Genomic DNA, 458,810 nt, shown 5'->3' with positions numbered 1-458,810 from the left:
CGGTCGATGCGCACTCCACCGCCGTCTGGCTGGTGGCGGGCGGCACCTTCGGGCCCGAGCTGGTCGCGGAGGTGCCGGGGCGCTGCTCCGGCGGGGTCTGGCTGGACCGGGCGGGGCGGATGCTGGCCCTGGACCGGGAGATGCCGGGCGGCGGGCCGGTAAAGGCGGTCGCCGTGGACCTGGAGCGGGGCGGCGAGGTGACACCGCTGCTGCAGATCGCACCGGAGAGCAACGACCGGCTGCTGCTCGCCGACGCGGACAGCGGGCTGCTGCTGATCCGCTCGGACGCGCCGGGGCACGACCGGCTCGGGTGGGGGGTGCTGGGCAGCTGTCTGCCGGTGCGTTTCCCGGAGTGTCTGCACCCGGCGGATGTGGCCGTGACACCGTTCGCCGTACAGCCGGGGCAGATGCTGACGCCGGAGAGCTGCGCGGTGGCCCTGCGGATCGACGGGGCGGCCGGCAGCTGGCTCGGGGTGTGGCGCCCGGCGGGGCGCCGACTGCATCAACTCGCCGCCCCCGAGGGGTGGCAGGCCGGTCGCGGGGTGTGGACCCGGGACGGCGTACTCAGACTTCCGTACGCCGACGAGAACGTGGCGTGCGGGGTGGCACTGCTGGAAGCACCGGTGGACGAGGAACGCGGCACGGGACCGGCAGCGGAGGCGGGCGCGGAAAGCGGTATGCAACCGTCCGCTGCCGCTGCGCCTCTTCCGATGTGCAAGCCGATTCCACTGGGGCAGGCGCCTCTCATGGGGCGCATGGTGCCTGGTTAAGATCCTGGGCCTGGGCCACGCAGCCGTGTGCGTCGGTCGCCGATGGTGACCGTGCCGTGTCGCGGTGCGTGACCGGCCCTGGTGACACACACGTAAGCGATCACAACGGGGTGACTTCCCACATGTCTGAAGCCCGAACCGACACGACCCAGACGCGTCCGCCGGGGGCGGACGCGGAACGGGCCGAAGCCGGCGGCTCCGGAAAGCACCGAGGCGGTGTGTCGATGGACGACACGTCAGCACAGCCGCACGGCCGCCACCGCCGCCCCTCCGAGGGGAACAGCAGGGCGGCCTGACCGCGCGGAACATCAACGAGGGACGGGTGGGCCCCGGCAGCCGATCGGCTGCCGGGGCCCACCCGTTTCCGTTGCGGTCAGCCCCGTTTGAGACCGAGCACCTCCGCCGCGGCGAAGGTCTCGCCCGTCGGGCGGTCCTCGTAGTACGGGGAGATCAGCTCGTCCAGCTCGTCGAAGGAGAACGCCTCCTTCGACGAGTCGAATTTCGCCGCCACCCTGGGGCGTTCGACGATCGCGACCATCCCGCCGTGCACGACGAGCAGTTGCCCGTTGACCTTGGCGGCCGCCGGGGAGGCCAGATAGCCGACCAGCGGAGAGACATGCTCGGGGGCGAGCGCGTCGAGCCGGCCGTCCGTCGGTTCCTGGAAGCCCGCGAAGACGTCCTCGGTCATCCGGGTGCGGGCCCGCGGGCAGATGGCATTGGCGGTGACGCCGTACTTGGCCAGGGCCAGGGCCGTGGAGGTGGTGAGGCCGACGATGCCGCCCTTGGCCGCCGCGTAGTTCGGCTGGCCCGCCGAACCGGCCAGGAACGCCTCCGACGAGGTGTTGACGATCCGGCCGTAGACCGGGCCGCCGGACTCCTTGGAGCGGGCGCGCCAGTGGGATGCGGCGAAGTGTGTGGTGTTGAAATGGCCCTTGAGGTGGACCCTGATGACGGAGTCCCACTCGTCCTCGGTCATCGAAAAGACCATCCGGTCGCGCAGGATGCCCGCGTTGTTGACCAGGATGTCGAGCTTTCCGTATGTGTCGACGGCCAGCTCCACCAGCGCGCGGGCCTGCTCGTGGTCGGAGACGTCGCCGAGGTGCGCGAGCGCCCGGCCGCCCGCCGCCCGGATCTCCTCGGCGACCTCCTCGGCGGGGGCCGCGGACGCCTCGCCGGAGCCGTCGCGGCCCGGCTGCCCGTAGTCGTTGACGACGACGGACGCGCCGAGCCGCGCCAGTTCCAGTGCTTCGGCGCGTCCGAGGCCGCGGCCCGCGCCCGTGACGATCGCGGACATGCCTTCCAGGGGAAGTGACATCGGAATCTCGGAGTCCTCTCAGGTGGGAGCAGGGTGGGAACAGGGTGAGGGTGAGGGTCAGAGTTCGATGCAGGTGCGCAGCGACTCGCCGGTCCTCATCTGGTCGAGGGCGTCGTTGATGCCGTCGAGCCGCACCCGGTGGGTGATCATCGATTCGAGGTCGATCCGGCCGGCCCGCCAGAGCGCGATGGCCCGTTCGTACGACCGGAGCACATCGCCTCCGCCGTACATGGAGGGCAGGATCCGCTTCTCGTCGAAGAACAGCTCGAACATGTTGACCTGAAAGTTGTCGTCCATCGCGCCCGCGCCGACGATGCAGAGGGTGCCGCCGCGCCGGGTGTTCTCGTATGCGGTGCGGGCGGTGGCCGACTTGCCGACGACTTCGAAGACGTAGTCGAAGCCCTCGCCCGCGGTGATCCGCTGCTTGGCGTCGGCGAGTTCGTCCGGGGACACCGCCTCGGTCGCGCCGAACCGCAGTGCCGCCTCGCGCCGCGATGCGACCGGGTCCACGGCCACGATCTGGGCGGCGCCCTGCACCCTGGCGCCCTGGATCGTGGAGATGCCGACCCCGCCGCAGCCGATGACGGCGACCGAAGAACCGGCCTCCACCTGTGCGGTGTTGACGGCCGCGCCCAGCCCGGTGGTCACTCCGCAGCCGATCAGCGCGGCGATCTCGAACGGTACGTCGTCGGGGATCGGCACCGCGCAGCCCGCGTCGACGACGACCTCCTCGGTGAAGGTGCCGGTGCCCGCGAAGCCGAAGACATCTCCCCCGGGGCGCTTGAAGTTGGGCGTTCCCGCGTTCATGAAGCCGGCCAGGCAGAGCTGGGTCTGGCCGCGTTTGCAGGACGGACACGCCCCGCATGCGGGCAGCCAGCAGACCAGCACCCGGTCCCCCGCGTTCAGCCCGGTGACGCCGTCGCCGATGTCGACGACCTCGCCCGCGCCCTCGTGACCCGGGATGAAGGGGGCGGGCTGCGGCAGCACGCCACTCATCGCGGAAACATCGGAGTGGCACAGTCCGGTGGCCCGGATGCGGAGCCTGACCTTGCCGGGGCCGAAGCCCACCGCCTCGACGTCGTCGAGGACTTCCAGTTTGTCCTGACCGATCTCGTGCAGTACGGCTGCGCGCATGGTGCGGCTCCCCTCATGGGCCTGTGGACCTCTTGGAGTTGGTTCAGGAGTGTTCAACGAAGGTGTCGCCGAGTACCGGGGCGTCGTCCCGCTCGACGGCTCGCACCTCGACCCGGACGTGGTCCTTGCCGGTCCACATCTGGATACGGAGGGTCTCGCCGGGGAAGACGACGCCGACGAAACGGGTGCGGTAGGAGCGGATACGGGTCACATCGCCGCCGAGCACCGTGTCGGTGACGGCCTTGAGCGTCATGCCGTAGGTGCACAGCCCGTGCAGGATCGGCCGGTCGAAGCCGGCGAGCCGGGCGAACTCGGGGTCGGCGTGGAGCGGGTTCCAGTCCCCGGAGAGGCGGTACAGCAGCGCCTGGTCCGGGCGGATCGGCCGCTCCACCACGTGGTCGGGGGCGACGGCGGGGTAGGCGACCCGCTCGGAGGGGCCGCGTTCGCCGCCGAAGCCGCCCTCGCCCCGGACGAAGATCTGAGCGTCGTTGGTCCACAGCGGGCCCTCGTCGTCGGCGGCCTCGGTGCGCAGCACCAGTACGGCCGCCTTGCCCTTGTCGTACACGGCGGCAACCTTCGAGGTCTGTACGGCGCTGCCCTTCACGGGGATCGGCCGGTGCACCCGCACGCTCTGCCCGCCGTGCAGGACGGCGGCCAGGTCGACGTCGATGCCGGGCGAGGAGAGCCCGCCGACGACGCCCATGCCCGCTCCCGCGACGGTGGCGAAGGAGGGCAGCACCTGGAGCCGGGACTCCAGGGTGTAGCGCAGCTCGCCGGGGTCGGTGGCGGGGTCGGCCCGGTCGGGATCGGCTCCCGCGCCGATACCCAGGTGGTAGAGCTGGACGTCCTTGTGGTCCCAGCTGATCCGGGTGGAACGGGGTTCGGCGGCGACAGCCTTTTCGGCATCAATGGGCATGGCGAAGCTGCTCCTTGATGGTGGGAAGACCTCGGCGCGGCCGTCCGCACCGTCGGCCGCACCGAGGTCGTGCGGGACCGGCCGCAACGCCGTTCTAGAACGCGTTCTAGCCGATGAACCCCATGTATAACGCAGCGTCCAGCAGTTGTGAAGAGTGTTACTGACGTAGCGTCAGACATGACTCCTCCGGATGGTTCGGCACCATGACATATGTCACCGCAAAGTCCGTACACACGCCTCTGCCGGGGCCTCGGGCACCCTCCGTAGCGTCGTGGTCATGAAGCAGACAACGGGGAGTTCGGCCGCGGTGGTCCTCACCGCGGCGGTCAAGACCTTCGGCCGGGCGGGGCGGAGCGTACGGGCCGTGGACGGGATCGATCTGTCCATCGGCCGCGGCGAGACAGTCGCCCTGCTCGGCCGCAACGGGGCGGGCAAGTCCACCACCATCGGCCTTCTGCTGGGCCTGAACGAGCACCGGTCCGCGCTGACCGCCGCCGGAATCGAACCGGTGCTCCGCCGCTCGGGACCGCCGCTCGCCCCGCAGACGGAGGCACTGCTCGGCTGGGTGGTGCGGGAGGCCGTCACCAATGTCATACGCCACTCCAACGCCACCACCTGCTCGTTCGTCGTCGACGGCATATCCGAACGGGTCCGGCTCACGGTCACGGACGACGGCTGCGGACCGGACTCGGACGCACCGGCCACGCCCGGTATCGGCGGCACCGGACTGACCGGCCTCACCGAGCGCCTCGCCACGGCGGGCGGCTCGCTCCGGGCGGGCCCGGAGCCGGAGGGCGGCTTCGTGCTCACCGCGGAACTCCCGGCGTACAGGCCGGACGAGGCCGCTTCCGGCGATGCCGCGGACCCGTCTCTCCGACGAGGATGGTGAACCGGACCTGGAACACCGTGCGGCGCAGTCCGTTCGTGTGCTTCTCCCCAAGAAGACACGCCTTTTCACCTCATGACATGTCACCGTATGCGCGTGATCACACTCCATCGGTTAGTGGTATCCGCTGCCGCTGCATCCCTCCTCCTGTGCGGGCCCGCCGCGCCCGCACAGGCGGCGCCCCACTGGAACAAGAACATCAAGTGCAAGCAGACCGACCCGGACGGCAGGGTCATCCCCACACGCCTCGGCAATCATGTGCTCGGCTGGAGTCACTTCTCCGGCAAGCACAACATCAGAAAGTGCAAGGTCGTCAACGCCGCCATCGCCGGCAAGGTCGACAAGAAGTCGGGGGGCCGCCTTGAGTACTGGGGAAACGCCCTCCATGGCCGCAGCGTGCTGAAGATCGTCGTAGTCGTCCAGTACTCACGCAAGACATCCGACACCAAGTACGACGCCGGGGCCGGGCAGAAGATCGGCGTCATCACTGCCTACTGCAAGGGCATGAACAAGTGCCCCGACTGGCTCAACAAGTGACATCCATGCATGAAGAGATCGCGGAGCAGCAGGCAGACATCACCCGTCTGCTGCTCCACCACATCCACGCGCCCTTCACTGACACCGTTTACCTTCGGGGCATCCTCCCCGCACCGCCGCCCGCCGAAGCTATCCGCATCGCCATCGGCGCCAAGGACGACCGCAGTCCGGACCAGTTGATCGCCTATGAGATCCCCCTGCGCCAGGGCGGCGACCTGCTCACCCCCTACGACATCATCGGCATCCTGCGCACCCTGCTCACCGGCACCCACCTCTACTCCAGCGACAGCATCAGCAAACTGATGGACATGACCCTCGTCCGTGTGGACCCGGCGGTCGTGGAGCCGGCCGGGGAGACGCTGGACGACAGGGCCCTGACGATCCTCCGAACCATCGTCTCCCCCTACACCGAAGAACAGCCGGACCCGCGCCTGCGCGGATTCCTCTTCCTGGGCCGGGACCGGCTGCGTCTGTACCTCGATACCGCGGACGTATCCGGTGTGATCGCCGCGGACGTACGGCCGTCCGGTGCCGTCACCGCCCTGCTCGCGGCTCTGCCGTCCTTGATCACGGAGGAGGAGCGGATGGCCGTGGACGGCAGTGATCCGCACTGCTCCTGCGTGGTGGACCTCATGTACTGGTGAGAGAAGTTCGAAGAGCAGCTGGTACGGATCAAGCGGGCGGCCGCCGGAAGCAGCGCGTCTCCGTTGCACCCGCCCGACACCGCGCTCAGCCCAAGACGGAGCAGCTGACCAGGCGTAGGGCGGCGGCAGGATGAGTCGCCGTCCGGTGGCCCGGCTGCTGAGACGCGGCGGACGCTCGCGAGGGTGCCCGATCTGAGACGCTGGCCGTATGACTGACATGCCCGGCGGGCGGCCCTCGAAGTGTGTACGTGTCCTGATCGCCGAGGACCAGGGCATGATGCGGGGTGCGCTCGCCCTGCTGCTCGGCCTGGAACCGGACATCGAGGTCGTGGCGCAGGTGGGCGCCGGGGACGAGATCGTGGATGCCGCGCTGCTGTCCCGCCCGGATGTGGCGCTCCTGGACATCGAACTCCCGGGCCGCAGCGGTCTGGACGCCGCCGCCGATCTGCGCGAGGAGGTGCCGGACTGCCGGGTGCTGATCCTCACCACGTTCGGCCGCCCCGGCTATCTGCGCCGGGCGATGGAGGCCGGGGCGGCGGGGTTCCTGGTCAAGGACGGCCCGGTCGAGGAGCTCGCCGCCGCGATCCGCCGGGTGCTGAGCGGTGAGACGGTCATCGACCCGGCGCTGGCCGCCGCCGCGCTCGGCGCCGGACCGAGCCCGCTGACCGCGCGGGAGCGGGACGCGCTGAAGGCCTCGGTGCACGGGGCGACGGTCGCCGACATCGCGGCAAAGCTGCATCTGTCCGAGTCGACGGTGCGGAACTATCTGTCGTCCGCGATCGGCAAGACGGGGACGCGCAACCGGATGGAGGCGGTCCGGGCGGCGCGGCAGCAGGGCTGGCTGTAGGCGGGACTTCGCGGGCCTCTAGGGTCTGTCCTGGTGCTGAGCGGACCGGTGGCGCGGCAGCCAGAGCGCCATCAGCAGCAGTCCGCCCAGCAGTACCGTGCCGGCGGTCCGGAACGCCAGCGCGTACCCGGCCGTGAGCTCCTCGGGCCCGGTGCCGCCCGCCGTGCGTGCGGCGGCGACGGTGGAGAGCACGGCGAGACCGAGCGCACCGCCCATCGTGCGGGAGGTGTTGACGAGGCCGGACACCAGACCGGCCTCGCCGTGGGCCGCCCCCGTGATGGCGAGGGAGGCGAGCGGGGTGGATGCCAGGCCCGCACCTGCCATCATCAGGACGCCGGGCAGACAGACCGAGGTGAGGTACGAGCCATCGGCACCCATCGTGGACTGCCAGCCGAAACCCGCAGCGGCGACGGTCGTACCGATGAGCGCCAGGTTCTTCGCGCCGACCCCGGCCATGACGCGAGGCGCGCACTTCGAGCCGAGGACGACGGCCAACGACGTGGGCATCAGGGCAAGTCCGGCCTTCAACGGGGTGTAACCCAGCACCGTCTGGGCGTACACGGTCATGAAGTACCACATCGAGAATCCCGCGGAACCGATCACGAACATCGCCGCGTTCGCCGAGGTCACCGCCCGCGCCCTGAGCACCCTGAGCGGCATCAGCGGCTCCGCGGTCCTGGCCTCCACCACCACGAAGGCGATCAGTAGCGCCACCCCACCGAGCAGCGGCACCAGGGTCGCCGCCGCGGTCCAGCCCGACTCCTCAGTCTGCACGATGCCGTACGCGACGAAGGCGAGGCCCGCCGTGACGAGGACCGCGCCCAGGAAGTCGATCCGCCGCCGGTCGCCCACCCGGCCCTCGGCGAGCCAGACCGCCGCGCCGGCCAGGACGAGCACGCCGACCGGCACATTGATCAGCAGGACCCAGCGCCAGGACAGCAGATCGGTCAGCACTCCGCCGATCAGCCCGCCGGCCGCTCCGCCGCCCGCGCCGACGGCCATCCAGGTGCCGATCGCCTTCGTCCTGGCCGGGCCCTCGGGAACGGCGGTGGTGAGCAGGGTGAGGGTGGCGGGGGCGAGCACGGCGGCACCGAGCCCCTGCGCGGCGCGGGCGGCCAGCAACTGCCAGCCCTCCTGGGCGAGCCCGCCGGCCAGGGAGGCCGCGGTGAACAGGCCGAGGCCTATGAGGAACATCCGCTTGCGGCCGTAGATATCGGCGGCGCGCCCGCCGAGCAGCATGAATCCGGCAAACGCGATCGAGTAGGCGTTGAGCACCCATTGCAGTCCGGCGGCAGTCATCCCGAGGTCGGAACGCATGGACGGCAGGGCGACATTGACGACGGATACATCGAGCACGACGAGGAACTGTCCGACACAGGCGGCGAGCACCGCCGCCCAGGTGCGGGTCCTGTGCCGTTGTTGCAGGGGTGCGGGCGTCGTGACGTCAACCATGGCCGTCATACTCGCAGCCGCACTGCGCCCCGTACATCGGTATTCGGGCCGACCCGGGCTCGGTCCAGCGGCGTAGCACGACGCGCGCTGGTCTCCCCGCTAACGCCGCAGCAACGTCACCACCGCCGCTCCGCCGAGCCCGATGTTTTGGGCCAGGCCGACCCGTGCGTCCTTCACCTGCCTGCCCTGCGCCTCTCCCCTGAGCTGCCAGGTGAGTTCGGCGGCCTGGGCGATTCCGGTGGCGCCGAGCGGGTGCCCCTTGGAGATCAGCCCGCCGGACGGGTTGACCACCCACCGGCCGCCGTACGTGGTGGCCCCGGACTCGACGAGTTTCCCGGACTCGCCCTCGCCGCACAGCCCGAGCGCCTCGTAGGTGAGGAGTTCGTTGATGGAGAAGCAGTCGTGCAGCTCGATGACATCGAGGTCGGCGGCCGAGAGCCCGGAGGCCTCGTACACCTGCTGGGCGGCGGCCCGCGACATCGACTGTCCGACGGCGTCGATGCAGGTCCCGGAGGCGAAGGAGTCGCGGGTGTCGGTGGTCATCGCCTGGGCGACGATCTCGACCGCCCGGTCGCCCAGGCCGTGGCTCTCGACGAAGCGTTCCGATACGACGACGGCGGCGGCCGACCCGTCGGAGGTGGGCGAGCACTGGAGTTTGGTCAGCGGGCGGTGGATGGTCTTCGCGGCGAGGATCTCCTCGACCGTGTACGGGTCCTGGAACTGGGCGTACGGGTTGTTCACCGAGTGCCGGTGGTTCTTGGCGCCGACCGCGGCAAGTTGTGCCTCGGTCGTCCCGTACCGCTCCATGTGCTCGCGGGCCGCGTTGCCGAATATCTGTGCGGTGGGCGGGCTCATCTCGAAGCCGTGGGCGGCAGCCATGATCCCGTAGTGCCGGGCGACGGGTGATGTCTTGAAGTCGGCAGCACCGCCGTCGTTGCCTGTGCCGCCGAGCGCGCCGCGCGCCATCTTCTCGAAGCCGAGCGCGAGGACGCAGTCGCTGCCGCCGCCCTCGACGAACTGCCGGGCCATCATCAGCGCGGTGGAGCCGGTGGCGCAGTTGTTGTTGACGTTGTAGACGGGCACTCCGGTCAGCCCGAGTTCGTACACGGCGCGCTGACCGGCGGTGGATGCCTGGAAGCAGTAGCCGACGGCGACCTGCTGTACCTGCTCGTACGCGATGGAGGCATCGGTGAGCGCCGCCGTGCCGGCCTCCTTCGCCATGTCCCAGTACTGCCAGTCGCGTGTCTCGGGCTTCTCGAACTTCGTCATTCCGACACCGACGATGTACGTCTTCATGAGCAAGTCCCTTCAATCGCGCGGGAGGCCGAGGATGCGCTCGGCGACGACATTGAGCTGAACCTGGGTGGTACCGCCCGCGATGGTCAGACAGCGGGACATCAGGAAGCCGTGCACGGCCCGCTCCCCCGCCCCTTCGCCGACCGCGCCGGCCGGGCCGAGGAGTTCGAGAGCCAGCTCGGCGACCTTCTGCTGGTGGCTGGTCTGGACGAGCTTGCGGACGGAGGCTCCCGCGCCGGGTTCGAGACCTGAAACCTGTTGCAGGGTGGTCCGCAGTCCGATGCAGGCGAGTGCGTGGGCCTCGGCTGCGAGCGCTCCGATACGGGCCCGGTACGTACCGTCGAGTTCGCCGGAGCGGGCGATCAGCGCCTCCAGGCCGGTGTCGAAGGTCATCTGGTCGGCCATGTGGACGCGTTCGTTGCCCAGGGTGTTGCGGGCGACCCGCCAGCCGTCGTTGATCTCGCCGACGACGGCGTCGGCCGGCAGCAGAACGTCGTCGAAGTACACCTCGTTGAAGAGGGCGTCGCCGGTGATCTCCTTCAGCGGGCGGATGTCGATGCCCTCGGTGTTCTTCATGTCGACGAGGAAGTAGCCGATCCCCTGGTGCTTGGGGGCGTCCGGGTCGGTCCTGGCCAGCAGGATTCCGTGGTCGGCCCATTGGGCGGCGCTCGTCCAGACCTTCTGTCCGTTGATCCGCCATCCCTCGGCCGTCCGCTCGGCCCTCGTCCGGAGCGAGGCGAGGTCGGAGCCCGCGCCGGGTTCGGAGAACAGCTGGCACCAGAGAAGTTCGCCGCGCAGGGTGGGCAGCAGATAGCGGTCCTGCTGCTGTGCCGTCCCGTGGGCGATCAGCGAGGGGACCACCCAGGTGGCGATCCCGAGGTCGCTCAGCCTCACCCCTTGTTCCTTCAGCTCCTGCTGTATGGCGAGTTGTTGGACGGGGCCTGCGCCCAGCCCGTAGGGGGCGGGGAGATACGGGGCGGCGTAGCCGGTCGGCGCGAGGGCGCGGCGGGCGGCCTTCGGGTCGAGGCCGCGGGCGGCGGCGACGGCCTCGCGCGCACGGGCGCGGTGGGCTGCTGCCTCGGCGGGGAGTTCGAGGGCGAGTTCGCGGCGCGCCCCGCCCTCGGCCAGCCGGACGGCCCGCAGCCGGTGGGCGTCGCCGGCCCCCAGCAGCTGCCGGGCCACCAGGGCCCGGCGCAGATACAGATGGGCGTCGTGCTCCCAGGTGAAGCCGATGCCGCCGAGGATCTGGATGCAGTCCTTGGCGCAGTCGTACGCGGCGTCGAGGGCGTCCGACGCGGCGAGGGCGGCGACCATGGACCGTACGTCCGGGTCCACCTCCTCGTCGGCGGCGCGGGCCGCGTCCCACACCAGGGCGCGGGCCCGTTCGACCCGTACGAGCATGTCGGCGCAGAGGTGCTTGATGCCCTGGAACTGCCCGATGGGGCGGCCGAACTGTTCGCGGACCTTGGCGTATTCGGCGGCGGTGTGCAGCGCCCTGGCCGCGGTTCCGCACGCTTCGGCGGAGAAGAGGACGGCGGCGAGGTCGCGGACGTGCGCGGTGTCGGTCCGTACGACACGTTCCGCGGGAACAAGAGCGCCCTCGGCGTGGATCTCGGCCGTGGGGCGGGTCGGGTCGGCGCTGCGGTGCGGGCGGGCGGTCAGTCCTTCGGTGGCGGCGTCGACGGCGAACCAGAGGGTGCCGGCGGCCGATTCGGCGGGGAGCAGGAGCAGGTCGGCATCGGCGCCGGAGAGGACGGGCGGGGCCGCACCGTCGAGCAGATGGCCGTCCTCGTGCTCCACGGCGGTGAGGGTGCCCGGGCCGAGGGCGACGGCGCCGATGCGCGTGCCGTCCGCGAGGTCCTGTACCAACGCGCCCGCCCCCGAAGCGTGCAGTACGGCGGAGGCGAGGGCGCTCGCGAGATACGGGCCGGGGAGCGCGGCCCGGCCCGCCTCTTCCAGGACCACGGCCAGGTCGAGGAGTTGGCCTCCCCCGCCCCCGTACTCCTCGGGCAGATGGATGGAGAGCAGGCCCTGTTCCGCGAGCCCGTCCCAGTGCCCGGGGCGCACACCGGGGGTACCGGGGGCGTCCGCGTCGAGGAGTTCACGTATCTCCTCCGGCGGTACGGCGCGCGCCAGCCACCCCCGTGCGGCCTGCGCCAACTCCCTCTGTTCTTCGGTGATTCCGATGCCCATGCGGATCCTCGCCGGTCGCAGCCACTGGAACGGCGCAAGAGTAGAACACGTTCCAATCCGATGGAAGGTCAGCGAAGAGGGTGATCTCGATCGGTGTGTCGGGGTGCAGTGATCACTGGCCTACTCGGCCGTCGACCCGCTCGCGCAGAAGGTCGGCGTGGCCGCAGTGTCGCGCGTACTCCGCGATCTGTGCCACCAGGACTTCGCGAAGCTGCTCGTCCCCACCGGGTTCGGGGCCGAGGTCGGAGAGGCCGGCGTTCCGGGTGCTGAGGTCGGTGACGCCGGCCAGGTACCGGTCGGTGAGTTCCATCTCTGCCCGCCACTGCCGCCAGGCGTCCTCCACGACCGCCGGGTCGGCGATCGCACCGTTGAAGTCGCCGTCACGGTCTTCGTCGGTGCGGTACAGCTTCGGTGCGTCCTCGCCGGCCATCACCCGGCGAAGGTGTCGTTCCTCCTCGGCCATGTGCCGCACCAGCCCGAGCAGGGACATCGTGGACGGCGGTACGGCGCGCCGGGCCATCTGTTCGGCATCCAGGCCGGCACATTTCATTTCCAGGGTGAGGCGGTAGTGGCGCTGGAAGTCGAGCAGGATGCTGCGTTCATCGACAGCCCTGGCATCCGTCTCGCGCGGGTCGTCGTCCGGATCAACCCACATGTCGGGATAGATGGTTGACCGCGTCCACCGAGTCGCCGCTGATTCATTGATGTGATCATCCGAGTCCATGTGGGCATCGTCGCGGATGTCGACACTGTCCACCACTGGATATTGGGCATCTGCGTCAGCCGGCGGCCGGCCAATCGATTCGGACAGGGCAGGGACGGCCGAGGGGCGGCTCGGGGCGGCCGGATCGGCGCGCGCTCCGGGCCGAGTGCGCGGCCGCGCCTCGTTCGCGCCGTCGCGCCCCGTTCGCGCCGCGTTCACCGGAATACCTCGGCGACAAGGAAGGTTTCACCCTGCACACGTCTGGCGGCCGGTGCTGCCCGCCAAAGGACCCGCACGCCTCTTCAGACCCTCGATCACGCCGCCCGGAGGCCGCACGTATGCCACAGACGACGAACGAACAGCACGCCGGGGAACTCCCCGATCCACGGACGCGCAGGGTGGGCGGCGGTGTCGTCCCCGTGCTCGCCTTCGCGGGTATCACCGTCGCGGTGATGCAGACCCTGCTCGTCCCCGTCATCAAGGATCTGCCGACCCTTCTCCACACCGATCCGTCCAACGCCACCTGGGTGATGACCGCGACCCTGCTGGCGGGGGCCGTCGCGACCCCGATCATGGGGCGGCTCGGCGATCTCTACGGCAAGCGGAAGATGCTGCTCGCCAGCCTCGCCGTGATGGTGATCGGTTCACTGATATGCGCCTTCACCGACGATCTCGTGGTCATGATCGTGGGACGCGCGCTCCAGGGCTTCGCCATGGGCGTCATCCCGCTGGGCATCGGCATCATGCGCGACGAGCTGCCGCGCGAGAGGCTCGGCTCGGCGATGGCGCTGATGAGTTCCTCGATCGGAGTGGGCGGCGGACTCGCGCTGCCCGCCGCCGCGCTGGTCGCCCAGCACTCCGACTGGCACACCCTGTTCTTCGGCGCGGCCGGTCTCGGTGTGCTGTCGATGGTGCTCACCGTCCTCGTCGTGCCGGAGACCACCCTGCGCGCCCCCGGGCGGTTCGACATCGTCGGCGCGCTCGGGCTCTCGCTCGGCCTGGTCTGCCTGCTGCTGCCCGTCACCAAGGGCAGTGACTGGGGCTGGACCTCGGGCACCACGCTCGGTCTGATCGCCGCCGCCCTGGTGATTCTGGTCCTGTGGGGCCTCTTCGAGCTGCGCAGCCCGGCGCCGCTGGTCGATCTGCGGACCACGGCCCGGCGCGAGGTGCTGCTCACCAATCTCGCCTCGATCATGGTCGGGGTCGCCTTCTACGCGGTTTCGCTCGTCCTGCCGCAACTGCTTCAGCTGCCGGCGTCGACGGGGTACGGGCTCGGCCGGTCGATGGTGGTCGCCGGGCTGTGCGTGGCGCCGCTCGGCCTGACGATGATGTTCGTCGCCCCGCTGTACGCCCGGCTGTCCGCCCGCCGCGGCCCCAAGGTGTCGCTGATGCTCGGGATGCTGATCATCGCGATCGGTTACGGGGCCGGGCTCGGGCTGATGAGCGCCGCCTGGCAGACCGTCGTGATCGCGGTGGTGCTCGGGGCCGGTATCGGACTCGCCTACTCCTCGCTGCCCGCGCTGATCATCGGGGCCGTCGATCCGTCCGAGACGGGTGCGGCCAACGGTCTGAACACCCTGATGAGGTCGATCGGTACGTCGGTGTCGAGCGCCGTGATCGGCATGGTGCTGGCGAACACCTCGGTGCGGACGGGCGGGGTGTCGTTGCCCTCGATGGAGGGGTTCCGCATCTCGTTCCTGATCGCGACGGGCGCGGTGGTGGTCGGGCTGGTACTGGCCGCGTTCCTGCCGTCGCAGCGCGATGCGATGCGCCCGGCGCTGCTGGCGAGCAGCGACGACGACGCGTCGGCCCCCGCACTCTCCGCGTCCCGCCCGGTCACCGGTTCGGGCGGCTTCCGCGGCCGGGTGCTGGACACGGACGGTACGCCGGTGGCCCGCGCCAATGTCACGCTGATCGACCACCGGGGCCGGCAGGCCGGTCTCACCGTGGCGGACGAGGGCGGCCACTACATGCTGGCCGCCCCGTCCGGCGGCAACTTCGTGCTGGCCGGATCGGCCACCGGATACGCGCCGCGCGCCTACCCGGCGGTCTACCCGGGCAACGGGCTGCCGGTCGACGCCGATCTGGTGCTGACGGTCAGCGCACCGGAGCGTCGAACCGCGGTGTCGTCGTGAGCAGATGAGAGACGTCCGACCGTTCCCGACCAGTGCGCATGAGTGAGTCCTGGACCCACTGCTGCGTTCTGGGCGCATCCCGAACGGTTTTGGATGCGCTGGGTTCCCGCTTCACAGTACGTCTCCTTCGCCTGCTGGAAGGTCAGGCGCAGGGGGTCCTCGCCCGCTCGCTCGATGGTCCCGGTGACGGTGCGCGGGACTTGGTGTGGCTCACATGCTGACGCCACACCGGGCCCCGCGCTCCGCATCAGGAACCGTCGATCAGTTTCTCTACCTCGGGCGGAAGTTCTGAGCCGGAGTAAGCGGCGAAGACCGTGGCTTCCTCGGGTGTGTCCCCGATGGCGATGGCCACCTCGGGAGAGATGCCGTCCACCTCGTAGGCGGTCTCCGTCGTGGCCGGCTCCTCGTTCTTGTCCTGGCCGCCGGTGTCGTCACAGGGTGGTTTGGTGGCAACGCCGAGCTTCTTCCCGACCGTGAAGTCCACGTTCGCCACGTCCCGATACGATCGGTCCTGGTAGGTGTACCGGTTGACACAGGAAGCCGATTCCTCCCCACCGCTGCTGCTGTCTGCCGTGCACGCGGCTGCTGACATCACCATGGCCGCCGCCAATAGCGCGCCCGCGGTTCGCCCGGTCGACCTCATCCGTTTCCCCCTCAGTAAATGCGGCGAAGAGCGAGTTCTCCCTTGCCGGGAGTCCTTGCCTTCGTTGTGCATGTAAACGGGATTCGTGCGCATGGTGAGGCCCTCATATCCCGAACCGACACGCCCCAGCCCGTTGATGTGTCCGGCCTCATGAGTACTCATGGTCGGCCGGGACAGCCCTGGTGAGCGCCGTATCCGGCCGGAGGAGCGAGCACCCGCCCAGGCAGGTCGACGAACTTCGCGCCGAGTAGACGTCAGCAACCCGGATCAGGTTCCCTTGTCGCGCCACCGCCCCGTTTCGGACCACGGCGTGAACATGTCGTCGACCGCCGCGAGAGCAGCCAAAGCCTCGGCCGGTTCCGCCCGCGTCATCCAGGACGCCCCGCCGACGCCTTCGGCGGGGGCGTACGGCACGATGGGGCGCCGTCGAACGCGTACCCGCAGAACCGTCCCCACCAGGAGGAACCCGTGCCCGCCGAGTCCGTCGCCGAGCCCAAGCCCGAGATTCTCACCGCCTTCCAGGCCGCCAAGGGCTTCATGCCGGTGGTCGAAGGACTCGCGCTGTACGAGGCCGCCGTCGAGGCCGCCGCGCTGGGGCTGCCGATCCTCGAGGTCGGGACCTACTGCGGGCGCTCCACCATCCTGCTCGCCGATGTCGCCCGGGCGGCCGGCGTGACGGCTCTCACCGTCGACCACCACCGCGGCAGCGAGGAGCAGCAGCCCGGCTGGGAGTACCACGACCCGACCGTCGTGGACCCGGAGGTCGGCCGGATGGACACGCTGCCGACGTTCCGCCGGACCCTGCACGCGGCAGGTCTCGAAGACCATGTCGTGGCCCTGGTCGGACGGTCTCCGCAGGTCGCGGCCGTCTGGGGCGGAAAGCTCGGCTTCGTCTTCATCGACGGCGGTCACACCGACGAGCATGCGAACGGTGACTACGAGGGCTGGGCGCCACATGTCGCCGATGGCGGGCTGCTCGTGATCCACGATGTGTTCCCGGACCCCGCGCACGGCGGCCAGGCTCCGTATCGCGTCTATCTGCGGGCGCTGGCCTCGGGCGCGTTCACCGAGGTCTCGGTGACGGATTCGCTGCGGGTGCTGCGGCGCACGGGATCGGGGATCTGAGACCGACGCCCCGATAGCATCGCGGGGTGCCGTACGACGAGAGCGTTCCCCCCACCCCGCGCCGCCGGCCCCTGTTCGTCACCGTCGCGTTCGCGACCGTGTGCCTGAGTGCCGCGGGCTGCGACGCGGGCGGTGGCAGCGGCGCAGCGCAGGACCTGCCCCGGCAGGGCAGCAGCGGTACGTCCGCCGCCCCGCCGTCGACGAATACTCCGGTGCCGGAGAAGACGTCCGCCTCCCCCACCCCGTCCGCGAAGCCGTCGAAGTCCGCGCCCGGCCGGGCGTCCGGGCCGTTGTCCGGGAAGACCGTCGTCATCGACCCCGGCCACAACCCCAACAACCGTCTGCACACCCGCGAGATCAACCGCCAGGTGGACATCGGCACCACGCACAAGGAGTGCGACACCACCGGAACCTCGACCAACTCCGGTTACGCGGAAGCCCGGTTCACCCTTGACGTGTCGCACCGGCTGCGTACGCTCCTGCAGGACCAGGGGGCAAAGGTCGTGCTGACGTACGACAACGACCGCCCGTACGGGCCCTGTGTCGACGAGCGGGCCCGGATCGGCAACGAGGCCAAGGCCGATGCGGTGGTCTCGGTGCACGCGGACGGTTCCGCGGTCGGCAACCGCGGCTTCCATGTGATCCTCCCCGCGCCGGTACGGGGAGGAGCGGCGGACACCTCGAAGATCGTCGAGCCGTCGCGCGATCTCGGCACCCGGATCGCAGGTCTCTTCGTACGCGATACCGGAAGTGCACCTTCCAATTACGTGGGCGGCAATACCGGGTTGGACATCCGCAAGGACCTGGGCGGACTGAATTTGTCGACCGTGCCCAAAGTGTTCATCGAATGCGGCAATATGCGTGACCCGAAGGACGCCGCCCTGCTCACCAGTGCGAGCTGGCGCCAGAAGGCGGCACAGGGCATTGCCGATGGCATCAGCAGCTATCTGAACGGGTAGCAAGAGGTAGTTCCGAGGCGAAATTGGGGGGAAGTGCGTCCACCGTCCGGGCAGGGACACAACCCGCCCGGGCAGACGATAGATTCATCCGTACGATGGGGAGCCGCTCCCGAGCTTCGCGCCGTGCCCGCCCTACCGGCGGCAGTGACGACCGCCCCGACGAGACGATCGACTAAGGACCTTTACGTGAATATCCGCTCCCTCACTCGAGGCGACGGCGTGGTGATCGGAGCAGCGGTGGTGCTGTTCATCGCCTCTTTCCTCGACCTCTCCGGCTTCGATTGCCCTGCGGGCCTCAACTGCTCCAGTTACAACGCCCCGAACGCCTGGGACGCGCTCGGGATCCTCATGAGCGTCTTCGTGGCCGGAATCATCGCTGCGGCACTGATCGTTGTGGGCCGTGCCATGCCGGCCCGCAAGGTGCTCGGCTTCGACCTCGGCCAATTCGGCGCCGCCTTCAGTGTCTTCGCTCTGTGGACCGCGTTCTGGACGACCATTGACGCCAGCGACGCGGGCGCGGGCATGATTCTCGGCCTGCTCGCGACCATCGTGCTCGCGGGTGGCGCGGTAGCCACCCCGCTGGTCCCCGCACTCAAGGCCCCGCTGGTGGGCGCCCCGCGTCCGCAGGCCGTGCAGCCGCCGTACGGCGGCCAGCCGCAGCCCGGCCAGGGCTACGGCTACCCCGGCGCCCAGCAGCAGCCGTACGGTGCACAGCCGGGTCAGCAGCAGCCGTACGGTGCGCAGCCGCAGCCCGGTCAGCCGGAGCCGCAGCAGGCCCGGCCGGCTCCGGCGGCCGGTGCGCCGGCCGGTGACTTCACGCCGTTCTGGTTCGCGGTGCCGGTGGCGCGCCCACTGTACGGGGAGGACGGTTCGCCGTCGCCGATCGCCGAGTTGGCGCCCGGCACCTGGTACCTCGCGGTGGAGCAGCGCGGTCCGGGCCTCATCGCCCAGACCCAGGACGGCCGTCGTGGTGTGCTCCAGGACACCACGGGCATCCAGCGCGGCTGAGTCCACGCTTCCGTAGCACGAACAGCGGCCTCCCGCCCCTTCCGGGCGGGGGGCCGCTGTCGTACTCTCCGACCGTGCGTCAAGGATCTGACGCGCCGTCAGCAATAGTGGGAGGCAGCGGAATGCGGCTCGGACTCGCGCTCGGCTACTGGGGCCGCGGCCCGAACCCCGCCCATCTGGAGCTCGCCCGGGAGGCGGAGGAGCTGGGGTACGGCTCGGTGTGGACTGCGGAGGCCTGGGGCTCCGACGCGTTCACCCCGCTGACCTGGATCGCCGCGCACACCTCCCGCATCCGGCTGGGCACCGGTATCGCGCAGATGGCGGCGCGCACCCCGACGGCGACCGCCATGCACGCCCTGACCCTCGACCATCTCTCCGGCGGCCGGATGATGCTCGGCCTGGGTCTGTCCGGGCCGCAGGTGGTGGAGGGCTGGTACGGGCGGCCGTTCCCGAAGAGCCCACTGACCGCGACCCGTGAGTACGTCGACGTCATCCGCCAAGTGCTCTGCCGCGAGGCCCCCGTTGAGCTGGACGGGCGCTTCCACTCCCACCCGTACAACGGTCCGGACGCCACCGGTCTGGGCAAGCCGCTGAAGCCGATCACCCATCCGCTGCGGTCCCGGCTGCCCGTACTGCTCGGGGCGGAGGGGCCGAAGAACATCGCGCAGACGACGAGGATCGCCGACGGCTGGCTGCCGCTGTACTGGTCACCGCTGCGCACCGATGTGTACGAGGCGTCGCTCACGGACCTGCCCGACGGATTCATGATCGCGCCGATGGCCCGTGCACAGATCTGTGACGATGTCGCCGAGGGGCTGCTGCCCGTGAAGGCGATGCTCGGTTTCTACATCGGGGGGATGGGGCACGCGGCCCGTAATTTCCATGCCGATCTGATGGCGCGGATGGGATTCGAGGAAGAGGCGCGGCGGATCCAGCAGCTGTTCCTCGAAGGGCGCAAGGAGGAGGCGGTACTGGCCGTGCCGGACACGTTCGCCGATGAGATCTCGCTCGTCGGGCCCCGTCAACGGATCGCGGAGCGGCTGGAGTTGTGGCGCAAGGGGCCGGTGACCGATCTGCTGGTGACGGCACCGGACCCGCACACCCTGCGGGTGCTCGCGGAGCTCAACTAGGCCGAGCCGGGTCCGTCGGCCAGGCCCCGGTGCCGACCGGAGCGGGCCGCACCCGCCGTCGTGGCGCGGTGCGTTCCCAGGGCTGGGGGTCGGGGTACGTCAGGAGTTCCAGCGTGCTGCCCCATGGGGTGCGCAGATACGCGAACCGGTTGCGCTCCCCCGCTTCGGGGCCCGACAGCGGCTGCGCCTGGGCGAGCAGCGAGGCTCCCGCGGCCACACAGTCCCGCACGGCCGCGTCCAGATCGTCGGCGTAGAGCGCCACATGCTGCCAGCCGAAGTCGCAGGGCAGCACCGGTGGTTCCCGGCGGGGGCCCTGGAACTCGTACAGCTCGATGCCCGGGCCGTCGCCGGGAAGGGCCAGCATCCGGATCGACAACTGCTGTGTGCCCGCCGGGACTCCGAGCCGCCGCTCGACATCCGGCCCGCCCTGCGGGCGGTCCTGGCGGCGCAGGGTGTCGTACAGCACCTCGGCGCCGAACGCCCTGACGAGAAAGAGGGTGGCAGTCTCCAGGTCGGGGACCGTGACCCCGATGTGGTCGATGCCTCGCACGCTTGTGGCCGTCATGGGTTCACCGCTCCTGTCCCGGGGCTGCCCAGACCGCCCCGTCCGCCCCGGAGCGGGCCCGCTCCGGGATCGTGCCCCCGCGCGACCAGGCCAGCAGTTCGTCGGCCGACCACGTGGTGATGACGCGTTCCGCCGGGACGCGGCACTCCTCGGCGCGGGCGCAGCCGTGGATCTGCCAGTCCAGCTGTCCGGGCGCGTGTGCGTCGGTGTCGACGGAGAACAGGGTGCCCGCGGCGACGGCGCGACGCAGCAGCCGGCGGGGCGGGTCGAGCCGTTCGGGCCGGCTGTTGATCTCCACCGCCGTGCCCTCCTCCACGCACGCGGCGAAGACCTCGTCCGCGTCGAACCGGGACTCCGGGCGGCCCCGGCCGGTGATCAGCCGCCCTGTGCAGTGCCCGAGGACGTTCGCCCGCGGATGACGGACGGCCGCGAGCAGGCGTTTGGTCATCGGGGCAGCGCCCATCCGCAATTCGGAGTGTACGGAGACCACCACGACGTCCAGCTGATCCAGCAGCTCCTCCTCCTGGTCGAGGGAACCGTCGGGGAGGATGTCGCACTCGATGCCGCTGAGCAGTCGGAACGGCGCCCAGCCCGCGTTGAGCTCGGCGATCACATCCAGCTGCCGGCGCAGCCGCTCCGGGGAGAGCCCGTTCGCCACGGTCAGCCGGGGCGAGTGGTCGGTGAGGACCGCCCACTCATGGCCCAGCTCCGCCGCCGTGCGGCCCATCTCCTCGATCGGGCTGCCGCCGTCCGACCAGTCGGAGTGCAGATGGCAGTCGCCGCGCAGCAGGGCGAGGAGGCTCCGGCCGCCCTCGGTGAGCGGGGCGGCAGCGGCCTCTTCCTCCAGCCGCTCCAGGTAGCCGGGCACTTCCCCGGCCACCGCCTCGCGGATCACCTGCGCGGTCTTCGGCCCGATGCCCCTGACCGACTCCAGCGAGCCGTCCGCCACCCGCTGTGCGGCCTCGCCGTCCGTCATCGCCGCCACCGCGTCGGCGGCCGTACGGAATGCCTGCACGCGGTAGGTGTCGGCCCTGCCGCGTTCCAGCAGGAAGGCAATCCGTTTCAGGGCGCGGACGGGCTCCATCGGCACCTCCACCGGGGCCGCCGGACACAACGGGCTCTCCCCTCCAGCTTGGCTCAGGACCGCCGCGCCCGCACAGCGGACGGGGACCGCACAGCGGGAGCGGCCGGTGGAGGCTCAGCCGAACGCCGCGCGCTCCAGCCAGAAGTCCAGCAGTTCCGCGTCCCCCAGCACCTCGACCCGGTCGCTGTCCGGAGCGAGACGCCGGTTGAAGACCAGCATGACGTCGGTGAGCGGGCCCCGCAGCGCCACGGTCGCCTTCTCGTGGGCGCGCCGCCAGGTGAAGCCGTCGTCACCGAACTCGATCAGCCACTCGGCACCCGGCGCGTCCGTGGCGTGCAGATGGATCGTCCGCCCGCCGCCGCGCAGTCCGGCGGCCTCCTTGTCGCCCCAGGCCTGCACGAAGGCGACGATCTCCAGCCACTCCTCGATGGTGTCGGCGGCCACCTCCGGAGCCACCTCGTAGCCGGTCTTCGCCGTGAGCGCCGCGTCGGCCTGGTGGACGATCGTCTCGTGCGCCATGCGGCGCGCCCAGAAGCCCGTGCTCCGCTCCCACCCCCAGGACCACACCTCCTGGCCGGGGCCGGCCGCCCGCAGCGCCTCGGCGGTTTGCGCCGCGCCGGCCGCGAGCCAGGCGTCGAGCACGGCGGGGTCGTCGCCCTCTGGCCTGAACTCCGGTACCCGTTCACGCGGGACCTCTTCGGTGGCCCGGGTACGTACGATCTCGCCGGCCCAACGATGGGCTCTGCCGACATGGACGGCGAGGTCGCGCAGGGTCCACTCGGGGCAGGTCGGGACGGTCGCGTTGAGGTCGGCGCCCTTGATCGCCGCCCTCAACGCGTCGGTGCGGCCGATGATTTCGTCACAGTAGAGGTCGTGCGGGAGTGAGCTCATGCCGCGCACCGTAGTGCGCCGCAACCCCTCTTGCATGTGATTATCCGCCGAGCTGAGAGCTGGTGGGCACCTTGTCCTTCACCTCGGCGCCCGCGCTCCTGCCCGCGTCCTTGATGCCGCTGATCACGCTCTCGAAGGCACCGATGTCGCCCGCGCCCGCCTCACCCTTGCGGAGCTTGCTGCCGAGCCCCTTGAGCGATTCGATGCCCGCCGTCAGCGGCGCGACCGCCTTCGACAGCAGCGGGTCGCCCTTGGCGTTGACCACCGCGGCCTTCAGCCGGTTGTAGGCGAAGCCGCCCGCGAGCCCGGCCTTGACCAGAGCGAGCGTCCGCCCGTCCGCGCCCTTCTTGAACTTGCCCGCACGGTACGGCTTCACGATCCACTGGTACGTCGCACCGGCCGCGAGCCCCGCATTGGCGACGAACCGCGTCTTGGCGAACTTCTGCGCCTCGGCCGAGGACGTGCCGCTCGGGGAGGCGGAGCTGCTCGCGGTCTTGCTCTCCTTGCCGCCGCCGCACGCGGTGGTGCCCACCAGCACTGCGCAGGACAGCAGCAACGAGACGAGCAGACCCCGGAGCGGTACGGGACGGATCACGGCGGAACTGGGCACAGCGGGCCTCCCTGACCGGGCGCATCGCGGCGATCTTTGCGGTGAGTGACGCCTCTCGGCACTCTCCGCAAGGCTCGCCCGGCCCCGGGCAGCGTGCCACTCGGAGCCGCCGTCCGGGTTTCTCCCGCCGGAAAACGGCAACCCGCAACCCATGGCTCCTCGAGCAGGAACGAGAAGCGCCACCGCAGCACGTGTCATAGCCGTCGTGGCCGACATCATGGCCTTCGTCATCGGCTTGTGGATCCTGATGTACCTGCTGGAGGCCAACCGGGGCAACGACCTGGTGAATGTCGTCCAGCACACCGCACGCCGGCTGGTCGTACGACCTGTTCACCTTCGACGAGGCGTGGGCGCGGGTGGTCTCCGGATACGGGCCGGCCGCCGTCGTCCACCTCTTCGCAGGTCACGCGGCGGCCGGCCGCATCCGGCACTAGCTAGGACCTGTCCTGGCCGCAGCAGTCCGGTTCCAGCCCGCGCGGCAGCCGCTCGCCGCTGAAGACCGCGGTGGTCGCCTCGTCGCCGCCGAGCGCGGCCACCGCGAGCAGCAGCGAACCGGCGGTCCAGGTGGTGAGTTCCTCCGGCCAGAACGCCCGGTTGCCCTCGAAGACGTACCCCGTCCAGTACATGCCGCCGTCGGCGCGCAGATGCTGGATGGACTGGAGGATCTCCAGCGCCCGGTCGGACTCGCCCATCACCCAGAGCGCCAGGGCGAGTTCACAGCTCTCGCCGCCGGTCACCCACGGATTGGGCAGCACACAGCGCACCCCGAGGCCGGGGACCACGAAGCGGTCCCAGCTCTCCTCGATCCGCTCCTTGGCGGCCGCTCCGGTGAGCGCGCCGCCGAGGACCGGGTAGTACCAGTCCATCGAGTAGCGGCTCTTGTCCAGGAAGCGTTCCGGGTGGTTGCGGATCGCGTGGGCCAGCGCACCGGTCGCCAGCTCCCAGTCGGGCTGCGGCTCTTCGCGCCGTTCGGCGATGGCGAGTGCGCAGCGCAGCGCCTGGTGGATGGAGGAGCAGCCGGTCAGCAACGCGTCCTCGACAGGGGTTCCGTCGGCTTCGCGCTTCCAGCCGATCTGGCCGCCGGGCTGCTGGAGCCGGAGCACGCATTCGACGGCGGCATAGACCGTCGGCCACATCCGGTCGACGAACGCGTCGTCGCCGGTGGCGAGGTAGTGATGCCAGACACCGACGGCCACGTACGCGCAGAAGTTGGTCTCCAGACCGCGGTCGGTCGGCTGCTCCGGGTCTCCGTCGTGGTACGCGGCGTACCAGGAGCCGTCCTCGTTCTGATGCCGGGCCAGCCAGTCGTACGCGCGTTGCGCGGCGGCGTGCTCGCCGGCCGCGTCGAGGGCCATGGCGGCCTCGGTGTGGTCCCACGGGTCGAGGTGGTGGCCTCGGAACCAGGGCAGCGCACCGTCCTCGCACTGCGCGGCGAGGAGGGCTGCGACGGTCTCGGCGGCCTGCTCGGCGGTGAGGACTCCGGGCAGTACGAGGTGTTCGGTCTGCTCGGGAGTGGTCACGCCTCGGCCTTGGAGAGGTCCTCGGCAGCGGCGGCCACGGGCAGGTGCGGCTTGGTCGCGTACGCCACGAAACTCTTGCCGACGACCGGGTTGAGCAGCTGCTCGGCGACCCGGGTGACGGCCGGCTTCTTCATGATGTCCCAGACCAGCAGCTTGTGGTACGCGCGGACCGGTAGTGCTGCGTCCTTGCCGTCGCGGCCCACCCCGAACGCGCACTTCAGCCACCAGTACGGCGAGTGCAGGGCGTGGGCGTGGTGGGTGCCGTACGGCTTGAGGCCGGCGCCGCGGATCTTGCCGAGCAGTTCGTCGGCCCTGTAGATGCGGATGTGGCCGCCCTCGACCTCGTGGTACGCGTCGGAGAGCGTCCAGCAGACCTTCTCGGGGCCGTAGCGCGGCACGGTGATCGCGATCCGGCCGCCGGGCTTGAGGACCCGGACCATCTCGGCCAGCACACCCTTGTCGTCGGGGATGTGCTCCATCACCTCGGAGATGATCACGACGTCGAAGGACTCGTCGGGGAACGGCAGGTTGAGCGCGTCGCCCTCCATCGCGGTGGCGGTGGCGCCCTCGGGGGCCTCCCCGGCCTCCTTCATCGCGGCGAACCACTTCGCGACCTCGCGGATCTCCTCGCCGTTCTGGTCGAGTGCCACGACCTGGGCGCCGCGCCGGTAGCACTCGAAGGCGTGGCGTCCGGCGCCGCAGCCCAGGTCGAGCACTCGGTCACCTGCGGCGAGCGGGAAGCGGGTGAAGTCCACGGTCAGCACGAATGCCTGCTTTCGCGGTCGAGGGGAATCAGTGGGCGGGGACGACGAGGACTGGCGGCGGTGTCAACGACGGCCGCCGGGGCGGGCGGTACCGGCGCGGGCGGCGATCGCCTCGCGGTAGAGGGCGGCGGTGCCGACGGCGGCCTGCTTCCAGGTGAACCGGGAGAGCACCCGGGCGCGGCCCGCGGCGCCGAGCCGGGCCCGCAGTTCCGGGTCGCCGAGCAGCCGGGCCAGCGCGCCGGCCAGCGCTCCGGCGTCGGCGGGCGGGACGGCCAGGCAGGTCTCGCCGTCCGGGCCCGCGACCTCGGGGATCGCACCGCCGGTCGTGGCGACGAGGGGCGTGCCGGTGGCCATGGCCTCGGCAGCGGGCAGCGAGAAGCCTTCGTACAGCGAGGGAACGCAGGCGATCTGGGCGCTGCGCACCAGGTCGACGAGTTCGGTGTCGCTGATGCCCTTGACGAACTCGACGGCGTCCTGGAGTCCGTGCCGCTCGATGGCCTGCGCGACCGGCCCGTCCTCGGCCCTCTTGCCGACGACCACGAGGTGTGCCTGCGGGTTCTCGGTACGGAGCTTGGCGAGCGCCTCGACGAGGTGGACGAGGCCCTTCAACGGGACGTCGGCGCTGGAGGTGGTGACGATCCGGCCGGGAACCTCGGCGACCGACGGGTCGGGCGACCACAGGTCGGTGTCCGCGCCGATGTGCACGACGTGGATACGGTCCCCCCGCACCCCGAGATGGTCGACGATCTCCTGCTTGGAGGAGCCGGAGACGGTGAGCACCGAGGGCAGCCGGCGCGCGACCCGCTTCTGCATGCGGGTGAAGGCGTACCAGCGGCGAACAGAGGCGCGCCGACGACGGGTCTCGGCGGCGTCCAGGTCCAACTGCCGGTCGACCGTGATGGGGTGGTGGATCGTGGTGACGAGCGGGGCACCGAGGTCCGCCAACAGCCCGTACCCGAGGGTCTGGTTGTCGTGGATGACGTCGAACTCGCCGCGACGGGCGGCAAGATGACGTCGGGCGCGCAGGCTGAAGGTGAGGGGTTCCGGGAAGCCGCCGGTCCACATGGTGGCGACCTCGGCGGCGTCGATCCAGTCCCGATACTCGCCGCGCTTCGGGGTACGGAAGGGGTCGGGCTGGCGATAGAGGTCCAGGCTCGGCAGCTCGGTGAGCGGGACACCCTCGTCGAGCACCGGATAGGGCTGGGCGCCGATCACTTCGACGCTGTGGCCGAGACGGGCGAGCTCGCGGCCGAGGTGGCGTATGTAGACGCCCTGGCCGCCGCAGAACGGGTTGCCCTTGTAGGTGAGGAGTGCGATGCGCAACGGACGGTCGCCGGCGGTGCCCGGCGTGTCGCTGCCCGTGCGGGGGCCCTTCTCTATGGCCTCTGCGGTCACACTCGGCCCCCTTCTCACTGCGTGTTCGCCGGAGCGTAACCGCTCACGCTAATCTAGAACAAGTTTCAGACTGGATCGTTCAATGAGCTACGAATCTACCGGCAGGTAGCGTCGGCGCAACGGCCGGATCAGGTGATTCGCGCCACGACCGGCCACCCTGGCATGCTGTGCGCCGCCGGGAGACCGAGCGCCTCCCTCCGGTTGTGGACAGAAGCCATGGATGGGAACACATGACAGCGGAAGCCAAGCCGGCATCGCCGCCCCTGACGGAGCGACAGGAGGCCCGCCGCCGCCGCATCCTGCACGCCAGCGCCCAGCTCGCCAGCAGGGGCGGATTCGAGGCGGTGCAGATGCGTGAGGTCGCGGAGGCCGCCGAGGTCGCCCTGGGCACGCTGTACCGCTACTTCCCGTCCAAGATCCACCTGCTGGTCGCCACCATGCAGGACCAGCTCCAGCACATGCACACGACGCTGCACAAGCGCCCCCCGGCCGGGGACGACGCGGCGCAGCGGGTCGCCGACACCCTGATGCGGGCGTTCCGCGCACTGCAGCGCGAACCGCATCTGGCGGATGCGATGGTGCGGGCTCTGACCTTCGCGGACCGCAGCGTCAGCCCGGAGGTGGACACCGTCTCGCGGATCACGACGGCGATCATCCTGGACGCGATGGGCCTGGAGCATCCGACGCCCGAGCAACTGTCCGCGGTCCGGGTCATCGAGCACACCTGGCACTCGGCGCTGATCACCTGGCTGTCGGGGCGGGCGTCGATCGCCCAGGTGAAGATAGACATCGAGACGGTGTGCCGGCTGATCGACGTGACGGCACTGCGGGACACATAGGGCCCGTCCGGCCCCGTGGCGGATCGAGATCTTTCATCACACATCCCTCACCGCCCTGTTCGAAAGCGCCACAATCCTCTTCTTAACATGGTCATGACCAGTGCCTGTCCGGCCCTGATCCGCCGGGCAGGGCCTGGCACCGATGGAGAGGAAGACATGACTGACCAGTCAGGCAGTGCAGGCGGCGCGACGGGGATACAGGCCCCGGGCGGACCGGGTTACGGTGCGCAGCCCCCGGCCGGCTACGGGTACCCCGGTGGTGCCCCGCTGCCCAGCGGCAAGGCGACGGCCTCCTTGGTGCTCGGCATCGTCGGGCTGCTGCTGATCCCGATCATCCCGCCGATCATCGCGCTGTGCCTCGGCATCTCGGCCCGGCGCATGGCCGACCGGGGCGAGGGTGGCGGCCGTGGCCAGGCGACCGCCGGAATGGTGATGGGCATCATCGGCGTCGCGTTCGCCGCCCTCGGCGTGGTCGTGGCCACGGCGATGGCGCTCTCCGCCATCTGACGGGCCATCACCGCCCGCGGCCCCGACACATCGGCGCCGTGGGCAGCCCGGGGGCCGGACGGTGCGACGCCCGGCTCCGGCTGCCCACGTACGGCCCCTGGCGCGGCTCGTGCCCCCGGCCCATGTGCGCCCCCCATATGTGCACCGCGCCAGGTGGGGTGCACTGCACCATGTCGACGGCGGCACGGTGTTCATACGGTTCGGCGACATCACATGAACACGCCGAGGAGCCGGTCACCATGCGTCGCAGAGCCACAGGCACCGTCCGTCACCACAGATCTCTCTCCGCCGTCGTCACGCTGGCCTCGGCCGGCCTGCTGCTGGTCGGGTGCACCGCCGCCGGGAAGGCGGGCGAGACCGATTCCGCGTCCGGCAAGGACGCGAAGGACCGGAGCGTGAAGGTGGGCCTGGTCTACTCCCGTACGGGGCTGCTGGCGGACTACGGGAAGCAGTACCGCGACGGGTTCATGGCGGGCCTGGACTACGCGACGAAGGGCACCGGCAAGGTCGCCGGGCACCGTATCGAGGTCACCGAGCAGGACGACGCGGGCGACCCGGGCAAGGCGGTCTCCGCGGCCAAGAACCTGATCGGCAAGGGCTACAAGGTGCTGGCCGGCACCACCGATTCCGGGGTGGCCCTCCAGATGGCGCCGCTCGCCGCCCAGAACAAGGTGCTGTACATCAGCGGCCCCGCCGCCACCGACGGCGTGACCGGCATCAACGACTACACCTTCCGCTCGGGCCGGCAGTCCTACCAGGACATCCTCACGGCCGGGACGATGCTCGGCGAGGCCAAGGGCAAGAAGGTCACGGTGCTGGCCCAGGACTCCACCTTCGGCCAGGCCAATGTCGCCGCCGTGAAGGCCGTCCTCGGCTCCAAGGGCGCGAAGGTGGGCTCCGTACTGGCTCCGCCCAGCGCCACTGACCTGACCCCGTTCGCCCGGCAGGTCAAGGCGGGCGGGCCCGATCTGGTCTTCGTCGCCTGGGCCGGCTCCACCGCCCCGGCGCTGTGGACCGCGCTGGACCAGCAGGGCGTGCTGGGGGCGGGCAAGGTCGTCACGGGTCTCGCCGGAACGGCCTCGTACCCGATCTTCGGGAACGCCGGTTCCAAGGTGTCGTTCCTGGCGCACTACTTCCCCGGCGCGGGCGGCGGCAACGCCGTGGAGAAGTCCATGCTCGACTCGGTCACCAAGGCCGGCGGCACCCCGGACCTGTTCACCCCCGACGGCTTCACCGCGGCGCAGATGGTCGTGCGCGCCGTCGAGGAGGGCGGCGCCACCGATTCCGCCGCCATGGTCAAGGCCCTTGAGGGCTGGAGTTTCGACGGGGTGAAGGGCAAGGAGCAGGTCCGTGCCGAGGACCACGCACTGGTGCAGCCGATGTTCGTCGCGAAGCTCAAGGGGAAGGGCGCCGGTGCCCGGCCGGAGCTGGTGAGCACCGAGCCGATGGACAAGGTGGCGCCGCCCGCCAAGCCCTCGGCGGGCTGACCGATGGCCGTACCGGACACCACCGCGCAGCGCCCGGGCGGGACGCGGAACACCGCCCCGGTGCTTCAACTGGCCGGGCTCGGCTGGGGCGTCGGCGGGGCGACGATCGTCGAGGACGTCACGCTGAGCGTCCACGAGGGCGAGTTCCTCGCCTTCATCGGCCCCAACGGGGCCGGCAAGACCTCTCTGTTCAACCTGATCAGCGGGCTGACCATGGCCACGTCGGGCACGATCGCGCTGGACGGTACGGACATGACGGACCGCCCCGCGCACGCACGGGCGAGGCGCGGCATCGGCCGCACGTTCCAGACGTCCAGCCTCTGGCCCGGGATGAGCGTGGCCGACCACGTCCGGCTGGCCGCTCAGGCGGCCCGGGGCGGCTCGTACCGGCTGTGGCGGCGTGCCTCCCCGTACACCGCCGATGTGAACGGCGTACTGGAACGCACCGGCCTCGGCCACCGGGCACGGGCGATGGCGTCCGAGCTGTCGCACGGCGAGAAGCGGAAGCTGGAGCTGGCGGTGCTGCTGGTGGGCGAGCCGCGGCTGATGCTGCTCGACGAGCCGATGGCTGGGGTGAGCGCGGAGGAGGTCCCCGCGCTGACCGAACTGATCCGCACCCTGCACCGGGACGAGGGCCGCACCGTCCTGATGGTCGAGCACCACATGGACGTCCTGCTGGGCCTGGCCGACCGGCTCGCCGTGATGCACCACGGAAGGCTGCTGGCGCTGGACACCCCGGAGACGGTGACCGCCGACCCGACCGTTCAGCAGGCCTACCTCGGGGAGGGGTTGTGACGACAGGGAACCTGCTCGCCGTACGCGACCTGCGGGTCCTGATCGGCGGCCGGCACATCCTGCACGGCGTGGACCTCGACGTCGCCCGGCACGGGGTGACCGCGCTCCTCGGCCGCAACGGCGCCGGGAAGACCACGACCGTACGCGGCGTGCTCGGCCTCGTCCCGCGCACCGGCAGCGTGCGGCTGGACGGCGAGGAGACCGTGTCGATGCCCACCCACACCGTGGTGCGACTGGGCATCGGTTACGCCCCCGAGGACCGGGGCATCTTCGCCGGACTGACCGTCGCGGAGAATCTGCGTCTGGCCGAGCGGCGCGGCGCGGGCGAGCCCGCGTACCCGCTCGTCCATGAGCTCTTCCCCGAACTGAAGCGCCGGGAACGACAGTTGGCGGGAACATTGTCCGGCGGGCAGCAGCAGATGGTGGCCATCGGCCGCACGCTGCTGGGCGGCAACCGGCTGATCATCGCCGACGAACCCACCAAGGGCCTGGCACCGAAGGTGGTCACCGAGGTCGCCCAGGTGCTGGAGCGGGCCGCCGAGGCGGTGCCGGTGCTGCTCGTGGAGCAGAACCTCGCCGTCGTGCGACGCCTGGCCGAGCACTGTGCGGTGCTCGCCGACGGCCGGACCGCCCATCAGGGACCGGCCGCCGAGCTGCTGGGCGATGCGGAAGCGGCACGTCGCCTGCTGGGCGTGGGTCACGGCCCGGCCACCGAAGCACCTTCCGTGGAGGCGGATTCCTGATGTCCACCGTCGTTCTGCTCACCATGACCGGACTCGGTCTGGGGGCGCTCTACTTCCTGATCGCATCGGGACTCTCACTGATCTTCGGCCTGATGGACGTGCTCAACTTCGCGCACGGGGCGCTGCTCTCCATCGGCGCGTACGGCACCTGGTGGGCGGCGTCCGGCAATCTGCCCGGCGCCGGCCCGGGCGGAGCGGGCTTCGTCCTCGCGGTCCTGTTCGGTACGGCGGTGGGCACCGCGGCCGCCGTGCTGCTGGAACTCGCCGTCGTGCGCCCGCTCTACACCCGGCCGCGCGAGCAGGTGCTCGCCACGGTCGGGGTGGGGCTCGCCGTCCCGGCGCTGCTGTCGGGCATCTGGGGCTCGGACGCCCGGACCTTCCCGGGGCCGAAGGCGCTGTCCGGCACCTTCGGGCTGCTCGGCGCCCAGGTTCCGGTCAACCGGCTGGTACTGGTCGCGGCGGCGGTCGTGGTCCTCGTCGCACTACGGCTCTTCCTCGGCCGTACCCGGCACGGTCTGGTCGTACGGGCCGGAGTCGAGGACCGGGCGATGGTCACCGCCCTGGGTATCGATGTGCGGAAGGCGTTCACGCTCGTCTTCGCGATCGGCGGCTGCGCCGCCGCGCTCGGCGGGGCGCTCGGCGGCCTGTACTTCGGCTCGGTCGACCCCCGCCAGGGCACCTCGCTGCTGATCTTCGCGTTCGTCGTGGTGGTCACCGGGGGCATGGGCTCGGTGACCGGCGCCGCCGTGGCATCCGCCGTCATCGGCCTGGTCCAGCAGTTCGCCAACTACTACACCGCAGCGGGCCTCGGCGACCTGGCCGTCGTCGTCCTGCTCGCCGCGCTGCTGCTTCTGCGGCCGCGCGGACTGACCGGGAGGCTCGCGTGAGCGCCGTCACCGAGACACACGACCGCACCGGCGAAAAGCGCACGGCCGCACCGGCCCCCGGGAACACCGCCCGGCTGCTGCGCCGCTGGTGGCCCGCCGCCGCACTGCTGATCCTCGCCGTCGCGCCGTACAGCGCACTGCCGCTGCCCGGACTCCTGGACGGCCCGCTCGGCAGCCCGGGCAGTCTCCAACTGCTCGCCACCTGCCTGCTGTTCGGCGCGCTGGCAACCGGCTACGACCTGCTGCTCGGCCGCACCGGGCTGCTCTCCTTCGGGCATGCGCTCTACTTCGCCGCGGGCAGCTACGCCACCAACATGTTCCTGCTGGAGGCGGGCCTCCCGTTCGCCGTGTCCGCGCTGCTCGGCCTCTGCTTCGGGATCGCGCTCGCGCTGGTCCTGGGGTCGGTGAGCCTGCGGGTCACCGGCATCGGCTTCTCCATGGTGACGCTGGCCTTCGCCCAGGCGGGCTCGATCCTGGTCTCCCGCAACCCCGGTGGTTTCACCGGCGGCGAGGAGGGCCGGGCCGCCCCCGCGGATCTGCTGCCGTCCGGGCTCGTGGGCATCGAGCACACCGCGAACCTCTACTGGGTGGCGCTCGCCTATCTGGTCCTCACCCTCGCCGTCGTCCACTGGGTGGTCCGCTCCCCCACCGGACGGGTCTGGGAGGGCATCAAGGAGAACGAACGCCGGGTGGAGGTACTGGGGTTGAAGCCGTACGGCTTCAAGCTGACGGCCTTCGTCCTGGCGGGCGCGCTGGCCGCGCTGGGCGGTCTGGTGCACCTGCTGCTCACCGGCGGCTCGACGCCCCAGACAACCACCTCGGACTTCACCCTCTCGCTGCTGGTGATGGTGGTGCTGGGCGGATCGGGCACCCGCTGGGGCCCGATGGTCGGCGGCATCCTCTACACCTGGGCCGATCACCGGCTCGGCGATCTGGCCGGGTCGGGCGCGGTCGCCGATCTGCCCGCGGTGCTGCGGGTGCCGCTCTCCCAGCCGCTGTTCCTGCTCGGCGTGCTGTTCGTGGCCGTGGTACACCTGCTGCCGGGCGGCCTGGCCCGGCTGCCGTCCCGGCTGGCCGCGGTACGACGCGGGCCCGCCACCGAAACGCTCCCGTCCGGGAAGGCCCGAAAGGAGAACGGACGCCCGTGATTCCGTACGAAGAGGTACAGGTCCCCGTGACCGGGGGCGAGTTGGCGGTACTGAAGTGGCCGGCCCGAGAGCCGGACGCGCCGGTCGTCGTCGCCCTGCACGGCATCACGGCCAACGCGCTGTCCTGGGGCCCGGTGGCGAGGACGCTGGACGGCCGCGTCACCCTGATCGCCCCGGATCTGCGCGGCCGGGCCGGGAGTTCGGCCCTGCCGGGGCCGTACGGGATCGCCACACACACCGATGACATCGCCGCCCTGACCGAGGCCCTGGGCCTGGACCGGGTGGTACTGGCCGGCCATTCGATGGGCGCGTTCGTGGCGGCGCTGGCCGCCGTACGGCACCCGGAACGGTTCGGGCCGCTGCTGCTGGTCGACGGCGGCATCGGCTTCCCCGCCCCCACTCATCTCTCCCCGGACGAGCTGATGACCGCCGTGATCGGCCCGGCCATGGACCGGCTGTCGATGACCTTCCCCGACCGGGCCGCCTACCGCTCCTTCTGGCAGGGACACCCGGCGTTCGCGGGTGCGTGGTCGGCCGAGGTGGATGCGTACATCCAGCGCGACCTGACCGGGGACGAACCCGCCATGCACTCCACCTGCAGGATCGAGGCGGTACGCACCGACGGCATCGGCCTCTTCGACGAGGAGGTGCTGACGGCGGTACGGAAGCTGCCGGCTCCGGCGACTCTGCTGTGGGCGCAGCGGGGCCTGATGAACGAGGAGCAGGGCCTGTACGACGAGACGCGCCTGGCAGCGGCCGACCTCGGGGGCACGGAGGTGACACCGGTGCCGGTACGGGAGGTCAACCACTACACGCTGCTGACGGGAGAAGCGGGCGCCGGAGAAATCGCACACCACTTGCTGACCATGTCCGGCACCACCGGCTCGTCCGGCACCCCCAGCCCGTCCGGCGCTTGAGGACACAGAGAACAGAACCCACCCCGGGCGGCCGGACGGCCTCTACCGCTCCCGGCCGCCCGCCAACAAATGCAACCGCAAAGCAAGTTGCAGCTCCAACGCCCGCCCGGGCTCGTTCCAGTCCCGCCCCAGCAGCACCTGCACCCGGTCCAGCCGCTGCACCACCGTGTTGACGTGCACGTGAAGTTCGTCCTTGGCGCGGATGAGACTGCCCCCGGACCCGAAATAGGCACCGAGGGTACGCACGAGATGCGTGCCGCGCTGCGCGTCGTACTCCAGCAGCGGCCCCAGTGTCGCCGCGACGAAGCCTTCGACGTCCTGGGAGTTACCCAACACCACGCCCAGAAAGCCGAGTTCTTCGACGCACGCCCCTTCCCCCGCACGCCCCAGGACCCGCATGGCGCGCAGGCAGCGGGCGGCCTCCCCGTATGCGGAGGCCAGCTCCCGGGCGCCGCGGGCCGGCCCGGTGGCGGCGACGGTGACGGGGGCCTGGATCAGCTGGCCGAGCTGGGCCGCCGCCGCGCGTGCCGCGTCACCGGCAGCCGGACCGGGGTCGTCGGCCTCTATCAACAGCACCACGTTCCCCGCATGTTCGGCGCTCACCCCGTGGATGTCCCCGCCGAACAGATAGCGCATCGCGGCAGGAGCCAGCCTCTCCCGGGCTCCGCCCTCGGCCACCAGCAGCAGATGCGGGCGGTCGAGGTCGATGCCGAGGCGTCGGCCGCGTTCGGCGAGTCCGGCCGGGTCGCGGTCCGCGTCGGTCAGCAGGTCGGTGATCAGTTCTCCGCGGATCCGGTTCTCGGTCTCGGCGACCGTACGCCGCAGCAGCAGAAGGAGTCCGGTGACCACCGAGGCCCGCTCGAACAGCCGCCGGTCGGAGTCGTCGAGCTGTTCACGCCGGTGCAGGACCAGACCGGCCAGGAGTTCCTGTCCGGCGAGGACCGCGCAGATCCACCGGCCGTCGCGGTGCACGGCGCGGGCACCCGTACGGGACTCCTCGGCGGTCTCGGCCAGCCACCCGGCGTCCATGCTGTCGGCGGCGAAGTCCGCACCGTCGGGCCGGACCGCCGCCAGGGGCCGCCCGCCCGGGTCGTGAATGGTGAGCGGGGAGTCCAGCAGCCCCGCGACCGCCGCGGCGACATCCTTGACGTCGCGTCCGCGCAGGACCAGATCGGTCAGCCGGTCGTGGGACTCCTCGGCGCGCCGCATCGCCGCCGAGTGGGCCCGTACGGCCGCATTGGCCTCGGCCAGCTCGGCGTTGGTCTCGGCCAGTTCGTCCAGCGCGGACCGGGTGTCTGCGAGCGCGCGGGCGGTGTCGATGGCGATCGCGGCATGTGCGGCGAGCGAGCACAGCAGGGCGACCTCGTCGGGGCTGAAGACGCGGGGGGCACGGTCGGCCGCGAAGAGGACGCCGATGACCTTTCCCGTACCGCCGCGGCTGGAGCCGAGAAGCAGGGGCACGCCCAGGATGGCTATGAGCCCCTCGTCCAGCACCCCGGCGTTGATGTTGCGGGTGTGGTGGAAGCGGTCGTCGGTGCGGTAGTCGGGGGTCGCGTACGGGCTCGCGGTCTGCGCCACCAGACCGCCGAGCCCATGGCCGAGCTCCAGCCGCAGTCGTTGGAAGAGCACCGACACCGACCCGTCGGTGACCCGCATATAGGTGTCCCCCGCCTCCTCGTCGGGGAGCGTGAGATACGCCGTGTCCGTGCCGAGCAGCATCCTGGCGCGGCGGACGATCGCCTTCAGCACGTCGTCCAGGTCGCGGGATGCGGCCAGGTCGCCCGCGGTGTCGAAGAGCGCGGTGAGCTGGAGCTCGCGGCGCCGGTGCTGCCGCAGGGCGCCCCTGATCCGCAGGGCGGTGGCTGTGGCCCGCTCCACCTCCGCCAGATCGCCCGTGGGCACACCGGCTGCCCGCGCCTGCGAGGAGACGGCGCCCAGCGCCTCGGCGGGAGCGTCGTCGGCCAGCAGGTCGAGGAGGCGCCGCAGATGGGGCGCGGCGGAGGCGGACGGTTCAGACATGGGCGGCCATCGTTCGTAGGGGTCGGGGGATCAGTTGGCGGTCCAGCCGCCGTCCATGGAGAGCGAGGTGCCGGTGATGTGCGCGGTACGCGGTCCGCAGAGCCACAGCACGGCCTCGGCGACGTCGTCGGGTTCGATCAGGCGCTTGATCGCGCTGCGTTCCAGCATGACCCGGCCCACCACCTCCTCCTCGGAGATGCCGTGCGTACGGGCCTGGTCCGCGATCTGGTTCTCGACCAGGGGGGTGCGTACGTACCCGGGGCTGACGCAGTTGCTCGTCACCCCGTGCTCCGCCGCTTCGAGCGCGACCACCTTGCTGAGTCCCTCCAGTGCGTGCTTCGCCATCACATAGGCCGATTTATAAGGGCTGGCCCGCAGGCCGTGCACGGACGAGATGTTGACCACGCGCCCCCAGCCGCGTTCGTACATGCCCGGCAGGGTCCGGCGCAAGATGCGGAACGGGGCCTCCACCATGACGCGCTGGATCAGCGCGAAGCGGTCCGGTGGGAATTCGTGCACCGGGGCGACGTGCTGGAGCCCGGCGTTGTTGACCACGACGTCCACGTCGGCGGGCAGCCTGTCCACCGCTTCGGGGACGGAGAGATCGACCACCCACGCCGTCCCGCCGATCGCCTCCGCCAGGCTCTTCGCGGCGTCTGCGGCCTTGTCCACCACATGGACATGGGCGCCGGCGGCGGCCAGGGCCTGTGCGCAGGCCCGCCCGATACCGCTCGCGGCACCGGTCACCAGGGCGCTGCGCCCGGCAAGGAGCCGGTCTGCGGGCGGCGGCGAGGGAACCGCGGCGGGCGGCGGGACGGTGGGCGGGGCGGCCTGCCGGGCGGGCCCGTGGTCCGGGCTCTGAGAAGTCTCCATGGTCGTCACCGTAAGGAGACCGGAGCCCCCGTCACACGGGGTCGGTGCACACACCGTCGCACGTCGGCATGGTGGCGGCCTACATGGTGCGGGTCCGGTCCCGGGCCGTCAGCGGGCCGCGTCCAGCCAAGGCGGTGCGTGGCACCCTTGGGCGGCGCTGCTCGCGGATCAGGAACATCGCATCGAATTGCGCCCGCTGCGCTACCGGTTCCCGGCGGTCATCGGCGACCGGTACAACGACAACTGGCTGACCATCGAAGGCGAGGTGACCACGCCCGAGCCGAGCCGCAACTGCGTCTGGGCACCGAGCTGGGGATCGCCTCCCTGCCGTACAGCCCGCTGGGCGGCATCTCCCGGACGGGCGCCCGGCCCGGCGATACGCGATACGTGCTCGCCTCGACGAGCGCGGACCGCACGGCCGGATCGCGCGCAGGGGTCAGCCCCCGAGGCCCTCCTCGAACGGCTTGGTGCCTGCCTGGAGAAGCCGCTGTCCGAGAACGTGGGCGGCTTCGCGTAGTTCACGTGGTCCGACGATGCGGAACGGCGCCTTGATCGCCGTGAGCTGTTCGGCGTACCAGTCCGGTTCGTCGGTGGTGGCGACGAGGTGTGTGTGGTCCGCGTCGATCGCCTCCAGGCGCCCTCCGAGCCTGCGGCGCATCCTGATCGACATGGTCGAGGAGTACGCGCGGCATGTCGGCCATGCCGACCTCATCCGGGAGTCGGTGGACGGGCTCGTCGGAGAGGACCCGCCGCGGTGAAGCTCATATCTCTCGGACAGGCCGGCTCAGGAACAACAGGGTTGCGATGATGCCAGGCACGACCCCGCGCCGAGCGGCTGCGCGAGCCCGCCGCGGATCGACGTCACCCTCCCGCCTGCTCCTTTCTCTACTCCTCCGGTGGGAAGACGGCCTCCCCCGATCCGATCAGCGTGATCGTGATCGCCTCGACCGGGCATCCCTCGGCCGCGGCGAGGACCTTCTCGTTGGCGTCGGTCTCCGGGGCTGCCGGGTGGGACTGCCGGGCGGAATCCAGCGCGAATCCGCCCGGGGCATGGTTCACGCACAGCCCGGAGCCGATGCAGACCCCGCGGTCGACCTCCACGGCCCAGCGGTCCCCCATCACGACGCCCCCTCGTATCCGGCCGGCAGATGGATCATCTTGTGCTCGAAGTACTCGGCGTATCCCTCGGGGCCGAACTCCCGTCCCAGACCGGAGTTCTTGTAGCCGCCGAACGGGCCGAGCATGTCGAGGCTGAAGGTGTTCACGCTGTACGTGCCCGTCCTGACCCGGCGGGCGATGTCGATGCCGCGTTCGGTGTCGGCGGTCCAGACGCTGCCGCTGAGCCCGTAGTCGGAGTCGTTGGCGATCCGTACGGCCTCGGCCTCGTCACCGTACGGCAGGAGGCAGATGACGGGGCCGAAGATCTCCTCGCGGGCGATGCGCATGGAGTTGTCGACGTCGCCGAAGAGGGTCGGCTCGACGTACCAGCCCCGTTGCTGGGACGCCGGACGTCCGCCGCCGGTAAGGATCTTGGCGCCCTCGTCCTGGCCGATCCGGATGTAGTCGAGCGAGCGCCGCTGCTGGCGCTGCGCGACGAGGGGGCCGAGTTCGGTGGCGGGGTCGAGCGGGTCGCCGACCTTCAGCGCACCCGCCGCGGCGGCGAACGCCTCGGCCATCTCGTCGTAGCGGGAGCGCGGGACGAGGATGCGGGTCTGGGCCACGCACGCCTGGCCGTTGATCATCCAGGCGAAGGGGACGATGCCCGCGACGGCCGCGTCCAGATCGGCGTCGGGGAGGATCACGGCGGCGGACTTCCCGCCCAGCTCCAGCGTGACCCGGGTGAGGTTGCGGGAGGCGACCTCCATCACCCGGCGCCCCGCGGCCACGGACCCGGTGAACGACACCTTGTCGACGCCCGGATGCCCGACCAGGTACTCGCTGACCTCACGGTCGGCCGGAAGGATCGACAGCACCCCCTCCGGCAGCCCGGCCTCGGCGGCGATCTCGGCCAGGATGTAGGCGTCCAGCGGGGATTCGGGCGAGACCTTGAGCACGGCGGAGCAGCCGGCCAGCAGCGCGGGCGCGAGCTTGGCGGCGGCGGTGAACTGCGGAACGTTCCACGGCACCACGGCCGCGACCACCCCCACCGGCTCCCGACGCACCAGCAGCGGCCCGAGCACCCCGTCCCGCCGCTCCTCGTACGGGAAGCTGCGGGCGACGGTGATCGCCGCGTCCCACACCATCATCGCGGCAAGCGCCTGCACCATGACACCGGACGTGTACGGGGTGCCGTTCTCCGAGCTGATGACCCGGGCGATCTCCTCGTACCGCACGGCGAACGCGTCCTTGATCCGGGTGATCACCTCGATCCGCTCGTCGAGGGACGCCCGCGGCCAGGGCCCCTCGTCGAAGGCCCGCCGGGCGGCGGCGACCGCCCGGTCCACATCCCCCTCGCAGGCATGCGGCACCCGGCCGATGACCTGTTCGGTGTGCGGGGAGATGACCTCGATGACATCCCGGCCCAGCGGATCGACCAACTCCCCGCCGATGAACAGTTTTCCGTGTTCGACAAGCTCGGTCATGGCTGCTGCCTCCCGCGACCCGGCACGTTACCTGACTCAGTGTCAGAACTGATACCAGTTCCAGTTCCAGGAGTCCACGGCTGCGACAGCGCCCACCCGGACCGCCGACCGATCAGTCCGGCCCGCCGCGCGACCGAGGGGCACCCCCGAACGAATAGATGGTCGACTGGGGCTACTACTGAAACAAGTTCTCGTTACAGTGGGCGCGGTGCACCGCACAGCCGTACGTCCGGTACGCCGACCAGGCCGCGGAGAGAGATGGGGAGCCCATGACGCAGGTGACCGACCACGGCGGGGGCGTACACAGCATCAAGGTCCCCATCCCCGACAATCCGCTCGGCCACACTCTTGTGCATGTTCTCGACACCGATCGCGGGCCGGTCCTGATCGATACGGGCTGGGACGATCCGGAGGCGTGGGACACGCTCACCGACGGGCTCGCCGCCACCGGTGTGGATATCGGCGACATCCACGGTGTGGTCATCACCCACCATCACCCGGACCACCACGGTCTCTCCGGGCAGGTGCGTGAGGCGTCCGGGGCCTGGATCGCCATGCATGCGGCGGACACCGCGATCGTGCGGCGGACCCGTGAGTCCCGGCCGGGTACCTGGCTGACGTATCTCTCGGCGAAACTCACCGCGGTCGGTGCGCCCGAGGAGCATCTCGCGCCGTTGCGGGCAGCCGCCGCGAAGAGGGGCCGGATGCGCACGCTGCCCGGGCTGCGGGCCGCGCTTCCGGACCGGGAGATCGTTCCCGGTGAACTCCTCGGTCTGGCCGGCCGCAAACTGCGGGCCATCTGGACGCCGGGGCACACGCCCGGCCATGTCTGCCTGCACCTGGAGGAGAAGCATCCGAGGAATCTGCCGGGCCGTGGCCGGCTCTTCTCCGGGGATCATCTGCTGCCGGGGATCAGTCCGCACATCGGGCTGTACGAGGACCCGGACGACGCGACCGCGACCGACCCTTCCCCGAGCTCTCAGCTGCGTTCGAGCAGGGGAGACCCCATTGGCGACTACCTCGACTCGCTGGAGCGCATCGGCAGGCTCGGGGTCGCCGAAGTGCTACCCGCCCATCAGTACGCGTTCGCGGATGCCGCGGGGCGCGTACAGGAACTCCTGGACCATCACGAGGAGCGGCTGACCGGGCTGCTCAAGCTGCTGGCCACCCCGCTGACGCCGTGGCAGCTGGCCGAGCGGATGGAGTGGAACCGGCCCTGGGCGCAGATCCCGCACGGCTCGCGGAGCATCGCCGTCTCGGAGGCGGAGGCGCATCTGCGACGGCTGGTGAAGCTGGGGCGTGCGGAGGCGGTGGCGGGGAGCGAGCCGGTGACGTACATCGCGGTTTGACATGCCCGAGTTGGCCAAGACGCCGCAGCCCAGCCCGCCCGGGAGCATGACACATGAGCACACAAGGCTCACGTGTCGGGATGTCGTCAAGGCTCCGCGTCAGGACGGGGCGAGGACGCAGAACTCGTGGCCCTCCGGGTCGGCCAGGCACGTCCACGGGACGTCGCCCCGGCCGAGGTCGATGTCGGTGGCGCCGAGGGCCCGCAGCCGGGCCACCTCCGTCTCTTTGTCGTCACCGGGGTACGGCAGCAGGTCAAGGTGGACGCGGTCTGGCACGGTCTTCGCGTCGGGCGTGCGGAGGAACTCGAGATACGGGCCGGCACCCTTGGCGGAGCGCAGCACCGCATGATCGTCGGTGACCTCGTGCAGGGTCCAGTCCATCGCCTCGTCCCAGAACCGGGCCATGGCCCGCGGATCCGCGCAGTCGACCACCACCGCGGCGATCGGCCCGGTGTCCCGGTAGATCTCCCGAGGCTCCAGCACGCAGAACTCGTTGCCCTCCGGGTCGGCGAGGACCGTCCACGGCACGTCGCCCTGGCCCACCTGGGCGGGCGTCGCACCGAGAGCCTGGAGGCGCGCGACCAACTCCGCCTGATGGGCCGCAGAGGTGGTGGCGAGATCGAGGTGCACACGGTTCTTTGTTGTCGTCTTGGGTTCCGGGACGGTAACGACGTCGACGCAGACGGCGACCGGGTCCGGCCAAACGAAGCCGCCGACGGGTTCAACGTTGGTCACGCCGGGTCCCTCGCTGTAAGCACTCCAGCCGAGCGCCTCCGCCCAGAACCGGCCGACCGCCGAGTCATCAAGAGCCTTTATGTTCACCTGAACAGGTCGCAGTGCCATGCCGGCGACCCTATGCGCTCTGCAACGACATCCGCAGGTACCGTCGCCAAACAAAGATCAACTCGCTCGCCGGCCGCAATGGTCAGCTGCGACTTTTCGAGATAGGTGACACCTGATCTTGGTGGTTGACACCACCCTGAGAAAAGCCGAAGCCGTACCGGATTTCTGCTGTGCCTGTTCCCACGGCCCGTACAGCGCTAGCGTCGGGTCCCATGATCGTATGGCTCAACGGCACCCATGGCGCAGGCAAGACGACGACCAGTGCACTCGTGCAGCAACTGATCCCGGATTCACGGGTGTTCGACGCCGAGAAGGTCGGCGAGACACTCATGGACATCACGCCAGCGCTGCCCTGGACGGGCAACTTCCAGCACTGGCCGCCGTGGCGGCCGCTCGTCGTCGAGACCGCCCGCCACGTACTCGACTACACCGGCGGCACTCTGGTGATCCCCATGACTGTCCTGGTCGAGCAGTACTGGCGCGAGATCAGCACGGGCCTCGCCCAACATGCCATCCCGGTACGACACTTCGTCCTCCACGCCGACCAAGACACCCTCCGCGGGCGCATCGAGAGGGACACTCTTATGGGCCCCTCCCCATTCCGTCTCGAACACCTTGAGCCCTACGCCGAGGCGGCCCGCACCTGGCTGCACGGCGAGGCCGAGGTCGTCGACACCACGCACCTCACGCCCGCCCAGGCCGCCCTACAGATCGCAGAGGCCGTCAAGAGCTGAGGTCCACCCGCCACGCGAAACAGGCGCAGGTGGCAAGAAAGAACGACCTTCCAGGAGGAACCGGCCGGGCATCCACTCGTACCGCACGGTTCCCTCGGCTCCGCCGGTCACCGCCCAGGTGCCGACCAGGCGGTCCAGGGCCTTCAGTTCGGCGCTCGGATGGTTGGTCTCAGACATCTCGTCCTCCTTGGTGGGTTCCGCTGGTTACCTCGTGGCCGGGTCCGGGTTCTCGACACCCCCTCGGCGTGATCCACATCACATGCACAGAAGTGTCGAGAACGGGCCGGCGACTCCGAGGTAGCCGCGAGAACCCTTTTCTGCTCCGCTCCGAGCAGGCGCGGCGCCGGCGCGAGCAGGAAGTGGGCATGGCCGAACTGGCCATGCAGGAACCGACCCGCCGGGCGGGCCCTGCGCAGGAGAGTGACGACGGCCTCACCCTGCTGCTGCTCTGCTGCCACCCCGCGCTGAGCCCGGTCTCCCAGGTGGCGCTCACGCTGCGCGGTCGGCGGCCTGACGACAGCCGAGATCGCGCACGCCTACGGAACGACCGAGACCACCATGGGTACCCGAATCAGCCGCGCCAAACAGCGGCTGGCCCGCGCCGGGGCCCGCTTCACCCCACCGACCGCCGCCGACCGGCACAGCCGGACGACCGCCGTCATGCGGGTGCTCTATCTCATCTTCAACGAGGGCTACACGGCCTCCACCGGTGACGAACTCGCCCGCATCGACCTGACTGGTGAGGCGATCCGGCTGACCCGGATGCTCAGAGACGCCGTACCGGATGGCGCCGAGGCGACCGGCCTGCTGGCACTGATGTTGCTCACCGAGTCGCGGCGCGCGGCCCGCACCGGCGACGACGGCGGGCTGGTGCCGCTGGACGAACAGGACCGCACGCGGTGGAATCGCGATCTCATCCGCGAGGGCACCCAGCTGATCGACGGCGTCTGGAACCGGCGCGAGACGGGCCCGTACCAGTTGCAGGCGGCGATCGCGTCCCTGCACGCGGCGGCCACGACGCCGGAACAAACGGACTGGCCGCAGATCGCGATGCTGTACCTGTGGCTGGAACGGCTCACCCCGACCGCGCCGGTGCGGCTGAGCCGGGTGGTCGCCGTCGCCCAAGCCTACGGACCGGCCCGAGGGCTGGCGCTGCTCGACGACCTCAACCGGCGCCACGGACTGGATCAGGACCCTCTCACCCGGCAACGGGAACGCGCCACGCGCGCCCACCTGGTGCAGATGACCGGCGACGCGGCCGGTGCGACGACTCTGTACCGCGAGGCGGCCGTCCTGACCGACAACCAGGTCGAGCGCCGCTGCGCTGCCAGGCATCCGCCGCACCGGCGATCATCAGGGGCCGGCCTGCTGCCCCGCCTCTCCTCCCCACCCCGGTCCGGGAAATCCGCGTCCCGGTAGAGTGTGCGAGTCGTCATCATGCCCGTTCAGGGGGAAGCCGGTGCAAATCCGGCACTGACCACGCAGCCGTGAACCGTCGTAGGAGACGGTGAGTCGGAATGCCCTGTCCGCGGTCGTGACCGGCTCGCACCACCGGAACCCCGGTGGTCGGCACCGTCGAGGTATACGGAGCCGGAGCCTGGTGCGTGAGCGTGCCTGTGCCCGGTTCCCCCCGCAGGAGAGGCCCCGCCCGCCATGACCGTACGCCGCAGCGCAGCAATGCTCGCCGCCACCGCCACCGTGCTCTGTGCGGCCGCTGCCCCGGTCGCGGTCGCAGCGCCGTCCCCGTCACCCTCGCCGTCCGTCGCACTGCCTTCCGGGCTGTACGGGACGAAGGACCCCACGTACGACGGTGTCTGGCGGCAGTCGCTGGCCTTCCTCGCCCAGCGGGTCGAGGGCGTCACGCCCGCCACGAAGTCGGTGGACTGGCTGATCGCCCAGCAGTGCGGCAACGGCGCCTACGCCTCGTACCGGCCCGATGTCTCCCAGCCGTGCACCGAGAAGACCGTGCTGGACACCAATGCCACCGCAGCCGCCGTCCAGGCGCTCGTCGAGGTGGGCGGGCACCGGGACATCGTGAACAACTCGGTGCGCTGGCTGAAGTCCGTACAGAACGAGGACGGCGGCTGGGGCTACACCGCGGGCAGCCCCAGTGACGCGAACTCCACCTCGCTGGTGATCGGCGCCCTCGCCCGGCAGGGCCAGCGGATCGCGGACATCACGACCCCGGGCGGCAAGACCCCCTACGACGCACTGATCGATCTCGCGATCCCGTGCGGCGGCAAGGACGGCGGCGCCTTCGCCTACCAGCCCGACAAGAAGGGGAAGCTCGCCGCCAACGCGGACGCCACCGCGGCCGCCGTGCTCGGCACGATGGGCAAGGGCCTGGCCGTCGGGGACAACGCCGCGGTCAAGGCGCCCAGCTGCCACCCGGGATCGGAGCTCACACCCGAGCAGGCAGCCCAGAACGGCGCCCACTTCCTCGCGGGCGCCCTCGCGACCAACGGTCATCTCGACCTGGCGCCGATGCCCGGCGCCACCGACTCCACCCCGCAGCCCGACTTCGGCAACACCGCGGACGCGGTCGTCGCGCTGTCGGCCGCGGGCCACCAGGACAAGGCGGCCAAGGCCGTGGCCTGGCTGAAGAAGAACTCCGCGGCCTGGGCCGAGCAGAACGGTCCCGCCGCCTACGCGCAGCTCACCCTCGCCGCGCACGCGACCGGCGCGGACGCCCGCGACTTCGGCGGCGTCAACCTGGTCGACAAGCTGAACGCGACCGGTCCCGCCCCCGCGGCCATCACGACGCCCGACCCGTCCGCCGACACCGGGTACGTGGCCACGGAGAAGGACCAGGTCCACAGCGGGGACGACGTGATCGGCGGCGTGTGGTGGTACGTCGGCATCGGCCTCGTCGTCGGTGCGGGCGCCGGCTTCCTGATCAGCGGCCGCCGGAAGAACCAGCAGCTGTGAGGCGGGCGGGAAGGGCCGCCGCTCTCCTGGTGGTGGGCGCCGTCCTGGCCGTGCTCGGCGCGGGGACGGCCCAGGCGGCCGGGTACCGGTACTGGTCGTTCTGGGAGGGCTCCGGCACCGGCTGGACGTACGCCACCCAGGGCCCGTCCCTGGTCCGGCCGGACGACGGCGCGGTGCAGGGCTTCCGGTTCTCGGTGAGCGAGGACTCCCAGGACTCGGCGAAGCCGCGCCACTCCCCCGGCTTCGCGAAGATCTGCGCGGACACCCCGGCCGAGGACGGCACCAAGCGGGTCGCGCTGGTCATCGACCCGGGCACGGCGGCGGACGCCCCGGCCGGCGAGACTCCGCCCGCGCTGCGTACCGCGTGCGCGCAGGTCGCCCCGGACGCGAGCACCGCGGAGGCGCTCGCCTCGGTGGCCAAACCGCTGCGCTACAGCAGCGACGCGCTGCTCTGTGCCATATCCGGCTATCCGGACTCGGGCTGCGGCGAACAGGTGTCGGGCAACGGGCACGAGGCGCCTGCCGCGTCCGCATCCGCGTCCCCGGCCGATTCCGCCGCCGACGGCTCGGGGGACTCCGGCGGCTCCGGAGGCGGACCGTCCGCCGGGGTGCTGGTCGGGGTCGGCGCCGTTCTCCTCCTCGGCATAGCCGCAGTCGTGCAGGCCCGCCGCCGCCGCGGATGACCGCCTCGACCACCGGCCCGGTCCGGCTGCGCCGCCCGCTGCGCGCCCCCGGGGCGACCCGGAGCAACGCCCTGCCCGCCGGGGCCTGGTGGGTGTGGGCGCTCGGCCTCGCCACCGCCGCCTCCCGGACCACCAATCCGCTGCTGCTCGGGCTGCTGGTCGGGGTTGCGGGTTACGTCGTCGCGGCGCGCCGCACGGACGCGCCATGGGCCCGTTCGTACGGGGCGTTCATCAAGATCGGGCTGTTCGTCGTCGGCGTACGGCTGGTCTTCTCCATCTTCCTCGGTTCGCCGATCCCCGGTACGCATCCGTTGTTCACACTCCCCGAAGTGCCGCTGCCCGACTGGGCGAAGGGCGTCAGGATCGGTGGCCAAGTCACCGCCGAGCAGCTGGTCTTCGCGCTGTACGACGGGGCGAAGCTGGCCACCCTGCTGATCTGCGTCGGTGCGGCGAACTCGCTCGCCAACCCGGCCCGGCTGTTGAAGTCGCTGCCGGGTGCGCTGTACGAGGCGGGGGTCGCCGTCGTCGTCGCGATGACGTTCGCGCCGAACATGGTCGCCGATGTGGTGCGGCTGCGCACCGCACGGCGACTGCGGGGCCGTCCGACCGGCGGCATCAAGGCGGTCCTCCAGATAGGACTGCCGGTCCTGGAGGGCGCGTTGGAGCGGTCGGTCGCGGTGGCGGCCTCGATGGACGCGCGCGGATACGGGCGCACCGCCCAGGTCCCGCCCGTCGTCCGGCACACCACGAACGTCCTCACGCTCGGTGGGCTGCTCGGGGTGTGCGCGGGTACGTACGGTCTGCTGGCCGCGCAGGGTGCGGTGTACGGCCTGCCGCTGCTGATCGCCGGGCTCGTCGCCGCGATGGCCGGACTGCGGCTCGGCGGGGCCCGCTCGGTCCGTACCCGCTACCGGCCCGACCGGTGGGGTGTGCGGGCCTGGCTGGTGGCGGGTTCGGGGGTCGCGGTGGCCGTGGCGATGATCTGGGCAGGCGGTGTCGACGGGGAGGCGCTGCACCCCGGGGTCGTGCCACTGGTCGCACCGGTGCTTCCGTTGTGGCCCGCGGCGGCGGTGCTGATCGGGCTGCTGCCCGCGGTGGTGGCGCCCGTGCCGCCTCCGGTGGGCGCCCCGAACTCCAAGGAGAGCCAGTGATCCGGTTCGAGCACGTCTCGGTGCAGTACGAGGGGACGGAGCGCCCCACCCTCTGCGGGGTCGATCTGACCATTCCCGAGGGCGAGTTGGTACTGCTCGTCGGCCCGTCCGGGGTCGGCAAGTCGACGCTGCTGGGCGCCGTGTCCGGTCTCGTACCGCACTTCACCGGCGGCACGCTGAGCGGCCGGGTCACGGTCGACGGCCGCGACACGCGTACTCACAAACCACGCGAACTCGCCGATCTGGTCGGCACGGTGGGCCAGGACCCGCTCTCCCACTTCGTCACCGACACGGTCGAGGACGAGCTGGCGTACGGGATGGAGTCGCTGGGCCTCGCCCCCGATGTGATGCGGCGGCGGGTCGAGGAGACCCTCGATCTGCTGGGCCTGGCCGGGCTGCGCGACCGGCCGATCGCCACGCTCTCCGGCGGGCAGCAGCAGCGGGTGGCGATCGGCTCGGTCCTCACCCCGCACCCGAAGGTCCTGGTCCTCGACGAGCCGACGTCCGCGCTGGACCCGGCGGCGGCCGAGGAGGTCCTCGCCGTGCTCCAACGGCTGGTGCACGACCTGGGTACGACGGTCCTGATGGCTGAGCACCGGCTGGAGCGGGTGGTGCAGTACGCGGACCAGGTCGTCCTGCTGCCGTCGCCGGGCGCCGCACCGGTCATGGGCGCGCCCGCGGACATCATGGCCGTCTCCCCGGTCCACCCGCCGGTCGTCGCACTGGGCCGGCTGGCGGGGTGGGAGCCGCTGCCGCTCTCGGTCCGCGATGCCCGGCGCCGGGCGGCGGGCCTGCGCGAGCGGCTGGCACAGGCACAGCCGCCCGCCCCGTCGCCCGCGCCGTCCGGCGCAACCGTGGCCCCGCTGCCCACCGCCCCCGCGCGGCGCGGCGCCCTCGCCCGGCTGCTGCGCCGCGGCGCACAGACCACCACCGCCGCTCCCCATCCCGTCGCCGATGCCACGGCCCGTGTCGAGCGTCTCGGTGTGCGGCGTGGGCGCGTCGAGGCGCTGCGCCGGGTGACGCTCACCGTCGCCCCCGGCGAGACCGTCGCTCTGATGGGCCGTAACGGTGCGGGCAAATCCACCCTGCTGGCCGCGCTCGTCGGCATGGTCGAGCCCACCACGGGCACCGTCCTCGTCGGCGGCCGGACCCCGCACCGTACGCCGCCGCGCGAGATGGTGCGCCGGGTCGGCCTCGTACCGCAGGAACCACGCGATCTGCTGTACGCGGACACGGTCGCCGCCGAGTGCGCCGCGGCCGACGCCGATGCGGGCGCCGCAGCGGGCAGTTGTCGGGCCCTGGTCTCCGAGCTGCTGCCCGGTGTGCCGGACGACACCCACCCCCGCGATCTCTCCGAGGGGCAGCGCCTCGCGCTCGCCCTGGCCGTCGTGCTCACCGCGAGGCCCCCACTGCTGCTCCTGGACGAGCCGACCCGCGGCCTGGACTACGCGGCGAAGGCCCGGTTGGTCGGGGTGCTGCGCGGTCTCGCGGCCGAGGGGCATGCGATCGTCCTGGCCACGCACGATGTGGAACTCGCCGCCGAGCTGGCGCACCGGGTGGTGATCCTCGCCGACGGGGAGACCGTCGCGGACGGGGAGACCCGGCAGGTGGTGGTCTCCTCCCCGGCGTTCGCCCCGCAGACCTCGAAGATCCTCGCCCCGCAGGAGTGGCTGACCGTGACGCAGGTGCGCGGCGCGCTGGGAGCCGCGTCATGAGCGGGCACCAGACACGGCCGGTACGTCTCGGGCCGCGCGCGATCGCCGCGCTCGTCCTCATCAGTGCGATCGGTGTGGTCGCGTTCGGCTGGCCGCTGCTGGCCGACGGGAACACCGGCCTCGCGCACTCCGAGGACGCGCCGTGGCTGTTCGCCGCACTGCTGCCGTTGCTGGTCGGCGTGGTCGTCGCGATGATCGCGGACTCCGGTCTCGACGCGAAGGCGGTGGCGATGCTGGGGGTGCTGGCCGCGGTCGGCGCCGCGCTGCGCCCGCTGGGGGCGGGCACGGCGGGGCTGGAACCGATGTTCTTCCTGATGGTGCTGAGCGGCCGGGTGCTCGGGCCCGGCTTCGGCTTCGTGCTCGGCTCGGTGACGATGTTCGCGTCCGCGCTGCTCACCGGTGGGGTGGGGCCGTGGATGCCGTTCCAGATGCTGTCCATGGGCTGGTTCGCGATGGGCGCGGGCCTGCTGCCGGGCCCGGACCGGCTGCGCGGGCGGACCGAGCTCCTGATGCTGGCGGTGTACGGGTTCGTGGCGTCGTTCGCGTACGGCACGGTGATGAACCTGTACGGATGGACGATCGTGCCCGGACTCGGCTCGGGGATCTCCTTCCAGCCGGGTGACCCGCTGCCGGAGAACCTGGTCCGCTTCCTCGCGTACTGCACGGCCACATCGCTCGGCTGGGACCTGGGCCGGGCCGTGCTCACCGCGGTGCTGACCCTCACTGTCGGCGCGACGCTGCTGAAGGCGCTGCGCCGGGCCACTCGCCGCGCCGCCTTCGAGGCCCGGGTCACATTCGACGCCCCCGGCGAGTGAGGACTCCCACAGGGCCATGGCCCTCCACGGCCCGGGTCAGTAGCCGCCCGCGCCCCGGACAGACCGCCCCATATCCCCTCCGACCTGCTGTGACGCCTCTGGGGTTTCGGTCGGTTCGGGATCTTCGGCTCCGGGTGCGAGGCGGGCTCGTATCGGGGGTCAACTTGGCAAACGATCTACTTCATATAAATTGGCCAGCTTAATAACCCGTTGGTCCATTTAGGCGCATTTTGCTTGCGCGTCCGTTCCCGTCAGCCGCCGGAGCGTTGTCACGTACGTGGAACCTCGAGAATTCTGGGATCGGAACGCCGTACTGGCGGAAGCATTCTGCGCCAGCGACGAACGCATGCGTCTGGCGCAGGCGCTACTGGACGAGGCGCAGGCGGAACGGAGCAGGATGCTTGCGGCTTTCGCCGTCACAGTCGGCGACGACGGCTCGATCGCAGACATGATGGGCCTCAACGAACGCGAAGTGCGATTAGCGCGACGCACGGTGGGCCGCGGTGACGCCCGGTCCCTCGCCCAGGAACTCCTGAGCCAACCCCCGCAAGCGACGAGGGAAGCACCGGCCGAACCCGCACCCGAGATCCCCGTGCCTCACCCGCGCGAAGAGGTGATCGTTCGGCCGCTGGACACGCCACCGCCGGCCCCGGCCCCGCCCCCTCCTCTCTTGCCGCCCGTCGAGATGGAGAACACGGTCGTCTGGTCGCCCAGCATGGACTCCGTGCTGCTGTGGAGCTGGGAGTCCGGCCTCGACGTGCAGACGGTCGCCGCCGAACTCGGTCTGGACGTACGCGCGCTGCTGATGCGCGTGCAGGAGCTCGCCAACGACGGACTGCTCACGCTCGCGACCCCGGTCGCCGAGGTGAGCCGGTCCGGGCGGCACCGCCGCCAGCACGAAGACGGATACGCCACACTGTTCGGCCCCACCACCACCTTCCCCACCCACGTGCCGTACTGAGCGGACACACCCGTCCGTCGCCCCGGCGGCATGGACCCGGCCGGTTTCTCTTCCGGGTCCATGCCGCCGGGGGCACGGTTCAGTGCCGCGTTACAGCCGCTGAATGATCGTGCCCGTTGCCAGCGCTCCGCCCGCGCACATCGTGATCAGCGCGAACTCTTTGTCGCGGCGCTCCAGTTCATGCAGGGCCGTGGTGATCAGCCGGGCCCCGGTGGCACCCACCGGGTGGCCCAGCGCGATGGCTCCGCCGTTGACGTTGACCTTCTCGAGGTCCTGCTCGAAGACCTGGGTCCAGCTCAGCACCACCGATGCGAAAGCCTCGTTGATCTCGACGATGTCGATGTCCTTGAGCGACATCCCGGCCTTGCCGAGCACCGCGCGGGTCGCGTCGATCGGTCCGTCGAGGTGGAAGTGCGGGTCGGCGCCGACCAGTGCCTGCGCAACGATCCGGGCGCGCGGCTTGAGCTTGAGCGCGCGCGCCATCCGCTTGGACGCCCACATGATCGCGCAGGCGCCGTCGGATATCTGCGAGGAGTTGCCCGCGGTGTGGATCGCGGTGGGCATGACCGGTTTGAGCCGGCCGAGCCCCTCCATCGTGGTGTCCCGCAGCCCTTCGTCCCGGTCGACCAGACGCCACATGCCCTGCCCGGCCGCCTGCTCCTCCTCGGTGGTCGGCACCTGGACCGCGTACGTCTCCCGTTTGAACCGTTCCTCGGCCCAGGCGACGGCGGCCCGCTCCTGCGAGATCAACCCGAGCGAGTCGACGTTCTCCCGGGTGAGTCCGCGATTGCGGGCGATGCGCTCGGCCGCCTCGAACTGGTTGGGCAGGTCGACGTTCCACTCGTCGGGCCAGGGCTTGCCCGGTCCGTGCTTGGAGCCGCTGCCCAGCGGCACCCGCGACATGGCCTCGACACCGCAGCTGATGCCGATGTCGATCACTCCGGCCGCAACCATGTTGGCGACCATGTGGGAGGCCTGCTGCGAGGAGCCGCACTGGCAGTCCACGGTGGTGGCGGCGGTCTCGTACGGAAGTCCCACGGTGAGCCAGGCGTTGCGCGCCGGGTTCATGGACTGTTCGCCGGCATGGGTGACCGTACCGCCGACGATCTGTTCGACGCAGTCGGCGTGGATGCCGGTGCGGCCGAGGAGTTCTCGGTAGGTCTCGCCCAGCAGATAGGCGGGGTGCAGATTGGCGAGCGCGCCTCCGCGCTTGCCGATGGGGGTGCGTACGGCTTCGACGATGACGGGTTCCGCGGCCATGAGCTCGTCCTCTCCTCGCACTTCCGCAGGGGCGTCCCGGCGCCCGCGGAGGGGAACTAGTACGCGTTCTAGTTCTGTAGGCAGTCTTGTGGGGCTTACCCCGGGTACGCAAGGGTCTTGCACGCACCTTGCGCCCACTCCATACCTGCCTCACCCACTCTTCACGCAACAGATCGAGCCACCCCTCTTGCCAGTTGTAGAACTCGTTACTACCTTTCGGGCAACTTCTGATGGGTCGTCAGACATCGTTCGGGCGACTCTCGGCCCGACCTGGAGTTGCCGATGCCCTGCCCCCATCTGCCCGAAGGGTTCGACTTCACCGATCCCGATCTGCTCCAAGCCCGCATTCCGCACCCGGAGTTCGCACAGATGCGGCAGACCGCCCCGGTCTGGTGGTGCACCCAGCCGGCCGGTATCTCCGGTTTCGACGACGAGGGCTACTGGGTCGTCACCCGGCACGCGGACGTCAAGTACGTCTCCACCCATCCCGAGCTGTTCTCCTCGAACACCAACACCGCGGTCATCCGGTTCAACGAGTCGATCAGCCGCGACCAGATCGAGGTCCAGAAGCTGATCATGCTGAACATGGACCCGCCCGAGCACACCCGGGTCCGGCAGATCGTCCAGCGGGGGTTCACGCCCCGGGCGATTCGCTCCCTGGAGCAGGCCCTTCGCAGCCGCGCCCGCCAGATCGTCGAGACCGCTCTCGCCGCCGCAGGCGACGACGGTTCGTTCGACTTCGTCACCAACATCGCCGTCGAACTGCCGCTCCAGGCCATCGCGGAGCTCATCGGCGTACCGCAGGAGGACCGGTCCAGGATCTTCGACTGGTCCAACAAGATGGCCGCGTACGACGATCCCGAGTACGCGATCACCGAGGAGGTCGGCACCGAGGCGGCCATGGAGATCGTCTCGTACTCGATGAATCTGGCGGCCGCCCGCAAGGAGTGCCCGGCCAAGGACATCGTCTCCCAGCTGGTCGCCGCGGAAGGTGAAGGGAACCTCTCCTCCGACGAGTTCGGCTTCTTCGTGATCCTGCTCGCCGTCGCCGGGAACGAGACCACCCGCAACGCCATCAGCCACGGCATGCACGCCTTCCTCACCCACCCCGATGAGTGGGAGCTCTACAAGCGCGAGCGGCCGGAGACGACCGCCGAGGAGATCGTCCGCTGGGCCACCCCCGTGGTCTCCTTCCAGCGGACGGCCACTCAGGACGTCGAGCTGGGCGGTCAGCAGATCAAGAAGGGGGACAGGGTCGGGCTGTTCTACTCCTCGGCCAACAACGACCCCGAGGTCTTCGAGAACCCGGAGGCCTTCGACATCTCCCGTGATCCCAACCCGCACCTCGGCTTCGGCGGCGGCGGTCCGCACTTCTGCCTCGGCAAGTCCCTTGCCGTGATGGAGATCAACCTGATCTTCAATGCGATCGCGGATGTGCTCCCGGACCTGCGGCTGGTCGGCGACCCGCGGCGGCTGCGCTCGGCATGGCTCAACGGGATCAAGCAGCTTCAGGTCAGCACCACCGGGAGCTGACGGCTTCCGGCAGCTTCGGACGGCGGGGGCCTCCCCCTCACGCCCCGGCCCCCGCCGTCCGTACCGACAAACCCCGCACCCCCCGTCCGAACCCCTGCGCGGGACACACACAACAGCGCGAGGATGATGGCGGGCATGCACGCCCTGCTCTCCGCCTTCGCCCCCATCTGGACGCTCACGGCCATCGGTTACGCGGTCGGCCGCAGTGGTCTCCTCGGCGAACAGGCGGAAGCCGTGCTCGGTCGGTTCGTCTTCCATGTGGCGATGCCCGCCGCCCTGTTCACCATGGTTTCCGGGGCACGGCCGGCCGCGTTCGCCAACTCCTCGATGGTGGCCTTCGCGGCGGGTACGGCGCTGGTCTGCGGCCTCGGCTTCGTGGCGGCCGGCCGGCTCTTCGGCCGCGGCACGGCCGACCGGGCGATCGGCAGCATGGCGTCCGGCTACGTCAACTCCGCGAATCTCGGAATTCCGGTGGCGGTCCAGGTGCTCGGCGACGCGTCGTTCGTCGCCCAGATCATCCTGTTCCAGGTGCTGTTGGTCTCCCCGGTGATCCTGACGCTGCTGGACACGGGCACGGGGACGGGCTCCGGAAAGGGCGTCGTGGTCCGGCGGATGCTGACCATGCCGGTCCGCAACCCCATCATCATGGCCTCGTTGCTGGGTGTCGTCGTCTCCGCACTCGGACTGCGGCTGCCGCACGCCCTCGTCCACTCCTGCGACCTGCTCGGCGCCGCCGCCGTGCCGACGGCCCTGATCACGCTGGGCCTGTCCCTGAACGGCCGTCCGGCGACCGACGGTCCGACGGAGCACGCGGAGCCTGCCGGGTCCGCGGTGCGTACGAAGCGTGCGGAGGTCGTTGTGACGGTCGCCCTCAAGACGTTGGTCCAGCCCCTGATCGCCTTCGTCGTCGGCGGTCCGCTGTTGCATCTGCCGGACCACCAGTTGATGGCCGTCGTGCTCTGTTCCGCGCTGCCGACCGCTCAGAACGCCTTCATCTACGCCCAGCAGTACGGCCTGGACACCCGCGTGGCCCGCAACTCCGTGGTGGCCTCGACGGTGGTGTCCATGGCCACGCTGTCCTTCGCCACCTGGGCGCTCGGGACGACCGGCCCCTGAGAACGTTGAAGTGGCGGACCGGGGCCGTGCTGGTGGCGGCTGCGGTGGTGCTGCTGCTGGTGCTTCGGGTCCGACGGCACCGGCCGGTGGTACCTCCGCCGCCGGTCGTGGTTCCGCCGCCGCTGGGATGAGCGCCGGGGCCGCTTGCCGCAATCCGAACGCTTGCGTGCGGAGTGAAGCGCCGTCTCCACCGATCCGTTCGCTCCTCCTGTCCGATAAATCCATTCGCTCCTCTGATCATGCCCAAGTCAGAATGACCGGCATGACCTGGACCGTGGCGCCCGAACCCTTCGACTCCCCCGACGCCGCGCTGCTGCGTCGCGACTATTACGACGAGGTCGCCAGCCGCTACTGGGGGCGGCCCGCGACCGCCGAGGAGATCGACGAGGGGCTCACCGACGACGGCGCCGACCGGCTCGTCCGGCCCACCGGCCAGTTCGTCGTCGGCCGGTTCGAGGGGAAGCCGGCGGCCTGCGCCGGGCTGCTGCTGGTGGACGCGGACATCGCGGAGCTGACCCGGGTGTTCGTACGCCCCGAACACCGCGGTACGGGCGGCGGCGGGCTGCTCCTGGCGGCCGTCGAGAGCGCGGCGCGCGCCTTCGGCGTACGCACGGTCAGGCTCGACACCCGCAATGACCTGGTCGAGGCACGGGGGCTGTACGCCAAGCACGGCTATCGAGAGGTTCCGGCGTTCCACCGGCGACAGTTCGCGGAGCACTGGTTCGCCAAGGAGCTGTAGGGGTGCGGGAGCTTGCACGAGGCGCAGGAAGTGTCCGCGAAGCGGCTCACCCGGGTCGGGCCGCGTGGTCCCGCATCGGCTCGGGGCTCTGCGGTCGCTCCTTGCTCGACCCGTTCGTCTCGGCGGCCAGCTCCGCCACGAGTTCGACCAGGTCCGTCGGCCGTTCCGGCCCCCACCAGTCGCCCAGCAGCTCGGCCATCGATTCCTCACGGGCCTCCGCGAGCTTCACCACCACTTCCGCGCCGGCCTCGGTGAGCACCAGCTGTACGCCTTCGCGCCGGACCAGTCCGCGCTCCTCCAGCTGACGCGCCGCCTCGGTGACCACCCGTAGCGGCACCGGGGCGACCTCGGCGAGCATGGCTGGTTCGACCGTGCCGTGCCGGGCTATGCGCAGCAGCATCCAGCTCGCCGCGGGCAGCAGGTCGTACCCCGCCCTCTTGGTGATCTCCTCGTAGACCTCGCGGCGCCCCGCGCGGGTGGCGAGCACCGAGAGGGCCCGGGCACATTCGTCGTACGAGGACCGCTCGACCGGGTTCGACGCCAGGGTCTCGGTGGGCTCCGGCGCGGTCACCGAGCCGCGCAGCTTGTCCTCCTTGAGGAACCACGCGAAGACGAAGGCGACCAGGACGACGGGTGCCGCGTACACGAACACATCGGTGATCGAGGTCGAGTACGCGTGGAGCACCGAGGGCCGCAGTACGGGCGGCAGCCGGCCGATGGCGCGCGGGTCGGCGGCCAGCCCCCCGGCACTGACCCCGGGGGGCAGGGAGCGGCCGGCGAGCGCGGCCCCCAGTTTTTCGGTGAGCCGGTTCGTGAAGATCGTGCCGAAGACGGCGACACCGAACGAGGCGCCGATGGAGCGGAAGAAGGTGGCTCCGGACGTGGCGACGCCGAGATCCTCGTATGTGACGGCGTTCTGCACGACCAGCACCAGGACCTGCATCACCAGGCCGAGCCCGGCGCCGAAGACGAAGAAGTAGATGCTCATCTCCAGGGTGCTGCTGGTCTCCGTGAGCCGGTGCAGGAGCTGCAGTCCGATCGCGGTGATGCCGGTGCCCGCGATCGGGAAGACCTTCCAGCGGCCGGTGCGGCTGACGATCTGACCGGACACGGTCGAGGTGAGGAGCAGGCCGAGCACCATCGGGAGCATGTGCACACCGGACATCGTCGGCGTGATGCTGTGCACCACCTGCAGGAAGGTCGGCAGATAGGTCATCGCGCCGAACATCGCGAAGCCCACGACGAAGCTGATGACGGCGACGAGGGTGAAGGTCCTGATCCGGAACAGCTTCAGCGGAATGACGGGCTCCGCGGCCCGGCGCTCCACGTACACGAAGGCGATCAGCAGCAGCACGCTCAGGACGGCGAGACCGATGATCTGCGCAGAGCCCCAGGCCCAGGTGGTGCCGCCGAGCGAGGCGACGAGGACCAGACAGGTGGCGACGGAGGCGATGAGGAAGGTGCCGAGGTAGTCGATGGTGTGCTGCGTACGGCGGACCGGGATGTGCAGCACGGCGGCGATCACGAGGAGCGCGACGGCGCCGATCGGCAGGTTGATGTAGAAGACCCAGCGCCAGCTGAGGTGCTCGGTGAAGAAGCCGCCGAGGAGCGGCCCGAGGACGCTCGCCGCGCCGAAGACCGCTCCGAACATGCCCTGGTACTTGCCTCGTTCGCGCGGCGCGACGATGTCGCCGACGATCGCCATCGAGAGCACGATGAGGCCGCCGCCGCCGAGGCCCTGAAGGGCCCGGAAGCCGATGAGCTGCGGCATGTTCTGGGCGACGCCGCAGAGCGCCGAGCCGATGAGGAAGATGACGATGGCGGTCTGGAAGAGCTTCTTGCGCCCGTACTGGTCGCCGAGCTTGCCCCAGAGCGGCGTCGCGGCGGTCGACGCCAGCAGATAGGCCGTGACAACCCAGGAGAGATGTTCCAGACCGCCGAGGTCGCTGACGATGGTCGGCAGCGCGGTGGAGACGATGGTCTGGTCGAGCGCGGCCAGAAGCATGCCGAGAAGAAGCGCACCGATGGCCACCACGACCGACTGCGTGGAGCGGTCCTCGCCGGGGGCCGGGGCCGGGGGGCTCAGATGCTTGGCCATAGAACATCTCCTGGAGTCCGCTACATCCCCATCCTGGCCGTTCCGCACGGTTATGGCCTGCCGAGCGGGACCGGGCCCGGGACCTGCGGGGACGGGCCCTGGGCGAGTATCGCAGCGGGATTCATCCCGGATACCGCATTTCGGTAACTCATTGGGCATCCCTGCAGCGGGCTGCATAATCGCAGGCAGTTCAAGGGGAGGGGCCCACAATGACCGGACATGTATGCCCGGAGTGCGGTATGGACAGCAGACCGGACGAGAGACAGAGACCTGATGGAGGCCCGGACGGAGGGCTGCCGGCCGGGGGGCCGGGCGGAGGACCCGGGGCCGGCTGTGCGTGTGGGGAGCGGGCAGCACAGCGGGCCGCTGAGCAGCACCGGGCCGCCGAGCAGCAACGGGCCGCGCGGTCGGCGGCCGACTCGGCGGAGATCGCGGCGGCGGAGGACTTCGATCCGCTACGTATCCGGCCGTACGTGACGCTGGGGGGCGACGCGACACCGGCCGCAGACGACGAGCAGCACCACCGACCGGCGGGGGACGCGGCCACGACGATGCCGCTCTTTCTCGGCCCGGCCACGGCAGGTCCGCTGCCGGACGCCGTCGAGCCGGCCGAAGCCCCCGGCAACACGGCCCTCGCACCCCAGCTCGCACCGGCCTTCGCACCCGCCGACGATCCCGTTCAGCCGCGCCGCCGACGGCCCTTCGCGGCACTCGCCGCAGGAGTGGCCGTGGCCGCGGTGGTGGGCACGGCGGCGTTCGCGGGCGGGCTGTTCGACGGAAACGGCGACGGGGACGCCGACGGGGAACAGACCCTGCCGAGCACGGTGGCGAGCGCCCCGGCGGAGGAGCCGGCATCAGCCTCCGCATCGGCCTCCGCATCGACCGCGCCCTCCGGACCGGCCTCCACGTCACCGTCCGCGTCCGCCGCCGCGTCCCCCTCGGCGAGCACCTCGCCGTCCCCCTCCGCATCCGCCGCCTCACAGCCGGCCACCGCCTCGCCCTCAGCGCCCACGCCGCACGCGAGCCGTCCGGCGTCGTCCGCACCGCCCGCTCCGCCGGCCGGTCCCACGCTGCGCCGCGGCGACCAGGGGCCCGCGGTGGCCGAGCTGCAACGCCGGCTGGAGGAGATCTGGCTGTTCCACGGGCGGGACGACGGCGACTTCACGGACCAGGTCGAGCACGCCGTAAGCGTCTACCAGTCGTACAAGTCCATCGAGGGCGACCCGTCGGGGGTGTACGGCCCCGACACGCGACGCGCCCTGGAGGCGGAGACGACGGGCCGGGGACGCTCCTGATCACCCGGCTCGACGCCCCACCCGGGACGGAATTGGCTTTCCCGGACAGGTTTTTGTATCGTGATGGAACAAAGTAGCCTCCGCCCGCCACTCCCTGACCGGCGGGCGAGGCTACTTGTTCTCTTTCCTGTGCCATTGCCTCCCCCCGCGCCCTGGAGCCCGCCCATGCCGGCCACCGTCCTCACAGCCCGCGCCCTCCTTCTGGACATGGACGGCACCCTCGTGAACTCCGACGCCGTCGTGGAGCGCTGCTGGCGGCGCTGGGCACTGCGGGAGGGGCTCGACCCGGAGGCCGCGCTCAAGGTGGTTCACGGGCGGCAGGGGTACGCCACCATGGCGGTGCTCCTCCCGGACCGTCCGATGGAGCAGAACTACGCGGACAACCGGGCGATGCTCGCCGAGGAGACCGCCGACACCGACGGCGTCGTCCCGATCGCCGGCGCACCCGCCTTCATGGACGCGATCGCCGGGCTCCCGCACGCCCTGGTCACCTCGGCCGACGAGGCACTGGCCCGGACCCGGATGACCGCGTCCGGACTTCGGATGCCGGTCACCCGCGTCACCGCCGAGAGCGTCGGTGCGAGCAAGCCGGACCCCGAGGGCTTCCTCAAGGGAGCGGCCGAGCTGGGCTTCGCCCCGGCGGACTGTGTCGTCCTCGAGGACTCGGAGGCGGGGATCGCGGCCGGCCGGGCGGCGGGCATGCGTGTCGTGGGCGTCGGCCCGCGGGCCGCAGCACTCTCGCCCGACGCGCACGTCGAGGACCTGACTCAGCTCCGGGTGGAAGTGGCGGCCGACGGTTCCATCCGGCTGCACATCAGCGTGCGATAGCCGGCCCCGGCGGGCCTCGGCCCGCGCCGGCCGGCCTCCGGCAGTCCTCAGTCCCGGTGCAGCCGTCTCCGTGCCACCAGTTCGAGCACGGTCGTGACAGCCACCGCCTGTACGGCCATGAGCGCCACCAGCACGAACAGCTGCACGGCCCCCGCATGGACCGGCGAGGCGCCGCCCAACAGCATGCCCACAAAGGCGCCCGGCAATGTGACGAGCCCCACCGTCCGCGTCTGATCGAGCCCCGGCAGCAGCGCATCCGCCGCCGCGGGCCGGGCGATCTCCAGCCTCGCGTCACGGTCGAGCAGCCCGAGCGCCATACCCGCCTCCACCTCCCCGCGCCGGGTCGTCAACTCGTCCAGCGCCCGCCGCCCGCCGAGCACGGTCGCGGTCAGCGCACCACCGATGAGGATGCCGGTCACCGGGATCAGCGCGATGCCCCGGACCGGGACGAGTCCGGTGAGCAGCAACAGGGTGACCACCGGCGCGACCCCCGCCCCGATCGGCAGAGCCGCCCACCACCAGGTGCGATTGCGGGCGATCCGGCGGCCCGCGGTCCGTACCGCCACGGCGTACATCAGCGCCACGAACGCGAGCAGCGGCGGCAGCGAACGGACCACCCAGCCGATGAGCAGGGAAACCGCGGCAAGTTGGACCGCGGCCCGCAGCCCGGCCAGAAGGATCTCGCGCGACCGGCCGAGCGAGGCCAGGGCGGCGACGGAGGCCGCCGCCGCGAGCAGCAGGGCCAGGACGACCCCGAGCGTGATGTCGACCGGTAGCAGCACGCCACAACCCTACGACCGGCCAGGCTCCGAGCACCTGCGCGAATCGGCCCACCGCACCGCCGAATTGCCGGTGCGTCAGTACGTGCGCCCGCGCAGATGCGGACGTACGCCCCCATGCCCCAGCCCTGTTCGTCAGAACTCTTGATGTGACGTGCCCATGTCGCCACTCTGTTACCTGGCGCCCACCCCACGGAAACCCGGCGCCGCCACGATGGCCGGGCCCCACCGATCGCCCGTCCAAGGTCCCCCCACATCAAGGGAGTTCGCATGTCAGGTGTCTACGCGCGTCGCATCGCTGTCGTCGCCGCATCCGCCGCCCTCGCCGCAACCACCGGACTGCTCACCGCCCCCACCGCCCAGGCGGCCATGCCCACCCCGGTCTCGGCATCGACCGCCCGTACCTATCTGAGCGAGCTGACAGTCTCCGCGGAGGGCTCGTCGACCGGCTACAGTCGCGACAAGTTCCCGCACTGGATCACCCAGTCGGGCACCTGCAACACCCGCGAGGTCGTCCTCAAGCGGGACGGCACGAATGTGACTCAGGACTCCAGCTGCGCGGCCGTCAGCGGAAGTTGGTACTCGGAGTACGACGGCGCCACCTGGACCGCCGCATCCGATCTGGACATCGACCACATGGTCCCGCTCGCCGAGGCCTGGCGATCGGGCGCCAGCAGCTGGACGACCGCCCAACGACAGGCGTACGCCAACGACCTGACGCGCCCGCAGCTGATCGCGGTCACCGACAATGTCAACCAGTCCAAGGGCGACCAGGACCCGGCCAGTTGGCTGCCCTCGCGCACCGCGTACCGGTGCACGTACGTGCGCGCCTGGGTGCATGTGAAGCACTACTACAACCTGAGCGTCGACTCGGCCGAGAAGAGCGCCCTGCAGTCCGTCCTGAACGGCTGCTGAACGGCTGCTGAACGGCTGCTGAACGGCACAGCGAAGACCGCGCCGGGCAACCGTGTCCGGCCCCCCGCCGAAGAGCCGGGGCCGCTGCGCGGAACCGGCCCGCCCTCCCCCGTCGTTCCGTACCGTACGGAGCCGCGCACGCCGCACGGCTCCGCACCCGTACACCGGGACGACGCGAGGAGGGCACACCATGGCCGGGCTCCGGCTGGGACCACTGCTGCGGTACGTCGACCGGGAGACCGCTTCGACCGCGACCGTCCGGGTCGAGGCGGACCGGCCGTGCACGGCCGAAGTCCGTTGCGCGGACGGCGCGTCGGGCTCCTCCCGTACGTTCGCGGTCGCCGGTCACCACTACGCGCGCTGGTCGTGGTGACGGGCCTGACACCGGGCTCGACCACGGCGTACGAGGTGCTGCTCCAGGAGCGACAGGTGCAGCCGCCCGAGAACTCCCGCTTCCCTCCGAGCACCATAGCCACCCCGCCCCTGGCCGAGGAGACGGACCACCGGACCGTACGGGCCGTCTTCGGCTCCTGCCGCTGGGCGGCTCCCCCGGCCGGCGAGCGGGACCTCTCCTCCGGCCCCGGTCCGCGCGCGGACCTGCCGGACCCGGCCGGCCCGGACGCCCGCCTCTCTCTTCGGCGTCCTCGGCGGCGCGATGGGCGGCGGTTCCATACCCGCCGGAACCTGGCCCGGCTGGTACGCGGCGGTCATCCAGCTCGTCGGCGGCAGCCTGGTGGCGCTCGGCCTGGGCACCCGCATCGCCGCACTGATCTCCTCCGGCTCCATGGCGTACGCGTACTCCAAGGTCCACCAGCCCGAGGCGCTCTTCCCGCTGCAGAACGGCGGCGAGCCCTCGGCCGTCTTCTGCTGGGCGTTCCTCCTGCTGGTCTTCACCGGCCCCGGCGCGCCGGCCCTGGACCGGCTGTTCAGCCGGGGCGGCGCGGAGAGCGACGGCGAGGACCGCGCACGCGAGCAGGCACCGGCCGTACCGGTCTGACTGCCGGATTGACGGCCATACCGACGGCCGTCACGGCCCGATCCGCACGGGACCGCCCCTTCCGCTCGCGGGCCCTTCCTCACGTACACCCGGAACCTGGGCTTCCCATTTCCGGGCGTACGTGAGCTTTCCAACATCATCCGTATTTGTAGATCACCGGATGAGCCTCAGGCGTACGCTGTACAGCTGGCCCTGCCGCTCCTGCCGCTCCCCTGCGACGTCGCGGCGTTGTTCCGGATCGGGGAGTAGTAGGTGCTTGAGAGTGTGGGTGCGCTGACCGGCAGCCCATGGATCTACGCCGTGGTCGCGGTCTCGGTGCTCCTGGACGTCTTTGTGCCCGTGCTGCCCAGCGGAGTCCTGGTGATCGCCGCTGCCACGGCAGCCGCCGGTTCGACGACCGTCGCAGGCGCGGCCTCCGCGACGAGCGCCGCCGAGCAGGTGCCCGAGGTCCCCTCCCTCCTCGCCCTGATCCTGTGCGCGGCCACCGCCTCGGTGCTCGGCGACCTCGTCGCGTACCGGCTGGCCTGGCGCGGCGGCGAGCGCCTGGACCGGGCCATCGCCCGCTCCCGCCGCCTCACCTCCGCGCAGGAACGCCTCGGCACCGCCCTGGCACGGGGCGGCGGCATCCTCGTCGTCATTGCCCGCTTCGCCCCGGCCGGCCGCTCGGTCGTCTCCCTGGGCGCGGGCGCCGCGCATCGCAAGGTGAAGGAATTCCTGCCCTGGTCGGCCCTGGCGGGCGTGGCCTGGGCCGGTTACAGCGTCGGCCTCGGCTACTTCGGCGCCCAGTGGCTCGGCGCGACCTGGGTGGGCACAGCCGTTTCGGTCCTCGCCCTGTTCCTGGCGGGCGCCCTGGCCGCGTACGTCATGCGGCGCCCGGCAGCCGAAGCGGCCGCCCGGGCATCGACCGCGACGGCCACTACGTCCTGACGGCGCCCCGTATCTCCAGACCGTCCAGCAGCCTGGCGGTCGCCTCGGCGATCTCGTCGACGGCCCGGTCGAACACCTCCTGATTGTGCGCGGCCGGAGCCCGGAAGCCGGACACCTTGCGTACGAACTGCAGGGCGGCGGCCCGGATCTCCTCCTCGGTGGCCTCTTCGGGGAGGGCGGGCGGGCGAAGGGTCTTGATGCTGCGGCACATGTGTCCAGTGTGACCCGAGCCACTGACAACGGGCGGGCGGGGACGAGCGTCTGCGACAAACGGGCGGGCGAGGCGAGCATCTGACGATGGCATCAGCCACGCATCGCTTCACCACTCCCGGTTCCGCTCACCTCACCACTCACCGCTCCGTTCGACGGCGGGGATCTCGTACGTACCGTCGAGGATCTCCGGCCCCGGCGCGTAGAGCCCGAGCACGGGCCGGAAGTCCCCGTCGGGCGCGGGCAGCCAGTTCGCCGCCGCATCCGGGTCGGCCGGACGCTCCCTCTGGATGTGGATCGTGAGCGAACCGTCCTCGCCGTATACGAGACCAGGCGTACGGTCACCGATCGAGTACCGCGCGGCCGGGTTCTCGACGAGGCGGTGGTCCGGCAGGCCGTACATGGTCACGGACCAGAACGCTTCGACCGGCGGCTGCCGCTCGAAGCGCAGCACATAGGAGTGAGCGCCGTTGAGCTGCTCACCGTCGGCGTCGCGGAAGGTGTGGGCGTACACCGCCTCGTACCCGTGGCTCCCCCACAGCGCGGTCCGTGCCGCCACCGCTCTGGCCGGATACGAGGCCTCGCGGTCCGTGATCCGCCACTCCGGGGAGTCGATGGCCCCGACGCCGTGCCAGTCGAGGTTGTAGTCGAAGAGATGCGGATCCATCTCCCAGCCCTCGCGCGCAGCCGCGGGCCGGCTCGCCTCCTCCACCCGCGCCCTGCCCCGCGCGAGGCCCTCGGTCAGTGCGTGTACGAGGGCGGGGTCGGCGGACACGTACGGCGAGGGCCCCTCCTCCAGCAGCTCCAGCGGCTGGAACCGGTCCTGATACGCCTGGTCGGCCGCGGACGGCGGAAAGTCCGCCATCCAGACCCTGAGCTGCTCGAAGAACCTCAGCGGCTCCGGTACGTCGGGGTCGGGCGCGGGCAGTCCCGTGCGATGAGTACCCGGTTCGAGATGTGTGAGGGCGAACTGTGCCTGAAGGGCGCGCACCCGCCCCAGGTCGTCCGGACCGTTGCAGGCGTTGCGGCCGATGACGGAGACAACGGAGGTCGGTGCGTCGATCACCCCGCGCACCCCGTCGGGCACGCTGCCCGACCAGCCCGGCGGCACGACGAGCCAGTCTCCGGCCCCCGTACCGGTGGCACGGCGGCCGACGTACGCGAAGTTGTTGGTCCAGGCGTCCACGAACTGCAGCACGTAGTACGCGCCGTCCGTGTCGGGGACATGGAGCACAACCGGACCGCCGGAGAGGTCGAGGTGGGCGATCGAGTGGACGGTTTCGTTGTCGACGGACACGAAGTGCGTGTAAGGGAGATCCAGTTGAACGGAGTGCGCGAAGTGGTTGAAGGGGGTGGGCGGCAGCGGACCGAAGCCCGTGTGCATGAAGTCCTCGACTGCCGACAGGCCATGGACCAGCGGACAGCCGTAGACATACGCCTCGGCGGCAAGAGCGACGAGCTCTTCCGTGTTCTCCTGCGACACCGCGGTCCTTTCACTCACTGCACCCACTCACGGCAAGGGCCGGCGTGGGCCGGTCTCCGCCCAGGAAGGCCGGGTCGGGCCCGTACACCCTGACGGCTCAGATGACCGCCTTCGAGGTCTCCGTGCACAGGGCCCAGATGATGAATGCGTCGATGGCGACGGAGATGATCGCCCAGACCGGCTGGTACGGCAGCCAGACGAAGTTGACGATCAGGTTGACGGCAGCAAGCACCACACCTGTGGCACGGGCCCAGGTGACGCCCTTGAGGACACCCCAGCCGACACACACGAGCACGATGCCGAGGACGAGGTGGATCCATCCCCATGCGCTCACATCGAACTTGAACGTGTAGTTCCTGACACGTCTGTAGACCTCGTCGGTGGCAAGACCGGTGATGCCCTTGATCACTCCGAGCACGCCGTCGACGAGAAGCAGCACGCCGGCGAACGTGATCCCTCCGGCCGCCCAGGGGTTGATGTCTCCGGGTGCGGTGGAACGGGCCGGGCCATGCGCGGACGCTGTGTGTGCCATGGAAACTCCTTGGCCGGGGCGGGACTGCACGACAGAACCGACCCTGCGCGACGCCTTCACGGGCGACCACCCGGACGCGCCCGTACGGGTGACGCCCCGAGAAGCGCAGCCGCGAAGTCGGGCAGCCGTGCGTCACGCGAAGCCCCGGTCCGCGAACAGCCGGAGCTGAGCGGCCGGAGGGGCTGACCGGCTGGGGCCGAGGTGCCGCGGCTAGGACGCCGGGAACCGCGACACCTTCGCGACCTTGCACGTGAGCTTGCCCGTAAATTTCCCCAGCCCCTGGGCCTTCCCCACGGCCTTCTGCCCGGCATCCAGGTTGGACGACGGCGCCGGCCCCTCGCCGTGGCACGTACCGTCCCCGTCCACGAACTCCACGTTCACGATGTAGGACGCCCGTGCCCCGGAGTGGTTCACGATCTCCACATCCGCCGCGGGCCACTGCGTCACCGAGTCCAGCTCACAACTGGTGATCCTCACATCGTCCTCGGCCGCCGTGTCCTCCGCAGCAGGCGGCTCGGTGGGTGCGTCGGACGCACCGCCCGCCACAGGAGCACCGCCCTCCGTGGCCTCCACCGACGGCGGATTCGACTTGCTCGACGACGAGTTGCTGCCGACCGACGTGGCGATCAGCACACCGAGGGCCAGCAGGGCAGCCACCCCACCCACCACGGACAGCGTGACGATCAGCCCGGTACGGGACTTCTTCGACGGCTGCGGAAAAACCGAGTACGCATACGACATCGGCCACCCCGACGAACTCGCTCTCCGCCATCGACTGCTGACCCTGTCGGAGACCGCGAACGACCCTCGCCGGCAGCGGTACCGGGAGCTGCTCGCAGTGATCAACGCCTGGCCTCCGCCGGACGACCCGGCACCGGCATTCACGTGGTTCACGCAGACGCTGCGCGCCCGGCCGCGGGGCACCTCTGATGCGGCTGCACCGGGTCGAACCTAGACTGACGAAGGCCCGAAACATCCTGAATGAGGGAGATATACAACATGGCCAAGCGAGGAAACAAGCGACGCGCCCGCAAGAAGAAGAACGCCAATCACGGCAAGCGTCCCAACGCCTGAGCCGACCGAACAGACAGCCCGGAGGGACGCCGTCTCCACGTTTGAGAGGCGTCCCGCCCGTAGCTGCAAGCTGAGCCGGCCGTCCTGCTCATGAAGCACACGAGCACACCGGTCGACGCGACGGCGACGGCCCTCGGGCCCATGGCCCATCAGAACCACCGCTCCCGCCGGGTCGGGCCCGACAGGATCTCCGGCGAGCCGGCCCAGCCTGCGCTGTCGACGCCGGGGCACAGCGCACGGCATGACAACGGGGTGACAGGGGCACCGCACGCGCAGGCTTGACTTTCGGCAGTGCCGGGACGCCCCTCGGCTGCGTACCGTCGTACGGGTGTACAGAGCAATGATCAGCGGTGCGGGCCGGCGGGCCGTCGAACCGGGGGCCCTTCTCACCGTTGTCGCGGCGGGCTGTGTCGGGTTGAGCGCCGTCAGTATGTGGTGGGCCCTGCCCGCGGCCGCGGCGGCCTTCTGCGCCGGCCGGGAGCCGGGAAGGACCGGACCCACGGTCCTCGTGCTCGTCGCGGTCGTCGCGGGCGGAGTCGTGGCGGTGGCCCTGGTGCCCTCGTGGCTGCTGATGGCGGGGCGGTTCGTCGCCGTGGTGGCGGTGGCCGCGATGCTGCCCTGGTTCGCCGGGCGCTTCTGGCGCCAGTACCAGGAACTCGTCCGGGCGGGCTGGGAGCGGGCCGGCCGGCTGGAGCGCGAACAGCAGCTCGTCGCCGAACAGGCGCGTTCCCGGGAGCGGGCCCGGATCGCCCAGGACATGCACGACGTCCTCGGGCACGACCTCAGTCTCATCGCCCTGTCGGCGGGCGCCCTCAAACTCGCCCCGGGTCTCGACGAGGCCCAGCGGACCACGGCCGGGGAGATCCGGGCCCGGGCGGCCGCGTCGGTGGAGCGGCTCGGCGAGGTGATCGGCATCCTGCGCGAGGAGACGGACGAGGAGCCGCCGCTGCCGCCCGGCACCGGCATTCCCCGGCTGGTCGAGGAGGCCGCAGCCGCCGGTCTCGCGGTCGGCCTGCGGATCGACGGCGACGCCGACGGGGTGTCACCGCCGGCCGCGCGGGCCGCCCACCGGGTCGTCCAGGAGTCCCTGACCAATGCGGCCAAGCACGCGCCGCACGCACGGGTGAGCGTGCGGGTGACGCATACGGCCGAGGAGACGACGGTCCGGGTACAGAACGGACCCTCGCCCGCGCGGGGCGGCCCGGAGGGCGTACCGGGCACGGGGCTGGGACTGATCGGGCTCGACGAACGGGTGCGGCTGGCGGGCGGCACGTTCGAGCACGGTCCGTACGAGGGCGGCTTCGCGGTCACCGCGCGGATACCGCACACCCCGCCCGCCCGCCGACCGGCCGCGGCACCCCGGGCGTCGGCCCCGGCACTGCCCCCGGAACACCGGCACGCCCGCAGCCGTGCCCGCCGCGCTCTGGCCACCGCGGTCGTGCTGCCCCTGGTGGCGTGGGCGCTGCTGAGTGCCGCCCTCATGGGCTGGGACATCCGCTCGGCCCGGCAGTCCGTGCTGGACCCGGGCGGCTACGCCCGGCTGCGGGTGGGACAGGATCGGGACTCGGTGCAACGGCTGCTGCCCGAGCGCCAGACCACCCAGCGGCCGGTGGCCGGGGGAACCGAAGGGAGAAGGCACCACGTGCGAGTACTACGCGATGACGGCGGACCGCTTCGACGACCGGTCCGGGGACGCCTACCGGCTCTGCTTCCGGAACAGCAGGCTGATGTCCAAGGAGGCCCTGACCCCATGATTCCGCCGCGCAGGGAAGGGACGGTGAGCGGCCGGTGATCCGGGTGCTGATCGCCGACGACGAGCCGATGATCCGCAAGGGTGTGCGCTCCGTTCTGTCCACCGATCCGGAAATCGACGTCGTAGCGGAGGCCGTCGACGGGCACGACGCCGTGGAGCTGGCCCGCCGCCATCGCCCGGCCGTTGCCGTTCTCGACATCCGGATGCCCGGGATGAACGGCATCGAGGCGGCGGCCGAGATCCGGCACACCGTGCCCGAGACGGGGGTCGTGATGCTCACGACCTTCGGTGAGGACGACTACATCCTCCAGGCGCTCGGAGGCGGCGCCGCGGGCTTCCTGATCAAGTCGGGCGAGCCCGAGGAGCTCATCGCGGGAGTCCGCGCGGTGGCCGACGGCGCCGCCTATCTGTCACCGAAGGTCGCGGCGCGGGTCGTCGCCCATCTCTCGGCGACGGGCGCGGGCGCTCTGGCCGGCCGCCGCACCGCCGCCCGGGAACGGGTCCGTGCGCTGACCGGCAGGGAACGCGACGTGCTGGCCTTCCTCGGCAGCGGGCTGTCCAACGGACAGATCGCCCGGCGGCTCCACGTGGTGGAAGGGACGGTCAAGGCCCATGTGAGCTCCATCCTGGCCCGGCTGGGTGTGGACAACCGTGCCGCCGCGGCGGTCGTCGCCCACGAGGCCGGAATCGTCGCGCCTGCCGAGCCGCCTCCCGAGCGCTGACGCCGCGGTCCGGGCGAGCGGCAGGAAGGCGAGCAGCACGGCCGCCGTCACCGAGCCCCCGAGGACCGCACCGGCCAGCACGTCGTGCGGGTAGTGCACCCCCACCAGGACCCGCAGCAGCGCCGCCGCGCCGGCCAGCGGCAGGGTGACGGCGGCGAGGCGCGGCCGCAGCATGGCCAGGCCCACCGCGAGGCCTGCGGCCAGGGTGGCGTGGTTGCTCGGGAAGGACCAGTCGCCAGGGGGCGGGCACTCGGCGACGGCCTCCGCGCCGCTGTGCAGGACCCGGCAGGGGCGCGCCTCGTCCACCACCTGCTTCACGGCCTCGCTGACCGCGTAGGCCAGTACGGTGCCGATGCCGGTGAGCACGGTACCGGCGGACAGCCGGGTGTCCCCACGCCGTACGGCACCCCACCAGGCCCACACCAACAGCAGCCCGAGAGCCACCAGGGTGCCCTCGGTCGCCGCCTCCAGCAGCGGCCCCGTCCATGAGGGTCCGTCAGCCACCGCCCCGGTCACCGAACGGTACGCGGACGCGGACGCACCGTCCGTCACCTCCACGGCTCCGGCCCTGCCCAATCCGCCCGGGGCAAGCCCCGCGACGACGGCCGCGCCCGCCCCCAGAACGACACAGGCGGCCAACAGCCGTCCGTTCCGGGTCCTGTTTCTTCCGGTTTCTCGCTTCATGGGAACTGAACCTAGAAGCCGGGGGAGCGGGAGACCCGGGCCGAATGACAGGTGCCCACCCCTGACGATCGTCGGGGGTGCGCCATGCCTGCGGGGGGGGCGAGTCGGAGCCTTACCGGCCGTCAGGACGGGCGATTCAAGCGCAGATTGACGCTGCGTGTCCTCCCACCACCCTTGCCGGCTGGGCCGCACCCCGGCTCACTCCTGCGACGCGGCGGCGACCCAGTCCCGCCGCATGCAATCGTATGCCCTTCGAAAACACGTATCGATAAGCCCCAATGCAAGAGTGAAAACTCTCACCATCAACACCCGCATAACCCTTTCTGCATCACAAGGCACTCACATTCCTTGCAATGATTCCCCCGCTTCACACCTTCCTCGAAAACTTCAGGAAGGTTCCCGAAAAGAGGACACTCTTGCTCAAGAACAAGAAGGTTCGCACGGCTGTATGGTCGAGCGCCGCCGTGAGTCTCGTGGCAGGTGTTACGTGGGCAGGCACGGCATCGGCCGCCGCGCCGACCCCCACCAAGGCGACGGCTCCGTATGCGCAGGCCTCTGCGGTGATCAACTCCGATGGCAGCATCAACAGGGCCAAGGGAATCGCGAACGTCACGAAGCCGGCCACCGGACGTTACTGCGTAGAGCTGGAGGACAAGGACCTGGACCTCACCAAGCTCACCCCGGTGGCCACCCTCCAGTACACGTCCTTCGAGTACGGAATTCGAATCTCATTCTGGCCGCACCCCGAGTGCGGGGGCCGGAAGGACACCATTCACGTAATCACGGGAATGCCGAACAAGTGGGAAGACCTGGCGTTCTCACTCGTCGTCCCGTAACGAAATACCGGTTAACAATTGAACTGATGCAACGGCTTGACCCCGTACGCATGTGAAGGTCTTCCCGTTGCACCGCGTGCCCGCTCCGCTTCACCAGCCGCGCGAGGCCGGGCAGCACCGGCGCTGAACACCGCATCCCCTTCTGCCTTTGGGCGGAAGGGGATGTTTTCATGCGTCCAGGGTCGAACGAGTACGTCCATGACGCTCACCACCAGCGCTCGCGCCTCGGCACCGCACACGGGGCTCGGCCGCACCAAGACCTCTCACGTCGACCACAGTCGGTCAGGACGGGTGAGGTCGGTCGCGTCCATAAAACCTCCGGGGCAGGACTGGCAAGCACACCACGGTGCGGGCTACTTGGTGGTGCTACCGGAACCCCTTGGCCGGACTACCCAGCCAACGGTCGGGCTTCATCGACGGCCAAGAGGGAATCTGCCGGCGCCGGGCCGCGCCCCTCGCCGTGAGCCGAGGGTGGGTGCACGCTTTCCAAGTCTGTTGGTGGGGACGAGGGGTGTGGTTGGAGGCGTTCACCTGCGTTCATGGCCGGACGGCCCACGGGGGCCCTGCTCCAAAACCGGACCGAACGGCCGTGAACATAGCTCAATGAGAAGGTAACTGAGGCCGGCACTGCGGCGGAGCACCCCTGACCGTCGTCAAGCAGTACATCGAAAACCAGCAGCGTCCCGTCCGACCTCACCCCGGAGGCACAGAGCACTCCGGCGCTCTGCGCCTCCGGGCCAAGGATGGCCTTCACCCCCGCCCTGAAGGGCGGAGCACTGGCCAAGACCAGAGGTAGAGATCAGCGTAGGCGCTCCAACAGTCGACACTGCCATCGTCGTTCAGACTGCCCATGTACCAGTCGTTGTCGTTGACGGGCTTCACCAGACACAGTGCATGAAACCCCAAGACGATTTCAGGGTAGAGCCGTTCATCCTCTGCCGGCCAGCCAAGCCACGTCACCAAGCGATCGCTGTCGAGAGCTGTCGCCTCCCGGTCGCCGGAGACGCTGCGGATCTCCTCCAGAGTCCACCCTGCTGGTAGCTGCCCACCTGTCATCCAGTGACGATGACAGGTGGGCAGCAGCCGCATCGCGGCGCACACCTCCTCTCGGAGCACGGCTTCAGGAGTTCGGCCGTCCGAACGGTTCACTCGGCGGCCGAGCCGGCTCCACGGGGCAGTACGTACCTCGGGAAGCGGTCAAGACCGTTCCTGTTTGCCGACGCTGCCATCAGAGAACGCCGTCACCTCAGCATCCAGAGGACCTGTGTGCCAGCACGAAACCGGACCCCGACGCAGGCTGCGAGAGGACGATTCGGCGACCCTGGTCGCCGGGTTCCGGGGGCACCTGGGGAACACGCACCGGCCTGGGCGCCCGGCCGGGAACCCTCGGAGCCGGCCCGGCGTGCGTGCCGGCGGGGTGGGCGTGATGGTCACCTGGTTGCCGTCCGGACCGACGTGGACCGTGACTGCATTCGGCAGGTGCACGTTGGTGGCAGAGAGGTAGACGGTGTCCGAGCCGGGTCAAAGCAGAGCTTTGCCGATGCTCCTGGAGCCGGCGCTCGAGGAACGACGGCTTGATCCATGTCAAGGCTCGCTCGCAGCCCTTCAGCCCCAATCTCCCGTAGTACAGCGGACTACGTGATGATGTGAGGCATCGGAATGTCGTGCGGCCGGCGTGCTGCTTCTCGTGTCGTCCTTCATCGGTCAGGTGACCGACCATTAGGCTCGCGTCGCCACAAAGGTCCCGATCTTCACGGAGGGCAGGGCGACGGGGATCAATCGAGAGCGCCTCGTCAGAACGCTGACGTTCTGGCTGCGGCCTGCCTTCGCGTTGCGGGTCATCAACCGGTTTCAGAAGATCGTGGGTTTCGACCGCTCGATGGCCCTGGCGTCCAGCGCCTTGACGGCATTGGTCCCGCTCTCCATCCTCCTTGGCGCTGTCTTGAGCGACTTCGTGCACTACGACGCCGCAGAGCGGATCATCAGGCGCTACAACCTCACCGGAGCAGGCGCCACGGCAGTCAGCTCGCTGTTCTCTCCCACCGAAGCGACCAGCGCAAGCGTGGGCATCTTCGGGGTCGTGTTCCTCACGATCTCGGTGCTGAGTTTCACGCGAGCCGCACAGCGACTCTTCGAACAGGCATGGGAACTCAAGCCCCTCAGTGTGCGCAACACGCGCAACGGCCTGTGGTGGATCCTCACTCTCGGTGGCTACGCAGTGGTCACCACGTTGCTCTCCGCGTTCTTCGACGGGGGCGCGCTGGGTCTGGCCGCCTCGGTGTGTGGGGTACTGGTGACCGCTGCATTCCTCGTCTGGAGCGGCCGGATCCTGTCGGCGAAGCGGATCAGCTGGCCGGACCTTCTTCCCTTCGGCGTCACCGGCGCCGTCCTGACGGCGGCCTATTCAGTCGGCGCAACCATCTACATGCCGCGTCTCTTCAACTCCTCCGCAGCACGCTACGGGGTGGTCGGTGCTGTCTTCGCGATGATCTCCGCCCTCTTCGCAGCCATGCTCGTCCTGGTTGCATCGGCGGCACTGGGACGAGAAGTACGAGACGAGCTCAGCCGGATCCGTCAGGGCCACCGCCCTTCCGACCACGAGGTCCGCCGGCAGTGGGACAGCGTGGTCGAGCAGACTCGGTCACGGTGGCGCACGGCACGCGAACAGGTCTCTCATCGTCGGATCAAGGGCTCGAACCATTGATGGGCACGGCCGGCAACCGCCCGACACGGTCGAAGGGCCGCTTGCTCCTACAGAAGGGGCGGCGGGACGGCTTTGGCCGGTGTCCTGCCCGGTTTGGGGTCGAGCGTGATCAGCGCGCCGTACGCTTGCCGGCCTTTGTTCGGCTTCAAAGACCAGGGACCATTGGTCAGGCTCGCCGAGGTCGTCGCCGCCCAGTTGGAAGTGAGCAATCACGGCGTGCTCCGGGGGTGGCTCCGGCAAGTCGAAGAGTGCGTCCTGCATGGCCGTACCATCCCACCGAACTCTGACACAGGCCCCTGCCCCGGGCTCATCAAGCGTCCGGCTCCCTTGAGTTACGACACCCGCTTTGTACGTTCGATCGGGTGCACCCCTTGCCTCAGGGCCCGCGAACTTGGGTGAAGTGCTCATTTCCGGTGCGTGGACGGCCTTCCCGATCCACCGCCGTCCGGCGTCGTCGATGTCAGGTATGGATCTCAGGAGGCCGGGCCTGGCACCCGGTCCGCGCACTCCATCGCAGCGATCGAGGTCTTCCGCCAGCGACGGACTGCCAACGCTGTGGCTCCCAGGAGTAAACACCCGAAGGCCGGGCCTCCCCAGATCAGGACTGCGAACGCGGACCCAAGACTCTCCATGTCGCCCCCTTTGTTGGCAAGAGCGTACGCCGAGGCGCCGAGCATCGAGCGCATTCTCGAAACGCCTGCCGAGACTCCCCGCTGTTCCCCGCGAGGTGCCGACCGATCGGGCACACGAGGGACACGGGCGCTCAACAGTAGGCGCCTTGGTCAACTCGACAGTTCTGGGCTGCCTCCGCTACTTGTTGCGGAGGCCTCTCGCCTCGCTGACCGGGTGCCAACCGCGCCGATCGTCATGCTTTACCTGCTCAACTCCAACATCGGGCACGTCATCGCGGCTGCCCGCCAAGGGCCGTACAGCGGGAACCCGGTGATGGCCGGGATGGTGCTTGAGCAGTACGCCAAGGCGCTGACACCAGCGGCCAGCTAGCTGAACCAGCGTTCGAGCGCCCCGTCGCCCCAGGGGAGGCGGGGCTTCGTCACGTGGCCGAAGTTCCCAACCGCACGTCCGGGCCACCGCCACGCCACTCGACCACCCCGGACAGCAGCACGTTGCCCTCGGTGATGTCGTCCATGCCCGCCCGGCGCAGGAACTCAGAGTGACCCCGCAGGACCCGGGCGTATACATCAGCCCGGCGCAGATGTACCAGGAGGTACGGAGATTGGCGCAGGCCGTCGGCCGGGTCGAGTCGGAGATCGACGGCATACTCGACGAGACGAAGGACATCCGCTGCGTTCTCTCCGACCACGAGGCGCGACTTCGCACGCTGGAGCGGGCGCGGTGGCCGATGCCGACGATCGGCGTCCGCGCCGGGGTGGCCGACACTGCCACCGGGATCCTCGCACTTCTTCGGCGATGGGTGAATTGGCCGTCCTGACGCCTTGGTTGGTCACTCGGCGGGTTCGGTGGGGCTCGGGACTGCCTGATCGCACGCGTCAAGTGATTCCATCGTTGCGATGCGCTGCAGGCAACCCCGCAGCCGATACATTACGCTTCGTGTCCAATTAGACACGGAACGTAATGTGTAATGTGAAACAGAGGAGTCCCTCATGCGCATTCGATCTACCTGCGCCGTCGTCGCCGTAGCACTGGCTGCGACCGTACTCGGAGTGGGCACCGCCGACGCGACCGGGCCGTTGAGCGGCACCAAGGTCCGCAACTGGCAGACCGGCTACGTCCTCGGCGTCGCGGGCAACTCGACGGTCGGCGGCGCCCAGATCCAGTACCAGGTCGACACCGACGACCTGGCCCAGAAGTGGGCCGTCGACCCGGTCACCAGCAGCACCTTCCTGCTGCGCAATCTCAACAGTGACATGTGCGTCACCGCTGTGGGCGGAGGCAGCACCGAAGCCCTCCAGCAGCGTCCGTGTGACCCCCGCTGGGACGAGCAGATCTTCAGCATGGAGGACTCCAGCAAGCCCAACCGGTACCAGCTCAAGAACCAGGCCCACAACCTGTGCTTGAACCCCGGCACCACCGGCGCCCCCGCCTACGCCCGAGTTATCGGCTGTAGTGCCACCAACAACTACAACGCCCACTCGTTCGACGTCCGCTGACCTCGGCGACTTCCTCGGGGGTGAGCGGTCCTCGGGCCGCCGGACCGCCGCCGCTCCTGAACCACCATGCCCCCTACCCGGCTCCGGCCGGGGCAGGGGGCGCTTTCACAGTCGATGCTGCCGTCTTCGTACAGGCTGCCCATGTACCAGTCGTCGTCATAGACCGGCTTCACGAGGCACAGACTAGGGACGGCGCGCAGTGGGCCGGGGGGCCCTGTGCGCACCTCTACGGAACCAACGGGTCGTGCGTGCGCTCGCAGTCGTCGTCTCGCAGGTGTAGTCGGCGAAGATCTTGCAGGGCGGCGACGGGGAAGGGGTAGCGTCTCCACTTCTCGTGGTAGCCGTCCTCTCCATGGGCCCGCAGCACTGTCTGTGCCGCCTCTATGACGGCGTGACTGAGGGCGCTACGGGGTTGCTTGGAGCTCCAGGAGAGCGAGCCCTCCCTGTCGGGGACGCCAAAGCTCACAGCCATGTCCGGGAACCGGTAGATCGCGATGTCCACGTCCGGGCCCCGGCGGCGCAGAACCCATCGCGCTTCGGCCGGCTCAAGGTCGAAGGAGACCCGCTGGACGGTAGAAGGTCCATAGAGACCTGCGACTGCGTGTAGCAAGTCGGCAAGAGCGTCCGTGCAGTAGCTGACGGAGTCCTTGCACTCCGAGGAGCTGTCAGCGATGCGGCACGTTGCCCAGCCAGTGCTGTAGAGCTCCCAACTGAACTGGAGATCACCTGTCATTGTTCGCCTCCCCGTGATCGTTCACGAAGACGGTACAGCGCAGGTCGGCGTATCGGCGGAGCTGCCTCGGGGCGAGAAACCGGGCTGCCACGGTCAAGTGCCGGCGCATCGAGGGCCTGACGCACTAGTTCGGAAGACGCCGTACGCGGATGCGGCCTGAGCTGCGGGGGCGTTGACCTGCGGGGGAATCACATCGTTACCCCTGTTCCCCGTGGTTCCCCCTTCACTCCTGCCCCGTCGGGCACGTAGCGGGCACGGTCAGGGCTTTCCGCCGGTAGACGTCTCTTGATCGTAAACGCGCTGGTACTCAGCGACCGTGTCGGCCGGGCCACCTGCGACCGGGTCCTTCCTCTGAACCCGGGCGGTCAGCCCGTGTCGTTCATGGACTGGCTCGCTCGAAGGTCCATGGATCTGGTCGGCTGGTGAACGCTGCCGGGCCGACACTCGGCGAGGACGGTGTCGGCAGCCCGGTAGCAGAACTCCCCAACTCACCCACCGATCAGGACTCTCGGTCAGGCTAATCGCGGGGCGGGTCGTTAGCGCTCGCTTCACCGTCGCTGTTGGCTCACCGCGGTCCGCACCCGTCCCAGGGCGACCAGCGCCAGCCCCGCCTCACCCGGTAAAGTGGCGACCTTCGGCCGGCGGAAGCCGTACGGAGTCCTCGAAGGCCGGGCACATCATGCATCTCGCCGACCATCCCGCACGCCGCCGCCTCAGCGCCGCCCTGGACAACCTGGCCGTCACCTTCCACGGCATGACCGCACATCCGGACGAGCGCAACTGCGAATGCCACTGGGGCAGCCCGCAGGAGCTCTCCCTTCTGAAGACGCCGGACGTGGAGCTGGAGCCGGATCTCCTGCGCCGGACCTGGCAGGCCATCGATTGGACCGATCACGCGGCCGTGCTGCGTCGCATCCTGCCGCAGTTCGCCACGGTGCTGGTCACCGGTCGCACGGAACCCCTGTTCGGACTGGAAGAGGCCGGGTACTCCTTCGCCCGCGGCCGCTGGCAGCAGTGGCCTGACGATCACGCCGGTCCGGTACGCGAGTTTCTGCATGCGTGGTGGGCGCAGAGCCTCACTGAGCCGGATGCGATCGTCCCGGCGCACCAAGTCTTCGTGATGTGTGCCGAGGCGTCCGGAACGCTCGGCCCCTGGCTCGCCGAATGGGAGAAGCAGACCGGGTACCTCAGCGACCGACATCTCGCCGAGGCAGCGGCGGAATGGGAGTACGAGCTTCTGGGAGACAGCCTGCCGTGGAGAGTGGGCTGGTACCAGCACGACGAGGAGGAGATGCGCGCCGAACTGGTCGCCTGGCTCCTCGAACACGCTGCGGTGCGGCTCCGCGAGTCGGGCGCATCAGCGGATCTGCAGCACCGGATACGGCTGCTCGGTCTCACCGGCGAGGACCGCTGGACGGATCCGCACTGGCCCGGCCACCGCTACTGACGACCAGCGGGCGCGACCTCGGGGCCGGACCGCGTAGCCAAGGGCCTGTGTGGATGCGCTACTTGGCTGCGAAGAGTCCGGACGTAGGGACTGGCTCAGAAGCCGAAGAAGTGACGCGGCACCTTCCTGACCTGAGTGCGCTCCAGTCGCCGTCCTTCTGGCCTGCGGGTTAGCTGTCGTCGCCTGTCATCGTTGAGTCCCCTCGCACGGCCCAGAGAGGGCCCCAGTCGGATGTATCAGGGTCACGGCCACCGTCTGGCTGTCCCAGGGGGTTGTCAGTACCAGGTGGCAGGATGCCGTGCCATGACCGCACCGATTAGTGAGTCGTGGACGCGAATCGAGAACTGGCTGGCCGAACATGCGCCGGCGACCTACGCCGCGCTGGCGCCGCCCGCGGATCCGGCGGACATCGCCGCGATCGAACGCGTCATCGGCCGGCCGCTCCTGAAGCCCTTGGTGATGTCGCTGCTGCGGCACGACGGTCTCCTCGACCAGCGGGGCTCGCTGCTGCCAGGGTTCTACAGACCGATGAGCGCACGCGAGATAGCGGCTGCGTGGCAACTTTTCACCGACTTCTACGACAAGCGCACGGCGGATGAGAAAGGAGAGGAAGCGGACTACGACTTCATGAAGATCGGGGCCAGCAGAGTCCTGTACGGACACCCGCAGCTGATCCCCATTGCGCGGGATGTCGGCGGGGGTTGCCTCGTACTGGACCACCGTCCCGAGATCGACCGGGGGCGCGTCCACGAAGCCGAGGCCACGGAAGGCCTTATGCGCGTATCACACGAGATGTGGACGTCCCTGCCGGTGCTCATGGAGGCGATCGCCACGTCTCTCGAGACCTACCAGCCCCTCAACGACTACACGCCGGTAGTGGACGAGGAGCAGAGGCTGTACTGGGACTTCAGACCGGCTGCGCAGTGACCGGACCTTGCATCGGCCATGACGCAGCAGCGGATAGCAAGGTCGGTGGAGTCTCCATGGGTATGGCAACTGCACAGCGATCTTGGAAACCGTCTGGCGGCGATGTCACCGTGGGTTCAAATCCCACACCCACCGCAGATGAACGGTCCCTGACCAGGTGAATCGGTCGGGGGCCCTTCTCTTGCGGGCTGTCCGTCAATCACCGTGGTTCCCCGTCAGTTCCTGACCGATCGGGCACGGCAGGGGCACGGGCACCTCGGCAGCAGCGGGAGTCCGTAGGATTGCGGACGGGGCGGAGCCGTAGCGCAGAGGTCGTCGCGCGCGGTCTCCAAAATCGCGAGGACGCCGGTTCGAATCCGGCCGGTTCTGCCTTCCCGTCCCGTCGTATTTGGCGTGTCTGCCGTGCGGTACCAGGTGCTCGGGCACGGCTTAGTTGTGTTGGGTACGCCTATGGCGCTGGGTCGGCGTGGGCCCTATAGCGCTTCGTCTCGGGCCAGGATCAGGCTCCCGCAACCCCGCGGCATCGGCCGCGACGGAGATTTCGGTTGCTGAGCTGTACACCTTGATCCGGGATTCATCCATGCGGTCACGCTACAGCGGGCCTTCACCACTCATCCCAACCCACCACTCACCTCAGCTCCCATCCCGTCCGCCTTCGCCCCACACACCGTGGAGCGGTCGTGGTTCAGGGCGTCAAGGTGGAGCGCGCCACTGTACGAACGACTGCCCACAACGCTCGCCACGAATCCGCCGGCACCCGCGAACGGCGCCCCGACCATCGTCGACGCCGTGCCATCCCGCTTCCGAGTGTTCATCCTCTTGGCAGGCTTCACCGGCCTTCGCTTCGGGGAACTGGCCGCGCTCCAGCGCCATGACATCGACCTGGAACGGCGAACCGTCGCCGTGAGACCTGCTTTGGCTGAGACCCGTACGGACGGCGTCTTGGTCAAGACGCCCAAGAGTGCGGCAGGTGTGCGCACCGTCGCCTTCCCGGCCTCGCTGACGGCGGACCTGGCCGCTCATCTCGACGCGTACGCCGAGCAGGGGCGTACTGGGCTGTTGTTCACCGGAGCACGAGGCGGGCAACTTCGCCGCAACAACTTCCGCCGCCTGTGGCTGCGGGCCCTGGCTACGACGGGCGTGGGGGACGTGCATTTCCACGATCTGCGCCACACAGGGAACACCTTCACCGCGACCGGCGGTGCAACTACGCGCGAGCTGATGCAGCGGATGGGGCACTCCTCGGTGCGTGCCGCGCTGATCTACCAGCACCTGGTGAACGGCCGTGACCACGCGATCGCCACCCACGTCGACGAGCAGATCAGGAAAGTCCGACCGGCAGAGCCCGGCGACGCATCTGGCACGTAACTGGCACGACGCCTCTCCCCCGCCTCCGCGGCTGAGGAACGAACAAGGCCCAGGCTCCCGGTTCAGTACCGGTGACCTGGGCCTTTGTCGTGCTTCCTACTGGTGGGCGCGGACGGTTTCGAACCGCCGACATCTGCTTTGTAAGAGCAGCGCTCTACCCCTGAGCTACGCACCCGTGGATGAGGCAACAGCGTACATGGACTACGGCCCACGGTCACAAACGGTTGCCCGGACGGCAGTGAACGAGGTGGCAGGGACCATGGCGCAGCCGGGGCAGCCGCGGCAGCGTCCGGGGGATATCCCCACCCCTCATACGGTAGCCGTCCGGATTCTGCCGGGTGGGGCGGCGTACGTACGGTGAGGCGCACGCCGTCGGGACCGCCCGCCGTACGACCTGGGGGAAAGACCATCGTGGCACTCCGTACCCGCACTCTCATCGCGTCCGGTGGGGCCCTGATTCTCGGTCTTGCTCTCACCGGCTGCGGCAGTACGGATCCGGGCGACGCGCCCGCCGAGCACAAGTCCTTCGCGCTCAGCGGGAAGACGCTGACCATCTACTCCGGTCACACGTCTGTGGAGCTCGTACCGGCCGATGTACGGAAGGTCGAGGTGACCCGTCATGTCGACGGGTGGGTGGTTCTCGGGAACGGGCCCGATCCCACGTGGAAGATGCAGGACAACACGCTCACGCTCCGGGTGAAGTGCAGGGCCGTGATCAGCGACTGTGCCTCGCAGCACCAGGTGAAGGTGCCGCGCGGGGTGGCGGTGGTCGTCAAGGGGGACAACGGGAAGGTCGCCGCGTCCGGCTTCGACACTCCCCTTACGCTCCACGCCGACAACGGGAAGGTGACCGTCCGGGACTCCAGCGGGCCGCTCAAACTGGGGAGCGGCAACGGTGGCATCGTCACCGAAGGGATCTCGGCCAAGTCCGTATCGGCTCGGTCCGACAACGGCAGGATCCGGCTGGGGTTCATCTCCGTGCCCGATCTCGTGGACACCGAGAGCGACAACGGACGGATCACCATCGATCTGCCGGGCGGCTCCGTGAGGTATGCGGTGGACGCCGTCGCCCACAACGGACGCGTCTCGGTGGACGCGCCGCGCAGCGACGACAGCAGCCATGTGGTGAAGGCCCGGAGCGGCAACGGCCAAGTCACGGTCCGAAGCGTGAACTAACCGGCCCGTGTGTTCGTCCTTACCTGGTGGGAGAATGTACCGGGCAGGGCGAAACGGCACGGGAGAGGGATGTGACGGCGACACACGCGCGGCCGCAGGCGAGAGCGGGTGAGAGTTCCGCCGTCAGGGGTGTCAGGGGTATCGGGGACGTCCTCGTGCTGATGTTGCTGCCGGTGCCGCTGCTCGCCGCCGCGTTGCCGGCCGCGTTCGCCGGTGGCGGTACGAGGCGCTGGTTCGGCGGGCGCGGGGAGAGTCAGCGCGCCGATGCGCAGGCCGCGAAGGACGCAGCCGCTGCCGCCTTCTACGAGCTGGACACGGCCCAGCGCGATCTGCGGATCTCGATCGAGACGATCACCGCGGTGGACAGCTCGCCCGGTGCGCGCAAGGCCGTGGATGACTTCGCTGCTCTCGGGCGGCGGATCGACGAGGCCAGTCATACGTACATCACCGCGGTCGACGCGTACGACCTGGACCGGGACGATCTGGAGCCGGCCGTCGCAGCCCGTGCCAGGACCGAGCTGACCACGGCCAAGGACGAGCTGGTGCGGGTCAAGGGCGAGCTGGAGCGGTTCGCGCAGGGGCTCGGGCCGCTGCTGGGCAACGCGGAGACGCAGCTCGCCCGGCTCGCGCCCGCCGTGGAGCGGGCCCGGCAGGCGCTCCTCGGTGCGAGCAATGCTCTCGATGCGGTGCGGGCGTCCGGACTGCGGGCGGACGACCTCGCCGCGCGGCTGGCGGCCCTCGCTCCCGAGCTGACCAAACTCAACCAGGGTGCCGGCCGGCACGGCGTTCCGGAGACCCTGCAGCGTGCCGATCGGGTGCTGCGCGATGCCGAGGCGGTACGGGCAGAGGCGGCCCAGTTGCCCGAACGGGCCGCCGAGATCGACCACCGGCTGGTGTCGCTGCGTACCCGCGCCCAGGCGTTGACGACCCGGGCGGGCTCCGTGGAGCCGGTGCTGAGCGAGCTGCGGCGGCGGTTCTCTGCGGCGTGCTGGCAGGACCTCCAGCCGGTGCCGGAGCAGGCGGCAACCAATGTGCGGCAGGCGGAGGAGAAGCTGAAGGAAGCCGCCAAGGCGCGGGACGAGCAGCGGTGGGCCGATGCGACCTCCCGGCTGAGCACGGTGCGCGCCCTGCTGAACGCCACGGACGAGGCGGTGTCCGCGGCCGGCGACCGGCTGCACCGGCTGAACGATGTGGCCAAGGACCCGCAGCAGGAGATCCAGCGAACCCGGTTCGCGATCCGGGACGCCCAGCGCCTGGCCATGGCCGGGCGCAACACTCCCGATCCGCGTCATGCCCGTCCGCTGGACGATGCCGTGGCCCGGCTGGAGCGCGCCGTCACCGGTCTGGAGGGGCGCCACCCCGACTACTGGCACTTTCTGACCGAGACCGAAGCGGTACGGCAGGCGGCTGCGCGGGTGGTCTCCGAGATCCGTGAGGAGCGCGGGGCCGGCGGGTGATGTGCGGGAGCGGCGACAGCCCTCCTGATACGTCGGGTTCTGGTACGCCGGGTTCGGGTCCTTGGGCCTTCTGATGTGCGGCAGCATTCCCGTGGGCGGATCCTGGTAGTACGCGCGAAGGAGGCCGAAATGGCCACCCATGTACCGCACGCCACCGGACGACAGACCCCGCAGCGCCGCCGTAGGACCACCCAGCTCGACAAGCACCTTCCGGTCGATCACCGGCTGAACCGCGTCTACCGGGTCGGGGCGGGACTGATGGGGCTGGTGCTTCTCGCCTTCGGAATCCTGGGGCTGATCGACAGGATCGGCTTCTTCAGCACCGGCGGTGCCACCGTCGCCGGCCTCAACACGAACGGTGCCCTCAGCGTCCTGTCCATCTGCGTCGGCCTTCTGCTGTTCATCGGGATGGTGATCGGCGGCAACTTCGCCTCGACGCTCAACATGATTCTGGGCATCGCCTTCATCCTCAGCGGATTCGTCAATCTCGCGCTGCTCGGAACCGACTACAACTTCCTCGCCTTCCACCTCCAGAATGTGCTGTTCAGCTTTGTGGTCGGCCTGATGTTGATGGTGTTCGGGATGTACGGGCGGGTCAGCGGCGGCCTTCCGCATGACAACCCGTACTGGCGGGCCCGCCATCCCGAGGAGGCCGAGCGCGAAATGCGGATGGGCCGGAAAGCAACGACGACGCCGCCGCCGATGCCGGTTGTCCGCCGCCCGTAACCCGAACTGCTTCTCCGTACGTACCACCGGTCGGCCGTCGTGGCTGTCTGACTTGGGCCGGCGCCGGATAGCCTGGGGCCATGCCTCGTTACGAGTACCGCTGCCGCTCCTGCGGAGACACGTTCGAACTCAGCCGCCCGATGGCTCAGTCCTCGGACCCGGCCTCCTGCCCCGCCGGGCACGCCGACACCGTGAAGCTTCTCTCCACCGTGGCCGTGGGCGGCTCGGCGGCCAAGTCCGCGCCCGCCGCGCCGTCGGCCGGTGGCGGGGGCGGCTGCTGCGGCGGGGGTTGCTGCGGCTGAGAGCGGGCAACCGGAGTCGCCGGCCTGCGGCTCCTACCGCTTACGGGAGAGCGTCAGCCCGTCCGACACGGTGAGCAGCACGCTGTCCATCCGCGGATCGGCGGCCACGTGGTCGTTGAATTCCTTGATCGCCGCCGCTCCGCCGGTCGCCTGTGGGTCGGTCACCCTGCCGCGGAAGAGCACGTTGTCCGTGACGACGAGACCGCCCTGCCGCATCCTGGGCACCAGTTCCTCCCAGTACGGGATGTAGTTGCCCTTGTCCGCGTCCAGGTAGGCGAGGTCGATGTGCGGCTCGGCCGGCATCGCCCGCAGTGTGTCGAGCGCGGGGGCGATACGGAGTTCGATCCGGTCGGCGACGCCCGCCTTCTCCCACGCCTCCCGGCCGTATGCGGTCCACTCCTTGGAGACATCGCAGGCGATCAGCCGTCCGTCGGCGGGCAGCGCCTGTGCCATCGACAGGGCGGAGAAGCCGGTGAACGTTCCGACCTCCACGATGTGCCGGGCCCCGGTCAGCCGGACGAGGAAGGCGAGCAGCGGTCCCTGTTCCTCCGCGGACTGCATGCCGGCCTGGTCGGGGAGGCGTGCGTACGTGGTCTCGACGAGCTCGCGCTGCACCGCGTCGAGCGGTGGGTTGTGCGCCAGCATGTACGCGTACAGCTCGTCCGTGATCTTGGTTTCGTTGCCCTTGGTCATCGCATGCTCCTCGTCGGTCCCACCGGGCCGGGCCCGCGCCGTCCCGCCCTCACATACTGCTGCTGGACGAGGGCGCCTGCCCCGGGCCCGAAGCCCGGAGGAAGTGGCGCAGGATCTCCTCTCCCGCCGCCACACCGTACTCGGCCGTCACATCGACGTGCGGGGCGCTCCAGCCGGTGTCGGCGAGTTCGCCGTGGGCCGGGCGCCAGGCGCGGTGGGCGGCGAGGAGCAGGTCGGCGTCGAGGAGGCTGTCACCGGCGGCGAGGGTGAGCGTGGCGCCGGTGCGCCGGGCGACTTCGTTCATGGCGGCGCTCTTGGTGAGCGGGCCCGGCACGGCGTAGATCTTGCGGCCCTGGAGGGAGACCGTCCAGCCGCGAGTCTCCGCCCACTCCCCCAGTTCCTTGACCCAGCCCTCGGGCAGCAGCGCACGTTCGACGACGAGATAGGCGAAGAGGTTCTCGGCGACCCGTTCCTTGAGCAGCCAGGCGGGGTCGGCCGCGGCCAGGAGATGGGCGCGGACCTCGGCGAGCGAGGCGCATTCGTCGGCGAGCCTGCGGGAGACCTGCGTCTGCCAGTCGGGGTCGGATTCGCCGTCGACGAGGAGGTGTCCCCCGTTGGCGCAGATCGCAAACCGCGGTGCGGGACCGGGGAGATGGATGCGCCCGTACTGCTCGCGGGTACGGGTGGTCGTCGGGACGAAGACCGTGGTACGGGCGAGTTCGTCGAGCAGTGTCGCGGCCGTCTCGGTCATGTAGGAGAGCGGCTTGTGGTCGTACACCTCTACGCAGAGCAGCCGGGGGGCCTCGGCGTCCGGCATGGGGAGCTGGAGCGCCGCCGTCGAGTAGATCAGGGTGCGGTCGAGGTCGCTCGCGACCAGTGTCATGGGGGCGGTCTCGGTGGCGGGGGTGGCCGCGGTGGCCGGGGTGGTCACTTCGACTCCACCGCCTTGCCGTCCGCACCCGTCGCACCCCTGGTGTACTTCGGGTGGATCAACCCGACGCAGGTGTACGGGAGTTCGTCGACCTCCTCGACCGGTACGCCCCGCTGCTCGGCCAGCAGGCGGATGTGCTCGAGGTCGGCGCCCGCGCCGCGCTTGGCGAGGATCTTCCACGGGACGCGGCGCAGCAGTACGCGGGTCGTCTCGCCGACGCCCGGCTTGACCAGGTTCACATCGTGGATGCCGTACTCCTCGCTGATGCGCTCCACCGCGGCCCAGCCCTCCCAGGTGGGTGCGCGGTCGGCCGCGAGCAGCTCCTTGACCTCGGCGTCCACGGCGTCGACCACCTCGTCGAAGTGGTCGGCGACGGTGTCGAGGAAGTGGCCGGACACATCGGTGCCCGCAAGCTCCCGGTAGAACTTCGCGCCGTGGAAATCGTCGGGTCCGACCAGGTCGGAGCGGAGGACGGTCCGCGAAATCAGCCCGGACACGGTGGAGTTGAGGCAGGCGGACGGAATGAGGAAGTCCTCGCGGGTGCCGTAGGTACGGACGCAGCCACCCGGGTCGGCCAGGACCGCGATCTCGGGGTTGAATCCGTCGAACTCGGCGAGCGCCGCGGACAGTTCACGCGTGATCGCCCCCTTGCCGGTCCAGCCGTCGACGAAGACGACATCCGCCGGATCGTGGTGGGCGGCCAGCCAGCGCAGGGCGTTGGCGTCGATGCCGCGGCCCCGCACGATGGAGACGGCGTAGTGCGGCAGATCGAGTCCGTGCCGGTGCCGGGCCCAGCGGCGCATGAGTACGCCGACGGGAGTGCCGGCCCTGGCGAGCGAGACCAGTACGGGGCGAGCGGAGGGGGTCCCCCCACGCTTTCGGCTGTGGGGGAGCTCGGCGAGGACCGTCTCGGTGACGGTGCCGACGGCGCGGGCGACGCGTGCGGCCGACAGGTCCAGCGCCGCCTCGAACAAGCTCTGGTACTGGGCGGACGGCTGGTACTCGACGGGGAGCGACTCGGCGTAGTGCGCGCCACCGCTCTGTATCGCCTCCTCGCGCTCCTCGGTGGGCGCCTCCAGTTCGGTATCCGAGAGGTCCTGGAGCAGCCAGCCGACTTCGTCCGGCGCGTAGGAGGAGAAGGCGGGGCCGCGGAGGGGCTCGGGCAGCATGGAGGGTTCCTGCCGTTCGAAGACGTACGAGGGGAGGTCCGGCGGGACGTACGAGGGGACGACCGCGAGCAGGACATGGTCGGTGTGCGCGGCGAGCTGCGCCAACAGGCCGTCGGGGGCGTGAAGTTCGGGGGTGTCGGCGGTGGAGTCGACGGTCACGACCACGGCGTCGAAACCGGCGCCCGCGACGTTGTACGCGTACCGGTCACCGGGGCCGTCGGCCGGGTTGTCGTGGGCCGGGAAGACCAGCCGGCTGCGTATCGCATAGCCGGGATCGTCCACGGCGAGGACGGGGGAACGCGTGGTCGTCGAGTAGCGCACCTCGGCGTCGGTGTGGTCCTCCAGGGCCGTCCCCAGGCGGAGGGGGGCGTACATCAGCTCCTCGAAGCCGAGGATCAGTACGCGGCGGGCGTCGCCCAGTGACGCGGCGATGCGGGCGGCCATGGCCGGGAGGATCGGTTCAAGGGCGGCCCGGTGGGCGGGGGTGAAGCCGTGCCGTCCGCCGTCGGGCACACCGGCGGGCCACTGGAGGTCCACCCGGGTGTACGGCCGGCGCCCCTGCTCGACGGCCGCTCGGGGACCGGCGGAACCGGCCCCCTCATGCGCGGCAACCAGTGCCCGGCCCTTCTCCAGGACGCCCTCCGGGAGGGTGACCGTGCCCGAGCTCCTCGTCACCAGGTCGACGCGCGCGCCGATCTCCGCGGCGAACTCGGTCAGACGTCCGTGGTCGGCCGGAGACCGCATGTCCACCAGGGCGACGACGACGTATCGGCTCCGCGGGTATCGCTCGTGCAGCGCGCGGATGGTGTTGAGCACGGTGTTGCCCGTGGAGAATTCGTCGTCCACCAGCACCAGCGGCGCGTCTGCGCATGCATCCGTGTCTGCGGCTGCATCCGCGTCTGTGTCAGCGTCCGCCGGGCCGCACTCGCCCGCCAGCAGGTTCGGGTCCTCCGGAAGCAGCAGGTGCGAGGTGGCGTGCGAGTGCGACTCCTCGAAGCCGCCCGCCCGCTCCACGCCCTCGACGGGGCGGCGCGTCGAATGCAGGTACGGCGCCACGCCAAGCCCGTCGGCGACCGCGTGGCCGAGACCGGTGGCCGTCTCCGCGTAGCCGAGCACGACCGCCCGGCGCGCCCCGGCGTCACCGAGGAGTTCACGCACCCGGCGGCCGAGCTCGAATCCGACGCCGTACACCACGGAAGGCTTCTGCGGCACGTGCTTGCCGAGCACGTTCGACACGAGCAGATGGGCCCGCTTGGGGTTGCGGCGCAGGGCGAGGCCCAGCAGGTCCCTCAGCTCCCTGTCGCCGTCGGGCTTACTGTCGCCGACGAGCTCGACGCCCAGTCGCTCCGCCACCCAGCTGCCCGACCACACCACGTTCGCCGTCTCTTTCCTTGCCGCGCGCTCGCTCATCGAGACACGCTCGTTCCACGAGGCCCGCTCATTCCGCGAGGCCCGCGGCCAGCAGTTCCACGAAACCGACGTCTTCCTTCGCCACGCCGAAGACCTCGGCCCTCTGCAGGGTCCGCTCGGCCCAGGCACGGTGCGGCTTCACTTCATTCATCTTGTTCGTGTACGCGGAGCGCATGACGCCACCGCCTCCGCGTTCCGGCCGCAGGATGTCCTGTGCGTCGCTGAACTCCTCGTGGCTGACCACGGACAGCGCATGCACGGGCGCGACGTGCGACGGGTGGATGCAGGTCTTGCCGAGCAGACCGTTGGCCCGGTCGAGCTCGATCTCGCGCAGCAGGCCGTCCAGGTCGTGCTCGATCAGTGCCGTGCGCAGCTCCTCGGCCCGGCCCTCCAGGAAGGGGCTACGGCGCAGCTGCGGTTTGAACATGCGCTCCTGGAGCCGGAAGTATTCCCACACCGGGCCGGTGATCGTGAAGCCCGTGCCGTCCGCCCGGCCCAGCACATTGACCACGTCGGCTATGACGGCGCCGACGATCTGTACGTCGTACGCAGTCATGTCGGGCGCCCTGCGGAGCCCGTAGGCCGAGCAGAAGTCGGTGACGCCGAGCCGCAGTGCGAGTACCCGCTCGCGGTACTTGTTGACGGTGCGGGTGATTCCCCGGAGTGCTTCCCTGCGGGTCTCCAGATGCAGCAGCTCGGGCGATTCGAGAACGGGCATCGCGAACAGGCGCCGCCCACACGCCTTTTCGGCATCGGTGAGCGCTTCCATGAAAGGCACGCCACGCTCTTCGGTGAACTTCGGAAGTACAAAACCAGACAACAATCGGACGGCGCGGCCGAGCCGACTCACCAAGTCCATTATCTGACCCGGTTCCCGGACCCGGATGAAGAGCAGGGGCACCTCGGATCCGCGCGCATCGAGGTCTGCGAACTGTCTGACCAGGTTCTCCTCGGCGCCGACCACCTCGGAGTCATCGATCGAGTCCTCCAGGCACAGCACCATCGAGACGACACCGCGCCCGGCCTGCTTGATGACATCGTCAGCAAGTCGCGGCCTGGTGGCAGGGCTGTACAGGGTCGCTCCCAGTGCGGCCGAAAGCATGCCGGCCGGCGAGTCCGCATCGAATTCGCGCGGCTCCTGGAAGAACAGACCCTCTCTCGCAGCGGGCGCAATATGCCCGAAATGACGCATGTGAATCCCCCGAACTGCCTCACTGATCGGACAACGTATGGCCGGTAATAGTACGTACGAGCGGGTGTCAACAGTTCCCTACGTGCATGAATTCCGGGTAACTCGTCCATTTCCCGACGGGTCCACGTACCGCGGACGACGTGGTTCCGACGCCCTGCCGAGACATCCGGTGCGACCCCCGCGTTGTCCGCACAGGCAGCCAGCAGGCAGGATGACGGGCATGACGCACGCGATGATGAAAGGCTCGAACGTCCCTCTGGACGCCATGGCCGTACGGGCCGTGCTGTGCTGGACCCCGGGCGCCGGGGTTCCGGACGTGGACGCCTCGGCGCTGCTGCTCGGAGCCGGTGGCCGCGTGCGCTCGGACGAGGACTTCGTCTTCTACAACCAGCCCCGCCACCCCTCCGGCCTGGTGCGACGGCTGCCGAAGCGCAGTGTCCCCGAGGGGCTCACGGACAGCATCGAGGCCGACCTCAACGCGCTCGACCCCTCGGTCGATCAGGTGGTCATCGCCGCATCCTCCGACGGAGCCGCATTCGCTCAGGTGTGCGATCTGCGCATCCTGCTGTACGACGCGGCATCGGCGGGCGGGGACCCGCTCGCCGTCTTCGATGTGCGGCCGGAGACCGGCGAGGAGACGGCGATCATCTGCGGCGAGCTCTACCGGCGCGGCGATGGCTGGAAATTCCGGGCCGTGGGACAGGGCTATCCGACCGGGCTGGTCGGTCTGGCAACCGCCTTCGGTATCTCGGTCGACGAGGCGGAGGCCGCGGCGGAGCCCGACCCGGCCCCCTCGCCGGTAACGGTTCCCTCGCCCGTAGCAGCGCCCGCTTTCCCGCCGCCCGCGCCCGCGTTCCCGCCCGCGCCGGCCCCCGGCCCCGACTCGCAGGCCACCGTCCAGCACCAGCAGCCCGCCTACGGCTACCCGCAGCCCGCGGTGGCCCAGCCGACTCCGCAGCCCGCTCCCCAGCCGGCGTACGGGTATCCGCAGCCTGCCGCCGCCCAGCCCGCCTACGGCTACCCGCAGCCTGCCGCGGCTGCGGCGCCCGCCCCCGACCCGAATTTCGTGCTGCCACCGCAGGGGCCGCAGTTCGTAAGGTCCTGAGACGGCTGTGGGAGCGGCCCCGGAACGGCCCCGGAGGTGGCCCTGAACCGCCTGCGGCCCGTCCGGCGTCGGCTCAGGTCCGGGACTTGTAGCCCCGTCCCCACTGCATGCCCCAGCCGTACAGCCGGTCCAGCTCCGACTGGAATCCGTACACGAATTTCACCTCGCGCCGCACGATCAGCTCGTCCTTGATGTTCTCCACCGTGAACACGGCGCAGGAACGGGCCTGCGGGGCTCGCTCGTCGAGTTCGATCTCGATCCGCGGGCCGTTGCCGGGGTAGAGCGTCACCTTGGCGTGCGTACGGTCGAAGGCCGGCGTCTGGTCGTAGATGTAGACGAAGAACAGCAGCCGCTTGATCTGGTCGTGCTGGTCGAGATTGACGTAGACGGTCTCGCCCGACGGTGCCCCGAAGCGGTCGTCCCCGCTGAGCCGGATGTACGGCGGCCCGTTCAGGTCGCCGATGAGGTTGCCCAGGGGCTGGACCACGCCCTTGGTGCCGTCCTTCAGCTCGTACATGCAGCCCAGGTCCAGGTCGACATTGACCATCCCCTGGGTGTGCGCCTGGACCACATCGGGCTGGAAGAGCTGCATGGGGCGCAGCAGCCGGCCGCTCTGCCGCGCCCTGCCCTCGATGTCGGACGTACGCATCCGCCAGGAGAGGTTGACCCGCAGATTGCCGGTCAGCGCACCCTGCTTGGTCAGCGAGACCGTAGCGTGCCGCCTGGAGAGCACGATGGAGTTGGTCGACGCGTGGCCCGACTCGAACTGCGCCTCCCGCCTCGGCCACAGGCTGTCCCAGAACGCCATCCCCAACCCCCACACGTATCGGTAATGCACCGGCCCCGCACACATCACTGCGGGGCGGCCGCCGGGCCGGGTCCGGGTGTTCCCGGAGAACCGTCGCCGTACGGACCGCCCCGCTGAGAGCGTTCCTCAATCCCTACCGGGTCACACCCCGGACGGGACTTCTGCCTTGGAACCTGCGCCGTCCCCGCCTTCGGCCTCCAGCGCCTTGTTGCGCCGGACGGAGGACCAGAAGGACCAGGCGATCAGCACGACACCGACGAGACCGGTGATGAGCTCGGGGATCTCGTACTGGATGGTGACGAGGAGGAGGACGGCCAGCGCACCGATGGCGTAGTGGGCGCCGTGCTCCAGGTAGACGTAGTCGTCGAGGGTGCCCTGACGGACCAGGTAGACCGTGAGCGACCGGACGTACATGGCGCCGATACCGAGGCCGAGGGCCATCAGCACGATCTCGTTGGTGACGGCGAAGGCGCCGATGACACCGTCGAACGAGAAGGACGCGTCGAGCACTTCCAGGTAGAGGAACATGAAGAACGCGGCCTTGCCGGCGAGTGCGACCGGAGAAACCTTCTTGCCGCTCTTCCTGGCCTCCTCCTCGGCCTCGTGCTCCCGCTCTTCCTCTTCCTCCAGCTTGTTCTCGAAGAAGCCGGAGAGGCCGCCGACGATCAGGTACGTGATCAGACCCGCGACTCCGGCGAGCAGGACGGTCTCCGCCTTGTCCGCGTGGCCGCCGCCGTGCTGGTGCGCGTTGGTCGCGACGGTCATGGCCGAGATCAGCAGCACGATCAGCGCGATGCAGACCGACAGCATGTCGACCTTGCCGAGCTTGGCGAGCGGGCGCTCGATCCAGCGCAGCCACTGGATGTCACGGTCCTCGAAAATGAAGTCGAGGAAGATCATCAGCAGGAACATGCCACCGAAGGCGGCAATCGCCGGGTGGGCGTCCGTGACCAGTTCCTGGTAGCGATCGGGCTGGGTGAACGAAAGATCGACCGCTTCGATCGGGCCGACCTTGGCGGTGATGGCCACGATCACGACGGGGAACACCAGCCGCATACCGAAGACCGCGATGAGCACACCGATCGTGAGGAAGATCTTCTGCCAGAAGGCATTCATCTTCTTCAGGATTCCGGCGTTGACCACCGCATTGTCGAAGGACAGCGAGATCTCCAGGACGGAAAGAATCGCAACCACTCCGAAGGCTTCCCACCCCCCGTAGATCAACGCTGCGACCAGGCCGAGCGCGGTAACCGCGAACGACCAGCCGAAGGTTTTCAGAAGCACTGGCTACCCCATCGTGTATGTAACGGGTCTCCCCCGGGTGTGTACGGGGCTCCCCCGCGCTGTGCGCGGCTTTACGAAACGTTGACCCCAAAGTCTAAAGCGATGCCACGCAGCCCCGACGCGTACCCCTGTCCCACAGCACGGAACTTCCACTCGCCGTTGTGCCGATAGAGCTCGCCGAAGATCATCGCGGTTTCTGTCGAGGCATCTTCGCTGAGGTCGTAACGCGCGAGTTCCTGACCGTCCGCCTGGTTCACCACGCGGATGAACGCATTGCTGACCTGGCCGAAGGCCTGCCCTCGATTGTCCGCCTCATGGATCGAGACCGGAAAAATGATCTTGTCGCAGTGCGCCGGTACCTGAGTGAGATTCACGATGACCGACTCGTCGTCGCCCTCGCCCTCACCCGTGAGGTTGTCGCCGGTGTGCTCCACGGAGCCGTCGGGGCTCGTGAGGTTGTTGTAGAACACGAACCATTCGTCGCCGAGCACCCGGCCCGACTGGCACAGCAGCGCGCTGGCGTCGAGGTCGAAGTCGGCGCCCGTGGTGGATCGCGCGTCCCAGCCGAGCCCGACCAGCACCTGGGTGAGGTTGGGTGCGGCCTTGGAGAGGGAGACATTGCCTCCCTTGGCGAGCGTGACGCCCATGGTGTGTCCTCCCCGAGTCGATGAACCGTCTGTTGAGCCGTTGAACTGTCGAGCCGTTCAGCAGCCGAGCCTGAGCCGCTGAACGGGCTGTTCGGCGCATCCGGCGCCGCACGGGGTGCGGCGCCGGACGGGGTGCATGCCGGCGTGGCACGTGGCCCGGGCTGCGCCTCGGCGGCTCGGCCCGGCCGCGTCTTCTCAGACGTTGACGCCGAAGTCCTGCGCGATGCCGCGCAGCCCCGAGGCGTAACCCTGACCGATGGCGCGGAACTTCCACTCCGCCCCATTGCGGTACAGCTCGCCGAAGACCATGGCGGTCTCCGTCGAGGCGTCCTCGCTCAGGTCGTAACGCGCCAGCTCGGTGTTGTCAGCCTGGTTGACCACGCGGATGTACGCGTTGCGCACCTGGCCGAAGCTCTGCTGGCGGGACTCGGCCTCGTAGATCGAGACCGGGAAGACGATCTTGTCGACATCGGCCGGAACGCCGGCCAGGTTCACCTTGATGACCTCGTCGTCGCCCTCGCCCTCACCGGTGAGGTTGTCACCGGTGTGCTCGACGGAGCCGTCGGGGCTCTTGAGGTTGTTGAAGAAGACGAAGTTGCCGTCGCTGCCGACCTTGCCCTCGGCGTTCGTCAGCAGGGCGCTGGCGTCGAGGTCGAAGTCACCACCGGTGGTGGTACGAGCATCCCAGCCCAGACCGACGATAACCGCGGTCAGGTTGGGCGCGGCCTTGGTCAGCGAGACGTTGCCGCCCTTGCTGAGGCTGACTCCCACGAGTCCTCCCATTGGTTTCCTTGGGGGCCGGCGGGTGCCGGCGCCTCCACGTTGCGTTGGCATCCGATCAACGAGTGGATCCTAGTGACCGGTTCCCGGCCAAAGCAGGCTTTTGGCCGGGACGCCCACAGATCCGCCGGTCCCGGATCAGAGCGTGTCGAGCGCCTTGATGTAGTCGTTGAGGTCGCGCGCGTCGGGCAGACCGTTGACGACGGTCCAGCGCACCACGCCCTCCTTGTCGATGATGAAGGTGCCGCGCACCGCGCAGCCCTTCTCCTCGTCGAAGACGCCGTATGCCCGCGAGGTCTCGCCGTGCGGCCAGAAGTCCGAGACCAGCGGGTACTCGAGACCTTCCTGGTCGGCGAAGACGCGCAGGGTGTGGATGGAGTCGTTGGAGACGGCGAGCAGCTGCGTGTCGTCGTTCTCGAACTTCGGCAGCTCGTCGCGGAGCGCGCAGAGCTCGCCCGTGCAGACGCCGGTGAAGGCGAACGGATAGAACAGCAGTACGACATTCTTCTCGCCGCGGAAGTCGGAGAGCTTCACGGTCCGGCCGTGGTTGTCCTTCAGCTCGAAATCCGGGGCCTGGGTGCCGACCTCGATCGCCATGAAACGCGTCCCTTCGCTACGTTCACCGGGCTGGGCTGTCCGGGTGCCTCCCAGCCTACGCAGAGCCCGCAGCAGGCCACGCAGCGCCCGCACGGGGACACCCCGCACCCCAGCCGTACGGACAACCGGCAAGCGTACGAAGAAGACCCCCGGCGGCTCATGCCGTCGGGGGCCTTCAGGGCGAGTGCGTGGCGAATGCGGTTCAGCGCTTGGCTTTGGCCGCCTTCGGTGTGACCAGGCGGCTTCCCGTCCAGTCCTTGCCCGCATTGATGCTCTTGGTCTGGGAGAGACCGGCCGTCTGTGCAGCCTCGTTGATGTCGCTCGGTTCGACGTATCCATCACGGCCGGTCTTCGGCGTCATCAGCCAGACCGCACCGCCGTCCTCGATCAGACCAATGGCATCCACCAGCGCGTCCGTAAGGTCGCCGTCCTCGTCGCGGAACCACAGCAGGACGACGTCTGCGACGTCGTCGTAGTCCTCATCGACGAGATCCTGGCCGGTCGTGGCCTCAATGCCCTCACGGAGCTCCTGCTCGACGTCGTCGTCGTAGCCGATCTCCTGGACCACTTGTCCGGGCTCGAACCCCAGGCGTGCTGCCGGGTTGGTCCGCTCCTCCGCGTGGTCCGCGGTCGCGCTCACGGGTTGCCTCCTGATCATGTTTCGGAAAATGCTTCAGCCACGCGCGTGCGCGGGGCGTTGGCCGTAGTCCACACGGGAGTGGCGGATCGCGCAAGTACCCAGCCGTGCGAGACCGCCCAAACGGTGACGTTCCTTGCCACGTCGCCGCACTGTCGGCAGGTCCCCTGCTGGGGCCGGCGCTACCGTCACACCCTTTACGTCCTTCCACAGCTTATGCCGTTTCGGTCCGCCATTCGGAGTCGAACATCCTTTGGGAACGCTTGGACGGGTTGGGCGTATGGTTGCGGTTTGGGCCGGCCCATCCCCGTACTACGGACGCGACGTCTCGCAACATGGCGGTTACCCCTCGGTAGAGATGACGTTTGCGCCCCTGCGGTACACGATGGTGATGGCGTACATGCATACATCCCGGGGGCATGTCTCCCGTAACCAGGCCCCGTAGAGCAGCACCGAACAGCGAAGGAACAGCGTGGCTTCCGGATCCGATCGCAACCCGATCATCATTGGCGGCCTTCCGAGCCAGGTCCCGGACTTCGATCCCGAAGAGACCCAGGAATGGCTCGACTCGCTCGACGCCGCCGTCGACGAGCGAGGCCGTGAGCGGGCCCGTTACCTGATGCTCCGGCTCATCGAGCGTGCGCGCGAGAAGCGCGTCGCCGTGCCCGAGATGCGCAGCACGGACTACGTGAACACGATCGCCACGAAGGACGAGCCGTTCTTCCCCGGCGACGAGGAGATCGAGCGCAAGGTCCTCAACGCGACCCGCTGGAACGCGGCCGTGATGGTGTCGCGCGCCCAGCGTCCGGGGATCGGCGTCGGCGGCCACATCGCCACCTTCGCCTCCTCGGCCTCGCTGTACGACGTGGGCTTCAACCACTTCTTCCGGGGCAAGGACGACGGTCTGGGCGGCGACCAGATCTTCTTCCAGGGGCACGCGTCCCCGGGTATCTACGCCCGCGCCTTCCTGCTCGACCGGCTGAGCGAAGCGCAGCTCGACGCCTTCCGCCAGGAGAAGTCGAAGGCGCCGAACGGCCTGTCCAGCTACCCGCACCCGCGGCTGATGCCGGACTTCTGGGAGTTCCCGACCGTCTCGATGGGCCTCGGCCCGCTCGGCGCGATCTACCAGGCCCGGATGAACCGCTACATGGAGGCGCGCGGCATCGCCGACACCTCCCAGTCGCATGTGTGGGCGTATCTGGGCGACGGCGAGATGGACGAGCCCGAGTCGCTCGGCCAGCTCTCCATCGCCGCCCGTGAGGGCCTGGACAACCTGACCTTCGTGGTCAACTGCAACCTGCAGCGCCTCGACGGTCCGGTGCGCGGCAACGGCAAGATCATCCAGGAGCTGGAGTCGCAGTTCCGCGGCGCCGGATGGAATGTCATCAAGCTGGTCTGGGACCGTTCCTGGGACCCGCTGCTCGCGCAGGACCGCACGGGCATCCTGGTCAACAAGCTGAACACCACGCCGGACGGCCAGTTCCAGACGTACGCCACCGAGTCCGGTGCGTACATCCGTGAGCACTTCTTCGGCGACGACCCGCGGCTGCGCGACATGGTCAAGGACATGACCGACGACCAGATCCTGCACCTGGGCCGCGGCGGTCACGACCACAGGAAGGTCTACGCGGCCTATGCGGCGGCCAAGGCCCACAAGGGCCAGCCGACGGTGATCCTGGCGCAGACGGTCAAGGGCTGGACGCTGGGGCCGAACTTCGAGGGCCGCAACGCGACCCACCAGATGAAGAAGCTCACCGTCGAGGACCTCAAGAGGTTCCGCGACCGGCTGCACATCCCGATCACGGACAAGCAGCTGGACGAGGGCTACCCGCCCTACTACCACCCGGGCCGCGACTCGGAGGAGATCCAGTACATGCACGACCGCCGCAAGGGTCTGGGCGGTTACGTCCCGACCCGTGTGGTGCGCGCGAAGCCGCTGGTTCTCCCCGAGGACAAGACATACGCGACCGCGAAGAAGGGTTCGGGCCAGCAGTCGATCGCCACGACCATGGCGTTCGTCCGCATCCTGAAGGACCTCATGCGGGACAAGGAGATCGGCAGGCGCTTCGTGCTGATCGCACCCGACGAGTACCGCACCTTCGGCATGGACGCGTTCTTCCCGAGCGCGAAGATCTACAACCCGCTGGGCCAGCAGTACGAGGCGGTGGACCGCGATCTGCTGCTCGCGTACAAGGAGTCGCCGACCGGTCAGATGCTGCACGACGGCATCTCCGAGGCCGGCTGCACGGCCTCGCTGATCGCCGCCGGCTCGGCGTACGCCACGCACGGCGAGCCGCTGATCCCGGTGTACGTCTTCTACTCGATGTTCGGTTTCCAGCGCACCGGCGACCAGTTCTGGCAGATGGCCGACCAGCTCGCGCGCGGCTTCGTGCTGGGTGCGACCGCCGGTCGTACGACGCTGACCGGTGAGGGCCTCCAGCACGCGGACGGCCACTCGCAGCTGCTCGCCTCGACCAACCCGGGCTGTGTCGCGTACGACCCGGCCTTCAGCTACGAGATCGCGCACATCGTCAAGGACGGTCTGCGCCGGATGTACGGCGGGACCCCCGAAGAGAACGAGGATGTCTTCTACTACCTCACCGTCTACAACGAGCCGATCCAGCACCCGGCCGAGCCCGAGAACGTGGATGTCGAAGGCATCCTCAAGGGCGTGTACCGCTACAAGGGCGCCGAGCGGGGCGAGATCCCGGCCCAGATCATGGCGTCCGGTGTGGCGGTCCCGTGGGCGGTGGAGGCGCAGCGGATCCTCGCCGACGAGTGGAACGTCAGGGCGGACGTCTGGTCGGCGACCTCCTGGAACGAGCTGCGCCGCGAGGCCGTGGACGTGGAGCGGTACAACCTGCTGCACCCCGAGGAGGAGCAGCGCGTCCCGTACGTCACGCGGAAGCTCGCCGGCTCCGAGGGCCCGTTCGTGGCTGTCTCGGACTGGATGCGTTCCGTACCGGACCAGATCGCGCGCTGGGTGCCCGGTGCGTACCAGTCGCTGGGTGCGGACGGCTTCGGCTTCGCCGACACCCGTGGTGCGGCCCGCCGGTTCTTCCACATCGACGCGCAGTCGATCGTCCTCGCGGTGCTCACCGAGCTCGCGAAGGAGGGCCGGATCGACCGTTCGCTGCTGAAGACGGCGATCGACCGGTACGAGCTGCTGGATGTGACCGCGGCCGGACCGGGCGCGGCCGGTGGCGACGCGTAAGCACGACGAACCATGACCGAAGGGCGGCCGGACCTCCTGGTCCCGCCGCCCTTCGGCGTGTCCGGTCAGTTCTCCCAGACCTTGAAGGCCCTGACCTGGTACGGGGACTGGGGCACCCAGGTGCCGCCGCCCGGATAGGTCTCGAACTCACCCGTCTCGGCGCACTCCGCCGACTGGTACGTGGTGACGGGCCGGCCCGTGCGGTTGGCGAGCGCCTGGACCTTGCTGCCCGCCGGCAGCGGGACACAACTCTCGATGTCGATCGTGGACAGCTCGTGGATCTGCCGGGCGCCGGTGAAGTCCGGCTTCTCCCAGAGACACAGCTGACCGCTTCCGCAGGCCCCGGGATGGGCGGGTGCGGAGTGGGCCGCGGCCTGCGGAATCAGGGCGGTGGCGGCCAGGGCGGTGGCGGCCAGGGCGGCGGCAAGAACGGTCGTACGCATGGAAATCGACCCCCGTGGTGGTGCGAATCAGTTGCACGCCACCCTGACCTGCGGGGCGACGCCTGGGGAAGGGGCTGCGGGTCACACCACCCTGATAGGCGACAGCCCCGCCGGAACGGTCCGACGGGGCTGTTGTACGCACGGTGTTGACGCCTCGGGGGCGCCGCGACGAGCGATCAGATGTGACCCGCGCCCGCGCCCGCCTCTGCATTCGCACCGCGCTTGGTGAGCGTGGCGACCAGCGCGGCGGCCACCGCGACGATGCCGGCCACCATGAACGCCGTGCTCATGCCCGACACGAACGTGTCATGGGCGACACCCGCGATCTGCGCCGCGACCTCCGGCGGAGTGTTGCCGTCCACCGGCGGTACGCCGACCTCGACGGCCGAGGACGCAGCGTCCAGCTGCTCCGGCGTAAGGGGCGGAAGCTTCGCGGCCGTCCAGTTGTCGGCCAGCTTCGAGTCGACCTGGGAGGCCATGACCGCGCCCAGCACCGCCGTGCCGAGGCTGCCGCCGACCTGCATGGCGGCCTGCTGGAGGCCGCCCGCGACACCGGAGAGTTCCATCGGCGCGTTGCCGACGATGACCTCGGTGGCGCCGACCATCACCGGGGCGAGGCCGAGGCCGAGCAGACCGAACCAGATCGACATGGTCAGGGTGCTGGTGCCGATCTCCAGCTGGGACATGCCGAACATGGCGACCGCCGTGCACACCATGCCGCCGACCAGCGGAACCCGCGGGCCGAACTTGGTGATCATGGCGCCTGCGAGCGGCGAGGCGACGATCATCATTCCGGTCAGCGGCAGCAGGTGCAGACCGCTGTCGACGGGGCTCAGACCGTGCACGTTCTGAAGGTAGAAGGTGACGAAGAACAGCCCGCCCATGAAGGCGAAGGCCATCAGCACCATCAAAACCGCGCCCGCGGACAGCGGCACGGACCGGAACATCGCCAGCGGGATCAGCGGCTCCCTGACGTTCTTCTGGGAGAAGGCGAAGACCACGAACAGGGCCACTGCGGCGCCCAGGAAGCCGAGCGTCTTGTAGTCGCCCCAGCCCCACTCGGCGCCCTTGATGAGCGCCCAGATCAGGCAGAACATCGCCTGCGACAGCAACACGATGCCGCCGATGTCGAAGGAGCGCGGCGCGTTCTCGGCGCGGTGGTCCTTGAGGATCACCAGGCCCAGCAGAAGCGCGATCACACCGACCGGCACATTGATGAAGAAGACCGACTGCCAGCTGACGTGCTCGACGAGCACACCGCCGAGGATCGGGCCGCCCGCGGTGGAGGCGCCGATCACCATGCCCCAGATGCCGATCGCCATGTTGAGCTTCTCGGCCGGGAAGGTGGCGCGCAGCAGGCCGAGCGCGGCGGGCATCAGCAGGGCGCCGAAGAGGCCCTGGAGCACCCGGAACACGATCACCAGTGCGACGCTGTTGGACAGGCCGATGGCCCCCGATGCCGCGGCGAAGCCGACGACACCTATGAGGAAGGTCTGGCGGTGGCCGAACCGGTCACCGAGCTTGCCCGCGGTGATCAGGGAGACCGCGAGGGCGAGCATGTAGCCGTTGGTGATCCACTGGACGTCGGCGAGCGAGGCGCCCAGGTCCTGCTGGATGGCGGGGTTGGCGATCGCGACGATCGTGCCGTCGAGCGCGACCATCATCACGCCGATGGCCACGGAGAAGAGCGTCAGCCAGGGGTGGCCGCGCAGCCCCTTGGCAGGTGCGGGCACGGCGGTGTCCTGCGGCTCCCGCGACGCCTTTTCGACGGTGGTCTGACTAGTCATGCCCGGGAGATTAGTGTCAGCGGCTGACAGTTGACAAACCATTTCACATGCCGGTAACTGTCACGTAGCTCACACGTACGCTGAGCTGGACAAAGCAGGTGAAAGAGGACCACTTCAGTGACCGATGGGCAGCGGGCCGTGTATCCGACCGGACTGCGCGAACGGAAGAAGCGGCGCACCCGGGACGCCCTGCTGCACGCCGCCCTCGATCTCTTCACCGACCAGGGGTACGAGGAGACCACCGTCGACGAGATCGTCGACGCCGTCGAGGTCTCCCAGCGCACCTTCTTCCGCTACTTCGCCAGCAAGGAGGAGGCCGCCTTCGCCATCCAGGAGATGGTGGAGTCGCACTTCCTCTCGGAGCTGCGTCGGCGCCCCGCGTCGGAAGCCCCGTTCGAGGCGATGCGCAGCGCGGTCCTCTGCGCCTGGGACAGTATCGGTGAGGCGATCGAGGCGATCATCACGGTCGAACTCCATATGCGCACGTACCGGATGATCGAGTCGACGCCGTCGCTGCTCGCCGCCCACCTGCGGCGCAGCATGGATCTGGAGAACCAGATCGCGCTGCTGATCGCCGAGCGCGAGGGGCTCGACGTGAGGACGGACCCCCGGCCGAGGGTCGCCGTGGCCGCGTTCTGTGGGGTGATGCGGGTGACCGGGCAGCTCTGGGGGCAGGGGCGGGACACCAGCGTGGACTCGTTGCGCGCGCTGACCGAGGTGTACCTGGACCAGCTCGGACCGGCGCTGGCCGGGAACTGGCGGGCGGGGGCCGACACCGGGCTCGGGTAGCGACATGGAAACTCCGTCGATGTGCTGTACGCCTCACTGCCGCGGCATGACCGACTTCACAACCGCCGTGCCCCGATGGCCATATGCGACGCTCCGGGGGCATTCCGCGCGCCCGGGTGTGCGCGCCGCACCAACACAGCGTGAAATGAACCGCCTTGAATTCCCGTCAGCCGGGTGATGTGTGTCACCCTCTTCACGGCTGCCGTCGCGCGTCTCCTAATGTGGGCCGAAGTGACTTCCTTCGACTCCTCCCCCACGCTCACCGCATGGCGCGCGCTGCTCGCCGTCGCGGTCGTGTTCGTGATGTTGGCGACCACTGGCTGGACCGCCGTACGTCACCCACACTCCGACGAGCCACGCACCGTCGCACTCGCCTCCTGGGCACGGGGCCACGTGGCGGGTCGTGCGCTGCCGGACGCCGAAGCACCGCCGCGCCGCCTGTCGCGGTTCTTCGCCACGCTCACGGCCGCTCAGCGCACCGGTCTTGCCGACAAGTACCCCTTGGTCGTGGGCAATCTGAACGGCGCCCCGGTCACCCTGCGCTACCACGCCAACCGGCTGGCCCTGGTGCAGGCGCGGACGGTCGAGCGGCAGCGCATGCACGACGCCAGGCTCTCCCCCGACGGCCGCGCCGAGGCGCTCCGCCGGATGAACCGCTTCCAGTCGATGCTCGCCGAGGGACGGCACATCCTCGCCTTCGACCCGTCCGGAAAAGGCCGAGCCGCGGAGGTGTTCGGTGATCTCGACCGGGCCGACCGGATCTCCGTGATCGTGCCCGGGGTCGACACCAACCTGCTGACGCTGGAGCGGTCCGCCCCCAAGGTGAATGCCGCGCCGGTCGGTATGGCGAAGTCGCTGTACGCGGCGGAGCGCGCCGCGCGCCCCGGCACCCGTACCGCCGTCATCGCCTGGGCCGACTACACCACGCCCGCCGGAGTCGGTATGGACGCGGCCCTGGGGAACCTCGCCGAGCGCGGGGCGGTGCGGCTGAACGCGCTGGTGGGCGCGCTGCCCGGGGCCGCCCCCATCTCGCTGTTCTGCCACAGCTACGGCTCGGTGCTGTGCGGTGTCGCCGCACATGAACTGCCCTCCAGGGTCGCCGACATCGCGGTCGCGGGCAGCCCCGGCATGCGGGTGGAGAACGCGGGGCAGCTGCACACCGGGGCCAGGGTGTGGGCGATGCGGGACCACGACGACTGGATCGAGGACGTACCCAACCTGGAGCTGGGCGGTCTCGGGCACGGTGCCGATCCGGTCGACCCGGGCTTCGGCGCACGCATCGTCTCGGCGGGCGGCGCGGTCGGGCACAGCGGCTATTTCGAGCCGGGCACCGAGAGCCTCAGCAACTTCGCCTCAATTGGCGTGGGGGCCTACAGCTCGGTCAGTTGTGCGAACTCCGACAGCGCCTGCCACGACGGAGTCACGGGCAGACAGGGGATCTGACGGGCACAGCGAGCCGTGGTCGGCCGCATATCGGGACTTACGCCGAGGGGGGACGTGCGGGCAAGTGCCGCATACGATGAGGCACATGGGTGATGTGCTGGCCGGAATTCATGCCACCTGGGAGTTCGACACCGACTCCGTGCTCGTCCGCTTCGAACGGGGAATACGCACGCCGAAGCTCTTCCAGAGCCTGCGTGAGCGCCGCGTCCCGCACGCGGCGCTGTCATCGGTGACGCTGACCCCGGGCAAGCGGGGCACGGTGGTCCTGCACGCGGTACCGAGACCCGGTGCCGACCCGTTGCTGGAGGCTGCGGCCGGGCAACTGAAGGACGGCTGCGATCCGTACCGGCTGGTGCTCCCCGCCGAGCGCGAGACGCTCGCCGAGTACTACGCGGACGAACTGCGCGCCCTGCTCGGTCCCGACGCGGCGGAGCCCGCCGACCGGTTCCTGGTCGCGGCCCCCGAGGCGCCGATGCAGTTCAAGGCGTACGACGGCCGGGCCGGCTTCGACGGGGACCGGGTCTCCTTCCGGTGGTTCTGGACGGGTGCCTCCACGGCGAAGTGGAAGGCCGGCGACCAGACGTTCCCGGTGACGGAACTGAGCGGTGTCGAGTGGCGCTCGCCGGAGGCCTTCGACGGCTATCTGCGGCTGGTGCCGAGAGGCCAGGAAGGTGCGACTCCGGGCCCGGGAGCCGGCCTCGGCATGGATACGGAGCCGGTCACGAGGCTCGGTTCGGGCACGGTGCAGAGCGCACAGCCGATGGCCCCCCGCCCCGCCCGGGCCGACCAGGACCCGGCTGCCGTGGTCTTCGGCCTCGGCTACGGCCCGGTGCACGAGTCGCTGCCGTTCGCCGCGGCCGTACTGGAATCCGTACGCAGGAAGCAGCCGGCTCCCTCCGCCCCGGCAGGCGTGGGGCGGCGCGATCCCGCGGACATCGCGGAGCGGATCCGGCACCTCGGGGAACTGCACCGGGCGGGCCTGGTGACGGACGACGAGTTCAGTGCGAAGAAGGCCCAGTTGCTCGCCGAGCTGTAGGTGTGTCCGGCCCGCCGGTAGTACTCCCGTACGAGAAGCATGGCGGCGGACCGAAACCCGGGTACGACGACACCGGGCCGGCCCGCTGCCTACGCTGATCGGGCCATGACCACTTCCCCGCCGCCCACTCCACCCTCCGCCGACGGCCTGCTGAGCGCCGCCCGGCGCAATCTGCGCGAGCTCGCTCACGGGCTCTCCCACCCGTCCCATCCCCCGGTGCCACCCCTGGCCCACGCACCGAAACACCGGCAGCGGCTGCTGCCGTACGTGGTCGTCCTCGCCCTTGCCGCGATCTTCATCCCGGTCACGATCAACGTCCTGACCGAGCAGTACGGCGTGATCGGAGGACTGGCGGGAATCCTGGCCGTCGCGCAGGCCGCACCGCTGCTGATGCTGGCGCACCGGCCGCTGCAGGCCTGGTGGATCGTCTTCCCCGCCGACATCCTGGGCGCGGCCGTGCTGCTCGGGTATCCGGTCCACGAGTACGAGATCTGGCCGTGGCCCCCGCCCACCCTGATCGGCTATCTCTTCCTGCTGCTCGCGCTGGCGCTGCGCGAGACCCGGCGGACCCTGGTCGCGGTCTGGGTGGCGACGGGTGCGGCAAGCCTGATCCTGCAGCTGATCTCCCCGGGCCGCAGCAACGGCAGCGCGCTGCTGCTCGTGATCCTCGGTGCGGTGGTCCTGCTGATCGGTGCGGCAGTACGGGAACGTGGCGACGCGCAGCGTCGGCTCGCCGAACAGGAGACCATCAGTGAGGCCGAGCGGGCGCAGCGGACACTGCTGGAGGAGCGGACCAGGATCGCCCGTGAGCTGCACGACGTGGTCGCCCACCACATGTCCGTGATCACGGTCCAGGCCGACTCCGCGCCCTACCGGATCAGCGGGCTGCCCGAGCAGGCGCGCGAGGAGTTCGGGGTGATCGCGGCGAGCGCGCGGGAGTCGCTGACGGAGATGCGGCGCCTGCTCGCGGTGCTGCGCAGCGACGGCACGGAGGGCGAGCGGGCACCGCAGCCGGGGCTCGACCGGGTGCAGCAGCTGGTGGAGGCGACGGTACGGGCGGGGCTGCCGGCCGAACTGTCGCTGTCCGCCGATCTGCATCTGCCAGACGTACCGCAGGCGGTGGACCTGTCGGCGTACCGGATCGTGCAGGAGGCCCTGGCGAACGTGGTCCGGCACGCGCCCGGAGCACGAACCCGGGTGTCGATCACGTCCGACGGCGAGCACCTGACCGCGTTGGTGGTCAACGACCGGGCGGAGCAGCCCGGTTCGCCGCTGGAGACGACCGGGACCGGGCACGGCCTGGTCGGCATGCGGGAACGCGTACGGTTGACGGGCGGCACGCTGGACACCGGGCCCCTGCCCGACGGCGGCTTCCGGGTGGCGGCGCGGCTGCCCCTCGTCCCCGTTCCGCCCCCGACCTCGGAGGACTCTTGACCATCCGCGTGATCATCGTCGACGACCAGGCCATGGTGCGGGCGGGATTCGCGGCACTGCTCGCGGCACAGAGCGACATCGACGTGGTCGGTGAGGCGCCGGACGGACGCCGGGGCATCGACGTCAGCCGGAGCGTCCACCCGGACGTGGTCCTGATGGATGTCCGGATGCCCGAGATGGACGGTCTGGCGGCGGCCCGCGAGCTGCTGAACCCTCCGGTGGGGGTGGTGCACCGGCCGAGGGTCCTGATGCTCACCACGTTCGACGTGGACGACTACGTGTACGAGGCGCTGCGCGCCGGGGCGTCCGGCTTCCTGCTGAAGGACGCGCCGCCCGCGGACCTGATCTCGGCGGTGCGGGTGGTCGCGGCGGGCGAGGCGCTGCTCGCGCCGTCCGTGACCCGCCGGCTGATCGCGGACTTCGCCCGCCAGGGTCCGACCGGGGCCACCCGGAGCGGCCAGTCGCTGCGGCTGAACGGGCTGACTCCGCGCGAGACGGAGGTGCTGGAGCTGATCGCGCGGGGCCTGTCCAACCAGGAAATCGCGGGGAGGCTGGTGCTGGCCGAGCAGACGGTGAAGACGCATATCGGCCGGGTTCTGGCCAAGCTGGACCTGCGGGACCGTGCGCAGGCGGTGATATTCGCGTACGAGGCGGGGGTGGTGGTGCCGGGCGAGGCGTGACGTCGTTTCCTTCGTCCGCCTCCGCCGCCCGGGATCCGTTCCCGCATCATCTACTTGTCGAAGATGAACATGATGTTGCGGTCATCCAGGTACTTGATATCGATCTCGCAGCCCTTTTGCACCCTCGACGAGCGGGCGGCCGAAATAGTGTCCCTGCCTTCCACTTGCTTGGTCGCACCGTCCTCGCTCCAGGAAAGCCGGTACTTTATCTCGACGGATCCGCTGTCATTCGTACCGAGGTGACGGACATCCTCCACCAGGGCCCGGACATCCCGGCCCTCCCACAAAATCTTCTGGTCGCGCCTGAAGAGGTGGAGGAGAAAGAAAAAGCCGCCCCCGAAGGTGACAACGGAAATAATTGCAACAAACACCACGGGCGCACCCCTCGCATGAACGTCGCCATACCGCAGGCCGATGCCATCATTCACCACGGCACCGAAACCCGGGGCCACGGGGTGCGGTGGGGCCCCGGGCCACCGGATTACTCGCGCGCCGCGGAAGTGGAGCTCATGTCCGGGTACCGGTCCCCCGCCACCTGCCCCGCGATCGGCTCCAGCAGTGCCAGCTCCTCCGCGGTCAGCGTGAGCCGGGTGGCGGCCACGTTCTCCAGCAGTCGGCTGCTCTTGCGGGTGCCCGGGATCGGCACCACGGTCAGCCCGTGCACCTGGGCCCGCTGCTGCACCCACGCGAGCGCCACCTGCGCGGCCGACGCCCCGTGCGCCGCCGCGATCTTGTGGACGGGCTCCAGCAGGGCGGCGTTCGTCTTCGCGTTGTCGCCGGTGAAGCGGGGCTGGTACTTACGGAAGTCACCGGCCGACAGGTCCTTGGCAGCGTCCGTGAACGCCCCGGTCAGAAAGCCCCGGCCGAGCGGCGAGTACGGCACGAAGGTCACACCGAGCTCGACCGCGGCGGGCACGGCACTGCGCTCGACGTCCCGGCTGAAGAGCGACCACTCGGACTGCAGGGCGGCGATCGGGTGCACCGCGTGCGCCTCGCGCAGCTCCGCGCCGGTCACCTCGCTCAGCCCGAGCTGCTTGACCTTGCCCTGCTGGACCAGCTCGGCCATCGCGCCGACGGACTCGGCCAGCGGGACGGCCGGGTCGCGGCGGTGCATGTAGTACAGGTCGATGACGTCGGTGTTCAGGCGACGAAGACTGTCCTCGACGGCCTGGCGGATGTACGCGGGGTCGTTGCGCACGCCCCGGTACTGCGGGTCGTCGTCCTTGCGCTCGATGGCGAACTTCGTGGCGAGTGTGATCTCGTCGCGGTGCGCTCCGACGAACGGGGCGAGAAACCTCTCGTTGGCGCCGCTCCCGTAGACATCGGCGGTGTCGAAGAGGGTGACACCCGCCGTCAGCGCCGTCTCCAGCGTCTCTCGCGCCGAGGACTCATCGGTGTCCCCGTAGAACTCGCTCATGCCCATGCAGCCGAGTCCCTGGACGCCGACCTGCGGGCCGCCGTTTCCGAGCTCCACGGTGGTGATCTTGTTGTCAGTCATCAGGCACAGGGCCTTTCCGGCGCCCGTCGGGCACTCGCATAGAAGTCGATCTTGTGGTCGAGGACGGCGAGGGTGTCCTGGAGCTCCGCGATCCGCGTCTTCACGTCACGGCGGGTCGCCTCCAGCAACTCCTGCCGTTCCTCGAAGGTGTGCTCGCCCTCGCGCAGCAGCTCCGCGTACCGGACCATGTCGGCGACCGGCATCCCGGTCAGCCGCAGCTTGCCGACGAAGGCCAGCCAGTCCAGGTCGCGGTTGGTGAAGCGGCGCTGACCGGTGTGGGACCGGTCGACGTGCGACATCAGCCCGATCCGCTCGTACCAGCGCAGGGTGTGCGCGGTGAGCCCGGTGAAGGCGGCGACCTCACTGATGGTGTAGCGGTCCTGACCCTCGGGACGCGGATGCGCCCTGGGTGCCGATGCGCATGCGTCCGCCTTTACGGAAGTGCTCTCCATCACCGTCATGACCTCCACGCTAGAACCTTGGAGTGCACTCGAAGCAAGCGCAAACGGCGACGGGTTTCGGCGGCGGCCGGGCCACCCCCTCCGAGCCGTGCAGGACGGCCCTTTAGGCTCATACGTATGCAGAGCCTGGCGATGATCGACAACTGGCCCGTCCCCACCGCGGCGACGGCCGTCGTACGAGCGGACGGCACGGTCGTCGGTACGCACGGCCCGACCTCGCACCGTTTTCCGCTCGCCTCCGTCACCAAGCCGATCGCGGCCTACGCGGCGCTCGTGGCGTACGAGGAGGGCGCGGTCGAGCTCGACGAGCCGGCCGGGCCCGAGGGTTCCACCGTCCGGCATCTGCTCGCGCACACCAGCGGGCTCGCCTTCGACGAGCACCGGGTGACGGCCGCCCCCGGCACCCGACGGCTCTACTCCAATGCCGGCTTCGAAGTGCTCGGCGACCATATCGCCAAGGCCACCGACATCCCGTTCCCGGAATACGTACGCCAGGCGGTGCTGGAGCCGCTGGGGATGACGTCGACCACGGTGGACGGCTCGCCCGCCAAGGACGGTGTCTCGACCGTCGACGATCTGGCACGGTTCGCGGCGGAGGTGCAGGCGCCGCGGCTGCTCGACCCTCGTACGGTGCTGGCCGCGCAGACCGTCGCACACCCCGGCCTGAAGGGTGTGCTGCCGGGCTACGGTCACCAGAACCCCAACGACTGGGGGCTCGGCTTCGAGATCCGTGACTCCAAGTCGCCGCACTGGACGGGCGGTTCCTCGTCACCTGCGACGTTCGGGCACTTCGGGCAGTCCGGGACCTTCCTGTGGATCGACCCGGTGGCGGGCGCGGCGTGCGTCGCGCTCACCGACCGGGCCTTCGGCCCGTGGGCGGTCGAGGTGTGGCCGGCGTTCACGGACGCGGTGCTCGCGGAGCTCGGCTCCGGCCGCTGAGAGAGATCACCCGTCGGCTGCTTTTGCGGCCAGGCACTCGAACCAGACCGTCTTGCCACAGCCGTCGCGGCGCGGCTCCACGCCCCAGCCGTCGGTGACGGCATCGACCAGGACCAGCCCCCGCCCGCCCTCGTCGAGCACATCACCGATGACCGCGCGGGCCAGTTCCGGGGAGGCATCCGCCACCTCGACGCGTACACCCCCGGCCGCGAGCAGGAAGATGAGCGTCTGGCAACGGCGGCCGGGGACGTGCCGTACGACATTGGCGATCAGCTCGGTGAGTGCCAACTCGGCCGCATCGGCCACGTCGAGGAGCCCCCAGGCGGTGAGGTAGAGGCGCAGGATGTGGCGCAGATGCCGGGCCGAGTGCTCGCCCATCGCGAAGTCGGCGCGGTAGGTCGCCTCCAGCAGATCGTCGGCCTGCGGATCAATTACGTGATTCATGTCACCAGAGTGCAGCGACGCGATTACGCTCGGCTACGTACGGAAACGAACGCCGCGAGGCGTTGAAAGCCGGAGGTGCCCCCGCCGTGGCCAACATCCACACGCTCGACCCCCACGCCTCCCCGCTGGACTACTACGGCTGGGAGCTGCGCCGCCAGAGAGAGGCCAACAACCTCAAACAGGGTCAGCTCGGCGACATCATCTTCTGCACCGGCTCCCTGATCGGCCAGATCGAGACCACGAAGAAGATCCCCACCCGCGACTTCTCCGAGCGGGTGGACGCGGCACTCGGCACGGACGGCGTGTTCTCGCGCCTCGTCGGCCTGGTCCTGCGCAGCCAGCTGCCGACCTGGTTCCAGCCGTACGCGGACATGGAGGCCCGTGCAACGTACATCTCCACGTACCAGGCGCAGTTGGTGTACGGGCTGTTGCAGACGGAGGAGTACGCGCGGGCACTACTCGGTGTGGATCACCCGAACAAGGTTGACGAGATGGTGGCGGCCCGGCTGGATCGCCAGCGGATCCTGAAGGGCGGGAATCCGCCCGCTCTGTGGGTCATCCTGAGCGAGGCCGCACTGCTCCAGGAGGTCGGCGGACGCGACGTCATGCGCGCGCAACTGGCACGGCTGTTGGACTTCCGTGACGATCCCTGGGTGCAGATCCAGGTACTTCCGTTCTCCGTCGGCCGGCACACGGGAATGATGGGGTCGTTCACCCTTCTCAGGTTCGATGACGATCCTGACCTGTTCTACGTGGACAGCTACGATCAGGGACACATGACCGCCAATCCCCAGGTGATCAAGGAACGTTCGGTCGGCTACGCTCGCTTGCAAGCCACAGCCCTCTCCCCCGAGGACTCGGCGACGCTGATCGCTCGTGTGATGGAGGAACGCTATGGAGATCAGGCATGACCTGACCGGAGCACAGTGGCGGAAGTCAACGTACAGCGGCACCAACGGCGGCGAATGCGTCGAGTGCACCGTCACCGGCGGCGCGGCATGGCGCAAGTCGAGTTACAGCGGCACCAACGGCGGCGACTGCGTCGAGGTGGTCGACGGCCTCCCCTGCGCCGTACCCGTCCGCGACAGCAAGAACCCGGGCGGCCCCGTCCTGGTCGTCGGGGCCGACGCCTGGCAGGCGTTCGTGGACGGGCTCTGAGTTCGTCGGAAGCTCGTACGGCGGAGGGGGCTCGGGACGACCGGTGGTCGTCCCGAGCCCCCTCCGTTCCCCCGTGACCGGCTGCGGCGCTACGCGGAGTAGCCCTTCGACGCGATCCACGTCGCCAGCTTCTTCGTGGTCATCGTGTACCGGTGACGGCTGGAGGACTTGATCGCGATGTCCTCGATGACGGCGTGGTCACCGTTCTTGGCGTAGCCGACCACGGTCAGGTAGTGGCCCTGGTTGTACGAGTGCTTCTTGCCGGCGGTGTCGTACGCCGTGCCGTATACGTTGGCCACGATGGCGTACCCCTTGTTGATGTCGTACTTGATGTCCGCCTTCAGACGCTTCACCTGGGCCGACGTGGCGTCGTTGCCCGGGATCCACTTGTTCTCGTACGGGGAGCCCGGCAGGCGCTTGTTGAGGACCTTGGTCACCAGGCCGATGTTGTCGGTCTGCTTGCCGTTCTGCTCGACCTTCAGGTCCTTCGACAGGGTCTTCTGGCTGACCTTCTTGCCCCGCTGGGTCAGCGCGAGACGGGTGGAGGCCGGGCCGCAGTAGTAGTACGTCGACTGCGTCTGGAACTTGTACGCCGACAGTGTCCTCTTGGCCGGGTACGCACCACCCTCCAGCGGCGGGTACTGGGCCGCGGCGGTGCCGGCCGTGAGGAGGACGCCCGCCGTGGCGAACGCGGCGACCGTGGCGGCCGCGAGCCGTGCGCGGCGGCGCGACGCCACCGTCCGGTGCTCCGTGACTGTGATGCTCATGAGTGGGTTTCCTTCCCCCGTGCCGCACCGCCGACCTGAACGGCGGTGCGACGAGACTGTGTTGCTCGGTACGAGCGGCGGGTGCTTCTTCCGTGTGGTCGTCCCCCGCGGCTGCCGTACCAGCATCGGCTCAGTGCGTGCCGTGTGACGACGGCGTTCGGGCAGGGCCGAATTCCGCTGCTCAGGCCGGGCCGGGGCGTTGCGGCTCACCGTGCAGCAGCGCCGCTCCGAGCGGGGTGAGGCTGTGGATGACGCTCCCGCCCACCCGGTTGCCGTGCACGAGTCCGGCCTCCCGCAGTGCGCGGACGTGCTCGCTCGCCGAGGCTGCGGAGATGCGCAGCATGCGCGCCAACTCACCGGTCGTGGCGGAGTTCTGAAGTGCGGTCAGCACACGCGCGCGGGTGCGGCCGAGAAGTCCCGCGAGCTGCCTCCGCCGCCGGTCCGCGCCGACCGGCGACACGTCGGGGCCCTCCGTCCGCGCGATCGGGTAAACGAGCACCTGCGGCAGAGTCGGGTCGGCCAGTGCGACCGGGCTGCTGTGGCAGAAGAAGGAGGGGATCAGGCAGAGGCCCCGGCCGTCGAGGTGGATGTCGCGGCCCTCGGGGTAACGCACGTACAGCGTCGGAGGCCGCCAGTCCAGCGCGGGTCGCAGCGACTCCAGCAGCCCGGCAACACCTCCGTCGCACAGGGCCCGCGCCCGCACCATCCGGTCGGCCTGGACCGTCGCGGCCACACGCGTCCAGTCCGGGCGGACGACGGTGTCGTGCACACGCCGGATGGCATCGGTCAGTTCGTCGAGATGGCTCCGCTCACCGGCGGCGAGGCCGGCGAACCAGCGCGGCAGGCGCCGGGTGCGCGCCGTGAGCGCCAGCTCGCGGCGCAGTCGGGCCGACGGCGTGGCCCGCAGCGCGTCCAGCCCCGCCGACAGCCCGTGACCGCCTTCGGCAGGTGTCAGGAAGTCCGGGAAATAGCTCGCCGGTGGCGCCGCGGCGCCCACCAGCCGGGCCGGGCCGTCGGCGCCCTTGCGCTGGAGCTCCATACGGGCCCGCCGCCGCCACTCGCCAAAGGACCGCGGACCGGTCTGCGACAGCAGTTGCACCCCGAGGACCGTCTCCCAGAGCGGGTCCGGACCCGGCGCGACCCAGACCTTCGCCAGGTCGGCGTCCGTGAAATGTAAACGCAGCATTTTTCCCCCGATTTGCCGTGATTCCACAGGGAGCAGGAATCCGAATGGACCGCTCTGTCCCCGTAGTTGAGGATCCCGAGGCCACCGCTCCCGGTTCCCGTGGCGGGCGTGAAAGCACTCACTCGGGGGATGTGGAGGCCCTCACAGGGCCGGCGTCACCGGTGGGAATCATGCAGGGGCGGCCTGTGTCGCGCTCACCGACCGGGCCTTCGGGCCATGGGCAGGGAGGTGTGGCCGCCGTTCACGGACGCGATGCTCGCGGCCCGAGGGACCGGCGCTGCGGCACACGGTCGGCGGATGTCCGTCGACGCCCGTGTCCGCGGCCCGGGGAACCGCTACTCTCCTCGCCCATGGCCGACATAGTCCGCGCTACCGCCTCCGACGTCCCGGCGCTCGCTTCCGTACTCGCCAGTGCCTACGCCGAGGACCCCGTCTGGTCCTGGCTGATGCCGCACGACCGGGACCGGAGGCTGCGGCTGCTGTTCACCGCGCATCTGGCGCAGCAGGTCCCGGCGGGCCGGGTGTGGACCGATCCCGACCGCACGGTGGCTGCGGTGTGGGCGGAGCCCGGGAAGTGGAAGCTGCCGGTGAGCTATCTGCTGCGCAACACGGGCACGCTGCTGCGGGCGGGACGGGCCCAACTCCCCCGTACCGGAATGCGGTTGCTGGCCCTTGAGCACCGCCACCCGGCCGACCCCGCGCACTGGTACGTCGAGTACATCGGCACCCACGCGGACGCGCGCGGTACCGGGCGCGGGTCGCAGGTGCTCAGCGGGCTGCTGGAGCAGGCGGACGCGGACGGGCGGCCGGTTTTCCTGGAGTCGAGCAACCGCCGCAATCTGACCTTCTACCGGCGCCACGGCTTCGCGGTGCAGGAGGATATGACGTTCCGGGCGGGGCCGCCGATGTGGTCGATGTGGCGCCGGGACACCGGCCGGTAGCTCAGGCCGACAGTTCCCAGATCAGCACCTCGGCCGTCCCGGCCGCCACCAGCTCCAGCCCCTCCTCCCCGGTGATCCGCACCGAGTCGCCCGCCTCCAACTCCTCGTCGCCGAGCCGCACGCCCCCGGCCACCACATGGACGTACACCCGTGCCGCGTCCGGCACCGCAGTGTGTTCGCCCGCGGCCAGCCTGCGCACATGCAGCATGGCGCCCGCTTCCGGGAGGGCGTACGGGGTGGAGTCGGCGATGCCGGGAACGATCGTGTACGAGGGTTCGCCGCCCGGTTCGAGCGGTGCCAGCCACATCTGAACGAACGTCAGCGGGCCGTCCCCGTCGTTGCGCTCGACGTGCCGCACCCCGGCCGCCGCTCTGAGGTGCTGGAGATCCCCGGCCCGTACGACCGTGGCGTGACCGGTCGAATCGCGGTGGGTCAGCTCGCCCTCGACGACCCAGGTGACGATCTCCGTGTGGCTGTGGGGGTGTTCGTCGAAGCCCGCGCCGGGCGCCAGCCGTTCCGAGTTGCACGCCAGGATCGCGCCGAAGCGCAGATTGTCCGGGTCGTAGAAGCTGCCGAAGGAGAAGGCGTGCCGGGACAGGATACCGGCGGCCCGGTCCCCGCCCAGGAAGCGGTCTTCGGCGCGGTGTACGGAAATCACCCGCCCACGGTAGCCCGGCGCGGCGCCCCCACGATCGTCTTGCCGCTACCCGGCAGTACGACCCGCCACCGCCCCGGCCCACCGAGCACGTGGCCGGATAGGGCAGTCTTGTGTTCGTGCCCCGACCCGATCCTGAGCAGCCCGCTGCGAACGCCGCCCACCTGCATGCCGCGACCCTGAAACGGCTGGAGCAGTCCTCCGGCCGGCTGGCCGCCAATGCGATCGCCCGCATGGACGAGTCACTGCCGTGGTACCGGGCGATGCCACCGGAGAACCGGTCCTGGATCGGCCTGGTGGCCCAGGCCGGGATCGCGGCGTTCACCGAGTGGTTCCGGCATCCGGAGACCCCGCAGGCCATCTCCACCGATGTGTTCGGTACGGCTCCGCGCGAGCTGACCCGGGCGATCACCCTGCGGCAGACCGTCGAGATGGTGCGTACGACGATCGAGGTCATGGAGGCCGCGATCGAGGAGGTCGCCGCGCCCGGCGACGAGTCGGTGCTGCGGGAGGCGCTGCTCGTCTACGCGCGGGAGATCGCCTTCGCGACCGCCCAGGTGTACGCGCAGGCCGCCGAGGCCCGCGGCGCCTGGGACGCCCGGCTGGAATCGCTCGTGGTGAACGCGGTGCTGTCCGGCGAGGCCGACGAGGGCGCCGTGTCACGCGCCGCGGCGCTCGGCTGGAACTCCCCCGAGCACGTGTGCGTGGTTCTCGGTACGGCCCCGGACGGCGACAGCGAACTGACGGTGGAGGCGATCCGGCGCGCCGCCCGGCACGCGAAGCTCCAGGTCCTGACCGGGGTGCTCGGCAACCGGCTGGTCGTCATCGCGGGTGGCAGCGACAACCCGCTGCATGTCGCGAAGGCGCTGATCGGCCCGTACGCCGCAGGTCCGGTCGTTGCCGGACCCGTGGTGCCCGACCTGCTGGCGGCCACCCGGTCCGCACAGGCGGCGGCCGCCGGGCTCAGGGCGTGCGGTGCCTGGCAGGACGCCCCGCGGCCGGTACTGGCCGACGATCTGCTGCCGGAGCGCGCGATGGCGGGCGACCCTGCCGCACGGGACCAATTGGTGGAGGAGATCTACAGACCGCTGGAAGAAGCGGGTTCTGCGCTCCTGGAGACGCTGAGTGTGTATCTGGAGCAGGCGAGCAGCCTGGAGGGTGCGGCCAGGATGCTCTTCGTCCACCCCAACACCGTGCGCTACCGGCTCCGACGTGTGACTGACGTCACCGGATGGTCGCCTTCCGATGTCCGCTCTGCGTTCACCCTGCGAATCGCCCTGATTCTGGGACGCTTGGCCGCCAGAGATCCGCAGTCCTAGACTTTTGTCGGACATCAACAATTCCCCATACGGTTCTTCGTCCCTGTCCCCACGGGTGTTCCGGACCGTTCACAAGAGAGAGTGTGAGGGTGCTCGTACTCGTCGCTCCCGGCCAAGGCGCTCAGACGCCCGGCTTCCTGACTCCCTGGCTCGAACTCCCCGGTGCCGCCGACCGCATCGCGGCCTGGTCCGACGCCATCGGGCTCGACCTCGCCCACTACGGCACCGAGGCCGACGCCGAGGCGATCCGTGACACCGCGGTGGCGCAGCCGCTGCTGGTCGCCGCCGGTCTGCTGTCCGCCGCCGCGCTCAACGCGTCGCCCGACGTCGTCGCAGGTCACAGCGTGGGTGAGATCACCGCAGCCGCCCTTGCCGGAGTCATCGGCGACGAGGCCGCACTCCGTCTCGTACGTACCCGTGGGCTCGCCATGGCCGATGCCGCGGCGGTCACCGAGACCGGCATGGCGGCGCTGCTCGGCGGCGACCCCGAGGTGACGGTCCCGCACCTGGAGAAGCTCGGGCTGACCCCGGCGAACGTCAACGGTGGCGGCCAGATCGTCGCCGCCGGCACCGCCGCGCAGATCGCCGCGCTGACCGAGGACAAGCCCGAGGGCGTACGCCGCGTGGTGCCCCTCAAGGTCGCCGGCGCCTTCCACACGCACCACATGGCGCCCGCCGTCGACCGGCTGCGCGAGGCCGCCCTGGCGCTGAAGATCGCCGACCCGGTCGTGACATATGTCTCGAACGCCGACGGGAAGCCCGTGGCCATCGGCGACGAGGTCATCTCGCGGCTGGTCGGCCAGGTGGCCAACCCGGTCCGCTGGGACCTGTGCATGGAGACCTTCAAGGAGATGGGCGTCACGGCTCTCATCGAGGCATGCCCCGGCGGCACCCTCACGGGTCTCGCCAAGCGCGCGATGCCCGGTGTGCAGACCCTCGCGCTCAAGACCCCCGACGACCTCGACGCGGCCCGCGCGCTCATCTCCGAGCACGCGGGCGCCTAAGGAGCCCGAGAGCATGTCGAAGATCAAGCCCAGTCAGGGCGCCCCGTACGCACGCATCATGGGTGTCGGCGGCTACCGTCCGACCCGTGTCGTGCCCAACGAGGTGATCCTCGAGACGATCGACTCGTCCGACGAGTGGATCCGCTCGCGCTCCGGCATCGCCACCCGCCACTGGGCCTCCGAGGAGGAGACCGTGGCGGCGATGTCCGTGGAGGCGTCCGGGAAGGCCATCGCCGATGCCGGGATCACGCCGGAGCAGATCGGCGCCGTGATCGTCTCCACCGTCTCGCACTTCAAGCAGACCCCGGCCATCGCGACCGAGATCGCCCACAAGGTCGGCGCGGGCAAGCCCGCCGCCTTCGACATCTCGGCCGGCTGCGCGGGCTTCGGCTACGGACTGACCCTCGCCAAGGGCATGATCGTCGAGGGTTCGGCGGAGTACGTTCTCGTCATCGGCGTGGAGCGGCTCAGCGACCTCACCGACAAGGAGGACCGCGCGACGGCCTTCCTCTTCGGCGACGGCGCCGGCGCGGTCGTCGTCGGCCCCTCCAAGGTGCCGGCCATAGGCCCCACCGTCTGGGGCTCCGAGGGCGACAAGTCCGAGACGATCAAGCAGACCGTGGCGTGGGACGAGTTCCACGCCGAGCGCCCGGAGAAGTTCCCGGCCATCACGCAGGAGGGCCAGGCGGTCTTCCGCTGGGCCGTCTTCGAGATGGCGAAGGTCGCCCAGCAGGCGCTGGACGCGGCCGGGATCGCACCGAAAGACCTGGACGTCTTCATTCCGCACCAGGCCAACATGCGGATCATCGACTCGATGGTGAAGACCCTGAAGCTGCCGGAGAACGTCACGGTCGCCCGTGACGTGGAGACCACCGGCAACACCTCCGCCGCCTCGATTCCGCTCGCTATGGAGCGGCTTCTGGCGACCGGTCAGGCGAAGAGCGGCGACACCGCGCTCGTCATCGGCTTCGGGGCGGGTCTCGTCTACGCCGCGACGGTCGTTACTCTCCCCTAGGCACACCAGGCCTTTCGGCCCGGACGTCCGAACCCTGCAGATAAACACCGAAGGAGCGCCAACATGGCCGCCACTCAGGAAGAGATCGTCAACGGTCTCGCCGAGATCGTCAACGAGATCGCCGGTATCCCGGTCGAGGACGTCCAGCTGGACAAGTCCTTCACCGACGACCTGGACGTCGACTCGCTGTCCATGGTCGAGGTCGTCGTCGCCGCCGAGGAGCGCTTCGACGTCAAGATCCCCGACGAGGACGTCAAGAACCTCAAGACTGTCGGCGATGCTGCCGACTACATCCTCAAGCACCAGGCCTGATCAGGTCGGCTCCTGTGTCGCCACCCGGCGGTGGCGCCGCTGATTCACGACCCTCTACACGTGGAGAAGATTTTCCAGTGAACTCGACCAATCGCACCGTGGTCGTCACCGGTATCGGCGCAACCACTCCGCTGGGTGGCGACTCGGCGTCGACCTGGGAAGGTCTGATGGCCGGTCGTTCCGGCGTCAAGCCTCTCGAGGGCGAACGTTTCGCCGAATTGCCCGTCCGGATCGCCGCGCTCGCGGCCGTCGACCCGGGCGACGTCCTGCCCCGCCCGCTCGCCCGCAAGCTGGACCGTTCGGCGCAGTTCGCGCTGATCGCGGCCCGCGAGGCGTGGGCGGACGCCGGCTTCACCGGCAAGGCCGGTGAGGACGACACGGTCCAGCCCGAGCGGCTGGGCACAGTCATCGCCTCCGGTATCGGCGGCGTGATCACCCTGCTCGACCAGTACGACGTGCTCAAGGAGAAGGGCGTACGCCGCGTCTCCCCGCACACCGTGCCCATGCTCATGCCCAACGGCCCGGCCGCCAACGTCGGCCTGGAGGTCAACGCCCAGGCCGGTGTGCACACTCCGGTCTCCGCCTGCGCCTCGGGCGCGGAGGCGATCGGGTACGCCGTCGAGATGATCCGCACCGGCCGTGCCGATGTGGTCCTCGCCGGTGGCACCGAGGCGGCGATCCACCCGCTGCCGATCGCCGCGTTCGCCAACATGATGGCGATGTCCAAGCACAACGAGGAGCCCGAGAAGGCCTCCCGTCCGTACGACACGGGCCGTGACGGCTTCGTCCTCGGCGAGGGTGCCGGGGTCGTCGTCCTGGAGTCCGCGGAGCACGCCGCCGCGCGTGGCGCCAAGGTCTACTGCGAGGTGCTGGGCCAGGGTCTGTCCGCTGACGCCCACCACATCGCGCAGCCCGAGCCGACCGGTCGCGGCATCGCCGCCGCGATGCAGAACCTGCTGGACCAGACGGACCTCAAGCCGTCCGAGGTCGTGCACCTCAACGCGCACGCCACGTCGACGCCGCAGGGCGACGTCGCGGAGCTGAAGGCTCTGCGCAAGGTTCTGGGCGACGACCTCGACCACGTCGCGATCTCCGCGACGAAGTCGATGACCGGTCACCTCCTCGGTGGCGCGGGCGGCATCGAGACCGTCGCGACGGTCCTGGCGCTGCACCACCGGATGGCCCCGCCGACGATCAACGTGGAGCACCTCGACGAGGCGGTGGAGGCGGACATCGTGCGCGATGAGCCCCGGCCGCTGCCGGAGGGGCCGATCGCCGCGATCAACAACTCGTTCGGCTTCGGCGGTCACAACGTGGTCCTGGCGTTCCGCAGCGTCTGACCTGCGGTCCGCGGTCCGGTACACCGAAGCCCGCTTCCCCGGTCGGGGGAGGCGGGCTTCGTCCGCTGCGCGGGGCGTTTCGGGGGCGCTGCCCCCGGACCCCCGCTCCTCAAGCGCCGGAGGGGCTTGATTTTGCCGGGTTCAGCTTGGATTTGCCGGATCAGGGTGAATTTCAGCCTCGCCGGCATTTGAGGCGCGCAGGTCCGGGGCGGAGTCCCCGGTCCGGGGCAGCGCGCCCGGTCACGGGCTCACACCACCTGGTGCAGCCACCGCACCGGCGCGCCCTCTCCCGCATGGCGGAAGGACTCCAACTCGTCGTCCCACGGCTTGCCGAGCAGCTTGGCGATCTCGGCCTCCAGGTCGGTCTCGCCCCGCACGGACCGCGCCAGCGCCGCCCGCAAGCGGTCCTCGGGCACCAGAATGTCGCCGTGCATGCCGGTGACGGCGTGGAAGATGCCCAGTTCGGGCGTGGAGCTGTAGCGCTCGCCCTCCGACGTGGGACTCGGCTCGGCCGTCACCTCGAAGCGCAGCAGATCCCAGCCGCGCAGCGCGGAGGCCAGCTTCGACGCCGTGCCGGGCCTGGCCTGCCAGGAGAACTCGGACCGCCAGGTACCGGGCGCGGCCGGCTGTCTGATCCAGTCCAGCTGGACCCGCACACCGAGTACACCCGCCACCGCCCATTCGACATGGGGGCAGAGCGCGCGCGGTGCGGAGTGAACGTACAGAACTCCACGTGTCGTCACCGGGACCTCCAGTGTGGGACGAAGTTCGCCTTCCCCAGCGGCCTCGCGCCCGTACCGTCTCTTCTCGGCCGGTTCCCGAGGTTGTCATCAGTAAACAGCATCGGGGTGAATCTCCTGAAAAGGGACAGTATGTGACGTGATGTGATTTACAGAAAGCCACCCGAATAGAGCCGGGTGAGGGGAAGCGCCGCTGGTTCGACGAGGAAAAGCTACCGCGCGGCGGCGTCCGAGGTGTGACGTACCGTCGGTCCCGGGCCCATCATTCGCTCAGCTTTCACCCTGCAGAGCGCCCGGGCCCTACGACCGGTGCCACGAGGGGTTGCCGGGGGCATAACCGAGGGGAGCCAAGGGATGCAGGATCGTTCCGCCCGCCACCGTTCGCGTACCGTGGCCGCCGTCCTGACGGCCGTCTCGTTGCTCGGCACGGCTGTCCTGACCGGCTGCGACGCCGGCCAGGACGGGACGACGAAGGGGGCGACGGCCGAAAAGCGGCGGCCGCCCGCCAAGCCAGGCCCGCTCTGGGACCGCAGACCGGGGTCGGTGGCCGCCGTCGGTGACTCCATCACCCGCGGTTTCGACGCCTGTTCGGTGCTGGCGGACTGCCCGGAGGTGTCCTGGGCGACCGGCACGGACAGCGGGGTGCGCAGCCTCGCCGTGCGGCTGCTCGGTGAGTCGGGGGCCGCCGAGCGCAGCTGGAACCATGCCGAGACGGGGGCCAGGATCGCGCAGTTGCCGGAGCAGATGGCGCTGGCCGCAAAGGAGAAGCCGGATCTGGTGACGGTGATGATCGGCGCCAATGACGCCTGCCGGGACTCGGCGCGGTTCATGACTCCGGTGGCGGATTTCCGGGCGTCGTTCGAGGCTTCGATGCGTCAGTTGCGCGCCGGGGCGCCCAAGGCGCACGTGTATGTGTCGAGCGTGCCGGATCTCAAGCGGCTCTGGTCGACGGGGCGCGGCAATCCGCTGGGCAAGCAGATCTGGAAGCTGGGGATCTGTCAGTCGATGCTGGGTGACGCGGACGACATGGGCGCGCGCGCCGTGGCCCGGCGTACCTCGGTGCAGGATCGGGTCGTGGCGTACAACGACGTGCTGCGGAAGGTCTGTGCGAAGGACCGGCGCTGCCGTTACGACGGCGGGGCGGTTTTCGACTACCGGTTCACCGGCAAACAGCTCAGCCAGTGGGACTGGTTCCATCCGGGACGGAACGGGCAGGCGCGGCTGGCGGAGATCGCGTACCGCAATGTCACCTCGGCCCGGCCCCCGGCGTAGAGTTTGTGATCATGGACACAGGTTCGGGCACCGCGCTGCGTACGGAAGAGTTCGGCACCCTCGCGGACGGCGCCGTGGTCCACCGCTGGACGCTGGAGCGGGACGGTACGCGGGTGCGTGTCCTGACGTACGGCGGCATCGTGCAGTCGGTCGAGGTGCCCGGCCGGGACGGAGTGCGGGCGGGTGTGGCGCTCGGGCTGCCGGATCTCGCCGGGTACGAGACGTATTCGGGTCCGTATTTCGGCGCGCTGGTCGGGCGGTACGCGAACCGGATCGGTGGTGCCTGTTTCGAACTGGACGGGCAGACGCACCGGGTGACGCGCAACGAGGGGCGCAACCATGTGCACGGCGGGGCCCGGGGCTTCGACAAGCGCGTGTGGCAGGCGCGGGAGGTGGCGGACGGTGTCCGGCTCTCCCTGGTCTCCGAGGGCGGCGAGGAGGGCTTCCCGGGGTGTCTGACGGTGTCGGCGACGTACACCCTGGACGAGGGCGGGGCGCTGCGGATCGCGTACCGGGCGACGACGGACGCCCCGACGGTGCTGAACCTGACGAATCACACCTACTGGAATCTCGCGGGCGGCCGTTCGGGCCCTGTGCCGGGATCGCGCTGGAGACCCAGCACTTCCCGGACTCCCCGAACCGGCCCGAGTTCCCGAGCACGGTGCTGCGGCCGGGCGAGGAGTATGTCTCGACGACGGTGTACGGATTCGCGGTGCGCCGAGGTGCGCTGACGGCATGAATCGGCATGAGGAGAGCCCCGGAGCAGGGTCAGGTACCGCGCCGGGGCTCTCCCGTACCGGGGCCGCTACTCCTTGATGTCCACGGACGCCGTCAGGCGTACGTCACCGAGCGATCGGGCCGCCTGCACCTCGTAGGTGCCGGGGACGAGGGTCCAGTCGTACGCCGTCTCGTCCCAGATCTCGTACGCACGCCGCTCCAGCGGAATCACTGCCTCGGCGCTCTCGCCGGGGGCCGCCTCGACCCGTGCGAAGCCGGCCAGCCAGCGGACCGGGCGTTCGGCGGTGTCCTCCTGGGGCGCCAGGTAGAGCTGGACTGTCTCGGCTCCGGGCCGGGTGCCGGTGTTGCGGAGGCGGACCGTGGCGGTGTCGGGGCCGGCCACCAGGTTCTCGTACTCCCAGGTGGTGTAGCCGAGTCCGTGGCCGAAGGGGTAGGCGGGCGCGGTGCCGGCCTTCTCCCAGGCCCGGTAGCCGACGAAGACGCCCTCCTCGTAGTGGAGTTCGCCGCCGGTGGGAGTGGTCGAGGAGACCGGGACGTCGGCGAGTGCGACCGGCCAGGTGGTGGGGAGGCGCCCGCCCGGTTCCTCGGCGCCGAGCAGGACGTCGGCGAGGGCGTGGCCGGCCTCCTGACCGGGGAACCAGCCGAGCAGGACCGCGGCGACCTCGTCACGCCACGGAAGCTCCACCGGGGAGCCGGAGTTGACGATCACGACGGTGTTCGGGTTGGCGGCGGCGACGGCCCTGACGAGGTCGTCCTGGTGGCCGGGGAGCTTCAGGTCGGTGCGGTCGAAGCCTTCGGACTCGACGGTTTCGGTGGTGCCGACGACGACGATCGCGGTGTCCGCGGCGCGGGCCGACTCGACGGCCTCGGCTATCAGCTCCTGGGAGTCGCGGCGCGGGCCGAGGTGGCAGAAGGAGAACGAGACGCCGGGAATAGGTGCGTCGTCGCCCAGGGTGTCGGGGATCTGCCGCAGGGAGACCTCGACGGGTTCGTCCGCGGTGAGGACGGTCCGGCCGCGCTCCAGGGGGTTGCCGAAGAACGCCTCGCCGGGGTCGGCGGAGCCGGTGACCCGGTGGACCTCGTCGTACAGGGTCTCGCCCGCGACGGTGAGGCTGAGCGCTCCGGTGCCGCGGGTGCCGAAGATGTGCTCGCCGCTGTCGCGCGGGACGAAGGTGCCGGTGATCTCGACGCTGTGCAGCGTCTCGCGGGTCACGCCCTCGGGGAAGTCGTCACCGATCCACTGGACGGTGCCGCTGTGCAGCGGGGCGGAGCCGATGACGGTGCCGGAGGCGTCGTAACAGACGGCCCTGAGCTCGAAGCCCTTCTCGGCGGGGGTGAGTTCGTTGTTCGGGTCGGCGCCGACGCGGTAGTCGAGGACGTCCTCGGGGAGGGCGGCGATGAGGCCGTCCAGCGGCGAGACGATGTGGTGCGGGAAGACCTGGGCGGAGCCGCCGCCGAGGACCCGGGCGTCCCGGGCGAGCGCCCCGCTGAGCGCGACCTTGCGGACGGCGGCCGGGTCGATGGGGAGCGCGGCGCGTTCATTGCGTACGAGGACGAAGGAGCGGCGGGCGATCTCGCGGGCCAGCGCGTCGCCGTCGACGGTCTCGGGGCGGTCCGCCTCGTCGACGGCGGGCGGGGCGCCGTCCAGGATGCCGACGCGGGCGGCCAGCCGCAGCACGTTGCGTACGGCCCCGTCGACGACGGACTCCTCGACGTCACCGGCCCGTACGGCGTCGGCGAGCGCCTTGCCGTACACGGTCCTGGGGCCCGGCATGGCGACGTCGAGACCGCCGTTGACGGCGGCGACGGTGGAGCGGGCGGCCAGCCAGTCGGAGACGATGTAGCCGTCGAAGCCCCATTCGCCGCGCAGCACCGCGTTCTGCAGATAGCGGTGCTCGGTCATGGTGGAGCCGTTGACCTGGTTGTACGCGGCCATGATGCCCCACGGGTGGGCGTTCTTGACGATCCGTTCGAACGGGGCGAGGTAGATCTCGCGCAGGGTGCGCGGGTCGACGATGTTGTCGACGGTGAAGCGGTCGGTCTCGGCGTCGTTGGCGACGAAGTGCTTGACGGTCGTGCCGACCCCGCCGTCCTGCACGCCCCGCACATAGCCGGTGCCGATCTCGCCGGTGAGGTACGGGTCCTCGCTGTACGTCTCGAAGTGGCGCCCGCCGAGCGGGGACCGGTGGAGGTTCACGGTCGGGGCGAGGAGGACGTGCACCCCCTTGCGGCGGGCCTCCTGGGCCAGCAGCCGGCCGGCCCGGCGGGCCAGGGCCGGGTCCCAGGTCGCGGCGAGCGCGGTGGGCGAGGGCAGTGCGACGGACGGGTCGTCGGCGGTCCAGGCGACCCCGCGGACGCCGATCGGCCCGTCGGACATCACCAGGGAGCGCAGCCCGACGGCGGGGAGTTCGGGCAGCGACCACATGTCCTGGCCGGCCAGGAGCCGCGTCTTGTCGTCGAGCCCCAGTGCGGCCAGCGCCGCGTCGACCGCGGCCTCGCGGACCGCATCGGGATGGGTGGATGTGGACGCGCCTGCCACGGCCGTACCTCCTCGTCGGATTCCTGCACTGAATGTCTCCATAGTGACTCCATTACCAGTAGAGCAGTAGGCTTCGTTATCAGTCTGTAATTTTCAGGGATGGCGTACGGTCCTCGGGGCGGAACCGATGGAGCACCGAAAGGGGCCGGGAGATGGTGCGGGCCAGAAGCGCGGAGCGGCGGGCGGAGATTCTCCGCGCCACTCTCGAAGTGATCGCCGAGCGCGGCTACCGCGGCGCCTCGCTGAGCGCTGTCGCCGAGCGGGTCGGCCTCAGTCAGCAGGGGCTCCTGCACTACTTCCCGACCAAGGAGGCACTGCTCGTCGCCGTGCTGGAGGAGCGCGACCAATGGGACACGGGCGGCGGCACCCGGAGCGACGGCACATGGCGGATCGATCTGCTGACCTCGCTCGTCGAGTACAACGCGATGCGGCCCGGCATCGTCCAGACGTTCTCGGCGCTGCTCGGCGAGAGCGTGACGGAGGGTCATCCCGCGCGGGAGTTCTTCACCCGCCGCTACACCCAGGTCCGGGCGAGCATGGCGGCGATGCTGCGCGCCGAGTACGGCGAGCGGCTGCCGGGCGGCCTGACTCCGGAGCGCACGGCGCCGCTGCTGGTGGCGATGATGGACGGGCTTCAGTACCAGTGGCTGCTGGACCCGGATTCGGTGGACATGCCGACGGCTTTCCAGGATTTCCTGACGCTCTTGCGGTCGACGGAATCGAGTGCCCCCGAGAACCCTCGATCATGACATGACCTGCAGCGACACCTGTACGACTAGATCGACAATCCCCACCTGCGGGTGATTTCCGAACGATCTACGCGCGTCCGGGCAGAGGTCACCGTCCCGGGCGCCGCAGGGTGGGGCGCATGACTTCCAAGCCTGCCGGGCCTTCCTCCGGCCTGCCCTCCCGGCGCACCGTGATCACAGGTGCCGCCGCCGGTGCCGCCGCCCTTGCCACGACCGCCGTGGGCTCCGCAAGTGCCGCCGCTCCGGGCGCCCTTGGTGCGCCCGCCGCATCCGGTACCGCGCTCGCACCTGCGGCCACCGGTTCGGACTGGGACGCCTGCCTGAACATCGCCCGCGCCATCCTCGTACGCGACGAACAGGACCAGCCGCTGATCCCCCACTACCGCGACATCCTGCTGTCCAAGGGCCTGCCGCGCAGCCGCAAGGCCCCCAAGAAGGTGCTGGTCGTCGGCGCGGGCCCGGCCGGGCTCACCGCCGCCCATCTGCTCCGCAGCGCCGGGCACACCGTCACCGTGATCGAGGCCAACGGCAACCGCGTCGGCGGCCGGATCAAGACCTTCCGCAAAGGCGGCCACGAGAACGCGAAGGCGCCGTTCGCCGACCCGAAGCAGTACGCCGAGGCCGGCGCCATGCGGATCCCCGACAGCCACCCGCTCGTCACCGGACTGATGGACAGCTTCGACCTGAAGCGCCGCCGCTTCTACCTGGTCGATGTCGACACAGAGGGCCGGCCGGTCAACCGCACCTGGATCCACGTCAACGGCGTCCGGATGCGCAAGGCCGACTACGCGGCGAAGCCGCAGGCGATCAACCGCTCGTTCGGGGTCCCCGCGGAGTTCGAGAACAAGACCGCCGCGACGATCGTGCGGGAGGCCTTCGCACCCGTGCGCAAGGAGTTCGAGGGCAAGGAGGGCCGCGAGCTCGTCGAGGGCTGGGCGCGGGTCATCCAGAGGTACGGACACTGGTCGATGTTCCGCTTCCTGACCGAGGCGGCCAAGCTCGACGAGCGCACCATCGACCTCATCGGCACGGTCGAGAACCTCACCTCCCGGCTCCATCTCGCCTTTGTGCACAGCTTCATCGGCGCCTCCCTGATCAGCCCGGACACCGCGTTCTTCGAGCTGCCGGACGGTACGGCCACCCTTGCCGACGCAATGTACGAGCGGGTCGAGGACATCGTGCGGCTGGACCGCCGGGCCACCAGGATCAGCTACGGCGCGGACCGTGTCCGGGTCGAGACGGTCTCCGAGGGCCGGGACGGCAAGCCGCTCGTGCGCGAGACGTTCACCGGCGACCGGGCGATCATCACCGTGCCGTTCTCCGGGCTGCGCCACATCCCCGTCGCTCCCGCGCTCTCGTACGGGAAGCGGCGCGCGATCACCGAGATCCACTACGACGCGGCGACCAAGGTGCTGCTCGAATTCAGCCTCCGCTGGTGGGAGTTCGAGGAGAAGGACTGGAAGACCGAGCTGGACAAGGTCCGGCCCGGTCTGTACGAGGCCTACCGGCTGGGCAAGGCTCCGGCCGACGGTTCGCTGCTGGGTGCCCACCCCTCCGTACCGCCCGGCCATCTCCCGCCCAACCAGCGCGTGCACTACGCGGCGTACCGGGCCACCGCCCGCAACCAGCCCGAGGCGGCGCATGTCATCGGCGGCGGATCGGTCACCGACAACCCCAACCGCTTCATGTTCCAGCCGTCCCACCCGGTCGAGGGGAGCGCGGGCGGCGTCGTCCTCGCCTCGTACAGCTGGGCCGACGACGCGCTGAAGTGGGACTCGCTGGACGACGACGAGCGCTATCCGCACGCCCTGGGCGGGGTGCAGGACGTGTACGGGCAGCGCATCGAGGTCTTCTACACGGGCGTCGGCGCCACCCAGTCGTGGATGCGCGATCCGTACGCGTACGGCGAGGCCTCGGTGCTGCTGCCGGGCCAGCACACCGAGTTGTTCGCCGATGTGCGCTCGGTCGAGGGGCCGCTGCACTTCGCCGGCTGCCACACCTCGATCAAGCCGGCCTGGATCGAGGGGGCCCTGGAGTCGGCGGTCAGGTCCGCGCTGGAGGTGCACAGCAGCTGACCCGTGTCCGGCGGGCGTCGCTCAGCGGGCCATTCAGTGCCCTTCCAGGCCCAGGGCGACGCCCAGTCCGACGAGCACCGATCCGATGCCCCTGTTGAGGACCTTCTGCCACCTCAGCATCGCGGTGCGCAGGCGCGGAATCTCTCAGCCCTTGTCGAGGGTGTACGGGGCGGGGGCCACGTCGTCATCGGGCGCCACCAGGTCCCGCGCCAGCAGGGTGGCTCCGGCGACGGCGCCCGGCATCAGGAACACGGCGACGAACGGGACGAGGAAGGCGAGTCCCAGCGGTACGCCGAAGCCGAGGGTCAGCATGCGGCGCCCGCGCAGCAGGACGAGCCGGTCTTTCAGGACCATGCCGCGCCGCTGGAGTGCGACGGCGGTGAGCTCCTCGGAGAGGAAGTAGCCGGTGACGCAGAAGCCGATCACGGGGACGACCGTCTGGCCGACGACCGGAATGAATCCGAGGGCGAAGAGCAGCACCGCGTACAGCCCCACCCGCACCAGGATGCGGACGCTGTCGCGGGCGGATATCCACAGCTCTTGCCAGAGCGGCAGCCCGGACTCGGGGACCTCACCGCCTTCCGTACGGTCGACCTGCTCGGAGAGCGACTCGTAGAAGGGCTGGCCGACCAGCAGCGTCACGGCGGTGAACGTGATCACGGCGAGGAAGAGGCCGAGGGCGAAGACCAGCACGGTCAGGGTGTTACGGAGCAGGCCGAGCCAGGGCGATGACCAGTCGTCGGCGAAGGGGGTCGCCCAGGTCACCAGGTTGTCGGCGCCGTAGCCGAGGCCGACCAGCGCCGCCGCGTACAGGACGAGGGTGACGAGTCCGGGCAGCAGCCCGAAACCGAACCAGCGTCCGTGCCTGCCGACCCATCGCTGCCCCTTTATCAAGTAGCCGAAGCCCACCCCTAGATCACGCATGGTGTCAGCGTACTTGTGGGGGCGGGGGCCTTTCCCGCCGCGGTGTGTCCGGTGCACGACCGGGGGCCGCACCCCTGCGGGTGCGGCCCTCGGTCGGTTTCGAGCGGTCAGGCCACCGACAGCTCGACCTTGATGTTGCCGCGCGTGGCGTTCGAGTACGGGCACACCTGGTGGGCCTTCTCGATGAGCGACTGCGCGGTTGCGGTGTCGACGTTCGGAATGGTGGCGGTGATCGCGACCTCCAGACCGAAGCCGCCCTCGGCGGTCCTGCCGATGCCGACCGCGGCGGTCACCGTGGAGCCGGAGATGTCGGCCTTCTCCTGACGGGCCACGACGCCGAGTGCCCCCTGGAAGCAGGCGCTGTAGCCGGCCGCGAAGAGCTGCTCCGGGTTGGTGCCCGCGCCGCTTCCGCCCATGGCCTTGGGCGGGTTGACGATGACGTCGAGGTTGCCGTCGTCGGACGAGACGCGGCCGTCACGGCCGTTCTCGGCGGTGGCGACGGCTGTGTAGGCAACAGTGATGTCCTCAATGGCCATGCCGGAAATTCCTTCTGCTGTGCGCCGCGACTCGCGCCCACGATCGGGACGGCCTGCGGAGGAGCCTGACGGGTGCACCGGAGCCTCTGTCAGGCGAGGGAAACGATCATCTTTCCGGTGTTCTCGCCACGCAGCAGACCCGTGAAGGCGTCGAAGCCGTTCTCGATGCCTTCGACAAAGGTCTCCCGGTACTTCAGCTCGCCCGAGGCCAGCCAGCCGGCGACCTCCTGGACGAACTGCGGCTGGAGCGCGGCGTGATCGCCGACGAGCATGCCCTGGATGCGCAGCCGCTTGCCGATGACCAGGGCGAGGTTGCGCGGGCCGGGGGTCGGCTCGGTGGCGTTGTACTGGGCGATCATTCCGCAGACGGTGACGCGGCCGTGCACGTTGAGCGAGGAGATCGCCGCTTCGAGGTGCTCGCCGCCGACATTGTCGAAGTAGACGTCGATGCCGTCGGGGGCGGCCTCGCGCAGCTGCTCGGCGACCGGGCCGTTCTTGTAGTTGAAGGCCGCGTCGAAGCCGTACTCCTCCACGAGGAGCTTGACCTTCTCGTCGGAACCGGCCGAGCCGATGACCCGCGAGGCGCCCTTGAGCTTCGCCATCTGGCCGACCTGGCTGCCGACCGCACCGGCCGCGCCGGATACGAAGACGGCGTCGCCCTCCCTGAAGGAAGCGACCTCGAAGAGGCCGGCGTAGGCGGTGAGCCCGGTCATGCCGAGCACGCCGAGATAGGCGGAGAGCGGGGCGAGCGACGCGTCGACCTTCACGGCGTGCTTGGCCGGGACGTCGGCGTACTCGCGCCAGCCGAGGCCGTGCAGGACGTGGTCGCCGACCGCGATGCCCGCCGCGTTCGAGGCGATGACCTCGCCGACCGCTCCACCTTCCATGGGGTGGTCGAGCTGGAAGGGCGGGGTGTACGACTTCACGTCGTTCATCCTTCCCCTCATGTACGGGTCGACCGAGAAGTACAGATTGCGGACGAGGACGCGGCCCTCGCCGGGAGCGGTGACCGGGGCCTCACGCAGCGCGAAATCCTCGGCCTTCGGCCAGCCGTGGGGGCGGGCGACGAGGTGCCATTCACGGCTGGACGTGGGAAGTGCTGCAGACATGGGCTCGGGGTCTCCTCGATGCCTTACGGGGTGGGGGAAGCTTCGCCCGGGACGGTGGGGCCGACGGGGGAAGCCAAAATGCTTCATTACGTGAAACAACCATGCTCCCGAATATTTCACCTTGTCAAGTAACCGGCTATCCTGGGCGTCATGGCCACCACTCGTACAGACCCTTTGACTCTCGAAGTCGTCGAGCTCATCGGTACCGTCGTGGCGCGCTACTACGAGGAGTACGACGAGGCTGCGGCGGCCCACTCCCTCACCGGCGCCCAGGCGCGCGTCCTCGGGCTGCTCTCCCTGGAGCCGATGCCCATGCGCAAGATCGCCCAGAAGCTGAAGTGCGAGCCGTCGAATGTCACCGGCATCGTCGACCGGCTGGAGACGCGCGGCCTGGTGGAGCGCAGGCCGGATCCGGCCGACCGGCGGGTGAAGCTGGCCGCCCCGACGGAGAAGGGTTCGCGGACGGCGCAGCAGCTGCGCGATTCGCTCACTTTCGCCCGGGAGCCGCTGGCCGAGCTGTCGGACGGGGACCGGGCGATGCTGCGGGACCTGCTGCGGCGGATGCTGGGCGAATCAGGCCCGCGCCGCGACTGAGGACGCGGCGTGGCCGGGGGTCACGCAAGCGGGCAAACCGCTCACCAGCAGAACCACGGGAACCAGCACGTGTCGGACCTGGTCGGCGAGGGCGTCGGGCTGGGCTTGGGCGGTGCCGGGCTTGCCGACTGTGTCGGGCCGTCGCTGGGCCGGACGGAGGCCGAGGGTCGGCCGGGCGTCTCCTCGGTGGCACCCGGGCCGGCCGACGGGTCCGTGGAGGCGGAGGGCGCGGTGGAGGCCGGTGCCGACGCGGCAAAACCCTCGGGGCGGGCGCTGCCGGTCGCCCCGCCCGCACCTGTGGCATCGGCCGGATGGGAATCGGTGGCCGGAAGCACGGATGGACCGTCCACCGGACCGGGCGGCTCGAGCGCGTCGCTCGCCGAGGGGGCAGGGGCCGGCCCGGTCGTGACCGAGGTGGATTCGCGTACGTAGTCCGAGGCGCCGCCGTCGCCGTTCGGCTCGGTGGCCAGCTCGGCCAGGCTCAGCGCCCCGGCCGCGAGCACCACGCCGAGCACGACGAGCAGGGCCGTCCGGCCGCGACGGCGGTGCGCACGCCGACCACGCCCCTGCGCCCCGGCCCTCCGGTCCGGCCTGCGGGAACCATGTGTGCCGCGCGCGAGCTGGGCAGCGCCGCGCCCCTGGCGGCGTCGCCCCCCGGGCTGGGGCGGTGCGGACGTCTCGCGCTCCGCATCCGGTTCGTGACCGGAGGGCGCAGGCGTGGCGTAGTGGCTCAGCGCCTCGGCGGGGATTCCGCATCCGGCACAGGCCAGAGCACCGTTGAGATGCCGCTGACACGGGTGGCAGTAATCCATGGCGCCCGCAGATTAGGTGCCTGTAGGACAACGTAGAAAGCCGCTCAGGTGAGGATCCTGTGTGGAACCGTTGAATCCATGACCGCGCCCACACATTTCGGCCCTCGTGAGTTCCAGCTCGTCCTGTTGCGCCGGATGGCCGACCATCAACCCGCCCTCGTCGACGACGCCCGGCAGGAACTGAGCGCCTCGCTCGCCGAGATGCGGGAGGCCAACCGCCGTTGGCAGGCCATGGTGCGGGCGCCACGCGGGCGGGGCGCCCTGCGCCGCTACCGTTCGGTGCTCGGCGAACCCGAGTCGTCCGTACACCGCACCATCGGCGACCTGGAGTGCGACGCGCTGCTGTGGCCGGTGCCGCTCTGGCCGGATCTGCGGTTCGAGGTGATGGTCGCGCCGAGCGGGGCCGTATGGAACGAATGGCTGGTCCGGGCGCCGGGAGCACCGGGCCCCGAGCTGCGTACGGTCGAGGATCTGCGTCCCTGGTCGGGCACGGTGGACGAGGTCGCACGGGCCTTCGCACCGGCCCGCCCCATGGAAGGCAGCGCACCGACCAGGTGGGCGCTCGCGATCACCGCACCCGGGACGGGTGAGCGGTATGTCGCCGAATTCACCTGGGGGCTGTTCCAGCGGCTGCTGCCCGGCTGACTTCCCCGTACCGCACTTTTCTGTCGGTTCGTCAGCTATGTACTTCCTACGGCCCATCCCGACGCGCGCAATGACTCCGAACGGCGCACGATGCGAAGAGAGCCGGCTGCCGCCGGTACCCCAATCAGCGCTCTCGGGAGAACCTGCCGTGACCGTCAGCCTTGAGCAGTTGCGCCGTTGCCATGTCGCCGTCGACCTCGGGGCCGCCCGGACCCGTGTGTACGTCAAGGGGCTCGGGCTCGTCGTCGACGAACCGAGTGCCGCCGCCATGAACACCCGTACCGGCTCGCTCATCGCCGTCGGCACGCTCGCCGAACAGATGACGGGCCGCACCCCCGACTACATCCGGGTGGTCCACCCGGTCACCGGCGGAACCGTCATCGACATCGAGATGGCCCAGCGCATGCTCCGCCAGTTGCTCGGCGACAAGCTCCGCCGCCAGCTGCGCCGCAAGCCACGGCTGCGGGCCGCCGCCTGCACCCCGCACGACAGCGATCCGCTCGCCCAGCGGGCCACCGTCGAGACCCTGGTGGGTCTGGGCGCCCGGCGGGTCGAACTGGTCGACACCCTGATCGCGGCGGCCGTCGGCTGCGGGCTGCCCGTCGAGCAGCCGACCGCCTCCATGATCATGGTGTGCGGGGCGGCGACCACCCAGATCGCGGTGCTCTCGCTCGGTTCGATCGTGACCGCCGCACGCATCCCGGTCGGCGGCGACGCCATCGATCACGCGGTGATCCAGCATCTGCGCCAGCACCACGAGCTGATGCTGCCGAGCCAGTCCGTACGCCCGCTCCAGGTGGCGCTCAGCGGCGGCGGTCTGAGCGCGCACGGGCCGACCATGACCGAGATCCACGGCCGGGACGTGGCGACCGGCCTGGCCCGCTCGGTGCAGGTCGACACCGCCGCGATGCGTCAGGCGATCCACGCGCCGCTGACCACGGTGCTCGACGGCCTCGGCAAGATCCTGCGCGACTGTCCGCCCGACCTGGTGGCCGACATCGCCGACTGCGGGATCATGATGGTCGGCGGCAGCGCGCAGCTGCCCGGTCTCGAACAGATGCTGCGGAATGCCACGGGTGTGCCCGTGCACATCGCCGAGCGGCCCGACGTGTGTTCCGTAATGGGGCTCGGTGCGATGCTGGACGGGAAGATCGCGCCGTTGGTTCTCGACCCGCTCGCCTGCTGACCACCGCGGGGGGTTGCGAGCTGCTGTCGGTTTGCTGAGCTGAAGTGCGTTGTAGCGAGCAGGAGTGAGTCCTGTCGGCGGGTTCGCGGGGCGGGAACGGTAGTTCTGGGACCAAATGGGTGACCTTGACGGCTGCCGCTCGTTGGGCCGGGTGGCAGGTTTCCAGTCATGGGGAGGGGTGTTGTGGTGGGTGGTTTGCGGGAGTTGGCGGCGCCGTTCGTGGCGCTCGGGCCGTGCGGGGTGGCAATCCGGGACCGCCTCAAGCACCTCACATCCCAGGACGAGAACGTGCTCCGCTTGGTCGGTGAGCATCAGGGGGCGCTCGCTTCCCGTGATCTCAGGGCCCGTTGTGCGGATGGCCTGGAGCACAGCAAGGAGACCTGGGCGTCGCGCAAGCGGGACCTGACCGCGCAGTCGTCGTCGCGGATCGCCGGTGCGATCACGAAGGCCACGCACGATCAGTGGGCGCTGGCGCGCCGTTGTCAGGCGGCGCACATCCGGAATCTGGAGGCCGGGATCGGGACGCTGCGGCACCGCCTGTCCCTCCCCATCGGCGCGCCGGGAACGAAGCGGGCAGCCGGTGGCTACCGCTCCAAGGGTGAGTGGTTCCACAAGTCCCGGCGCCTCGCGGCGCTGGAAGCCCGGCACGATGCCGCGGTCCGTGACCGGCAGGCCGGACGCGTCCGGGTCGTGCGGGGCGGCAGACGCCTCCTCAACACCCGCCACCACCTCACCCAGGCCCGGCTGACCGAAGAGCAGTGGCGAGAACGCTGGGAAGCGGAACGCTGGTTCATCGCCGCCGACGGCGAGTCGGGGAAGCGGTTCGGGAACGAGACGATCCGCGTCACCCCGGACGGCGAGGTCAGCATCAAACTGCCCGCCCCGCTCGCCCACCTGGCCAACACCCGGCACGGCCGGTACACCCTCACCTCCACCGCGGCGTTCGCGCACCGGGGTCAGGAGTGGGCCGACCGCATCACCGCGAACCGGTCCGTCGCCTACCGCATCCACCTCGACACCGACCGTTGCCGCTGGTACCTCACCGCATCCTGGCAACGCCCCGCCGTCCGGACCATCCCGCTGGCCACCGCCCGCGCCCGGGGCATGATCGGCGTCGACACCAACGCCGACCACTTCGCCGCCTATCAGCTCGACCAGCATGGCAACCCGGTCGGTGACCCGCACCGTTTCCCCTACGACCTGTCCGGTTCGGCCGGTCACCGCGACGCCCAGATCCGCCACGCACTGACCCGCCTGATCAACTGGGCCAAGCAGGCCGGTGTCGCCGCGATCGGCATCGAAGACCTCGACTTCACCACTGAGAAGACCCGCGAGAAGCACGGCCGCCGGAAGCGGTTTAGGCAGCTGATCTCCGGCATCCCGACCGGAAAGCTCAAGGCCCGGCTGGTCTCCATGGCGGCCGAACAGGGCCTGAGCATTGTCGCGGTCGACCCCGCCTACACCTCGATGTGGGGTGCCCAGCACTGGCAGAAACCACTGGCCACCCCCAAGCGAAAGATGTCCCGTCACGATGCCGCCGGCATCGCGATCGGACGACGCGCCCTCGGACACCCGATCCGGCGTCGGGCGGCACCGCCCCCACACGACCGGAGAGATCGTGCGGGGCATCGGACCGCCCAGGCCAGGCCAGGCACCCGAGGACGTGACGGAACCCGCCCACCCGCAACGGACCACGCCCCACGAGACGTGCAGCCGAACGGGACGAGAAAGCGGGAACCCAGCGCATCCAACACCGTTCGGGATGCACCCAGTACACATCGGTGGGTCCTGGACTCACTCATGCACACTGGTTAGGAACGGTGCGGCGTATGACCGAACGGGAAACGCCGGCCGGACGGGCGAGCCGCGGTCCGGCCGTCGGTCGCCGACGACGGCCGGGACGAGGACGGCTCGTGCTCACCGACCGTCATCTGGCGGGCGCCGCTCTGAGCGCGACGCGGGTGTTGGAGTGCGCGACGCCGGCCTCCCGCTTGAGCCTGCGCAGCAGTCCGTCCAGCGCTCTGGTGTCGGCCACGGCGGCCCGTACGAGGTAGTCGTGGCCGCCGGTCACATGCACCACTTCGGTGATTCCCGGCAGGGCGAGCACCGCCCGCTCGAACACCTCGTTCGTCGTGTCCATCCGCAGCGACACGTCGATGAAGACGACAAGGCCCGTACGGGTGTCGGCGGCCGGGTCGATGATCACGGTGAAGCCGCGGATGACACCGTCGCGCCGCAGCCGGCGCACCCGGTCGGCCGCGGCATTGGCGCTGAGCCCGACCCGTACGCCCAGATCGCGGTACGAGATCCGGGCATCCTCCTGCAGGATGCCGAGGATTTCCCTGTCCAGACGGTCCATACTGCGATTGTCGCAGCTTTGTCCGGATTGTGACTTCGCAAGACGCGTCCGGAGCTCTCCCCCCGTGCGCGGTTCCCGGCCGGGTTGCCCCGCATAGCGCATCCCGCCGGGCCCACGGCTTGTGCCCGCCCTTGACCGAATGGGTGGATACAGCCGTCAAGCAGCCTCCTGTCCCGGTCGGCGGACGGGCCCAGGGGCGCCGGACCAGATGATCAATTCCAAGGGGTGCCTGCGGAGACGAGAACAACGAGGGCGTCCAAGATCGTTTTGTGACGAACAACCTGGACACCCTCGCGACAGTATGTGACGACCGACGACCTGCTGAAGCAGCGTCCGGACCTGGCACCGTGGCGGCCGGCCGTGGGAATGGCGCCGCGACTCACCAACGCCGAGCTGGTCACCCTCGCGATGATGCAGGCCATGCTCGGTTTCACCTCCGAGGCCAGGTGGCTCCGCCACGCCCGCGCCCACCTGCGGCACCTCTTCCCGTACCTGCCGCAGCAGCCTGGCTACAACAAGCGGCTGCGCAAGGCCGCCGAACTCCTGCGCCGGGTCACCCGGATCCTTGCCACCAGCACCTCCGTGTGGAGCGACGACGTATGGATCGTGGACTCCACACCCGTGGAATGCGGCCGCTCACGGGAGACCGTGAAACGCTCCGACCTGGCCGGATGGGCCCAGTACGGCTACTGCGCCAGCCACAGCCGCTTCTTCTGGGGCTTGCGACTGCACCTGGTGTGCACCCTCCAGGGCCTGCCCGTAGCCTTCGCCCTGACCGGCGCCAAGGCCGACGAGCGCGAGACCCTGCTGGACCTCCTCGCGGCCGAACCGCACCTCCTCGCCGCCCGGCCCGGCCAGACCCTGATCGGCGACAAGAACTACTTTGGCCGCACCCTCGAACACGAACTCGCCCAGCAGGGCATCCAGTTGCTACGGCCGACCCGCAAGGGCGAACAGCAGCGGCCTGGCGGATCCCCGTTCAAGCCGCTGCGGCAGGTCATCGAGTCGGTCAACGAGACCTTCAAGGGCCAACTCGATCTCGAACAGCACCGAGGACGCACACCCCGCGGTGTCGTCGCCCGCGTCATGCAGCGAATACTCGCGCTGACCGCCGCGACCTGGCACAACGATCACACCGGACAGCCCGTCCTTCGCTCACTGACCGCCTATGACCACTGACGATAACGCCGGGCGTTCGGATTACTCGTCTTAGAAGTCATCTCACTTGGTGGCTTCAAGCTGTGGGACGCGGTGAGGATCGTTAAGTGTTTGGCGGCGGGTGGGTTGTGGGAGCCGTTCCAGCACGCCCTGGGCGGAAGCGAGGACCGGGTCATGCCAGAACAGCGTCCTGTCTGGCTGCTGCCGCGCGGCTCTGCTCGGCCCACCGGACCGCATACGGCATCGCCAGTCCCGCAAGCACGAAGACGCCGCCCAGCGCCAGCCAGCCGGGAACGCCCCAGGCGATGCAGAACAGGGCCAGGACCGACGGCGCCAGGGAGCTCGCCAGGCCCGTGCCGGTGGCTTGAAGTCCGGAGTACTGCCCCTGAGCCTGGGCGGGCGCGAGTCCGAAGCTCAGCTCGAACGAGGCCGCCGCGTGCCAGAGCTCGCCGATCGTGTGCACGACGACACCCGCGACGATCAGCACGGCGGCGAGCCACCCTGGCATCCCCGCAGCGGCCGCGATCGCCGCCATGCCGAGCAGGAACGCCACGCCGGAACGGACCGCGCCCCGTCCCGCAGAGGCGTTGTCGACGACACCCCGGCTCGCCCGTACCTGGAACGCCACCACCATCAGCGTGTTGACCACCCCGCATGCCCCGATCAGCCAGTGGGGTGCTTGGCTGTGGCCGACGATCCACAGCGGTAGCGCGAACACCAGAACGTGTCCCTGAAGCGAGAGGAGCGAGTCGAGCGCGGTCACCACCATGTACGGGAGGTCCTTCAGCACGCCCCACTGGCTGGCAGGGGGCGCCTCCGATGCGGATATGGGCTCCGGCTCGCGCGCAGGCGGCAGGTGTGGCAGTCGGGTCACAATGGCCGCGCAGAGCAGGAAACTCAGGGCGTTGGCCAGGATCAGTGCCACGTACGCGCCTCGCGTGTCCACCTGCACCACCACGCCGGCCATGACCGCACCGCACGCTCCGGCGAGGTTGGCCGTCGCCCGCAGGTAGGACCGGTACTTCGTCGGGTTCGGCCCCGCGAAGCCGCGCGTTAGCGGCCCCCGGGCCGCAGCTCCGGCCGAGGCCGCGAACTGGGTGAGGGAGATGGTCAGGACGAACGCCCAGAACGAGTGCACCAGCACCAGCGCCGCCATCGCCGCGGCCTGCACGCACTGGATCACCAGGTACGTCTCACGCGGCCCGTGCCGGTCGGCCACCCGCCCCGCCGGCACCCCAGCCACCAGGCCCACCAGGGCCGCCACCCCCATGGCCAGACCGACCTGCGTCACCGACAGGCCGACCGAGCGGGTAAAGAACAGAGCGGCGCCGGTCATGAAGAGACCGTTGCCGATCATGCTGATGAACGTCGCCAGCGCCAGCGTCCGCCGCGGCCCGCGTTCGAGCAGCACCCCTCGCGCAATCAGCCACGACGGCCGAGGCCGCCACCGTGACTGCGGTGGTATGTCTGCCGACGTGCCGCCTGAAGTCTTGTCGGTCCTCATGGTGTGCCGGATTCCCCTTCCTGAAAGCCCTCTTGCCGCCCAGGACTATGCACGGGGCCAGACCCGCAGCGAAAGGCAATCTGATCTGGCGAAATGTCACATCTGTAAAGGGAACTGGAGGCGACCGCCAGCAGTTGTGCTGAGTGACGGGGCGCCGGTTCTCCTTACATCCGTTCAAGGCCGCCTTGAGCGAGAGCCGTTTAGCTGTGAGCAAGAGCAAAACTTCGATGCTCGTCTCACTGAGCGAGCCAGCGGTGGCAGATGAGGGTGCAGGCGATGCTCGTGAAGGCTAGGAAGTGTTCGGCACCCGATCCCTGGTTACTGACCACTGACCCCTTGGAATCGATCATCTAGGGTGCGGCAGGTGACTCCTCTTCTGTTTGTGCCGGATGACGGTTCCGCCCGGGAAGCCACCCGATTCGGCGAACACACCATGACGTACGACCGGTTGGCCGCCGCCTCCACCGCGCTCGCCGCGCGTCTCAGTGGTGCCGCACGAGTCGCCGTCTGGGCCACGCCCACGCCCGAGACCGTGGTCGCCGTCGTGGCCGCGCTGCGGGCCGGGGTGCCGGCGGTGCCGCTCAACCCGAAGACCGGCACGCGCGAACTCGCGCACATCGTGGCCGACAGCGAACCGACCGTGGTGCTGGCCGGGGCGGGCGACGTGCTCCCGCCGGTGCTGGACACGCTGGACCGTATCGATGTCGACACGGCCCCGGACGGCGAGGGCGGCAGCGCCGCGCTTTTGGAGCCCTCCCCCGAGTCCCCCGCGCTGATCGTCTACACCTCCGGCACCACGGGTCCGCCCAAGGGCGCGATCCTGCCGCGGCGGGCGATCGCCGCGTCGCTGGACGCGCTGGAGGACGCCTGGCAGTGGACCGGCGACGACGTGCTCGTCCACGCCCTGCCGCTGTTCCATGTGCACGGTCTGATCCTGGGCGTGCTCGGTCCGCTGCGCCGTGGCGGATCGGTGCGGCACCTGGGCAGGTTCTCCACCGACGATGTGGCCCGGGAGCTGTCGTCCGGCGGCACGATGCTCTTCGGCGTACCGACGATGTACCACCGGCTGGCCGAGGCCCTCGACGGCTCCGCCCCCGGTGCGGCCGAGCTGGCGAAGGCGCTGGCCGGGGCCCGGCTGCTGGTGTCCGGGTCTGCCGCACTGCCGGTCCACGACCACGAGCGGATCGCGGCGGCGACCGGCCGCCGGGTCATCGAGCGGTACGGCATGACGGAGACCCTGATGAACACGGGTGTCCGGGCCGACGGCGAACCACGCCCCGGCACGGTCGGCGCACCCCTGCGCGGCGTCGAGCTCCGCCTGGTCGAGGAGGACGGCACCGTACTCACCGGTCCCGACGCCATCGGCGAGATCCAGGTGCGCGGTACGAACCTCTTCACCGGCTATCTGAACCACCCCGACGCCACGGCCGCCGCGCTCACCGAGGACGGCTGGTTCCGTACGGGAGACATGGCCACCCGTGACACCGACGGCTATGTACGGATCGTCGGCCGCAAGGCCACCGATCTGATCAAGAGCGGCGGGTACAAGATCGGCGCCGGTGAGATCGAGAACGCGCTCCTCGACCACCCCGGTGTCCGCGAGGCCGCCGTCACCGGTGAGCCGGACCCGGATCTGGGCGAGCGGATCGTCGCCTGGGTGGTGCCGGCCGACCCCGCCTCGCCCCCGACGGAGGACGAGCTCGCGGACCATGTGGCCGCCCAGCTGTCCCCGCACAAGCGCCCGCGCACGGTCCGCTACCTGGACGCTCTGCCCCGCAACGACCTGGGCAAGATCATGAAGCGGTCGCTCCATGCGTGACCGGCTGACGGCGAGGGCGGCGATCGCGGCCCTCACCACCGAGTTCGAGGAGCTCGTCGAATCCGGCGTGGCCGACCACGACACGGATGGGGACGGGCCCCTGTCCTGGGCCGGGTACGCGGACTCCCGGGCCCGCGCCGCCACTCGTACCGGCGAGGAGGAGTCCGTCGTCCACGGCCTCGCCTCCGTCGGCGGCCGGAGCTGTGTCCTGGTCTCGTTCGAGTTCGGATTCCTGGGCGGCTCACTCGGGCAGCGCACCGGGGACCTGCTGGAGGCCGCGTACGAGGCCGCCCGCACCCGGGAGCTTCCGCTGGTCTCGCTCATCGCGACGGGCGGCAGCCGGATGCAGGAGGGCATGGTCGCCCTGACCCAGCTGCAGCGCGTGGCCCGCGCCTCGGCGCGGCTTCGGGCGGCCGGCCCCGCTCAGCTCGCGGTCCTGCGTGATCCGACGACGGGCGGCGGCTGGGCAACGCTGGGCGCGGGCGCCGATGTGATCCTGGCGCTGCCGGGCGCCCAGGTGGGGTTCGCCGGGTCCCGGGTGCGGCCCGCGGACGCGGACCCCCACGCGTACACCGCCGAGGGCCAGCTGGCCGCGGGCCAGATCGACGCCGTCGTCCCGCCTGACGAGCTCCCGGAGACAGTGGCCCGCTGGCTGCAGGCGCTCCACGCACCCGGTTCCCCGGCCCCCGGCCCCGCTCCCGTGCCGGACGCCCTGTCCGCCACCGGTCTCCCGGTGACCGGCTGGGACGCGGTCCGGCAGGCCCGCTCCCCTTCCCGGCCGCGCGCCGAGGCGTATCTGGACGCGTATTTCGACCACCGGCTCCCGCTCGGCGGCGACCGCTGCGGTGGTACGGATCCGGGGCTGAGCTGTGGTTTCGGGCGGCGCGACGGCCGGACGATCGCGTACGTCGCCCAGTGCGGCACCGCGACCCGCCCGGCCGGCTACCGCACGGCGGCCCGGGTGATCCGGCTGGCCGACCGGCTCGGTGTTCCCGTGCTCACCCTGATCGACACCCCGGGCGCGGCGAACGACGCAGAGGCGGAACGGGCGGGCGCGGGCGCGGCCATCGCCGACACCTTCGCGGCGATAGCCGAGGCCAGGGTCCCCGTCACGACGCTGGTGATCGGCGAGGGCGGTTCGGGCGGCGCACTGGCCCTGGCGGCACCGGGGAACACCTATGTCACCCAGGACAGCTATTTCTCGGTGATCGCCCCGGAATTGGCGGCGGCGATCCTGAAGCGCACCCCGGACGAGGTGCATGCCACGGCCGACCAGCTGCGGCTGCGCCCCCAGGACCTGGTGGAACTCGGCGTCGCCCGCGCCGTGGTGCGGCCGGATCCGCCCGAGGACTGAGCCGTCAGGGCTGCGGGTCCTTCGCGTCGTACCGCGCGAACCCGCGCCACCGCAGCCCCAGCAGCGATACGGCGACGACACAGGCGATCCCACCGCCGGTCACCGCCAGGCCGGGCGAGGTCAGATCGGCGACCGATCCGGCCAGGAAGTCGCCGAGCCTCGGTCCGCCCGCCACGACGACGATGAACACGCCCTGCAGCCGTCCCCGCATCTCGTCAGGCACGGCCGCCTGGAGCATGGTGTTCCGGAAGACCATCGAGGTGGTGTCCGCGGCACCGGCGAGCGCCAGGAAGATCAGTCCGAGCCAGAGCTGACGGGTCAGCCCGAAGAGCGCGATGGCGGTGCCCCAGCAGGCGACGGCGAGGAGCACGACGAGGCCCTGGCGGCGGATGCGACCCAGCCAGCCGGAGAACACCCCGCCGAGCAGCGCCCCCAGCGCCGGAGCGGCGACGAGCAGCCCAGTGGTCTTCGCGTCACCGCCGTACCAGACCACGGCGACGACGGGGAACAGCGCCCGGGGATGGGCCAGCAGCATGGCGCACATGTCGGTGAAGAAGGTCATCCGCAGATTGGGCCTGGTCCCGAGGAAGCGCAGCCCGTCCGCGACGGATGCCCGTTTGTCGCCCGCGCCCTCCCCCCGTTCCGGCAGCATCGAGGGCAGCCGCCACATCGCGTACAGCGAGGCGGTGAAGGTGACGGCGTCGACGGTGTACGCGGCCCGGTACCCCCACCAGCCGACGACGATCCCGCCGAGCATCGGCCCGACCAGCGTGCCGGTGGTGCTGGTCATGGAGGTGAGCGCGTTGGCCGCGGGCAGTTGCTCGGCCGGCAGCAGCCGGGCGATCATCGAGCTGCGGGCCGGTGCGTTGACCGCGAAGCAGGCCGCCTGCAGGGCGACGACCGCGTACAGCAGCCCCACCTGCTCCACCCCGGCGACGGTGGCGGCGACCAGCCCGACGGAGAGGACGAACGACCCCGCGGAGCTGGCCAGTCCCAGCTTGCGGCGGTCGATGGTGTCCGCGACGGCCCCGCCGTACAGCCCGAAGAAGACCAGCGGCAGGAACGAACAGAACCCGATGAGCCCGACCGAGAAGGCGGACCCGGTGATGTCGTAGACCTGGAGCGAGACGGCGAGCGCCGTCATTCCCTGCCCGATCCAGGAGACCGTGTTCCCGAACCAGAGCCGCCGGTAGTCGGGGGAGGTCCGCAGCGGCGTCAGATCGGCGAGTATTCGTGTGCGGCGTGCAGGTTCATCGGCTGTTTCGGTCACAGCGGATGGTAACGACCGGCGTGTGTCCGGTGGCCCGTTCCCCATCGGGCACAGCCTGTTCCCGGCCATTCCTCCACGTCAGGAGGCGCGACCGGTCGCGCAGTTCGCCGCCCGCTCCCGCCCGCCTACCGCCAGTGGATTCCTGACGGGCGGGCAGGCGAGTACACGGTGCCGTTATGCGGTTGTTGGTCACGGCGCTCGAACAGAGTGGCGTACAGACCTCTCCGGCCCAGGAGTTGGGTATGCGTGCCCGACTCCACCAGACGTCCCTCGTCCAGAACAAGGATGCGGTCGGCGTCCGCGGCAAGGGCCAGGTCGTGCGTGATCACGATGGTGGTGCGTCCCTCGGCAAGGCGCCGCAGCGGCGCGAGGATGCGCTGTGCGGCCATTCTGTCCAGTCCGGTGGTGGGCTCGTCGAGAAGGAGGACGGGCGCGTCGCGCAGCATGGCGCGGGCGATCGCGATGCGCTGCAGCTGGCCTCCGGAGAGCCGCGAAGTGCCGGTGGAAATGACGGTGTCATATCCCTCTGGCAGGGTACGGATGAACCCATGGGCGTCGGCCGCCTTCGCGGCTTCCACGACGTCACGGTGGCTCACATCCGTGCGCCCGCAGCCGATGTTCTCCTCGATGCTGTCGTGCAGGACGAGCGTGTCCTGGGGCAGCAGCGTGATGTTCCGGCGGAGGTAGGTCAGCGGCAGCTGGTCCACGGACACGCCGTCCAGCCGGATACTGCCGGCATCCGGGTCGTAGAACCTCAGCAGCAGAGCCGCCAGGGTCGACTTGCCCGCGCCACTGGGGCCGGTGACGACCAGCAGTTCCCCGGGGCTCGCGGTGAGCGAGAGATCCCGGAGAACCGGCTCGCTGCTGCCGGGGTAGTGGAAGAGGACCTGACACGCCTCCACCTCGCCGAGCGCGCGGTTGCGGGGCGGGGCGGGCACGGAGGCGGCCGGATCGGTGACGGCGGGCTCGGCGTCGAGGATCTCCAGCAGCCGTTCGGCTCCCGCGGTCGCGGCGGTGGCCGTCAGGCCCAGCTGGCCCAGGGAGCGGATCGGCGGGTAGAGGTAGCCGATGAAGGCGGCGAAGGCCAGCAGCTGTCCGAGCGTCATCCGCTGCTGGGAGATCTCCCACGCCCCCAGACCGATGATCGCCAGGACGCACAACGTTTCGAGGACCTCGACGAGTTGCTCGTAGAACTCGGTGAGACGGACAGCCTTCACCGCTGTCTTCAGCCGGATACGTGCCTTGCTGAGGAGCCGCTCCTCCTCGTCGTGCTGCCGGTTGTACGCCTGGGTCATGACGACGTTGACCAACGTCTCCTCGACCACTGCCGTGATGGCGCCGTCCGCCGCGCGGCCGCGCCGGGACACCGCTCTCAGGGGTCCGGCGAAACGGGTGGTCGTGAACCAGAAGAGCGGCACCATGACAAAGGTGGCCAGGGCCAGATCCCAGCGCAGCCACACGGCGGCGGCCGCGTAGAAGAGCGTACCGAACAGGGCCGAGGCCGCCCCGACGATGCCGGAGACCACGAGCGCTTCGATGGCTTCCACGTCACCCGTCAGCCGCTCCACCAGGTCACCGCGGCGGTTGCGTTGGTAGAAGTGCGGCGGGAGCGTCTGAAGATGGCTGAAGACACGGGCCCGCAGCCGCATCACGAAGCGTTCGGCGACCCAGGCCGCGATCGAGTTGCCCAGATATCCCACCACGGCACCGACGATGGCCACGGCGAGCCACTGGCCGGCGGGTTTCCAGAAGGCACTGACGGAGCCGGTCTGCAGAGCGGTGTCGGTGAGTTTGGCGAAGAGCAGAACCGTGATGGTCTCGGCGATGGCGGCCAGGACGGCGCACAGGAAGATGAGGACGAGCCAGCGCCGGTCGCCCTTGGTCAGGGGCCAGAAGCGCCGGAACGCCATGACGATACTGATGGGATCCGTGCGGATCGGAACATCCGTCACCGAGTCCTGAGAAGTCTCTTCGGGGGGCGCTGGGCGCCGGGATGAGCTGCGGGGGCGCATGGGCGTCACGTCACAGAGGTGCTCGGACTATGGACCATCTCCATAGGCGCGGACCCCAAAACCGCGAGGCCGACCCGCGCCGGAGCGCGAGCCCGCCTCGCTTTGGGGATGGTGTCGGGGATGTCGGGTCAGCGACCGTACCCGCCGCCGCCACCACGTCCGCCGCCGCCGCCGCCGCGTCCGTAACCGCCGCCGCCGCGTCCATAGCCGCCGCCGCCGCGTCCGTAACCGCCGCCGCCGCGTCCATAGCCGCCGCCGCCGCGTCCGTAACCGCCGCCGCCGCGTCCGTAGCCGTCGTGGTCCCTGTCCCTGTGGTCGAAGATGCTGCGTACGTTCATCTTCGTCTCCTTTGGAGGGTATCTGCGCCGCTCCTTGCTCTTGCTGCGGCACTACCGACACTACGACTGCCCCCTACGACCAACAAGTCGTACAAGCAGCAATTCGGATAAAAGTCACGAAATACCGTAAACCTTCGGAGCGTTGTCATAAGTGACTCTCTGGACACCCTCCAGAGCCAGGACCTGGACAGCCGTTCAGCTACGGGACACCTTTGCCCACGGCAAAGCTCGCCGCCAGAGCCTGAAGCAGGTCATCACATAGAGGACACGGGCCTGACGGACCCTTCGCGGCCGCACCACATCGCACACAACCGGGCGCGCCCGCAAGACCCCTGACGGCGTGAGAGCGCCGACCGGCGACGCGCCGGGGCCGCGGCGCGGACACTTGATCTTGGTCCGGGGCTATGGTGAGGGCCCCCACGGAATCCATGAGGGCCCTGCCGCCTGCATATGCGCAGGTCATAACGATTCTGCCGGGAACAGCGGCAGTGGGGCGGGTGGGACTCGAACCCACGGCCGACGGATTATGAGTCCGCTGCTCTAACCGGCTGAGCTACCGCCCCTTTTCGGCGTGGCGCGTACAAGTGTGCGCGCCGTCTGCCGCAGCATAGCCGGTCATACGATCTCTCGCTCCGGATGGTCGGCTTCGCATGACCACGAAGACCGCGCCACTCCCTGCCCGGTTCCGAACGGAGCGAAGTAGACGCGAAAAAGTCACGTGCACCCCACACGTACCACGGCGAAGAGCCGACGACAGGCACGCGAAAGAGGACCCCGCAGGGTCCTCTTTCGTTCCGCTCCCCCGACTGGACTCGAACCAGTAACCCTCCGGTTAACAGCCGAATGCTCTGCCAATTGAGCTACAGGGGATCGCGCTCCCCCGACTGGACTCGAACCAGTAACCTGCCGGTTAACAGCCGGCTGCTCTGCCAATTGAGCTACAGGGGATTGCTGCGTTTGCACCGAACCCTACCTGCCTGGCTCCTGCCGGGCGGCGCGCGTTCGCTGCGACACATACATTAGCGCAAGCAGGGGGGTGCTTTGCCAATCGGTATCGACCGGGGTGATCTCGGGTGCCCGCGGGTAGGCGGGCAGCACACGTCGCACTGAGCAAGGAAGGGTGGCAGCCATGCGGTACCGGCTCACGTTCATCGCCGGACTGGCCCTCGGATACGTGATCGGCGCGCGGGCCGGGCGCGAGCGTTACGAGCAGCTGAAGAAGTCCGCACGTCAGTTCGCCCAGAATCCGGCCGTGCGCAATACCGCCGAGTCCGCGGCACAGAGCGGGCGCGATCTGGCCGGCAAGGCTTACCACGCGGTCAGCGACAAGGTCGGCGAGAAGGTGCCCGCCTCGGTGGCCGACCGGGTGCGCTCGCTGCGGGACCGCGGCCAGAACGGCGAGGACGACTGGGGCACCACCAACACCTAGTCGGGACCGCCCGCCCACTGCCGCGCCACCGGTACGGAAACGCTCCGGCGGTGCGGCAGAATCTTGGGCATGGGCATAGTCGCGGGCTTGGACAGTTCTTCCGCCTTCACACACATCGTCGTCTGCGATACGGACACGGGCGCCGTGCTGCGCCGGGGGTACGCCGCACACCCCGTCGAGGCGAAGGCCACCGAGGTCGACCCGCAGGCGTGGCTGCTCTCGCTCGGTGAGGCCGCCACCGGAGGACTGCTCGAAGGCGTGCAGGCCATCGGTGTCTCCGCACAGCAGCACGGTCTGGTGCCGCTGGACCACCAGGGCAATCTCGTACGCCCTGCGCTGCTCGGCAATGACAGGCGGGCGCAGGTTGCCGCGGCCGATCTGATCGACGCGCTCGGCGGGCGGCAGTCCTGGGCCGAGGCGGTCGGATCGGTGCCGCAGGCCGCGCAGCCGGTGTCGAAGCTGCGCTGGCTGGCGCGGACCGAGCCGGAGTCGGCCCAGCGCGTGGCCTCGGTGCTGCAGCCGCACGACTGGCTTGTGTGGCAGCTGCTGGGGCGGCCGGCCCGGCGGACCACCGACCGGGGCGCCGCGTCCGGCACCGGTTACTGGTCGGCGGGCAGTGGTGCCTACCGGCCCGACCTGGTGGAGCTCGCGCTCGGGCACCAGGCGGCGCTGCCCGAGGTGCTCGGCCCCTCCGATGCGGCCGGGACGACGCCCGAGGGGCTGCTGATCTCCGCGGGGACCGGCGAGACGATGGCGGCGGCGTTCGGGCTCGGGGTCGGGGCCGGCGATGCGGTGGTGTCGCTGGGCGCATCGGGTTCGGTCATGGCGGTGCACCATGAGGCGCTGTCCGATCCGAGCGGGATGATCACTTCGTTCGCGGACGCGACCGGGATGCATCTGCCGGTGGTGTACACGTCGAATGCGGTACGTGCGTTGCGCGGGTCCGTCGAGATGCTGGGCGTGGAGGGGCTGGAGGAGCTGTCCGCGCTGGCGCTGAAGTCGACGCCGGGCGCCTCCGGGCTCGTACTCCTGCCGTATCTGGAGGGCGAGCGCACCCCGCATCTGCCGCACGCGGCGGGGACGCTGTGCGGGCTGCGGCGCGAGTCGATGAAGCCGGAGCATCTGGCGCGGGCGGCCTTCGAGGGAATGCTGTGCTCGCTGGCCGACGCGCTCGATGTACTGCGCGGCCGCGGTGTCGAGGTGCGGCGGGTGTTCCTGCTGGGGGCGGCGGCCGAACTGCCCGCAGTGCAGGGGCTCGCGCCCGCACTGTTCGGTACGCAGGTGGTCGTGCCGCAGCCCGCCGAGTACGCGGCGCTGGGCGCGGCCCGGCAGGCGGCCTGGGCACTGGGGGTCTCGCAGGGGACGGCCGATCCGCTCACTCCCCCTGCCTGGCAGGGTGCCGCGGCGCAGGTGCTGGAGCCGGGCGAGGAGCCGGCGGTCGGCCGGGCGGTGCGCCAGCAGTACGTGGCCACGCGCGACCAGATTCATCCGGGGGCGTTCGACTCCGCGCCCTGAGCCGGCCACCCTGCGTGACATGACCGGGTACACCTGACGGAGATCGATCTTCAGCATATGTACTCGGTCTTTTTTTTGACCTGGTCTTGAATAAAATCGTTCGCAGTCCCAGTCGGGGGTACCGGAAAATGGGTCGACTCCCGACCTCTGCCGACTCCGAGAGACACGCGTGCTCATAAAACTCCTGCGGGCCTATCTCGGTCCGTACAAGAAACCCATCCTGCTCCTGGTCCTCCTCCAACTCCTGCAGACCTGCGCCAGCCTCTATCTGCCCACGCTGAACGCCGACATCATCGACAACGGTGTCGTCAAGGGGGACACGGGCTACATCCTGGAGTTCGGCGGCATCATGATCGCCGTCAGCATCGCCCAGGTGGTCTGCAACATGGGGGCCGTCTATTACGGCGCCCGCACCGCGTCCGCCCTCGGCCGTGATGTCCGGGCGTCGATCTTCGACCGGGTGCAGTCGTTCTCGGCGCGTGAGGTCGGGCGGTTCGGCGCACCCTCGCTGATCACACGTACGACCAATGACGTCCAGCAGGTCCAGATGCTGGTGCTGATGACGTTCACCCTGATGGTGTCGGCGCCGATCATGTGCGTCGGCGGCATCATCATGGCGCTCGGCCAGGACGTCCCGCTTTCGGCCGTGCTGCTCGCGGTGGTGCCGGTGCTCGGCATCGCGGTGAGCCTGATCGTCAAGCGGATGCGGCCGCTGTTCCGCACCATGCAGGAGCGGGTCGACACCGTGAACCGGGTGCTGCGCGAGCAGATCACCGGCAACCGCGTGATCCGCGCCTTCGTCCGTGACCGTTACGAGGAGGAGCGTTTCCGCGGCGCCAACAACGAGCTGACCGATGTGGCGCTGTCCACGGGCCGGCTGATGGCGCTGATGTTCCCGACCGTGATGACGGTCGTGAATGTGTCCTCGATCGCCGTGGTCTGGTTCGGTGCCCACCGCATCGACAGCGGCGGCATGGAGATCGGCGCGCTGACCGCGTTCCTCGCCTATCTGATGCAGATCGTCATGTCGGTGATGATGGCCACCTTCATGTTCATGATGGTGCCGCGCGCCGAGGTCTGTGCCGAGCGCATCCAGGAGGTCCTGGAGACCGAGTCGAGCGTGGTTCCGCCGGTCGAGCCGGTCCGCGAGCTGCGCGCCCACGGGCATCTGGAGGTCCGCGGCGCGGACTTCCGCTACCCCGGCGCCGAGGAGCCGGTGCTGCGGTCGGTGGATCTGGTGGCCCGTCCCGGCGAGACCACCGCGATCATCGGGTCGACGGGCAGCGGCAAGTCGACGCTGCTCGGACTCGTACCGCGGCTGTTCGATGTGACGGACGGCCAGGTACTGGTCGACGGCACGGACGTACGGACGCTGGAGCCGGCGCTGCTGGCGAAGACCGTGAGTCTCGTTCCGCAGAAGCCGTATCTGTTCTCCGGGACGGTCGCGACGAATCTGCGGTACGGAAACCCGGACGCCACCGACGAGGAGCTGTGGCACGCGCTGGAGGTCGCGCAGGCCAAGGAGTTCGTCGAGGCGCTGGAACACGGCCTGCACGCGCCGATCGCGCAGGGCGGCACCAATGTCTCCGGCGGACAGCGGCAGCGTCTGGCGATCGCCAGGACGCTGGTGCAGCGGCCGGAGATCTACCTCTTCGACGACTCGTTCTCCGCGCTCGACTACGCGACCGACGCCGCACTGCGCGGGGCGCTCTCGCAGGAGACGGCCGAGGCCACCGTGGTGATCGTGGCGCAGCGGGTGTCCACCATCCGTGACGCCGACCGGATCCTGGTGCTGGACGAGGGCCGGGTCGTCGGCTCCGGCACCCATCACGAGCTGATGGACGGCAATGACACGTACCGGGAGATCGTGCTCTCCCAGCTGACGGAAGCGGAGGCCGCGTAATGGCCGGGCCTGGCGGACGCATGATGGCGGGCGGGGCGCCGACCGACCGGTCCATGGACTTCAAGGGGTCATCGAAGCGGCTGCTGAAACGCTTCGCCACGGAGAAGACCTCGCTGTACGTGATGCTGGCGGCCTGTGTGCTGAGCGTCGGCCTGTCGGTGGTCGGACCGAAGATCCTCGGCAGGGCGACCGACCTGGTGTTCGCCGGGGTCATAGGCCGGAGCATGACGGAGGGAACGACCAAGGAACAGGCCGTCGAGGGCCTGCGCAGGACCAACAGCGGCCTCGCCGACATGCTCTCCGGGGTGGACTTCACACCCGGTCACGGCATCGACTTCGGTGCGGTGGGCGACGTACTGCTGGCTGCGCTGGTGGTCTACGTCGGTGCCGGGCTGCTGATGCTGGTGGCGACCAGGCTGTCGATCCGGATCATCAACCGGGTCGTGTTCCAGCTGCGCGAGGACATCCAGACGAAGCTGTCGCGGCTGCCGCTGTCCTACTTCGACCGGGCCAAGCGCGGCGAGGTACTCAGCCGGGCGACGAACGACATCGACAACATCTCGCAGACGATGCAGCAGACGATGGGCCAGCTCATCAACTCCCTGCTCACCATCGTCGGCGTACTGATCATGATGTTCTGGGTCTCGCCGCTGCTGGCGCTGGTCGCACTGGTGACGGTGCCGCTCTCGGTGGTCGTGGCGACAAAGGTCGGCAAGCGGTCGCAGCCCCAGTTCGTGCAGCAGTGGAAGGTGACGGGCAAGCTCAACGCCCATATCGAGGAGATGTACACCGGGCACACCCTGGTGAAGGTCTTCGGCCGGCAGGAGGAGTCCGCGAAGGACTTCGCCGAGCAGAACGAGGCGCTCTACGAGGCGGGCTTCAAGGCGCAGTTCAACAGCGGGATCATGCAGCCGCTGATGATGTTCGTCTCCAACCTGAACTATGTGCTGATCGCCGTCGTCGGTGGTCTGCGGGTCGCTTCGGGTTCGCTGTCGATCGGTGATGTGCAGGCCTTCATCCAGTACTCGCGGCAGTTCTCGATGCCGCTGACCCAGGTCGCCTCGATGGCGAACCTGGTGCAGTCGGGTATCGCGTCGGCCGAGCGGATCTTCGAGCTGCTGGACGCCGAGGAGCAGGAAGCCGATCCCGCGCCCGGTACGGGCGAGCGCCCCGAGGAGCTGCGGGGCAGCGTCTCGCTGGAGAAGGTGTCGTTCCGTTACGACCCGGAGAAGCCGCTCATCGAGGATCTGTCGCTGAACGTCGAACCGGGTCACACGGTCGCGATCGTCGGCCCGACCGGCGCCGGCAAGACCACGCTCGTCAATCTGCTGATGCGGTTCTACGAGGTGACGGGCGGCCGGATCACCCTCGACGGGGTCGACGTGGCGAACATGTCGCGCGACGACCTGCGGTCGGGGATCAGCATGGTCCTCCAGGACACCTGGCTGTTCGGCGGGTCGATCGCGGAGAACATCGCGTACGGCGCTTCGCGCGAGGTCACCCGGGAGGAGATCGAGGAGGCGGCGAAGGCGGCCCACGCCGACCGTTTCATCCGCACCCTGCCGGACGGCTACGACACGGTGATCGACGACGAGGGCTCCGGCGTCAGCGCGGGCGAGAAGCAGTTGATCACCATCGCGCGGGCGTTCCTGTCCGACCCGGTGATCCTGGTGCTCGACGAGGCGACGAGCTCCGTCGACACCCGTACCGAGGTACTGATCCAGAAGGCGATGGCGCGCCTGGCGCACGGTCGTACGAGCTTTGTGATCGCGCACCGGCTCTCCACCATCCGGGATGCCGACGTCATCCTGGTGATGGAGAACGGCTCGATCGTCGAACAGGGCACGCACGACGAACTGCTGGATGCCGAGGGCGCGTACGCCCGGCTGTATTCGGCACAGTTCGCGCAGGCGGTCGCCGAGGTCGACTAGAAGAAGCAGTCAGCGCATGAGGAGGGCCCGTACCGCCGGCCGGCGGTACGGGTCCTCCTTCTTCGGGCCCGACCGGGCCACTCTCATGGGCGAGGTGCCGACCCGACCCGCCCAGCGGCGGTGCCCGTACGGCCCGGCGTCCCTGCGGGGTCAGTCGAGGTAGCCGCGAAGCTGGTCGGCGAAGGCGTGGTCCCGCAGCTTGTTGAGTGTCTTGGACTCGATCTGGCGGATGCGTTCGCGTGTCACGCCGAAGATCCTGCCTATCTCCTCAAGTGTGCGGGGCCGCCCGTCGGCCAGCCCGTAGCGCAGCTGGACCACCTTGCGCTCACGCTCGTTCAGGGTGGAGAGCACCGCTTCCAGGTGCTCGCGCAGCAGCAGGAACGCGGCCGACTCGACCGGGGACGCGGCGTCGCCGTCCTCGATCAGGTCACCGAGGGCGACATCCTCCTCCTCGCCGACCGGGGCGTGCAGCGAGACGGGTTCCTGGGCGAGCCGCAGGACTTCGCCGACCCGTTCCGGGGTGAGGTCGAGCTGGTCGGCGACCTCCTCGGGCGTCGGCTCGTAGCCGCGCTCCTGGAGCATCCGGCGCTGGACCCGTACGACGCGGTTGATCAGTTCGACGACATGGACCGGGACCCGTATGGTCCGCGCCTGGTCGGCGAGGGCGCGGGACATGGCCTGCCGGATCCACCAGGTCGCGTACGTCGAGAACTTGTAGCCCCGGGCGTAGTCGAACTTCTCGACCGCCCTGATCAGTCCGAGATTTCCCTCCTGGACCAGATCGAGCATGGTCAGCCCGCGGCCGACATAGCGTTTGGCGACGGAAACAACGAGGCGGAGGTTGGCCTCGATGAGACGGCGCTTGGCCATCCGCCCCATGACCACCAACCGGTCGAGATCGACGGCCAGTCGGGTGTCCGGGTCCGGGGTGCTCGCGAGCCGTTCCTCGGCGAAGAGACCGGCCTCGACGCGGCGGGCGAGCTCCACCTCGTCGGCGGCCGTGAGCAGCGCAATCCGGCCGATCTCCCGCAGATACTGGCGGAAGAGATCGGAGGACGGGCCGGAGGTCTCCGGGCGGCCCCGCGGCTCAGGCGTTTCGGGCGCCTCCGGCAACTCCTCCATGAGTGCCTCGGGTGGATCGGATGGTGTCTGCGGCTCCACCGCGGCCTCCGGATGATGCACGGCCCGGTTCTGCGCGGGTATTGCCGAGACATGCTCGGTTTCGGTCAGGGTCCGGGTCTGCACGGGGGCGACCTCCAGGTGATCGCTGCCGGATCGCGGGGGTGGAGGACCACCGTTCGGTGGGCCGGCCGCGCTCCGATGACTCAGGCACCGCCCCCCAGTGTGGGGGAAGACACATCGCTGCCACGAGGGGCGTGCGGGGACTTTCTGAGTCCGGTCCGTGACCGAGCGGTTACGGGGACGGGTGGGTTCTTCGAGCCCGTCCGGCGATCGAGGACGGAACTGCGACCGGACGGACCCGGTGCGACGTCCCGGGTCGCGGCGCCGGAACCTCGCGTCAGAGCGCGTCGGCGCCGTTGTTGCGCAGGGCCTGTGCGTACTGCTGGAGGACCCAGACCTCGTTCTGCGCGGCCGCGAGATGGTCCGGGGCGACATTGCTGCCGAGACGGGCGAGGCTGCCCTGTACGTCGTTGATCCGGCGGTCGACGGCGCGCAGGCGGACCTGGACGAGCTGCATGCCCGCGTAGGTCTCGTCGATGGTCTTGCCGTGGAAGACCTCCACCGCCAGCTCGGTGACCAGATTGCGCACCGTGTCGTTGGGGGCCGCATCCAGCACCTGAACGAGGTATTCGCGGGTCTCCGGGACACCCATCTCGGCGCCGCCCGCCTCCGCGACACACTGCCGGACCGCGGCGTACGGCGGGGCGGTGAACTCGTCGGCCCCGTAGGCGTCGAAGGCCGGTGAGACGAGGGCGGGTTTCTGCAGGGCGAGCTTGAGCAGCTCGCGCTCGGTGCGGTGGGCGGGGCTGCGGAGGTTGAGGGCGGGGCCCGAGGGGGCGGCGGGCGTCCGGACCTGCTGGGGCTGGGGGCCACCGCGGGACGGGCCCTGCGCGGGGCCCCGCTGCTCGCCCCGCTCGCGGGCCCAGCGGGCGAGCTGGCCGACGCGCTTGACCACGAACTGGGTGTCCAGGATTCCGAGCATGCCGGCCAGCTGCACGGCGACCTCGTGCTGCGAGGAGCTGTTCTTGATCCGGGCGACGACGGGTGCCGCCTCGTCGAGCGCGGCGCCGCGGCCGGCCGGGGTCTCCAGGTCGTACCGGCCGACGATCTGGCGGAGCGCGAACTCGAAGAGCGGGGTGCGGGGTTCGACCAGGTCACGGACGGCCTCGTCACCCTTGGCCAGGCGCAGATCGCACGGGTCCATGTTGTCCGGGGCGATCGCGATGTACGTCTCGGCGGCGAACTTCTGGTCGTCCTCGAAGGCGCGCAGGGCGGCCTTCTGCCCGGCCGCGTCACCGTCGAAGGTGAAGATCACCCGGGCGCTGCCGTTGTCCATCAGGAGGCGGCGCAGGATCTTGATGTGGTCGCCGCCGAAGGCCGTACCGCAAGTGGCGATGGCGGTGGTGATCCCGGCGAGATGGCAGGCCATGACGTCGGTGTAGCCCTCGACGACCACGGCCCGGCTGGCCTTCGCGATGTCCTTCTTCGCCAGGTCGATGCCGTACAGCACCTGGGACTTCTTGTAGATCGCGGTCTCGGGGGTGTTGAGGTACTTCGGTCCGTTGTCGTCGTCGCGCAGCTTGCGGGCGCCGAAGCCGACGACATCGCCGGAGGTGTCGCTGATCGGCCACATCAGCCGGCCGCGGAATCGGTCGATGGGGCCGCGCCTGCCGTCCTGGGAGAGGCCGGAGGTGATCAGTTCCTTGTCGCTGAAGCCCTTGCCGCGCAGATAGCGGGTGAGGTGGTCCCAGCCCGCCGGGCTGTAGCCGACGCCGAAATGGGCGGCCGCCGCCTGGTCGAAGCCGCGCTCGGCGAGGAACTTCCGGCCGATCTCGGCCTCGGGGCCATCCAGCTGGTCGACATAGAACTGGGCTGCCACCTTGTGCGCCTCGACCAGCCGGATGCGCTCACCGCGCTGGTGGGAGGGGTTGTACCCGCCCTCCTCGTACCGCAGGGTGATGCCCGCCTTGGCGGCGAGCCGCTCGACCGTCTCGGAGAACGAGAGATGGTCGATCTTCATCACGAAGGCGATCGTGTCGCCGCCCTCCTGGCAACCGAAGCAGTGGAAGAGACCCTTGCTCGGACTGACCTGGAAGGAGGGGGACTTCTCGTCGTGGAACGGGCAGAGGCCCTTGAGGTTGCCACCGCCGGCGTTGCGCAGCTGGAGATACTCGGAAACGACGGCGTCGATCGGGACCGCGTCCCGTACCGCCTTCACATCGTCGTCATTGATCCTGCCTGCCACGGGTGAAGTCTACGGGTGGGTTACGACAGCTGTGCCGCGCGGCGATGTGATCCGTGGAACCCGGCGGCGAGGGCGCCCGGCGGGTGCCGTACGGCTCAGCCGTCCCGTCCGGGGCCGCCGGGCGGAACGGCCGGCTCGGCTCGGCTCACTTCAGGGAGACCAGCGGTACCGACGGATCCGCCAGCGCGTCCGGGTCGACCTGCCGGCCGGACCGGATCAGCTCCTGCACGGTCTCGGTGACGTCCCACACGTTGACGTTCATCCCGGCCAGTACCCGGCGGTCCTTCAGCCAGAAGGCGATGAACTCGCGCTTCCCCGCATCGCCGCGAATGACCACCTGGTCGTAGCTGCCCGGCGGCGCCCAGCCGGAGTATTCGAGGCCGAGGTCGTACTGGTCGGAGAAGAAGTACGGCACCCGGTCGTAACTTACGTCCTGGCCGAGCATGGCGCGGGCCGCGGCCGGGCCGCTGTTCAGCGCGTTCGCCCAGTGCTCCACGCGCAGCCGGGCGCCGAGCATCGGATGGGCCACGTTGGCGACGTCACCGGCCGCGAAAATGTGCGGGTCACAGGTGCGCAGGGAGGCGTCGACGGCGATGCCGCCACCGTCCTTGCGCGCGGCGATGTCGAGCCCCGCGGCTTCGGCGAGGGCGGTGCGGGGGGCGGCACCGATCGCGGCGAGCACGTCGTGGGCGGGGTGCTCCTCGCCGTCGTCGGTGCGGACCGCGAGGACCAGGCCGTCCTGGCCGATGATCTCGGTGAGGCGGACGCCGAAGTGGAAGCGGACACCGTGGTCACTGTGCAGATCGGTGAAGATCTGGCCCAGTTCGGGCCCGACGACCTGATGCAGTGGCGTCGGCTCCGGTTCGACGACAGTGACCTCGGCGCCGTAACCGCGCGCCGCCGCCGCGACCTCCAGGCCGATCCAGCCGGCCCCGGCGATCACCAGATGGCCGTTGTCGCGGCCGAGGGCGGCCAGTACGTTGCGCAGCCGGTCCGAGTGGGCGAGACGGCGCAAATGGTGGACTCCGGCCAGGTCCGTACCCGGAATGGGGAGGCGGCGCGGCTCGGCCCCGGTGGCGAGCAGCAGCTTGTCGTAGTGGACGACGGTGCCGTCGCCGAGCTGTACGGAGCGGGCCTCCCGGTCGAGGCTGGTGACGGGCTGGCCCAGGTGGAGCTCGATGTCGGCGCCCGCGTACCAGGCGGTCTCGTGGACGAAGACGCTGTCCCGTTCCTCCTTGCCGGTCAGGTAGCCCTTGGAGAGCGGAGGCCGTTCGTACGGATGGTCGCGTTCATCGCCGAGAAGGATCACCCGGCCGCTGAAACCCTCCGCCCGGAGTGTCTCGGCTGCCTTCGCTCCTGCCAGTCCTCCGCCGACGATGACGAACGTCCGATGTGCGTCGACCACTTGATGCCTCCTCGGTGCTTGCTGCGCGGGGCCCAACTGCGAGCGTCCCGCACGCAGCGTGATGGCGAAAGAGGGTGTACACCGATCAGGTCACACCCAGTGGTCACAGGCCGGTCTGCGCGGCTCGGTCGATACCGCGCCGTGCGGCTCGCAGACGCGGCCGGCCGGGGACGGGACTCCGGTCAGCGGCGGCGACCGGTGAGCGATGCGTGCAGGGAGCGCGCGGAGGCGTCGGTCAGGGCGGCGATCTGGTCGACCAGGACCCGCTTGCGGGCCCTGTCGTCGTGGGCGGCGTAGAACAGTGCCCGGAACTGTGGCTCCAGCCCCTCCGGGGCACGTGCGGTCAGCGCGGCGGCCAGTTCCGCGATGACGATCCGCTGGTCGGCGCGGATGGCCTCCTGCTCGGCGCGCTGCATGACGTACCGGTCGGCGACCGCCTTGAGCACCGCGCATTCGTTGCGTGCCTCGCGGGGGACGACGAGCTCGGCGCCGTACCGGCCGAGGCGGCCCGTCCCGTACGCCAGCCGGGTGCTGCTCTCGGCGGCGAGACAGAACCGGCCGATCAGCTGACTCGTCGCATCTTTCAGCCGGGCCTGGGCGACGGCGGAGCCGTCGTAGCCGTGCGGCCACCAGTCCTGGCCGATGAGCCGGTCCAAAGCGTCGGCCAGCTCCTCGGGGGCGGTGTCCGCCGGGACGTAGCGGCCGATGGCGACCGCCCAGATCTCGTTCCGCTCGGGCTCGGCGTAGAGACAATTGGGGTCGATGTGCCCGGCGTGCAGCCCGTCCTCGAAGTCGTGCACCGAGTACGCGACGTCGTCGGACCAGTCCATGACCTGGGCCTCGAAGCACTTGCGGTTCTTCGGGGCGCCCTGGCGGGCCCACTCGAAGACCGGCAGGTCGTCCTCGTACACCCCGAATTTCGGCGAGCCGGGGTCGAAGGGATGCCTGCCACGCGGCCACGGGTACTTGGTGGCCGCGTCCAGAGCGGCACGGGTCAGGTTGAGTCCGACGCTGACCAGCTCGCCGGTCCGGGTGTCGGGCACGAACCGCTTCGGTTCGAGCCTGGTCAGCAGGCGCAGCGACTGGGCGTTGCCCTCGAAGCCCCCGCAGTCCGACGCGAAGTCGTTGAGCGCCTGCTCCCCGTTGTGTCCGAACGGCGGGTGGCCCAGGTCATGGGCGAGGCAGGCCGTCTCGACCAGATCGGGGTCGCAGCCGAGCGCCGCCCCGAGTTCGCGGCCGACCTGGGCGCATTCCAGGGAGTGCGTGAGCCGGGTACGCGGGCTGGCGTCCCAGGCGTGGCTGCGGGTGCCGGGGGTGACGACCTGGGTCTTCCCGGCGAGCCGGCGCAGCGCGGCGGAGTGCAGCACTCGGGCGCGGTCACGCTGGAATGCGGTACGACCGGGCCGTTTGTCCGGCTCGGTGTCCCAGCGCTCGGCGTCGGCCGCACCGTAGGGGGCCATGCCGTGGTCCTGCGTTCCCTGCGTACCGTCCATGCCGTCCATGGTTCCGACAGTAAACGGCCGGGCCGACAGGAGGGCTCAGGCGGTTGCGCGGCGGGCGGCTCGGGGAAGGCGCTGTTCGGTCGTCGCGGCCCCGGCCGCGAACCGCCGGACAGGCCCTGATCCGGGGGCCCGGGCGGCCCGTCGGGTTCCGTTCAGGGAGACGAGGCCGAGCTGGGTGCCGAGCTGTGCGGTGATGCGGGTCAACAGTTGCGCCGTGCTGTCGAGGGGCAGGGACTCATCGGGATGTGCCGGTGCCGACTCCGTCATGGACCGATGGTGCAGGGCCGAGGTTGCCGCACCGTTGCGTAAGGGTGACGGGTGCTTTCCGCGGGCGCATCGTGCGGTCGGGGCGGTGTCGGGCGGGGTATCGGTTCAGTCGGGGTCTCGATGCCGGGCGGGGGTCTCGGTGTCAGGCCGCGCCGCCGAAGAGCCGCTCGATGACGTGCGCGACCCCGTCCTCCTCGTTGGAGAGCGTGTGCGTCCGTATGGCGGCCAGCACACTCGGGTGGGCGTTGCCCATCGCGTAGCCGGTGCCGGCCCAGTCGAGGACGGTCAGGTCGTTGGGCATGTCGCCGAAGGCGATGACCTCCGTGGCATCGATGCCCCGGCCGGCGCACAGCATCGAGAGGGTGCCGGCCTTGGTGACGCCGGACGCGCTGATCTCCAGCAGCCCGCGCCCGCCGGAGTGGGTGAGCTGTACCTCGTCGCCCGCCCCTTCCTCGGCAGCGGCCAGCAGGGCGTCCGCGTCGAGCCGGTCCGACCAGGCGAGCAGCTTGGTGACGGGGACGTCGGTCAGCCACAGATCCGCCAGCGACGGTACGGGCAGTTCGGCGTCGATGTCCTCGGAGAGCCGCAGCCGGTAGGCGGGTTCGTACAGGACGTGGCTGCCGGTCTCCAGGGCGAAGCCGATCTCGGGCACGGCGGCGGCGAGCGCGGTGGCCACGCGCCGGGCGGTGGCGAGGGGCAGGGCGCGGGAGGAGACGACGGTGCGCGTCCCGATGTCGTACACCAGCGCCCCGTTGCTGCACACGGCTGTCCCCTCGAGACCGGCGGCCTCGGCGAGCCGGTCGACGAATCTGGGTGGCCGGGCGGTGACGAGGACGACCTGCGTACCGGCGCTCTCGGCCGTGCGCAGGGCGCGCAGGGTGCGGGGCGAGAGGGTGCCGTCGTTGCGCAGGAGCGTGCCGTCGAGATCGGAGGCGATCAGCCGTGGAAGCAACATTGTCCGATGCTACTGGGCGTCCTCCGGACAATCGCCGGTCTCAGTCCGAGTTGCACCAGAGCAGCACACCCGGCCCGTCCGGGGTGAGCACCGGCACCCATGCCTCGTCCGTCTCGTCCAACCGGCTCTCGTCCCGGCGCAGTTCGTGGGGCTGGTGTCCACGCCGTCGCAGAGCCGGTAGAGGGTGTCCCCGGCCGCGCTGCGCAGGGTGGCCCGCTCATCCGGCGTCCAGGGGCGGTTCCTCGTACCCGCACCGCGGAAGTACTGCTCGAAGAGCTGCCGCAGCGCGCCGAGTTCGTCGGGCGAGCGCACCGGTACGAGGACCCCCTCGGCCTCGCCCTGCCGACATGCCGTACCGCCGTACTGCTGCTGGTAGACGACCCCGGTGGGGGCCGTCACCACCACATACAGCCAGTCGGCGGCCGCACCGTCGGGGTCGAGGAACACATGGCGCGGGGAAGACATGGGGTCGGCGTGGCGGGCACCGGGCGCGTACTCAATGGGTTTTCCGGGCCGCCCGTTCGGCTGCCGCGTGCCACCACGCCGGGGCAGGCGGGAATCCTGGCCGCGAGGTCGGCCGGCTGGGATGGAGGCCGAGCGGAATCAGCGCTGAAGCCCGGACGCGGACGGTGATCCAGCCATGCCAGTGGCCGTCCGGGCCCGGGCCGCAGGCCAGGTCGACGTGCAGGTCGTCGGCGGCGAACGGCATCCAGTCGATACCCCGGTCCCGCAGTCAAGCGCGGACGGCAGCCGCGGGATGCGGTCGGCCCTTCAGATTCTCGTACGCGGCGACGGTCACCCAGTCGTCCGTCCCGGTTCCAGGTCGGTTCATGACGGCCATCATGCCCGAGTGTCTGCGGCACGATCGGAAACGGTTACGAAATCAATGAAATCGGGAGATGGAGAACCCTTTCTCCCCGTCGCTCGTCTCATGTGGCACGGCACAGGGCGCGAACAGGGGGACACCCATGCGGGAGAAGCAGCCGGGGCGACTGGGGCGGCTCGGGCGGTTGCGGCCGCGATGGCCGCGGACGCGGCGCGGGCAGCGAAGGCTCGTGCAGGGGGTGATGGTCGCCTGTGTCGCGGCGCTGGCGCCCGCGACCTGGATGTACTCCGTGGCCGACGCCCGCGTCAGAACGACCGCGGACGCGCCCGCGCAGCAGGTCGCCATGGTGTTCGGGGCCGGTCTCTGGGAGGGCAGGCCCTCGCCGTATCTCGCGAACCGGCTGAACGCCGCCGCCGAGCTGTACCGGGTCGGGAAGGTGAAGGTCGTGCTCGTGACCGGTGACAACAGCCGGAAGGAGTACGACGAGCCGGACGCCATGCGCACGTATCTCAGGGCGCACGGGGTGCCGGACGAGCGGATCGTGAGCGACTTCGCCGGGTTCGACACCTGGGACTCGTGCGTTCGGGCCAAGAAGATCTTCGGCGTCGACCGCGCGGTGCTGGTGAGCCAGGGGTTCCACATCCGGCGGGCGATCGCACTGTGCCGGACCGCGGGGATCGATGCGTACGGGGTCGGCGTCGACGCCGTACACGATGCGACCTGGTACTACGGCGGGACACGGGAGATGTTCGCGGCCGGGAAGGCGGCGCTGGATGCCGTGTTCAGGCCCGACCCGCACTTCCTGGGGCCGGAGGAGCCCGGGGTCGAAGAGGCCCTGGCGGCGGACGGGCGCTGAGGGCGGGCGACCCCGGGCGGGTGCCGGCTCTACAGAGAGATGACCGGGGCGGTCTCGGCGGAGACCCAGTCGAGGTAACGGGCGCTGCCCCGTACCACCGGGATCGCGACGATCTCCGGAGTTTCGTAGTCGTGCGCCGCCAGGAGATGGGCCTCCAGTTCGTCGTACCGCTCGGCCGTCGTCTTGAACAGCAGCTGCCACTCCTCGGTGGTCTCGATGGCGTTCTGCCAGCGGTAGACCGAGGTCACGGGCGCGGAGATCTGTACGCAGGCGGCGAGCCGCGCCTCCACCGCGCCCTGCGCCAGGGAATGGGCCTTCTCCTCGCTGTCCGTCGTGGTCAGCACGGTCAGCACGTTCAGCAATGCCGGCGTCGTCACCTTCGGGCTCCTCGGGGGGTCGATTACGGAGTGTCCTTGCTCCCATCGTCGATTGTCGGGGGCATTGCGGCGCGGCGCAGTGCCCGGTGGTCAGACGCCGTAGGGATGAACGGCCTTGGCGTCGCGCAGCGCGCGCCCCCACCAGACCAGCTGGTCGAGCAGCGTCTTGGCCGCCGCGTCGCAGCCCGCCGGGTCCTTGTGCCTGCCCTCGTCGTCGAACAGCGCGCCCGCGTTGTGGAACGACACCGTTTCCCGGATGCCGACGCTGTGCAGCTCCGCGAAGACCTGCCTCAGATGCTCGACGGCGCGCAGACCTCCGGAGACTCCGCCGTACGAGACGAAGGCGACGGGTTTGGCCTGCCACTCGGCGTGGTGCCAGTCGATGAGGTTCTTCAGCGGGGCCGGGTACGAGTGGTTGTACTCGGGGGTGATGACGACGAAGGCATCGGCCTCCGCCAATCTGGTCGACACGGCCGCCAGTTGGGCCTGCGCATCGACGTCGGGCCGATAGGAGAGGACGATCGGAAGGTCGAGTTCCGCGATGTCGATCAGGTCGGTCTCGATGTCGGGGTGACCGGTGGTGCGCGAGAGGAACCAGTCGGAGACGACGGGGGCGAACCGTCCCTCGCGATTGCTGGCGAGGATGACCGCGACCTTCAGAGGTGCGGTGGAGGCGGTCGTGGATGCGATGGATGAGGATGTCGCGGTGAGGTCCATACGGAGAGGCTCATATGTCAACCATGGTTGAGGTCAAGTCCTGTCCGTCGGGGGCCGCCGTCGCACGCCGCCGCATACGGTGGATCGCATGACGACTCCCCCTCCCGCACCCTTCCCGTACGCCGAGTTCGACGGGCACCCGGCCACCGAGGCGGATCTGCGGATTCCCGCCTTCCTCAACTACGGCCATTTCACGGCCATGCAGGTCAGGGACGGAAAGGTGCGCGGCCTCGCCCTGCATCTGGCCCGGCTGGACTCCGCCCATCAGGAGCTGTTCGAGCGCGGTCTCGACGGGGAGCGGGTCCGCGAGCTGATCCGGCACGCGCTGGGCAGTGCCGGGGTACGGGACGCCTCGACCCGGGTGTACGGCTTTCCGTCGCCGGGCGGCACGGAGACGACCGTGATGGTCACGGTGCGCGAGCCGGCGCAGAAGTCCGCCGAACCGCACGACCTGATGTCCGTTCCGTACGCCCGGACCGTGCCGCACATCAAACGTCCCGGCGAGTTCGGCCAGACGTACTACGCAAGGCTCGCGGCACGCGCCGGTTTCGACGAGGCTCTGCTGACCACGCCGGACGGTGCGGTGACCGAGGGTTCGATCACCAACATCGGTTTCTGGGACGGCACTTCGATCGTCTGGCCAAAAGCCCCCTCCCTGCTCGGCATCACCATGGCGCTGCTGGAGCAGGAGCTGCCCGGCGCGGGGCTGGAGTCCGTACGGCGCCCGGTGACGCTGGACGGGCTGGCCGCGTTCCGGTCGGCGTTCATCACCAACTCGCAGGGCATCGCGCCGGTCCGGCGCATCGACGACACCGAGTTCACGGTGGACGAGGAGCTGATGAAGCGGATCGGGCAGGCGTACGACGGTGCGCCGTGGGACACGATCTGACGCCTCCTGGCGTCACGCCTGCCCGCACGGCGGACTCCACGCCCTGCTGCGGACTGCGGTCCGAAGGCGGCTGTCTCTCTCCGATGCCAAGGGGCAGCCGCTCTGTGCCCGGGTGCGGCCGCCGGCCGTCGAATGGTCCGCCGCCGCCCCGGCCCGAGAACGCCGCACCGCAGAACGCCACGGTACGGAACCGCCCCCGCCGGACCCAGGGGGGATGGGCCCGGCGAGGGCGGCGGCCGGGGGCGGCCTGATTCACCGTCCCGTGGGGGGTGTCAGACATGTGCCCGACACCCACAAGGTCATGCGTGTGATGTGCGCCACTCTCCTCCTGGGCGGCGTCACCCAATCGGCACCGGGCGGCACGGGACCGGCCACCCTCGCTTCGATCACCGCTGTGACCTGCACACATTCACCTTGGCAAGGATGCCGCGCCGAGCCATTCGGGTGAAAGCTGACTTCATGTCAGAAGGCATGGGTGGCGGACCGCCCGTTAGCTCGAGGTCAGGACACACCCACTCGCGCAGTTGCCGGAGGAACACCCCATGCGTCCTGCCCGCCTAGTGACCGGTACCGCCGCTTCCGCGATCACCATAGCCACGCTCGGCCTCTTCGCCGCCGGGCCGTCCGCGTACGCAGGTGATGCCGGCGCGCTGCGGGTCGGCTCGGCTGCCGCACCGCGGGCCAATGGCGCCCCGAAGCCGCAGACCGACGACGACGGGGCGAACAACCCCGCCGGGTCCGGAAACGACATCCCCTTCGGCCTCGACAACCCTTCCGGCCTCAATGTCCCCTCGTTGCTCGACTCCGTCGGCGGGCTCGACGCCCTCTCAGGGCTCCGCATCCCCTCCGGGGACGAGGGCTCGGCAAAGCACGACAGCTCGTCGTCCGGACGCGACAACTCATCCGGGCATGAAAGCTCGTCCGGACGCGACAACCAGTCGGGGCGCGACAACTCGTCCGGTCGCGACAACCAGTCCGGAGACGACAACCAGTCCGGAGACGACAACTCGTCCGGACGCGACAACTCCTCGTCCGGGCGTGACGACTCGTCCGGGCGTGACGACTCGTCCGCACCCAAAGCCCCCAGCGGGCACGTCAAAACAGGCGTCGGCGGCAGCGTCCGGCCCGACACCACCCAGATCGCGGCGGGCGCCGGCGTACTCGCCGCGACCGCCGTCGGCGGAGCCTGGCTCCTGCGTCGCCGGGCGAGCGGCACGCAAGGAGCCGGCTGACGGAGACGGATTCACGTCTCCGTACCGCCCGGTTTCCGTCCCGGTGGCCGCGCGCCACCGGGACGGGACCGTCCCCGTACCGTCCCCATTTCGTCATCCGGAGGACGACCGTGTCCCAGAAGGCCAAGAGCTGGCTGCTGGTCGTCGCAGCGCTGGCCGGTATCTGGCTGATCCGTCACGGCGCCGGCGCCGAGCTGATCCCGCCCCAGCCGACCGCCGCCCAGGCATTCGCGGGCGGCCCGGAGCTGCAGCCGGGGTCTCCGGTCGCCGAACCGCTGAAGCCCTCGGCGCCCGTACGCATCCGGATCCCGAGCATCCGGGTGGACGCACCGATGATGCGACTGGGACTCGGGGCCGGCGGCAGTCTCGATGTGCCGCCGGCCGGAAACCGTGACATCGTCGGCTGGTACCGGGACGGCACTCCGCCCGGCTCCAAGGGCAGCGCTATCGTCGCCGGTCATGTCGACAACGCACAGGGGCCGTCGGTCTTCTACAACCTGGGCACCCTGCAGAAGGGCAGCACGGTCGAGGTGGTCCGCCAGGACGGGCGTACCGCCGTCTTCTCACTCGACGCGATCGAGGTCTACGAGAGCAAGAACTTCCCCGACAAACGGGTGTACGGCGCCTCGCCCTACGCCTCGCTGCGGCTGATCACCTGCGGCGGCGGATTCTCGAAGACGACGGGTTACCAGGGCAATGTGGTGGCGTACGCACACCTCACCGAGGTGCGGTGAACCCGCCCGGACGCCCGTCGTTCATGCCGCCCACTGATCGAACGCCAACTTGGCGACCAGCGAGAACACCACGACCAGCAGTACCCCGCGGACGAACTCGCTGCCCTTCCTGAGCGCCATCCGCGCCCCGATCAGCCCACCCGCCAGGTTGAACACGGCCATCAGCGCGGCCAGTTGCCACATCACGCTGCCCTGGTAGGCGAACATCGCCAGCGCCCCGCCGTTGGTGCAGACGTTGACGATCTTGGCGGTGGCGGACGCCGTCACCAGATCCAGGTGGAGCACCGCGGTCAGCGCCAGCACCAGGAACGTTCCGGTGCCGGGGCCGAACAGCCCGTCGTAGAAGCCGATGCCGCCGCCGACGAGCACGATCGCGGTGACGGTGCGGGCCCGGGTGACCTTGTGCGGCGTACCGTCGTCCGTCGCCCTGCCGAACGAGGGCCGCAGCATCACGAACGCCGCGACCGCCAGCAGCACAACCATGATGACCGGGCGCAGCACCTCGCTGCTGATCCCGGCGGCGAAGAACGCACCGGTCATCGATCCGGCCAGTGCCGCGAGCCCGATCCGCAGGGCCGTCCCGACCTTCACCGGTGCCTTGCGTACATACGTCACGGCGGCGCCCGACGTACCGACGATCGCGATCGCCTTGTTCGTGCCGAGGACGTGCGCGGCCGGGACGTGCGGCAGTCCGAGCAGCAGCGCGGGCAGCAGCAGCAGTCCGCCGCCGCCGACCACCGCGTCGATCCAGCCGGCCGCGGCTGCGGCGAGGCAGAGGACGACCAGAGTGGTGAGTGCTATGTCGGGCATGGTCGCGACCATAAGGAGGCAATACGTGCCCCGTCCAACCGCCTCGGCCGGATCGCGGGAAAGTTGAGCCAACTCTGAGGTTCCCGGGCTTCCGGGCCCGCCCGTGCGCTCGCGAGCCCGGCGGAATCCGGACCGGCCCGGCCCGTCCGGCCGGCTCGCCGCGGTCGTACGCTTTGGTCCATGAGCCAGGGCTGGAACGCGAGCGACATCCCCGATCAGAACGGCCGTACGGCCGTGGTCACCGGAGCCAACAGCGGCATCGGACTGATCACTGCGCGGGAGCTGGCGCGGCAGGGCGCGCGGGTGCTGCTCGCCTGCCGTGACGAGACGCGCGGCAAGGAGGCCGAGTCCCGCATCCGGAAGGCCGTGACCGGCGCGGACGTGGAGTTCGTACCGCTCGATCTGGCCGATCTGGATTCCGTACGCAAGTTCGCCGCGGCCCACGCGCCCGACCGGATCGATCTGCTGATCAACAACGCGGGCGTGATGGCTCTTCCGTACGGGAAGACGGCCGACGGCTTCGAGAGGCAGTTCGGCGTCAACCACCTCGGGCACTTCGCGCTCACCGGACTGCTGCTCCCGAAGCTCCTCGACACCCCCGGGGCGCGCGTGGTGAGCATCTCCAGTGGCATGCACGCCCTGTCCAACATCGACATCGGGGATCTCAACAGCGAGCGGAACTACCGCCGTTGGATCGCCTACGGCCGCTCGAAGACCGCCAATCTACTCTTCATCCACGAGCTGGCGCGGCGGCTGTCGGCAGCCGCTTGTGAGGTGGTGGCCGCCGCAGCGCACCCCGGTTACGCGGCAACCGATCTGCAGACGGCGGGCGTCCGGATGGAGAACCGCAAGGCGGCGGAACGGGTGGTCGAGCTCGGTAACCGGATCATCGCCCAGCCCGCGTCGTCCGGTGCGCTGCCCACCCTGTACGCGGCCACCGCGCCCGGCGTACGCCCCGACTCGTTCACCGGGCCGAGGCTGCTGGGCTGGCGCGGTGCGCCCGCCCCGTCCTGGCGGGCGGGCTGGACGCTGAACGATGTGGCGAGCGAACGGCTCTGGGTGGCGTCCGAGCAGCTCACGGGGGTGGCGTATCCGGTCCTCACGGCCTGAGGACCGGATACGCCACCCCTTATCGGAGCATTCAGGACTGCTGCCCCTCGACGGCGGCCGGGTCCATCCACATGACCTCCCAGATGTGATGGTCCGGGTCCTGGAAGGAGCGGCCGTACATATGGCCGTAGTCCACCGGCTCGTTGGCGGGCGATCCCCCGGAGGCGAGGGCGGTGTCCACCAGCTCGTCCACCTTCTCGCGGCTCTCGGCGCTGAGAGCGAGGATTACCTCGGTGGACTTCGAGGAGTCGGCGATCTCCTTCTTGGTGAACTCCTTGAAGCGGGGCTCCGTGAGGAGCATGGCGAAGATCGTGTCGCTGATGACGAGACACGCGGTGTTCTCGTCGCTGAACTGCGGGTTGCAGGAGAAGCCGAGCTTGCCGAAGAAGGCCTTGGTCGTCTCAAGGTCCTTGACCGGAAGGTTCACGAAGATCATCTGAGGCATGGCCGTTCCGTTCTCTCTGGTGTTCGAACGTTTTACGACAGGTAGACGGCGGGGCGGCGCGGAACTCATCGGTACCGGCGAGGAAATTTTCCGCCCGCGGGGTCAGGACATGGCGAGCGGCGCGCCGCCCCGGAGCAGCGATCCGCCCAGCGGGGTCAGCGTGTGCAGGACCGAGCTGCCGTGCCGCAGGGTGTGGATCAGGCCGGCCTCGCGCAGCACACAGGCGTGCTGGCTCGCCGAGGCCAGGGAGACTCCTGCCCGGCGGGCGAGTTCGCTGGTCGTGCAGCCGTTGCCGATGGCCCTCAGGACCGTCGAGCGGGTATTGCCGAGGAGCCTGCCGAGCCAGGGCCCCGGTTCGGCGAAGACCGGGGCGCGGGAGTGGGTGACCGGGTAGACGAGGACCGGCGGGAGCTGTGGGTCGCGGTAGACGACCGGGGTGACGCGGCAGAAGTAGGACGGCTGGAGCAATAACCCCCGTCCGTCCAGATGGAGTTCGCGGTCGACGGGGTAGTCCGCCTCCAGCACGGGGGCCCGCCAGCGGATCATGGGTGGGAGGGAGGCGAGCAGCTCTTGTGCCCCGCCGTCCAGGAGGGCGCGGCCGCGGACGGCGCGGTCGGCCTCGACGCTGGCCTGGATGTGCGGCCAGTACGGTTCGATCGCGGCGCGGTGGTAACCGCGCAGGGCGCCGATGAGCCGGCCGAGCAACTCGGCGTGCCCGTCCGGGGTGCGGCCCGCCTCGCGGTGTTCGGCGCCCAGCAGGGCGAGTTCGGCGCGGATCCGCCGGGGCGGGGTGTCGCGCAGCGCTTCAATTCCGGCGTCGATGCCGTACGGCTCACCGCCTTCCTGAGAAGGCGTCAGAAAGTCCGGGAAATAGCCGCGCGGTGGAATCACCGCGGCCAGCAGGCGTACTTCACCATTCAACCGGGGCCGGGTTTCCGTACGCCATTTCCCGAACACCGTGGAACCGCGCCGGTCCCTCAGCCGATGGAAACTCAGAATGGTTTCCCACAGCGCATCCGGCCGGGTGGCCATCCGCACCTTGGAAAGGTCCACTCCGGACATATGGATACGCAGCACCGAACCCCCATCTGTTGCACCTGCAATTGCCCCCACCCAAGGGTATGCGATCGGTAACAGCACGTCACCACGGGGTTTCGGCCAGAGGTGAAACGTCTCGCCTCCACATGCCGTCTCCCGAAAAGCTGTACGACGTCGGGTGCGAATCCGGAGCCACCGGAAGAGCGAGTGAAGGCCGTGGGGGGTTTTGCTCGTTCGGCAGCGGTCGGCGACGGTGCGGCACCGTACCCGACGGGGGTAAGCCGGGTGCGACCCATGGATGGGGATCCATGGGCCGCACCCCGGTCCGTTCCCGGCCCATGTCTTTGCGCACTGAACGAACTTTGCGTAGTGAACGAAGAAAAGGCACAACGTCGAACAACCATTTTCCCCAGAACAAAACGAAGCAGCGGCATCCCCGCACAGGGTGCCGCCGCCTCTGGGAGTTCCGGAGTTGCCGTCGAGTCGGTGAGGGTACGGGTGAGCCGACGGCGGCTCCGGGGTCAGGGGGTGTGGTGTCGGGTCAGCGGCTGTCGCTGCCCTTCGAGTCCGCTGCCGCGCGGCCCGCCTCCAGGCGGGCGACGGGGATGCGGAACGGGGAGCAGGACACGTAGTCCAGGCCCACCTCGTGGAAGAAGTGCACCGACTCCGGGTCGCCGCCGTGCTCGCCGCAGACGCCGAGCTTGAGGTCCGGGCGGGTGGCACGGCCGGCCGCGACCGCGCTGCGGACCAGCGAGCCCACACCGTCCTTGTCGATCGTCTCGAACGGAGACACCCCGAAGATGCCCTTCTCCAGGTACGCGGTGAAGAACGATGCCTCCACGTCGTCCCGGGAGAAGCCCCACACCGTCTGGGTCAGGTCGTTCGTACCGAAGGAGAAGAACTGCGCGGCCTCGGCGATCTGACCGGCGGTCAGCGCGGCGCGCGGCAGCTCGATCATCGTGCCGATGGTGAGCTTCAGCTCGGTGCCGGTGGCCGCCTCGACCTCGGCGATGACCTGGTCGGCCTCGTCGCGGACGATCTCCAGCTCCTGGACCGTGCCGACCAGCGGAATCATGATCTCGGCGCGCGGGTCGCCCTTGGCGTTCTTGCGGTGCGCGGCCGCCTCGGCGATCGCCCGGACCTGCATCGCGAACAGGCCGGGGATGACCAGGCCGAGCCGTACTCCGCGCAGACCGAGCATCGGGTTCTGCTCGTGCAGCTTGTGCACGGCCTGGAGCAGACGCAGGTCGTTCTCGTTGGCGTCCTTGCGGGACTCGGCGAGCGCGACGCGCACCGACAGTTCCGTGATGTCCGGCAGGAACTCGTGCAGCGGCGGGTCGAGCAGCCGTACGGTGACGGGCAGTCCGTCCATCGACTCGAACAGCTCGATGAAGTCGGCCTTCTGCAGCGGCAGCAGCTCCGCCAGCGCGGTCTCGCGCTCCTCGTCCGTGTCGGCGAGGATCAGCTTCTCGACCATCTCGCGGCGCTCGCCGAGGAACATGTGCTCGGTACGGCACAGGCCGATGCCTTGGGCTCCGAAGCGGCGGGCGCGCAGCGCGTCCTCGGCGTTGTCGGCGTTGGCCCGCACCCGCAGCCGACGCACCCGGTCCGCGTACGCCATGATCCGGTGCACGGCGGCGACCAGCTCGTCGGCGTCGTCGGCGCCCGCGTGCATCCGGCCCTCGAAGTACTCGACGACCGGGGACGGGACGACGGGGACCTCGCCGAGGTACACCTTGCCGGTGGAGCCGTCGATGGAGACGACGTCGCCCTCCTCGATGACCCGGCCGCCCACCATCATCCGGCGGCGCTTGGTGTCGACTTCGAGGTCCTCGGCACCGCAGACACAGGTCTTGCCCATGCCGCGTGCGACGACGGCGGCGTGCGAGGTCTTGCCGCCGCGCGAGGTCAGGATGCCCTCGGCCGCGATCATGCCGTCGAGGTCGTCGGGGTTGGTCTCGCGGCGGATGAGGATGACCTTCTCGCCGGAGCGGGACCACTTGACGGCGGTGTACGAGTCGAAGACCGCCTTGCCGACCGCGGCGCCCGGCGACGCGGCGATGCCACGGCCGAGCAGCTGCGTCTTGGCTTCCTCGTCGAAGCGCGGGAACATCAGCTGCGCGAGCTGCGCCCCGTTGACCCGCTGGAGCGCCTCGGCCTCGTCGATCAGGCCCTGGTCGACGAGCTGCGTGGCGATCCGGAAGGCGGCACCCGCCGTGCGCTTGCCGACCCGGGTCTGGAGCATCCACAGCTGGCCGCGCTCGATGGTGAACTCGATGTCGCACAGGTCCTTGTAGTGCGTTTCGAGGGTTTCCATGATCTGCATCAGCTGGTCGTACGACTTCTTGTCGATCGACTCCAGATCGGCGAGCGGCACGGTGTTGCGGATACCGGCGACGACGTCCTCGCCCTGCGCGTTCTGAAGGTAGTCGCCGTAGACGCCCTGGTGACCGCTGGCCGGGTCGCGGGTGAACGCGACTCCGGTACCGGAGTCGGGACCGAGGTTGCCGAAGACCATCGAGCAGATGTTGACGGCCGTGCCGAGGTCGCCGGGGATGCGCTCCTGGCGGCGGTAGAGCTTGGCCCGGTCGGTGTTCCACGAGTCGAAGACGGCCTTTATGGCCAGGTCCATCTGCTCGCGCGGGTCCTGCGGGAAGTCACGTCCGGCGTCCCGCGAGACGATCTTCTTGAACTGCTTGACCAGCTTCTTCAGGTCGGCCGCGTCGAGATCCACATCGACCGTGACGCCCTTGGCCTCCTTCGCCGCCTCCAGCGCCTCCTCGAAGAGGTCGCCGTCGACACCGAGGACGGTCTTGCCGAACATCTGGATGAGGCGGCGGTAGGAGTCCCACGCGAACCGCTCGTCGCCGGCCTGGGCGGTGAGACCGACCACGGACTCGTCGGAGAGGCCGATGTTGAGGACCGTGTCCATCATGCCGGGCATCGAGAACTTCGCGCCGGAGCGGACCGAGACCAGGAGCGGGTCGTCCGCCTGGCCGAGCTTCTTGCCCATCCGCGCCTCAAGGGCGTCGAGATGCGCGCTGACCTCGTCGCGCAGCTTCGTCGGCTCCTGGCCACTGTCGAGGTAGACCTTGCACGCCTCGGTGGTGATGGTGAAGCCCGGAGGGACGGGGAGCCCGAGATTGGTCATCTCGGCGAGGTTGGCACCCTTCCCGCCGAGCAGGTCCTTCAGATCCTTGTTGCCCTCGGTGAAGTCATAAACGAACTTCTCGCCCTGGGGCTCCCGGGATTCCGGGGTGGATACGTGGGGATCTTTGTTTTCCGACACGGGTCTCGACTCCTCGAGGACGCTGTGGCTGCCCTGACGGCGAGGAACATACCCAGATCGAAGGTGTCTGGGTACGTCCACTTGCGCGTCATGAGGCCTCAACCACCCGTCCGCCAGCAGATCGAAAGTGACATGACCTGTCCCTCGATCGAAGGAATGTCTTCACTTCTTGAATGAATAAGCACTCAGCGCGACCGGAATACCCTCAATCGACCACGCAGCGCAGTGGAAGCGTCGATCGATCAAAGTGAAGCCCCTTGGCACCCAGTGCCATCATTTGAGAAGTGCACCTCCCAAATCTGCGCTCATTTGAGCGATGCGGTTCTCAGGGTGGCGAGAATCACTCTACGATCGGCGCTCAGATGTCACCATCCGGACGGGCGAGGGGCGGCTGATGGTCACCCTTTGATCATCAAGATGCAGCCGAGTGTGAGCAGATTCAATGCGCGATGCCCCGTGCGGGCGCATTAAGGCTCACCCTTGGCTGGATATCGCCGAATCCGGCTCAATGTGGCGCTCATATGAGCGATGCAAAGGAAGAGGCACGCGGTGCCTGTGATGCCGCGTGCCTCTTGAAGGGACCCGGAGGGCCGGGGAAGCTGTGGAAGGCCCCCGCCGGAACCCCCGTCAGGCCCCGGGAGTGTTCTCAGCCGCCCGAGGTGTCCAGCTCCGCGTCGGCGCTCACGCCCGCGCAGTCGTACGGGTCCTTCAGCCAGCCGTCCGGCAGGACCACCCGGTTGTTGCCCGAGGTTCGCCCGCGCGGCCCGTCCGCGCCGTCCGGCCACGGCTGGTCCAGGTCCAGCTCCTGCAGCTGACCGCCCAGCTCGTCCAGCGACGAGGTGACCGCCAGCTTCTTGCGCATCTCGGAGCCGACCGAGAAGCCCTTGAGGTACCAGGCGACATGCTTGCGGAAGTCGATCACGCCACGGGTCTCGTCACCGATCCACTCCCCCAACAGCGTCGCGTGCCTCAGCATGACGGTGGCGACCTCCCGGAGCGCCGGCGCCCGCCTCGTCTCCGTACCCTCGAACGCGCTCACCAGGTCGCCGAAGAGCCAGGGGCGGCCCAGGCAGCCCCGGCCCACGACCACGCCGTCGCAGCCGGTCTCACGCATCATCCGGCGGGCGTCGTCCGCGCACCAGATGTCGCCGTTGCCGAGGACCGGGATCTCCGGGACGTGCTCCTTGAGGCGGGCGATGGCTTCCCAGTCCGCGGTGCCGCCGTAGTGCTGGGCGGCCGTCCTGCCGTGCAGGGCGACGGCCGTGACACCTTCCTCGACCGCGATCCGGCCCGCGTCGAGGTAAGTGATGTGGTCGTCGTCGATGCCCTTGCGCATCTTGATGGTGACCGGCAGATCGCCCGCGTTGGAGACCGCCTGGTTGAGGATCGCGCGCAGCAGTGGCCGCTTGTACGGGAGCGCCGAGCCGCCGCCCTTGCGGGTCACCTTGGGGACCGGGCAGCCGAAGTTCAGGTCGATGTGGTCGGCGAGGTTCTCGTCGACGATCATACGGACGGCCTTGCCGACGGTGACCGGGTCCACTCCGTACAGCTGGATCGAGCGCGGGGTCTCGCTCGCGTCGAAGTGGATGAGCTGCATGGTCTTCTCATTGCGCTCGACCAGCGCCCGCGTGGTGATCATCTCGCTGACGAACAGCCCCTTGCCGCCGGAGAACTCCCGGCACAGGGTGCGGAACGGGGCGTTGGTGATGCCGGCCATGGGGGCGAGCACCACCGGCGGCTGCACCGTGTGGGGGCCGATCCGGAGCAGCGGGAGCGAAGGGGCGAGCGTGGTCATTGCTCCATTGTCGCGTACGGCGCGGAGCGGCCCGTCGGCAGAGTTCGTTAGTTAACCGTACTATCCAAGTATGCCCGAGCTGAGCCCCCGCCGACGGCAGCTGGTGCTGGCGATCTGCTGCATGAGTCTGCTGATCGTCAGCCTCGACAACACCGTCCTCAATGTCGCCCTGCCTTCCATGCAGAAGGAACTGCACGCCACCGTCGCAGGCATGCAGTGGACGATCGACGCCTACACCCTCGTCCTCGCCTCGCTGCTGATGCTCGCGGGCTCCACCGCCGACCGGATAGGGCGCCGGAAGATCTTCAAGATCGGGCTCGTCCTCTTCACCCTCGGCTCGGCGCTCTGCTCCCTGGCGCCGAACCTGGAGTCGCTGGTGGCGTTCCGGATGGTGCAGGCGGTGGGCGGCTCGATGCTCAACCCTGTCGCGATGTCGATCATCACCAACACCTTCACCGACCCGCGCGAGCGGGCCCGCGCCATCGGGGTGTGGGGCGGTGTCGTCGGCATCTCCATGGCGGCGGGCCCGGTGGTCGGCGGCCTCCTGGTGGACTCGGTCGGCTGGCGGTCCATCTTCTGGATCAATCTGCCGGTCGGTCTCGCCGCGCTGCTGCTCACCTGGCGGTACGTCCCCGAGTCCCGCGCCCCCAAGCCGCGCCGCCCCGATCCCGTGGGGCAACTGCTGGTCGTCGGACTGCTCGGTCCGCTGACGTACGCGATCATCGAGGCGCCCTCGGTGGGCTGGACCTCGCCGCGGATCCTGGTGTTCACGGCGCTCGCCGTGTGCTCGCTCGTCGGGCTGCTGCTGTACGAGCCCAGGCGCGCCGAGCCCCTCATCGATCTGAGGTTCTTCCACAGCGCCCCGTTCAGCGGTGCCACCGCCATCGCGGTCTGCGCCTTCGCCGCACTGAGCGGGTTCCTCTTCCTCAACACGCTGTATCTGCAGAACGTGCGCGGTCTGAGCGCTTTGCACGCCGGTCTGTACATGCTGCCGATGGCGGCCCTGACCTTTGTCTGCGCACCGCTGTCGGGCCGGCTCGTCGGCAGCCGGGGGCCGCGGCTGCCGCTGCTGGTGGCGGGCGTGGCCATGACGGCGTGCGGACTGTTGTTCGCCGCGTTCGACGCGGAGACGGACGACGTCCTGCTGTTCACCGGCTATGTGCTGTTCGGTCTCGGCTTCGGCATGGTGAACGCGCCGATCACCAACACCGCCGTCTCCGGGATGCCGCGCTCACAGGCCGGTGTGGCGGCGGCGGTCGCCTCGACCAGCCGGCAGATCGGCGGAACGCTCGGGGTCGCCGTGATCGGCGCGGTGCTGGCGGCGGGCGTGGCCGGTACCGGTTCGCCGCGCGGCGCCGAGTACGCGGCCGCCTTCGTGGACGCGAGCAAGCCCGCCTGGTGGATCCTCGCCGGGTGCGGGCTGTGCGTCCTGTTGGTGGGGGCGCTGACCAGTGGGCACTGGGCGCTGGAGACGGCGCGCCGTACCGCGGAGCGGCTGGAGGCGCCGACGGGTGCCCCCGCCGGGCATCAGGCGTCGGCGGGTTCCAGGGCGTGAAGACGGAGCAGCCGCTGCCGGGGCGCGGACAAGCGGACAAGGGCGTGGGCCCGGATCACTTCAGCTGATCCGGGCCCACGGTCGTACGGGTGATCAGGAGGCGTCAGCTCCGCGCCGAGTCGTCCTGCTCGGACGCGCTCGGCTGCGCGGTGCCGTCCGACGACGGCTCGGCCCGGGCAGAGCCGTCGTCGGAGTCGGAGGCTGATCCCGACTGCGCGCGCTCGCGCATCTTGCGCAGCAGTTCCTGCTTCTGGTCGGCGGCCGCCTTGCGGTCGGTGGTGCGGGCAGCGCCCACGCCCTGCTGCTCGGCGCGGGACAGCTTCTTGCGCTGTCCGCCCACACCGAGGAGGTTGTTACGGCTCTTGGCCACGGCGTTCTCCCATTCGTGGTGAGAATTGAGGTCTGAGGCGACCTGGATCGGTCCGATGGGCGGCGGGTGGTCGGGCCCGCCGCACTCTCACTCGTAGATCTGGAAGAACGAAGACATGCCCGAACCGTACCCCGGCCGGAACGGGCTCAGCACCCGGTTTTCCACCGGGTCGGCGCCCGTGCCGGTCTCGCGCCGGCGGACAGCGGCTGCGGACGGCCCGCTCAGGCGGTCCGGTCGACCGTTGCCTGGTGCGCCTCGGCGAGATGTTCCTCGGCCTTGAGCCAGGGCAGGAACTGCACGCCCTTGCGCCAGCCGCAGGTGTCGCAGTTCAGCTGCCGCTGCATCCTCGACTTCGTGACGTGGACGATGAGTTCACGGCCGTGCTGATCCCATCTGCTGAGCGCTGACCTTGCTCGTGGTCGTGACTCCTCCACCCCGTGAACGGGGTGGCTTCTCGCTATGCCTGGTTGGCGTCGCGGCGGACCAGCCCGGCCCGTAGAACGTTGGTTGCTCCAACGACGTCGGCGTGTGCCTGGTGGCCGCACGAGACGCAGTGGAACTTCTCCTGTGTGGGCCGGTTCTCCTTGGCGGTGTGCCCGCATTCGGGGCAGGTCCGGGAGGTGTTGCGGGGGTCCACGGCGATCACTTCCCGTCCGGCGCTCTCAGCCTTGGCGTACAGGATCGTCAGGAACACCCCCCATCCGGCATCGGCAATGCAACGGTTGAGCCCGGATTTCGCCGCTGCCCCGTTGGGCAGGAAAGTGCCCGGCGTTCCAGGGTCGGGCTTCGGTGCGGGGGCCTTGCTCATGTTGCGGATCTTGAGGTCTTCGTGCGCGATGAAGTCGTGCTCACGGACCAGGGCGAGCGCGGTCTTGTGCGCGTGGTCGAGCCGCTGGCGTCGGACCTTGCCGTGGAGCGTGGCAACCTTCTCCACGGCCCGCTGGTGGTTTTTCGTGCGGTCTTCAGCTTTGCGGCGTGGGAACCGGCTCAGGGCCTGCTGTGCGGCTTCGAGTTTCGCGGCGGCCTTGCGGCCGTGGCGCGGGTTGGGGACGTGTACGCCGTTGGAGTCGGTGAGGAACGAGGCAATGCCCAGGTCGATACCGGCGACGCTGCCCGTGGGCGGGAGCGGTTCGGGCCGGTCCTGCTCGGCGGTGAGCACGACGAACCACTTGCGGCCCTCGCGCTTGACGCTGACGGTCTTGACCTTGCCGACCACCGCACGGTGCTGGTTGACCTTGACGTGCCCGACGCCCTGGAAACGGACCCGGGTAACGGGGTCGTGCGGGGTGGAGTTCCACCGGCAGCCGTCGCCGTCCTTGGCAAAATCCACCGTGTCGAACCAGTTCACCCCACGAAAGCGCGGGTAGCCAGGCGTCTCGCCGACCTTGATCCGCCGGAAGAACGCACCGAACGCCTTGTCCAGGCGACGCAGCGTGGCCTGCTGCGAGGAGAAGGACCAGCGGCCCTGCCGCTCCGGGTCGAACGCCCGGATCTCCTTCAGCTGTGCAGACTGCACCCCGTACTTGATGCTCGTCCTCGACACGTGCCGGAAGGCATCACGGCGTTCCTGTAATGCCCCGTTGTAGAGCGAACAGTGGTCGCGCAGCATCTCGCCGAGCGCGACTGCCTGACCCACGGTGGGCCGCATGAGGAATTTGTACGCACGGATCACCGGCCCACCCCCCTTCCGGTCGAGCTCGCTCGATCATACTACACTTGGTCTATGTCACCACGCTGGGAACCGAATTCCGAGGTCCGTCGGGGCCGTCACGTTGTCTGCAATCTCCACGCACACTTGGTGTTCGTGACAAAGTACCGGGGCGAAGTCTTCGACGACGCCATGCTGACGCGCTGCGAGGAGATCATGAGGAACGTCTGCGCGGACTTCGGCGCGGAGCTGATCGAGTTCAACGGCGAAGAGGATCACGTGCACCTCCTGGTGCACTACCCGCCGAAGGTCGCCCTGTCGGCCCTGGTGAACTCACTCAAGGGCGTATCCTCCCGCTACTTGCGGCAAGAGTTCACCGACCACGTCAACCGCTTCATCATGCACGGCCGTTTCTGGTCAGGCTCCTACTTCGCCGGATCCTGCGGTGGCGCTCCACTGGATACCGTCAAGCAGTACATCGAACAGCAAAAACGTCCACTCCAGCCTGAGAACTAGAGCAGCCCCAAGACCGGATCCCCTCCCCACCTGAACACGGGGATTCCCTCCAAAGAGAGGGATGGACGGCATGCGGGCCTCCTGGTGACGCATTGACGCAACTGCTCAGCGTGGACAGTGTGCGACGAAGCCCCCGGTTCCGTACGAGGAACCGGGGGCTTCGCCGTGAAACCGTGGTGCGTCAGCAGCCCAGCAGCCGGGCGCCGAGGTAGGCCTGGATCTGGTCCAGGGAGACGCGCTCCTGCTTCATGGTGTCGCGCTCGCGCACGGTCACCGCGTTGTCGTCGAGGGTGTCGAAGTCGACGGTGACGCAGAACGGCGTACCGATCTCGTCCTGACGACGGTAGCGGCGGCCGATGGCGCCCGCGTCGTCGAACTCGATGTTCCAGTTCTTCCGCAGGTCGGTCGCGAGGCCCTTGGCCTTCGGCGACAGCTGCGGGTTGCGGGACAGCGGCAGGACGGCGACCTTGACCGGCGCGAGGCGCGGGTCGAGACGCATCACGGTGCGCTTCTCCATGACGCCCTTGGCATTGGGCGCCTCGTCCTCGATGTAGGCGTCGAGGAGGAACGCGAGCATCGCGCGGCCGACACCGGCTGCAGGCTCGATGACGTACGGAGTCCAGCGCTCGCCGGCCTCCTGGTCGAAGAAGGACAGGTCCGTGCCCGAGGCCTTGGAGTGCGCCTTGAGGTCGTAGTCCGTGCGGTTGGCGACGCCCTCCAGCTCGCCCCACTCGCTGCCGCCGAAGCGGAAGCGGTACTCGATGTCAGCGGTGCGCTTGGAGTAGTGCGAGAGCTTCTCCTGCGGGTGCTCGAACCACCGCATGTTCTCCTCGCGCATGCCCAGGCCGGTGTACCAGTTCCAGCGCTGCTCCATCCAGTACTCCTGCCACTTCTCGTCCTCGCCCGGCTTGACGAAGAACTCCATCTCCATCTGCTCGAACTCGCGGGTACGGAAGATGAAGTTGCCCGGAGTGATCTCGTTCCGGAAGGACTTGCCCATCTGGGCGATACCGAACGGCGGCTTCTTGCGCGAAGTCTGATGCACCTGGCCGAAGTTGGTGAAGATGCCCTGGGCGGTCTCGGGACGCAGGTAGGCGACCGAGCCGGAGTCCTGGGTCGGGCCGAGGTGGGTGGAGAGCAGACCCGAGAACTGCTTGGGCTCGGTGAAGGTGCCCTTGTTGCCGCAGTTGGGGCAGTTGAGCTCGATCAGACCGTTCGCGGGCGCGTGGCCGTGCTTCTCCTCGTACGCCTCCTCCAGGTGGTCGGCGCGGAAGCGCTTGTGACAGGAGGTGCACTCGGTCAGCGGGTCGGTGAACGTGGCGACATGGCCGGAGGCAACCCAGACCTCGGGGGCCAGGATGACCGACGAGTCGATTCCGACCACGTCCTCGCGCGAGGTGACCATGTAGCGCCACCACTGGCGCTTGAGGTTCTCCTTCAGCTCGACGCCCAGCGGCCCGTAGTCCCAGGCGGCGCGCTGACCACCGTAGATCTCACTGCAGGGATAGACGAAGCCACGGCGCTTGCTCAGGCTGACGATGGAGTCGATCTTGTCGGCGGCCACGGTGCTCTCTTCATTACGACGACGAAATTGGACAGGGGTGGCGCGAAGCGCCTCGGTGGGGGGTGGTGGTCGGGAGACGGGCGGGCGAATGCTTCAGATTACCGGCGGGCACGCCCCTTGGATCAAATCGGTATCGGCACAGTCGGCCGAGGGGTCACCCCACCGCCCTTGTTGACAATCGTTTCCAGTTTTGTTGAAAATGACTGTCATGAACGTAAGCCGCCTCATACCCACCGCCACCGTCGCCGGAGCGGTCGTCCTCGGCCTCACCGCCCTCACCGCCTGCTCCGCCTCGGACGCCGCCGACCACAAGAACGGCGACAAGCTGAACGTGGTGGCCTCGTTCTATCCCATGCAGTTCCTGGCCGAGCAGATCGGCGGGAAGCACGTCTCCGTCACCACGCTGACCAAGCCGGGCGTCGAGCCGCACGACCTGGAGCTCACCCCGCGGCAGATCGGCGGACTCGGCGACGCCGACTACATCCTGTACCTCAAGGGCGTCCAGCCCGCCGTCGACGACGCCATCAAGCAGTCCGGCTCGAAGGACATCGTCGACGCCTCGACCCTCACCCGGCTGGAAGACCACGGCACCGAGACCGGCGCCGACGAACACGGCCATGAGCACCACGGAGACGAGGCCGGAGCCGACCCCCACATCTGGCTGGACCCGGTGAAGTACGCCGAGGTCGCCAAGGGCGTCGGAAAGTCCCTGGAGAAGACCGACCCCGACCACGCCGCGGACTACCGCAAGAACACGGACGCGCTGGTCGACAAGCTCGACGCGCTGAACACGGCGTACGAGACGGGCCTGAAGGACACCGCGACCAAGACCTTCATCACCACCCACTCCGCCTTCGGGTACCTCGCCGAGCGCTACGGCCTGACCCAGGAGGGCATCGCCGGCGTCGACCCTGAGGCCGAGCCCAGCCCCGCCCGGATCAGCGAGATCCACACCGTCGCGAAGAAGAACAAGGCCACGACCGTATTCTTCGAGACGCTCGCCAGCGACAAGACCGCGAAGACCCTCGCCAAGGACACCGGCCTGAAGACCGACGTCCTGGACCCGCTGGAGGGAATCACGGACAAGTCCAAGGGCGACAACTACATCGAGGTCATGCAGTCCAATCTCGCCGCCCTGCAGAAGGCGCTCGGCGCGAAGTGACCCACGTAACACCCGCCACAGCAGCATCGGAGGCGCTCATGCCCGAGCCCGGGAGCACCACAACCGAACCCGTGATAGCCCTGCGCGGCGCCACGGCCACGCTCGGCGCGCGTCCGGTGCTGCGCGGCATCGACCTGACCGTCCACCGCGGCGAGGTCGTCGCCCTGCTCGGCGCCAACGGCTCGGGCAAGTCGACCGCCGTGCGCTCCGTCATCGGCCAGGTCCCGCTCACCGGCGGCTCCATCGAGCTGTTCGGCAGCCCGCTGCGCCGCTTCCGCAGCTGGGCGCGGATCGGTTACGTACCCCAGCGCACCACCGCGGCCGGCGGCGTCCCCGCCACGATCCATGAGGTCGTCTCCTCCGGGCGCCTCTCCCGTACGAAGCTGGGGCTGCTCCGCAAGGCCGACCGGGCCGCCGTCGACCGGGCCATCGACCTCGTGGGCCTCTCCGACCGGGCCAAGGACTCCGTGAACGCGCTCTCCGGCGGGCAGCACCAGCGGGTGCTGATCGCCCGGGCGCTGGCCGCCGAACCGGAGCTGCTGATCATGGACGAGCCGATGGCCGGCGTCGACCTGGCCAGCCAGGAGATCCTCGCCGCGACGCTCCGCGAACAGGTCGCTGCCGGCACCACGGTGCTGCTCGTGCTGCATGAGCTCGGCCCGCTGGAACCGCTGATCGACCGCGCCATCGTGCTGCGCGACGGCTGTGTGATGCACGACGGGCCGCCCCCGAAGGCGCTGGGCCAGCACGCCCTGCCCGGACACGACCATGTACACCCCCACGCGGCCTCCGAGCCCGTCCGGACGGGACTGCTGAGCTGATCATGGAATTCCTCGACCCTCCGTTCATGCAGCGGGCACTGCTCGCCGCCGTACTGGTCGGCGTCATCGCCCCCGCCGTCGGCATCTATCTCGTCCAGCGCCGCCAGGCCCTGATGGGCGACGGCATCGGCCATATCGCGATGACCGGTGTCGGCCTCGGCTTCCTGCTCTCCACCAGCCCGGTGTGGATGGCCACGGCGGTCGCCGTCGTCGGCGCCGTCGTGATGGAGCTGATCCGCTGGTACGGACGCACCCGCGGCGACATCGCGCTGGCCATGCTGTTCTACGGCGGTATGGCGGGCGGTGTCCTGCTGATCAACCTCTCCGACACCGGTTCCAACGCCAACCTCACCTCGTATCTCTTCGGCTCCCTCTCCACGGTCTCCACCGAGGACATCACCGCGATCTGTCTGCTGGCCGCCTTTGTGCTGCTGGTGACGCTGGGGCTGCGCCGGCAGCTGTTCGCGGTCAGTCAGGACGAGGAGTTCGCCCGGGTCACCGGGCTGCCGGTGCGCGCACTGAATCTGCTGGTCGCCGTGACGGCGGCGGTGACCGTCACCGTGGCGATGCGGGTTGTCGGGCTGCTGCTGGTCAGCGCGTTGATGGTGGTGCCGGTCGCGGCCGCGCAGCAGATCTCCAGGTCCTTCAAGGTGACGTTCGTACTGTCGGTCGTCATCGGCACGGCGGTGGCTCTGGCCGGCACCGTGACCTCGTACTACCAGGACGTCCCGCCCGGCGCGACGATCGTGCTGCTGGCCATCGCGGTCTTCGTCGCCCTGACGCTGCTCGCGACCCCGCTGGCCAGAAGGCGCGCCCGCCGGAGCGAAGCGGCGTCCGAGGAGTGCACTCTTGAGGTACAGGCCTCCCGCCCGGCCACGGACGAACTCCGGGTTTGACCGTGATGCCCGGACGGGCTGGCACAATGGCCCGACACAGGTACGGGCGACACGAGGAGGCTGCTGTGGCGACAGCGCCGATCAGTGGAACGAACGCGGCCCCGGTACGCGGCCGGTCGACCCGGCAGCGGGCGGCGGTGGCGGCGGCGCTCGACGAGGTGGACGAGTTCCGCAGCGCCCAGGAGCTGCACGATGTGCTCAAGCACCGCGGTGACTCGGTCGGGCTGACCACCGTCTACCGCACGCTTCAGTCCCTTGCCGATGCGGGCGAGGTCGATGTGCTGCGCACCACGGACGGCGAGTCCGTGTACCGGCGCTGCTCGACCGGCGACCACCACCACCATCTGGTGTGCCGGATGTGCGGCAAGGCCGTGGAGGTCGAGGGGCCCGCGGTGGAGCAGTGGGCGGAGACGATCGCCGCACAGCACGGGTATGTGAACGTGGCCCACACGGTGGAGATCTTCGGGACGTGCGCGGAGTGCGCGAAGGGATGACGGCCCGGGGGCGGCGCCCCCGGACCCCCCTTCCTCAGAGCCTGTCGGGTGACCTCTGATCGGGCGGACGATCGGAGGTCACCCGACAGGCTCTCAGCCCTTCGGCTCCTGGGCCGCCTCCACCGCGCCGCCGAAGCGCCGGTCCCGCTGGGCGAACTCCAGGCATGCCCGCCACAGGTCGCGGCGGTCGAAGTCCGGCCAGAGCACGTCCTGGAAGACCATCTCGGCGTATGCGCTCTGCCAGATCAGGTAGTTGGACGTGCGCTGCTCGCCGCTGGGGCGGACGAAGAGGTCGACGTCCGGCATGTCCGGGTAGTAGATGTACTTCGCGAACGTCTTCTCGTTGACCTTGGACGGGTCCAGCTTCCCGGCCGCGACGTCCTGCGCGATGCGCTGCGCGGCGTCGGCGATCTCGGCCCGGCCGCCGTAGTTGACGCAGAAGTACAGCGTCATCCTGTCGTTGTCCTTCGTCTGCTCCTGGGCGACCTGGAGCTCCTGGACGACGGACTTCCACAGCTTCGGCATGCGCCCCACCCAGCGGATGCGGATGCCCAGTTCGTCCATCTCGTCGCGGCGGCGGCGGATGACGTCCCGGTTGAAGTTCATCAGGAACTTCACTTCCTCGGGGGACCGCTTCCAGTTCTCGGTGGAGAACGCGTACAGCGAGAGGTTCTTGACGCCCATCTCGATGCAGCCCTTGAGGACGTCCATGACGACGCCCTCGCCGACCTTGTGGCCCTCGGTGCGCGGGAGGCCGCGTTCCTTGGCCCAGCGGCCGTTGCCGTCCATCACGACGGCGACGTGCTTGGGCACCAGCTCGCCGGGGATCTTCGGGGGCGTGGCACCGGAGGGGTGCGGCTCCGGGGTCTTGTAGTCGCGCCGGTTACGGCCGCCGAGAATCCCGCGTACTGCCATGAACTGTCTCGCTCCCTGTGCCTGATCTGCCTGATTCACTTCTCTACGTACCGCAGTGAGCGCAGTCCGCGCTCCAGATGCCAGTGCAGATAGGCGGACACCAGTCCGCTGCCCTCCCTGACATGACGCGCCTCGCACGCGTCCGCCGTCTCCCAGTCGCCGGTGAGCAGCGCGCTCAGCAGGGTGACGGCCTCAGCCGAGGGTACGACGCTGCCGGGTACCCGGCAGTCGCCGCATATGACGCCGCCCGCCGCGACGGAGAAGAACCGGTTCGGTCCGGGCATTCCGCACTTCGCGCAGTCCTCGAAGCTGGGTGCGTAGCCGTTGACGGCGAGCGAACGCAGCAGGAAGGCGTCGAGGACGAGATGCGGCTCGTGTTCGCCGCGGGCGAGGGTACGCAGCCCTCCGACGAGCAGCAGGTACTGCTGAACCGCGGGCTCGCCCTCGTGGTCGGTGAACCGCTCGGCGGTCTCCAGCATCGCGGTGCCCGCGGTGTAGCGGGCGTAATCGGTGACGATGCCGCCGCCGTACGGGGCGATCGTCTCGCTCTGGGTGCAGAGCGGCAGACCACGGCCGATCAGCTCGCTGCCCCGGGCGAAGAACTGCACATCGACGTGGGAGAAAGGTTCCAGCCGTGCCCCGAACTTGGACTTCGTACGCCGCACGCCGCGTGCGACGGCCCGCACCCGGCCGTGGCCGCGGGTCAGGATCGTGATGATCCGGTCGGCCTCGCCCAGCTTCTGCGTGCGCAGCACCACGCCGTCGTCCCGGAACAAGCTCATGCGTCCATTGTCCGGTACGGGAACGGCTCATCGGGCCCGCCCCCGGGCCGGGGCCGCTCACTTTCCGTCCGCCCCACCGGCGGCCGGTACGACCAGCCCCGATTCGTACGCGACGATCACCAGCTGGGCCCGGTCGCGGGCGCCGACCTTGCCCATGATCCGGCTGACATGGGTCTTCGCGGTAAGCGGGCTGAGGCCGAGGGTCTCGGCGATCTCGGCGTTGTTCAGTCCGCGCCCGACGAGGCAGAGCACCTGACGCTCCCGTTCGGAGAGGCGGTCCGGACCGCCCGGTACTCCGGCGGGCGGGGTTCGGGGGCTGCTCAGTACCCTGGCGATGAGCCGGGCGGTCGGCCCGGGCGAGAGCAGGGACTCGCCCGCCGCCACGGTCCTGATGGCGGCCAGGAGCTCGGCGGGCCTGGTGTCCTTGACGAGAAAGCCGGAGGCGCCCGCGCGCAGTGCGTCGACGATGTGTTCATCGGTGTCGTACGTGGTCAGGACCAGCACCTTCACTCCGGCGAGGTGTTCGTCGGCGGCGATGCGGCGGGTCGCCTCGATGCCGTCGAGCTCGGGCATCCGGATGTCCATGACGACGAGGTCGGGCCGGTGCGCGCGGGTCAGCTCGACGGCTTCGAGACCGTTGCCCGCCTGGCCGACGACCTCCATGTCCCGGTCGGATTCGACGAGCATCGCGAAGGCCGCCCGTACCAGGGTCTGGTCGTCGGCGAGCAGTACGCGGATCATGGTGTGGCCTCCACCTCCTGGAACGGCAGCAGCGCCGAGACCTCGAAGCCGCCGCCGGGGCGGGGTCCCGCGTCCAGCGTGCCGCCCGTGCTGCGGGCCCGTTCCCGCATGCCCACAATGCCGAACCCTGGTGCGGAACCGTCCTTCGGGGGTCCTGTGCCGTCGTCGGTGACGGTGACCCGCAGCGCGTTGCCGCCGTCCGGTGCCACGGCGACCCTGACCTGTACACCGGCTCCCGCGTGCCGTACCGCATTGGTCAGCGACTCCTGCACAATGCGGTACGCGGCCGCGCCGGTCGCCGGGGCGAGCCGGCCGGCCGGGGCGCGTACCGCGAGGTCGACGTGTGCCCCGGCCACCTCGGCGGCCCGTACGAGACCGGGCAGCGCCGCCAGATCGGGCAGCGGGCCTTCCGCGTCGTGCCGGCCGTGACTGTCGTGCCGGCCGTCGCGCAACACCTCCAGGGTGGTGCGCAGCTCGGCCCGGGCCTCCCGGCAGGTGTCGGCGATGTCCTCCAGCGATGCGGCGATCGCGCGCCGGTCGAGCCGGTCCGGGTCGACGGTCAGGATGTGCGACGCCACCGAGGTCTGGACGCCGATGAGGGTGATGCTGTGGGCCAGCAGATCGTGCAGATCGCGGGCGATCCGCAGCCGTTCCTCGGCGACCCGCCGCCGGGCCTCCTCCTCACGGGTGCGCTCGGCGCGTTCGGCGCGTTCCAGCACGGAGGCCATGTACTGGCGGTAGACGCGCATGTCGACGCCGCAGAACAGCACGGCGACGATCCAGCCTGAGATGCGCAGCAGTTGCATGCCCTCATGGGTGTTGATGGTGAGCACCACCGTCACCATGACGGACAGGACGCCGACCCCGGTCAGCACCGTGCGCAGCGGACGGCCGGTCACCGCCACGGTGTAGAGGGCGATCCAGGTCTGCGGCATCGGCGCCGTGTGTGCGTTGTCGAGCGCGTGGTACGGGATGAGGAGCGGAATCATGGCGAGCAGAGCGAGCAGCGGGTTGCGCCGCCGCCAGACGATCGGCACGGCGCTCGCGATGAGCAGCACCCAGCCGAGTGCGTCGGGTGACCTGGCGGTGTCGGTGAGAAGGGCCAGTACGGCGCAGAGCGCACCGGCGCCCCCGGCTATGAGGGCGTCGGTGCGCGTCTTGTGCGGTGCTTCCATGGGGTCGCGGTTGACGACGGCCAGGATGCGCTCACGACGGCGCGCGGTTCGGGACACGCTTGCCATCCTCCGGTACGGGTGGGGAATCCGTCAGGCGGTTGTGAGGAGTTCGGGTTCGCGGGGGCCGTCCGGTGCGGCGGGGGTCCGGCTGAGCGCGCCCGGCCACCAGATCTTCCGCTGGAGTGCCACGCTCGCCGAGGTCACCAGATAGGTGCGGACGAGGAAGGTGTCGAGGAGTACGCCGACGGCGATGACGAAGCCCATCTGGACCAGGCTCACCATCGGCATGTTCATCAGGACCGCGAAGGTGGCCGCGAGCACCAGGCCCGCCGAGGCGATCACCCCGCCCGTGGTGCGCAGTGCGGTGAGTGCGGCGGCTGTCGATGCAGTGCCGGAGAGGGTCTCCTCGCGGACCCGGTGCATCAGGAAGATGCCGTAGTCGACGCCGAGTGCCACCAGGAAGACGAAGGACAGCAGCGGCAGCCCGGGGTCGGTGCCCTTCATTCCGAGGAGCGGTTCGAAGACGAGTCCGCCGATGCCGAGCGAGGCGCCCCACACCGCGACGACGGCGGCGACCAGCAGCAGCGGAGCGACGAGGCTGCGCAGCAGTGCGATCAGGATCAGTAGGACGGAGATCAGGACGAGTGGGACGACGATCCTGAGATCCCGGGCGTTGGCCGTCTCCGCGTCCATCTGCTGGGCGCTGGGCCCGCCGACGTGGCTGCCGTCCAGGGAGTCGCGCAGGGCCTCGATGGTCGCCCGCTCCCCCGCGGACTCGGGCCGGTCGGTGGCGACGACGGACAGTTCGGTCCAGCCGCCGCCGCTGCGGCCGCGTTCGACGGCGGCGACGCCCTCGGTGGCACGGGCCTTCGCCAGGGCCGCCCCGGCCCGTTCGGTGGGGGTGATCACGGTGATCGGCTGGGTGGAGCGTCCCGGGTAGGCGGCGGCGAGGGTCTCCATCGCCACGATCGAGTCCGGCTTGCTGGAGAAGGAGTCCTCCTGCTTGAGATCGCCGGGCAGGTTGAACGTACCGAGCGCCAGCGCGCCCAGCAGCACGCCCCCGCAGGCGAGCACGGCCAGCGGCCTGCGCCCGGCCGAGCCGCCCATCGCGGCGAACAGCGAACGACGCTGCTTGGGCAGGCTGCCGTACGCGGGAACGAGCGGCCAGAACACCCGGCGGCCGAGCAGCACCAGGAGCGCCGGCAGCAGCGTCGTCATGGCGAGCAGTGCGCAGAGCACCCCGACGGCGGCGATGGGGCCCATGCCCCGACTGCTGGTGAGGTCGGCGGCGAGGAGGCACAGCAGACCGGCGGCGACGGTGCCGGAGGAGGCGATGACCGCGGGCCCGCAGCCGCGCAGGGCGGCCACCATGGCGTCGTACGGCCGGTCGATGCGGGTCAGTTCCTCCCGGTAGCGGGAGACGAGCAGCAGCGCGTAGTCGGTGCCCGCGCCGAAGACGAGGATGGTCATCACGGCGGAGCTCTGGCCGGTGACGGTGATGTCGAAGCCTCGGTTGAGTCCGTACACGACGGCCATGGACAGGGCGTCGGCGACGCCCGCGACGACGAGCGGCACCAGCCACAGCAGCGGGCTGCGGTAGATGAGGATCAGCAGGATCGCCACCACGGCGACGGTCGTGTAGAGCAGCGGGCCGCCGAGGGACTCGTAGACCTTCTGCGCGTCGGTGTTCAGCGCCCCGGGGCCGCCGACGTCGACGCTCAGTCCGCCGCCGCCCTCGGCGACCGCGCGCACCTCGTCGACGAAGGCGGTCCTGGCGTCGTCGTCCTGTCCCGGCTCGGTGGAGGAGACCGGGAACATCAGGGTCGTGCCGTCCTCGGACGGGACGGGGCTCGGTGTCCTGGTCAGTGCGTGGCCGCGGGCGACCTCGGCGGTCTGCTCGGCGGCCAGGGTCCGGTCGGCGGCGGTCAGTCCGCCGTCGCGGTGGTAGACGAGGACGAGTTCGGTGGCCTCGCCGCCGGGCAGCGCGTCCTGGATCTTCGCCACCTGGGTGGAGTCGGCGCTCGCCGGGAGGTAGTCGACGGCGCGGTTGGTCTGTACACCGCCGAGCTCGGCCGCCAGCGGCCCGGCGAGCGCGATCGCGGCGACCCAAAGGGCAAGGATCGCCCAGGGCAGCACGCGCCGCCGGTTGCGTGGCCGCGACCGCGTGCCACTTGGTTTCACTGCGGCCCTCATGACGGGCCCCCCTCTCCGCCGGGTGTCTGGTTCCTCTCCAGACTCCTGGCGGAAAGCGGACGGTACGTCGCACCCGGGGCCGACTTCGCGGCTACTGCCGCAGTGGGCGAACGGGCCCGATTACTCCCGCGGGAGTACGCGCCCGGTGCAGACGGGGCCGTTCAGGAGGGGGTACGTGCCGCTGCGGCGAGCAGCCGGACCGTGTCCTCGGCGCAGAGCTGCAGCGCCGCGCCGACCGTGGTCAGCACCTCGCGCTCCGACTGCCCGTACGGGCCGTCGGCGAGCGCGATCCTGGCGCCCTGCAGCAGGATCGACTCGCGTCCGGCGGGGGCCAGATGCGGGGCGAGGGGGTCCAGCGCCTCGTGCAGTTCGATGGCGAGGGCCGCTCCGCAGGCCTCGGCCGCCGGGTCGAAGGCGGAGCCGTTGCCGATGTCGGCGGAGAGGACCTCGACGACGGTGGAGAGCTGTTCCTCCGTGCAGTCGTCGAATCCGGCGTCGCGCACGGTGGCGGCCGCGGTCTCCAGAACCGTACGGGAGGTGGTGCCGCCGGCCGCGAGGACGCCGAGCGCGACCGTATGGACGGCGTCCCGGAGCATGGCGGAGAACCGGGTGGTGGTGGGGTGGTCGAGCACATCGGTGCCGAAGTGCGCCCGGCAGGCGGCGCATTCGACGACGGGGCCCGCGGTGCCGCGCCGCAGCATCGGCACGCCGAGCACCGCGAAACGGCGACGGCCGGTGAGCCGGCGGTAGTTGCGGTCACCGCCGCAGCCGGGGCAGAAGAACTCGCCGTCACCGACGGTGTCCCAGATGGTGCGGATGCCGCAGATGCGCAGCTTCTTGGCGCGTTGTCCCAGGGCTGACCGCACGTCGCACACCTCCGTAACGCTCCGGCAGCATTGCCGTGTGGACGTGATGTTAACCACAGTCGTGATGTGGCGTCAGCACCTCGATCGTCACAACCGCCGGATATGGCCGAACCCCGCCCCCCGGATACGGGTGGACGGGGTCTTCGGCCGTGCGACTTCATGCCCTTTCGGGCACCGGGTCAGCGGGTGGCGCGGTTGACGGCGGAGACGACCGCCTTCAGCGAGGCACGCGTGGTGTTGGCATCGATGCCGATGCCCCACAGGACCTTTCCGTCGATCGCGCACTCGATGTACGCGGCGGCCTGGGAGCTGGCGCCCTCGCTCATGGTGTGCTCGGTGTAGTCCAGCAGACGGGCATCGATGCCGATGGCCTGCAGCGCTTCGAAGAACGCGGAGATCGGGCCGTTTCCGGTACCGGTCAGTTCGGTGTCCGCGCCGTCCACCGTCGCCTCGACGGTGATGGTGTCCCGGCCGTCGGAGCCGGTCGTCGTCTGGCCGGAGCGGATCTGTACGCGCCCCCAGGCATTGTCCGGGTTCGGCAGGTACTCGTCCTGGAACGTGGACCAGATCTGCGTCGGCGTGACCTCGCCGCCCTCGGCATCGGTCTTGGCCTGAATGATCCGGGAGAACTCGATCTGCATCCGGCGCGGCAGGTCCAGCTTGTGGTCGTTCTTCAGGACGTAGGCGATTCCGCCCTTGCCGGACTGCGAGTTGACCCGGATCACGGCCTCGTACGAGCGGCCGACGTCCTTCGGGTCGATCGGCAGGTACGGCACCGCCCACTCGATGTCGTCGACCGTCTTGCCCCGGGCGGCCGCGTCGGCCTCCATGGCGTCGAAGCCCTTCTTGATGGCGTCCTGGTGGGAGCCGGAGAAGGCGGTGTAGACCAGGTCGCCCGCGTAGGGGTGGCGCGGGTGGACCTCCATCTGGTTGCAGTACTCGCTGGTGCGGCGGATCTCGTCGATCTGCGAGAAGTCGATCTGCGGGTCGACACCCTGCGAGAACAGGTTCATGCCCAGGGTGACCAGGTCGACGTTGCCGGTGCGCTCGCCCTGGCCGAACAGGCAGCCCTCGATCCGGTCCGCACCGGCCATGATGGCCAGTTCGGCGGCGGCGACGGCGGTGCCGCGGTCGTTGTGCGGGTGGACCGACAGACAGACGAACTCGCGGCGCGACAGGTTGCGCGACATCCACTCGAACCGGTCCGCGTGCGTGGACGGGGTCGAACGCTCCACGGTGGCGGGCAGGTTGAGGATGATCTCGCGGCCCTCCTCCGGCTGCCAGACGTCACAGACCGCCTCGCAGACCTCCAGGGCGAAGTCCAGCTCGGTATCGGTGAAGATCTCGGGGCTGTACTGGTAGCCGAAGATCGTCTCCGGGCCCAGCAGCTTCTCCGCGTACTCCATGACCAGCCGGGTGCCGTCCACGGCGATCTGCTTGATGTCGTCCTTCGAGCCGCGGAAGACGACCCGGCGGAAGGTGGGTGCCGTCGCGTTGTACAGGTGCACGGTCGCGCGGCGGGCGCCGACGATGGATTCGACGGTCCGCTCGATCAGGTCCTCGCGGGCCTGCGTCAGTACGGAGATCGTCACGTCCTCGGGGATCGCGCCCTCTTCGATGATGGAGCGGACGAACGCGAAGTCGGTCTCGCCGGAGGACGGGAAGCCGACCTCGATCTCCTTGTAGCCCATGCGTACGAGCAGATCGAACATCTCGCGCTTGCGGGCCGGCGACATCGGGTCGATCAGCGCCTGATTGCCGTCGCGCAGATCGGTGGACAGCCAGCGGGGCGCGACGGTGATCCGGTTGTCCGGCCAGGTGCGGTCGGGGATCTCGACGGCCTCGTAGCGGCCGTACTTGTGGATCGGCATCCCGGACGGCTTCTGCAGCTGAGTCGCGTTGGTGATCGGCGTGGGCCGGCCGACAGTGGTCTCAGCAGGGGTCCGAGCGGGATTTGCGGCGGTCATGGCGTACGGCTCCTCGGGGGTCCAACCAATGGGACGGCCGACTGTGTCGCTGCAACACCAGACTCCGCGGGGAGGGGGTCGGCCTACGACTACAGGCCCTCGCCGCGGCAGCTAAGAAGAAGCAGCCCGAAACGCATGATGCGACGAGAGTAGCCGAGAGGCGCCTGATGCGTCCGTCCCGTATCAGTATGCGGGACCGGACGCCGGAAACGCCCAAGCGTGATCGATCACTCCATTTCGTCAATCCTGGTCGCAACCAGTGACATCACAGTTACCCGGTGCCACAGTCGGCTCCATGCAGCCTCAGTCTCAGCACGGGTTCCACCCCGTCTTCTGCACCATCGTGCCGCCCCATGTCCTCGACAAGCTGTCGCAGTCCGACAACCCCGATCTCGCGGGCCCCGCCCGCCGCACCCTGGAGAGCGACGCCGCCCGCCGCACCCGCCGCCAGATGGCAACGGTCGTCACCGTGCCTGTCGCCCCCGCGACCGAGGGGGAGGCGTCCGACAAGCCCGACCGGACGCTGTACGACTGCCGTCACCGCACCCAGCTGCCCGGCACCGAGGTCCGCGCCGAGGGCCAGGAGCCGACGAAGGACGCAAGCGTCAACCGCGCGTACGCGGGACTCGGCGCCACTTTCGAACTGTTGCTCAAGGCGTACGACCGCCGTTCGATCGACGGCAACGGGCTGCCGCTGATCGGCTCCGTGCACTACGACGAGAAGTACAACAACGCCTTCTTCGACGGCGAGCAGATGGTCTTCGGCGACGGGGACGGGGAGATCTTCCTGGACTTCACCGTCGCCATCGATGTGATCGCCCATGAGCTGGCGCACGGCCTGACCCAGTACACCGCCAATCTGAGCTACTACGGCCAGTCCGGCGCACTCAACGAATCGGTGTCCGACGTCTTCGGCTCCCTGGTCAAGCAGTACTCGCTGGGCCAGAGCGCCGACCAGGCCGACTGGCTGATCGGCGCCGGGCTGCTGGCGCCCCGGGTCCAGGGCGACGCCCTGCGCTCGATGAAGGCACCGGGAACCGCGTACGACGACGATGTACTCGGCAAGGACCCGCAGCCCTCGTCGATGGAGGACTACGTCCACACCAGCGAGGACAACGGCGGAGTGCACCTCAACTCGGGCATCCCGAACCGCGCGTTCTATCTGCTGGCGACGGCACTCGGCGGCAATGCGTGGGAGCGGGCCGGGCAGCTCTGGTTCGATGTGCTCACAGGTGGTCAACTGGCCGTGGACGCGGACTTCGCGTCCTTCGCCCGGCTGACGGTGGCCGCGGCCCGCAGCCGCTTCGGGGAGGGCGACGAGGCGGAGGCGGTCCTGAAGGCATGGTCGGAGGTGGGCGTCCCGACCGCGTAGAACAGTTCCGGCCCGTCCGGCGATGGAGGACACCGCATGCGGATTCAGGTCAGCAGGACCGGCGGCTTCGCCGGCATCGCACGCCACCGCGAGGTCGACACCACCGGACGGGCCGACGCCTCGGAGTGGGAGGCCCTGGCCGAATCGGCGCTCGCCGCGGGCCACCACACTCCGCCCCAGGGTGTACCGGACGGCTTCCACTACCGGATCACGGTCGGCGACCGGACGGTCCACTGCGCGGACCCGAGACTTACCGAAGCCCAGCGCGCACTGGTCTCACGCGTCCTGAAGGAGGGCGCGTGAGACGGGCGTACCGCTGAATCCACCGGGCGGCGGTCAGAACCCCAGCTTCCGCAGCTGCTTCGGATCGCGCTGCCAGTCCTTGGCGACCTTCACATGAAGGTCCAGGAAGACCGGCGTGCCGAGCAGTGCCTCGATGTGCTTGCGCGACTTCGTGCCGACGTCCTTCAGCCGCTTGCCCTTCGGGCCGATGATGATGCCCTTCTGGCTGGGGCGCTCGATGTAGACGTTGGCGTGGATGTCGAGCAGCGGCTTGTCCGCCGGGCGATCCTCGCGCGGCAGCATCTCCTCGACGACGACCGCGATGGAGTGCGGCAACTCGTCCCGTACGCCTTCGAGCGCGGCCTCGCGGATCAGCTCCGCGACCATGACCATCTCGGGCTCGTCGGTGAGGTCGCCCTCCGGGTAGAGCGGCGGGCTCTCCGGGAGCAGCGGGGCGATCAGATCGGCCAGCAGGTCGACTTGCTTGTCCTTGACCGCGGAGACCGGGACGATCTCCGCCCACTCGAAGCCGAGCTCCTCACCGAGGCGGGAGACTGCGAGCAGCTGTTCGGCGAGCTGCTTGGAGTCGACCAGGTCGGTCTTGGTGATGACGGCGATCTTCGGGGTCTTCTTGATGCCCGCGAGTTCCTTGACGATGTACTTGTCGCCGGGGCCGAGCTTCTGGTCGGCGGGCAGGCAGAAGCCGATGACGTCGACCTCGGCCCAGGTGGTCCGTACGACGTCGTTGAGACGCTCGCCCAGCAGCGTGCGCGGCTTGTGGAGGCCGGGGGTGTCGACGAGGATCAGCTGCGCGTCCTCGCGGTGCACGATGCCGCGCACGGTGTGCCGGGTGGTCTGGGGCCGGTTGGAGGTGATCGCCACCTTCTGGCCGACCAGAGCGTTCGTGAGGGTGGACTTGCCCGCGTTGGGGCGGCCCACGAAGCAGGCGAAACCGGCCCGGTGGGGGGCGTTGTTCGCAGCCTGCTGTGCAGCGGCTTCTGTGTCAGGTCGAACGCTCATGGCGCCCATTGTCCCCGATCCTGGCGGCCCCGCCGTACCAAGGGCCGCGGCGGGGCCTGTCGCGCGTCGTCCCAGGCCCTGCGGGTACGGCTCCGGCGGGCCCGAATCCACATCCCCGTACCCCCGCCGACGATCATCAGCAGGACCCCGGCCACCAGCCAGGGCAGTGCGAAGTAGGAGACGGCGGCGGATTCGCGGGTGCCGCGGGCGCTCGCGGTCAGTTCGATCTCGCCCCATTCCAGCTGGGGCGCGTCGGCCCACTGTTCGGTCAGCCTGACCTGCTGGCGGGGCAGCAGTTCGGAAGGGATCTTCTTGAGATCCCGGGCGAGCAGGGTGCGGCCGAAGAGGCCCTCGGCCTTGAGAGCGACCTTGGGGCTGAGGGTGACATTGCCCCGGTTGTGGAGCGTGTACGAGATGACGGCCCGGCTGCTGCCGGTTCCCGGGACCAGCGGCTGGGTGTGCTCGACCTCGATGTCGTCGACGGAGAGCGCGGGCATGGTCGGTCCGTTGATCCGCAGATAGATCCGGGCGCCCACCGCTTTCTGGATGCCGACGGCGACGGCTCCCGCGTCGGCGGGGTCGATGCGTTCGTCGAGGGCGACGAGTGCGCCGGGGTGGTCGCCCGGCTCGGCGTCCTTCGGGACGGTGATGGTGACCGGGACGGTGACCGAGCCGTGCGGGCGCACGGTGACCCGTTCGCGGTCGGTCCTCGCCCAGGCGCCGACCGAGCGCTGTTTCTCGTTCTGGGCGCGGACGGCGAATCCGCCGTCGCGTGCGGTGTTGTAGGCGTCGGCCGCGTACAGCCGGAAGGTCTGCGGCCGGTCCGTCTTGTTGGTGACGGTGACCTTGTCGTCGAGCGTGGCGCCGGGGTCGGCGGAGAGGTAGAAGTACGGGCGCTGACCGTCCTGTGTGGTGGCCGGGTAGACCGACCAGCTGCCGTTGTCCGCGGCGTGGACCGCAGGGGCTCCGATCAGCATGAGGGCGCCGGCCACGAGGAGTACGTACAGCTTGCGCACGGTGCAAGGCCTCCGGGTCGGTCGGTTGGTCTCGGTTCGGAGCGGTCCGGGCGGGTGCGCGCCCGGTCCACCGGTTGATCGGGGCTGCTCGGTCACGTGAGGGTGAGGGTGAGCACGCCGGAGTACGCGCCGGGGGCGGTGTACGCCGGTACGTTCAGCGCGAGCCGGGCGTCGACGGTGAACTCGCCGCCGGTGAAGTTCCCGTTCGGCGTGGACGCCAGCGTGGCGCCCGCGCTGCCGACCGGTCCCTCGGAACCGGCCGCACAGGTGCTGGGACTGCCGGCCTTGGTCGCGCAGACCGGGGTCCAGCCGAGTGCGGATGCGCCGATCGTCGCGCCGCCGGGACCCTTGAAGTCGGTGACCTTTCCGGTCAGGGACCAGCCGGCGGGTCCGCCGCGGTAGTCCTCGACCGTCACCGTCTGCAGGGAGCCGCGGGAGGCGGCACCCCTCCCGAAGTCGACCGCCGACATCTCGACGGTGTCCCCGGCCTGGACCATGGACAGCGTGCCCGCCTTGACGGACGAGTTGAGCCGCTGGCTGCCGTCCGGGATCTCGCCGCCGCCACCGGTGACGGTGTAGGCCTGCGGGCCCGCACCCTTGGCCGCGTCCCAACTGCCGCCCTCGTAGGCGACGATGCCGGTGGTCGCCGGATCGTTGACGGTGAGTCGGCCGCTGAAGCCGCCGGAGCCGTCCGCCTTGACGGTGGCCGTGTCGGCGGTCCGGGTGTTACCGGCCCGGCCCGCGAGCGTGATGTCCGCACCCGCGGTGAACTTCGACCCGGTCACGGTGACCGCGTCACCCGCCTTGCCGGATGCGGTCCCGAGCTGGATGGCACGCTCGTTGACCTGACCGCCGCCGTCCGTCGCAATGATCGTCTCGGAGACGGGAGCGGGCGGGTTCGTCACCGTGCAGGGGGTGTCCAGCTCCATGATGTAGCTGGTGTGGATGTTGTAGTCGCCGGGCGACAGCGTGATCTGACCGGGTGCGGTGACCGTGAAGGTGCCGGTCATCGAGAACGACGGGAAGTCGCCCTTGCCGGGTACGGGGTCGTTCTTCTTCGGGCCCGCGACGGTGACGCTCGCGGACTGCGCACCGCCGACGGTGACCTTGCCGGTCGGCGTCATGATGTCGGCGGGCAGCGCCAGATCGACCGGGTTGCCCGCGGCCGGTTTGACGACGGTGTACGTGACCGTGACCGTGTCGCCCACCTCCGGAGCGGCGTTGTCGACGGTGATCTCGGCCTTCGTGGGCCCGTCGATCGGCGGGATGCCCGCGATGGCCGGCGGAATGCAGTGGGTCGGGAAGTCCACCGGTACGGAGGCCGTCGCCATGGCTTGCGCCGGGCCTGCGAGTCCCCCTCCCCCGGCGATGACGAGCGCGCCAACACCCAGCGTGGCGGCCCAGCGGCGGCCGCGCGCGGGACGTTTTCGGAAATCGGATCTTCGCAGGCTGATTCTTCGAACGGTCGGACGCATGGAGCCCCCTCCTGCCGGATGCGGCGCAGCGGTTCTTCTGCGCCGACAGGGGGCCCATTGACGACTCCGGCCGAAAAGAAGTCAATGGAAGCGAAATGCATCGACTGATGGACCATCAGATGCTGTCAAGATCCTCATTCCCCTCACATGGTGTGCGAACGCCCCGCGCCGGTGGGGTGCGGGGCGTTCGTACACGGTGTGCGGATTCTGTCGGCGTCAGCCCGCCGTCACGCTGACCCGCAGCGTGCCGTCGGGTCCGGCGAGCAGTACCGGTGTGTCCGGGCCGCCCAGGTCTCGTACCGCGGCTCGGTCCGCGTCCGACGGGGTCTGCGCCTCGGAGACGACCGCGGCCGCCTCCAGCGAGGTGGCGCCGCTGGCCACGGCCATCGCCACGGCGGTCTGCAGAGCGCTGAGCTTCAGCGACTCCAGCTGCACGGTGCCCGCGACGTACGTACGTCCGGTCTCGTCCCGTACGGCCGCGCCCTCCGGGACACCGTTGCGGGCGCGGGCGCTGCGCGCCAGCGTGACGATCTTGCGGTCCTCGGGGCCGAGGTCGGTGCTCTCAGTCATGTGCCGAGCATACGAACCGGGGGGCTTGTTCCCCGCCCCGCCCCACCCCCGCGGGGACCTACGCCCGGTCCAGCCGCAGCCGTTCCGCCTTCGGCAGCCCCGCCACCACCAGGTCGTAGGAGTCCTCGATCAGCTCACGGAGCACCCGGTCCGGCACCCCGGGCACCGTCACCGTGTTCCAGTGCCGCTTGTTCATGTGCCAGCCCGGCACCACCGCGTCGTACTCCTCCCGCAGCCGCACCGCCTCGTCCGGATCGCACTTGAGGTTCACCGTCAGCGGTCGCGCATCCAGCGCGGTGAGCGCGAACATCTTGCCGAGCACCTTGAAGACGGACGCCTCCGGCCCGAACGGGAACTCCTCGACGCTCGCGTTGAACTCCAGGCAGAACGCCCTCAGCTGCTGCGGAGTCACCCCGCGTCCACCCCTTCCGGCTCCACGGGCTCCACCAGCACCGTGACGATCTTGTTCCGGCGGCCGGCCGGGGACTCCGCGGTCAGCCGCAACCGGCGGCCGTCCGGCAGGTCGACGACCGACGACGCCCCGGCGATCGGCACCCGGCCCAGCGCCTTCGCGAGCAGTCCGCCGACCGTTTCCACATCCTCGTCGTCGTACTCGTCGAGGCCGAACAGCTCTCCGAGGTCGCCGATGTCGAGGCGTGCGGTCACCCGGAAGCAGCCGTTCTCCAGCTCCTGGACGGGCGGGAGTTCGCGGTCGTACTCGTCGGTGATCTCGCCGACGATCTCTTCGAGGATGTCCTCGATGGTGACGATGCCCGCCGTGCCGCCGTACTCGTCGATCACGACGGCGACATGGCTGCGGTCCTGCTGCATCTCGCGCAGCAGATCGCCGGCGTTCTTCGTGTCGGGCACGAACGCCGCCGGCCGCATCGCCGTGGAGACCGGATCGGCCTCCGACTCGCGGTTGATGTGCGTCTTGCGGACCAGGTCCTTGAGGTACACGATGCCGACGATGTCGTCCTCGTTCTCCCCGGTGACGGGGATCCGCGAGAAACCGGAGCGCAGCGCCAGGGTCAGCGCCTGCCGGATCGTCTTGTAGCGCTCGATGCAGACCAGGTCGGTCCGCGGCACCATGACCTCGCGTACGAGCGTGTCACCGAGCTCGAAGACCGAGTGCACCATGCGGCGCTCCTCGTCCTCGATCAGCGACTCCTGCTCGGCGAGGTCGACCATCGCCCGCAGTTCGGCCTCGCTGGCGAACGGTCCCTTGCGGAACCCCTTGCCCGGCGTCAGCGCGTTACCGATGAGGATCAGCAGCTGCGGGATGGGGCCCATGACCCTGGCCAGCGGCAGCAGGACGTACGCCGCTGCCGTGGCCGTGTTCAGCGGGTGCTGACGGCCGATGGTGCGCGGCGACACACCGATGGCGACATAGGAGACGAGAACCATCACGGCCATGGCGACGGCCAGTGCCTCCCAGGTCTCCGGGAACTCCTTCAGACAGACGTACGTGACAAGCACACCGGCCGACATCTCGCAGGCGACCCGCACCAGCAGGGCGACATTGAGGTAACGGGTCGGATCCGCCGCGACCTGTTCCAGCTTCTGGCTGCCGCGCCGACCGGAACGGACCGCCTCGGCGGCCCGGAAGCTGGACGTACGGGCGATGCCCGCCTCCGCACAGGCCGCCAGCCAGCCGACGACCAGCAGGACGGCGCCCAGGACGAGGGGAACGCTCACGACACGGTGGGCGCGGGCGACGGGCCGGTCAGGCCCTGCTCGGCGCGCCAGCCGTCGACGATCGCGGCCTGGAGACCGAACATCTCGACCTTCTCGTCCGGCTCCTCGTGGTCGTACCCGAGGAGATGCAGCACTCCGTGGACGGTGAGGAGCTGGAGCTCCTCGTCCATGGAGTGCTGCGTCTGAGAGTCCTCGCCCTGCTTCTTGGCGACCTCCGGGCAGAGCACGATGTCACCGAGGAGCCCCTGCGGGGGCTCCTCGTCGTCCTTGGACGGCGGACGGAGTTCGTCCATCGGGAAGGACATGACATCCGTGGGCCCCGGCAGGTCCATCCACTGTATGTGGAGCTGCTCCATGGCGTCGGTGTCCACCACGATCACCGAGAGTTCGGAGAGCGGGTGGATCCGCATCCGCGCGAGCGCGTAGCGGGCGATGTCGAGGATCGCCTGCTCGTCGACCTCGGTTCCGGACTCGTTGTTGACGTCGATCGACATGGTGCGCTGCGACTACTTCCTGTTGTGGCTGTCTCGGCTGTCGTACTTTTCGTACGCGTCGACGATACGGCCGACCAGCTTGTGCCGGACGACATCCTGGGAGGTGAGCCGGGAGAAGTGCACGTCCTCGACGCCGTCCAGGATGTCCTGGACCTGACGCAGACCGCTCCTGGTCCCGTTCGGCAGGTCGACCTGGGTGACGTCACCGGTGACGACGATCTTCGAGTCGAAGCCGAGCCGCGTCAGGAACATCTTCATCTGCTCGGCGCTGGTGTTCTGCGCCTCGTCGAGAATGATGAACGCGTCATTGAGCGTGCGGCCGCGCATGTACGCCAGGGGCGCCACCTCGATGGTGCCCGCCGCCATCAGCCGCGGGATCGAGTCGGGGTCGAGCATGTCGTGGAGCGCGTCGTAGAGCGGTCGCAGATATGGGTCGATCTTCTCGTAGAGCGTGCCCGGCAGGAAGCCGAGCCGCTCGCCCGCCTCGACGGCGGGACGGGTCAGGATGATCCGATTGACCTGCTTGGACTGCAGGGCCTGGACCGCCTTCGCCATGGCGAGATAGGTCTTGCCGGTGCCCGCGGGGCCGATGCCGAAGACCACCGTGTGTTTGTCGATGGCGTCGACGTACCGCTTCTGGTTGAGCGTCTTGGGGCGGATCGTGCGACCGCGGCTGGAGAGGATGTTCTGGGTGAGCACCTCGGCCGGTGTCTCCGGGCCGTCCCCCTTTCCGCTCTCACTCGCCCTGAGCATGGCGATCGAGCGTTCCACTGCGTCCTCCGTCATCGGCTGACCGGTGCGGAGCACCAGCATCATCTCGTCGAACAGGCGCTGGATCAGGGCGACTTCCGTCGCGTCTCCGGCGGCGCTGACCTCGTTTCCCCGGACATGGATGTCGGCCGCCGGGAAGGCCGTCTCGATCACGCGCAGCAGGGCGTCACCTGAGCCCAGAACGGTCACCATCGGATGCTTGGCCGGAACGGTGAACTGGGCTCGTGCCTGCCCCGGCGCGGGGGTCTGGGCTGTGGGTGTCTGAGTCATGGGCCGGCTCTGTGGCCTGCACATACCTCCCGTTGCAAGGTTCTCGCCGATCGACAACCTCTGGATTACCAAGCGTACGACTCCGCACTGACAACACCGAGGGCTTTTTCGCACAGGCTGCGAACAGATGTGCCCGGGGTTACGCCGGGCGGCGGAAGCCGATCGTCGGGACGGCCCGGCGCAGCGGCCACGGCCTGGCGGCGGCGGGCAGCAGTTCCTCCAGGAACGCGTATCGCTGGAGCGCCGCCGGGTCCTGGTCGGCGAAGGTGCGGACCTGCTGCCACCAGGCGGCGATCTCCTCCCAGTCCGGCGCCGACAGCGACCCGCCGAACTCCTGCACCGAGAGCGCCGCGGTGAGTCCGGCGAAGGCCAGCCGGTCGGCCAGCGGCCAGTTGGCCAGGGTGCCGGTGACGAATCCGGCGACGAAGACATCGCCCGCCCCGGTCGGGTCCAGCGCCTCGACCTCGATCGCGGGTACCTCGGCGCTCGCCCCGGTCGCCGCGTCCACCGCGTACGCGCCCTCCGCGCCCAGGGTGACCACGGCGAGCGGTACCCGCTCGGCCAGGGCGTGGGCGGCGGCTCGCGGGCAGTCGGTGCGGGTGTAACGCATCGCCTCCTCGGCGTTGGGCAGGAAGGCCTGGCAGTGCTCCAGGTCGACGAGGGCGTCCAGGTCCCAGCGGCCGGTCTCGTCCCAGCCGACGTCGGCGAAGATCCGGGCGCCGTTCCTGGCCGCCTTGGCGACCCAGGGCTCGCTGCGGCCGGGGACGAGCGAGGCAATGGCGGCCCGGGCACGGGGCGGGCAGCTCGGGAACGCGGGCTCCTCGGCGGGGATCGCGACGCCGGGGGTGCCCGCGGGGCCCGGGGCCTCGTGGCCGTGCGAGACCATCGTCCGCTCGCCCTCGTACGCCATCGAGACGGTCACCGGCGAGTGCCAGCCGGGGACGGTGTGCGACATCGACAGGTCGATGCCCTCGCCCTGCTCCAGGGCGTCCCAGCAGTACTCCCCGTAGTGGTCGTCGCCGAACGCCGCGGCCAGCGAGGTGTGCAGCCCCAGCCGGGCCAGCGCGGTGGCCATGTTGGCGACCCCGCCGGGGCTGGAACCCATGCCGCGCGCCCAGGACTCGGTGCCGCGCACCGGGGCGCTGTCCAGGCCGGTGAAGATGATGTCGAGGAAGACCGTGCCGGTGAGGAAGACGTCGCAGTCCGGGTCCTGCGGGGCGCGCAGCCCGTCCAGTGGGTCGACGCCTGGAATGTCTGTGCTCACCTTGCACTCCCCGGTCGTGGCAGATCTGGCCAGTGTGCCCGATTCACCCCCGTAACCGGAGGGTCCGCGCCGCCGCTTCCGGAGGGTCGGCGACGACCCCGCGCATACAGACGCTGACCTGCATAAACGGTGGCGGCTACCCGGACGGCCGGAGGGTAAACGCACATGTGGCCCAGATCATATAGAGGCGCCTTTCGGCCAGCCTGAAGCAGTTGATACAAATTGGCCCGCGAGCCCCGTCGGCAACAGTCGCCGCCGTGTGCCCCGTCTCCCCCGTATTTCCCGCATTGCCCTCCCCTGCCCTCTCCGCCTCCTTCGGCATGTCTTCAGGAACGCCCATGTCCTCGCGCCCTCGCGCCGCGTGGCCCCTGGTCGCCGTGTTCACCGCCGGTTACCTCGCCGCCTATCTGCTCCCCACCATCGTCGGGCGGCTCTCCGTCTATCTGGGCCTCAGTACGGCCCAGGCCGGTCTGGTGGGCAGCGCCCTGCTGCTGAGCTCAGCCACCGCGGGGTTCACGCTGGCGGGCCGGGTCGAGACGTACGGACCGCGAAGGGCGGCCCGGACCGGACTGGTGCTGGCCATGGTGGGGTACGGCTGCGCAGCGCTGGCGGGCTCGGTGCCGCTGGTGGTCACGGGCGCGATGATCGGCGGCTTCGGCTCCGGTACGGCGACCGCGGTGGCCGCTGCGGGCATCGCCGCCCAGCGCGATCCGCACCGGACCTCGTCGCTCGGTCTGCTCAGCGTCTCCGCGACGGCGGGCGCCCTCTATCTGACGATCCCGCACCTCGGCGGCGGCCACCGGCTGCCGTTCGCCTCGATCGCCCTGGCCGCCCTGTTCGTCTGGCCCGCCACCGCGCGGCTCGGCGGTGCCGCGCCCAGCGGCCCCGCCGCCCCCGTCGCCGGCCGGCTGCCGCACCGCCGTTCCGGTCTGGTGCTGGCGGGCGGAATGCTCGTCTGGTCCATGGCGCAGAACGCGCTGTGGGGCGTCAGCGGCCGGATCGGTGTGGTCCAGGTCGGGCTCTCCGAGGTCACCGTCGGTGCGGTGTTCGCCGCCGCGCTCGGTGCGGGCCTGCTCGGGGTGATGGGCGCCGGGGTGCTGGGCGCCAGGCTCGGCCGGGCGGTGCCGATCGGTCTGGGCACCGTGATCATCGCGCTGAGCATCGTGCTCAGCTCGTCGGCCGGGAACCTCGGTTCGTTCGCGACCGGCGAGATCCTGTGGAACACCGTCTACCCGGTGGTCCTGTCGTATCTGATCGGCCTGGCCGCCTCCCTGGACGTACGCGGCCGCTGGGCGGTGCTCGCGGGCTCCGCCTCATCCGTCGGAGTGGCCTGCGGACCGGTCCTCGGCAGCGTGCTGTCCGAGCAGGCCGGCTACCCGGCCATGGGCCTGATCCTGGGCGCCGTCACGCTCCTGGTCGCGGCCCCGGTCACGGCTGTCGCCCTGCACACCGGTGGCCGTCCGCTGGTGCCGGGATCGGTGCGCCGCAGGGGTGGCGCACCGGCCGCGCTGCTCGCCGTCACCACCGGAGCGGTGCCCGGTGCCGTGCCCAAGCTGGGCGCGCCCGAGCAGGCCGTCACGGAGATCAGCCTGCCCGCGCTGCGTCGCAGGCGCCCGGTCAGGAACGCGTTCCGGACGGCCGGCCCGTCGGGTTCGGTCGGTCAGTCGAACTCGTACGCCTCGACCTCGGCCAGATAGCGCGCCCTGCGCTCCTCGTCGTGGTCGAGGAAAGCCGCCTCGAAGGAGTTGCGTGCCAGCGTACGCAACTGCTCGTGGTCCAGGCCGAGCGCCTCGTGGACGGCATGGAAGGTGTCCCCGACGTATCCGCCGAAATAGGCGGGGTCGTCGGAGTTCACCGTGCAGAGCAGTCCGGCGGCCATCATGGCCCGCAGCGGGTGCCCCTCCAGCGTGTCGATGGCGCGCAGCCGCACGTTGGACAGCGGGCAGAGGGTGAGCGGCACCCGGTCGGCGGCCAGCCGCTTCACCAGGTCCGCGTCCTCCATGCAGCGCAGCCCGTGGTCGATGCGCTCGACCCCGAGGACGTCCAGGGCCTCCCGGATGTACTCGGGCGGGCCCTCCTCGCCGGCGTGGGCGACCTTGCGCAGCCCGAGCGCCCCGGCCGCCTCGTACACCTCACGGAACTTGACGGGCGGGTGCCCGACCTCCGCCGAGTCGAGGCCGACCGCGCTGATCCGGTGCAGATACGGCTTCGCGGCCTCCAGGGTCTCCAGCGCCGACTCGGCGGACTGGTCGCGCAGGAAGCACATGATCAGCTGGGTGGAGATGCCGTGCTTCTCCTCGCTGCGGTCCAGCGCCCGGCCGAGCCCGTCGACGACGGTGCCGATCGGGACGCCGCGGGCGGTGTGTGCCTGCGGGTCGAAGAAGATCTCCGCGTGCCGGACGCCCTGGGCGGCGGCGCGGGTGAGATACGCGTCGGCGAGTTCCTCGAAGTCCTCCTCGGTCCGGAGGACCGCCATCAGGGCGTAGTACAGATCGAGGAAGGTCTGCAGATCGTCGAAGAGATAGGCGGTGCGGAGCTCTTCGGTGTTCGCGTACGGCAGCTGCACGCCGTTGCGTTCGGCGAGCGCGAAGGCCAGCTCCGGTTCGAGGGTTCCTTCGATGTGGAGGTGGAGTTCGGCTTTGGGAAGGTGCACGGGTTTTTCACGCTCACAAATGGTGGTTCTGATGTGTTTCAGAGGTGCCGGGTGGGTACGGGGACCCGGCCGAGGTCCCGGGCGACGGTCAGTTCGCCCTCGAACCCTGCGGCGCGGGCCTGGGCCTCGAAGACGGCCGGGTCGTCGTACCGCTGCGAGAAGTGCGTCAGCACGAGGTGCCGTACGCCCGCGTCCCGGGCCACCCGGGCCGCCTGGCCGGCGGTCAGATGGCCGTGGTCGGTGGCGAGTCGTTCGTCCTCGTCGAGGAAGGTCGACTCGATGACCAGCAGGTCGCAACCCTCGGCAAGCACGTGCACGCCGTCGCAGATCCTTGTGTCCATGATGAACGCGAACCGCTGCCCGCGCCTGCGCTCGGAGACGTCGTCGAGCGTGACACCGCCGAGGGAGCCCTCTCGCTGGATCCGGCCGACGTCCGGCCCCTTGATGCCGTGCTCGGCGAGCTTCGCGGGCAGCATGCGGCGCCCGTCGGGCTCGACGAGCCGGTAGCCGTACGACTCGACGGGGTGCGAGAGCCGGTGGCTGCTGAGCGTGTACGCGTCCGTGGCCGCGAGCACCCCGTCGGCGGCGACCGGGGCCTCGGTCAGCTCGACGGACTCGCGGTAGGCGGTCGCGTACCGCAGCCGCTCGAAGAAGTGCTGTCCGCTCGCCGGGTAGTGCGCGGTGACCGGGTGCGGGACCTGGTCGAGGTTGATCCGCTGGATCACCCCGGCCAGGCCGAGCGAGTGGTCGCCGTGGAAGTGTGTGACGCAGATCCGGTTGATGTCGTGCGCGGCGACGCCGGCCCGCAGCATCTGGCGCTGAGTGCCCTCCCCCGGGTCGAAGAGGATGCCCTCGCCGTCCCACCGGAGCAGATAGCCGTTGTGATTGCGGTGCCTGGTCGGGACCTGGCTGGCGGTGCCGAGGACCACGAGTTCGCGTACGGACACGGTGTGCGATCGACCGTTCTAGCCGGGGGGCCACTGCAGTCCGCGGCCGCCCAGGACGTGGGCGTGCGCGTGGAAGACGGTCTGGCCGGCGCCGGAGCCGGTGTTGAAGACGACCCGATAGCCGCTGTCCACGATCTTCTCGTCGGCGGCGATGTGTCCGGCCTCACGCAGTATGTCGGCGGCGATCCCCGGCTCGGCGGCGGCGAGAGCGGCGGCGTCCGGGTGGTGGACGCGGGGGATGATGAGTACGTGGGTGGGGGCCTGCGGGTTGATGTCCCGGAAGGCGACGGTGGTTTCGGTCTCCCGGACGATGGTTGCCGGGATGTCACCCGAGACGATCTTGCAGAACAGGCAGTCGGGCTGCGGTTCTCCCGCCATGGGGTCGGCTCCTCGGTCGGTGGTGATCGTTGTACGGCATGGTATCGGGACGCCTGCGGCGGGCTCGTTCCCCTGCCCGACCCTTCCCGTATCCGGGGGCGGAGCCCCAGTTCGGGAAGGGGCGGCTGGGGGCAGGGCCCGCCGCAGGCGCACTCGCCCCCTACGCTCCCGGCCGCTCCGGTGCCCGCTTCGCCGGCGTCTCCGCCAGCGACGCGAGCGCGATCCGGATCGCCTCGTCCAACTGCGGATCCCGCCCCGCGGCATGGTCCTGCGGCGCCATCACGACCTCGACATCGGGATCGACCCCGTGGTTCTCCACACCCCAGCCGTAACCCTCGAACCAGAACGCGTACTTGGGCTGGGTGACCGACGTCCCGTCCACGAGCTTGTACCGGCTGTCGATGCCGACCACCCCGCCCCAGGTACGCGTGCCGACCACCGGCCCGATGCGCAACGCCTTGATCGCGGCGTTCACGATGTCGCCGTCCGAGCCGGAGAACTCGTTGGCGACGGCCACCACGGGGCCGCGCGGTGCGTCCTCCGGGTAGCTGTACGGCTGCATCCCGCGCGGCAGGTCCCAGCCGACGATGCGCCGGGCGAGCTTCTCCACGATCAGCTGCGAGGTGTGGCCGCCGCGGTTCTCCCGGACGTCCACCACCAGCCCCTCGCGGGCCACTTCGATCCGCAGGTCGCGGTGGAGCTGCGCCCAGCCCGAGCCGACCATGTCGGGGACATGGAGGTAGCCGAGGCGTCCGCCGGAGTGCTCGTGGACGTAGGCCCGCCGGTCGGCGACCCACGCGTGGTAACGCAGCGCCTCCTCGTCGGCGACCGGTACGACGACGACATGGCGCGGGTCACCGCCGTCCACCGGTGAGACGGTCAGCTCGACCGGTATGCCGGCCGAGCCGGTGAGCAGCGGTCCGGGCCCGGCCACCGGGTCGACCGGGTGCCCGTCGACGGCGAGGATCGCGTCCCCGACGCGGACCGCCACCCCGGGTGCGGCGAGCGGCGAGCGGGCCGCCGGGTCGGAGGTCTCCGACGGCAGGATCCGGTCGATGCGCCAACTGCCCGCGTCCGTACGGGAGATGTCCGCACCGAGCAGCCCTTGTCGGGCCGAGTCGTCGCGCCATCCGCCGGGCGGCGTCACATAGGCGTGCGAGGTGCCGAGCTCGCCCTGCACCTCCCACAACAGGTCGATCAGGTCGTCATGGGTGGCGACGCGCTCCAGCACCGGGCGGTAGCGGTCCAGGACTCCGTCCCAGTCGATGCCGCCCATGTCGGGACGCCAGAAGTTGTCCCGCATGATGCGCCCGGCCTCGTCGTACATCTGACGCCACTCGGCGGCCGGGTCGAGGGTCCGGCGAATCCGGGAGAGGTCGACGGTGACGCTGCTGTCGCTGCCGCCGTCGTGGTCGTCGTCGCCGGCCGGGACACGGCTGTCGGACGGTACGACGCGCAGCTTGCCCCGGGTGTGCAGGACGATCCGCTTGCCGTCGCCGCAGACCGCGAAGCCGTCGACGTCCGAGGCGAGTTCCTCGCAGCGCAGCTTCTCCAGGTCGTACCGTTCGAGGACGGTCTCGGGCCGGCGGGCGTCGGGCGTGGCGCCGCTCGTACCGAGCACCCCGGTCACCGGATGGCTCAGCCACAGCAGCCCGTCCTTCGCGGCGCGCAGCGTGGAGTAGCTGGCGGCCTCGACGGGCATCGGCACGATCCGGTCGGCGAGTCCGTCGAGGTCGATCCGGGTGACGGGCAGCGCGGTCGGGTTGTCCTCGCCCTCGCCGCCGCTCTTCTCCTTCTCGGTCGGACGGCCGTGGCGCTGCGGCCCGAACGGGGAGGGCGTGGTGGCGGCGAGCGTCAGCAGATGCGGACGGCAGGCGCCGATGAACGCCAGGTCGAAGACATGGGCGTCGTAGACCGGGTCGAAGGACCGCTCGGAGAGGAACGCGAGGTGCTTGCCGTCGGTGGTGAACGCGGGGGCGAAGTCCCGGAAGCGCAGCGGGGTGGCCTCGGCGACCGACAGATCGGCAAGGTGCGCGAGCTTGAGCTGCCTGAGCGGCTCGGGGCCGGGGTGCGACCAGGCGAGCCAGGAGGAGTCGGGCGAGAAGACAAGGCCTGAGGCGTCGCCGTGCTCACTCCGGTCCACCTCGTGGACCTCGCCGCTCTCCCGCTCGACGATCAGTACCCGCCCGTCGTGCGCGGCGACGGCGAACCGGCTGCCGTCCGGGGCCGCCTCCAGGTCGAGGACCCTGCCGATACGGCCCGCGGCGAGGCGGCGCGGTACGGCGCCCGGCGCGGTGCCGGTGGCGGGTGCGCACTCCAAGGCGTCGTCGCCCTCGGCGTCGGTGACCCAGACGACGTGCTGGTCGCCGTCGGCCTGGAAGGTGCGGGGCATCCTGGCCCGTACGCCCGGTTCGACGGCGAGCGCCCGGGCCGGGCCCTCGCGGTGGGTGACCCAGTGGACGGCGCCGCGCGTCCCGACGGCACTGCCGCGGCCCGTACGGTCCGGGGACGCGGAGTCGAGGTGGCTGCCGGCGTGCACCGAGTGGGGCTGGAGGTCGGCGCGCTGGCCGCCGAGCCGGATGTCGATACGACGGGGCTCGGAGCCTTCGAGGTCGTCCAGCAGCCGGAGTTCACCCGCCGAGGAGTAGCCGACGCGGGTTCCGTCGGTGGTCGCGTGGCGGGCGTAGAACCCCTCGATGCCGGTGTGCCGGCGCAGATCCGAGCCATCGGAGAGCGAGGAGTAGAGCGCGCCCACGCCTTCGTGGTCGGAAAGGAAGGCGACGCGGTCACCCACCCACATCGGGGATTCGATGTTCCCGTCGAGGTCCTCGTGCAGCCGTACGAACTCCGCCGGGCCGTCGGTCGCGCCCGCTTCCGCGATCCACAACTTGCCCGCGGTGCCGCCCCGGTAGCGCTTCCAGGCGGCGGCCTCGCGTCCCATGGTGGCCGAGAGCAGCAGGACCCGCCCGCCGGGCCCGTACGCGAGGGCGCCGACCGGCCCGTACGGAAGGGTCCGCGCGGGCCCGCCGTCGACCGGGACGGCCCTGGCCCAGCTGCGCCGCAGCGACGCCTGCCCCTGGGTGCTGATGACCAGTACGTCGCCCTCGGGCGTCCAGCCGCGTACGGAGGTCCGTGCGTCGCCCCAGTACGTGAGCCGCTTGGAGGGGCCGCCGTCGACCGGTGCGATGTGCACTTCGGGCACCCCGTCCCGGGTGGACGTCCAGGCGACGCGGGTTCCGTCGGGAGATATCCGCGGGTTGGTGACAGGTCGGTTGTCGGCGCTGACGCGCCAGGCTCGGCCGCCGTCCAGCGGCGCCAGCCAGACATCATCCTCGGCGGTGAAGGCGATCAAATCGCCCTGGACATGGGGGTATCGGAGGTAGGCAGGCTGCGTCACACGGATCACCCTAGGCCGCTGACGTGCTCCGCGGAACTGGGTTGGCCGGAGTCCGCCGGGTGGCCCGGTGCCGGACACACTCACTTGCCCAGGGGCGATTCGGTCACCGTGACCGTCACGGTGACCGTCGGCCGGGCGCCGCCACTGCCGCCGCCCCGCGGCGGATTCGCCCCGACGGTCGGCGGGGCGGCGTTGCAGTTGCCGAGCACATCTGACCGGAAGACGGCCTTCCCGCCGGTTCTGGCGGTCAGGTCGCCCCGCACACACCTCCCGTCGAGAGCCTGGGTCACCTTGCCGGTGATCGTGATGTCCTTGCCGCTCCCCGTCTTTCCGGTGCAGTCGACGTCCGCGATCCGACGCGCGGAGGCGGAGGGCGACGCACCCTGGACCCGGTCTCCGTCGACGTCGGCCGTGCAGTTCAGCCACCGCACATCGACCCCGTTGCGCTCCAGGGCACTGGTGCCGGTCAGGTCGGTGGTCACGGCGATTGATGTGGAGTTCAGGCTGCCCGTCGGCTCACAGGCCACGACACCTGCGACCGCCGCGCCCGCGAGTGCGGACGCGGCCAGAAAGCGACGGGTTCTTCCCTGACTCCATGCCCTTGATGTCCCCATACGGGCAGCTTCCCACCGTTCCCCCACGACGCGGTAGACGGCTTGCGGCCACAACGGGGCGGCTCCGGCGCACCGGCGGGGGCTTACGCCCAGCGGCCTGTGCGCCCCAGCAGCAGTGCCGTCGCCGCCGTACCCGCCGTCGAGGTGCGCAGGACGGACGCTCCGAGCCGGCAGGTCCGGGCGCCCGCCGCGGCGAAGGCCGCCAGTTCGTCCGGCGACACACCGCCCTCGGGGCCGACGACCAGCACGATCTCGCCCTGGGTGGGGAGCTGGACGGCGGCCAGCGGCTCGCTGTCGTAGCCCCGGTCCTCGTGCAGGACGGCGGCGAAGTCCGCCGCGGCCAGAAGTGCGGCAACCTGCTGGGTCGTCAGCGCGTCCGCCACCTCGGGAAAGCGCACCCGGCGCGACTGCTTGCCCGCTTCCCGGGCGGTGTTGCGCCATTTCGCGAGGGACTTGAGGCCGCGGTCGCCCTTCCACTGCGTGATGCAGCGCGACGCCTGCCAGGGCACGATCGCGTCGACACCGGTCTCCGTCATCGTCTCGACGGCGACCTCGCCGCGGTCGCCCTTGGGCAGGGCCTGGACGACGGTGATACGAGGTGTGGGCCACGGCTCCTCATGGACCGTCGCCAGGCCGGCGACCACGAGCCGGTCCTTGCCCTCGGCGGCCCTGACGACGCCTTCCGTCCAACGGCCGTGGCCGTCCGTCAGCACGACGTCCTCACCGGCGTGCAGCCGCTTCACCGATACGGCGTGCCGTCCCTCGGGTCCTTCCAGGACGAACTCGGGCCCGTCGGGGACCTGTTCGACGACGAAGACCGGTGCGGTCACTGCGTACTCCCTGTGCTCACTGCCGCCCGTGCGGCGTCCAGTTCTTCTGCGAGCAGTCCGATCAGCCGGCCGGCGGGCAGCTCGCGTGCCATCCGGTGCCCCTGCCCTGCCCACAGTGCCATGCCCTGGGCGTCCCCGGCCTTTGCCGCCGCCGCGCGCAGCCCGGCCGTCAGATAGTGGACCTGCGGGTAGGCGGCGGGGGCGTACGGGCCGTGCTCGCGCATGAAGCGGTTGACCAGGCCGCGGGCCGGACGGCCGGAGAACGCCCGGGTCAGGGCGGTCCGCACGAACAGCGGGTTGGTCAGTGCCTGCTTGTGCAGCAGATTCGCCCCGGACTCGGGGCAGACGAGGAACGCCGTGCCGAGCTGCGCCGCCTCCGCGCCCGCGGCGAGCACCGCGGCGATCTGGGACCCGCGCATCAGCCCGCCTGCGGCGATGATCGGCACCTGTACGGTCTCGCGGACCTGGGACACCAGGGAGAGCAGCCCGATCCCGGTGCCGTCGGTCTGCGGGTCGTCACGGTGGGTGGACTGGTGGCCGCCCGCCTCTATGCCCTGGACACAGACCGCGTCGGCCCCCGCCCACTGGGCGGCCTGGGCCTCCTCGGGCGTGGTGACCGTCACGACGGTGTACGTGCCGACGCCGGCGAACGCGTCGAGGGTGTCGCGTGTCGGGCAGCCGAAGGTGAACGAGACCGCCGGGACCGGGTCCTCCAGGAGGATGGCGAGCTTGGCCTCGTAGCCGTCGTCGCCGCCGCTGGAGTCCGGGTCGCCGAGCGGGGTCTCGTACCAGGCGGCCTCACCGGCCAGCTGATGCCGGTACACCTCGACGGCGCTCGGGTCGGCGAGACCCGGCTGCGGCATGAAGAGATTGACGCCGAAGGGCTGACCGGTCAGCCCGCGCAGCTGTTTGATCTCGTTGTACATGCCGTCCGCCGTCTTGTACCCGGCGGCGAGGAAGCCCAGCCCGCCCGCTTCGGCGACGGCCGCGACGAGCTGCGGACAGGACGCACCACCCGCCATCGGGGCCTGCACGACCGGATACCGGCAGAGATCGGTCAACACGGATGACATGACCGCATCGTGTCACGTCCCGCATGCCTCGGCGTGCGCGGCCTGCGGTCCATTTTGTCCTCGAACGCCGGACGGGCTCGGCAGGCGAGCCCGTCCGGCGGCAGGGAACGGTGTGCGGGGGCCGTCAGCGCCCGTTGAAGGCGTCCTTCAGCCGGGAGAACAGCCCCTGCTGCCCGGGCTGGAACTGGCCGGTGGGCCGCTCCTCGCCGCGCACCTTCGCCAGATCCCGCAGCAGTCGTTCCTGCTCCGGATCCAGCTTCGTCGGGGTCAACACCTCGACGTGCACGATCAGATCGCCGCGCCCCCCGCCCCGCAGATGTGTGATGCCGCGGCCGTGCAGCGGGACCGACTGGCCGGACTGGGTGCCGGGCCGGATGTCGACCTCCTCCAGGCCGTCGAGCGTCTCCAACGGCACCTTGGTGCCGAGCGCGCCCGCCGTCATGGGGATGGTGACCGTGCAGTGCAGATCGTCGCCGCGGCGCTGGAACACCGAGTGCGGCAGCTCATGGATCTCCACGTACAGATCGCCGGCCGGTCCGCCGCCGGGGCCGACCTCGCCCTCGCCCGCGAGCTGGATGCGGGTGCCGTTGTCGACACCGGCGGGGATCTTCACGGTGAGCGTGCGCCGCGAACGGATGCGGCCGTCGCCGGCGCACTCCGGGCACGGGGTCGGCACGACCGTGCCGAAGCCCTGGCACTGCGGGCAGGGCCGCGAGGTCATGACCTGGCCGAGGAACGACCGGGTGACCTGGGAGACCTCGCCGCGGCCGCGGCACATGTCACAGGTCTGGGCGGAGGTGCCGGGTGCGGCGCCCTCGCCGCTGCAGGTCGTACAGACGACGGCCGTGTCGACCTGGATGTCCTTGGTGGTGCCGAACGCCGCCTCGGCGAGATCGATCTCCAGCCGGATCATCGCGTCCTGGCCGCGCCGGGTGCGCGAACGGGGTCCGCGCTGCGACGCCGTACCGAAGAACGCGTCCATGATGTCGGAGAAGTTGCCGAAGCCACCCTGTCCGAATCCGCCCGCGCCACCGCCGCCGGAGGCGGACAGCGGGTCACCGCCGAGGTCGTAGACCTGCTTCTTCTGCGGGTCCGACAGCACCTCGTAGGCGGCGTTGATCTCCTTGAACCGCTCCTGGGTCTTCGGATCGGGGTTCACATCCGGATGCAGCTCACGAGCGAGCCGACGGAATGCCTTCTTGATCTCGTCCTGAGATGCGTCGCGGCGCACGCCGAGTACGGCGTAGTAGTCCGTGGCCACTTACGACTCCGCCAGGATCTGTCCGACGTAACGTGCCACTGCGCGTACCGCTCCCATCGTTCCGGGGTAGTCCATGCGGGTCGGTCCGACCACGCCGAGTTTGGCGACTGCCTCGTCGCCCGAACCGTAGCCGACCGCGACGACGGACGTGGAGTTGAGCCCCTCGTGGGCGTTCTCGTGCCCGATCCGTACGGTCATGCCCGAGTCCTTGGCCTCGCCGAGCAGCTTCAGCAGCACGACCTGCTCCTCCAATGCCTCCAGCACCGGCCGGATCATCACAGGGAAGTCATGCCCGAAGCGGGTGAGGTTGGAGGTGCCGCCGATCATCAGCCGCTCCTCCGTCTCCTCGACGAGGGTTTCGAGCAGGGTGGAGAGCACGGTGGACACGGTTCCCCGGTCCTCGCTCTCGAAGGATTCCGGCAGATCCTGCACCAGCTGCGGGACATCCGCGAAACGGCGTCCGACGACCCGGCTGTTGAGCCGGGCCCGCAGATCGGCGAGAGAGGTCTCACCGAACGGAGCAGGGCAGTCGATCATGCGCTGCTCGACCCGGCCGGTGTCCGTGATCAGCACGAGCATCAGCCGGGCGGCTGCCAGTGACAGCAGCTCCACATGCCGAACCGTCGACCGGGTCAGCGAAGGGTACTGCACGATGGCGACCTGCCGGGTCAGCTGCGCGAGCAGCCGTACGGTGCGGCCCACGACATCGTCGAGGTCGACCGCGCCGTCGAGGAAATTGTGAATGGCACGACGCTCCGGCGACGAGAGGGGCTTGACGCCCGCGAGCTTGTCGACGAAGAGCCGGTAGCCCTTGTCCGTCGGGATGCGTCCCGCGCTGGTGTGGGGCTGGGCAATGAAGCCCTCGTCCTCCAGCACCGCCATGTCGTTGCGGACGGTGGCCGGGGAGACCCCCAGCTTGTGCCGCTCCGTGAGCGCCTTGGAGCCCACGGGCTCCTCGGTGCCGACATAGTCCTGGACGATGGCGCGCAGCACTTCGAGTCTGCGTTCGCTGAGCATCGCGCACACCTCCAGCTGTGTTTCCTCGGTGGTTCTCGGGCCGTTCCTGCTTCATTCCCAGGAATCCCCCTGGCACTCTGTCCTCGCGAGTGCCAGCAATCCCCCGGCCAGTGTACGGCGGCCGAGTGGGGGCCTAGCAAGGGCGACCGGTCACGCTACCGCGAGACTGCGCAGGTCGTTGCCGATAGCGTCGCGGTATGAACGTCTCTTGGGAAGAGTTCGGCTGGGAGCGACTCGGTCACGGAGTGGGCCGACGCCGCCTCCCCGGGTGGGATGCGACAGTCGCACTGGTGGTCGGAGCGGATGGAGCGCTGCTCTACGACACCGGATCAACACTCCGCGAAGGTGCGGAAATACGGGCTCAGGCACAGGCCCTGCTCGGCCGGAGGGTGACGCATATCGCACTCAGCCACCCCCATTTCGACCATGTACTGGGCACCGCCGCATTCTCCGGCACCCAGGTGTACGGAGCGGTGGGCATGGCCCGGCTGATGAAGCTCGGGGCGGACGATCTGCGCGCCTCCGCAGTGCGCCACGGACTGTCCGAACGCGATGCGGCGGAGGCCGCCGATGCGCTGGTGGCACCGCACCATGAGGTGCACGACGAGTGGACGCTCGATCTGGGCGGCGGCCGTCAGGTGCTGCTGGCGAATGTGGGCCCCGCCCACAGCGGCCACGATCTGGCGGTGCTCGTCCCCGGCTCCCCCGCGGTGGTGCTCTGCGGCGACCTGGTCGAGGAGTCCGGCGAACCGCAGGCGGGACGGGACGCCGTCCCGTCCCGCTGGCCGGCCGCGCTGGACCGGCTGCTGACGCTGGGCGGCGAGGACGCAGTGTACGTTCCGGGGCACGGAGCGGTGGTGGACGCGGCGTTCGTCAGGGACCAGCGTGACCGACTGGCCGTCCTCCCCCATGGCCTTTAAAGGCATGGGAGGTGCCCCCTGAGGCATGTCGTGACGTGTTGTCGTCCTATCGTCATCCGATGCGCAGCTACCAGCCGGACCTGACCCCGCCGTGGAAGAAGTCCGCCCCCGTTCCCGAGGTGTCCGCCGATCCCGATCTGGTCGTGGAGGAGGTCTCCACGGGATTCTGTGGTGCGGTGATCCGCTGCGAGAAGACGGCCCAGGGCCCGACGGTGACCCTGGAGGACCGCTTCGGCAAGCACCGGGTGTTCCCGATGGAGCCGCGCGGCTTCCTGCTGGAGGGCCGGGTGGTCACGCTCGTTCGCCCGTCGGCGGCCGGTCCCGTACGCCCCACGCGTACGGCCTCGGGTTCGGTCGCGGTCCCCGGGGCGCGTGCCCGGGTCGCGCGGGCGGGCCGGATCTATGTGGAGGGCCGCCACGACGCGGAGCTGGTCGAGCGGGTCTGGGGCGACGACCTGCGGATCGAGGGCGTGGTCGTCGAATACCTCGAGGGCATCGACGACCTCCCGGCCATCGTGCGCGAGTTCTCCCCCGGCCCGGACGCCAGGCTGGGCGTTCTGGTCGACCACCTGGTCCCGGGCTCCAAGGAGTCCCGGATCGCCTCCCAGGTCTCGGACGCGAACGTGCTGGTGGTCGGCCACCCCTACATCGACGTGTGGGAGGCGGTGAAGCCGTCGTCCGTGGGCATCGCCGCCTGGCCGGTGGTCCCACGCGGCCAGGACTGGAAGACGGGCGTGTGCCGCGCGCTGGACTGGCCGGAGAACACGGGCGCGGCCTGGCAGCGAATCCTGTCCACGGTGCGCTCGTACCGGGATCTGGAACCGGCACTGCTGGGCTCCGTGGAGCACCTGATCGACTTCGTGACGGCGCCGCCTCAGTAGCCCCTCCGCCGGACTGCCGGCCCCTCCGGCGTTCGGGGAGCGGGGGATCCGGGGGCGGAGCCCCCGGATACGGGAAGGAGCGGGCAGGGGAACAGGCCCGCCGCAGGCGCACCCGCACCCCACCCGGCCCCGCACCCGCCCCCTCAGTCCACCAGATCCCGCACCACCGCATCCGCCAGCAACCGCCCCCGCAACGTAAGCACCGCCCGCCCCTCCCCATACGGCACCGGCTCCAGCAGCCCGTCCTCCACCGCCCGCCCCGCCGCGGCCAGCCCCGCCGGTGCCAGCAGCGACAACGGACACCCGTCCGCGAGCCGCAGCTCCAGCAGGATCCGCTCGACCCGCCGGTCCTCCGCGGAGAGGATCTCGCGCCCGGCCCCCGGCGACCGTCCCTCGGCCAGAGCCTGCGCGTACGCCCCCGGATGCTTCACGTTCCACCAGCGCACCCCGCCGACATGGCTGTGCGCCCCGGGGCCGGCGCCCCACCAGTCGGCTCCGCGCCAGTACAGCTCGTTGTGCAGGCACCGGCCCTCGGGCGTGCGGGCCCAGTTCGACACCTCGTACCAGGAGAAGCCCGCCGCGGCCATCGCCTCGTCCGCGATCAGATACCGGTCCGCATGGGCGTCGTCATCGGTCATCGGGATCTCGCCGCGCCGGATCCGCCGGGCCAGCTGTGTCCCCTCCTCGACGATCAGCGCGTACGCGGACACATGGTCCGGCCCCGCACCGATCGCCGCGTCCAGCGAGGCCCGCCAGTCGTCGTCGGACTCCCCGGGCGTCCCGTAGATCAGATCGAGGTTGACGTGCTCGAAGCCCGCCTCCCGCGCCTCGGCGACACACGCCTCGGGCCGCCCCGGCGTATGCGTGCGGTCCAGGATCTTCAGCACATGCTGCCGCGCGCTCTGCATCCCGAACGAGATCCGGTTGAAGCCGCCCTCCCGCAGCTCGGCCAGATACGCCGGATCGACGGATTCCGGGTTGGCCTCGGTGGTGATCTCGGCATCGTCCGCGAGCCCGAACTCGTCGCGGATCGCCCCCAGCATCCGTACCAGGTCTCCGGCGGCCAGCAGGGTCGGCGTGCCGCCGCCGACGAAGACCGTACGGACCGGACGCGGATCGTCACCGAGGACCTTGCGGGCCTGGCGGACCTCGCCGATCAGATGGGCTGCGTAGTTGTCCCGGGAGGCCAGCGCACCGCCGGAACCGCGCAGTTCGGTGGCGGTGTAGGTGTTGAAGTCGCAGTACCCGCAGCGGGTCGCGCAGTAGGGCACATGCAGGTAGAAGCCGAGCGGCCGGTCGGCGGCGCCTTCCAGGGCATGGCGGGGCAGCGCCCCGTCGTCGGGTACGGGTTCACCATCGGGCAGTACGGAAGGCATACCGCCCATTGTCACTCGCCGCCGAGGACCTCCGAGCCACGTTCATGATCACGAAAGGTCACGCACCCACGGCCGCACCGCGGCACCCGGACCGCGGCAAGCACCCCCGGGCCGCCCCGCCGCCCCCTCACCCCGCCTGCAGCACCAGCAGCGCCAGATCGTCATCGGGCGGCCGCTCGGCGAATTCGTGCACGGCTCGCTTGATCCGGTCCGCGATCCCGTCCGCCGACAGCCCGGCACAGTCGGCCAGCGCCCGGGCCAGACCGTCCCCGTCGTCGAACATCAGCGCCCCGGAGCGCCGCTCCGTCACGCCGTCCGTGACGCACAGCAGGCTGTCGCCGGGCGCCAGCTCGAAGCTCTGGCTCTCGTACGCGACGTCGTCGAAGATTCCGAGCAGCATCTGCGGCTCGGCGGCCGGGCGCACCTCGCCGTCGGGGCGCAGCAGCAGCGGCAGCGGGTGGCCGGCGCTGGCGAGGGTGCAGCGCACGCCGCCGCCGGGCAGCGGCACGAGTTCCCCGTACAGCAGGGAGAGAAAGCGGGACTGCCCGGTGTCCGCCGTCTGCTGGCCGCCCGCCGCGGCCACCATGAGCGCGGCCGCCTCTGCAGCCTCCATCGCATCGTCGAGGAGCAGCCGGTTGAGCCGGTCCAGCACTTCGCCGACGCCGAAACCCTCACGGGCCAGCAGCCGCAGCCAGGGCCGGGCGAGGCCGGTGACGACGGCGGCTTCGGGACCGCTGCCCTGTACATCCCCGAGGACGAAGCACCAGCGGTCGCCGGGGCACGGGAAGATGTCGTAGAAGTCGCCGCCGACGACCCCGTCGTCGCTGGGCTCGTACACCAGTGAGCTGGTGACGCCGGGTATGTCGGCGACCTTGCTGGGCAGCAGCGCGCGCTGCAGGATGCGGCTGATGGTGGCCTGCCGGGTGTAGGCGCGGGCGGCACCGACGGCGAGGCCGACACGGCGTACGAAGTCCTCGATCAGGGCGGTCACTTCGTCGGGCACGCGTGCCGTGCCCTCCCGGCCGAGGAGTACGGCGCCGAGTGTCCGGCCGCCCGATGTGATCCGGTAGGCGAGAGCGGATCCGGCGCGCCCGTCGGATTCCCTGCCGTCCTCCTCGCCGCCGGGCCAGGGCATGGAGACGGGCCCGGTGCCCACCCGCTCGGGCAGCCGGATCGGGTCCTGCTCCAGCACCGTACGCAGTTGCCCGGTCTCGGCCTCGTCCCGGTGCCAGGCGCTGGCGAGCCGGGGGACGGCCGCGGGACCGCCGTTCTCGGGCTCCAGCCAGATCGCGCACCAGTCGGCGAGTCTGGGCACCAGTAACTGTCCGGCGAGGGCCGCGACGATGTCCTCGTCGAGCTGGCCTGCGAGCAGGTCCGAGGCCTCGGCGAGGAACGAGAGCGCGCCGCGGCCGGCCCAGTCCGCGTCGTCGCGCAGGGCCCGCCGGGCGGTGGGGGCGAGCAGCTCGGCTGCGCGCAGTCCCTGCTGGAATCCGGACTCGGCCGACGGTTCCGGGAACGGGTTCCAGTCGTCGACGGGAAGCCGGGCCCAGACGGTCTTGAGGCCGGTGCGGTAGGTGATGCCCCAGCGCTCGGCGAGGGTGCCGACGAGCTGGAGCCCGCGACCGTACTCGGCGGGCTCCTCGGGGCCGGCGGGGGCATCGTCCTGCGCCGTGTCCGCTGCGTCCGTCGCGCTGCCGACCTCCGGGCGTTCGCTGCGTACGGCACGGGCCGGGTGGTGGTCGGAGACCTCCAGCACCAGGGCCGCGGCCTCGTCCTCGGCGGCCTCCTCGAGCCTGCAGAGCAGCTCGACATTGGTCCCGGCGTGCACGACCGCGTTGGTGACCAGCTCGCTGACGACGACCGCCGCATCATCGGCCAGACGTTCGCTGAAGCCCACGGCCGCCGGCAGTCCCAGCCCGGTCCACTCGGTGAGCGCTGCCCGGACGAACCGGCGGGCGGCGGAGGGCGCGAGGAGGTTTCCGGGCAGGGACGTACGGGCGGTCGGCCGCGCATCCGCATGGCCGACGGTGATACCGGGACGCTGAACGATGTCCCGCTGCAAGGGAATGGGCCCCACGGTGCAGCTCCTGACCTGTTCTCGCTCTGTCTGTCTGTTCTCGTTCTGTTCTCGCTGGGCGCCGCTGACGACACCGACAGAGTGACAGATGGACCATGCTCATAAGCGACGAGTTGCCGAAGTGAGCAGAGAAAGTGAGCAGAGAAAAACGGAAGCAGCCGCACCGTGCGGCCGGTTGATGAGAACCCGTATTACGCCTCGCGGGATCCCGTGTACATGTCGTCGATGAGGCCCTTGTACTCACGCTCGACGACCGGCCGCTTCAGCTTGAGACTGGGCGTCAGCTCGCCGTGTTCGATGTCGAGATCGCGGGGCAGCAGCCGGAACTTCTTGATGGTCTGCCAGCGCTGCAGCCCCTCGTTGAGCCGCTTGACATAGCCCTCGATGAGCGCGACGGCCTGCGGGGACGCCACCACTTCGGCGTACGGCTTCCCGCCCAGGCCGTTCTCGGCAGCCCAGCCGAGGATGGTCGGCTCGTCGAGTGCGATCAGGGCGGTGCAGAAGTTGCGGTCCGCGCCGTGCACCAGGATGTTGGAGACGAACGGGCAGACCGCCTTGAACTGTCCCTCGACCTCCGCCGGAGCGATGTACTTGCCGCCGGACGTCTTGATCAGGTCCTTCTTGCGGTCGGTGATCCGGAGATAGCCGTCCACGGACAGCTCGCCGATGTCGCCGGTGTGGAACCAGCCGTCCGCCTCCAGCACCTCGGCGGTCTTTTCCGGAAGCCCCTGGTAGCCCTGCATCAGGCCGGGGCCGCGCAGCAGGATCTCGCCGTCGTCGGCGATCCGTACCTCGGTACCGGGGAGCGGCTTGCCTACGGTGCCGGTGCGGTAGGCCTCGCCCGGGTTGACGAAGGAGGCGGCGCTGGTCTCGGTGAGGCCGTAGCCCTCCAGGATGTGGATGCCGGCGCCCGCGAAGAAGTAGCCGATGTCGGGGGCGAGCGCCGCGGAGCCGGAGACGCAGGCACGCAGCCGGCCGCCGAAGGCCTCACGGATCTTGGCGAAGACGAGGGCGTCGGCGACCTTGTGCTTGGCACCGAGCGCGAACGGGACGGAGGCCGTCCCGGTGCGCCGGAAGTTGTCCTGCGAGACCGTCGCGTACTCGCGGGCGACCCCGGCCGCCCACTGGAAGATCTTGTACTTGGCCCCACCACCGGCCCGCGCCTTGGCGGCGACACCGTTGTAGACCTTTTCGAAGATGCGGGGGACGGCGGCCATGTACGTCGGCTGGACCACCGGCAGATTCTCGATGATCTTGTCGACCCGGCCGTCGACGGCGGTGACGTGGCCGACCTCGATCTGGCCGGAGGTGAGGACCTTGCCGAAGACGTGCGCGAGCGGCAGCCAGAGGTACTGGACGTCGTCCTTGGTGATCAGGCCGGTCGCCACGGTGGCCTTGGCCATGTACGACCAGTTGTCGTGCGGCAGGCGTACGCCCTTGGGGCGGCCGGTGGTGCCCGAGGTGTAGATCAGGGTGGCCAGCTGGTCGGCCGTGATGGCGGCGACCCGCTCCTTGACCGCGTCGGGGTTCTTCGCCAGGCGCTCGGCGCCGCGGGCCTCCAGATCGGCAAGGGTGAGCACCCAGCCCTCGGGGTCGCCCTCGGCGGGTCCGGCACCCTCGGGGTCGATGACGACGACATGGGCGAGGTTCGGCAGCTCGGCGCGGCGCTCGCGGGCCTTGGCCAGCTGGCCGGCGTCCTCGGCGATCAGGACCCGGCTCTCGGAGTCCGAGAGGATGAACGCCGACTCCGCGGCGTTGGTCGACGGGTAGATGGTCGTGGTGGCTGCGCCCGCGCACATCACACCGAGGTCGACGAGGATCCATTCCACTCGCGTGCCGGCGGCGAGCGCGATCCGCTCCTCCGGCTGCACGCCCAGACCGATCAGCCCTGCCGCGATGGAGTACACCCGCTCGGCGGCCTGTGCCCAGCTCAGCGACTTCCACTCATCGGGTCCCTCGCCGGTGGTCGCAGGGACGGGGTAGCGGTAGGCCTCCCCGTCCGGGGTGGCCGCCACGCGGTCGATGAAGAGGTTCGCCACGGAGGGCGGTCGGTTCTCGATCAAGGTCTGTGTGTCGCTCACGACATCCTCCGGGCCTGCGGCAGTGCTTCACGACCGGCTGCTGATTGCTGCTTGTTCCTACGTGTGTCCTTGCGCACCCCGTGCGCTTGGTCCTGCGGTGCTTGTCCTGTTGCTTGTCCTGCGGCGCTCGGTCCCGCTTGTTTAACTGGCGAGTAACCACGAGGCCGTGATCAGGGTAGAGCGCCCACGTCCGCCGCGTAAGGGGCAATGGGCCGCCGCTTCATAACAAACGGGCCCCTGTGTCGCAGTGCGCTGCGACACAGGGGCCCGTTGGGCTACCACCGGGTAGGGGCGGACGGAGCCGGGGTGGCGGCCGGGGCGGGAGTTACTTCTCGGCCTTGCGGCGGAAGCTACTTCTTGGCCTTGCCGTCCCCGCCCGACTCGTCCGTCGACAGCACGGCGATGAAGGCCTCCTGCGGCACCTCCACATTGCCGACCATCTTCATCCGCTTCTTGCCTTCCTTCTGCTTCTCCAGCAGCTTCCGCTTACGCGAGATGTCACCGCCGTAGCACTTGGCGAGGACGTCCTTGCGGATGGCGCGGACGGTCTCACGGGCGATGACCCGGGAGCCGATGGCGGCCTGGATCGGCACCTCGAAGTTCTGCCGCGGGATCAGCTCGCGCAGCTTGGCGACGAGCCGAACGCCGTACGCGTACGCCTTGTCCTTGTGCGTGACCGCGGAGAACGCGTCGACCTTGTCGCCGTGCAGCAGGATGTCGACCTTGACGAGCTGGGCGGACTGCTCGCCGGTGGGCTCGTAGTCGAGGGAGGCGTAACCCCGCGTCTTGGACTTCAACTGGTCGAAGAAGTCGAAGACGATCTCGGCGAGCGGCAGGGTGTAGCGGATCTCGACCCGGTCCTCGGAGAGGTAGTCCATGCCGAGCAGGGTGCCGCGCCGGTTCTGGCAGAGCTCCATGATCGCGCCGATGAACTCGCTGGGGGCCAGGACCGTGGCGCGCACGACGGGCTCGTGCACCTTGTCGATCTTGCCCTCGGGAAATTCGCTCGGGTTGGTGACGGTGTGCTCGGTGCCGTCCTCCATCTCGACGCGGTAGACCACGTTGGGCGCGGTGGCGATGAGTTCGAGACCGAACTCGCGCTCCAGCCGCTCGCGGATCACATCGAGGTGGAGCAGACCGAGGAAGCCGACGCGGAAGCCGAAGCCGAGCGCGGCGGAGGTCTCCGGCTCGTACACCAGGGCGGCGTCGTTGAGCTGAAGCTTGTCGAGCGCCTCGCGCAGGTCCGGGTAGTCCGAGCCGTCCAGCGGGTACAGGCCCGAGAACACCATCGGCTTGGGGTCCTTGTAGCCGCCCAGCGCCTCGGTCGCACCCTTGCTCAGGGAGGTGATGGTGTCACCGACCTTGGACTGCCGGACGTCCTTCACACCGGTGATGATGTAGCCCACTTCGCCCACACCGAGGCCGTCGGCCGGGGTCATCTCCGGGGAGGAGACCCCGATCTCCAGCAGCTCGTGGGTGGCGCCGGTGGACATCATCCTGATGCGCTCGCGCTTGTTGAGCTGACCGTCGACGACACGGACGTACGTGACGACGCCCCGGTACGAGTCGTAGACCGAGTCGAAGATCATCGCGCGGGCGGGGGCGTCGGCCTTGCCGACCGGGGCCGGGACGTCCTTGACCACCCGGTCGAGCAGCGCGTCCACGCCGACACCGGTCTTCGCGGAGACCTTGAGCACGTCCTCCGGCTGGCAGCCGATGAGGTTGGCAAGCTCCTCGGAGAACTTCTCGGGCTGCGCGGCCGGCAGGTCGATCTTGTTGAGCACCGGGACGATGGTGAGGTCGTTCTCCATCGCCAGGTAGAGGTTGGCCAGCGTCTGGGCCTCGATGCCCTGCGCGGCGTCGACCAGCAGGACCGTGCCCTCGCAGGCAGCGAGCGAGCGGGAGACCTCGTAGGTGAAGTCCACGTGGCCCGGGGTGTCGATCATGTTGAGGACGTGGGTGCGGCCCTGGTCCTCGCCCGTGTCGGGCGCCCAGGGCAGACGTACCGCCTGGGACTTGATGGTGATGCCGCGCTCGCGCTCGATGTCCATCCGGTCGAGGTACTGAGCGCGCATCTGCCGCTGGTCGACCACGCCCGTCAGCTGAAGCATCCGGTCGGCAAGGGTCGACTTGCCGTGGTCGATGTGCGCGATGATGCAGAAGTTGCGGATCAGCGCCGGGTCGGTACGGCTCGGCTCGGGCACGTGGGTAGGAGTCGCGGGCACGCAGGGTCCTGATTCTTGAGACGCCGAACGCCGTGTCTCGGGTCGATGTCGGTTCGGTCGGATCGATACGTAGCCTCCATCGTCCCACGGTTGCGGGGCGGAGACCGGTTTGGGCCGGTCGGAGCGGGGCTGGTACCGTTGACAGCTGTGCCTCGCGACTCTCTCAGGCCGTGGGGCGCACATCGAAGATCCAACGAACCTGAAAAGGCTCTTTCGTGGCGAACATCAAGTCCCAGATCAAGCGGAACAAGACGAACGAGAAGGCGCGCCTGCGCAACAAGGCCGTCAAGTCCTCGCTCAAGACCGCTATCCGCAAGGCCCGTGAGGCTGCCGTCGCCGGTGACGTCGAGAAGGCCACCACGGCCGCTCGCGACGCCTCCCGCGCGCTCGACAAGGCCGTCTCGAAGGGTGTCATCCACAAGAACGCCGCCGCCAACAAGAAGTCGGCGCTGGCCTCCAAGGTTGCCTCCCTCCAGGGCTGAGCTTTCTGATGTAACCGCCGGAACGGACCAGCGGGCCCTCTCTCCCGCCCCTGCCCGGCCCCCGCGCCGCACACCGAACCTGCGTTCGCCACGCGGGTGCGGCGCACCGAGCGTGAACCGAAGGCCCCGACCCCGCTCTCCCCAGAGCGAGGCCCGGGGCCTTCGGCGTACCCACTTCGAGGCCGTCCGGTTTTGAGTCGTCCGGCGTGTGAGCCCGTCCGGCGCTTGAGGGCGGAGCCGCCGCAGGACGAACCCGGCACCCTCGCCCGCCCGGCTACCGCCCCGACCGCGCCGCCCGCGCCACCGCGACCACGGCCTTCTCCAGCGCGTACTCCGGATCGTCGCCGCCCCCCTTGACGCCCGCGTCCGCATCCGCGACCGCCCGCAGCGCCACCGCAACGCCGTCCGGCGTCCACCCACGCATCTGCTGGCGCACCCGGTCGATCTTCCACGGCGGCATGCCCAGCTCACGGGCGAGGTCCGCGGGCCGCCCTCCGCGCGCCGAGGACAGCTTTCCGATCGCCCGTACGCCCTGTGCCAGCGCGCTGGTGATCAGCACGGGCGCCACCCCGGTCGACAGCGACCAGCGCAACGCCTCAAGCGCCTCCGCAGCCCGCCCCTCCACCGCGCGGTCGGCGACCGTGAAACTCGATGCCTCCGCACGGCCTGTGTAGTAACGGGCGACGACCGCCTCGTCGATCGTGCCCTCGACATCCGCGACGAGCTGCGAAACCGCACTCGCCAGCTCCCGCAGATCGCTGCCGATGGAGTCGACCAGCGCCTGGCACGCCTCGGGCGTCGCCGAGCGCCCCAGCGCCCGGAACTCCGACCGCACGAACGAGAGCCGCTCGGCCGGCTTGGTCGTCTTCGGACACGCGACCTCCCGCGCCCCGGCCTTGCGTGCCGCGTCCAGCAGGCCCTTGCCCTTGGCTCCGCCCGCATGCAGCAGAACGAGGGTGATCTCCTCGACCGGATCGCCGAGGTACGCCTTGACGTCCTTGATCGTGTCGGCGGAGAGATCCTGCGCATTGCGCACGATCACCACCTTGCGCTCGGCGAAGAGCGACGGGCTCGTCAGCTCGGCAAGGGTGCCGGGCTGGAGCTGGTCGGAGGTGAGATCGCGGACATCCGTGTCGGGGTCGGAGGCACGGGCCGCCGCCACCACCTGTTGCACAGCGCGGTCGAGGAGCAGGTCCTCCTGACCCACGGCGAGCGTGAGGGGGGCGAGCGGATCGTCGGTGGAATTCCTTCTGGTGGCCATCGCCGTCCAGCATCCCACGCACCACTGACAGCCTGCCGGACTCCCTGCCCGCCTCGTGCGGGAGCCACCTCGTGCGGACGCCTGGGGGCTCGGACGCCTGGCGCGATTGTGTCGGGCGCCCGATTCACCGAAAACCGTCGAATCCTGGATTTCTTCACTCGACAGGTCGGGAGATTCGGCATGTTGGTACGATCCCGGACGCTGCACCGGAGCCATTGAATACCAGGAGGGGTACTTAAATTGAGCTCGCCACTGATCCCGTACCGTCAGCTCGGCAACACCGGCCTGGAAGTCTCCGCTCTCGGGCTGGGATGCATGGGAATGAGTCAGACCTATGGGACTCCGGACGACACGGAATCCATTAAGACAATCCACCGAGCGCTCGACCTCGGCTGCAATTTCTTCGACACTGCGGAGTCGTACGGCCCGTTCGTCAACGAGGAGCTCTGAGGCAGGGCACTGCAGGGCCATCGGGACAGCGCGGTTGTCGCGACGAAGTTCGGCTGGGAGTACGAGGGCGCCCGGCGCGGCGCGCTCAACAGTCGGCCCGAGCACATCCGCCGAGCGGTCGACGGGAGCCTGAAGCGACTGGATACGGACCGGATCGACGTTCTGTACCAACACCGGGTGGACCTGGAGGTGCCGATCGAGGACGTAGCGGGAGCGGTTGCCGAACTCATCGCGGCCGGAAAGGTTCTTCACTTCGGTCTCTCGGAGGCCGGTCCGGGCACCATCCGGCGGGCTCACGGTGTCTGTCCCGTCGCAGTTCTGCAGACGGAATACTCCTTGTGGGAACGTCATCTGGAAAAGGAGATTCTGCCGGTGATCCGGGATCTGGGTATCGGCCTCGTTCCTTATTCTCCACTGGGCCGCGGATTCCTGACCGGCACAGCGGTCCGCGCGGAAGAATATCCGGAAAGCGACTACCGCAGGCGCGATCCGCGATTCCAGAACGATAATTTCAGGATCAATTCCATGGCTGCCGACGTGGTCCGGGATGTCGCCCGTGGGTGCGGCGCGGCGCCGGCCCAGACATCGCTCGCCTGGCTGCTGCAACAGGGGGACGACATCACGCCGATCCCCGGTACGAAGCGCAGGCCGACGCTGGAAGAAAATCTCGCCGCGACGGGACTCGTGCTCGGCTCGGACGACCTGCGACGCCTCGACGCGGCGCTGCCGCCGTCGGCGGTCGCCGGTAGCCGTTATCCCGAGAGCGTCATGCACATGAACGGCCGTTAGGCGCCCGACGCCACTCGCTCGGCAGGACGGCGCCGGCCGGACCGCACCTCTCACCCGGTACGGGAGAATGGGCAGGTGAGCGATGCAAGACATGTGCTGGTGCTGCCCGACCGCGATGCCGCGGAGGAGGTGGCCGCGGAACTCGGCGACCGCTTCGGGGTCGCTGAGGAACCCCAGCTCGTACGCGATGCACTGGCCGGCGAGGACGACGCCGAGGACGCCCAGTGGCTGGTGGTCGTGGAGGACCCGTCGGGGCTGCTGGACTCCTCGGCGCTCGATGCGTTCGCAGCAGAGTACGAGGGGTGGCTCGAAGCGCCCTAGAGGGGCGCCAGGGCCCCCAGGGGCTCAGCCCTTGGGGACGATCTGGATGTCCATGTCGATGGAGATGCTGGAGCCGACGGCCGCGATGCCGCGGGCCAGCATGGTCTGCCAGGTGAGGGTGAAGTCCTCGCGGTGCAGCTCCGTGGTGGCCCGACAGGCGGCGCGGGTCTCGCCCTCCAAGCCGTTGCCGACGCCGAGGTACTGGGTGTCCAGCGTGACCGTACGGCTGACACCGTGCAGTGTGAGCGCGCCGGTCACCCCCCAGCGGGTGCCGCCGCGGTGGACGAAGCGGTCGCTGTAGAACTCCAGCGTCGGATAGCGCCCGACGTCGAGGAAGTCGCCGGAGCGCAGATGGTCGTCGCGCATCTGGACGTTCGTGTCGATCGACGCGGCATCGATGATCACGTGCATGGCCGAGTCCTCCATGCGGTCGGCGATCCGGACAGCACCGGCGAAGGTGTTGAACCGGCCGTGGATGCGCGCCATGCCGATGTGCCGGGCCGTGAAGCCGATCTGCGAGTGCATCGGCTCGACCTCCCACTCGCCGGGGTCGGGCAGCTGCGGGGGCGCGGACAGTTGCAGGGTCACATCGCCGAGGCTCGCATGGTCGCCCTCGACGACCGTGGCCGCGCCGTGGAACGGGGTGAAGCCCTCAGCTGTGACGGCCAGCCGGTATTCGCCGGCCGGGACGGTCGCGAGGACGTTGCCGTACGGGTCCGTCTCACCACCGAAGACCTTGCGGCCCACGCTGTCCATGACAACGAACTCGGCCTGCTGCACGACCTCGTTGACGGGGCCGAGCACTCGGCAACTGAGCACTCCGGCAGTGCGCGGCACCTCAAGTCCCGTGAGGGCGTTGCCGCGCGCGACACCCGTCGCTCCCCTGTTTCCCAGCCAACGGCCGAACATCTTCCGCCTACCCCTCGGGGACGATTCACCATGGGGCCTGACGGCTGGACGTCCTCGTCGGAGCAGCGGCCCACCGACGAGCATGTATTCGATCACCATTGTGGCGTTCGAGGCAAACAGAGCAGCTCGCAGGGTCTTGGGTAGAGGTGTTACCGAAGGTCCCAATTGGCCGTTCCACTTGTGCGCGTCACTCATTCGGACAGTGCTCATGACTGACCCACCGCCCGCAGCCCAGACCCGGCACCCGTCACGGCGATCGCGCCGTCCGTGTCCGTGCGCAGCACCACCGCGCCGCCGGCTCTGAGCGCATCGACGGTGCGCGCGGCCGGGTGGCCGTACGGGTTGTCCCTGCCCACGCTCACCAGGGCGAGTCTCGGGTGCGCGTTGCGCAGCAGAGCGGGGTCCTGGTGGGCGGAGCCGTGATGGGCGACCTTGAGAACGTCCACCCGTGGCAGCGCGGGATACCTGCGCAACAGCCCCTGCTGGGCCGGAGGTTCGAGGTCGCCCAGGAGCAACAGGGTCAGCACGCCGGTCCGGACGTACAGGGTGACACTGGCGTCATTCGGCTCCTGCGGTACGGGCCCGGCCCCCGGGACCGCCGATGCACCGCCTGCCCCCGCGCCGCCCGCCGGCCAGAGGACCCGCCAGTCGAGCGGTCCGATCCGGCGGCGTTCACCGGGGACGGCCCGCACCAGGGGGACGCCCGACGCGGCAGCCGTTCTCCGTACGAACGCGACCTGGTCCGACGGTTCGTCCAGGCTCGTCGTCTGGATCGCTCCCACCGCTCTGCCCCGCAGTGCACCGGGCAACCCCCGGACATGGTCCGCGTGGAAGTGCGTAAGAACCAGGAGCGGTACCTCGGTGATGCCCAGGTCGCGCAGGCACCGGTCGGCGAGCCGGGGATCGGGACCGGCGTCGACGACCACACCTGCGCCGTCCCCCGCGGCCAGCACCAGGGCGTCGCCCTGCCCCACGTCGCACATCGCGAACGCCCAGTCCGGCGGCGGCCATCCAGTCAGTACCCGGGTGAGCGGCACCGGGCGCAGCACCGCAAGGATCAGCAGCAGCACGGCGGCCGAACAGACCCAGGGGTGGCGCACGATACGACGGGCGAACAGCACCACCAGAGCTGTCAGCGCGGTGAGCAGCAGCGCGCCCTTCCCACCGTCGGGCCAGTCGATCTCCGCCCCGGGCAGGGCCGCCCCGGTGCGGGCCACCGAGGCGATCCACCCGGTCGGCCAACCCGCGATCCGGGCTGCCAGCTCTGCCACCGGCATGGCCACCGGCGCCAGGGCGAGCGCGGCAAACCCGAGGACCGTGGCCGGCGCCACCGCGAACTCGGCCAGCAGATTGCACGGGATCGCCACCAGGCTGACCCGGGAGGCGAGCAGCACGACGACCGGTGTGCACACCGCCTGCGCCGCGGCGGCCGCGGCCAGTGCCTCCGCGAGCCTGGGCGGAACCCGGCGCCGCTGCAGCGCGTCGCTCCACTTCGGGGCGATGGTGAGCAGGGCGCCGGTGGCCAGGACGGAGAGGACGAAACCGTAACTGCGTGCCATCCACGGGTCGTACAGCACCAGCAGCAGAACCGCGGCGGCCAGCGCGGGGATCAGCGATCTGCGGCGCCCCGTGCCGATGGCGAGCAGGGTGATCAGTCCGCAGGCCGCGGACCGCAGTACGCTCGGCTCGGGTCGGCAGACGATGACGAAGGCTAGTGTGAGCGCGCCGCCGAGCAGCGCCGTCGTTCTCAGCGAGATCCCCAACCGGGGCGCCAGACCGCGCCGTTCGACGCGCGACGCTGTGCCCGGCGGTCCGATCAGGATGACGAGCAGGATCGCCAGGTTGGCACCGGAGACCGCCATCAGGTGGGTGAGGTCGGCCGCCTGGAAGGCATCGTGCAGTTCAGGGGTGACCCGTGAGGTGTCGCCGACCACGAGTCCCGGCAGAAGCGCCCGCGCATCGGGATCCAGCCGCTCGGTCGCCTGCCGCAGACCGCCACGCAGAGCACCCGCCATGCGCTGGAGAGAGGAAGGTGGCCCGGTGATGTGGGGCGGGCCCTTGCCCTCGGGTCGCAGTACGGCGGCAATGCGCTCCCCTTCGCGCATCGGTGGCGCCAGTCGGCCGCCGATGTGCAGTTGCGTGGAAGGAAGCAACTGCTGCCACTGGGCCATCGGTCCGCCGGGCGAGACGATCAGCAGCACTGGCGTACGCAGCCGGGTGACCGCACCGTCTGGTCTGGTCAGCCGCGTGATCTCGGCGTCGATGAGGAGCGAGGCGGGCGTGCTGTGGTCGCCTCTCACCCGGGGCTGGGTCTGCCGGGCGTCGGACGTCACCGTCACCTCCGCCTCAACCCTCGCGAACCGCTGGGCCAGCCCATGGATCGGCCCCTGCCGTACGTCCGCGCCGTGCAACCCGGCCGACGCAGCCCCGGCCGCCGCACAGAGCAGCACCGCAGCGGTGGCGGTCGCGGTGGTGTGCGGCGGCCGCCGGTTGCGCACCGCGCTCTCGTCGTCTGTCGCCTCTCCCACGGCGTCGGCCGACAGCCTGCACATTGCACGGGTCGCCGATGCTCCCGACATCGCCAGGAGCACCATGGCTGCGCCGATGCAGAGCATCACGCCCGCCGTCGTCCCCCGCCCCGGCGCACTCAGCGCGAGCGCCGCTCCGGCCCAGGTCGCCATGGCCGGCGGGACCAGCCGGAGGTCGACCGGGCCCTCCTGCCGCGGGTCGGAGACACCCAGCCTCCGGGCCGACGCCGCATGGACGTCCGGGGGGTTCATAGCCCCACCAGCGGTTGGAGGTCGGCGAACCGGCGGTCACCGATCCCGTTGACCTCGCGGAGCTCGTCGACGGAACGGAAACCGCCGTGCTGTGTGCGGTAGTCGACGATGTGCTGGGCGAGAACCGGGCCGACACCAGGCAGCGTGTCCAGTTGTTCGACGGTCGCGCGGTTGAGGCTGACCGGTCCGGTCGTGGGGCTGCCGCTGCCGCCCGGAGCGGCTCCCCCCGTACTGCCGGCGGCAGGAAGGCCGGGCGGGGCGCCCACCACGATCTGCTCCCCGTCCATGAGCACCCGCGCCCGGTTGATCCCGGTGAGGTCGACACCCGGCCGGGCTCCGCCCGCCGCACGCAGCGCGTCGGCGACTCTTGCACCGGACGGGAGTTGATGGATCCCCGGCCTTCGCACCTTCCCGCCCACATCGACCACGATGTGCCCGCCCGGCCCCGTCGCCGGTGGCGGCCCCGGTGACGGCTCGGGCACTCCGGCGTCATCCGTCACCGGGCCCGAAGTCCTGGCGTGCGCAGCCTCGTTGACCGGATCAGGAGCGCGTACGGAGTGGGGGCGCGCGGACCAGAAATGCACCGCGGCAAAGACCGCGGCCGCGATCAGGACAACGGCCAGCGCGACAAGGGTCCTTGGCTCCAAACCGCATCTGAGCTGCAGCCACACCGGAATCCGCTCCCGCAGTGCCGGAACCAGCCTCTCCCACCGCCCCGGCACCCTGGAGACGTGTGTCGTCGTCGAGGGCGAGGGCGGCGCAGGAGCGGCAGCCGGAGCGGGACTTGGCGTCGAGGGCGGGCTCGGCGCCGAGACCGGAGCGGGAGCCGAAGCCACCCCCAGCACAGGCCGCGCGACCCGTCCGCCGTATGCACCTCCCATGAGGGCGTCCGCCCGGCGGCGCGAAGCCGCCGCTACGACGTCAGCACGCCCGCGCGACGACCGTCGCCGTCCGGGTCCGAGGCCGGGAGCGCCACGGGCGCGCCCGTCCGAGGCCGGGGCGCGGCCGGGGCCGCTTCCGCTGGTTGCACGATGTGATCGGGGAGCCATGCCTCACGACGGTAGGCACATCCGTCCGAACCCGCTGAGCAGGCCCAATTTCGGTGGACAACCGGCCAGTTGTGGATAACTCGACCACCCCGAGGGGTGACGTCGGCGAACCGGCTTCAGCGCGACGAAACCACTGCCCCGAGCAGACCGGGCCCGGTGTGCGCACCGATCACGGCGCCCACCTCGCTGACATGCAGGTCGACCAGACCCGGAACCCGCTCACGCAGCCGCTCGGCGAGCCGCTCGGCCCGCTCGGGTGCCGCCAGGTGATGCACGGCGATGTCCACCCGGCTGCTGCCCGCCCGTTCCGCGACGATCTCCTCCAGACGCGCGATCGCCTTCGAGGCCGTCCGTACCTTCTCCAGCAGTTCGATACGGCCGCCGTCCAGCTGGAGCAGCGGCTTCACGGCGAGCGCCGATCCCAGCAGAGCCTGCGCGGCACCGATACGACCGCCGCGGCGCAGATAGTCCAGCGTGTCGACGTAGAAGTACGCGGAGGTGCCCGCTGCCCGCTTCTCCGCGGCTGCGACGGCCTCGTCCAGGCTTCCGCCCGCCTCTGCCGTCTCCGCCGCCGCCAGGGCGCAGAATCCGAGGGCCATGGCGACCATCCCGGTGTCCACCACCCGTACGGGAACCGGTGCGTCCTTCGCCGCGAGCAGAGCCGCGTCGTACGTACCCGAGATCTCGGCCGAGAGGTGCAGCGAGACGATGCCGGTGGCTCCGGCCCCGGCCACCGCCCGGTACGCGGTGGCGAAGACCTCCGGGCTGGGCCGGGAAGTCGTCACGGGGCGACGCTTCTGGAGCGCCACCGCGAGGGAACGGGCCGAGATCTCGGTGCCGTCCTCCAGAGCCTGATCACCGAGGACGACGGTCAGCGGCACCGCGGTGATACCGTGCCGCTCCATCGCCTCGGGCGGCAGGTAGGCCGTGGAATCGGTGACGATCGCGACATGGCGGGACATGAGCGGGAGGTTACCTGGCGAGTCTGCGGCTCGGCAGTCCGACCCCGACCGAATGATCGCTCCCGATCGCTTCGGACCGCTTCCTGTCACCGCCGGTCATCGGACGCCTCACCGCCGGTCGTCGAACGCCTCAGTTCGTCGTTTCGGGCCGAGCTGCCTTTTGCCACGGGTATTCGGTCTGCCGTCGCGGATCCGGAGACGTGATCGCCTGTGCCACATCATCGGCCGGCCCACGCCCCTGACCTTGCCGCTGCCCCTGGTAGCGCCCGTCGCCCTGCGGCTTTTCCTGCCCGCGGACCGGCTCGTCCGGCTCCACCGTCCAGTGCCGCAGCGCCCCGGCCTCCACATCGATCTGCGCATTCAGCGCGTCCAGATCGTCGTCGGTGAACTGCCGCGCCCGGTCCCGCGCGGCCCACCGCAGCGAATCCGCAGAGTGTGTGATCCGCTCCGTACGCTGCTTCAGTCCCGGCAGCAGCGAGGCGACCGTCGCCCGGTCGGGCTCGCGCTCCAGCTTCTTCAGCTCGTCGTCCAGCTCGCGCCCGTGCACACTCAGCCGCTGGAAGAGGCCCAGTGACTCCGAGAGCGAGGCATCCTCGGCGACTCCCGACTGCAACGCCTCCTGCGTGGCCCGCATGGATGTGCGCAGCGCGAGCCGCAGCTGTGCCAGCTCTCCGCCCACACCCGGCTGGCCATAGCTCTTCGCCCGCAGCGTGGTGTCCTCGACGGTGCGGCGCGCCTGGGTGATCGTACGGTCGACACCGCGCTTCGCCGCGCCGATGGCCTTGACGCCCGCGTACACGCCCAAGGCCACGAAGGCAAAAAAGAGCAACCCCAGAATCAGGATCACGGCTTCCATGAGCGCCCCTCGGATGTCGTTTCGGCTGCCGGGTGCCGGCCCCTCCACCGTAAACGGAAAGGGCAGGCCGAGGGTTCCTTCGGAACCCCTAACCTGCCCGTAGGGGAACGCCCCCACACCGCCGTACAGCAATCAGCAGTTACGCGACGTCACGCGGGGACGATGAGCACCCTCGCGCGGGACGATCAGCGGCGTCACGCCGGGACGATATTGACCAGCTTCGGCGCGCGCACGATGACCTTGCGGATCCCCGCGCCGTCCAGCGCCGCGACCACGGCCGGGTCGGCCAGGGCCAGTGCTTCCAGCTCCTCGTCCGCGATCGACGGGGAGATCTCCAGGCGTGCCTTGACCTTGCCCTTGACCTGCACGACGCAGGTCACGGTCTCGTCCACGACGTACGCCGGGTCGGCGACCGGGAAGTCCTGGTGCACGACCGACCCGGTGTGGCCCAGCCGGCGCCACAGCTCCTCGGCGATGTGCGGCGCCAGCGGCGCCGCCAGCAGCACCAGCGACTCGGCGACACTCCGGGACAGCGGTCCGCCTGCCTTGGTCAGGTGGTTGTTCAGCTCGGTGACCTTGGCGATGGACGTGTTGAAGCGCATCCCGGCCATGTCCTGGCCGACCCCGTCGATCGCCTTGTGCAGCGCCCGCAGCGTCTCCTCGCCCGGCTCCGTGTCGACGACGGTGACCTCACCGGTCTCCTCGTCCACGACGTTGCGCCACAGCCGCTGCAGCAGCCGGTACTGACCGACGACGGCACGCGTGTCCCACGGCCGCGACACGTCCAGGGGGCCCATCGCCATCTCGTACAGACGCAGCGTGTCAGCGCCGTACTCGGCGCAGATCTCGTCCGGCGTGACAGCGTTCTTCAGGGACTTGCCCATCTTGCCCAGGACGCGGCTGACCTTCTCGCCCTGGTAGTAGAACTTTCCGTCCCGCTCCTCGACCTCGGCCGCCGGGACGGCAATGCCGCGGCTGTCCCGGTAGACGAACGCCTGGATCATGCCCTGGTTGTACAGCTTGTGGAACGGCTCGGCGGACGAGATGTGCCCCAGGTCGTGCAGCACCTTGGACCAGAAGCGGGCGTACAGCAGGTGGAGTACGGCGTGCTCGGCGCCGCCGACGTACAGGTCGACACCACCGGTCGGCTGCCCCTCGCGCGGGCCCATCCAGTACTGCTCGATCGCCGGGTCGACCAGCTGCCGGTCGTTGTTCGGGTCCAGGTAGCGCAGCTCGTACCAGCAGGAGCCCGCCCAGTTGGGCATGGTGTTGGTCTCGCGGCGGTACTTCTTCGGGCCGTTGCCGTCGCCCAGGTCCAGGGTGACGTTGACCCAGTCGGCGTTCCGGGACAGCGGGGTCTCGGGCTGGGTGTCGGCGTCCTCGGGGTCGAAGGTGCGCGGCGAGTAGTCGTCGACCTCCGGCAGCTCCAGGGGCAGCATCGACTCGGGCAGCGGGTGGGCGATGCCGTCCTCGTCGTAGACGATCGGGAAGGGCTCGCCCCAGTAGCGCTGGCGGCTGAACAGCCAGTCGCGCAGCCGGAAGTTGACGGTGCCCTCACCGACGCCGTGCACCTTCAGCCACTCGGTGATCCTCGCCTTGGCGTCGGCGACACCCAGACCGTCCAGCGAGATCTCGTCATTGGCGGAGTTGACCAGCTTCGCTTCGTACGAGGCGAAGGCGTCGTCCCACGTCGAGGGGTCCGTGCCGCGGTCGTCCGACGGCTCGACGACACAGCGCATCGGCAGCTCGAAGGCGCGCGCGAAGGCGAAGTCGCGCGCATCGTGCGCCGGTACGGCCATGATCGCGCCGGTGCCGTAACCCATCAGGACGTAGTCGGCGATGAAGACGGGCACCTTCTCCCCGCTGACCGGGTTGGTCGCGTACGCACCGGTGAAGACACCGGTCTTGTCCTTGGCCTCGGCCTGCCGCTCCACGTCGGACTTGGCGGCGGCCAGCTTGCGGTATGCGGTGACGGCCTCGGCCGGGGACGCGTGCCCGCCGGTCCACACCGGGTGGGTGCCCTCGGGCCAGGCAGCCGGAATGATCCGCTCGACCAGCTCGTGCTCGGGCGCCAGCACCATGTAGGTGGCACCGAACAGGGTGTCCTGGCGGGTGGTGAAGACGGTGATGTCGCCCGCACCGTCGACCGGGAAGTCGACGCGTGCGCCTTCGGAACGCCCGATCCAGTTGCGCTGCTGCAGCTTGATGGCCTCGGGCCAGTCCAGCCCGTCCAGGTCGTTCAGCAGCCGGTCGGCGTAGGCGGTGATGCGCATGTTCCACTGGCGCAGCTTGGCCTTGAAGACGGGGAAGTTGCCGCGCTCGGAGCGGCCGTCGGCCGTCACCTCTTCATTGGCCAGTACGGTGCCCAGGCCCGGCGACCAGTTGACCGGCGCGTCGGAAGCGTACGCCAGGCGGTACTCGCCCAGGACGTCCGCGCGCTCGGCGGCGCTCAGCGCGCTCCAGTCACGACCGTCCGGGGTGGGACGCGAACCGTTCTCGAACTGTGTGACCAGCTCGGCGATCGGGCGGGCCCGGTCGGCCTCGGTGTCGTACCAGGAGTTGAAGATCTGCAGGAAGATCCACTGCGTCCACTTGTAGTACTCCGACTCGATCGTGGCGAACGAGCGGCGCTTGTCGTGGCCCAGGCCCAGCCGGCGCAGTTGGGCAGTCATGTTCTCGATGTTGGCCTCGGTGGAGACCCGCGGGTGCGTGCCGGTCTGCACGGCGTACTGCTCCGCGGGCAGGCCGAAGGCGTCGAAGCCCAGGGTGTGCAGCACGTTGTGCCCGGTCATCCGCTGGTGGCGGGCGAAGACATCGGTGGCGATGTAGCCCAGCGGGTGACCGACGTGCAGGCCCGCACCCGAGGGGTACGGGAACATGTCCATGATGAACTTCTTCGGCTTGGCGGCCAGTTCCGGATTGCCCGCCAGGTCACCGGTCGGATTCGGCGCCTCGTACGTGCCCTCGGCGTCCCAGAAGTCCTGCCAGCGTGCCTCGATGTCGGCGGCCATCGCCGCCGTGTAGCGGTGCGGCGCAGCCGTCTCGGCTGCGGAATTCGTCTCGCTCATGATCCTCAAAGCTCCATCGATCGTCATCTGCCGGCGCCCACGTCTACGGACACGCGTCTACGGAAACGAAAAATCCCCTCGCACAGGAGGGGACGCCGCGCCGATTCCGACCAGGCATTCTCACCGGTCGGGACTGATCAGCGCGGCTCGCTAAGCAGAAGGCGTACGGCACGCATGGCGTCAGGGTACCGCACAGGCCCGGAACCGGTCCGGGCACGGCCGGTCCGTGGACGGGACGGGGGAGCGACCGCACGACGGAACGTCCGGGAAGCGGGGGTCACTCCGCGCACCACCCTGTACCTGGGCAACTGATCAAAGCCCGTACTGTCCGGTATGGGGCGACTCAGCATGTGCCGCTGGCGTGCTCTGCATGCGCTGTCCCAGCTGTCCTATCCGGCGAGGTGCGCGGTATCGGTGCACGGCCTGTACGCGGGCCGACCGCCGGCGACCTGGGTCGTGGTGATGTACAGCCTCTGCCTCCTCGCGGTGGCCGACGCCCTGTGCCTGCGCCTGCTCCCGCCCTCGGCCAAGCGCCGGATCACCGGCCTGACCACCGCTCTGATCAAGCCGGACACTCCTCTCGCCGAACCGGAACCGGCGGTACGTGCGACATCGCTTCCCACAACGGAGGACGTACGTCCGCTTGTCGCAGGGGCGAGCCCAGAAGCGCCGGGCCGCGACATGTTCGGCCGGGGTCTGCGCGGCACCCCGTTGCCGTCGTCCTTCGAACGCCTCCGCACTGCCCTCTCCGCCCCTGCCCCGCCGTTGTGCGAGGCCCCGCCACGCAGCTCCGAGCGCCTCCCGACGGGCCCGGCCACCCATACGGAAACGGATGCGGACACAGTTGCGGCAGGCGCCGGCGCATCCGCCGCCCCCTGGGGCCCCGGCCCCGGCATCGCCGCCGCCTACCGTGCGGTCTCGCCGGCCGCCGAATCCCCCCGTTCCGGCCCCCTGGCAGAGCCCTCAGCAGTCGGCAGGCCGGTGGCCCACACCGTCCCCCGCACCACCGACACAGGCACTCCGCCTGCCTCCCGGCTCCACGCCCGCTTCCACACCCGCGCAGGCATCGCGCCCCAGCTACGAACCCGCGCCCCGCCGGGTCCGCTCCATTCCGCCCCGGCCAAAGACCCCTGGCACGCACCCGCAGGAGACCGACCGTGAACATCCCCGTCCCCGACATCCCCGAAGTCCGCGTCGTCGGTCTCCCCCAGCCGACGACCGGCTTCGACCTGGTCGAGCGGCTGGACCTCGCCATGCGCCTGAAGGTGTACGGACCGCTCGAACCGATGACCGGCGAGCGTCTCGCCGAGCTCGCCGAGACCATCTCGCTGCGCGGCCGCGGCGGTGCCGGATTCCCGTTCGGGAGGAAGCTGCGGGCGGTCGCCAAGACGTCCATCCGACGCGGCGTGCGCCCCGTCGCGCTGATCAACGGCAGCGAGGGCGAGCCCGCCTGCCGCAAGGACACCGTTCTGCTCAACCGCAACCGCGCCCCGCATCTCATGCGATGGCCTCGCACGACGCCGTGGTGTCCCGGGAGTCCCCTGGCCGGCCGCGGCCGGCGGCGCGCTGGAAGCTGGAGCGGTCCTGCCGATCGGGCCCGAGAGCTGCCCGCTCGGCGAGTCCCTGCGGGTGGCTAACTGGCTCGCCGCCGAGACCACGGGCCAGTGCGGTCCCTGCAAGCTGGGGCTGCCGGCTGCGGCGGGCGCACTGTCCGACGTGCTGAACGGCGGCGGGCCCGCGGCCCTGGAGGCGCTGCGCGAAGTGCCCCGGGCAGTGAAGGGCCGGGGCGCGTGCAAGCATCCGGACGGCTCGGCGCGCTTTCTGACCTCGACGCTGTCCGCCTTTACGGACGACCTGGCGGCACATGTCCTGGACGGCGGTCACGGCCGCGAGACGCTCGGGGTCCTGCCCCTTCTCGCGCCCGGCCGACAGGGCCTGGAGGAGTCCATTCCGAGTGGCGGGCGGCGGGCGGCGGCCCCGCCCTGCCAGGGCCACGGGCTCTGCGCGGACATCGTCCCTGAGTTGATCGGGCTGGGCCCCGACGGTTACCCGGCGCTCGCGGACGCAGCGGTTCCGAGCATCTGAGGGGGCGCGCAGCGCGCCGGTGTCCCGCGCTGCCGCCGGTCATCAGCCGGAAGACCCTTGGCAGCGGCCGCAATTGACGTGTGCGTACACGAGAAGCGGGTCACCCTGTGAGGGTGACCCGCTTCTCATATCTTCACTGTGGAGCTAAGGAGATTTGAACTCCTGACCCCCTGCATGCCATGCAGGTGCTCTACCAACTGAGCTATAGCCCCGTGCCGTGTGCCACCCGGTTTCCCGTGGCGACATCGAGAACATTACCGGTGACCCCGCCACTCCACCAAATCGTTTCCCGCCTGCACGGCTTTGACCGACTTTGCGGCATCTCGGTCGAGTGACGGCGAGGGGGTTCACGCGGTGGCGAAGGAGTAGAAGCGCTTGAGCGTGCAGTGCTCCTCCAGCAGCCGCCCGTAGATCGGCTCCCCCTCCAGCTCCCGGTAGGTCTCGATCGGGTCGCCCTTTATGATCAGCGCCCGCGCACACTCCTCGCACCAGTACTGGTACTCCGGATTGATCGGATCCATGTCCCTGACGATGGGCGTACCGCTGCCGCACCAGTCGCACTTCCGCCTGTGTGCACCCATGGGTCAGCTCCGGCTTTGGCCGCGGGCGGTACACACGCAGGAGGCTCCGCCGTTCCCGCCGAGCACTTGGACCGCATGGGACGGATCACCAGCAGGACGACCGGCGCGGACGCGGCATTCGGAAACAAGGAGCAGGTCCGGAACCTCGTCGCGGCTCGCAGACATCGCGCGCTCCCTCCCGTTCGGTCCGTCGCCCCCTCCGGCGGTCCGATTCTGCCATGACGCCGCAAGGGGGGCAGCCCGCCGGACATCCGGCCGGTCACCGACGCCGTACGAGACCCACCGACGCGCCTGCGATCGCGGCCACCGACAGTGCGAGAGCGCATTCCCGCAGGGCCCGCCCCGACCCCTGTACCCCTGACGTATCAAGGCGGTTGAGATAGAGCGTGCCGAATGTCGCGACGCCGATCAGCCGGCCGAGCCGGGTGTCGGTCACCAGTGCACCGCTTGCATCAGCGGCATCCTCAGGACGTACGTTCACCAACGCCCCCGCAAGGGTGGGGCTCAAGCCCAGCGCCATACCGCTGCCCGTGATCGCGAAGGCCGCGTACAGCCAGGGCCCGCCGTCGCCGCCGCCCCGCATCAGCAGCCCGATGGCCACGGAGGCGACGGCCACCAGGGTGAACCCGCCCGGAACCAGGGCCCCTTGGAGCCTCACGGGCCACCGGCGGGGATGCCCAGCACCCTGGGCGCGATCAGGGGCCGCGCGGCCGGCCAGTCCAACTCCTGCCCGAGCACCGGGGGGACGGTGAGCAGCGTGACGGTTGCGGCGAGCAGCACCAGCCCCGGCAGATCGAGTCCGCGGGCGCGCGCCCGGGCCCTGGCGTCACCCGTGCGCGGGTTCGCCGGGCAGCACACGGATGCCGAGCACCAGCAGAACCAGCCCGATCGGCACATTCACCAGAAAGACCGGCCGCCGGCCCGCACCGAACAGATCGGCGCTGACCAGCACCCCGCCGACCACCTGCCCGGCGGCCGCCCCGGTGGCGAGCACCGCGCTGTAGGCACCGAGCGTCCGGATCCGTACCTCGTCGGCGAAGTGGCGCTGATTGCGGCTGAGCACCTGCGGAATCATCACCGCCGCACCCGCTCCCTGGATCAGCCGGAAGGCGATCAACTGCCTTGTTCCCGGCGGCAAGTCCGCGGGCCGGCGAGGCGGCCGTGAAGACGGCGAGTCCGGCCAGCTGAGCCCGGCCGTGTCCGATGAGGTCGTCGTCATGGCGTAGAGCCTGACCCCGGTCGAATACGGGTAACGAGAGCCCGCTGACGCCGGCGCTGACAGCACCTGGCAACTCCCTTGCGGGGCACCGAAGATGGGGGTGTGACAATGGTGACGGCACATCAGCAGGGGCAACACCGCCGGCGTCCGGAGCTCGCGGCCTTTCCGCGCAACCGCCGGGCGCGGGTGGCACCCGCCGATGCGGGCATGGCGCCCGGGCCGCGCCGCCGCACCCCGGGCCTGCGCCGCGAGGAGGTCGCACAGCTCTCCGGCGTCGGTGTCACCTGGTACACCTGGCTGGAAAAGGGCCGTCCGATCAACGCCTCACACAGGTCCTGGACGCCGTGGCGCGCACCCTGCGACTGGACGCGCCGGGGCGCGAACACCGCTATCACCCGGCGGAGGTGGCCTACGCCCCGGGCAGACAGACCGACGCGATAGAGGTGGGGCCCGAGATCCAGGGCATCATCGACGCGCTCGATCAGCACCCCGCCGTGGTCTACAACACTCGCTACGACGCCCTGGCCGCCAATCCCGTCTACCGCAACCTGCCCGGACTCAACCGGTCGTCGCAACACCGGCCTGTTGGATCCACCCTGTTCGGCGTCCCCGAAATGGCGGGAACAGGCATACGCAATGTGCTGTGGACGCTGTTCACGGTGGCCGAGGAGGTCTGTCCCGTCATCCACCGGACCCAGGAACTGCCGATCATGGTGGCGGCGCCGGGAGGCGTGACCGGACGCACGGTCAGGGCGGCCGGACGGTCAGAAGGGACCCCAGGCCGGACAGTCAGGGGGAACGCAGAGATCCCGCCCCCTGGTGGGGACGGGATCTTGATTGTGGAGCTAAGGAGATTTGAACTCCTGACCCCCTGCATGCCATGCAGGTGCTCTACCAACTGAGCTATAGCCCCGCTGTTCGCCGTACTTCCCTGCGCTTCCGCGCTGCGAACAAGAAGAACTTTAGCCTGTGACCAGCCAGAAAGCGAAATCCGGCCGACACCGCCCGGAGGTGGCCTCCGAGCGCCGTGCGGGCCCCGCCCCGCAGGCAGGCCCATGGCACTCCCAGGCCCCGGCACTCCTACGTGTCGTCGCCGAGCACCGGCTCCGGCAGCGTGCCGGCATTGTGCTCCAGCAGGCGCCAGCCCCGCGCGCCCTCGCCCAGCACCGACCAGCAGCAGTTGGAGAGCCCGCCGAGCCCTTCCCAGTGGTGCGCCTCCAGACCCAGCAGCCGACCGATGGTGGTGCGGATGGTGCCGCCGTGGCTGACCACGACGAGCGTGCCGCTGTCGGGCAGCTTCTCGGCGTTTCCGAGTACGACCGGGGCGGCCCGGTCGGCGACCTCGGTCTCCAGCTCACCGCCGCCGCGGCGCACGGGCTCACCGCGCTTCCATGCGGCGTACTGCTCGCCGTACAGCTCTACGATCTCCTCGTGGGTGAGGCCCTGCCAGGCGCCCGCGTAGGTCTCGCGCAGTCCCGCGTCGTGCGCTACTTCGAGGCCGGTGATCGCGGCGAGCTCGGCGGCCGTGGCCGCCGCACGCTGCAGATCGGAGGCGACGATCGCAGCCGGTTTCAGCGAGGCGAGCAGCCGGGCGGCCCGCTGGGCCTGCCCGACCCCGGCCTCGGTGAGCGCGATGTCCGTGGAGCCCTGGAACCGGTGCTCCAGATTCCATGCCGTCTGGCCGTGTCGCCAGAGGACGATCCTGCGGCCCCTGCCGCTTCCGCTGCCGTTCAGCTCTGCTCACCTTCCGTGCTGCCGGTGAGCTGGGCGTGCTCCGCGGCCTTGCCTCGGGTCTTGACGGCGTCCTCGGGAAGCGCGATCTCGGGGCAGTCCTTCCAGAGGCGCTCCAGCGCGTAGAAGACCCGCTCCTCACTGTGCTGGACATGGATGACGATGTCGACGTAGTCGAGGAGGATCCAGCGCGCGTCGCGGTCGCCCTCACGGCGTACCGGCTTGGCGCCGAGTTCCTTCTGGAGCCGCTCCTCGATCTCGTCGACGATCGACTTGACCTGGCGGTCGTTGGGGGCCGAAGCCAGCAGGAAGGCGTCTGTGATCGACAGCACGTCGCTGACGTCGTACGCGATGATGTCGTGCGCGAGCCGGTCGGCGGCCGCCTGAGCGGCGGCGTTGATGAGCTCGATGGAGCGGTCCGTGGCGGTCACAAGCAGGCTTTCGTCGGCGGTCAGATCAACCTCTAGGGTCTCACGGACCGCCGACAGCCCACGCAGCGAACGTTCGAAGATCGAATCGACGTCATCCGAGCGGTGCGGTCCCGGTCATTTGATCTCGTAGTTCTGGCCGAGCACGACGGACACATCCGCGTTCGCGGCGGGCTTGCCCTGCTTCAGCGCGCTCGTCGGCAGGCCCAGGGTCTTGGCGACCTGCGTCGCCTTGTCCTTGTCCGCCGTGGTCTTGTAGACGACCTCGGACAGCGCCACGGTCTCGGCCGTTCCGCCGCCGACGAAGGCATAGCCGCCGTTGACCAGCTTGATCTGGGCGGACTGCGTGCCGTCCTTGTCACCGGTGGCGTTCTTGATCCCGACCCGCACCGCCGCACCGGCGTCCGGATCCTTCACCGTGCCGCCCAGGATGTCCTTGACGACGCTCTCGGTGGCCGCGTCGGTGAGGGTGCCGTCGGCCTGCACCGGCAGCAGTGCTGTCTTGTAGTCGCCGACCTTGGCATGCTGGGCGAGCTTCGCCAGCGAGGCACCGAGATCCTTCTCGGGGAGCGACGGATCGAGGATCTGCCCCAGCGTCTGCACGGTGACCGTGGCGGCCTTCGGGTCATCCGAGATCTTCCGCAGAACGCCCCGCATGACCTCCCCGAACCGCATGAGCTGCTTCGCCTCGGCCTCACCGGGTGCCCGGTAGGTGGCGTATGCAACGGCCATCTGGCCGCTCAGGGTCTGCGCCTCACCCTTCTTCACCAGGGGGGAAGCGCCCTTCTTCGTGTCGGGCACTTCGGTGTCGGTGTCGACCTCGATGTTGCCGACCAGATCGACGAGAGTCTCCAGATAGGGGGTGTCGAGCCGCCACGTGCCGCTGATCTTGGTGCCGAGCAGTGCGTCGATGGAATCGCGGGTGCCCGTGGTGCCGTCGTCCTCGGTGGACTTGCCGAGGGTGGTCGTGACGCCCTCGTCGTCGGCGACCACGAGCGAGTTGGGGAGCAGGACCGTGGCCCCCTGTTTGGTCGTCACATTGTCGACGAGCAGCGCCGTGGAGGTGCCGCCCTTCTTGGTGTTGCGCAGATGGACCACGATGACGTCCCGCTGCTGCGGGCCCGTCGATGCGGTGTTGTCCTTCTCCGAGCCGGAGAGGCCGGGGATCTTGCCGGCGGACCAGAGGTAGCCGACACCGCCGACCACCACCAGGACCACCACGACTATCAGCGCGACCATGCGGTTGCGGCCGCGACGCCGTGCCTCTTCGCGCCGCTCGCTGCGGCTCTCGGTGAACTTCAGCCAGTCGATGACGTCTTCGGAGTCCTCGTCGGGCTCCTCGATGAAGGAGAACTGCTCTGTGCCGTAGTCGCGGTCGGCTCGGCGCTGCCCGGGGACGGCCGGTTCCGGGTCGGCCTCGAAGTCGGGCTCGGGCTCTGGTTCCTGCCGGGCCGACGCGGGTGCGGGCGGGGACGGCTGTGCGGCGGCCTGCTGCGGGATGTTCCACTGCTGGGTGGTGTCGACCGCGGCGGGCTGCCGGCCGGTGTCGTAGCCATAGCCGTCGTAGCCGCCGTACGCCTGCTGCTGCGGCTGCTGGGGGGCGGCGTACGGGTCGTACGGCTGCGGCTGCACGGGCTGCGGCTGCACGGGCTGCGGCTGCTGAGGCTGGGCGTACGGGTCGTATCCGTACCCCTGGTCGGCCTGATGCGGCTCCTGCTGGAACTGCTGAGGCGCATACGGGTCGTACGACTGCTGTCCGGGCTGCTGATACACCGGCTGCCCGTACTCGTCGTAGCCGATGATCTGCGGTTGCTGGTAGTACGGGTCGTACGGGTTCTGTCGGTCGTTCACCGGTGCCCCTCTGCGTGGCTCATTCGCCGCGGTACAGCTGGCGCTTGTCGATGTAGCGGACCACACCGTCCGGCACCAAGTACCAGACCGGCTCCCCCTGCGCGACCCTCTCACGGCAGTCCGTGGAAGAGATCGCGAGCGCGGGCACCTCCACGAGGGAGACCCCGCCCTCCGGCAGCCCGGGGTCCGCGAGCACATGCCCCGGCCGCGTCACACCGATGAAGTGGGAGAGGGAGAACAGTTCGTCGGCGTCCCGCCAGGTGAGGATCTGGGAGAGCGCGTCGGCGCCGGTGATGAAGAAGAGGTCCGCGTCGCCATGGATCGCGCGCAGGTCCCGCAGCGTATCGATGGTGTACGTCGGCCCGCTGCGGTCGATGTCGCTCCGGCTGACCGAGAACTGCGGGTTGGACGCCGTCGCGATGACCGTCATCAGATAACGGTCCTCGGCCGGGGAGACGTGCTTGTGGCTCTTCTGCCACGGCTGCCCGGTCGGCACGAAGATCACCTCGTCGAGGTGGAACTGGGCGGCCACTTCGCTGGCCGCCACCAGGTGTCCATGATGAATCGGGTCAAACGTCCCGCCCATCACGCCGATTCGGCGCTTTCCGCGGCCGGTAGGCACTTCCTGCTCTCCCATGCGTGCAGAGCCTACTGGCACAGCTGTACGCCTTCGCCTCAGCGGTCGCGGTTGAAGCGAGTGGTGATCCACAGCAGGAGCAGCAGCACGACGAACGCACCGCCCCCGGTGAGATACGGGCTGAGGCTTTCGTGGTTGCCACCGTGCTCGCCGCCCTCGGCGGCGAGAGTGACCAGCTGGTGTGTGGTGCTCGTGAGGCTCATCTTCGGCAGGACCTATCGATCGGGAGTCGGAAGGAAGACGTCGCGCACATCGTATGCGGGCGCCCCGGGCACGCTCACGCCGACTCAGTCGTTGTCGTCGTTGCGGTATCCGCGGAGCAGGAACCAGCCGAGCAGGACAGCTCCGACGAGCGAGGCGAGCAGCACGATGCGGAGCGTGTTGCCGGGCCCCTGATCCTCGGATGCGGCGGCGAGCAGAGCAACGGTTTGCGGCATGTCGGGCGTCTCCTCAGTTATCCACAGCCCCCCGCACACCGTAGCCCCAGCACCTACGCTGGGATTTGTCAGGGGGCGAGCGACGTCTCGTACGAACAGGGGGCCCATTCATGACCGAACGCAGCCACGAGAGCCACGAGAACGTGCCGAGCAGGCAGCGCAGGCGTTTCGCAGGGATCTCATCCCGGGCCTACGAACACCCGGCGGACCGCTCGGCCCTGGTGGCCCTGCGCAAGCTGAGCGGTTTCGACACCGTGTTCAAGACACTGAGCGGTCTGCTGCCCGAGCGCAGCCTGCGACTGCTCTTCCTCTCCGACTCCGTCCGGGTGAGCGACGCGCAGTTCGTCCACCTCAACGACATGCTGCGTGACGCCTGTTACGTCCTGGACCTGGAAAAGGTCCCGCCGATGTACGTCAACCAGGACCCGCAGCCCAATGCCATGTGTATCGGTCTCGACGAGCCGATCATCGTGGTGACGACGGGGCTGGTGGAACTGCTCGACGAGGAGGAGATGCGGGCCGTCATCGGCCACGAGGTGGGACACGCCCTCTCCGGCCACGCCGTGTACCGCACGATTCTGCTGTTCCTCACCAATATCGCGTTGAAGGTCGCCTGGATCCCGCTCGGCAATGTCGCGATCATGGCGATCGTGACGGCACTGCGCGAGTGGTTCCGCAAGTCGGAGCTGTCGGCAGACCGGGCGGGGCTGCTGGTCGGACAGGATCTGCAGGCATCGATGCGCGGCCTGATGAAGATCGCGGGCGGCAATCATCTGCACGAGATGAATGTGGACGCCTTCCTCGCCCAGGCCGACGAGTACGAGAAGGGCGGCGATCTGCGCGACTCAGTGCTCAAAATCCTCAATCTGCTGCCCCGCTCGCACCCCTTCACCACGGTGCGCGCGGCCGAGCTGAAGAAGTGGTCCGAGACACGCGACTACCAGCGGATCATGGACGGCCACTACCCGCGGCGCGACGAGGACAAGGACACCTCGGTGACGGACTCCTTCCGGGAGTCCGCGGCGCACTACGCGGACACGGTGCGCACCAGCAAGGATCCACTGATGAAGCTGGTCGGCGACATAGCGGGGGGCGCCGGAGACCTGGGCGGCAAGCTCCGCGACAAGTTCACCGGTCAAGGAGGCGGCGCAGCCGGCAAGGGTGGCGCTACGGACGGCTCTGCGGGGCCCCAGGAGCCTCGGAACCCTGATGAGCCCGGGGCTGCTGGGAGCTGACCGTCAGCGTCCCGCAGAGCTCCGCAGTGGGCCGGTCCGTCGCATACGGGTCGGTGCCCGCGGGGCCGCGGGGGACGGCGCGCTGCCCGGCGAGCAGCGGCCGCAGCGCACCGGTGGTGTCCGCCGGGCACGCCTGCGGTCCGGCCTGTACGTAGCTGGTGCGCAGCTCCAGCCGGTGCAGCCGCAGGTCTTCCCGGTCGAAGCGGAAGTGCAACTCGCGCCGTACGGTGAAGAGCGAGGCGCCGCCTGCCCGTTGGGGCCCTGAGACCGCCGGGCGGAGCGTGTATGTGAAGGTGTGGTCCGACACCACCTCCAGGGTGTCGGCCCCCGCCTCCACGTAGCTCAGGGTGCCCCGGACCCGTATGTCCGGAACGGCCAGTGCCACCTTCGCCGGATCGAAGCGCACCAGCCAGCCGGTAGCGGCATGCTGTCCGTCGTCGTCCGGCCGGCTCATGCTGCGGTCGAACTGGGCCGTCTGGTCCGGGGCGAGCAGCAGTTCCACCGGCCGCACCGCGTCTCCGGTGAGGACGTCGGGGTCGAGCGAGGACGCCACCAGGTAGTCCTTGACTGTGGTCAGGGCCGTCGCCACCTGGCTGTCCGAGAAGTTGTCCGTCCCTCGGATCGCCGGCAGATTGATGCCTGCGGCACCTGTTTCGAACTGTGCGGCGGGGCTCTTCGCGAGGAGGTCGGCGGCGGTTCCGCCGGGTACGGCACCCTGGGGAGCGAGGGGGACGACGGTCGACCTCAGAGGTTCGGCCCTTCTGCCGAGGGGCGTCTGGTAGGGGTGGCGGAAGCCCATGTACACGGCTGTTCCGAAGGCCAGGGCGATCAGGAGGACCAGGGCGATGGCTGCCTTGGAGCCGGCGCGGAAGCCCCGGGCCGGGAGGCTGCGTACGGCACGGGCGTGGTCCCTCATGCGTTCCTGGGCGGAGAATTCCTTCAGTCGGGCAGCACGCACGAACGACTCGTCGAAGACGAGTGACCGGTACTCGTCCTCACCGCCGCCCGGCGCGCTCTCGGGCGGACCTTCTGGTGGTTCTCCGCGGTCTGCCATGACTTCTCCCGACTCCACGTCACCGACCGAGGCCGAAACGCTTCGCTCTGCTTCGGCCGAATGGCTTCGGACAGGGCCTGCCCGTCATGAGTTCGCATGACCTCGCATGACTACGCATGTACGGATGAGTGAGAAGCCCCCTCGGAGAGAGGGGTCACACCTTCAGGGTAGGTCGATTACGACCGGGGTAAACGCCCAGCCGCGAGAGAACCGCCCGAGAGTTGCCCCGGGACCCCGGCCGACCGCCCTCAGGACGGGCTCGGGACCGCTGAGACCGTGGGGCGGGGGTAGCCGACCGAGGCCGGCGGGATGGCGCTGGGGACGGGGCCGGGTGCGCTGTCCACGCCGGTGGTGGCGGGCGGCGGGGCGGGGTCCTGGCGGTTGCCCGAGGTGTTGCGGTAGACGGCGCTGAAGGCCAGCGCGACCATTCCGATGCCCATCAGCACGGCGAGCAGCCAGGCCACCGGCCGGTGCCACCGCGCCGCGCCCCGATAGGGGCGCAGGGCACCGCCGTGGCGCCCGTAGGGGCCGCTGCCGTACGCGTCGTCGTCATCGGGGTCCAGCGGGTCGCCGTAGGCGCTCCCGCGGCCGTATGCGCTGCCCGGCCCGTATCCCTCGTAGAGCTCGTCATCCGGCGGACCGCCGCCCGCCCGCGCCCGGGACGCCTCGGCCTCGGCGCGCGCCTGCGCAGCCGCCAGCAGTCGCTCCACGGCGGTGGGTTCATGGATCTCGGCAGCCCGTACGAAGTCCTCGTCGAATACCACGGAGGCGAAGTCCTCGTCCGCGCCCCCGCGGTCGTCGTCAGGCTCCCAGCCGTCCGGGAACGGCCTGCCCCCCACGTCGTCCGGCACGGCTCCAGACTAGCCCCGCCGGGTCGTTCTGGGCAGGGAGCCCGCAACATTCACCGAACGCGGACGGTCACCGCACGTGGCCGTCGCCCGTGACGATGTACTTCGTCGAGGTCAGCTCCGGCAGGCCCATCGGGCCCCTGGCATGCAGCTTCTGCGTGGAGATGCCGATCTCGGCACCGAAGCCGAACTGACCGCCGTCGGTGAAGCGCGTCGACGCGTTCACGGCCACCGTCGTGGAGTCCACCAACTGGGTGAAGCGGCGGGCCGCGGCCTGGGAGGTGGTCACGATCGCCTCGGTGTGACCGGAGGACCAGAGCCGGATGTGCGCGACGGCCGCGTCCAGCGACTCCACGACGGCCGCGGCGATGTCGTACGAGAGGTACTCGGTCTCCCAGTCCTCCGGCGTCGCCGCCACCACGGTGGCCTTGGACCCCTCGGCGTATGCGAGGACCCGCTCGTCGCCGTGCACGGTCACCCCGGCGCCGGCCAGCGCGTCCAGTGCCCGGGGCAGGAAGTCCGCGGCGATGTCCTCGTGGACCAGGAGCGTCTCGGCGGCGTTGCAGACGCTCGGGCGCTGCGCCTTGGAGTTGATCAGGATGTCGACGGCCATGTCGAGGTCGGTCTGCGCATCCACGTACACATGGCAGTTGCCGGTGCCGGTCTCGATGACCGGAACGGTGGATTCCTCGACCACTGTGCGGATCAGCGAGGCGCCACCGCGCGGGATGAGGACGTCGACGAGGCCGCGCGCCCGCATGAGTTCCCGTACCGAGTCGCGGTTCTCGCCCGGCACCAGCTGCACCGCGTCGGCCGGGAGGCCGGAGCCTCCGACCGCATCGCGCAGCACCCGTACGAGCGCGGCATTGGAGGCGTACGCGGAGGACGAACCGCGCAGCAGGACCGCGTTGCCCGATTTCAGGCAGAGGGCAGCGGCGTCGACCGTCACATTGGGCCGGGCCTCGTAGATGATCCCGACCACGCCGAGCGGCACCCGGACCTGTCGCAGGTCGATGCCGTTGGGCAGGGTCGAGCCGCGGACGACCTCGCCGATCGGGTCGGGCAGCGCCGCGACGTCCCGCACATCGGCGGCGATGGCGCGGATCCGTTCCGGAGTGAGGGTGAGCCGGTCGACGATCGACTCGCTGGTCCCGGCCTCACGGGCGCGGGCGACGTCCTCGGCGTTGGCCGCGACGATCTCGCCCGTCCGCACTTCCAGAGCGTCCGCGATCGCCAGCAGCGCCTCGTCCTTCGCCGCGCGCGGCAGTGGCGCGATGTCCGCGGCGGCGGAGCGTGCCCGGTAGGCGGCCTGGGCGACCGGGGACATGTCGTCGTACGGCGAGAGCGTGGTCATGCCCGCAGAGTAGTGCGCACACTGCGGGGATCCGTCACGTATCCCGTGATGCGAGACAACTGACCCGAGGGCAGCCGCCGCGCTCAGTAAGGGTGCACGCCGACCGGGGCTGCCGGGGGCGGCCCGTATCCCTCGGCGACGCGCTGGTGGTACGTCTCCCGGTCGATGACTTCCAGGCCGACGATCTCCCAGGGCGGAAGCCCGGCGGTGGAGCGGTGTTCCCCCCACAGCCGCAACGCGACGGCCGCCGCATCGTGCAGATCGCGGGCCTCTTCCCAATAGCGGATCTCCGCGTGGTCGTTGGCGTACCGGCTGGTCAGCAGGAAGGGATGGTCGTGCGCGAGCTGTTCGAGACCGCGTCTGACCTCCTTCAGCGGAATCACGGCGCCCGAGACACTGAGCGTGATGTGCCAGAGTCTCGACGGGGTGCGCTCCTCCTTCGCCACCGTCGGCTCGGGCCCGGTGGTCCGGTCGTCCCTGCGGTCCATGGACCGGCTCTCGTCGAAGCCGACACCTGCTCCGACACTGGTCAGGGCCCGGCCACCCGTTCCTCGGGGCGGCGCCCCCGGGCGCGCTCGTCTCACCGGCGGCCTCCTGTGAATGCGTTTGCTGTGCTGTACCCCGCTGTGCCCCCGCTACAAAGTTGACCAGTCCGCGGCCGACGATGGGGCGCTTTTCGTGAAGGTCCCTGCCCCGAGGCTGGACTTTCAGCCGATTCAGGGGGTCTGTCAGGGGTGCAGGACGACGAGATCGTCCCTGTGTACGACCTCGCGCTCATATGCTGGACCGAGTTCACGTGCCAGCTCGCGGGTGGATCGGCCGAGCAGCTGCGGAATCTCCTTGGCGTCGAAGTTGACGAGTCCGCGGGCCACGGGACGGCCTTCGAGGTCACGCAGTTCCACCGGGTCGCCCGCGGTGAAATCGCCCTCGATCGCGGCGATTCCTGCCGGTAGCAGCGAGCTGTGCCGCTCGACGACCGCCTGTACGGCCCCGTCGTCGAGGGTCAGCGCGCCCTGCGGGGTGGAGGCGTGGGCGAGCCAGAGCAGCCGGTCCGCCGAGCGGCGTCCGGTGCGGTGGAAGTACGTGCCGGTATCGCGTCCGGCCAGTGCGTCGGCGGCGCGGCTCGCGGAGGTGAGGACGACCGGGACCCCGGCGGCCGTGGCGATCCGGGCGGCCTCGACCTTGGTGACCATGCCGCCGGTGCCGACGCCTGCTTTCCCCGCGCTCCCGATGGTGACACCCGCGAGATCCTCGGGGCCGGCCACTTCGGCGACCCGTGAGGTGCCCGGGGTGCTGGGGTCTCCGTCGTAGAGGCCGTCCACGTCCGAGAGGAGGACCAGCAGATCGGCGCGGACGAGATGGGCGACGAGTGCGGCGAGCCGGTCGTTGTCGCCGAACCGGATCTCGTCGGTGGCGACGGTGTCGTTCTCGTTGACGATCGGGAGCGCACCCATGTCCAGGAGCTGGTCGAGGGTGCGGTAGGCGTTGCGGTAGTGGGCACGGCGGCTGGTGTCGTTGCTGGTGAGCAGCACCTGGCCGACGCGTACGCCGTAACGCGCGAAGGAGGCGGTGTAGCGGGCGACGAGCAGTCCCTGTCCGACGCTGGCCGCGGCCTGCTGTCTGGCCAGGTCCTTGGGCCGGCGGTGCAGCCCGAGCGGGGCGAGCCCGGCCGCGATGGCGCCGCTGGAGACGAGCACGATCTCGCGTTCCCCGCCGCTCCTCACCTTGGCGAGTACGTCGACGAGCGCGTCGACGCGGTCCGCGTCGAGGCCGCCCGCCGCGGTGGTGAGGGATGAGGAACCGACCTTGACCACGATCCTGCGGGCCTCTGCGACGCCCTGCCTTGCCCCTGACACGTACATCCCCAATGATTCGGCTCCGCCCAGACCTGGCAATCTACGCGAGCGGCCGGGCGGCACGTCCGCCCGTTCCGCAGCGTGGGATGCGCGGGCCGCACCGCCGCGCATCCCGTACGCGGCTCAGCGTGCGCGCAGCTGCTCGCGGAAGGAGACGCAGTCTTCGTAGCGGGGCAGCAACCCCTGCCGCTCGGCCTCGGCGAGCGTCGGCGCCTGCTCGTCCTTGGGGGAGAGCAACGGCTCGATGTCCTCCGGCCAGGCGATGGCCAGTTCGGGATCGAGCGGATTGATGCCGTGCTCCCGCTCGGGCGCGTACCCCTCTGAGCAGAGGTAGACCACGGTCGCGTCGTCGCTCAGGGCGAAGAAGCCGTGGCCGAGGCCCTCCGAGAGATAGACCGCGTGGTGGTTCCGGTCGTCGAGGCGGACGATCTCCCACTGCTTGTAGGTCGGGGAACCGACCCTGATGTCGACGATGACGTCCAGGACGGCGCCGCGTACGCACTTGACGTACTTGGCCTGGCTGGGTGGCACATCGGCGAAGTGGAGACCGCGCAGGGTCCCTCGGCGGGACACGGAGCAGTTCGCCTGGACGAGGCTGAGGTCCTGGCCGGTGGCCTCCCGGAATTCCGCGCCACGGAACCACTCGTGGAAGCTGCCGCGGTCGTCGGGGAACACCTTCGGCTCGTGAACCCAGGCGCCTTCGATGGACAGAGGTCGCATTCTGTTCTGCTTTCTCACTACAAGGTGGTGCCGGTTGTCGTGTGACGGCTGCCGGGCGGGGACTACCTGGCCACGGCCCTCTTGATGCGGCTTGCCACGCGCCGCGCCAAGGACCTCTTCGGTGCGGGGCCGGCGGGCTTCTTGGCTTCCTTGGTCGCCTTGGTCGCCTTGGCCGCCGCCGCGGCCGTGGTCGTGGACACCGATCCGTCGGCGGCGACGCCGAGGGCGACCGGAAGCTTGGCCCAGCGGGGCTTGCCGCGTCGGGCGGACGGCAGGCCGAACTCGATGTTCCAGAAGTCTCCGGTGCTCAGCCCGTCAGGAAGCGGTGCGGAGAGCGCGGCCCCAGCGGGGCCCGGTACGAGAGTCGCGACGGTTTCGAACTGACCGCCACCCGACAGAGCCTTGAAGCGCAGCGCAGCGCTCCCGGAGCCGGAAGTACGGTTCATCGCGATGGGGACCGGCAATTCGATCGTGCCGTCCTCCAGGATCGCGTCCTGCGGCGTGAGGCTCTTGAGATCCCGGTCGAACCGGCTGGTGGCAAGGTCCACGTCGAGGGAGAGATTGCCGTGCGGCTCGGTCCAGTACGGCAGGACCAGCCGCCGGGGCTCACCGCTCAGGGCACCGCGTCGGCCGCTCTCGACTTCCTCGGCACGGGCCGATCCGAGGCGGACCTCCTTGGTCCAGCCGCACGCGCTGATCCGGATCAGGATGTCCCAGATGCCGTCGCCCAACGGTGCACCGTTGGCTGCGGTCTCCGGCGCGATCGTCGCCTCGGCCCGAAGCACCAGCCGGAACGTTGTCCCGTCCTCGGAGGAGATCCGCTCGCGGGTGAAGTCGACCGGCTGGAAGAATTCCGCGGCGGTGGTGCGTTCCCGTACGACCAGATCGACCTTGGCCGCGTCAACGGTCGCGACGGTGCTGACGCCGAGACCCGCCACGGTGTCCAGGGTGTCCTGTGCCAGGGGCGGGTTCAGCAGGGCCTTGTCGCCCTCGATGCGGAAAGTCATCGGTTCGCCGTCGGCCTGGTACTCGGCGGTGAAGCCGACCCTGAGCGCCCCGCCGTCCCACTCCAGGGATTCAAGGCAGCCGGTGGGCTTGATCCCGGACTCCCAGCGGGCCAGTTCCTCGATGTCTGCGAGGCGGTCGTCCACGACGAGCGCGGCGACGATCTGCTGGGTGGGCTGCATCCCCGCGGCGACGCCGGGACCGAATCGTTCGGTGACGACACCCCGGATCTCGGTGTACAGCTCCTGCCGATAATCCTCCGGCAGCTGCAGCAGACGCTTGCCGCGGAGGCGTTCGACCATCTCGTTGCGCAGCCAGCGGCGGTACATGCTGTCACGGAGCTTGCCGGGCTCCGTGTACTGCTCGACGATGTCGAGGGCTTCCCGGAGGTTCTTGTAATAGCCGACCGGGTCGAAGCGCTGGAAACCGGCGTTCGAGGCGTCCTCGCGCTTGATGTGGTAGTAGCACAGGTAGTCGCTGAGGACCGAGATGTTGGATGCGCGCAGGTAGGTCTCGACCACGAAGACGTGGTCCTCCAGACGCCGCCGGCCCTCACGGAAGCGGATGCCTTTGCTCTCCAGGAATTCCTTGCGGAACATCTTGTGCGGCGTGAGGCTGTCCATGAGCGGGGCGTTGGAGACGTGGGCGCGCGGGCGGTTCGTCCGGAAGAGCTCCACCGGCACCGGACGGCCCTTGCCGGCCATCTTGCCGATGATGACGTCGGCCTCGTTCTCGACGCCGTAGTTGTACATGCGTTCCAGCGCCTCGTCGCCCAGCCAGTCGTCGTTGTCGACGTACATGACGAACTCGCCCCGGGCCGCGGCGGTGCCGACGTTACGGGGCTTTCCCGACCAGCCCGAGGATTCCTGGTGGATGACGTGCATGTGCGGGTACGCGGCGGCGATCTCGTCCAGCCGCGCCGGGGTGGCATCGGTGGAGCCGTCGTCGACGAAGATGGCTTCGTACTCGTCGTCCGGCAGGCTCTGCCGCAGGAGCGAGGAAATGCAGTCCTCGATGTACTCACCCGGGTTGTACACCGGGATGACGACGCTGACCTTGACGGACATGCAGCTAGCCCCAAAAGAGAGGAAAGGCCCCGGCGTCTCATCGCCCTGGGATCACGTGCGCGTCAGATTATCCCAAGGCGCCACCGGAAACGGCCCGAGGTGGCCCCGGGCCGCCCCTCCCCTGCGGGCACCCTGCCGCTCAGCCGGTCAGCGCCTCGATCTGGCGGCGCAGCGGCGCGTAGGCCGAACGCGGGCGGCGCAGATTGCGGGCACGGACGAGCGAGGACCAGAAAGCGGCTCCGAGCAGCGCCTCGGGCTGTACGGCGTTCTTGCGCACCAGCAGCTCGTCGGGGACGGCCTGCGGATCGGGTACGACATATTCCGCGATGATCTCGTCGTACGCGTTCTTCAGCACCCTGCTGTCCGGGTCGGCGCCGAAGACCAGGACAACGCCCGTGGGCTGGGTGTCGACCTCGACCACGGTCAGGTCGGGACGGAAACGCCGCAGCACGGTCGCCACCTTGTAGACGTCGCCCGTCCAGGCATCGGTGTGCCGGTCGCGGGCGGCCTCGTCGATGCTGCGCGGCAGCATGTCGTCGAGCACGATCACGCTCGACCAGCGCGCGTGACGCTCGACGTTCATGAAGTCGCGCAGTGCGAACTCAAAAAGGTGCATGCCGTCGATGAATGACAACTCCAGCCTGGGGTCCCCGCCGAACAGATTCAGCGGGTCCTTGCGGGCCAGCGCACGGAAGGGGTTCCGACCGTTGCGCAGGTGCAGCAGCGGGTCCTTGCGGGCGAAGAAGTCGTCGCTGGTCGCCCGGACCAGGTGGGCGTCGCAGCTGAGCTCCGTCACCACCTTGAACGCGGGATCGACGGCTACGGACGGCACCCGGGACAGTGTCAGGCTGCGACCGTCATTGACCCCGATTTCGAGGTAGTTCCGGGGCTTGCAGACGCGGTGCAGGTGGCGCAGGAATTCATGGCGATGCACGTGACGGTCCTTCGCTGGGAATCAACGGGCTCCATTACCAGCGAAGCTAGTCGGCCAGAGGCTTGTTCGTAAGCGAAATGGCCGAGACCATCACCGAACCACCGGATACTCGTACCTCGCGCGGGTATCCTGCCGGCCTTCGTGGAGCGGCCGGGGGCATCCGGTGCGGTGCATGGCAAGCCGGAAGGGTGTTCCACGCATCTCCGCATGCTGGACATGCGTGGACACTCCGGCAATGCGGCGGGGTGCTGCGGCTGTCCACGTGCGCCCGCCGGGGGATGGGAGAGCCCTCAGCCGCGTTCCGCCTCGACCAGGGACGGGAACGCTTCGGCGAGCGCTTCCGGCCAGGGCCTTCCCGGCTCGATCCCCGCGCGGGCCCAGCGCTCATGACCCAGCACGCTGTACGCGGGACGCGGCGCGGGGCGGACGAACGCCTCGCTGGTGGTGGGCCTGACCCGTTCGGGGTCCGCCCCCAGAAGGCGGAAAATCTCCCGGGTGAAACCGAACCAGGTCGTCTCGCCGCTGCTCGTTCCGTGGTAGACGCCCGCCGGGGCGGTACCGGCGAGTGCTCCGTGGCCGAGCCGCACCAGCAGGTCGGCCAGATCGACTGTCCAGGTGGGCTGACCGTGCTGGTCGTCGACGACGTCGAGGGTGTCCTTGATGCCTTCCAGCTTGATCATCGTACGGACGAAGTTGCCGCCGCCGGCGCCGTACAGCCAGGCGGTACGCACGACGTAGCCGGTCTCCGGCAGGGTCTCCAGGACCGCACGCTCACCGGCCAGCTTGGTGCGGCCGTAGGCGCTGCGCGGTCCCGTCGGCGCCTCCTCCGGGTACGGGGATGTGGCGTCCCCCGCGAAAACGTAGTCCGTCGAGACATGCAGCAGCACCGCGCCGTACTCCGCGCAGGCCTCGGCCAGGCGCAGCGGGCCCTCGCCGTTGATCCGCAGCGCCTCGCTCTCACGGGACTCCGCGTCGTCCACCGCGGTCCAGGCCGCGCAGTTGACCACCACGGCCGGCCGGTGCTCGGCCAGAACGGCGCGCACGGCGTCCGCGTCGGTGATGTCCAGTGTCGCGCGGTCCAGGCCGACCGCCGTCCCGCCATCGTCGGCCAGACGTGCGAGAAGGTCCTGACCGAGCATTCCGCCCGCTCCGGTGATCAGCCAGCCGTCACTCATGTGCTTCCGTTCTCTGTCGCGCCGGGCCGGCGCTGTTGGGGCCCGGTTCTATGGAAATCAGGCCGGGGGCAGGGATCGGCCGGGCTCTCCCCGCCCCCCGGCCGGGGTCAGAGCGCGGCCCGGTCCTTCAGCGGCTCCCACCAGGCGCGGTTGTCGCGATACCACTGCACGGTCTCCGCCAGGCCGGTGCGGAAGTCCTTGCGGGGCTCGTAACCGAGCTCCTCACGGATCTTGGTGCAGTCCACCGAGTAGCGGCGGTCGTGGCCCTTGCGATCCTCGACGTAGGTGACGCTGGTGTCCCAGTCCGCCCCGCAGGCGTCGAGCAGCAGACCGGTGAGCTCCTTGTTGGAGAGCTCGGTGCCGCCGCCGATGTTGTAGACCTCTCCGGCCCGGCCCTTCGTACGCACCAGTTCGATGCCCTGGACGTGGTCGTCGATGTGCAGCCAGTCGCGGACGTTGGCGCCGTCGCCGTACAGCGGAACCGTCTTGCCGTCCAGCAGGTTGGTGACGAACAGCGGGATGACCTTCTCGGGGAAGTGGTGGTGCCCGTAGTTGTTGGAGCAGCGGGTCACCCGCACGTCGAGGCCGTGGGTGCGGTGGTACGAGAGCGCGATCAGGTCGCTGGACGCCTTGGCCGCGGAGTAGGGCGAGTTGGGCGCGAGCGGGTCGGTCTCGGGCCAGGAGCCCTCGTCGATGGAGCCGTAGACCTCGTCGGTGGAGATGTGCACGAAGGTCTTGATGCCGGCCAGGTGCGCGGCGTGGATCAGGGTGTGGGTGCCCACGACGTTCGTACGGACGAATTCGGCGCCGCCGTCGATGGAACGGTCCACGTGGGATTCGGCGGCGAAGTGCACCACCTGGTCGTGCTCGGCCATCAGCTTGGCGACCAGCTCGGGGTCGCAGATGTCTCCCTGCACGAACCTGAAACCGGGGTGGTCGCGCACCTCGTCGAGGTTGGCCGGGTTGCCCGCGTAGGTGAGCTTGTCGAGCACGGTGACGGCGATGTCGCCGGGGCCCTCGGGGCCGAGCACCGTACGGACGTAGTGCGAGCCGATGAAGCCGGCGCCGCCGGTCACCAGGATGTGGGTGGTCATGAAGAGATCTGCACCTTGCTGTGGTCGCCGAGTACGAGTCGGTGGGCGGACGGGGAACGGGGCGCGGGGGTCACCTCGACGTCACGGCCGATGAGCGACGCCTCGACGCGGCGGACACCGGCGATGGAGGCGCCGCGCAGAACGATGGAGTACTCGATCTCGCTGTCCTCGATCCGGCAGTCCTCCGAGACCGAGGTGAACGGGCCCACGTACGCGCCACTGATCACCGACCGGGCACCGATGATCACGGGCCCGACGATACGGCTGCCGCTGACCTTGGCGCCCGCCTCGATCCGCACCCGGCCGATGATCTCGCTGTCCTCGTCGACCTCGGCCTCCTCGTGGGACGGCTCGATGGACTCCAGCACGGTGCGGTTGACCTCCAGCATGTCGGTGACATTGCCGGTGTCCTTCCAGTACCCGCGGATCGTGGTGGAGCGCACGTCGCGCTTCTGGTCGATCAGCCACTGGATGGCGTGCGTGATTTCCAGCTCGCCCCGCCAGGACGGCTCGATCGAGCGGACGGCCTCGTGGATGGCGGGGGTGAAGAGATAGACACCGACGAGCGCCAGATCGCTCTTGGGCTCCTTCGGCTTCTCCTCCAGGGCCGCCACCCGGCCGTCGGCGTCGAGCTCCGCCACACCGAAGGAGGTCGGGTTGGGCACCTGGGTCAGCAGGATCTGCGCATCGGGCCTGTCGGCGCGGAACTCCTCCACCAGACCGCTGATCCCACCGACGATGAAGTTGTCACCGAGGTACATGACGAAGTCGTCGTCCCCCAGGAAGTCACGGGCGATCAGCACCGCGTGGGCGAGGCCGAGCGGCTCGTCCTGCGGGATGTACGTGACCTCGATGCCGAGCCGGGATCCGTCGCCGACCGCCTCACGGATCTCCTGGGCGGTGTCGCCCACGATGATGCCGACCTCGGTGATACCCGCTTCCGCGATGGCTTCCAGGCCGTAGAACAGCACGGGCTTGTTGGCCACGGGCACCAGTTGCTTGGCCGAGGTGTGGGTGATGGGACGCAGGCGGGTGCCGGCGCCTCCGGATAGTACGAGAGCCTTCACGTGACCAGTCCCCAGGGTGAGATGTCGGTCCCGTCGCGGGAGCGCGACGTCCGAACGGATTTTACTGAGCATTTCGGTGTACCGACTGCACGGGCCGGGTATGCGGCCCAGACCGTGGAGAGGTGGCTGCTATCCCGCGTTCAGCCGGGACTTCCAGCGACGTACGTCACGGCGCATCCTGCGTGCCACACGCCTGGGCAGCGAGGCCCTGCGGGCGGCGACCACCGGCTTTTCGACGCGCTTGCCGTCGCGCCACTCGGGCACGGTGACTTCGTAGGAGGAGTCGGCCAGGCCGGCCGCCCCGTCGCGGAAGTGCGGGTAAGCGAGGTAGAGCATGTCACCCCTGTGTGACCTGACCACATCCGGGACCGTCTTCGCCCGGAGATACAGCAGCACATCGATCAGCAGATCCGTGCGCCCCCGTGCCACGCACGCGAGCCGCAGCCGCTCACCCACCTTGATCAGCCGGGCCACTCCGTCGTCCCAGTAGGCGTCCATCAGCGGAGCCGCGAGTTCCATCTTGTGTCGCCGGACGTCCTCCGAGTCCTTCAGTAATACGGGGCCGAACTGCTGCAACATCCCGACCGTGAAAGGACGGACCATCAGGAAATCCCGCCTCGGCCCTGCGGGCTCGATGCGGTGAATGAGCGCCATCATGGCGCGCATCGAATCGAAGCGCCATTCATAGGTGCCGCTCTTCGTGACATGCTTCCCGTCGTCACGACCCACCAGGTAATAGCAGACGTAATCGGATATCACGGAAATCCCGGCACCACGCAGATATACCTCCATGGTGAAGAGAGCGTCCTCACCGGTCTTGAGGTTCTCGTCGAATCTCAGGGAGAGCCGCTCCAGCAATTCACGCCGGAAGAGCTTCTGCGCGCTCAGCGTGTAAATGACCTTGGAGTTGTAGACGTCGACTCGCTCCTTGGTCGCTCTCCACATCGACTTCGGTGCACCCCGGTTCACGCCGACCACCTTGCCGAGGACCACATCGGTGCCGGCCCGGTCGCCCATGGCCACCATTCGCTCCAGGGCTTCGTCCCCGAAGTAGTCGTCGGCGTCCAGGAAGAACACATAGCGGCCGCGCGCCATACCGAGACCCACATTGCGGGGGCCACTGGGACCGCCGGAGTTCTTCTGTCTGATCACTCGGGTCGGGACCTGGGACCGGGCTGCGAATTGCTCCAGGTACTCGCCTGTGCCGTCGGTCGATCCGTCGTCGACCGCAACGATTTCGATCCGGCCGGCACCGATGGTCTGCGCCTCCACGGACTCGAGACAGCGGATGAGGTAAGGCATCGCCTCATATGCACCGACAACGACGGTCACATCAGGAATTTGCGTCTCGTTCACACAAACAGAAGACGGTCGGACCGCCCCGTTGGTTGTCCTACGCCATGCACCCAAAAAGTGATACCCATCACAAAGGCCCGGCACAACCTTCGGGGAGGTTGTGCCGGGCCTTGCTCGACGTAATACGAATGCTGGACCCTCAGCCACCCACGGGCTCACCCAGGCTCTTCGCCACCCCGACGTTCCGCGCCTCGGACTTGGCCGCGAGCGCCTTCACAGCCGCGTCGAACTGCATGAGGGACGTGGGCTCGTCCGGGCCGAGGAGGTACTGCTTCAGCTCTCGCCGGGCCTCCGCCAGCGTGTCCGCACCGGAGTCCGTCACCGCGTCGAGCAGGGCGTCCAGCTCGGTCGCCGAGTTGGAGAGGATCACTGCGGCGCGTACCGCGGTGTTCTGCCGACGGAACTCCTCCTCGCCCAGCGCGGCGGAGTCGGTGACCGCGTACGGCTTGCCGCTCGCGATGAAGTCGGACACCACACTGGAGATGTCCGAGACCATGGCGTCCGACTCGTTGAAGCAGTCGTACAGCCGCATCTCGGATCCGGTGATGACCCTGTGCTCCCACCACCCCTGCGCGCGCCAGGAGGCAGCGTTCCACTCGTCCTTGAGCCTCGCGGTCTCGGCCTCACGCGCCGGGTCGGCCAGCGAGTCCCGGGACAGTTCCGCCTCGTCCCGGGCGGTGCGGCCACCCCTGGCGAGTTCGGCGAGACGTGCCTCGATACGGGCCAGCTCGGCCCGGGCCTCGGCCTGCTCGCCCTGCAGAGCGGCCGATTCCTTCGCCCAGCGGGGGTCGGTGGCGCGCTGGGCGGCGGCCTGCTCGATCATCGCGGTGATGCGCAGGTGCACGGCCTTGGCCTTGGCGCTGCGGGTGCCGGTGAAGGGGTGCGGCTTGTAGAGCAGCCGGATCGGCTTCTCCGAGTTCAGCAGTCGCTTGACGATGTTCTCACCGGCCAGCAGCAGCGAGGTATTGCCCGGGTTGTCGTCCCAGCCCTCCCAGGTGGGGGCGTACAGCACGGTCGGGATCGGGTTCTTCTGCGCACCGGACCACGGCTGGATGGCGGCCAGCTGCGGGCGGCCCACCTCGACGATGTCCTCGTCGCGCACACCGACATCGGCCAGCGCGTAACGGTCGCGGCCGGCCCGGCCCGCGGTCCACACCTCGTCGTAGGCCTTGCTGAACGGGTTGACGCTGGCCAGCTTGTCGCTGTCGCCGTGGCCGATGAAGACATGCTTCATCGTCGGCACCCGGAGCAGGTGGATGTTCTTGCCGACGTTGGCTGCGTAGAACGCGACCCGTACCGACGAGAGGTCCAGATTCATCAGGTGCACGCCGCCGGGCACACAGAGCACGGGCACCGACGTCGTGGCCAGCTGCGGGACGATGTTGCGCTCACGCAGGAAGATCAGCGGCCGCCCGCCGAGCTGGGCCATCGTCTCCAGCCACATGTTGACCTGGTAGGCCGAGTCCTTGGAGCCTGAGAAGTACAGCATCACGGTCGGCTGGTACTCGGCGAGCCAGTCGCCCACCGCGTTGAGGACCTTGGTCTCCGGCGGTACGAGCCGGCTCGGCCGGACATACGGCAGAAGTGCTGCCAGGTAGCCGACCGCGAGGACGAGCGTGAGGCCGAGGCCGGCGTAGGCGATGACGTTCTCACCGGTCTCGACCGCGACCAGCACACCCACCATCGAGAAGATGTCCAGGTGCAGCATCTTCTCCGCGGGCCGGTTCGTCAGGCTCTGCGGCGGGGCGTCCCCTATCCGCACCGAGCTGAGGTCGATGTTGCGGGTGACCACCGGAAGCTTGCGGCGCAGTCGGATGAGGGTGACCATCGCGCTCTGCGGCGCCTGGAGTCCGTAGAAGGCCAGCAGGCAGGCGACCGTCACGTAGAAGAGTGTCTGCTCGCCGTATCCCATACGGGAGAGCAGCAGGATGAGCAGCAGTTGGCGGACCAGGAATCTGATCGACAGCCCGGCCCGGACAGCGGCGAGCCGGTTGATCAGATAGCTGCCGCAGTGGTGCAGATACCGGTCCGCGAGATAAGTGGCCGCGGTCGCCGCGGCGAAGAACCAGAGATTGGGGATTATCGCCGCGAGCATGATGCACGGGAACCCCACAGCCACCAGGAGCGCCGCGGCCAGCTCCGAACCGCTGCCCACCCGAGCCAAGCGAATGGCTTTCGAAATCACGAAGTACCGCTCCCGAGGGTGCCGACTGTTTACCTTACGAGGAAAGTGTGAAGGCTGAGCTTTACGAATTCGGACCCCTGCAGTTCGCGCTTGGCGCCTGCAGGGGTCCGATTAGTCGATTGTCAAGCAGTATTACACATCGGCCTGTCGGTCCAGGACAGCGGCCAGCGCCTGTTCGAAGCCCGATGCCTCGGAGGCACCTCGGGTCGGGTCCTGCTGCCGTACGTCGATGACATGGCCGGTCATCTCGGAGAGCAGGACGTCGAGGGAGGTCCTGGCAACCGCCTCGGAGGAGAGCAGCGTGCCCGCGGGCTCGTCGCCGAACGCCTTGGTACGCATCGGGGTGGCGGTGCGCTCGGGGTTCACGCAGTTCACCCGCACTCCGTCGCCCGCCCACTCGTCCGAGAGCGCCTGGGTGAGGTTCACCATCGCGGCCTTGGTCGACGAGTAGAGGCTGTACTCCGCGCGGCCCCGGGTGTAGCTGCTGGAGGTGTAGAGCAGCAGCTGGCCCTTGGTCTCGGCGAGGTACTTGTACGAGGCGCGGGCGATCTGCACGGGCGCCAGGTAGTTGACGTTCAGCGCTTCCTGGATGGTCGTGCTGTCCGTCTCGGCCAGCTTGCCGATGCGGAGCACGCCCGCGGTGTTGATCACGTAGTCGACGCGGCCGGTGTCCGCGTACGCCTTGGAGAGCGCGTCGTCGACGTGCTCCGGGTTCTCCACGTGGGTACCGGTGGTGGAGCGGCCCAGGGCGTAGACGGTGGCGCCGTAGGACTCGGCGAGCGCCGCGATGTCCGCGCCGATGCCGTACGAGCCGCCGAAGACGACGAGGGTCTTGCCGGTGAGCAGCTCACGGTAGGCGGCGTCGTCGGTCGGCTGCGGGACGGCCGTGGAGGCCAGCTGGAAGAGCTTGTCCGCGATGAAGACGTCGACCGGCTGGGTGACCTTCATGTTGTACTCGTCGCCCGCGACCACGTAGATCGGCACGTCGGGGAGGTACTTCAGGACGACCGAGCAGTCATCGGTGGCCTGGAAGTTCGGGTCGCCCGCGGCGACCTGGTACGCCCGGCGGATCGTGGAGAGCTTGAAGGCCTGCGGCGTCTGGCCGCGGCGCAGCCGGGAGCGGTCGGGCACGTCGGTGATGAACTCGCCGTCGCCGCCGTGGGTGCGGGTCACGATGATCGTGTCCGCGGACGGGATGGCGACGTCGACCGCCTGGTAGCGGTCCAGGGCGTCGACGCAGTCCTTGATGACGCGCTGCGAGAGCAGGGGGCGCACGGCATCGTGGAAGAGGACGTTGCGGTCCTCTCCCTCGGCCAGGCCCTCGCCGAGGGCCGCGATGGCGCGCTCGGTGGTCTCGTTGCGGGTGGAGCCGCCCTCGATCACCTTGGTGACCTTGGTGAGTCCGGCCTTGGCGACGATCTTCTCCACGTCGGGCACATAGCCCGGAGCCATCAGCACGATGACGTCGTCGATGGAGTCGGCCTGCTGGAAGATCGACAGCGTGTGCTCGATGACGGCCTTGCCTGCGATCTTCAGCAGCTGCTTGGGAATGGACAGACCCACGCGCTGGCCGGTACCGCCGGCGAGCACAACTGCTGTGGTTCGGGCTTTGGCTATGTGCTGAGCAGACACAGACGACCTACCTTGAGGGCTGGGAGATACAGCGATGGTTGCACTCTCCGTTACCGTCTCGCAAGGCGGACGTCGGCTACTGCACGCCGTATCGAAACCTTCCGCTGCCTTGCGATCAGGGCGAATACCGGAATTGGCGCTTCCCGACCGGGTGACCGACGCCACACGACTGAGCGGCATCAATCACCCTTGAGCGGGGTTCGGCTCCGCCGGTTGTGCGGTGGGGAGAGCCGGCAAGGCCGCCGGACCGGCTTGCGGAACAAGTCCGTCCGGCGGCTGGTGCACGGTCTAGAACGGGTTGAAGTCGTCGAACTCGCGCTGCACCTCGTCGCGTTCCGCCTCACGGTCACGACGGCGCTGTGCCGCCGGGCGCGGCGCTTCGAGACGGTGGTCCTCGCCACGCCGGCCGAGCATCTCCGCACCCGCGGCCATGGTCGGCTCCCAGTCGAAGACGACCGCGTTGTCCTCGGCGCCGATGGCCACGCCGTCGCCCGCACGGGCGCCGGCCTTCATCAGCTCGTCCTCGACACCGAGACGGTTGAGGCGGTCCGCCAGGTAGCCGACGGCCTCGTCGTTGTTGAAGTCGGTCTGCCGTACCCAGCGCTCCGGCTTCTCGCCGCGCACCCGGTAGAGGCCGTCCTCCTCCTTGGTGACGGTGAAGCCCGTGTCGTCGACGGCCTTCGGACGGATGACGATACGGGTCGCCACCTCCACGGGCTTGGCCGCACGCGCCTCGGCGATGACGCCCGCGAGCGCGAAGGAGAGCTCCTTCAGGCCGGTACGGGCGACGGCGGACACCTCGAAGACGCGGTAGCCGCGTGCCTCCAGGTCCGGGCGGATCATGTCGGCGAGGTCCAGGCCGTCCGGGATGTCGATCTTGTTGAGGACGACGATGCGGGGCCGGTCCTCCAGGCCGCCGTACTGCTTCAGCTCCTCCTCGATCATGTCGAGGTCGGAGACCGGGTCGCGGTCGGACTCCAGCGTCGCGGTGTCCAGGACGTGCACGAGCACCGAGCAGCGCTCCACGTGCCGCAGGAACTCCAGGCCGAGGCCCCGGCCCTGGCTGGCGCCCGGGATCAGGCCCGGGACGTCGGCGATGGTGTAGACGGTGCTGCCCGCAGTGACCACGCCGAGGTTGGGGACGAGGGTCGTGAAGGGGTAGTCGGCGATCTTCGGCTTGGCCGCCGACAGGACGGAAATCAGCGAGGACTTGCCGGCGCTCGGGTAGCCCACCAGCGCGACATCGGCGACGGTCTTGAGCTCCAGGACGATGTCCCGGGCCTCACCGGGCTCGCCCAGCAGCGCGAAGCCGGGGGCCTTGCGCCGGGCGGAGGCCAGCGCGGCGTTGCCGAGGCCGCCGCGGCCGCCCTGTCCGGCGACGAACGTGGTGCCCTGGCCGACCAGGTCGGCCAGCACGTTGCCGTTCCTGTCGAGCACGACCGTGCCGTCGGGAACCGGCAGGACGAGGTCCTGGCCGTCCTTGCCGGAGCGGTGGTCGCCCGCACCGGGCTGGCCGTTGGTGGCCTTGCGGTGGGGACTGTGGTGGTAGTCGAGGAGCGTGGTGATGTCCTGGTCGACGACCAGGGTCACATCGCCGCCACGGCCACCGTTGCCGCCGTCCGGGCCGCCGAGCGGCTTGAACTTCTCACGGTGAACGGAGGCACAGCCGTGGCCTCCGTTACCCGCGGCGACATGCAGCTCGACGCGGTCCACGAAGGTGGTCATGGTTGGAACCTCCAGTTACATACATGCAGAAATGTCTCACTCGCGCTGTCCCCGCACAGGAGAAAGCCGTCTCTCATGGGAGAAACACGCGAAAGGCGGACCCGCTTCCCGTACAGGAAGTGAGGTCCGCCTCCGCAGAAACCGCTCGACGAGCGCCGAAAATCAGCCGGCGATCGGAACGATGTTCACGACCTTGCGGCCACGGTGCGTGCCGAACTCGACCGCACCGGCGGCGAGTGCGAACAGCGTGTCGTCGCCACCACGGCCGACGCCCGTGCCCGGGTGGAAGTGGGTGCCGCGCTGGCGGACCAGGATCTCACCGGCGTTGACGGCCTGACCGCCGAAGCGCTTCACGCCGAGCCGCTGAGCATTGGAATCGCGCCCGTTCCGGGTGGACGATGCGCCCTTCTTGTGTGCCATGTCTCCTCAGTCCCTTACTTCGCAGCCGCGGGGATACCGGTGACCTTGATCGCCGTGTACTGCTGACGGTGACCCTGGCGACGGCGGTAGCCGGTCTTGTTCTTGTAGCGAAGGATGTCGATCTTCGCGCCCTTGTGGTGGTCCACGACCTCGGCCTGGACCTTGATCCCGGCCAGCACCCACGGGTCGCTGGTCACGGCGTCGCCGTCGACCACGAGCAGGGTCGAGAGCTCGACCGTGTCGCCAACCTGGGCAGTGGAAATCTTGTCAACCTCAACGATGTCACCGACAGCAACCTTGTGCTGGCGGCCACCGCTGCGCACGATGGCGTACACGCGGATCTCTCTCTCGCTCGGAACGGATCCCCTGATGCCAGCCGCCCGCACAGGCCGAAGCCCGCGACGATCCGGAAGGATGAGCGGCCTCTCCTGACGGACGAGCCACCAGGAGGAATGTGCTCAGGGGTGGGCGCACATGGGAAACACGCCGAGGGTCAAGGCTACGGGGCCGCCCTCAGGGGGTCAAACCGGGTCCGCCCCGGCACGGGCTGCGGCGATGGCGGGCCGGACGTGGGAGGCCACCGCCTCCACCGCCCGGCGCCACTCATTCCTACCGGGCAGACCCTTCGCTCCACAGCACGGAGATGACGTCCCCGGCTCCACGCCGAGGACGCGGTCACCACGACCGAGAAAATGCAAGCCAAGAAATCGGCCAGCACCCCTCGGAATGCCTCGAATTATCCGTCGAGTTCAAAGATTGTAAGCGCAAGCATCAATTCATGCTTCCAGACGGAGAAATGCATGGGGAGCGAAGGGCCGTGGAACATGTGAGCTTGCGGACTGGTGTCGTTCGGGCCGGCCGAACGCAGTCGTGGACACGCGTTTCGTTCATCCAGTTCGACACGACTGGGCACATGTGCCGCGCCACCAGCACGTTCTCGCGCAAGACGATCAACGACGACGGACACCACCACGTCGCGTACTTCGCACTGCCCGACGTGCCCATCGACAGCTCCTGCGGCACCCGCACGTTCATTCTGCTCGTGTATGTGAAACACGTTTCGGGCCAGACAGTGAAAATCGATGGCGTACAGACCGGCGCCACCTCGCTCACCAACGCCATCGCATTCAATCAGTTTCGCTGAGGAACCCGGACCGGGCCGGCAATCACAATGAAGGAGGTGCGGGCCCCCGAGGGGCCCGCACCTCCTTCATTACTCCTTCGACCGGCTGGTCAGTTCTCGGTGTCGGCCGAGACGGAAGGCTGCGGCGACTGCTCCGCGGCAACCGTCTTCTTCGCCGCCGCCTTCTTGGCCGTCGTCTTCTTCGCAGCGGTCTTCTTGGCCGTCGTCTTCTTCGCAGCGGTCTTCTTGGCGGTGGCCTTCTTCGCGGTTTTGCGCGCCGTCTTCTTCGCCGGGGCCTCCGCTTCCGCGGCTTCTGCGGTCTCGGCGTCGGGCTTCAGCTCGATGGAACCGGTCACCACGACAACCTCTGCCGCATCCACACCTGCGGGCGAGCCCGCGGGGGCGGTGACCTTGCGGGTCACCCGGCGACGTGCACGCGGCGGGGCGGCCTCGGGGGCCACCTCTTCGGGTGCGGCCTCGGGCTGCGGGGCCTCGACGACCGGGGTCGCCACCGATACCAGTTCCTCGACCTGCTCGGCCGGGGCCGGCGAGCCCGCCGGAGCGGTCGCCTTCCGGGTCGCCCGACGGCGCGTACGGCCCTGAGGGGCCTCGGCGACCACCGGGGTCTCGGCGATCGGCTCGGGCTCCACGACCGGCTCCGGCACCACGACCACGACCGGCTCCGGCTCGACCACCGGAGCGGGTGCTGCTGCGGCCTTCGGCGCGCCGGCCGGGGCCGTTGCCTTACGGGTCGCGCGGCGCCGGCCGCGGCCGCGCGAGGCTGCTGCCTCGGCCTCGGCCGGGCTGCTGTACAGCTCCTCGTCCGGGACGAACTCCGGCTCGGGCAGCGCCACCGGGGCGGCCACCTCGGCAGCCACCTCGGCCTCGGTCTCGATCTCGATCTCGGTCTCGATCTCCACCACGTGCTCGTGGTCCACGCCGCCCCGGCCACGCTTCTTGGAACGCTTGCCGTTGCCGCCGCCACCGACCGAGGTCGGCTGTTCCATGTGCACGATCACGCCGCGCCCGTTGCAGTGGACACAGGTCTCGGAGAAGGACTCCAGCAGGCCCTGGCCCACCCGCTTGCGGGTCATCTGGACCAGGCCCAGCGAGGTGACCTCGGCGACCTGGTGCTTCGTACGGTCGCGTCCCAGGCACTCCAGCAGGCGCCGCAGCACCAGATCCCGGTTGGACTCCAGCACCATGTCGATGAAGTCGACGACGACGATGCCACCGAGGTCGCGCAGCCGCAGCTGACGCACGATCTCCTCGGCCGCCTCCAGGTTGTTCTTGGTGACGGTCTCTTCGAGGTTGCCGCCCTGACCGGTGAACTTGCCGGTGTTGACGTCGACGACGACCATCGCCTCGGTCTTGTCGATCACCAGCGAGCCGCCGCTCGGCAGATAGACCTTCCGGTCCAGCGCCTTCATGAGCTGCTCGTCGATCCGGTACGTCGCGAAGATGTCGACCTCGGAGGTCCACCGCGACAGGCGGTCCGTCAGATCCGGCGCCACTCGCGAGACGTAACCGTGGATGGTCTCCCACGCGTCGTCGCCGCTGACGATGACCTTGGAGAAGTCCTCATTGAAGATGTCGCGGACGACCCGGACGGTCATGTCCGGCTCGCCGTAGAGCAACGTCGGCGCGTTGGAGCTGCCGCTGCTCTTCGACTTCTTCTGGATGTCCTCCCACTGCTGCTGCAGCCGTTCGACATCGCGACGGAGCTCGTCCTCGCTCGCGCCCTCAGCCGCGGTGCGGACGATGACGCCCGCGTCCTCGGGAACGATCTTCTTGAGGATGGTCTTCAGCCGGGCCCGCTCGGTGTCGGGCAGCTTGCGGCTGATGCCGGTCATCGAGCCCTCGGGCACATAGACCAGGTAGCGGCCGGGCAGCGAGACCTGGCTGGTCAGGCGGGCACCCTTGTGGCCGATCGGGTCCTTGGTCACCTGAACGAGGACGGACTGCCCGGACTTGAGCGCGGTCTCGATACGGCGCGGCCCGTGGGCCATGCCGAGCGCCTCGAAGTTCACCTCCCCGGCGTACAGGACGGCGTTGCGGCCCTTGCCGATGTCGACGAAGGCGGCCTCCATGGACGGCAGTACGTTCTGCACCTTGCCCAGGTAGACGTTGCCGACGTAGCTGGTGGCCTGCTCCTTGTTGACGTAGTGCTCGACGAGCACGTTGTCCTCGAGGACGCCGATCTGGGTGCGCTCGCCGTTCTGGCGGACGACCATCACGCGCTCGACGGCCTCGCGGCGCGCCAGGAACTCGGCCTCGGTGATGATCGGGACGCGACGGCGGCCCTGCTCACGGCCCTCGCGGCGGCGCTGCTTCTTCGCCTCCATACGGGTCGAGCCCTTGATGGACTGGACCTCGTCGAAGCCGGTGCCGGGCTCCCGCTCTTCCTTCTTGCGGGGCTCGCGGACCTTGACGACCGTACGCTCCGGGTCGTCCGTGCCGTTGTCGGCGTCGGACGGGACGTCACCGCTGCGACGGCGACGACGACGGCGACGACGGCTGCTGCTGGATCCGGCGGAGGGCGCCTCGTGGTCCTCGTCCTCCTCAGCCTCTTCGGACTCCTGAGCGCGCTCCTGGTCCTCCTCGGCGTGCTCGGCGGCAGCCTCCTCGCCGAACTGCTCCGCGGCCTCGTCACCTTCGGTGGTCTCGCCACGACGGCGGCGACGCCCTCCGCGACGGCGACGGCGCGAAGGCCGGTCCCCGTACTCGTCCGTCTCCTCGGCCTCGGGCTCGGCCTCGTGCTCGGCCTCGCCTTCCGGCTCGGGCTCCTCCTCGGCGTGCTCCTCCACCTCGACAGCGGCGGCCGGCTCGGGCTCGGCGGCCTCACCGCGACGGCGGCGACGGCGGCGCGAACCGGCCTGCGGCGCGGCCTCGGCGGCCGGGGCCTCGGTGGTGGCGGTCGGCTCCTCGACCGTCTCGGTCTCTTCCTCGACCTCTTCGTGACGCGAAGCGGCAGCGGCGGCGGCCGCGGTCTCCGGGGTCTGGAACATCGGCTCGGCGAAGACCGGCGCCTGGAACACGGCCACGGCGGGGCGCGTCGCGCGACGGCTCTTGCGTACGGGCTCCTCGACCTTGCCGGTGAACTCGGGCCGGCCCGCGGCTGCGGTGGCCCGGCGGCGCTGACGGCCGCGCGGTGCGGCGTCCTCGACCTCGGCGGGCTCGGCGGCCAGCTCCTCGACAGCGGCCTCGGGCAGACTCCCGCCGGTTTCGGCGGTGGCCTCGGTGACCTTCGGCGCACCCGCCGGAGCGGTCGCCTTGCGCACGGCACGACGGCGTCCGCGCGGGGCCTCGACGGCCTCGGTGACGACTTCTTCTGCTACTGCTTCTGCTGGTGCGGCAGCCTCGGCCGGGGCCTCGGTGGGCTGCGGTGCACCGGCCGGAGCCGATGCCCTGCGCCGGGTGCGGCCACGCGGCGCGGCAGCCTCCGGCTCGACGGCTGCGGCAGCCTCGGGCTCGGCACTCGCCACGGGCGTTGCTTCCTCGACGATCTCGACGGCCTCTGCGGTCTGCGGCGCACCCGCCGGGGCAGTCGCCTTGCGCACCGCACGACGGCGGGTACGAGCAGGCGGCGCCTCCACGGCCTCGGTGGCCTCGGCGCTCGCAGCGGGCTCCACGACCTCGACGGCCTCGGCAGCCTGCGGCGCACCCGCCGGAGCGGTCGCCTTGCGGACGGCACGACGACGGGTACGAGCAGGCGGCGCCTCCACGACCTCTGCCTCGGGCTCGGGCTCGGCAGCGGTCTCGGTGGCCTCTGCGGTCTGCGGTGTACCCGCCGGGGCAGTCGCCTTGCGCACCGCACGACGACGGGTACGAGCAGGCGGCGCCTCCACGACCTCGGCCACGGCCTCGGTGGCCTCGGCGCTCGCGGCGGGCTCCACGACCTCGACGGCCTCGGCAGCCTGCGGCGCACCCGCCGGAGCGGTCGCCTTGCGGACGGCACGACGACGGGTACGCGCGGGCGGCGCGGCTTCTGTCGCCGGAGCGCTCTCGGCGTCGGTGGTGGTGTTGTCGGACACTGCGGCGTCATCGGCCGGTATGGCCGGAGCGGCGGCATCCTGTGCGTCCGCCAGCGGCGGGCCGGCCGGGCGGGACGCGGCGCGGCGCCTGCGGCGCGGCGGCAGCTTGTCTCCGGGTGCGTTGTTCTCTTCGGCGTTCCCGGTCGTGCCGGGTTCGTTGGACTGGGGCATGCGGGCGGTTCTCCCGTCAGGCTCCCGGGCGCCGCGTCTGATTCCGGTCCGGCACGGCCCGCGTGATGTACGCGAGACCGCCGTCCGGGGCGCGGGCGCCGCACGGGAACTCAATGTCTGGCTCGCCGGTTCCGTAAGCGATGTGCGTACGGCCTGGCGAAAGTCTTATGGGTCATCGCGCGGCCCGACCCAGGTGGCTCCCGAGTCGGAGGACTGCGCTGCAACGACCGCCTTACGCGGAACCTGTACCTTCCGGCGCCGTCGCGACGGCGGTCCCGGTGGCCATGGGTGGAGCGGCCGGGGCTGCCTCGCGGTCGGGCGCGAGCGGGTCGGTCACCGTGCCGGACTCCTCGTCGAAGAGCCCCTGCGCCAGCCTGGTCACCGCTGCGGGGACCGGCGGCGCCAGGTCGGCCACAACGCGGAGACCGGACAGGACGTCGTCAGGTCGCACGGCAGGTGTCACGTGCCGAACAACCAGCCGCAGTATCGCACAGGGCTTGTCCTCGGGCCTATCAGGCTGTGGATCAAGGGCCTGCAGGTCGACCACGGCGGCGCGGGCGTCGAAGGTCCGCATGCCGTTCTTCGCCCGGCGCTGGACCTCGACGGCCTCAGCTCCGTTGAAAGCGGCCACGGCCTTGACGGCCTCCTCGGTGGAGACACCGTCGAGACGCAGCTCCCAGATGGAGGCGGTCAGCCGGTCGGCGAGACCTGAGGTGCGGGCCTCCACGGCGTCGGTGATGTCGAGACCGTCCGGGAGCGAGGCGTTGAGCAGCTCGCGCAGGACGGCCGGATCCCGGGCCTCGGTGAGGGCGATCTCCAGGAACTCGGCTTCACTGCCCGTACCGGTGGGGGCGGCATTGGCGTACGACACCTTCGGGTGCGGGGTGAAGCCCGCCGAGTAGGCCATGGGCACCTCGGAGCGGCGCAGTGCCCGCTCGAAGGCACGCTGGAAGTCACGGTGGCTGGTGAACCGGAGGCGGCCGCGCTTCGTGTAGCGCAGTCGGATGCGCTGCACTGCCGGTGCGGGCGGCGGGCCTTCGGGCTGTCGCTTGCCCAGTGGTTCTTCTCCTTGGTGCGGGGCGGACGCGGTGGCACGCCGCCCTCGAAATGCGGGTGGCCCGGGGTGTCCGGTCCGGCTCACCCCCGCTCGGCGTTTTTCTCTCCGCGCGAGGAGATCTCTGGTTCGGGCGCCGCGCTGGGCACAGTCATTGCTTGTTGCGTAGCACCCAGCCTACGCGCAAGGGGGCTCCCCGGTTCCCGGGGCTCGGGCGCCCTCGGCCCGCCGACCAGTGCCCGCCATGCGTCACGGCGTGCCCGGGCCACGGTCTCGCGCGCCGTGCGCAGCGCCGCCCGGGCCGCGCGTCCCGCCTCGACGGCGGCCCGCTTGGCGGGGGCCCAGACGGCATCCCGTACGAAATGTCCCACCGGCGTGCACACCGTGCGATAGACCCAGGTCACCGGCGCCCCGATCAGATGCCACGCCAGCCAGGCGATGGCCCGGCCGACGGCCCGCGAGATGTACCCCGCGATGCGCCAGGCGACGCCGAAGGCGGCGGCGATCTCCCGGCCGACCGGGGCGAGGACCCGCCGGTACAGCCGGCCGAGCGGTGCGACGAGCAGTGTCAGAACCAGCCACACCACCGCCGCCCACAGACCGCTCCCGACGGCCGCGATCCCGCGCGCCAGCCGTTCGAGCAGCCAGGTGATGCCATGGCCGAGCGGAGTGAGCAGCTCCCGGTACGCCCAGGCCAGCGGCCGTACGATCAGATGCTCCGCCAGCCAGGCGGCGGCGAGCGCGAGGGGCACCAGGGCGTACCGCCACAGGCCGACCACCGGCCAGACGAACAGGGCGGTGAGCACCCAGCCGACCGCGGCGGCGATCCCCCGGCCGACCGGGGCGAGCAGCTCGCGATACACCCAGCGCAGCCCGTGCCCGATCGGGGTGAGCACCGCCTCGTACAGCCACACCACCGGCACCACGAGCCCGTACCGCACCGCCGGCACCAGCACATACCGCCAGAGCGCGACCCACGGCCAGACGAAAACCGCCGCGGCCAGCCACAGCAGCGCATGTCCCAGTGGGGTGAGCACCGCCTCGTACAGCCAGACCGCGGGGGTCACCACCAGCATCGCGAGCAGCCAGGACAGTGCTCGGCCCAGGGGGCGCAGCAGGATGCGGTCGGCGGCGCGGGCTCCCGCCACCAGGGCGTCCCAGATCATGCGGACGGGCAGGACGATCGCCAGCACCACGATCCGTACCGGAATCCTGATCAGGGTGGTCAGACAGCCCTCGCCGGCTTCGTAGTGCGCGGGGGCCTGGTGCTTGCCGTAGTCCATGCCGTAGATGACGCGAAGGCCCGGTCCGGAGTTTCCCGGACCGGGCCTTCGTCACCGAGCTGTCACCCGGAAGGGGGTTCGGCCTACTTCACGACCGACAGCGGCAGGAGCTTCTTGCCGGTCGGGCCGATCTGGATACTGGTGTCCAGCTGCGGACAGACGCCACAGTCGAAGCACGGGGTCCAGCGGCAGTCCTCGACCTCGGTCTCGTCGAGCGAGTCCTGCCAGTCCTCCCAGAGCCAGTCCTTGTCGAGACCGGAGTCCAGGTGGTCCCAGGGCAGGACCTCCTCGTAGCTCCGCTCACGGGTGGTGTACCAGTCGACGTCCACGCCGTAGTCGGGCAGCGTCTTCTCGGCGGCGGTCATCCAGCGGTCGTAGCTGAAGTGCTCGCGCCAGCCGTCGAAGCGGCCGCCGGACTCGTAGACCGCGCGGATGACGGAGCCGATACGGCGGTCGCCGCGCGAGAGCAGGCCCTCGACGATGCCGGGCTTGCCGTCGTGGTAGCGGAAGCCGATGGAGCGGCCGTACTTCTTGTCGCCGCGGATCTTGTCGCGGAGCTTGGCCAGCCGGGCGTCGGTCTCCTCGGCGCTGAGCTGCGGGGCCCACTGGAACGGCGTGTGCGGCTTGGGCACGAAGCCGCCGATGGAGACAGTGCAGCGGATGTCGTTCTGGCCGGAGACCTCGCGGCCCTTGGCGATCACATTGACCGCCATGTCACCGATCTGGAGGACGTCCTCGTCGGTCTCGGTGGGCAGACCGCACATGAAGTACAGCTTGACCTGGCGCCAGCCGTTGCCGTACGCGGTGGCGACGGTACGGATGAGGTCCTCTTCCGAGACCATCTTGTTGATGACCTTGCGCATACGCTCGGAGCCACCCTCGGGGGCGAAGGTGAGTCCGGAGCGACGGCCGTTACGGGTCAGCTCGTTGGCCAGGTCCACGTTGAACGCGTCGACGCGGGTGGAGGGCAGCGAGAGGCCGATCTTGTCCTCGGTGTACCGGTCGGCGAGGCCCTTGGCGATCTCGCCGATCTCGGTGTGGTCCGCGGAGGAGAGCGAGAGCAGGCCGACCTCTTCGAAGCCGGTCGCCTTGAGGCCCTTCTCGACCATTTCGCCGATGCCGGTGATGCTTCGCTCCCGCACGGGGCGCGTGATCATGCCGGCCTGGCAGAAACGGCAGCCGCGGGTGCAGCCGCGGAAGATCTCGACGGACATCCGCTCGTGGACGGTCTCGGCGAGGGGAACGAGGGGCTGCTTCGGGTACGGCCACTCGTCGAGGTCCATCACGGTGTGCTTGGACACCCGCCACGGCACGCCCGACTTGTTGGGCACGACACGGCCGATGCGCCCGTCCGGGAGGTACTCGACGTCGTAGAAGCCCGGGACGTAGACGCCACCGGTCTTCGCGAGGCGGAACAGCACCTCTTCGCGACCGCCGGGGCGGCCCTCGGCCTTCCAGGCGCGGATGATCTCGGTGATCTCCAGGACGGCCTGCTCGCCGTCGCCGATGACCGCACAGTCGATGAACTCCGCGATCGGCTCGGGGTTGAACGCGGCGTGGCCGCCGGCCAGCACGATCGGGTCGTCGACGGTGCGGTCCTTGGCGTCCAGCGGGATGCCCGCGAGATCCAGGGCAGTGAGCATGTTCGTGTAGCCGAGTTCGGTGGAGAAGCTCAGCCCGAAGACGTCGAACGCCTTCACAGGGCGGTGGCTGTCCACGGTGAACTGCGGGACCTTGTGTTCGCGCATCAGCTCTTCGAGGTCCGGCCACACGCTGTAGGTGCGCTCGGCGAGAACGCCCTGGCGCTCGTTGAGTACCTCGTAAAGGATCATGACGCCCTGGTTGGGGAGTCCGACCTCGTACGCGTCCGGGTACATCAGCGCCCAGCGGACGTCGCATTCGTCCCACGGCTTGACGGTGGAGTTCAGCTCACCGCCGACGTACTGGATGGGCTTCTGCACATGCGGGAGCAGAGCTTCGAGCTGTGGGAAGACCGAATCGACAGACATCGCGAACTTTCGAGAGCCGGCAAGGGTGACCATCAAGCGTACCCCGATGCTCAGCCTTCCAGCGCCGCCCGCACGCGCGGCTGCGACGCCCGCTCCCACACCTGCGGCAGCTCCCGCTCCCGGGCGGCGGCGGCCGACTCCTCCCGCCCGTACAGCAGTCCCCAGGTGAATGCCGGCTCCCCCGCCGCGTGCGCCTGGACGGCCAGGGTGCGCAGGGCGTCGCGGGCCACCACACTGTCCTGGTGGTCGCCGAGGAGGGTCTGCACGGCCTTCATCCGGTTGGCGATCCGCTTGGCCGGCTTCCCGAGCGCGGGCCGGGCCGCCTCCGCCGCGTAACGGGCACGCTTGGCGGCCTTGCGGGCGTCGTGCATGGCGAGGTCCCGGTCGTGGCCGGGCTGGAGCTCCAGGGCGTGGCCGACGCGGGTCGCGAGGCGCTCGTACTCCTTCAATACGGCGCGGGGCAGCGCCTGCTCGGGGGCGTGGGACGCGGCGGGCAGCAGCGGCGGGGCGGCGAGCAGGGCGTCGAGGCTCTCCAGGAGTGCCAGGTACCGCTTCCCGTCGAGTACGGCGACGGTCCGGCGACGGGAGCCGCCCCGGCGGGCCACCGACCAGATCCGCAGCCGGTTGCGCACGGGACCGAGGATCAGGGTGCGGGGCAGGTCGGCGAGGCCGGAGCGCAGACGGGCGTCGAGAACCTCCTGGTCGCGGTCGATACCGAGCTCGGCGGCCAGCCACTTCAGCTCGTCGCCGACCGGGTCGGTGACGCTCCGGTCGAGGATCTTCCGGTACGTCCGCAGCGCGCTGCGCAGTCTGCGGGTGGCGACCCGCATCTGGTGCACGGAGTCGGGCAGGTCGCGTCGTACGGCGGGGTCGAGGGCGACGATCGCCTCGGTCTGGTGACGGATGTACGCGAGGACGTGTTCGCCCGCGGTGGGTTGCCCGGTCTTCGCGCGCGCCCCCTTGTCCCGCTTCCGCTCCGGCGCGGTCTCGGCGAGCGCCCTGGCCAGCTTGGACGGCGATGCGGACGGGTGGACACCGGCCTTGCGCAGCCGTCGTTCGACGGCGTCGAGGAAGGCGGGGTCGCCGTCGTCGGCGAGTTCGACCTCGATCTCGGTCCAGGCGGCCGTGCCGCTGCCGCCCGTCAGCCGTTCGGCCCGCACCGTGTCGATGCTGACCTCGGCGAGCAGCGCGCCCTCGGCATCGAGCAGGTGGTGGACGTCACGGACGGTGCGCAGCCGTACGACGGGGACCAGTTCGCCGTCGCGGACCCGGGAGCGGAGCAGACCGGCGAGGGAGCGCGGCAGGGTGTCGGAGAGCGGTTCCTGGAACTCGTCCCGGATACCCGAGGCGACCGGGAATTTGAGGTGCCAGCCGGCGTCGCTCCCGCCGGTGCGGCGGCGCAGGGTGAGGGAGCCGGCCACAAGCCGGAGGTCCTCGGTGTCGTAGTAGACGGCGTCCAGTTCGCTGACGCCCCGGTGAGCGACGGCCGAGACCCCGGCCACCCGGCTCAGCTCGGGGAGCCGGGTTTCCGCGGTGGCTTCGTACTTCCGCTCGATCTCACGCTTCGAGTCCGCCATGACCCGAATCTAGACGTGTTGCACGCGAATGGGCAGTGCTCCCGTCCCGGCTCAGGCGCTTATCGGCCGCTGCACCCTGATCGACTGGAGCAGCCCGACGGCCACCCAGACGGCGAACATCGAGGATCCTCCGTACGAGACGAACGGCAGCGGAAGCCCTGCGACCGGCATGATGCCGAGCGTCATCCCGATGTTCTCGAACGCCTGGAAGGCGAACCAGGCGATGATTCCGGCGGCGACGATCGTGCCGTACAGCTCGGTCGTCTCGCGGGCGATCCGGCAGGCGCGCCACAGGACGACGCCGAGCAGAACGAGGATCAGCCCGGCGCCGAGGAAGCCGAGCTCCTCGCCCGCGACGGTGAAAACGAAGTCGGTCTGCTGCTCGGGAACGAATTGGCCGGTGGTCTGGGTGCCCTGGAAGAGGCCGGTTCCGGTGAGGCCGCCGGAGCCGATCGCGATGCGCGCCTGGTTGGTGTTGTAGCCGACGCCCGCCGGGTCGAGCGCGGGGTTGGCGAAGGCGGCGAAGCGGGCGATCTGGTAATCGTCGAGCAGGCCGAGCTGCCAGACGGCGACGGCTCCGGCGATGCCCGCGCCGAGAAGGCCGAAGATCCAGCGGTTCGACGCCCCGGAGGCGAGGAGCACGCCGAGCACGATGACGGCCATGACCATGACGGAGCCGAGGTCCGGCATTCCCATGACGATCACCATCGGGAGGAGCGCGAGGCCCAGTGCCTTGGCGACGGTCCGGTGGTCGGGGTGGAGCTGGTCGCCTGCGTCGACGCGCTCGGCGAGCAGCATCGCCATGATCAGGATGATGGTGATCTTGGTGAACTCGGACGGCTGGAGCGAGAAGCCGCCGCCGATGATGATCCAGGCGTGCGCGCCGTTGACGGTGGCGCCGAGCGGGGTGAGGACCGCCAGCACGAGGAGCACCGAGAGGCCGTAGAGGATCGGGACGGCTCCGCGCAGGGTGCGGTGGCCGAGCCAGATCGTGCCGACCATCAGGGCGAAGCCGATTCCGGTGTTGAGGACATGCCGGAGGAGGAAGTAGTACGGGTCGCCGTGCGTGAGCGAGTCACGGCCCCGGGTCGCCGAGTAGACCAGCAGTGAGCCGATGAAGGAGAGTGCGATCGCTGACCCGAGCAACGGCCAGTCGAGTTTGCGTACGAGGGAGTCGCGGGCGATGAGTTTGCCCCAGGCGGAGCGCTCGGGGGCGTACCGCGAGACGGAGAAGCCGGCCATCAGTCGCGCCTCCCGAGCACTGCCGCGAGGGTCTGCTCCTCCGGGGTCTTCTGCGAGTTCGGGTCGTACGGCTTGATCTCCGGGGCGTCGATCGAACCGTCATGCTGGATCTTCGGCAGGGACTTCTGCGGGGTGGGCAGCAGTGCCTTCTTGAGGTCCTGCTTGCCGGAGTCGTCGAGTCCGTACAGCGCGTCGTAGATGTTGCGGACGGCAGGCCCGGAGGCGCCGGAGCCCGTACCACCCTGAGAGATCGTCATGACGATCGAGTAGTCCTTGGTGTACGTGGCGAACCATGAGGTCGTCTGCTTGCCGTAGACCTCGGCCGTGCCCGTCTTGGCGTGCATCGGGATCTTGTCCTGCGGCCAGCCGCCGAACCTCCAGGCGGCGGTACCGCGGGTGGCGACGCCCGCCAGCGCCTCCTCCATCTGCTTCAGGGTCTTGGCGCTGGCCGGCAGCTTGCCGTGCGCACGGGGCCCGATCATGCTGACGTGCTTGCCGTCGGGGCTGACGATCGCCTTGCCGACGGTCGGGTCGTAGAGCGTGCCGCCGTTGCTGATCGCGGCGTAGATGGTCGCCATCTGGATCGGGGTGACGAGGGTGTCGCCCTGGCCGATGGAGTAGTTGATCGAGTCATAGGCGTGCAGCTTCATGCCCTCGAGGCAGTTCTCGTGGGCGAGCACGGTGTTGAAGTCCTTCTTCTTGGGCCACTTCTTGGCCTGTTCGCACCAGGTGTCCTTGTTGGCCTTCCAGAAGTCCTTCTTCCACTGGCGGTCGGGGACGCGGCCGGTGACCTCGTTGGGGAGGTCGATGCCGGTCTCCTTGCCGAGGCCGAACTGGTGGGCGGTCTTGAAGAACCAGTCCTTGGCGTTCTTCTTGGGTGTCAGCCCGCCGTCCTTCAGCCACTGCTGGTAGCCGAGGGCGTAGAAGACGGTGTCGCAGGAGACCTCGAGTGCCTGGCCCAGGGTGATCGGGCCGTGGCTCTGCGATTCGAAGTTCTGGTAGGTGTGACCCTCGGCGGTGTACGAGCTGCCGCAGGTGTAGTGGCCGTCGAACGGGTAGCCCGCCTGGACGGAGGCCGCGGTCGAGACGACCTTGAAGATCGAGCCCGGTGCGGCCTGGCCCTGGATGCCCCGGTTGAGCAGCGGGTAGTTGGACTTCTTGCTGGTCATCCGGGCGTAGTCCTTGCCCGAGATGCCGCCGACCCAGGCGTTGGGGTCGTAGTCGGGCAGGGAGGCCATCGCGACGACACGGCCGGTCTTGGCTTCCATGACGACGACGGCACCGGAGTCGGCCTTGTAGTTCTCGCCGGTGTTCTTGTCGAACTGGGTGCGGGCGACCTTCATCGCGTCGTTCAGCTCGTACTCCGCGACGGCCTGGACCCGGGCGTCGATGGAAGTGACGACGCTCGATCCGGGCTCGGCCTCGTCGTCCTTCGCCTGGCCGATGACCCGGCCGAGGTTGTCCACCTCGTAGCGGGTGACGCCGGCCTTGCCGCGCAGCTCCTTGTCGTAGGTGCGCTCCAGGCCGGAACGGCCGACCTGGTCGGAGCGGAGGTACGGCGAGTCGGTGTCCTGGGCCTTGGTGATCTCTTCGTCGGTGACGGGCGAGAGGTAGCCGAGGACCTGGGCGGTGTTGGCCTTGCCGGGTGCGGCGTAGCGGCGTACGGCGGTGGGTTCGGCGGTGATGCCGGGGAAGTCCTCGGCGCGCTCGCGGATCTCGAGGGCCTGCTGGGTGGTGGCCTCGTCGGTCACCGGGATCGGCTGATAAGGCGAACCGTTCCAGCAGGGCTGCGGCGTCTTCGCGTCGCAGAGCCGGATCTTGTCGAAGACGTCCTTCGGCTTCATGCCGAGCACATCGGCGAGCCGGGTCAGGACGCCCTTGCCGTCGTCGTCCATCTTCAGCAGATCGGTGCGGCTGGCGGAGACGACCAGGCGGGTCTCGTTGTCGGCGAGGGGCACCCCGCGCGCGTCGAGGATCGATCCGCGGACTGCCGGCTGGACAACCTGCTGGACGTGGTTGTTCTTCGCCTCGGCGGAGTACTCCTGGCCGTTGCGGATCTGGAGGTACCAGAGGCGCCCGCCGAGGGTGAGCAGCAGGGAGAAGACGAGGACCTGGATGACGACGAGACGGATCTGGACCCGCTGGGTCCGTCCGGTCTCGGGGATATTGCTCACGGGGCGCCCCCGGTGGTGGTCGGTCCGGAGATACGGAGGGTGTCCCCGCTGTGGTGCGGCCTCACAGTCGCTTGACTCCCTTGATCCGTCCGGCGCGTGCCGCTCGGTTGCGGGCGACCTTGACGCGCAGTCCGCCGCGCTGGCCGCCGATCCGCAGTCCGGTGCCGGAGGCCAGCCAGCCCGCGGCGACGTCGCCGCCGCCGGAGGAATCGGCGAGCGGATCGTTCACCGTGCGTCTGGCGATCGCCATGATCAGGGGAACGACGAACGGCGCAAGGAGCAGGTCGTAGACGGCGGCGGTGAACAGCAGGCTGCCGAGGCCCACATGACGGGCCGCCGTGTCCCCGACGAGCGCGCCGACGAGCGCGTACAGCAGCGTCGAGCCGATCGCCGCGGCGACTACCGCGGCCATCGGCACGAAGGCCGACTTGAGCTGCCCGTTCTCCGGCTTGACCAGTCCGGCGCAGTAGCCGATGACGCAGAGGACCAGTGCGTAGCGTCCGGCCGCGTGGTCGGCAGGTGGTACCAGGTCGGCGAGGAGTCCCGCGCCGAAGCCGATGAGGGCGCCGCTGACATGCCCGTACACGAAGGCGAGTCCGAGGACGACGAGGAGCAGCAGGTCGGGCACGGCGCCGGGAAGCTGGAGGCGGGCGAGTACGGAGACCTGGACGACGAGGGCGACCACGACCAGGACGATGGAGAGCAGAGTCCGGTTCAAGCGCATGGGGATCAGCTCTACCTCTGCTCGTCTACCGCGTTGCCGGCGCTCTGTGTGGCATTCGGGCTTCCGCTGGGATCCGGGCTCTCGTTGACGTTCCCGACGACGTTGCCGTCGGTGTCGACGATGTCGCCGTTGGGCGAGATCGTGACGGTGACGGTCGGGGTGGGCTTGGGTTTGGCGGGCTTGGCGGGCGCTTTCGGGAGGACCATGTCGCGGGGGTCCTCGCGCGGGGCCTGGACGACGATGCCGACGATGTCGAGCTTGGTGAACCCGACGTACGGGCGGACATAGACGGTACGGGTCAGGCCGCCCCCGGACGGGTCGACGCGGACGACCTCGCCGACCGGGACGCCGGGCACGAACGGCTTGTTCTTGCTGGAGCCGAAGGTGACAAGCCGGTCGCCCTTCTTCACCTTGGCCTTGCCGTTGAGGAACTGGACGGACAGCGGCTGGGAACCCTGGCCGGTGGCGAAGCCCAGTTCGTCGGTCTTCTCCATACGGGTGCCGACGGTGAAGTCGGGGTCGTTGGCCAGGAGCACCGTGGCGGTGTCCGGGCCGACGGTGGTGATCCGGCCGACGAGACCGTCGCCGTTGATGACGGTCATGTCGCGCTTGATGCCGTCGTTGGAGCCCGCGTCGATCGTGACCGTCCAGGAGAAGCCCTGGGCAGCTCCTATGGCGATGACCTCGGCGGCCTTGATGCCGTACTGTCCGGCGGCCGACTTCTTCAGCATCCGGTCCAGCTCGCGGACCCGGTTGCGGTTCTGGTCGTCGCTGCCGAGCTTCGTCTTGAGCGCGGCGTTCTGCTGCTCCAGCTCGGCGATCCGGTTGTGCCGTGCGCCGGAGTCGCGTACTGCCCCTATGGCGTTGCCCACCGGGTCGACGGCTGCCGCGACGCCGTTCTCAACCGGCCCGAAGACCGTGGCGGCGGCCCGCCGGGCGCCGTCCACCGGTGACTCCTCGCCGCCGCGGATGTCCACCGTGATCAATGCGAATGCGATGGCGATCAGCAGCACCAGGAGCAGCCGGCTCTCTCGTGTGTCCCTCACGTGCGGCGGCCGTGCCTTCCTCGTCGGAATGTTCGTGCCTGTATATCAACGATCGGCCGTACGGAGCGGCAGTGGTCCGCACAGCAGACTGATGTGTTGTTTATCTGTGGGCCGGGCTGTGCCGGCTACCTGCGGGGCTGGGCGTCCAGCACCTGCTGGAGCGCCTCGAACTCCTCGACGCACTTGCCGGACCCGAGCGCCACCGAGTCCAGCGGGTCCTCGGCGATGTGGATCGGCATCCCGGTCTCGCGCCGCAGCCGCTCGTCCAGTCCGCGCAGCAGCGCGCCGCCGCCGGTGAGGACGATGCCGCGGTCCATGACGTCGCCGGAGAGCTCCGGCGGGCACTTGTCCAGCGTGGTCTTCACCGCGTCGACGATCGCGTTGACCGGCTCCTCGATGGCCTTGCGGACCTCGGCGGCCGAGACGACCACGGTCTTGGGCAGCCCGGAGACCAGGTCGCGGCCGCGGATCTCGGTGTGCTCGTCCTTGTCCATGTCGTACGCCGAACCGATCGTGATCTTGATCTGTTCGGCGGAGCGCTCACCGAGGAGGAGCGAGTACTCCTTCTTGATGTGCTGGATGATCGCGTTGTCCAGCTCGTCGCCGGCGGTCCGGATCGACTGGGCAGTGACGATTCCGCCGAGCGAGATGACCGCGACCTCGGTGGTGCCGCCACCGATGTCGACCACCATGTTGCCGGTGGCCTCGTGGACCGGCAGCCCCGATCCGATGGCCGCCGCCATGGGCTCCTCGATGATGTGCACCTGGCGCGCGCCGGCCTGCGTCGATGCCTCGATGACGGCGCGTCGCTCGACCCCGGTGATGCCGGAGGGCACGCAGACGACGACCCGCGGGCGGGCCAGGTAGCGGCGCTTGTGGATCTTCAGGATGAAGTAGCGGAGCATCCGCTCGGTGATCTCGAAGTCGGCGATCACGCCGTCCTTCAGGGGCCGTACGGCAACGATGTTGCCCGGTGTACGCCCGATCATCTTCTTGGCCTCGGAGCCGACCGCCAGGATGCCGCCGGTGTTGGTGTTGATGGCCACGACGGACGGCTCGTTCAGAACGATGCCGCGCCCCCTGACGTACACCAGCGTGTTGGCAGTCCCGAGGTCGATAGCCATGTCACGGCCGATGAACGACATTGAGTTCCCCTTGTTCCCCATGAGGATGCGTCGGGCCTTCCAAGAAAGCGATGATGGCTTGTTCTGGTCGGCGAAATGAGCGCTGCAGGCGTGGAAGATTCCATCGTAGTGCCGTGTGCACGGACACCGCGCGAGGGTCCTTCGCCTTTGTGGGCGGAACGGGTGGCCGTTCCACTCATGGTGACGTTACGTCGGAGTGATGCGTTCCCGCGATCCGGGACCCTATGCCGAAGGGCGACCGAATTAATTCGGTCGCCCCGGGTCATGAGCGCTGATCGGCTGATCCGGGGTCAGGAAAGGCCCGGGAAGAACAGCTTCATTTCTCGCTCTGCGGACTCCTCTGAGTCCGAGGCGTGGATGAGATTCTCCCGCGTGATCGTGCCGAAGTCACCACGGATGGAGCCGGGCGCGGCTGCGATCGGGTCGGTGGGGCCGGCCAGCGTACGGATGCCCTCGATGACCCGCTCGCCCTCGGCGACCAGCGCCACGATCGGGCCGGACTGCATGAACTCGACGAGCGGCTCGTAGAACGGGCGGCCGACGTGCTCGGCGTAGTGCTGCTCCAGCGTGGCGCGGTCGAGGGTGCGCAGCTCCAGCGCGGTGATCCGCCAGCCGGCCTTGCGCTCGATCCGCCCGACGATCTCGCCGACGAGTCCGCGCCGGACGGCGTCGGGCTTGAGGAGAACGAGGGTGCGCTGGGTCATGATGTGCGGCTCCTTGCAGGCATGCGGGTGCGGTGAAGCGAGGCTACAGGGGTACGGGGACGGGCCTGCGGCCGGGTTTGGCCACGGGGTACCGGATCAGCCACCGGCCGGGGCCTCGGCCGGTGGCTGCGCGGCCGCCCAACGGGCCTTCGCCTCGTCGACCTTGCGGCCGTAGTGCACCGAGGCCCACCACAGGCCGCCGAAGACCAGGCCGAGGATGAACATCATCGGGACGACGAAACCGCTCAGTACCAGGGCGATCTGCAGCGCCCAGCCGAGCTGCATCCCGCCGGGGCGGGTGATCATCCCGCAGAGCAGCACGGACAGCAGCATGCCGATGCCGCAGACCGTCCAGACCGTGGTGTTCGTCAGGTCGTCGGACTTCATCGCGACGAGTCCGGCGAAGCCGATCACGAAGAACTCGCCGATCAGCGTCGATGCACAGAGCGTACGCACGGGTCAGTGCCTTCCCAGGAGCAGTCGGGCCTCGCCGACCGTGATCACGGAACCGGTCACCAGCACGCCGGCGCCCGCATATTCGTCCTCCTCCTCGGCGAGGGTGATCGCCGCCTCCAGCGCGTCGTCCAGGCGCGGTTCGACCTGGACGCGGTCGTTGCCGAAGACCTCGACCGCGACGGCGGCCAGTTCGTCGGCGTCCATCGCGCGGCCGCTGGAGTTCTGGGTGATGACGACCTCGGCGAAGATCGGCTCGAAGGCTTCGAGCAGCCCCTTGACGTCCTTGTCGCCGCTGGCACCGACCACACCGATCAGCCGGGAGAAGCCGAACGCCTCGGAGAGCCCGTCGGCGGTGGCGCGGGCGCCCGCCGGGTTGTGGGCCGCGTCCAGGACGACGGTCGGGCTGCTGCGGACCACTTCGAGGCGGCCCGGCGAGATCACCGAGGCGAAGGCCCGGCGGACCGTGTCGATGTCGAGTGCGCCGGGCTGCTCGGCGCCGATCCCGAAGAAAGCCTCCACTGCGGCGAGCGTCACCGCCGCGTTGTGCGCCTGGTGGGCGCCGTACAGCGGGAGGAAGATCTCCTCGTACTCGCCGCCGAGGCCGCGCAGCGTCAGCAACTGGCCGCCGACGGCGATCTCGCGGGAGACGACACCGAACTCCATGCCCTCGCGGGCGACCGTGGCATCGACCTCGACGGCCTTCTTCAGCATGACCTGCGCGGCGTCCACCGGCTGCTGCGCCAGGATGACCGTGGCACCCTGCTTGATGATCCCGGCCTTCTCACCGGCGATCTCGGCGTGCGTGGCGCCGAGCCGGTCGGTGTGGTCAAGCGAAATGGGGGTGACGACGGCGACCGAGGCGTCGATGACGTTCGTCGCGTCCCAGCTGCCGCCCATGCCGACCTCCACGACGGCGACATCGACCGGCGTGTCGGCGAAGGCCGCGTACGCCATGCCCGTCAGCACCTCGAAGAAGGAGAGCCGGTACGGCTGCTGGGCGTCGACCATCTCCACGTACGGCTTGATGTCCTGGTACGCCTCGATGAACCGCTCGGGGTCCATCGGGGCGCCGTCCAGGCTGATCCGCTCGGTGATCGACTGGACGTGCGGCGAGGTGTAGCGGCCGGTGCGCAGGTCGAAGGCGCCGAGCAGCGCCTCGATCATGCGGGCCGTGCTCGTCTTGCCGTTGGTCCCGGTGATGTGGATCGAGGGGTACGCGCGCTGCGGCTCGCCGAGCACATCCATCAGCGCGGCGATGCGCGCGACGGAAGGCTCCAGCTTGGTCTCGCCCCAGCGTCCGGCGAGCTCCTGCTCCACCGCGCGAAGCGCCTTGTCCACCTCCGGATCGGCGGGGCGGACGGGGGCGTCCTGGCCCTGCGGCGGTCCCGAGCGGGTGCGCAGGGTACGGCTCCCGGCCTCGATCACCGCCAGGTCGGGGTCGCGCTGGGTCGCTTCGTCGACGATCTCCGCGAAGGTCTCGTCGGGATCGGAGGCGTCGTGCCGGTCGGAAGGGCGGGGCTCACTCACGAGGCCAGTCTACGGATGGACACGGGCATCGCGCGCAGCGCCCGGTCGCCTGAGTCCTGACCGCGCGCGGGGATGGGCGAAGCCCCCGTACTCCCGGCGGCGGGAGTACGGGGGCTTCGCCCTCAGCGGGTGATCAGCCCTGCGGCAGGTTCGCCAGCTGGTTGGTGATCCGCTCGATGTCCGCCTCGGCCTTGGCGAGCCGGCCACGGATCTTGTCGACCACGTTGTCCGGGGCCTTGCCGAGGAACGCCTCGTTGGAGAGCTTGCCGTTGGCCTGGGCCTTCTCCTTCTCGGCAGCGCCCAGGTCCTTCGTCAGGCGCTTGCGTTCTGCCTCGACGTCGATCGTGCCGGACAGGTCGAGGGCGACGGTGGCCCCCGCGACCGGCAGCGACGCGGTGGCGTGGAAGCCGTCGCCGGCGGGCTGCAGGCGCAGCAGCTGGCGGATGGCCGCCTCGTGCGGGGCGAGCGCCGTGCCGGTCAGGGTGAGCTCGGCCGGGACCTTCTGGCCGGGCTGCAGGCCCTGGTCGGAGCGGAACCGGCGGACCTCGGTGACGACCTGCTGGACGAGCTCGATCTCCTTCTCGGCCGCGTCGTCGCGGAAACCGGAGTCGGTCGGCCAGTCGGCGATGACGACGGACTCCCGGCCGGTGAGCGCGGTCCAGAGTGTCTCCGTGACGAACGGGACGACCGGGTGCAGCAGCCGCAGCATCACGTCGAGGACCTCACCGAGGACCCGGCCCGAGACCTCGGCCGGCTTGCCGCCCGCGAAGAACGTGGTCTTGGACAGCTCGACGTACCAGTCGAAGACCTCGTCCCAGGCGAAGTGCCGGAGTGCCTCGCTGAGCTTGGAGAACTGGAAGTCGTCGTAGTACGCGTCGACTTCGGCGACGGTCTTGTTGAGCCGGGACAGGATCCAGCGCTCGGTCACCGACATCTCGTCGGCGGACGGCAGTTCGCCCTCGATCGTGGCGCCGTTCATCAGAGCGAAGCGGGTGGCGTTCCAGATCTTGTTGGCGAACTTGGCGGAACCCTGGACCCACTCCTCACCGATCGGGACATCGGTGCCCGGGTTGGCACCGCGCGCCAAGGTGAAGCGCAGCGCGTCGGAGCCGTACTTGTCCATCCAGTCCAGCGGGTTGACGACGTTGCCGAACGACTTCGACATCTTCTTGCCGAACTCGTCACGGACCATGCCGTGCAGAACGATGGTCTCGAAGGGCGGCACACCGTCATTGACGTACAGGCCGAACATCATCATCCGGGCGACCCAGAAGAAGAGGATGTCGTAGCCGGTGACGAGGACGGAGTTCGGGTAGAACTTCGCGAGGCTGTCGGTCTGCTCCGGCCAGCCGAGCGTGGAGAACGGCCACAGGCCGGAGGAGAACCAGGTGTCCAGGACGTCGCTGTCCTGCGTCCAGCCCTCGCCGGTGGGTGCCTCGTCGTCCGGTCCGACGCAGACCATCTCGCCGTCGGGTCCGTGCCAGACGGGGATGCGGTGCCCCCACCACAGCTGACGGGAGATGCACCAGTCGTGGAGGTTGTCGACCCAGTCGAAGTACCGCTTCTCCATCTCCTGCGGGTGGATCTTGACCTTGCCCTCGCGGACGGCGTCACCGGCCGCCTTGGCGAGCGGGGCGACCCTGACCCACCACTGCATGGACAGCCGTGGCTCGACGGTGGTCTTGCAGCGCGAGCAGTGGCCGACGGAGTGGAGGTACGGGCGCTTCTCGGTGACGATCCGGCCCTCGGCGCGCAGCGCGCCGACGATGGCGGACCGGGCCTCCAGGCGGTCGAGTCCCTCGAACGGACCGGGGACGGTGATGACCGCGCGCTCGTCCATGACCGTGAGGAACGGCAGGTCGTGGCGCATACCGATCTCGAAGTCGTTCGGGTCGTGCGCGGGCGTGACCTTCACAGCGCCGGTACCGAACTCCGGGTCGACGTGGTGGTCGGCGACGACGGGGATCGTGCGGTCGGTCAGCGGCAGCTTGATCCGCTTGCCGACGAGGTGCTTGTAGCGCTCGTCGTCGGGGTGGACGGCGACGGCGGTGTCACCGAGCATCGTCTCGGCGCGGGTGGTGGCGACGACGATGGTGTCGTCCCCCTCCCCGTACGTCATCGAGACGAGCTCGCCGTCGTCGTCCTGGTACTCGACCTCGATGTCCGAGATCGCGGTCAGACAGCGCGGGCACCAGTTGACGATGCGCTCGCGGCGATAGATCAGCTCCTCGTCGTACATCCGCTTGAAGATGGTCTGGACGGCGGTGGACAGGCCCTCGTCCATGGTGAAGCGCTCACGGGACCAGGCGACGCCCTCGCCGAGCCGGCGCATCTGGCCGGAGATCTGGCCGCCGGACTCGTTCTTCCACTGCCAGACGCGCTCGACGAAGGCCTCGCGGCCCAGGTCGTGGCGGGACTTGCCCTCCTTGCCGAGCTCACGCTCGACGACGTTCTGGGTGGCGATGCCGGCGTGGTCCATTCCGGGCTGGTACAGCGCCTCGAAGCCCTGCATGCGCTTGCGGCGGACGAGGGCGTCGATCAGCGTGTGCTCGAAGGCGTGCCCCAGGTGCAGGCTGCCCGTGACGTTCGGCGGCGGGATGACGATGGAGTACGGAGGCTTCTCGCTGTGCTCGTCGGCTTCGAAGTAACCACGTTCTACCCAGCGCTCATACAGCTTCCCCTCTACCTCGGCCGGTGCGTACTGGGTCGGCAGTTCGGGGTTGCTGGCTGGCGTCTGCTGAGTGTTCTCGGTCACGGGGGACAGTTTAGGGCCGTCACCGTCGTGCACTGAAACCGGTTTGTTCCGTAACGGTGTGACTCCTGATGCTCCGCGGCGGTGGCCCTTCCGTCAGGATGTTCGGAACGCATAAGCATTCCGAACAGGGGACACCGCAGATGAGCTACAACCAGCCGGGCCCGTACGGCGGGCAGCCTCCACAGGGCCAGCCCGGACCGTACGGTGGCCAGCCGCCGCAGGGTCAGCCCGGCCCGTACGGCCAGCAGCCGGGCCCGTACGGTGGCCAGCCGCCCCAGGGTCAGCCCGGCCCGTACGGCCAGCAGCCGGGCCCGTACGGTGGCCAGCCGCCCCAGGGTCCGCCGCAGGGCCAGCCCGGTTACGGGTACCCCCAGCAGGCCCCCCAGGGTGTCCCGCCGCAGCAGCAGCCCCAGCCGGGCTACGGCTACCCGCAGGCCCAGCAGCCGGGCCCGTACGGCCAGCAGCCGCAGGCCCCTTACGGCCAGGCCCCGTACGGCACGGTGCCGATGCCCCCGGTCCAGCCGAAGAAGAAGACCGGCCTGATCATCGGTGGCGCGGTCGTGGCGCTGGCGGTCATCGCGGGCGGGGTGTACTTCCTGACGTCGGGCGGGGGCAGCGACACGCTCAGCGACGACGGGCCGCACAAGCTGACCACGCCGACGAAGGTGCTGGGCGAGTACAAGCGCTACGGCGGTGACAACTCGGGCGTGAAGCAGGACGCCGAGGCCACGAAGGAACTGACGGCCAGCGGCATCGAGAACGGCAAGACCGTCACCGGTATCTACTCGACCGCGGATCTCAGCAACTACGACCCCAGCGACCCGAGCACCATGCCCGATGTCGCCACGGCGAAGGGCATCACCTATCTCGGTGCGTACGGCAAGGTCGAGGACCCGGCCAAGGCGCTGGACAAATTCTTCGCCACACTGAAGAAGAGCGCGTCCGAGAACTCGAAGAACGACACCGAGTTGCTCGGCGAACCGGAGGAGGTGTCTCCCTCCGGCTTCGAGAACGGCATCATGAAGTGCCAGGCCGCCAAGACCGGCAAGGAGAAGACCGACTGGTTCTGCGCCTGGTCGGACTTCAGCACCATGGCGATGGTGTCCCCCGGCGACGTCACCAAGAACGTGGACAAGGACACAGCCGTCAAGATCACAACGGATCTCCGCAACGAGATCCGCGTCGAGGCCAAGTAGCAAGCACGGAACGGCAGAAGGGGCGCCCGGCCAGGTGTACTGGCCGGGCGCCCCTCGCGTTCACGTACCGCTACGCGGACTTCTCGTGCCGCCCGTCGTCGCCCTTGCCGATCGTCCGCGGCTCGCGCGGGACCAGGGTCGGGTTCACGTTGTTGCGGACGACGTCCGCCGTGATGACGACGCGGGCGACGTCCTTGCGGGACGGCACCTCGTACATCACGGACTGGAGGACCTCTTCCATGATGGCCCGCAGGCCACGCGCGCCGGTGCCGCGGAGGATCGCCTGGTCGGCGATGGCCTCCAGGGCCGGGCGGTCGAAGTCCAGCTCGACACCGTCGAGTTCGAACAGTCGTTGATACTGCTTCACCAGCGCGTTGCGCGGCTCTACGAGGATCTGCAGCAGCGCCTCACGGTCCAGGTTGTGGACCGAGGTGAGGACAGGCAGACGGCCGATGAACTCCGGGATCATCCCGAACTTCACCAGGTCCTCAGGCATGACCTCCTGGAACTGGTCGCTCGCCTCGATCTCCCGCTTGGAGCGGATCGTCGCGCCGAAGCCGATGCCCTTGGCACCCGCCCGCGACTCGATGATCCTCTCCAGACCGGAGAAGGCACCGCCCACGATGAACAGCACGTTCGTCGTGTCGATCTGGATGAACTCCTGGTGCGGGTGCTTCCGGCCGCCCTGCGGCGGTACGGAGGCGGTGGTGCCCTCCAGGATCTTCAACAAGGCCTGCTGGACGCCCTCGCCGGAGACATCGCGGGTGATCGACGGGTTCTCGCTCTTGCGGGCGACCTTGTCGATCTCGTCGATGTAGATGATCCCGGTCTCGGCCTTCTTGACGTCGTAGTCCGCGGCCTGGATGAGCTTCAGCAGGATGTTCTCGACGTCCTCGCCGACATAGCCGGCCTCCGTCAGCGCCGTCGCGTCGGCGATGGCGAACGGGACGTTGAGCATACGGGCCAGGGTCTGCGCGAGAAGCGTCTTGCCGGAGCCCGTGGGGCCCAGCAGCAGGATGTTGGACTTGGCCAGCTCGATGGCGTCGTCCCGGCCCTGCGCGCCGCCGTTCTCGCCCGCCTGGACCCGCTTGTAGTGGTTGTACACAGCGACCGAGAGGGCCTTCTTCGCGGGCTCCTGCCCGACGACGTACCCCTCGAGGAACTCGTAGATCTCGCGCGGCTTGGGGAGTTCCTCCCACCGCACCTCGGAGGTCTCCGCGAGCTCCTCCTCGATGATCTCGTTGCAGAGATCGATGCACTCGTCGCAGATGTACACACCGGGTCCCGCGATGAGCTTCTTCACCTGCTTCTGGCTCTTTCCGCAGAACGAGCACTTGAGCAGGTCGCCGCCATCACCGATGCGTGCCACGAGGTGCTTCCCCTTCGCCTGGGAGCAGCTTGGTTCAGCGGCTCCTGGTGCCTCTATCCGACGGTACCTTGCCTTGACCCCCGTTCGGGGCCCCCTTGGCAGGGTTCACACCGCCGATGCGGTGTGAACCCGCCGTGCCAAAGGGTGAAGGCCGATGTCAGACGGCTGTGACCGCCTGCTTGCGGGTCGACACGATCTGGTCGACGAGACCGTAGGCGAGGGCGTCCTCGGCGGTCAGGATCTTGTCGCGCTCGATGTCGTCGCGGATCTTGTCGATCGGCGTGGTGGAGTGCTTGGCCAGCATCTCCTCCAGCTGGGTGCGCATCCGCAGGATCTCATTGGCCGCGATCTCCAGGTCGGAGAGCTGCTCCCGGCCGGTCTGCGAGGACGGCTGGTGGATCAGTACACGGGCGTTGGGCAGCGCCATCCGCTTGCCGGGCGTACCCGCGGCGAGCAGCACGGCCGCGGCGGAGGCCGCCTGGCCCATGCAGACCGTCTGGATGTCCGGCTTCACGAACTGCATCGTGTCGTAGATCGCGGTGAGCGCGGTGAACGAGCCGCCGGGGCTGTTGATGTAGATCGAGATGTCCCGGTCCGGGTCCATCGACTCCAGGCACAGCAGCTGCGCCATGACGTCGTTGGCGGAGGCGTCGTCGATCTGCACGCCGAGGAAGATCACGCGCTCCTCGAAGAGCTTCGCGTACGGGTCGTACTCACGCACGCCCTGCGAGGTGCGCTCCACGAAGCGCGGCACGATGTAGCGGTTGTCCACCTGCGGGCCGGTGTAGAGGCCGCTCGCGGAGGCGCCGGGGAAGTTGTTCATGTGGGTGTTCACCATCCTGGTGGCGTTCTGTGGCTGGGTGTCTCGGCGTACGAGAGGTGCGCGGGGCGGTGGAGCCGGATCCCGTTGGGTACCGGATCAGGCGCCGGTGCCGCCGCCGCCCGGAACGCCCGATGCGATCGTGATGATCTCGTCGATGAGGCCGTACTCCTTGGCCTCCTCCGCGGTGTACCAGCGGTCGCGGTCTCCGTCGCGGATGATCGTCTCGACCGTCTGGCCGGAGTGGCGGGCGGTGATCTCCGCCATCCGCTGCTTGGTGCGCAGCAGGTACTGGGCCTGGATCTTGATGTCCGAGGCCGTACCGCCGATGCCGGCCGAACCCTGGTGCATGAGGATGTCGGTGTTCGGGAGCGCGAAGCGCTTGCCCGCGGTGCCGCCGGTGAGCAGGAACTGGCCCATCGAGGCCGCCATGCCCATACCGATGGTGACCACGTCGTTCGGGATGTACTGCATGGTGTCGTAGACCGCCATGCCGGCCGTCACCGAACCGCCGGGGCTGTTGATGTAGAGGTAGATGTCCTTGTCCGGCTCGGCGGCAAGGAGAAGCAGCTGCGCCGTGATCTTGTTGGCGATCTCATCATCGACCTGCTGACCGAGGAAGATGATGCGCTCGCCGAGCAGCCGGCTGTAGACCTGGTCACCGAGGCCTCCACCGAGGGACGGCTCTCCGGCGGCGTAGGGCATCAGATTCGTCACGTATCCACCTGCTCGTCTCTGACGGCTCCGGCCGTCTCAGCGTCTTCGTACCGGGTGGGCAGGGACTCCCCTGCCCTTCCTATTCATGGACCCTAACGCGCAGGTAGGACAACGCCATCCCGCTTCCGCAACTGTTCGCTGGGAGCGCAAGCTCCGCAGTCCGCACAAGGGTTGTGGGGCACCGTACGCCATACGACGACGGGCTCCGAACGCACAGCGTCCGGAGCCCGTCGTACGGGTTCAGCGCGAGGCTCAGGCCTCGTTCTTCTCCTCGGTGACCTCGGCAACGGCCTCGGCGGCACCATCGGCGGCCTCGACCGTCTCGATGGCCTCCTCCTCGTCGTCCTCCAGCTCGACGACCTCACCGTTGGTGTCGACGACCTTGGCGGCCTCGACGACCACGGCCAGCGCCTTGCCGCGGGCGACCTCGCCGACGAGCATCGGCACCTGACCGCCCTCGACGACGGCCTGGGCGAACTGGTCGGGGCTCATGCCGGAGGAAGCAGCGCGCCGCATGAGGTGCTCGGTGAGCTCCTCCTGGTTGACGTTCAGCTTCTCCTTGTTGACGATCTCGTCCAGGATGAACTGGGTCTTGATGCCCTTGACCGCCTGCTCGGAGGTCTCGGCCTCGAACTCCTCGACCGTCTTGCCCTGGATCTCCAGGTACTTGTCGAGGGTCAGACCCATCTGACCGAGCTGGTGGTGCTCCAGGTTGTGCTTGCGGGTCTGGACCTCGTCCGCGAGCAGCTTCTCCGGGATCGGGACCTCGGCCAGCTTCAGCAGCTCGTCGAGGACGCGCTCCTGGGCCTGGGTGGCCTGGTCGAACTGCTTGGTGTTCTCGAGGCGCTTGCGGCTGTCCGCCTTCAGCTCGTCGAGGGTGTCGAACTCGCTCGCCATCTGGGCGAACTCGTCGTCCAGCTCGGGGAGCTCACGGGCGGCGACGGCGGTGACCTTGACGGTGACCTCGGCCTCCTTGCCCTCGGCCGAGCCGCCCTTCAGCTCGGAGGCGAAGGTGGCCTCGCCACCCGCCTCCAGGCCGGTGACGGCGGCGTCGATGCCGTCGAGGAGCTCGCCGGAACCGATGGTGTACGAGACACCCTCGGCCACGCCGTCCTCCAGGACCTCGCCGTCGACCTTGGCCTGCAGGTCGATCGTCACGACGTCGCCCTCGGCGGCGGCGCGCTCGACCGGGTTGGTGGAGGCGAAGCGCTCGCGGAGCTGCTCCACGGCCTTCTCGACGTCCTCGTCGCTGACCTCGAGGGCGTCGACGGTGACCTCGATGCCGGAGTAGTCCGGAATCTCGATCTCGGGGCGTACGTCAACCTCGGCAGTGAAGGCCAGCAGCTCGCCGTCCTTCAGCTCGGTGATGTCGACCTCGGGCTGACCGAGGACGTTGAGCTCGCCCTCGTTGACAGCCTCGGTGTAGAACTTCGGGAGGGCGTCGTTGACGGCCTCCTCCAGCACCGCACCACGGCCGAACCGCTGGTCGATGACCCGGGCGGGGATCTTGCCCTTGCGGAAGCCCTTCACCGTGACCTGCTGGTTGATCTTCTTGTACGCCGCGTCGAGGCTGTCCTTGAGCTCCTCGAAGGGCACCTCGACAGTGAGCCGAACCCGGGTCGGGTTCAGGGTCTCCACGGCGCTCTTCACGGTTCGGTCTCCTTGTGGCTGACTTCTTGGGGTTCTGCTCCGCCGCACGGGAGGCGGCTTCGCGGACCGAGCCCGGTACATCAGACACACGGGCACGCATTTTGCATAGTAACGGCAAGGAGACGGACTCCCACAATGCGATCTTGCCGGTGGTCTGCGATCTTGCCGATGGTCGGGGTGGCCGGATTCGAACCGACGACCTTCCGCTCCCAAAGCGGACGCGCTACCAAGCTGCGCCACACCCCGTCGGTGCGACACGTAGGGTACATGCAGACAGGCAGTGCGTCAGCCGCTTTTCGCGGGCGGCACCGAACGCGACACCGGGTGACCGCAATCGGGTGTGCGGGCAGTGCCCGCGACCCGCTACGATGCTTCTCGTTGCCGCCGGTCCCCGGACCTGCGGTGCGCTGCTTGCGGGCGTAGCTCAATGGTAGAGCCCTAGTCTTCCAAACTAGCTACGCGGGTTCGATTCCCGTCGCCCGCTCCACGCTTGGGCCCGGCCCGACGAATTCCTCGTCGGGCCGGGCCCTTTGCGTTCCGACTGCGTCCTGCCCGCGTCCTGCCGGGCCTCTCGCGCCGGAGCGCGGGCGCCGGCACGGCCGGATCAGAAGCTGATCTGGTTGATGGTCTCCGCTATCGAGTTCATGAACCTGCTTATCGACGGAGCCATGCCGGTCGATGCCAGGAAGAAGCCGAAGAGCACCGCGACGATCGCGGGTCCGGCCTTGAGGGAGCCACCTCGGATCAGGACCACCAGGATGATCGCCAACAGAAGCACCACAGACAGTGAAATGGCCACGACTGATCACACCCTTGGTCGGTCCGCCTTGCCGGCCCGGAGGTGTGCGGCCGAGCACTCCTCCGTTCCGTCCATCGTGCCACCAACTCCCCCGTGGTCGCTGCCAGGTGACGGATCGAACAGACGGGATCGCGCCATCCTTACGCCCCGCGTGCGCCCGGGGGCGCACAGTCGCACAAGGGGGGGCGCAGGGCCCCGCCAGGGCTCTGCGCATCTGTGAGTGAACTGTGAATCAAATAATCACAACGGCTTGCGACTGTGACGGTTTCCATATCCGCACACTTTATTCACACGCAATTCCAAGGCTAGGGTGCGACGAAATTCACCTCCCCCAACCGCCTGGCGATATGCCCCATTCAAGGGGGATGAAGTCGGGCATAGTGGGCGGTTTTTGGCGGTTTCGCTTTTGATTGGACGCGGACATGCAATATCTGTGGGCGGTTTTACGAATTGCAATCGTGGCGTCTAAGGTGCTTTAGATGTTCCACGCTCCGAACGTATTTCAGAGGGCCCCGCTCCCACCGGCGACCCGGGAGTCGGAGCCCAGACGCCAAGGGACGATGACTGCCACCGCGGCACCCCCCGCACCGGTGGCGAACAAGCCTCCGGCCGCTGCGCCGGCGAAGAAGCGTGACGCCTACTTCGACAACGTCAAATATCTGGCCATCGTGCTCGTCGCGGTGGCGCACTCGTGGGAACCGGTGATGGACGGCAGCCGGACCGCCCGCGCGCTGTACATGGTGGCGTACACCTTTCACATGCCGGCGTTCATCATCGTCTCCGGCTATTTCTCCCGCTCGTTCGACATGTCCGCCGCCAAGGTAAAACGCCTGGTCACCGGCGTCGCCGTGCCCTATGTGGTGTTCGAGACGGCGTATTCGCTGTTCAAGCGGTACGCGGACGACTCGCCCGATCATCCGATCAGCCTGATCGACCCCTGGTATCTCACCTGGTTTCTGATCGCGCTGTTCATCTGGCGGATCACCACACCGCTGTGGCAGGCGCTGCGCCATCCACTGCCCGTGGCACTCGTCATCGCCGTGTTCGCCTCTTTCTCCCCGACGATCGGCGACGATCTCGATCTCCAGCGTGTTCTGCAGTTCCTGCCGTACTTCGTGCTGGGACTCCAGCTGAAGCCCGAGCATTTCCAACTGGTCCGCCGGCGTGAGGTGCGGATGCTCGCGCTCCCGCTGTTCGCCGGGGCGCTGCTGTTCGCCTACTGGGCGGCGCCGCGGATGCAGCTGGACTGGTTCTATCGCAACAGCAGCGCGCAGGAGATGGGCGCCCCGTGGTGGTCCGGTGCCGTCATGACACTGGCGATGTTCGGCTGCGCGCTGCTGCTCACCATCGGGTTCCTGTCCTGGGTGCCGCGCCGCCACATGTGGTTCACCGTGCTCGGCTCCGGAACGATCTGCGGCTATCTGCTGCACGGATTCCTGATCAAGGGCGCCGGATACGCCGGGGTGTTCGACGCCTACGCGTGGCTCTCGGCGCCCGGCGGCCTGGTCCTCGTCTCACTGGTCGCGGCCGGAGCGGTGACGCTGATGTGTACGCCGCCGGTACGGCGGGTGCTGCGCCCGGTGACCGAGCCGGACATGAACTGGGCGTTCCGACGCGCCGCGTCCAGACTCTGATCCGAGTGGATCAGTCCTCCGCGGGGTTGGCTTGAACCGACTGCTCGACGGGCGATTCACCTGGGGGGAGCCCGAGCAGCCCCCGTACCTGCGCATACTTCTCGGCCAGTCGGGTACGGGTCGCCGGTTCCAGCACGGCAAGGCGGGCCGGGTCGGCGTTGTGTGCCAGGTCGGACTCCTTGATCAGCAGAGCTCCCGGGGTGTCGAGGATGCGCCGGGTGTACGAACCGAGGTCCTCGCCGTCACGTTTGGTGACGGCGAGGACCATGTTCTTGACCTCCTGCGGCAGCGCGGCGTCGGCCAGCCATTCCTCCGACAGTGCGGCGTCCTCGACGGCGTCGTGCAGCCAGGCCGCGGCGATCTGTTCGTCGCTGCCGCCCCTGATCCGTACGCCCTCCGCGACGGCGTGGAGGTGTTCGCCGTACGGGCGTCCCGCCTTGTCCGTCTGTGAGCGGTGGGCCGTGCGGGCGATTGCCTCGACTTCGGCCAGGTTCAGGTTCCTGCGCGGCGCGGTCATGGTCCGACTCTACGGACGGGCGGCCGTTCCACGCAGGGCCGCACGGGCCGGGATCATTGCGGCGGCGAGGCCGAGCCCGACGGTCGCGGCGACGAACGATCCGTACAACACCGGCGGGATGTAAGGCGATTCACCCGTCAGCCCCTTCATCATCGGGATGAGTGTTGCCAGTGCAATGGCCGTGCCGAGCGCGGCCCCGGCCACCGTGACGAGCAGAGCCTCCCAGCGGATCATGCCCATGACCTGGCGGCGGGTGGAGCCGACGAGTCGGAGCATGGTCAGTTCGCGGCGGCGGTCGAGAACGGTCATCACCAGGGTGTTGACTGCGGCGACGGCGGCGAATCCGCCGAGTACCGCGGCCATGGTGGTGTTGGCCCAGGCATTGAGCTCGCGGTCCTTGTCCTGTGCCACGGCGTAGCTGGAGGGGTCGGTGACGGTGCCGAGTGCGGTGAGCTTCTGTGCGGCGGTGGGAGTGGCCCGTACCAGGATGTCGGAGGCGTACGGCGAGGTCATATGGGTCTTCAGGTCGGCTGCGGGCAGTGTGACGAGACCGGTGCCGAGGCCACGTCCGTAGACCGCGACGACCTTCGGGGACGCCTTGGTGCCGTCCGGCATCCTCAGGGCGAGCCGGTCGCCCGTGCTCAGATCCGCCGAGTCGGCGAGCGTGGTGTCGATGGCAACGGTTCCGGGCCGCAGACCGGTGAGGGATCCGGTTCTGACGTCGAGGTCCTGGACCTTGGCGAGGTCTCCGCCGGAGCCGATCACGCCCTGTGCGGAGGCGCTCTGCAGCATGTGGTCGCCACCCGATCCGCTCGGCACCAGGACCGCGCCGCGGAGCAGCCCGACGGCGGTGGAGACACCGGGCGTGGCGGCGACCCGTTCGGTCGCGTCGGAGGTGAGTCCCGCCGGGGCGGAGACGATGTGGTCGGCGATGATGGCGTCGCGCTGCTGGTGTGCGGTCACCCGCTCCTGGCTGGTGTGCATGAAGACGAGTGTCGACGAGAAGGCCATGGCGAGCACGATCGGGGTGATCGCGGAGGCCAGTCGGCGGGAGTTGGTAAGGGAGTTGGCGGCGGCCAGCGAGCCCGGCGCGCCGGCGGCGCGCAGCGGGAACCCGATGACGGCGGCGCAGATCCGGGCGATCACCGGGCCGAGCAGTCCGACCGCGAGCATGAAGAGCATGACGACGCCGAGGGCTGCGTTCGCCGCGTCGGCGCCGGACGTGGAGGCGGCGACTCCCGCGAAGGCTCCGCCGCCGATGAGGGCCGCGATGCCGAGCGGGGTACGGATCCAGCCGAACGGGGCGCGTTCCACGGCTGTCTGGGCAAGGGCGAGTCCCGGCTTCATCTTGGCGGGACGCCGCGCGGCGAGGTAGCCGGCACTCAGCGCGGTGACCGAGGTGGCGGCAGCGGCGACGGTCAGGGGCAGCCAGGAGATATGCAGTGCGACGGCCTCGGGGATGGCTCCCCTGTCCTGGAGTTGCCCGAACCACCAGTCGGCCAGGGCGATTCCGGGCAGGCAGCCGAGCGCTCCGGCGAGCGGGGCGACGAGCAGGGATTCGGTGGCGACGGTGCGGCGCAGCTGGCGAGGGGTGGCACCGATGGCGCGGAGCAGGGCGAACTCGCGGCTGCGCTGGCCCACAGAGAGGGCGACCGTACCGGCGGCGGTGAAGACGGCGATCATGGTGGCGACGCCGCCGAAGGAAGCGCCGAGGCCGATGAGGAGTTCCTTGGCGCCCGCGAGAGCCGAGTTCTCGACGGCGCCCCGGTCGTCGCCGGTGTGGATCTCGGCTGCGGCGGTGTGGCCGACGGCCTTGTGCACCTGGTCGGCGAGGGTGTCGTCGGGGATGCCGCGGTCGGCGAGCACGGCGATGGCGTCGACCCGGCCGGGGTGGCCGGAGAGCTGTACGGCCTGTCGGTCGGCGAACCAGACGGTGGCGTCGGTGGCGGTGGTGCCCGATACCCGGAACTCCCGTACACCTGCGGGCGTGTCGAGGGCGATGTTCTCGCCGACCCGGCCCTTGGTGCCGGTGGGGACGACGACTTCGCCGGCCTCGGGCGCGTCGCCGGTGAGCAGCCGCGTACCGGTGAGGGCGGTGGAGCCCCAGCCGTGTGCGGTGAGGGGGGTGTCGTCCTGCCGTACGGAGTAGCTGACGTCCCCGATCGCGGCTGCCGCGCCGGGGGCCGAAGCGGCCTTCGTCACCAGGGATTCGGGCAGTCGTGCGGTGTCCGGTACGAGTACCTCGGTGTTTTCCTCGCCGTCGCCACTGCCGACTGTCATATGGATCTTCTGGTCGGCGGCGACCACCACGGGTGCCTTCGCGTAGCGGTCCGCGGGTACCGAGGCGCGCAGGCCGGTCTCCAGCAGGATGCCGCAGGCGGAGACGATCGCCGCGGCCAGCAGCAGCGCGACGAAGGTTCCGACGAACGACGAGGGCTTGAAGCGAACGGCCGCGCGGGCGAGGCCGTTCGGGATGTGCGGGGTGAACATCAGGCTGCTGCTCCTGCGTGGGCGGGGGCGGTCAGTGCGGTCATCCGCGCGGCGATCTGTGCGGCGTCGGCGCGCGGCAGGCTGTCCGCGATCGCGCCGTCGGCGAGGAAGAGCACCCGGTCGGCGTAGGCGGCGGCCGCCGGGTCGTGGGTGACCATGACGACGGTGGCGCCGAGGCTGTCCACCGCGTGCCGGAGCAGGGCGAGGATCTCGGCGGCGGTGGTGGTGTCGAGGGCGCCGGTCGGTTCGTCGGCGAAGACCACATCGGGGCGGGTGACCAGGGCGCGGGCGACGGCGACGCGCTGCTGCTGGCCGCCGGAGAGCTGGCCGGGGCGGCGCGCTCCCTTGTCGCCGAGGCCGACCCGGGTGAGCATCTCGGCGGCTGCGCGGCGGCTGCGGGCGGAGCCGGTGCGCTGTCCGGCCAGGCGCATGGGCAGGACGACGTTCTGCTCGACCGTGAGGGACGGGAGCAGGTTGAAGGCCTGGAAGACGAAGCCGAGGCGGGTGCGGCGCAGCTCGGTGAGCCGGTTCTCGCTCATGCCGGTGATCTCGGTGCCGCCGAGGCGTACGGAGCCTTCGGTGGGGCGGTCGAGTCCGGCCGCGCACTGCAGGAAGGTCGACTTTCCCGAGCCGGAGGGGCCCATGACGGCGGTGAAACTGGCGCGCGGGAGGGCGAGGTCGATGCCCCTCAGGGCGTGGACGGCAAAGCCGCCGCGGCCGTACTGCCTGCGGACGCCTCGCAGTTCTACGGCAAGGTCCGAGGGGCCGGACCCCTGGTGGATGTCCGCCGTGTACTGCCTGTCCTGAGCGCCCTGCTTGGTGCGTCGCAGCCCCATGGTGTCCGCCTTCCGTTGTTCGTCGGCCGGTCGTCCGGCCGATACCTCGAACGTACGGATCATGAGCGGGTCCGGACCATGGCGGCTGCTGGCGGATCGGGGGTGGGGCAAACCCCAGGTGGTTCCGGGGGCAGGCAGACCTCGGGGGCCACCGCGGGGGCCACCCCGGTGGATTCCGAGGGGGTGCAGAGGGAGGCATAGTTGCAACGTCAATCGTTCGGTAAACTAATTACTGACGATTTCTTGACACGCTCTTGACCCAATGAAGGATCGGGCTCATCGGACACGCAGACACGCTCATCGCCATGGGCGGCGCCTTCCTCGCCGCCGCCCTTCTCGCCCGCGTCGGCAGCCGCATCGGACTGCCGACCATCCCCTTGTTCATCCTGGCCGGAATCCTGCTCGGCCCGCACACGCCCGGCATCGTGCTCGTCGCCGACCCGCACGACCTGGAGATGCTCTCGGCACTCGGTCTGGTGCTGCTGCTCTTCTACCTCGGCCTCGAATTCCATCTCGACGACCTCAAGGCCGGCGGCCGCAAGATGGCGCTCGCCGGTGGCACCTATCTCGCCCTGAACGTCGGCGCCGGGCTCGGCTTCGGCTTCGCGCTGGGCTGGGGCACGTCCGAAGCGCTGGTCCTCGCCGGTGTGCTCGGCATCTCGTCGTCGGCCATCGTCACCAAGGTCCTGGTCGACCTGGGCCGTATCGGCAATCCGGAGACCAAACCGATCCTCGGCATCATCGTCGTCGAGGACGTCTTCCTCGCCCTCTATCTGGCCGCCCTCCAGCCGATCCTGTCGGGCGCCGACAGCCTCTCCGCCGCGGCGGTCGACGGCGGCAAGGCCTTCGGCTTCCTACTGCTGCTCGCCCTGGCCGCCCGGTTCGGCACCAAAGTCATCGGCAAGCTGATCAACACCCGTGACGACGAGCTCCTCGTCATCTCCTTCCTCGGCGCCGCGGTCTTCGTGGCGGGTGTCTCGGAGTGGTTCGGGGTCGCGGACGCGATCGGCGCCTTCATGGTCGGCCTGATGCTCGGCAGTACGTCCTCCGGCACGCGCATCCTCAAGCTGGTCCACCCGCTGCGTGACGCCTTCGGTGCGATCTTCTTCTTCACCTTCGGCCTCTCCATCAACCCGGGCGATCTGCCGACCGTCCTGTGGCCGGTGCTGGCCGCCGTCGCGGTGACCCTGGCCATGAACGTCCTCGCCGGACTTGCCGCCGCCAAGGTGTACGCGTTCGGCCCGCAGGCCACGGCGAACATCTCCACCACACTGGTGGCCCGCGGCGAGTTCGCCCTGATCCTCGCCACGATGGCGGCGGCCGCGGGGCTGGACGAACGGCTCTCCCCGTTCATCGCCGGATACGTACTCGTCCTCGCGGTCCTCGCACCGCTGGCCGCCGGAAGGTCGCACTGGCTGGCCCGCATCCTGCCGGGCGGGCGGGGCCGGGGTGAGGACAGTGACAGCGGCAGCGGCGCCGGGCAGGTCCCGGTCCCGGCCTGAGACCACGGCCGGCGTGTCCGGGCACGGGGGCCCGCCTTGCACCCGGACATGTCGACGCCCACGTTCCGGTGACGGGCCGATTCACGTTGACGTACGCCCGGTTCATGCCGTTTGCATACGGTTCAGGATTTGCGCGACAACAGCAGCAGCGCCCGGTCGTCGTTGACGTCCTTGGCGCACGCCTCGATCAGATGCCAGGCCGCGCCCTCGAAACCGGTGGCGACATAGCGGTCGGCCTCACCGGTCAGCCGGTCGATGCCCTCCGCGATATCGCGGTCGGACGCCTCCACCAGGCCGTCCGTGAACAGCATCAGCACGTCGCCGGGGGCCAACGAGCCCTTCACCGCGTCGAACTGCGCCCCGTCGTACACCCCGAGCAGCGGGCCCTCCGCGGCCTTCTCCTCCCACTGGCCGCTGCCCGAGTGGAGCTGCAGGGCCGGCGGGTGACCCGCCGAGAAGAGTTCGTAGTCGCCCGATTCGAGGTCCAGGACCAGATGGATCGAGGTGGCGAAACCCTCGTCCCAGTCCTGGCGCAGCAGATAGCCGTTGGCCGCCGGGAGGAAGGCGTGCGGGGGCAGCGAACCGAGAAGGCCGCCGAAGGCGCCGGACAGCAGCAGGGCGCGGGAGCCCGCGTCCATGCCCTTGCCGGAGACATCGGTGAGTACGGCCTCCAGGGTCCGTCCGCCGTTGGTACGGGCGGCGACGACGAAGTCACCGGAGAAGGACTGACCGCCCGCCGGGCGCAGCGACATCTCGCGGTGCCAGCCCTGCGGCAGCCGGGGCAGGGCGCTCTGCACCCTGATGCGTTCGCGCAGGTCGAAGAGCATGGTGCCGCCGCGTCGCCACGGCACACCGACCCTGGCCCGGAACTGGGCGAGGACCAGCCCGAAGAAGCCGCAGGCCGCGACCACCAGGACGATGCCGGGTGTCACCCGGGCCGGGCCGTCGCCGTACGGGCCCAGCGCGAGCGACTCCACGATCAGGGCCGTGGCGGCGGTGGCGTACAGGCCGAGCAGGCTGGCCGGGCGCAGCAGCAGGCCGCCCGCGACGATCGGCAGGACGAGTGCGGCTGGTGAGCACCACACGGCGTTGAACAGGGTGGCGCAGGTGATGGCCGGAATGGTGAGCAGCAGACCGGCCAGCGCGATCCAGTCCGAGCCGTCGCCGCGGAAGTAGTCGACACCGGACTTGCGCAGCGCGACGCGTGCCCGGTGCGCCGATTTCCGAAATCGGGCCGGGTACGAGTCTGCTCCTGTGCGACGGGCCATTGCGGGGACCCTATCTACCCGGCCGCCTCCGGTGCAGGGGGACCCCGTGACAATGCGTTCGAAATCGGGTCGACCAGCCGCCATGCCCCTGATAGGCATGGCCCATGACTACTGAGCTCCGCGTGTTGCGACCGTCCGAATGGAACGAATGGTTCGAGTGTCTGGAGCTCGCATTCGGCGGTGTCGCAGAGCCCCCCGAGCAGCGCGAGCTGGACGAGCAGTTGACCGAGCACGAGCGGTCGATCGGAATCTGGGACGGCACCGATGTCGTCGCCACGGCCGGGGCGTTCAGCTTCCGGGTCGCCGTGCCGGGCGGGGCGCTGGTGCCCGCCGCCGGGGTCACGATGGTGAGTGTCGCGTCCACCCACCGCAGGCGCGGGCTGCTGACCTCGATGATGCGTCGACAGCTCGACGACGTCCGGGCGCTGGGTGAGCCGATCGCCGTCCTTACGGCGTCCGAACCGGTGATCTACGGCCGGTTCGGATACGGCGCCGCCTCGCGGCAGATGTCCCTGACGATCGACACGGACCGGGTGCGGCTTACGGTACCGAAGGGCACGGACGAGGTGTGCCTGCGTCACGCGAAGCCGGACGAGGCGATGGCCGCGTGCGAGGGCGTGTACGAGCAGTTGGTGCCCGGCCGCCCCGGCACGCCGGCCCATGGGCCCGGCTGGGAGCGGAAGCCGATGGTCGACCCGGTGAGTTCCCGGCAGGGCGGTTCGGCGCAGCAGTGCGTGCTGGCGGAGCGGGACGGGGAGATCGTCGGCTATGTGACGTATCACATCAAGCCGGACTGGGAGCCGTCCGGCCCCAAGGGCACGGTCACGGTGAACGATCTCGCCGCGCTGGATCCGGCGGCGTACGCGGCGTTGTGGCGGTTCGTCTTCGAGATCGATCTGACGTCGACGGTCGAAGCGCGGAACCGGCCGGCCGACGATGCGGTGCTGCATCTGGTGTCGGATGTGCGGCGGTGCAACATCCGGGTTCGGGATTCGATCCATGTGCGGCTGGTGGAGCTGGGGGCGGCGCTGGAGGCGCGGGCATATCGGGCGCCGGTGGATGTGGTGTTCGAGGTCGAGGACGCGTTCTGCCCCTGGAATGCGGGGCGTTGGCGGCTCACGGGTGACGCGAAGGGGGTTGCGTCGTGCCGGCGGACCGATGACGCAGCCGATCTCGCACTCTCGGTACGGGAGTTGGGCTCGGCGTATCTGGGCGGCGAGTCGCTGAGCGCGTTGGCCCTGGCCGGGCGGGTACGGGAGCTGCGGGCGGGCGCGCTGGCGGAGGCGTCGCTGGCGTTCTCGTCGGACGCGGCGCCGTGGTTGCCTCGGGGGTTCTAGCCAGGTCCTGTCGTCAAACTGCCGTCGTCGCCCGCACGGCAGACGGCAGTTCGGCGACAGGACCTTGGGGCGCGGTGGTCGTCCGGGGCGTGGAACTCTGCCTCGGGCCCCCCGCCCGGCCGCTTTGTCCTCAACCGCCGGACGGGCTGGAATCTGCCGCGCTAAGCGCGCTGGCAGCCCGGGCACCAGAAGAGGTTGCGGGCGGCGAGGTCGGCGGTGCGGATCTCGCCGCCGCAGATGTGGCAGGCCTGCCGGGCCCTGCGGTACACGTACACCTCGCCGCCGTGGTCGTCGACGCGCGGCAGACGCCCCATCGCCTCCGGCATGTGCTCGGGGCGGACCGTGTCGATCCGGTTGTTCCGTACGCCCTCGCGCATCAGCACCACCAGGTCGGCCCAGACCGCGTCCCACTCCGCCCGCGTGAGGTCCCTGCCCAGGCGGTACGGGTCGATCCCATGCCGGAACAGCACCTCCGCGCGGTACACGTTGCCGACCCCCGCGATGACCTTCTGGTCCATCAGCAGGGCCGCGACGGTGATACGGCTGCGGGAGATCCGCCGCCAGGCCCGCTCGCCGTCCTCGTCGGTCCGCAGCGGGTCCGGGCCGAGGCGGTCGTGTATCGCGCGCTTCTCGGGGTCGGTGATCAGTGCGCACGTGGTGGGGCCGCGCAGATCCGCGTGGTGGTCGTCGGTCACCAGGCGCAGCCGGACGGTGTCGGTGGGCGGCGGGGCCGGGGTCGTACCGAAGCCGAGCTTGCCGAAGAGGCCCAGGTGGATGTGGACCCAGCCGGCGTCCTCGAAACCGAGGAAGAGGTGCTTGCCGTGGGCGTCGACGCCGGTGAACGTGCGGCCGTCCAGCAGCGCGGCGCTGTCGGAGAACTTGCCCTGCGGGCTGCTCACCCGCACCGGCCGCCCGGCGAACCTGTCCCGGTGGTCCGCCGCGAGGCGGTGGATCGTGTGTCCCTCGGGCACGGCGGCGACTCTCCTCGGTGACGTGGGGACGTGGGGACGCGGGGAAACGACTGTGCCGCCGGGAGCACCGGCGGCACAGGGGTGGAGGCCGGTCAGCCCTGCTGCGGGTGGTGGGCCGGGATCGGGGGGAGCTCGCCGGTCGTCTCGTACGCCGTCAGCATCTCGATGCGGCGGGTGTGACGCTCCTCACCCGAGTACGGAGTGGCGAGGAAGATCTCGACGAACTTGGTGGACTCCTCCACCGAGTGCATCCGGCCACCGATGGCGACCACATTGGCGTTGTTGTGCTCGCGGCCGAGCGCGGCGGTCTGCTCGCTCCAGGCGAGTGCGGCGCGCACGCCCTTGACCTTGTTGGCGGCGATCTGCTCGCCGTTGCCGGAGCCACCGATCACGATGCCGAGGCTGTCCGGGTCCGCGGCCGTCTTCTCGGCGGCACGCAGGCAGAACGGCGGGTAGTCGTCCTGGGCGTCGTAGATGTGGGGGCCACAGTCGACGGCCTCGTGGCCCTGGGCCGTGAGCCACTCGACGAGGTGGTTCTTGAGTTCATAGCCGGCATGGTCCGAGCCGAGGTACACGCGCATGTATCCGAGTGTGGCACGAGCATCGCCGGGTAAGCGCCATCGGGGTCGGGACCCTCCGGCCGGGTCTGCCCGGGCCGGCCGGACCGGCGGCGGAACCTGCGTGTGGGCGCCATGTGCGAGCCCTGTGTGTGCAACGCCACTCAGGCAACGATCCGGTCAACGATTCGGAAGAGGGGGTTCCGCTTCCACCCTTTGGCGAGCTTCAATGCATCACTCGCTGCCGCACCCCACTTCGGCAGCTGGGCACGCACCGCGTGATCCGAAAACGTAAGGATTCGATCCATGACGTCGCAGACGACTCTGGCCGGGCCGGGCCACCAGCCCGACAAGCCGGACCGGTCGAACGGACCGGACGCACCGGGCTCCTCCGACGGTCTCCAGGCAGGCCTCAAGAACCGCCATCTCTCGATGATCGCCATCGGCGGTGTCATCGGCGCCGGACTCTTCGTGGGCTCCGGTGCGGGCATCGCCGCCGCGGGACCGGCCATCCTCCTGTCGTACGCGCTGGTCGGCCTGATGGTCGTCTTCGTGATGCGGATGCTCGGCGAAATGGCCGCCGCCCGCCCCAGCTCGGGCTCCTTCTCCGCCTACGCCGACCAGGCGCTGGGCCGCTGGGCCGGCTTCTCGATCGGCTGGCTGTACTGGTTCTTCTGGGTCGTGGTGCTCGCCGTCGAAGCCACGGCGGGTGCCAAGATCCTGGAGGGCTGGGTGCCGGGCGTCCCGCAGTGGGCGTGGGCGCTGATCGTGATGGTCGTACTGACCGCGACGAACCTGGTCTCGGTCGGGTCGTACGGCGAGTTCGAGTTCTGGTTCGCCGGGATCAAGGTCGTGGCGATCGGTGCGTTCGTGGTCGTCGGACTGCTCGCCGTCTTCGGGCTGCTGCCCGGCTCGGACAACCCCGGCTCGGGGCTCGCCCATCTCACCGACACCGGCGGGTTCTTCCCCAACGGACCCGGCGCCGTCCTCACCGGTGTGCTGATGGTCGTCTTCTCCTTCATGGGCAGCGAGATCGTCACCCTCGCCGCCGGCGAGTCCGAGAACCCGCAGCGCGCCGTCCAGAAGGCCACCAACAGCGTGATCTGGCGGATCGCCGTCTTCTACCTGGGCTCGATCTTCGTCGTGCTCACCCTGCTGCCGTGGAACGACCCCTCGATCCTGAAGGAGGGCAGCTACGTGGCCGCCCTCAACTCCATCGGCATCCCGCACGCCGGTCAGGTGATGGATGTCATCGTGCTGACGGCCGTGCTGTCCTGCCTCAACTCCGGCCTCTACACCGCCTCGCGGATGGCCTTCTCGCTCGGCAGGCGCGGAGACGCTCCGAAGGCGTTCGCCCGGGTGAACAAGCGGGGCGTGCCGCAGGCGGCCATCCTGTCCTCCGTCGTCTTCGGCTTCATCGCCGTGTTCTTCAACTACCAGTGGCCCGACACCGTCTTCCAGTTCCTGCTGAACTCCTCCGGCGCGGTCGCCCTCTTCGTCTGGCTGGTCATCTGCTTCACCCAGCTGCGGATGCGCGGCATAATCCTGCGCGAGTCGCCGGAGAAGCTGGTCGTACGGATGTGGCTCTTCCCGTATCTGACCTGGGCGACCATCGCGATGATCTCGTTCGTCCTGGTCTACATGCTGACCGACGACAGCGGACGCGAGCAGGTGCTGCTCTCGCTGCTCGTCGCGGCCATTGTGGTGGCGATCTCGCTGGTCCGTGAGGTCCGGAACCGCAAGAACCGCACCGCTGTGGAAACCCCCAGCAATACCTGACGGCCGATGCAATACCTGACGGCCGATGTCAGGTTTACCGAGAAGGCTCTCCGTCGCAACGCCACCGAGCGAGCGAACGGAGAGCCTTCTCATGTCTTGTGCCCCTGCGCAGGTCCCTGCCGATTACTACGGCGACAGCGTGGTGCTCGGCGATCTGGACGCGGAGCGTGCCGTGCGCACGCTGGAGCTGACCGGGCCGAAGGCGCCGATGATGACCGTGGTCCAGCTCAATCACCTGGGCGGCGCGCTGGCTGTACGGCCCGCCGTCGACAACGCGGTGCCCTACCGCGAAGCCGGATTCCTGCTGCGGCTGCTGTCGCCGCTCGACGGCACGGATGTGGCGTCGGTACGGGCCCTGTACGCGGAGGTGGCCGCTGTGCTCGCCCCGCTCGCCCTGGGGTCGTTCACTGAACTTCTCCTTCGGCGGCGGGGACCGCACCGACGGCTTCCACGACGCGAGGACACAGAAGAGGCTCGCCGGTCTGGTGTCGCGTCACGACCCGGCGAGCCTCTTCGGAGGGAGCTACGGCATCAGCCGCGACGGCCGATGAGCTTCCAGGAAGCGGGCAGCGCACCCATCGCCAGTGCCGCCTTCAGCGCGTCGCCGAGCAGGAACGGCACCAGGCCGGCCGCGATCGCGGCGCTCGCCGACATGCCGGTGGACAGCGCCAGGTACGGGACGCCGACCGCGTAGATGATCGCGGAGCCGACCACCATCGTGCCCGCGGTGCGCAGCACGGAGCGGTCGCCGCCGCGGCGGGCGAGGCCGCCGACCACCGTGGCGGCGAGGAGCATGCCCAGGACATAGCCGAACGAGGCGCCGCCCGCGCCGGAGCTGCCGCCCGCGAACCACGGCACGCCCGCCATGCCGACGAGCGCGTACACGGCGAGGGAGAGGAAGCCGCGGCGGGCGCCGAGCGCGGTGCCGACGAGGAGCGCGGCGAACGTCTGGCCGGTGACCGGGACCGGGGAGCCCGGGACCGGGACGGCGATCTGGGCGGCGATGCCGGTGAGCGCGGCGCCACCGAGGACCAGGGCCGTGTCGACGGCGTAACGGTGCCTGGCGGCGGGCAGCAGGTCGGCGAGGACCGCTCCGGTACGGGCAGGGGCGGCGGCAGCAGTGCTCATCGGGACTCCGCGGGGTGAGGGCAGGTGGGGACAGACTGAGGCTGACGTTAGCCCAAGGGTTAACGCTCGATCACCATCAGTGGCCCACAAAGCGGTGGTTGAGGCATTGGTGAGGTTCACACAAAGGGGCTTGCGCAATCACACGATGGCGTGACGCTCGTCACTGAGCCGGGTGCGGATCGGCTCGCATTTCGCCGGAAGAGACCATCGGGAGAGACTGTAGGTTCCTGCCAAAACCGTCCAGGAACCACCCAGGTTCCGGCCGCCGACCGCACCGGCCGTCGCCCCGTGCCCGGGTCTGCACCTTGTGTGAGCATCGTGCCCGTATCGCGGACAGCGGTTCCCTGTGAACGGGGTGCGTGCTCAGACTGTGCACGCACGTCCCCCCACGTCTCACCTACCGAACAGAGCTTGTCCATGTCTCGGAATTCCGCGTCTCCCCCCACCGGCTCCCCGGTCGCCGTCTCCGACGCCAAGACCGATTCGGCGCTCACCCACGGGCTCAAGCAGCGCCATCTTTCGATGATCGCCCTCGGCGGTGTCATCGGCGCCGGACTCTTCGTCGGCTCGGGCGCGGGTATCGCCGCCGCGGGCCCGTCGATCATCATCGCGTACGCCGTCTCCGGGCTGCTGGTCATGCTCGTGATGCGGATGCTCGGCGAGATGTCGGCCGCGAACCCGGCCTCCGGTTCCTTCTCCGTCCATGCGGAGCGGGCGATAGGGCCGTGGGCGGGGTTCACCGTGGGCTGGGCGTTCTGGGTGCTGCTCTGCGTCGCCGTCGGCCTGGAAGGCATCGGCGCGGCGAAGATCGTCACCGGCTGGCTGCCCGGTACGCCGGAGTGGGCCTGGGTCGCGCTGTTCATGGTGGTCTTCCTGGGCACGAACCTGGCTTCGGTGAAGAAGTTCGGCGAGTTCGAGTTCTGGTTCGCCGCCCTCAAGGTCGTGGCGATCACGCTCTTCCTGGTCCTGGGTGTGCTGGCGATCCTCGGTCTGCTGCCCGGTATCGACTCCCCCGGCACCACCAACCTCAAGGGCGAGGGCGGCTTCATGCCGAACGGCGCCGAAGGCCTGGTGATCGGACTGCTCGCCTCCGTCTTCGCGTACGGCGGTCTGGAGACCGTCACCATCGCAGCGGCCGAGTCCGAGAACCCGGTGCAGGGTGTCGCCAAGGCCGTGCGGACGGCGATGTGGCGGATCGCGCTCTTCTACGTCGGCTCGATGGCGGTCGTCGTCACGCTGGTCCCGTGGGACGACCCGAAGGTCGTGGAGGTCGGCCCGTTCTACGCGGCCCTGGACCACCTCGGCATCAGCGGCGCCGCGGAGATCATGAACGTGGTCGTCCTGGTCGCCCTGCTCTCCGCCATGAACGCCAACATCTACGGCGCCTCGCGCATGGCCTGTTCGCTGGTCGCCCGTGGCCAGGGCCCGAAGCGGCTCGGCAGGATCTCCTCGGGCGTACCGCGCACGGCCGTCCTGGTCTCGTCCGGGTTCGGCTTCCTGTGCGTGCTGCTCAGCTACTGGCGTCCCGACGACGTCTTCCCGTGGCTGCTCAACATGATCGGCGCGGTGATCCTCGTCGTCTGGATCTTCATCGCCCTCTCCCAGCTGATCCTTCGCGACCGGCTGGAGCGCGAGGCCCCGGAGAAGCTCGTCGTACGGATGTGGTTCTTCCCGGTCCTGACGGTGGTGGCGCTCCTGGCCATGCTCGGCATCTTCGTCCTGATGCTGCGCGAGCCGGACACCCGTGACCAGCTGGTGGCGTCCGGCGCCCTGACCGTCGTACTGGCGGCCATCGGTGTCGTACGGCAGCGGCGGTCCGTGGCCGTCAAGGGCTGACGTCCGGTGCGCACGGCACATTGAGGGAGAGCAGCGCACCGCCCTCCTCCCCGATCCGCACCTCGCTCACCGCCGCGTTCCGCAGCCGCGGGAAGACCCGTCGGTAGGCGCCCAGCGGAATCGACAGCAGTTCGCACAGCACGAGCCGCAGCAGTGTGTTGTGCGCGACGACCAGGACCCGCTGCCCCGGGTGCCCGTTCGTGATCCGGCGCAGCGCCGCCGTCCCCCGGGCCGCCGCCGACCGGGGGTCCTCGGCACCGGGGAAGGGGTGGGTCACCGGGTCGGCGCGGTACTCCCGGGCCCGCTCCGGGTACTCGGCCGCGAACTCCGCCAGGGTGCGCCCCTCCACCTCACCGAAGTCGCATTCGCGCAGGTCGTGTTCGCGCCGGGGGACGAGACCGAGCGCCCGGCACGCGGGCTCTGCCGTCTCGATCGCGCGCGTGAGCGTCGACGTCCAGATCGCGTCGACCGGGTGCCGGGCCGCCCACTCGCCCAGCTGCCCGGCCTGGCGGCGTCCTTCGTCGGTGAGGGCGATGTCACTGACCCCGGCGTAGCGGTTCTCCGCGTGCCAGACGGTCTGACCGTGGCGGGCGAGCAGCAGGGTGGCGCTCGGACGGGCGGTCATGGTTTCTCCGTTCGGGTACGGGCGTGGGCGGCGACCGGGCCGGGGAGCCAGCCGCGTCGCTCCAGTTCGTCCACCAGCGTGAGGTACGGCTCGGTGTATCGCGCGGTACGCGCCGGGTCGGGGCGCAGTACGTGCCGCAGTCGCACCATCCGGCTCGCCGCCTCCTGCAGCGTGGTCGTGGCCCGCGCCCCGTACGCGGCGAGGACGGCCATGCCGAGAGCAGGTTCGCTGTACCGCGGGATGTACACGGACCGGCCCAGGATGTCGGCGCGCAGCCGGCTCCAGTAGCCGCTGCGGACCGCGCCGCCGGTGAAGGTGATCGGGCCGTGCAGCGGGGCGCCGAGCAGGTCGAGGTAGTCGAAGCAGAGCCGTTCGACCAGGCCCACTCCGGTCAGCAGGGCCGCCCAGTGCTCGGCGTCGGTGGCGGGCTCGCCGAGCAGGAACCCGGTGGCCTCCGGCGCGACGAAGGGGAAGCGTTCGCCCGTGGCCACCAGCGGATACGCCACCACACGCGCCGGCTCGTGCTCGCGGGCCAGCGCGTCCATGCGGGCCGGGGCCGCGTCGGGGAAGGCGGTGGCCAGTGCCCCGCCGCCGACCCCCGAGGCCCCACCCGGCAGCCAGCTCCCGTCCGGAGCACGGTGGCTGTAGACCACCCCGGACCGGTCCACGAGCGGCGACGAGGTGACCCCCTTGAGGACCAGCGTCGTACCGAGCACCGAATTCCAGGAGCCCACGGTGAGCGCACCGGAGGCGATCTGCGCCGCGCACCCGTCCGTCATCCCGGCCACCAGGAGCGTGCCCGCCGGAATCCCGGTCTCCTCCGCCGCCGCCCGTCCCACCTCACCGATCCGCCGGCCGGGCCGCACCACGTCCGGGAACAGCCCGTCCGGCAGGCCCAGTTCACCGAACCTCCGGTGCGGCCAAGCGTCCCGCTCCAGGTCGTAGCCGGTCTTCAGGGCGTGGCTGGAGTCGGTGGGCAGAGGGGTTCCGGCAAGCCGCGCCAGGACCAGATCGGCCTGATGCATGACCCGTACGGCCTCGCCCGCTCCTCCCCCGTACTCCCGCAGCAGCCACATCACCTTGGGCAGCGCCCAGCTCGGCGGGGTCCGGGCCCTGGCCGCCTCGGTCACGGCGCGCCCGTCGTCGTACATCACCCCCGGGGTCAGCGGCCGGCCCTCCCGGTCGCCGAGCAGAACGGTGCCGGAGGTGGCGCAGACGGCGAGCGCACGTGGTGCGGGGCAGTCGCGCAGTGCCTGGCGGCTGGCCGCGCACACAGCCGTCCACCAGTCGAGGGGCCACTGCTCATGCCGTACACCATCGCGTCTGCCCGCGAGCGGGGCGGAGCCGCTGCCGAGTATCTCGCCGCGGTCTCCCGCCACCACCGCACGGACGCTCTGCGTGCCGAGATCGATGCCCATCCACATATCGGCCCCCTCTGTGAACTTCTCACTCTGCACCGAGAATTTCCGTTGCGCGAGGGATTGACGGCCAACTTCCGTTGTTCCAAGCTCTGTTAACCAGTCGACTCAACGTGTGAATGGGCACCGCCCCCACTCATCTCCGGCCGGACCGTGGAGGTCACGGATGGACATGCACGCGCACGCCCGGCGACGGTTCCTCGCCATCGGCGCGGCGGCGGCCGCGTCCGCCGCCCCGCTGCTCACCGCCTGCGGCGCGGGCTTCGGCGGCGAAAGCGGCAAGGGCGACGGCTCCGCGGCCGACGATGTCACCGGCTCCTTCGACTGGAAGCGGGCCAAGGGCAGGACGGTCAAGGCGCTGCTCAACAAGCATCCGTACACCGATGCCCTGATCGCCGATCTGAAGGCGTTCACCGAGAAGACCGGCATCAAGGTCGAGTACGACGTCTTCCCCGAGGACAACTACTTCGACAAGCTCACCGTCGACCTCTCCAGCGGACGCGCCTCCTACGACGTGTTCATGCTCGGCGCGTACATGGTGTGGCAGTACGGCCCGCCGGGCTGGCTGGAGGATCTCGGCCCTTGGATGCGCAACTCCTCGGCGACCGGGGCCGAATGGGACCAGGCGGACTTCTTCCCCAACCTTCTTGCATCCGACCAGTGGTCGCTGAAGGCGGGCGCCCCGCTCGGGCAGGGCGGGCAGTACGCACTGCCGTGGGGCTGGGAGACCAATGTCGTCGCGTACAACACCGAGGTGTTCGAGAAGCTCGGCCTGAAGCCCGCCGAGACCTTCGACGAGCTGCGCGAGGTGGCCGGGGCCATCACCCGCCGGGCGCCGGGTGCGGGCTTCGACGGGATGTACGGGATCGCGGTGCGCGGCTCGCGCAGCTGGGCGACGATCCACCCGGGCTTCATGACGATGTTCGCGCGGGGCGGGCTGAAGGACTTCACCGTCGAGGGCGGCAGGGTGAAGCCCGCGATGAACTCCCCGGAGGCGATCGCGTTCACCCGGGACTGGGCGGAGATGGTCAAGAAGGGCGGGCCGCCGTCCTGGACCTCGTACACCTGGTACCAGTGCTCCAGCGACCTCGGCGCGAAGAAGGCGGGGATGCTCTTCGACGCGGACACCGCCGCCTACTTCCAGGCGGTGAAGGGGGCCTCCCCCGCATCCGGGAAGATCGCCTTCCACCCCGGCCCCAAGGGCCCCGACGGCTCGCTCGCCACGAACATGTGGATCTGGTCGCTCGGCATGAACGCCAGGAGCCGCAACAAGTCCGCGGCCTGGCTGTTCCTCCAGTGGGCGACCGGCAAGGAGCATCTGCGCAAGGGCGCGATCGAGTACAACCACATCGACCCGGTGCGGAAGTCGGTCAGCCAGGACCCCGCGTACAAGGCCAAGATGCGAGCCATCCCCGGCTTCATCGAGACGTTCGAGACGGTCGTCGACCAGACGAAGATCCAGTTCACCCCGCAGGAGCAGTTCTTCGACGCGACGACCAGCTGGGCCGCCGCGCTCCAGGAGATCTACGGCGGGAAGAACGCCTCGTCCGTACTGAACTCTCTGGCCGGCGATCTGGCGTCGAAGGTCGGCTGACCGATGTCAGGACGCGCGTCGCCCGTGCCTGAGGCCGACCACGGGGCGGCCTTGGGCACGGGGGCCGGGAAGCGGGCGGTGCGGGCGGTACCGGCATGGCGCCGCTCGCTGCGGCCGTATCTGCTGATCGTGCCCGCGCTGCTGCTGACCGGCGGCATCCTCTATCCGTTCGGACTCGGCCTCTACTACACGGTGTTCGACTTCGCGGCGAGCAAACCGCAGCCGGACCTGGTGGGCATCGAAAACTACCGGCGGATCTTCACCCAGTCCTCGTTCTGGGACTCGGCGCGGGTGACGGTGGCGTACGCGGTCGGCGCGGCCGCCGTCGAGACGGTGCTCGGGGTGGCCGTGGCCCTGCTGCTGCACCGGGCGAGCTTCGTGGGACGGGTGCTGGAGAAGATCCTGATCCTGCCGCTGATGATCGCGCCGGTGATCGCCGCGATCATGTGGAAGCTGATGCTCCAGCCGTCGGTCGGCGTCATCAACCACATCCTGGAACCGTTCGGCCTCGGCAGTGTGCAGTGGACGGACACCCCGACGGGCGCCCTGCTGTCATCGATCGCCGTGGACGTGTGGGTCTATACACCGTTCGTCGCGATCCTCGCGCTGGCCGGTCTGCGCTCGCTGCCCGCCTCGCCCTTCGAGGCGGCGGCCGTCGACGGCGCGGGCTGGTGGTTCACCTTCCGGCGCCTCACCCTGCCGATGCTGTGGCCGTACGTCCTGGTGGCCGTGATCTTCCGGTTCATGGACTCGCTGAAGGTCTTCGACATCATCTACGCGCTGACCGAGGGCGGCCCCGGCGACTCGACGATGGTGCTCCAGATCCGGGCCTATCTCGAGGCGATCCGCTTCCAGCGCTACTCGTTCGGGATCAGCTACATGATCGTGCTCTGGGCCGTGGTCTACCTGGTCACGATGGTGCTGGTGCGCTATCTCGGCCGGATCCAGAACCGGGCGGCGGAGGTGCCGGGATGAAGCGCAGGGTGCTCGCCGTCGCCGCCGACCTGGCGCTGATCCTCTACTTCGTCTTCGCGCTGTTCCCGGTCGCCTGGATGGTGATCCTGTCGCTGAAGCCGACGAACGAGCTGTTCAGTTCGTACTTCTCGTTCACCCCGACCTTCGACTCCTACCGCACGGTCCTCGGCGCCGGGGACGACCAGGGCGTGCCGTTCCTGCGGTTCTTCGTGAACAGCCTGGTCGTGTCGGTGGGCGCGGTCGCGCTGTCGCTGGTGATCGGGCTGCCCGCCGCGTACGCCGCTGCGCGGTGGCGGTTCCGCGGCTCGGAGAACCTGATGTTCACCCTGCTCTCGTTCCGCTTCGCACCCGAACTCACCGTCATCATCCCGCTGTTCGTGCTCTACCAGAAGCTCGGACTCTTCGATACGTATGTCGGCATGGTGTGGGTGCTGCAACTGGTGACCCTCCCGCTGATCGTCTGGATCATGCGGTCGTACTTCTCCGACCTGTCCCCCGAGCTGGAGCAGGCGGCGCTGCTGGACGGCTACACCCGCAAGCAGGCGTTCTTCAAGGTCGCGCTGCCGCTGGTGAAGCCGGGGATCGCGGCCGTCTCGCTGCTGGCGTTCATCTTCGCGTGGAACAACTTCGTCTTCCCGCTGATCCTCACCTCGTCGAACGCGCAGACGGTGACGGTCGGCGCGCTTTCCTTCCTCGGCGGCGACCGGCCCAAGTACAACCTGACGGCCGCGGCGGCCCTGGTCTCGGTGGTCCCGCCACTGCTGCTGGCGCTGACCATCCAGCGCTACCTGGTGCGCGGCCTGTCGTTCGGGGCGGTGAAGTCATGACCGGCCCCGCAGCCATCGCGCTGCGTTCCGTGCACAAGAGGTACGGGAAGAACACCGCGCTCGACGGCCTGGACCTGGAGGTGGCCGAGGGCGAGTTCTTCTGTCTGCTCGGCCCGTCCGGCGCCGGGAAGACGACCACGCTCAAGACGATCGCGGGCCTGGAGGAGCCGAACTCCGGTGCGGTCGAGCTGGGCGGGGTGGACATGGCGGGCGTGGAGCCGTACGACCGGGGCGTGGCCATGTGCTTCGAGTCGTACGCCCTGTATCCGCACCGCACCGCGTACGACAATCTCGCGTCCCCGCTCCGCTCGCCGCGCCACCGCCTCCCCGCGCACGAGGCGCGCGAGCGGATCGGGGATATTGCCGAACTCCTCGGCATCGGGGCCCTGCTGGACCGTCCGGTGGGCCGGCTCTCCAACGGTCAGCGCCAGCGGGTGGCGCTCGGCCGGGTGCTGGTGCGGCCTGCCCGGGCGTTCCTGCTCGACGAGCCGCTGTCGCATCTCGACGCGAAGCTGCGGCAGGCGATGCGCGCGGAACTGAGGGCGATCGGCTCGATCCGGCGCACGACCACGCTGTACGTCACCCACGACTCGGTGGAGGCGCTGGCGCTCGGGGACCGGATCGGGGTGATCAGGGACGGCCGCATGGTGCAGACCGGCACCCGCGAGGAGCTGTGGCACCGCCCGTACGACACCTTCGTCGCCCGGTCCTTCGGCAGACCCCGGATCAACCTGCTGCCGGGAACGGTGACGGCCGAGGGGCACTTCCGGTCGCCGGACGGGGCGTACGAGCTGCCGCTGACGGTGCCCGCGCCGCCGGGCACCGCGGTCCAACTGGGCGTACGGCCGAGGGACATCGGTCTCCTGGGGCCCGGCGAGGGCCAAGGCGTGGAGCCGGCCGGCGCCTGCAGGGGCCCGGCCCTGGAGCTGACCGGCACCGTTCACGTCACCGAGCTGCTGGGCCGGGCCACCGAAGTCACGGTCAGGATCGGCGGGCAACAGCTGTCCCTCGTCGTCCCGCGCGCCGACGCGGCGGGCCTGAGACCCGACCGTCCGGTCCGGCTCTCCGTACCTCCTGAGAGTCTGCTGCTGTTCGAGGCCGACCGGCCGGCACGTCCAGGACGAAGGATCAGCACGTGAGCAACGTTCCGCAGCGGGGCCCCGCCCCACGCCAGGCATCCATAGCCGAGTACGTCCTCGCGCAGGGCGAGGTGAGCGCCGCCGAACTGGCGGAGCGTTTCGACGTCAGCCTGATGACCATCCACCGCGATCTGGACGAGCTGGAACGACAGGGAATCGTCCGCAAGTTCCGCGGCGGTGTCACCGCCCAGCCCTCCGGCGTGTTCGAGTCGAACGTCTCCTACCGGCTGAAGACGATGCGCGCCGAGAAGGCCGCCGTCGCCGAACGGGCCCTGCAGCTCATCGAGCCGGGCATGGCGGTGATGCTCGACGATTCGACGTCCACGCTGGAGATCGCGCGCAGGCTGCGCTCCATCACTCCGCTGACCGTCGTCACCAACTTCCTCGAAGCGATCAATCTGCTGTCGCAGGAGCGCGGCATCCATCTGATGGGCCTCGGCGGCGACTTCGACCCGCTGCACTCCTCCTTCCTCGGCGTCTCGTGCGTGGAGGCGGTGCAGTCGCTCCAGGTCGACATCTGTTTCACCTCCACCTCCGCCGTGTCCGGCGGTTACGCCTACCACCAGGAGCAGCACATCATCTCCGTCAAGCGGGCGATGCTCGACTCGGCGAGCCGCAATGTGCTGCTGCTCGACCACTCGAAGCTGGGCCGGGTGGCCCTGCACCGGCTCGCCCCGCTCTCCCGCTTCGATCTGCTGCTGGTCGACGACGGGGCGTCCGACCGAGCACTGCGCGAACTCGACGAGCACAAGGTGCCCTACGAGGTCTGCGGCACCGGCCGGGAACCCGGAACGGGAGGCGGCGATGACGGGTGACTGAACTGACCCTGCGCGCACTGCGCAAGACCTACACCGGACGCGGCCGGACCGCCGTCGAAGCTGTCCGCCACATCGACATCGAGCTGCGCTCAGGCGAGCTGTTGGGGCTGCTCGGCCCGTCCGGCTGCGGCAAGTCCACAACCCTGCGGATGATCGCCGGACTGGAGTCGGTCACCGACGGCGACATCCTCATCGGCGGCTCGTCCGTGGTGCCGCTCCCGGCCCAACAACGCAATATCGGCGTGGCGTTCGAGAACTACGCCCTGTATCCGCCGCTGACCGTCGCGGAGAATCTCGGCTTCGGACTCTCCGCCCGGCGCCGGTACGGGCGGGCCGAGATCCGCCGCCGGGTCGCCGACATGGCCGAACGCATCGGGATCACGGACCTCCTGGGCGCCCGGCCCGCCGGACTCTCCAGCGGCCAGAAGCAGCGGGTCGCCCTGGCCCGCGCCCTGATCCGAACCCCCGACGTGCTGCTCCTCGACGAACCGCTCTCCCATCTGGACGCAGCCCAACGGGACACCACCCGGCGCGAGTTGAAACGCATCCAGCGGGACAGCGGCCACACCGCCATCCTCGTCACGCACGACCAGGAGGAGGCGCTGTCGCTCGCCGACCGGATCGCGGTGATGCGGGACGGCGAGATCCAGCAGCTCGGCACACCCGAGGAGATCTACGACGCCCCGGTGAATCTGTTCGTCGCCGACTTCGTCGGGGAACCGGCGATCAATCTGCTGCCGGGGACGGCCGACGGGGCGGGCGGGGTGCGTCTCTCGGACTCCGTGCGCATCCCCGTACCGCAGCGGCCCGCGGCGGGGCGCGCGGTGGTGCTCGGCATCCGCCCGGAGGACGTGCGCCTGGACGACACGGGTGTACGGGCCCGGGTCGCCGCCCATGAACCCCTGCTGGAATCCGGCATCGCCACGCTCTCGCTCGACGGGGTGACGAAGCCGCTGGTCGTCGCGACCGGTCCGGAGGTACGGCTCGACCGGGACGACACCGTACGCATCACCGCCGATCCCCGGCACATCCATGTCTTCGACGCCCGGACAGGAGACGCTCTGCGATGACCCGCCCCATGACGGTCCGCCCCGCGACGAGGATTCTGGTCGCCGGTGACCATTTCGTCCGCAACTCCCTGATCGCCGAGGCCCTGCAGCACGCTCTCGGCCCGGAGCCCCATCTCACCGAACTCACCCTCCCCTGGCCCCTGGAGCCCTTCGGCAAGGTCGCCGAGGTCGACGAGGCAAGCGACGCCGAGGACGCACTGATCCGCGCCCTGGACGGGGTCGAGGTGTGCGTGACGCAGATGGGCCCGTTCACGGAGCGGGTCCTGGCCGCCGCACCCGATCTGCGGCTGGTCGTGGTCTGCCGGGGCGGCCCGGTCAATGTGAACGCGGCCGCGGCACGCGCCCGGGGTGTGCGGGTGTGCTTCGCGCCCGGACGCAATGCGGCGGCGACCGCCGAGTTCACCGTGGGGCTGATGCTCTGTGCCCTGCGCCGCATCCCCGAGGCCCACCGCTCCCTCTCCGCCGACGGCCGCTGGGACGCCTCCCACTACACGTACGAGAACTGCGGCCTGGAACTGGAGGACACCCCCGTCGGCCTGATCGGTTACGGCGCGGTCGGCAGCCGGGTGGCCCGGGTGCTCTCCGCGTTCGGCGCCGAGGTCGAGGTGTACGACCCGTATGTGCGCGGCGACGTCCACGGCATGCGCGCCACCTCGCTGGAGGCGCTCCTGGACCGCTCCCGCGTCCTCACCCTGCACGCCAGGCTCACCCCGGAGACCCGGCATCTCATCGGCGCCCGTGAACTGGCCCTGCTGCCGCGCGGCTCGGTCCTCGTGAACGCGGCCCGGGGCGGGCTGCTGGACACGGACGCGCTGTGCGACGCCCTGGACTCGGGGCAGTTGCGGGCCGCGGCGCTCGACACGTACGAGCAGGAGCCGCCCCCGCCCACGTCACGGCTCTTCCGCACCCCGCATCTGCTGATGACCCCACATGTGGCGGGCGCCAGCCGGTCCGTCGCGCAGAAGGCGGCCCGGATCGCGGCGGCCGAGGTGGCGCGCTATGTGCGGGGCGAACCGCTCGCCCACGCGCTGTGAGGGGAGCCTGTCCCATGACGAGATACATCGGCATCGACGTCGGCACATCCATGGTGAAGGCCGCGGCCTTCGACCCGCGGGGCCGCACGCTGGCCGTCGAGTCCCGCCCGGTGGGGCTCACGATCCGCGGCGGTTTCGTGGAGCAGGACATGGACGAGGTGTACGGGGCGGTCTGCGAGGTCCTGGCCGCGCTGGGCTCCGACGGGGTCGCGTTCGCCGGCCTCACCGGTCAGGGCGACGGCGTCTGGCTGGTCGACGCGGCGGGCCGGCCGGTGCGTACGGCGATCTCCTGGATGGACGGCCGAGCCCATGAACTGGTCGACGCCTGGCAGGCGTCCGGTGTCTTCGGAGCCGTCTACCGGCGCACCGGCAGCGCGATGTTCCCGGGCTGTCCGGGCCCGGTGCTGGCCTGGCTCGACCGTCACGACCCGGCCTCGCTCGACGCGGCGACGACCGCCCTGTACTGCAAGGACATGGTGTTCCAGCGTCTGACGGGGGTCCGGGCCACGGATGTCTCCGATGCGTCGATGCCGTTCCTGGACCCGATGACCCGTATGTACTCCTCCGACGTCGTGGCCGCGCTCGGCCTCGGCCACCGGGCCTCGCTCCTCGCCCCGGTCAGCGATCCGGTCGCCACCGCCGAACTCCCTTCCGGGATACGGATATCCAACGGCCCGTACGATCTGCCGGCCTCCGCGCTGGGAGCGGGCGTCACCCGTCCCGGCGACGGTCTGCTGATCGTCGGCACCTGCCTGGCCGCGCTGGTGGCCACGGAGCGGCTCGATCTGGACGGCGAGCCGGCGGGTCTGCACATCTCCACCGACCGCCCGGGCCACTGGCTGCGCGCCATGCCCGCGATGGTCGGCACCGCGGCCCTCGACTGGATCCTGACCACCACCGGCGTACGCCATACGGAGGTCGACGCGCTCCTCGCCGCCACTGCGCCCGGCGCGAACGGTGTCCGCGTGCTCCCCTATTTCGCCCCGTCCGGCGAACGCGCCCCGTTCGTCGAGCCGCGCCTGCGGGCCGAGCTCACCGGTGTGTCCCTGGAGACCACCCCGGCGGATCTGATCCGCGCGGTATGCGAGGGCATCGGCTTCGCCGCCCGCCACTGTCTGCAGGCCGCGGGCCTCACCGGCACTCTCGCCCTGTGCGGCGGCGGCACCCGCTCCCCTGCCTGGATGCGCCTGTTCGCCGATGTGCTGGGCCGGCCGGTCCGGATCGTGGAGGGCGAGGTCGGTGCGCGGGGCGCGGTGATCGCGGCAGCGCAGCGCTTCGGTGCGGAGCTGGACACGGCTGCCTGGACGGCCCCGACGACGGTCGTCGAACCGGACCCGGAGCGGGCGGCGTTCTATGCGAAGGCGTACGAGGACCATCTGGCCCGGCTCGCCGCGGCCCGTACGCACGCCCGCGCATGAGCACTCGTTCCCGGTCCGAGGAAGCGCACCGCCGGCCGGTCCCCGCCCCCTCAGCTGTGGAACTGGTTGAAGGTGGCACTTGCGAGCAGGGAGCCGTCCGCGTTGAGCAGGCGGACGCCGGTGACCGGTGATGTGCCGGCGAGGTAGGGCCCACCCCAGGAGCCGTAGCCGTCGTCATTGAGGGTGAAGGAACCGACCTTGACGATGGAGCCGTCGGCCCGCTGCAACTGGCAGCGGACGGTGCCGGAGTGCCCGTCGGCGTCAACCGCCATGTACAACCAGGGCGAGGACCCGGTGTAGAGGTAGACCTGCCCGAACGACTGGCCCGCGTGGGCGAGTTGGGCGGTGATCAGCCGCGGTTGCACCGGGGAGACGATGGGCGCGACCGGGGTCGGACGGCCGACGGATGCGCCGAGTACCCAACCGCCGCCCCCGAGGGCGAGGCCCGCTGCCGCTGCCGCCGCGGCAAGGGCGAACCGCCGCCACCGCACGCGCAGGCGCGGCCGTCGCCCGGAGGAGAGCCCGAGCCGGTCGATCACCCTGTCCTCGAAGCCGACCGGCGGTTCACTGCCGGGGACAAGATCCAGCAGCGCGTCCGACGTGGCCGTCAGCTCGTGGACGTATTCGCGGCAGGCGGGGCAGTGCTCCAGGTGGTCCATCACCCCGGCCCGGTCCTCGGCGGGCAGCACGCCGAGCGCCAGCTCCGCGCCGATCTCCCGGAGCTGCTCGCAGCTGAACCCGCTGTTGTCAGTCATGGTCCACCTGCCTGGTCGCGAGCGACGCCCGGACCTTGCCCATGGCCGTCCTTATCCGGGTCTTGGCGGTGCCGAGCGGTATCTCCTCGAAGTCGGCGACCTGCTGAGCCGTCATCCCGTAGATCCCTGCCATCACCAGAGCACGCGCCTGCTCCCGTGGCAGCGTGCCGACCGCGCGGCGCAGTTCCGCCGCGGTCTCGGTGGAGAGTGCATGCCGCTCCGGTGTGTCCGTGATGGCCTCCATCATGTTCTCCAGGTCTGCGGGGTCGACCGGAGTGGTCTTGCGTGCGCGTACGGCGTCGATCGCGAGGTTGTGTGCGATGGCCGCCAGCCAGGTGGGCACCGATCCCCGGCGCGGGTCGTAGACCTGAGCGTGTCGGCAGGCGCGCTCGAAGGTCTGCTGTGCGATGTCCTCGGCGAGCTGGACGTCGCCGACCACGGCGATGGCCACGCCGAAGACCCGACGCTGGAACCGCCGGACGAAGGCCACGGCGATCTCGGGGTCGCCGGTCATGAGCCCGGCCAGCAGCGCTTCGTCGGGCACCCGCTCCAGGGGTATGCCAATCCTGCGCATACTCCTTACGTAACACGGGCCCGCAGGGATTGCCTGCGCCGGGCAACCCCGGCGCGGTGGAAGGACTGGCACAGAGCCCGGCATCCGTGCGCGGCGAAGACGGCAGGCGGACCCGGGTACGAAAATTTCCTGAAAGGGCAATCCCATGAGCGCTCCGGATCGTATTTCGTCTGGAAGCCTCTTCAGGAGGGAAGCTCATGGCGATCTTCAGTCATCTCATCCCCGCGAAAAGCCGTCACGACATGAGGGACACGTCGCGGCGCTTCGATGACAACGGAAGGGACCATCGCGGCCACCGTGGTCACGACCACGAACACGACCATGGTCACGGCGGCCACCGCGATCACCGCTGGTGATCGCGCAGGACGGCCGAGCGGGCCCAGGCTCTTGGTCCGCCCGGCCGGCGATCTTTGAGGAACGCGTCCTATGAGGCGTGTCTCGCTTCATGTGCTGCGGCGGCTGCTGTCGGTGGCCGATGATCCCGACGCGGTCGTCGCCGCCGCGCCGCCCGTAGCGCCGCGTGACGCGTTCCGGCGGTTCTGGCCCTATACACGCGGTGGCCGGCGCTGGCTCATTCCGGTACTCGTCTTCAGCATGGTCGGACCCGTCGTCGACGCGGCCGAGATCTGGCTCTTCAAAGTCGTGGTGGACGACGTCCTCGTTCCGCGCGATCTGCGTCCCTTCCTCTGGATCGCCCTGGCATACGCAGGGCTCATCATCTGCTCCGGCGTTCTGGGATTCGCCGACGACGTGACCTCCACCTGGGTCAGCGAGCATTTCCTGCTGACCCTTCGGTCGGATGTGTTCCGGCACGTCCAGGGCCTCTCACTCGGGTTCTTCGAACGGCGACGGCTGGGGGACGTACTGTCACGCATCACCGGCGATGTCGACGCGGTCGAGACGTTCCTCCTCTCGGGGGTGGCGGACGGCCTGTACTACGTGATCCGGTTGGGCGTCTTCCTCGGTCTGCTGTTCTACCTGCGGTGGGATCTGACCCTCCTCGCGCTCGTCATCGTGCCGCTCTTCTGGTGGGCGGCCCGGCGCTTCTCCCGGCTGATCAAGGCCGCATCGCGCGAGCGGCGGCGGCGAAGCGGTTCCATCAGCGCGATCGCCGAGGAGTCACTCGGCAACATCGCGCTGGTGCAGGCGTACAACCGGCAGGAGTCGGAGGACCGACGGTTCGAACGCGAGAGTGTGGGCAAGTTCCGCGCGGCGATGGCCTCGGCGCGCATCCGCGCCGTCTACGGCCCGATCGTCGAGATCATCGAGCTGGCCGGCGGGCTGGCCGTCATGGGCCTGGGCACGTGGAAGTTGGCGCAGGGTCAGCTCACGCTGGGCGGGCTGTTGGTCTTCCTCGCGCTGCTGGGCAATCTCTACAGTCCGATCCGCGACCTGTCCCACCTCGCCAACACGTTCTACGCGGCGTCCGCCTCCGCCGAGCGGATCATCGAGTTGCTCGACCAGCGCCCCCAGGTCGTCGAAGCCGCCGACGCCCGACGGATCGGGCGCGCCCGGGGCGACATCGAGTTCCGCGGCGTCTGCTTCCGCTATCCGGGTACGCCCCGGTGGGCGCTCTCCGACGTGTCGTTCCACGTGACGCCCGGCACGACGCTGGCACTGGTCGGCGCGAGCGGTGCCGGTAAATCCACGGTCGGGAAGCTGCAACTGCGCTTCTACGAACCGGATCAGGGGGCAATCCTCCTCGACGGCACCGACCTCAGGGACCTGCAACTGTCCGAGCTGCGCGAGAACGTCGCGGTGGTACTTCAGGAGACGCTCGTCTTCCACGGCACCGTACGGGAGAACATTGCCTACGGCCGACCGGACGCGGCAGAGGCGGACATCGTCGCGGCGGCCCGCGCCGCCGACGCCCATGACTTCATCCAGCTGCTCCCCGAGGGCTACGACACCGTGGTGGGACAGCGTGGCCGAACGCTGTCCGGCGGGCAGGCCCAGCGCCTGGCGATCGCCCGCGCGATGATCAGGGACGCACCCGTACTGCTCCTGGACGAACCGACCACCGGCCTGGACGCCCAGTCGGGCCGCCGGATCATGGAACCGCTGCGCCGGCTCATGGCCGGGCGGACCACCATCGTCATCTCCCACAATCTGCTCACCGTCCGCGACGCCACCTCCACCGTGGTGCTGGACCACGGCCGGGTCGTCGAGCACGGCACACACGAAGACCTGCTCCTGCGCGGCGGAACCTACGCCCGGCTCCACCGGCTGAACGGAGTGACCGGCCCCGCCCTCGCCGGCTCGCCACCCGCACGGAAGGTTCTCTCATGAGCCGCGCCACAGCCCGGCCGGCTCCGCCCCTCGCGCGTGGAACGAAACCCGCGCCGGGGTACGAGGTCCTGGCGCACCTGGCCCGGACCGGCTGGCTCGACGTCTACGACGCGTGGAGCACCTCCCCCGTGATCTCGCCACGGCCATCGACGGCTGCCTCCGGCCCGACCCGGCAGTCAGGCCCACGATCCCCGAACTCGCCGCCGCTCTCGATGCGACTCTGCCCTGGCAGCGGCGCCGCGTCGCTCCGTCATCGGTCGACAGGAGAGACGAGTCCTAGTCCGAAGGGCTGATCACCTTCGCCTCCTCCTGCTGTTAGCCTGCTCTTGCATATATGTTGCAATAACAACAGGACAGCAGCTGGAGGGTTCGACCACATGGCCACGTACACGCTTCCGGAACTCCCGTACGACTACGCGGCGCTCGAACCGGTCATCAATCCGCAGATCATCGAGCTCCACCACGACAAGCACCACGCCGCCTATGTGAAGGGTGCGAACGACACCCTGGAGCAGCTGGAGGAGGCGCGCGACAAGGAGGCCTGGGGAGCGATCAACGGGCTCCAGAAGAACCTCGCGTTCCATCTCTCCGGCCACATCCTGCACTCGATCTACTGGCACAACATGACCGGCGACGGCGGCGGCGAGCCCCTCGCGGCCGACGGTGTCGGTGACCTCGCGGATGCGATCACCGAGTCGTTCGGCTCGTTCGCCGGTTTCAAGTCCCAGCTGACGAAGGCCGCGGCCACCACTCAGGGTTCCGGCTGGGGCGTCCTCGCGTACGAGCCGGTCAGCGGCAAGCTGATCGTCGAGCAGGTCTACGACCATCAGGGCAATGTCGGCCAGGGCTCCGTCCCGGTCCTGGTCTTCGATGCCTGGGAGCACGCCTTCTATCTCCAGTACAAGAACCAGAAGGTCGACTTCATCGAGGCGATGTGGGCCGTCGTCAACTGGCAGGACGTGGCGAAGCGTTACGCGGCCGCCAAGGAGCGCGCCGACGTGCTGCTGCTCGCCCCCTGATCGGGAGGCGAATGAACGTCCTGCCTCGTGATCGTCTTCTCAACCTTCACCGGGCAGGCGAATGAAGGGGGGACCCTCACCTGGACGCGACAGGTGAGGGTCCTTCTGTCATGTTGCGCGGCGGGGGGAGTGGGTCAAGAGACGGGGGCATGCTTCAGCAGCGTGCTCAGCACCTGCTCGGCGTGTGTCCAGAGCACCGCCCCGCCGGCATCCGGCACCAGGTGCCGGACCGCGCCCGGGATGCGCGAGGTCAGGCCGGCCCCCTGGTCGGGCGAGTGACCGGTGTCCTTCTCCCCGTACCAGAGGTCCACCGGTACGCCGATGTCCGAGAGTTCAATGCCCCAGTGACCCATGGCCAGAACGGTGTCCCGGGCATAGCCGTCGCCCCCCTGTGCGAAGGCTTCGTCGAGCGCGCGCCGGTAGGCGGCCGCGAACGCGGGCTGCTGATAGACGGCGAGGTCGCACTCGGGACTGCCGGACATGACCATGTCCCACATCGCCTGCGGGGTGAACCCGGCGAAGACCTTCGCGGCGGCGTCCGGGTCGGACACCGCCAAGTCGACGAGGCGCCGCAGTTCACCCGGCAGCACGTCGGCGAAACACGGCGCGGCAATCTCGTCCGCACCGGAGACCACCGCGAGCGCGCCGACCACACCGGCAGCAGCGCATCCGAGGGCGAAGGGCGCCCCCTGCGAGTTGCCGACCATCAGGGGCCGCTCCAGGCCCCGCAGGGCGGCGAACGTACGGATGTCGTCGGTGAAATCCCCGAAGGTGCGGCCGGGCAGGGGCGAGGAGGCACCCAGTCCCGGACGGTCGAGCGAGATCACCCGCACCCCGAGACCGTCCGCCACGTCACCGCCGAACCCGAGGTGCCTGCTGGTGGCCGCCCCCGGCGACAGCAGCACCGGCACACCGTCCGCCGGCCCCCACTCGGCCCAGCCCAGCCGCCGCCCTCCCCAAAGCTGTTCCGTACCGATACGAACCGGATCAGTCACACACAAAGTCATGCTTCTGACCATGACCGGATCCATCAACCCTGTCGAAGGGTTTTCCGCCGGACCCCGGACCGGACCGCTTCAGGGGGTTGCCGTGTCCGGCCAGGAGATATCGGTCTCGACCGGCGCGGCGTAGTCGATGCCGGGCACGGCGAACCCGTACAGGCGCTGCACTTCGGCGTGGAACCAGTCGAGGTCGGCCAGTTCGGTGATGTTCTCTGTCGTGGCGGCGCTCCACCGCCCGGTGACGGCCGCCTGGACGGTGGGGTCGAGTTCCCAGGTGTCCAGGCGCACACGCCCTTCGTCGTCGAGGTCGAGCGGGCGGACACCGGTGAGCTGGTCCCACAGGTCGGTGAGCTGCCCGATCGGCGGGACCATGGCGTTGCCGAGGACGCCGCGGAGCAGTCCGACGTACAGGGCGATGCCGGGGATCGCGGTCGAGGACTGGGTGACGGCCGCCGCGTTGACAGAAGTGACCGCGCGCCCGTCGACCAGCTTTCCGAGCCGCTCGTCGAGGGTGCGGGCGGTCTGTTCGAGGTGGGACTTCGCGGCGCCGATGGTGCCCTGTCGGTAGATCGCGGCTGTCAGGGCGGAGCCGATGTAGGAGAGGGCGGCGGTGGTGAATCCATCGGCGAGCAGCCCGCGGTCGGCGAAGTGGTCGATCCACCGTTCCCAGTCGGTTCCGCCCATGACGGCGACGGTCTGCTCGATGTCGTCGCCGTCGGCCGGCTGCGTCTCGACCTCCCGCACCTCGCCGGTGCCCCGGTCGTCGAAGACGAGGGTCTTGGTGCGGTACGCCTCACCGATGGGCTTGAGGACGGACGTGTAGGTGGTCCCGGTGTCGGGGTCGGTGCGGCGCGGGGCGGCCACCGAGTAGATCAGGTAGTCCAGACGGCCGCCGAAGCGCTCCTTCAGCACGTGCGCGACCTGGTTCTTCGTCTCCTCGGAGAACGCGTCTGCGTTGATGAACACCATGTCGTGACCGTGCCGGCGGGCGAGTTCGGCGGTCACGGCCGTGCGGTACCAGCCGGCCGTACCCGTGCGGCGTCCGGGGGCCTTCTCGAAACAGACCCCGATCCCACGGATCCCGGCACGGGCGAGACCGGCGATCGTCGCGGCCAGCCCGTATCCGGCGGAGGAGCCGATGATCAGTGCCACGGGCGCCCGCTCGGGCACGCGGGAAGGGGCGGGGACGGCCTGCCACATGTCCTCCACCAGACGCTCGCAGCCGGCCGGGTGGGAGTCGAGGAAGAGGAAGCCGCGGTTTTTGGGGGCGATGACACGTTCGCTCATGGGCTCGGGTCCTTCGGGTCGTCATGGACGAGGAGGCGGCGACGACGAGGGCCGCACCGCGCCCTGCAAGTCTGCGACCGTACGAACACGGGTGGTCACCTCGTCGGCCACAGTAATGCTCAGCAGCTCTTGGAGGCTTTCCACCACTTCAGCCGGCCCGGACGTCTTCGGCCAAGTGGTCGTGCCGTGGTCGGCAAAGGCCGGACGGAGCTACTCCAGTACAAGAACCAGAAAGTCGACTTCATCGAGGCGATGTGGGCCGTCGTCAACTGGCAGGACGTGGCGAAGCGTTATGCGGCCGCCAAGGAGCGCGCCGACGTGCTGCTGCTCGCCCCCTGACCGGGAGGCGCATGAATGTCCTGCCTCGTGATCGTCTTCTCAACCTTCACCGGGCAGGCGGACGAAGGAAGGACCCCCGCCTGGACATGACAGGCGGGGGCCCTTCTGCCATGTTTGCGCGGCAGAGGTGGGGGCAGGTCAGCCGGACAGCGGACCGCCGACAGTCGGCATGGGGACGACCTTGCCGGGGTCCGGAGCATTCGCCCGCACCGGCTTGCCATGGTCCGCCAGATTCATCGTCGTCTTGACGCCCGCCGCTCCCATGGGCCAGTCGAGCCGGATGCGCACGACCCGCCCGCTCCGGTCGATCCAGGCATCCGCGTAGACGGTGAGCCCACCGATCTGCTCTCGCATGGTGTCGACCTTGGCCCGCACGTCCTTCGCCATCCGCAGCGTGACCGTCTCATGCGTGAGCACACCGCGGTAGTGGACCGCCGTAGTGCCGTTCACCGTCTCCTCGCCGACCTTCGAGGTCTGGCGCATCTGCGCCACCTGGTGCAGGACGTGTTCGGGGTCGTTCATCGGTGCCCGCAGCGCGTAATGAGCCTCGGCCTTGTCCCGGCGGATCGATCCCCAGGAGCCTTCCATCTCGGCGAATCCGCCGTAATAGACGGTGTCACCGTCGAAGATCTCATCCATGCGGGGCGACGTCTTCCGAGGAGTCGCCGCATTGTGGAGCGCGACCCCGAGGCGCCCCCTGGCGCCCGCCCAGTCGAAGTCGCCCTTGATCGAGACGACGTAGTTGGTGGTGCCGTCCCCTATCTCGATCTGCTCATCGATCCGGGCGCTGCTCTTCTTCGTCGCGGCCACCGCGGCCCGTACCGCCGCCCCGTGGTCCGCCTCCGAGTGGGACTGGGAGGCTTTCCCGGGCTTCTCCGCCCCTTGCGCCGATCCCGATTCCGATCCCGATCCCGATCCCCCGGAGCATCCAGCACACAGCAGCGCCGCAGCGACAGCAAGAGGGACGAGGGGACGCCGCATGGTCTCTCCACAAGGTGATAGCCGGGTCACCGGCACGCCACCGACGCCGGACGCGTGATCGTATCAACGCGGCCCCGAGGTCTACCCGGTGACGAGGGCCAGCATCAGCCCGTCGTATCCCATGCTGCCAACGGTCTGCAGAGCGGTCGCGCTCAACCTCGGTTCGGCCGCGACTAGTTCGGTGAACCGGCGCACACCCTGCACCTTCGGGTCCTCACTGGCGCCGTCGACCACCTCGCCGTCGCGTACGACATCGCGTGAGTTTCCAAAAGGAACTTACCTCATGCGAGGTGAATGCGATGATGGGCGCCATGAGTTCCGTTCCCGCCGACCCCACCGTTCTGCACCCGATGCCCGGCCAGCCCCGGGTCGTCCAGCTGAAGCCCCTGGTGAAGTCCGAACTGATCGAGGTCGGCGACTACTCGTACTACGACGACCCCGACGACGCGACCGTGTTCGAGACCCGCAATGTGCTGTATCACTACGGCCCGGAGAAGCTCGTCATCGGGAAGTTCTGCGCGCTGGGGACCGGAGTGCGGTTCATCATGAACGGCGCCAACCACCGGATGGACGGCCCATCCACGTTCCCGTTCCCCACCATGGGCGGCTCCTGGGCCGAGCACTTCGATCTGCTGACCGGGCTGCCGGGCCGGGGTGACACGGTCGTCGGCAACGACGTCTGGTTCGGCTACAACTCCATGGTGATGCCGGGGGTGCGGATCGGGCACGGCGCGATCATCGGCGCCGGCTCGGTCGTCACCGGCGACGTACCCGACTACGGCATCGTCGGCGGAAATCCAGCCAAGTTGATCCGTACCCGGTACGACGACGAGACCATCGCCCGGCTCCTGGCCGTCGCCTGGTGGGACTGGCCCACCGAGCACCTCACCCGGCACATCCGCACCATCATGTCCGGCAGCGTCGAGGACCTCGAAGCGGCCGCCCCGGAGGGGACATCGTGACGATCACTGTTCGAGAACTCGCCTACTACCCGGTCAAGGGCTGCGCCGGGATCACGGTCGATTCCGCGCGGGTCGGCGCGACCGGCCTTGAGCACGACCGGACGTTCATGGTCGTGGACGCGGCGGACGGCGCATTCCGCAGCCAGCGTACGCACCCCTCGATGGCCGCGATCAGGGTCGAAGTCCTGTACGACGGGGCGGCGTTGGCCCTGTCCGCCGACGGCGTGGAGCCGCTGCGTCTGGACGTCGACCGGGACGGTCCGCGCCGCGAGGTCAGCATGTTCGACCGCCCGCTCGGCGCGGCGGCCGACCAGGGGGACGCAGCGGCGGAATGGTTCTCCGACGCGCTCGGCGCGAAGTCCCGTCTGGTACGGGTGGCACCCGGCTTCGACCGGGACAGCTGGGGTGACACCCCCGGCAAGGTCAACTTCGCCGACGCGCACGCGGTGTTGGTCGTCTCAACGGCCTCCCTGGACGACCTCAACGCTCGCATCACCGCCCGGGGTGACGCCGAGCCGGTGCCGATGAACCGCTTCCGCGCCAACATCGTGTTGACCGGCAACGACGATCCGCACTTCGAGGACCGGGTACGTCGAATGACCCTCGGTACGACGGAACTCGCCTACTCGGTACGGGCGATGCGGTGCAACGTCCCGCTCGTCGACCAGAAGACCGGCCGCCGCGCGGGCCCGGAACCGGTCCGGACCCTGGCGACGTACCGGCGCGAGCCGGAGTACAAGAACAACGTGAGCTTCGGCGCGAAGAACGCGGTGGTCCGCGAGGGCGTGGTGACTGTCGGGGACGTGGCCGAGGTCGCGGACTGGCTCAGCTCTTGAAGGCCCTGGCCTTCACGCCGTCGATGCGCCCCGGACTCCGGCGGCCGTCCGCCTTGAGGTTGATGCCCTCCATGCGGCGCCGCGGGTGGGGAACGGTGATGCCGCCGACCTGATGGTCGTCCACGGTCAGCCGGGTGACCTCGTCCCACGGGATGCCGGATTTCCGCAGCCTATGCCCGCCCCCGGCGACCGGAGCGCTCCCACCCCCTCAGCCGTGGCGCTGCGCCCTCCACCAGCACGTCACCCACGTCCGTACGGAAGTACAGCACCGACCGCCCGGCCCTTCGGCGACCCGCCAGGCCGGCGTCCAGCAGCACCTTGAGGTGACGGCCCACCGACCCCAGCCCCTGGCCGGTCAGGGCCACCAGCTGGGTGGTGCTCTTCGGGCTGGCGAGGAGGACGAGGACCGCCGCCCGCGCGGGGCCGAGCAGGCGGCCCAGACTGTCGGGCACCCGCGCCCGCCCCGCATCGGCCAGGGCGCCCGAGCACGGGTAGACGACCGCGTACCGTTCGGCGCCGTCGTCCCAGGACACCCAGCCCGTGCGTTGGGTGACCGGCACGAACAGCAGTCGCACACCCGCCAGTTGCTTCGGCGGGTAGTCGTGCGCGTTGATCTGGAGCCGGCTCCCGCCGAGCCACCGCATTCCCGGGCGCAGGCCGCTCAGGGCGGCGGCCCAGCCGCCCTGGCTCAGCTGTCCGGTCCGCGCGACGATGTCCGCCTCGATGATCCGGCGGCGGCGCGGCCAGTCCGGCAGCACGGTCCGTCGCCAGACCCACTCCAGTACATCGGCGGCGCGTTGCGCCAGGTCGTTGCGGTCCAGAAGGGCCGGGAGGGTGCCGCCTCCGAGGGACACCTCCAGGTCGGCTCGGGCGCGCTCCGGCGAGGTCGCCCGGACGGGTGCCAGCTCCTCCTCGAAGGACGGTGTGCCCTCGCCCGTCGGTGTGGGGGTGATGAAGTCCGCGTTCCAGCTGCCGCCGAGGGCTGCGGGTACGAGCCGGGCGGCGATCGGGTCGGCGGCCTGCCGTGCACGGTAGGCCGTCAGATGGGCGTCGAGCCAGGCCCGTTCGCCTGGGTGCTCGGCCCGTCCCCTTTCCAGGGAGTTCAGGGCGGAGATGGTCTCGGCGAGCGGCGAGACGACGAACCGGCTCCCCGCGAGCGTGTCCGTGTTGATCTGCCACCAGCCCATGACGTTTCGCCTCCGCGCGAAACAGTAACGGTCGCCGTGGGCGGCCACCGAGACTCCCCCATATGCGCACCTACCGGGAACTCTTCCGAACGCCGCAGTTCGGACCGCTCTTCGCAACCAGTGCCGTGCAGGTCGCCGGGTCGACGATGAGCGGGCTGGCCCTTGGCACCCTCGTCTACGCCGCGACCGACTCGCCCCTGCTCGCCGCCCTGTCCATGTTCGGCTCCTCGCTCGCCCAGGTGATCGGGGCGACCGTGCTGATGTCGGCGGCGGACCGGCTGCCGCCACGGGCCGCGATGACCGGCATGGCGCTCGCCTTCGGCCTGGCCACCGCCCTACTCGCCGTTCCCGGGCTTCCGCTGCCGGTGGTCTTCGCGATCATCCTGATGGAGGGTGTGGTCGCCGCCGTGGGCGGCGGTGTGCGGTACGGCCTGCTCAATGAGGTGCTGCCCAAGGACGGCTATCTGCTGGGGCGTTCCGTACTGAACATGTGCGTCGGCCTGATGCAGATCGGCGGGTTCGCGCTCGGCGGCCTTCTGGTGACGACACTGTCCGCGCGCGGCACGCTGCTGGTCGCCGCCGCGCTGTATCTGGCAGGTGCGGCCGTGGCCCGGTTCGGGCTGGCACGCCGTCCGCCGCGCGCCACCGGGCGGCCGTCGGTCGCGCAGACGTGGCGGACCAATGCTGTTCTGTGGTCCTCGGGCCCACGTCGCCGGGTCTATCTCGCGCTCTGGGTACCGAACGGGCTGATCGTCGGCTGCGAGTCGCTGTTCGTCCCGTACGCCCCCGAACACGCGGGGCTCCTCTTCGCCTTCGCCGCGCTGGGGATGCTCGTCGGGGACACCGTGGTGGGCCGGTTCGTCGCGCAGCGTTGGCGGGGACGGCTGGCCATGCCGATGCAGCTGCTCCTGGCCGCCCCGTATCTGCTCTTCGCCGCGCGACCGGCGCTGCCCCTGGCGTTCGCTCTGGCCGCGCTCGCCTCGGTCGGGTTCTCGGCGAGTCTGCTGTACCAGGAGCGGCTGATGGCCCTGACCCCGGACGAGATCACCGGTCAGGCGCTCGGCCTGCACTCCTCCGGAATGCTCACCATGCAGGGCGTCGCGGCCGCGCTCGCGGGCACCATCGCCCAGCGGACCTCGCCGGGGACGGCGATGACCGTGATGGCGACGGCCTCCCTCGCGGTCACCCTGGCCCTGGCCGCGGCCGGGCGCCGGGCTGCGGGAGCGGTGGACAACGTGGCACCCCATGGGGCTTCGGAAACGGTGGACGTCACGGGTTCTGCTGGTCGACGAGCGTGACCGGCTCCTGCTGCTGTATGGCAGGGACCCGAGGCGGGACGGTGCCCGGTGGTGGTCGTTCGGAGCGAACTCGGGTGCCCCGTCGGGCCATCGCTCGGTAGCTTTGGCTGCGTCCTGGCAGAGCATCCGCGCTCCTGACCGGTCTCGGTAAACCTCAAATAGGCAAAGGAAAACATGTTAAAGACGTATCGCGCTGTGCAGTTCACGGAGTACGGCGGACCCGAGGTATTGCACGTTGTGGACCGCGAGGTGCCGCGCCCAGGTCCTGGGGAGGTGCTGGTCGAGGTCCGGGCTGCCGGGGTGAATCCGCTGGACTGGCAGCTGCGCAGCGGGGCCGCCGCCGCCATGATGCCGGTGGAGTTCCCCGCGGTGCCCGGCGGCGACGTAGCCGGTGTCGTTGTGGACGTCGGCAAGGACGTGACCGACTTCGCTGCGGGTGACGAGGTCTTCGGTTCGATCGGCTTCGGCAGCTACGCCGAGTTCGTACTGGCCCCCGCGGCGCAGATTGCGCGAAAGCCCGGAAACGTGCCCTGGGAGATCGCGGCCGGACTGCCGGTGGCCGCCAACACGGCATACCAGGCACTCTGCGACCTCGATGTGAAGGCCGGGGAGACTCTGGTCGTGGACGGGGCCGCCGGCGGTGTCGGGTCCGTGGCCGTGCAGATCGCCAGGCATCTCGGCGCGACCGTGATCGGTACGGCAAGCGAGCGCAACCACGCGTACCTGCGTTCGCTCGGCGCCGAGCCCGTGACCTACGGCGAGGGGCTCGCCGAGCAGGTCCGCACCATCGCTCCGAACGGCGCGGACGCGGCATTCGACGCCGCAGGAAAGGGCTCGTTGCCGGCACTCGTCGACGTGACCGGCGGGCCGGAACGCGTGGTCACCATCGCCGACCACCGGGCGGAGGAACACGGCGTGCGCTTTGTGTTCGCCGGCGCCGGTGCGATCCGTGAGCGTCTTGAGCAGGCAGCCGCGCTGGTCGTGAACGGCGAACTCACCCTGTCGGTGGCACGGACGTACTCGCTGTCCCAGGCAGCCGACGCTCACCGGGAGAGCGAAGGCGGCCACGTACGCGGCAAGCTGATCATCGTGCCGGACTGACGCGGGTACGTCTGCCCCGGGAACACCTGATGGCCCTGCCCTGGCCCCCGGCAGGAGGTCAACGTGGCATGAGGCCGACTTCCAGCAGCGGCAGCACGCGCCCGGGGATCGAGCCCGACAGGGTCGCCCCGATCCGTACCGCGCCCATCGCGAGGTAGAACGGTTCCGCGTTCGGGTCGGCGTCGATGGTGAGGCGTACGAAGCCGAGGCGGCGGGCCTCCGTCATGGTGTGCTCGAACAGCAGTCGGCCGATGCCCCGGCCCAGGGCGTCCGGGGCGACGAACATCATGCCGAGGGCCCCCTCGGGCGGGGTGCCGTCCAAGGTGGTGAAGCCCAGGACGCGGCTGTCTTCCTCGGCGACCGCGGTGCGGCGGCGGTCGATGTCGGCCGGGTGCATGGTGAGTTCGTCACGGCAGGAGGCGAGGAATGCCTCGTCGTAACCCCAGTGGGCCTTCGATGCCAGGGCCAGCTCGGTCAGTGCCGCGGCCTCGGACCGCCGTGCCGGTCGTACGTCCATGTCCGCCCGATTCCCTTCCCTCGGCTCCCTCGGCAGCTCGCCGCACCCGAGACTGTCAGACCTCCCCGGCATGCTGCACCGTATGGACACAACGGACTTCTGGAATCTGATCGACGACGCCCGCGCGCAGGTCACCGACCCGGCGGATGCGGAGGCCGTCGTCGAGCGGGCCTCCGCGCTGCTCGCCGCCCGGCCCCGGGACGAGATCGTCGCCGCGCAGCAGCTTCTCTGGGACCTGATGGCCGCTTCCTACCGCGCTCCGCTCTGGGCTGCGGCGTACACGATCAACGGCGGCTGTTCCGACGACGGTTTCGACTACTTCCGGGGCTGGCTGATAGCGCAGGGGCGTGAGGTGTTCGAGCGGGTCGTCGCCGATCCGGACACGCTGGCCGAGCTGCCGGAGATCAGGGCCGCGGCGCCCGAGGGCATGGAGATGGAGTGCGAGCGGATGCTCGGGGTCGCCTGGGAAGCGCATCGGGCGGCGACGGGTGAGGACATGCCCGGCAACTCGTTCACGATCGACTACCCCGCCTTGGACCCGGAGTGGGACTTCGACTTCGACGACGCGGAGCGGGTGGCGCTGCGGCTGCCGAAGCTGGACGCGCTGTACACGTGAGGTGAACCGGTGCGGGGGCCGGACGGCGGCCGGACCCCGCACCGCACCGTGTGCGATCAGTCGAAAATGGGGCCCTGGGTCCGGGTCCGCTTGATCTCGTAGAAGCCGGGGATCGACGCCACCAGCAGCGTGCCGTCCCACAGCTTCGCCGCCTCCTCGCCCTTCGGGGCGGGGGTGACGACCGGGCCGAAGAAGGCGATCTGCTCGCCGTCCGAGCCCGGGACGGCAATGACCGGGGTGCCGACGTCCTGGCCGACCTTGTCGATGCCCTCCTTGTGGGAGGCACGCAGCTCGGCGTCGTACACGTCCGAGTCCACGAAGTCCGCCAGCTCGGCCGGCAGGCCGACGTCCTGGAGCGCGCCCACGATCGCCTCCCGGGTGGGGCCCTCGCCCAGGTTGTGGAAGCGGGTGCCGAGCGCGGTGTAGAGCGGGCCGACGATCTCGTCGCCGTGCTTCTGCTGGGCGGCGATGACGACGCGCACCGGGCCCCAGGCCTTGTTCTCCAGGAGGTCGCGGTACTCCTCCGGCAGCTCGTCGAGCTTGTCCTCGTTGAGAACGGCGAGGCTCATCACATGCCAGCGGACCTCGACGTCACGGACCTTCTCCACCTCCAGCATCCAGCGGGAGGTCATCCAGGCCCAGGGGCAGAGCGGGTCGAACCAGAAATCGGCAGGGGTCTTGCCGGTCGCCGTGCTGTTGTCAGACATGTCACTCCTCTTGAGGGCATTCGCGCCTGTGCGCGAGAACGCCTCAGGACGCACCGGCCATTCCCGCATGCCGGGCCAAGTAGCGACATGGGAGGATCAAACTATTCGAACGTGACACAAAGGAGTGTGCCGTGCCCGGTGAGAACCTGTCCCGCGACGAGGCCCGTGTGCGGGCCGAGCTGCTGACCGTCGACAGCTACGAGGTCGGTCTCGATCTGCGTTCCGCCGTCGGTGGGCCCGACGGCGACGGGGCCTCCTCCGGTCCGCGGACCTTCCGCTCGGTGACCACGATCCGGTTCCGCACCGCGCGGGCGGGGGCGTCGACCTTCGCGGATCTGGTGGCGCCGAGCGTGAACACGGTGACGCTGAACGGGCAGCCGCTCGACCCCGCCGTCGTCTTCGACGGGACACGGGTGGCGCTGGAGGAGCTGCCGGAGGGCGAGAGCGTCCTGGTGGTCGACGCGCAGTGCGCGTACAGCCGGACCGGCGAGGGGATGCACCGGTTCGTCGACCCGGAGGACGGCGAGGTCTACCTCTACACGCAGTACGAGCCGGCCGACGCGCGGCGCGTCTTCGCGAACTTCGAGCAGCCCGACCTGAAGGCCCCCTTCCGCTTCGAGGTGACGGCGCCCGAGGGCTGGACGGTCTGGAGCAACGGCGCCGAGGAGTCGCGGGACGGCGAGGTGCGGCGGTTCGCCGAGACGAAACCGATCTCGACGTACATCACGGCGGTCGTGGCCGGTCCGTACCACTACGTCACCGACTCCTACACCCGCACGTTCGACGACGGCACGGAGCTGGAGATCCCGCTCGGCGCGATGTGCCGCAAGGGGCTCGCCCGGCACTTCGACGCGGACGACGTCTTCCTCGTCACCAAGCAGGGCCTGGACTTCTTCCACGACAACTTCGACTACCCGTACCCGTTCGGGAAGTACGACCAGGCGTTCGTGCCCGAGTACAACCTCGGCGCGATGGAGAACCCGGGCTGTGTCACGTTCCGCGAGGAGTACATCTTCCGCGGCAAGGTGACGCAGGCGTCGTACGAGAGCCGGGCCAACGTCATCCTCCACGAGATGGCGCACATGTGGTTCGGTGACCTCGTCACCATGCAGTGGTGGGACGACCTGTGGCTGAAGGAGTCGTTCGCCGACTTCATGGGCGTCTTCGCCATGGTGGAGTCGACCCGTTTCGAGAACGGCTGGATCACCTTCGCCAACAACCGCAAGTCCTGGGCGTACCGCGCCGACCAGCTGCCGTCCACGCACCCGATCACGGCCGACATCCATGACCTGGAGGACGCCAAGCTGAACTTCGACGGCATCACCTACGCCAAGGGCGCCTCCGTGCTGAAGCAGCTGGTGGCGTACGTGGGGCGGGACGCGTTCCTGGAGGGCGCCCGGCGCTACTTCAAAAAGCACGCCTACGGCAATACGCAGCTGGGCGATCTGCTGTCGGTCCTGGCCGAGACGTCCGGGCGTGACATGACCGCCTGGTCCCGGTCGTGGCTGCAGACCGCGGGCGTCAACTCGCTGACCCCGGTGGCGACGTACGACTCGGCTGACCGGATCACGGAGCTGGCGGTCCTCCAGGAGGCGGCCGGTTCCCACCCGGAGCTGCGGCCACACCGGGTCGCGGTCGGCCTGTATCGGCGGGCCGCCGACGGCGACCTGGTGCGGTACGCACGCGCCGAGGTGGACGTGGCGGGGCCGCGCACGGTGGTCGGGGAGCTGGCGGGAGCCGAGCGGCCCGAGCTGATCCTGGTCAACGACGACGACCTCACGTACTGCAAGGTCCGTTTCGACGAGGTGTCCCTGGCCACGCTGCGGGCGCACCTCGGTGACATGACCGATCCTCTGGCGCGGGCGCTGTGCTGGTCCGCGCTGTGGAACCTGACCCGGGACGGGCTGATGCCGGCCCGTGACTTCATCTCCCTCGTCCTGTCCTTCTCCGGCCGGGAGTCCGACATCGGCGTCCTGCAGATGCTGCACGCCTGGACCCGGACCGCGCTCGTGCACTACGTGGCGCCCGGGTGGCGCGAGGAGGGCGGCCGGGCGCTGGCCGAGGGTGCTCTGCGGGAGCTGCGGATCGCCGAGCCGGGCAGCGAGCACCAGCTGGCCTGGGCGCGGTTCTTCGCGTCGGTCGCCGACTCGGCCACGGACTTCCAGCTGCTGTCCGGGCTGCTCGACGGTTCGGCCCGGATCGACGGGCTGGATGTCGACCAGGAGCTGCGGTGGGCGTTCCTGTCCCCGCTGGCCGCGCACGGGGTGGCCGACGAGTCGGTGATCGACGCCGAACTGGCCCGCGACGACACGGCGTCCGGGAAGCGGCACCAGGTGCGGTGCCTGGCCTCGCGGCCCTCGGCTGCGGTGAAGGCACAGGCCTGGGCGGGCGTCGTGGAGTCGGAGGCGCTGTCCAACGCGTTGGTGGAGGCGACGATCACGGGGTTCGAGCAGTCGTCGCAGCGGGAGTTGCTGGCGCCGTACGCGGAGAAGTACTTCGAGGCTATCGAGCGGGTGTGGGCCGAGCGGTCGATCCAGATCGGGATGGCTGTGGTCAGGGGCCTGTTCCCGGCCCTGCAGGACGACCCGTCGACGCTGGCGGACACGGATACGTGGCTGACCGCGCATGCGGATGCGGCGCCGGCACTGCGGAGGCTGGTGCTGGAGGCTCGGGACGATCTGGCCCGGGCGTTGCGGGCGCAGGGGTGTGACGCGGTGGCGGCGGACGGGGTCTGACGGATGCGCCTGGCCCGGACGCTCCGGCTCTGTCCTCAATCGCCGGACGGGCTTGATTTTCTGGCCCGTCCGGGGGTGGGGGTCCGTGGAGGGCGCCCGGCAACCCGGCAGCGGTTCCGTCCTCAAACGCCGGACGGGCTGGGGGTGTCCGGGACGGGCTGGAAGTAGCCGGGGCGGGCTGGAAGTGGCCAGGACAGTCCTTTTCGGGTGTCGAACGTGCGTACTTTAGGACGGCGTTGTCCTGAATTGTCGACGGGCGTGTAACAGGGGTTAGTGCCACGACCGTGTGCGGGATACCCCGGAACATGACCCAGAACACCCCACCCTCCCCCTGCCGCCTCCGTATCACCGGCGATGTCCGTCAACGTGTGCTGTCCGCAGCGCAGTTGAGAGCAAACGGCGTGTCCGCCGCGGAGGCTGCCGCGCGATGCAGGGCCGGTGGGCCGTGGCAGCAGCCGCTGCCCGGTGTGTACGTCCTGCACCCGGGATCACCCACCGGCGAGGAACGGCTGCGTTCCGCCCTGCTGTACGCGGGCCGGCCACCGGCCTCCGGCCGCCGGGGCGTACCCGCGCAGCCCGGGCCGGACACGGAGCCCGAGTACGGCGAGGCCATGGTCACCGGGCTTGCCGCGCTCGCCCTGTACGGCTTCGCGGCCGCGCCGCCGCCCGCGTCGTCGGACCGGATCGATGTGCTGGTGCCGCGCATCCGGCGACTGCGCTCGGTCCGGTACGTACATCTGGTGCGGGCCTCCGAGCCGCCCCGCCCCGAGCAGGTGCACGGCTTGCCCGTGGCCCCGGTGGAGCGGGCGCTTGCCGACGCGGTCGCCGGGCTCGGGGACACTTCGACCGTACGCCGTCTGCTCACCGAGGCGGTCCGCGGCGGGCACTGCGAGCCGGCCGCCGTCGTGGGCGAGTTGAGCCGGGCCGGACTGCTGGGCCGCCCCCATGTGGTGACCGCCGTCGACTCGTTGCTCGCCGAGGGCCGGGCACTGACGGAGGGCCGGCTGTACGACATGGTGCGGACGTACGGCCTGCCGGAGCCGCTCTGGAACGTGGACCTGCGGCTGCCCGGCGGCCCGCATCTGGGCGGGGTGGACGCCTACTGGCTCAAGGAGGCGGTCGCCGTGGTGCTCGACACCAGGGCGCCACGGCACAGCAGGCTCGACGACGACCGGCGCCAGGAGGATCACGACGCGCAGTGGTCCGCGTACGCCGCCAAGCGGGAGCATCTGGAGCGGCTCGGCGTCACCGTCGTCCATCTCTCGCCGAAGAAGCTCCGCGACGCGCGGGAGCAGCAGGCGGTCGTGGTGCGTACGGCGCTGATGGCGGCGGCCGACCGTGAACCGGCCGCGTATGTGATGATCCTGCCTCGTTGAGGACGGGCCACAGCGGCCACTTATTCACCATTTCGCCCCTGATGACACATCAGCGCCGCTGGCGGAAGTCCGCCATGTCCGCATCTCGTCCACCTCAACTCTCCACAAACCCCTGTCATTTACGAAAGGGTGAGCGGTCATCCGGTACCGAATTCCGGACTCTCTCTTTCACTTCAGGGATGCTGATGATCTCCGAGTCCCCCAGTTCCATACCCGGGGCGAGACGCGTGGCCCGGGTCGCGGCTGCCGCCGGCCTGGTGGCCGCGCTGGCCGCCACCGGCGCCGCCCCGGTCTTCGCCGCCGATGACCCTGCCCCCGCTCCCGTCAAGTCCGCCGCCAACGGCGCCACGGCCGACAAGCTCGGCTCGGCCGATGCCGATGTTCTGGCCAAGGCCAAGGCCAAGGGCGAGAAGAACGTCACGATGATGGTCGCCACCGCTCCCGGTGCGACCGAGCAGGTCACCGAGCAACTGGACGCCGTCAAGGGGTCCGTGCTGGGACGTGCGTACGACGAGCTCGGCTACGTACGGGCCACCGTGCCCACCGCGTCCGCCGAGGCGACCATCAAGGCGGCCTCCAAGCTGTCGTCCGTCCACGGCATCGATCTCAAGCAGGAGATCAAGCTGGACGACCCGACTCCCACGGCCGACCGGGCCGCCGGGGCGACGACGAAGTCCACGGGCACCTACCCGGCGCCCGGCAGGAAGACGCCGGCGAAGAACCCGTACAACCCGTCCTTCGAGACGGGCGCGGTCGACTTCGTCGAGCAGCACCCGAAGGCCGACGGCCGGGGCGTGACCATCGGCATCCTGGACTCGGGGGTCGACCTCGGTCACCCGGCGCTCCAGAAGACCACCACCGGCGAGCGCAAGATCGTCGACTGGGTGACGGCCACCGACCCGGTCAACGACGGCGACCGTACCTGGCTGCCGATGACGGACTCGGTGACCGGCCCGACCTTCACCATCGGCGGCCGCACCTACTCGGCGCCGGCCGGCTCGTACAAGATCCAGCTCTTCTCCGAGGCCGCCACCAAGGGCGGCGACATGGCCGGGGACCTGAACCGCGACGGTGACACCACCGACGTCTGGGCCGTGCTCTACGACCCGGTCACCGGCACCACCCGCGTCGACCTGAACAACGACGCGAACTTCTCCAACGACGCCGTCATGAAGCCGTACAAGGACGGCCACCAGGTCGGCTACTTCGGCACGGACAACCCGGCGACCGATGTCGTCGAGCGCATCCCGTTCGTCGTCGAGACCCGCAAGAACGTCGTGTACAACGCGGCCGGCGACAAGGCCGACTACGTCAACATCGGTGTCATCGAGTCCGAGCACGGCACCCACGTCGCGGGCATCACCTCCGCGAACGGCCTGTTCGGCGGCAAGATGAACGGCGCCGCGCCCGGCGCGAAGATCGTCTCCTCGCGCGCCTGCACCTGGTCGGGCGGCTGCACCAACATCGCGCTCACCGAGGGCATGATCGACCTCGTCGTGAACCGCGGTGTCGATGTCGTCAACATGTCGATCGGTGGACTGCCGCCGCTCAACGACGGCAACAACGCACGCGCGGCGCTCTACAAGCGGCTCATCGACATCTACGGCGTCCAGTTGGTCATCTCGGCCGGCAACGAGGGCCCGGGTGTGAACACCATCGGCGACCCCGGCCTCGCCGACCACGTCATCTCCGTCGGTGCGTCGATCTCCAAGGAGACGTGGGCCGCCAACTACGGCTCGAACGTCACCAAGAAGTACGACATGCTGCCCTTCTCCTCGCGCGGTCCGCGTGAGGACGGCGGCTTCGCGCCGATCCTGACGGCCCCGGGTGCGTCCATCAACACCACCCAGACCTGGCTGCCCGGCGGCCCGGTCAAGGAGGCGGGCTACAGCCTGCCGGCGGGTTACTCCATGCTGCAGGGCACCTCGATGTCCTCGCCGCAGGCCGCCGGTGCGACCGCGCTGCTGCTGTCGGCCGCGAAGCAGAAGCACATCGAGCTGCCGCCGGCCGATCTGCGTACGGCGCTGACCAGCACCGCCACCCACATCAAGGGTGTGCCGGCGCACGCCCAGGGCTCCGGTCTGATCAACATCGTCGGCGCCTGGAAGCAGATCGAGAAGCAGGGCACCCCGGCGCACGAGTACTCGGTGAAGGCCCCGGTCGACACCGCGATCGACTTCGCGCTGAAGACCCCTGGCTTCGGTACCGGTCTGTACGACCGCGAGGGCGGCCTGAAGGCCGGCCAGAAGAAGTCGTACGACGTCACGATCACCCGCACCACGGGTCCGGACAAGGCCGTCAAGCACCAGCTGTCGTGGAAGAACAACGACGGCACGTTCAAGCTGACCGGTCCCGGCACGGTCTCCCTGCCGCTCGGCAAGCCGGTCACCGTCAAGGTCCAGGCGAAGCCGGGCAGCGCGGGCGTGCACAGCGCGATCCTGCGGGTGGACGACAGCAAGACCGTCGGTGTGGACCAGCAGATCCTCTCCACGGTCGTCGTCTCCACGCCGCTCGTGAAGCCCGCCTACGCGTTCAAGGCGTCCGGCTCGGTGCAGCGCAACAGCACCACGTCGTACTTCGTGACCGTGCCGGAGGGCGCCAAGACCCTTGAGGTCGCGATGAGCGCGCTGCGCTCGGGCAGCCAGACCCGCTTCATCTCCCTCCACCCGTACGGGGTGCAGATGGAGAACAGCTCCACGATCTTCTGCTACCCGAACTACGAGAACCCGGCCAACACCTGCCGCCCCGATGTGCGCTCCTACAAGGACCCGCAGGCGGGCGTCTGGGAGATCGAGGTCGAGGCACGGCGTACGTCGCCGCTGCTGGACAACCCGTACAAGCTGGATGTCTCGCTGCTCGGTGCGACCTTCGACCCGGCGGTGCAGACCATCGCCGAGGCGAAGGTCGGCACGCCGGCCGCGGTGAACTGGAAGGTCACCAACAACGCCGGTGACCTGGAGGGCACGCTCAAGGGCGGCTCGCTGGGCTCGGCCAAGGTCGCCACCCCGTCGATCAAGACGGGCGACGAGCAGGAGTACACGGTCACCATCGGTGAGGGCGTCGAGAAGCTGGACGTCGCCATCGGCGGCGCGTCGGACGCCAACGCCGACCTCGACCTGTACGTCAAGAAGGGCAACACCGAGGTCGGCAAGTCCACCACGGCCGGGTCCGAGGAGTCGGTCAGCCTGGTGAAGCCCGCCGCCGGTACGTACACCGTCGTGATCGACGGCTACGACGTCCCCGCCGGGACGACCACGTACGACTACCGCGATGTGTACTACGCAGCGTCGCTCGGCACGATCAAGGTCGACGATTCGAAGGCCGTGAACCTGGCCAACGGCGCTTCGGCCCAGATCGGTGCCGAGGTCTCGGTCGCCGGGGCGGCCCCCGAGGGCCGGCAGTTCTTCGGCGAGGTCCATCTGGTGAACAGCCGCGGGACCGCGGCGGGCACCGGCAGCGTCGTGATCGAGAAGGTCACGCCGTAGCGGTGACCGCGGTCGCCGTGTGATCCGTACGACAGTGGGGCGGGCGCTCTGTGGAGCTCCCGCCCCACTGCTCTGCCCGGCCGGGCGGGCAGTGTCCGCAGCGCGGACAATGGATTGGACAAGGAAGCCGTTCACATACGCATCATGGAGCGGCAACCGTGCCAGTTCGTACGTTTGAAGGAGTCCCTGTGAAGGTCGGAATCGTCGGCGCCACCGGTCAGGTCGGCACAGTCATGCGCAGGATCCTGGCCGAGCGGAAGTTCCCGGCCGACGAGCTGCGGCTGTTCGCCTCCGCGCGCTCCGCGGGCTCCACCATCGAGTGGGAGGGCCGGGAGATCACCGTCGAGGACGCCTCGACGGCCGATTACTCCGGGCTGGACATCGTGCTGTTCTCGGCCGGTGGCGCGACGTCGAAGGCGCTCGCCGAGAAGGTCGCCTCGCAGGGCGCCGTCGTGATCGACAACTCCTCCGCCTGGCGCAAGGACCCCGAGGTCCCGCTGGTCGTCTCCGAGGTCAACGCGCATGCGATCGCGAACCGGCCCAAGGGCATCATCGCCAACCCGAACTGCACCACGATGGCCGCCATGCCCGTACTGCGCCCGCTGCACGACGAGGCCGGCCTCCAGACGCTGACCGTCGCCACCTACCAGGCGGTGTCCGGCTCCGGCCTGGCCGGTGTCGCCGAGCTGCACGGCCAGGCGTCCAAGGTCGTCGCCGACGCCGACAGGCTCACCCACGACGGCGAGGCCGTCGACTTCCCCGAGCCGGGCGTCTACAAGCGTCCGATCGCCTTCAACGTGCTGCCACTGGCCGGCTCGATCGTCGACGACGGCTCCTTCGAGACCGACGAGGAGCAGAAGCTCCGCAACGAGTCCCGCAAGATCCTGGAGATCCCGGAGCTGAAGGTGTCCGGCACCTGCGTCCGGGTGCCGGTCTTCTCCGGCCACTCGCTCCAGGTCAACGCACGTTTCGCCCGTCCGATCAGCGTCGAGCGCGCATACGAGCTGCTGAAGGACGCCCCGGGCGTCGAGATCTCCGAGATCCCCACCCCGCTGCAGGCGGCCGGCAAGGACGCCTCGTTCGTCGGCCGGATCCGGGTCGACGAGACCGTGGACAACGGCCTCGCGCTCTTCGTCTCCAACGACAACCTGCGCAAGGGCGCGGCGCTGAACGCCGTACAGATCGCGGAGCTGGTGGCGGCGGAGCTGAACGGCTGACGCCTCGCGTGTGAAAGGGCGGCCCTGCGTCGGTCGAGGAGCGGGGCCGGGGTATCGCCCCGGCCCCGCTGCTCACGGGCGGCGCACCTCGAAGTGCAGGCACCCGTATTCCACGGCCCTGACGTGCACCAATGCCACTTCCGGGTCGGCGAAAGCCTCGTCGAAGGCCTCGTCGTACCCCCGCTCCTCGTCGGCCGGGATCTCCAGCAGCCGGCCGCCGACGATGTGGCCGTCCGCGTTGTAGCGCCGGACGGTACGCAACGCGCCCGCCCGTGAGAACGGGTACCCGGCCCGGTCGGCCGCGGGCCCGCCGCACTCCTCCGCGTGGATGAAGACCGGCCCCTGCTCGTCGTACGCCCCCGGCCTCACCCAGGTCTCGGCCGCCCAGCGGCGCAGTGGCGCATACGAGACGAGGGCGATCCGCTCCCCCACCTCGTTGCCGCGCAGACAGCAGCGCAGGGGGGAGCCGCTGTCGGTGGCGGTGTACGGGGCGCAGGGGCGGCCCGCGTCGTCGGTGTCGCGGAGCTCCTTGAGCGTGGCCGGATCGATCGGTCGTGCCTCATATGTGGTCATGTGCCGAGAGTGGCGCGCCGGGCGGCCACGGTCCGGCGGATATCGGACATCGCGCTGCGCACAGGTCACGTGGAAGGATGACCGGAAACGTCACATACCAAGGAGATGACCGCGTGCCTGGCACCAATCTGACCCGCGAAGAGGCACAGGAGCGGGCGCGCCTGCTGACCGTGGACGCGTACGAGATCGATCTCGACCTCTCCGGAGCGCAGGAGGGCGGCACCTACCGGTCCGTGACCACCGTGCGCTTCGACTCCGCCGAAGCCGGTGCGGAGACCTTCATCGACCTGGTGGCCCCGGCCGTGCACGAGGTCGAGCTGAACGGCAAGTCGCTGGATGTCGCGGCCGTGTTCCGCGACTCGCGCATCGAACTCCCGCACCTGGTCGCGGGCTCCAACGAGCTGAAGGTCGTCGCCGACTGCTCGTACACCAACACGGGCGAGGGCCTGCACCGCTTCGTCGACCCGGTCGATCAGCAGGCGTACCTCTACACCCAGTTCGAGGTGCCGGACGCTCGCCGCGTCTTCGCGAGCTTCGAGCAGCCCGACCTGAAGGCGACATTCCGGTTCACGGTGAAGGCGCCGGCGGGCTGGACGGTCATCTCGAACTCGCCGACGCCCGAGCCGCAGGACAACATCTGGTCCTTCGAGCCGACGCCGCGCATCTCGACGTACATCACGGCCCTGATCGTCGGCCCGTACCACTCGGTGCACAGCAGCTACGAGAAGGACGGCCAGTCCGTTCCGCTCGGCATCTACTGCCGTCCGTCGCTGGCCGAGTTCCTCGACGCGGACGCGATCTTCGACGTGACGCGGCAGGGCTTCGACTGGTTCCAGGAGAAGTTCGACTACGACTACCCGTTCGCCAAGTACGACCAGCTGTTCGTCCCGGAGTTCAACGCGGGCGCGATGGAGAACGCGGGCGCGGTCACCATCCGTGACCAGTACGTGTTCCGTTCGAAGGTGACGGACGCGGCGTACGAGACGCGGGCCGAGACGATCCTGCACGAGCTGGCCCACATGTGGTTCGGCGACCTCGTCACCATGGAGTGGTGGAACGACCTGTGGCTGAACGAGTCGTTCGCCACGTACACGTCGATCGCCTGCCAGGCGTACGCGGAGGGCTCGAAGTGGCCGCACTCCTGGACGACGTTCGCCAACTCCATGAAGACGTGGGCGTACCGCCAGGACCAGCTGCCGTCGACGCACCCGATCATGGCGGACATCCGTGACCTGGACGATGTCCTGGTCAACTTCGACGGCATCACGTACGCCAAGGGCGCCTCGGTCCTGAAGCAGCTCGTGGCGTACGTCGGCATGGACGAGTTCTTCAAGGGCGTCCAGGCGTACTTCAAGGCGCACGCGTTCGGGAACACCCGGCTGTCCGACCTGCTGGGCGCGCTGGAGGAGACCTCCGGCCGTGACCTGAAGACCTGGTCGAAGGCGTGGCTGGAGACAGCCGGCATCAACATCCTTCGCCCGGAGATCACCACCGACGGAAACGGTCACGTCACCTCGTTCACCGTCCTCCAGGAGGCCCCGGCGCTGCCCGCCGGCGCCAAGGGCGAGCCGACGCTGCGCCCGCACCGGATCGCGATCGGCTGCTACGACCTCGACGGGGCCGGAAAGCTGGTCCGCACGAACCGGATCGAGCTGGACGTCGACGGCGAGCGCACCGAGGTCCCGTTCCCGGCGGGCACCGCCCGCCCGGCGGTCGTCCTGCTGAACGACGACGACCTCTCGTACGCGAAGGTCCGTCTCGACGAGGAGTCGCTGCGCGTCGTCACCGAACACCTCGGCGACTTCACCGAGTCCCTCCCCCGCGCCCTGTGCTGGGCCTCCGCCTGGGACATGACCCGCGACGGCGAGCTGGCGACCCGGGACTACCTCTCCCTGGTGCTCTCCAGCATCGGCAAGGAGTCGGACATCGGTGTCGTCCAGTCGCTGCACCGTCAGGTGAAGCTGGCGCTGGACCTGTACGCGGCGCCGGAGTGGCGCGAGGCCGGGCTGACGCAGTGGACCGAGGCCACGCTGGCGCACCTGCGCGCGGCGGAGCCGGGCAGCGACCACCAGCTGGCCTGGGCCCGCGCCTTCGCGGCGACGGCCCGCACCCCGCAGCAGACGGACCTGCTGCAGTCGCTGCTCGACGGCAAGGAGACGGTCGAGGGCCTGGCCGTCGACACGGAGCTGCGCTGGGCGTTCGTCGAGCGTCTCGCCGCCACCGGCCTGCTCGAAGAGGACGAGATCGCCGCCGAGTACGAGCGCGACAAGACGGCGGCGGGCGAGCGCCACGCGGCGACCGCCCGCGCGGCCCGCCCCACCGAGGAGGCGAAGGCGGAGGCATGGGCCTCGGTCGTCGAGTCCGACAAGCTGCCGAACTCCCTCCAGGAGGCGGTCATCGCCGGCTTCGTCCAGACCGACCAGCGCGAACTGCTGGCTCCGTACACGGAGAAGTTCTTCGCAGCGGTCAAGGGCGTCTGGGAGTCGCGCAGCCACGAGATGGCGCAGCAGATCGCCGTCGGCCTCTACCCGGCCGTCCAGGTCTCGCAGGCCACGCTGGACACCACGGACGCCTGGCTGTCCTCGGCGGAGCCGAACGCGGCCCTGCGCCGTCTGATGTCCGAGTCGCGTTCGGGTGTGGAGCGCGCGCTGAAGGCCCAGGCCGCGGACGCTGCGGCGGCCACGGCGTAACGGCTGAACGGTGAAGCAGTGAGGGGCGCCTCCCGCGATGGCGGGGGCGCCCCTTCCTCTCTCCCACCCGGCTGTCGGATCACAGCAGCCGGAACGTCTTGCCGCCCGGGTCGACCACGGCCTTGATCTCCGCGCCCGCGGTCGCTTCCGCCACGCCGTAGGGCATCGGACAACTGGCCTCGAACACCGGGAATTCGGCCCCGCTGACGCGCACGCGAATCCAGATCATCCGGGAACAACCGTCCGCGCTCACATCGTCGGGGCCGACCCCGATGACTTCCGCGGTCGCCCCGACCCCGTCGGCTTCGAGCCGGAGCGTCGCCCGCCGCAGGTCCCAGTTGTAGAGCACCGTGCCGAGTCCCACGTAGGCGACGGTGGGCCTGCGCGGTCGCGGTGACCGTACCCCGGTCGCGCAGGGTGCGGAGGATGCGGAGCTTCTTGACGTCCCACTCGACCATGGCCGCAACCTACCCGGGGTCCGGACCCGGCATCCGGGTCCGGACATGCGTGTGCGCCGCACGGTACGGGGTACCTGCGGCGCACACGGGAAGTGCGTGGGTGCTAGGCCTGCTTCTTGGACTTGTCGAAAATCATGACCAGGCCCGCGATGACCACGAACAGAGCGATGGGGGCCACGACGTACAGACCGATGGTCTCCATCACGCTCAGGCCCTGACCGGGGTCGTCACCGTCGTCGCGGGTGAGCGCGAGCGCGGGGGACGACATGAGCAGCATCATCAGCGTCGTTCCGGCCGCGACGGCGCCGGCGCGCATAGCGTTCTTCTTGTCCACGGTGCAAACGTAGCGAACGCCCGGAACGGGCGCGCGCCCGGGGGTGCCGTACGGGGTCACGGGCGGGATTCCGGGTGGATTTCCGGGTGGGTTCCCGGGCGGTTCCCGCGAGGTTCGAAGACCTCCATCAGCCGGTGCAGGCGGGGTGCGGCGGCCAGCTCCTCCAGGGTGACCGGGTGGCCCTCCGCGTCGGCGACGGGCAGTCGCCAGTTGGGGTACTGGTCCCAGGTGCCGGGGAGGTTCTGCGGGCGGCGGTCGCCCAGTGTGTCGGGCAGCCAGACTCCGACCATGCGGGCGGGGGTGCGCAGCAGGAAGCGGTGTACGGCGCGGACGGCGCCCTCCTCGTCACCCTCCCCCTCGGGGAGCAGGCCGAGCCGGGCGAGATATCCCAGCCACTCGGTGGTGTCGGTCGCGTCCGCGGTCAGCTCCTCGGCGAGGCTGCGGGTGAGCAGGCCGAGGCGGTGGCGCAGTGTCACATGGTCGCCGGTCAGCCGGGCGGCGGTGGACGGCAGATCGTGCGTGGTGACGGTGGCCAGGCAGCCCTCGCGCCACTCCTCCGGGGCCAGCGGGCGGCCGGTGCCCGCCCAGTCCCGTTCGAACCAGAGCACGGAAGTGCCGAGCACGCCGCGCCGGGCCAGCGCCTCGCGTACCCCCGGCTCGACGGTGCCGAGGTCCTCCCCCATGACCACCGCACCGGCCCGGTGCGCCTCCAGGACGAGGACGGCGAGCATCGCCTCGGCGTCGTGGCTGACGTAGGTGCCGTCGGTGGGCGGGCGCCCCTCGGGCACCCACCAGAGCCGGAACAGGCCCATGACGTGGTCGATGCGCAGGGCTCCCGCGTGGGCGAGGAGTCCGCGCAGCAGTCCTCGGTACGGGGCGTAGCCGGACGCGGCGAGGACATCGGGGCGCCAGGGCGGCAGGCCCCAGTCCTGACCGCGGGCGTTGAAGGCGTCCGGGGGCGCGCCGACGGACATGCCGTGTGCGAAGGCGTCCTGCTGGGCCCAGGCGTCGGCGCCGCCGGGGTGCACGCCGACGGCGAGGTCGTGGACGATGCCGACGGCCATTCCGGCGTCCAGGGCGGCGCGCTGGGCGGCGGCGAGCTGGCTGTCGGTCAGCCAGGCGAGCCGGCAGTGGAAATCGACCCGGTCCAGCAGCGCGCGGCGAGCGCGGGCGGTCTCCTTGGAACGGGGGTCGCGGAGCGCGGCCGGCCAGGTGTGCCAGTCGGAGCCGTGCACCTCGGCGAGGGCGCACCACAGGGCGTGGTCCTCCAGGGCCTGCCCCTGCTCGGCCAGGAAGTCGCAGTACGCGGCGCGGCGCCCCGGGGTGAGGGGCACCTTCGTCACGAGTTCGAGGGCCTGGCGCTTGAGTTCCCAGACGGCGTCCCGGTCGATCAGGGCGCTCTTGTTCAGCACGGTGTCGCTGAGCGTCGCCGCGTCCTGCCGCAGATCGTCGAGGGTGCCCCGGTCCGGCACGTGCCCGTACTCGGGGATGGACTCGATGTGCAGATGGACGGGGTCGGGGAAACGCCGTGACGACGGGCGGTACGGGGACGGGTCGGTGGGGTTGCCGAGCACGGCGGCGTGAAGCGGGTTCACCTGGACGAATCCGGCGCCGAGGGTCCGCCCGGACCAGGCGGCGAGGTCGGCGAGGTCCCCGAGGTCGCCCATGCCCCAGGAGCGGGCGGAGAGCAGGGAGTAGAGCTGGACGAGGAAGCCGTGGCCGCGTGCGGGCGGCTGCGGCACCCGGGGCGGGGCGACGACGAGCGTGCCGGTCGCGCTCCGGCCACCCGGAGCGCGTACGGCCAACCGGTGCACGCCGAGCGGCGGTTCGACCCACCAGGCGGGGGTCGGGGGCACGCCCGTCGAGGTGTCACCTCCCGCACCTTCAGCCGCGCCCGTTCCGCTCTCCCCGCCCGCACCCGTGCCCGCGTCGGCGGCGCCCCGTCCCGAAACGGCCGGATCCGGTCGGTCGGCCGGAATGTGCATCCGCGAGGGCGGGGGCGATCCGCCGTCCTCCAGCCCGATGTCCAGCGAAGTGCCGGGCGGCAGGGCGGTCAGGGCCGGGGGCAGTGGCTCCCCGCTCCACACCACCAGCGTCGGCGGCAGCAGCCGGGACCGGGCCGAGGACTCGGCGGCGTCGAGCGATTCCCGTACCGCTTCGGGCGTGGCGGCGTCCACATCGAGCGCGGCGAGCACGGCGATGACGGTGTCATCGGGAACGGACACCGTGACGTCGGCGGACGGGGAGTAGGAGGTGGCGACGCCGTGCAGTGCGGCGAGACGGGACAAGCCCATTCAGACTCCTGGGAACTCCATGCCCCACGCGCCGCCGGAGGTGGCCGGCTCGCTGGTCAGCGGGGCGTTGACGGCGAGCGGGGCTTCGCTGGTCAGTGGCGTGGCGTCGGCGAGCGGCGGCTCGCTGGTGAGAGGTATCGCATCGGCGAGCGGCGGCTCGCTCGTCAGCGGACCGGGGCCGGGCCCGGCGGCCGGGACCGCACCGGGCGGACCGGGGGCCTGTTCGGAGAGGGCGGAGAGCAGAAGTTGCGTGGCAGCGGGCATGGCGGCCTCCCGGCCGTAGGGGAACAGGACACAGCAGACCTGCCCAGCGGGCTCGACCGCAGGCGCAGGCGTTACCACAACGACTTCAACGTGCTCTGGGTCACATTCCGTTCCCCGGAGGCCTGTTCGCCGTAAGTTGTCCGCTGTTTTCGGCCATTCGACGTCATCCTTGGCGTCGCCCGTCGACGGCCGACCACCCCTCACCCCACTCGCCGCATCGGGCATTTACGGCACAACAGCCACCCGCATTGACACTCTCGCGCGCGGATGGTGGGCTCGGAGCCCACCGGCAGGAGCGAGGGAGAAGAGCGATGCGGCTCAGGCGCAGAAAGCAGGCAACGGCCGTTGCGGTCGCCGTGCTCGGCGGGCTGCTCTCCGCCGGGACGCCGGCCGCCGTCGCGGCCCCTTCGGCGCCCGGCTCCCCCGCCGTCGCCACCTCCGACCGCACGGACGCCGGCACGCTGCCCGCCGTATGGCCGCGGCCCCAGTCCATCAAGGCATCCGGGCCCTCCGTACCGCTCTCCGCCGAGGTCACCCTCGTGGTAGGCGCGCACGCGGATCCGTACGCCGTCGACGCACTCCGGCAGATCCTGCGGGACGCGGGCGTGCGGACCGTCCACGAGGCGTTGCCGGGCCGCGGACCCGTCATCCGGCTCGGCGGCAACGGCGCCCAGGACGCCCTGCGCTCGCTGCACGCCCCCGACCGCGACGATCTGCCGTCCGGTGGCTACCGGATCGCGGTGGGCCGGGTCGCGGGCCGGGACACCGTCGCCGTGGACGGCGTCGGCGAGGACGGTCTCTTCCACGGCGTGCAGACACTGCGTCAGCTGGTCCGGGACAAGAGCGTCGCCGGGGTCACCGTCAGGGACTGGCCGGGCACCGCCGTACGCGGGATGACCGAGGGCTTCTACGGGCAGCCGTGGACCCGTGCGGAGCGGCTGGCGCAGATCGACTTCATGGGGCGTACGAAGCAGAACAGGTACCTGTACGCGGCGGGCGACGACCCGTACCGGCAGGCCCGTTGGCGCGACCCGTATCCCGCCGACCGGCGCGCCGACTTCCGGGCGCTGGCCGAGCGGGCCCGCGCCGAGCATGTGACGCTCGGCTGGGCCGTCGCCCCCGGCCAGGCGATGTGCATGTCGTCGGACAACGATGTGAAGGCGCTGACGAAGAAGCTCGACGCGATGTGGGCCCTGGGTGTGCGGGTCTTCCAGCTGCAGTTCCAGGACGTCAGCTACAGCGAGTGGCACTGCGACAGCGACGCCGACACCTTCGGCAGCGGACCCGAGGCGGCGGCCAGGGCGCAGGCGCAGGTGGCGAGCAAGGTGGCGCGGCATCTCGCGGACCGCCATCCGGACGCGGAGCCGCTTTCGGTCATGCCGACGGAGTTCTACCAGGACGGGTCGACCGACTACCGCAGGGCGCTCGCCGAGGAGCTGGACGGCCGGGTCCAGATCGCCTGGACCGGTGTCGGGGTCGTACCGAGGACCATCACGGGCGGGGAACTGGCCGGCGCCCGCGCCACGTTCCGGCATCCGCTGGTCACGATGGACAACTACCCGGTCAACGACTACGCGCAGGACCGCATCTTCCTCGGCCCGTACACCGGCCGGGACCCGGCGGTGGCGATGGGTTCCGCGGCACTGCTCGCCAATGCCATGGAGCAGCCGTCAGCGTCCCGCATACCGCTGTTCACCGCCGCCGACTTCGCCTGGAACCCGAAGGGATACCAGCCGCAGGAGTCCTGGCAGGCGGCGATCGGCGATCTGGCGGGCGACGACGCCCGCACCAGGGACGCGTTGCGCGCGCTGGCCGGGAACAGTGCCACGTCCGTGCTGGGCGGTGACGAGTCGGCGTATCTGCAGCCGCTGCTGGCCGCGTTCTGGCAGTCCCGTACGACGACCGACGCCACGGCGCAGGCCGATGCGGCGCGCAGGCTGCGGGCGGCGTTCACCGTGATGCGGGAGACCCCGCAGCGGCTGAAGGGGCTGGCCGACGGGCGGCTGGACGGCGAAGTGCGGCCGTGGACGGAGCAGTTGTCCCGGTACGGCCGGGCGGGCGAGCTGGCCGTCGATCTGCTGCAGGCGCAGTCGCGCGGTGACGGCGCTGCCGCGTGGCAGGCTTCGCTGGCGCTGGAGCCGGTGCGCAAGGCCGCGAAGGCGAGCGGTGCGACGGTCGGCAAGGGCGTCCTCGGCCCGTTCCTGGACCGGGTGCGCCGGGAGGCGGACGCCTGGACGGGCGCGGACCGCGACGCCGGTACGGTGACCGAGGCCCCGGGCAGCCATACGGTCCGGCTGAAGCGCTCCCGTCCGGTGGAGACCGTGACGGCGATGACGGTACCCGGCAGCGGCGAGGTGGCAGGTGCGACGCTGGAGGCCCATGTGCCCGGCGAGGGCTGGCGCAGCCTCGGCCCGGTATCGGCCACCGGCTGGACCCAGACGCCGGCCAGGGGGCTGCGGGCCGACGCGATCCGGATCAGCTGGCCCGCGGGCGGTCCCTCGACACCGCCGGTCATCACGGGCACGATGCCGCCGATCGTCCCGGGAAGCCGGATGGGAAGCAGCATCAAAACCGGTGCCTCCGGGAATGCGCGGGGCCGGGCTCCGCGGGTGCGCGCGCTCGTGCCCTGGTTCGGCGACGAGCCCGCCGCCCGGCTCGATCTCGTACGCGGCGAGACGGACGCCGAGATCGGCGGCGGGCCGCAGCGGGTCGAGGCGCGGCTGGCCGCCCGGCGCCCTGCCGAGGTGCGGGGCACGCTCACCGCGAAGGCGCCCGAGGGCATCGAGGTGCGCGTCCCGAAGCAGACGAGGGTGCCGCGCGGTTCCCGTACCGACGTCCCCGTCGAGATCACCGTCCCGGCGGGCACCCCGCCCGGCGAGTACGAGGTGCCGATCGGCTTCGGCGAAGAACGCAGCACGCTGACCGTCCGGGCGTACCCGCGCACCGCGGGCGCCGACCTGGTGCGTACCGCCGCCGTCTCCTCGTCCGGCGACGAGACCCCGGACTTCCCGGCGACGGCCGCCTCCGACGGCGATCCGGAGACCCGCTGGTCCTCGCCGGCGGAGGACGGCGCCTGGTGGCAGGCGGAACTGCCGCAACCGGCCCGGGTCGGCCAGGTGGTGCTGCACTGGCAGGACGCGTACGCCTCCCGCTACCGCATCCAGGTCTCCGCGGACGGCCGCAGCTGGCGCACGGCGGCGACCGTACGGGACGGCAAGGGCGGGCGCGAGTCGGTCCGGATGGACGCGAAGGACACCCGCTTCATCCGGGTGCAGGGCGATGCCCGGGCCACCGAGTTCGGCTACTCGCTCTGGTCGGTTCAGGCGTACGCCGTCGCCGCAACGGAGTAACGCCCCGGTCGTGCGCGGCTGTCGTCCCCGAAGGCCCCCGCCCGGCCCCGGGAACGACAAAGGCCCGGATCTCTCAGGCTGAGATGCCGTCGATCCGGGCCATGGCGTCGTCCGCGCCGAACGGTTGCAAGTACGGCAGCCAGCGCGGGTCGCGGTGTCCCGTCCCGATGATGCGCCAGGCGAGACCCGTCGGCGGCGCGGGCTGCTGGTGCAGCCGCCAGCCGAGCTCCGGCAGGTGCCGGTCCGCCTTGACGTGGTTGCAGCGGCGGCAGGCCGCCACCACGTTGTCCCAGGAGTGCTGTCCGCCGCGGCTGCGCGGAATGACATGGTCGACGCTGGTCGCGGCGGCGCCGCAGTACATGCAGCGGCCCCCGTCCCGGGCGAAGAGCGCCCTGCGGGTCAGCGGTACGGGCCCCCGGTAGGGAACCCGTACGAACCGCTTCAGACGGACGACACTGGGGGCCGGGACGGCCCGGGTGGCACTGTGCATGAAGGCGCCCGACTCCTCGAGACAGATGGCCTTGTTTTCGAGCACGAGGACGAGCGCGCGGCGGAGCGGTACGACGCCGAGCGGCTCGTACGACGCGTTGAGAACCAGGACATGCGGCACGGTGGATGCCTCCTTGTACGTCGGCGGCGCGTGGCTCGCGCCGGGACGATCCGATCCCAGTCTCTACTCACGCCTGGTCAAAGCGCCACCACGTGCGGGTAACGGGCCGGGAGGATTTTTCTCTCCGCTCCTTGCCGATCGCCCGCCGCCGCCGGCCGGAGCAGGCGCTTCCGGGCCGCTCGCGCAGTGGCCGCGTCCCGATGTGCGATCGGCCACACGCCGCCCGTGCGCCCCTCGTGAGACGCATCTCTCCCCCCGGTCGCGACAGCGGGACATTCCCGATACCCCGTTAGTGTGGTTGGTCTGCCGTCGTCCATCTGGAGGTTCCACCGTGTTCCCGTCCGCCCTGTTGGCCGCAGCCCCCTCGCCCGGGTCCGGTGGCACGCTGGACGAGGCCGCCGAGCAGGCCGGCAACGCCGCGGGCTGGGTGGAGGAGAACTGGTCCATCTGGCTGAGCACCGGTCTGCGCATCGTGCTCATCGCGGCGATCGCGATCATGTTGCGCGTCGCGGTCCGCCGTGCTCTCACCAAGCTCATCGACCGGATGAACCGCAGCGCCCAGGCGGTGGAGGGCACCGCGCTGGGCGGGCTGCTGGTCAACACGGAACGCCGCCGTCAGCGCTCCGAGGCGATCGGTTCCGTACTCCGCTCGGTCGCGTCGTTCCTGATCCTCGGCACGGCCGCCCTGATGATCCTGGGCGCGCTGCAGATCGATGTGGCACCGCTGCTGGCCTCCGCCGGTGTGGCCGGTGTGGCACTCGGTTTCGGTGCGCGCAACCTGGTCACCGACTTCCTCTCCGGTGTCTTCATGATCCTGGAGGACCAGTACGGCGTGGGCGACACCATCGACGCGGGCGTCGCCTCCGGCGAGGTCATCGAGGTCGGTCTGCGGGTAACCAAGCTGCGCGGCGACAACGGTGAGATCTGGTACATCCGCAACGGCGAGGTGAAGCGGATCGGCAATCTCAGCCAGGGCTGGTCGACGGCCGGTGTCGATGTGCCGGTGCGTCCCACGGAGGACCTGGACAAGGTCCGCACGGTGATCACCGAGGCCGCAGTGGCGATGGCCAAGGAAGACCCGTGGAGCGAGCGGCTGTGGGGTCCCGTGGAGATCCTGGGCCTGAACGAGGTGCTCCTGGACTCGATGACGGTCCGGGTGACCGCGAAGACGATGCCGGGCAAGGCGCTGGGCGTGGAACGGGAGCTGCGCTGGCGGATCAAGCGGTCCTTCGACGAGGCCGGAATCCGCATGGTCGGCGGCGTCCCGGCCCAGGGGGACGAGCCCTCGTCGGCCGATCCGACGGCCGCCATGGCCGCTCCCTCGGCGTATGCGTCGGCCACCTCACCGCAGTCCCTGGCCGCGACACCGATCACCCCGCCGCCGAACATATCGAAGTAGGACTCGGCCGTACGAGTGAGGGGTGCCCCGCAGGTTCTGCGGGGCACCCCTCACTCGTGAGCGAGTCGGTGTGACCTCAACTCGGTTCTTCAATAGCCTGGTTGAGAATGCACAACCAAGGGCCCACACGTTCCAAAAGCGCCCCAGGTAACGCTTTGGTAGCCACCGGGGCACTGCCCATTGACGGCCCGGTGACGTGCGCATACCGTCCTCTCACCAAATAGGAAACTTTCCTAACAGAGGGCAGGTGCAGTGCTCATGGCCGGAACCACACCGGGTACCCCCCGCGTTCTGCGGGCCATGAACGACCGGGCCGCCCTCGATCTGCTGCTGGAGCACGGGCCCCTCTCCCGGACCAGGATCGGGAAGCTGACGGGGCTCTCCAAGCCCACAGCGTCGCAGCTGCTGGCGCGACTGGAGGCCGCCGGACTGGTCGTCGCCACCGGGACCGTGGCGGGGCGGCCGGGACCCAATGCCCAGTTGTACGCGGTGAACGCGCGGGCCGCCCATGTCGCGGGGCTGGATGTGAACGCCCACCGGATCGTCGCCGCCGTCGCCGATGTGACCGGTGAGACGGTCGGCGAGTTCGAGCTCCGCACCCCGGGGCGGCGCGCCGACTGCGTGGTGCGACAGGTGACGGATGCGCTGGACGGAGCGGTCAAGGACGCCGGGCTCACCCGCTCCGATGTGCACCGGGTCGTCATCGGCACCCCGGGCGCCTTCGACCCCGGCACCGGGCGGCTGCGGTACGCCTCGCACCTGCCCGGCTGGCACTCCCCCACGCTGCTGGACGAGCTGGCCGCGGTTCTGCCGATGCCGGTCGAGTACGAGAACGACGTGAACCTGGTCGCGGTGGCCGAACAGCGGCTCGGTGCGGCGCGCGGGCACGACGACTTCGTGCTGCTGTGGAACGAGGAAGGGCTCGGTGCCGCCCTCGTCATCAATGGACGGCTGCACCGCGGCTTCACCGGTGGTGCCGGTGAAGTCGGCTTCCTGCCGGTGCCCGGCGTCCCGCTGGTCCGCCAGGTCACCAAGGTGAACGCCGGCGGCTTCCAGGAGCTGGCGGGCGCGCAGGTGCTGTCCAGGCTGGCCCGGGAGCTCGGCATCGACGACGCACCGATCCGCGGCTCCGGCACCCATCACGAGGTCGCGGCCCGGCTGGTCGCGCGGGCGGCCGAGGCCGCGGAGGCGGGCGAGGACGGCCCGTACCCACGGCTCCTCGATCTGTTCGCCACCGGACTCGCGACCGGTCTGGCCTCCTTGGTCGCCGTGCTGGACCCGGAACTCGTCGTGCTCTCCGGCGAGTTGATCGCGGCCGGCGGGGAACCGCTGCGCGGCCGGGTGGAGTCCGAGCTCGTCGAGCTGGCGGCCTCCCGGCCCCGGCTGATCGCCGGTGACGTGACCCACCGCCCCGTACTGCGCGGCGCGCTGGAGAGCGCACTCGCCACCACCCGTGACGAAGTCTTCGACACGTCGCGCTGACCCCTTTCCCGCCGCTTCGTTCGCACGTCACCCCCTCCGTCCCCATCCTTCATCGGGAGTCACCGCCATGTCCGGAAACCGCCGGAAGACGGCCGCCGCACTCGCCGCGACCGCCGCGATATCGCTGTTCGCCTCTGCCTGTACGGGCCAGAGCAACTCCGGTGCCAATGATGACGCGTCCAAGGAGACGACCATCAACTTCTGGCACGGCTGGAGTGCCCCGAACGAGGTCAAGGGAATTCAGGCCACGGTCGACGCCTTCGAGAAGGCGCACCCCAATATCCATGTGAAGGTCGTCGGCAATATGACCGACGACAAGATCAACCAGGCGCTGCGGGCGGGTGGTTCGAAGGCTCCGGACGTCGTCTCGTCGTTCACCACGAACAATGTCGGAAAGTTCTGTTCGTCGAAGGCGTTCGTCGATCTGAACCCCTTCCTGAAGAAGGATGGGATCGACGCGGACAAGACGTTCCCCAAGGCGATGAACGAGTACACGCAGTTCGACGGTGTGCGCTGCACCGTGCCGCTGCTCGGTGACGCGTACGGCCTCTACTACAACAAGGACGCGTTCGAGGCCGCCGGTATCACCCGCGCGCCGGAGACCTGGTCGGAATTTGCCACGGATGCCAAGAAGCTGACGAAGACCGAGGGCGACTCGTACGAGCAGCTCGGATTCATGCCGAACTACCACGGTTACGAGTCGACGACCGAGCACTACCTCGGTGGCTGGAACCCGAAGTACTTCGATGCGGACGGCAAGTCGAACATCGCCAAGGACCCGGCGTTCGCCTCCATGCTCGCCACCCAGAAGAAGCTGGTCGACGACCTGGGCGGCTACGAGAAGCTGGAGAAGTACCGTACGGCGTTCGGTGACGAGTGGGGCGCCCAGCACCCGTTCCACACCGGCCAGGTGGCCATGCAACTGGACGGCGAGTGGCGGCTCGGGATGGCCGAGGAGACCAAGCCGAAGTTCGAGATCGGGGTGGCCCCGATGCCCGTCGCCGACGACGAGGCCGACACTTACGGCAAGGGCTATCTGACCGGCACCATCGCCGGTATCGCCGCCACGTCGCAGAAGCAGAACGCGGCCTGGGAGCTGGTGAAGTTCATGACGACCGACACCGACGCGGTGGTCGACTTCGCCAATGCCATTCACAATGTGCCGTCCACGCTGGAGGCGCTGAAGTCGCCGAAGCTGAAGTACGACCCGCGGTTCAAGACGTTCCTGGACATCGCCGCGAACCCGAACAGCACCACCACCCCGCCCTCGGTGAACGGCGGCGCATACCTGGTGTCCCTGCAGAACCTCGGATTCGACATCGAGAAGGGCAAGCAGAAGGACATCAAGGCGGGTCTGGAGAAGACCGCGGAGGAAATCGACGCGGCGATCGCACAGGCGAAGTAGAACCGCGATGAGCACACGTACGGGCACGTACACACTGCGCTCGAAGCGCCGCCGGTCGGCGCTGCGGACAGCGGCCTTCATGTCGCCGTGGCTGATCGGGTTCTGCGTCTTCTTCGCCTACCCGCTGATCTCCACGCTCTATTTCTCCTTCACCGACTACGACGGTTTCGCAGCCCCGGAATTCAGCGGGCTGAAGAACTGGTCGTACGTCTTCAACGAGTACCCACTGTTCTGGCCCGCCCTGCGCAACACGCTCTGGCTGGTCGTGGTCATGGTCACCTGCCGGGTGGTGTTCGGCCTCGGTGTCGGGCTGCTGATCACCAAGATCAAGACGGGTGCCGGAGTCTTCCGCACCCTGTTCTACCTGCCCTATCTGGCCCCGCCGGTCGCGGCGACCCTCGGTTTCGTCTTCCTGCTCAACCCGGGTACGGGGCCGGTCAATTCGATCCTCGGCGATCTGGGACTGCCCACGCCGGGCTGGTTCACCGACGCCACCTGGTCCAAGCCGGCGCTGACCGCGCTCGCGGTGTGGGGGGTGGGCGACCTGATGGTGATCTTCATGGCCGCGCTGCTCGACGTACCGAAGGAGCAGTACGAGGCGGCGGAGCTGGACGGTGCTACCGCTTTCCAGCGGTTCCGCTTCGTCACCCTGCCGAACATCTCGCCGATCGTGATGTTCGCCGTGGTCACCGGGATCATCCAGACGATGCAGTACTACACCCAGCCACTCGTGGCGGGAAAGGTCGCCTCGGGTGTGATGGGCGGCTCCGGGCAGCCGTTCGAACCGGGCTATCCCGACAAGTCGACACTGACGCTTCCGCAGCTCGTCTACAACCTCGGCTTCCAGCGCTTCGACTACGGCTCCGCCTGTGTGGTCGCACTCGTTCTCTTCGTACTCGCGATGGCGTTCACCGCACTGCTGATGCGGCGCCGCAGCGGGCTGATCCAGGCAGGTGACTGACGTGGCGCAGGCTCTCGACACCCTCAAGGCAGCCGACCGGGCGACCGACCCGATCACCCCGGCCGAACGCACGGCACGCCGCAAGGCGCTGCTGAACTGGATCGCCGTGCACTCGCTCGGCGTCGCTGCCGCGCTCTTCTTCGTGCTGCCGTTCGTCTTCCTCCTGCTCACCTCGCTGATGAGCGACCAGCAGGCGCTGACCCGCGATCTGTGGCCGCACCCCTTCGAGTGGAGCAACTACAAGAAGGTGTTCGACACCCCGGGCTTTCTGACCTGGTGGAAGAACACCCTGCTGTACGCGGGGCTCGGCACCGTCCTCACCGTCGTGTCGTCGCTGCCCGTGGCGTACGCGCTCGCCAAGTTCCGCTTCCGCGGGCGGCATCTCTCGCTGATGCTCGTCATCTCGATGATGATGCTGCCGCCGCAGGTCGTCGTCATCCCGATGTATCTGTTCTGGGCGAAGCAGCTGGACATGTCCGGCACGCTCTGGCCGCTGATCATCCCGATGGCCTTCGGTGACGCGTTCTCCATCTTCCTGCTGCGGCAGTTCCTGCTGACCATCCCGAACGAGTACCTCGACGCGGCGAAGGTCGACGGCTGCGGTGAGCTGCGCACCCTGCTGAAGGTCGTCGTACCGATGGCCAAGCCGGGCATCGCCGCCGTCGCCCTCTTCCAGTTCTTCTACGCCTGGAACGACTATTTCGGCCCGCAGATCTACGCCTCCGAGAACCCGGCCGCCTGGACGCTCAGTTACGGCCTGGAATCCTTCAAGGGCGCACACCACACCGACTGGAACCTGACCATGGCCGCGACCGTACTGGTCATGGCCCCCGTGATCCTCGTCTTCTTCTTCGCTCAAAAGGCTTTTGTCGAGGGCGTCACACTGACCGGAGTAAAGGGCTGACTATGAAGCTCGCAGTAGTTGGTGGCGGGTCCACCTACACACCTGAACTGATCGACGGCTTCGCCCGGCTGAGGGACACGCTGCCCATCGAGGAGCTCGTGCTCGTCGACCCGGCGGCCGACCGCCTCGAACTCGTCGGCGGCCTCGCCCGGCGGATCTTCGCCAAGCAGGGCCACCCGGGGAGGATCGTCACCACCTCGGACCTCGACGCGGGCGTCGCCGACGCCGACGCGGTCCTGCTCCAGCTGCGCGTCGGCGGCCAGGCCGCCCGCAAGCAGGACGAGACCTGGCCGCTGGAGTGCGGCTGCATCGGCCAGGAGACCACCGGGGCCGGCGGCCTCGCCAAGGCGCTGCGCACCGTCCCCGTCGTCCTGGACATCGCCGAGCGGGTCCGCCGTACCAACCCGAACGCCTGGATCATCGACTTCACCAACCCGGTCGGCATCGTGACCCGGGCGCTGCTCCAGGCCGGGCACAAGGCCGTCGGCCTGTGCAACGTGGCGATCGGCTTCCAGCGCAAGTTCGCCAGGCTCCTCGATGTCATGCCCGGTGAGGTGCACCTCGACCATGTCGGGCTCAACCACCTGACCTGGGAGCTCGGGGTCCGCCTCGGCGGCCCGGACGGCGAGAACGTCCTGCCGAAGCTGCTCGCCGAGCACGGCGACGCGATCGCGGACGATCTGCGCATGCCCCGGGCGATCGTCGACCGGCTCGGCGTCGTGCCCTCCTACTACCTGCGTTACTTCTACGCGCACGACGAAGTCGTACGGGAGCTCGGCACCAAGCCGTCCCGGGCGGCCGAGGTCGCCGCGATGGAGAAGGAACTCCTCGCCATGTACGGCGACCCGGCGCTGGACGAGAAGCCCGCGCTGCTCGCCAAGCGCGGCGGCGCCTTCTATTCGGAGGCGGCCGTGGACCTGGCGTCCTCGCTGCTCGGCTCGGGCGGCACTGCTGTACAGGTGGTCAACACGTACAACAGGGGGACGCTGCCGTTCCTGCCGGACGACGCGGTGATCGAGGTGCAGGCGAGGATCGACGGGACGGGCGCCACCCCGCTCGCCGTACCGGAGCTGGACCCGCTGTACGCCGGTCTGATCGCCCATGTGACGGCGTACGAGGACCTCGCCCTGGAAGCGGCGCTGCGCGGCGGGCGAGCCACCGGGCGGGCGGGTGGGAGAAACGCAGTGTTCAAGGCACTGCTCGCGCATCCGTTGATCGGTCAGTTCGAGTACGCCGAGGCGCTCACCGACAAGCTGATCGCGCACAACCGGGAGCACCTGGCGTGGGCGTGAACGCTTCAATCCTCGCGATCGATGCGGGGAACAGCAAGACCGATGTGGCACTGATCGGTGAGGACGGAACGGTGCTGTCGGCGGCCCGCGGCGGTGGCTTCCAGCCGCCGGTCGTGGGGATCGAGGCGGCCGTGGACGTTCTCGGTGCGGTCGTCGGCCGGGCACTGGAGCTGTCCGGCGAACCGGTGGACTCCGTCTCACATGTGTCGGCCTGTCTCGCCAACGCCGATCTTCCGGTGGAGGAGGAGCAGTTGGCTGCGGCGCTGCGTGCCCGCGGCTGGGGATCCACGGTCGAGGTGCGCAACGACACCTTCGCGATTCTGCGTGCGGGCGTGGACGAGCCGCGGGGTGTGGCCGTCGTCTGCGGCGCGGGGATCAACTGTGTCGGCATGGTGCCGGACGGGCGGACCGCGCGCTTCCCCGCCATAGGCCGGATATCCGGTGACTGGGGCGGCGGTGCGGGGCTGGCCGAGGAGGCGATGTGGTTCGCCTCGCGGGCGGAGGACGGCCGCGGTGAACCGACCGAGCTGGCCCGTGCGCTGCCCGGACACTTCGGGCTCGACTCGATGTACGCACTGATCGAGGCGCTGCATCTGGGCCGGGTCGGGTTCGAGCGCAGGCACGAGCTGGCTCCGGTGCTCTTCGCGACCGCGGCGGCAGGGGACCCGGTGGCGGGTGCGCTGGTGGACCGGCTGGCCCAGGAGGTCGTCGCGATGGCATCGGTCGCGCTGACCCGGCTCGGTCTGCTGGACGAGGAGGCGCCGGTGGTGCTGGGCGGCGGGGTGCTGGCGGCCCGTCACCCGCAGCTGGACGACAGGATCGCCGAACTCCTCGCCGTACGTGCCCCGAAGGCGGTGGTCCGGGTGGTGACGGAGCCTCCGGTCCTGGGGGCCGCGCTGCTCGGCCTGGACCACACGGGGGCGGCTGCCGGGGTGCACGAGAGGCTGTGTGCGCAGTACAGCTGAGACGGTTTTCCGCCTCAAGGGGCGTCCTGCGGCGTTTCGCGTCGCAGGACGCCCCTTGCGCACGGGAACCGTTCAGTTGTCCCGGACGTGTTCATGAGTGGGGAGATCGGTCCGCTTCGGGGATTGGTCCGCCGATCGGCTTGCTCGGCGGCTCAGGCCTTGATCGAATGCATGTGACTGCCATCCGTGGACCGGTGCAGGATCCAGGCGTTCCTGGTGTGGATGTCGGTCCCTGCGGCCATACTTCTGGCCGGGTACCAGTCCTCCGATCGGCCGGGGGGCCGGGCCACCGTCAGTGACCGAGGGGGAGGTCAAGTGACATACCCGCCGAATGTACGCACGGCGCCGGAACACGCGCGGGCTCAGCCGCCCGTGCCCGCGACCGCACCCGCTCCGCCGCAGCGCGGTGCCCGGTCCGCGACGACGGACCGGCTGAGGGCCGCTGCGACGACCGAACCGGGCAGGCTCCAGATCATCGGGGCCGTACTGGCCCTGCTCGTCGTGGCGTTCGGGGCAGTGACGGCGTTCGAGATCGCCGACCGGGCGGCCGCGGCCGACGACGTGGTGAGCCGCAGCCAGCCGCTGAGCGCCGACGCGGCGGACATCTACCGCTCGCTGGCCGATGCCGACACCGCGGCGGCGAGCGGCTTCCTGGCCGGGGCGCAGGAGCCGCGCGATGTCCACGACCGGTACGACAAGGACATCAAGGAGGCATCCCGGCTGCTGGTGAAGGCCGCGGCCAACACGGACGCGTCGACGAGCTCCGGGCACGAGATCACCACGCTCAACGAGGAACTCCCCCGCTACGCGGGTCTGATCGAGCGGGCCCGTGCCAACAACCGGCAGGGCCTGCCGCTGGGCGGCGCCTATCTCCGGTACGCGAACCAGAAGATGACCGACGTACTGCTGCCGGCCGCCGAGCGGCTGTACACGGCGGAGACCGGGCGGCTCGACCGGGACAACGACTCGGCCAGGGCCTGGCCGTTCCTCTCGCTCGGGCTCGGTGTCGTGGCACTGGCCGCACTGTTCTGGGCGCAGCGGCGCAACTACCGCAGGACGAACCGGGTCTTCAACCACGGGCTGCTCGTCGCGACCGCCGCGTCCACCGTGGTGCTGCTGTGGCTGGCCGTGGGGCACACGGTGGCGCGGTCCGAACTGCTGGACGCCGATGTGCACGGGCAGCAGTCCCTCGATGTCCTCAATCATGCGCGGATCGACTCGCTGAAGGCGCGCGCCAATGAGAACCTCACTCTTGTCGCCCGCGGCGCGGTACTCACCCCGGACGGCAAGAACGACAAGTACGAAACCGACTACAACACGGGCATGAAGGCCCTCGGTGAAGAGCTGGGGAAAGCCAGGAAGCTCGCCGACGACTTCCAGGGGAGCGGGCCGGTGGTGAACGCCATCAACGGTGTCTCCGAGTGGCAGGGCCGCCACCGGACCGCCCGCACGACTGACGACAACGGCGACTACGAGGGCGCGCTGAAGCAGATCATCGGGCCGAGGAACTCGACGGGTGAGTCCTTCAACCGGGTGGACGAGGCGCTGAAGCAGGCGCTCGCCCACGAGCAGGGCGAGTTCACCCGGGCCGCGAAGGACGGGCGCAGGGCGCTGGGCGGGCTGCCGATCGGGGCCGCCGCGCTCGCCGCGCTGGGTGCCCTCGCCGCGATCGTCGGGGTCAACCGCAGGCTCTCGGAGTACCGGTGAGAGGGGGAGCGATGACCAGGAAGCGCACGGGCGTGAGGGCCCGTGCCGAGTTTCCCGCCGGATCAGGGAGCGGGGTCTGGGGCCTTCGAATCCAAGGCGGAGGAAGGAGTCGACGCGGAGCGTCGGTGACTGACGACAACGCCGGAGGCGGAGGTTCCAGACCCCGCGAGCCCGGTGGGAAACTCGGCACGGGCCCTGGGTCCATCCGCGGCAGGCTGCGCGGCTGGGGCGGGGTGACGGGCATGGCCGTGGCCTGCGCGGTGACGGCCTCGCTCACCCTCCTGCCGCTCTCCCACGGCGGCGCCGGCGCCTTCGGCGGGGACGCTTCGGGGCCGGGTACGGCGCAGGCGGTGCACGCCCGGGCCGACGACTGCACGGACCCGGAAGCCAGCCTGCCGCCGTCGAGCGCCGACGGCCCGGACATCGCGAAGATCAAAGCGCGCGGAAAGCTGATCGCGGGCGTCGACCAGAACAGCTTCCGCTGGGGGTACCGCAATCCGGAGACAGGCAAGCCGGAAACAGGCAAGCTCGAAGGCTTCGACATCGATCTGGTGCGGGCCATCGCCAAGGACATCCTGGGCGATCCCGACGCGGTGATCTTCCGGGCCATCCCCACCAACCAGCGGATCGCCGCCCTGGAGAACGACAAGGTCGATGTCGTCGTCCGGACGATGACGATCAACTGCAGTCGGCTGGACCAGGTCTCGTTCTCCACGGCCTACTTCCAGGCCGGGCAGCAGGTCCTCGCGCCGAAGGACTCGCCGATCACCGGGTTCGACAAGTCCCTGGCCGGCAAGCGGATCTGCACCGCCGAGGGTTCCACCGCGTACGAGGCGCTGGAGAAGCAGTCGTTCGGCTCGGTCTTCAAGGACGAGCACGACGGCACCGAGGCGGACGAGGACCGGCTCACCGTCCCCAACCAGTTGGACTGCCTGGTACGGCTGCAACTGGGCGAGGTCGACGCGGTGGTCACGGACAACGCGCTGGCAGCCGGCCAGGCCGCCCAGGACCCGGCGGTCGAGCTCAAGGGCGACAAACCGTTCACCACCGAGTACTACGGCGTGGCGACGAAGCACGGTGCGAACGATCTGGTGGCCCGGGTCAACCAGGTGCTGGTCGACTACCGCAGCGGTGGTGCGGACAGCCCCTGGATGGTGTCGTACCGCAAGTGGCTGGAGGCCGGTCTGCCGGGGATATCGGCGCCGCCGGCCCCCAAGTACCGGAGCAACTAGCGCCGGGCCGGTCAGGTGTGCGCGACGGCGCGGACCGGACCGGCGAGACAGTGGCACTGATCCTGCCGGGCCCGTCCCGGCAGGAAGAGCGGAGAGGTGATCGATGGGCGTCGTGGGCCCCTTCCCCGGCTACGCGGAAAGGCCCCCCGGCCCGGTCATGGACCGGGACGAGGCGGACCGTGCGCTGGCCCGGCTGGGCGCGGAGCACGAGGCGATCGAGACCTCACTCCTCGCCCTGCAGGACCACGCGGGCCGCCGGCTCCTGGAGGGCGCCGATCTGACCGGTGTCACCAAGGAACGCTGGGCCTCCACCGAGCAGTCGATCACACTGCTGTGGGGGTATTTCGACGCCTACGCGGGGGCGCTGGCCGAGGCCCGCGCGGTGCGGGCCCGCCGGCGCCACCCCAACCGGGACGACCTGGTGGCCCTCACCGAATTGCTGCGCGGCCAGGGTGTCACCGTGGCGCATGCGGCCGGCCGCCCCGATCCGTCGATCACGGGCCCGGCCAAGCTCTCCGAGCGGTTCACGCTGGAGGAGCTGGTCGCCCGGATGAACGACCTGTACGCCCGATCGCTGGACATGGTCGTCGCCTCCGACTCCGTGTGGTCCGCACTGCCCGCCCGGATAGATCTCCTCGGCGCCGAGCTGCACCGCACCCGCTCGCTGGCGCACTCAGTCGGCGTACGGCCCGGAGAGCACCCGGCGGGCGACGACCTGGAGGCGATCACCCATGAACTGACCGCGCTGCGGGTCCAGGTGATCTCCGACCCACTCGCGTTCTGGCTGTCGGGTCCCGGCAGTTCGGCGCCCGGCGGCGGACGCCCCGACACCACGCGCTACGACCGGGCGGCCCGCGCCCTGGACGACGTACGCCGCGAGATCGAGGCGGTGCTCGCGGTCCGGCAGGACGCCGAGCAGCGTCTGGTCCACCTGCGTGATGTCCTCTCCCGCGCGGACCGCACCCTGACCGAGGCCCGGTCTGCGCGCGGCGAAGTACTGGCGAAGATCGCCGCCTCCGAGGTGCCCGCGGTCAGCGGCCCGGCAACCGCACTCCAGGAGCGGCTGGCCGCCGCTTCGGAGTACCGCAGGCATGCCCAGTGGCACCGGCTCTCCCCGCTCCTGGAGACGCTGGAGCGGGAGGCCGAGGAGGAATTGTTGCGGGCCCGGGAGTCACTGACCGCGGTCACGGCCCCGCTGGCCGTACGGGCGGAGCTGCGCGGCAGGCTCGACGCGTACAAGGCGAAGGTCGCCCGGCACGGGATGGCCGAGGACCCGCTGCTGATCGAGCGGTACGACGTGGCGCGCCGGATGCTGTGGAGCGCACCGTGCGATCTGCGGGTCGCCGCACAGGCGGTGCTGCGCTACCAGGAGGCGGCGGCCGAAATGCTGTCCCAGCGCCGGACCTCGGGACCGGAGGACCGGCGATGAGTACAGACATGTGCAAGGTGGAAGGGCCGCCGCGGCGGCGGGGCGAACAGGGGGACGGACCATGAGTACGCAGTGCCAGCGCCCCGCGTGCGAGGGCAATTACGAGGACGTGGGCGGCGGTGAGCTGTACTGCGACACCTGCGGTCTGGCTCCGGTCGTGTCGCCGACGGGCATGGTGAGTTCGCCGCCGACCGGGATCGCGGGCGGCGGTGGCGCGAGCAGCAGGGGCAGTCGGGGCAGCAACAGCAGTTCGCGGGCCTCGTCCCGGGCGTCCTCGCGTTCCTCGTCCCGCTCGTCGACCTCGCGGCGTTCCGTTTCGGGGCGGCTCTCGCGCTCGCTGTCCGGTGGCGTCACGTCCCGTTCGGTGTCGGTCCGTTCCTCCCGTTCGTCCACGGGCGCGTCGTCCGGCCGGGGGAGGCTGGGCGCGGGCCTGGTGCAGGTGCCGGACGTGCCGCGTCCCGACCCGCGCTCCGCGGTGATGGAGAACCCGGAGGTGCCGGAGCGGAAGCGCTTCTGTTCGCGTTCGGACTGCGGAGCCCCGGTGGGCCGGGCGCGCGGCGAACGGGCGGGCCGCACGGAGGGGTTCTGCACCAAGTGCGGCCACCCGTACTCCTTCGTGCCCAAGCTCCACGAGGGCGACATCGTGCACGGCCAGTACGAGGTCGTGGGCTGTCTGGCGCACGGCGGGCTCGGCTGGGTCTATCTCGCGGTCGACCGTGCGGTGTCCGACCGCTGGGTGGTCCTCAAGGGCCTGCTCGACACGGGTGACCAGGACGCCATGGCGGCCGCCATCTCGGAGCGCCGCTTCCTCGCCGAGATCGAGCACTCCAACATCGTCCGGATCTACAACTTCGTCGAGCATCTCGACCAGCGCACCGGCTCGCTCGACGGCTACATCGTGATGGAGTACGTCGGCGGCAAGGCGCTCAAGGAGATCGCGAACGAGCGCCGTACCCCGGCCGGGAAGCGCGATCCGCTGCCGGTCGAGCAGGCGTGCGCGTACGGCATCGAGGCGCTGGAGGCACTCGGCCATCTGCACAGCCGCAACCTGCTGTACTGCGACTTCAAGGTCGACAACGCGATCCAGACCGAGGACCAGCTGAAGCTGATCGACATGGGCGCGGTCCGCAGAATGGACGACGACGAGTCGGCCATCTACGGCACGGTGGGGTATCAGGCGCCGGAGGTCGCGGAGGTCGGCCCTTCGGTCGCCTCCGATCTGTACACGGTCGCGCGGACGCTCGCGGTGCTCACCTTCGACTTCCAGGGCTACACCAACGTCTTCGTGGACTCGCTGCCGGACCCGGACAACATCGAGGTGTTCCGGACCTATGAGTCGTTCTACCGGCTGCTGGTGCGGGCCACCGACCCGGATCCGGCGCGGCGGTTCGCCTCTGCGGCAGAGATGGCCGAGCAGCTGACGGGTGTGCTGCGCGAGGTGGTGTCGCTGCAGACGGGGCGGCCGCGGCCTGCGCTGTCGACGCTGTTCGGTACGGAAGTACGGGTCACGGACACGCAGTTGTTCGCCGAGCTGACGGACGATGTGTCGCGGCTGGGGGCACGGGCTGTCGCTCCGGCGCCGTCAGGACGCTTCGGGCGGCGGCGGAACGGGGCGGTGGCCGGTACGACCCCGGGCGCAGCCGCCGTGCCACCCGCGGGTGCTCCGCCCGCACCCGGGTACGCCGCGGCGGGTGCCGGTCCGCTGACCGCGCCGCCCACCCACGTACAGGCGGGCAACGGGGCGGGCCAGAGCGGTGCGGCCCGCCGGAGCGGCGCGCCCTTCTCGTACGCGCAGACCCGGGCCGCGATTCCGGCCCCCCGTGTCCCGGCCGCCGATCCCGGTGCGCCGCCGGGGCCGTACGTCCCGAACGGCCCCCGGCTGGCCGGGCTCGACGCACGGGCCACCTCGCTCGCGCTGCCCGTGCCCCGGGTCGACGCGAGCGACCCCAACGCGGGCTTCCTCGCCGGACTGATGGCCACCGCCCCCGCCGAACTGATTGCCGCATTGAACGCCGTACCCGCGGCCTCGCTGGAGACCCGGCTGCGTGAGCTGCGTGCCCGTCTGGAGATGCACGAACCCGGCGCCGCGGGGCAGACCCTGACGGCGTTGGAGGGCCAGTACGCGGACGACTGGCGGGTCGTCTGGTACCGCGGCATCACCTCGCTGGTGACCGGTGACAACGAGAACGCGGCCCTCTCCTTCGACGCGGTGTACGACGCGTTCCCCGGCGAGCCGGCGCCCAAGCTGGCACTGGGGATCTGCGCGGAGGTCCTGGGCCAGCTGGACAACGCCGCCGAGTACTACCGCCTGGTGTGGACGACCGACCCGAGCTTCGTCAGCGCCGCGTTCGGCCTGGCCCGGGTACAGATCGCCGCCGGGGACCGGGTCGGCGCCGTGACGACGCTGGAGTCCGTGCCGGCGGCGTCGATCCACTACACGGCGGCCAGGGTCGCCGCGGTGCGGGCGCGGCTGCGTGAACGGTCCCCGGACGAGCCGCTGATCGCCGATCTGACGGCCGCCGCCGACCAGGTCTCGGGGCTGGCCGGTTTCGGTCTGGACGCGGTGCGCCGCGAGCAGTTGTCGACAGAGGTGCTGGGGACGGCGCTCGACTGGGTACTCTCCGGTGGTCCAACGGCTCTGTCCTCGGCCCCGCAGCCGCACGCGCCTGTCGCGTCGCCCGGGCCGAGAACGCTGCTCGGCAGTGAGTTGGACGAGCGCGGCCTGCGTTTCGGGCTGGAGCGTTCGTACCGGATGCTCGCCCGGCTTGCAGAGCCCGGCGACGAGAGGATCGAACTGGTGGAGCGGGCCAACCGTTTCCGCCCCCGGACGTGGGTGTGAAAATGTCGCAGAAGCCCCAGGAGACGGCCTTGTCGAAGTGCCCCGGCTGCGAGGAGCCGCTGGAGCCGGGGGACCTGTTCTGCGGTGCGTGCGGGTACGACCTGTCGGCCGTGCCCGAACCGCCGCAGGACCACCCGACGGTCGCCATGGCCGTGCCGACGGAGAACGACGCGGCGGTCGCCGCCCGCGCTCCGGCGGCCCGCCCGGCAGCGGTCCGGTTCGACGAGCCGGGCGGATCGGGTGACTTCGAGCTGGCCGCGCCCGGGGCCGCACCTGGCGCCGCGCCCACATCCACGCCGTCCGCCGAGGCGTCTGCGCCCGCACCCGACCCCCGTACCTCTGCCGCGGAACCGACCTCCACGCCACCGGCCGGCACCAAACTGTGTGTGGCCTGTCGCGCCGGCCGTGTCGACAACGACGGCTACTGCGAGAACTGCGGTCACGCCCAGCCGCGCGAGCGCGACCACATGGAGCAGGAGCTCGGTTCGGTGGCCGCCGTCAGCGACCGGGGCCTGCGCCACCACCGCAACGAGGACTCGTTCGCGGTGTCGACCACCGCCCTGCCCGACGGTTCACCGGCCGTCGTCGCGATCGTCTGTGACGGCGTCTCATCGGCGAGCCGTCCCGACGAGGCGTCGGCGGCCGCCGCGAGCGCCGCCAACGAAGCGCTTCTGGAGTCGCTGCCGCGCGGCACCCATCCGCAACAGGCGATGCACGAGGCGATCGTCGCGGCCTCGGAGTCGGTCAACTCCCTGGCCGAGGAGCCCGGCCAGGCCATGGAGCACGACCCGCACCGCCACCAGAACGCCCCGGCGTGCACCCTGGTCGGCGCGGTGATGGCGGGCGGTCTGCTGGTCGTCGGCTGGGTCGGCGACAGCCGCGTCTACTGGGTGCCGGACGACCGCACCAACCCGCCCGCCCGGCTGACCGAGGACGACTCCTGGGCCGCGCAGATGGTGGCGGCGGGCCTGATGAACGAGGCCGAGGCGTACGCGGACGAGCGCGCCCACGCCATCACGGGGTGGCTCGGCGCCGACGCGTACGAACTGGAGCCGCACACCGCGTCCTTCAAACCGGACCGGTCCGGTCTCGTGGTGGTGTGCACGGACGGCCTGTGGAACTACGCGGAGTCGGCGGCCGAGATGGCCGCGGCGGTGCCGGCCGATGCCCAGCTGCGGCCGTTGCACGGCGCCCAGGTGCTGGTGGGTCATGCACTCGACGGTGGGGGCCACGACAACGTAACAGTGGCTCTGCTGCCGTTCGCGGTACCGCCGCAGGGGGCAGGATCGGCCTGCGGCAACACATGAGTCCCGTTCCGTAACGCTTGATTCCGATTCCGCCCGCCCACTCCTTCTCTGACACCCTCGCCCGTTTTCACCCGCGTTCGCCCGCATTTCTGCCCTCACAGCTGTCTTCATCTGACACCTGGAGCCTCAAGGAGCCGATCAGATGGCCAACTTCTCCAAGTCGAACGTGCCGCAGTTCTCCGTCGAGGTGTACCAGAACGAATATCTGCCGGAGGGCGGTCGCGAGGTCAACGCGATCGTCACGGTCACCTCGACCGGAGGCGGCACCACCGGCGGCGTCCCGCTGTCCGGTGCGGCCGCAACGCCCACGCACGTACCGGGGCAGGCGCCGAAAGCCGCCGTGGTGATCATGGTCGACTGCTCCGGTTCGATGGACTATCCGCCGACGAAGATGCGCAACGCCCGCGATGCGACGGCCGCGGCCATCGACACCCTGCGCGACGGCACCTCGTTCGCCGTGGTCGGCGGTACGCACGTCGCCAAGGAGGTCTACCCGGGCAACGGGAGGCTCGCCGTCGCCGATGCGCGGACCAAAGCCCAGGCGAAGGAGGCCCTGCGTGCGCTCAGCGCCGGTGGCGGTACGGCGATCGGCACCTGGCTGCGGCTGACGGACCGGCTTCTCGGCGCCGCCGATGTGGAGATCCGGCACGGCATCCTCCTCACCGACGGCCGCAACGAGCACGAGGCGCCGGAGGATCTGCGGGCCGCGCTCGAATCCTGCGCGGGCCGCTTCACCTGCGACGCCCGTGGTGTCGGCACCGACTGGGAGGTGAAAGAGGTCACAGCCATAGCCTCCGCGCTGCTCGGCACGGCCGACATCGTCGCCGACCCGGCGGGGCTGGCCGCGGACTTCACGCAGATGATGGAGAACGCGATGGGCAAGGAGGTCGCGGATGTCGCGCTGCGGCTCTGGACGCCCGTCGGGGTCGAGATCAAGTTTGTGAAGCAGGTCGCGCCGACGGTCGTCGATCTGACCGACCGCCGCACCGAGGCGGGCCCCCGCGCCGGGGACTATCCCACGGGTTCCTGGGGGGACGAGTCCCGCGACTACCACGTGTGCGTACAGGTGCCGGAGGCCGGCATCGGGCAGGAGATGCTGGCGTCCAGGGTCTCGCTGATCCTCCCCGACCCGTCGGGCGGGGCCCCGCAGACCCTTTCGCAGGGCCTGGTACGGGCGGTGTGGACGGAGGACATGGTGGCGTCCACCTCGATCAACCCGCAGGTCGCGCACTACACGGGCCAGGCGGAACTGGCACGAGTCATCCAGCAGGGGCTCGATGCCCGCAAGTCGGGAGACTTCGACGGCGCGACGGCGAAACTGGGCCGTGCGGTGCAGCTGGCATCGGCGTCCGGGAACGAGGACACTGCGAAATTGCTTTCGAAGGTGGTGGACGTCGTCGATGCCGCGACCGGTACTGTGCGACTGAAGGCGAAGGTCGCGGAAGCCGACTCGATGACACTCGAAACACGCTCGACCAAGACCGTTCGCGTCAAGAAATAACCACACAGCCGCACAGTCGAGCCGCCCGGCCGGAGCGATCCGCCGGGTGGCGAAAAGCAAGAAAAAAAATGACGGCCCCCAGGGCCGGACGAGGAGAGGGGGAAGCGCCGACATGCCGACCTGCCCGAACGGACACCAGTCGGGTTCCGATGACTGGTGCGAGGTCTGCGGCCATCGCATGGCCGGGGCGGGCGCGCCTGCGGGTGCAGCCCCTCCGCCGCTTCCCGCGCCGCCCGCTCCCGGTTACGGCCACCCGCAGGGCCCCGATGCGGCCCGGCAGGCCGAGCTCTGCCCGCAGTGCCGCACACCGCGTGAGGCTATGGCGCCCTTCTGCGAGGAGTGCCGCTGGAACTTCCTCACGAACACCGCGACGTCGTACACGCCGCTGGCGCCGTCCCACAGCCTTCCCGGCCCTCCGCCCGGTCTCAACCTGCCGCCCGGCTTCCAGGCACAGCAGCCGCCGGGCCCTCAGCAGCAGCGTGATCCGTTCGAGTACCAGGGCTCGCGGCCCTCGCAGGTGAACCGCCCGGCCGAACCGCTCTCCCCCGACCAGGGAAGCCGGCCCGGGCCCCCGGCGCCGGGTCCGCAGTCACCGGGTCCGCAGTCGCCGCAGCCGCCACATCCGTTCCAGCAGCAGGGGCCGCCGCCTCCGCCGTCCTTCCAGCAGCAGACCGCGCCGCCCTCGCCGTTCCAGCAGCAGACCGCGCCGCCCCCGCCGTTCCAGCAGCAGACCGCGCCGCCCCCGCCGTTCCAGCAGCAGACCGCGCCGCCCGCGTTCGAGCGGCCCGGCCCACCCGCCCCGCAGGCCCCACAGCCTCCGGCCCCGCCGCAGGGGCCGCAGTCCGGCGATGACGACGACTGGATGCTGTCGCCGCCGTCCCGGACGCAGGCCCCACAGCCGCCGGCCCCGCCGCAGCAGCAACAACCGCCGTTCCCGGGTCAGAACCAGAACCAGCCGCCCGCGACCTGGACCGCGGTCATCGCCCCGGACCGTGAGTACTTCCTGGCGATGATGCAGCGCAGCGGTCCCGAGGCGACCGGCCTCAACCTGCCCGCGTACTCCCCGGAGCAGCAGCTTGCGCTGACCGGCAACCAGATCACCATCGGCCGCCGCAGGCACAGCACCGGCGAGTCCCCCGACATCGATCTGTCCGTGCCTCCGGAGGACCCGGGCGTCTCGCACCAGCACGCGGTGCTGGTGCAGCAGCCCGACGGCGGCTGGGCCGTGGTCGACCAGAACTCCACCAACGGCACCACGCTCAACGGCGCCGAGGACCCGATCCAGCCCTATGTCCCCGTCCCGCTCCAGGACGGCGACCGGGTGCACGTCGGGGCGTGGACGACGATCACGGTCCGCCGGGGCTGACCCGCACTACCCGCTGGGCAGTGGCCAGGCGTACGGCCCCTCGGGGTCGTCCAGCCAGGCCCACTGCCGCCCGTCCCGGACCGTGATGCCGAACCTCTCCCGCTCGGGGCGCCGCTCGCGTTGCCAGAGGGAGAGGGCCTCGCGCGGGTCGAGGGTGGCCTCGGTCAGCGTCAGCAGGAACCGGAAGAGCTCGTTCTCGCTGACGCGCCTCGGCAGTGCGCCGGGGTGCGGGCGTCGCACGGGCCGCGGCGGTGTGCCGCGCAGCGGGACGAAGTACGCGGGCGTGTGCAGGAACCGCCCCTCGGCGTACTTCCCGTGGGCCCCTTCCCGTACCCGCAGCGCGATCAGTCCGGTGGCGAACGGCGCCAGTATCCGTGCGCCGGGCTTGCACTGGTCCAGCCAGGCCTGCGGTACGCACGGCAGGGTGCAGGTCGCGATGATCCGGTCGTACGGGCCTCGCGGGGGCCAGCCCCGTGTCCCGTCCCCGGTGATCACCGCCGGGCGGTATCCGGCCGCCGCCAGGTGCCGGCGGGCCGACTCGGTGATCTCCGGGTCGAGGTCGACGGTGGTCACGGCGTCGTCACCGAGACGGTGCGCGAGCAGCGCCGCGTTGTAGCCGCTGCCCGCGCCGATCTCCAGGACCCGCTGCCCTTCCCGTACGTCCAGCTCTTCGAGCATCCGGGCCATCAGCGACGGCTGGCTGCTCGACGAGATCAGCTCACCGTCCCGGATCCGGGTGGCCAGCGCCCCGTCCGCGTACGCCCCGTGCAGCCACTGGGCCCGCCTGACCGGGTCGGGGTCCTCGCACCACAGGCGGTCGAATCCACCGCCCACGAAGTAGTACGGCACGAACAGATGCCGCGGCACCTCCTCGAACGCGGCCAGCCATTGCGGGTCACCCAGCGCCCCACCGGCCACGATCCCGCGCACCATGGCCCACCGCTCCTCGGCGGCGGCCGCGGCGAACTGATCCGGGTAGGCGTCGTCCATACCTCCACCTTCCTGCGCCGGGGGCCCCGGGGCCAGGAACCGGGCCGGGATGGGGAGGCAGGACCTAGGACCCCGGTCCTCGGCCGGTGCGTCTGCGACGATGGACCGGTGACAGAGATTCCGCGCGACACGCTGCAGGAGCAGACCTTCTACGAGCAGGTCGGCGGTGAGGAGACCTTCCGGCGCCTGGTGCACCGCTTCTACCAGGGGGTTGCCGAGGACCCGCTGCTCCGGCCGATGTATCCGGAGGAGGATCTGGGTCCGGCCGAGGAGCGGTTCAGGCTGTTCCTGATCCAGTACTGGGGTGGGCCCCGTATCTACGGTGAGCAGCGCGGACATCCCCGGCTGCGGATGCGGCACGTTCCGTTCCGGGTGGACCGGGCGGCGCACGATGCGTGGCTGAGCCATATGCGGGTCGCCCTCGACGAGCTCGGGCTGGCGCCGGAGCACGAGCGGCAGCTGTGGGACTACCTCACCTATGCCGCCGCCTCGATGGTGAACACCGAGGGCTGAGTACACGTCCCTGTCCCCCTGCCGCAGGTGCGGAATGCGTTCCTCCGTCTCCGATTAACGGTCACGATCCCATCAAGTTGTCCCCACAAGCGGTTTCCAACAGCACGTATGTCCTGACAGCATCCATACGAGGCCGGGGGGCGTGTGTGCGGTGAGGGTCCAGGGGGGCATGTGTGACGGGTTTCCTCTTTCTTCGGGTGAGGGCCCATCGGCTCCTGCTCACCGCCGCTTTACTAGCCGTCCTGCTCACCACCTCGGTACTGGCGGCACTCACCGCCTTCTCCAGCTCCATCGGCGACGCGGCGCTGCGTCACTCCCTCACCCATCGGTCGGCGGCCGCCGCCTCCCTCGTCATGTCCGCGCAGGTGGCGCCCGCGCAGCGGGACGCGGCCGACGCGACCGCCAGGAGAGCCGCCCGCGACACCTTCGACGGCCTTCCCGTGACCGTCCGGACGCTGGAGACGTCGGGAACGTACGCGCTGCCGCGCGGTCTGCGGGCTCCGGACGTCAGGGGCGGCGACCCGGATCTCACCCACTTCGCCTCGCTCGACCGCAGCCGCATCCGACTCACCGCGGGCCGCATGCCGGCGGCCGGAAGCGGGAAGGCCGGTGATCCCGTCCAGGTCGCCCTGCCCGGCACCGCCGCCCGGGACCTGAAGCTGCGGCCCGGCTCGTGGCTCACCCTCACGGACCGGCTGGACGACAAGCCGCTGCGCGTCCTGGTCACCGGGGTCTACGAGACGTCCGACCAGGCCGACCCGTACTGGCAGTTGGACGAGCTCGGCGGGCGCGGTATCCGCAAGATCTCTTTCACGACGTACGGTCCGCTGCTCACCGACCCTGCCGTGACCGGTTCCGGACGGGTCAGCTCCGGCGGGATGTCCTGGCTGGCAACCGCCGATTTCCGCACGGCCACCACGGACCGGATGGACGCGCTGCACAGTGCTGCCACGGCTGCTCCGAAGAAGCTGCAGGCCGCCCCCGAGTTCAGGACCGGGGCCACCGTGCAGACCTCGCTCCCCCAGGTGCTGGAGCAGATCGACCGGGCGCTGCTGGTCTCCCGCTCGACGCTGATGATCGTGGCCGTCCAGCTGATGATGCTCGCCGGTTACGCGCTGCTGCTGGTGGCCCGGCTGCTGAGCAGTGAGCGCGACGGCGAGACCCGCCTGCTGCGAGCCCGGGGCGGATCGCGTGGCCGCATCACCGCGCTCGCCGCGGTCGAAGCGCTGCTGCTCGCACTACCCGCCGCGCTCCTCGCCCCGCTGCTCGCCGGGCCGCTGACCCGGCTGCTCGCGGACCGCGGCGCGCTGTCCCGGATCGGGCTGCGGCTCGACGCGGGCACCACCGCCACCGTATGGATGGTCGCCGCCGTCGCCGCGCTCACCTGCGCGCTGGCTGTCGTGGCGCCCGCGCTGGCTGCCGGTGCCGGGGACCGTCGTGCCGGCCGTGCCGCAGCGCTGCCCGCGCCGCTCCGGGCGGGTGCGGACATCGGCCTGCTGGTGATCGCGGCGGTGGCGTACTGGCAGCTCGACCGCCGGACCACGGGTTCCGGCGGCGGTGCGCTGAGCGGGGACCGGCAGGGGGAACTCGGTGTCGATCCGCTGCTGGTCGCGGCTCCCGCGCTGTTGCTGCTCGCCGGTACCGTACTGACGCTGCGGCTGCTGCCGCCCGCGGCCGGGCTCGCGGAACGCGGTGCGGCGGGCGGCCGGGGGCTGATCGCGGCCCTGGCCGGCTGGCAGTTCAGCCGACGCCCGCTGCGTCATGCCGGACCGGTGCTGCTGCTGGTCCTTGCGGTGGCGATGGGCATGCTGGCCATCGGGCAGCGCGCGTCCTGGGACCGTTCGCAGGGCGACCAGGCGGACTTCAGGGCCGGTGCGTCGCTGCGTGTATCGGCCGGTGCCGACGACGATCCGGAGGAGGCGGGCAGGTACGCGCGGCTGCCGGGCGTACGGGAGGCGGCGCCCGCGTTCCGTACGACCACGGAGCTCTCCGGTCAACGCACCGCCGAGGTCCTCGCCCTGGACACCGCGCACGCCCCCGAGCGGATGCTGATCCGCGGCGACCTCGGCGACCGGCCGCGGGAGCGGCTGTTCGACCCGCTCGCCCCGCCGCGGACCGCACGGGCCGGGCTGCCGCTGCCGAAGAACAGCGAACAGGTCCGGTTCGATGTGCGGATCACGGCGGCCGGGGCGCACGGGCGGCCGTCGTCGGCCGACACCGCGCCGCTCCTCGCCGTGCTGCTGGAGGATCGTTACGGCCTTCCGTACCGGGTGCCGGCCGGCTCCGTACCCGTCGACGGCAGGACACATCCGTTGGCCTTCGCGGTGGCGGCCACGGCTGACTTCACCGTGACCGGGTTCGAGCTGGACGGCAACCGGCCGGCCGGTCCGAGCGAGTCGCACCAGGTGGACGTCGGCGCCCTCAGGACCGTGACGGCCGACGGCTCCGAGCGGGCGGTCCCGGTCCCCGAAGGGTTCGGCTGGGACGCCGAACTGATCGGCACCGGTTCCGGTGAGCCGCTCCCCGGCGATCCGGTGTACGCGACGGCCTCCGCGAAGAGCCCGCTGGCCTTCGGGTACGACACCGGCTCGGCCCCGGACTCGTGGAATTCGCCCGCCTTCTCCGTACGGGCCACCGCGCCCCGTCCGAAGGCGCCGACGCCGAACGCCATCGTCACCGACGCGTATCTGAAGGCCGCCGGAGCGAGGAAGGGGCAGAGCGTCGACATCACGCTGGCCGGCGAGACGGTCCGGGTGAAGATCGTGGATGTGGTGCGCAGGCTGCCGACCACAGGCCCCGGCACCGGCTCCGATGCCTCCGGCACCGGCCTCGGCCGGGACAGGGACGGCGGAGCCCTGCTGCTCGACTTCAGGGCCGTCGGCCAGGTCTTCGCACAGCGCCCGGGCGCCGTGCTCACCGCCGACGAGTGGTGGCTGAGCACCGCCCCCGGGCAGGCCGGCAAGGTCGCGGCCGCGCTGCGGGCACGGCCCGACACCGATCCGGCACAGGTCCAGGTGCGTGAAGAGATCGCACGGGAACTGGTCAGCGATCCGCTGGGCGCCGGACCGCAGTCCGCGCTGCCCGCGGTGGCGGTCGTCGCCGCGGCCCTGGCCGCGGTCGGCTTCGCGGTGAGCGCCGTCGGCGCGCAGCGGGAAAGGACCGCGGAGTTCGCAGTCCTGCGGGCGCTGGGTACGCCACGCCGACGGCTGACCAGGATGATCGCCGCCGAACAGGGCGTGCTGATCGCGATCGCGCTGCTGGTCGGGGCCGTGCTCGGGGCCGTACTGAACCGCGCCGTCGTGCCGCTCATCGTGCTGACCGCGCAGGCCACCACGCCGGTGCCTCCGGTGCTGGTGCAGTTGCCGGCCGGGCAGATCGCGGCGTTGCTGGCGGGCGTCGCCGCGCTGCCGCTGGTGGTCATCGTGTCCCTGGCCCTGCGCGGCGCCGACCCCGCGACCTCGCTGCGCCTCCAGGGGGACAACTGACATGGCTCCGCGTACCGTTCGAGGCCGTAGCGCCCCCGTCGCCTGTGCGCCCTGGGTTCGTACCCGGCTGCGCACCGCTCCCGGCGCATCGTGGGCGCTGGGGCTGCTGGTGCTGCTGACGTCGTTCCTCGCCGCCGCCTTCCCGCGCGCCGTCGAACGTTACGAGAACGAGGGGCTGCGCCATGACGTCGCCGTCGCCGACCCCCGGCACAGTGTTCTGGAGCTCAGCGCGCCGCAGCCCGATCTGCAAATGCGCCAGACACTGCGCGAGGCAGCGGTGCGTGAGGGGAAGTTGGCGTCCGTCCATCGCGCGGTGCTGCCCGCGCTGCCCGACGCGGTGCGACCCGACACCGCCCAGTCCGCGTACGGCTTCCGTACCGGGCAGCCGATCGCCGCGCAGGAGAGCTGGCTGCACCGGCCGGACCGCGTCGACCCCGAGCTGACCTACTCGACTCTGCCGGCCCTCGCGGACCACGCCACCCTGCGCGCCGGGAATTGGCCCGTCGTCCACGGCAAGGTCACCGCGGACACGCCGGAGGTGGAGGGTGCGGTCACCGAGGAGACGGCGAAAGCTCTGCGGATCAAGGCCGGTTCGGCCATCTCCCTGCCGACCCAGGGCGGGACACCGCTGACCGTACGGATCACCGGCATCGTCACCCCGGAGCGCCCCGAGGCGGCCTACTGGTCGGCCCAGCCACTGCTCCGGACCCCAGCCCTGATTCCCGAACGGGACTTGGAGCCCCCGCGATACCACTGGACCGCGGCTCTCCTGCTGCCGCCGGATGCCGCGCCCGCGCTGCTCGCCACCACGGGTGAAACGGAGGCGTTCTGGCGGTTCGCGCCGGGCACCTCCCGCCTCACCGCCTCCGACGTGCCGGGACTGCGCTCGTCGATCGCCTCGCTGGAGGGCGGTCCCGGGCTGGTGAAGATGCGTGCGGTGGCCGGTGGAAATGCCACGTTCACGACTGATCTGGACAAGATCCTCACCCGGTACGACGCTCTGCGTAAGGCGATCGGCCCGATCGTCACGGTCGCCGCCGTGGGCATCGGCGCCGTAGCCGCCGTCGTCCTGCTGATGACCGGCGGGCTGATCGGCGGGCGGCGCCGCAGCGAACTGGCGCTGCTGCGCTCGCGCGGCGGATCGCTGCGCGGCATCGGCGGCCGGCTGCTCGCCGAGACGGTGGTGACCACGGTGCCCGCGGCGGCGCTGGGTCTGCTGATCGCCGTACTGGCCGTCGGGCAGGCCCGGTTGTGGCCCTCGGTCGTCGGCGCGGCGGCCGTCGCCGTACTGGTCTGCGTCGCCCTGCCGCTGCATACGACGCTGCCGCACCGCAGGCCGCAGCTGCACGGAGCCCGCGACGACCTGATGAGCGCCCGCCCGTCACGGCGGCGCACGGTCGTCGAACTCACCTTTCTGGTGCTGGCCGTCGGCGCGGTCGTCGCCCTGCGCCGACGCGGTACGGGGTCCGACGGCGGCGGCGACCTGCTGGTCAGCGCCGCCCCCGTACTCGTCGGGCTGATCGCCGCCCTGGTCCTCGTACGGCTCCATCCGCTGCCGCTGCGTCTCGCCTCGCGCTCCGTCGCCCGGCGGCGCGGTGCAGTCGGCTTCCTGTCGCTGGCCCGCGCCGGGCGCACCTCGGCGGGCGGCACGCTGCCGCTGCTCGCGCTGCTGATCGCGCTGACCACGACCGCGTTCGGCGGCTCGGTGCTCGCGGGTGTCGCCGCCGCGCGGGACGACGCGGCGGTGCGCGCGACCGGCGCGGACGCCCGGATCAGTGGCCCGGGCATCTCCGTGCCGCTGCCGGACCGCCTGATCAGGGAGGTACGGGGAGCGGGCGGCGTACAGGAGGTGGCGGGCGTGCAGATCGAGTACGACGTTCGGTTTCCGGCCGACGGGGCGGGGGGCCAGAGCACCAAGGGCGCCACCCTGGTGGGCGTCGAACCGGCAACGTATGCCCGGCTGACCCGCGCGACCGGCCTCGGGGCGTTCTCCGCCGACCGGTTGAAGGCCGCCGGACCTGCGGCGTCGAAAGGGACGGCCCCGTCGAAGGACCGGGTGCTGCCCGTCATCGCCTCACCGTCCGTCGCCGAGCGGCTCGGCGACGGGCCACGTGACCTCTCCACGGCGGCCGGGAACTTCAAGGTGCGGGTGGCGGGTACCGTCACGCGCACTCCCGCCGTCTCCGACAGCGACTTCCTGATCGTCGACGCCGCATCGCTCTCACGACGGCAGACCACCGCGCTGCTGGTCACCGGCGGCTCCCTGGACCCGAAGGCGTTGCGCACGGCGGCGCGCCACGCGGGCAAGGACTTCTCCGTGCGGCTGCGCTCCGAGGAACGCGAGGCGTTCGTCGACACCCCCATGCAGCGGGGCGCCGAAGGGATCTACGCGGCAGCGGTCGCGGCCGGCGCGGGCTACGCCCTGCTCGCCGTCCTGCTGTCGCTGCTGCAGACCGCACCGGAACGCACCGCCCTGCTGGCCCGGCTGCGGACCATGGGCCTCACCTCCCGGCAGGGCAGACGGCTCCTCGGCCTCGAAGCGATGCCGCAGGCACTGCTGGCCGCCGTCGGCGGGCTGCTCGTCGGATGGGCGACGACCGCCCTGCTGGCGCCCGGCGTCGACCTGGTGAGCCTGGCGCTCTCCGGCGGGCCGGGATCCGGCGCAGCCGACACCGCTCCCCTGCGGGCCGACCCGTGGTCGCTGACGCTTCCGGCGCTCGGCGTGGTCGTCCTCACCGCCGCGGTGGCCGCCGTCCAGGCCTGGTGGATCGGCCGCCGCGGACCGATCACCGAACTCAGGGCAGGAGACCCCCGATGACGTCGCCGTCGACCGACACCACGCTGGCCGAGCTCGAACAGCGGGCCGCCGCACGCCGCGACCGGCCCTCCTACGGGCACGACGCGCTGATCGCCTGCGACCGCCTGGTCCGCATATTCTCCGCGGACGGGGTCGAGGTGCAGGCCCTCCAGGGCCTCGATCTGCTGGTCACCGAGAGCGAGTTGATGGCCCTGGTCGGCGCGTCCGGCAGCGGCAAGTCGACCCTGATGAACATCCTGGCGGGCCTCGATGTGCCCACGGCCGGGTCGGCGAAGGTCGCGGGGTCCGATCTGCTGTCGATGGGGCCGAAGGAACGGCTCCGCTACCGTCGCGACGTCGTCGGCTTCGTCTGGCAGCAGACCGCCCGCAACCTGCTCCCGTACCTCACCGCCGTCCAGAACATCACCCTGCCGATGCAGCTGCGCGGCCGGGGCCGGAACCGCGAACGGGCCGCGCGCGCCGAGTCGTTGCTCCGGATGCTGGGGCTGGAGGAGTGCCGCGACCGGCGCCCGCAGCAGCTCTCCGGCGGCCAGCAGCAGCGGGTGGCGATCGCCGTCGCGCTCGCCAACCATCCGTCGGTGCTGCTCGCCGACGAACCGACCGGCGAACTCGACTCCGCCACCGGCGAGCAGGTGTTCGCCGCGTTCCGCCGCGCCAACGAGGAGCTCGGCACCACGATCGTGATCGTCACGCACGACCAGGCGGTGGCGAGCGAGGTCCGCCGCACGGTCGCCATCCGCGACGGCCGTACGTCCTCCGAGGTGCTGCGCCGCACCGAGGTCGACGCGGCGACGGGCCTGGAGTCACAGGTGGCCCGCGAGTACGCAATGCTCGACCGCGCGGGCCGGCTGCAACTGCCCGCCGACTACACGGAGGCGCTCGGAATGGAGCACCGCGTGATGCTGGAGCTGGAACAGGACCACATCGGGGTCTGGCCGGACGACCAGCCGCACCCGTAACGGGTGTTGGTGGTGCTGGCCCCAGGTCGCTCCGGCCGGGTGGCCCGATGTTCCCGCGCCGCGTACGCCCCTAGCGTCGTGCGGGAGTCATCCACCTGATCCGAGGAGCACGATGCGCGTCACCTCACTGGTCACCGCCGGCCTGGGCCTGACCTGCTTACTCGCGGGCAGTGTGCCCGCGTCGGCCGCCCCCGCCGCCCCCGCCCACCAGCGGCTCCTCTGGGGCCCCTGCTCGCCGCAGCAGCAGGAGCTGAACGAGGCGGGCGCGCAGTGCGCGAAGGTGACCGTTCCCCTCGACTACTCCGATCCCGGCGGCCCGACGATCCGGATCGCGGTCTCCCGTATCAAGGCCGACGCGAAGCACGGCGAGCGGCGGGGCATCCTGCTGTCGAATCCGCGCTCCGGCTGGTGGACAGGGCCCTGACCGGTTAGGTCCTGTCAGTCTGTCCGGATGGGTCCGTCGGCCTGTCCGGATGGGTCCGTCGGCCTGTCCGGGCAGGTCCTTTCGTCGGGCCGTCGCTCAGCCCGCGCCCACCGTCACCGCGAGCGTGCCGAGCCCGCTGCCCGGGCCGCGCAGGGCGATCGAGCCGAACGGGGTGCGCAACCGCAGCCAGGACCCGGCCGCGAGCAGGGCGACCGGGAAGTCCGGCGCCGGGCGGAGGAAGCCGAGGGACTGGGCAGCGTGCACGGCCCGCAGCGGAAGCTCGGTGCTGCCGACCGTGCGCGACCAGATCTCGCGGCCGATCAGGTCCCGCTCCGCCCGGTTGCGGCGGTCCTCGGGCAGGGCCTCGTCGCGGGAGCGGAACTCCGCCACCGCAGCAGTGACTGCTGTGCGCAGGGAGACCGGGTCGGGCAGGCCCGGCAGTTCGTGCCAGCCGCCACGGGGCGGGAGGACACCCGTCCACGGTGGCCCGGTGACGGGTGCGGGCAGGGCGCCCGAACCGGCTGCCGTGCCCTCGACGTCGAGAGATTCGAGGAGTTCACCGGCGGACACCGTGACGTCGAAATCGTGCGATCCGGCCAGCCGCGCCGCCCGGATCGCCAGGACCTCGAACGACGGCGGCCTGCCGAACACGGCCAGCGCACTGCCGCCCGCCTGCATCCGCACCGCGGCTGCCCGGTCGTAGTGGAGCAGCCGACCGAGGAAGGCCGCGAGATCCGCGGCCTCCCTCGCGTCGGCGAACTCCAGCGACCGCACGGGCACCGTCATGCTGCGGCAGGCTCCTCGGCCAGGTACTGCTGGAGGAAGAGCTTCTCCTCGGCGGAGATCCGCCGGGGCCGCTCCTCGGCCAGGTTGTACGGCACGACGACGGTCGAGGCCCGTACGTAGACCTGATCCGGGTCCTTGATCTCGTACGCGATCGTCAGCGACGCGGCGCCGATCTTCGTGACCCACGACTCGACGGTCACCGGCTCGTGCCGGTGGACCAGCGGCCGTACGTAGTCGATCTCGTGCCGGGCCACGACGGACCCGCCCGAGAAGGACGGCGAGCCGTCCCCCGGCGCCAGCCGGAACATGAAGTCGATGCGCGCCTCCTCCAGATAGCGGAGGAAGACCACGTTGTTCACGTGGCCGAAGGCATCCATGTCCGACCAGCGCAGCGGGCAGTTGTAGATGTGACGTGCCAAGACGATCAGCCTCGCGTGAGCTTCTTGTACGTGGCACGGTGCGGGCGGGCCGCGTCCGCGCCGAGGCGGTCGACCTTGTTCTTCTCGTACGACTCGAAGTTGCCCTCGAACCAGTACCACTTGGAGTCGCCCTCGTACGCCAGGATGTGCGTGGCGACGCGGTCCAGGAACCAGCGGTCGTGGGAGATGACCACAGCGGCGCCCGGGAACTCCAGCAGGGCGTTCTCCAGCGAGGACAGGGTCTCGACGTCGAGGTCGTTGGTGGGCTCGTCGAGGAGCAGCAGGTTGCCGCCCTCCTTGAGCGTCAGCGCCAGGTTCAGGCGGTTGCGCTCACCACCGGAGAGAACACCGGCCGGCTTCTGCTGGTCCGGGCCCTTGAAGCCGAACGCGGAGACATACGCCCGCGAGGGCATCTCGACCTGGCCGACGTTGATGTAGTCCAGCTCGTCCGAGACGACGGCCCAGAGGGTCTTCTTCGGGTCGATGTTGGCGCGGGACTGGTCGACGTAGGAGATCTTGACCGTGTCACCGACCTTGATGGAGCCGGTGTCCGGGGTCTCCAGACCCTGGATCATCTTGAACAGCGTGGTCTTGCCCGCGCCGTTCGGACCGATGACGCCGACGATGCCGTTGCGGGGCAGCGTGAACGACAGGTCGTCGATGAGGACCTTGTCACCGAAGCCCTTCGAGAGGTTCTCGACCTCGACGACGACGGAACCGAGCCGCGGGCCCGGCGGAATCTGGATCTCCTCGAAGTCCAGCTTCCGCATCTTGTCCGCCTCGGCCGCCATCTCCTCGTAACGGGCGAGACGCGCCTTGGACTTGGTCTGCCGGCCCTTGGCGTTGGAGCGGACCCACTCCAGCTCTTCCTTGAGCCGCTTCGCGCGCTTCTCGTCCTTGCGGCCCTCGACCTTGAGGCGGGCCTGCTTCTTCTCCAGGTACGTGGAGTAGTTGCCCTCGTAGGCGATGGCGCGGCCGCGGTCGAGTTCGAGGATCCACTCGGCGACGTTGTTCAGGAAGTACCGGTCGTGCGTGACGGCGATGACGCAGCCCGCGTACTTCGAGAGGTGCTGCTCCAGCCAGTTCACCGACTCGGCGTCGAGGTGGTTGGTGGGCTCGTCGAGGAGCAGCAGGTCGGGGGCCTCGATCAGCAGCTTGCAGAGCGCGACGCGGCGCTTCTCGCCACCGGAGAGGTTGACGACCGGCCAGTCGCCGGGCGGGCAGCCCAGGGCGTCCATGGCCTGCTCCAGCTGGGCGTCCAGGTCCCACGCGTTGGCGTGGTCCAGGTCCTCCTGAAGCTTGCCCATCTCGTCCATGAGCGCGTCGGAGTAGTCGGTCGCCATGAGCTCGGCGACCTCGTTGAAGCGCTTGAGCTTGCCCATGATCTCGGCGGCGCCGTCCTGGACGTTCTCCAGGACCGTCTTCGCCTCGTCGAGGTGCGGCTCCTGCATGAGGATGCCGACGCTGAAACCGGGCGACAGGAACGCGTCACCGTTGGACGGCTGCTCCAGGCCCGCCATGATCTTCAGCACCGTGGACTTACCGGCGCCGTTGGGGCCCACCACACCGATCTTCGCCCCGGGCAGGAAGCTCAGCGTGACGTCGTCAAGGATCACCTTGTCGCCGTGCGCCTTGCGCGTCTTGCGCATCGTGTAGATGTACTCAGCCAAGAGAAACCGTCCGGCAATCGATGTGTGGGCAGATACACCCCATCTTGCCTGACGTCCATCCCAGGACGGAAACCCGTCTCATCAGGGCCCTGTGACCTGCCCCTTCGCCATCCACGCTGGTAGCTCCCCTGTCACTGGTTGTCGCCCTCGATCAGTACTGAGCGCCCTCGCACGGCCCAGGGACGGCCCAGGAACGATCACTCGGCGTACGTCGTCCCCTCGCCGAGCCCGGCCCTCACCTCGGCTATCGCCCGGTGGGAATCTCGTAAACGATCTCGCACAGGGCGGCGGGCACGACGATATCCGCGGTCTCCACTGGTCGGCCTTGGTCGCTGTAGTACGTCCGCCTGATGTGGGTGACAAGAGCGGCCTTCTGGATACCGAGAAGCGATGCTTCCTCGGCAGTCGCCTGCCGCGGTTCCGGCTGCTCGACAGCGTGGCTGACCGTGATGCCGATCGCAGCCATACGGTTCACGACGCCCGCCCCGGCGTGCGGCCCTCCCTCGGGGAGGACGACAAGCGTGCCGGCAGTCAGGTCGTACGGCTCCCAGCTCGTCGACAACTGGACCGGCTTGCCGTCGGCCAGGAACTCGTACACGGAACGGACGCACAGGTCGCCTTCGGCGACACCGAGCCGTGCCGCGATCTCCGCCGGAGCGGGAACCTTGGCCTCGGTCCGGCTCTCCCAGTCCCCGCACTTGCCCACAGCCTGCATGTCCGCACGGAACGGGGAACCGTCACGCTGCTCGCGCGCCGACGAACGGACCACCCGGACGCGCCGCCGAGGTTCGGCGACATACGTACCGGAACCCGCACGACCTTCCAGGACTCCCTGCGAGATCAGCAGCTCCTGCGCCCGACGGACCACGTTCTCGCCGACGCCGCACTCCTCGCCGATCTGAGCACGTGAGGGCAGCCGGTCCCCCGGTGTCCACTCATGCTCCGCGATCCGTTGTCGGAGAACGTCCGCGATGCGGAGATAAGGCGGCTGCTCAGGCATATGGAAAATCTAGTCCACTAGCTCCTAGTTAACTAGCTTCACGTAACGTGATCACTCGGCGACGGAGATACCTGTGCCCGCTTCCGAACTGAGCGTCGAGGACATCGCCGCCCGGTTGTCCGCCGCCGGACTGACCACACGCGCAATGCAGCACGCCCACCACACGTCGATCGAAGCGGAGGTGCCGGACGACTTCCCCGCCGACTCATGGCGGGAGGTCCTGGACGCAGTGGCGAAGGCCGATCGATCCGGCCTGTTCGCGAGCAACGTGGGCGGCCTCGTCTTACGGGCCGCTGTACGCAAAGAGGTCCCCGCGACGGGCGATGTCCGGGGACCTGGCCATCAGCAATAGGAGCTGATCAGCGTGTTCAACCGTATCCGCCGTGCCGTCTCACGCACCAGTGAGCGGTACTTCCCGAGGGGCCGACACCGCCGCCCCTTAACGCCCGTCCGCTCGACGGCCGTTCACCGCGGACTCGCCAACTCCCCCGCACCGCACATGGGGCGGTTTCGAGACGGCATGGATGTTCTCGCAGACGACGAGATCGCGCTCGTCCGCCCGTACGTGCTGGCAAGCGGCGAAGGCGCGATGAGGCTCTCAACGGCCGTAGCTCACACTCCCTTCGCGCAAACCTGGTTCGCACCGCCGGAGGCGACCTGATGCCTTCTCATCAGCGACCAGGCGTGACGAAGGCGAAAGCCACTCCCTACAGGTCGAGCTCGCGCCTGATTGGTACGCACCGTGAGTGCGCGCATTCCTCCCCCACCGTGGCACCGATCGGCGTCCCCGTGGTCTACGAAGCGTGCAACTGCCCCTGCCACCCTTCCGCTTCAAGGGAGGTGTCCCAGTGAGGAGATGGACACCCAGTGGCGCACTTGCCGCCACCGTCGAGATCACCGCGACCAGCGTGCGCTTTTCAAATCTGCATGGCCGCGTTCATCCTGGTTCGCACACGTCCACTCGCCAGGTTGCAGCCGGACTCGCTGGGGAACTGAACGACCACGTATGACGGTGAACGAGACTACGGATGGGACTGCGCCGACAGGCCGGGCCGAGCACGTTCTCCCGCGTGGCTACCGCCTCCTGCGGATCTTACTCTTCTTCGCCTTGGCTTCCTTCTCCTTGCGTTGCGCAACGCCGTAGGCAGACCAGGAGCCCTGGTGCTTCGCGCAACGAGAGGTGCCGACCACTGCGAGGTTCCGGCACGCTGCACCAGCTTTGGTGCGAGCGCCACACCTGGACTGAGATGCCATTCCATACCCCCTGCGAAAAGGCCAGGTAACTCCAGACCCAGGCAGGCTTCCATGTCGGACTTGAACGCGGTAGGCGTATGCGAGAGGCATGGGAGCACGTTCAGGATCGCCACCGAAGCAGACCGGTAGGAGCTTCAGCCGGCAGCGGTTCAGATTGAACGTGGGGACTCGGTCCGGGTAGCCCTGCCGTGACGGTTTTCAAGACCGCCCGCATACGCGAACGCCGGACTCTCTGAGCTGCACATTCGCTACGAGTGTCCCGGCGGCGCTGATACCCTCCTACGCCTCCCCCAGCGCCGCCAGATGCCTCGAAGCCCTCCACGAGGCTCACCAAGACGCCCTTTCCCCAACACGCTTTCCAACTGTTTTGGTGGGGTCTTGGGTTGTGTGCGGGGGCGTTCACCTGCGTTCATGGGCGGCTGGTCCGTGGGGCGCGCCCGGCGTTCGGTCCCCTCTGAACGGTCGTGAACGGTGCTGAATGAGACGGAAACCGAGACGGTCCGGGTCTGCGATCCTGGGCGACAACGGGCATGTTCATCGCAGGCCGGCGGACTGGGACCAGGAGCAGTCATGCACAGGTCCGTCCATCAGAACTTGCCCCCCACCAGGGCCATGCGATGGCCACCCAGCGCGCGTGCGAATCGTTCGAGGAAGCTGGGACTGAACTCGGGCCAGTCCCAGAACTCAAAGCCCAAGTAGCCGAAGGCGTAGTAGTCGTCGTCCCAAGTCCACTCAGTCAGGTCACTGGCTCGACGACAGCGTGGGCAGGTAACGGCGGCTCCGCCCGTGTTGTGCCAGGTTTCAATGGCCTTTCCGAAGGGCTCCCACGCGGCCTCGATCACGTCCCACTCATCCGTGTACAGGTCCACCCGGCCGGCACAGTGAGGGCAAACCGCGAACATGGCATCACCCTGGCCACCATGGAAGACGGTTCTGCCCGTCTCGATCTTGAGCCCGTCGCTGGGCTCCCAGTCCGCCTGACCGACCGCCTTGGCCCAGAGGGGGCCGGGCGGGTGCCCCAACGGCACCCCGAGAACGCAATTGGTGAGTTCGGCCCGGACTATCCCTTCCTTCACCAGCCAGTCCAGGCCACTGGTGGCGAGGGTTGGAGCGTCCGCTTGAGTGGCGTCCAGGTCGACGACGGTTTGGAAGTGGCTTCCCATGAGAGTGACAGTAGAAGACGCCACCGACAGCGACCGTGGGACCAATCGGGGAGCGGAGGACCTGAGCTTGGGAATCACCGATCTTGGTCGCGCTCGTAGGGCGCCGGCCAGGGCGAACAGGCGCCAGGGCGAACCCTAAAAATCCCCGTGGCAACCGCCGTTGACCGCTGTTCACCGCCCTGTCTGGCACGTGTGTGGCACGGCCAGTTGTCAGTGCTCCTTGCTAGCTTGCACACGAGAGACCGGTCAGAGAACCTTCGAGGTCCGCGGTCAAGGGGGGTGGGCACAAAGGTCCCCTGGAGACCACCTCGGGACTGTCAGCGGAAGCCGTGGAATCCACCCCCCTCCTACCTCCCGGCGGTGGCCCCGCCCGGTTCGGATTGGCCGCGAAGCCACCGATCACTGAGAAATGCGTCTGGGATGTCGCCCTCCCAGGGGTCGATCCCGCGCTCTTCCAGCTCGTCGAACCATCGGTCACGCTGTGACTCAGGCAGACGCACACCGCACCAGGGACAGAACAGGAGCTCCACATAGGAGGAGCCTCCGTCGTGAATGAGCAGCCCGTACTCCTGATACCTGGGCATGAAGTGAACCAGCGCGTCAGGGCATGCAAACGGATCGCTGTGGACGTCGCAGTCCCATTCGACGTGGCGTTCCATGGCTTCACAGCAGTGCTCTCGCATGGTGACAGTGTGGCCTGATCCTTATCAGGTCGATCAAGGGGGCTCGTGGACCTCGTCCAACGCGCTCCGTGCCCCTGTTGGCCTGCCGCTGACGATCGGCGAGATTCGCGCTCGTTGGTGTGAGCTGCTGATGTCAGGAATCCGGGTGCTCTTGACGAGTCGGCTCGTCGGACTCTCGCGCCCAGGCATAGGGCATCGGCTCGTTCACGTCGAGCACCCACGGGTCGGGGTATCTGGCGTGACATCCGGTGCACCGCGCGACGAATGTCCCGATCTCGGGGTTCGTCATGATGCTGTAGTTCGATGACGGCACGGCACGAATCACATAGTCATTGGCCGTGGTCTCCAGCGCCGGCCACCTCGGTGAACACTCACAAGGTGCGTTCGCTGCAAATGTCTCGTCGTCGGGTGAGTGGTGGGTGCTCCCGAGCGTCTTGAAGAGCTTCCTCAGTGCCCGCACGGCGCTCCCCCTTCTGTGATCACCCGACGTGTTGATCACGTAGGCCCCATGGGCGGACAGGCTATCCCGAGGTCGGTGGAGCCCTGGCCGAGTCAAGAGTGCCGACGATCTCGAAAACCGTCGTGGCGCGAGTCACCGTGGGTTCAAATCCCACACCCACCGCCCAGGTGAACGGCCTCTGACCAGGCAATTAGGTCGGGGGCCGTTCGCATGTCCGTGCACCGTGACCGCCCGGTGATCCCCGCGGTTTCCCGCTCGATCGGGCACGCGAGGGGCACGCGTGGGGGTCGGTCACTTGGCTATCATTCGCAGCGTTCGACAGCGTCGGGTCGCAGTCGTACCTCCTGCACTTGATGGCAATCCGAGTAGATGGTGGCGGTGATCGCGCCGCATTTGCACACCAGGTTGGGCCCCCATTCGCCGTCCATCCCGCAGCAGTACCCGCGGCGCATCGCGATGTCGGGGTGCTCTTCCAGGCCGAGGCCGTCGCCGGGGTTGAGCACGATGGTGCCGCTCGGACCGGACTCCACCAGGAAGCCGGACGACTCATCCAGTACGTACGGTGGGCCGGACGGATCGGGATCGACCGCAAACGTCCCCGGAGGCATCCGCACGATAGGTTCAGCGGAATGCCCGCTTGCGTCCGGGGGTGACGCCTCCGGCCGGTACCACCCGTCATCCACATCCTGGTCCGGCAGGGACTGCTCAGTGACCGTCGGCGTTACCGCGCGGTGGCAGCTGCGGCACTGGAAGACCGTCACCACGGCACCTCGTTTCTTCGATTACTATCGGCGCAGTTGCGCACACGGTCGGTGGAGTCTCAATAGCTGAGTCAAGCCAGAGGCGCCCTGTTCTGCCAAGCCGAGGCCCGCTGGCCGGCCACAAGACTTGAACCTGTGGCCTCATCCTTGTCAGGTCGATCTGGGGGCCGCTTCCTCGTACACCAACTCGCCCTGTCGCAGGGCAAGGAGTCCGCGCTAGTGCGGCGCCGATCGTTGTCGTTCACGCCCGTTGGTGTCAGACGGTGATGTCAAGGGCCTGAACTGAGTAGCCGTGCTCATGTGCAACGTCTTCCGCGCAAGCATGCTGGGCCGCATGCGATTGATCAGGTACGGCAGGCGGAGGTGTGGTGGGCATGAGGCACAGTCAGCCGTCAACCGGCCAGCAGGTCGGGATCAGCGTGGCGCTACTCGTCATCGACCTGATCGTCATCGCCTATTTGGTGTTCCGCTACGGGATGACTGGGTGGGCCGACGCCTACGACCAAGGCAATCCGCCCAGCGCCCCCAAGGAAGCATTGCGGGGCACGTGGCTGCTGCTCGGCGGCGCCGTCGTCACAGGTGGCGGTCTCTTTCTCCTGCGATGGCGTATCCCCGGCACCGTGCAACTGCTTGTCCTGGGCATCGGAGCAGGGCTGCTCGCCTGCTACGCCGCCAGAGATTAGTGCGCTAGCCAACCCACCTCTACCCACCACTCACCCCAGCTCCCACCCCGTCCGCCTTCGACCCACACACCGTGGAGCAGTCGTGGTTCAGGGCGTCAAGGTGGAGCGCGCCACTGTACGAACGACCTTGACGCCCTGGGCCGCGACTGCTCGGCTTTGCCTGGGTCGAAGGTGGTCGGGATGGGAGCCCACAACGCTCACCACGAATCCGCCGGCACCTGCGAACGGCGGCCCCTCCCATCCCGGAGTCTGAGCGCCCCCGCCGGAGGCATGTCCTTGGCCCGCGGATCGGTCTCGACTCATGCCCTCGGGCCTATCCACTGCGGGCGCGCGTCGGCGGCGGCAGCGCCGAGCGGGCCGGAGGCAGGAGCGCGGGCGCAGCCAGAGCCGGGAAGCGCGCCCGGCGGAGCGGAGCGTAGCCGGGTGCCTTGATGAAGTAGGGAAAGTTCTACCGCGCTGGGATCAGGTGCTTGCCGTCGTGGCTTCGCACGTGGGGGCCGGCTCCGTCGAGGGCGTCCAGCAGGCGGATCGCGTAGACCTCGGACATGCGCTCGCTGATCTGCTCCTGGGTGAGCCATTCGACTGCCACGGATTCCGCGGACGTGCGCTCAGCGCCTCCAGAAGGCTTGCACCGGAAGACCAAGGCGACGATGCCCCGGGTCGTGTTCTTGTAGACCCCGGTGAGTTCGTCCACCTCGACGTGGATACCCGTCTCTTCCAGGACCTCGCGCACGACGCCCGCCTCCGGGGTCTCGTCGAGTTCGAGTACGCCGCCAAGTAGCTCCCAAGTGCCGTTGTCGGCGCGCCGAATCGCCAGGAGACGCCCGTCTTCGCGCACCACTACCCCGGCCGACCCGTGAAGGCGTTCGGCGACGGCTCCGACATCACGGAACAGGCAGTCGCCTCCTACGTCGCCAAGTACGCCACCAAGGCCGCTGAGACCACCGGCACCATCGACCGCCGGATCGGTGAACTCTCCGAACTCGACCGCCATCAGGTCCCCGACACACCCGCCGTCTGATCGCGGCCTGCAAGCAGCTCGATCCTCTCTACCCCGAACGTCGGCTCTGGGCCTGGGCGCACATGCTCGGCTTCCGCGGCCACTTCTCCTCCAAGTCGCGCCGCCTGGCCGACGTGTGGCTGACCAACATCGAAGCCGACATGGCACGCGGCCAGTACATCGACCCGCGAGCGGCGCGGACCACCTTCCGTGAGTACACCGAGCGCTGGATCGCGGCTCTGACCACCGACCTCGCGAGCCGGGCCGCGGTGGAGGGGCGGCTACGCCTTCATGCCCTGCCTTACCTCGGAACGCGTCCGATCGGCTCGTTCCAGCCCGAGCACATCCGCGACTGGAACCGTCAGCTCGAAGATGCCGTGGCGTCAGCCTCCTACCGGCGTCTGATCTTCGATGCGGTCTCCTCCGTGCTCACCGCGGCCGTGGATGACCGCCTGCTGGCCTCAAATCCCTGCCGAGCCCGATCGGTCAAGGCGCCTCGTCCCTCACCCTCCCGCGTCCATCCGTGGTCGGCCTCGCAAGTCTTCGCCGTGCGGGCCGGCCTCCCCGAGCGCTACCAGGCCATGACGGACGTCGGTGGCGGCTGTGGCCTCCGCCAGGGCGAGATCTTCGGGCTCGCGGTCGACAACATCGGAGACCTCGGCTGGCTCTACGTCCGGCAGCAAGTGAAGAAGGTCCGCGGTTCTCTCGTCTTCGCGCCGCCGAAGCGAGGCAAGCTCCGGGATGTTCCTCTGGACCCGGAGGTGTCCGTGGCCCTGACTGAGCATCTGAAGCGCTTCCCGCCGGTCGACGTGACCTTGCCCTGGGTGACGCCCACCGGCCTCAAGGTCACCCATCGGCTCGCCTTCACGAGCAGCGTCGGCACGGCCCTGTGGAGCAACGGCTTCAACGACGAGCGGTGGAAGCCCGCGCTCGCCGCCGCCGGCATCATCCCGTCGCCGGACAAGGGCCAGCGCTACGCGGCGGCCCGTGAGCACGGCATGCACGCCTTGCGGCACTTCTACGCCTCGGTCCTTCTGGACGCCGGCGAGAACATCAAGGCTTTGAGTCTCTACCTCGGGCACAGCGACCCCGGGTTCACGCTCCGGGTGTACACGCACCTGATGCCGAGCAGCGAGACGCGGACCCGGAAGGCCATCAGCGCGATGTACCGGGCCGCCGGTCACGCCCATGACGGCCCAGGCTGCCTGAGACGGCCCCTCATCGGCGGGAAAACTGCTGGTGAGGGGCTGTTTTATGCCCTCGCTCGGTGAGAAACACCCCATCTTGCCTGACGTCCATCCCGGGACGGAAACCCGTCCGGTCCGCGGTACACCCCGACCCGCCTCCCGGCACGCACCGCCCCCCTTCTTCCGGCATGCGACGGCCCCGGTACGCGGACGCGTACCGGGGCCACCATCAGGCAGGCGTGACAGATTGCCTGCCGTTCGTCACTCCGTGATTACTGGGCGGAGGACTGCGTCTTGCGCTTGCGGAGGAAGAAGACCGCGCCGCCGCCGACGACGACGAGGGCGATCGCGACGCCCGCGATGACCGGAGTGGCGCTGGAGCCACCGGTCTCGGCGAGGTCGCCGGTGGACCCGGTCGAGCTGCCGCCGGCCGTGGCCGGGGCGGGCTGGTCCTGGGTCTGGGTGTCGAGGCCGCCGGTGCCGCTGCCGCTGGTCTTGCAGTCCAGGACGCCCTTGAACGTCTTCGAGAAACCACCGGGGCCAGTGATCGTGAAGTCGTACGCCTGGTCCTCGGCGACCGGGACGGTCACCGTCTCGGACTTGCCCGCCTCGATGGTGTGCTTCACCCCGGCCAGCTCGAACGTGAACGCCTCGTCGCCCTTGTTGCTCGCGGTGACGTCCACGCCGCCCTTGGCACAGTTCTTCTTCGCCGAGACCGCCGGGATCGCACCCTGCTCGGCCCAGGTCGCGGTGGCGGTCGCAGAGACCGTGGACTCGCTGGAGCCGGCCAGGATCATGGTCTGGCTCTTGGTCACCCCGGCGAAGGCCCGGCCGACCGGCACCGACGTCGTGGCCTGGACGGTCAGCGAGGCGGAACCGTCGGTGGTGCCCGCCGGTACGTCGAAGTAGAGCTCAGCACCGTTGGCCGCCGCGGTCACGGGCTTGCCGCTCTTGTCGGTGACCTTGACACCGCTGGCGGCGTCGGCGGGCGGGGTCACGGATACCTGGCTCGCATTGGTACGGACGGTGACCGGCCCGAGCCGCTCACCGGACTTGCCGGAGACCGCGGCCGGGCCCAGGGCGAGGGACGCCTTGGGCTCGGCCTGATCGACGGCGTTGTGCTCCAGCCAGTCGGCGAGCTTCTCGGCCTGGCCGTCGGTTGCGTCGATATCGGCGTTGTCCGAGTAGCGCCAGATGGCGACCTGGGTGCCCGCCGCCGCGGTCTTCTCGGTGAGCGGCCCGGTGCCGGCCTGCTTGGCGAGCGCCGCGAGGTCGTCGACCTGCGGGTAGGAGTGCTCCAGGATCCAGCGGATCTTGCCCGCGTTCTTGTTGCTGCCGAGCGAGGTCTGGTTCCAGGGGGTCTCCAGATACTTCGCCTGGTTCTGGGTGGGGTTGTGGATGTCGATGCAGTACGTCTTGAGCTTGCCACCGCCGTCGACGGTCATTTCGAAGAGCCCGGCGGGCAGCTCCTGATTCCGGCCGTCCGCGTGGAGCACGGCACGGTCGTAGGTCTTCAACCCGTCCAGGACCGCGGCCGCGCCACCTTGATGCTGCGGCGCCTCGTCAGCGACCGCACCGCCCGCGCCGACGAGGGCGCCAACCATGACCAGACCGGATGCCACCACCGAAGCGGCCAGCCGGGCTATGCCCCGCCGCCGTGGAGAATCGGTCGTCTCCGTGGACGACAAAACGGTCGCTGAATAAGCAGAAAACACAGAATTCCCCTCCGGGCGAGACCCTCCGCGCCTCATGCGCGTGTGGGGATTGTCCCGCCAGTCGACTCAAGTGCCCCGTGAGTACTGGGGAATCCTAAGGACGAAGCGATGAACAGTCCCCCGTCGTACCGTCGTACAACCATTCCGAATCGGAATCGTTATCGCCGGTATCGCGTGCACGACTCCGCTCCCCTCGGTCCACCCCGATCCGCACAGGTCCGATCACGGCACCGACGCAAGCTCCTGGCCACCTTTCTGACGCCCTGTCGACCTCTTGGCCCGCTGCCGCCCGGCCCGTTCACTCAGTTCGCTCTGTTCACCCTTTTCTTCCTGCTCGTCCCTCTCCCGTTCACCCTGCTCGGCCCGCTCGGCTCGTGACACGTCGTGCGAACCACCCGACCCGACCGACCACTCCGGTTCGTCCGGGCGTTCCGGCGCACCGATCGGATCACCCACCCTGTCCACGCTCCCCCCACGCGTCACCAGCCCCGGATCACCCCTCATCACCCGCCGGAACGCAGCCGTCCCCCGGGTCAGGTCGTGCCCCACCGCAACCGCCTCGATGTCCACGAACGTCCTGCGCCGGCCCTCCCGTTCCTCCTCGCGCACCTTCAACCTGCCGTGCACGACGAGTGGTTCTCCGACGGAGACGGAACCGGACAGATTCGATGCCAGAGTCCGCCAGGCCCACACGGTGTAGAAGCTGGTGTGCCCGTCCGTCCAGAGCTGTTTCTCGCGATCCCAGCGGCGCGGCGTCACCGCGAACCGGAATCGCGCCATTCCGCCGGTCGCGGTTTCCCGGAACTCCACGCCCGTCGCCGCGTTTCCCACCAGTGTCACCAAGGTGTCATTCATGACTCCGCCTCCCCTTCGGCCTTCGGCTTCAGCGACCGCACCCGCGCGGCCACTGATCCCAGGTTGAAGGGAAGGCGGAAATCCTGCTGATGGCTGTGGACTACAGAACAGTTGTGGAAAACTCCGTCACCGTCACGTATCGCTCCCGCACCTCGCGGTACCGCACGAGTTCCGCCGCCACCGGATCGAGCACCCGTGCCCGCCCACAGGCCGCCGCAGCCTCGCGCAACTGCCGCTCGGCCTCCTGCCCGTACCGTCGGGCGGGCCCCCGTGCCGCGGCCGCACACGACCACTCCACGAGCGGACCGCCGATGATCCCGGCCAGCATCACCAGGGCGGGCGTGAGGAATCCCGGTTCGAGTACGCCGACGATCTGGCCCACCAGCCAGAGACCGCCGAAGATCTGCAGCAACGTCATCGATGCCTGTGCCAGCACGGCGGCGGGCCACCACCTGGGCCGCGGCGGTTTCCCGCCCACGCGACCGCTGTGCGCCACACCTGAGGCCCCGGCCACCCCGGTCGCCACGACCGTCGAACCGCCCGGACCGGCCGAACCCTGCGCACCGCCTGCCGCGCCACCCGAGAAACAGCTCACCGCCCACCCCCGCCCGTCCGCGCCGGCGGCCCTTTCCGCCAGCTTGTCGAGCGCCTCCGGCAGCCCTTCCGCACCGTTCACCGCGGCCTCGCGGACCGCCTGTGCCCAGGGGCCGGGCAGGCCGCCGGCGGCCTCGTCCGCCACCGTCCGCACGGCCTGTTCGACGCGTTGCCGTGCGGTGAGCTGCTCCTCGGGGGGTGCGGGCTGCGCCGGGCACTCCAGGCTTCCCGGCCGCCGCGTGGAGTCGTACCAGCGCCACAGCCGCAGCCACGGCGTGCCGCACGCCCGGCCGGCGTTCCTTCGCCACTCGCGCTCGGCCGCCTGTCCCGCGGCGGCCGCTCCGACGGCCTCCGCGAGCCGGTCGGCGAACTCCTCGCGGGCCACTTCGCCGAGACCGGGCCGCCCCTCGGCGACGTACACCGGACGGAGCCTGGCCGCGGCGGCGTCCACATCCGCGGACAGTCGGCGCGCCGCTGCCGTGCGCTCCTGGACGAAGCGGCCGAGCATCTCGCGCAGTTCGCCCACGCCTTCGCCGGTGAGTGCGGACAGGGACATGACGGTGGCGCCCGGTTCGCCGTGTTCGCCGAGCGCCATGCCGTCCTCGTCGAGCAGCCGGCGCAGATCGTCGAGGACCTGGTCGGCGGCGTCGCCGGGCAGCCGGTCGATCTGATTGAGGACGACGAACGTGATCTCGGCGTGTCCGGCGAGCGGCCGCAGGTAGCGCTCGTGCAGGGCCGCGTCCGCGTACTTCTCCGGGTCGACGACCCAGATCACCGCATCGACCAGCGCAAGCACCCGGTCGACCTGATCACGGTGCCCGGTCGCCGCCGAGTCGTGGTCGGGCAGGTCGACGAGGACGAGCCCCTGGAGTGCCTCGTCGGCGTCCGTACCGCTCTGTTGCGGCCTGCGCCTGAGCCGTCCCGGAACGGCGAGCCGGTCCAGCAGCCCCGCGGCCCCGTCGGTCCAGGAGCAGGCGATGGGGGCGGAGGTGGTCGGCCTGCGCAGACCGGTGTCGGAGATCTGGGCGCCCGCGAGGGAGTTGAACAGGGTCGATTTGCCGCTGCCGGTCGCTCCGGCGATGGCGACGACGGTGTGGCTGGAGGAGAGCCGCTGGCGGGCTGCCGCTTCGTCGAGCACGCGTCCCGCCTCGGCGAGGGTGGCCCGGTCGAGCCTGGCCCTGGACAGCCCGACGAGTTCACGCAGCGCGTCGAGCCGCGGCCGGAGCGGACCGCTCGACGGTACGTACGCCTCGACCTGGGGCAGCCGTACCTCGTCGTTCGGGGCGATCCCGGTCTCGGTGTCTGTCCCCTTGGCGGCCGCGCGCCGGGCGATGAGCCCGTCGTTCCAGTCCCCGCCCGCCTCCGGCACAGCTGTGCGCAGGTCGTCGGGTGTCCGGCGCCGACTCCGGTGGTTCCGGTTCCGGTCCTCGTGAGATGTGGGACTCTCGCCCCGGCCGGGCCCCTCGTCAATGACGGCAGTCATCACTGCCACCTCTCCTTCTGCAGTACGGACAGCGCGGCAATCAGTTCGGCCTGCGGCTCCGGGGCCACGTCGAGTGCGTCGAGCGGTGCGAGCCGCCGGTCGCGCTCGCCGTCCAGCACCCGGTCGAAGCAGTTGGTGAGCAGTGCGCCGCCCTTGTCGCGCAGCCGCAGCGCACCCTGGGCCCCGATCCGTTCGGCGAGCTGTTCCCCGGCGCCGCGGGTACGGCGACCGCCGAGCAGTGCCGCGGCCAGGAGCGCCACCACTGTCTCGGCGTCGGGTGCGGCGTTGCGTTCGAGCCGTCGCACCTCTTCCTCGGCCAGTTCCTCCAGCACCCGCCACCACCGCCGTACGGCCATGGCGATCCGGCCCCGGATGTCCTCGGCGGGCCCCCATCCCCCGGCCTCCCGGCCGACGTCCTCGAAGCCGAACACCCCGGCTGCGGGCTCGCGCTGCCAGGTCGTGCGGATCTGTTCGTCGGCTGCGGCCACCGCGCACTGCAGAAGTGCGGCAAGACTCTCCACCAGCGCTTCGAGGAGTTCCTCGGAGTTGCTGTACATCGGGTATCCACGCCACCGGGTCCGGGCGTCTCCGGCGAGCACGCCGCCGTTGCGCAGCCGCCGCCGGACTCGGGCGCCTTCCGTGCGGTACGCGTCCTCGACCACACCGGTCAGCCGCACGGCCGCCGCGTACTGTGCCGCGACGGCCCCGGCCAGCGCGGGCATCCGTACGTCCAGCGATTCGATGACCCCGGCCGCCGTGCGCCCGACCGCCTGCTGACGGGCCGCCGGATCCTGGGCGCGGTGGCTGAGCCAGGCCCGCAACGGGGCGACCGCGGTGGTGGGCAGCAGCCCGCTGCCGCCGCCGGCCGATTCGGGCAGCTCGGGAATGGTGAAGCGCGGCACCTCACCGAGGCCCGCCTTGGTGAGCAGCGCCCCGTACTGCCGGGACACCTCGGCGATCACCTGGTGCGGTACCCGGTCGAGGACGGTGACGAGCGAGGCGTCGTACTCCTTGGCGGTACGCAGCAGGTGCCACGGCACGGCGTCCGCGTACCGGGAGGCCGTGGTCACCATCACCCACACATCCGCGGCGCAGATCAGCTCGGCGGCCAGGACCCGGTTCCGTACCACGAGCGAGTCGATATCGGGCGCGTCGAGCAGCGCGAGCCCGCGCGGCAGCCCGGTGGCGGTCTCGACGCGCAGCGCGGTCCCGTCCTCCTCCTCGCTCCCGTCGAGGTCGTCGCACCGACCGGGGTCCCCGTTCCCCTCCGGGGGCAGCCAGACCCTGGTGAGCTGCGGCAGTACGCGGACCCCCGCGAACCAGTGGTGATCATCCGGATGGCAGACGAGCACGGGCGTCCGCGTGGTCGGGCGCAGCACCCCCGCCTCGCTGACCAGCCGCCCCACCAGCGAATTGACGAGCGTCGACTTGCCCGCCCCGGTGGACCCGCCGATGACCGCGAGCAGGGGTGCTTCAGGATCTCTGAGCCGGGGAAGCAGATAGTCGTCGAGCTGGGCGAGCAGCTCGCTACGGGTCTGGCGGGCGCGCGCGGCCCCCGGCAGCGGAAGTGGAAGACGCACGGCAGCGACACGGTCGCGCAGGGCGGAAAGTGCGTCGATGAGCTGAGGCCGTACATCCAAGGTCACCACATGCGAAGAATGCCCAATTTTGGCGCCTTTTTGAAGCGTATAGCCACCTCTGCGCGCCGGTTCTCCTGCTGGAACAGAGTCGGGACAGAGGGGACGAGTGGGGCGCAGGCATAACGAGTGCACAACACCCGGGGCGCGAGGCGTCAAAAGCGATGCGGGAATCCCACCCACCTGCGATTATCGGTTCGCTTCACCGAACCTCCACATCGTGCCACGCAGGTGAAGCAACCGGGTCGAGGCGATCGGAGCCCTATCCTTGTCCCGGCGGGTCATCTGCCCGGCCCCAGGGTTCCAGGCCACCGAGGCCACCACCCGGCCCCCGTAGCTCAGTGGATAGAGCAGGCGCCTTCTAAGCGCTTGGCCGCAGGTTCGAGTCCTGCCGGGGGCGCACAGCCCGAACGGCCATGAGGCCCTCCGCATCGGAGGGCCTTTTCGCTGGTCAGAGGCACGCTAGCGAGCGCGGCGTAGTGGTGACGTAAGACCTGACGGAAGCCCTGGTGGGGCAGGCGACAGTCCGGCTGGAGGCGGTTTCACACGGCTTCTGGCGGCTGCGTCCGCGGATGGGCCTATCTTGGCGCTTATGCAGTTCTACACGATCGGCCAGGCCGCCCGGCTCCTCGGTGTGAGCCCCGACACCGCGCGGCGCTGGGCCGACGCCGGCCGGGTGGCCACCCATCGGGACGAGGGCGGGCGGCGGCTCATCGAGGGGAAGGATCTTGCCGTCTTCTCCGTGGAGCTGGCCAAGGGCGGTGGCGGTGAGGAAGACGCTTCGTACACCTCGGTCCGCAATGCCTTCCCCGGGATCGTCACCGCGGTGAAGCTCGGTGATGTCGCCGCCCAGGTGGAGATCCAGGCCGGCCCGCACCGGCTGGTGTCGCTGCTGACGCGGGAGGCTGTGGAGGAGCTGGGGCTGGAGGTCGGGATGGAGGCCACTGCCCGGGTGAAGTCGACGAACGTGCACATCGACCGCGTCTGACCGAGGAACGGTGGCCTCCCCGGGTGGCAGCCGCCGACCGAGTACGAATGCGCCCCGGTCCCCGCCGGCGCGGTCGAGCGAAGTGTCGTCGATCGTGGCGGCGAGCAGTACAGGCGCGCGGCCGAAGTCGGGATCGATCTCCGCCCAGGACAGCAGGGCGTGGTGGCCGTCCGTGCCGGACACCGCGATCAGGAAGCGCAGGCGGTCCTTGCGGCGGGCTGGGTCGAAGACGGGACCGGCCGCCGACAGGACGTCATGCAGGAGCGGTCCGGTGAAGCGGTGGTGCTGGATGCCGCTGGTGGCGCACTCGAAGCTGACATCGGTCTCGTGCTGCGGCCAGGCGAGCAGGTCGGGCACCGTCAGGCTGGCCGGACGGGTCAGATCGCCGGTGAGGGCGAGTTCCGCCACCGTGTCCGCCACTGCGGGGGATCGACGCACGGGCTACCACCTCCCGGATGTCCGTACCCGGATACCCATCCTGTACAAACGCACATGCAATCCCGAAAGATCAATGATCCGGCTCATGCAAAGCCACAGGAGACTTTCCCCTCGCATCTGCGGCAGTATCATCGGCGGATGCGCATCTACCGGATCGGGGACGCGGCCGCCTCGCTCGGCGTCAGCGCCGACACCGTGAGGCGTCTGGTCGACGGCGGGAAACTCACCGCCGAACGCGACGAAGTCGGCCGCCGGATCATCCCCGGGCCGGCCCTCGCGGCCTACGCCCGGCAGTTGCACCGCACGGAGCGGGATTCCACCGGCTCCTCGGCCCGCAACCGCTTCTCCGGCATCGTCACCGACGTGATCCTCAAAGACGTGTCGGCGCAGGCGGAAATCCAGGCCGGGCCGTTCCGGGTGGTGGCGATGGTCAGCCGTGAGTCGGCTGAGGAACTGAAGCTGGAGCCCGGTGTTCCGGCGGTTGCCGTGATCAAGTCGACCAACGTGGTCGTCGACAGACCGTAGATGTGTCCGTCAGGACCAGAGGGAGTGGACCCGTGAGAACCCGTACCGCGCGCCGGACCAGCCGGACCCTGCAGGTGGCCGGTGCAGGCACCGCCGCGCTGCTGACCCTGAGCGCCTGTTCTTCGTCCGACTCGGATTCCTCCGCGAAGTCCGGCTCCTCGTCTTCCTCGTCGCCGAAGCTGTCCGGCACGGTGACCGTCTTCGCCGCCGCCTCCCTCAAGGAGAGCTTCACGACCCTGGGCAAGGAGTTCGAGAAGCAACACCCGGGTACGAAGGTGACCTTCAGCTTCGGCGGCAGCGACTCTCTCGCCGCGAGCATCACCGGCGGCGCGCCGGCCGACGTGTTCGCCGCGGCCAGCCCCAAGACGATGAAGATCGTCACCGACGCGGGCGACGTCTCCGGCACGCCCGCCACCTTCGTTCGCAACCAGTTGGAGATCGCCACCCTGCCGGGCAACCCCGACAAGATCTCCTCCCTCGAGGACCTCACCAAGTCGAGCCTGAAGGTCGTGCTCTGCGACAAGGAGGTGCCGTGCGGCTCCGCCGCCCAGAAAGCCCTCGACGCCAGCAGTCTCGAGCTCACCCCGGTGTCGTACGAGCAGGACGTCAAGAGCGCCCTGACCAAGGTCGAGCTGAAGGAGGCCGATGCGGCGGTCGTGTACAAGACCGATGTGAAGGCGGCCGGTGACAAGGTGGAGGGCGTGGAGCTCCCCGAGTCGGCCAACGCCGTCAACGACTACCCGATCGCCCTGCTCAAGGACGCCCCCAACGCCGAGGCCTCCAAGGCGTTCATCGCGCTGGTGCAGTCCGCCGAGGGCCAGAAGGTCCTGACCGGGGCCGGGTTCCTGAAGCCGTGACCTCGACCGTCAAGTCCGACGCCGCGACCGACACCCTCCAGGGTGGGCCGCGGCGTCGACGTGTCCGGGCGGGTGGCGGCCGCGGCGTACCGCTGCCTCTGCTCGTGCCCGCGCTGATCGGCCTGGCGTTCCTGATCGTGCCGCTGATCGCCATGCTCGTACGGGCCCCGTGGCGCAGCATGCCCGAGCAGCTGGCCAGCGCCGAGGTGTGGCAGGCGCTCCAGTTGTCCCTGGTCTGCGCCACGGCGGCGACCGCGGTGAGCCTGGTCATCGGGGTGCCACTGGCCTGGCTGCTGGCCCGGGTCGAGTTCCCCGGACGCGGCCTCGTCCGCGCTCTCGTCACGCTCCCGCTCGTCCTGCCACCGGTCGTGGGCGGCGTGGCGCTGCTGACAGCGCTCGGCCGCAACGGCATCGTCGGGCAGTGGCTGGACTCCTGGTTCGGCATCACATTGCCATTCACCACGGCGGGGGTCGTGGTCGCGGAGGCGTTCGTGGCGATGCCGTTCCTCGTCATCAGCGTCGAGGGCACCCTGAGGGCCGCCGACCCGCGCTATGAGGAGGCGGCGACCACCCTGGGCGCGTCCCGCTTCACCGCGTTCCGCCGGGTCACACTCCCGCTGATCGCGCCGGGCATCGCGGCCGGCGCGGTCCTGGCGTGGGCCCGTGCGCTCGGCGAGTTCGGCGCGACCATCACCTTCGCCGGCAACTTCCCCGGCCGTACACAGACCATGCCCCTCGCCGTCTACCTCGCCCTGCAGAGCGACCCGGAGGCGGCGATCGCCCTCAGCCTGGTGCTGCTGGCCGTGTCCATCGCGGTGCTGGCCGGGCTGCGCGATCGTTGGATGACAGCAGGATGACCGAGACCCACGATCTCCGCACCGGCGCCGCCCTGGACGGGCTCGACGCCCGCCTCGTGGTGGACCGCGGCGCCTTCCGCCTCGACGTGGCGCTGACCGCCGCGCCCGGCGAGGTTGTCGCCCTGCTCGGCCCGAACGGCGCCGGCAAGACCACAGCCCTGCGCGCGCTCGCCGGCCTGACACCGCTCACCGGAGGTCACCTGCGGCTGGACGGCGCGACGCTGGAGCGTACGCCGCCGGAGTCCCGCCCGGTCGGCGTCGTCTTCCAGGACTACCTGCTCTTCCCTCACCTGACCGCCCTGGACAACGTGGCGTTCGGGCCGCGCTGCCAGGGGGCGACCAAGGCGGAGGCACGTGTGCAGGCCGCCAAGTGGCTCGACCGCCTGGGGCTCGCGGATCACACCGGCGCCAAGCCTCGCCGGCTCTCCGGCGGCCAGGCACAGCGCGTCGCCCTCGCCCGCGCCCTCGCCACCCGCCCACGCCTGCTCCTCCTGGACGAGCCCCTCGCCGCCCTCGACGCCCGTACCCGTCTGGAGGTCCGCACCCAACTCCGGCGCCACCTGGCCGAGTTCGAAGCAGTCGCCGTACTCGTCACGCACGACCCGCTCGACGCCATGGTCCTCGCCGACCGCCTGGTCGTCATCGAGCACGGCGAAGTCGTCCAGGAGGGCAGCCCGTCCGACATCGCCCGTCACCCCCGTACGGACTACATCGCGCAACTCGTCGGCCTCAACCTCTACCGGGGCCGCGCCGAGGGCCATGCAGTCCGCCTCGACGCCGGCCCCGCCATCACCACCGCGGAGGTCCTGTCCGGACCGGTCTTCGTGGCGTTCCCCCCGAGCGCCGTCACCCTCTACCGCAGCCGGCCCACCGGCTCCAGCGCCCGCAACCTCTGGCGCTGCGAGGTCGCCGGCCTGGAGACCCACGGCGACCAGATCCGCGCCGCCCTCACCGGCGATCTCCCCCTCGCCGCCGACCTCACCACGGTCGCCGCTGCCGAGATCGATCTGCACCCGGGTGCGGAGGTCTGGGCGACGGTGAAGGCGACGCAGACCCACTCCTACCCCGTCTGAGGACGCGCAGAGACCGGAGCGCGTCCATGGCCTGCGAGGCATACGCAGCAAGGACTCGCGGATCAGCGTTTCGACCGCCCGGCCGCGCCGGCCGGTCCAGGACCGTTCGATGCGTTCCAGCGCCAGGTCGCCTCGGCCGCTCCCCGGCCCGACCTCGGGATTCCACGAAGCGGCCTCCAGGGTGATCAACGAAGATGGATTCTTACGTAGATTGAATCCATCTTCGCGAACGGCGGCCTATCCGGTCGAAGGGGCGACGGAGATCAATCACAACTTCCCGAAGCACGCCGAGTACATACGGGAAGCGCCGCCCGACCTCGTGATCAGAACCACCGAACCCGGCCCCGCCCTGCCGGACACAGCTTTCCGCGACGCACTTCAGCTCGGCCTTCAGCCTCTCCGGGCGGTCGGCCAGGGGCTGATTTCAGTCTTGCTGGATGGCTGTGACGCAGCGCGCGAGCAGCCCCCGCAGGGTGTCGCGTTCCTGGGGGGTGAACTCGTCGGCGAGGCGGCGTTCGATGCGCACGGCCTGCTCGTCGGCCAGGCGTGCGGTTTCGCGGCCGGTGTCGGTGAGCCGGGTCTCCAGCATCTTCTGGTGCCACGGGTGCGCCGACCTGGTGACCAGGCCGCGTTCTTCGAGGTTCTTCAGCACGGCCGCCATGGCCTGTGGGGTGACCAGGCAGGTGCGGGCCAGCGCGGCTGCGGAGATGCCGGGGTTCTCGGCGAGGACGAACAGAGCGGCGTATTGCGCGACGGTCAGACCCACACCCTTCAGAGCGGCACTCTTGGCTGCCATGAGGGCTTGCTCCGTGCGCTTGATGTCCATTCCGAGGCGCTCGTCCGCGGTCATTCCCATGACGGTGAGCATATAGCCACGAACAGTTAGCAAGAATGGCTATGGTGACAAGGCCTTGATATAACTCAAGGCATGGACACCAAGGCTTCTTCAGCGCGCAACAAGACGAGGGCCTGTGTCAGCGGTCGAACGACGAACCCAGCTCCGCGGCCGTCGCCACCGTGCCCAGCGTCCCGTGGCCGAACGTGAACGAGCCCTTGGCCGTCACACCGGAGGCCGTGGTCGGGAAGACCCACAGGGAACCCGCGTGCGCGTTCTCGCCGGAGGCGCCGACGACCAGTTCCGTGCGGCCGTCGCGGTTGGCGTCGACCAGCTTGGCGGCACCGCCGAACTCGTCGTTCGTCTCGGCCACCCCGGGGACGTTCGCCGTGTCCTGGTTGAAGCCCACGGTGCCGGTGCCCGTGGGACCGGCTGCGGTGCCGGGGAGGACCAGGACCGAGCCCGCGTTCTTGGTCGTGCCGAGGTCCTCGTAGGGGACGCCGACGGCGATGTCGCCGTAGCCGTCACCGTTCATGTCGCCGATCGACAGCGACGCGCCGAATCCGTCGTGCACTTCGGCGGCACCGGGGACACCGGCGCTGTCCTGGTTGAAGACCTTGGCCCGGTCGCCCCGCGGGCCGGTGGTGCTGCCCGGCACGTAGGTGATCATGCCGCCCAGGGCGAGCGGATAGTCCAGATCGCTGTCGTAGCCCTCGACCGTGCGGCCCACGACGAGGTCGGCGTACTTGTCACCGTTGATCCGGCCGGCCGCGATGGTCTCGCCGCCCTGGAGGCGGTAGCCGTCCGTCCGTCTGACGACGGTGCAGTTCTCGCCGAGGCCGGTGGCACCGCCGTTACGGATGAGGATGCGCCGGGCGTCGAACTCGTCGCTGTCGTGGACGACGGCGGCCAGGTCGTCGCGGCCGTCGCCGTCGAAGTCGCCCGCGGCGAGGTCCAGGTATCGCAGATCGTCCATGTCGCGGATCTCCCGGACGGGAGCGGCCGCGCTGCCGTCGCGCTTGAACGGGCCGGACAGGACGTGGGTGTTGCTCATCCCGAGGGTGACGACGTCCATCGCGCCGTCGCCATTGAAGTCGCCGACGGCGGTCTTGCCGCCGATCTCGTCGTACGGCTCGTTGCCCGTCAGGAGAGTCGCGCCACCCGACAGTCCGTGCGCGCCGCCCCAGATGACGGTGAGCGAGCCGGCCGACGTGGACGAGCCCACCTTCTCCTTTCCCGCGCCGACCACGAGGTCGCTGTACCCGTCCCTGTCCAGGTCGGCGGAGACCATCGAGCCGCCGAACGCGTCATCTGCCTCGGCGGCGTCCGGAATTCCGGGCGAGTCCTGGGTGAAGACCTGCTTGGTGGGGGTCCGCAGACCGCTCCTGGAGCCGTACACCACACCCACGTACCCGGCCTTGGCCTTGCCCCCGACAGTGGCACCGGGCGCGGTGAACGCCACGTCCGGATAGCCGTCCCCGTTGAAGTCGTCGCGTCGCGGAGTCGGGGTCGGGGTCGGCACGGCCCCGGTGGGGGACGCCGAGGCCGTGGCGGGGGCCGGGGCGGGCGTCGATGCCTGGGCGTTGGGGACGGTGATCAGGGCGGTCACCACGGTGATGGCGAGGACCACGGCGGTTCCGAGGGCGCGGGATGCCACGTGGACTCCTTCGTTCAGGGATTGGGGGTTTGGGGGGTGTCAGGAGGGCGCCGGTGGGTGTTTCTGGGAGTGCGCGGGCCACCAGCACTGCACTGGCACTGTGCAGAATCAGACCGGTGACCGCGCGTGAGGGTTGTGTTCCCGGCCGGTTCCACACGGATGCACACGGAACTCCGCAGGCTCCGGCCCGATCTGATCGCCCGTCACCCGCGCGGCCGGGCGACCGTGCCATAGTCGGTTCCATGAATGCCGACGAGGCGCAGCCCACCCAACTCCTCCTGGACCGCTTCATCGCCGACGCCGGTCACGCCCTTGCCCTGGAGGCGGTCTGGGCGCACGGGTCCCTGGCGTTGGGTGACTATCAGCCGGGGCGCAGCGACCTCGACCTCGTGGCCCTCGTGGAGTCGCCGGTCACCGAGGCCCAGAGGCGACAACTCGTTCTTCTGCACCGCACGTTGATCGCGGATGTGCCGATGGCCGCGAAGCTGCACTGCTCCTATGTGGTGCGGTCGCAACTCCCGGACGTGGGCCGTGATCATGTGACCTGGGCTCAGGGCCGGTTGTTCGAGCGGCCGGTCACGGCGGTCAGCCGGCGGGAGTTGACTACGGGCGGATTGTCGCTGTTCGGCCCGGAGCCCGCCGGGCTCGTTGCGGAGGTGTCCGATCAGGAGCTGGTGGAGTTCATCCGGGGCGACCTCAAGGGCTACTGGTATCCGGCGAGCGCCAAGCGCACCCGCTGGCTCCGCGACATCTGGGTGGACCTCGGACTACTGACCCTCGCACGGGCATCGGTCACCCTGCGGGACGGGCGGCTCATCACCAAGGGGCAGGCGCTGGAGGTGCTGGCCGAGCTGGGTGCTCCCGCCGAGGTCGTCGGCGACATACACCGCCGCCGGTACGGAACCGACCCGCACCGGGCCTCCCTGCCGTGGCGTATCAGGCGGGGACACCTCGCGCGCACCTTCGTCCGGGCGGGCATCGAGCGAACGTTGTCGCAGCGGTCAGGATCCTGACGATCAGCACGCGACAGAAGCTGAATCAGTTTCATATTTTCCCTCATCGAAAACCTTCCGCCCTCCCACCCGCCGGAAGTTCTCGTTGCCGGCCCCTTGACTGTGCCAGCAGTCCCCGTCCGGCTTCCGAGCTACCTCACCGGCCCGTCGTCCTACCCGGCGGCCACGGCCAGCAGCGCGAACGCGGCGAGGGACAGGGCCGTCCGGATCCGGTGGAGGTTGTTCCAGCGGGACTCGAACGCCTCACGGGCCGCGCTGTCACCGCCGCCCTCGGACGCCGCGAGCGCCTTGTTCAGCGGGATGTTCCCGGCGATCGTGATCAGGTGGCTGCCGACCGCGCAGACCAGCGCCGCCACTGCGAGTGCCCGGTCCGCGTCGTCGTCGGCTCCCACGACCACGGCGGCCGGGAAGGCGATCACGCCGACGAAGAGGACCAGGAAGGCCGGTGAGGGCACCTTCTCGTTGAAGCGGCGCATCGCGGCCGTGAACCGCTCGTCCGGCAGTGCCGCGATGCCGGGCATGATCGCGATCAGGAACGTCAGCAGGAAGCCGGCGTAGAGGCCGGTCGTGATCACGGCGAGCGCCGGCAACAGGGAGGACATGATGCACATCATGGTGTCTGCGGACGGGCCGCACAGCCCACTTTCGTACGCCGGTGCGACCCGATGCCTCCCCCCGGTCAGTCCATCTCGCCTTCCGGTGCACCCCCGGACCCGTTGTCGTCCCCGCCGCCCTTGAGCCGGTCGGCCTGTCCGATCGCGGTCGCCAGCTTCCGTACCGAATCGTCCTCGGTCCCGGAAGCCAACTTGTCGGCCCGATAGGCGAGTTCACCGAGTCCGGGCGCGCCCGGCAGCTGACCTCCGCGCAGCGCCTCGGCGAAGTAGGCGGCGACCGCTGTCACTTGGAGCCGTTTGCTGTCGCCGCCCCACAGCGGACCGTCGATCGCTTTCGTCCCGACCGCCGCCGTCTGCTCGTGCGGGGCCCGGGTCCTGGGGTCCAGCCAGCGCACGGTCGCGGTCGCCACGTGCCCAAAGGCGCCGTCCCGGAGGTGTACGGCGTAGAGCGCCGTCACCGTGTGGCCGGGGCCGACCTCGCCGCCGTCGACTCGGTCGTTGCGGAAGTCCTCGTCGGCGACCTTCCGGTCCTCGTAACCGATCAGCTTGAACTGCTCGACGGTCTCCGGGTCGAAGGCGACCTGGGCCTTTGCATCGCGCGCCGTCAGTTCGAGGTGTGCGGGCAGTTGGTCGACGAAGACCTTTCGGGCCTGGGTCTCGTCGGCGATGTACGTGGTGTGGCCGTCGCCCTTGTTGGTGAGCTGTTCCATCAGAGCGTCGCCGTAGTCGCTGCCGACGCCGACGCCGAAGAGGGTGATGCCGTACTCGCGGCGAGCGGAGTCGATGCGTTCGAGGATGGCTTCGGCATCGGTCTCCCCGGTGTTGGCGAGGGCGTCGGAGAGCAGGACGACCCGGTTGTTGGCGCCCTTGACGCGGCCGTCGACGGCCTCGTCGTACCCGCGCCGGATGCCGGCTTCCACGTTGGTGGAGTCGGTGGGTTCCATGGAGTCGACCCGGTCGCGGATCCTGCCGCGGTGGTCCCGCAGCCGGGTCATCGGCAGCAGTGTCTTCGCCTCGTCGCTGAAGGTGACCAGGGAGATCGAGTCGTCGTCACGGAGTTCGTCGGTGAGGATGCCCAGGGACTTCTTCACCAGGTCGAGACGGCCCGGTTCGGCCATGGAGCCGGAGATGTCGACGACGAAGGTGAGCGCGGCGGGCGGGCGTTCGTCACGGGCGGGGGCGGCCCGGGTGGCCAGGCCGACCCGTACCAGCGACCAGCCGTCGGCCCCGGCACGGGCGCCGTCGACGTTCACGGTGAAGCCGTTGCCGGCCGGGCGCCGGTAGCCCTGGCGGAAGCTGTTGACGAACTCCTCGGGCCGCACGGTGGCCGGCTGCGGCAGGTTGCCGTCGGCGAGGGTGCGGCGCGCGTACCCGTACGAGGCGGTGTCGACGTCCAGGGCGAAGGTGGACAGGTAGTCGGGTGGCGCGGACTCCCGGAGCCCGTCCTGCTGCTTTTTCGAGCCGTCCGCACCCTTCGCGCCGTCGCTGTCGGCCGCACCGCCCGACGCGGCGGGTGCGGGGGCGGGGGCGCCCCGGCGGTCACTGACGGACTTGTTCTCGGTGGACGTCGCCGAACACCCGGTGAGCAGCACCCCGCCCGCCAGCAGCACACCGAGTGCCCCTCGCCATGTCCGTATGTACTTCCCTGTCCGGCATTCCATGCCCTGCCCCCAACGTCGTCGTGTCAGCGCTTGTGAATGTGACGTGCGAGACGGTGCCGAGGAGCAGACGAAGAGGTTGCGGATGGATCTCGATGCGGCAACGGCGGCCGGGAAATCGGCGGAAGGTCAAGCTCAGGACACGATGTCCTTACGGCTGAACCCCCTGAAGGCGAAAGCGAACAGGATCAGGGCATAGGTCACCGAGATCGCTGCGCCCTTCGCCATGCCGCCCCATTCCAGATCGGGCTGGAGCGCATCCGCCCAGGCGAACTGCCAGTGCGCGGGCAGGAATTCGCGCCAGGACCCGAGTGCGGTGACGGCGTCCAGCACATTGCCGACGATGGTCAGCCCGACCGCCCCGCCGACCGCGCCCAGCGGGGCGTCGGTCTTCGTCGAAAGCCAGAACGCCAGCCCGGCGGTTACCAGTTGGGAGACGAAGATGAACGCGACGACGAGCGCGAGGCGCGGCACGGTGTCCGAGGTCGCCAGCGCCCCGCCGGTGGGGAGTTCGAGCGGCCCCCAGCCGTACGCGGCGGCTCCCGCGGCCAGCGCGACGAGCGGCAGCAGCACCATCGCGGCGAGACTGAAGCCGAGCGCCACGACGAGCTTGCTCCACAGCAGCCTGGCCCGTGGCACGGGCGCCGCCAGCAGATAGCGCAGTGAGGACCAACTGGCCTCGGAGGCGACGGTGTCCCCGCAGAACAGCGCCACCGGGACGACGAGCAGGAACCCCGCGGACACGAACAGGCATGTCGCGGCGAAGTTCGCGGCGGATGCGGTCGCGGTGTCCATCAGGGTCAGCCGGTCGCCGCCGCCCCGGGAGGACGGCGTGCCGCCGATCGCGAACGCGGCGATCAGGATGAACGGCAGCGCGGCGAGCACCCCGCCCATGAGCAGGGTGCGGCGCCTGCTCAGCTGACGTACCGCCTCGACGCGCAGCGGCAGGGTGTGCCGGGCGCGGTAGCCGGGGGCCTCGGCGGCTTCTGTGACATCGACTGCGGCACTCATGCGGAGCCTCCGGAGATCAGGGTGAGGAACGCGTCCTCCAGTCGGCGGTGCGGCCCGAAACCGGTCAACGGCATGTCCAGCCGCACCAGTTCGGCGATCAGCTCGAACGAGGTGGCACCGTCGAGCCGTACGAGCAGTCCGCGGCCGTCGTCCGTACGTACGGCCGAGCCGATCCCCGGCAGTGCGGCGACCTTGCCCACAAGGGGTTCGGCCACGTCCTGCGCGCTGGTGACGAGCAGCATGTCGCCGGAGCCGGTGATCTCGGCGACCGGGCCCGCCTGGACGAGCCGGCCGCGGTCCATGACCACGAGGTGGGTGCAGGACTGTTCGACCTCGGAGAGGAGGTGGCTGGAGACGATGACGGTCCGGCCCCCGGCCGCGTACCGGATCATCACGTCGCGCATCTCGCGGATCTGGGGCGGGTCGAGTCCGTTGGTCGGTTCGTCGAGGATGAGCAGGTCCGGCATGCCGAGCATGGCCTGGGCGATGGCGAGCCGTTGCCGCATGCCTTGCGAGTACGTACGGACGGCGCGGGCCAGTGCCTCACCGAGCCCGGCGATCTCCAGGGCTTCCTCGATGTGGGCGTCCTCGGCGGGCCGTCCGGTGGCCTGCCAGTACAGCTCCAGGTTGGCGCGCCCGGACAGGTGCGGCAGGAAGCCGGCTCCTTCGACGAACGAGCCGACGCGGGACAGCACGGGCGCGCCCGGCCGGATGGCCTGCCCGAAGACACGGATCTCGCCGTCGTCGGGCGTGATGAGCCCCATCAGCATGCGCAGGGTGGTGGTCTTGCCCGCGCCGTTGGGTCCGAGGAGGCCGAGCACCTGCCCCTTCTCGACCCGGAAGGACAGTTCCTTCACGGCATACCTGTCGGAGGACTTGGCGTACTTCTTCGACAGGCCGGTGATCCGGAGGGGCACTTCGGCGAGTGCCGGATCGGGCGCCGGGGTCGCCGTGCGCCGTCGCACGGTGAGCAGCAACGCGGCGGCGATCACAACAGCGCCGGCCGGAAGCCCCCAGGTCCACCAGGGCAGGGTGGCCGCTGCGGTCTTCAGTGCGGGGGCGGTGGGGACGGTCAGCGGGCCGTCTGTGGTCACCTTGTACGTCGTCGGCTCGGCCGGTGAGGCGTAACCGAGGTCGGTGGCGGAGAGGACCAGGCGGAGCCGGTGTCCTGCGTCGAATTGGTGGTCGATGGCGGGGAGCGTCAGCTGCACGCCCTTGCCCTGCTGAGACTGCGGGATCCGGAAGGGCGCGACCAACTGGGAGGGCAGCACCTGCTGCTTGCCGTCCGGCGACACGTCGTACACCTTCCCGAACAGCACGGCGTCACCCCGTTCGGCGTCGACGTCGACCCGCACGGTCGGGGAGCCGGTGACGCGCAGGGACTTGTCCAGCGGCGCCGAGTCGAAGCGGGCGAACTGTCCGGGGAAGTCGATCGAGAGGCCGACGCCGAGGGAGGACAGCTGGGAGAGTCCGCCGCCGACGCCGGGAACGGCGGAGATGGCGGGCGGGTTGGCCCCGGCGGGGTTACGGAACGTCTGCGTCCGACGCCCGAGGTCGATCGTTTCTCGTCCGCTGCTCAGTCCCGGGTACGTATCGCTGGTCGCCCCGCGCGTGAGGGCTGCCCCGTCGGTGGAGTCGATGCCGCCGGTCCGGGTGACGCGGAATCCGGGTCCGGTGTCGGCGCCCTTGTCGCCCTTCAGATACCGGTCGAACCATCCGCCGATCCGCTGTCGCACCCGGTCGGTCTCCAGGTCACCGCCGTCGTGCCCACCGGCGATCCAGTCGACGGCGACCGGCGCGCCGTTGCCGCTTATCGCCTCGGCCATGGCGTCGGCCTGTCCGAGCGGGAAGAGGGAGTCGGACTGCCCCTGCACGATGAGCGCGGGCACCTTGATGCGGTCGGCGACGGCGCTCGGGGAACGCTCGGTCAGCAGCGCTCGCGCGGCGGCGTCCGGCTTCCCGCTGACGGCGACCCGTTCGTACATGTCGCAGAGCTGCTTCTCGAACTTCTGGCACCCGCCACCGGTGGTGACGAAGATTCCGGCCCAGAGCTTCTTGAAGACCCCGTCGGGGAAGAGGGCGTCGGACAGGTTCCAGTAGGTGATCTGCGGTGCGATGGCATCGACGCGCCTGTCGTACCCGGCTGCGAGGAGCGAGACGGCTCCGCCGTAGGAGGCCCCGGTGACCCCGACCCGGGGGTCACCCTTGGCGTCGAGCTCCACCTCGGGCCGGTCCGCCAGCCGGTCGATCAGCCGGGACACGTCCTTGACCTCGCGGTCGGGGGCGTTGAGTGCGATCTCCCCACCCGACTTCCCGAACCCGCGGGCGGACCAGGTCAGCACGGCGTACCCGGCACCGGCCAGCTGTTCGGCCTGCGCCCGTACATCGTTCTTGCTGCCGCCGAATCCGTGCCCGATCAGCACGGCGGGCCTGCGCTGTGTGCCCCCGGTGGTGAAGTAGGAGGTGTCGATGGACACGCCGTCCACGCGCATCATCCGGTCCTGGCGGTGCACGGTGGGCCCGCCGTCGTCGGCGGTTGCGGTCCAGGTGCCCGCACCGGCCAGCACGACGAGCGCCGCGAGGCCCGCGGCCCACCGGCCGCGTTTACGGGGCAGCAGTCGCCGCCACCGGGACGTACGCGCAATTGGGGTCTCCATGGTTCACGACCCTAAGCCGACAGTCGCCGTGCGCAGGCAGCCGCCAGGGGGAACTCTCCGGCCTTCTTGCGGCGTACGGCACTCCCCGCCGTACTCCATGCGCGGTATGCCGCGCCGTTCGGGCGGGCGCGTTCGACACGGCCGCGCAATCGGATCGCGGGAGCCCTCGTGGGCTGGCACCCTGCCGACATGAATCACGCAGAGGTACTGCTCATCGGCGGGCGCGCGGGCGTAGGCAAGTCGACCGTGGCCTGGGAGGTTTCGGCGCAGCTGCGGGCCGTCGAGGCGGCGCACGCGGTCGTGGAGGGCGATCTGATGGGCCAGGTCCATCCGGCGCCGGAGGGCGATCCGCACCGCGCGGGGATCACCGAGCGCAATCTGACGGCGGTCTGGTCCAACTTCGCGGAACTCGGCTACCGGCGCCTGATCTACACGAACACGGTGAGCGTACTGCCGGAGTCTGCGGTGATGTTCGAGCGTGCGATGGGTGCGGACGTACGGATCGTCCGCATCCTGCTCACCGCCTCCGATGCCACGACGTACGGCCGGCTCTCGGGACGCGAGATCGGCTCGGAACTGGACCGTGAGGTGGCGAACAGTGTCCGCAAGGCCCGTCTCCTGGACGTGCATTCACCGGCGGACACGGTCCGGGTGGCGACGGACGGGCGGAAGGTGACGGACATCGCGCGCGAGGTGGTGGCCGTCACGGGGTGGGGGGACCCGGTGGGCCCGGCCGTCCGACCGGGCCCACCGTGGTCCTGAGTGACTCACATGGTGTTGACGATGAGGCCGATGTGGGTGAAGTAGTTGAGCCCGCCGAAGAGCAGGAACGCCAGTCCGGCCAGACCCCAGACGACTCCGATGACCGGAGCCATCCAGCTCTTGGGCCGGTGCAGCGCGAACGGGAACAGGAGCGCGCCGATGCCCACGAGGACGTACAGCCCGGACATGAAGCTCGCTTCCACCATCGGCCACTTCGCGAATTCTCCGGAGATGGGTTCCTCGGGCGGCGCGGCGAAGAGGGTGTATTTCCAGCCTGCGGCGGCGATCCCGAAGCAGGCGAGCCCGAGACCGAACACGAAGACGGAGATGGGCGAGGCGACGCGGGCCGTGCGGACGATGCGGTCGGCGCTGTTGAGTTCGGCGCCGCGTTTCCAGAGGTAGAAGGACGCGGCCAGCAGAAAGACACCGAAGGCGAGTGCCGGCTCGCCGAAGATGACGTTGTCGAACGAGAAGCCCTGTCCGGCGAGCGGCCAGGTCAGGGTCATATGGAGGCCGGTGGTGACAAGAGTGAAGCCGATGGCCCCGAACGCCAGCACCCAGCCGTCGGGGGTGATGGTGCGCCCGGACGCGAGGAGCTGACGCCCCAGCGCCACCACGAGCAACAGTCCGGCACCGGCGGCCACCGCCATGATCGTGTTGTACGTCGGCATCCTGGCCCAGTCGATCTTCAGGCCGGATGCCGCCAGGGGGATGGCATGGTGGGTCATGCGCGGAGCGTAACGCCAGATATACCCCTTATAGGGCATTAACTCTTTTGCTCGGGTTACGGGTCAGGCTGTCGCTCCCGCCGGGAGCGCGGCGCCGGGCGGCGGGTACGGGGACTCCCGCGGCAGGAGTTCCGCCGCGTCGTCGAGCCGCCCGGCCCGCACCAGTTCGTGGATCTGCCGGGCGAGCGGGGTGACGTCACGGATCGACACCGTCCACTCGTCCGCGTATCGCCGCGCCGCTTCACCGGAGAGCCCGAGCTGGAGGGAACGGTACGGAAGCCGGTCCAGGCAAAGGCCGCGCTCGGGGTCCCACTGGACACGGGCCGGGCTTCGGCGCAGGTTGCGCTGCCAGGCGGCGCGGTCGGGGTGAACTCCCCTGACGTAATGCGAGAGTTCGGAGTTCGCCAGGGCCCAGTCGAAGCCCTCACGGGTGATCTCGACGGCCAGGACGGTCTCCTGGCCCTCCTTCATGGCCCAGCCGCAGCGGTACATCATCCACAGGAAGCTCGGCTTGATCCATGTCATGCGGTCGCGCTTCCAGACTTCCGGGAAGCGCCCGTCGCGCACGGCCGGAAGACCGATGAGCGGGGCGTACGCCTGGTAGACGGTGACGGTCGTATCCGTGTACTGGGCGCGGATCTCGTGCTGTGGCCTGGTCGGGGCGGTCATGACCACATCACAGCACCGGTTCGGCCGGCACGGCGAGCGAGTTTCGGGTGCGTCGGAGCCCCCGGCGTCTGCTTTCGCGGCTCCCCTTTTCCGGCCGGGGCGGACGGGCCCTGGCATGTCCCGCGAGCCGGTGCAGCCCCTTCGAGCATTACCTGGGAGGTAATTGAGGTGGCCCCGCACCGGTCATTACCGTCCCCGTATGGGCATGCGTTCCACAGAAGACGACGGAGTCCTGGGGCTGCTCCTGCGTGACCTGCGGCGCCAGAAATCGCTCAGCAAGCAGGTACTTGCCGAGCGGGCCGGCTTTTCCCTGAACCATCTGAGGAGAATCGAGGCCTGCGAGCAGACGCCCGACGCCGAGACGGTTCTCCGCATCGCCCGGGCGCTCGGGCTGCCGCCCGCGCACCGACAGCAGCTCGTCGCCCGTGCGACCGCGGCGGGAAGGCTGCGCTGGTACGACAGCGTCCCCCCGTTGCCTGCTGACGTTCGCCCGGCTCTGGAGAAGGTGCTGACGGCCATGAACCGTATCCGGCCATGGTCACCGACAGCTGCTGGAACATCGTGGCTCTCAACCACACGATGGAAATGCTGATGAGCGATGTCGCCGGCCATCTCCTGGCGCCCGCCAATTTTCTCCGCATCATTCTGCACCCGGAGGGGATGGCGCCACATCTGACCAATCTTCCCCAGGTGAGATACCACGTCATACGAATGCTCCGGCGATGGAGCGTCATCACCGGGGACGGTCGCCTACGGGAATTGGAAGCGTCCGTAGTGGGCCTTCCATCGGCGCAGGATGCCGAATTGACCAAATCCGAGGAAGCCGAATTCGCCGCATCCAGGGAGGCGGACCGCCTGCTTCTGCCCATCGAGCTGTACCGGGAGGGGCACCTGTTGACCTTCTTCCACATCGTCACCTCGTTCGGCGAGCGCCCCGGCACCCTCTTCTCCGATCTTCCATCCGGTCCGCTGAGCGGCATCGCGCTCGAATCGTTCCTGCCGGCGAATACCGAGACCCGGTTCCTCCTCGGTTCGCCCGCCCCGGTGTTCCCCGATGCCGGGAGCACCTCCGGGCCCACTCGGCACACACCTCCAGATCAGCAGCATGACAACGAAAGGAAGACCTCATGATGTCGTCCCAGAACGCTGGTACGGTCCCGGCGACGGGCGCCGCCCGTTCCGACAGCCTTCTCCGATTCGCCCTCGTGGCGGACGTGATCCTGACCGGTGCGAACGGCATCGGATACCTCGTACTCGCCACGGTCCTGGACTCGTTCCTCGGCGTGCCCCTCTCGGTCCAGTACCCGGTGGGTGTGTTCCTCACGGTGTACGCCCTGTGGGTGCTGGTCGTCTCCCGTCAGGAGAACATCAACCGCGGCGCGGTCGCCGTCATCATCACCTTGAACGTGGCCTGGGCCGTGGCCGGCGTCGCGGCGGTCGCCGTGGACGCACTGACCGCGACGGGGATCGGCAACGGCTGGATCGTGTTCCAGGGCCTGGTCGTGGCGGCCATGGGCGCACTCCAGTACATGGGCCTGCGGCGCATGTGAGTGCGCGCCGGGCAGGGTTGAACCGAGGCCGGCACACCATCAGCGGGACGTCAGGGCCATGCCAGGCCCCTCTGGCGGACTCTTACCTGCGAACGGGACGGGAAACCGGACCGGAAACACGCAGAGGTGCCCGGAGTGGTTTATCGGGGACCGCGCGCAAGCAAGGTCGGGCCCTCAACGGTCCACACAGGTTCGAATCCTGCCCTCTCCGCAGCACGCAGCAATGGATCCGGCCCTGCACTCCATCAGGAGCGCGGGGGTGCCGCGGGCATGGCGACGGCCCGTACGGATACAGCTTCCGTACGGGCCGTCGGTGCAGAAGGGCAGTGGGGTCAGTGGTTGCGCGGGAAGCCCAGGTCCACGCCCGCCGGGGCGTCGGCCGGGTCCGGCCAGCGGGTGGTGACGACCTTGCCGCGGGTGTAGAAGTGCACGCCGTCGTTGCCGTAGATGTGGTGGTCGCCGAAGAGGGAGTCCTTCCAGCCACCGAAGGAGTGGTAGCCGACCGGCACCGGGATCGGCACGTTGACGCCGACCATGCCGGCCTCGATCTCCAACTGGAAGCGGCGGGCGGCGCCGCCGTCACGGGTGAAGATCGCGGTGCCGTTGCCGAACGGCGAGGCGTTCATGAGGACGACGCCCTCTTCGTACGTCTCGGTACGCAGGACGCACAGGACCGGGCCGAAGATCTCGTCCTTGTACGCGTCCGAGTCGGTGGACACGTTGTCGAGGAGGGAGAGGCCGATCCAGTGGCCGTCCTCGAAGCCCTCGACGGTGAAGCCGGTGCCGTCGAGGACGACGTCGGCGCCCTGGGCGGCCGCGCCCTTGACGTAGGAGGCGACCTTGTCGCGGTGGGCGGAGGTGATCAGCGGGCCCATCTCGGACGTCGGGTCGTTGCCGGGGCCGATCTTGATCTTCTCGGCGCGCTCCTTGATCTTGGCGACGAGCTCGTCGGCGATGGAGCCGACCGCGACGACCGCGGAGATCGCCATGCAGCGCTCACCGGCGGAGCCGTACGCGGCGGAGACGGCGGCATCGGCCGCGGCGTCGAGGTCCGCGTCCGGCAGCACCAGCATGTGGTTCTTCGCGCCGCCGAGTGCCTGGACGCGCTTGCCGTTGGCGGAGGCGGTGGCGTGGATGTAGCGGGCGATCGGGGTGGAGCCCACGAAGGAGACCGCGGCCACGTCGGGGTGGCCCAGCAGGCCGTCGACGGCGACCTTGTCGCCGTGCAGGACGTTCAGCACACCGTCCGGCAGACCGGCCTCGGCGGCCAGCTCGGCCAGCAGGTTGGCGGTCGACGGGTCCTTCTCGCTGGGCTTGAGCACAAAGGTGTTTCCGCAGGCGATGGCGAGCGGGAACATCCACATCGGCACCATGGCCGGGAAGTTGAACGGGGTGATACCGGCGACGACACCGAGCGACTGGCGGATGGAGGAGACGTCGACCCGGCTGGAGACCTGGGTGGACAGCTCGCCCTTGAGCTGGGTGGTGATGCCGCAGGCCAGCTCGACGATCTCCAGACCGCGGGCGACCTCGCCCAGCGCGTCCGAGTGCACCTTGCCGTGCTCGGCGGTGATCAGCGCGGCGATCTCGTCGCGGTGGGCGTCGAGCAGCGCGCGGTAGCGGAAGAGGACCGCGGTGCGGGCGGCCAGCGAGGACGTGCCCCAGGTGGCGTAGGCGTCCTTGGCGGCGGCGACCGCGGCGTCGACCTCTTCGAGCGATGCGAGCGCGACCTGGGTGGTGACGGCGCCGGTGGCCGGGTCGGTGACCGGGCCGTAGTTGCCCGACGCACCCTCGACGGTCTTGCCACCGATCCAGTGGTTGACGGTCTTCATGACAGAACTCCTTCAAAGGTGGTGGCGTCGGTCGGCGACGTGACGGTCGTACTCTTCCCGGGCTTTCACGGCCGACGGCCGGGTGGCCGTTTCGGCTACGGGAACATCCCACCACGCCTGTGCCGGAGGGGGGCCCGACACTGTGTCTGCCGTTTCGGTCTCGACGTAGACACAAGTGGGACGGTCCGTGACGCGCGCCTCGGCAAGGGCTTCGCGCAGGTCACGCACGGTCTTGGCGCGCAGCACGCGCATCCCCAGCGAGCCGGCGTTGGCCGCGAGATCGACGGGGAGCGGGGGGCCGGTGAAGGCGCCGTCCGCGGCACGGTGGCGGTAGGCCGTACCGAAGCGCTCACCGCCGACCGTCTCGGACAGGCCGCCGATGGACGCGTAGCCGTGGTTCTGCAGGATGACCAGCTTCACGGGGAGTTCCTGCTGCACCGCGGTGACGATCTCGGTGGGATTCATCAGATATGTTCCGTCGCCGACGAGGGCCCAGACGGGGCGGTCGGGGGCGGCCAGCTGGACCCCGATCGCGGCCGGGATCTCGTAGCCCATGCAGGAGTAGCCGTATTCGACGTGGTACTGGTGCGGGGAGCGGGCCCGCCAGAGTTTGTGCAGGTCACCGGGGAGCGATCCGGCCGCGTTGATCAGGATGTCGTCCTCGGTGACAAGGGCGTCGAGCAGGCCGAGGACCTGAGCCTGGGTGGGGCGGGCGTGCGGGTCGTCGGCGGTGAACGCGGCGGTGACGCGCTGCTCCCATTTCCCTTTGGCCTCGGTGTACTCGGTCTCGTAGGACGGGTCGACGCGGTGGTTGCGTGCGGCGAGCGCGGCGGTGAGGGCTTCGAGGGCCGTGCGGGCGTCGGCGACGAGCGCAAGCGCGCCGAGTTTGTGTGCGTCGAAGCCGGTGATGTTGAGGTTGAGGAAGCGGACCGCCGGGTCGGAGAAGAGCGTGGCGGAGGCAGTGGTGAAATCGGAGTAGCGGGTGCCGATGCCGATCACCAGGTCGGCGGTGCGGGCCAGCTCGTCGGCGGTCGCGGTGCCGGTGTGGCCGATGCCGCCGACGTCGGCGGGGTGGTCGTGACGCAGGGAGCCCTTGCCGGCCTGGGTGGAGGCGACGGGGATGCGGGTGGCGGCGGCGAACGCGGCGAGGGTCTCCTCCGCCGCGCTGTGATGGACGCCGCCGCCCGCCACGATGAGCGGCCGGCGGGCGCTGCGCACGGCCCGTACCGCCCGGTCGAGCTCGTGCGGATCGGGGGCCGGCCGGCGTACGTACCAGATGCGCTCGGCGAAGAACTCCTCCGGCCAGTCGTACGCCTGCGCCTGCACGTCCTGCGGCAGCGCGAGCGTGACCGCGCCGGTCTCCGCCGGGTCGGCGAGGGTCCGCATGGCCTGGAATGCGGCCGGGATCAGGGCCTCGGGGCGGGTGATCCGGTCGAAGTAGCGGGAGACGGGACGCAGACAGTCGTTGACCGAGATGTCGCCCGCGGACGGGACTTCGAGCTGCTGGAGCACGGGGTCGGCGGGCCGGGTCGCGAAGGTGTCCCCGGGCAGGAGGAGGACGGGGAGGTGGTTGATGGTGGCGAGGGCGGCGCCGGTCACGAGATTCGTGGCGCCGGGGCCGATGGAGGTGGTGACGGCGTGCGCGGAGAGCCGCCCGGACTGGCGGGCGTAGCCGACGGCGGCGTGCACCATGGCCTGCTCGTTGCGGCCCTGGAGATAGGGCATCACCCGGCCCGACTCGACGAGCGCCTGACCGACTCCGGCGACATTGCCGTGGCCGAAGATGCCCCAGGTGGCGCTGATCAGGCGCTGTCGCCGGCCGTCGCGCTCGGTGTACTGGCGGGACAGGAAGGACACCAGGGCCTGGGCGGTGGTGAGCCTGCGGGTGCGTGGTGCGCTCACGAGGTCGCCTCCGGTCCGTAGAGCGGGAGTCTGGGGTCCACCGGCTGCGACGGCCAGATGTCGCGGATCCAGCCGTGGTCGGGGTGGTCGCTGATCAGCCACTCCCGCTGCTCCCCCGGGCCCGCCATCACATTGAGGTAGTAGAGCGTGCGGCCGGGGGCGGCGATGGACGGACCGTGCCAGCCGTCGGGAATGAGGACCGCGTCGCCGCTGCGGACCTCGGCGAGGACATCCGTACCGCCGTCCCTCGACGGCGACACACGGTGGTAGCCGAGGCCGTCGTTCTCGACCTCGAAGTAGTAGATCTCCTCCAGCACGGACTCGACGCCGGGGCGGTGCTCGTCGTGCTTGTGCGGTGGGTAGGACGACCAGTTGCCGCCCGGGGTGAGTACCTCGACGGCGATCAGCCGGTCGCACTCGAAGGTGTCGGCGGCGGCGAAGTTGTTGACCTGGCGGGAGCAGTTCCCGGAGCCGCGCAGCTCGACGGGTACCTCCGGCGCGGGGCCGTAGCGAGCGGGGAGTCGTCGCTCGCACTTCGCTCCTGCCAGGGCGAAGCGGCCTCCTGCGCCGGAGGCGATCTGTGCATGGGCGTCACGCGGTACGTACGCGAAGTCGGATACCCCGCTGAACACGCTTTCCCGGCCCAGTAGTTCAAAGATCTCATCTGAGGTGTGCACCGTACAGCCACCGGTCAACGGCAGCACGATCCATTCGCTCTCCCCGGTGACAAGCGTGTGAACTCCGCCCGGCCCCAGCTCCAGCACACGCAGGCTCGACCGGTCCCAGCCGGCGCGCTTCGGGTCGATGTCGAGGGCGTAGGGGCCGCTCGCCGCGCTCCCGGCGCCGAGGTGGTACCGCGGTTCGTTGTGCGTCGTCATACCCATTCCCTACTTGATACCCGGTCCCCGCCCGTTCCTCTCGGCTCCAGCAGCGAAACGGCCGTGTCGACGGCCGCGGCCACCTCACCGCCGGCCGGGTAGAGCAGCGAACGCCCCACCACCAGTCCCTGGACGGTCGGCAGTTGCAGCGCCGTGCGCCACTTCTCGAACGCGCCGTCCAGGTCGTCGCCCACCTCGCCGCCCAGCAGCACGGCGGGCAGCGTCGAAGCCTCCATCACCCGGGCCATGTCGTCGGGGTTCTCGGTGACGGGGACCTTGAGCCAGGTGTACGCGGATGTCCCGGCCAGCCCCGAGGCGATGGCGATCGAGGTGGTGACCGCCTCCGCGCCGAGGTCGTTGCGGACATGGCCGTCCATGCGGTGACAGAGGAACGGCTCGACGAAGACGGGCAGCCGGTGCGCGGCCATGGCGTCGATGGCACGGGCGGTGGCGTGCATGGTGTCGAGCGAGCCGGGGTCGTCGTAGTCGATACGGAGCAGCAGCTTGCCCGCGTCGAAGCGGAGCCGGGCGAGGTCCTCGGGGCGGTGGCCGGTGAAGCGGTCGTCGAGTTCGAAGGCGGCGCCCGCGAGTCCGCCGCGGTTCATCGAGCCGACGACGACCTTGTTCTCCAGTGCGCCGAGGAGCAGCAGGTCGTCGAGGATGTCGGCGGTGGCGAGGACGCCGTCGACGCCGGGTCGGGAGAGGGCGAGGCAGAGCCGGTCCAGGAGCTCGAAGCGGTTGGCCATGGCCAGTTCGCGGTCGCCGACGGCGAGGGAGCCACGGGCCGGATGGTCCGCCGCAATGATCATCAGGCGGCCGCCGCTGCCGACGAGGGGGCGTCTGCGGCGTCGCGCGGCGGCTTCGGCGATGGCCTCGGGGTGGCGCATGCGCAGTTGGACGAGTTCGGAGACCGAGGAGGCCGGGGGGGTCATGGGGTGGCTCCGGTGGGGCGGGAGGTGACGGCACCTTCGGTCAGGGCCGCTTCGACTTCGTACGGGAACGGCATGGCGGACGAGCAGGCGAGCCGGGAGGCGACGATGGCGCCGGCGGCGTTGGCGTACCGCATGATGCGTTCGGTCTCCCATCCTGCGAGCAGCCCGTGGCAGAGCGCCCCGCCGAAGGCGTCACCGGCACCGAGGCCGTTGACGACCTCGACGGGCAGCGGCGGCACATCGGCCACCGTGCCGTCGCGGTGGACGGCGAGTACGCCCTTGGGGCCCTGCTTGACGACGGCGAGCTCGACGCCCGCGGCGAGCAGGGCGCGGGCGGCCGCGTACGGTTCGCGCTCGCCGGTCGCGATCTCGCATTCGTCGAGGTTGCCGACGGCGACGGTGGCATGGGCGAGGGCCTCGCGGTAGCGGGCGGTGGGGTTGGACGCGGTCCCGGGCTTTCCTTCTGTGGTGTCCCAGAACATCGGGCGCCAGTCGAGGTCGAAGACGGTGATGCCGGAACGGTCGCGGGCGCGCAGGGCGGCGAGGGTCGATGTGCGGCTCGGTTCGGCGCACAGCCCGGTGCCCGTCATCCAGAAGATCCGGGCGGACCGCACCGCGTCGAGGTCCAGCTCCGACTCGTGGATCTCCAGATCGGGGGCCTTGGGCTGCCGGTAGAAGTAGAGCGGGAAGTCGTCGGGCGGGAAGATCTCGCAGAAGGTGACCGGTGTCGGATACGCGTCGACGGGCGTCACCCATCGGTCGTCCACCCCGAACTCCCGCAACTGGTGGTGGAGATACTCCCCGAAGGCATCCCGGCCCGTGCGGGTCACCACGGCGGTCCGCCGGCCGAGCCGGGTTGCCGCAACCGCGACATTGGTCGGTGAGCCGCCGAGGAACTTCCCGAACGTCTCGACCCGGGCCAGCGGCACACCGGTCTGCAGGGGGTAGAGATCCACACCGATCCGGCCCATGGTGATCACGTCGTACAGCTCAGGCATATGCATCCCTTCGACCGGCGACCGGGGCGGCTGCTCCCAGGTCTAGCCCTCCCCCGGAACCCTGTCAATGCTTTGTCCGGACATAAGGACGAATGATTGACACTCGTTGCCCGGGCCGGGAGGCTGGGCCGCATGACCTCCTCCGCATTGACTCCGGCCCGTATCCGTATCGGTTCGGCACCCGACTCGTGGGGCGTGTGGTTCCCCGACGATCCGCAGCAAGTGCCCTGGCAGCGCTTCCTCGACGAGGTCTCCGCTGCGGGTTACGAGTGGATCGAACTCGGCCCGTACGGCTACCTCCCGACCGACCCGGTCCGCCTCGCCGACGAGACCCGCCGCCGCGGGCTCACGGTCTCGGCCGGGACCGTTTTCACCGGATTGCACCATGGAACGGACGTCTGGGACCGGACCTGGGCGCATGTCGCCGACATCGCCGCACTCACCCGGGCGATGGGCGCCGGGCATCTCGTGGTCATCCCGTCGTTCTGGCGCGACGACAGGACGGGCGAGGTCCTGGAGGACCGCAGCCTCACCGCGGAGCAGTGGCGCAGCCTCACCACCCAGACGGAACGGCTGGGCCGCGAGGTGCAGGACCGTTTCGGGCTGCGCATCGTCGTCCATCCGCATGCCGACACCCATATCGACAGCGAGGAGAACGTCAGCCGCTTCCTCGACGCCACCGATCCCGAACTGGTCTCGCTCTGCCTCGACACCGGCCACTACGCCTACTGCGGCGGCGACAGCGTCAAGCTGATCGAGACCTACGGCGAACGGATCGGATATCTGCATCTCAAGCAGGTCGACCCGGAGATCCTGGCCGAAGTCGTGGCGGACGAAGTGCCGTTCGGCCCCGCCGTGGCGCGCGGAGTGATGTGCGAACCGCCGGGCGGGGTGCCCGCACTGGAGCCCGTACTCGCAGCCGCCCGCAAGCTGGACGTCGATCTCTTCGCCATCGTCGAGCAGGACATGTATCCCTGCCCGCCCGACAAGCCCTTTCCCATCGCCCGCCGCACCCGGGACTTCCTCCGCTCCTGCGGTAGCCCGCACCGGGCTCCCTGACACGCCGAGCGGCCCCGGGAAGTGACGTAGTGGCGGTACGCGGTGTTGTCCTCGATGAGAAGTCGGTGCGCGGCCCCGGCCGCGCGCCACCACCACACACCACCACCACCACCACCACCGCACCAGGAGCAACTCGCCATGATCCGGAAGATGTTGTCGTCCCGCAGGGCGGCCGGCGCCTCGGCCCTGACCGTCGTCGCCCTGGCCGCCGCCCTCGCCGCGACCCCCGCAGCCTCGGCCACCTCGGCCGACGGGGACAACCCGCCGCCACCGCCCGGCTCCAGCCCGGTCTGCGCCTTTTACGACGGCGACGGGCTCACCGTGTACGGCGAGCGGGGCGATCGGGTCTCCCAGGTGCAGTGCATGCTGGCCAACCGTCACTATCTGCCGTGGTCGGCGCTCGACGGAACGTTCGGACCACAGACCCTCCTCGCCGTACAGCGCTTCCAGGCGGACAACCCGCCGCTCGTGCCGGACGGCCTGGTCACCCCGGTCACCTGGTCGGCGCTCTGGCACGCGGGACCGACCCGCACGACCCCTCTCCCCTAGCCGCCGGCGCAACCCGGCACGCCGGCCCCCTCTCCCGTAGCCCCTGGGCACCGTGCACTCCTTCTGTAACAGAGGTCACATCCTCGTCACATATGTCTCCGTTACGCGGGCCTTCCGTCACAGGCGCTCGACAGCCCCTCCCCGGAACTCACCCCTTGTCGTTGCACCGGGCGCAGGCTGAGTGATCGTCAGCGTCCCGCGCCGCAGCTCCCCCGACGGCCCGCCCGGCTGCCACTGCGGTGCAGAGAGGTGTCATCCATGACGGACAGAAGACTCTGGTCCTACAAGGACATTGCCGCGCACATCCGGGTACAGCCGGGCACCGTCCGCTCCTACCGCAAACACGGCCACCTCCCGTCACCCGACCATGTGGAGAGCGGAAAGCCCTACTGGTACGCGGACACCATCCGCGCCTGGGTCGCCTCAAGACCCGGCAACCGAGGACGCAGGGGCTGACACCTCCGGCCCCGTACGGGGAACGACTCCCACCTGCCGCCGTACGGGGCCTCGCCGGACGGTCCGCGATGCCGCGCTCCCGGCTCCCCCGAATGCCCGCTCCCCGAATGCCCGACAGCTCCACACGCCATACGATTCGGACAAATGCGGTCGGATTCGGATTCGCCGCCGTCGAGAGCGCGGGCTACGCCTCACTCGCATTCATACCCCCTAGGGGTATAGTGTGATGAGTGTCGGGGCACACCGGGTCTCCCGGGGTTCCCGACATCACGCCCTTGCGCTCGTCGAAGAGGAGAACACCATGACCGCCGACACCCAGCTCCCCCAGGCCACCGGCTCCTGCTGCTCGCCCAGCGGCTCCTGCCACGACGGTGCGGACTCCGGCGCCCCGGCGGGCGGGGTGACCACCGTCTACCAGGTGACCGGCATGACCTGCGGACACTGCGAAGGCGCCGTCTCCGAGGAGATCTCCGGCATCGAGGGCGTCACCTCGGTGAAGGCCGTCGCCTCCGCCGGTCAGGTGACCGTCGTCTCCCGGGCCCCGTTGGCCGAGGACGCTGTGCGCGCTGCGGTCGACGAGGCCGGCTACGAGCTCGTCGGCCGGGCCTGAACACGATCGGGGCGAACCCGGTACGCCGGGTACACCCGCACCACCCCCTTTTGCCGCCGGGCCGGACCGACCAGCAGATACTGGTGGGGTACGGCCCGGTCGGCGTTTCAGGAGTTCGGACATGCACAGCGCAACAGAGGCCGCGCCCCCGTCAGCGGAGAGTTCGCGGGCCGAACTCACGATCGGCGGGATGACCTGTGCCTCCTGCGCGGCCCGCGTCGAGAAGAAGCTCAACCGGATGGACGGCGTCACCGCCACCGTCAACTACGCGACCGAGAAGGCCCGTGTCTCCTTCGGCCCAGGGACCGACCTCGCGGATCTGATCGCCACGGTCGAGAAGACCGGCTATACGGCGCAACCGGTACGCCGCCCCGAACCGACCCCGCCCGCCCCGGCACGGGCCGCTGCACCGGCCACGCCCGCAATCTCCGTCACAGGAGCCTTTGAGGGCGGCGGCCCGGACAGCGCCCGAGTCCGCACCGGACAAGCCTCCCAGAGCCCGACCGGCACCGAGACCGGCGTCGGCACCGGCACCGGCACCGACGACCCCGCCGAGCGGAAGGCCGCCGACGCCCTCGCATCACTGCGTCAGCGTCTGATCGTCTCGGTCGTCCTCTCCGCCCCCGTCGTCGTACTCGCGATGGTCCCTGCCTTCCAGTTCGACAACTGGCAGTGGCTCTCCCTCACCCTCGCCGCCCCCGTCGTCGTCTGGGGCGGACTGCCCTTCCACCGCGCCACCTGGACCAATCTCCGGCACGGCGCGGCCACCATGGACACCCTGGTCTCGGTCGGCACCCTCGCCGCCTTCGGCTGGTCCCTGTGGGCGCTGTTCCTCGGTGACGCAGGCATGACCGGGATGCGGCACGGCTTCGACTTCACGGTCTCGCGCGCAATGGGGTCTCCCCTGCTCGAGCGGAGCCGAGAGCTCGGGGAAGGCTCGTCCACCATCTATCTGGAGGTCGCGGCCGGCGTCGTCACCTTCATCCTGCTGGGCCGCTACCTGGAGGCGAAGTCCAAGCGGAAGGCCGGTTCCGCCCTGCGCGCGCTGATGCACCTGGGCGCGAAGGACGTCTCCGTCCTCCGGGGCGGCACCGAGGTACGCATCCCCGTCGGCCGGCTCACCGTCGGCGACCGCTTCGTCGTCCGCCCCGGCGAGAAGATCGCCACCGACGGCACCGTCGTCGAGGGCGCGTCCGCCGTGGACGCCTCCATGCTCACCGGCGAGTCCGTCCCGGTCGATGTGGGCGTCGGCGACCGGGTCACCGGGGCCACCGTGAACGCCTCCGGCCGGCTCGTCGTCGAAGCCACCCGGATCGGCGCCGACACCCAACTGGCCCGGATGGCGAAGCTCGTCGAGGACGCCCAGAACGGCAAGGCCGAGGTGCAGCGCCTCGCCGACCGGATCTCCGCGGTCTTCGTCCCCGTGGTGCTGGTGCTCGCAGTGGCCACCCTGATCGCGTGGCTGCTCGTCACGGACGACGTGACCGCCGCGTTCACCGCCGCCGTCGCCGTACTGATCATCGCCTGCCCCTGCGCCCTGGGCCTCGCCACTCCCACCGCCCTCATGGTCGGCACGGGACGCGGCGCCCAGCTCGGCATCCTGATCAAGGGCCCCGAGGTCCTGGAGACCACGCATCGCATCGACACGATCGTCCTCGACAAGACCGGCACGGTCACCACCGGCCGGATGACCCTCCAGGACATCCACCCCGCACCCGGCACCGACGAGACCCGGCTCCTGCGGCTGGCCGGCGCGCTGGAGCACTCCTCCGAGCACCCCATCGCCCAGGCCGTCGCCGCCGGAGCCACGGACCGCATCGGCGGCCCCCTCCCCGCCCCCGAGGACTTCGCCAACGTCGCGGGCCTCGGCGTACGCGGCACGGTCGACGGGCACCAGGTACTGGCCGGCCGCCCGCAACTGCTCGCCGACGCGGGCATCGACATCCCCGACACCCTGTCCGGCGTCGTGGCGGACGCGGCGGCTCGGGGCCGTACCGCGATCGTGGTCGCCTGGGACGGGCAGGCACGCGGCGTCCTCGCCGTCGCCGACGCGGTCAAGGAGTCCAGCGCGGCAGCCGTGGCCGAGCTGCGCGCGCTCGGCCTCCGTCCCGTTCTGCTGACCGGTGACAACCGGGCCGTGGCGGAGGCCGTGGCCCACGCCGTCGGAATCGACGAGGTCCATGCCGAGGTCCTGCCCGAGGAGAAGGTCCACGTCATCGAGCGGCTCCGGGCCCAGGGGCGCTCCGTAGCCATGGTCGGTGACGGGGTCAACGACGCGGCCGCTCTCGCCACCGCCGATCTCGGCCTGGCGATGGGGACCGGTACGGACGCCGCGATCGAGGCGAGCGATCTGACTCTCGTTCGTGGAGATCTCAAGGTGGCGGCCGATGCGATCCGGCTCTCCCGGCGCACCCTGGCGACCATCAAGGGCAATCTCTTCTGGGCATTCGCCTATAACGCAGCCGCCCTACCCCTTGCGGCATTTGGCCTGCTCAACCCTATGATTGCGGGAGCGGCGATGGCGTTCTCATCGATCTTCGTCGTGACGAACAGCCTGCGCTTGCGCGCCTTCACGTAACTTCCACAAAGAGATTTAGATCACACCGATTTCAGGGTAACCATCCGGTGGGTTCGTGAGTCTAAGAGTGCGATGCCAAGGATGTCTTGGGGGACGTCCATCGAAGCGTCTTGGGGGATGCTTCGGGCAAGCGTTGGCCGGGGCACGTGCACCGGGGAGCTTTGAGCGGCCCTCCCGTGCGTACGTACCCCGGCGGACCGCGCTGGAAGTACAAGTGAAGAGCGCAGCTCGCAGTAGGTGACGAGCGCCCAGGAGCTTTGGCTCCCGCAGACGCCCGGCCGGATCCCGTGGGGGGAATCCGCTCCGGGATATGGGAAGCGCCTCGCTGTCGGCCCGTGGGGGGATCGATGGCGGGGCGCTTCTCGCTGTCCGCCCGGCGGGCGGCACCGCGCACGGCTGCGTCGGTCACGCAAATCGCCCCGGACACCGCGCTCTGTGCGAAAGCGCGGTACTCGGGGCGAAGACGACCGGCCTCGGCGGCCGGGGTGATGCAGGGGCGGTACGAGGTTCAGCGGCCCTCGACCGGGACGAAGTCACGCAGGACCTCGCCGGTGTAGATCTGGCGCGGGCGGCCGATGCGGGAACCCGGCTCCTTGATCATCTCGTGCCACTGGGCGATCCAGCCGGGAAGCCGGCCGAGCGCGAAGAGCACGGTGAACATCTCGGTCGGGAAGCCCATGGCCCGGTAGATCAGACCCGTGTAGAAGTCCACGTTGGGGTAGAGGTTGCGCGAGACGAAGTACTCGTCGGAGAGCGCGTGCTCCTCCAGCTTCAGCGCGATGTCGAGCAGCTCGTCGGACTTGCCGAGCGCGGACAGCACATCGTGGGCCGCGGCCTTGATGATCTTCGCGCGCGGGTCGAAGGACTTGTAGACGCGGTGGCCGAAGCCCATCAGCCGGACGCCGTCCTCCTTGTTCTTCACCTTGCGGATGAAGGAGTCGACATCGCCGCCGTTGGCCTGGATGCCTTCGAGCATCTCCAGCACCGACTGGTTGGCACCACCGTGCAGCGGGCCCCACAGCGCCGAGATACCGGCGGAGATCGAGGCGAACATGTTCGCCTGCGAGGAGCCGACCAGACGCACGGTGGAGGTCGAACAGTTCTGCTCGTGGTCCGCGTGCAGGATGAGCAGCTTGTCGAGCGCGGAGACGACGACCGGGTCCAGGTCGTACTCCTGGGCGGGGACCGAGAAGGTCATGCGCAGGAAGTTCTCGACGTACCCGAGGTCGTTGCGCGGGTAGACGAAGGGGTGGCCGATCGACTTCTTGTACGCGTACGCGGCGATCGTCGGCAGCTTGGCCAGCAGACGGATCGTCGAGAGGTGACGCTGCTCCTCGTCGAACGGGTTGTGGCTGTCCTGGTAGAACGTGGACAGCGCGCTGACGACCGAGGAGAGCATGGCCATCGGGTGGGCGTCGCGCGGGAAGCCGTCGAAGAACCGCTTGACGTCCTCGTGCAGCAGCGTGTGCTGGGTGATCTCGTTCTTGAAGGTCGACAGCTCGTCGACCTTGGGAAGCTCACCATTGATGAGCGTGTACGCGACCTCGAGGAACGTCGAGCGCTCGGCGAGCTGCTCGATCGGGTAGCCGCGGTAGCGCAGGATGCCCTGCTCACCGTCGAGGTAGGTGATGGCGGATTTATACGCTGCGGTGTTGCCGTATCCGCTGTCCAGCGTGACCAGGCCGGTATTGGCCCGGAGCTTCCCGATGTCGAAGCCCTTGTCGCCGACGGTGCTGTCGATCACCGGGTAGGTGTATTCGCCATCGCCGTACCGCAGTACTACAGCGTTGCTGGTGTGCTCGCTCACGTCATCCCTCACCGACGTAGTGCCTCTTCTTCGAGGTTCCCTGACTGTCTTCACCCTCCCCCATTTGGCTCAGGAGAGTGCACTCGGGGTCGTCCATTGGACCTACTCGCGGCACTGAGTGCCGCGAGCTTACTCATCCTGCCCCCTTGACTCCGGTTCCGGAAGGCCTCCGTGATGTTTCCCACCGATTTGATCGATCATTTTTTCCGGGGATCCTCCGCCCAGGCCCCCTGACAACCGGTAATCCAGCGCCGTACAGCGCCTGCCTGCGGAAACCGTGCGGACCGCCTGGCCGATCGCCTGCCGCGAGCCGACCAGCACGACGAGCTTCTTGGCCCTGGTCACGGCGGTGTACAGCAGGTTCCGCTGGAGCATCATCCAGGCGCTCTTGGTGACGGGGATGACGACGGCCGGGTACTCGCTGCCCTGGGAGCGGTGAATCGTCATGGCGTACGCGTGGGCCAGCTCGTCCAGCTCGTCGAAGTCGTAACCGATCTCCTCGTCCTCGTCGGTCAGTACCGTCAGCCGCTGTTCGTCCAGGTCGAGGGCGGTGACGACGCCGACCGTGCCGTTGAAGACACCGTTCTCCCCCTTGTCGTAGTTGTTGCGGATCTGGGTGACCTTGTCACCGACCCGGAAGACCCGGCCGCCGAAGCGCTTCTCGGGCAGGTCGGGACGGGCCGGGGTGATGGCCTGCTGGAGGAGCCCGTTGAGCGTGCCCGCCCCGGCCGGGCCGCGGTGCATCGGGGCGAGGACCTGTACGTCACGTCGCGCGTCCAGCCCGAATTTGGCCGGAATGCGGCGGGCGGCGACGTCCACCGCGAGCACGCCCGCGTCCTCCGTCTCGTCCTCCACGAAGAGGAAGAAGTCGTTGAGGCCCTGAGTGAGGGGCGGTACTCCGGAGTTGATCCGGTGCGCGTTGGTGACGACTCCGGACTGCTGGGCCTGGCGGAAGATCGTGGTCAGCCGGACCGCCGGAACGGGGCTGCCGTCGGCGAGCAGATCGCGCAGCACCTCCCCCGCGCCGACCGACGGCAGCTGGTCGACATCTCCCACGAGCAGGAGGTGGGCACCGGGTGCCACCGCCTTCAGCAGTTTGTTGGCGAGCAGCAGATCCAGCATCGACGCCTCGTCGACGACGACCAGATCGGCGTCCAGCGGCCGGTCCCGGTCGTACGCGGCATCGCCCCCCGGTTTCAGTTCGAGCAGCCGGTGCACGGTGGACGCCTCGGCCCCGGTCAGCTCGGAGAGCCGCTTGGCCGCCCGCCCGGTGGGCGCGGCCAACACCACCTTGGCCTTCTTGGCGCGGGCCAGCTCGACGATGGAGCGGACGGTGAACGACTTCCCGCAGCCGGGCCCACCGGTCAGGACGGCGACCTTACGGCTGAGCGCGAGCCGGACCGCGGCCTCCTGCTCCGGGGCGAGCTTCGCCCCCGTGCGGCCCGCGAGCCAGCTCAACGCCTTGTCCCAGTCGACCTCCGCGAAGGCCGGCATCCGCTCCTCCGGCGTCCGCAACAGCCGTTGCACCTGGGAGGCGAGGGAGATCTCGGCGCGGTGGAACGGCACCAGGTAGACGGCGGTGATCGGTTCGCCGCCTTCGGGCGACGGCACCTTCTCCCGTACGACGCCTTCCGGGTCCTCGGCCAGTTCGGCGAGGCACTCGATGACCAGCCCCGTATCGACCTGGAGCAGCTTCACCCCGTCGGCGATCAGCCGCTCCTCGGGGAGGAAGCAGTGGCCCTGGTCGGTGGATTGCGACAGCGCGTACTGCAGCCCGGCCTTCACCCGCTCCGGGCTGTCGTGCGGGATGCCGACGGCCTGGGCGATCTTGTCGGCGGTGAGGAAGCCGATGCCCCAGACGTCGGCGGCCAGCCGGTAGGGCTGGTTCTTCACGACGGAGATCGAGGCGTCTTCGTACTTCTTGTAGATACGGACGGCGATGGAGGTGGAGACGCCGACCCCCTGGAGGAAGACCATCACCTCCTTGATCGCCTTCTGCTCCTCCCAGGCCGCGGCGATCATCTTCGTCCGCTTCGGCCCGAGACCGGGCACCTCGACAAGCCGCTTCGGCTCCTGCTCGATGACGTCGAGGGTGTCGACCCCGAAGTGGGTGGTGATCCGGTCCGCCATCACCGGGCCGATGCCCTTGATCAGGCCGGAGCCGAGATAGCGGCGGATTCCCTGGATGGTGGCGGGCAGCACGGTCGTGTAGTTCTCCACCGTGAACTGCTTGCCGTACTGCGAGTGCGAGCTCCAGCGCCCCTCCATCCGCAGCGACTCGCCGACCTGCGCACCGAGCAGCGACCCGACGACGGTCAGCAGATCACCCGCACCCCGCCCCGTGTCGACGCGAGCGACGGTGTACCCGTTCTCCTCGTTGGCGTAGGTGATGCGCTCAAGCACACCTTCGAGGACGGCCATGTTGGACATGTTCCGACGGTATCGGTTCCCACCGACAACGCATTCCCGGCCTCGGAGGCCGCCCGTTTCCTGTGGTGACGGCGCCTGAGCAGCGCTGTCCGGACCGCCGGGAACACAGCCGGGCCAAGGCCTGTTGCGCCCATGGTCCAGGATCGGAATGATCAGCAACTCCGGCGTGAGGAGGACGCCTTGGAATACGCCGATGGTCCGAGCGTGCACAGTGTTGTCCATATCGAGGCAGCCGTGCCACGCCCTCCAGGGCATCAAGACGCTCGCCGAGGAGGGCGGTCGGAGCGGCTGGGAAGCTGTTGTCCGGCGGCGCTTTGCCCCAGCCGGCCATGGCCTCATCTTTCGGTGATCCCGGAGAGCCATGCCGTGTCCTCCGGGCCCGGCGCTCCGAGGCCGGGTGCGGGCAGCCGGCGGACCTCGCCCGTGCGCAGGGCGACCGTGGCCCGTGGCCGCATCGGCCCGTCGCCCCTGCGTGAGAGCAGGACGAGTTCCCAGACCGTCGCCACCATGGTGTCGAGCCGGGTGACGCAATCGGCGGTGACTCGCTGCGGATCCCGGGTCCGGCCCAGGGACAGATGTGGGGTGAAGCTCTTGGCGGGCCCACTGCAGCGCGGAAACCGCTGCTGCAACAGGCGGTGCAGGTGGGCCCACGGCGCCTGGCCGGCTGCCGTCGGGTCGAGCCACACGGTGAAGTACGCCCTGTGCCGGAAGGTGCGCACTCCGTCCAGCCGGGCGGTGAAGACCGGCGTCTCGGCCGTCGCCGCGGCGAGCAGCGGGGCGGCCCGCTCGAAGTCGGACTCCGGCACGAAGCCGAAGAGCACATTGACGTGCGGCGGCCACCGGTGGATCTGCGGATCGTAATCCCGGCGGATGTCCTGGATCGGCGGCCACAGCTCCGCAGGCGGGATCCAGGCCACCGCTGTGCGGGCCGTCGGGGGCACGTCGAGGACGCCGCCGGGATCGCCCCTGCCGGAGCTCGTATCGAAGCTCAGGTCCGCTTGCGGTTCCCGCACCCGGCCGGCGCCCGACGCATCGATGCGGTCCACGCCCGTGGCCCGGTCCCAGACCACCTCGCCGTCCGCCTCGATGAACACCACCCGGTGCCACGGGATGTCGCCCCCGGGCACGAATGAAGGCAGCGGGATGCGTTTGCAGGCATCCCCGCGCTGACTGATCCCCAGCACGAACCGGGCCGGGTCGAACCGCGGGTCCCAGCGGACCCGGTGATAGATCTCGTCGCTGGTTCGCATCACGCCTCCTCGCCCACTCACGCCGCGACCGGCCGGACCGCCGCTCCAGTGCGGCTTCACATGCTCCACCTTCACCACGTCCGGCACGTCGGGCACGTCGGGCAGCTTCTCCCGGCCGGTCAGGAGTGCCTCCGCCGACGTGTCGCCCGTGAGGTACCGGCGGAAGAAGGCGACGGTGCAGCCCGTGGCGATCCGGCGCCGGGTGGCCTCGTCGGCCGCTCCAGGACCCCTTCGAGGACGGCCATGTTGGACATGGACCGACGCTACCGGCTCGCACTGGCAATCCCGGCCCGGCCCCCTCGCACCAGCGCCGGCCCTCAGAACCCCGTACGGCCGTCGATACGCTCGCGGATGAGGTCGGCGTGCCCGCAGTGGCGGGCGTACTCGCCGATCATGTGCGTGTATATCCAGCGCAGGGTGACCTGCCCGCCCATGAACGGGCTGGTGTCGTCGAGCGACCGGGCGGCGCAATTCGCCCTGGCCCGCGCAACCTCCGCCTGCCACAACGACAGGGCCTTGTCGTAGCCCGCCCCTTCGACGAGATCGAACCCGCCGTCGTCGGCCGACGGGTCGGCGTCGGGGGTGAAGATCGGCGGCGCGTCCTCCTGGACCAGGACCCGACGGAACCAGTTCCGCTCGACCTCCGCCATGTGCTGGACGAGGCCGAGCAGGCTGATCGGCGAGGGCTCCACGGATGCCTCACGCAACCGCTCGTCGTCGAGGCCCTCGCACTTCTGGGCAAGGGTGGTGCGGTAGAAGTCCAGCCAGCTCGTCAGCGACGTCCGCTCGTCGGCGTCCAGGGGCGGCATGGCGCGGTCGGGAGTGCTCATGGGCGACAGCCTGGCACGAGGGTCTGACAGCGGCAGGCCGTCGAGGGCAAGGGTACGTACGCCGGAGCGGTCCTCGAATACTTCAAGATCTGAATCTGACAAGGGAGATCAGTGGTTACGCGTGTCCCGCCAGAGCTATCCAGTGGCTGAGATGGAGGCAGCCGTCCCCGTCATGGAGAAGTCCCTGGCAAATTCGCTGCAGACCATCGGGACCTCACATCGCGCCAGGAGCGGGGCGCTGACCACGTCGCTGAACGTGGCGCGCATCCGCTGCGTCGGGGACCCGGATGCGGTGATGCTGGAGACCTGGGAATCCTGGCTGCTGACCATGCAGGTGCACTCGGCGGTCTTCGCCGCCACGTTCACCGATCAGGAGACGGTGACCTGCAAGATCCGCCAGGAGGAGCGGCAACTCGCCGCTACCGGACCGCAGTTCTATCTCAATGCGGGGACCTGGCTCAACGCCTTCTTCCTGGCGCTGATCTGCCGGGAGACGGCCCGCCTCGACATGCTGGCGCAAGTGCCGGCGTCGTTGCTGCGTGACTGTGGCGGAGTGCTGGACGAGTACGTCTACGCCTGGGTGGAGACCCTCCGGAGCTTCTGGCTGCGGCGTGACGACGTCAGCCAGCACCTGGTGCGGGCCGTGGACCTGAGCGCTCCCGAGGTCACCCACGTCCTCGATGCCGAGACCATGGGCAAGCTGGAGTACCCGCCGATCATGATGTTCTACCGCTACTTGCGCAACGACGCAGCAGGCTTCAACGAGGCCCTGAACGACGCTCTTCGCTGGCACAAGGAGTACTGGACGGCCGACGAGGACCGCACCCAGAACATCGAAGGAGTCGTGGCCATCGCCCCGTTGGCGGTGGCGTGCCTGGCGAAGGCCAACGGCATTCCGATCGAGGTCGAGTCCGGCTACCTGCCGAGCGCCCTGCTGGACTTCGCCTGGCGCGGCGAGTTCGACGCGTAGCGATCGAGGTCGAGTCCGAGTACCTGCCCGTGGCTCTTCTGAAGCGCAACTGGGTGGGCGAGTTCGATACCTGAGCCTCGCCCTCAGCCGGCGCGGAACGTCTCCGTCGCCTGCGGCTCAACGCGGAGACCCCAGCGGAGAACATGACCGACGCATCTGCGCCCAGGAGACGAAACGGGGTCCGGTCGAAAGACCGGACCCCCCTCGCTTTCCCCCTCCGTCAGGGCTTCCCGATCCCCCCGGATCCCTCCCCGGAAGCGCCCGACGCCAGATATGACCCGGGAGGGTGCCGAACGGTTGCACGTCTTGGTGATCTCTTTACCCTGACGGCAAAAGGCCTTCTCAGCAGGCGTGTTCGGCGTACCGGGACGCGACCTCCGCGAGGACTTCGGCGCCGTCGCGGGCCCAGAGGGCCTCGTTGAAGATCTCCACCTCGATCGGTCCGGTGAAGCCGGTGGCCTCGACCCGTGTGCGGAACGCGCGGAAGTCCACGGCCCCGTCGCCCAGTTGGCCCCGGCCGAGCAGGACGCCCGCCGGGAGCGGGGTGATCCAGTCCGCCAGCTGGAAGGAGTGGATACGGCCGCCCGCGCCCGCCCGGGCGATCTGTGCGGCCGCCTGGTCGTCCCACCAGATGTGGTACGTGTCGACGACCACCCCGACCTGCTCGGCGGGGAAGCGTTCCGCGATGTCCAGGGCCTGGGAGAGCGTGGAGACGACGCAGCGGTCCGAGGCGAACATCGGGTGCAGCGGTTCGATCGCCAGACGTACGCCTCGCTCGGCCGCGTACGGTGCGAGTTCGCCCAGGGCGTCCGCGATCCGCTCACGCGCGCCGTGCAGGTCCTTGCTGCCCGCCGGGAGGCCGCCGGAGACGAGGACCAGGGTGTCGGTGGACAGGGCCGCCGCCTCGTCGAGCGCGGCGCGGTTGTCGTCCAGGGCGCGGGCCCGTTCCGCCGGGTCGATGGCGGTGAAGAAGCCGCCTCGGCAGAGGCTGGTGACCGAGAGGCCGGAATCGGCGAGCAGTCGGGCGGTGCGCTCGATGCCGTACTCCTGCACGGGGGCCCGCCACAGGCCGACCTTGTCGATGCCCGCCTTGACGCAGCCCTCGGTGAGTTCGGGCAGCGACCACTGCTTGATGGTCTCCTGGTTGATGGAGAGACGGCCGTCGCTCATCGGGTGCCTCCGTTGACCGCGAGCAGGGCGCGCATCCGGGATTCGGCCAGCTCCGGGTCGGGGAACAGGCCCAGCCGGTCCGCGAGTTCGTACGCCTTCGCCAGATGCGGCAGCGAGCGCGCGGACTGCAGGCCGCCGACCATGGTGAAGTGGTCCTGATGGCCGGCCAGCCAGGCGAGGAAGACCACGCCCGTCTTGTAGAAGCGGGTGGGCGCCTGGAAGAGGTGGCGGGACAGCTCGACCGTGGGGTCGAGGAGGTCCCGGAAGCCCTGGACGTCCCCGGTGTCCAGGACCCGTACCGCGTGTGCGGCCAGCGGGCCCAGCGGGTCGAAGATGCCGAGCAGCGCGTGGCTGAAGCCCCGGTCGTCGCCCGCGATCAGCTCGGGGTAGTTGAAGTCGTCGCCGGTGTAGCAGCGGACCCCGCCGGGCAGACGGCGGCGGACGTCGATCTCGCGCTCGGCGTCCAGGAGCGAGATCTTGATGCCGTCGACCTTGTCCGGGTGCTCGGCGATGACCTTCAAGAAGGTGTCGGTGGCGGCGTCGAGGTCCGAGGAGCCCCAGTAGCCCTCCAGCGCCGGGTCGAACATCGGGCCGAGCCAGTGCAGGACGACCGGTTCCGAGGCCTGGCGCAGGAGGTGCGCGTACGTCTCCAGGTAGTCCTCGGGCCCCTTTGCCGCGGCGGCGAGCGCGCGGGAGGCCATCAGGATGGGCTGGGCGCCGCCTGACTCGACGAGGGTGAGCTGCTCCTCGTACGCGGACCGCACCTCGGCGAGCGAGACGGGTCCGGCGGGAAGCTGGTCGGTGCCCACGCCACAGGCGATGCGGCCGCCGACCGCCTTCGCCTCGGCGGCGGAACGGCGGATCAGTTCGGCCGCGCCGGCCCAGTCCAGCCCCATGCCGCGCTGGGCGGTGTCCATGGCTTCGGCGACACCGAGACCGTGCGACCAGAGGTGGCGGCGGAAGGCGAGGGTGGCGTCCCAGTCGACGGCGGCCGGTGAGTCGGGGCTGATGTCGGCGTACGGGTCGGCGACGACATGGGCGGCGGAGAAGACCGTACGGGAGGCGAGGGGAGCACTGCCGGGGGCGAGGTCGAGCGGGGTGGTGCGGGGTTCGTACGGGCCCTGCGGGAGGTGGATCGTCACAGCGTCAGCCCCGGTACGTCGAAGCGGCGGCCCTCGGCGGAGGACTTCAGGCCCAGCTCGGCGAGCTGGACGCCGCGTGCGCCGGCCATCAGGTCCCAGGTGTACGGCTCGTCGAGCACGATGTGGCGCAGGAAGAGCTCCCACTGGGCCTTGAAGCCGTTGTCGAAGACGGCGTTGTCGGGGACTTCCTGCCATTGGTCGCGGAACGACTCGGTGACCGGGAGGTCCGGGTTCCAGACCGGCTTGGGGGTGGCCGAGCGGTGCTGGACACGGCAGTTGCGGAGTCCGGCGACGGCGGAGCCGTGGGTTCCGTCGACCTGGAACTCGACGAGCTCGTCGCGGTTGACGCGGACCGTCCAGGAGGAGTTGATCTGCGCGACAGCTCCGCTCTCCAGCTGGAAGATGCCGTACGCGGCGTCGTCGGCGGTGGCGGCGTACGGCTTCCCCTGCTCGTCCCAGCGCTGCGGGATGTGCGTCTGGACGTGCGCCTGGACGGTGGAGACCCGGCCGAACAGCTCGTGGAGCACGTACTCCCAGTGCGGGAACATGTCGACGACGATGCCGCCGCCGTCCTCGGCGCGGTAGTTCCAGGACGGGCGCTGGGCCTCCTGCCAGTCGCCCTCGAAGACCCAGTAGCCGAACTCGCCGCGTACGGAGAGGATCTCGCCGAAGAAGCCGCCGTCGATGAGTCGCTTCAGCTTCAGCAGGCCCGGCAGGAAGATCTTGTCCTGGACGACGCCGTGCTTGATCCCGGCGTCACGGGCCAGGCGGGCCAGCTCCAGGGCGCCCTCGACGTCCGTGGCGGTGGGCTTCTCGGTGTAGATGTGCTTGCCCGCGGCGATCGCCTTCTTGATCGCCTCGACGCGGGCCGAGGTGACCTGGGCGTCGAAGTAGATGTCGATGCTGTCGTCCGCGAGGACCGCGTCGAGGTCGGTCGACCACTCGGTCAGACCGTGCCGGTCGGCGAGCTCCTCCAGCGCATGGGCGCGGCGGCCGACCAGAACGGGCTCGGGCCACAGCACATCGCCGCCGCCGAGATCGAGGCCGCCCTGCTCGCGGATCGCGAGGATCGAGCGCACCAGGTGCTGCCGGTATCCCATGCGACCCGTGACGCCGTTCATGGCGATGCGCACTGTCCTGCGTGTCACGAAGTTCCCTCCATACAGCCGTAGCAAGCGCTTTCTATACGGTATGACGCTAGCCTGCCGACAGCGGCCCGGACAAGAGGGCTCGGTCCAAAACCCTCGGAGGAAGCGATGACAGTCACCCTCGCGGATGTGGCGGCCCGCGCCCGGGTGTCCCCGGCCACCGTCTCCCGCGTGCTGAACGGCAACTACCCGGTGGCCGCGTCCACCCGGGAGCGAGTCCTGCGCGCGGTGGACGACCTGGACTATGTGCTCAACGGGCCCGCGAGTGCACTCGCAGCGGCCACGTCCGACCTGGTCGGCATCCTGGTCAACGACATCGCCGACCCGTTCTTCGGGATCATGGCGGGGGCGGCGCAGACCGAGATCGGCGGACCCGGGGACGGTTCGGGCCGGGCGGGCGGCGAAAAGCTCGCCATCGTCTGCAACACCGGCGGCTCCCCCGAGCGCGAACTCACCTATCTCACCCTGCTCCAGCGCCAGCGCGCCGCGGCCGTCATCCTCACCGGAGGCGCCGTGGAGGACCCGGCGCACCAGGCAGCAATGTCCGCCAAGCTGGCGAAACTCGCGGACGCGGGCACCCGGGTGGTGCTGTGCGGGCGGCCCCCGCTGCCGGACAGCGAGGCGGTCGTGGCCGCACTGGCCTTCGACAACCGGGTCGGGGGGCGTCGCCTCACCGAGCATCTGCTTTCACTCGGCCACCGGCGGATCGGCTATGTCGCGGGCCCGTTGGAGCGGACGACGACCCGGCACCGTCTTGAGGGTCACCGCGACGCGATGAGAGCGGCGGGCCTCGCCGGCGACGAGGAGCGCCTCACCGTCCACGGCCCCTACGACCGCCGCTCCGGCTACGACGCCACCCTCGAACTCCTGCGCCGCGAGCCGGAGGTGACGGCTGTCGTCGCCGCCAACGACACGGTGGCGCTGGGCGCCTGTGCGGCGATCCGGGAGAGCGGTCTGCGCATCCCCGAGGACATCTCGGTGGCGGGCTTCGACGATCTGCCGTTCTCGGTGGACGCGGTACCGGCGCTGACGACCGTACGACTGCCGCTGTTCGAGGCGGGCGCGCGGGCGGGCCGGCTGGCGATGGGCAAGGAGACGCCGCCGCCGGGCGGCATCGCGACGATCGCGGCGGAGCTGATGGTGCGGGGGTCCACGGCGCCGCCGCGGGTGGGCTGAGGTTGCACCCCCGACCCGGGGGTACCGGTATGTCACATCCCGGGCCGATGATGTGCCGGTCGCTGTCCGGCGCGTACGGCGCGGTGACACGTACCGATGGAAGGAACACGCACATGAAGCTCGCTTTCTCGACCCTCGGAGTGCCGGGGATGCCGGTGGCCGATGTCGTCCGGCTGGCCGCAGAGCACGGTTATCAGGGGGTGGAGCTGCGCGCCCACCCCGAGGAACCGGTGCACCCGGGCATCTCGGCGCTCGAACGGGCCGATGTCGTCGAGGAGTTCAAGAAGGGTGGCGTCGAGATCCTGACCGTCGCCGGGTATGTCCGGGTCGCGGCCGAGGGGGACGACCGGGCAGCGCTGGACGAGCTCGCCGGGCTGGTGGAGCTGGCGCACGACCTGGGTGCGAAGAACGTCCGGGTCTTCCCCGGCGGCGGTGACCAGGACCCCGCCGTGGCCGATGCAACCGCTGCCCGCCGGCTGGCCGCCGCCGCGCCGTACGCCGCCGACCTGGGCGTACGCATCCTGCTCGAAACCCATGACTCGCACCGGGCGGGCGCCGATGTGGCCCGGGTCGTCGGGACAGTCGGGCACGGGCAGATCGGCGCGCTCTGGGACGTCATGCACACCTGGCTGGCGGGCGAGGAACCTGCCGCGAGCCATGCGGTGCTGGCCCCGCACCTGGGCTACGTACAGGTGAAGGACATCGCATCGGCCGAGGACACCGAGCCGTTGGCGCTGGGTGCCGGGGTGCTGCCGCTGGGAGCCTGCCTGGACACGCTGGACCCGGACAGCTGGGTCTGCTGGGAGTACGAGAAGCGGTGGCACCCGGGGGCGGCGGAGCTGCCGGGGCTGCTGAGCGCGGGGCGGGAGCATCTGCTGCGGCTGGGGGCACCCAAGTCGTAGGCGGCTGCGGTCAGGCCCGTGCCGGGCGCGGTGCCGGTTCCGGTGTCTCCGGCTCCGCAGGTCCCGCAGTCCCCTCGGGCTCGGGAGCCCGATCCGACGCCGCCCGGCCGGTCCGCCGCGCCCCCGCCAGCGACGTGAGGGCCACCCCGCCGACCAGCAGTACCGCCGCGCACCACCGCAGTGGGCTCACCGACTCGTCGAGCAGCAGCGCCGCCGATGACATCCCGAAGACCGGGACGAGCAGGGTGAACGGGGCCACGGACGACGCCGGGTAGTGACGCAGCAGGAAACCCCACGCCCCGAAGCCGAAAACGGTGGTGATCCAGGCGACGTAGACGATGATCCCGACGCCGCTCCAGTCGAGCGCGGCCAGCGCGTCGGCGTCGCGGTCCCAGCCCTCGAAGAGGAGGGAGAGACCGAGCAGCGGCAGTACGGGCACGGTCGAGACCCACACCATGAAGTTGAGGGAGTCGGGCGGCGCGGCCTTGCGGGTCAGTACGTTGGACACACCCCAGCAGGCCGCCGCCGCGATCACCAGGACGAAGGCGAGTACGGGCCCGCTCGCGCCCTCGTCGACCGCGGCCACCCCTATGCCCACGAGGGCCACCCCCATCCCCAACGCCCTGACCTTTCCCGGCCGTTCATCCAGTGCGAGCGCCGCGAAGAGGGCGGTGAAGACCGCCTGGACCTGGAGCACGAGGGAGGAGAGACCGGCGGGCATTCCGCGGTCCATGCCGATGAAGAGCAGCCCGAACTTCGCCACTCCGAGGACGAGCCCGACACTCACGATCCACTTCCACGCGACCTTGGGCCGGCCGACGAAGAAGACCGCGGGCAGCGCGGCGACCAGGAAGCGCAGGGCGGAGAAGAGCAGCGGCGGGAAGTGCCCGAGGCCGACCTCGATGACGACGAAGTTGACACCCCAGACGGCGGCCACCAGGGCGGCCAGGGCGATGTGGAGGGGACGCATGCACCGAGCATCGCCCGCACCGACCATGTAGCACCAGCGCGGATTTCTTCATGGTGGAATTGAGCGTTGCTAACGAATCGCGAGGGCCTGCATCCGGGAGGTTCCGATGCTCGATATGTCCCGGCTGCGTGCACTGCACGCCGTCTCCGTCCATGGCTCCGTCGCGGGCGCCGCCGCCGCGCTCGGCTACACACCGTCGGCGGTCTCGCAGCAGATCACCAAGCTGGAGCGGGAGACCCGTACGACCCTCCTCGAACGCCGCGGGCGCGGTGTCGCACTGACCGAGGAGGCGCTCCATCTGGCCGAGACGGCCCAGCAGTTGCTGGCGATCGTGGAGCGCGCGGAAACGACGCTGGAGGAGCGCAGGGGGCTGCCCACGGGGCGGCTGTCGATCGGCGCGTTCGCGTCCGCGGCGCGCGGGCTGCTGCCCGGCGTACTGGCCGGGCTGGACCGGGACCATCCGGTCCTGGACGTCCGGTTGACCGAGGTCGATCCGCATCTCTCGGTCGACCTGGTGGCCAAGGGCGTGATCGATCTGGCGGTCGCGCACGACTGGGACATCGCCCCGCTGCCCGCCCCGGAGGGGGTGGCGCAGGCGGTGATCGGTGACGACCGGTGCGATCTGCTGGTGCCCGAGGGCCATCGGCTCGCCGGGCGGGACGCGGTGCGGCGCGAGGAACTGGCGAAGGAGCGGTGGATCTGCCAGCCGCCGGGGACGGTCTGCCACGACTGGCTCGTACGGACGCTGCGTGCGGCGGGTTACGAGCCCGACATCCGGCACCAGGCGGAGGAGAACCACACCCAACTGGCTTTGCTCGCCGCCGGTCTCGGGGTCGCGATGATCCCGCGACTGGGGCGGGGGCCGCTGCCGGCGGGGGTCGTGGCGGTGCCGCTCGATCCCGTACCGGTGCGACGGCTGTACGCGCTGTGGCGTACGGAGGCGGCCCGGCGGCCCGCGATCACGGCGGCGGTGTCGGCACTCCAGGCGCACGGGGCCGCGGTGGGGCTGAGGAGGTGAGGGGTCCCGGCAGTTGTCCCGACCCCGCGCCCCGATCACCGGACCTGCCCGGATTCGCCCGCACCTCCCCGATCACCGGACGGGCTCAAAACGGTCCGGACCCTTGACCGGAAGTTATTTTCTGGATATCCGTGCTCCTTGGAAGTTTCTTTCACCACCCCCCTCGTCCTCAAGTACGGCCGAAGGAGCTCACGTGCACCACCGCCCCTCCAGACGCACCCTCCTCACCGCCACCGCCGCGACCGCCGCAGCCGCCGTCACGGGCGGGGTCGTCGCCCCCGGCGCCGTCGCCGCCCAGAGGTCCGCGAGCAGCGGGCACAGCGGCGGGCACCACACCTCAGCCGCCACCACCGAGCGCCTCAAGCGGCTCATCTCCCGGATGACCCTGGAGGAGAAGGTCGGGCAGCTCTTCGTGATGCGGGTGTACGGGCACTCCGCCACCGAGCCCGACCAGGCCGACATCGACGCCAACATGGCGGAGATCGGGGTCCGTACCGCCGCCGAGATGATCGACAAGTACCACGTCGGCGGGATCATCTACTTCGCCTGGGCGCACAACACCCGCGACCCGCACCAGATCGCCGACCTCTCCAACGGCATCCAGCGCGCCGGCCTCGCCGGCCCCACCCCCCTGCCGCTCCTCGTCTCCACCGACCAGGAGCACGGCATCGTCTGCCGCGTCGGCGAGCCCGCCACCCTGATGCCGGGCGCGATGGCGCTGGGCGCCGGCGGTTCGCGCTCCGACGCCCGCCGGGCCGGGCAGATCGCGGGCGCCGAACTGGCCGCGATCGGCATCAACCAGAACTACGCCCCGGACGCCGACGTCAACGTCAACCCGGCCAACCCGGTGATCGGCGTACGTTCCTTCGGCTCCGACCCGCAGTCCGTCGCCGGGATGGTCGCCGCCCAGGTGAAGGGGTATCAGAGCAGCGGCATCGCCTCGACCGCCAAGCACTTCCCCGGCCACGGCGACACCAACACCGACAGCCACACCGGTCTGCCCGTCATCCGCCACACCCGGGAGCAGTGGGCGGAGCTGGACGAGCCGCCGTTCCGGGCCGCGATCGCCGCGGGCATCGACTCGATCATGACCGCACACATCGTGGTCCCGGCACTGGATCCCGCCGAGGACCCGGCGACGCTGTCCCGCCCGATCCTCACCGGCATCCTGCGCGAGGAGCTCGGCTACGACGGCGTCGTGGTCACCGACTCGCTCGGCATGGAGGGCGTACGGACCAAGTACGGCGACGAGCGCGTGCCGGTCCTCGCGCTTCGGGCGGGCGTCGACCAGCTGCTCAACCCGCCGAACCTCGACGTCTCCTGGAACGCCGTCCTGGAAGCCGTGAAGAACGGTGAGATCAGCGAGGCCAGGATCGAGGAATCGATCCTGCGGATCCTGCGGCTGAAGACGAAGCTCGGGCTGTTCGACGACCCGTTCGTCAGCCATGCGGGGGTGGACCGTACCGTCGGGACGCGGGCCCATCTCGCCGCCGCCGACCGGATCGCCGAGCGCACGACCACACTGCTCGCCAACGACGGCGCGGTGCTGCCGCTCTCCCGCCGCTCCCACAAGAACCTCCTCGTGGTCGGCGCCGATCCGGCCTCCCCGTCCGGCACCACCGGACCGCCGACCACCACCCTGGCCACCGCCTTCGTGGAACTGGGGTACGCGGCAACCGCGCTGTCCACCGGCACCGCCCCCACCAAGGCGAAGATCGACGAGGCGGTGGCGGCCGCACGGGGCAAGGACGCGGTGATCGTGGGGACGTACAACGTCTCGGCGACCAGCTCGCAGCGCACCCTGGTGAGCGCCCTCGCGGCAACCGGCATCCCGGTGATCACGGTCGCGATCCGCAATCCGTACGACATCGCCCAGCTGTCCGGGACCGGGTTCGCGGCGAACCTGGCCACGTACTCCTGGACCGATGTCGAACTGCGGGCCGCCGCCCGGGTGATCGCGGGCCGCGCCGAACCGGAGGGCGCCCTGCCGGTGCCGGTGCAGCGCGCGGACGATCCGGCGCAGGTGCTGCACCCGGTCGGTTACGGGCTGACGTACTAAGACCGACCGGCAAATGGGGGGTGGGAGAAGGAGCGGGGCTGGGTGCGTGCAGCTGCAAGGCGGAGGAGGGAGGCAACGCGAAGGGGGTCCCCCCATGCCTTCAGGGCTATGGGGGAGTTGTCGACTGACGACAACGCCGCAGATGTGCGTGCCCAGCCCCGTGACGCCGCCCCCCATTTGCCGGTCGGTCTAAACCCACGGGAACCGGGAAGGGGCTGTGCACACGCACAGCCCCTTCCTTGGCACGAGGACCGCTTCACGAGGTCCCCTTCGCGAGGACCGCTTACGGCCGCAGCCCGCGCTCGCTCGTCACGTCCCGCTTGTCGAGCCGTTCGTCGAACTTCGCGAGCGGCTTCGCCTTCGCCGGGTCGTCCTGCACGGCGGCCGGGGCGACGCCCGCCCAGCGCAGGATGGCCGCGGTGGCCTTCGCCTTTTCGTCGTCGGCGAGCCCGGCCACGTTGGAGCCGTGGTTGCCGCCGGCCACGGTCATGACATAGCTGTCACGGGCGCCCGCCCCGAGCCGGAAGCGCTCCGCGCCCCACGGGTCGTTCTGCCCGTACACGTACAGCATGTGATTGGCGTGGTGCTTCACCCAGCTGTCGACGTCGCGCATCACCGACGGCTGGAACTTCATCGGGATGGAGCTCGGCACGAAGTTGCGCGGCGGCTGGTATCCGTACCGGCTCAGCTTGCCGAGCCACGGCTGCTCGATGTCCGGCGAGCCGAGCTGGGTCCCCGCCTGGTAGTAGTACGGGGTGTACTTCTCCAGGCCCTGGTCGGAGTAGGCGGAGAAGCCGGAGATCGAGTCGATCGAGTCCCAGATCGCCTGATCGGGGGCGTTCTTGGCGTCGGCCGGGATGGTGTCGCAGTCGGACAGCAGGCTGTACTGCCAGAACGCCCAGACGTAGTCCATGACGACGGCTTCGTACGCCTTGTCGAGCGAGCCGACGGTGTTGAAGGTGTAGCCCTTCTCGGCGGCGTACTCCTCGTACTTCTTCTCCAGCGGCTCGCGGCGGATCAGCGCCTCGCGCTGCACCCCGTTCAGCTTGTCGCGGCACTCCTTGGTGCCGACGTGTCCGAAGAACCGGTCGTACGCCGAGTCCTCCTTATTGACCACGTCGTTGGGCGCGACGTACGCGACGACGCCGTCCATGTCCTTGGGGTAGAAGCGCTCGAAGTACGTGGCGGTCATGCCGCCCTTGGAGCCGCCGGTGGTCAGCCAGTTCTTGGTGTAGATCTGCTTCAGCGCGGTGAAGACGCGGTGCTGGTCGCTGGCGGCCTGCCAGATGTCGAGCTTGGACCAGTCGGCGGGCGCCGGGCGGGACGGGGTGAAGAACCGGTACTCCAGGGAGACCTGGTTGCCGTCGACGATCCGGGTCGGCTCGGAGCGGCTGGGGTTCGTGGAGACGTTGTAGCCGCTGGTGTAGAAGACCGTCGGGCGGGACGTGTCCTTGTGCAGCAGGGTGATGCGCTGCTGGAAGGTGCCCTTGGACGGGTGCCGGTGATCGATCGGCTGGGTGTAGTCGAGGACGAAGTAGCGGTAGCCGTCGTACGGCTTCTCCTCGATGAGACTCATTCCCGGGATGGCCAGGATGCGGTCCCTGATGTCCGTACTCGTGCCGCTGTCACTGCCGGCCGTGCTCCGGAACGCGGTCGGTTCCGCGGCGGTGGCCGCCCCGGCCGAGGCACCCGTCGCACTCGCTGTGCCGATGAGCACCGCGAGCGACAGGAACCCTCTGAGCGCCTTGCGCATGCACCCTCCCCTTGATTCACAACAGACGTCGTGAACCTAGCGGGGCAACACCTGTACCGCCAGACCCTGTTCGCACGGAGCGGCGACGAGCCGCCGCCGTCAGCAGAGAATCCAGTCCGTGGAGCCGGACCTTCCCGAGATCGTGGCCGAGGCCCGGACGCACCGGTTCAGCGCGTGGACCGTCACCGGGCCTGCCTGTCGGGTGTAACTGCCGCTGTCGACGACGGGGCTGCCGCCGCGCGCCTGGATGCGCACGGACATCGTGCGGCGCGGACCCGGCTTCTTCGCGACCGCGACCGCGCAGGCGTAGGAGCGGTTCTTGTAGACGCGCAGCTCGCCGGTCTTGAACCCGACCGTCTTCGCGGGGCGCCCAGCGCAGGCCGTTGCGGCGTCCGCGCTGTTCGCCGCACTGCCGCCGAGCACCAGGCCGACGGCGGCCACCAGCGGCAGGACGAACAGACGCACAAGCATCCGGCACCCCCGGCCACTTCCGCCCCCGCCGACCGCTCCGGCTTTTCCGGTCCCTCTGATCACCAGCAGCCCCATCGTCCGATCGAACATTTACGCCCTTGCTCGACACATACACGTACATGCGTACGACGCAGGAGGCCATCCGGAGGTTGCACCCGGCGCGCTCCGCCTCCGGAGCAACCAAATCGCCACAGCATGGCTCCAACAGGGCAGAGCCACACGAAAGGCAGGAACTGCCATGCTCCAACTCCGCAACTCACAGGGCCCCCGCGGCCGGCGCACCATCGGCCGGACGCTGCTCGCCACCGCTCTCCTCACCGTCGTCGCCGCGGTCCCGGCCGCCGCGGCTGCCCCGCAGGCCCCGGTGGCCGCGGCGCCGGTACGCAGCGACGCCGGCACCCCGGCTTTCCAGCAGGTTGCCCACTTCTACGCCGCCTACGTCGATGCCGTCACGGCGGAGGGCGGCGGCAAGCTCGCCACCGCCCTGAGGACGTTCTATCTGACGCCCCACCTGCGCACCCAGCTGAAGACGTGGGAGAAGCACAACCACGCGGACGGTGTGCTCCGCGCCCAGAACACCCCGCTCGCCTTCCGGGTCACCTCCGGTGACAGCGGCGCGGGCCACACCTGGTCGAAGGTGCGGCTCACCTGGAGCAACGGCAAGCACCCCACGTACTCGTATCTGACCGTGCGGTCGGACCTTCAGACCGGCAAGATCTCCGGCATCGGCGAGTGAACCGGGTGGACGGGCCCGGCTCTCACACCCCCGCGGGCTCGTCCTCCCCTATGAAGGTGCGCCACAGCACGGCGTAGTGCCCTTCCCGGGCGAGGAGTTCGTCGTGCGTGCCGTCCTCGACGACCCGGCCGTGGTCCATCACCACGACCCGGTCGGCGCGGGCGGCGGTCGTCAGCCGGTGGGCGACGACGAGGGTGGTACGGCGGCCGGTGAGCCGGTCGGTCGCCTGGTTGACCAGGGCCTCGCTGGCCAGGTCGAGGGAGGCGGTCGCCTCGTCGAGCAGCAGGACGTCCGGGTCGACGAGCTCGGCGCGGGCGAGTGCGATCAGCTGGCGCTGGCCGGCCGAGAGGTTGCGGCCCCGCTCGGCGACCTCGTGCAGATAGCCGCCGTCCAGGGTGGCGATCATGTCGTGGGCGCCGACCGACCGCGCCGCCGCCTCCACCTCGGCGTCCGTGGCCTCGGGCCGCCCGTACGCGATGGCGTCGCGGACCGTACCGGCGAAGAGGTAGGCCTCCTGCGGTACGACTCCGAGCCGGTGCCGGTACGCGGTGAGGTCGAGGCGGCGCAGATCGGTGCCGTCCGCCGTGACCCGGCCGCCCGTCGGGTCGTAGAACCGGGCGACGAGCTTGACGAGGGTGGACTTCCCTGCACCGGTCTCGCCGACGAACGCGACCGTCTGACCGGCCGGGATCCGCAGGTCGACACCGATGAGGGCTTCCTCGGCGTCGTCGCCGGAGCCGTATGCGAAGGACACGTCCTCGAAGGCGATCTCGCCGCGCAGCGACAGCACGTCCAGCGGTTCCTCCGGGGCGTCGGTGGAGGTCGGCTCCCGCAGGAGTTCCTGGATACGGCCGAGGGAGACGGTGGCCTGCTGGTAACCGTCGAAGACCTGGGAGAGCTGCTGCACCGGGGCGAAGAACAGGTCGATGTAGAGGAGGTACGCGACCAGCGCACCGGTGGTGAGCGTGCCGTTGTCGACCCGGCCCGCGCCCACGATCAGTACGGCCGCCGCGGCCACCGACGACAAGAGCTGCACGAACGGGAAGTAGACCGATATCAGCCACTGACCTCGGACCCTGGCCTCGCGGTAGTGGTCGCTGCGCCCCGCGAACCGGTCCGCGCCGTCGCGCTCGCGGCGGAACGCCTGCACGATCCGCAGCCCGGAGACGGACTCCTGGAGGTCGGCGTTGACGACGCTGATGCGTTCCCGGGCCAGCTCGTACGCCTTGACGCTCTTGCGGCGGAAGAAGAACGTACCGATGACCAGCGCCGGCAGCGTCGCGAAGACGACGAGGGCCAGCTGTACGTCGAGTACCAGCAGCGCGACCATGATGCCGAAGAACGTGACGACGGAGACGAAGGCCGTGACCAGGCCGGTCTGCAGGAACGTCGACAGCGCGTCCACGTCCGTCGTCATCCGGGTCATGATGCGGCCGGTCAGCTCGCGTTCGTAGTAGTCCAGGCCGAGCCGCTGGAGCTGCGCGAAGATCTTCAGCCGCAGTGAGTACAGCACCCGTTCGCCGGTGCGGCCCGTCATCCGGGTCTCACCGATCTGGGCCGCCCACTGCACGAGCACGACCACCAGGGCCAGCGCGGACGCCGCCCAGACGGCACCGAGTGCGAGCTGGGAGACGCCCTGGTCGATGCCGTGCCGGATCAGTACGGGCAGCAGGAGTCCGGCGCCCGCGTCCACCGCCACCAGCGCCAGGCTCACCAGGAGCGGCAGCCCGAAGCCGCGCAGCAGCCTGCGCAGCCCGTACGACTCCTCGGCGCGGACGGCCCGCGCCTCGTCGATGTCGGGTGTGTCGGTGGCGGGCGGCAGGGCCTCGACCTGGGCGAGCAGCTCGGGCGTCGCGGGCATGCCGGCCGCGCCGGTGTCGCGCGGCTCCTCCTTGCGGATCCACAGGTGGGGACTGATGCCGCGCTCGGCGTCGAACTCGGCGTCCAGTTCTTCCTGGAGCGCGCGGTCGTCCTCGGGGGTCGTGTCGGCGGCGGTGGTGGTCAGCCGCTGGTGTCCGGGCGAGGTGCCGCCCAGCTCGTCCGGGTCGGTGAGCAGCCGCCGGTAGAGCGCGGAGCGGCGCTCCAGCTCCTCGTGCGTACCGATGTCGGCGAGCCTGCCGTGCTCCAGGACGGCGATCCGGTCGGCGAGGCCGAGGGTGGAGCGGCGGTGGGCGATCAGGAGGGTCGTCCGCCCTGCCATCACCTGCCGCAGCGCCTCGTGGATCTCGTGCTCGACGCGGGCGTCGACGGCGGAGGTGGCGTCGTCGAGGAGGAGCAGCCGGGGGTCGGTGAGGATGGCGCGGGCGAGCGCGACGCGCTGGCGCTGGCCGCCGGAGAGGGTGAGTCCGTGCTCGCCGACCTTGGTGTCGTAGCCCTCGGGCAGCTCCGCGATGAACCGGTCGGCCTGGGCGGCGCGGGCCGCTTCCTCGATCTGTTCCTGGGTGGCGTCCGGGAATCCGTAGGCGATGTTGGCGCGGACGGTGTCGGAGAACAGGAAGCTGTCCTCCGGCACGAGGCCGATGGCGGCGCGCAGGGACTGCTGGGTCAGCTCGCGGACGTCGTGCCCGCCGACCAGGACGGCGCCGTGCGTCACGTCGTAGAAGCGGGGCAGCAGCAGCGAGACGGTGGACTTCCCGCTGCCGGACGCGCCGACGACGGCGACGGTCTCACCGGGCTCGATGGTCAGCGAGAAGCCGTCCAGGACGGGGCGCTCCTCGTCGTAGCCGAACCGTACGTCGTCGAACTCGACGCTCGCGGGGGCGTCGGCCGGGAGTTCCTTGGTGCCGTCCTTCATGGTCGGCTCGGTGTCGATCAGTTCCAGTACGCGCTCGACGCCTGCCCGGGCCTGCTGTCCGACGGTGAGGACCATGGCGAGCATCCGGACCGGGCCGACGAGCTGGGCGAGGTAGGTGGAGAACGCGACGAACGTGCCGAGGGTGATCTCACCCCGGGTGGCGAGCCAGCCGCCGAGGGCCAGCATCGCGACCTGACCGAGCGCGGGGACGGCCTGGAGGGCGGGGGTGTAGCGGGAGTTCAGCCGGATCGTCCGCAGCCGTCCGGCGAAGAGCCTGCGCCCGACCTCGCGCAGCTTGCCGGTCTCCTGCTCCTCCTGCCCGAACCCCTTGACGACCCGGACCCCGGAGACGGCCCCGTCGACGACTCCGGCGACGGCGGCGGCCTGCCCCTGGGCGTACCAGGTGGCGGGGAAGAGACGGGAGCGGGAGCGGCGGGCGATGAACCAGAGGGCGGGGGCGACCGCGATCGCGACCAGGGTGAGCAGCGGCGACAGCCACGCCATGATCACCAGGGAGATGATGAAGAGCAGCACGTTCCCGATGGTCATCGGGAGCATGAACAGAAGCCCCTGGATCAGCTGCAGGTCGCTGGTGGCGCGCCCGACGACCTGTCCGGTGGACAGCTCGTCCTGACGCCTCCCGTCCAGGCGGGTGATCGTCCCGTACATCTCGGTACGCAGGTCGTGCTGTACGTCGAGGGCGAGCCGGCCGCCGTAGTAGCGGCGGATGTACGTGGATATGTACACCAGCACGGCGGCGACCACGAGGAGTCCGGTCCAGACGGCCAGGGAACGCGTGTGGTCGCCGACGACGTCGTCGATGATCACCTTGGTGATCAGCGGGACGAGGGCCATCACCGCCATGCCGGCCAGCGACGAGCCGAGCGCCAGCAGCACATTGCGCCGGTAGCGCCATGCGTAGCCGCTCAGCCGCCGAGCCCAGCCCGGGGCCTGCGCCGTGCCCTCTGCGTCCCCTGCGTCCGTCACCGGTGCCTCCCGTTCGACCTGGTCTACCGGAAGGCACCAACGCGGTGGGCGGCGGATTTCATCCCGCCGTTACAAAGACGGGGCTTGCGGCGTAGGCCGGTCCGACGACCGGCCTACGACCGACTGCGTCAACCTGGCGAGGCCCCACCGACTCGTCCTGCTGAGACTTCACCGCCACTTCGAAGCGATATACATTGGCCCATATATACGTTGCTTCACATGGGTGACCTTTTCCTCATCGAGATCGAGCCGGAGGTCCGACTGTGGCCGACGAATCCGTCCGCAGCCGACTATGAACGAGCGGAGCACGCCGTCGGCCGGCTGGCACGGAGCGCGACCACGCTGAGCGAGCCGCGCTCACGGCACCTGGGTGACGGCGTGCGGGAGCTGAGGTTCGATCTGGGGCGCAGCCGCGAAGCCGTACGGATCTCGTACTGGCTCGTGCCCGATCGCCGCGTCGTGTTGCTGACCGTCTTCCGCAAGACGCGGCAGCGCGAGAATGCCGAGGTCGTTCGTGCCAGACGGGCGAAGGCCGTCTGCGAAGGCACAAGCCGGCACATGACGTGTTCAGCCGCGACGTCTAGTGCCGCATCAGCCAACGTTCGCCCTGGTGTTCCCCGTCCCTTGCGCCGTTCTGTGAGCCGGTAGGCTCGTGGCCGTTTCCGGGAGCTGGGGGAGAGCTCAGACGGCTTTGGTCAAGAGCCCGATCCCTCGTGTATCCCGTTCAGGAAAGACGCTGGATCGTTGGGCGCATCCCGCCTTACGGTGGCGCCATGAGCGATCACTCGGAAGCGCCTGTCGCGCCCGTCGAGGCCTATGAACCCCCCTACTACGTGGCTGTCTTCACTACGGTGCGAACCCAGGATCAGAGCGGCTACAGCGAGACCAACGCACGCATGGAAGACCTGGTGAAGGACGTCCCTGGGTTCCTGGGGATGGACCACGCGCAGACTCCCGGCGGGCTGGGCATCACCGTCGGGTACTTCCGCGACGCCGACGCCCTCACGGAGTGGCGGTGCAACGCCGAGCACCGCGCGGCGCAAAAGCGTGGGCAAGCCGAGTGGTACCAGAGCTATACGCTGCATGTGGCGAAAGTGGAGCGGAGCCACAGGTTCATGCGAGCGTAGGTCCTGCAGAGCCCGACAGCAGGCTGACCAACCGAAGTCACCTCCTGGTCCGGCAAGCGCCGTCCCGCCAGGCTGTCCGGGTGGCAGAACGAGTACGCGTCCGCGAGATCGATGACGACGAGGGCAAGCGCCTGCTGCGGATCATCCGCAGGGGCACCGGCTCGGTGGTGACCTGGCGGCGGGCCCAGATGGTGCTGCTGTCCGCCCAGGGCATGTTGGTGGCGAAGATCGCCGAAGTGACGTTCACCAGCGCGGACCGGGTCCGGGACGTGATCCACAACTTCAAGACCGCCGGATTCGACTCGCTCTACCCCAAGTGCAAGGGCGGGCGACCGAAGACCTTCACCCTGCCGGAACGCCGGGAGATCAAGAAGATCGCCACGTCTAAGCCGGTCGAGCACGGCCTGCCGTTCTCGACCTCGAGCCTGGCCAAACTGGCCGACTTCCTGGTCGCCGAGGGGGTGGTCGATGACATCAGCCACGAGGGCCTTCGGCTCCTGCTCCGCGAGGAGGGCGTGTCGTTTCAACGCGTGAAGACCTGGAAGACCTCCCGCGACCCCGACCACGCCGCCAAGAAGGCCCGCATCGAGCACCTCTATGCGATCGCCGACGGCGAGGTCATACCCGAGGACGGCGAACCGGACGTCGTCTTATGCCTCGACGAGTTCGGCCCGCTCAACCTCCAGCCCCACCCCGGGCGACAGTGGGCCGAGCGCGGCGGACGGCACAAGGACCCCGACCGGGAGCCCTGGCCCCGCCGACGGGCGACCTACACCCGCCCGCACGGGGTCAGGCATTTCTTCGCCGCCTACGACCTGGCCAAGGACAAGCTCTACGGCCACATCAAGCCGAAGAAGAATCGGACGAGGTTCCCGGAATTCTGCCGCTACCTGCGCAGCCTGCACCCGCCCGAGATCCGGATCGCGATCGTGCTCGACAATTTCTCCCCGCACCTGACCACGAAGAAGGACACCCGGGTCGGCGACTGGGCCGCAGCCAACAACATCGAGTTCGCCTACACACCGACCAACAGCTCCTGGCTGAACCGCATCGAGGCCCAGTTCACGGCCCTGCGCTACTGCGCACTGGACGGCACCGACCATGCCAGCCACAAGGAGCAGGGCAGCATGATCCGCCGCTACATCATCTGGCGGAACAGACATGCCGTCAACGAACAGCTCCGCGAGGTAGTTAACAGGGCGAACGTTGCCTGATGCGGCACTAGAAAGGAAGAGCAACGTGGTCAGTCACGCAGAGTGGAAGCTCGCCCGGGACCGGAAGGTCGCAGAAAGCATTTCGGAGGGGGACGACAGCGCCGAGAGTGCCGAGCGCGTGAGGCGGCGCCAGGAGCTCGATCTGGCCTGGGATCTCGGTCAGGCGGTCTACGATCGCCGTACCGAACTCGGCATCGCGCAGACCGAACTGGCACGGCGCGCCAGAATGACGCAGCCGCAGGTCTCCAAGCTGGAGCTCGGCGGCACGATGCCCACGGTGCCGCTGCTGGCCCGCCTGGCGCGGGCCATGGACTCCACGTTCAGCATGGAGCTCGACGGCGACACGATGCGTGTGGCGTTCACCGCCCGTGCGGGTTCCGGGGCGGAGGCAGATGCCGGTGCCCAGGCGGTCGGCGGCTGACCGATGCCCGGGGCCGAGGCCGGTCGGTCGCCGCAGTCCGCTGCGTCCTCGATCACCGAACGGGCATGCCGCGTCCGGCGATCGAGGACGGCCTCAGCCGCGTCCGCTACGGCTGCGGCGTCGCGGTGAGCATCCGTACCGCCGGTGCCTCCGGTACCGCGGGCACCGCTTCCTGCGGGGCGGCGGGCGGGGCGACCGTCGTCAACGCGCCGGCGGCCGGATTGAGGTCCTTGTGCACGGCGCGGGCGACGGCCTGAATGGTGTTGATGCCGTCGTTCATCGTCTTGTTGTCCTGGGTGAGCACGGTGATCGCGTAGTCGTGCCCCTTGCCCGTGAAGGCGCCGATGCTGTGCACCCGCCAGCCGTGGGTGGCGCGCGGCAGCCAGCCGTTCTTGACCTGGACGGTCACGCCGGACG

General features: G+C 69.9%; 400 protein-coding genes, 10 tRNA genes, 19 pseudogenes and 1 riboswitch (2 of these 430 only partly in view). Of the genes and pseudogenes, 193 read left to right on the top strand and 236 right to left on the bottom strand.

Annotated elements, in window-relative coordinates:
- Together OG953_RS30310 and OG953_RS30305 are read left to right on the top strand one after the other, a co-directional pair.
- On the top strand, positions 1-770 hold the 3' portion of the coding sequence (locus OG953_RS30310) for a hypothetical protein (protein WP_405688292.1). Its footprint begins 559 nt before the window's first position; only the last 770 of its 1,329 coding nucleotides appear in the window; the start codon falls outside the window, past its left edge; its stop codon occupies positions 768-770.
- 122 nt (positions 771-892) lie between these two features.
- On the top strand, positions 893-1,066 hold the full coding sequence (locus OG953_RS30305) for a hypothetical protein (RefSeq protein ID WP_405688291.1): 174 nt from the start codon (positions 893-895) through the stop codon (positions 1,064-1,066).
- Between the two features lie 77 nt (positions 1,067-1,143).
- Here OG953_RS30305 and OG953_RS30300 read toward each other — a convergent pair whose 3' ends face one another.
- The 3 genes from OG953_RS30300 to OG953_RS30290 are packed head-to-tail and all read right to left on the bottom strand — an operon-like array spanning position 1,144 to position 4,135.
- Positions 1,144-2,085: a 3-oxoacyl-ACP reductase gene (locus OG953_RS30300; protein WP_405688289.1), complete on the bottom strand. Its 942-nt coding sequence runs from the start codon at positions 2,083-2,085 to the stop codon at positions 1,144-1,146.
- A gap of 57 nt (positions 2,086-2,142) precedes the next feature.
- The gene (locus tag OG953_RS30295) at positions 2,143-3,219 is read right to left on the bottom strand and encodes a Zn-dependent alcohol dehydrogenase (RefSeq protein ID WP_405688287.1); all 1,077 of its coding nucleotides are present in this window, start codon (positions 3,217-3,219) and stop codon (positions 2,143-2,145) included.
- 43 nt (positions 3,220-3,262) lie between these two features.
- Positions 3,263-4,135 carry a MaoC/PaaZ C-terminal domain-containing protein gene (locus OG953_RS30290; protein ID WP_405688284.1) on the bottom strand — a complete coding sequence of 291 codons (873 nt, stop codon included), beginning with the start codon at positions 4,133-4,135 and terminating at the stop codon, positions 3,263-3,265.
- A gap of 190 nt (positions 4,136-4,325) precedes the next feature.
- Here OG953_RS30290 and OG953_RS30285 point away from each other — a divergent pair.
- The 5 genes and pseudogenes from OG953_RS30285 to OG953_RS30265 all read left to right on the top strand — a co-directional run.
- A pseudogene (locus OG953_RS30285) lies at positions 4,326-4,559 on the top strand (hypothetical protein); the annotation flags it as partial.
- A 39-nt stretch (positions 4,560-4,598) separates the two neighbouring features.
- Positions 4,599-5,024 (top strand): annotated as a pseudogene (locus OG953_RS30280) (sensor histidine kinase); the annotation flags it as partial.
- Positions 5,025-5,117: 93 nt separating this feature from the next.
- Entirely contained in the window at positions 5,118-5,558 is a 441-nt protein-coding gene (locus OG953_RS30275; RefSeq protein WP_405688283.1) for a hypothetical protein, read from the top strand.
- 5 nt (positions 5,559-5,563) lie between these two features.
- Positions 5,564-6,202: a hypothetical protein gene (locus tag OG953_RS30270; protein ID WP_405688281.1), complete on the top strand. Its 639-nt coding sequence runs from the start codon at positions 5,564-5,566 to the stop codon at positions 6,200-6,202.
- A gap of 208 nt (positions 6,203-6,410) precedes the next feature.
- Complete coding sequence (locus tag OG953_RS30265; protein WP_405688279.1) at positions 6,411-7,049, top strand: response regulator; 639 nt, start codon at positions 6,411-6,413, stop codon at positions 7,047-7,049.
- An 18-nt stretch (positions 7,050-7,067) separates the two neighbouring features.
- Here OG953_RS30265 and OG953_RS30260 read toward each other — a convergent pair whose 3' ends face one another.
- From OG953_RS30260 to OG953_RS30245, 4 genes are all read right to left on the bottom strand, one after another.
- Positions 7,068-8,510 carry an MFS transporter gene (locus tag OG953_RS30260; RefSeq protein ID WP_405688277.1) on the bottom strand — a complete coding sequence of 481 codons (1,443 nt, stop codon included), beginning with the start codon at positions 8,508-8,510 and terminating at the stop codon, positions 7,068-7,070.
- 90 nt (positions 8,511-8,600) lie between these two features.
- Positions 8,601-9,797 carry a lipid-transfer protein gene (locus tag OG953_RS30255; protein ID WP_405688275.1) on the bottom strand — a complete coding sequence of 399 codons (1,197 nt, stop codon included), beginning with the start codon at positions 9,795-9,797 and terminating at the stop codon, positions 8,601-8,603.
- Between the two features lie 12 nt (positions 9,798-9,809).
- Positions 9,810-11,990, bottom strand: a complete 2,181-nt coding sequence (locus tag OG953_RS30250) for an acyl-CoA dehydrogenase (protein ID WP_405688274.1) — start codon at positions 11,988-11,990, stop codon at positions 9,810-9,812.
- Between the two features lie 112 nt (positions 11,991-12,102).
- Entirely contained in the window at positions 12,103-12,714 is a 612-nt protein-coding gene (locus tag OG953_RS30245) for a DinB family protein (protein WP_405688272.1), read from the bottom strand.
- Positions 12,715-13,031: 317 nt separating this feature from the next.
- Between OG953_RS30245 and OG953_RS30240 the strand changes: the two genes are divergently transcribed.
- Positions 13,032-14,828: an MFS transporter gene (locus tag OG953_RS30240; RefSeq protein WP_405688270.1), complete on the top strand. Its 1,797-nt coding sequence runs from the start codon at positions 13,032-13,034 to the stop codon at positions 14,826-14,828.
- A 247-nt stretch (positions 14,829-15,075) separates the two neighbouring features.
- On the opposite strand, the gene OG953_RS30235 is transcribed toward OG953_RS30240, so the two are convergent.
- The gene (locus OG953_RS30235; RefSeq protein WP_405688267.1) at positions 15,076-15,321 is read right to left on the bottom strand and encodes a DUF6281 family protein; all 246 of its coding nucleotides are present in this window, start codon (positions 15,319-15,321) and stop codon (positions 15,076-15,078) included.
- Between the two features lie 417 nt (positions 15,322-15,738).
- Positions 15,739-15,885 carry a hypothetical protein gene (locus OG953_RS30230; protein WP_405688265.1) on the bottom strand — a complete coding sequence of 49 codons (147 nt, stop codon included), beginning with the start codon at positions 15,883-15,885 and terminating at the stop codon, positions 15,739-15,741.
- Positions 15,886-15,939: 54 nt separating this feature from the next.
- Between OG953_RS30230 and OG953_RS30225 the strand changes: the two genes are divergently transcribed.
- The 4 genes from OG953_RS30225 to OG953_RS30210 all read left to right on the top strand — a co-directional run bounded on the left by OG953_RS30225 (position 15,940) and on the right by OG953_RS30210 (position 19,693).
- Positions 15,940-16,596, top strand: a complete 657-nt coding sequence (locus OG953_RS30225; RefSeq protein ID WP_405688263.1) for a class I SAM-dependent methyltransferase — start codon at positions 15,940-15,942, stop codon at positions 16,594-16,596.
- A 26-nt stretch (positions 16,597-16,622) separates the two neighbouring features.
- On the top strand, positions 16,623-17,555 hold the full coding sequence (locus OG953_RS30220; RefSeq protein ID WP_405688261.1) for an N-acetylmuramoyl-L-alanine amidase: 933 nt from the start codon (positions 16,623-16,625) through the stop codon (positions 17,553-17,555).
- 186 nt (positions 17,556-17,741) lie between these two features.
- Positions 17,742-18,563, top strand: a complete 822-nt coding sequence (locus OG953_RS30215; RefSeq protein WP_405688259.1) for a hypothetical protein — start codon at positions 17,742-17,744, stop codon at positions 18,561-18,563.
- 122 nt (positions 18,564-18,685) lie between these two features.
- Positions 18,686-19,693 carry an LLM class F420-dependent oxidoreductase gene (locus OG953_RS30210; RefSeq protein ID WP_405688258.1) on the top strand — a complete coding sequence of 336 codons (1,008 nt, stop codon included), beginning with the start codon at positions 18,686-18,688 and terminating at the stop codon, positions 19,691-19,693.
- Here OG953_RS30210 and OG953_RS30205 read toward each other — a convergent pair.
- From OG953_RS30205 to OG953_RS30190, 4 genes are all read right to left on the bottom strand, one after another.
- Entirely contained in the window at positions 19,686-20,258 is a 573-nt protein-coding gene (locus OG953_RS30205; RefSeq protein ID WP_405688256.1) for a VOC family protein, read from the bottom strand. The two genes, OG953_RS30210 and OG953_RS30205, sit on opposite strands and share 8 nt — an antisense overlap.
- A gap of 4 nt (positions 20,259-20,262) precedes the next feature.
- Positions 20,263-21,342, bottom strand: a complete 1,080-nt coding sequence (locus OG953_RS30200) for a PHP domain-containing protein (protein WP_405688254.1) — start codon at positions 21,340-21,342, stop codon at positions 20,263-20,265.
- Between the two features lie 114 nt (positions 21,343-21,456).
- The gene (locus tag OG953_RS30195; RefSeq protein WP_405688253.1) at positions 21,457-22,233 is read right to left on the bottom strand and encodes a maleylpyruvate isomerase family mycothiol-dependent enzyme; all 777 of its coding nucleotides are present in this window, start codon (positions 22,231-22,233) and stop codon (positions 21,457-21,459) included.
- Positions 22,234-22,273: 40 nt separating this feature from the next.
- Positions 22,274-22,828: a hypothetical protein gene (locus tag OG953_RS30190; protein WP_405692140.1), complete on the bottom strand. Its 555-nt coding sequence runs from the start codon at positions 22,826-22,828 to the stop codon at positions 22,274-22,276.
- 166 nt (positions 22,829-22,994) lie between these two features.
- Here OG953_RS30190 and OG953_RS30185 point away from each other — a divergent pair.
- Positions 22,995-23,277, top strand: a pseudogene (locus tag OG953_RS30185) (hypothetical protein).
- On the opposite strand, the gene OG953_RS30180 reads toward OG953_RS30185, so the two are convergent.
- The 3 genes from OG953_RS30180 to OG953_RS30170 all read right to left on the bottom strand — a co-directional run bounded on the left by OG953_RS30180 (position 23,278) and on the right by OG953_RS30170 (position 26,522).
- Positions 23,278-24,363, bottom strand: a complete 1,086-nt coding sequence (locus OG953_RS30180; protein WP_405688251.1) for a prenyltransferase — start codon at positions 24,361-24,363, stop codon at positions 23,278-23,280. It lies immediately after the preceding pseudogene.
- Positions 24,360-25,127 carry a class I SAM-dependent methyltransferase gene (locus OG953_RS30175; protein ID WP_405688249.1) on the bottom strand — a complete coding sequence of 256 codons (768 nt, stop codon included), beginning with the start codon at positions 25,125-25,127 and terminating at the stop codon, positions 24,360-24,362. Before OG953_RS30175 ends, OG953_RS30180 begins: the two co-directional genes overlap by 4 nt.
- A gap of 63 nt (positions 25,128-25,190) precedes the next feature.
- Positions 25,191-26,522 carry a glycosyltransferase family 4 protein gene (locus OG953_RS30170; protein ID WP_405688248.1) on the bottom strand — a complete coding sequence of 444 codons (1,332 nt, stop codon included), beginning with the start codon at positions 26,520-26,522 and terminating at the stop codon, positions 25,191-25,193.
- Positions 26,523-26,752: 230 nt separating this feature from the next.
- Between OG953_RS30170 and OG953_RS30165 the strand changes: the two genes are divergently transcribed.
- The 8 genes from OG953_RS30165 to OG953_RS30130 all read left to right on the top strand — a co-directional run bounded on the left by OG953_RS30165 (position 26,753) and on the right by OG953_RS30130 (position 33,845).
- Positions 26,753-27,361 carry a TetR family transcriptional regulator gene (locus OG953_RS30165; protein WP_405688246.1) on the top strand — a complete coding sequence of 203 codons (609 nt, stop codon included), beginning with the start codon at positions 26,753-26,755 and terminating at the stop codon, positions 27,359-27,361.
- Between the two features lie 156 nt (positions 27,362-27,517).
- Entirely contained in the window at positions 27,518-27,868 is a 351-nt protein-coding gene (locus OG953_RS30160) for a DUF4190 domain-containing protein (protein ID WP_405688244.1), read from the top strand.
- 239 nt (positions 27,869-28,107) lie between these two features.
- Positions 28,108-29,355, top strand: a complete 1,248-nt coding sequence (locus OG953_RS30155; RefSeq protein ID WP_405688242.1) for a substrate-binding domain-containing protein — start codon at positions 28,108-28,110, stop codon at positions 29,353-29,355.
- A gap of 3 nt (positions 29,356-29,358) precedes the next feature.
- Positions 29,359-30,150, top strand: coding sequence for an ABC transporter ATP-binding protein (locus tag OG953_RS30150; protein ID WP_405688240.1), 792 nt, complete (start codon positions 29,359-29,361; stop codon positions 30,148-30,150).
- The gene (locus OG953_RS30145; protein ID WP_405688238.1) at positions 30,147-30,893 is read left to right on the top strand and encodes an ABC transporter ATP-binding protein; all 747 of its coding nucleotides are present in this window, start codon (positions 30,147-30,149) and stop codon (positions 30,891-30,893) included. The genes OG953_RS30150 and OG953_RS30145 overlap by 4 nt, the downstream gene beginning before the upstream one ends.
- The gene (locus OG953_RS30140) at positions 30,893-31,780 is read left to right on the top strand and encodes a branched-chain amino acid ABC transporter permease (RefSeq protein WP_327275496.1); all 888 of its coding nucleotides are present in this window, start codon (positions 30,893-30,895) and stop codon (positions 31,778-31,780) included. The genes OG953_RS30145 and OG953_RS30140 overlap by 1 nt, the downstream gene beginning before the upstream one ends.
- Positions 31,777-32,928, top strand: a complete 1,152-nt coding sequence (locus OG953_RS30135) for a branched-chain amino acid ABC transporter permease (RefSeq protein WP_405688236.1) — start codon at positions 31,777-31,779, stop codon at positions 32,926-32,928. The genes OG953_RS30140 and OG953_RS30135 overlap by 4 nt, the downstream gene beginning before the upstream one ends.
- Complete coding sequence (locus OG953_RS30130) at positions 32,925-33,845, top strand: alpha/beta fold hydrolase (protein WP_405688235.1); 921 nt, start codon at positions 32,925-32,927, stop codon at positions 33,843-33,845. Before OG953_RS30135 ends, OG953_RS30130 begins: the two co-directional genes overlap by 4 nt.
- A 42-nt stretch (positions 33,846-33,887) precedes the next feature.
- Here the strand turns inward: OG953_RS30130 and OG953_RS30125 are convergent, their stop codons facing one another.
- The 3 genes from OG953_RS30125 to OG953_RS30115 all read right to left on the bottom strand — a co-directional run bounded on the left by OG953_RS30125 (position 33,888) and on the right by OG953_RS30115 (position 37,407).
- Positions 33,888-35,864 carry a helix-turn-helix domain-containing protein gene (locus OG953_RS30125; RefSeq protein WP_405688234.1) on the bottom strand — a complete coding sequence of 659 codons (1,977 nt, stop codon included), beginning with the start codon at positions 35,862-35,864 and terminating at the stop codon, positions 33,888-33,890.
- A 30-nt stretch (positions 35,865-35,894) separates the two neighbouring features.
- Positions 35,895-36,737, bottom strand: a complete 843-nt coding sequence (locus OG953_RS30120; RefSeq protein WP_405688232.1) for a 3-hydroxybutyrate dehydrogenase — start codon at positions 36,735-36,737, stop codon at positions 35,895-35,897.
- A 436-nt stretch (positions 36,738-37,173) separates the two neighbouring features.
- Positions 37,174-37,407, bottom strand: a complete 234-nt coding sequence (locus tag OG953_RS30115; RefSeq protein WP_405692480.1) for a hypothetical protein — start codon at positions 37,405-37,407, stop codon at positions 37,174-37,176.
- On the opposite strand from OG953_RS30115, the pseudogene OG953_RS30110 reads away from it, so the two are divergent.
- Positions 37,379-37,495, top strand: a pseudogene (locus OG953_RS30110) (DUF664 domain-containing protein); the annotation flags it as partial. The gene OG953_RS30115 and the pseudogene OG953_RS30110 overlap by 29 nt on opposite strands.
- 127 nt (positions 37,496-37,622) lie before the next feature.
- On the opposite strand, the gene OG953_RS30105 reads toward OG953_RS30110, so the two are convergent.
- Complete coding sequence (locus OG953_RS30105; protein ID WP_405688231.1) at positions 37,623-37,856, bottom strand: ferredoxin; 234 nt, start codon at positions 37,854-37,856, stop codon at positions 37,623-37,625.
- Entirely contained in the window at positions 37,856-39,319 is a 1,464-nt protein-coding gene (locus tag OG953_RS30100) for an aldehyde dehydrogenase (RefSeq protein WP_405688229.1), read from the bottom strand. Before OG953_RS30100 ends, OG953_RS30105 begins: the two co-directional genes overlap by 1 nt.
- A 269-nt stretch (positions 39,320-39,588) precedes the next feature.
- On the opposite strand from OG953_RS30100, the gene OG953_RS30095 reads away from it, so the two are divergent.
- Positions 39,589-40,668 carry an MBL fold metallo-hydrolase gene (locus OG953_RS30095; protein WP_405688228.1) on the top strand — a complete coding sequence of 360 codons (1,080 nt, stop codon included), beginning with the start codon at positions 39,589-39,591 and terminating at the stop codon, positions 40,666-40,668.
- A 99-nt stretch (positions 40,669-40,767) separates the two neighbouring features.
- Here the strand turns inward: OG953_RS30095 and OG953_RS30090 are convergent, their stop codons facing one another.
- Positions 40,768-41,511: a VOC family protein gene (locus OG953_RS30090; RefSeq protein ID WP_405688226.1), complete on the bottom strand. Its 744-nt coding sequence runs from the start codon at positions 41,509-41,511 to the stop codon at positions 40,768-40,770.
- A 212-nt stretch (positions 41,512-41,723) separates the two neighbouring features.
- Here OG953_RS30090 and OG953_RS30085 point away from each other — a divergent pair, with 212 nt between their 5' ends.
- Complete coding sequence (locus OG953_RS30085) at positions 41,724-42,245, top strand: ATP-binding protein (RefSeq protein WP_405688224.1); 522 nt, start codon at positions 41,724-41,726, stop codon at positions 42,243-42,245.
- Here OG953_RS30085 and OG953_RS30080 read toward each other — a convergent pair.
- On the bottom strand, positions 42,216-42,422 hold the full coding sequence (locus tag OG953_RS30080; RefSeq protein ID WP_405688223.1) for a hypothetical protein: 207 nt from the start codon (positions 42,420-42,422) through the stop codon (positions 42,216-42,218). The genes OG953_RS30085 and OG953_RS30080 overlap by 30 nt on opposite strands.
- Before the next feature lie 381 nt (positions 42,423-42,803).
- On the opposite strand from OG953_RS30080, the gene OG953_RS30075 reads away from it, so the two are divergent.
- The 7 genes from OG953_RS30075 (at position 42,804) to OG953_RS30045 (ending at position 50,498) form a co-directional block, all read left to right on the top strand.
- Entirely contained in the window at positions 42,804-43,664 is an 861-nt protein-coding gene (locus tag OG953_RS30075) for an RNA polymerase sigma factor (protein ID WP_405688220.1), read from the top strand.
- Positions 43,655-43,790: riboswitch (cobalamin riboswitch) on the top strand. Its footprint overlaps the gene before it by 10 nt.
- Positions 43,791-43,898: 108 nt before the next feature.
- Positions 43,899-45,173 (top strand): prenyltransferase/squalene oxidase repeat-containing protein, encoded by a 1,275-nt coding sequence (locus OG953_RS30070; protein WP_405688218.1) that lies wholly within the window; start codon positions 43,899-43,901, stop codon positions 45,171-45,173.
- Complete coding sequence (locus tag OG953_RS30065) at positions 45,170-45,856, top strand: SCO2322 family protein (RefSeq protein WP_405688215.1); 687 nt, start codon at positions 45,170-45,172, stop codon at positions 45,854-45,856. Before OG953_RS30070 ends, OG953_RS30065 begins: the two co-directional genes overlap by 4 nt.
- Positions 45,853-47,007, top strand: a complete 1,155-nt coding sequence (locus tag OG953_RS30060) for an energy-coupling factor transporter transmembrane component T (RefSeq protein WP_405688213.1) — start codon at positions 45,853-45,855, stop codon at positions 47,005-47,007. Before OG953_RS30065 ends, OG953_RS30060 begins: the two co-directional genes overlap by 4 nt.
- Positions 47,004-48,722, top strand: coding sequence for an ABC transporter ATP-binding protein (locus OG953_RS30055; RefSeq protein ID WP_405688211.1), 1,719 nt, complete (start codon positions 47,004-47,006; stop codon positions 48,720-48,722). Before OG953_RS30060 ends, OG953_RS30055 begins: the two co-directional genes overlap by 4 nt.
- Positions 48,719-49,537, top strand: coding sequence for an ECF transporter S component (locus OG953_RS30050; protein WP_405688209.1), 819 nt, complete (start codon positions 48,719-48,721; stop codon positions 49,535-49,537). Before OG953_RS30055 ends, OG953_RS30050 begins: the two co-directional genes overlap by 4 nt.
- Before the next feature lie 346 nt (positions 49,538-49,883).
- The gene (locus OG953_RS30045; RefSeq protein ID WP_405688207.1) at positions 49,884-50,498 is read left to right on the top strand and encodes a hypothetical protein; all 615 of its coding nucleotides are present in this window, start codon (positions 49,884-49,886) and stop codon (positions 50,496-50,498) included.
- Positions 50,499-50,588: 90 nt separating this feature from the next.
- On the opposite strand, the gene OG953_RS30040 is transcribed toward OG953_RS30045, so the two are convergent.
- Positions 50,589-51,758 (bottom strand): steroid 3-ketoacyl-CoA thiolase, encoded by a 1,170-nt coding sequence (locus OG953_RS30040; RefSeq protein WP_383979641.1) that lies wholly within the window; start codon positions 51,756-51,758, stop codon positions 50,589-50,591.
- Positions 51,759-52,040: 282 nt separating this feature from the next.
- Between OG953_RS30040 and OG953_RS30035 the strand changes: the two genes are divergently transcribed.
- From OG953_RS30035 to OG953_RS30025, 3 genes are all read left to right on the top strand, one after another.
- A complete protein-coding gene (locus OG953_RS30035) occupies positions 52,041-53,291 on the top strand; it encodes a cytochrome P450 (RefSeq protein ID WP_405688205.1) in 1,251 nt (416 codons plus the stop codon).
- Positions 53,292-53,426: 135 nt separating this feature from the next.
- Entirely contained in the window at positions 53,427-54,407 is a 981-nt protein-coding gene (locus OG953_RS30030; RefSeq protein ID WP_405688204.1) for an AEC family transporter, read from the top strand.
- 262 nt (positions 54,408-54,669) lie between these two features.
- A complete protein-coding gene (locus OG953_RS30025; protein WP_405688202.1) occupies positions 54,670-55,146 on the top strand; it encodes a GNAT family N-acetyltransferase in 477 nt (158 codons plus the stop codon).
- Between the two features lie 46 nt (positions 55,147-55,192).
- Here OG953_RS30025 and OG953_RS30020 read toward each other — a convergent pair whose 3' ends face one another.
- Positions 55,193-57,244 (bottom strand): MFS transporter, encoded by a 2,052-nt coding sequence (locus OG953_RS30020; RefSeq protein WP_405688201.1) that lies wholly within the window; start codon positions 57,242-57,244, stop codon positions 55,193-55,195.
- Positions 57,245-57,453: 209 nt separating this feature from the next.
- Between OG953_RS30020 and OG953_RS30015 the strand changes: the two genes are divergently transcribed.
- On the top strand, positions 57,454-58,539 hold the full coding sequence (locus OG953_RS30015; protein WP_405688199.1) for a peptidoglycan-binding protein: 1,086 nt from the start codon (positions 57,454-57,456) through the stop codon (positions 58,537-58,539).
- A gap of 165 nt (positions 58,540-58,704) precedes the next feature.
- Entirely contained in the window at positions 58,705-59,367 is a 663-nt protein-coding gene (locus OG953_RS30010) for an HAD-IA family hydrolase (protein WP_405688198.1), read from the top strand.
- Between the two features lie 47 nt (positions 59,368-59,414).
- Here OG953_RS30010 and OG953_RS30005 read toward each other — a convergent pair whose 3' ends face one another.
- Complete coding sequence (locus OG953_RS30005) at positions 59,415-60,149, bottom strand: ABC transporter permease (protein WP_405688196.1); 735 nt, start codon at positions 60,147-60,149, stop codon at positions 59,415-59,417.
- Between the two features lie 267 nt (positions 60,150-60,416).
- Between OG953_RS30005 and OG953_RS30000 the strand changes: the two genes are divergently transcribed.
- The 4 genes and pseudogenes from OG953_RS30000 (at position 60,417) to OG953_RS29985 (ending at position 62,985) form a co-directional block, all read left to right on the top strand.
- Positions 60,417-61,061: an HNH endonuclease family protein gene (locus tag OG953_RS30000; protein ID WP_398631379.1), complete on the top strand. Its 645-nt coding sequence runs from the start codon at positions 60,417-60,419 to the stop codon at positions 61,059-61,061.
- Positions 61,062-61,251: 190 nt separating this feature from the next.
- Positions 61,252-61,697, top strand: a pseudogene (locus OG953_RS29995) (alkaline phosphatase family protein); the annotation flags it as partial.
- Positions 61,687-62,058: pseudogene (locus OG953_RS29990) on the top strand (DoxX family protein); the annotation flags it as partial. The pseudogenes OG953_RS29995 and OG953_RS29990, both read left to right, overlap by 11 nt.
- 252 nt (positions 62,059-62,310) lie before the next feature.
- Entirely contained in the window at positions 62,311-62,985 is a 675-nt protein-coding gene (locus OG953_RS29985; protein ID WP_405688195.1) for a DedA family protein, read from the top strand.
- Here OG953_RS29985 and OG953_RS29980 read toward each other — a convergent pair.
- From OG953_RS29980 to OG953_RS29965, 4 genes are all read right to left on the bottom strand, one after another.
- Positions 62,975-63,196 (bottom strand): DUF2277 domain-containing protein, encoded by a 222-nt coding sequence (locus OG953_RS29980; protein ID WP_405688194.1) that lies wholly within the window; start codon positions 63,194-63,196, stop codon positions 62,975-62,977. The genes OG953_RS29985 and OG953_RS29980 overlap by 11 nt on opposite strands.
- Before the next feature lie 132 nt (positions 63,197-63,328).
- Positions 63,329-64,696 carry a DUF1254 domain-containing protein gene (locus tag OG953_RS29975; protein WP_405688192.1) on the bottom strand — a complete coding sequence of 456 codons (1,368 nt, stop codon included), beginning with the start codon at positions 64,694-64,696 and terminating at the stop codon, positions 63,329-63,331.
- 79 nt (positions 64,697-64,775) lie between these two features.
- A complete protein-coding gene (locus OG953_RS29970; protein WP_405688191.1) occupies positions 64,776-65,210 on the bottom strand; it encodes a hypothetical protein in 435 nt (144 codons plus the stop codon).
- Positions 65,211-65,420: 210 nt separating this feature from the next.
- Positions 65,421-65,876 carry a hypothetical protein gene (locus tag OG953_RS29965; RefSeq protein WP_405688190.1) on the bottom strand — a complete coding sequence of 152 codons (456 nt, stop codon included), beginning with the start codon at positions 65,874-65,876 and terminating at the stop codon, positions 65,421-65,423.
- Between the two features lie 10 nt (positions 65,877-65,886).
- Between OG953_RS29965 and OG953_RS29960 the strand changes: the two genes are divergently transcribed.
- From OG953_RS29960 to OG953_RS29945, 4 genes are all read left to right on the top strand, one after another.
- A complete protein-coding gene (locus tag OG953_RS29960) occupies positions 65,887-66,165 on the top strand; it encodes a hypothetical protein (RefSeq protein WP_405688189.1) in 279 nt (92 codons plus the stop codon).
- A gap of 44 nt (positions 66,166-66,209) precedes the next feature.
- Positions 66,210-66,284, top strand: a complete 75-nt coding sequence (locus OG953_RS29955; RefSeq protein ID WP_015034725.1) for a 50S ribosomal protein bL37 — start codon at positions 66,210-66,212, stop codon at positions 66,282-66,284.
- 328 nt (positions 66,285-66,612) lie between these two features.
- Positions 66,613-68,076: a sensor histidine kinase gene (locus tag OG953_RS29950; RefSeq protein ID WP_405688187.1), complete on the top strand. Its 1,464-nt coding sequence runs from the start codon at positions 66,613-66,615 to the stop codon at positions 68,074-68,076.
- A complete protein-coding gene (locus OG953_RS29945) occupies positions 68,073-68,759 on the top strand; it encodes a response regulator (RefSeq protein ID WP_405688185.1) in 687 nt (228 codons plus the stop codon). The genes OG953_RS29950 and OG953_RS29945 overlap by 4 nt, the downstream gene beginning before the upstream one ends.
- 39 nt (positions 68,760-68,798) lie before the next feature.
- Here the strand turns inward: OG953_RS29945 and OG953_RS29940 are convergent.
- Positions 68,799-69,443 (bottom strand): annotated as a pseudogene (locus OG953_RS29940) (phosphatase PAP2 family protein); the annotation flags it as partial.
- 353 nt (positions 69,444-69,796) lie between these two features.
- Between OG953_RS29940 and OG953_RS29935 the strand changes: the two are divergent.
- The gene (locus tag OG953_RS29935) at positions 69,797-70,279 is read left to right on the top strand and encodes a hypothetical protein (RefSeq protein ID WP_405688184.1); all 483 of its coding nucleotides are present in this window, start codon (positions 69,797-69,799) and stop codon (positions 70,277-70,279) included.
- A gap of 750 nt (positions 70,280-71,029) precedes the next feature.
- Here the strand turns inward: OG953_RS29935 and OG953_RS29930 are convergent.
- Positions 71,030-71,368 carry a hypothetical protein gene (locus OG953_RS29930; RefSeq protein ID WP_405688181.1) on the bottom strand — a complete coding sequence of 113 codons (339 nt, stop codon included), beginning with the start codon at positions 71,366-71,368 and terminating at the stop codon, positions 71,030-71,032.
- 772 nt (positions 71,369-72,140) lie between these two features.
- Between OG953_RS29930 and OG953_RS29925 the strand changes: the two genes are divergently transcribed.
- The 4 genes from OG953_RS29925 to OG953_RS29910 all read left to right on the top strand — a co-directional run bounded on the left by OG953_RS29925 (position 72,141) and on the right by OG953_RS29910 (position 75,112).
- On the top strand, positions 72,141-72,983 hold the full coding sequence (locus OG953_RS29925; protein WP_405688180.1) for a hypothetical protein: 843 nt from the start codon (positions 72,141-72,143) through the stop codon (positions 72,981-72,983).
- Between the two features lie 846 nt (positions 72,984-73,829).
- On the top strand, positions 73,830-73,985 hold the full coding sequence (locus OG953_RS29920) for a hypothetical protein (protein WP_405688178.1): 156 nt from the start codon (positions 73,830-73,832) through the stop codon (positions 73,983-73,985).
- A 169-nt stretch (positions 73,986-74,154) separates the two neighbouring features.
- On the top strand, positions 74,155-74,433 hold the full coding sequence (locus tag OG953_RS29915) for a hypothetical protein (protein WP_405688177.1): 279 nt from the start codon (positions 74,155-74,157) through the stop codon (positions 74,431-74,433).
- 172 nt (positions 74,434-74,605) lie between these two features.
- The gene (locus OG953_RS29910) at positions 74,606-75,112 is read left to right on the top strand and encodes an RICIN domain-containing protein (RefSeq protein WP_405688175.1); all 507 of its coding nucleotides are present in this window, start codon (positions 74,606-74,608) and stop codon (positions 75,110-75,112) included.
- A 226-nt stretch (positions 75,113-75,338) separates the two neighbouring features.
- Here OG953_RS29910 and OG953_RS29905 read toward each other — a convergent pair whose 3' ends face one another.
- On the bottom strand, positions 75,339-75,845 hold the full coding sequence (locus tag OG953_RS29905; RefSeq protein ID WP_405688174.1) for a hypothetical protein: 507 nt from the start codon (positions 75,843-75,845) through the stop codon (positions 75,339-75,341).
- Positions 75,846-76,524: 679 nt separating this feature from the next.
- Between OG953_RS29905 and OG953_RS29900 the strand changes: the two genes are divergently transcribed.
- From OG953_RS29900 to OG953_RS29885, 4 genes are all read left to right on the top strand, one after another.
- Positions 76,525-77,292, top strand: a complete 768-nt coding sequence (locus tag OG953_RS29900) for a hypothetical protein (RefSeq protein ID WP_405688173.1) — start codon at positions 76,525-76,527, stop codon at positions 77,290-77,292.
- Positions 77,293-77,595: 303 nt separating this feature from the next.
- Complete coding sequence (locus OG953_RS29895; protein WP_405688172.1) at positions 77,596-78,219, top strand: SMI1/KNR4 family protein; 624 nt, start codon at positions 77,596-77,598, stop codon at positions 78,217-78,219.
- 294 nt (positions 78,220-78,513) lie between these two features.
- Positions 78,514-78,588 (top strand) — tRNA-Trp (locus OG953_RS29890).
- A gap of 420 nt (positions 78,589-79,008) precedes the next feature.
- Positions 79,009-79,587 (top strand): tyrosine-type recombinase/integrase, encoded by a 579-nt coding sequence (locus OG953_RS29885; RefSeq protein ID WP_405688169.1) that lies wholly within the window; start codon positions 79,009-79,011, stop codon positions 79,585-79,587.
- 100 nt (positions 79,588-79,687) lie between these two features.
- On the opposite strand, the gene OG953_RS29880 is transcribed toward OG953_RS29885, so the two are convergent.
- A tRNA-Val gene (locus OG953_RS29880) sits at positions 79,688-79,762 on the bottom strand.
- A 236-nt stretch (positions 79,763-79,998) separates the two neighbouring features.
- Here OG953_RS29880 and OG953_RS29875 point away from each other — a divergent pair.
- The 4 genes from OG953_RS29875 (at position 79,999) to OG953_RS29860 (ending at position 83,248) form a co-directional block, all read left to right on the top strand.
- Complete coding sequence (locus OG953_RS29875) at positions 79,999-80,763, top strand: DUF4097 family beta strand repeat-containing protein (protein WP_405688168.1); 765 nt, start codon at positions 79,999-80,001, stop codon at positions 80,761-80,763.
- A gap of 71 nt (positions 80,764-80,834) precedes the next feature.
- The gene (locus tag OG953_RS29870) at positions 80,835-82,220 is read left to right on the top strand and encodes a hypothetical protein (RefSeq protein ID WP_405688166.1); all 1,386 of its coding nucleotides are present in this window, start codon (positions 80,835-80,837) and stop codon (positions 82,218-82,220) included.
- Between the two features lie 129 nt (positions 82,221-82,349).
- Positions 82,350-82,946: a DUF4383 domain-containing protein gene (locus OG953_RS29865; protein ID WP_405688164.1), complete on the top strand. Its 597-nt coding sequence runs from the start codon at positions 82,350-82,352 to the stop codon at positions 82,944-82,946.
- An 80-nt stretch (positions 82,947-83,026) separates the two neighbouring features.
- Positions 83,027-83,248 carry a zinc ribbon domain-containing protein gene (locus OG953_RS29860; protein ID WP_405688162.1) on the top strand — a complete coding sequence of 74 codons (222 nt, stop codon included), beginning with the start codon at positions 83,027-83,029 and terminating at the stop codon, positions 83,246-83,248.
- Between the two features lie 33 nt (positions 83,249-83,281).
- Here OG953_RS29860 and OG953_RS29855 read toward each other — a convergent pair whose 3' ends face one another.
- From OG953_RS29855 to OG953_RS29840, 4 genes are read right to left on the bottom strand one after another with little or no spacing between them, the layout of a single operon-like run.
- Complete coding sequence (locus tag OG953_RS29855; protein ID WP_405688160.1) at positions 83,282-83,941, bottom strand: O-methyltransferase; 660 nt, start codon at positions 83,939-83,941, stop codon at positions 83,282-83,284.
- 49 nt (positions 83,942-83,990) lie between these two features.
- The gene (locus OG953_RS29850; protein WP_405692138.1) at positions 83,991-84,824 is read right to left on the bottom strand and encodes an HAD family hydrolase; all 834 of its coding nucleotides are present in this window, start codon (positions 84,822-84,824) and stop codon (positions 83,991-83,993) included.
- Positions 84,825-84,868: 44 nt separating this feature from the next.
- The gene (locus OG953_RS29845; protein WP_405688159.1) at positions 84,869-87,451 is read right to left on the bottom strand and encodes a phosphoribosyltransferase; all 2,583 of its coding nucleotides are present in this window, start codon (positions 87,449-87,451) and stop codon (positions 84,869-84,871) included.
- A 28-nt stretch (positions 87,452-87,479) separates the two neighbouring features.
- Positions 87,480-88,643, bottom strand: a complete 1,164-nt coding sequence (locus OG953_RS29840; RefSeq protein ID WP_405688157.1) for an HpcH/HpaI aldolase/citrate lyase family protein — start codon at positions 88,641-88,643, stop codon at positions 87,480-87,482.
- Positions 88,644-88,863: 220 nt separating this feature from the next.
- Between OG953_RS29840 and OG953_RS29835 the strand changes: the two genes are divergently transcribed.
- On the top strand, positions 88,864-89,748 hold the full coding sequence (locus OG953_RS29835; RefSeq protein WP_405688156.1) for a TerD family protein: 885 nt from the start codon (positions 88,864-88,866) through the stop codon (positions 89,746-89,748).
- Between the two features lie 73 nt (positions 89,749-89,821).
- Here OG953_RS29835 and OG953_RS29830 read toward each other — a convergent pair whose 3' ends face one another.
- The 6 genes from OG953_RS29830 to OG953_RS29805 form a co-directional block, all read right to left on the bottom strand.
- Entirely contained in the window at positions 89,822-90,556 is a 735-nt protein-coding gene (locus tag OG953_RS29830) for a Tellurium resistance (RefSeq protein WP_405688154.1), read from the bottom strand.
- Between the two features lie 141 nt (positions 90,557-90,697).
- Positions 90,698-91,840, bottom strand: coding sequence for a DUF475 domain-containing protein (locus tag OG953_RS29825; protein ID WP_405688152.1), 1,143 nt, complete (start codon positions 91,838-91,840; stop codon positions 90,698-90,700).
- Between the two features lie 71 nt (positions 91,841-91,911).
- Entirely contained in the window at positions 91,912-92,487 is a 576-nt protein-coding gene (locus tag OG953_RS29820) for a TerD family protein (protein ID WP_405688151.1), read from the bottom strand.
- 195 nt (positions 92,488-92,682) lie between these two features.
- The gene (locus OG953_RS29815; RefSeq protein ID WP_203185949.1) at positions 92,683-93,258 is read right to left on the bottom strand and encodes a TerD family protein; all 576 of its coding nucleotides are present in this window, start codon (positions 93,256-93,258) and stop codon (positions 92,683-92,685) included.
- Positions 93,259-93,405: 147 nt separating this feature from the next.
- Positions 93,406-93,864, bottom strand: a complete 459-nt coding sequence (locus OG953_RS29810) for a peroxiredoxin (protein WP_405688150.1) — start codon at positions 93,862-93,864, stop codon at positions 93,406-93,408.
- 202 nt (positions 93,865-94,066) lie between these two features.
- Positions 94,067-94,504, bottom strand: a complete 438-nt coding sequence (locus tag OG953_RS29805; RefSeq protein WP_114244351.1) for a DUF3052 domain-containing protein — start codon at positions 94,502-94,504, stop codon at positions 94,067-94,069.
- 469 nt (positions 94,505-94,973) lie between these two features.
- Between OG953_RS29805 and aceE the strand changes: the two genes are divergently transcribed.
- On the top strand, positions 94,974-97,715 hold the full coding sequence (gene aceE, locus OG953_RS29800) for a pyruvate dehydrogenase (acetyl-transferring), homodimeric type (RefSeq protein WP_405688149.1): 2,742 nt from the start codon (positions 94,974-94,976) through the stop codon (positions 97,713-97,715).
- A 65-nt stretch (positions 97,716-97,780) separates the two neighbouring features.
- Here the strand turns inward: aceE and OG953_RS29795 are convergent, their stop codons facing one another.
- Both OG953_RS29795 and OG953_RS29790 read right to left on the bottom strand, forming a co-directional pair.
- A complete protein-coding gene (locus tag OG953_RS29795; RefSeq protein ID WP_405688148.1) occupies positions 97,781-98,158 on the bottom strand; it encodes a peptidase inhibitor family I36 protein in 378 nt (125 codons plus the stop codon).
- A 176-nt stretch (positions 98,159-98,334) separates the two neighbouring features.
- On the bottom strand, positions 98,335-99,945 hold the full coding sequence (locus OG953_RS29790) for an MFS transporter (RefSeq protein ID WP_405688147.1): 1,611 nt from the start codon (positions 99,943-99,945) through the stop codon (positions 98,335-98,337).
- Between the two features lie 117 nt (positions 99,946-100,062).
- On the opposite strand from OG953_RS29790, the gene OG953_RS29785 reads away from it, so the two are divergent.
- From OG953_RS29785 to OG953_RS29765, 5 genes are all read left to right on the top strand, one after another.
- Positions 100,063-100,734 (top strand): TetR family transcriptional regulator, encoded by a 672-nt coding sequence (locus OG953_RS29785; protein WP_405688146.1) that lies wholly within the window; start codon positions 100,063-100,065, stop codon positions 100,732-100,734.
- A 231-nt stretch (positions 100,735-100,965) separates the two neighbouring features.
- Positions 100,966-102,177, top strand: coding sequence for an alpha/beta hydrolase (locus OG953_RS29780; protein ID WP_405688145.1), 1,212 nt, complete (start codon positions 100,966-100,968; stop codon positions 102,175-102,177).
- Positions 102,178-102,262: 85 nt separating this feature from the next.
- Positions 102,263-103,213, top strand: coding sequence for a DUF4429 domain-containing protein (locus OG953_RS29775; protein WP_405688144.1), 951 nt, complete (start codon positions 102,263-102,265; stop codon positions 103,211-103,213).
- A gap of 105 nt (positions 103,214-103,318) precedes the next feature.
- Positions 103,319-104,647 (top strand): sensor histidine kinase, encoded by a 1,329-nt coding sequence (locus OG953_RS29770; protein WP_405688142.1) that lies wholly within the window; start codon positions 103,319-103,321, stop codon positions 104,645-104,647.
- A complete protein-coding gene (locus tag OG953_RS29765) occupies positions 104,644-105,327 on the top strand; it encodes a response regulator (protein ID WP_405688140.1) in 684 nt (227 codons plus the stop codon). Before OG953_RS29770 ends, OG953_RS29765 begins: the two co-directional genes overlap by 4 nt.
- Positions 105,328-105,377: 50 nt before the next feature.
- Here OG953_RS29765 and OG953_RS29760 read toward each other — a convergent pair whose 3' ends face one another.
- Genes OG953_RS29760 through OG953_RS29750 form a run of 3 tightly spaced genes read right to left on the bottom strand, consistent with a single transcriptional unit; the run spans position 105,378 to position 107,286 of the window.
- Positions 105,378-105,755 (bottom strand): hypothetical protein, encoded by a 378-nt coding sequence (locus OG953_RS29760; RefSeq protein ID WP_405688139.1) that lies wholly within the window; start codon positions 105,753-105,755, stop codon positions 105,378-105,380.
- 53 nt (positions 105,756-105,808) lie between these two features.
- Complete coding sequence (locus OG953_RS29755; protein WP_405688136.1) at positions 105,809-106,825, bottom strand: aldo/keto reductase; 1,017 nt, start codon at positions 106,823-106,825, stop codon at positions 105,809-105,811.
- The gene (locus OG953_RS29750) at positions 106,825-107,286 is read right to left on the bottom strand and encodes a MerR family transcriptional regulator (RefSeq protein ID WP_405688134.1); all 462 of its coding nucleotides are present in this window, start codon (positions 107,284-107,286) and stop codon (positions 106,825-106,827) included. Before OG953_RS29750 ends, OG953_RS29755 begins: the two co-directional genes overlap by 1 nt.
- 117 nt (positions 107,287-107,403) lie before the next feature.
- Between OG953_RS29750 and OG953_RS29745 the strand changes: the two genes are divergently transcribed.
- Entirely contained in the window at positions 107,404-108,225 is an 822-nt protein-coding gene (locus OG953_RS29745) for a serine hydrolase domain-containing protein (RefSeq protein ID WP_405688132.1), read from the top strand.
- A gap of 6 nt (positions 108,226-108,231) precedes the next feature.
- On the opposite strand, the gene OG953_RS29740 is transcribed toward OG953_RS29745, so the two are convergent.
- Positions 108,232-108,669 carry an ATP-binding protein gene (locus OG953_RS29740; RefSeq protein WP_405688130.1) on the bottom strand — a complete coding sequence of 146 codons (438 nt, stop codon included), beginning with the start codon at positions 108,667-108,669 and terminating at the stop codon, positions 108,232-108,234.
- A gap of 86 nt (positions 108,670-108,755) precedes the next feature.
- On the opposite strand from OG953_RS29740, the gene OG953_RS29735 reads away from it, so the two are divergent.
- Positions 108,756-109,580 carry a helix-turn-helix transcriptional regulator gene (locus OG953_RS29735; protein WP_405688128.1) on the top strand — a complete coding sequence of 275 codons (825 nt, stop codon included), beginning with the start codon at positions 108,756-108,758 and terminating at the stop codon, positions 109,578-109,580.
- Positions 109,564-109,827, top strand: a complete 264-nt coding sequence (locus OG953_RS29730; protein WP_405688126.1) for a DUF397 domain-containing protein — start codon at positions 109,564-109,566, stop codon at positions 109,825-109,827. The genes OG953_RS29735 and OG953_RS29730 overlap by 17 nt, the downstream gene beginning before the upstream one ends.
- Positions 109,828-109,916: 89 nt before the next feature.
- Here the strand turns inward: OG953_RS29730 and OG953_RS29725 are convergent, their stop codons facing one another.
- Positions 109,917-110,594: a C39 family peptidase gene (locus tag OG953_RS29725; protein ID WP_405688124.1), complete on the bottom strand. Its 678-nt coding sequence runs from the start codon at positions 110,592-110,594 to the stop codon at positions 109,917-109,919.
- 181 nt (positions 110,595-110,775) lie between these two features.
- Complete coding sequence (locus OG953_RS29720) at positions 110,776-111,780, bottom strand: ArsR/SmtB family transcription factor (RefSeq protein ID WP_405688123.1); 1,005 nt, start codon at positions 111,778-111,780, stop codon at positions 110,776-110,778.
- 350 nt (positions 111,781-112,130) lie between these two features.
- On the opposite strand from OG953_RS29720, the gene OG953_RS29715 reads away from it, so the two are divergent.
- Entirely contained in the window at positions 112,131-112,721 is a 591-nt protein-coding gene (locus OG953_RS29715) for a GNAT family N-acetyltransferase (protein ID WP_405688122.1), read from the top strand.
- 1 nt (position 112,722) lies between these two features.
- Here the strand turns inward: OG953_RS29715 and OG953_RS29710 are convergent, their stop codons facing one another.
- On the bottom strand, positions 112,723-113,379 hold the full coding sequence (locus OG953_RS29710) for a pirin family protein (RefSeq protein ID WP_405688120.1): 657 nt from the start codon (positions 113,377-113,379) through the stop codon (positions 112,723-112,725).
- Positions 113,380-113,495: 116 nt separating this feature from the next.
- Here OG953_RS29710 and OG953_RS29705 point away from each other — a divergent pair, with 116 nt between their 5' ends.
- The 5 genes from OG953_RS29705 (at position 113,496) to fabF (ending at position 118,366) form a co-directional block, all read left to right on the top strand.
- Positions 113,496-114,695 (top strand): PucR family transcriptional regulator, encoded by a 1,200-nt coding sequence (locus OG953_RS29705; RefSeq protein WP_405688119.1) that lies wholly within the window; start codon positions 113,496-113,498, stop codon positions 114,693-114,695.
- 89 nt (positions 114,696-114,784) lie between these two features.
- Positions 114,785-115,699 carry an ACP S-malonyltransferase gene (locus tag OG953_RS29700; RefSeq protein WP_405688117.1) on the top strand — a complete coding sequence of 305 codons (915 nt, stop codon included), beginning with the start codon at positions 114,785-114,787 and terminating at the stop codon, positions 115,697-115,699.
- 13 nt (positions 115,700-115,712) lie between these two features.
- Entirely contained in the window at positions 115,713-116,714 is a 1,002-nt protein-coding gene (locus OG953_RS29695; protein WP_327275391.1) for a ketoacyl-ACP synthase III, read from the top strand.
- A 63-nt stretch (positions 116,715-116,777) separates the two neighbouring features.
- Positions 116,778-117,026 (top strand): acyl carrier protein, encoded by a 249-nt coding sequence (locus OG953_RS29690; protein ID WP_030925892.1) that lies wholly within the window; start codon positions 116,778-116,780, stop codon positions 117,024-117,026.
- A gap of 77 nt (positions 117,027-117,103) precedes the next feature.
- On the top strand, positions 117,104-118,366 hold the full coding sequence (gene fabF / locus OG953_RS29685; RefSeq protein ID WP_405688116.1) for a beta-ketoacyl-ACP synthase II: 1,263 nt from the start codon (positions 117,104-117,106) through the stop codon (positions 118,364-118,366).
- 248 nt (positions 118,367-118,614) lie between these two features.
- On the opposite strand, the gene OG953_RS29680 is transcribed toward fabF, so the two are convergent.
- Positions 118,615-119,109 carry a DUF3145 domain-containing protein gene (locus OG953_RS29680; RefSeq protein WP_114244370.1) on the bottom strand — a complete coding sequence of 165 codons (495 nt, stop codon included), beginning with the start codon at positions 119,107-119,109 and terminating at the stop codon, positions 118,615-118,617.
- A 351-nt stretch (positions 119,110-119,460) separates the two neighbouring features.
- On the opposite strand from OG953_RS29680, the gene OG953_RS29675 reads away from it, so the two are divergent.
- On the top strand, positions 119,461-120,378 hold the full coding sequence (locus OG953_RS29675) for an SGNH/GDSL hydrolase family protein (protein WP_405688114.1): 918 nt from the start codon (positions 119,461-119,463) through the stop codon (positions 120,376-120,378).
- 11 nt (positions 120,379-120,389) lie between these two features.
- Positions 120,390-121,117 (top strand): annotated as a pseudogene (locus OG953_RS29670) (aldose epimerase family protein).
- A 66-nt stretch (positions 121,118-121,183) separates the two neighbouring features.
- On the opposite strand, the gene OG953_RS29665 reads toward OG953_RS29670, so the two are convergent.
- Positions 121,184-123,655 carry a beta-glucosidase gene (locus OG953_RS29665; RefSeq protein ID WP_405688113.1) on the bottom strand — a complete coding sequence of 824 codons (2,472 nt, stop codon included), beginning with the start codon at positions 123,653-123,655 and terminating at the stop codon, positions 121,184-121,186.
- Positions 123,656-123,807: 152 nt separating this feature from the next.
- Here OG953_RS29665 and OG953_RS29660 point away from each other — a divergent pair, with 152 nt between their 5' ends.
- Together OG953_RS29660 and OG953_RS29655 are read left to right on the top strand one after the other, a co-directional pair.
- Positions 123,808-124,404 carry a TetR/AcrR family transcriptional regulator gene (locus OG953_RS29660; protein WP_405688111.1) on the top strand — a complete coding sequence of 199 codons (597 nt, stop codon included), beginning with the start codon at positions 123,808-123,810 and terminating at the stop codon, positions 124,402-124,404.
- A 119-nt stretch (positions 124,405-124,523) separates the two neighbouring features.
- Complete coding sequence (locus tag OG953_RS29655; RefSeq protein ID WP_405688109.1) at positions 124,524-126,479, top strand: FAD-dependent oxidoreductase; 1,956 nt, start codon at positions 124,524-124,526, stop codon at positions 126,477-126,479.
- A 33-nt stretch (positions 126,480-126,512) separates the two neighbouring features.
- Here OG953_RS29655 and OG953_RS29650 read toward each other — a convergent pair.
- The 4 genes and pseudogenes from OG953_RS29650 to OG953_RS29635 form a co-directional block, all read right to left on the bottom strand.
- Positions 126,513-126,614: pseudogene (locus tag OG953_RS29650) on the bottom strand (LysE family translocator); the annotation flags it as partial.
- 9 nt (positions 126,615-126,623) lie between these two features.
- Positions 126,624-127,403, bottom strand: a complete 780-nt coding sequence (locus OG953_RS29645) for an EI24 domain-containing protein (protein ID WP_405688108.1) — start codon at positions 127,401-127,403, stop codon at positions 126,624-126,626.
- Positions 127,404-127,510: 107 nt separating this feature from the next.
- Complete coding sequence (locus OG953_RS29640) at positions 127,511-127,939, bottom strand: organic hydroperoxide resistance protein (RefSeq protein ID WP_405688106.1); 429 nt, start codon at positions 127,937-127,939, stop codon at positions 127,511-127,513.
- 89 nt (positions 127,940-128,028) lie between these two features.
- Complete coding sequence (locus tag OG953_RS29635) at positions 128,029-129,048, bottom strand: NADP-dependent oxidoreductase (protein ID WP_405688104.1); 1,020 nt, start codon at positions 129,046-129,048, stop codon at positions 128,029-128,031.
- 150 nt (positions 129,049-129,198) lie between these two features.
- Between OG953_RS29635 and OG953_RS29630 the strand changes: the two genes are divergently transcribed.
- Complete coding sequence (locus OG953_RS29630) at positions 129,199-129,642, top strand: MarR family winged helix-turn-helix transcriptional regulator (RefSeq protein ID WP_405688102.1); 444 nt, start codon at positions 129,199-129,201, stop codon at positions 129,640-129,642.
- Positions 129,643-129,683: 41 nt separating this feature from the next.
- Here the strand turns inward: OG953_RS29630 and OG953_RS29625 are convergent, their stop codons facing one another.
- The gene (locus OG953_RS29625) at positions 129,684-130,454 is read right to left on the bottom strand and encodes a hypothetical protein (protein ID WP_405688101.1); all 771 of its coding nucleotides are present in this window, start codon (positions 130,452-130,454) and stop codon (positions 129,684-129,686) included.
- A 78-nt stretch (positions 130,455-130,532) separates the two neighbouring features.
- Here OG953_RS29625 and OG953_RS29620 point away from each other — a divergent pair, with 78 nt between their 5' ends.
- From OG953_RS29620 to OG953_RS29610, 3 genes are all read left to right on the top strand, one after another.
- Complete coding sequence (locus OG953_RS29620; RefSeq protein WP_405688099.1) at positions 130,533-131,099, top strand: hypothetical protein; 567 nt, start codon at positions 130,533-130,535, stop codon at positions 131,097-131,099.
- 148 nt (positions 131,100-131,247) lie between these two features.
- Positions 131,248-132,285, top strand: coding sequence for a rod shape-determining protein (locus OG953_RS29615; RefSeq protein WP_405688098.1), 1,038 nt, complete (start codon positions 131,248-131,250; stop codon positions 132,283-132,285).
- A gap of 186 nt (positions 132,286-132,471) precedes the next feature.
- A complete protein-coding gene (locus OG953_RS29610; RefSeq protein WP_405692136.1) occupies positions 132,472-134,100 on the top strand; it encodes an IS200/IS605 family accessory protein TnpB-related protein in 1,629 nt (542 codons plus the stop codon).
- Positions 134,101-134,212: 112 nt separating this feature from the next.
- Here the strand turns inward: OG953_RS29610 and OG953_RS29605 are convergent, their stop codons facing one another.
- Positions 134,213-134,644: an Lrp/AsnC family transcriptional regulator gene (locus OG953_RS29605; protein WP_405688097.1), complete on the bottom strand. Its 432-nt coding sequence runs from the start codon at positions 134,642-134,644 to the stop codon at positions 134,213-134,215.
- A 303-nt stretch (positions 134,645-134,947) separates the two neighbouring features.
- Between OG953_RS29605 and OG953_RS29600 the strand changes: the two genes are divergently transcribed.
- A complete protein-coding gene (locus tag OG953_RS29600; RefSeq protein WP_405688096.1) occupies positions 134,948-135,823 on the top strand; it encodes an IS982 family transposase in 876 nt (291 codons plus the stop codon).
- Between the two features lie 151 nt (positions 135,824-135,974).
- Here OG953_RS29600 and OG953_RS29595 read toward each other — a convergent pair whose 3' ends face one another.
- Positions 135,975-137,213, bottom strand: coding sequence for an MFS transporter (locus OG953_RS29595; protein ID WP_405688095.1), 1,239 nt, complete (start codon positions 137,211-137,213; stop codon positions 135,975-135,977).
- Between the two features lie 526 nt (positions 137,214-137,739).
- Between OG953_RS29595 and OG953_RS29590 the strand changes: the two genes are divergently transcribed.
- Positions 137,740-139,125, top strand: a complete 1,386-nt coding sequence (locus OG953_RS29590; protein ID WP_405692134.1) for an acyl-CoA synthetase — start codon at positions 137,740-137,742, stop codon at positions 139,123-139,125.
- Entirely contained in the window at positions 139,118-140,479 is a 1,362-nt protein-coding gene (locus OG953_RS29585; protein ID WP_405688093.1) for a carboxyl transferase domain-containing protein, read from the top strand. Before OG953_RS29590 ends, OG953_RS29585 begins: the two co-directional genes overlap by 8 nt.
- Positions 140,480-140,483: 4 nt before the next feature.
- Here the strand turns inward: OG953_RS29585 and OG953_RS29580 are convergent, their stop codons facing one another.
- The 6 genes from OG953_RS29580 to OG953_RS29555 all read right to left on the bottom strand — a co-directional run bounded on the left by OG953_RS29580 (position 140,484) and on the right by OG953_RS29555 (position 145,047).
- The gene (locus OG953_RS29580) at positions 140,484-141,749 is read right to left on the bottom strand and encodes an MFS transporter (protein ID WP_405688091.1); all 1,266 of its coding nucleotides are present in this window, start codon (positions 141,747-141,749) and stop codon (positions 140,484-140,486) included.
- Between the two features lie 125 nt (positions 141,750-141,874).
- Positions 141,875-143,659, bottom strand: a complete 1,785-nt coding sequence (locus OG953_RS29575) for an ABC transporter ATP-binding protein (RefSeq protein ID WP_405688090.1) — start codon at positions 143,657-143,659, stop codon at positions 141,875-141,877.
- Positions 143,660-143,889: 230 nt separating this feature from the next.
- On the bottom strand, positions 143,890-144,099 hold the full coding sequence (locus tag OG953_RS29570; protein ID WP_405688089.1) for a hypothetical protein: 210 nt from the start codon (positions 144,097-144,099) through the stop codon (positions 143,890-143,892).
- Between the two features lie 489 nt (positions 144,100-144,588).
- Positions 144,589-144,662: transfer RNA gene (locus OG953_RS29565), tRNA-Ile, on the bottom strand.
- A gap of 234 nt (positions 144,663-144,896) precedes the next feature.
- Positions 144,897-144,969: transfer RNA gene (locus OG953_RS29560), tRNA-Asn, on the bottom strand.
- A 5-nt stretch (positions 144,970-144,974) separates the two neighbouring features.
- Positions 144,975-145,047: transfer RNA gene (locus OG953_RS29555), tRNA-Asn, on the bottom strand.
- Positions 145,048-145,228: 181 nt separating this feature from the next.
- Between OG953_RS29555 and OG953_RS29550 the strand changes: the two genes are divergently transcribed.
- From OG953_RS29550 to OG953_RS29535, 4 genes are all read left to right on the top strand, one after another.
- Positions 145,229-145,528, top strand: coding sequence for a YtxH domain-containing protein (locus OG953_RS29550; protein WP_405688087.1), 300 nt, complete (start codon positions 145,229-145,231; stop codon positions 145,526-145,528).
- 69 nt (positions 145,529-145,597) lie between these two features.
- A complete protein-coding gene (locus OG953_RS29545) occupies positions 145,598-147,043 on the top strand; it encodes an FGGY family carbohydrate kinase (protein WP_405688086.1) in 1,446 nt (481 codons plus the stop codon).
- 169 nt (positions 147,044-147,212) lie between these two features.
- A complete protein-coding gene (locus OG953_RS29540) occupies positions 147,213-148,946 on the top strand; it encodes an ABC transporter ATP-binding protein (RefSeq protein ID WP_405688085.1) in 1,734 nt (577 codons plus the stop codon).
- A complete protein-coding gene (locus tag OG953_RS29535) occupies positions 148,946-150,877 on the top strand; it encodes an ABC transporter ATP-binding protein (protein WP_405688083.1) in 1,932 nt (643 codons plus the stop codon). The genes OG953_RS29540 and OG953_RS29535 overlap by 1 nt, the downstream gene beginning before the upstream one ends.
- Positions 150,878-151,027: 150 nt before the next feature.
- Here the strand turns inward: OG953_RS29535 and OG953_RS29530 are convergent, their stop codons facing one another.
- The 8 genes and pseudogenes from OG953_RS29530 to OG953_RS29495 all read right to left on the bottom strand — a co-directional run.
- Positions 151,028-152,122, bottom strand: coding sequence for an RNA polymerase sigma factor (locus OG953_RS29530; RefSeq protein ID WP_405688082.1), 1,095 nt, complete (start codon positions 152,120-152,122; stop codon positions 151,028-151,030).
- Positions 152,123-152,396: 274 nt separating this feature from the next.
- Positions 152,397-154,304, bottom strand: a complete 1,908-nt coding sequence (gene dnaG, locus OG953_RS29525) for a DNA primase (RefSeq protein WP_405688080.1) — start codon at positions 154,302-154,304, stop codon at positions 152,397-152,399.
- Positions 154,305-154,449: 145 nt separating this feature from the next.
- Positions 154,450-155,709: an NAD(P)/FAD-dependent oxidoreductase gene (locus tag OG953_RS29520; RefSeq protein WP_405688079.1), complete on the bottom strand. Its 1,260-nt coding sequence runs from the start codon at positions 155,707-155,709 to the stop codon at positions 154,450-154,452.
- 182 nt (positions 155,710-155,891) lie between these two features.
- Positions 155,892-157,202: a deoxyguanosinetriphosphate triphosphohydrolase gene (locus OG953_RS29515; protein ID WP_405692133.1), complete on the bottom strand. Its 1,311-nt coding sequence runs from the start codon at positions 157,200-157,202 to the stop codon at positions 155,892-155,894.
- A gap of 45 nt (positions 157,203-157,247) precedes the next feature.
- Positions 157,248-157,478 (bottom strand): hypothetical protein, encoded by a 231-nt coding sequence (locus OG953_RS29510; protein WP_405688077.1) that lies wholly within the window; start codon positions 157,476-157,478, stop codon positions 157,248-157,250.
- Positions 157,479-157,620: 142 nt separating this feature from the next.
- Positions 157,621-158,418: a Cof-type HAD-IIB family hydrolase gene (locus OG953_RS29505; protein ID WP_405692131.1), complete on the bottom strand. Its 798-nt coding sequence runs from the start codon at positions 158,416-158,418 to the stop codon at positions 157,621-157,623.
- 55 nt (positions 158,419-158,473) lie between these two features.
- On the bottom strand, positions 158,474-158,530 hold the full coding sequence (locus OG953_RS29500; RefSeq protein WP_405692129.1) for a hypothetical protein: 57 nt from the start codon (positions 158,528-158,530) through the stop codon (positions 158,474-158,476).
- Between the two features lie 104 nt (positions 158,531-158,634).
- A pseudogene (locus tag OG953_RS29495) lies at positions 158,635-158,898 on the bottom strand (DUF6210 family protein); the annotation flags it as partial.
- Between the two features lie 503 nt (positions 158,899-159,401).
- Here OG953_RS29495 and OG953_RS29490 point away from each other — a divergent pair.
- A complete protein-coding gene (locus OG953_RS29490; RefSeq protein ID WP_405688076.1) occupies positions 159,402-160,115 on the top strand; it encodes a vancomycin high temperature exclusion protein in 714 nt (237 codons plus the stop codon).
- A 29-nt stretch (positions 160,116-160,144) separates the two neighbouring features.
- On the opposite strand, the gene cutA is transcribed toward OG953_RS29490, so the two are convergent.
- Positions 160,145-160,492 carry a divalent-cation tolerance protein CutA gene (gene cutA, locus OG953_RS29485; protein ID WP_405688074.1) on the bottom strand — a complete coding sequence of 116 codons (348 nt, stop codon included), beginning with the start codon at positions 160,490-160,492 and terminating at the stop codon, positions 160,145-160,147.
- Positions 160,493-160,582: 90 nt separating this feature from the next.
- Positions 160,583-161,209, bottom strand: coding sequence for an NADPH-dependent FMN reductase (locus OG953_RS29480; RefSeq protein ID WP_405688073.1), 627 nt, complete (start codon positions 161,207-161,209; stop codon positions 160,583-160,585).
- A gap of 88 nt (positions 161,210-161,297) precedes the next feature.
- On the opposite strand from OG953_RS29480, the gene OG953_RS29475 reads away from it, so the two are divergent.
- The 4 genes and pseudogenes from OG953_RS29475 (at position 161,298) to OG953_RS29460 (ending at position 164,064) form a co-directional block, all read left to right on the top strand.
- A complete protein-coding gene (locus OG953_RS29475; RefSeq protein WP_405688071.1) occupies positions 161,298-162,098 on the top strand; it encodes an aminotransferase class IV family protein in 801 nt (266 codons plus the stop codon).
- Positions 162,099-162,165: 67 nt separating this feature from the next.
- Positions 162,166-162,249, top strand: a pseudogene (locus tag OG953_RS29470) (DUF5990 family protein); the annotation flags it as partial.
- 391 nt (positions 162,250-162,640) lie between these two features.
- A complete protein-coding gene (locus OG953_RS29465; protein WP_405688069.1) occupies positions 162,641-163,330 on the top strand; it encodes a hypothetical protein in 690 nt (229 codons plus the stop codon).
- A 110-nt stretch (positions 163,331-163,440) separates the two neighbouring features.
- Entirely contained in the window at positions 163,441-164,064 is a 624-nt protein-coding gene (locus OG953_RS29460; protein ID WP_405688068.1) for a class F sortase, read from the top strand.
- 21 nt (positions 164,065-164,085) lie between these two features.
- Here the strand turns inward: OG953_RS29460 and OG953_RS29455 are convergent, their stop codons facing one another.
- Positions 164,086-164,874, bottom strand: a complete 789-nt coding sequence (locus OG953_RS29455; protein WP_405688067.1) for a sulfite exporter TauE/SafE family protein — start codon at positions 164,872-164,874, stop codon at positions 164,086-164,088.
- A 180-nt stretch (positions 164,875-165,054) separates the two neighbouring features.
- On the opposite strand from OG953_RS29455, the gene OG953_RS29450 reads away from it, so the two are divergent.
- Positions 165,055-165,984: an oxidoreductase gene (locus OG953_RS29450; protein WP_405688065.1), complete on the top strand. Its 930-nt coding sequence runs from the start codon at positions 165,055-165,057 to the stop codon at positions 165,982-165,984.
- Between the two features lie 31 nt (positions 165,985-166,015).
- Here the strand turns inward: OG953_RS29450 and OG953_RS29445 are convergent, their stop codons facing one another.
- The 4 genes from OG953_RS29445 to dusB form a co-directional block, all read right to left on the bottom strand.
- Positions 166,016-166,429: a VOC family protein gene (locus OG953_RS29445; protein ID WP_405688063.1), complete on the bottom strand. Its 414-nt coding sequence runs from the start codon at positions 166,427-166,429 to the stop codon at positions 166,016-166,018.
- Between the two features lie 102 nt (positions 166,430-166,531).
- Positions 166,532-167,506 (bottom strand): ArsR/SmtB family transcription factor, encoded by a 975-nt coding sequence (locus OG953_RS29440; protein WP_405688061.1) that lies wholly within the window; start codon positions 167,504-167,506, stop codon positions 166,532-166,534.
- A gap of 502 nt (positions 167,507-168,008) precedes the next feature.
- Positions 168,009-170,756, bottom strand: a complete 2,748-nt coding sequence (gene ppdK / locus OG953_RS29435; RefSeq protein WP_405688060.1) for a pyruvate, phosphate dikinase — start codon at positions 170,754-170,756, stop codon at positions 168,009-168,011.
- Positions 170,757-171,402: 646 nt separating this feature from the next.
- Positions 171,403-172,551, bottom strand: a complete 1,149-nt coding sequence (gene dusB, locus OG953_RS29430; protein WP_351253604.1) for a tRNA dihydrouridine synthase DusB — start codon at positions 172,549-172,551, stop codon at positions 171,403-171,405.
- 70 nt (positions 172,552-172,621) lie between these two features.
- Here dusB and OG953_RS29425 point away from each other — a divergent pair, with 70 nt between their 5' ends.
- Entirely contained in the window at positions 172,622-174,106 is a 1,485-nt protein-coding gene (locus OG953_RS29425; protein ID WP_405688059.1) for an MFS transporter, read from the top strand.
- Positions 174,107-174,209: 103 nt separating this feature from the next.
- Here the strand turns inward: OG953_RS29425 and OG953_RS29420 are convergent, their stop codons facing one another.
- The 3 genes from OG953_RS29420 to OG953_RS29410 all read right to left on the bottom strand — a co-directional run bounded on the left by OG953_RS29420 (position 174,210) and on the right by OG953_RS29410 (position 176,148).
- Positions 174,210-174,476 carry a DUF6243 family protein gene (locus OG953_RS29420; RefSeq protein WP_383756385.1) on the bottom strand — a complete coding sequence of 89 codons (267 nt, stop codon included), beginning with the start codon at positions 174,474-174,476 and terminating at the stop codon, positions 174,210-174,212.
- A gap of 221 nt (positions 174,477-174,697) precedes the next feature.
- A complete protein-coding gene (locus tag OG953_RS29415; protein ID WP_405688058.1) occupies positions 174,698-174,910 on the bottom strand; it encodes a hypothetical protein in 213 nt (70 codons plus the stop codon).
- Positions 174,911-174,933: 23 nt separating this feature from the next.
- Complete coding sequence (locus OG953_RS29410; protein WP_405688057.1) at positions 174,934-176,148, bottom strand: RNA-guided endonuclease InsQ/TnpB family protein; 1,215 nt, start codon at positions 176,146-176,148, stop codon at positions 174,934-174,936.
- Positions 176,149-176,199: 51 nt separating this feature from the next.
- Between OG953_RS29410 and tnpA the strand changes: the two genes are divergently transcribed.
- Positions 176,200-176,640, top strand: a complete 441-nt coding sequence (tnpA, locus tag OG953_RS29405) for an IS200/IS605 family transposase (protein ID WP_405688055.1) — start codon at positions 176,200-176,202, stop codon at positions 176,638-176,640.
- Between the two features lie 181 nt (positions 176,641-176,821).
- Here tnpA and OG953_RS29400 read toward each other — a convergent pair whose 3' ends face one another.
- Positions 176,822-178,204, bottom strand: coding sequence for a glycine--tRNA ligase (locus OG953_RS29400; protein ID WP_405688054.1), 1,383 nt, complete (start codon positions 178,202-178,204; stop codon positions 176,822-176,824).
- Between the two features lie 208 nt (positions 178,205-178,412).
- Between OG953_RS29400 and OG953_RS29395 the strand changes: the two genes are divergently transcribed.
- The 4 genes from OG953_RS29395 (at position 178,413) to OG953_RS29380 (ending at position 181,577) form a co-directional block, all read left to right on the top strand.
- Positions 178,413-179,366, top strand: coding sequence for a metal ABC transporter substrate-binding protein (locus OG953_RS29395; protein WP_405688052.1), 954 nt, complete (start codon positions 178,413-178,415; stop codon positions 179,364-179,366).
- A 38-nt stretch (positions 179,367-179,404) separates the two neighbouring features.
- Positions 179,405-180,187, top strand: a complete 783-nt coding sequence (locus OG953_RS29390; protein ID WP_405688050.1) for a metal ABC transporter ATP-binding protein — start codon at positions 179,405-179,407, stop codon at positions 180,185-180,187.
- Between the two features lie 2 nt (positions 180,188-180,189).
- On the top strand, positions 180,190-181,083 hold the full coding sequence (locus OG953_RS29385; RefSeq protein ID WP_405688049.1) for a metal ABC transporter permease: 894 nt from the start codon (positions 180,190-180,192) through the stop codon (positions 181,081-181,083).
- 65 nt (positions 181,084-181,148) lie between these two features.
- The gene (locus tag OG953_RS29380) at positions 181,149-181,577 is read left to right on the top strand and encodes a Fur family transcriptional regulator (RefSeq protein ID WP_405688048.1); all 429 of its coding nucleotides are present in this window, start codon (positions 181,149-181,151) and stop codon (positions 181,575-181,577) included.
- Between the two features lie 93 nt (positions 181,578-181,670).
- Here the strand turns inward: OG953_RS29380 and OG953_RS29375 are convergent, their stop codons facing one another.
- From OG953_RS29375 to leuA, 7 genes are all read right to left on the bottom strand, one after another.
- Positions 181,671-182,492: an isoprenyl transferase gene (locus OG953_RS29375; RefSeq protein ID WP_383971245.1), complete on the bottom strand. Its 822-nt coding sequence runs from the start codon at positions 182,490-182,492 to the stop codon at positions 181,671-181,673.
- Positions 182,493-182,527: 35 nt separating this feature from the next.
- Complete coding sequence (recO, locus tag OG953_RS29370) at positions 182,528-183,274, bottom strand: DNA repair protein RecO (protein WP_093897111.1); 747 nt, start codon at positions 183,272-183,274, stop codon at positions 182,528-182,530.
- A gap of 57 nt (positions 183,275-183,331) precedes the next feature.
- Positions 183,332-184,015 (bottom strand): response regulator, encoded by a 684-nt coding sequence (locus OG953_RS29365; protein WP_405688046.1) that lies wholly within the window; start codon positions 184,013-184,015, stop codon positions 183,332-183,334.
- Entirely contained in the window at positions 184,012-185,256 is a 1,245-nt protein-coding gene (locus OG953_RS29360; RefSeq protein ID WP_405688045.1) for a sensor histidine kinase, read from the bottom strand. The genes OG953_RS29365 and OG953_RS29360 overlap by 4 nt, the downstream gene beginning before the upstream one ends.
- A gap of 24 nt (positions 185,257-185,280) precedes the next feature.
- Complete coding sequence (locus OG953_RS29355; protein ID WP_405688043.1) at positions 185,281-187,383, bottom strand: MMPL family transporter; 2,103 nt, start codon at positions 187,381-187,383, stop codon at positions 185,281-185,283.
- A gap of 161 nt (positions 187,384-187,544) precedes the next feature.
- Complete coding sequence (locus OG953_RS29350; RefSeq protein WP_405688042.1) at positions 187,545-188,249, bottom strand: TerB family tellurite resistance protein; 705 nt, start codon at positions 188,247-188,249, stop codon at positions 187,545-187,547.
- A gap of 179 nt (positions 188,250-188,428) precedes the next feature.
- Positions 188,429-190,216 (bottom strand): 2-isopropylmalate synthase, encoded by a 1,788-nt coding sequence (gene leuA / locus OG953_RS29345; protein ID WP_405688040.1) that lies wholly within the window; start codon positions 190,214-190,216, stop codon positions 188,429-188,431.
- A gap of 295 nt (positions 190,217-190,511) precedes the next feature.
- Here leuA and OG953_RS29340 point away from each other — a divergent pair, with 295 nt between their 5' ends.
- Both OG953_RS29340 and OG953_RS29335 read left to right on the top strand, forming a co-directional pair.
- Positions 190,512-191,588 (top strand): M4 family metallopeptidase, encoded by a 1,077-nt coding sequence (locus OG953_RS29340; RefSeq protein ID WP_405688039.1) that lies wholly within the window; start codon positions 190,512-190,514, stop codon positions 191,586-191,588.
- Between the two features lie 36 nt (positions 191,589-191,624).
- On the top strand, positions 191,625-191,891 hold the full coding sequence (locus tag OG953_RS29335) for a protealysin inhibitor emfourin (RefSeq protein WP_405688037.1): 267 nt from the start codon (positions 191,625-191,627) through the stop codon (positions 191,889-191,891).
- Positions 191,892-191,924: 33 nt separating this feature from the next.
- Here the strand turns inward: OG953_RS29335 and era are convergent, their stop codons facing one another.
- The 9 genes from era to OG953_RS29290 all read right to left on the bottom strand — a co-directional run bounded on the left by era (position 191,925) and on the right by OG953_RS29290 (position 200,448).
- Positions 191,925-192,899 (bottom strand): GTPase Era, encoded by a 975-nt coding sequence (gene era, locus OG953_RS29330; RefSeq protein WP_405688035.1) that lies wholly within the window; start codon positions 192,897-192,899, stop codon positions 191,925-191,927.
- Positions 192,887-193,906, bottom strand: coding sequence for a WxL protein peptidoglycan domain-containing protein (locus OG953_RS29325; protein WP_405688034.1), 1,020 nt, complete (start codon positions 193,904-193,906; stop codon positions 192,887-192,889). Before OG953_RS29325 ends, era begins: the two co-directional genes overlap by 13 nt.
- 92 nt (positions 193,907-193,998) lie before the next feature.
- The gene (locus tag OG953_RS29320) at positions 193,999-195,381 is read right to left on the bottom strand and encodes a beta-xylosidase (protein WP_405688032.1); all 1,383 of its coding nucleotides are present in this window, start codon (positions 195,379-195,381) and stop codon (positions 193,999-194,001) included.
- 216 nt (positions 195,382-195,597) lie between these two features.
- Positions 195,598-195,951: a cytidine deaminase gene (locus tag OG953_RS29315; RefSeq protein WP_266361613.1), complete on the bottom strand. Its 354-nt coding sequence runs from the start codon at positions 195,949-195,951 to the stop codon at positions 195,598-195,600.
- A 58-nt stretch (positions 195,952-196,009) separates the two neighbouring features.
- Positions 196,010-196,363 carry an MmcQ/YjbR family DNA-binding protein gene (locus tag OG953_RS29310; RefSeq protein ID WP_405688030.1) on the bottom strand — a complete coding sequence of 118 codons (354 nt, stop codon included), beginning with the start codon at positions 196,361-196,363 and terminating at the stop codon, positions 196,010-196,012.
- Positions 196,360-197,649: a hemolysin family protein gene (locus tag OG953_RS29305; RefSeq protein ID WP_405688029.1), complete on the bottom strand. Its 1,290-nt coding sequence runs from the start codon at positions 197,647-197,649 to the stop codon at positions 196,360-196,362. Before OG953_RS29305 ends, OG953_RS29310 begins: the two co-directional genes overlap by 4 nt.
- Positions 197,646-198,143 (bottom strand): rRNA maturation RNase YbeY, encoded by a 498-nt coding sequence (gene ybeY, locus OG953_RS29300; RefSeq protein ID WP_405688027.1) that lies wholly within the window; start codon positions 198,141-198,143, stop codon positions 197,646-197,648. Before ybeY ends, OG953_RS29305 begins: the two co-directional genes overlap by 4 nt.
- Positions 198,144-198,155: 12 nt before the next feature.
- The gene (locus OG953_RS29295) at positions 198,156-199,184 is read right to left on the bottom strand and encodes a PhoH family protein (protein WP_405688025.1); all 1,029 of its coding nucleotides are present in this window, start codon (positions 199,182-199,184) and stop codon (positions 198,156-198,158) included.
- A gap of 139 nt (positions 199,185-199,323) precedes the next feature.
- The gene (locus tag OG953_RS29290) at positions 199,324-200,448 is read right to left on the bottom strand and encodes a carbohydrate kinase family protein (RefSeq protein ID WP_405688023.1); all 1,125 of its coding nucleotides are present in this window, start codon (positions 200,446-200,448) and stop codon (positions 199,324-199,326) included.
- Between the two features lie 338 nt (positions 200,449-200,786).
- Here OG953_RS29290 and OG953_RS29285 point away from each other — a divergent pair, with 338 nt between their 5' ends.
- The gene (locus OG953_RS29285) at positions 200,787-202,145 is read left to right on the top strand and encodes an MFS transporter (RefSeq protein WP_405688022.1); all 1,359 of its coding nucleotides are present in this window, start codon (positions 200,787-200,789) and stop codon (positions 202,143-202,145) included.
- Here OG953_RS29285 and OG953_RS29280 read toward each other — a convergent pair.
- The 9 genes from OG953_RS29280 to hrcA form a co-directional block, all read right to left on the bottom strand.
- Positions 202,109-203,101 carry an adenosine deaminase gene (locus OG953_RS29280; RefSeq protein ID WP_405688021.1) on the bottom strand — a complete coding sequence of 331 codons (993 nt, stop codon included), beginning with the start codon at positions 203,099-203,101 and terminating at the stop codon, positions 202,109-202,111. The genes OG953_RS29285 and OG953_RS29280 overlap by 37 nt on opposite strands.
- Before the next feature lie 38 nt (positions 203,102-203,139).
- Positions 203,140-204,048: a ribonuclease Z gene (locus tag OG953_RS29275; protein WP_405688019.1), complete on the bottom strand. Its 909-nt coding sequence runs from the start codon at positions 204,046-204,048 to the stop codon at positions 203,140-203,142.
- A gap of 18 nt (positions 204,049-204,066) precedes the next feature.
- Positions 204,067-204,426: a histidine triad nucleotide-binding protein gene (locus tag OG953_RS29270; RefSeq protein ID WP_393697811.1), complete on the bottom strand. Its 360-nt coding sequence runs from the start codon at positions 204,424-204,426 to the stop codon at positions 204,067-204,069.
- A gap of 160 nt (positions 204,427-204,586) precedes the next feature.
- Positions 204,587-207,823, bottom strand: a complete 3,237-nt coding sequence (locus tag OG953_RS29265) for a S41 family peptidase (RefSeq protein ID WP_405688018.1) — start codon at positions 207,821-207,823, stop codon at positions 204,587-204,589.
- Positions 207,824-207,903: 80 nt separating this feature from the next.
- A complete protein-coding gene (locus OG953_RS29260; protein ID WP_405688016.1) occupies positions 207,904-208,437 on the bottom strand; it encodes a hypothetical protein in 534 nt (177 codons plus the stop codon).
- A gap of 83 nt (positions 208,438-208,520) precedes the next feature.
- Positions 208,521-209,267 carry a 16S rRNA (uracil(1498)-N(3))-methyltransferase gene (locus tag OG953_RS29255; RefSeq protein WP_405688013.1) on the bottom strand — a complete coding sequence of 249 codons (747 nt, stop codon included), beginning with the start codon at positions 209,265-209,267 and terminating at the stop codon, positions 208,521-208,523.
- The gene (locus tag OG953_RS29250; RefSeq protein ID WP_405688012.1) at positions 209,264-210,340 is read right to left on the bottom strand and encodes a nitronate monooxygenase; all 1,077 of its coding nucleotides are present in this window, start codon (positions 210,338-210,340) and stop codon (positions 209,264-209,266) included. Before OG953_RS29250 ends, OG953_RS29255 begins: the two co-directional genes overlap by 4 nt.
- Before the next feature lie 124 nt (positions 210,341-210,464).
- Positions 210,465-211,601 (bottom strand): molecular chaperone DnaJ, encoded by a 1,137-nt coding sequence (dnaJ, locus tag OG953_RS29245; RefSeq protein ID WP_405688010.1) that lies wholly within the window; start codon positions 211,599-211,601, stop codon positions 210,465-210,467.
- Positions 211,602-212,618: a heat-inducible transcriptional repressor HrcA gene (gene hrcA, locus OG953_RS29240; RefSeq protein WP_072483581.1), complete on the bottom strand. Its 1,017-nt coding sequence runs from the start codon at positions 212,616-212,618 to the stop codon at positions 211,602-211,604. It abuts the gene before it with no gap.
- Between the two features lie 197 nt (positions 212,619-212,815).
- On the opposite strand from hrcA, the gene OG953_RS29235 reads away from it, so the two are divergent.
- Both OG953_RS29235 and OG953_RS29230 read left to right on the top strand, forming a co-directional pair.
- Positions 212,816-213,538 (top strand): MBL fold metallo-hydrolase, encoded by a 723-nt coding sequence (locus tag OG953_RS29235; RefSeq protein WP_405688009.1) that lies wholly within the window; start codon positions 212,816-212,818, stop codon positions 213,536-213,538.
- Between the two features lie 59 nt (positions 213,539-213,597).
- A complete protein-coding gene (locus tag OG953_RS29230) occupies positions 213,598-214,419 on the top strand; it encodes a DUF3097 domain-containing protein (protein WP_405688008.1) in 822 nt (273 codons plus the stop codon).
- A 143-nt stretch (positions 214,420-214,562) separates the two neighbouring features.
- Here OG953_RS29230 and hemW read toward each other — a convergent pair whose 3' ends face one another.
- The 4 genes from hemW to lepA all read right to left on the bottom strand — a co-directional run bounded on the left by hemW (position 214,563) and on the right by lepA (position 222,178).
- Positions 214,563-215,804: a radical SAM family heme chaperone HemW gene (gene hemW / locus OG953_RS29225; protein WP_405688007.1), complete on the bottom strand. Its 1,242-nt coding sequence runs from the start codon at positions 215,802-215,804 to the stop codon at positions 214,563-214,565.
- 118 nt (positions 215,805-215,922) lie between these two features.
- On the bottom strand, positions 215,923-217,857 hold the full coding sequence (locus OG953_RS29220) for a SpoIIE family protein phosphatase (RefSeq protein ID WP_405692127.1): 1,935 nt from the start codon (positions 217,855-217,857) through the stop codon (positions 215,923-215,925).
- Between the two features lie 206 nt (positions 217,858-218,063).
- The gene (locus OG953_RS29215) at positions 218,064-219,953 is read right to left on the bottom strand and encodes an AMP-dependent synthetase/ligase (RefSeq protein WP_405688005.1); all 1,890 of its coding nucleotides are present in this window, start codon (positions 219,951-219,953) and stop codon (positions 218,064-218,066) included.
- A 350-nt stretch (positions 219,954-220,303) separates the two neighbouring features.
- On the bottom strand, positions 220,304-222,178 hold the full coding sequence (lepA, locus tag OG953_RS29210; RefSeq protein WP_405688003.1) for a translation elongation factor 4: 1,875 nt from the start codon (positions 222,176-222,178) through the stop codon (positions 220,304-220,306).
- A 215-nt stretch (positions 222,179-222,393) separates the two neighbouring features.
- Here lepA and rpsT point away from each other — a divergent pair, with 215 nt between their 5' ends.
- A complete protein-coding gene (gene rpsT / locus OG953_RS29205; RefSeq protein ID WP_093897085.1) occupies positions 222,394-222,660 on the top strand; it encodes a 30S ribosomal protein S20 in 267 nt (88 codons plus the stop codon).
- 274 nt (positions 222,661-222,934) lie between these two features.
- On the opposite strand, the gene holA is transcribed toward rpsT, so the two are convergent.
- The gene (gene holA, locus OG953_RS29200; RefSeq protein ID WP_093897084.1) at positions 222,935-223,921 is read right to left on the bottom strand and encodes a DNA polymerase III subunit delta; all 987 of its coding nucleotides are present in this window, start codon (positions 223,919-223,921) and stop codon (positions 222,935-222,937) included.
- A 255-nt stretch (positions 223,922-224,176) separates the two neighbouring features.
- Between holA and OG953_RS29195 the strand changes: the two are divergent.
- Together OG953_RS29195 and OG953_RS29190 are read left to right on the top strand one after the other, a co-directional pair.
- Positions 224,177-225,160 (top strand): annotated as a pseudogene (locus OG953_RS29195) (aldo/keto reductase).
- A gap of 75 nt (positions 225,161-225,235) precedes the next feature.
- The gene (locus OG953_RS29190; RefSeq protein WP_405688002.1) at positions 225,236-225,481 is read left to right on the top strand and encodes a hypothetical protein; all 246 of its coding nucleotides are present in this window, start codon (positions 225,236-225,238) and stop codon (positions 225,479-225,481) included.
- A gap of 24 nt (positions 225,482-225,505) precedes the next feature.
- On the opposite strand, the gene OG953_RS29185 is transcribed toward OG953_RS29190, so the two are convergent.
- The 6 genes from OG953_RS29185 to leuS form a co-directional block, all read right to left on the bottom strand.
- The gene (locus OG953_RS29185; protein ID WP_405688000.1) at positions 225,506-226,390 is read right to left on the bottom strand and encodes a YceI family protein; all 885 of its coding nucleotides are present in this window, start codon (positions 226,388-226,390) and stop codon (positions 225,506-225,508) included.
- A gap of 206 nt (positions 226,391-226,596) precedes the next feature.
- Complete coding sequence (locus OG953_RS29180) at positions 226,597-229,170, bottom strand: ComEC/Rec2 family competence protein (protein ID WP_405687999.1); 2,574 nt, start codon at positions 229,168-229,170, stop codon at positions 226,597-226,599.
- Positions 229,167-229,817 carry a helix-hairpin-helix domain-containing protein gene (locus tag OG953_RS29175; protein ID WP_405687997.1) on the bottom strand — a complete coding sequence of 217 codons (651 nt, stop codon included), beginning with the start codon at positions 229,815-229,817 and terminating at the stop codon, positions 229,167-229,169. The genes OG953_RS29180 and OG953_RS29175 overlap by 4 nt, the downstream gene beginning before the upstream one ends.
- A 518-nt stretch (positions 229,818-230,335) precedes the next feature.
- A complete protein-coding gene (locus tag OG953_RS29170) occupies positions 230,336-231,181 on the bottom strand; it encodes a DegV family protein (protein WP_405687995.1) in 846 nt (281 codons plus the stop codon).
- A 130-nt stretch (positions 231,182-231,311) separates the two neighbouring features.
- Positions 231,312-232,037: a hypothetical protein gene (locus OG953_RS29165; protein WP_405687993.1), complete on the bottom strand. Its 726-nt coding sequence runs from the start codon at positions 232,035-232,037 to the stop codon at positions 231,312-231,314.
- 194 nt (positions 232,038-232,231) lie between these two features.
- Positions 232,232-235,105, bottom strand: a complete 2,874-nt coding sequence (gene leuS, locus OG953_RS29160; RefSeq protein ID WP_405687992.1) for a leucine--tRNA ligase — start codon at positions 235,103-235,105, stop codon at positions 232,232-232,234.
- A 333-nt stretch (positions 235,106-235,438) separates the two neighbouring features.
- Here leuS and OG953_RS29155 point away from each other — a divergent pair, with 333 nt between their 5' ends.
- Together OG953_RS29155 and OG953_RS29150 are read left to right on the top strand one after the other, a co-directional pair.
- Positions 235,439-236,266, top strand: coding sequence for a hypothetical protein (locus OG953_RS29155; RefSeq protein ID WP_405687990.1), 828 nt, complete (start codon positions 235,439-235,441; stop codon positions 236,264-236,266).
- A pseudogene (locus OG953_RS29150) lies at positions 236,263-237,267 on the top strand (NADH-ubiquinone oxidoreductase-F iron-sulfur binding region domain-containing protein). Before OG953_RS29155 ends, OG953_RS29150 begins: the two are co-directional and overlap by 4 nt.
- Positions 237,268-237,329: 62 nt before the next feature.
- Here OG953_RS29150 and OG953_RS29145 read toward each other — a convergent pair.
- From OG953_RS29145 to OG953_RS29135, 3 genes and pseudogenes are all read right to left on the bottom strand, one after another.
- Positions 237,330-237,402 (bottom strand) — tRNA-Ala (locus OG953_RS29145).
- Between the two features lie 135 nt (positions 237,403-237,537).
- Entirely contained in the window at positions 237,538-237,771 is a 234-nt protein-coding gene (locus tag OG953_RS29140; RefSeq protein WP_015608461.1) for a hypothetical protein, read from the bottom strand.
- A gap of 259 nt (positions 237,772-238,030) precedes the next feature.
- Positions 238,031-239,099: pseudogene (locus tag OG953_RS29135) on the bottom strand (MFS transporter).
- Between OG953_RS29135 and OG953_RS29130 the strand changes: the two are divergent.
- Positions 239,099-239,739, top strand: a pseudogene (locus tag OG953_RS29130) (helix-turn-helix domain-containing protein); the annotation flags it as partial. The pseudogenes OG953_RS29135 and OG953_RS29130 overlap by 1 nt on opposite strands.
- Before the next feature lie 91 nt (positions 239,740-239,830).
- Here OG953_RS29130 and OG953_RS29125 read toward each other — a convergent pair.
- From OG953_RS29125 to OG953_RS29095, 7 genes are all read right to left on the bottom strand, one after another.
- Positions 239,831-239,903, bottom strand: a tRNA-Ala gene (locus OG953_RS29125).
- Between the two features lie 167 nt (positions 239,904-240,070).
- Positions 240,071-240,724, bottom strand: coding sequence for a histidine phosphatase family protein (locus tag OG953_RS29120; RefSeq protein WP_405692125.1), 654 nt, complete (start codon positions 240,722-240,724; stop codon positions 240,071-240,073).
- Positions 240,721-241,152 carry a ribosome silencing factor gene (gene rsfS / locus OG953_RS29115; RefSeq protein WP_266361561.1) on the bottom strand — a complete coding sequence of 144 codons (432 nt, stop codon included), beginning with the start codon at positions 241,150-241,152 and terminating at the stop codon, positions 240,721-240,723. Before rsfS ends, OG953_RS29120 begins: the two co-directional genes overlap by 4 nt.
- Positions 241,153-241,266: 114 nt before the next feature.
- Positions 241,267-243,000, bottom strand: a complete 1,734-nt coding sequence (locus OG953_RS29110; RefSeq protein ID WP_405687989.1) for a LytR C-terminal domain-containing protein — start codon at positions 242,998-243,000, stop codon at positions 241,267-241,269.
- Positions 243,001-243,019: 19 nt separating this feature from the next.
- A complete protein-coding gene (gene nadD / locus OG953_RS29105; RefSeq protein ID WP_093897071.1) occupies positions 243,020-243,637 on the bottom strand; it encodes a nicotinate-nucleotide adenylyltransferase in 618 nt (205 codons plus the stop codon).
- 38 nt (positions 243,638-243,675) lie between these two features.
- The gene (locus OG953_RS29100; RefSeq protein WP_405687987.1) at positions 243,676-243,840 is read right to left on the bottom strand and encodes a hypothetical protein; all 165 of its coding nucleotides are present in this window, start codon (positions 243,838-243,840) and stop codon (positions 243,676-243,678) included.
- A gap of 84 nt (positions 243,841-243,924) precedes the next feature.
- Positions 243,925-244,074, bottom strand: a complete 150-nt coding sequence (locus tag OG953_RS29095; protein WP_405687986.1) for a hypothetical protein — start codon at positions 244,072-244,074, stop codon at positions 243,925-243,927.
- Between the two features lie 110 nt (positions 244,075-244,184).
- On the opposite strand from OG953_RS29095, the gene OG953_RS29090 reads away from it, so the two are divergent.
- Positions 244,185-245,309: a M48 family metallopeptidase gene (locus OG953_RS29090; RefSeq protein WP_405687985.1), complete on the top strand. Its 1,125-nt coding sequence runs from the start codon at positions 244,185-244,187 to the stop codon at positions 245,307-245,309.
- Here OG953_RS29090 and OG953_RS29085 read toward each other — a convergent pair.
- The 17 genes from OG953_RS29085 to rplU all read right to left on the bottom strand — a co-directional run bounded on the left by OG953_RS29085 (position 245,242) and on the right by rplU (position 265,136).
- Positions 245,242-246,363: a hypothetical protein gene (locus OG953_RS29085; protein WP_405687984.1), complete on the bottom strand. Its 1,122-nt coding sequence runs from the start codon at positions 246,361-246,363 to the stop codon at positions 245,242-245,244. The two genes, OG953_RS29090 and OG953_RS29085, sit on opposite strands and share 68 nt — an antisense overlap.
- Before the next feature lie 248 nt (positions 246,364-246,611).
- The gene (locus OG953_RS29080) at positions 246,612-247,214 is read right to left on the bottom strand and encodes a hypothetical protein (protein ID WP_405687983.1); all 603 of its coding nucleotides are present in this window, start codon (positions 247,212-247,214) and stop codon (positions 246,612-246,614) included.
- Positions 247,215-247,281: 67 nt separating this feature from the next.
- The gene (locus OG953_RS29075) at positions 247,282-248,565 is read right to left on the bottom strand and encodes a glutamate-5-semialdehyde dehydrogenase (protein ID WP_405687982.1); all 1,284 of its coding nucleotides are present in this window, start codon (positions 248,563-248,565) and stop codon (positions 247,282-247,284) included.
- Between the two features lie 83 nt (positions 248,566-248,648).
- Positions 248,649-249,149 carry a hypothetical protein gene (locus tag OG953_RS29070; RefSeq protein WP_405687981.1) on the bottom strand — a complete coding sequence of 167 codons (501 nt, stop codon included), beginning with the start codon at positions 249,147-249,149 and terminating at the stop codon, positions 248,649-248,651.
- A gap of 144 nt (positions 249,150-249,293) precedes the next feature.
- On the bottom strand, positions 249,294-250,427 hold the full coding sequence (proB, locus tag OG953_RS29065) for a glutamate 5-kinase (protein ID WP_405687979.1): 1,134 nt from the start codon (positions 250,425-250,427) through the stop codon (positions 249,294-249,296).
- A gap of 117 nt (positions 250,428-250,544) precedes the next feature.
- On the bottom strand, positions 250,545-251,141 hold the full coding sequence (gene rfbC, locus OG953_RS29060) for a dTDP-4-dehydrorhamnose 3,5-epimerase (protein WP_405687978.1): 597 nt from the start codon (positions 251,139-251,141) through the stop codon (positions 250,545-250,547).
- Positions 251,142-251,203: 62 nt separating this feature from the next.
- Positions 251,204-253,213, bottom strand: coding sequence for a glycosyltransferase family 2 protein (locus OG953_RS29055; protein WP_405687976.1), 2,010 nt, complete (start codon positions 253,211-253,213; stop codon positions 251,204-251,206).
- A 139-nt stretch (positions 253,214-253,352) separates the two neighbouring features.
- Positions 253,353-254,147, bottom strand: a complete 795-nt coding sequence (locus tag OG953_RS29050) for a class I SAM-dependent methyltransferase (protein ID WP_405687975.1) — start codon at positions 254,145-254,147, stop codon at positions 253,353-253,355.
- A 290-nt stretch (positions 254,148-254,437) separates the two neighbouring features.
- Positions 254,438-255,322, bottom strand: a complete 885-nt coding sequence (gene rfbD / locus OG953_RS29045) for a dTDP-4-dehydrorhamnose reductase (RefSeq protein ID WP_405687973.1) — start codon at positions 255,320-255,322, stop codon at positions 254,438-254,440.
- Positions 255,323-255,429: 107 nt separating this feature from the next.
- A complete protein-coding gene (rfbB, locus tag OG953_RS29040) occupies positions 255,430-256,416 on the bottom strand; it encodes a dTDP-glucose 4,6-dehydratase (protein WP_405687971.1) in 987 nt (328 codons plus the stop codon).
- Positions 256,413-257,483 carry a glucose-1-phosphate thymidylyltransferase gene (locus OG953_RS29035; protein ID WP_405687970.1) on the bottom strand — a complete coding sequence of 357 codons (1,071 nt, stop codon included), beginning with the start codon at positions 257,481-257,483 and terminating at the stop codon, positions 256,413-256,415. Before OG953_RS29035 ends, rfbB begins: the two co-directional genes overlap by 4 nt.
- Before the next feature lie 129 nt (positions 257,484-257,612).
- Positions 257,613-258,839, bottom strand: a complete 1,227-nt coding sequence (locus OG953_RS29030; RefSeq protein WP_405687969.1) for a glycosyltransferase family 2 protein — start codon at positions 258,837-258,839, stop codon at positions 257,613-257,615.
- A 139-nt stretch (positions 258,840-258,978) separates the two neighbouring features.
- Positions 258,979-261,024 (bottom strand): hypothetical protein, encoded by a 2,046-nt coding sequence (locus tag OG953_RS29025; RefSeq protein WP_405687967.1) that lies wholly within the window; start codon positions 261,022-261,024, stop codon positions 258,979-258,981.
- A 132-nt stretch (positions 261,025-261,156) separates the two neighbouring features.
- On the bottom strand, positions 261,157-262,656 hold the full coding sequence (locus tag OG953_RS29020) for a D-ribitol-5-phosphate cytidylyltransferase (protein ID WP_405687966.1): 1,500 nt from the start codon (positions 262,654-262,656) through the stop codon (positions 261,157-261,159).
- Between the two features lie 288 nt (positions 262,657-262,944).
- The gene (gene obgE / locus OG953_RS29015; protein WP_405687964.1) at positions 262,945-264,381 is read right to left on the bottom strand and encodes a GTPase ObgE; all 1,437 of its coding nucleotides are present in this window, start codon (positions 264,379-264,381) and stop codon (positions 262,945-262,947) included.
- 162 nt (positions 264,382-264,543) lie between these two features.
- Positions 264,544-264,801, bottom strand: a complete 258-nt coding sequence (rpmA, locus tag OG953_RS29010) for a 50S ribosomal protein L27 (protein WP_018103204.1) — start codon at positions 264,799-264,801, stop codon at positions 264,544-264,546.
- A gap of 14 nt (positions 264,802-264,815) precedes the next feature.
- Positions 264,816-265,136, bottom strand: coding sequence for a 50S ribosomal protein L21 (rplU, locus tag OG953_RS29005; RefSeq protein ID WP_030921216.1), 321 nt, complete (start codon positions 265,134-265,136; stop codon positions 264,816-264,818).
- A gap of 482 nt (positions 265,137-265,618) precedes the next feature.
- Here rplU and OG953_RS29000 point away from each other — a divergent pair, with 482 nt between their 5' ends.
- Positions 265,619-265,945 (top strand): hypothetical protein, encoded by a 327-nt coding sequence (locus OG953_RS29000; RefSeq protein WP_405687963.1) that lies wholly within the window; start codon positions 265,619-265,621, stop codon positions 265,943-265,945.
- Positions 265,946-266,034: 89 nt separating this feature from the next.
- On the opposite strand, the gene OG953_RS28995 is transcribed toward OG953_RS29000, so the two are convergent.
- The 14 genes from OG953_RS28995 to OG953_RS28930 all read right to left on the bottom strand — a co-directional run bounded on the left by OG953_RS28995 (position 266,035) and on the right by OG953_RS28930 (position 287,825).
- Entirely contained in the window at positions 266,035-270,129 is a 4,095-nt protein-coding gene (locus OG953_RS28995) for an Rne/Rng family ribonuclease (RefSeq protein WP_405687961.1), read from the bottom strand.
- Between the two features lie 232 nt (positions 270,130-270,361).
- Positions 270,362-271,144 (bottom strand): TIGR03936 family radical SAM-associated protein, encoded by a 783-nt coding sequence (locus tag OG953_RS28990; protein ID WP_405687959.1) that lies wholly within the window; start codon positions 271,142-271,144, stop codon positions 270,362-270,364.
- Positions 271,145-271,266: 122 nt separating this feature from the next.
- Positions 271,267-272,466 (bottom strand): hypothetical protein, encoded by a 1,200-nt coding sequence (locus OG953_RS28985; protein WP_405687957.1) that lies wholly within the window; start codon positions 272,464-272,466, stop codon positions 271,267-271,269.
- An 83-nt stretch (positions 272,467-272,549) separates the two neighbouring features.
- Complete coding sequence (locus OG953_RS28980) at positions 272,550-274,475, bottom strand: TIGR03960 family B12-binding radical SAM protein (RefSeq protein ID WP_405687956.1); 1,926 nt, start codon at positions 274,473-274,475, stop codon at positions 272,550-272,552.
- A gap of 50 nt (positions 274,476-274,525) precedes the next feature.
- Positions 274,526-276,052 (bottom strand): CHAD domain-containing protein, encoded by a 1,527-nt coding sequence (locus OG953_RS28975; RefSeq protein WP_405687954.1) that lies wholly within the window; start codon positions 276,050-276,052, stop codon positions 274,526-274,528.
- Positions 276,053-276,103: 51 nt separating this feature from the next.
- The gene (rodA, locus tag OG953_RS28970) at positions 276,104-277,294 is read right to left on the bottom strand and encodes a rod shape-determining protein RodA (protein WP_405687953.1); all 1,191 of its coding nucleotides are present in this window, start codon (positions 277,292-277,294) and stop codon (positions 276,104-276,106) included.
- A complete protein-coding gene (mrdA, locus tag OG953_RS28965) occupies positions 277,294-279,468 on the bottom strand; it encodes a penicillin-binding protein 2 (RefSeq protein ID WP_405687952.1) in 2,175 nt (724 codons plus the stop codon). The genes rodA and mrdA overlap by 1 nt, the downstream gene beginning before the upstream one ends.
- A gap of 61 nt (positions 279,469-279,529) precedes the next feature.
- Complete coding sequence (gene mreD, locus OG953_RS28960) at positions 279,530-280,192, bottom strand: rod shape-determining protein MreD (protein ID WP_405687950.1); 663 nt, start codon at positions 280,190-280,192, stop codon at positions 279,530-279,532.
- An 11-nt stretch (positions 280,193-280,203) separates the two neighbouring features.
- Positions 280,204-281,238: a rod shape-determining protein MreC gene (gene mreC / locus OG953_RS28955; protein WP_405687949.1), complete on the bottom strand. Its 1,035-nt coding sequence runs from the start codon at positions 281,236-281,238 to the stop codon at positions 280,204-280,206.
- A gap of 125 nt (positions 281,239-281,363) precedes the next feature.
- Complete coding sequence (locus OG953_RS28950) at positions 281,364-282,383, bottom strand: rod shape-determining protein (protein ID WP_351202912.1); 1,020 nt, start codon at positions 282,381-282,383, stop codon at positions 281,364-281,366.
- Between the two features lie 290 nt (positions 282,384-282,673).
- Positions 282,674-283,087 (bottom strand): nucleoside-diphosphate kinase, encoded by a 414-nt coding sequence (gene ndk / locus OG953_RS28945; protein WP_405687947.1) that lies wholly within the window; start codon positions 283,085-283,087, stop codon positions 282,674-282,676.
- A gap of 96 nt (positions 283,088-283,183) precedes the next feature.
- A complete protein-coding gene (locus tag OG953_RS28940) occupies positions 283,184-283,543 on the bottom strand; it encodes a DUF4233 domain-containing protein (RefSeq protein ID WP_405687945.1) in 360 nt (119 codons plus the stop codon).
- Between the two features lie 3 nt (positions 283,544-283,546).
- The gene (locus OG953_RS28935; protein WP_405687944.1) at positions 283,547-285,070 is read right to left on the bottom strand and encodes a bifunctional folylpolyglutamate synthase/dihydrofolate synthase; all 1,524 of its coding nucleotides are present in this window, start codon (positions 285,068-285,070) and stop codon (positions 283,547-283,549) included.
- Positions 285,071-285,203: 133 nt separating this feature from the next.
- On the bottom strand, positions 285,204-287,825 hold the full coding sequence (locus tag OG953_RS28930; RefSeq protein WP_405687943.1) for a valine--tRNA ligase: 2,622 nt from the start codon (positions 287,823-287,825) through the stop codon (positions 285,204-285,206).
- Positions 287,826-287,965: 140 nt separating this feature from the next.
- On the opposite strand from OG953_RS28930, the gene OG953_RS28925 reads away from it, so the two are divergent.
- Positions 287,966-289,021 carry a hypothetical protein gene (locus tag OG953_RS28925; protein WP_405687941.1) on the top strand — a complete coding sequence of 352 codons (1,056 nt, stop codon included), beginning with the start codon at positions 287,966-287,968 and terminating at the stop codon, positions 289,019-289,021.
- 70 nt (positions 289,022-289,091) lie between these two features.
- On the opposite strand, the gene clpX is transcribed toward OG953_RS28925, so the two are convergent.
- The 5 genes from clpX to OG953_RS28900 all read right to left on the bottom strand — a co-directional run bounded on the left by clpX (position 289,092) and on the right by OG953_RS28900 (position 293,823).
- Positions 289,092-290,390, bottom strand: coding sequence for an ATP-dependent Clp protease ATP-binding subunit ClpX (gene clpX / locus OG953_RS28920; RefSeq protein ID WP_114244485.1), 1,299 nt, complete (start codon positions 290,388-290,390; stop codon positions 289,092-289,094).
- Positions 290,391-290,547: 157 nt separating this feature from the next.
- Positions 290,548-291,228 (bottom strand): ATP-dependent Clp protease proteolytic subunit, encoded by a 681-nt coding sequence (locus tag OG953_RS28915; RefSeq protein ID WP_327275258.1) that lies wholly within the window; start codon positions 291,226-291,228, stop codon positions 290,548-290,550.
- 81 nt (positions 291,229-291,309) lie between these two features.
- Positions 291,310-291,915 carry an ATP-dependent Clp protease proteolytic subunit gene (locus OG953_RS28910; RefSeq protein WP_176729207.1) on the bottom strand — a complete coding sequence of 202 codons (606 nt, stop codon included), beginning with the start codon at positions 291,913-291,915 and terminating at the stop codon, positions 291,310-291,312.
- 264 nt (positions 291,916-292,179) lie between these two features.
- Positions 292,180-293,577: a trigger factor gene (gene tig / locus OG953_RS28905; protein WP_405687939.1), complete on the bottom strand. Its 1,398-nt coding sequence runs from the start codon at positions 293,575-293,577 to the stop codon at positions 292,180-292,182.
- Positions 293,578-293,746: 169 nt separating this feature from the next.
- A tRNA-Pro gene (locus OG953_RS28900) sits at positions 293,747-293,823 on the bottom strand.
- A gap of 167 nt (positions 293,824-293,990) precedes the next feature.
- Here OG953_RS28900 and OG953_RS28895 point away from each other — a divergent pair.
- Positions 293,991-294,064: transfer RNA gene (locus tag OG953_RS28895), tRNA-Gly, on the top strand.
- Between the two features lie 117 nt (positions 294,065-294,181).
- On the opposite strand, the gene OG953_RS28890 is transcribed toward OG953_RS28895, so the two are convergent.
- Entirely contained in the window at positions 294,182-294,376 is a 195-nt protein-coding gene (locus tag OG953_RS28890) for a hypothetical protein (RefSeq protein ID WP_405687938.1), read from the bottom strand.
- Positions 294,377-294,855: 479 nt separating this feature from the next.
- Here OG953_RS28890 and OG953_RS28885 point away from each other — a divergent pair, with 479 nt between their 5' ends.
- Positions 294,856-296,010 carry an acyltransferase family protein gene (locus OG953_RS28885; RefSeq protein WP_405687937.1) on the top strand — a complete coding sequence of 385 codons (1,155 nt, stop codon included), beginning with the start codon at positions 294,856-294,858 and terminating at the stop codon, positions 296,008-296,010.
- 10 nt (positions 296,011-296,020) lie between these two features.
- Here the strand turns inward: OG953_RS28885 and OG953_RS28880 are convergent, their stop codons facing one another.
- The 3 genes from OG953_RS28880 to OG953_RS28870 are packed head-to-tail and all read right to left on the bottom strand — an operon-like array spanning position 296,021 to position 299,853.
- On the bottom strand, positions 296,021-296,527 hold the full coding sequence (locus OG953_RS28880) for an HD domain-containing protein (protein ID WP_405687936.1): 507 nt from the start codon (positions 296,525-296,527) through the stop codon (positions 296,021-296,023).
- Between the two features lie 9 nt (positions 296,528-296,536).
- Positions 296,537-299,017, bottom strand: coding sequence for an FtsX-like permease family protein (locus OG953_RS28875; protein WP_405687935.1), 2,481 nt, complete (start codon positions 299,015-299,017; stop codon positions 296,537-296,539).
- Positions 299,017-299,853: an ABC transporter ATP-binding protein gene (locus tag OG953_RS28870; RefSeq protein ID WP_405692123.1), complete on the bottom strand. Its 837-nt coding sequence runs from the start codon at positions 299,851-299,853 to the stop codon at positions 299,017-299,019. Before OG953_RS28870 ends, OG953_RS28875 begins: the two co-directional genes overlap by 1 nt.
- A gap of 305 nt (positions 299,854-300,158) precedes the next feature.
- On the opposite strand from OG953_RS28870, the gene OG953_RS28865 reads away from it, so the two are divergent.
- Positions 300,159-301,355 carry a cation:proton antiporter gene (locus OG953_RS28865; protein WP_405687933.1) on the top strand — a complete coding sequence of 399 codons (1,197 nt, stop codon included), beginning with the start codon at positions 300,159-300,161 and terminating at the stop codon, positions 301,353-301,355.
- Positions 301,356-301,477: 122 nt separating this feature from the next.
- Here OG953_RS28865 and OG953_RS28860 read toward each other — a convergent pair whose 3' ends face one another.
- On the bottom strand, positions 301,478-302,623 hold the full coding sequence (locus OG953_RS28860; protein WP_405687932.1) for a PP2C family protein-serine/threonine phosphatase: 1,146 nt from the start codon (positions 302,621-302,623) through the stop codon (positions 301,478-301,480).
- Between the two features lie 104 nt (positions 302,624-302,727).
- Here OG953_RS28860 and OG953_RS28855 point away from each other — a divergent pair, with 104 nt between their 5' ends.
- Positions 302,728-303,960, top strand: a complete 1,233-nt coding sequence (locus OG953_RS28855) for a GNAT family N-acetyltransferase (protein WP_405687931.1) — start codon at positions 302,728-302,730, stop codon at positions 303,958-303,960.
- Positions 303,961-304,121: 161 nt separating this feature from the next.
- Here OG953_RS28855 and OG953_RS28850 read toward each other — a convergent pair whose 3' ends face one another.
- Together OG953_RS28850 and OG953_RS28845 are read right to left on the bottom strand one after the other, a co-directional pair.
- Positions 304,122-304,931 (bottom strand): Fpg/Nei family DNA glycosylase, encoded by an 810-nt coding sequence (locus OG953_RS28850; protein ID WP_405687930.1) that lies wholly within the window; start codon positions 304,929-304,931, stop codon positions 304,122-304,124.
- A gap of 92 nt (positions 304,932-305,023) precedes the next feature.
- Complete coding sequence (locus OG953_RS28845) at positions 305,024-305,512, bottom strand: ribose-5-phosphate isomerase (RefSeq protein ID WP_114244495.1); 489 nt, start codon at positions 305,510-305,512, stop codon at positions 305,024-305,026.
- Between the two features lie 282 nt (positions 305,513-305,794).
- Between OG953_RS28845 and OG953_RS28840 the strand changes: the two genes are divergently transcribed.
- The gene (locus OG953_RS28840) at positions 305,795-307,267 is read left to right on the top strand and encodes an amino acid permease (RefSeq protein ID WP_405687928.1); all 1,473 of its coding nucleotides are present in this window, start codon (positions 305,795-305,797) and stop codon (positions 307,265-307,267) included.
- 115 nt (positions 307,268-307,382) lie between these two features.
- A pseudogene (locus OG953_RS28835) lies at positions 307,383-307,818 on the top strand (FAD-binding protein); the annotation flags it as partial.
- Here the strand turns inward: OG953_RS28835 and OG953_RS28830 are convergent.
- Positions 307,799-308,395 (bottom strand): biotin transporter BioY, encoded by a 597-nt coding sequence (locus OG953_RS28830; protein ID WP_327275246.1) that lies wholly within the window; start codon positions 308,393-308,395, stop codon positions 307,799-307,801. The pseudogene OG953_RS28835 and the gene OG953_RS28830 overlap by 20 nt on opposite strands.
- A gap of 417 nt (positions 308,396-308,812) precedes the next feature.
- On the opposite strand from OG953_RS28830, the gene OG953_RS28825 reads away from it, so the two are divergent.
- Positions 308,813-310,231 (top strand): amino acid permease, encoded by a 1,419-nt coding sequence (locus OG953_RS28825; protein WP_405687926.1) that lies wholly within the window; start codon positions 308,813-308,815, stop codon positions 310,229-310,231.
- On the opposite strand, the gene OG953_RS28820 is transcribed toward OG953_RS28825, so the two are convergent.
- Both OG953_RS28820 and OG953_RS28815 read right to left on the bottom strand, forming a co-directional pair.
- On the bottom strand, positions 310,221-310,856 hold the full coding sequence (locus tag OG953_RS28820) for a histidine phosphatase family protein (RefSeq protein ID WP_405687925.1): 636 nt from the start codon (positions 310,854-310,856) through the stop codon (positions 310,221-310,223). The two genes, OG953_RS28825 and OG953_RS28820, sit on opposite strands and share 11 nt — an antisense overlap.
- A complete protein-coding gene (locus OG953_RS28815; RefSeq protein WP_405692121.1) occupies positions 310,853-312,280 on the bottom strand; it encodes an FGGY-family carbohydrate kinase in 1,428 nt (475 codons plus the stop codon). Before OG953_RS28815 ends, OG953_RS28820 begins: the two co-directional genes overlap by 4 nt.
- 160 nt (positions 312,281-312,440) lie before the next feature.
- On the opposite strand from OG953_RS28815, the gene OG953_RS28810 reads away from it, so the two are divergent.
- Genes OG953_RS28810 through OG953_RS28775 form a run of 8 tightly spaced genes read left to right on the top strand, consistent with a single transcriptional unit; the run spans position 312,441 to position 321,149 of the window.
- The gene (locus tag OG953_RS28810; protein WP_405687923.1) at positions 312,441-313,868 is read left to right on the top strand and encodes an ABC transporter substrate-binding protein; all 1,428 of its coding nucleotides are present in this window, start codon (positions 312,441-312,443) and stop codon (positions 313,866-313,868) included.
- Between the two features lie 24 nt (positions 313,869-313,892).
- A complete protein-coding gene (locus OG953_RS28805; RefSeq protein WP_405687921.1) occupies positions 313,893-314,843 on the top strand; it encodes a carbohydrate ABC transporter permease in 951 nt (316 codons plus the stop codon).
- A complete protein-coding gene (locus tag OG953_RS28800) occupies positions 314,840-315,670 on the top strand; it encodes a carbohydrate ABC transporter permease (RefSeq protein WP_405687919.1) in 831 nt (276 codons plus the stop codon). Before OG953_RS28805 ends, OG953_RS28800 begins: the two co-directional genes overlap by 4 nt.
- Entirely contained in the window at positions 315,667-316,809 is a 1,143-nt protein-coding gene (locus OG953_RS28795; protein ID WP_405687918.1) for an ABC transporter ATP-binding protein, read from the top strand. Before OG953_RS28800 ends, OG953_RS28795 begins: the two co-directional genes overlap by 4 nt.
- Positions 316,806-317,624 (top strand): DeoR/GlpR family DNA-binding transcription regulator, encoded by an 819-nt coding sequence (locus tag OG953_RS28790; RefSeq protein WP_266361506.1) that lies wholly within the window; start codon positions 316,806-316,808, stop codon positions 317,622-317,624. The genes OG953_RS28795 and OG953_RS28790 overlap by 4 nt, the downstream gene beginning before the upstream one ends.
- On the top strand, positions 317,621-318,697 hold the full coding sequence (locus OG953_RS28785) for an ABC transporter ATP-binding protein (protein WP_405687916.1): 1,077 nt from the start codon (positions 317,621-317,623) through the stop codon (positions 318,695-318,697). The genes OG953_RS28790 and OG953_RS28785 overlap by 4 nt, the downstream gene beginning before the upstream one ends.
- Positions 318,694-319,731, top strand: coding sequence for an NAD(P)-dependent oxidoreductase (locus tag OG953_RS28780; RefSeq protein WP_405687915.1), 1,038 nt, complete (start codon positions 318,694-318,696; stop codon positions 319,729-319,731). The genes OG953_RS28785 and OG953_RS28780 overlap by 4 nt, the downstream gene beginning before the upstream one ends.
- A 14-nt stretch (positions 319,732-319,745) precedes the next feature.
- Positions 319,746-321,149: an FGGY family carbohydrate kinase gene (locus tag OG953_RS28775; RefSeq protein WP_405687913.1), complete on the top strand. Its 1,404-nt coding sequence runs from the start codon at positions 319,746-319,748 to the stop codon at positions 321,147-321,149.
- 50 nt (positions 321,150-321,199) lie between these two features.
- On the opposite strand, the gene OG953_RS28770 is transcribed toward OG953_RS28775, so the two are convergent.
- The 3 genes from OG953_RS28770 to OG953_RS28760 form a co-directional block, all read right to left on the bottom strand.
- Positions 321,200-321,904, bottom strand: coding sequence for an anti-sigma factor family protein (locus OG953_RS28770; protein ID WP_405687912.1), 705 nt, complete (start codon positions 321,902-321,904; stop codon positions 321,200-321,202).
- On the bottom strand, positions 321,897-322,478 hold the full coding sequence (locus OG953_RS28765; RefSeq protein ID WP_405687910.1) for an RNA polymerase sigma factor: 582 nt from the start codon (positions 322,476-322,478) through the stop codon (positions 321,897-321,899). The genes OG953_RS28770 and OG953_RS28765 overlap by 8 nt, the downstream gene beginning before the upstream one ends.
- 182 nt (positions 322,479-322,660) lie before the next feature.
- Complete coding sequence (locus OG953_RS28760) at positions 322,661-322,816, bottom strand: hypothetical protein (RefSeq protein ID WP_405687908.1); 156 nt, start codon at positions 322,814-322,816, stop codon at positions 322,661-322,663.
- 88 nt (positions 322,817-322,904) lie between these two features.
- Between OG953_RS28760 and OG953_RS28755 the strand changes: the two genes are divergently transcribed.
- Positions 322,905-324,767 carry an ABC transporter ATP-binding protein gene (locus OG953_RS28755; RefSeq protein ID WP_405687906.1) on the top strand — a complete coding sequence of 621 codons (1,863 nt, stop codon included), beginning with the start codon at positions 322,905-322,907 and terminating at the stop codon, positions 324,765-324,767.
- Between the two features lie 377 nt (positions 324,768-325,144).
- Complete coding sequence (locus OG953_RS28750; protein WP_018103172.1) at positions 325,145-325,786, top strand: superoxide dismutase; 642 nt, start codon at positions 325,145-325,147, stop codon at positions 325,784-325,786.
- A gap of 134 nt (positions 325,787-325,920) precedes the next feature.
- Here the strand turns inward: OG953_RS28750 and OG953_RS28745 are convergent, their stop codons facing one another.
- The gene (locus tag OG953_RS28745; protein ID WP_405687904.1) at positions 325,921-326,793 is read right to left on the bottom strand and encodes an alpha/beta fold hydrolase; all 873 of its coding nucleotides are present in this window, start codon (positions 326,791-326,793) and stop codon (positions 325,921-325,923) included.
- 69 nt (positions 326,794-326,862) lie between these two features.
- Positions 326,863-328,074 (bottom strand): enoyl-[acyl-carrier-protein] reductase FabV, encoded by a 1,212-nt coding sequence (fabV, locus tag OG953_RS28740; protein ID WP_405687902.1) that lies wholly within the window; start codon positions 328,072-328,074, stop codon positions 326,863-326,865.
- A gap of 213 nt (positions 328,075-328,287) precedes the next feature.
- On the opposite strand from fabV, the pseudogene OG953_RS28735 reads away from it, so the two are divergent.
- Positions 328,288-328,413 (top strand): annotated as a pseudogene (locus tag OG953_RS28735) (Fe-Mn family superoxide dismutase); the annotation flags it as partial.
- Positions 328,414-328,551: 138 nt separating this feature from the next.
- On the opposite strand, the gene OG953_RS28730 reads toward OG953_RS28735, so the two are convergent.
- Both OG953_RS28730 and OG953_RS28725 read right to left on the bottom strand, forming a co-directional pair.
- Positions 328,552-329,223, bottom strand: coding sequence for a hypothetical protein (locus OG953_RS28730; protein ID WP_405687901.1), 672 nt, complete (start codon positions 329,221-329,223; stop codon positions 328,552-328,554).
- Positions 329,224-329,475: 252 nt separating this feature from the next.
- Positions 329,476-329,628, bottom strand: a complete 153-nt coding sequence (locus OG953_RS28725) for a hypothetical protein (RefSeq protein ID WP_405687899.1) — start codon at positions 329,626-329,628, stop codon at positions 329,476-329,478.
- Positions 329,629-329,705: 77 nt separating this feature from the next.
- Here OG953_RS28725 and OG953_RS28720 point away from each other — a divergent pair, with 77 nt between their 5' ends.
- Together OG953_RS28720 and OG953_RS28715 are read left to right on the top strand one after the other, a co-directional pair.
- Positions 329,706-330,356, top strand: a complete 651-nt coding sequence (locus tag OG953_RS28720; protein WP_405687897.1) for a CatB-related O-acetyltransferase — start codon at positions 329,706-329,708, stop codon at positions 330,354-330,356.
- Positions 330,353-331,192, top strand: a complete 840-nt coding sequence (locus OG953_RS28715) for an MOSC domain-containing protein (RefSeq protein ID WP_405687896.1) — start codon at positions 330,353-330,355, stop codon at positions 331,190-331,192. Before OG953_RS28720 ends, OG953_RS28715 begins: the two co-directional genes overlap by 4 nt.
- On the opposite strand, the gene OG953_RS28710 is transcribed toward OG953_RS28715, so the two are convergent.
- The gene (locus OG953_RS28710; RefSeq protein ID WP_405687894.1) at positions 331,182-331,316 is read right to left on the bottom strand and encodes a hypothetical protein; all 135 of its coding nucleotides are present in this window, start codon (positions 331,314-331,316) and stop codon (positions 331,182-331,184) included. The genes OG953_RS28715 and OG953_RS28710 overlap by 11 nt on opposite strands.
- Before the next feature lie 46 nt (positions 331,317-331,362).
- Positions 331,363-332,379, bottom strand: coding sequence for an ArsR/SmtB family transcription factor (locus tag OG953_RS28705; protein WP_405687892.1), 1,017 nt, complete (start codon positions 332,377-332,379; stop codon positions 331,363-331,365).
- 62 nt (positions 332,380-332,441) lie between these two features.
- On the opposite strand from OG953_RS28705, the gene OG953_RS28700 reads away from it, so the two are divergent.
- Together OG953_RS28700 and OG953_RS28695 are read left to right on the top strand one after the other, a co-directional pair.
- On the top strand, positions 332,442-333,677 hold the full coding sequence (locus OG953_RS28700) for an MFS transporter (RefSeq protein ID WP_405687890.1): 1,236 nt from the start codon (positions 332,442-332,444) through the stop codon (positions 333,675-333,677).
- Positions 333,678-333,851: 174 nt separating this feature from the next.
- Positions 333,852-334,778 carry an NADP-dependent oxidoreductase gene (locus OG953_RS28695; RefSeq protein WP_405687888.1) on the top strand — a complete coding sequence of 309 codons (927 nt, stop codon included), beginning with the start codon at positions 333,852-333,854 and terminating at the stop codon, positions 334,776-334,778.
- Positions 334,779-334,836: 58 nt separating this feature from the next.
- On the opposite strand, the gene OG953_RS28690 is transcribed toward OG953_RS28695, so the two are convergent.
- Positions 334,837-335,295: a GNAT family N-acetyltransferase gene (locus OG953_RS28690; protein ID WP_405687887.1), complete on the bottom strand. Its 459-nt coding sequence runs from the start codon at positions 335,293-335,295 to the stop codon at positions 334,837-334,839.
- 82 nt (positions 335,296-335,377) lie between these two features.
- Between OG953_RS28690 and OG953_RS28685 the strand changes: the two genes are divergently transcribed.
- A complete protein-coding gene (locus OG953_RS28685; protein ID WP_405687885.1) occupies positions 335,378-335,911 on the top strand; it encodes a DUF4240 domain-containing protein in 534 nt (177 codons plus the stop codon).
- Positions 335,912-335,967: 56 nt separating this feature from the next.
- Here OG953_RS28685 and OG953_RS28680 read toward each other — a convergent pair whose 3' ends face one another.
- Complete coding sequence (locus tag OG953_RS28680; protein WP_405687884.1) at positions 335,968-336,618, bottom strand: DsbA family protein; 651 nt, start codon at positions 336,616-336,618, stop codon at positions 335,968-335,970.
- 131 nt (positions 336,619-336,749) lie between these two features.
- On the opposite strand from OG953_RS28680, the gene pepN (OG953_RS28675) reads away from it, so the two are divergent.
- The 4 genes from pepN (OG953_RS28675) to OG953_RS28660 all read left to right on the top strand — a co-directional run bounded on the left by pepN (OG953_RS28675) (position 336,750) and on the right by OG953_RS28660 (position 345,431).
- Positions 336,750-339,353 carry an aminopeptidase N gene (gene pepN, locus OG953_RS28675; RefSeq protein WP_405687883.1) on the top strand — a complete coding sequence of 868 codons (2,604 nt, stop codon included), beginning with the start codon at positions 336,750-336,752 and terminating at the stop codon, positions 339,351-339,353.
- A gap of 305 nt (positions 339,354-339,658) precedes the next feature.
- The gene (locus tag OG953_RS28670; RefSeq protein ID WP_405687882.1) at positions 339,659-340,729 is read left to right on the top strand and encodes a hypothetical protein; all 1,071 of its coding nucleotides are present in this window, start codon (positions 339,659-339,661) and stop codon (positions 340,727-340,729) included.
- A gap of 179 nt (positions 340,730-340,908) precedes the next feature.
- Positions 340,909-344,214 carry a S8 family serine peptidase gene (locus OG953_RS28665; RefSeq protein WP_405687880.1) on the top strand — a complete coding sequence of 1,102 codons (3,306 nt, stop codon included), beginning with the start codon at positions 340,909-340,911 and terminating at the stop codon, positions 344,212-344,214.
- A 188-nt stretch (positions 344,215-344,402) separates the two neighbouring features.
- Positions 344,403-345,431 carry an aspartate-semialdehyde dehydrogenase gene (locus OG953_RS28660; protein ID WP_405687879.1) on the top strand — a complete coding sequence of 343 codons (1,029 nt, stop codon included), beginning with the start codon at positions 344,403-344,405 and terminating at the stop codon, positions 345,429-345,431.
- A 72-nt stretch (positions 345,432-345,503) separates the two neighbouring features.
- Here the strand turns inward: OG953_RS28660 and OG953_RS28655 are convergent, their stop codons facing one another.
- Positions 345,504-346,004 carry a DUF1203 domain-containing protein gene (locus OG953_RS28655; protein ID WP_405687878.1) on the bottom strand — a complete coding sequence of 167 codons (501 nt, stop codon included), beginning with the start codon at positions 346,002-346,004 and terminating at the stop codon, positions 345,504-345,506.
- A gap of 113 nt (positions 346,005-346,117) precedes the next feature.
- On the opposite strand from OG953_RS28655, the gene pepN (OG953_RS28650) reads away from it, so the two are divergent.
- The gene (pepN, locus tag OG953_RS28650; RefSeq protein WP_405687877.1) at positions 346,118-348,694 is read left to right on the top strand and encodes an aminopeptidase N; all 2,577 of its coding nucleotides are present in this window, start codon (positions 346,118-346,120) and stop codon (positions 348,692-348,694) included.
- 79 nt (positions 348,695-348,773) lie between these two features.
- On the opposite strand, the gene OG953_RS28645 is transcribed toward pepN (OG953_RS28650), so the two are convergent.
- The 4 genes from OG953_RS28645 to OG953_RS28630 form a co-directional block, all read right to left on the bottom strand.
- Positions 348,774-349,058, bottom strand: a complete 285-nt coding sequence (locus tag OG953_RS28645; protein ID WP_405692479.1) for a hypothetical protein — start codon at positions 349,056-349,058, stop codon at positions 348,774-348,776.
- Between the two features lie 197 nt (positions 349,059-349,255).
- Positions 349,256-349,486, bottom strand: coding sequence for a hypothetical protein (locus OG953_RS28640; protein ID WP_405687875.1), 231 nt, complete (start codon positions 349,484-349,486; stop codon positions 349,256-349,258).
- Positions 349,487-349,542: 56 nt separating this feature from the next.
- Positions 349,543-351,780 (bottom strand): 4-alpha-glucanotransferase, encoded by a 2,238-nt coding sequence (gene malQ / locus OG953_RS28635; RefSeq protein WP_405687874.1) that lies wholly within the window; start codon positions 351,778-351,780, stop codon positions 349,543-349,545.
- A complete protein-coding gene (locus tag OG953_RS28630; protein ID WP_405687873.1) occupies positions 351,781-352,044 on the bottom strand; it encodes a hypothetical protein in 264 nt (87 codons plus the stop codon).
- A 311-nt stretch (positions 352,045-352,355) separates the two neighbouring features.
- Between OG953_RS28630 and OG953_RS28625 the strand changes: the two genes are divergently transcribed.
- Positions 352,356-355,394, top strand: coding sequence for a beta-N-acetylglucosaminidase domain-containing protein (locus OG953_RS28625; RefSeq protein WP_405687871.1), 3,039 nt, complete (start codon positions 352,356-352,358; stop codon positions 355,392-355,394).
- A gap of 73 nt (positions 355,395-355,467) precedes the next feature.
- On the opposite strand, the gene OG953_RS28620 is transcribed toward OG953_RS28625, so the two are convergent.
- Positions 355,468-356,004, bottom strand: a complete 537-nt coding sequence (locus tag OG953_RS28620; protein WP_405687869.1) for an HNH endonuclease — start codon at positions 356,002-356,004, stop codon at positions 355,468-355,470.
- Positions 356,005-356,335: 331 nt separating this feature from the next.
- Here OG953_RS28620 and OG953_RS28615 point away from each other — a divergent pair, with 331 nt between their 5' ends.
- From OG953_RS28615 to OG953_RS28550, 14 genes are all read left to right on the top strand, one after another.
- Positions 356,336-357,403 (top strand): mechanosensitive ion channel family protein, encoded by a 1,068-nt coding sequence (locus OG953_RS28615; protein ID WP_405687868.1) that lies wholly within the window; start codon positions 356,336-356,338, stop codon positions 357,401-357,403.
- A 258-nt stretch (positions 357,404-357,661) separates the two neighbouring features.
- The gene (locus tag OG953_RS28610; RefSeq protein ID WP_405687867.1) at positions 357,662-358,885 is read left to right on the top strand and encodes an ROK family protein; all 1,224 of its coding nucleotides are present in this window, start codon (positions 357,662-357,664) and stop codon (positions 358,883-358,885) included.
- A 67-nt stretch (positions 358,886-358,952) separates the two neighbouring features.
- Positions 358,953-360,290: an ABC transporter substrate-binding protein gene (locus OG953_RS28605; protein ID WP_405687866.1), complete on the top strand. Its 1,338-nt coding sequence runs from the start codon at positions 358,953-358,955 to the stop codon at positions 360,288-360,290.
- Positions 360,291-360,369: 79 nt separating this feature from the next.
- On the top strand, positions 360,370-361,251 hold the full coding sequence (locus tag OG953_RS28600; RefSeq protein ID WP_405692119.1) for a carbohydrate ABC transporter permease: 882 nt from the start codon (positions 360,370-360,372) through the stop codon (positions 361,249-361,251).
- A gap of 1 nt (position 361,252) precedes the next feature.
- Positions 361,253-362,155, top strand: a complete 903-nt coding sequence (locus OG953_RS28595; protein WP_405687865.1) for a carbohydrate ABC transporter permease — start codon at positions 361,253-361,255, stop codon at positions 362,153-362,155.
- A gap of 2 nt (positions 362,156-362,157) precedes the next feature.
- On the top strand, positions 362,158-363,447 hold the full coding sequence (locus tag OG953_RS28590) for a 6-phospho-beta-glucosidase (RefSeq protein WP_405687863.1): 1,290 nt from the start codon (positions 362,158-362,160) through the stop codon (positions 363,445-363,447).
- Positions 363,438-364,412, top strand: coding sequence for an N-acetylglucosamine kinase (locus OG953_RS28585; RefSeq protein ID WP_405687862.1), 975 nt, complete (start codon positions 363,438-363,440; stop codon positions 364,410-364,412). Before OG953_RS28590 ends, OG953_RS28585 begins: the two co-directional genes overlap by 10 nt.
- A 315-nt stretch (positions 364,413-364,727) precedes the next feature.
- Positions 364,728-366,119, top strand: coding sequence for a hypothetical protein (locus OG953_RS28580; protein ID WP_405687861.1), 1,392 nt, complete (start codon positions 364,728-364,730; stop codon positions 366,117-366,119).
- 242 nt (positions 366,120-366,361) lie between these two features.
- Positions 366,362-367,351, top strand: coding sequence for a glutamate ABC transporter substrate-binding protein (locus OG953_RS28575; protein ID WP_405692117.1), 990 nt, complete (start codon positions 366,362-366,364; stop codon positions 367,349-367,351).
- 103 nt (positions 367,352-367,454) lie between these two features.
- Positions 367,455-368,780 (top strand): hypothetical protein, encoded by a 1,326-nt coding sequence (locus OG953_RS28570; RefSeq protein ID WP_405687860.1) that lies wholly within the window; start codon positions 367,455-367,457, stop codon positions 368,778-368,780.
- A 61-nt stretch (positions 368,781-368,841) separates the two neighbouring features.
- Positions 368,842-371,619 (top strand): tetratricopeptide repeat protein, encoded by a 2,778-nt coding sequence (locus OG953_RS28565; protein WP_405687858.1) that lies wholly within the window; start codon positions 368,842-368,844, stop codon positions 371,617-371,619.
- Complete coding sequence (locus OG953_RS28560; protein WP_405687857.1) at positions 371,616-372,926, top strand: protein phosphatase 2C domain-containing protein; 1,311 nt, start codon at positions 371,616-371,618, stop codon at positions 372,924-372,926. Before OG953_RS28565 ends, OG953_RS28560 begins: the two co-directional genes overlap by 4 nt.
- A gap of 142 nt (positions 372,927-373,068) precedes the next feature.
- Positions 373,069-374,427: a vWA domain-containing protein gene (locus OG953_RS28555; protein WP_405687856.1), complete on the top strand. Its 1,359-nt coding sequence runs from the start codon at positions 373,069-373,071 to the stop codon at positions 374,425-374,427.
- A 112-nt stretch (positions 374,428-374,539) separates the two neighbouring features.
- Positions 374,540-375,793, top strand: coding sequence for an FHA domain-containing protein (locus tag OG953_RS28550; RefSeq protein WP_405687855.1), 1,254 nt, complete (start codon positions 374,540-374,542; stop codon positions 375,791-375,793).
- Between the two features lie 6 nt (positions 375,794-375,799).
- On the opposite strand, the gene OG953_RS28545 is transcribed toward OG953_RS28550, so the two are convergent.
- A complete protein-coding gene (locus OG953_RS28545; RefSeq protein WP_405687853.1) occupies positions 375,800-376,783 on the bottom strand; it encodes a methyltransferase domain-containing protein in 984 nt (327 codons plus the stop codon).
- Between the two features lie 108 nt (positions 376,784-376,891).
- On the opposite strand from OG953_RS28545, the gene OG953_RS28540 reads away from it, so the two are divergent.
- From OG953_RS28540 to OG953_RS28520, 5 genes are all read left to right on the top strand, one after another.
- Positions 376,892-377,296, top strand: a complete 405-nt coding sequence (locus OG953_RS28540; RefSeq protein ID WP_405687851.1) for a globin — start codon at positions 376,892-376,894, stop codon at positions 377,294-377,296.
- A 173-nt stretch (positions 377,297-377,469) separates the two neighbouring features.
- Entirely contained in the window at positions 377,470-380,781 is a 3,312-nt protein-coding gene (locus OG953_RS28535; RefSeq protein ID WP_405687849.1) for an FtsX-like permease family protein, read from the top strand.
- A gap of 1 nt (position 380,782) precedes the next feature.
- Positions 380,783-383,599, top strand: coding sequence for an FtsX-like permease family protein (locus OG953_RS28530; protein WP_405687848.1), 2,817 nt, complete (start codon positions 380,783-380,785; stop codon positions 383,597-383,599).
- Positions 383,596-384,558, top strand: coding sequence for an ABC transporter ATP-binding protein (locus OG953_RS28525; protein ID WP_405687847.1), 963 nt, complete (start codon positions 383,596-383,598; stop codon positions 384,556-384,558). The genes OG953_RS28530 and OG953_RS28525 overlap by 4 nt, the downstream gene beginning before the upstream one ends.
- A 112-nt stretch (positions 384,559-384,670) precedes the next feature.
- Complete coding sequence (locus OG953_RS28520) at positions 384,671-384,982, top strand: hypothetical protein (RefSeq protein ID WP_405687845.1); 312 nt, start codon at positions 384,671-384,673, stop codon at positions 384,980-384,982.
- A gap of 96 nt (positions 384,983-385,078) precedes the next feature.
- Here the strand turns inward: OG953_RS28520 and OG953_RS28515 are convergent, their stop codons facing one another.
- The 4 genes from OG953_RS28515 to OG953_RS28500 all read right to left on the bottom strand — a co-directional run bounded on the left by OG953_RS28515 (position 385,079) and on the right by OG953_RS28500 (position 388,857).
- On the bottom strand, positions 385,079-385,768 hold the full coding sequence (locus OG953_RS28515; protein ID WP_405687843.1) for a hypothetical protein: 690 nt from the start codon (positions 385,766-385,768) through the stop codon (positions 385,079-385,081).
- Positions 385,765-386,187: a thioesterase family protein gene (locus OG953_RS28510; RefSeq protein ID WP_266361441.1), complete on the bottom strand. Its 423-nt coding sequence runs from the start codon at positions 386,185-386,187 to the stop codon at positions 385,765-385,767. Before OG953_RS28510 ends, OG953_RS28515 begins: the two co-directional genes overlap by 4 nt.
- A 5-nt stretch (positions 386,188-386,192) precedes the next feature.
- On the bottom strand, positions 386,193-387,857 hold the full coding sequence (ettA, locus tag OG953_RS28505) for an energy-dependent translational throttle protein EttA (protein ID WP_405687842.1): 1,665 nt from the start codon (positions 387,855-387,857) through the stop codon (positions 386,193-386,195).
- A 244-nt stretch (positions 387,858-388,101) separates the two neighbouring features.
- A complete protein-coding gene (locus tag OG953_RS28500; protein WP_405687841.1) occupies positions 388,102-388,857 on the bottom strand; it encodes a GntR family transcriptional regulator in 756 nt (251 codons plus the stop codon).
- A gap of 73 nt (positions 388,858-388,930) precedes the next feature.
- On the opposite strand from OG953_RS28500, the gene OG953_RS28495 reads away from it, so the two are divergent.
- A complete protein-coding gene (locus tag OG953_RS28495; protein ID WP_405687839.1) occupies positions 388,931-389,209 on the top strand; it encodes a hypothetical protein in 279 nt (92 codons plus the stop codon).
- A 168-nt stretch (positions 389,210-389,377) separates the two neighbouring features.
- Positions 389,378-389,518 (top strand): hypothetical protein, encoded by a 141-nt coding sequence (locus OG953_RS28490; RefSeq protein ID WP_405687838.1) that lies wholly within the window; start codon positions 389,378-389,380, stop codon positions 389,516-389,518.
- A gap of 1,180 nt (positions 389,519-390,698) precedes the next feature.
- Here OG953_RS28490 and OG953_RS28485 read toward each other — a convergent pair.
- The 4 genes from OG953_RS28485 to OG953_RS28470 form a co-directional block, all read right to left on the bottom strand.
- On the bottom strand, positions 390,699-391,274 hold the full coding sequence (locus OG953_RS28485) for a hypothetical protein (RefSeq protein WP_405687836.1): 576 nt from the start codon (positions 391,272-391,274) through the stop codon (positions 390,699-390,701).
- Between the two features lie 347 nt (positions 391,275-391,621).
- Positions 391,622-391,957, bottom strand: a complete 336-nt coding sequence (locus OG953_RS28480; protein WP_405687834.1) for a DUF6980 family protein — start codon at positions 391,955-391,957, stop codon at positions 391,622-391,624.
- Between the two features lie 133 nt (positions 391,958-392,090).
- Positions 392,091-392,456 carry a hypothetical protein gene (locus OG953_RS28475; protein ID WP_405687832.1) on the bottom strand — a complete coding sequence of 122 codons (366 nt, stop codon included), beginning with the start codon at positions 392,454-392,456 and terminating at the stop codon, positions 392,091-392,093.
- Positions 392,457-392,719: 263 nt separating this feature from the next.
- Entirely contained in the window at positions 392,720-393,181 is a 462-nt protein-coding gene (locus OG953_RS28470; protein WP_405687831.1) for a hypothetical protein, read from the bottom strand.
- A 371-nt stretch (positions 393,182-393,552) separates the two neighbouring features.
- On the opposite strand from OG953_RS28470, the gene OG953_RS28465 reads away from it, so the two are divergent.
- Positions 393,553-393,861 (top strand): DUF6234 family protein, encoded by a 309-nt coding sequence (locus OG953_RS28465; RefSeq protein WP_405687830.1) that lies wholly within the window; start codon positions 393,553-393,555, stop codon positions 393,859-393,861.
- 448 nt (positions 393,862-394,309) lie between these two features.
- On the opposite strand, the gene OG953_RS28460 is transcribed toward OG953_RS28465, so the two are convergent.
- A complete protein-coding gene (locus OG953_RS28460) occupies positions 394,310-394,756 on the bottom strand; it encodes an NUDIX hydrolase (protein WP_405692115.1) in 447 nt (148 codons plus the stop codon).
- On the opposite strand from OG953_RS28460, the pseudogene OG953_RS28455 reads away from it, so the two are divergent.
- Together OG953_RS28455 and OG953_RS28450 are read left to right on the top strand one after the other, a co-directional pair.
- A pseudogene (locus OG953_RS28455) lies at positions 394,712-394,986 on the top strand (replication initiator); the annotation flags it as partial. The gene OG953_RS28460 and the pseudogene OG953_RS28455 overlap by 45 nt on opposite strands.
- A 9-nt stretch (positions 394,987-394,995) precedes the next feature.
- The gene (locus OG953_RS28450) at positions 394,996-396,132 is read left to right on the top strand and encodes a tyrosine-type recombinase/integrase (RefSeq protein WP_405692113.1); all 1,137 of its coding nucleotides are present in this window, start codon (positions 394,996-394,998) and stop codon (positions 396,130-396,132) included.
- Between the two features lie 188 nt (positions 396,133-396,320).
- Here the strand turns inward: OG953_RS28450 and OG953_RS28445 are convergent, their stop codons facing one another.
- The 4 genes from OG953_RS28445 to OG953_RS28430 form a co-directional block, all read right to left on the bottom strand.
- The gene (locus OG953_RS28445) at positions 396,321-397,763 is read right to left on the bottom strand and encodes an LAETG motif-containing sortase-dependent surface protein (RefSeq protein WP_405687829.1); all 1,443 of its coding nucleotides are present in this window, start codon (positions 397,761-397,763) and stop codon (positions 396,321-396,323) included.
- Between the two features lie 222 nt (positions 397,764-397,985).
- A complete protein-coding gene (locus OG953_RS28440; RefSeq protein WP_405687827.1) occupies positions 397,986-398,618 on the bottom strand; it encodes a single-stranded DNA-binding protein in 633 nt (210 codons plus the stop codon).
- 100 nt (positions 398,619-398,718) lie between these two features.
- Entirely contained in the window at positions 398,719-400,695 is a 1,977-nt protein-coding gene (locus OG953_RS28435) for a GTP-binding protein (protein WP_405687826.1), read from the bottom strand.
- A complete protein-coding gene (locus tag OG953_RS28430; RefSeq protein ID WP_405692111.1) occupies positions 400,695-402,335 on the bottom strand; it encodes an ATP-binding protein in 1,641 nt (546 codons plus the stop codon). The genes OG953_RS28435 and OG953_RS28430 overlap by 1 nt, the downstream gene beginning before the upstream one ends.
- Positions 402,336-402,659: 324 nt before the next feature.
- Here OG953_RS28430 and OG953_RS28425 point away from each other — a divergent pair.
- Both OG953_RS28425 and OG953_RS28420 read left to right on the top strand, forming a co-directional pair.
- Positions 402,660-402,732 (top strand) — tRNA-Arg (locus OG953_RS28425).
- A 192-nt stretch (positions 402,733-402,924) separates the two neighbouring features.
- A complete protein-coding gene (locus OG953_RS28420) occupies positions 402,925-403,320 on the top strand; it encodes a molybdopterin-binding protein (protein WP_405687825.1) in 396 nt (131 codons plus the stop codon).
- A gap of 63 nt (positions 403,321-403,383) precedes the next feature.
- On the opposite strand, the pseudogene OG953_RS28415 reads toward OG953_RS28420, so the two are convergent.
- Positions 403,384-403,728 (bottom strand): annotated as a pseudogene (locus OG953_RS28415) (molybdopterin-dependent oxidoreductase); the annotation flags it as partial.
- Between the two features lie 168 nt (positions 403,729-403,896).
- On the opposite strand from OG953_RS28415, the gene OG953_RS28410 reads away from it, so the two are divergent.
- The 4 genes from OG953_RS28410 to OG953_RS28395 are packed head-to-tail and all read left to right on the top strand — an operon-like array spanning position 403,897 to position 407,070.
- Positions 403,897-404,283, top strand: a complete 387-nt coding sequence (locus tag OG953_RS28410) for a molybdopterin-binding protein (protein ID WP_405687823.1) — start codon at positions 403,897-403,899, stop codon at positions 404,281-404,283.
- Positions 404,284-404,315: 32 nt separating this feature from the next.
- Positions 404,316-405,140 (top strand): molybdate ABC transporter substrate-binding protein, encoded by an 825-nt coding sequence (gene modA, locus OG953_RS28405; protein ID WP_405687822.1) that lies wholly within the window; start codon positions 404,316-404,318, stop codon positions 405,138-405,140.
- Positions 405,137-405,997 (top strand): molybdate ABC transporter permease subunit, encoded by an 861-nt coding sequence (gene modB, locus OG953_RS28400; protein WP_405687820.1) that lies wholly within the window; start codon positions 405,137-405,139, stop codon positions 405,995-405,997. The genes modA and modB overlap by 4 nt, the downstream gene beginning before the upstream one ends.
- Complete coding sequence (locus OG953_RS28395; RefSeq protein ID WP_405687818.1) at positions 405,994-407,070, top strand: ABC transporter ATP-binding protein; 1,077 nt, start codon at positions 405,994-405,996, stop codon at positions 407,068-407,070. The genes modB and OG953_RS28395 overlap by 4 nt, the downstream gene beginning before the upstream one ends.
- Positions 407,071-407,494: 424 nt before the next feature.
- Here the strand turns inward: OG953_RS28395 and OG953_RS28390 are convergent, their stop codons facing one another.
- Both OG953_RS28390 and OG953_RS28385 read right to left on the bottom strand, forming a co-directional pair.
- Positions 407,495-407,926, bottom strand: a complete 432-nt coding sequence (locus OG953_RS28390; RefSeq protein ID WP_405687816.1) for a MarR family winged helix-turn-helix transcriptional regulator — start codon at positions 407,924-407,926, stop codon at positions 407,495-407,497.
- Between the two features lie 118 nt (positions 407,927-408,044).
- Entirely contained in the window at positions 408,045-409,562 is a 1,518-nt protein-coding gene (locus OG953_RS28385) for an FG-GAP repeat protein (RefSeq protein ID WP_405687815.1), read from the bottom strand.
- 242 nt (positions 409,563-409,804) lie between these two features.
- Between OG953_RS28385 and OG953_RS28380 the strand changes: the two genes are divergently transcribed.
- On the top strand, positions 409,805-410,575 hold the full coding sequence (locus tag OG953_RS28380; RefSeq protein ID WP_405687814.1) for a nucleotidyltransferase domain-containing protein: 771 nt from the start codon (positions 409,805-409,807) through the stop codon (positions 410,573-410,575).
- A gap of 152 nt (positions 410,576-410,727) precedes the next feature.
- On the opposite strand, the gene OG953_RS28375 is transcribed toward OG953_RS28380, so the two are convergent.
- The 4 genes from OG953_RS28375 to OG953_RS28360 form a co-directional block, all read right to left on the bottom strand.
- The gene (locus OG953_RS28375) at positions 410,728-411,177 is read right to left on the bottom strand and encodes a DUF1772 domain-containing protein (protein WP_405687813.1); all 450 of its coding nucleotides are present in this window, start codon (positions 411,175-411,177) and stop codon (positions 410,728-410,730) included.
- A gap of 77 nt (positions 411,178-411,254) precedes the next feature.
- Positions 411,255-412,850, bottom strand: coding sequence for a von Willebrand factor type A domain-containing protein (locus OG953_RS28370; protein ID WP_405687812.1), 1,596 nt, complete (start codon positions 412,848-412,850; stop codon positions 411,255-411,257).
- A 132-nt stretch (positions 412,851-412,982) separates the two neighbouring features.
- On the bottom strand, positions 412,983-413,858 hold the full coding sequence (locus OG953_RS28365; RefSeq protein WP_405687811.1) for an ABC transporter permease: 876 nt from the start codon (positions 413,856-413,858) through the stop codon (positions 412,983-412,985).
- Complete coding sequence (locus OG953_RS28360) at positions 413,855-416,515, bottom strand: alpha/beta fold hydrolase (RefSeq protein ID WP_405687810.1); 2,661 nt, start codon at positions 416,513-416,515, stop codon at positions 413,855-413,857. Before OG953_RS28360 ends, OG953_RS28365 begins: the two co-directional genes overlap by 4 nt.
- A gap of 189 nt (positions 416,516-416,704) precedes the next feature.
- Here OG953_RS28360 and OG953_RS28355 point away from each other — a divergent pair, with 189 nt between their 5' ends.
- The gene (locus OG953_RS28355) at positions 416,705-417,277 is read left to right on the top strand and encodes a hypothetical protein (protein ID WP_405687808.1); all 573 of its coding nucleotides are present in this window, start codon (positions 416,705-416,707) and stop codon (positions 417,275-417,277) included.
- Positions 417,278-417,282: 5 nt separating this feature from the next.
- On the opposite strand, the gene OG953_RS28350 is transcribed toward OG953_RS28355, so the two are convergent.
- Together OG953_RS28350 and OG953_RS28345 are read right to left on the bottom strand one after the other, a co-directional pair.
- Positions 417,283-418,005 (bottom strand): DUF981 domain-containing protein, encoded by a 723-nt coding sequence (locus OG953_RS28350; protein ID WP_405687806.1) that lies wholly within the window; start codon positions 418,003-418,005, stop codon positions 417,283-417,285.
- A 63-nt stretch (positions 418,006-418,068) separates the two neighbouring features.
- Entirely contained in the window at positions 418,069-418,674 is a 606-nt protein-coding gene (locus OG953_RS28345; RefSeq protein WP_405687804.1) for a DUF4291 domain-containing protein, read from the bottom strand.
- A 205-nt stretch (positions 418,675-418,879) separates the two neighbouring features.
- Between OG953_RS28345 and OG953_RS28340 the strand changes: the two genes are divergently transcribed.
- The 3 genes from OG953_RS28340 to OG953_RS28330 are packed head-to-tail and all read left to right on the top strand — an operon-like array spanning position 418,880 to position 420,224.
- Entirely contained in the window at positions 418,880-419,266 is a 387-nt protein-coding gene (locus OG953_RS28340) for a helix-turn-helix domain-containing protein (protein ID WP_405687803.1), read from the top strand.
- Complete coding sequence (locus OG953_RS28335; RefSeq protein ID WP_405687802.1) at positions 419,209-419,805, top strand: hypothetical protein; 597 nt, start codon at positions 419,209-419,211, stop codon at positions 419,803-419,805. Before OG953_RS28340 ends, OG953_RS28335 begins: the two co-directional genes overlap by 58 nt.
- A complete protein-coding gene (locus OG953_RS28330; RefSeq protein ID WP_405687801.1) occupies positions 419,802-420,224 on the top strand; it encodes a hypothetical protein in 423 nt (140 codons plus the stop codon). The genes OG953_RS28335 and OG953_RS28330 overlap by 4 nt, the downstream gene beginning before the upstream one ends.
- A gap of 332 nt (positions 420,225-420,556) precedes the next feature.
- On the opposite strand, the gene OG953_RS28325 is transcribed toward OG953_RS28330, so the two are convergent.
- Genes OG953_RS28325 through iolC form a run of 5 tightly spaced genes read right to left on the bottom strand, consistent with a single transcriptional unit; the run spans position 420,557 to position 426,766 of the window.
- The gene (locus OG953_RS28325; protein WP_405687799.1) at positions 420,557-422,056 is read right to left on the bottom strand and encodes a CoA-acylating methylmalonate-semialdehyde dehydrogenase; all 1,500 of its coding nucleotides are present in this window, start codon (positions 422,054-422,056) and stop codon (positions 420,557-420,559) included.
- 12 nt (positions 422,057-422,068) lie between these two features.
- The gene (iolD, locus tag OG953_RS28320) at positions 422,069-423,958 is read right to left on the bottom strand and encodes a 3D-(3,5/4)-trihydroxycyclohexane-1,2-dione acylhydrolase (decyclizing) (RefSeq protein ID WP_405687797.1); all 1,890 of its coding nucleotides are present in this window, start codon (positions 423,956-423,958) and stop codon (positions 422,069-422,071) included.
- Positions 423,955-424,836, bottom strand: coding sequence for a 5-deoxy-glucuronate isomerase (gene iolB / locus OG953_RS28315; RefSeq protein WP_405687796.1), 882 nt, complete (start codon positions 424,834-424,836; stop codon positions 423,955-423,957). Before iolB ends, iolD begins: the two co-directional genes overlap by 4 nt.
- Positions 424,833-425,768, bottom strand: a complete 936-nt coding sequence (locus OG953_RS28310; protein WP_405687794.1) for a deoxyribose-phosphate aldolase — start codon at positions 425,766-425,768, stop codon at positions 424,833-424,835. The genes iolB and OG953_RS28310 overlap by 4 nt, the downstream gene beginning before the upstream one ends.
- Positions 425,765-426,766: a 5-dehydro-2-deoxygluconokinase gene (iolC, locus tag OG953_RS28305; RefSeq protein WP_405687793.1), complete on the bottom strand. Its 1,002-nt coding sequence runs from the start codon at positions 426,764-426,766 to the stop codon at positions 425,765-425,767. The genes OG953_RS28310 and iolC overlap by 4 nt, the downstream gene beginning before the upstream one ends.
- 132 nt (positions 426,767-426,898) lie before the next feature.
- Here iolC and OG953_RS28300 point away from each other — a divergent pair, with 132 nt between their 5' ends.
- The 5 genes from OG953_RS28300 (at position 426,899) to OG953_RS28280 (ending at position 432,018) form a co-directional block, all read left to right on the top strand.
- On the top strand, positions 426,899-427,825 hold the full coding sequence (locus OG953_RS28300) for a sugar phosphate isomerase/epimerase family protein (protein ID WP_405687792.1): 927 nt from the start codon (positions 426,899-426,901) through the stop codon (positions 427,823-427,825).
- A 138-nt stretch (positions 427,826-427,963) separates the two neighbouring features.
- A complete protein-coding gene (locus OG953_RS28295) occupies positions 427,964-428,374 on the top strand; it encodes a peptidoglycan-binding protein (protein WP_405687790.1) in 411 nt (136 codons plus the stop codon).
- A 258-nt stretch (positions 428,375-428,632) separates the two neighbouring features.
- A complete protein-coding gene (locus OG953_RS28290) occupies positions 428,633-428,830 on the top strand; it encodes a helix-turn-helix transcriptional regulator (protein ID WP_405687788.1) in 198 nt (65 codons plus the stop codon).
- 301 nt (positions 428,831-429,131) lie between these two features.
- A complete protein-coding gene (locus OG953_RS28285; RefSeq protein WP_405687786.1) occupies positions 429,132-429,440 on the top strand; it encodes a heavy-metal-associated domain-containing protein in 309 nt (102 codons plus the stop codon).
- A 121-nt stretch (positions 429,441-429,561) separates the two neighbouring features.
- Complete coding sequence (locus OG953_RS28280; RefSeq protein ID WP_405687784.1) at positions 429,562-432,018, top strand: heavy metal translocating P-type ATPase; 2,457 nt, start codon at positions 429,562-429,564, stop codon at positions 432,016-432,018.
- 508 nt (positions 432,019-432,526) lie between these two features.
- On the opposite strand, the gene OG953_RS28275 is transcribed toward OG953_RS28280, so the two are convergent.
- The 4 genes from OG953_RS28275 to OG953_RS28260 all read right to left on the bottom strand — a co-directional run bounded on the left by OG953_RS28275 (position 432,527) and on the right by OG953_RS28260 (position 438,335).
- A complete protein-coding gene (locus tag OG953_RS28275) occupies positions 432,527-433,825 on the bottom strand; it encodes a citrate synthase (protein WP_362206772.1) in 1,299 nt (432 codons plus the stop codon).
- Positions 433,826-433,954: 129 nt separating this feature from the next.
- Positions 433,955-436,255, bottom strand: coding sequence for an ATP-dependent RecD-like DNA helicase (locus tag OG953_RS28270; RefSeq protein WP_405687782.1), 2,301 nt, complete (start codon positions 436,253-436,255; stop codon positions 433,955-433,957).
- A gap of 335 nt (positions 436,256-436,590) precedes the next feature.
- Positions 436,591-437,601: an RNA repair domain-containing protein gene (locus OG953_RS28265; RefSeq protein ID WP_405687780.1), complete on the bottom strand. Its 1,011-nt coding sequence runs from the start codon at positions 437,599-437,601 to the stop codon at positions 436,591-436,593.
- Positions 437,602-437,822: 221 nt separating this feature from the next.
- Entirely contained in the window at positions 437,823-438,335 is a 513-nt protein-coding gene (locus tag OG953_RS28260; RefSeq protein WP_405687778.1) for a DinB family protein, read from the bottom strand.
- 151 nt (positions 438,336-438,486) lie between these two features.
- On the opposite strand from OG953_RS28260, the gene OG953_RS28255 reads away from it, so the two are divergent.
- Complete coding sequence (locus OG953_RS28255; RefSeq protein ID WP_405687776.1) at positions 438,487-439,305, top strand: immunity 49 family protein; 819 nt, start codon at positions 438,487-438,489, stop codon at positions 439,303-439,305.
- 342 nt (positions 439,306-439,647) lie between these two features.
- On the opposite strand, the gene OG953_RS28250 is transcribed toward OG953_RS28255, so the two are convergent.
- From OG953_RS28250 to OG953_RS28240, 3 genes are read right to left on the bottom strand one after another with little or no spacing between them, the layout of a single operon-like run.
- Positions 439,648-440,475 carry a sugar phosphate isomerase/epimerase family protein gene (locus OG953_RS28250; protein WP_405687775.1) on the bottom strand — a complete coding sequence of 276 codons (828 nt, stop codon included), beginning with the start codon at positions 440,473-440,475 and terminating at the stop codon, positions 439,648-439,650.
- On the bottom strand, positions 440,472-441,617 hold the full coding sequence (locus OG953_RS28245) for a dihydrodipicolinate synthase family protein (RefSeq protein ID WP_405687773.1): 1,146 nt from the start codon (positions 441,615-441,617) through the stop codon (positions 440,472-440,474). The genes OG953_RS28250 and OG953_RS28245 overlap by 4 nt, the downstream gene beginning before the upstream one ends.
- The gene (locus OG953_RS28240) at positions 441,614-442,765 is read right to left on the bottom strand and encodes a Gfo/Idh/MocA family protein (protein WP_405687772.1); all 1,152 of its coding nucleotides are present in this window, start codon (positions 442,763-442,765) and stop codon (positions 441,614-441,616) included. The genes OG953_RS28245 and OG953_RS28240 overlap by 4 nt, the downstream gene beginning before the upstream one ends.
- A gap of 108 nt (positions 442,766-442,873) precedes the next feature.
- On the opposite strand from OG953_RS28240, the gene OG953_RS28235 reads away from it, so the two are divergent.
- Positions 442,874-443,941 carry a LacI family DNA-binding transcriptional regulator gene (locus OG953_RS28235; RefSeq protein WP_405687770.1) on the top strand — a complete coding sequence of 356 codons (1,068 nt, stop codon included), beginning with the start codon at positions 442,874-442,876 and terminating at the stop codon, positions 443,939-443,941.
- 113 nt (positions 443,942-444,054) lie between these two features.
- Positions 444,055-444,843 carry a sugar phosphate isomerase/epimerase family protein gene (locus OG953_RS28230; RefSeq protein WP_405687769.1) on the top strand — a complete coding sequence of 263 codons (789 nt, stop codon included), beginning with the start codon at positions 444,055-444,057 and terminating at the stop codon, positions 444,841-444,843.
- Positions 444,844-444,853: 10 nt separating this feature from the next.
- Here OG953_RS28230 and OG953_RS28225 read toward each other — a convergent pair whose 3' ends face one another.
- A complete protein-coding gene (locus OG953_RS28225) occupies positions 444,854-445,813 on the bottom strand; it encodes an EamA family transporter (protein ID WP_405687768.1) in 960 nt (319 codons plus the stop codon).
- Between the two features lie 106 nt (positions 445,814-445,919).
- Between OG953_RS28225 and OG953_RS28220 the strand changes: the two genes are divergently transcribed.
- Both OG953_RS28220 and OG953_RS28215 read left to right on the top strand, forming a co-directional pair.
- Positions 445,920-446,831 (top strand): LysR family transcriptional regulator, encoded by a 912-nt coding sequence (locus OG953_RS28220; protein ID WP_405687766.1) that lies wholly within the window; start codon positions 445,920-445,922, stop codon positions 446,829-446,831.
- A 193-nt stretch (positions 446,832-447,024) separates the two neighbouring features.
- On the top strand, positions 447,025-448,890 hold the full coding sequence (locus tag OG953_RS28215) for a glycoside hydrolase family 3 protein (protein WP_405687765.1): 1,866 nt from the start codon (positions 447,025-447,027) through the stop codon (positions 448,888-448,890).
- A gap of 283 nt (positions 448,891-449,173) precedes the next feature.
- Here OG953_RS28215 and OG953_RS28210 read toward each other — a convergent pair whose 3' ends face one another.
- The gene (locus OG953_RS28210; protein WP_405687763.1) at positions 449,174-450,643 is read right to left on the bottom strand and encodes a S28 family serine protease; all 1,470 of its coding nucleotides are present in this window, start codon (positions 450,641-450,643) and stop codon (positions 449,174-449,176) included.
- Between the two features lie 99 nt (positions 450,644-450,742).
- Positions 450,743-451,114, bottom strand: coding sequence for a hypothetical protein (locus OG953_RS28205; protein WP_405687762.1), 372 nt, complete (start codon positions 451,112-451,114; stop codon positions 450,743-450,745).
- Between the two features lie 238 nt (positions 451,115-451,352).
- Between OG953_RS28205 and OG953_RS28200 the strand changes: the two genes are divergently transcribed.
- Positions 451,353-451,850 (top strand): hypothetical protein, encoded by a 498-nt coding sequence (locus OG953_RS28200; protein WP_405687761.1) that lies wholly within the window; start codon positions 451,353-451,355, stop codon positions 451,848-451,850.
- Positions 451,851-451,872: 22 nt separating this feature from the next.
- Here OG953_RS28200 and OG953_RS28195 read toward each other — a convergent pair whose 3' ends face one another.
- Complete coding sequence (locus OG953_RS28195) at positions 451,873-455,631, bottom strand: ABC transporter ATP-binding protein (protein ID WP_405687760.1); 3,759 nt, start codon at positions 455,629-455,631, stop codon at positions 451,873-451,875.
- Positions 455,632-455,850: 219 nt separating this feature from the next.
- Here OG953_RS28195 and OG953_RS28190 point away from each other — a divergent pair, with 219 nt between their 5' ends.
- The 4 genes from OG953_RS28190 (at position 455,851) to OG953_RS28175 (ending at position 458,393) form a co-directional block, all read left to right on the top strand.
- Complete coding sequence (locus tag OG953_RS28190) at positions 455,851-456,279, top strand: type II toxin-antitoxin system RelE/ParE family toxin (RefSeq protein WP_405687758.1); 429 nt, start codon at positions 455,851-455,853, stop codon at positions 456,277-456,279.
- Positions 456,280-456,404: 125 nt separating this feature from the next.
- Positions 456,405-456,758, top strand: a complete 354-nt coding sequence (locus OG953_RS28185) for an antibiotic biosynthesis monooxygenase family protein (protein WP_405687756.1) — start codon at positions 456,405-456,407, stop codon at positions 456,756-456,758.
- Positions 456,759-456,838: 80 nt separating this feature from the next.
- Positions 456,839-457,972 carry an IS630 family transposase gene (locus OG953_RS28180; RefSeq protein ID WP_405687755.1) on the top strand — a complete coding sequence of 378 codons (1,134 nt, stop codon included), beginning with the start codon at positions 456,839-456,841 and terminating at the stop codon, positions 457,970-457,972.
- Between the two features lie 25 nt (positions 457,973-457,997).
- Entirely contained in the window at positions 457,998-458,393 is a 396-nt protein-coding gene (locus tag OG953_RS28175) for a helix-turn-helix domain-containing protein (protein WP_405687754.1), read from the top strand.
- A 106-nt stretch (positions 458,394-458,499) separates the two neighbouring features.
- Here OG953_RS28175 and OG953_RS28170 read toward each other — a convergent pair whose 3' ends face one another.
- Positions 458,500-458,810, bottom strand: partial view of a serine hydrolase gene (locus OG953_RS28170; RefSeq protein WP_405687753.1) — the final stretch only. The gene runs 652 nt beyond the window's last position; only the last 311 of its 963 coding nucleotides appear in the window; the start codon falls outside the window, past its right edge; the stop codon is at positions 458,500-458,502.

Origin of the sequence: Streptomyces sp. NBC_00057 (assembly GCF_045041165.1) — a bacterium.
Classification (GTDB): Bacteria; Actinomycetota; Actinomycetes; order Streptomycetales; family Streptomycetaceae; genus Streptomyces.
Note: the sequence above shows the minus strand (reverse complement) of the source record. Positions and strands in the feature narration are given on the sequence as shown.

Coding starts and splice junctions, on each gene's coding strand:
- OG953_RS29095 (WP_405687986.1), bottom strand. CDS start 244,074: ATGCCGCAAACCGTTGCTCTGCTCGCCGCCGCATCCGAGGATCAGGGG.
- OG953_RS29570 (WP_405688089.1), bottom strand. CDS start 144,099: ATGAACGTACGCAGCATCTTCGACCACAGGGACAGGGACCACGACGGC.
- OG953_RS29425 (WP_405688059.1), top strand. CDS start 172,622: ATGCCCGAGCTGAGCCCCCGCCGACGGCAGCTGGTGCTGGCGATCTGC.
- OG953_RS28980 (WP_405687956.1), bottom strand. CDS start 274,475: ATGTCTGTCGATTCGGTCTTCCCACAGCTCGAAGCTCTGCTCCCGCAT.
- proB (WP_405687979.1), bottom strand. CDS start 250,427: ATGTACGTGTCAGGGGCAAGGCAGGGCGTCGCAGAGGCCCGCAGGATC.
- OG953_RS30150 (WP_405688240.1), top strand. CDS start 29,359: ATGGCCGTACCGGACACCACCGCGCAGCGCCCGGGCGGGACGCGGAAC.
- OG953_RS28815 (WP_405692121.1), bottom strand. CDS start 312,280: ATGTGGATGGGCATCGATCTCGGCACGCAGAGCGTCCGTGCGGTGGTG.
- OG953_RS28695 (WP_405687888.1), top strand. CDS start 333,852: ATGTTAAAGACGTATCGCGCTGTGCAGTTCACGGAGTACGGCGGACCC.
- OG953_RS28575 (WP_405692117.1), top strand. CDS start 366,362: ATGGCCGTGGCCTGCGCGGTGACGGCCTCGCTCACCCTCCTGCCGCTC.
- OG953_RS28325 (WP_405687799.1), bottom strand. CDS start 422,056: ATGAAGACCGTCAACCACTGGATCGGTGGCAAGACCGTCGAGGGTGCG.
- OG953_RS28500 (WP_405687841.1), bottom strand. CDS start 388,857: ATGCCTGAGCAGCCGCCTTATCTCCGCATCGCGGACGTTCTCCGACAA.
- OG953_RS29250 (WP_405688012.1), bottom strand. CDS start 210,340: ATGTCATCCGTGTTGACCGATCTCTGCCGGTATCCGGTCGTGCAGGCC.
- OG953_RS28380 (WP_405687814.1), top strand. CDS start 409,805: ATGAATGCCGACGAGGCGCAGCCCACCCAACTCCTCCTGGACCGCTTC.
- OG953_RS28780 (WP_405687915.1), top strand. CDS start 318,694: ATGACCCGCCCCATGACGGTCCGCCCCGCGACGAGGATTCTGGTCGCC.
- OG953_RS28625 (WP_405687871.1), top strand. CDS start 352,356: ATGCGGCTCAGGCGCAGAAAGCAGGCAACGGCCGTTGCGGTCGCCGTG.
- OG953_RS30085 (WP_405688224.1), top strand. CDS start 41,724: ATGATCGTATGGCTCAACGGCACCCATGGCGCAGGCAAGACGACGACC.
- OG953_RS30255 (WP_405688275.1), bottom strand. CDS start 9,797: ATGAAGACGTACATCGTCGGTGTCGGAATGACGAAGTTCGAGAAGCCC.
- OG953_RS28420 (WP_405687825.1), top strand. CDS start 402,925: ATGCAGTTCTACACGATCGGCCAGGCCGCCCGGCTCCTCGGTGTGAGC.
- iolB (WP_405687796.1), bottom strand. CDS start 424,836: ATGACGACGCACAACGAACCGCGGTACCACCTCGGCGCCGGGAGCGCG.
- OG953_RS30045 (WP_405688207.1), top strand. CDS start 49,884: ATGCGTCTGGCGCAGGCGCTACTGGACGAGGCGCAGGCGGAACGGAGC.
- OG953_RS28205 (WP_405687762.1), bottom strand. CDS start 451,114: ATGCTTGTGCGTCTGTTCGTCCTGCCGCTGGTGGCCGCCGTCGGCCTG.
- OG953_RS28915 (WP_327275258.1), bottom strand. CDS start 291,228: ATGGTGAACACCCACATGAACAACTTCCCCGGCGCCTCCGCGAGCGGC.
- OG953_RS29635 (WP_405688104.1), bottom strand. CDS start 129,048: ATGTCTGCAGCACTTCCCACGTCCAGCCGTGAATGGCACCTCGTCGCC.
- OG953_RS28810 (WP_405687923.1), top strand. CDS start 312,441: ATGGACATGCACGCGCACGCCCGGCGACGGTTCCTCGCCATCGGCGCG.
- era (WP_405688035.1), bottom strand. CDS start 192,899: ATGGGCGCCATGAGCGTTCGACCTGACACAGAAGCCGCTGCACAGCAG.
- OG953_RS29820 (WP_405688151.1), bottom strand. CDS start 92,487: ATGGGCGTCACGCTCGCCAAGGGAGGCAATGTCTCCCTCTCCAAGGCC.
- OG953_RS28910 (WP_176729207.1), bottom strand. CDS start 291,915: ATGCCCTACGCCGCCGGAGAGCCGTCCCTCGGTGGAGGCCTCGGTGAC.
- OG953_RS29395 (WP_405688052.1), top strand. CDS start 178,413: ATGAACGTAAGCCGCCTCATACCCACCGCCACCGTCGCCGGAGCGGTC.
- OG953_RS29510 (WP_405688077.1), bottom strand. CDS start 157,478: ATGACGGAGTCGGCACCGGCACATCCCGATGAGTCCCTGCCCCTCGAC.
- OG953_RS28795 (WP_405687918.1), top strand. CDS start 315,667: ATGACCGGCCCCGCAGCCATCGCGCTGCGTTCCGTGCACAAGAGGTAC.
- OG953_RS28250 (WP_405687775.1), bottom strand. CDS start 440,475: ATGAGCGACGGCCGTCTCTCCATCAACCAGGAGACCATCAAGCAGTGG.
- OG953_RS28230 (WP_405687769.1), top strand. CDS start 444,055: ATGAAGCTCGCTTTCTCGACCCTCGGAGTGCCGGGGATGCCGGTGGCC.
- OG953_RS28290 (WP_405687788.1), top strand. CDS start 428,633: ATGACGGACAGAAGACTCTGGTCCTACAAGGACATTGCCGCGCACATC.
- OG953_RS30030 (WP_405688204.1), top strand. CDS start 53,427: ATGCACGCCCTGCTCTCCGCCTTCGCCCCCATCTGGACGCTCACGGCC.
- OG953_RS28340 (WP_405687803.1), top strand. CDS start 418,880: ATGCGTTCCACAGAAGACGACGGAGTCCTGGGGCTGCTCCTGCGTGAC.
- OG953_RS29390 (WP_405688050.1), top strand. CDS start 179,405: ATGCCCGAGCCCGGGAGCACCACAACCGAACCCGTGATAGCCCTGCGC.
- OG953_RS28985 (WP_405687957.1), bottom strand. CDS start 272,466: ATGGACTACGGCAAGCACCAGGCCCCCGCGCACTACGAAGCCGGCGAG.
- OG953_RS29165 (WP_405687993.1), bottom strand. CDS start 232,037: ATGGAAGCCGTGATCCTGATTCTGGGGTTGCTCTTTTTTGCCTTCGTG.
- OG953_RS30100 (WP_405688229.1), bottom strand. CDS start 39,319: ATGACCGAGCTTGTCGAACACGGAAAACTGTTCATCGGCGGGGAGTTG.
- OG953_RS30070 (WP_405688218.1), top strand. CDS start 43,899: ATGACCGTACGCCGCAGCGCAGCAATGCTCGCCGCCACCGCCACCGTG.
- OG953_RS29100 (WP_405687987.1), bottom strand. CDS start 243,840: ATGAGCCTCACGAGCACCACACACCAGCTGGTCACTCTCGCCGCCGAG.
- recO (WP_093897111.1), bottom strand. CDS start 183,274: ATGAGCTTGTTCCGGGACGACGGCGTGGTGCTGCGCACGCAGAAGCTG.
- hrcA (WP_072483581.1), bottom strand. CDS start 212,618: ATGCTCAGCGAACGCAGACTCGAAGTGCTGCGCGCCATCGTCCAGGAC.
- OG953_RS28260 (WP_405687778.1), bottom strand. CDS start 438,335: ATGAGCACTCCCGACCGCGCCATGCCGCCCCTGGACGCCGACGAGCGG.
- OG953_RS28360 (WP_405687810.1), bottom strand. CDS start 416,515: ATGGAGACCCCAATTGCGCGTACGTCCCGGTGGCGGCGACTGCTGCCC.
- OG953_RS28750 (WP_018103172.1), top strand. CDS start 325,145: ATGGCCACGTACACGCTTCCGGAACTCCCGTACGACTACGCGGCGCTC.
- OG953_RS28975 (WP_405687954.1), bottom strand. CDS start 276,052: ATGGCGGACTCGAAGCGTGAGATCGAGCGGAAGTACGAAGCCACCGCG.
- OG953_RS28865 (WP_405687933.1), top strand. CDS start 300,159: ATGGGCGGCGCCTTCCTCGCCGCCGCCCTTCTCGCCCGCGTCGGCAGC.
- OG953_RS29230 (WP_405688008.1), top strand. CDS start 213,598: ATGCGCAGCTACCAGCCGGACCTGACCCCGCCGTGGAAGAAGTCCGCC.
- OG953_RS28870 (WP_405692123.1), bottom strand. CDS start 299,853: ATGGGGCTGCGACGCACCAAGCAGGGCGCTCAGGACAGGCAGTACACG.
- OG953_RS28655 (WP_405687878.1), bottom strand. CDS start 346,004: ATGACCACATATGAGGCACGACCGATCGATCCGGCCACGCTCAAGGAG.
- OG953_RS29490 (WP_405688076.1), top strand. CDS start 159,402: ATGCGGGAGAAGCAGCCGGGGCGACTGGGGCGGCTCGGGCGGTTGCGG.
- OG953_RS29810 (WP_405688150.1), bottom strand. CDS start 93,864: ATGGCGATCGAGGTCGGCACCCAGGCCCCGGATTTCGAGCTGAAGGAC.
- OG953_RS30050 (WP_405688209.1), top strand. CDS start 48,719: ATGAGCGGGCACCAGACACGGCCGGTACGTCTCGGGCCGCGCGCGATC.
- OG953_RS28820 (WP_405687925.1), bottom strand. CDS start 310,856: ATGACCGCCCGTCCGAGCGCCACCCTGCTGCTCGCCCGCCACGGTCAG.
- OG953_RS28925 (WP_405687941.1), top strand. CDS start 287,966: ATGAGCTACAACCAGCCGGGCCCGTACGGCGGGCAGCCTCCACAGGGC.
- OG953_RS28225 (WP_405687768.1), bottom strand. CDS start 445,813: ATGCGTCCCCTCCACATCGCCCTGGCCGCCCTGGTGGCCGCCGTCTGG.
- OG953_RS30200 (WP_405688254.1), bottom strand. CDS start 21,342: ATGGAGCCCGTCCGCGCCCTGAAACGGATTGCCTTCCTGCTGGAACGC.
- OG953_RS29455 (WP_405688067.1), bottom strand. CDS start 164,874: ATGCCCGACATAGCACTCACCACTCTGGTCGTCCTCTGCCTCGCCGCA.
- OG953_RS30250 (WP_405688274.1), bottom strand. CDS start 11,990: ATGGGCATCGGAATCACCGAAGAACAGAGGGAGTTGGCGCAGGCCGCA.
- OG953_RS29905 (WP_405688174.1), bottom strand. CDS start 75,845: ATGACAGGTGATCTCCAGTTCAGTTGGGAGCTCTACAGCACTGGCTGG.
- rfbD (WP_405687973.1), bottom strand. CDS start 255,322: ATGAGTGACGGCTGGCTGATCACCGGAGCGGGCGGAATGCTCGGTCAG.
- rodA (WP_405687953.1), bottom strand. CDS start 277,294: ATGGCCGGCTTCTCCGTCTCGCGGTACGCCCCCGAGCGCTCCGCCTGG.
- hemW (WP_405688007.1), bottom strand. CDS start 215,804: ATGGGCGGTATGCCTTCCGTACTGCCCGATGGTGAACCCGTACCCGAC.
- ndk (WP_405687947.1), bottom strand. CDS start 283,087: ATGACCCAGCGCACCCTCGTTCTCCTCAAGCCCGACGCCGTCCGGCGC.
- OG953_RS28365 (WP_405687811.1), bottom strand. CDS start 413,858: ATGAGTGCCGCAGTCGATGTCACAGAAGCCGCCGAGGCCCCCGGCTAC.
- OG953_RS29575 (WP_405688090.1), bottom strand. CDS start 143,659: ATGGCGTTCCGGCGCTTCTGGCCCCTGACCAAGGGCGACCGGCGCTGG.
- OG953_RS30205 (WP_405688256.1), bottom strand. CDS start 20,258: ATGACGGCCACAAGCGTGCGAGGCATCGACCACATCGGGGTCACGGTC.
- OG953_RS30305 (WP_405688291.1), top strand. CDS start 893: ATGTCTGAAGCCCGAACCGACACGACCCAGACGCGTCCGCCGGGGGCG.
- OG953_RS29445 (WP_405688063.1), bottom strand. CDS start 166,429: ATGCCTCAGATGATCTTCGTGAACCTTCCGGTCAAGGACCTTGAGACG.
- OG953_RS28280 (WP_405687784.1), top strand. CDS start 429,562: ATGCACAGCGCAACAGAGGCCGCGCCCCCGTCAGCGGAGAGTTCGCGG.
- OG953_RS28395 (WP_405687818.1), top strand. CDS start 405,994: ATGACCGAGACCCACGATCTCCGCACCGGCGCCGCCCTGGACGGGCTC.
- OG953_RS28235 (WP_405687770.1), top strand. CDS start 442,874: ATGACAGTCACCCTCGCGGATGTGGCGGCCCGCGCCCGGGTGTCCCCG.
- OG953_RS28515 (WP_405687843.1), bottom strand. CDS start 385,768: ATGACGGTGCCCGTGCGGTCGCTGGAGTTCGCCGACGCGAGGGAGGCC.
- OG953_RS30290 (WP_405688284.1), bottom strand. CDS start 4,135: ATGCCCATTGATGCCGAAAAGGCTGTCGCCGCCGAACCCCGTTCCACC.
- OG953_RS29835 (WP_405688156.1), top strand. CDS start 88,864: ATGACGCACGCGATGATGAAAGGCTCGAACGTCCCTCTGGACGCCATG.
- OG953_RS29475 (WP_405688071.1), top strand. CDS start 161,298: ATGACGACTCCCCCTCCCGCACCCTTCCCGTACGCCGAGTTCGACGGG.
- OG953_RS28950 (WP_351202912.1), bottom strand. CDS start 282,383: ATGTCGTTCATCGGCCGTGACATGGCTATCGACCTCGGGACTGCCAAC.
- OG953_RS28330 (WP_405687801.1), top strand. CDS start 419,802: ATGATGTCGTCCCAGAACGCTGGTACGGTCCCGGCGACGGGCGCCGCC.
- leuS (WP_405687992.1), bottom strand. CDS start 235,105: ATGAGCGAGACGAATTCCGCAGCCGAGACGGCTGCGCCGCACCGCTAC.
- leuA (WP_405688040.1), bottom strand. CDS start 190,216: ATGACCGCCGCAAATCCCGCTCGGACCCCTGCTGAGACCACTGTCGGC.
- OG953_RS28375 (WP_405687813.1), bottom strand. CDS start 411,177: ATGTCCTCCCTGTTGCCGGCGCTCGCCGTGATCACGACCGGCCTCTAC.
- OG953_RS30105 (WP_405688231.1), bottom strand. CDS start 37,856: ATGGGGGACCGCTGGGCCGTGGAGGTCGACCGCGGGGTCTGCATCGGC.
- OG953_RS29075 (WP_405687982.1), bottom strand. CDS start 248,565: ATGACCACGCTCTCGCCGTACGACGACATGTCCCCGGTCGCCCAGGCC.
- OG953_RS28370 (WP_405687812.1), bottom strand. CDS start 412,850: ATGGAATGCCGGACAGGGAAGTACATACGGACATGGCGAGGGGCACTC.
- OG953_RS29790 (WP_405688147.1), bottom strand. CDS start 99,945: ATGACTAGTCAGACCACCGTCGAAAAGGCGTCGCGGGAGCCGCAGGAC.
- iolC (WP_405687793.1), bottom strand. CDS start 426,766: ATGCCTGAGCTGTACGACGTGATCACCATGGGCCGGATCGGTGTGGAT.
- nadD (WP_093897071.1), bottom strand. CDS start 243,637: ATGGGAGAGCAGGAAGTGCCTACCGGCCGCGGAAAGCGCCGAATCGGC.
- OG953_RS29365 (WP_405688046.1), bottom strand. CDS start 184,015: ATGATCCGCGTACTGCTCGCCGACGACCAGACCCTGGTACGGGCGGCC.
- OG953_RS28555 (WP_405687856.1), top strand. CDS start 373,069: ATGGCCAACTTCTCCAAGTCGAACGTGCCGCAGTTCTCCGTCGAGGTG.
- OG953_RS30245 (WP_405688272.1), bottom strand. CDS start 12,714: ATGGACTCGGATGATCACATCAATGAATCAGCGGCGACTCGGTGGACG.
- holA (WP_093897084.1), bottom strand. CDS start 223,921: ATGGCCACCAGAAGGAATTCCACCGACGATCCGCTCGCCCCCCTCACG.
- OG953_RS29830 (WP_405688154.1), bottom strand. CDS start 90,556: ATGGCGTTCTGGGACAGCCTGTGGCCGAGGCGGGAGGCGCAGTTCGAG.
- OG953_RS29725 (WP_405688124.1), bottom strand. CDS start 110,594: ATGAGCATCACAGTCACGGAGCACCGGACGGTGGCGTCGCGCCGCCGC.
- OG953_RS29690 (WP_030925892.1), top strand. CDS start 116,778: ATGGCCGCCACTCAGGAAGAGATCGTCAACGGTCTCGCCGAGATCGTC.
- OG953_RS28690 (WP_405687887.1), bottom strand. CDS start 335,295: ATGGACGTACGACCGGCACGGCGGTCCGAGGCCGCGGCACTGACCGAG.
- OG953_RS28270 (WP_405687782.1), bottom strand. CDS start 436,255: ATGTCCAACATGGCCGTCCTCGAAGGTGTGCTTGAGCGCATCACCTAC.
- OG953_RS28490 (WP_405687838.1), top strand. CDS start 389,378: ATGGATGTTCTCGCAGACGACGAGATCGCGCTCGTCCGCCCGTACGTG.
- OG953_RS30260 (WP_405688277.1), bottom strand. CDS start 8,510: ATGACGGCCATGGTTGACGTCACGACGCCCGCACCCCTGCAACAACGG.
- rfbB (WP_405687971.1), bottom strand. CDS start 256,416: ATGACCACCCACATCCTGGTGACCGGCGGCGCCGGCTTCATCGGCTCG.
- OG953_RS29715 (WP_405688122.1), top strand. CDS start 112,131: ATGGCCGACATAGTCCGCGCTACCGCCTCCGACGTCCCGGCGCTCGCT.
- OG953_RS29625 (WP_405688101.1), bottom strand. CDS start 130,454: ATGGATTACTGCCACCCGTGTCAGCGGCATCTCAACGGTGCTCTGGCC.
- OG953_RS28720 (WP_405687897.1), top strand. CDS start 329,706: ATGAGTTCCGTTCCCGCCGACCCCACCGTTCTGCACCCGATGCCCGGC.
- OG953_RS29740 (WP_405688130.1), bottom strand. CDS start 108,669: ATGAATCACGTAATTGATCCGCAGGCCGACGATCTGCTGGAGGCGACC.
- OG953_RS29910 (WP_405688175.1), top strand. CDS start 74,606: ATGCGCATTCGATCTACCTGCGCCGTCGTCGCCGTAGCACTGGCTGCG.
- OG953_RS28705 (WP_405687892.1), bottom strand. CDS start 332,379: ATGGGCTGGTGGCAGATCAACACGGACACGCTCGCGGGGAGCCGGTTC.
- OG953_RS29900 (WP_405688173.1), top strand. CDS start 76,525: ATGCATCTCGCCGACCATCCCGCACGCCGCCGCCTCAGCGCCGCCCTG.
- OG953_RS30165 (WP_405688246.1), top strand. CDS start 26,753: ATGACAGCGGAAGCCAAGCCGGCATCGCCGCCCCTGACGGAGCGACAG.
- OG953_RS29970 (WP_405688191.1), bottom strand. CDS start 65,210: ATGGCACACACAGCGTCCGCGCATGGCCCGGCCCGTTCCACCGCACCC.
- OG953_RS28825 (WP_405687926.1), top strand. CDS start 308,813: ATGTCTCGGAATTCCGCGTCTCCCCCCACCGGCTCCCCGGTCGCCGTC.
- OG953_RS29385 (WP_405688049.1), top strand. CDS start 180,190: ATGGAATTCCTCGACCCTCCGTTCATGCAGCGGGCACTGCTCGCCGCC.
- OG953_RS29730 (WP_405688126.1), top strand. CDS start 109,564: ATGGAGATCAGGCATGACCTGACCGGAGCACAGTGGCGGAAGTCAACG.
- OG953_RS28295 (WP_405687790.1), top strand. CDS start 427,964: ATGATCCGGAAGATGTTGTCGTCCCGCAGGGCGGCCGGCGCCTCGGCC.
- OG953_RS28435 (WP_405687826.1), bottom strand. CDS start 400,695: ATGACTGCCGTCATTGACGAGGGGCCCGGCCGGGGCGAGAGTCCCACA.
- OG953_RS28665 (WP_405687880.1), top strand. CDS start 340,909: ATGCTGATGATCTCCGAGTCCCCCAGTTCCATACCCGGGGCGAGACGC.
- OG953_RS29375 (WP_383971245.1), bottom strand. CDS start 182,492: ATGGCAGTACGCGGGATTCTCGGCGGCCGTAACCGGCGCGACTACAAG.
- OG953_RS29865 (WP_405688164.1), top strand. CDS start 82,350: ATGGCCACCCATGTACCGCACGCCACCGGACGACAGACCCCGCAGCGC.
- OG953_RS29620 (WP_405688099.1), top strand. CDS start 130,533: ATGACCGCGCCCACACATTTCGGCCCTCGTGAGTTCCAGCTCGTCCTG.
- OG953_RS28390 (WP_405687816.1), bottom strand. CDS start 407,926: ATGGGAATGACCGCGGACGAGCGCCTCGGAATGGACATCAAGCGCACG.
- rfbC (WP_405687978.1), bottom strand. CDS start 251,141: ATGCGACCTCTGTCCATCGAAGGCGCCTGGGTTCACGAGCCGAAGGTG.
- OG953_RS28210 (WP_405687763.1), bottom strand. CDS start 450,643: ATGCGCAAGGCGCTCAGAGGGTTCCTGTCGCTCGCGGTGCTCATCGGC.
- OG953_RS29605 (WP_405688097.1), bottom strand. CDS start 134,644: ATGGACCGTCTGGACAGGGAAATCCTCGGCATCCTGCAGGAGGATGCC.
- OG953_RS29795 (WP_405688148.1), bottom strand. CDS start 98,158: ATGCGTACGACCGTTCTTGCCGCCGCCCTGGCCGCCACCGCCCTGGCC.
- OG953_RS30040 (WP_383979641.1), bottom strand. CDS start 51,758: ATGGCCGCGGAACCCGTCATCGTCGAAGCCGTACGCACCCCCATCGGC.
- OG953_RS29465 (WP_405688069.1), top strand. CDS start 162,641: ATGCGTCCTGCCCGCCTAGTGACCGGTACCGCCGCTTCCGCGATCACC.
- OG953_RS29720 (WP_405688123.1), bottom strand. CDS start 111,780: ATGCTGCGTTTACATTTCACGGACGCCGACCTGGCGAAGGTCTGGGTC.
- OG953_RS28830 (WP_327275246.1), bottom strand. CDS start 308,395: ATGAGCACTGCTGCCGCCGCCCCTGCCCGTACCGGAGCGGTCCTCGCC.
- OG953_RS28300 (WP_405687792.1), top strand. CDS start 426,899: ATGACCTCCTCCGCATTGACTCCGGCCCGTATCCGTATCGGTTCGGCA.
- OG953_RS28860 (WP_405687932.1), bottom strand. CDS start 302,623: ATGGCCCGTCGCACAGGAGCAGACTCGTACCCGGCCCGATTTCGGAAA.
- OG953_RS29660 (WP_405688111.1), top strand. CDS start 123,808: ATGGTGCGGGCCAGAAGCGCGGAGCGGCGGGCGGAGATTCTCCGCGCC.
- OG953_RS28350 (WP_405687806.1), bottom strand. CDS start 418,005: ATGACCCACCATGCCATCCCCCTGGCGGCATCCGGCCTGAAGATCGAC.
- fabV (WP_405687902.1), bottom strand. CDS start 328,074: ATGAGCGAACGTGTCATCGCCCCCAAAAACCGCGGCTTCCTCTTCCTC.
- OG953_RS29930 (WP_405688181.1), bottom strand. CDS start 71,368: ATGCGGCTGCTGCCCACCTGTCATCGTCACTGGATGACAGGTGGGCAG.
- OG953_RS29340 (WP_405688039.1), top strand. CDS start 190,512: ATGCAGCCTCAGTCTCAGCACGGGTTCCACCCCGTCTTCTGCACCATC.
- OG953_RS28590 (WP_405687863.1), top strand. CDS start 362,158: ATGAAGCTCGCAGTAGTTGGTGGCGGGTCCACCTACACACCTGAACTG.
- OG953_RS30095 (WP_405688228.1), top strand. CDS start 39,589: ATGACGCAGGTGACCGACCACGGCGGGGGCGTACACAGCATCAAGGTC.
- OG953_RS29860 (WP_405688162.1), top strand. CDS start 83,027: ATGCCTCGTTACGAGTACCGCTGCCGCTCCTGCGGAGACACGTTCGAA.
- OG953_RS30010 (WP_405688198.1), top strand. CDS start 58,705: ATGCCGGCCACCGTCCTCACAGCCCGCGCCCTCCTTCTGGACATGGAC.
- OG953_RS29295 (WP_405688025.1), bottom strand. CDS start 199,184: ATGACTCAGACACCCACAGCCCAGACCCCCGCGCCGGGGCAGGCACGA.
- OG953_RS28995 (WP_405687961.1), bottom strand. CDS start 270,129: ATGCCCCAGTCCAACGAACCCGGCACGACCGGGAACGCCGAAGAGAAC.
- OG953_RS30020 (WP_405688201.1), bottom strand. CDS start 57,244: ATGGCCAAGCATCTGAGCCCCCCGGCCCCGGCCCCCGGCGAGGACCGC.
- mreD (WP_405687950.1), bottom strand. CDS start 280,192: ATGCGCTTGAACCGGACTCTGCTCTCCATCGTCCTGGTCGTGGTCGCC.
- OG953_RS30295 (WP_405688287.1), bottom strand. CDS start 3,219: ATGCGCGCAGCCGTACTGCACGAGATCGGTCAGGACAAACTGGAAGTC.
- OG953_RS28220 (WP_405687766.1), top strand. CDS start 445,920: ATGCTCGATATGTCCCGGCTGCGTGCACTGCACGCCGTCTCCGTCCAT.
- OG953_RS28755 (WP_405687906.1), top strand. CDS start 322,905: ATGAGGCGTGTCTCGCTTCATGTGCTGCGGCGGCTGCTGTCGGTGGCC.
- OG953_RS28775 (WP_405687913.1), top strand. CDS start 319,746: ATGACGAGATACATCGGCATCGACGTCGGCACATCCATGGTGAAGGCC.
- ybeY (WP_405688027.1), bottom strand. CDS start 198,143: ATGTCGATCGACGTCAACAACGAGTCCGGAACCGAGGTCGACGAGCAG.
- OG953_RS28185 (WP_405687756.1), top strand. CDS start 456,405: ATGAGCGATCACTCGGAAGCGCCTGTCGCGCCCGTCGAGGCCTATGAA.
- OG953_RS30265 (WP_405688279.1), top strand. CDS start 6,411: ATGACTGACATGCCCGGCGGGCGGCCCTCGAAGTGTGTACGTGTCCTG.
- OG953_RS29655 (WP_405688109.1), top strand. CDS start 124,524: ATGACTTCCAAGCCTGCCGGGCCTTCCTCCGGCCTGCCCTCCCGGCGC.
- OG953_RS29855 (WP_405688160.1), bottom strand. CDS start 83,941: ATGACCAAGGGCAACGAAACCAAGATCACGGACGAGCTGTACGCGTAC.
- OG953_RS28855 (WP_405687931.1), top strand. CDS start 302,728: ATGACTACTGAGCTCCGCGTGTTGCGACCGTCCGAATGGAACGAATGG.
- OG953_RS30015 (WP_405688199.1), top strand. CDS start 57,454: ATGACCGGACATGTATGCCCGGAGTGCGGTATGGACAGCAGACCGGAC.
- OG953_RS28840 (WP_405687928.1), top strand. CDS start 305,795: ATGACGTCGCAGACGACTCTGGCCGGGCCGGGCCACCAGCCCGACAAG.
- OG953_RS29545 (WP_405688086.1), top strand. CDS start 145,598: ATGGGCATAGTCGCGGGCTTGGACAGTTCTTCCGCCTTCACACACATC.
- OG953_RS28680 (WP_405687884.1), bottom strand. CDS start 336,618: ATGTCTGACAACAGCACGGCGACCGGCAAGACCCCTGCCGATTTCTGG.
- OG953_RS28310 (WP_405687794.1), bottom strand. CDS start 425,768: ATGACCCCCCCGGCCTCCTCGGTCTCCGAACTCGTCCAACTGCGCATG.
- OG953_RS28465 (WP_405687830.1), top strand. CDS start 393,553: ATGAGGCACAGTCAGCCGTCAACCGGCCAGCAGGTCGGGATCAGCGTG.
- OG953_RS29645 (WP_405688108.1), bottom strand. CDS start 127,403: ATGCGTGATCTAGGGGTGGGCTTCGGCTACTTGATAAAGGGGCAGCGA.
- OG953_RS30140 (WP_327275496.1), top strand. CDS start 30,893: ATGTCCACCGTCGTTCTGCTCACCATGACCGGACTCGGTCTGGGGGCG.
- OG953_RS30115 (WP_405692480.1), bottom strand. CDS start 37,407: ATGTCGATCAGGATGCGCCGCAGGCTCGGAGGGCGCCTGGAGGCGATC.
- OG953_RS28410 (WP_405687823.1), top strand. CDS start 403,897: ATGCGCATCTACCGGATCGGGGACGCGGCCGCCTCGCTCGGCGTCAGC.
- OG953_RS28685 (WP_405687885.1), top strand. CDS start 335,378: ATGGACACAACGGACTTCTGGAATCTGATCGACGACGCCCGCGCGCAG.
- OG953_RS29450 (WP_405688065.1), top strand. CDS start 165,055: ATGAGCCAGGGCTGGAACGCGAGCGACATCCCCGATCAGAACGGCCGT.
- OG953_RS28700 (WP_405687890.1), top strand. CDS start 332,442: ATGCGCACCTACCGGGAACTCTTCCGAACGCCGCAGTTCGGACCGCTC.
- OG953_RS30155 (WP_405688242.1), top strand. CDS start 28,108: ATGCGTCGCAGAGCCACAGGCACCGTCCGTCACCACAGATCTCTCTCC.
- OG953_RS28285 (WP_405687786.1), top strand. CDS start 429,132: ATGACCGCCGACACCCAGCTCCCCCAGGCCACCGGCTCCTGCTGCTCG.
- OG953_RS30210 (WP_405688258.1), top strand. CDS start 18,686: ATGCGGCTCGGACTCGCGCTCGGCTACTGGGGCCGCGGCCCGAACCCC.
- OG953_RS30090 (WP_405688226.1), bottom strand. CDS start 41,511: ATGGCACTGCGACCTGTTCAGGTGAACATAAAGGCTCTTGATGACTCG.
- rpmA (WP_018103204.1), bottom strand. CDS start 264,801: ATGGCACACAAGAAGGGCGCATCGTCCACCCGGAACGGGCGCGATTCC.
- OG953_RS28670 (WP_405687882.1), top strand. CDS start 339,659: ATGACCCAGAACACCCCACCCTCCCCCTGCCGCCTCCGTATCACCGGC.
- obgE (WP_405687964.1), bottom strand. CDS start 264,381: ATGACCACCTTCGTGGACCGCGTCGAGCTGCATGTCGCCGCGGGTAAC.
- OG953_RS29630 (WP_405688102.1), top strand. CDS start 129,199: ATGGCCACCACTCGTACAGACCCTTTGACTCTCGAAGTCGTCGAGCTC.
- OG953_RS28845 (WP_114244495.1), bottom strand. CDS start 305,512: ATGCGCGTGTACCTCGGCTCGGACCATGCCGGCTATGAACTCAAGAAC.
- OG953_RS29590 (WP_405692134.1), top strand. CDS start 137,740: ATGACGTACGACCGGTTGGCCGCCGCCTCCACCGCGCTCGCCGCGCGT.
- OG953_RS28875 (WP_405687935.1), bottom strand. CDS start 299,017: ATGTTCACCCCGCACATCCCGAACGGCCTCGCCCGCGCGGCCGTTCGC.
- OG953_RS29260 (WP_405688016.1), bottom strand. CDS start 208,437: ATGGGGACATCAAGGGCATGGAGTCAGGGAAGAACCCGTCGCTTTCTG.
- OG953_RS29335 (WP_405688037.1), top strand. CDS start 191,625: ATGCGGATTCAGGTCAGCAGGACCGGCGGCTTCGCCGGCATCGCACGC.
- OG953_RS28770 (WP_405687912.1), bottom strand. CDS start 321,904: ATGACTGACAACAGCGGGTTCAGCTGCGAGCAGCTCCGGGAGATCGGC.
- OG953_RS29055 (WP_405687976.1), bottom strand. CDS start 253,213: ATGTCCGTCAAGGTCAGCGTCGTCATCCCGGTGTACAACCCGGGTGAG.
- OG953_RS29755 (WP_405688136.1), bottom strand. CDS start 106,825: ATGACTGACAACAAGATCACCACCGTGGAGCTCGGAAACGGCGGCCCG.
- OG953_RS30120 (WP_405688232.1), bottom strand. CDS start 36,737: ATGGAGACTTCTCAGAGCCCGGACCACGGGCCCGCCCGGCAGGCCGCC.
- OG953_RS29840 (WP_405688157.1), bottom strand. CDS start 88,643: ATGCGTCATTTCGGGCATATTGCGCCCGCTGCGAGAGAGGGTCTGTTC.
- OG953_RS29675 (WP_405688114.1), top strand. CDS start 119,461: ATGCAGGATCGTTCCGCCCGCCACCGTTCGCGTACCGTGGCCGCCGTC.
- OG953_RS28440 (WP_405687827.1), bottom strand. CDS start 398,618: ATGAATGACACCTTGGTGACACTGGTGGGAAACGCGGCGACGGGCGTG.
- OG953_RS30195 (WP_405688253.1), bottom strand. CDS start 22,233: ATGAGCTCACTCCCGCACGACCTCTACTGTGACGAAATCATCGGCCGC.
- OG953_RS30270 (WP_405688281.1), top strand. CDS start 5,564: ATGCATGAAGAGATCGCGGAGCAGCAGGCAGACATCACCCGTCTGCTG.
- OG953_RS29750 (WP_405688134.1), bottom strand. CDS start 107,286: ATGACGGTGATGGAGAGCACTTCCGTAAAGGCGGACGCATGCGCATCG.
- OG953_RS30080 (WP_405688223.1), bottom strand. CDS start 42,422: ATGTCTGAGACCAACCATCCGAGCGCCGAACTGAAGGCCCTGGACCGC.
- OG953_RS29775 (WP_405688144.1), top strand. CDS start 102,263: ATGGGTGATGTGCTGGCCGGAATTCATGCCACCTGGGAGTTCGACACC.
- OG953_RS29695 (WP_327275391.1), top strand. CDS start 115,713: ATGTCGAAGATCAAGCCCAGTCAGGGCGCCCCGTACGCACGCATCATG.
- OG953_RS29980 (WP_405688194.1), bottom strand. CDS start 63,196: ATGTGCCGCAGCATCAAGACCCTTCGCCCGCCCGCCCTCCCCGAAGAG.
- OG953_RS29170 (WP_405687995.1), bottom strand. CDS start 231,181: ATGTCCCGCCATGTCGCGATCGTCACCGATTCCACGGCCTACCTGCCG.
- OG953_RS30000 (WP_398631379.1), top strand. CDS start 60,417: ATGTCAGGTGTCTACGCGCGTCGCATCGCTGTCGTCGCCGCATCCGCC.
- OG953_RS29515 (WP_405692133.1), bottom strand. CDS start 157,202: ATGGACGGTACGCAGGGAACGCAGGACCACGGCATGGCCCCCTACGGT.
- tnpA (WP_405688055.1), top strand. CDS start 176,200: ATGTCACCACGCTGGGAACCGAATTCCGAGGTCCGTCGGGGCCGTCAC.
- OG953_RS30125 (WP_405688234.1), bottom strand. CDS start 35,864: ATGTCTGAACCGTCCGCCTCCGCCGCGCCCCATCTGCGGCGCCTCCTC.
- OG953_RS28765 (WP_405687910.1), bottom strand. CDS start 322,478: ATGCGCAGGATTGGCATACCCCTGGAGCGGGTGCCCGACGAAGCGCTG.
- OG953_RS29320 (WP_405688032.1), bottom strand. CDS start 195,381: ATGCGTCCGACCGTTCGAAGAATCAGCCTGCGAAGATCCGATTTCCGA.
- OG953_RS30300 (WP_405688289.1), bottom strand. CDS start 2,085: ATGTCACTTCCCCTGGAAGGCATGTCCGCGATCGTCACGGGCGCGGGC.
- OG953_RS29640 (WP_405688106.1), bottom strand. CDS start 127,939: ATGGCCATTGAGGACATCACTGTTGCCTACACAGCCGTCGCCACCGCC.
- OG953_RS29535 (WP_405688083.1), top strand. CDS start 148,946: ATGGCCGGGCCTGGCGGACGCATGATGGCGGGCGGGGCGCCGACCGAC.
- OG953_RS28480 (WP_405687834.1), bottom strand. CDS start 391,957: ATGCGAGAGCACTGCTGTGAAGCCATGGAACGCCACGTCGAATGGGAC.
- OG953_RS28485 (WP_405687836.1), bottom strand. CDS start 391,274: ATGGGAAGCCACTTCCAAACCGTCGTCGACCTGGACGCCACTCAAGCG.
- OG953_RS30160 (WP_405688244.1), top strand. CDS start 27,518: ATGACTGACCAGTCAGGCAGTGCAGGCGGCGCGACGGGGATACAGGCC.
- OG953_RS29895 (WP_405688172.1), top strand. CDS start 77,596: ATGACCGCACCGATTAGTGAGTCGTGGACGCGAATCGAGAACTGGCTG.
- OG953_RS29285 (WP_405688022.1), top strand. CDS start 200,787: ATGTCCTCGCGCCCTCGCGCCGCGTGGCCCCTGGTCGCCGTGTTCACC.
- OG953_RS28545 (WP_405687853.1), bottom strand. CDS start 376,783: ATGGACGACGCCTACCCGGATCAGTTCGCCGCGGCCGCCGCCGAGGAG.
- OG953_RS28335 (WP_405687802.1), top strand. CDS start 419,209: ATGGTCACCGACAGCTGCTGGAACATCGTGGCTCTCAACCACACGATG.
- OG953_RS28600 (WP_405692119.1), top strand. CDS start 360,370: ATGTCGCCGTGGCTGATCGGGTTCTGCGTCTTCTTCGCCTACCCGCTG.
- OG953_RS29935 (WP_405688184.1), top strand. CDS start 69,797: ATGATTCCCCCGCTTCACACCTTCCTCGAAAACTTCAGGAAGGTTCCC.
- OG953_RS28530 (WP_405687848.1), top strand. CDS start 380,783: ATGGCTCCGCGTACCGTTCGAGGCCGTAGCGCCCCCGTCGCCTGTGCG.
- OG953_RS30240 (WP_405688270.1), top strand. CDS start 13,032: ATGCCACAGACGACGAACGAACAGCACGCCGGGGAACTCCCCGATCCA.
- OG953_RS29585 (WP_405688093.1), top strand. CDS start 139,118: ATGCGTGACCGGCTGACGGCGAGGGCGGCGATCGCGGCCCTCACCACC.
- OG953_RS29185 (WP_405688000.1), bottom strand. CDS start 226,390: ATGTTCGGCCGTTGGCTGGGAAACAGGGGAGCGACGGGTGTCGCGCGC.
- OG953_RS28190 (WP_405687758.1), top strand. CDS start 455,851: ATGGGTGACCTTTTCCTCATCGAGATCGAGCCGGAGGTCCGACTGTGG.
- OG953_RS29845 (WP_405688159.1), bottom strand. CDS start 87,451: ATGAGCGAGCGCGCGGCAAGGAAAGAGACGGCGAACGTGGTGTGGTCG.
- OG953_RS28200 (WP_405687761.1), top strand. CDS start 451,353: ATGCTCCAACTCCGCAACTCACAGGGCCCCCGCGGCCGGCGCACCATC.
- OG953_RS29480 (WP_405688073.1), bottom strand. CDS start 161,209: ATGGACCTCACCGCGACATCCTCATCCATCGCATCCACGACCGCCTCC.
- OG953_RS29355 (WP_405688043.1), bottom strand. CDS start 187,383: ATGAGGGCCGCAGTGAAACCAAGTGGCACGCGGTCGCGGCCACGCAAC.
- OG953_RS29850 (WP_405692138.1), bottom strand. CDS start 84,824: ATGACACTGGTCGCGAGCGACCTCGACCGCACCCTGATCTACTCGACG.
- OG953_RS28630 (WP_405687873.1), bottom strand. CDS start 352,044: ATGCCCGCTGCCACGCAACTTCTGCTCTCCGCCCTCTCCGAACAGGCC.
- OG953_RS29140 (WP_015608461.1), bottom strand. CDS start 237,771: ATGGGTGCACACAGGCGGAAGTGCGACTGGTGCGGCAGCGGTACGCCC.
- OG953_RS28745 (WP_405687904.1), bottom strand. CDS start 326,793: ATGACTTTGTGTGTGACTGATCCGGTTCGTATCGGTACGGAACAGCTT.
- OG953_RS28565 (WP_405687858.1), top strand. CDS start 368,842: ATGAGTACGCAGTGCCAGCGCCCCGCGTGCGAGGGCAATTACGAGGAC.
- OG953_RS29770 (WP_405688142.1), top strand. CDS start 103,319: ATGACCACTTCCCCGCCGCCCACTCCACCCTCCGCCGACGGCCTGCTG.
- malQ (WP_405687874.1), bottom strand. CDS start 351,780: ATGGGCTTGTCCCGTCTCGCCGCACTGCACGGCGTCGCCACCTCCTAC.
- OG953_RS28800 (WP_405687919.1), top strand. CDS start 314,840: ATGAAGCGCAGGGTGCTCGCCGTCGCCGCCGACCTGGCGCTGATCCTC.
- OG953_RS30075 (WP_405688220.1), top strand. CDS start 42,804: ATGGGTACCCGAATCAGCCGCGCCAAACAGCGGCTGGCCCGCGCCGGG.
- OG953_RS29155 (WP_405687990.1), top strand. CDS start 235,439: ATGGGGCGACTCAGCATGTGCCGCTGGCGTGCTCTGCATGCGCTGTCC.
- OG953_RS28550 (WP_405687855.1), top strand. CDS start 374,540: ATGCCGACCTGCCCGAACGGACACCAGTCGGGTTCCGATGACTGGTGC.
- OG953_RS28880 (WP_405687936.1), bottom strand. CDS start 296,527: ATGACCGCGCCGCGCAGGAACCTGAACCTGGCCGAAGTCGAGGCAATC.
- OG953_RS28345 (WP_405687804.1), bottom strand. CDS start 418,674: ATGACCGCCCCGACCAGGCCACAGCACGAGATCCGCGCCCAGTACACG.
- OG953_RS28885 (WP_405687937.1), top strand. CDS start 294,856: ATGTTCCACGCTCCGAACGTATTTCAGAGGGCCCCGCTCCCACCGGCG.
- OG953_RS30025 (WP_405688202.1), top strand. CDS start 54,670: ATGACCTGGACCGTGGCGCCCGAACCCTTCGACTCCCCCGACGCCGCG.
- dusB (WP_351253604.1), bottom strand. CDS start 172,551: ATGACCACGCTCGCCCCTTCGCTCCCGCTGCTCCGGATCGGCCCCCAC.
- OG953_RS28610 (WP_405687867.1), top strand. CDS start 357,662: ATGGCCGGAACCACACCGGGTACCCCCCGCGTTCTGCGGGCCATGAAC.
- OG953_RS28255 (WP_405687776.1), top strand. CDS start 438,487: ATGGAGGCAGCCGTCCCCGTCATGGAGAAGTCCCTGGCAAATTCGCTG.
- OG953_RS29360 (WP_405688045.1), bottom strand. CDS start 185,256: ATGGCAAGCGTGTCCCGAACCGCGCGCCGTCGTGAGCGCATCCTGGCC.
- OG953_RS29085 (WP_405687984.1), bottom strand. CDS start 246,363: ATGGCAGACCGCGGAGAACCACCAGAAGGTCCGCCCGAGAGCGCGCCG.
- OG953_RS28605 (WP_405687866.1), top strand. CDS start 358,953: ATGTCCGGAAACCGCCGGAAGACGGCCGCCGCACTCGCCGCGACCGCC.
- OG953_RS29235 (WP_405688009.1), top strand. CDS start 212,816: ATGAACGTCTCTTGGGAAGAGTTCGGCTGGGAGCGACTCGGTCACGGA.
- OG953_RS28520 (WP_405687845.1), top strand. CDS start 384,671: ATGCGCGTCACCTCACTGGTCACCGCCGGCCTGGGCCTGACCTGCTTA.
- OG953_RS28570 (WP_405687860.1), top strand. CDS start 367,455: ATGGGCGTCGTGGGCCCCTTCCCCGGCTACGCGGAAAGGCCCCCCGGC.
- OG953_RS29745 (WP_405688132.1), top strand. CDS start 107,404: ATGCAGAGCCTGGCGATGATCGACAACTGGCCCGTCCCCACCGCGGCG.
- OG953_RS29550 (WP_405688087.1), top strand. CDS start 145,229: ATGCGGTACCGGCTCACGTTCATCGCCGGACTGGCCCTCGGATACGTG.
- OG953_RS28355 (WP_405687808.1), top strand. CDS start 416,705: ATGAATCACGCAGAGGTACTGCTCATCGGCGGGCGCGCGGGCGTAGGC.
- OG953_RS30035 (WP_405688205.1), top strand. CDS start 52,041: ATGCCCTGCCCCCATCTGCCCGAAGGGTTCGACTTCACCGATCCCGAT.
- OG953_RS29090 (WP_405687985.1), top strand. CDS start 244,185: ATGACCGAACGCAGCCACGAGAGCCACGAGAACGTGCCGAGCAGGCAG.
- OG953_RS29180 (WP_405687999.1), bottom strand. CDS start 229,170: ATGAACCCCCCGGACGTCCATGCGGCGTCGGCCCGGAGGCTGGGTGTC.
- OG953_RS29270 (WP_393697811.1), bottom strand. CDS start 204,426: ATGGCGGGAGAACCGCAGCCCGACTGCCTGTTCTGCAAGATCGTCTCG.
- OG953_RS28525 (WP_405687847.1), top strand. CDS start 383,596: ATGACGTCGCCGTCGACCGACACCACGCTGGCCGAGCTCGAACAGCGG.
- OG953_RS30060 (WP_405688213.1), top strand. CDS start 45,853: ATGACCGCCTCGACCACCGGCCCGGTCCGGCTGCGCCGCCCGCTGCGC.
- OG953_RS29315 (WP_266361613.1), bottom strand. CDS start 195,951: ATGACTGAGAGCACCGACCTCGGCCCCGAGGACCGCAAGATCGTCACG.